General features: G+C 59.8%; 423 protein-coding genes, 5 tRNA genes, 3 rRNA genes, 1 other RNA gene, 1 pseudogene and 3 riboswitches (1 of these 436 running past the window's edge). Of the genes and pseudogenes, 257 read left to right on the top strand and 176 right to left on the bottom strand.

All coding sequences use genetic code 11. The annotated features are described in order from the left end of the window. Positions 1-1,111 carry the 3' portion of a thymidine phosphorylase gene (locus tag AC1ENN_RS03040; RefSeq protein ID WP_449648286.1) on the top strand. Its footprint begins 203 nt before the window's first position, so 1,111 of the gene's 1,314 nt are visible here — the last part of the coding sequence; its start codon lies off the left edge, out of view; it ends in the stop codon at positions 1,109-1,111. An 86-nt stretch (positions 1,112-1,197) separates the two neighbouring features. Continuing rightward, entirely contained in the window at positions 1,198-2,688 is a 1,491-nt protein-coding gene (locus tag AC1ENN_RS03045) for an MFS transporter (RefSeq protein ID WP_480391777.1), read from the top strand. On the opposite strand, the gene uriH is transcribed toward AC1ENN_RS03045, so the two are convergent. Next, positions 2,685-3,632, bottom strand: coding sequence for a uridine-preferring nucleoside hydrolase UriH (uriH, locus tag AC1ENN_RS03050; RefSeq protein WP_480406637.1), 948 nt, complete (start codon positions 3,630-3,632; stop codon positions 2,685-2,687). The genes AC1ENN_RS03045 and uriH overlap by 4 nt on opposite strands. A 48-nt stretch (positions 3,633-3,680) precedes the next feature. On the opposite strand from uriH, the gene AC1ENN_RS03055 reads away from it, so the two are divergent. Genes AC1ENN_RS03055 through AC1ENN_RS03075 form a run of 5 tightly spaced genes read left to right on the top strand, consistent with a single transcriptional unit; the run spans position 3,681 to position 7,430 of the window. Next, complete coding sequence (locus AC1ENN_RS03055) at positions 3,681-4,859, top strand: adenosylhomocysteinase (protein WP_480406638.1); 1,179 nt, start codon at positions 3,681-3,683, stop codon at positions 4,857-4,859. Next, positions 4,859-5,530, top strand: coding sequence for an IclR family transcriptional regulator (locus AC1ENN_RS03060; RefSeq protein WP_449648282.1), 672 nt, complete (start codon positions 4,859-4,861; stop codon positions 5,528-5,530). Before AC1ENN_RS03055 ends, AC1ENN_RS03060 begins: the two co-directional genes overlap by 1 nt. Before the next feature lie 57 nt (positions 5,531-5,587). Further along, a complete protein-coding gene (locus tag AC1ENN_RS03065; RefSeq protein ID WP_449648281.1) occupies positions 5,588-6,709 on the top strand; it encodes an adenosine deaminase in 1,122 nt (373 codons plus the stop codon). 2 nt (positions 6,710-6,711) lie between these two features. Continuing rightward, positions 6,712-7,161 (top strand): PTS sugar transporter subunit IIA, encoded by a 450-nt coding sequence (locus AC1ENN_RS03070; protein ID WP_480391780.1) that lies wholly within the window; start codon positions 6,712-6,714, stop codon positions 7,159-7,161. Further along, positions 7,158-7,430 carry a PTS sugar transporter subunit IIB gene (locus tag AC1ENN_RS03075; protein WP_449648279.1) on the top strand — a complete coding sequence of 91 codons (273 nt, stop codon included), beginning with the start codon at positions 7,158-7,160 and terminating at the stop codon, positions 7,428-7,430. Before AC1ENN_RS03070 ends, AC1ENN_RS03075 begins: the two co-directional genes overlap by 4 nt. A 59-nt stretch (positions 7,431-7,489) precedes the next feature. Here AC1ENN_RS03075 and AC1ENN_RS03080 read toward each other — a convergent pair whose 3' ends face one another. Both AC1ENN_RS03080 and AC1ENN_RS03085 read right to left on the bottom strand, forming a co-directional pair. After that, the gene (locus AC1ENN_RS03080; RefSeq protein ID WP_480406639.1) at positions 7,490-9,157 is read right to left on the bottom strand and encodes a phospho-sugar mutase; all 1,668 of its coding nucleotides are present in this window, start codon (positions 9,155-9,157) and stop codon (positions 7,490-7,492) included. Further along, positions 9,154-9,990 (bottom strand): purine-nucleoside phosphorylase, encoded by an 837-nt coding sequence (locus AC1ENN_RS03085; protein WP_449648277.1) that lies wholly within the window; start codon positions 9,988-9,990, stop codon positions 9,154-9,156. The genes AC1ENN_RS03080 and AC1ENN_RS03085 overlap by 4 nt, the downstream gene beginning before the upstream one ends. A gap of 118 nt (positions 9,991-10,108) precedes the next feature. Between AC1ENN_RS03085 and AC1ENN_RS03090 the strand changes: the two genes are divergently transcribed. Next, positions 10,109-11,545 carry an NAD(P)H-quinone dehydrogenase gene (locus tag AC1ENN_RS03090; protein ID WP_449648276.1) on the top strand — a complete coding sequence of 479 codons (1,437 nt, stop codon included), beginning with the start codon at positions 10,109-10,111 and terminating at the stop codon, positions 11,543-11,545. Positions 11,546-11,548: 3 nt separating this feature from the next. Here AC1ENN_RS03090 and AC1ENN_RS03095 read toward each other — a convergent pair whose 3' ends face one another. After that, the gene (locus tag AC1ENN_RS03095; RefSeq protein WP_449648507.1) at positions 11,549-12,580 is read right to left on the bottom strand and encodes a sugar-binding transcriptional regulator; all 1,032 of its coding nucleotides are present in this window, start codon (positions 12,578-12,580) and stop codon (positions 11,549-11,551) included. Positions 12,581-12,727: 147 nt separating this feature from the next. Between AC1ENN_RS03095 and AC1ENN_RS03100 the strand changes: the two genes are divergently transcribed. The 4 genes from AC1ENN_RS03100 (at position 12,728) to AC1ENN_RS03115 (ending at position 19,279) form a co-directional block, all read left to right on the top strand. Further along, positions 12,728-14,515 (top strand): glycerol-3-phosphate dehydrogenase/oxidase, encoded by a 1,788-nt coding sequence (locus tag AC1ENN_RS03100; protein ID WP_449648275.1) that lies wholly within the window; start codon positions 12,728-12,730, stop codon positions 14,513-14,515. 67 nt (positions 14,516-14,582) lie between these two features. Next, positions 14,583-16,100 (top strand): glycerol kinase GlpK, encoded by a 1,518-nt coding sequence (gene glpK / locus AC1ENN_RS03105; RefSeq protein WP_449648274.1) that lies wholly within the window; start codon positions 14,583-14,585, stop codon positions 16,098-16,100. 144 nt (positions 16,101-16,244) lie between these two features. Next, the gene (locus AC1ENN_RS03110; RefSeq protein WP_480406640.1) at positions 16,245-18,038 is read left to right on the top strand and encodes an alpha/beta hydrolase family protein; all 1,794 of its coding nucleotides are present in this window, start codon (positions 16,245-16,247) and stop codon (positions 18,036-18,038) included. Between the two features lie 200 nt (positions 18,039-18,238). Then, the gene (locus tag AC1ENN_RS03115) at positions 18,239-19,279 is read left to right on the top strand and encodes an LLM class flavin-dependent oxidoreductase (RefSeq protein WP_480391782.1); all 1,041 of its coding nucleotides are present in this window, start codon (positions 18,239-18,241) and stop codon (positions 19,277-19,279) included. Here the strand turns inward: AC1ENN_RS03115 and AC1ENN_RS03120 are convergent. Then, the gene (locus tag AC1ENN_RS03120) at positions 19,276-20,226 is read right to left on the bottom strand and encodes a DUF4349 domain-containing protein (RefSeq protein WP_480406641.1); all 951 of its coding nucleotides are present in this window, start codon (positions 20,224-20,226) and stop codon (positions 19,276-19,278) included. The genes AC1ENN_RS03115 and AC1ENN_RS03120 overlap by 4 nt on opposite strands. 220 nt (positions 20,227-20,446) lie before the next feature. On the opposite strand from AC1ENN_RS03120, the gene AC1ENN_RS03125 reads away from it, so the two are divergent. From AC1ENN_RS03125 to AC1ENN_RS03135, 3 genes are read left to right on the top strand one after another with little or no spacing between them, the layout of a single operon-like run. Further along, complete coding sequence (locus AC1ENN_RS03125; protein ID WP_449648270.1) at positions 20,447-20,659, top strand: hypothetical protein; 213 nt, start codon at positions 20,447-20,449, stop codon at positions 20,657-20,659. 49 nt (positions 20,660-20,708) lie between these two features. Then, positions 20,709-21,536 (top strand): alpha/beta fold hydrolase, encoded by an 828-nt coding sequence (locus AC1ENN_RS03130; RefSeq protein WP_480406642.1) that lies wholly within the window; start codon positions 20,709-20,711, stop codon positions 21,534-21,536. Between the two features lie 22 nt (positions 21,537-21,558). Further along, positions 21,559-22,818, top strand: a complete 1,260-nt coding sequence (locus AC1ENN_RS03135; protein ID WP_480406643.1) for an FAD-dependent oxidoreductase — start codon at positions 21,559-21,561, stop codon at positions 22,816-22,818. 9 nt (positions 22,819-22,827) lie between these two features. Here AC1ENN_RS03135 and AC1ENN_RS03140 read toward each other — a convergent pair whose 3' ends face one another. Together AC1ENN_RS03140 and AC1ENN_RS03145 are read right to left on the bottom strand one after the other, a co-directional pair. Then, a complete protein-coding gene (locus AC1ENN_RS03140) occupies positions 22,828-23,535 on the bottom strand; it encodes a M50 family metallopeptidase (RefSeq protein WP_480391784.1) in 708 nt (235 codons plus the stop codon). A 75-nt stretch (positions 23,536-23,610) separates the two neighbouring features. After that, a complete protein-coding gene (locus AC1ENN_RS03145; RefSeq protein ID WP_480406644.1) occupies positions 23,611-23,766 on the bottom strand; it encodes a hypothetical protein in 156 nt (51 codons plus the stop codon). A gap of 75 nt (positions 23,767-23,841) precedes the next feature. Here AC1ENN_RS03145 and AC1ENN_RS03150 point away from each other — a divergent pair, with 75 nt between their 5' ends. Further along, positions 23,842-24,840: an aldo/keto reductase gene (locus AC1ENN_RS03150; RefSeq protein ID WP_480406645.1), complete on the top strand. Its 999-nt coding sequence runs from the start codon at positions 23,842-23,844 to the stop codon at positions 24,838-24,840. A 22-nt stretch (positions 24,841-24,862) separates the two neighbouring features. Here AC1ENN_RS03150 and AC1ENN_RS03155 read toward each other — a convergent pair whose 3' ends face one another. Continuing rightward, on the bottom strand, positions 24,863-26,071 hold the full coding sequence (locus AC1ENN_RS03155) for an MFS transporter (RefSeq protein WP_480406646.1): 1,209 nt from the start codon (positions 26,069-26,071) through the stop codon (positions 24,863-24,865). A gap of 248 nt (positions 26,072-26,319) precedes the next feature. Here AC1ENN_RS03155 and AC1ENN_RS03160 point away from each other — a divergent pair, with 248 nt between their 5' ends. From AC1ENN_RS03160 to AC1ENN_RS03190, 7 genes are all read left to right on the top strand, one after another. Continuing rightward, a complete protein-coding gene (locus AC1ENN_RS03160) occupies positions 26,320-28,761 on the top strand; it encodes a ribonucleoside-diphosphate reductase subunit alpha (RefSeq protein WP_449648263.1) in 2,442 nt (813 codons plus the stop codon). Between the two features lie 79 nt (positions 28,762-28,840). Continuing rightward, positions 28,841-29,839 carry a ribonucleotide-diphosphate reductase subunit beta gene (locus AC1ENN_RS03165; RefSeq protein WP_449648262.1) on the top strand — a complete coding sequence of 333 codons (999 nt, stop codon included), beginning with the start codon at positions 28,841-28,843 and terminating at the stop codon, positions 29,837-29,839. Next, on the top strand, positions 29,836-30,315 hold the full coding sequence (locus AC1ENN_RS03170; protein ID WP_480406647.1) for a GNAT family N-acetyltransferase: 480 nt from the start codon (positions 29,836-29,838) through the stop codon (positions 30,313-30,315). The genes AC1ENN_RS03165 and AC1ENN_RS03170 overlap by 4 nt, the downstream gene beginning before the upstream one ends. A gap of 75 nt (positions 30,316-30,390) precedes the next feature. Continuing rightward, on the top strand, positions 30,391-30,918 hold the full coding sequence (locus AC1ENN_RS03175; protein ID WP_449648260.1) for a hypothetical protein: 528 nt from the start codon (positions 30,391-30,393) through the stop codon (positions 30,916-30,918). A gap of 221 nt (positions 30,919-31,139) precedes the next feature. Further along, complete coding sequence (locus AC1ENN_RS03180) at positions 31,140-32,030, top strand: ABC transporter substrate-binding protein (protein WP_449648259.1); 891 nt, start codon at positions 31,140-31,142, stop codon at positions 32,028-32,030. A gap of 9 nt (positions 32,031-32,039) precedes the next feature. Further along, the gene (locus AC1ENN_RS03185) at positions 32,040-33,056 is read left to right on the top strand and encodes an amino acid ABC transporter permease (protein ID WP_480391786.1); all 1,017 of its coding nucleotides are present in this window, start codon (positions 32,040-32,042) and stop codon (positions 33,054-33,056) included. Beyond that, on the top strand, positions 33,053-33,835 hold the full coding sequence (locus tag AC1ENN_RS03190; RefSeq protein ID WP_304612869.1) for an amino acid ABC transporter ATP-binding protein: 783 nt from the start codon (positions 33,053-33,055) through the stop codon (positions 33,833-33,835). Before AC1ENN_RS03185 ends, AC1ENN_RS03190 begins: the two co-directional genes overlap by 4 nt. Before the next feature lie 33 nt (positions 33,836-33,868). Here the strand turns inward: AC1ENN_RS03190 and AC1ENN_RS03195 are convergent, their stop codons facing one another. The 5 genes from AC1ENN_RS03195 to AC1ENN_RS03215 form a co-directional block, all read right to left on the bottom strand. Beyond that, positions 33,869-34,624: a 3-hydroxyacyl-CoA dehydrogenase gene (locus AC1ENN_RS03195; RefSeq protein ID WP_480406648.1), complete on the bottom strand. Its 756-nt coding sequence runs from the start codon at positions 34,622-34,624 to the stop codon at positions 33,869-33,871. Next, positions 34,621-35,778: a thiolase family protein gene (locus AC1ENN_RS03200; protein WP_480406649.1), complete on the bottom strand. Its 1,158-nt coding sequence runs from the start codon at positions 35,776-35,778 to the stop codon at positions 34,621-34,623. Before AC1ENN_RS03200 ends, AC1ENN_RS03195 begins: the two co-directional genes overlap by 4 nt. A 53-nt stretch (positions 35,779-35,831) precedes the next feature. Beyond that, entirely contained in the window at positions 35,832-36,686 is an 855-nt protein-coding gene (locus tag AC1ENN_RS03205; RefSeq protein ID WP_449648255.1) for an HpcH/HpaI aldolase/citrate lyase family protein, read from the bottom strand. A gap of 99 nt (positions 36,687-36,785) precedes the next feature. Continuing rightward, positions 36,786-40,712 carry an ATP-dependent RNA helicase HrpA gene (hrpA, locus tag AC1ENN_RS03210; protein WP_480406650.1) on the bottom strand — a complete coding sequence of 1,309 codons (3,927 nt, stop codon included), beginning with the start codon at positions 40,710-40,712 and terminating at the stop codon, positions 36,786-36,788. A gap of 39 nt (positions 40,713-40,751) precedes the next feature. Next, positions 40,752-41,327 carry an antibiotic biosynthesis monooxygenase gene (locus tag AC1ENN_RS03215; RefSeq protein WP_480406651.1) on the bottom strand — a complete coding sequence of 192 codons (576 nt, stop codon included), beginning with the start codon at positions 41,325-41,327 and terminating at the stop codon, positions 40,752-40,754. 314 nt (positions 41,328-41,641) lie between these two features. On the opposite strand from AC1ENN_RS03215, the gene AC1ENN_RS03220 reads away from it, so the two are divergent. The 3 genes from AC1ENN_RS03220 (at position 41,642) to AC1ENN_RS03230 (ending at position 46,199) form a co-directional block, all read left to right on the top strand. Beyond that, positions 41,642-43,411: an ABC transporter family substrate-binding protein gene (locus AC1ENN_RS03220; protein ID WP_449648252.1), complete on the top strand. Its 1,770-nt coding sequence runs from the start codon at positions 41,642-41,644 to the stop codon at positions 43,409-43,411. Between the two features lie 122 nt (positions 43,412-43,533). Continuing rightward, complete coding sequence (locus AC1ENN_RS03225; protein WP_480406652.1) at positions 43,534-45,078, top strand: ABC transporter permease; 1,545 nt, start codon at positions 43,534-43,536, stop codon at positions 45,076-45,078. 2 nt (positions 45,079-45,080) lie between these two features. Continuing rightward, positions 45,081-46,199: an ABC transporter permease gene (locus tag AC1ENN_RS03230; RefSeq protein ID WP_480406653.1), complete on the top strand. Its 1,119-nt coding sequence runs from the start codon at positions 45,081-45,083 to the stop codon at positions 46,197-46,199. Positions 46,200-46,246: 47 nt separating this feature from the next. Here the strand turns inward: AC1ENN_RS03230 and AC1ENN_RS03235 are convergent, their stop codons facing one another. Then, on the bottom strand, positions 46,247-46,855 hold the full coding sequence (locus AC1ENN_RS03235; protein WP_480406654.1) for a PH domain-containing protein: 609 nt from the start codon (positions 46,853-46,855) through the stop codon (positions 46,247-46,249). A 53-nt stretch (positions 46,856-46,908) separates the two neighbouring features. On the opposite strand from AC1ENN_RS03235, the gene AC1ENN_RS03240 reads away from it, so the two are divergent. Beyond that, complete coding sequence (locus AC1ENN_RS03240) at positions 46,909-48,582, top strand: ABC transporter ATP-binding protein (RefSeq protein WP_480406655.1); 1,674 nt, start codon at positions 46,909-46,911, stop codon at positions 48,580-48,582. Here the strand turns inward: AC1ENN_RS03240 and AC1ENN_RS03245 are convergent. Both AC1ENN_RS03245 and AC1ENN_RS03250 read right to left on the bottom strand, forming a co-directional pair. Further along, positions 48,579-50,174, bottom strand: coding sequence for a chitinase (locus AC1ENN_RS03245; RefSeq protein WP_480406656.1), 1,596 nt, complete (start codon positions 50,172-50,174; stop codon positions 48,579-48,581). The genes AC1ENN_RS03240 and AC1ENN_RS03245 overlap by 4 nt on opposite strands. Further along, a complete protein-coding gene (locus tag AC1ENN_RS03250; RefSeq protein WP_480406657.1) occupies positions 50,171-52,483 on the bottom strand; it encodes a glycosyltransferase family 2 protein in 2,313 nt (770 codons plus the stop codon). Before AC1ENN_RS03250 ends, AC1ENN_RS03245 begins: the two co-directional genes overlap by 4 nt. Before the next feature lie 197 nt (positions 52,484-52,680). On the opposite strand from AC1ENN_RS03250, the gene AC1ENN_RS03255 reads away from it, so the two are divergent. Genes AC1ENN_RS03255 through AC1ENN_RS03265 form a run of 3 tightly spaced genes read left to right on the top strand, consistent with a single transcriptional unit; the run spans position 52,681 to position 55,924 of the window. Beyond that, the gene (locus AC1ENN_RS03255; protein WP_480391793.1) at positions 52,681-54,009 is read left to right on the top strand and encodes a flavin-containing monooxygenase; all 1,329 of its coding nucleotides are present in this window, start codon (positions 52,681-52,683) and stop codon (positions 54,007-54,009) included. Beyond that, positions 54,006-54,965, top strand: a complete 960-nt coding sequence (locus tag AC1ENN_RS03260; RefSeq protein ID WP_480406658.1) for a bile acid:sodium symporter family protein — start codon at positions 54,006-54,008, stop codon at positions 54,963-54,965. Before AC1ENN_RS03255 ends, AC1ENN_RS03260 begins: the two co-directional genes overlap by 4 nt. Next, entirely contained in the window at positions 54,962-55,924 is a 963-nt protein-coding gene (locus AC1ENN_RS03265; protein WP_449648243.1) for an SDR family oxidoreductase, read from the top strand. The genes AC1ENN_RS03260 and AC1ENN_RS03265 overlap by 4 nt, the downstream gene beginning before the upstream one ends. An 11-nt stretch (positions 55,925-55,935) precedes the next feature. On the opposite strand, the gene AC1ENN_RS03270 is transcribed toward AC1ENN_RS03265, so the two are convergent. Beyond that, positions 55,936-56,745: a GNAT family N-acetyltransferase gene (locus AC1ENN_RS03270; protein WP_449648242.1), complete on the bottom strand. Its 810-nt coding sequence runs from the start codon at positions 56,743-56,745 to the stop codon at positions 55,936-55,938. Between the two features lie 178 nt (positions 56,746-56,923). Between AC1ENN_RS03270 and AC1ENN_RS03275 the strand changes: the two genes are divergently transcribed. The 10 genes from AC1ENN_RS03275 to AC1ENN_RS03320 all read left to right on the top strand — a co-directional run bounded on the left by AC1ENN_RS03275 (position 56,924) and on the right by AC1ENN_RS03320 (position 66,720). Next, positions 56,924-57,595 (top strand): GntR family transcriptional regulator, encoded by a 672-nt coding sequence (locus tag AC1ENN_RS03275; RefSeq protein ID WP_449648241.1) that lies wholly within the window; start codon positions 56,924-56,926, stop codon positions 57,593-57,595. 11 nt (positions 57,596-57,606) lie between these two features. Then, entirely contained in the window at positions 57,607-59,100 is a 1,494-nt protein-coding gene (locus tag AC1ENN_RS03280; RefSeq protein ID WP_480391796.1) for an MmgE/PrpD family protein, read from the top strand. Then, positions 59,100-60,005, top strand: a complete 906-nt coding sequence (gene prpB / locus AC1ENN_RS03285; RefSeq protein WP_480406659.1) for a methylisocitrate lyase — start codon at positions 59,100-59,102, stop codon at positions 60,003-60,005. The genes AC1ENN_RS03280 and prpB overlap by 1 nt, the downstream gene beginning before the upstream one ends. A gap of 80 nt (positions 60,006-60,085) precedes the next feature. Beyond that, positions 60,086-61,228: a bifunctional 2-methylcitrate synthase/citrate synthase gene (locus tag AC1ENN_RS03290; RefSeq protein ID WP_480406660.1), complete on the top strand. Its 1,143-nt coding sequence runs from the start codon at positions 60,086-60,088 to the stop codon at positions 61,226-61,228. 52 nt (positions 61,229-61,280) lie between these two features. Beyond that, complete coding sequence (locus tag AC1ENN_RS03295) at positions 61,281-62,111, top strand: aldo/keto reductase (protein WP_480406661.1); 831 nt, start codon at positions 61,281-61,283, stop codon at positions 62,109-62,111. Between the two features lie 150 nt (positions 62,112-62,261). Then, on the top strand, positions 62,262-63,137 hold the full coding sequence (locus AC1ENN_RS03300) for a hypothetical protein (RefSeq protein WP_480406662.1): 876 nt from the start codon (positions 62,262-62,264) through the stop codon (positions 63,135-63,137). Between the two features lie 78 nt (positions 63,138-63,215). Next, a complete protein-coding gene (locus tag AC1ENN_RS03305) occupies positions 63,216-63,668 on the top strand; it encodes a hypothetical protein (RefSeq protein WP_480406663.1) in 453 nt (150 codons plus the stop codon). Positions 63,669-63,769: 101 nt separating this feature from the next. Continuing rightward, on the top strand, positions 63,770-64,549 hold the full coding sequence (locus tag AC1ENN_RS03310; RefSeq protein ID WP_449648234.1) for a hypothetical protein: 780 nt from the start codon (positions 63,770-63,772) through the stop codon (positions 64,547-64,549). 555 nt (positions 64,550-65,104) lie between these two features. Further along, the gene (locus AC1ENN_RS03315) at positions 65,105-65,482 is read left to right on the top strand and encodes a hypothetical protein (RefSeq protein WP_449648232.1); all 378 of its coding nucleotides are present in this window, start codon (positions 65,105-65,107) and stop codon (positions 65,480-65,482) included. Positions 65,483-65,655: 173 nt separating this feature from the next. Next, complete coding sequence (locus AC1ENN_RS03320; protein WP_480406664.1) at positions 65,656-66,720, top strand: DUF6984 family protein; 1,065 nt, start codon at positions 65,656-65,658, stop codon at positions 66,718-66,720. 84 nt (positions 66,721-66,804) lie between these two features. On the opposite strand, the gene AC1ENN_RS03325 is transcribed toward AC1ENN_RS03320, so the two are convergent. Both AC1ENN_RS03325 and AC1ENN_RS03330 read right to left on the bottom strand, forming a co-directional pair. Beyond that, positions 66,805-67,017 carry a hypothetical protein gene (locus tag AC1ENN_RS03325; RefSeq protein ID WP_480391803.1) on the bottom strand — a complete coding sequence of 71 codons (213 nt, stop codon included), beginning with the start codon at positions 67,015-67,017 and terminating at the stop codon, positions 66,805-66,807. A 21-nt stretch (positions 67,018-67,038) separates the two neighbouring features. Beyond that, positions 67,039-67,614 (bottom strand): helix-turn-helix domain-containing protein, encoded by a 576-nt coding sequence (locus AC1ENN_RS03330; protein WP_480406665.1) that lies wholly within the window; start codon positions 67,612-67,614, stop codon positions 67,039-67,041. Positions 67,615-67,759: 145 nt separating this feature from the next. On the opposite strand from AC1ENN_RS03330, the gene AC1ENN_RS03335 reads away from it, so the two are divergent. The 3 genes from AC1ENN_RS03335 (at position 67,760) to AC1ENN_RS03345 (ending at position 75,763) form a co-directional block, all read left to right on the top strand. Next, a complete protein-coding gene (locus AC1ENN_RS03335; RefSeq protein WP_480391804.1) occupies positions 67,760-68,113 on the top strand; it encodes a hypothetical protein in 354 nt (117 codons plus the stop codon). A 391-nt stretch (positions 68,114-68,504) separates the two neighbouring features. After that, positions 68,505-75,329, top strand: coding sequence for a PA14 domain-containing protein (locus AC1ENN_RS03340; protein ID WP_480406666.1), 6,825 nt, complete (start codon positions 68,505-68,507; stop codon positions 75,327-75,329). Further along, entirely contained in the window at positions 75,326-75,763 is a 438-nt protein-coding gene (locus AC1ENN_RS03345) for a hypothetical protein (protein WP_480406667.1), read from the top strand. The genes AC1ENN_RS03340 and AC1ENN_RS03345 overlap by 4 nt, the downstream gene beginning before the upstream one ends. 388 nt (positions 75,764-76,151) lie before the next feature. On the opposite strand, the gene AC1ENN_RS03350 is transcribed toward AC1ENN_RS03345, so the two are convergent. Then, a complete protein-coding gene (locus AC1ENN_RS03350) occupies positions 76,152-76,547 on the bottom strand; it encodes a hypothetical protein (RefSeq protein WP_480406668.1) in 396 nt (131 codons plus the stop codon). A 112-nt stretch (positions 76,548-76,659) separates the two neighbouring features. Here AC1ENN_RS03350 and AC1ENN_RS03355 point away from each other — a divergent pair, with 112 nt between their 5' ends. The 4 genes from AC1ENN_RS03355 (at position 76,660) to AC1ENN_RS03370 (ending at position 81,496) form a co-directional block, all read left to right on the top strand. Continuing rightward, positions 76,660-78,144, top strand: coding sequence for an RHS repeat domain-containing protein (locus AC1ENN_RS03355; protein ID WP_480406669.1), 1,485 nt, complete (start codon positions 76,660-76,662; stop codon positions 78,142-78,144). A gap of 175 nt (positions 78,145-78,319) precedes the next feature. After that, a protein-coding gene (locus AC1ENN_RS03360; protein ID WP_480406926.1) for an IS3 family transposase occupies positions 78,320-79,485 on the top strand; the annotation gives its coding sequence in 2 pieces (ribosomal slippage) (positions 78,320-78,593 and positions 78,593-79,485; 1,167 coding nt in all). Positions 79,486-79,536: 51 nt separating this feature from the next. Next, entirely contained in the window at positions 79,537-81,006 is a 1,470-nt protein-coding gene (locus tag AC1ENN_RS03365) for an RHS repeat-associated core domain-containing protein (protein ID WP_480406670.1), read from the top strand. A gap of 346 nt (positions 81,007-81,352) precedes the next feature. Continuing rightward, positions 81,353-81,496 carry a hypothetical protein gene (locus tag AC1ENN_RS03370; protein ID WP_480406671.1) on the top strand — a complete coding sequence of 48 codons (144 nt, stop codon included), beginning with the start codon at positions 81,353-81,355 and terminating at the stop codon, positions 81,494-81,496. A 39-nt stretch (positions 81,497-81,535) separates the two neighbouring features. Here the strand turns inward: AC1ENN_RS03370 and AC1ENN_RS03375 are convergent, their stop codons facing one another. Continuing rightward, complete coding sequence (locus AC1ENN_RS03375) at positions 81,536-81,805, bottom strand: hypothetical protein (protein ID WP_480406672.1); 270 nt, start codon at positions 81,803-81,805, stop codon at positions 81,536-81,538. A gap of 148 nt (positions 81,806-81,953) precedes the next feature. Here AC1ENN_RS03375 and AC1ENN_RS03380 point away from each other — a divergent pair, with 148 nt between their 5' ends. Continuing rightward, positions 81,954-83,411, top strand: coding sequence for an RHS repeat-associated core domain-containing protein (locus AC1ENN_RS03380; RefSeq protein WP_480406673.1), 1,458 nt, complete (start codon positions 81,954-81,956; stop codon positions 83,409-83,411). A 3-nt stretch (positions 83,412-83,414) separates the two neighbouring features. Beyond that, positions 83,415-83,747 carry a DUF6984 family protein gene (locus tag AC1ENN_RS03385; protein WP_480406674.1) on the top strand — a complete coding sequence of 111 codons (333 nt, stop codon included), beginning with the start codon at positions 83,415-83,417 and terminating at the stop codon, positions 83,745-83,747. Between the two features lie 117 nt (positions 83,748-83,864). On the opposite strand, the gene AC1ENN_RS03390 is transcribed toward AC1ENN_RS03385, so the two are convergent. Further along, positions 83,865-84,395 (bottom strand): MBL fold metallo-hydrolase, encoded by a 531-nt coding sequence (locus AC1ENN_RS03390; protein ID WP_480406675.1) that lies wholly within the window; start codon positions 84,393-84,395, stop codon positions 83,865-83,867. Positions 84,396-84,420: 25 nt separating this feature from the next. On the opposite strand from AC1ENN_RS03390, the gene AC1ENN_RS03395 reads away from it, so the two are divergent. Next, complete coding sequence (locus AC1ENN_RS03395) at positions 84,421-85,884, top strand: RHS repeat-associated core domain-containing protein (RefSeq protein WP_480406676.1); 1,464 nt, start codon at positions 84,421-84,423, stop codon at positions 85,882-85,884. A gap of 152 nt (positions 85,885-86,036) precedes the next feature. Next, on the top strand, positions 86,037-86,402 hold the full coding sequence (locus tag AC1ENN_RS03400) for a hypothetical protein (protein ID WP_480406677.1): 366 nt from the start codon (positions 86,037-86,039) through the stop codon (positions 86,400-86,402). A gap of 226 nt (positions 86,403-86,628) precedes the next feature. Here the strand turns inward: AC1ENN_RS03400 and AC1ENN_RS03405 are convergent. Further along, a protein-coding gene (locus tag AC1ENN_RS03405) for an IS3 family transposase (protein ID WP_480406926.1) occupies positions 86,629-87,794 on the bottom strand; the annotation gives its coding sequence in 2 pieces (ribosomal slippage) (positions 86,629-87,521 and positions 87,521-87,794; 1,167 coding nt in all). A gap of 737 nt (positions 87,795-88,531) precedes the next feature. Between AC1ENN_RS03405 and AC1ENN_RS03410 the strand changes: the two genes are divergently transcribed. Both AC1ENN_RS03410 and AC1ENN_RS03415 read left to right on the top strand, forming a co-directional pair. Continuing rightward, the gene (locus AC1ENN_RS03410) at positions 88,532-88,831 is read left to right on the top strand and encodes a helix-turn-helix domain-containing protein (RefSeq protein ID WP_449648778.1); all 300 of its coding nucleotides are present in this window, start codon (positions 88,532-88,534) and stop codon (positions 88,829-88,831) included. Continuing rightward, complete coding sequence (locus AC1ENN_RS03415) at positions 88,828-90,219, top strand: type II toxin-antitoxin system HipA family toxin (RefSeq protein ID WP_480406678.1); 1,392 nt, start codon at positions 88,828-88,830, stop codon at positions 90,217-90,219. Before AC1ENN_RS03410 ends, AC1ENN_RS03415 begins: the two co-directional genes overlap by 4 nt. A gap of 101 nt (positions 90,220-90,320) precedes the next feature. On the opposite strand, the gene AC1ENN_RS03420 is transcribed toward AC1ENN_RS03415, so the two are convergent. Further along, complete coding sequence (locus AC1ENN_RS03420) at positions 90,321-91,091, bottom strand: MBL fold metallo-hydrolase (protein ID WP_480406679.1); 771 nt, start codon at positions 91,089-91,091, stop codon at positions 90,321-90,323. 11 nt (positions 91,092-91,102) lie between these two features. Between AC1ENN_RS03420 and AC1ENN_RS03425 the strand changes: the two genes are divergently transcribed. After that, the gene (locus AC1ENN_RS03425; protein WP_480406680.1) at positions 91,103-93,031 is read left to right on the top strand and encodes a thioredoxin domain-containing protein; all 1,929 of its coding nucleotides are present in this window, start codon (positions 91,103-91,105) and stop codon (positions 93,029-93,031) included. Here the strand turns inward: AC1ENN_RS03425 and AC1ENN_RS03430 are convergent. From AC1ENN_RS03430 to AC1ENN_RS03440, 3 genes are read right to left on the bottom strand one after another with little or no spacing between them, the layout of a single operon-like run. Continuing rightward, positions 93,028-93,285, bottom strand: a complete 258-nt coding sequence (locus AC1ENN_RS03430) for a type II toxin-antitoxin system RelE family toxin (protein WP_480406681.1) — start codon at positions 93,283-93,285, stop codon at positions 93,028-93,030. The two genes, AC1ENN_RS03425 and AC1ENN_RS03430, sit on opposite strands and share 4 nt — an antisense overlap. Continuing rightward, positions 93,285-93,530: a type II toxin-antitoxin system Phd/YefM family antitoxin gene (locus AC1ENN_RS03435; protein WP_480406682.1), complete on the bottom strand. Its 246-nt coding sequence runs from the start codon at positions 93,528-93,530 to the stop codon at positions 93,285-93,287. The genes AC1ENN_RS03430 and AC1ENN_RS03435 overlap by 1 nt, the downstream gene beginning before the upstream one ends. A gap of 16 nt (positions 93,531-93,546) precedes the next feature. Next, positions 93,547-94,146, bottom strand: a complete 600-nt coding sequence (locus tag AC1ENN_RS03440; protein WP_480406683.1) for a TetR/AcrR family transcriptional regulator — start codon at positions 94,144-94,146, stop codon at positions 93,547-93,549. An 85-nt stretch (positions 94,147-94,231) separates the two neighbouring features. On the opposite strand from AC1ENN_RS03440, the gene AC1ENN_RS03445 reads away from it, so the two are divergent. Then, on the top strand, positions 94,232-95,029 hold the full coding sequence (locus tag AC1ENN_RS03445) for an SDR family oxidoreductase (protein ID WP_480406684.1): 798 nt from the start codon (positions 94,232-94,234) through the stop codon (positions 95,027-95,029). Here the strand turns inward: AC1ENN_RS03445 and AC1ENN_RS03450 are convergent. The 5 genes from AC1ENN_RS03450 to AC1ENN_RS03470 all read right to left on the bottom strand — a co-directional run bounded on the left by AC1ENN_RS03450 (position 95,026) and on the right by AC1ENN_RS03470 (position 99,746). Beyond that, positions 95,026-95,370, bottom strand: coding sequence for an HNH endonuclease (locus tag AC1ENN_RS03450; RefSeq protein ID WP_449648770.1), 345 nt, complete (start codon positions 95,368-95,370; stop codon positions 95,026-95,028). The two genes, AC1ENN_RS03445 and AC1ENN_RS03450, sit on opposite strands and share 4 nt — an antisense overlap. Before the next feature lie 68 nt (positions 95,371-95,438). Beyond that, positions 95,439-96,011 carry a CoA-binding protein gene (locus tag AC1ENN_RS03455; RefSeq protein WP_449648769.1) on the bottom strand — a complete coding sequence of 191 codons (573 nt, stop codon included), beginning with the start codon at positions 96,009-96,011 and terminating at the stop codon, positions 95,439-95,441. 2 nt (positions 96,012-96,013) lie between these two features. Next, the gene (locus AC1ENN_RS03460) at positions 96,014-97,318 is read right to left on the bottom strand and encodes an O-acetylhomoserine aminocarboxypropyltransferase/cysteine synthase family protein (RefSeq protein ID WP_480406685.1); all 1,305 of its coding nucleotides are present in this window, start codon (positions 97,316-97,318) and stop codon (positions 96,014-96,016) included. A 102-nt stretch (positions 97,319-97,420) separates the two neighbouring features. Then, positions 97,421-99,103 (bottom strand): dolichyl-phosphate-mannose--protein mannosyltransferase, encoded by a 1,683-nt coding sequence (locus AC1ENN_RS03465; RefSeq protein ID WP_480406686.1) that lies wholly within the window; start codon positions 99,101-99,103, stop codon positions 97,421-97,423. Between the two features lie 73 nt (positions 99,104-99,176). Beyond that, positions 99,177-99,746, bottom strand: a complete 570-nt coding sequence (locus AC1ENN_RS03470) for a TetR/AcrR family transcriptional regulator (RefSeq protein WP_480406687.1) — start codon at positions 99,744-99,746, stop codon at positions 99,177-99,179. Positions 99,747-99,885: 139 nt separating this feature from the next. Between AC1ENN_RS03470 and AC1ENN_RS03475 the strand changes: the two genes are divergently transcribed. Continuing rightward, the gene (locus AC1ENN_RS03475) at positions 99,886-102,432 is read left to right on the top strand and encodes an MMPL family transporter (protein WP_480406688.1); all 2,547 of its coding nucleotides are present in this window, start codon (positions 99,886-99,888) and stop codon (positions 102,430-102,432) included. A gap of 45 nt (positions 102,433-102,477) precedes the next feature. On the opposite strand, the gene AC1ENN_RS03480 is transcribed toward AC1ENN_RS03475, so the two are convergent. Further along, a complete protein-coding gene (locus AC1ENN_RS03480) occupies positions 102,478-103,347 on the bottom strand; it encodes an EamA family transporter (RefSeq protein WP_480392154.1) in 870 nt (289 codons plus the stop codon). 132 nt (positions 103,348-103,479) lie between these two features. Between AC1ENN_RS03480 and rsmI the strand changes: the two genes are divergently transcribed. Further along, positions 103,480-104,295, top strand: coding sequence for a 16S rRNA (cytidine(1402)-2'-O)-methyltransferase (rsmI, locus tag AC1ENN_RS03485; protein ID WP_480391818.1), 816 nt, complete (start codon positions 103,480-103,482; stop codon positions 104,293-104,295). A gap of 164 nt (positions 104,296-104,459) precedes the next feature. On the opposite strand, the gene AC1ENN_RS03490 is transcribed toward rsmI, so the two are convergent. From AC1ENN_RS03490 to AC1ENN_RS03500, 3 genes are read right to left on the bottom strand one after another with little or no spacing between them, the layout of a single operon-like run. Next, on the bottom strand, positions 104,460-106,481 hold the full coding sequence (locus tag AC1ENN_RS03490) for a PTS fructose transporter subunit IIABC (protein WP_480406689.1): 2,022 nt from the start codon (positions 106,479-106,481) through the stop codon (positions 104,460-104,462). 38 nt (positions 106,482-106,519) lie between these two features. Next, a complete protein-coding gene (locus AC1ENN_RS03495; protein WP_480406690.1) occupies positions 106,520-107,482 on the bottom strand; it encodes a 1-phosphofructokinase family hexose kinase in 963 nt (320 codons plus the stop codon). Then, a complete protein-coding gene (locus AC1ENN_RS03500) occupies positions 107,479-108,267 on the bottom strand; it encodes a DeoR/GlpR family DNA-binding transcription regulator (RefSeq protein WP_480406691.1) in 789 nt (262 codons plus the stop codon). Before AC1ENN_RS03500 ends, AC1ENN_RS03495 begins: the two co-directional genes overlap by 4 nt. 212 nt (positions 108,268-108,479) lie before the next feature. Between AC1ENN_RS03500 and metG the strand changes: the two genes are divergently transcribed. The 7 genes from metG (at position 108,480) to AC1ENN_RS03535 (ending at position 115,993) form a co-directional block, all read left to right on the top strand. Next, positions 108,480-110,060, top strand: a complete 1,581-nt coding sequence (metG, locus tag AC1ENN_RS03505; protein ID WP_480406692.1) for a methionine--tRNA ligase — start codon at positions 108,480-108,482, stop codon at positions 110,058-110,060. Beyond that, positions 110,057-110,980 (top strand): TatD family hydrolase, encoded by a 924-nt coding sequence (locus AC1ENN_RS03510; RefSeq protein ID WP_480406693.1) that lies wholly within the window; start codon positions 110,057-110,059, stop codon positions 110,978-110,980. Before metG ends, AC1ENN_RS03510 begins: the two co-directional genes overlap by 4 nt. Beyond that, positions 110,977-111,807 (top strand): 16S rRNA (adenine(1518)-N(6)/adenine(1519)-N(6))-dimethyltransferase RsmA, encoded by an 831-nt coding sequence (rsmA, locus tag AC1ENN_RS03515; protein ID WP_449648758.1) that lies wholly within the window; start codon positions 110,977-110,979, stop codon positions 111,805-111,807. The genes AC1ENN_RS03510 and rsmA overlap by 4 nt, the downstream gene beginning before the upstream one ends. A 179-nt stretch (positions 111,808-111,986) precedes the next feature. Next, positions 111,987-112,820: a serine protein kinase RIO gene (locus AC1ENN_RS03520; protein ID WP_449648757.1), complete on the top strand. Its 834-nt coding sequence runs from the start codon at positions 111,987-111,989 to the stop codon at positions 112,818-112,820. Positions 112,821-112,873: 53 nt separating this feature from the next. After that, a complete protein-coding gene (locus tag AC1ENN_RS03525; protein WP_480406694.1) occupies positions 112,874-113,101 on the top strand; it encodes a 4-diphosphocytidyl-2C-methyl-D-erythritol kinase in 228 nt (75 codons plus the stop codon). A gap of 98 nt (positions 113,102-113,199) precedes the next feature. Continuing rightward, positions 113,200-114,138, top strand: coding sequence for a 4-(cytidine 5'-diphospho)-2-C-methyl-D-erythritol kinase (locus AC1ENN_RS03530; RefSeq protein WP_449648755.1), 939 nt, complete (start codon positions 113,200-113,202; stop codon positions 114,136-114,138). A gap of 19 nt (positions 114,139-114,157) precedes the next feature. After that, on the top strand, positions 114,158-115,993 hold the full coding sequence (locus AC1ENN_RS03535) for an ABC-F family ATP-binding cassette domain-containing protein (protein WP_449648754.1): 1,836 nt from the start codon (positions 114,158-114,160) through the stop codon (positions 115,991-115,993). Between the two features lie 3 nt (positions 115,994-115,996). Here AC1ENN_RS03535 and AC1ENN_RS03540 read toward each other — a convergent pair whose 3' ends face one another. Both AC1ENN_RS03540 and AC1ENN_RS03545 read right to left on the bottom strand, forming a co-directional pair. Next, a complete protein-coding gene (locus tag AC1ENN_RS03540) occupies positions 115,997-117,139 on the bottom strand; it encodes a sensor histidine kinase (RefSeq protein ID WP_449648753.1) in 1,143 nt (380 codons plus the stop codon). Beyond that, the gene (locus AC1ENN_RS03545) at positions 117,136-117,834 is read right to left on the bottom strand and encodes a response regulator transcription factor (protein WP_480406695.1); all 699 of its coding nucleotides are present in this window, start codon (positions 117,832-117,834) and stop codon (positions 117,136-117,138) included. Before AC1ENN_RS03545 ends, AC1ENN_RS03540 begins: the two co-directional genes overlap by 4 nt. Positions 117,835-117,996: 162 nt before the next feature. Between AC1ENN_RS03545 and AC1ENN_RS03550 the strand changes: the two genes are divergently transcribed. Continuing rightward, positions 117,997-118,434: a DM13 domain-containing protein gene (locus AC1ENN_RS03550; protein ID WP_449648751.1), complete on the top strand. Its 438-nt coding sequence runs from the start codon at positions 117,997-117,999 to the stop codon at positions 118,432-118,434. Continuing rightward, positions 118,434-118,934, top strand: a complete 501-nt coding sequence (locus tag AC1ENN_RS03555) for a DoxX family protein (RefSeq protein WP_480406696.1) — start codon at positions 118,434-118,436, stop codon at positions 118,932-118,934. The genes AC1ENN_RS03550 and AC1ENN_RS03555 overlap by 1 nt, the downstream gene beginning before the upstream one ends. Positions 118,935-118,970: 36 nt before the next feature. Here the strand turns inward: AC1ENN_RS03555 and AC1ENN_RS03560 are convergent, their stop codons facing one another. Next, entirely contained in the window at positions 118,971-120,065 is a 1,095-nt protein-coding gene (locus AC1ENN_RS03560; RefSeq protein ID WP_480406697.1) for a YeiH family protein, read from the bottom strand. Next, positions 120,058-120,549, bottom strand: coding sequence for a MarR family winged helix-turn-helix transcriptional regulator (locus tag AC1ENN_RS03565; RefSeq protein WP_449648748.1), 492 nt, complete (start codon positions 120,547-120,549; stop codon positions 120,058-120,060). Before AC1ENN_RS03565 ends, AC1ENN_RS03560 begins: the two co-directional genes overlap by 8 nt. A gap of 148 nt (positions 120,550-120,697) precedes the next feature. Between AC1ENN_RS03565 and AC1ENN_RS03570 the strand changes: the two genes are divergently transcribed. The 4 genes from AC1ENN_RS03570 (at position 120,698) to AC1ENN_RS03585 (ending at position 125,061) form a co-directional block, all read left to right on the top strand. Beyond that, positions 120,698-120,769 (top strand) — tRNA-Gln (locus tag AC1ENN_RS03570). 69 nt (positions 120,770-120,838) lie between these two features. Next, on the top strand, positions 120,839-122,290 hold the full coding sequence (glmU, locus tag AC1ENN_RS03575) for a bifunctional UDP-N-acetylglucosamine diphosphorylase/glucosamine-1-phosphate N-acetyltransferase GlmU (RefSeq protein WP_480391829.1): 1,452 nt from the start codon (positions 120,839-120,841) through the stop codon (positions 122,288-122,290). Positions 122,291-122,314: 24 nt separating this feature from the next. Then, positions 122,315-123,292 carry a ribose-phosphate diphosphokinase gene (locus AC1ENN_RS03580; protein ID WP_449648746.1) on the top strand — a complete coding sequence of 326 codons (978 nt, stop codon included), beginning with the start codon at positions 122,315-122,317 and terminating at the stop codon, positions 123,290-123,292. A gap of 65 nt (positions 123,293-123,357) precedes the next feature. After that, complete coding sequence (locus AC1ENN_RS03585) at positions 123,358-125,061, top strand: long-chain-fatty-acid--CoA ligase (protein WP_449648745.1); 1,704 nt, start codon at positions 123,358-123,360, stop codon at positions 125,059-125,061. A gap of 19 nt (positions 125,062-125,080) precedes the next feature. Here the strand turns inward: AC1ENN_RS03585 and AC1ENN_RS03590 are convergent, their stop codons facing one another. Beyond that, positions 125,081-125,452, bottom strand: coding sequence for a hypothetical protein (locus AC1ENN_RS03590; RefSeq protein WP_449648744.1), 372 nt, complete (start codon positions 125,450-125,452; stop codon positions 125,081-125,083). Between the two features lie 116 nt (positions 125,453-125,568). Next, positions 125,569-127,023: an NADP-dependent phosphogluconate dehydrogenase gene (gndA, locus tag AC1ENN_RS03595; protein ID WP_449648743.1), complete on the bottom strand. Its 1,455-nt coding sequence runs from the start codon at positions 127,021-127,023 to the stop codon at positions 125,569-125,571. A 185-nt stretch (positions 127,024-127,208) separates the two neighbouring features. Between gndA and AC1ENN_RS03600 the strand changes: the two genes are divergently transcribed. Then, positions 127,209-127,526 (top strand): putative quinol monooxygenase, encoded by a 318-nt coding sequence (locus AC1ENN_RS03600; RefSeq protein WP_449648742.1) that lies wholly within the window; start codon positions 127,209-127,211, stop codon positions 127,524-127,526. A 32-nt stretch (positions 127,527-127,558) separates the two neighbouring features. Here the strand turns inward: AC1ENN_RS03600 and AC1ENN_RS03605 are convergent, their stop codons facing one another. Then, positions 127,559-127,984, bottom strand: coding sequence for a pyridoxamine 5'-phosphate oxidase family protein (locus AC1ENN_RS03605; protein WP_480406698.1), 426 nt, complete (start codon positions 127,982-127,984; stop codon positions 127,559-127,561). A 209-nt stretch (positions 127,985-128,193) separates the two neighbouring features. On the opposite strand from AC1ENN_RS03605, the gene AC1ENN_RS03610 reads away from it, so the two are divergent. From AC1ENN_RS03610 to AC1ENN_RS03625, 4 genes are read left to right on the top strand one after another with little or no spacing between them, the layout of a single operon-like run. After that, complete coding sequence (locus tag AC1ENN_RS03610; protein WP_449648740.1) at positions 128,194-128,715, top strand: gluconokinase; 522 nt, start codon at positions 128,194-128,196, stop codon at positions 128,713-128,715. 23 nt (positions 128,716-128,738) lie between these two features. Further along, positions 128,739-130,148, top strand: a complete 1,410-nt coding sequence (locus tag AC1ENN_RS03615; protein WP_480391831.1) for a GntP family permease — start codon at positions 128,739-128,741, stop codon at positions 130,146-130,148. Positions 130,149-130,157: 9 nt separating this feature from the next. Beyond that, positions 130,158-130,931: an SDR family oxidoreductase gene (locus AC1ENN_RS03620; RefSeq protein ID WP_480406699.1), complete on the top strand. Its 774-nt coding sequence runs from the start codon at positions 130,158-130,160 to the stop codon at positions 130,929-130,931. 57 nt (positions 130,932-130,988) lie between these two features. Then, a complete protein-coding gene (locus AC1ENN_RS03625) occupies positions 130,989-132,032 on the top strand; it encodes an L-idonate 5-dehydrogenase (RefSeq protein WP_449648737.1) in 1,044 nt (347 codons plus the stop codon). Between the two features lie 25 nt (positions 132,033-132,057). On the opposite strand, the gene AC1ENN_RS03630 is transcribed toward AC1ENN_RS03625, so the two are convergent. Continuing rightward, positions 132,058-132,774, bottom strand: a complete 717-nt coding sequence (locus AC1ENN_RS03630; protein WP_449648736.1) for a FadR/GntR family transcriptional regulator — start codon at positions 132,772-132,774, stop codon at positions 132,058-132,060. Positions 132,775-133,054: 280 nt separating this feature from the next. Here AC1ENN_RS03630 and AC1ENN_RS03635 point away from each other — a divergent pair, with 280 nt between their 5' ends. The 3 genes from AC1ENN_RS03635 (at position 133,055) to mfd (ending at position 138,033) form a co-directional block, all read left to right on the top strand. After that, on the top strand, positions 133,055-133,681 hold the full coding sequence (locus AC1ENN_RS03635; protein ID WP_449648735.1) for a 50S ribosomal protein L25/general stress protein Ctc: 627 nt from the start codon (positions 133,055-133,057) through the stop codon (positions 133,679-133,681). 26 nt (positions 133,682-133,707) lie between these two features. After that, positions 133,708-134,292, top strand: a complete 585-nt coding sequence (pth, locus tag AC1ENN_RS03640) for an aminoacyl-tRNA hydrolase (protein WP_449648734.1) — start codon at positions 133,708-133,710, stop codon at positions 134,290-134,292. A 69-nt stretch (positions 134,293-134,361) separates the two neighbouring features. After that, positions 134,362-138,033 (top strand): transcription-repair coupling factor, encoded by a 3,672-nt coding sequence (gene mfd, locus AC1ENN_RS03645; protein ID WP_480406700.1) that lies wholly within the window; start codon positions 134,362-134,364, stop codon positions 138,031-138,033. On the opposite strand, the gene AC1ENN_RS03650 is transcribed toward mfd, so the two are convergent. Next, positions 138,030-138,974, bottom strand: coding sequence for a CPBP family intramembrane glutamic endopeptidase (locus AC1ENN_RS03650; RefSeq protein WP_449648732.1), 945 nt, complete (start codon positions 138,972-138,974; stop codon positions 138,030-138,032). The two genes, mfd and AC1ENN_RS03650, sit on opposite strands and share 4 nt — an antisense overlap. A gap of 169 nt (positions 138,975-139,143) precedes the next feature. Between AC1ENN_RS03650 and AC1ENN_RS03655 the strand changes: the two genes are divergently transcribed. From AC1ENN_RS03655 to AC1ENN_RS03680, 6 genes are all read left to right on the top strand, one after another. After that, positions 139,144-140,181, top strand: coding sequence for a LacI family DNA-binding transcriptional regulator (locus AC1ENN_RS03655; protein WP_480391836.1), 1,038 nt, complete (start codon positions 139,144-139,146; stop codon positions 140,179-140,181). A 265-nt stretch (positions 140,182-140,446) separates the two neighbouring features. Beyond that, a complete protein-coding gene (locus tag AC1ENN_RS03660) occupies positions 140,447-141,724 on the top strand; it encodes an ABC transporter substrate-binding protein (protein WP_480406701.1) in 1,278 nt (425 codons plus the stop codon). 135 nt (positions 141,725-141,859) lie between these two features. Then, positions 141,860-142,735: a carbohydrate ABC transporter permease gene (locus AC1ENN_RS03665; protein ID WP_480406702.1), complete on the top strand. Its 876-nt coding sequence runs from the start codon at positions 141,860-141,862 to the stop codon at positions 142,733-142,735. Then, positions 142,725-143,591: a carbohydrate ABC transporter permease gene (locus AC1ENN_RS03670; RefSeq protein ID WP_449624539.1), complete on the top strand. Its 867-nt coding sequence runs from the start codon at positions 142,725-142,727 to the stop codon at positions 143,589-143,591. Before AC1ENN_RS03665 ends, AC1ENN_RS03670 begins: the two co-directional genes overlap by 11 nt. A 9-nt stretch (positions 143,592-143,600) precedes the next feature. Further along, positions 143,601-144,698, top strand: coding sequence for a Gfo/Idh/MocA family protein (locus AC1ENN_RS03675; RefSeq protein WP_480406703.1), 1,098 nt, complete (start codon positions 143,601-143,603; stop codon positions 144,696-144,698). Between the two features lies 1 nt (position 144,699). Continuing rightward, entirely contained in the window at positions 144,700-145,578 is an 879-nt protein-coding gene (locus tag AC1ENN_RS03680; protein WP_480406704.1) for a DUF6807 family protein, read from the top strand. 31 nt (positions 145,579-145,609) lie between these two features. Here the strand turns inward: AC1ENN_RS03680 and AC1ENN_RS03685 are convergent, their stop codons facing one another. The 9 genes from AC1ENN_RS03685 to AC1ENN_RS03725 form a co-directional block, all read right to left on the bottom strand. Then, positions 145,610-146,986: an FAD-dependent oxidoreductase gene (locus AC1ENN_RS03685; RefSeq protein ID WP_480406705.1), complete on the bottom strand. Its 1,377-nt coding sequence runs from the start codon at positions 146,984-146,986 to the stop codon at positions 145,610-145,612. 26 nt (positions 146,987-147,012) lie between these two features. Continuing rightward, positions 147,013-147,840: an enoyl-CoA hydratase/isomerase family protein gene (locus AC1ENN_RS03690; RefSeq protein ID WP_480406706.1), complete on the bottom strand. Its 828-nt coding sequence runs from the start codon at positions 147,838-147,840 to the stop codon at positions 147,013-147,015. Continuing rightward, complete coding sequence (locus AC1ENN_RS03695; protein WP_480406707.1) at positions 147,837-149,006, bottom strand: CaiB/BaiF CoA transferase family protein; 1,170 nt, start codon at positions 149,004-149,006, stop codon at positions 147,837-147,839. Before AC1ENN_RS03695 ends, AC1ENN_RS03690 begins: the two co-directional genes overlap by 4 nt. Positions 149,007-149,036: 30 nt before the next feature. Beyond that, the gene (locus tag AC1ENN_RS03700; RefSeq protein ID WP_480391844.1) at positions 149,037-150,098 is read right to left on the bottom strand and encodes an NAD-dependent epimerase/dehydratase family protein; all 1,062 of its coding nucleotides are present in this window, start codon (positions 150,096-150,098) and stop codon (positions 149,037-149,039) included. Beyond that, positions 150,091-151,200, bottom strand: a complete 1,110-nt coding sequence (locus tag AC1ENN_RS03705; protein ID WP_480391845.1) for a dihydrodipicolinate synthase family protein — start codon at positions 151,198-151,200, stop codon at positions 150,091-150,093. The genes AC1ENN_RS03700 and AC1ENN_RS03705 overlap by 8 nt, the downstream gene beginning before the upstream one ends. A 127-nt stretch (positions 151,201-151,327) precedes the next feature. Further along, positions 151,328-152,020: a FadR/GntR family transcriptional regulator gene (locus AC1ENN_RS03710; protein ID WP_480391846.1), complete on the bottom strand. Its 693-nt coding sequence runs from the start codon at positions 152,018-152,020 to the stop codon at positions 151,328-151,330. Next, complete coding sequence (locus AC1ENN_RS03715) at positions 152,013-153,461, bottom strand: enolase-like domain-containing protein (RefSeq protein ID WP_480391847.1); 1,449 nt, start codon at positions 153,459-153,461, stop codon at positions 152,013-152,015. Before AC1ENN_RS03715 ends, AC1ENN_RS03710 begins: the two co-directional genes overlap by 8 nt. 52 nt (positions 153,462-153,513) lie before the next feature. Then, a complete protein-coding gene (locus tag AC1ENN_RS03720; protein ID WP_449648718.1) occupies positions 153,514-154,077 on the bottom strand; it encodes a thermonuclease family protein in 564 nt (187 codons plus the stop codon). 21 nt (positions 154,078-154,098) lie between these two features. Continuing rightward, positions 154,099-154,899, bottom strand: a complete 801-nt coding sequence (locus tag AC1ENN_RS03725; RefSeq protein ID WP_480406708.1) for an SGNH/GDSL hydrolase family protein — start codon at positions 154,897-154,899, stop codon at positions 154,099-154,101. A 90-nt stretch (positions 154,900-154,989) separates the two neighbouring features. Between AC1ENN_RS03725 and mazG the strand changes: the two genes are divergently transcribed. The 10 genes from mazG (at position 154,990) to AC1ENN_RS03775 (ending at position 164,000) form a co-directional block, all read left to right on the top strand. Beyond that, entirely contained in the window at positions 154,990-155,655 is a 666-nt protein-coding gene (mazG, locus tag AC1ENN_RS03730; protein WP_449648716.1) for a nucleoside triphosphate pyrophosphohydrolase, read from the top strand. 264 nt (positions 155,656-155,919) lie between these two features. Next, on the top strand, positions 155,920-156,519 hold the full coding sequence (locus tag AC1ENN_RS03735; protein ID WP_480391849.1) for a TetR/AcrR family transcriptional regulator: 600 nt from the start codon (positions 155,920-155,922) through the stop codon (positions 156,517-156,519). A gap of 36 nt (positions 156,520-156,555) precedes the next feature. Beyond that, on the top strand, positions 156,556-157,848 hold the full coding sequence (gene hisS / locus AC1ENN_RS03740; protein ID WP_480391850.1) for a histidine--tRNA ligase: 1,293 nt from the start codon (positions 156,556-156,558) through the stop codon (positions 157,846-157,848). Positions 157,849-157,888: 40 nt separating this feature from the next. Further along, the gene (locus AC1ENN_RS03745) at positions 157,889-158,842 is read left to right on the top strand and encodes a CPBP family intramembrane glutamic endopeptidase (RefSeq protein ID WP_480392155.1); all 954 of its coding nucleotides are present in this window, start codon (positions 157,889-157,891) and stop codon (positions 158,840-158,842) included. Positions 158,843-158,902: 60 nt separating this feature from the next. Next, on the top strand, positions 158,903-160,183 hold the full coding sequence (eno, locus tag AC1ENN_RS03750; protein WP_449648713.1) for a phosphopyruvate hydratase: 1,281 nt from the start codon (positions 158,903-158,905) through the stop codon (positions 160,181-160,183). A 30-nt stretch (positions 160,184-160,213) separates the two neighbouring features. Next, positions 160,214-160,720: an FtsB family cell division protein gene (locus tag AC1ENN_RS03755; protein WP_449648712.1), complete on the top strand. Its 507-nt coding sequence runs from the start codon at positions 160,214-160,216 to the stop codon at positions 160,718-160,720. Beyond that, positions 160,717-161,286: a DUF501 domain-containing protein gene (locus AC1ENN_RS03760; RefSeq protein ID WP_480391851.1), complete on the top strand. Its 570-nt coding sequence runs from the start codon at positions 160,717-160,719 to the stop codon at positions 161,284-161,286. Before AC1ENN_RS03755 ends, AC1ENN_RS03760 begins: the two co-directional genes overlap by 4 nt. After that, the gene (locus tag AC1ENN_RS03765) at positions 161,283-162,536 is read left to right on the top strand and encodes a S8 family serine peptidase (RefSeq protein ID WP_449648710.1); all 1,254 of its coding nucleotides are present in this window, start codon (positions 161,283-161,285) and stop codon (positions 162,534-162,536) included. The genes AC1ENN_RS03760 and AC1ENN_RS03765 overlap by 4 nt, the downstream gene beginning before the upstream one ends. Positions 162,537-162,576: 40 nt before the next feature. Then, positions 162,577-163,893, top strand: coding sequence for an NAD(P)/FAD-dependent oxidoreductase (locus AC1ENN_RS03770; protein ID WP_449648709.1), 1,317 nt, complete (start codon positions 162,577-162,579; stop codon positions 163,891-163,893). A gap of 33 nt (positions 163,894-163,926) precedes the next feature. Further along, positions 163,927-164,000 (top strand) — tRNA-Leu (locus AC1ENN_RS03775). Positions 164,001-164,107: 107 nt separating this feature from the next. Here AC1ENN_RS03775 and AC1ENN_RS03780 read toward each other — a convergent pair. Together AC1ENN_RS03780 and AC1ENN_RS03785 are read right to left on the bottom strand one after the other, a co-directional pair. Next, entirely contained in the window at positions 164,108-164,542 is a 435-nt protein-coding gene (locus AC1ENN_RS03780) for an arsenate reductase ArsC (protein WP_449648708.1), read from the bottom strand. Between the two features lie 74 nt (positions 164,543-164,616). Then, the gene (locus AC1ENN_RS03785) at positions 164,617-165,588 is read right to left on the bottom strand and encodes a metalloregulator ArsR/SmtB family transcription factor (RefSeq protein ID WP_480406709.1); all 972 of its coding nucleotides are present in this window, start codon (positions 165,586-165,588) and stop codon (positions 164,617-164,619) included. Between the two features lie 66 nt (positions 165,589-165,654). Between AC1ENN_RS03785 and AC1ENN_RS03790 the strand changes: the two genes are divergently transcribed. Next, entirely contained in the window at positions 165,655-166,341 is a 687-nt protein-coding gene (locus AC1ENN_RS03790) for an aquaporin (RefSeq protein WP_480391853.1), read from the top strand. Between the two features lie 63 nt (positions 166,342-166,404). Further along, on the top strand, positions 166,405-166,650 hold the full coding sequence (locus AC1ENN_RS03795; protein WP_480391854.1) for a PLDc N-terminal domain-containing protein: 246 nt from the start codon (positions 166,405-166,407) through the stop codon (positions 166,648-166,650). Here AC1ENN_RS03795 and AC1ENN_RS03800 read toward each other — a convergent pair. Next, positions 166,647-166,949, bottom strand: coding sequence for a putative quinol monooxygenase (locus AC1ENN_RS03800; RefSeq protein ID WP_480391855.1), 303 nt, complete (start codon positions 166,947-166,949; stop codon positions 166,647-166,649). The genes AC1ENN_RS03795 and AC1ENN_RS03800 overlap by 4 nt on opposite strands. A gap of 55 nt (positions 166,950-167,004) precedes the next feature. On the opposite strand from AC1ENN_RS03800, the gene AC1ENN_RS03805 reads away from it, so the two are divergent. The 6 genes from AC1ENN_RS03805 to AC1ENN_RS03830 all read left to right on the top strand — a co-directional run bounded on the left by AC1ENN_RS03805 (position 167,005) and on the right by AC1ENN_RS03830 (position 173,195). Beyond that, positions 167,005-167,745, top strand: a complete 741-nt coding sequence (locus AC1ENN_RS03805) for a hypothetical protein (protein ID WP_480391856.1) — start codon at positions 167,005-167,007, stop codon at positions 167,743-167,745. A gap of 146 nt (positions 167,746-167,891) precedes the next feature. Next, entirely contained in the window at positions 167,892-169,118 is a 1,227-nt protein-coding gene (locus AC1ENN_RS03810; RefSeq protein ID WP_480406710.1) for an amino acid deaminase/aldolase, read from the top strand. After that, complete coding sequence (locus tag AC1ENN_RS03815; RefSeq protein ID WP_480406711.1) at positions 169,115-170,458, top strand: D-arabinono-1,4-lactone oxidase; 1,344 nt, start codon at positions 169,115-169,117, stop codon at positions 170,456-170,458. Before AC1ENN_RS03810 ends, AC1ENN_RS03815 begins: the two co-directional genes overlap by 4 nt. A 27-nt stretch (positions 170,459-170,485) precedes the next feature. Then, a complete protein-coding gene (locus tag AC1ENN_RS03820) occupies positions 170,486-171,628 on the top strand; it encodes an FAD-dependent monooxygenase (RefSeq protein ID WP_480406712.1) in 1,143 nt (380 codons plus the stop codon). 78 nt (positions 171,629-171,706) lie between these two features. Then, a complete protein-coding gene (locus AC1ENN_RS03825; RefSeq protein ID WP_449648700.1) occupies positions 171,707-172,273 on the top strand; it encodes a LemA family protein in 567 nt (188 codons plus the stop codon). 37 nt (positions 172,274-172,310) lie between these two features. Next, positions 172,311-173,195: a M48 family metallopeptidase gene (locus tag AC1ENN_RS03830; protein ID WP_449648699.1), complete on the top strand. Its 885-nt coding sequence runs from the start codon at positions 172,311-172,313 to the stop codon at positions 173,193-173,195. Here the strand turns inward: AC1ENN_RS03830 and AC1ENN_RS03835 are convergent, their stop codons facing one another. Beyond that, positions 173,196-174,428 carry a winged helix-turn-helix domain-containing protein gene (locus tag AC1ENN_RS03835; RefSeq protein WP_480406713.1) on the bottom strand — a complete coding sequence of 411 codons (1,233 nt, stop codon included), beginning with the start codon at positions 174,426-174,428 and terminating at the stop codon, positions 173,196-173,198. Between the two features lie 205 nt (positions 174,429-174,633). On the opposite strand from AC1ENN_RS03835, the gene AC1ENN_RS03840 reads away from it, so the two are divergent. The 6 genes from AC1ENN_RS03840 (at position 174,634) to ilvA (ending at position 181,130) form a co-directional block, all read left to right on the top strand. After that, the gene (locus AC1ENN_RS03840; RefSeq protein WP_449648697.1) at positions 174,634-175,746 is read left to right on the top strand and encodes an ABC transporter substrate-binding protein; all 1,113 of its coding nucleotides are present in this window, start codon (positions 174,634-174,636) and stop codon (positions 175,744-175,746) included. A 36-nt stretch (positions 175,747-175,782) separates the two neighbouring features. Beyond that, positions 175,783-176,724, top strand: a complete 942-nt coding sequence (locus AC1ENN_RS03845) for an ABC transporter permease (RefSeq protein WP_480391862.1) — start codon at positions 175,783-175,785, stop codon at positions 176,722-176,724. Continuing rightward, positions 176,721-177,581: an ABC transporter permease gene (locus AC1ENN_RS03850; RefSeq protein WP_480406714.1), complete on the top strand. Its 861-nt coding sequence runs from the start codon at positions 176,721-176,723 to the stop codon at positions 177,579-177,581. Before AC1ENN_RS03845 ends, AC1ENN_RS03850 begins: the two co-directional genes overlap by 4 nt. After that, entirely contained in the window at positions 177,578-178,672 is a 1,095-nt protein-coding gene (locus tag AC1ENN_RS03855; RefSeq protein ID WP_480406715.1) for an ABC transporter ATP-binding protein, read from the top strand. The genes AC1ENN_RS03850 and AC1ENN_RS03855 overlap by 4 nt, the downstream gene beginning before the upstream one ends. Positions 178,673-178,807: 135 nt before the next feature. Beyond that, a complete protein-coding gene (locus tag AC1ENN_RS03860) occupies positions 178,808-179,902 on the top strand; it encodes an AI-2E family transporter (RefSeq protein ID WP_449648693.1) in 1,095 nt (364 codons plus the stop codon). Then, positions 179,892-181,130 (top strand): threonine ammonia-lyase, encoded by a 1,239-nt coding sequence (gene ilvA / locus AC1ENN_RS03865; protein WP_480406927.1) that lies wholly within the window; start codon positions 179,892-179,894, stop codon positions 181,128-181,130. Before AC1ENN_RS03860 ends, ilvA begins: the two co-directional genes overlap by 11 nt. A gap of 28 nt (positions 181,131-181,158) precedes the next feature. On the opposite strand, the gene greA is transcribed toward ilvA, so the two are convergent. Further along, positions 181,159-181,650: a transcription elongation factor GreA gene (gene greA, locus AC1ENN_RS03870; RefSeq protein WP_449648691.1), complete on the bottom strand. Its 492-nt coding sequence runs from the start codon at positions 181,648-181,650 to the stop codon at positions 181,159-181,161. 67 nt (positions 181,651-181,717) lie between these two features. Then, a complete protein-coding gene (locus AC1ENN_RS03875) occupies positions 181,718-182,194 on the bottom strand; it encodes a DUF4307 domain-containing protein (protein ID WP_449648690.1) in 477 nt (158 codons plus the stop codon). A gap of 84 nt (positions 182,195-182,278) precedes the next feature. Here AC1ENN_RS03875 and AC1ENN_RS03880 point away from each other — a divergent pair, with 84 nt between their 5' ends. Next, positions 182,279-182,656 carry a hypothetical protein gene (locus AC1ENN_RS03880; RefSeq protein WP_480406716.1) on the top strand — a complete coding sequence of 126 codons (378 nt, stop codon included), beginning with the start codon at positions 182,279-182,281 and terminating at the stop codon, positions 182,654-182,656. A 27-nt stretch (positions 182,657-182,683) separates the two neighbouring features. Here the strand turns inward: AC1ENN_RS03880 and trhA are convergent, their stop codons facing one another. After that, positions 182,684-183,433: a PAQR family membrane homeostasis protein TrhA gene (gene trhA / locus AC1ENN_RS03885; RefSeq protein WP_449648688.1), complete on the bottom strand. Its 750-nt coding sequence runs from the start codon at positions 183,431-183,433 to the stop codon at positions 182,684-182,686. 63 nt (positions 183,434-183,496) lie between these two features. On the opposite strand from trhA, the gene AC1ENN_RS03890 reads away from it, so the two are divergent. From AC1ENN_RS03890 to AC1ENN_RS03900, 3 genes are all read left to right on the top strand, one after another. Beyond that, positions 183,497-184,282 carry an isoprenyl transferase gene (locus AC1ENN_RS03890; protein WP_449648687.1) on the top strand — a complete coding sequence of 262 codons (786 nt, stop codon included), beginning with the start codon at positions 183,497-183,499 and terminating at the stop codon, positions 184,280-184,282. A 231-nt stretch (positions 184,283-184,513) separates the two neighbouring features. Further along, positions 184,514-185,887, top strand: coding sequence for a PhoH family protein (locus AC1ENN_RS03895; protein ID WP_449648787.1), 1,374 nt, complete (start codon positions 184,514-184,516; stop codon positions 185,885-185,887). 73 nt (positions 185,888-185,960) lie between these two features. Next, a complete protein-coding gene (locus AC1ENN_RS03900; protein WP_449648686.1) occupies positions 185,961-186,728 on the top strand; it encodes a fumarate hydratase in 768 nt (255 codons plus the stop codon). Here AC1ENN_RS03900 and AC1ENN_RS03905 read toward each other — a convergent pair. The 5 genes from AC1ENN_RS03905 to xseA are packed head-to-tail and all read right to left on the bottom strand — an operon-like array spanning position 186,725 to position 190,950. Beyond that, complete coding sequence (locus AC1ENN_RS03905) at positions 186,725-188,122, bottom strand: class II fumarate hydratase (RefSeq protein WP_449648685.1); 1,398 nt, start codon at positions 188,120-188,122, stop codon at positions 186,725-186,727. The two genes, AC1ENN_RS03900 and AC1ENN_RS03905, sit on opposite strands and share 4 nt — an antisense overlap. A 54-nt stretch (positions 188,123-188,176) precedes the next feature. Further along, positions 188,177-188,818, bottom strand: coding sequence for a carbonic anhydrase (locus AC1ENN_RS03910; protein ID WP_449648684.1), 642 nt, complete (start codon positions 188,816-188,818; stop codon positions 188,177-188,179). After that, positions 188,815-189,456, bottom strand: coding sequence for a DUF4245 domain-containing protein (locus tag AC1ENN_RS03915; RefSeq protein WP_480391865.1), 642 nt, complete (start codon positions 189,454-189,456; stop codon positions 188,815-188,817). The genes AC1ENN_RS03910 and AC1ENN_RS03915 overlap by 4 nt, the downstream gene beginning before the upstream one ends. Next, positions 189,456-189,710 carry an exodeoxyribonuclease VII small subunit gene (locus tag AC1ENN_RS03920; protein WP_480406717.1) on the bottom strand — a complete coding sequence of 85 codons (255 nt, stop codon included), beginning with the start codon at positions 189,708-189,710 and terminating at the stop codon, positions 189,456-189,458. The genes AC1ENN_RS03915 and AC1ENN_RS03920 overlap by 1 nt, the downstream gene beginning before the upstream one ends. A 19-nt stretch (positions 189,711-189,729) precedes the next feature. Then, positions 189,730-190,950 (bottom strand): exodeoxyribonuclease VII large subunit, encoded by a 1,221-nt coding sequence (xseA, locus tag AC1ENN_RS03925; RefSeq protein WP_449648681.1) that lies wholly within the window; start codon positions 190,948-190,950, stop codon positions 189,730-189,732. 135 nt (positions 190,951-191,085) lie between these two features. Here xseA and AC1ENN_RS03930 point away from each other — a divergent pair, with 135 nt between their 5' ends. Further along, complete coding sequence (locus AC1ENN_RS03930; RefSeq protein ID WP_449648786.1) at positions 191,086-192,132, top strand: 4-hydroxy-3-methylbut-2-enyl diphosphate reductase; 1,047 nt, start codon at positions 191,086-191,088, stop codon at positions 192,130-192,132. Positions 192,133-192,135: 3 nt separating this feature from the next. Further along, on the top strand, positions 192,136-192,747 hold the full coding sequence (locus AC1ENN_RS03935; protein ID WP_449648680.1) for a DUF6264 family protein: 612 nt from the start codon (positions 192,136-192,138) through the stop codon (positions 192,745-192,747). Positions 192,748-192,812: 65 nt separating this feature from the next. Here AC1ENN_RS03935 and fbaA read toward each other — a convergent pair whose 3' ends face one another. Beyond that, complete coding sequence (gene fbaA, locus AC1ENN_RS03940) at positions 192,813-193,838, bottom strand: class II fructose-bisphosphate aldolase (RefSeq protein WP_449648679.1); 1,026 nt, start codon at positions 193,836-193,838, stop codon at positions 192,813-192,815. Positions 193,839-194,050: 212 nt separating this feature from the next. On the opposite strand from fbaA, the gene glpX reads away from it, so the two are divergent. Further along, complete coding sequence (gene glpX / locus AC1ENN_RS03945) at positions 194,051-195,040, top strand: class II fructose-bisphosphatase (protein ID WP_449648678.1); 990 nt, start codon at positions 194,051-194,053, stop codon at positions 195,038-195,040. A 44-nt stretch (positions 195,041-195,084) separates the two neighbouring features. Here glpX and AC1ENN_RS03950 read toward each other — a convergent pair whose 3' ends face one another. Further along, entirely contained in the window at positions 195,085-196,395 is a 1,311-nt protein-coding gene (locus AC1ENN_RS03950; RefSeq protein ID WP_480406718.1) for a DNA recombination protein RmuC, read from the bottom strand. Positions 196,396-196,475: 80 nt separating this feature from the next. On the opposite strand from AC1ENN_RS03950, the gene AC1ENN_RS03955 reads away from it, so the two are divergent. From AC1ENN_RS03955 to AC1ENN_RS03970, 4 genes are all read left to right on the top strand, one after another. Continuing rightward, positions 196,476-197,396, top strand: coding sequence for a LysR family transcriptional regulator (locus AC1ENN_RS03955; protein ID WP_480406719.1), 921 nt, complete (start codon positions 196,476-196,478; stop codon positions 197,394-197,396). Positions 197,397-197,505: 109 nt separating this feature from the next. After that, entirely contained in the window at positions 197,506-199,002 is a 1,497-nt protein-coding gene (locus tag AC1ENN_RS03960; protein WP_480406720.1) for a CoA-acylating methylmalonate-semialdehyde dehydrogenase, read from the top strand. Between the two features lie 74 nt (positions 199,003-199,076). Further along, positions 199,077-200,150 carry a redox-regulated ATPase YchF gene (ychF, locus tag AC1ENN_RS03965; RefSeq protein WP_480406721.1) on the top strand — a complete coding sequence of 358 codons (1,074 nt, stop codon included), beginning with the start codon at positions 199,077-199,079 and terminating at the stop codon, positions 200,148-200,150. A 47-nt stretch (positions 200,151-200,197) separates the two neighbouring features. Further along, positions 200,198-200,530 carry a hypothetical protein gene (locus AC1ENN_RS03970; RefSeq protein ID WP_480406722.1) on the top strand — a complete coding sequence of 111 codons (333 nt, stop codon included), beginning with the start codon at positions 200,198-200,200 and terminating at the stop codon, positions 200,528-200,530. A gap of 153 nt (positions 200,531-200,683) precedes the next feature. Here AC1ENN_RS03970 and yidD read toward each other — a convergent pair whose 3' ends face one another. Next, entirely contained in the window at positions 200,684-200,929 is a 246-nt protein-coding gene (yidD, locus tag AC1ENN_RS03975) for a membrane protein insertion efficiency factor YidD (protein ID WP_480406723.1), read from the bottom strand. Continuing rightward, positions 200,916-201,161, bottom strand: a complete 246-nt coding sequence (locus tag AC1ENN_RS03980) for a hypothetical protein (protein WP_480406724.1) — start codon at positions 201,159-201,161, stop codon at positions 200,916-200,918. Before AC1ENN_RS03980 ends, yidD begins: the two co-directional genes overlap by 14 nt. Positions 201,162-201,365: 204 nt before the next feature. Between AC1ENN_RS03980 and AC1ENN_RS03985 the strand changes: the two genes are divergently transcribed. From AC1ENN_RS03985 to AC1ENN_RS03995, 3 genes are all read left to right on the top strand, one after another. Then, on the top strand, positions 201,366-201,623 hold the full coding sequence (locus tag AC1ENN_RS03985; protein ID WP_480391871.1) for a DUF4190 domain-containing protein: 258 nt from the start codon (positions 201,366-201,368) through the stop codon (positions 201,621-201,623). Between the two features lie 521 nt (positions 201,624-202,144). Continuing rightward, positions 202,145-202,819, top strand: coding sequence for an SDR family NAD(P)-dependent oxidoreductase (locus AC1ENN_RS03990; RefSeq protein ID WP_449648670.1), 675 nt, complete (start codon positions 202,145-202,147; stop codon positions 202,817-202,819). A gap of 122 nt (positions 202,820-202,941) precedes the next feature. Next, entirely contained in the window at positions 202,942-203,205 is a 264-nt protein-coding gene (locus AC1ENN_RS03995; protein WP_480406725.1) for a hypothetical protein, read from the top strand. Between the two features lie 55 nt (positions 203,206-203,260). Here the strand turns inward: AC1ENN_RS03995 and AC1ENN_RS04000 are convergent, their stop codons facing one another. Beyond that, positions 203,261-203,845, bottom strand: coding sequence for a nitroreductase family protein (locus AC1ENN_RS04000; RefSeq protein WP_449648668.1), 585 nt, complete (start codon positions 203,843-203,845; stop codon positions 203,261-203,263). 183 nt (positions 203,846-204,028) lie between these two features. Here AC1ENN_RS04000 and AC1ENN_RS04005 point away from each other — a divergent pair, with 183 nt between their 5' ends. From AC1ENN_RS04005 to AC1ENN_RS04025, 5 genes are all read left to right on the top strand, one after another. Continuing rightward, positions 204,029-204,388, top strand: coding sequence for a zinc ribbon domain-containing protein YjdM (locus AC1ENN_RS04005; protein WP_480391873.1), 360 nt, complete (start codon positions 204,029-204,031; stop codon positions 204,386-204,388). A gap of 89 nt (positions 204,389-204,477) precedes the next feature. Next, on the top strand, positions 204,478-204,870 hold the full coding sequence (locus AC1ENN_RS04010; RefSeq protein ID WP_480391874.1) for a DUF2510 domain-containing protein: 393 nt from the start codon (positions 204,478-204,480) through the stop codon (positions 204,868-204,870). Positions 204,871-204,950: 80 nt separating this feature from the next. Then, entirely contained in the window at positions 204,951-205,439 is a 489-nt protein-coding gene (locus AC1ENN_RS04015) for an SOUL family heme-binding protein (protein ID WP_480391875.1), read from the top strand. Positions 205,440-205,472: 33 nt separating this feature from the next. Further along, complete coding sequence (locus AC1ENN_RS04020; RefSeq protein WP_480406726.1) at positions 205,473-206,468, top strand: Ppx/GppA phosphatase family protein; 996 nt, start codon at positions 205,473-205,475, stop codon at positions 206,466-206,468. Then, positions 206,465-207,502 (top strand): LLM class flavin-dependent oxidoreductase, encoded by a 1,038-nt coding sequence (locus AC1ENN_RS04025; protein ID WP_449648663.1) that lies wholly within the window; start codon positions 206,465-206,467, stop codon positions 207,500-207,502. Before AC1ENN_RS04020 ends, AC1ENN_RS04025 begins: the two co-directional genes overlap by 4 nt. 148 nt (positions 207,503-207,650) lie before the next feature. Here AC1ENN_RS04025 and AC1ENN_RS04030 read toward each other — a convergent pair whose 3' ends face one another. Next, the gene (locus AC1ENN_RS04030) at positions 207,651-208,760 is read right to left on the bottom strand and encodes a prenyltransferase/squalene oxidase repeat-containing protein (RefSeq protein WP_449648662.1); all 1,110 of its coding nucleotides are present in this window, start codon (positions 208,758-208,760) and stop codon (positions 207,651-207,653) included. Between AC1ENN_RS04030 and AC1ENN_RS04035 the strand changes: the two genes are divergently transcribed. Next, a complete protein-coding gene (locus tag AC1ENN_RS04035; protein WP_480391878.1) occupies positions 208,749-209,138 on the top strand; it encodes a PPOX class F420-dependent oxidoreductase in 390 nt (129 codons plus the stop codon). The genes AC1ENN_RS04030 and AC1ENN_RS04035 overlap by 12 nt on opposite strands. Positions 209,139-209,434: 296 nt before the next feature. Further along, entirely contained in the window at positions 209,435-211,096 is a 1,662-nt protein-coding gene (locus tag AC1ENN_RS04040) for a VWA domain-containing protein (RefSeq protein WP_480406727.1), read from the top strand. A gap of 89 nt (positions 211,097-211,185) precedes the next feature. On the opposite strand, the gene ctlX is transcribed toward AC1ENN_RS04040, so the two are convergent. Further along, entirely contained in the window at positions 211,186-212,178 is a 993-nt protein-coding gene (ctlX, locus tag AC1ENN_RS04045; protein WP_449648659.1) for a citrulline utilization hydrolase CtlX, read from the bottom strand. 7 nt (positions 212,179-212,185) lie between these two features. Further along, positions 212,186-213,217 (bottom strand): ornithine cyclodeaminase, encoded by a 1,032-nt coding sequence (locus AC1ENN_RS04050; RefSeq protein WP_480391879.1) that lies wholly within the window; start codon positions 213,215-213,217, stop codon positions 212,186-212,188. A gap of 130 nt (positions 213,218-213,347) precedes the next feature. Between AC1ENN_RS04050 and AC1ENN_RS04055 the strand changes: the two genes are divergently transcribed. From AC1ENN_RS04055 to AC1ENN_RS04075, 5 genes are all read left to right on the top strand, one after another. Then, entirely contained in the window at positions 213,348-213,779 is a 432-nt protein-coding gene (locus AC1ENN_RS04055) for an Lrp/AsnC family transcriptional regulator (RefSeq protein WP_449648657.1), read from the top strand. 75 nt (positions 213,780-213,854) lie between these two features. Next, positions 213,855-213,975: riboswitch (glycine riboswitch) on the top strand. A 1-nt stretch (position 213,976) separates the two neighbouring features. Further along, a riboswitch (glycine riboswitch) is annotated at positions 213,977-214,079 on the top strand. 34 nt (positions 214,080-214,113) lie between these two features. Next, entirely contained in the window at positions 214,114-215,271 is a 1,158-nt protein-coding gene (gcvT, locus tag AC1ENN_RS04060; protein ID WP_480406728.1) for a glycine cleavage system aminomethyltransferase GcvT, read from the top strand. 2 nt (positions 215,272-215,273) lie between these two features. Further along, positions 215,274-215,645: a glycine cleavage system protein GcvH gene (gcvH, locus tag AC1ENN_RS04065; protein WP_449648655.1), complete on the top strand. Its 372-nt coding sequence runs from the start codon at positions 215,274-215,276 to the stop codon at positions 215,643-215,645. Beyond that, on the top strand, positions 215,645-218,569 hold the full coding sequence (gcvP, locus tag AC1ENN_RS04070; RefSeq protein ID WP_480406729.1) for an aminomethyl-transferring glycine dehydrogenase: 2,925 nt from the start codon (positions 215,645-215,647) through the stop codon (positions 218,567-218,569). Before gcvH ends, gcvP begins: the two co-directional genes overlap by 1 nt. Before the next feature lie 350 nt (positions 218,570-218,919). After that, positions 218,920-220,632, top strand: a complete 1,713-nt coding sequence (locus AC1ENN_RS04075) for a VWA domain-containing protein (protein WP_449648653.1) — start codon at positions 218,920-218,922, stop codon at positions 220,630-220,632. A 41-nt stretch (positions 220,633-220,673) separates the two neighbouring features. Here the strand turns inward: AC1ENN_RS04075 and AC1ENN_RS04080 are convergent, their stop codons facing one another. The 3 genes from AC1ENN_RS04080 to AC1ENN_RS04090 all read right to left on the bottom strand — a co-directional run bounded on the left by AC1ENN_RS04080 (position 220,674) and on the right by AC1ENN_RS04090 (position 222,491). After that, positions 220,674-221,099: a VOC family protein gene (locus AC1ENN_RS04080; RefSeq protein WP_480406730.1), complete on the bottom strand. Its 426-nt coding sequence runs from the start codon at positions 221,097-221,099 to the stop codon at positions 220,674-220,676. A gap of 45 nt (positions 221,100-221,144) precedes the next feature. Continuing rightward, entirely contained in the window at positions 221,145-221,621 is a 477-nt protein-coding gene (locus AC1ENN_RS04085) for a GyrI-like domain-containing protein (RefSeq protein WP_480406731.1), read from the bottom strand. 78 nt (positions 221,622-221,699) lie between these two features. Further along, the gene (locus AC1ENN_RS04090) at positions 221,700-222,491 is read right to left on the bottom strand and encodes a CPBP family intramembrane glutamic endopeptidase (RefSeq protein WP_480406732.1); all 792 of its coding nucleotides are present in this window, start codon (positions 222,489-222,491) and stop codon (positions 221,700-221,702) included. 373 nt (positions 222,492-222,864) lie between these two features. Here AC1ENN_RS04090 and AC1ENN_RS04095 point away from each other — a divergent pair, with 373 nt between their 5' ends. From AC1ENN_RS04095 to AC1ENN_RS04125, 7 genes are all read left to right on the top strand, one after another. After that, positions 222,865-224,472 (top strand): peptide ABC transporter substrate-binding protein, encoded by a 1,608-nt coding sequence (locus AC1ENN_RS04095; RefSeq protein ID WP_480406733.1) that lies wholly within the window; start codon positions 222,865-222,867, stop codon positions 224,470-224,472. 138 nt (positions 224,473-224,610) lie between these two features. Further along, the gene (locus AC1ENN_RS04100; RefSeq protein WP_449648648.1) at positions 224,611-225,540 is read left to right on the top strand and encodes an ABC transporter permease; all 930 of its coding nucleotides are present in this window, start codon (positions 224,611-224,613) and stop codon (positions 225,538-225,540) included. Next, a complete protein-coding gene (locus tag AC1ENN_RS04105) occupies positions 225,530-226,489 on the top strand; it encodes an ABC transporter permease (protein ID WP_449648647.1) in 960 nt (319 codons plus the stop codon). The genes AC1ENN_RS04100 and AC1ENN_RS04105 overlap by 11 nt, the downstream gene beginning before the upstream one ends. Beyond that, the gene (locus tag AC1ENN_RS04110) at positions 226,486-228,237 is read left to right on the top strand and encodes a dipeptide ABC transporter ATP-binding protein (protein WP_480406734.1); all 1,752 of its coding nucleotides are present in this window, start codon (positions 226,486-226,488) and stop codon (positions 228,235-228,237) included. Before AC1ENN_RS04105 ends, AC1ENN_RS04110 begins: the two co-directional genes overlap by 4 nt. A 103-nt stretch (positions 228,238-228,340) precedes the next feature. Next, positions 228,341-230,143, top strand: a complete 1,803-nt coding sequence (locus AC1ENN_RS04115) for an ABC transporter family substrate-binding protein (RefSeq protein ID WP_449648645.1) — start codon at positions 228,341-228,343, stop codon at positions 230,141-230,143. A gap of 204 nt (positions 230,144-230,347) precedes the next feature. Further along, positions 230,348-232,255, top strand: coding sequence for a translational GTPase TypA (gene typA, locus AC1ENN_RS04120; RefSeq protein ID WP_449648644.1), 1,908 nt, complete (start codon positions 230,348-230,350; stop codon positions 232,253-232,255). Between the two features lie 163 nt (positions 232,256-232,418). Beyond that, a complete protein-coding gene (locus AC1ENN_RS04125; RefSeq protein WP_449648643.1) occupies positions 232,419-232,871 on the top strand; it encodes a hypothetical protein in 453 nt (150 codons plus the stop codon). Between the two features lie 160 nt (positions 232,872-233,031). Here the strand turns inward: AC1ENN_RS04125 and efeB are convergent, their stop codons facing one another. Genes efeB through efeU form a run of 3 tightly spaced genes read right to left on the bottom strand, consistent with a single transcriptional unit; the run spans position 233,032 to position 236,356 of the window. Next, entirely contained in the window at positions 233,032-234,297 is a 1,266-nt protein-coding gene (efeB, locus tag AC1ENN_RS04130; RefSeq protein WP_449648642.1) for an iron uptake transporter deferrochelatase/peroxidase subunit, read from the bottom strand. A 29-nt stretch (positions 234,298-234,326) separates the two neighbouring features. Continuing rightward, entirely contained in the window at positions 234,327-235,499 is a 1,173-nt protein-coding gene (efeO, locus tag AC1ENN_RS04135; RefSeq protein ID WP_480406735.1) for an iron uptake system protein EfeO, read from the bottom strand. Beyond that, the gene (gene efeU / locus AC1ENN_RS04140) at positions 235,499-236,356 is read right to left on the bottom strand and encodes an iron uptake transporter permease EfeU (protein WP_449648640.1); all 858 of its coding nucleotides are present in this window, start codon (positions 236,354-236,356) and stop codon (positions 235,499-235,501) included. The genes efeO and efeU overlap by 1 nt, the downstream gene beginning before the upstream one ends. Before the next feature lie 115 nt (positions 236,357-236,471). Here efeU and AC1ENN_RS04145 point away from each other — a divergent pair, with 115 nt between their 5' ends. The 4 genes from AC1ENN_RS04145 (at position 236,472) to AC1ENN_RS04160 (ending at position 240,306) form a co-directional block, all read left to right on the top strand. After that, positions 236,472-237,473: a PIG-L family deacetylase gene (locus tag AC1ENN_RS04145; protein ID WP_480406736.1), complete on the top strand. Its 1,002-nt coding sequence runs from the start codon at positions 236,472-236,474 to the stop codon at positions 237,471-237,473. Next, entirely contained in the window at positions 237,470-237,805 is a 336-nt protein-coding gene (fdxA, locus tag AC1ENN_RS04150) for a ferredoxin (RefSeq protein ID WP_449648638.1), read from the top strand. Before AC1ENN_RS04145 ends, fdxA begins: the two co-directional genes overlap by 4 nt. Continuing rightward, positions 237,805-238,911 (top strand): succinyldiaminopimelate transaminase, encoded by a 1,107-nt coding sequence (gene dapC, locus AC1ENN_RS04155; RefSeq protein WP_480406737.1) that lies wholly within the window; start codon positions 237,805-237,807, stop codon positions 238,909-238,911. Before fdxA ends, dapC begins: the two co-directional genes overlap by 1 nt. Before the next feature lie 99 nt (positions 238,912-239,010). Then, a complete protein-coding gene (locus AC1ENN_RS04160) occupies positions 239,011-240,306 on the top strand; it encodes a citrate synthase (protein ID WP_449648636.1) in 1,296 nt (431 codons plus the stop codon). A gap of 81 nt (positions 240,307-240,387) precedes the next feature. On the opposite strand, the gene dapD is transcribed toward AC1ENN_RS04160, so the two are convergent. Continuing rightward, on the bottom strand, positions 240,388-241,329 hold the full coding sequence (gene dapD / locus AC1ENN_RS04165; RefSeq protein ID WP_480391892.1) for a 2,3,4,5-tetrahydropyridine-2,6-dicarboxylate N-succinyltransferase: 942 nt from the start codon (positions 241,327-241,329) through the stop codon (positions 240,388-240,390). A 26-nt stretch (positions 241,330-241,355) separates the two neighbouring features. On the opposite strand from dapD, the gene dapE reads away from it, so the two are divergent. From dapE to AC1ENN_RS04180, 3 genes are all read left to right on the top strand, one after another. Further along, entirely contained in the window at positions 241,356-242,453 is a 1,098-nt protein-coding gene (dapE, locus tag AC1ENN_RS04170; RefSeq protein ID WP_480391893.1) for a succinyl-diaminopimelate desuccinylase, read from the top strand. Beyond that, positions 242,435-243,664: a hypothetical protein gene (locus AC1ENN_RS04175; RefSeq protein ID WP_480391894.1), complete on the top strand. Its 1,230-nt coding sequence runs from the start codon at positions 242,435-242,437 to the stop codon at positions 243,662-243,664. The genes dapE and AC1ENN_RS04175 overlap by 19 nt, the downstream gene beginning before the upstream one ends. 94 nt (positions 243,665-243,758) lie before the next feature. Then, on the top strand, positions 243,759-243,932 hold the full coding sequence (locus AC1ENN_RS04180) for a DUF3117 domain-containing protein (protein ID WP_009774258.1): 174 nt from the start codon (positions 243,759-243,761) through the stop codon (positions 243,930-243,932). Positions 243,933-244,039: 107 nt separating this feature from the next. Here the strand turns inward: AC1ENN_RS04180 and uvrA are convergent, their stop codons facing one another. Both uvrA and AC1ENN_RS04190 read right to left on the bottom strand, forming a co-directional pair. Further along, positions 244,040-246,550, bottom strand: a complete 2,511-nt coding sequence (gene uvrA / locus AC1ENN_RS04185; protein ID WP_480406738.1) for an excinuclease ABC subunit UvrA — start codon at positions 246,548-246,550, stop codon at positions 244,040-244,042. Positions 246,551-246,649: 99 nt separating this feature from the next. Further along, a complete protein-coding gene (locus AC1ENN_RS04190; RefSeq protein WP_480406739.1) occupies positions 246,650-247,282 on the bottom strand; it encodes an O-methyltransferase in 633 nt (210 codons plus the stop codon). Positions 247,283-247,344: 62 nt separating this feature from the next. On the opposite strand from AC1ENN_RS04190, the gene AC1ENN_RS04195 reads away from it, so the two are divergent. Continuing rightward, positions 247,345-247,728 (top strand): sec-independent translocase, encoded by a 384-nt coding sequence (locus AC1ENN_RS04195; protein WP_449648630.1) that lies wholly within the window; start codon positions 247,345-247,347, stop codon positions 247,726-247,728. Here the strand turns inward: AC1ENN_RS04195 and AC1ENN_RS04200 are convergent. Further along, positions 247,725-249,287: a succinic semialdehyde dehydrogenase gene (locus AC1ENN_RS04200; protein ID WP_480406740.1), complete on the bottom strand. Its 1,563-nt coding sequence runs from the start codon at positions 249,285-249,287 to the stop codon at positions 247,725-247,727. The genes AC1ENN_RS04195 and AC1ENN_RS04200 overlap by 4 nt on opposite strands. A 60-nt stretch (positions 249,288-249,347) precedes the next feature. Between AC1ENN_RS04200 and AC1ENN_RS04205 the strand changes: the two genes are divergently transcribed. Both AC1ENN_RS04205 and AC1ENN_RS04210 read left to right on the top strand, forming a co-directional pair. After that, complete coding sequence (locus AC1ENN_RS04205; RefSeq protein ID WP_480406741.1) at positions 249,348-250,736, top strand: MFS transporter; 1,389 nt, start codon at positions 249,348-249,350, stop codon at positions 250,734-250,736. Continuing rightward, entirely contained in the window at positions 250,733-252,223 is a 1,491-nt protein-coding gene (locus AC1ENN_RS04210) for a pyridoxal phosphate-dependent decarboxylase family protein (protein ID WP_449648627.1), read from the top strand. The genes AC1ENN_RS04205 and AC1ENN_RS04210 overlap by 4 nt, the downstream gene beginning before the upstream one ends. Positions 252,224-252,237: 14 nt before the next feature. Here the strand turns inward: AC1ENN_RS04210 and AC1ENN_RS04215 are convergent, their stop codons facing one another. Then, positions 252,238-253,182 (bottom strand): LysR family transcriptional regulator, encoded by a 945-nt coding sequence (locus AC1ENN_RS04215; RefSeq protein ID WP_480406742.1) that lies wholly within the window; start codon positions 253,180-253,182, stop codon positions 252,238-252,240. A gap of 71 nt (positions 253,183-253,253) precedes the next feature. Between AC1ENN_RS04215 and AC1ENN_RS04220 the strand changes: the two genes are divergently transcribed. After that, on the top strand, positions 253,254-253,376 hold the full coding sequence (locus tag AC1ENN_RS04220; RefSeq protein ID WP_449648625.1) for a hypothetical protein: 123 nt from the start codon (positions 253,254-253,256) through the stop codon (positions 253,374-253,376). A 101-nt stretch (positions 253,377-253,477) separates the two neighbouring features. Here AC1ENN_RS04220 and AC1ENN_RS04225 read toward each other — a convergent pair whose 3' ends face one another. From AC1ENN_RS04225 to AC1ENN_RS04245, 5 genes are all read right to left on the bottom strand, one after another. Continuing rightward, positions 253,478-253,699, bottom strand: coding sequence for a helix-turn-helix domain-containing protein (locus AC1ENN_RS04225; RefSeq protein ID WP_480406743.1), 222 nt, complete (start codon positions 253,697-253,699; stop codon positions 253,478-253,480). After that, entirely contained in the window at positions 253,699-254,181 is a 483-nt protein-coding gene (locus AC1ENN_RS04230) for a DUF2975 domain-containing protein (RefSeq protein WP_480406744.1), read from the bottom strand. The genes AC1ENN_RS04225 and AC1ENN_RS04230 overlap by 1 nt, the downstream gene beginning before the upstream one ends. Positions 254,182-254,275: 94 nt before the next feature. Further along, entirely contained in the window at positions 254,276-255,439 is a 1,164-nt protein-coding gene (locus tag AC1ENN_RS04235) for a P-loop NTPase (protein WP_480406745.1), read from the bottom strand. Further along, positions 255,436-255,972 carry a DUF1003 domain-containing protein gene (locus AC1ENN_RS04240; RefSeq protein ID WP_480391898.1) on the bottom strand — a complete coding sequence of 179 codons (537 nt, stop codon included), beginning with the start codon at positions 255,970-255,972 and terminating at the stop codon, positions 255,436-255,438. The genes AC1ENN_RS04235 and AC1ENN_RS04240 overlap by 4 nt, the downstream gene beginning before the upstream one ends. Next, positions 255,959-257,290, bottom strand: a complete 1,332-nt coding sequence (locus tag AC1ENN_RS04245; protein WP_449648620.1) for a magnesium transporter MgtE N-terminal domain-containing protein — start codon at positions 257,288-257,290, stop codon at positions 255,959-255,961. The genes AC1ENN_RS04240 and AC1ENN_RS04245 overlap by 14 nt, the downstream gene beginning before the upstream one ends. Positions 257,291-257,326: 36 nt before the next feature. Between AC1ENN_RS04245 and AC1ENN_RS04250 the strand changes: the two genes are divergently transcribed. Further along, positions 257,327-257,905 (top strand): YflT domain-containing protein, encoded by a 579-nt coding sequence (locus tag AC1ENN_RS04250; RefSeq protein WP_480391899.1) that lies wholly within the window; start codon positions 257,327-257,329, stop codon positions 257,903-257,905. 62 nt (positions 257,906-257,967) lie between these two features. On the opposite strand, the gene AC1ENN_RS04255 is transcribed toward AC1ENN_RS04250, so the two are convergent. Both AC1ENN_RS04255 and AC1ENN_RS04260 read right to left on the bottom strand, forming a co-directional pair. After that, the gene (locus AC1ENN_RS04255) at positions 257,968-259,446 is read right to left on the bottom strand and encodes an aminopeptidase P family protein (protein WP_480406746.1); all 1,479 of its coding nucleotides are present in this window, start codon (positions 259,444-259,446) and stop codon (positions 257,968-257,970) included. 42 nt (positions 259,447-259,488) lie between these two features. After that, positions 259,489-260,502, bottom strand: a complete 1,014-nt coding sequence (locus AC1ENN_RS04260; RefSeq protein ID WP_480406747.1) for an endonuclease/exonuclease/phosphatase family protein — start codon at positions 260,500-260,502, stop codon at positions 259,489-259,491. 33 nt (positions 260,503-260,535) lie between these two features. On the opposite strand from AC1ENN_RS04260, the gene AC1ENN_RS04265 reads away from it, so the two are divergent. Together AC1ENN_RS04265 and AC1ENN_RS04270 are read left to right on the top strand one after the other, a co-directional pair. Then, positions 260,536-261,402, top strand: coding sequence for a PHP domain-containing protein (locus tag AC1ENN_RS04265; protein WP_449648616.1), 867 nt, complete (start codon positions 260,536-260,538; stop codon positions 261,400-261,402). Positions 261,403-261,460: 58 nt separating this feature from the next. Then, positions 261,461-262,633 carry a MalY/PatB family protein gene (locus AC1ENN_RS04270; protein ID WP_480406748.1) on the top strand — a complete coding sequence of 391 codons (1,173 nt, stop codon included), beginning with the start codon at positions 261,461-261,463 and terminating at the stop codon, positions 262,631-262,633. Here AC1ENN_RS04270 and AC1ENN_RS04275 read toward each other — a convergent pair. Beyond that, positions 262,630-263,334: a TetR/AcrR family transcriptional regulator gene (locus AC1ENN_RS04275; protein WP_449648614.1), complete on the bottom strand. Its 705-nt coding sequence runs from the start codon at positions 263,332-263,334 to the stop codon at positions 262,630-262,632. The two genes, AC1ENN_RS04270 and AC1ENN_RS04275, sit on opposite strands and share 4 nt — an antisense overlap. An 87-nt stretch (positions 263,335-263,421) precedes the next feature. Here AC1ENN_RS04275 and AC1ENN_RS04280 point away from each other — a divergent pair, with 87 nt between their 5' ends. The 3 genes from AC1ENN_RS04280 (at position 263,422) to AC1ENN_RS04290 (ending at position 265,645) form a co-directional block, all read left to right on the top strand. Then, positions 263,422-264,159, top strand: a complete 738-nt coding sequence (locus AC1ENN_RS04280; RefSeq protein WP_449648613.1) for an NAD(P)-dependent oxidoreductase — start codon at positions 263,422-263,424, stop codon at positions 264,157-264,159. 65 nt (positions 264,160-264,224) lie between these two features. After that, the gene (locus AC1ENN_RS04285; RefSeq protein ID WP_449648612.1) at positions 264,225-264,623 is read left to right on the top strand and encodes a hypothetical protein; all 399 of its coding nucleotides are present in this window, start codon (positions 264,225-264,227) and stop codon (positions 264,621-264,623) included. A 68-nt stretch (positions 264,624-264,691) separates the two neighbouring features. After that, positions 264,692-265,645 carry an L-lactate dehydrogenase gene (locus tag AC1ENN_RS04290; protein WP_449648611.1) on the top strand — a complete coding sequence of 318 codons (954 nt, stop codon included), beginning with the start codon at positions 264,692-264,694 and terminating at the stop codon, positions 265,643-265,645. Here the strand turns inward: AC1ENN_RS04290 and AC1ENN_RS04295 are convergent. Further along, positions 265,593-266,294 carry a hypothetical protein gene (locus tag AC1ENN_RS04295; RefSeq protein ID WP_480406749.1) on the bottom strand — a complete coding sequence of 234 codons (702 nt, stop codon included), beginning with the start codon at positions 266,292-266,294 and terminating at the stop codon, positions 265,593-265,595. The two genes, AC1ENN_RS04290 and AC1ENN_RS04295, sit on opposite strands and share 53 nt — an antisense overlap. A gap of 183 nt (positions 266,295-266,477) precedes the next feature. On the opposite strand from AC1ENN_RS04295, the gene AC1ENN_RS04300 reads away from it, so the two are divergent. Continuing rightward, on the top strand, positions 266,478-267,812 hold the full coding sequence (locus AC1ENN_RS04300) for an MFS transporter (RefSeq protein ID WP_480406928.1): 1,335 nt from the start codon (positions 266,478-266,480) through the stop codon (positions 267,810-267,812). A 70-nt stretch (positions 267,813-267,882) separates the two neighbouring features. On the opposite strand, the gene AC1ENN_RS04305 is transcribed toward AC1ENN_RS04300, so the two are convergent. After that, entirely contained in the window at positions 267,883-269,400 is a 1,518-nt protein-coding gene (locus AC1ENN_RS04305) for a DEAD/DEAH box helicase (protein WP_480406750.1), read from the bottom strand. 175 nt (positions 269,401-269,575) lie between these two features. Between AC1ENN_RS04305 and AC1ENN_RS04310 the strand changes: the two genes are divergently transcribed. Then, the gene (locus AC1ENN_RS04310) at positions 269,576-270,292 is read left to right on the top strand and encodes a ferritin-like fold-containing protein (RefSeq protein ID WP_480406751.1); all 717 of its coding nucleotides are present in this window, start codon (positions 269,576-269,578) and stop codon (positions 270,290-270,292) included. Between the two features lie 8 nt (positions 270,293-270,300). On the opposite strand, the gene AC1ENN_RS04315 is transcribed toward AC1ENN_RS04310, so the two are convergent. Beyond that, complete coding sequence (locus AC1ENN_RS04315; RefSeq protein ID WP_449648607.1) at positions 270,301-270,591, bottom strand: hypothetical protein; 291 nt, start codon at positions 270,589-270,591, stop codon at positions 270,301-270,303. Between the two features lies 1 nt (position 270,592). Then, positions 270,593-270,817, bottom strand: coding sequence for a DUF3107 domain-containing protein (locus AC1ENN_RS04320; protein WP_449625159.1), 225 nt, complete (start codon positions 270,815-270,817; stop codon positions 270,593-270,595). 73 nt (positions 270,818-270,890) lie between these two features. Between AC1ENN_RS04320 and AC1ENN_RS04325 the strand changes: the two genes are divergently transcribed. Together AC1ENN_RS04325 and AC1ENN_RS04330 are read left to right on the top strand one after the other, a co-directional pair. Then, positions 270,891-273,992 carry an ATP-dependent helicase gene (locus AC1ENN_RS04325; protein WP_480406752.1) on the top strand — a complete coding sequence of 1,034 codons (3,102 nt, stop codon included), beginning with the start codon at positions 270,891-270,893 and terminating at the stop codon, positions 273,990-273,992. Then, positions 273,989-277,240, top strand: a complete 3,252-nt coding sequence (locus AC1ENN_RS04330) for a UvrD-helicase domain-containing protein (RefSeq protein WP_480406753.1) — start codon at positions 273,989-273,991, stop codon at positions 277,238-277,240. The genes AC1ENN_RS04325 and AC1ENN_RS04330 overlap by 4 nt, the downstream gene beginning before the upstream one ends. Before the next feature lie 52 nt (positions 277,241-277,292). Here the strand turns inward: AC1ENN_RS04330 and AC1ENN_RS04335 are convergent, their stop codons facing one another. Next, positions 277,293-278,141 carry a LysR substrate-binding domain-containing protein gene (locus AC1ENN_RS04335; protein ID WP_449648604.1) on the bottom strand — a complete coding sequence of 283 codons (849 nt, stop codon included), beginning with the start codon at positions 278,139-278,141 and terminating at the stop codon, positions 277,293-277,295. Positions 278,142-278,274: 133 nt separating this feature from the next. Between AC1ENN_RS04335 and AC1ENN_RS04340 the strand changes: the two genes are divergently transcribed. Further along, complete coding sequence (locus tag AC1ENN_RS04340; RefSeq protein ID WP_480406754.1) at positions 278,275-279,696, top strand: MFS transporter; 1,422 nt, start codon at positions 278,275-278,277, stop codon at positions 279,694-279,696. Between the two features lie 56 nt (positions 279,697-279,752). Here the strand turns inward: AC1ENN_RS04340 and AC1ENN_RS04345 are convergent, their stop codons facing one another. Then, a complete protein-coding gene (locus AC1ENN_RS04345) occupies positions 279,753-280,754 on the bottom strand; it encodes a phosphotransferase (protein ID WP_449648602.1) in 1,002 nt (333 codons plus the stop codon). 67 nt (positions 280,755-280,821) lie between these two features. Here AC1ENN_RS04345 and nudC point away from each other — a divergent pair, with 67 nt between their 5' ends. Beyond that, complete coding sequence (gene nudC, locus AC1ENN_RS04350) at positions 280,822-281,748, top strand: NAD(+) diphosphatase (protein WP_449648601.1); 927 nt, start codon at positions 280,822-280,824, stop codon at positions 281,746-281,748. Next, positions 281,745-283,436, top strand: a complete 1,692-nt coding sequence (locus AC1ENN_RS04355) for an ATP-dependent helicase (RefSeq protein ID WP_449648600.1) — start codon at positions 281,745-281,747, stop codon at positions 283,434-283,436. The genes nudC and AC1ENN_RS04355 overlap by 4 nt, the downstream gene beginning before the upstream one ends. Here the strand turns inward: AC1ENN_RS04355 and AC1ENN_RS04360 are convergent. Both AC1ENN_RS04360 and AC1ENN_RS04365 read right to left on the bottom strand, forming a co-directional pair. Continuing rightward, complete coding sequence (locus tag AC1ENN_RS04360; RefSeq protein ID WP_480406755.1) at positions 283,357-284,247, bottom strand: hypothetical protein; 891 nt, start codon at positions 284,245-284,247, stop codon at positions 283,357-283,359. The genes AC1ENN_RS04355 and AC1ENN_RS04360 overlap by 80 nt on opposite strands. Positions 284,248-284,337: 90 nt before the next feature. Continuing rightward, positions 284,338-285,681, bottom strand: coding sequence for a zinc-dependent metalloprotease (locus AC1ENN_RS04365; RefSeq protein WP_480406756.1), 1,344 nt, complete (start codon positions 285,679-285,681; stop codon positions 284,338-284,340). 108 nt (positions 285,682-285,789) lie between these two features. Between AC1ENN_RS04365 and AC1ENN_RS04370 the strand changes: the two genes are divergently transcribed. From AC1ENN_RS04370 to AC1ENN_RS04380, 3 genes are all read left to right on the top strand, one after another. Beyond that, complete coding sequence (locus tag AC1ENN_RS04370) at positions 285,790-286,902, top strand: YlbL family protein (protein WP_480406757.1); 1,113 nt, start codon at positions 285,790-285,792, stop codon at positions 286,900-286,902. A 123-nt stretch (positions 286,903-287,025) separates the two neighbouring features. After that, positions 287,026-289,911, top strand: a complete 2,886-nt coding sequence (locus AC1ENN_RS04375; protein ID WP_480406758.1) for a UPF0182 family membrane protein — start codon at positions 287,026-287,028, stop codon at positions 289,909-289,911. A gap of 89 nt (positions 289,912-290,000) precedes the next feature. After that, a tRNA-Met gene (locus AC1ENN_RS04380) sits at positions 290,001-290,077 on the top strand. Between the two features lie 85 nt (positions 290,078-290,162). Here AC1ENN_RS04380 and AC1ENN_RS04385 read toward each other — a convergent pair. After that, positions 290,163-292,040, bottom strand: a complete 1,878-nt coding sequence (locus AC1ENN_RS04385; protein ID WP_480391913.1) for a threonine/serine exporter family protein — start codon at positions 292,038-292,040, stop codon at positions 290,163-290,165. Positions 292,041-292,305: 265 nt separating this feature from the next. On the opposite strand from AC1ENN_RS04385, the gene AC1ENN_RS04390 reads away from it, so the two are divergent. After that, positions 292,306-292,698, top strand: coding sequence for a VOC family protein (locus tag AC1ENN_RS04390; RefSeq protein WP_480391914.1), 393 nt, complete (start codon positions 292,306-292,308; stop codon positions 292,696-292,698). Between the two features lie 31 nt (positions 292,699-292,729). On the opposite strand, the gene AC1ENN_RS04395 is transcribed toward AC1ENN_RS04390, so the two are convergent. Further along, positions 292,730-293,002, bottom strand: coding sequence for a hypothetical protein (locus tag AC1ENN_RS04395; protein ID WP_480391915.1), 273 nt, complete (start codon positions 293,000-293,002; stop codon positions 292,730-292,732). Positions 293,003-293,114: 112 nt separating this feature from the next. Here AC1ENN_RS04395 and nadE point away from each other — a divergent pair, with 112 nt between their 5' ends. Beyond that, positions 293,115-293,939 carry an ammonia-dependent NAD(+) synthetase gene (gene nadE / locus AC1ENN_RS04400; RefSeq protein ID WP_480406759.1) on the top strand — a complete coding sequence of 275 codons (825 nt, stop codon included), beginning with the start codon at positions 293,115-293,117 and terminating at the stop codon, positions 293,937-293,939. A 28-nt stretch (positions 293,940-293,967) separates the two neighbouring features. Here the strand turns inward: nadE and AC1ENN_RS04405 are convergent, their stop codons facing one another. The 6 genes from AC1ENN_RS04405 to AC1ENN_RS04430 form a co-directional block, all read right to left on the bottom strand. Continuing rightward, positions 293,968-296,172: a S9 family peptidase gene (locus AC1ENN_RS04405; protein WP_480406760.1), complete on the bottom strand. Its 2,205-nt coding sequence runs from the start codon at positions 296,170-296,172 to the stop codon at positions 293,968-293,970. 68 nt (positions 296,173-296,240) lie between these two features. After that, a complete protein-coding gene (locus AC1ENN_RS04410) occupies positions 296,241-296,984 on the bottom strand; it encodes a FadR/GntR family transcriptional regulator (RefSeq protein ID WP_480406761.1) in 744 nt (247 codons plus the stop codon). Further along, positions 296,984-297,772 carry a 3-oxoacyl-ACP reductase gene (locus AC1ENN_RS04415; RefSeq protein ID WP_449648589.1) on the bottom strand — a complete coding sequence of 263 codons (789 nt, stop codon included), beginning with the start codon at positions 297,770-297,772 and terminating at the stop codon, positions 296,984-296,986. The genes AC1ENN_RS04410 and AC1ENN_RS04415 overlap by 1 nt, the downstream gene beginning before the upstream one ends. Positions 297,773-297,805: 33 nt before the next feature. Next, a complete protein-coding gene (locus AC1ENN_RS04420; protein WP_480406762.1) occupies positions 297,806-299,167 on the bottom strand; it encodes an aldehyde dehydrogenase family protein in 1,362 nt (453 codons plus the stop codon). Then, positions 299,164-299,913, bottom strand: a complete 750-nt coding sequence (locus tag AC1ENN_RS04425; RefSeq protein ID WP_449648587.1) for a gamma-glutamyl-gamma-aminobutyrate hydrolase family protein — start codon at positions 299,911-299,913, stop codon at positions 299,164-299,166. Before AC1ENN_RS04425 ends, AC1ENN_RS04420 begins: the two co-directional genes overlap by 4 nt. Beyond that, entirely contained in the window at positions 299,894-301,261 is a 1,368-nt protein-coding gene (locus AC1ENN_RS04430) for a glutamine synthetase family protein (RefSeq protein WP_449648586.1), read from the bottom strand. The genes AC1ENN_RS04425 and AC1ENN_RS04430 overlap by 20 nt, the downstream gene beginning before the upstream one ends. Positions 301,262-301,479: 218 nt before the next feature. Here AC1ENN_RS04430 and AC1ENN_RS04435 point away from each other — a divergent pair, with 218 nt between their 5' ends. After that, positions 301,480-303,024, top strand: coding sequence for an amino acid permease (locus tag AC1ENN_RS04435; RefSeq protein ID WP_449648585.1), 1,545 nt, complete (start codon positions 301,480-301,482; stop codon positions 303,022-303,024). A 116-nt stretch (positions 303,025-303,140) separates the two neighbouring features. Next, positions 303,141-304,001 carry a sulfurtransferase gene (locus AC1ENN_RS04440; protein ID WP_449648584.1) on the top strand — a complete coding sequence of 287 codons (861 nt, stop codon included), beginning with the start codon at positions 303,141-303,143 and terminating at the stop codon, positions 303,999-304,001. Positions 304,002-304,094: 93 nt separating this feature from the next. Here AC1ENN_RS04440 and AC1ENN_RS04445 read toward each other — a convergent pair whose 3' ends face one another. Next, on the bottom strand, positions 304,095-305,591 hold the full coding sequence (locus tag AC1ENN_RS04445) for an APC family permease (RefSeq protein WP_449648583.1): 1,497 nt from the start codon (positions 305,589-305,591) through the stop codon (positions 304,095-304,097). Positions 305,592-305,734: 143 nt separating this feature from the next. Between AC1ENN_RS04445 and AC1ENN_RS04450 the strand changes: the two genes are divergently transcribed. Beyond that, positions 305,735-306,544: an acetoacetate decarboxylase family protein gene (locus AC1ENN_RS04450; protein ID WP_449648582.1), complete on the top strand. Its 810-nt coding sequence runs from the start codon at positions 305,735-305,737 to the stop codon at positions 306,542-306,544. A 91-nt stretch (positions 306,545-306,635) separates the two neighbouring features. On the opposite strand, the gene AC1ENN_RS04455 is transcribed toward AC1ENN_RS04450, so the two are convergent. Then, positions 306,636-307,220: a dienelactone hydrolase family protein gene (locus tag AC1ENN_RS04455; RefSeq protein WP_449648581.1), complete on the bottom strand. Its 585-nt coding sequence runs from the start codon at positions 307,218-307,220 to the stop codon at positions 306,636-306,638. Positions 307,221-307,294: 74 nt separating this feature from the next. Next, positions 307,295-308,641 carry a glutamine synthetase family protein gene (locus AC1ENN_RS04460; protein ID WP_480406763.1) on the bottom strand — a complete coding sequence of 449 codons (1,347 nt, stop codon included), beginning with the start codon at positions 308,639-308,641 and terminating at the stop codon, positions 307,295-307,297. Positions 308,642-308,751: 110 nt separating this feature from the next. On the opposite strand from AC1ENN_RS04460, the gene AC1ENN_RS04465 reads away from it, so the two are divergent. Further along, complete coding sequence (locus AC1ENN_RS04465) at positions 308,752-309,459, top strand: type 1 glutamine amidotransferase (protein ID WP_480406764.1); 708 nt, start codon at positions 308,752-308,754, stop codon at positions 309,457-309,459. Between the two features lie 25 nt (positions 309,460-309,484). Here AC1ENN_RS04465 and AC1ENN_RS04470 read toward each other — a convergent pair whose 3' ends face one another. The 3 genes from AC1ENN_RS04470 to AC1ENN_RS04480 all read right to left on the bottom strand — a co-directional run bounded on the left by AC1ENN_RS04470 (position 309,485) and on the right by AC1ENN_RS04480 (position 312,535). Further along, complete coding sequence (locus AC1ENN_RS04470; RefSeq protein WP_480391926.1) at positions 309,485-309,832, bottom strand: cupin domain-containing protein; 348 nt, start codon at positions 309,830-309,832, stop codon at positions 309,485-309,487. A gap of 66 nt (positions 309,833-309,898) precedes the next feature. After that, positions 309,899-311,269 carry a pyridoxal phosphate-dependent decarboxylase family protein gene (locus AC1ENN_RS04475; protein WP_449648577.1) on the bottom strand — a complete coding sequence of 457 codons (1,371 nt, stop codon included), beginning with the start codon at positions 311,267-311,269 and terminating at the stop codon, positions 309,899-309,901. Positions 311,270-311,290: 21 nt separating this feature from the next. Beyond that, positions 311,291-312,535, bottom strand: a complete 1,245-nt coding sequence (locus tag AC1ENN_RS04480) for a cytochrome P450 (RefSeq protein WP_449648576.1) — start codon at positions 312,533-312,535, stop codon at positions 311,291-311,293. A gap of 147 nt (positions 312,536-312,682) precedes the next feature. Between AC1ENN_RS04480 and AC1ENN_RS04485 the strand changes: the two genes are divergently transcribed. The 7 genes from AC1ENN_RS04485 to AC1ENN_RS04515 all read left to right on the top strand — a co-directional run bounded on the left by AC1ENN_RS04485 (position 312,683) and on the right by AC1ENN_RS04515 (position 318,837). After that, positions 312,683-313,183: a MarR family winged helix-turn-helix transcriptional regulator gene (locus AC1ENN_RS04485; protein ID WP_449648575.1), complete on the top strand. Its 501-nt coding sequence runs from the start codon at positions 312,683-312,685 to the stop codon at positions 313,181-313,183. Between the two features lie 121 nt (positions 313,184-313,304). Next, positions 313,305-314,768 carry an aldehyde dehydrogenase gene (locus tag AC1ENN_RS04490; protein ID WP_480406765.1) on the top strand — a complete coding sequence of 488 codons (1,464 nt, stop codon included), beginning with the start codon at positions 313,305-313,307 and terminating at the stop codon, positions 314,766-314,768. A 2-nt stretch (positions 314,769-314,770) separates the two neighbouring features. Beyond that, on the top strand, positions 314,771-315,682 hold the full coding sequence (locus AC1ENN_RS04495; protein WP_480406766.1) for a DODA-type extradiol aromatic ring-opening family dioxygenase: 912 nt from the start codon (positions 314,771-314,773) through the stop codon (positions 315,680-315,682). Then, complete coding sequence (locus AC1ENN_RS04500; RefSeq protein ID WP_480406767.1) at positions 315,675-316,553, top strand: fumarylacetoacetate hydrolase family protein; 879 nt, start codon at positions 315,675-315,677, stop codon at positions 316,551-316,553. The genes AC1ENN_RS04495 and AC1ENN_RS04500 overlap by 8 nt, the downstream gene beginning before the upstream one ends. Beyond that, positions 316,550-316,741, top strand: coding sequence for a ferredoxin (locus AC1ENN_RS04505; RefSeq protein WP_009774276.1), 192 nt, complete (start codon positions 316,550-316,552; stop codon positions 316,739-316,741). Before AC1ENN_RS04500 ends, AC1ENN_RS04505 begins: the two co-directional genes overlap by 4 nt. Beyond that, complete coding sequence (locus AC1ENN_RS04510) at positions 316,741-317,967, top strand: NAD(P)/FAD-dependent oxidoreductase (RefSeq protein WP_449648572.1); 1,227 nt, start codon at positions 316,741-316,743, stop codon at positions 317,965-317,967. The genes AC1ENN_RS04505 and AC1ENN_RS04510 overlap by 1 nt, the downstream gene beginning before the upstream one ends. Before the next feature lie 54 nt (positions 317,968-318,021). Then, positions 318,022-318,837 carry a carbon-nitrogen hydrolase family protein gene (locus AC1ENN_RS04515; RefSeq protein WP_449648571.1) on the top strand — a complete coding sequence of 272 codons (816 nt, stop codon included), beginning with the start codon at positions 318,022-318,024 and terminating at the stop codon, positions 318,835-318,837. 12 nt (positions 318,838-318,849) lie between these two features. On the opposite strand, the gene AC1ENN_RS04520 is transcribed toward AC1ENN_RS04515, so the two are convergent. Next, on the bottom strand, positions 318,850-320,052 hold the full coding sequence (locus AC1ENN_RS04520) for an aminotransferase class I/II-fold pyridoxal phosphate-dependent enzyme (protein WP_449648570.1): 1,203 nt from the start codon (positions 320,050-320,052) through the stop codon (positions 318,850-318,852). A 94-nt stretch (positions 320,053-320,146) separates the two neighbouring features. Between AC1ENN_RS04520 and AC1ENN_RS04525 the strand changes: the two genes are divergently transcribed. The 6 genes from AC1ENN_RS04525 (at position 320,147) to AC1ENN_RS04550 (ending at position 325,976) form a co-directional block, all read left to right on the top strand. After that, the gene (locus tag AC1ENN_RS04525; RefSeq protein ID WP_480406768.1) at positions 320,147-320,695 is read left to right on the top strand and encodes a hypothetical protein; all 549 of its coding nucleotides are present in this window, start codon (positions 320,147-320,149) and stop codon (positions 320,693-320,695) included. After that, positions 320,689-321,504, top strand: a complete 816-nt coding sequence (locus AC1ENN_RS04530; protein WP_480406769.1) for a PKD domain-containing protein — start codon at positions 320,689-320,691, stop codon at positions 321,502-321,504. The genes AC1ENN_RS04525 and AC1ENN_RS04530 overlap by 7 nt, the downstream gene beginning before the upstream one ends. 140 nt (positions 321,505-321,644) lie before the next feature. Further along, complete coding sequence (locus tag AC1ENN_RS04535; protein ID WP_480406770.1) at positions 321,645-323,132, top strand: trypsin-like peptidase domain-containing protein; 1,488 nt, start codon at positions 321,645-321,647, stop codon at positions 323,130-323,132. A gap of 129 nt (positions 323,133-323,261) precedes the next feature. Continuing rightward, entirely contained in the window at positions 323,262-324,290 is a 1,029-nt protein-coding gene (locus tag AC1ENN_RS04540) for a glycosyltransferase family 2 protein (protein WP_480406771.1), read from the top strand. Between the two features lie 4 nt (positions 324,291-324,294). Further along, positions 324,295-325,113: a CDP-alcohol phosphatidyltransferase family protein gene (locus AC1ENN_RS04545; RefSeq protein ID WP_480406772.1), complete on the top strand. Its 819-nt coding sequence runs from the start codon at positions 324,295-324,297 to the stop codon at positions 325,111-325,113. After that, positions 325,110-325,976 (top strand): glycosyltransferase family 2 protein, encoded by an 867-nt coding sequence (locus AC1ENN_RS04550; RefSeq protein ID WP_480406773.1) that lies wholly within the window; start codon positions 325,110-325,112, stop codon positions 325,974-325,976. Before AC1ENN_RS04545 ends, AC1ENN_RS04550 begins: the two co-directional genes overlap by 4 nt. A 79-nt stretch (positions 325,977-326,055) precedes the next feature. Here AC1ENN_RS04550 and AC1ENN_RS04555 read toward each other — a convergent pair whose 3' ends face one another. Next, complete coding sequence (locus tag AC1ENN_RS04555; RefSeq protein WP_449648564.1) at positions 326,056-327,984, bottom strand: DEAD/DEAH box helicase; 1,929 nt, start codon at positions 327,982-327,984, stop codon at positions 326,056-326,058. Positions 327,985-328,174: 190 nt separating this feature from the next. Here AC1ENN_RS04555 and AC1ENN_RS04560 point away from each other — a divergent pair, with 190 nt between their 5' ends. Then, complete coding sequence (locus AC1ENN_RS04560) at positions 328,175-329,467, top strand: CDP-glycerol glycerophosphotransferase family protein (RefSeq protein WP_480406774.1); 1,293 nt, start codon at positions 328,175-328,177, stop codon at positions 329,465-329,467. A 3-nt stretch (positions 329,468-329,470) separates the two neighbouring features. Here the strand turns inward: AC1ENN_RS04560 and AC1ENN_RS04565 are convergent, their stop codons facing one another. From AC1ENN_RS04565 to AC1ENN_RS04580, 4 genes are all read right to left on the bottom strand, one after another. Next, entirely contained in the window at positions 329,471-330,352 is an 882-nt protein-coding gene (locus tag AC1ENN_RS04565) for a hypothetical protein (RefSeq protein WP_480406775.1), read from the bottom strand. 41 nt (positions 330,353-330,393) lie between these two features. Continuing rightward, entirely contained in the window at positions 330,394-331,146 is a 753-nt protein-coding gene (locus tag AC1ENN_RS04570; protein WP_449648561.1) for an ABC transporter ATP-binding protein, read from the bottom strand. Then, positions 331,146-331,946 (bottom strand): ABC transporter permease, encoded by an 801-nt coding sequence (locus AC1ENN_RS04575; RefSeq protein WP_449648560.1) that lies wholly within the window; start codon positions 331,944-331,946, stop codon positions 331,146-331,148. The genes AC1ENN_RS04570 and AC1ENN_RS04575 overlap by 1 nt, the downstream gene beginning before the upstream one ends. 145 nt (positions 331,947-332,091) lie before the next feature. Continuing rightward, complete coding sequence (locus tag AC1ENN_RS04580; RefSeq protein ID WP_449648559.1) at positions 332,092-332,784, bottom strand: phosphocholine cytidylyltransferase family protein; 693 nt, start codon at positions 332,782-332,784, stop codon at positions 332,092-332,094. A 202-nt stretch (positions 332,785-332,986) separates the two neighbouring features. On the opposite strand from AC1ENN_RS04580, the gene AC1ENN_RS04585 reads away from it, so the two are divergent. Genes AC1ENN_RS04585 through AC1ENN_RS04595 form a run of 3 tightly spaced genes read left to right on the top strand, consistent with a single transcriptional unit; the run spans position 332,987 to position 336,647 of the window. After that, on the top strand, positions 332,987-334,810 hold the full coding sequence (locus tag AC1ENN_RS04585; protein ID WP_480406776.1) for an ABC transporter ATP-binding protein: 1,824 nt from the start codon (positions 332,987-332,989) through the stop codon (positions 334,808-334,810). Beyond that, a complete protein-coding gene (locus AC1ENN_RS04590; protein ID WP_449648557.1) occupies positions 334,786-336,357 on the top strand; it encodes a hypothetical protein in 1,572 nt (523 codons plus the stop codon). The genes AC1ENN_RS04585 and AC1ENN_RS04590 overlap by 25 nt, the downstream gene beginning before the upstream one ends. Positions 336,358-336,386: 29 nt before the next feature. Next, positions 336,387-336,647 (top strand): DUF3039 domain-containing protein, encoded by a 261-nt coding sequence (locus tag AC1ENN_RS04595; RefSeq protein ID WP_449648556.1) that lies wholly within the window; start codon positions 336,387-336,389, stop codon positions 336,645-336,647. 3 nt (positions 336,648-336,650) lie between these two features. Here AC1ENN_RS04595 and AC1ENN_RS04600 read toward each other — a convergent pair. Beyond that, positions 336,651-337,949: pseudogene (locus AC1ENN_RS04600) on the bottom strand (nicotinate phosphoribosyltransferase); the annotation flags it as partial. 66 nt (positions 337,950-338,015) lie between these two features. Here AC1ENN_RS04600 and murI point away from each other — a divergent pair. From murI to AC1ENN_RS04620, 4 genes are read left to right on the top strand one after another with little or no spacing between them, the layout of a single operon-like run. After that, positions 338,016-338,852 (top strand): glutamate racemase, encoded by an 837-nt coding sequence (gene murI, locus AC1ENN_RS04605; RefSeq protein ID WP_449648555.1) that lies wholly within the window; start codon positions 338,016-338,018, stop codon positions 338,850-338,852. A 42-nt stretch (positions 338,853-338,894) separates the two neighbouring features. After that, entirely contained in the window at positions 338,895-339,659 is a 765-nt protein-coding gene (rph, locus tag AC1ENN_RS04610; protein ID WP_480391939.1) for a ribonuclease PH, read from the top strand. Continuing rightward, a complete protein-coding gene (rdgB, locus tag AC1ENN_RS04615) occupies positions 339,659-340,264 on the top strand; it encodes an RdgB/HAM1 family non-canonical purine NTP pyrophosphatase (RefSeq protein ID WP_449648553.1) in 606 nt (201 codons plus the stop codon). Before rph ends, rdgB begins: the two co-directional genes overlap by 1 nt. Before the next feature lie 49 nt (positions 340,265-340,313). Continuing rightward, positions 340,314-340,853 carry a HEAT repeat domain-containing protein gene (locus tag AC1ENN_RS04620; protein ID WP_480406777.1) on the top strand — a complete coding sequence of 180 codons (540 nt, stop codon included), beginning with the start codon at positions 340,314-340,316 and terminating at the stop codon, positions 340,851-340,853. A gap of 52 nt (positions 340,854-340,905) precedes the next feature. Here AC1ENN_RS04620 and AC1ENN_RS04625 read toward each other — a convergent pair whose 3' ends face one another. Continuing rightward, positions 340,906-341,643 (bottom strand): DedA family protein, encoded by a 738-nt coding sequence (locus AC1ENN_RS04625; protein WP_480406778.1) that lies wholly within the window; start codon positions 341,641-341,643, stop codon positions 340,906-340,908. 128 nt (positions 341,644-341,771) lie between these two features. Continuing rightward, positions 341,772-341,853: transfer RNA gene (locus AC1ENN_RS04630), tRNA-Leu, on the bottom strand. Between the two features lie 142 nt (positions 341,854-341,995). On the opposite strand from AC1ENN_RS04630, the gene AC1ENN_RS04635 reads away from it, so the two are divergent. Further along, entirely contained in the window at positions 341,996-343,063 is a 1,068-nt protein-coding gene (locus AC1ENN_RS04635) for a TauD/TfdA family dioxygenase (protein WP_449648550.1), read from the top strand. Positions 343,064-343,166: 103 nt separating this feature from the next. On the opposite strand, the gene AC1ENN_RS04640 is transcribed toward AC1ENN_RS04635, so the two are convergent. From AC1ENN_RS04640 to AC1ENN_RS04655, 4 genes are all read right to left on the bottom strand, one after another. Next, positions 343,167-344,123 carry a DUF2510 domain-containing protein gene (locus AC1ENN_RS04640; protein ID WP_480406779.1) on the bottom strand — a complete coding sequence of 319 codons (957 nt, stop codon included), beginning with the start codon at positions 344,121-344,123 and terminating at the stop codon, positions 343,167-343,169. 175 nt (positions 344,124-344,298) lie between these two features. Further along, positions 344,299-344,700: a roadblock/LC7 domain-containing protein gene (locus tag AC1ENN_RS04645; RefSeq protein WP_449648548.1), complete on the bottom strand. Its 402-nt coding sequence runs from the start codon at positions 344,698-344,700 to the stop codon at positions 344,299-344,301. Next, positions 344,697-345,275 (bottom strand): GTP-binding protein, encoded by a 579-nt coding sequence (locus tag AC1ENN_RS04650; RefSeq protein WP_480391942.1) that lies wholly within the window; start codon positions 345,273-345,275, stop codon positions 344,697-344,699. The genes AC1ENN_RS04645 and AC1ENN_RS04650 overlap by 4 nt, the downstream gene beginning before the upstream one ends. A 190-nt stretch (positions 345,276-345,465) precedes the next feature. After that, positions 345,466-346,377 carry an EamA family transporter gene (locus tag AC1ENN_RS04655; RefSeq protein ID WP_449648546.1) on the bottom strand — a complete coding sequence of 304 codons (912 nt, stop codon included), beginning with the start codon at positions 346,375-346,377 and terminating at the stop codon, positions 345,466-345,468. Positions 346,378-346,470: 93 nt separating this feature from the next. On the opposite strand from AC1ENN_RS04655, the gene AC1ENN_RS04660 reads away from it, so the two are divergent. After that, positions 346,471-346,980 (top strand): MarR family winged helix-turn-helix transcriptional regulator, encoded by a 510-nt coding sequence (locus AC1ENN_RS04660; protein WP_449648545.1) that lies wholly within the window; start codon positions 346,471-346,473, stop codon positions 346,978-346,980. On the opposite strand, the gene xylB is transcribed toward AC1ENN_RS04660, so the two are convergent. After that, a complete protein-coding gene (gene xylB / locus AC1ENN_RS04665) occupies positions 346,968-348,362 on the bottom strand; it encodes a xylulokinase (protein ID WP_449648544.1) in 1,395 nt (464 codons plus the stop codon). The genes AC1ENN_RS04660 and xylB overlap by 13 nt on opposite strands. Beyond that, on the bottom strand, positions 348,363-349,553 hold the full coding sequence (gene xylA, locus AC1ENN_RS04670) for a xylose isomerase (protein WP_449648543.1): 1,191 nt from the start codon (positions 349,551-349,553) through the stop codon (positions 348,363-348,365). It abuts the gene before it with no gap. A 356-nt stretch (positions 349,554-349,909) separates the two neighbouring features. Between xylA and chvE the strand changes: the two genes are divergently transcribed. From chvE to AC1ENN_RS04695, 5 genes are all read left to right on the top strand, one after another. Then, positions 349,910-351,013 (top strand): multiple monosaccharide ABC transporter substrate-binding protein, encoded by a 1,104-nt coding sequence (chvE, locus tag AC1ENN_RS04675; protein ID WP_449648542.1) that lies wholly within the window; start codon positions 349,910-349,912, stop codon positions 351,011-351,013. Positions 351,014-351,101: 88 nt separating this feature from the next. Further along, the gene (gene mmsA / locus AC1ENN_RS04680) at positions 351,102-352,631 is read left to right on the top strand and encodes a multiple monosaccharide ABC transporter ATP-binding protein (protein ID WP_449648541.1); all 1,530 of its coding nucleotides are present in this window, start codon (positions 351,102-351,104) and stop codon (positions 352,629-352,631) included. Between the two features lie 4 nt (positions 352,632-352,635). Continuing rightward, the gene (mmsB, locus tag AC1ENN_RS04685; protein WP_449648540.1) at positions 352,636-353,835 is read left to right on the top strand and encodes a multiple monosaccharide ABC transporter permease; all 1,200 of its coding nucleotides are present in this window, start codon (positions 352,636-352,638) and stop codon (positions 353,833-353,835) included. Positions 353,836-353,877: 42 nt separating this feature from the next. Continuing rightward, a complete protein-coding gene (locus AC1ENN_RS04690; protein WP_480406780.1) occupies positions 353,878-355,065 on the top strand; it encodes an ROK family protein in 1,188 nt (395 codons plus the stop codon). Between the two features lie 41 nt (positions 355,066-355,106). Beyond that, positions 355,107-356,516, top strand: a complete 1,410-nt coding sequence (locus tag AC1ENN_RS04695; protein ID WP_480406781.1) for a GH1 family beta-glucosidase — start codon at positions 355,107-355,109, stop codon at positions 356,514-356,516. Between the two features lie 9 nt (positions 356,517-356,525). Here AC1ENN_RS04695 and AC1ENN_RS04700 read toward each other — a convergent pair whose 3' ends face one another. Further along, the gene (locus AC1ENN_RS04700; RefSeq protein WP_449648537.1) at positions 356,526-358,160 is read right to left on the bottom strand and encodes a SulP family inorganic anion transporter; all 1,635 of its coding nucleotides are present in this window, start codon (positions 358,158-358,160) and stop codon (positions 356,526-356,528) included. Further along, on the bottom strand, positions 358,157-358,522 hold the full coding sequence (locus AC1ENN_RS04705; RefSeq protein ID WP_449648536.1) for an ArsR/SmtB family transcription factor: 366 nt from the start codon (positions 358,520-358,522) through the stop codon (positions 358,157-358,159). The genes AC1ENN_RS04700 and AC1ENN_RS04705 overlap by 4 nt, the downstream gene beginning before the upstream one ends. A gap of 137 nt (positions 358,523-358,659) precedes the next feature. Between AC1ENN_RS04705 and AC1ENN_RS04710 the strand changes: the two genes are divergently transcribed. The 3 genes from AC1ENN_RS04710 to AC1ENN_RS04720 are packed head-to-tail and all read left to right on the top strand — an operon-like array spanning position 358,660 to position 361,690. Next, positions 358,660-359,892, top strand: a complete 1,233-nt coding sequence (locus AC1ENN_RS04710) for a TadA family conjugal transfer-associated ATPase (RefSeq protein ID WP_480406782.1) — start codon at positions 358,660-358,662, stop codon at positions 359,890-359,892. After that, positions 359,889-360,755, top strand: coding sequence for a type II secretion system F family protein (locus AC1ENN_RS04715; protein ID WP_480391945.1), 867 nt, complete (start codon positions 359,889-359,891; stop codon positions 360,753-360,755). Before AC1ENN_RS04710 ends, AC1ENN_RS04715 begins: the two co-directional genes overlap by 4 nt. Continuing rightward, on the top strand, positions 360,752-361,690 hold the full coding sequence (locus AC1ENN_RS04720; protein WP_480391946.1) for a type II secretion system F family protein: 939 nt from the start codon (positions 360,752-360,754) through the stop codon (positions 361,688-361,690). Before AC1ENN_RS04715 ends, AC1ENN_RS04720 begins: the two co-directional genes overlap by 4 nt. On the opposite strand, the gene AC1ENN_RS04725 is transcribed toward AC1ENN_RS04720, so the two are convergent. After that, the gene (locus AC1ENN_RS04725) at positions 361,687-363,291 is read right to left on the bottom strand and encodes a GTPase family protein (RefSeq protein WP_480406783.1); all 1,605 of its coding nucleotides are present in this window, start codon (positions 363,289-363,291) and stop codon (positions 361,687-361,689) included. The genes AC1ENN_RS04720 and AC1ENN_RS04725 overlap by 4 nt on opposite strands. Next, positions 363,288-365,048, bottom strand: coding sequence for a dynamin family protein (locus AC1ENN_RS04730; RefSeq protein ID WP_449648531.1), 1,761 nt, complete (start codon positions 365,046-365,048; stop codon positions 363,288-363,290). Before AC1ENN_RS04730 ends, AC1ENN_RS04725 begins: the two co-directional genes overlap by 4 nt. Before the next feature lie 131 nt (positions 365,049-365,179). Between AC1ENN_RS04730 and AC1ENN_RS04735 the strand changes: the two genes are divergently transcribed. The 7 genes from AC1ENN_RS04735 (at position 365,180) to AC1ENN_RS04765 (ending at position 370,587) form a co-directional block, all read left to right on the top strand. Continuing rightward, positions 365,180-366,226, top strand: coding sequence for a Gfo/Idh/MocA family protein (locus tag AC1ENN_RS04735; RefSeq protein WP_480406784.1), 1,047 nt, complete (start codon positions 365,180-365,182; stop codon positions 366,224-366,226). Between the two features lie 122 nt (positions 366,227-366,348). Then, complete coding sequence (locus AC1ENN_RS04740) at positions 366,349-368,190, top strand: BCCT family transporter (protein WP_480406785.1); 1,842 nt, start codon at positions 366,349-366,351, stop codon at positions 368,188-368,190. A gap of 48 nt (positions 368,191-368,238) precedes the next feature. Further along, entirely contained in the window at positions 368,239-368,436 is a 198-nt protein-coding gene (locus AC1ENN_RS04745; protein WP_449648528.1) for a hypothetical protein, read from the top strand. Then, positions 368,436-368,888, top strand: a complete 453-nt coding sequence (locus AC1ENN_RS04750; protein WP_480391951.1) for a TadE family protein — start codon at positions 368,436-368,438, stop codon at positions 368,886-368,888. Before AC1ENN_RS04745 ends, AC1ENN_RS04750 begins: the two co-directional genes overlap by 1 nt. Continuing rightward, complete coding sequence (locus AC1ENN_RS04755; RefSeq protein WP_480391952.1) at positions 368,863-369,357, top strand: hypothetical protein; 495 nt, start codon at positions 368,863-368,865, stop codon at positions 369,355-369,357. The genes AC1ENN_RS04750 and AC1ENN_RS04755 overlap by 26 nt, the downstream gene beginning before the upstream one ends. Further along, positions 369,354-369,800, top strand: coding sequence for a Tad domain-containing protein (locus AC1ENN_RS04760; protein ID WP_449648526.1), 447 nt, complete (start codon positions 369,354-369,356; stop codon positions 369,798-369,800). The genes AC1ENN_RS04755 and AC1ENN_RS04760 overlap by 4 nt, the downstream gene beginning before the upstream one ends. Positions 369,801-369,933: 133 nt before the next feature. Next, positions 369,934-370,587, top strand: coding sequence for an SDR family oxidoreductase (locus AC1ENN_RS04765; RefSeq protein WP_480391953.1), 654 nt, complete (start codon positions 369,934-369,936; stop codon positions 370,585-370,587). Here AC1ENN_RS04765 and AC1ENN_RS04770 read toward each other — a convergent pair. Together AC1ENN_RS04770 and AC1ENN_RS04775 are read right to left on the bottom strand one after the other, a co-directional pair. Further along, positions 370,577-371,218, bottom strand: coding sequence for a LysE family translocator (locus AC1ENN_RS04770; protein WP_449648524.1), 642 nt, complete (start codon positions 371,216-371,218; stop codon positions 370,577-370,579). The two genes, AC1ENN_RS04765 and AC1ENN_RS04770, sit on opposite strands and share 11 nt — an antisense overlap. Beyond that, on the bottom strand, positions 371,215-372,471 hold the full coding sequence (locus AC1ENN_RS04775) for an MFS transporter (RefSeq protein WP_449648523.1): 1,257 nt from the start codon (positions 372,469-372,471) through the stop codon (positions 371,215-371,217). The genes AC1ENN_RS04770 and AC1ENN_RS04775 overlap by 4 nt, the downstream gene beginning before the upstream one ends. A gap of 108 nt (positions 372,472-372,579) precedes the next feature. Between AC1ENN_RS04775 and prfB the strand changes: the two genes are divergently transcribed. The 4 genes from prfB (at position 372,580) to smpB (ending at position 376,109) form a co-directional block, all read left to right on the top strand. Continuing rightward, positions 372,580-373,686 (top strand): peptide chain release factor 2, encoded by a 1,107-nt coding sequence (gene prfB, locus AC1ENN_RS04780; protein ID WP_449648522.1) that lies wholly within the window; start codon positions 372,580-372,582, stop codon positions 373,684-373,686. 143 nt (positions 373,687-373,829) lie between these two features. Further along, positions 373,830-374,621, top strand: a complete 792-nt coding sequence (gene ftsE, locus AC1ENN_RS04785; protein WP_449648521.1) for a cell division ATP-binding protein FtsE — start codon at positions 373,830-373,832, stop codon at positions 374,619-374,621. Further along, the gene (ftsX, locus tag AC1ENN_RS04790; RefSeq protein ID WP_449648520.1) at positions 374,618-375,535 is read left to right on the top strand and encodes a permease-like cell division protein FtsX; all 918 of its coding nucleotides are present in this window, start codon (positions 374,618-374,620) and stop codon (positions 375,533-375,535) included. Before ftsE ends, ftsX begins: the two co-directional genes overlap by 4 nt. 94 nt (positions 375,536-375,629) lie before the next feature. Beyond that, positions 375,630-376,109, top strand: a complete 480-nt coding sequence (gene smpB / locus AC1ENN_RS04795) for an SsrA-binding protein SmpB (RefSeq protein WP_009771737.1) — start codon at positions 375,630-375,632, stop codon at positions 376,107-376,109. Positions 376,110-376,133: 24 nt separating this feature from the next. Here smpB and AC1ENN_RS04800 read toward each other — a convergent pair whose 3' ends face one another. Next, complete coding sequence (locus AC1ENN_RS04800; protein ID WP_449648519.1) at positions 376,134-376,406, bottom strand: glutaredoxin domain-containing protein; 273 nt, start codon at positions 376,404-376,406, stop codon at positions 376,134-376,136. Positions 376,407-376,570: 164 nt separating this feature from the next. On the opposite strand from AC1ENN_RS04800, the gene ssrA reads away from it, so the two are divergent. After that, positions 376,571-376,945, top strand: a transfer-messenger RNA (tmRNA) gene (ssrA, locus tag AC1ENN_RS04805). A gap of 70 nt (positions 376,946-377,015) precedes the next feature. Here ssrA and galK read toward each other — a convergent pair. The 4 genes from galK to AC1ENN_RS04825 form a co-directional block, all read right to left on the bottom strand. Next, positions 377,016-378,206, bottom strand: a complete 1,191-nt coding sequence (gene galK, locus AC1ENN_RS04810) for a galactokinase (RefSeq protein WP_480406786.1) — start codon at positions 378,204-378,206, stop codon at positions 377,016-377,018. Next, the gene (galT, locus tag AC1ENN_RS04815; RefSeq protein ID WP_449648517.1) at positions 378,203-379,312 is read right to left on the bottom strand and encodes a galactose-1-phosphate uridylyltransferase; all 1,110 of its coding nucleotides are present in this window, start codon (positions 379,310-379,312) and stop codon (positions 378,203-378,205) included. The genes galK and galT overlap by 4 nt, the downstream gene beginning before the upstream one ends. After that, positions 379,309-380,301: a UDP-glucose 4-epimerase GalE gene (galE, locus tag AC1ENN_RS04820; RefSeq protein ID WP_449648516.1), complete on the bottom strand. Its 993-nt coding sequence runs from the start codon at positions 380,299-380,301 to the stop codon at positions 379,309-379,311. The genes galT and galE overlap by 4 nt, the downstream gene beginning before the upstream one ends. Positions 380,302-380,421: 120 nt before the next feature. Continuing rightward, positions 380,422-380,907 carry a GNAT family N-acetyltransferase gene (locus tag AC1ENN_RS04825; protein ID WP_449648515.1) on the bottom strand — a complete coding sequence of 162 codons (486 nt, stop codon included), beginning with the start codon at positions 380,905-380,907 and terminating at the stop codon, positions 380,422-380,424. Positions 380,908-381,664: 757 nt separating this feature from the next. Here AC1ENN_RS04825 and AC1ENN_RS04830 point away from each other — a divergent pair. The 3 genes from AC1ENN_RS04830 (at position 381,665) to rrf (ending at position 387,113) form a co-directional block, all read left to right on the top strand. After that, a 16S ribosomal RNA gene (locus tag AC1ENN_RS04830) occupies positions 381,665-383,191 on the top strand. A gap of 509 nt (positions 383,192-383,700) precedes the next feature. Next, a 23S ribosomal RNA gene (locus AC1ENN_RS04835) occupies positions 383,701-386,817 on the top strand. Between the two features lie 179 nt (positions 386,818-386,996). After that, positions 386,997-387,113: ribosomal RNA gene (gene rrf / locus AC1ENN_RS04840) — 5S ribosomal RNA — on the top strand. The 16S, 23S and 5S rRNA genes sit together here, the layout of an rRNA operon. Positions 387,114-387,269: 156 nt before the next feature. On the opposite strand, the gene AC1ENN_RS04845 is transcribed toward rrf, so the two are convergent. After that, positions 387,270-387,935: an IMPACT family protein gene (locus AC1ENN_RS04845; RefSeq protein ID WP_449648790.1), complete on the bottom strand. Its 666-nt coding sequence runs from the start codon at positions 387,933-387,935 to the stop codon at positions 387,270-387,272. A gap of 74 nt (positions 387,936-388,009) precedes the next feature. Here AC1ENN_RS04845 and AC1ENN_RS04850 point away from each other — a divergent pair, with 74 nt between their 5' ends. The 3 genes from AC1ENN_RS04850 to AC1ENN_RS04860 all read left to right on the top strand — a co-directional run bounded on the left by AC1ENN_RS04850 (position 388,010) and on the right by AC1ENN_RS04860 (position 390,020). Continuing rightward, positions 388,010-388,225 carry an SCO4848 family membrane protein gene (locus AC1ENN_RS04850; protein ID WP_449648791.1) on the top strand — a complete coding sequence of 72 codons (216 nt, stop codon included), beginning with the start codon at positions 388,010-388,012 and terminating at the stop codon, positions 388,223-388,225. Positions 388,226-388,358: 133 nt separating this feature from the next. After that, positions 388,359-389,264: a dihydropteroate synthase gene (gene folP / locus AC1ENN_RS04855; RefSeq protein WP_480406787.1), complete on the top strand. Its 906-nt coding sequence runs from the start codon at positions 388,359-388,361 to the stop codon at positions 389,262-389,264. A gap of 6 nt (positions 389,265-389,270) precedes the next feature. Beyond that, positions 389,271-390,020, top strand: a complete 750-nt coding sequence (locus AC1ENN_RS04860) for a pyrimidine reductase family protein (RefSeq protein ID WP_480406788.1) — start codon at positions 389,271-389,273, stop codon at positions 390,018-390,020. Here AC1ENN_RS04860 and AC1ENN_RS04865 read toward each other — a convergent pair. The 7 genes from AC1ENN_RS04865 to aroA all read right to left on the bottom strand — a co-directional run bounded on the left by AC1ENN_RS04865 (position 390,017) and on the right by aroA (position 398,032). Continuing rightward, positions 390,017-391,471, bottom strand: coding sequence for an L-serine ammonia-lyase (locus AC1ENN_RS04865; protein WP_480406789.1), 1,455 nt, complete (start codon positions 391,469-391,471; stop codon positions 390,017-390,019). The genes AC1ENN_RS04860 and AC1ENN_RS04865 overlap by 4 nt on opposite strands. Before the next feature lie 147 nt (positions 391,472-391,618). Beyond that, positions 391,619-391,714: riboswitch (glycine riboswitch) on the bottom strand. Positions 391,715-391,835: 121 nt separating this feature from the next. Beyond that, entirely contained in the window at positions 391,836-392,663 is an 828-nt protein-coding gene (locus tag AC1ENN_RS04870) for a siderophore-interacting protein (RefSeq protein ID WP_449648795.1), read from the bottom strand. A gap of 105 nt (positions 392,664-392,768) precedes the next feature. After that, on the bottom strand, positions 392,769-394,025 hold the full coding sequence (locus AC1ENN_RS04875) for a bifunctional alpha/beta hydrolase/OsmC family protein (protein ID WP_449648796.1): 1,257 nt from the start codon (positions 394,023-394,025) through the stop codon (positions 392,769-392,771). Positions 394,026-394,170: 145 nt separating this feature from the next. Beyond that, positions 394,171-394,671 (bottom strand): septum formation family protein, encoded by a 501-nt coding sequence (locus AC1ENN_RS04880; protein WP_480391955.1) that lies wholly within the window; start codon positions 394,669-394,671, stop codon positions 394,171-394,173. Positions 394,672-394,764: 93 nt separating this feature from the next. Beyond that, positions 394,765-395,559, bottom strand: coding sequence for an inositol monophosphatase family protein (locus AC1ENN_RS04885; protein ID WP_449648798.1), 795 nt, complete (start codon positions 395,557-395,559; stop codon positions 394,765-394,767). Positions 395,560-395,561: 2 nt separating this feature from the next. Continuing rightward, entirely contained in the window at positions 395,562-396,623 is a 1,062-nt protein-coding gene (gene rsgA, locus AC1ENN_RS04890) for a ribosome small subunit-dependent GTPase A (RefSeq protein ID WP_449648799.1), read from the bottom strand. Between the two features lie 2 nt (positions 396,624-396,625). After that, entirely contained in the window at positions 396,626-398,032 is a 1,407-nt protein-coding gene (gene aroA, locus AC1ENN_RS04895) for a 3-phosphoshikimate 1-carboxyvinyltransferase (RefSeq protein ID WP_480391957.1), read from the bottom strand. Between the two features lie 109 nt (positions 398,033-398,141). Between aroA and AC1ENN_RS04900 the strand changes: the two genes are divergently transcribed. Continuing rightward, complete coding sequence (locus AC1ENN_RS04900; RefSeq protein WP_449649005.1) at positions 398,142-398,768, top strand: sigma-70 family RNA polymerase sigma factor; 627 nt, start codon at positions 398,142-398,144, stop codon at positions 398,766-398,768. Then, positions 398,765-398,995, top strand: a complete 231-nt coding sequence (locus AC1ENN_RS04905) for a zf-HC2 domain-containing protein (RefSeq protein WP_339621957.1) — start codon at positions 398,765-398,767, stop codon at positions 398,993-398,995. Before AC1ENN_RS04900 ends, AC1ENN_RS04905 begins: the two co-directional genes overlap by 4 nt. 128 nt (positions 398,996-399,123) lie before the next feature. Here the strand turns inward: AC1ENN_RS04905 and AC1ENN_RS04910 are convergent, their stop codons facing one another. Then, complete coding sequence (locus tag AC1ENN_RS04910; protein ID WP_449648801.1) at positions 399,124-402,975, bottom strand: multifunctional oxoglutarate decarboxylase/oxoglutarate dehydrogenase thiamine pyrophosphate-binding subunit/dihydrolipoyllysine-residue succinyltransferase subunit; 3,852 nt, start codon at positions 402,973-402,975, stop codon at positions 399,124-399,126. A gap of 180 nt (positions 402,976-403,155) precedes the next feature. On the opposite strand from AC1ENN_RS04910, the gene guaB1 reads away from it, so the two are divergent. The 6 genes from guaB1 to AC1ENN_RS04940 all read left to right on the top strand — a co-directional run bounded on the left by guaB1 (position 403,156) and on the right by AC1ENN_RS04940 (position 409,558). Beyond that, positions 403,156-404,592 (top strand): GMP reductase, encoded by a 1,437-nt coding sequence (guaB1, locus tag AC1ENN_RS04915; protein ID WP_480391958.1) that lies wholly within the window; start codon positions 403,156-403,158, stop codon positions 404,590-404,592. A 145-nt stretch (positions 404,593-404,737) separates the two neighbouring features. After that, positions 404,738-406,060, top strand: coding sequence for a hemolysin family protein (locus AC1ENN_RS04920; protein WP_480391959.1), 1,323 nt, complete (start codon positions 404,738-404,740; stop codon positions 406,058-406,060). Next, the gene (locus tag AC1ENN_RS04925; RefSeq protein ID WP_480391960.1) at positions 406,060-407,094 is read left to right on the top strand and encodes a hemolysin family protein; all 1,035 of its coding nucleotides are present in this window, start codon (positions 406,060-406,062) and stop codon (positions 407,092-407,094) included. Before AC1ENN_RS04920 ends, AC1ENN_RS04925 begins: the two co-directional genes overlap by 1 nt. 27 nt (positions 407,095-407,121) lie before the next feature. Next, positions 407,122-407,964, top strand: coding sequence for an ADP-dependent NAD(P)H-hydrate dehydratase (locus AC1ENN_RS04930; protein ID WP_480391961.1), 843 nt, complete (start codon positions 407,122-407,124; stop codon positions 407,962-407,964). 5 nt (positions 407,965-407,969) lie between these two features. Beyond that, positions 407,970-409,250, top strand: coding sequence for a glycosyltransferase 87 family protein (locus tag AC1ENN_RS04935; protein WP_480406929.1), 1,281 nt, complete (start codon positions 407,970-407,972; stop codon positions 409,248-409,250). Next, entirely contained in the window at positions 409,247-409,558 is a 312-nt protein-coding gene (locus AC1ENN_RS04940; protein WP_449648807.1) for a thiamine-binding protein, read from the top strand. Before AC1ENN_RS04935 ends, AC1ENN_RS04940 begins: the two co-directional genes overlap by 4 nt. An 84-nt stretch (positions 409,559-409,642) precedes the next feature. On the opposite strand, the gene AC1ENN_RS04945 is transcribed toward AC1ENN_RS04940, so the two are convergent. The 6 genes from AC1ENN_RS04945 to AC1ENN_RS04970 form a co-directional block, all read right to left on the bottom strand. Next, complete coding sequence (locus tag AC1ENN_RS04945; protein WP_449648808.1) at positions 409,643-410,314, bottom strand: response regulator; 672 nt, start codon at positions 410,312-410,314, stop codon at positions 409,643-409,645. A gap of 38 nt (positions 410,315-410,352) precedes the next feature. Then, positions 410,353-411,606, bottom strand: a complete 1,254-nt coding sequence (locus AC1ENN_RS04950; protein ID WP_449648809.1) for a hypothetical protein — start codon at positions 411,604-411,606, stop codon at positions 410,353-410,355. After that, positions 411,603-412,766: a sensor histidine kinase gene (locus AC1ENN_RS04955; protein ID WP_449649006.1), complete on the bottom strand. Its 1,164-nt coding sequence runs from the start codon at positions 412,764-412,766 to the stop codon at positions 411,603-411,605. The genes AC1ENN_RS04950 and AC1ENN_RS04955 overlap by 4 nt, the downstream gene beginning before the upstream one ends. A 115-nt stretch (positions 412,767-412,881) precedes the next feature. Beyond that, positions 412,882-414,087 (bottom strand): homoserine O-acetyltransferase MetX, encoded by a 1,206-nt coding sequence (metX, locus tag AC1ENN_RS04960; protein ID WP_449648810.1) that lies wholly within the window; start codon positions 414,085-414,087, stop codon positions 412,882-412,884. Positions 414,088-414,206: 119 nt separating this feature from the next. After that, the gene (locus tag AC1ENN_RS04965) at positions 414,207-415,526 is read right to left on the bottom strand and encodes a bifunctional o-acetylhomoserine/o-acetylserine sulfhydrylase (RefSeq protein WP_480406790.1); all 1,320 of its coding nucleotides are present in this window, start codon (positions 415,524-415,526) and stop codon (positions 414,207-414,209) included. A gap of 113 nt (positions 415,527-415,639) precedes the next feature. Continuing rightward, a complete protein-coding gene (locus AC1ENN_RS04970; protein WP_480406791.1) occupies positions 415,640-416,722 on the bottom strand; it encodes an acyltransferase family protein in 1,083 nt (360 codons plus the stop codon). A 100-nt stretch (positions 416,723-416,822) separates the two neighbouring features. Between AC1ENN_RS04970 and AC1ENN_RS04975 the strand changes: the two genes are divergently transcribed. The 3 genes from AC1ENN_RS04975 (at position 416,823) to AC1ENN_RS04985 (ending at position 419,239) form a co-directional block, all read left to right on the top strand. Beyond that, entirely contained in the window at positions 416,823-417,407 is a 585-nt protein-coding gene (locus AC1ENN_RS04975) for a TetR/AcrR family transcriptional regulator (RefSeq protein ID WP_449648813.1), read from the top strand. After that, a complete protein-coding gene (locus tag AC1ENN_RS04980) occupies positions 417,404-418,396 on the top strand; it encodes an NAD-dependent epimerase/dehydratase family protein (RefSeq protein ID WP_480406792.1) in 993 nt (330 codons plus the stop codon). Before AC1ENN_RS04975 ends, AC1ENN_RS04980 begins: the two co-directional genes overlap by 4 nt. 69 nt (positions 418,397-418,465) lie before the next feature. After that, on the top strand, positions 418,466-419,239 hold the full coding sequence (locus AC1ENN_RS04985) for an SDR family oxidoreductase (RefSeq protein WP_449648815.1): 774 nt from the start codon (positions 418,466-418,468) through the stop codon (positions 419,237-419,239). On the opposite strand, the gene AC1ENN_RS04990 is transcribed toward AC1ENN_RS04985, so the two are convergent. Beyond that, on the bottom strand, positions 419,236-420,759 hold the full coding sequence (locus AC1ENN_RS04990) for an MFS transporter (protein WP_480406793.1): 1,524 nt from the start codon (positions 420,757-420,759) through the stop codon (positions 419,236-419,238). The two genes, AC1ENN_RS04985 and AC1ENN_RS04990, sit on opposite strands and share 4 nt — an antisense overlap. A 44-nt stretch (positions 420,760-420,803) precedes the next feature. On the opposite strand from AC1ENN_RS04990, the gene AC1ENN_RS04995 reads away from it, so the two are divergent. Both AC1ENN_RS04995 and AC1ENN_RS05000 read left to right on the top strand, forming a co-directional pair. Beyond that, complete coding sequence (locus AC1ENN_RS04995) at positions 420,804-421,484, top strand: uracil-DNA glycosylase (protein WP_480391968.1); 681 nt, start codon at positions 420,804-420,806, stop codon at positions 421,482-421,484. Positions 421,485-421,561: 77 nt separating this feature from the next. Beyond that, the gene (locus tag AC1ENN_RS05000) at positions 421,562-422,068 is read left to right on the top strand and encodes an N-acetyltransferase family protein (protein ID WP_480406794.1); all 507 of its coding nucleotides are present in this window, start codon (positions 421,562-421,564) and stop codon (positions 422,066-422,068) included. 106 nt (positions 422,069-422,174) lie between these two features. Here AC1ENN_RS05000 and AC1ENN_RS05005 read toward each other — a convergent pair whose 3' ends face one another. Genes AC1ENN_RS05005 through AC1ENN_RS05015 form a run of 3 tightly spaced genes read right to left on the bottom strand, consistent with a single transcriptional unit; the run spans position 422,175 to position 424,188 of the window. Next, entirely contained in the window at positions 422,175-422,945 is a 771-nt protein-coding gene (locus AC1ENN_RS05005; RefSeq protein ID WP_449648819.1) for an ABC transporter permease, read from the bottom strand. Next, positions 422,942-423,832, bottom strand: a complete 891-nt coding sequence (locus AC1ENN_RS05010) for an ABC transporter ATP-binding protein (protein WP_480406795.1) — start codon at positions 423,830-423,832, stop codon at positions 422,942-422,944. The genes AC1ENN_RS05005 and AC1ENN_RS05010 overlap by 4 nt, the downstream gene beginning before the upstream one ends. After that, on the bottom strand, positions 423,829-424,188 hold the full coding sequence (locus tag AC1ENN_RS05015) for a GntR family transcriptional regulator (protein WP_197126406.1): 360 nt from the start codon (positions 424,186-424,188) through the stop codon (positions 423,829-423,831). Before AC1ENN_RS05015 ends, AC1ENN_RS05010 begins: the two co-directional genes overlap by 4 nt. A 130-nt stretch (positions 424,189-424,318) precedes the next feature. Between AC1ENN_RS05015 and AC1ENN_RS05020 the strand changes: the two genes are divergently transcribed. Next, positions 424,319-425,734: an amidase gene (locus AC1ENN_RS05020; RefSeq protein WP_480406796.1), complete on the top strand. Its 1,416-nt coding sequence runs from the start codon at positions 424,319-424,321 to the stop codon at positions 425,732-425,734. 35 nt (positions 425,735-425,769) lie between these two features. Further along, positions 425,770-426,141 (top strand): siderophore-interacting protein, encoded by a 372-nt coding sequence (locus tag AC1ENN_RS05025; RefSeq protein ID WP_480406797.1) that lies wholly within the window; start codon positions 425,770-425,772, stop codon positions 426,139-426,141. A gap of 15 nt (positions 426,142-426,156) precedes the next feature. Here AC1ENN_RS05025 and AC1ENN_RS05030 read toward each other — a convergent pair whose 3' ends face one another. Genes AC1ENN_RS05030 through AC1ENN_RS05040 form a run of 3 tightly spaced genes read right to left on the bottom strand, consistent with a single transcriptional unit; the run spans position 426,157 to position 428,849 of the window. Continuing rightward, a complete protein-coding gene (locus AC1ENN_RS05030) occupies positions 426,157-426,606 on the bottom strand; it encodes a hypothetical protein (protein WP_449648824.1) in 450 nt (149 codons plus the stop codon). Between the two features lie 21 nt (positions 426,607-426,627). Then, entirely contained in the window at positions 426,628-428,040 is a 1,413-nt protein-coding gene (locus AC1ENN_RS05035) for a dihydrolipoyl dehydrogenase family protein (protein ID WP_480406798.1), read from the bottom strand. An 8-nt stretch (positions 428,041-428,048) separates the two neighbouring features. Further along, entirely contained in the window at positions 428,049-428,849 is an 801-nt protein-coding gene (locus tag AC1ENN_RS05040; protein ID WP_480406799.1) for a crotonase/enoyl-CoA hydratase family protein, read from the bottom strand. An 84-nt stretch (positions 428,850-428,933) separates the two neighbouring features. On the opposite strand from AC1ENN_RS05040, the gene AC1ENN_RS05045 reads away from it, so the two are divergent. Next, positions 428,934-429,251, top strand: a complete 318-nt coding sequence (locus AC1ENN_RS05045) for a DUF4333 domain-containing protein (RefSeq protein WP_449648827.1) — start codon at positions 428,934-428,936, stop codon at positions 429,249-429,251. 45 nt (positions 429,252-429,296) lie between these two features. Here the strand turns inward: AC1ENN_RS05045 and AC1ENN_RS05050 are convergent, their stop codons facing one another. The 6 genes from AC1ENN_RS05050 to AC1ENN_RS05075 form a co-directional block, all read right to left on the bottom strand. Continuing rightward, a complete protein-coding gene (locus AC1ENN_RS05050) occupies positions 429,297-430,118 on the bottom strand; it encodes an arginase family protein (RefSeq protein ID WP_480391977.1) in 822 nt (273 codons plus the stop codon). 21 nt (positions 430,119-430,139) lie between these two features. Then, on the bottom strand, positions 430,140-430,877 hold the full coding sequence (locus tag AC1ENN_RS05055; RefSeq protein WP_449648829.1) for a PspA/IM30 family protein: 738 nt from the start codon (positions 430,875-430,877) through the stop codon (positions 430,140-430,142). A 39-nt stretch (positions 430,878-430,916) separates the two neighbouring features. Next, positions 430,917-432,980, bottom strand: a complete 2,064-nt coding sequence (locus AC1ENN_RS05060) for a TPM domain-containing protein (RefSeq protein ID WP_480406800.1) — start codon at positions 432,978-432,980, stop codon at positions 430,917-430,919. 65 nt (positions 432,981-433,045) lie between these two features. Then, complete coding sequence (locus tag AC1ENN_RS05065) at positions 433,046-433,783, bottom strand: hypothetical protein (protein WP_480406801.1); 738 nt, start codon at positions 433,781-433,783, stop codon at positions 433,046-433,048. After that, on the bottom strand, positions 433,776-434,315 hold the full coding sequence (locus AC1ENN_RS05070; RefSeq protein ID WP_449648832.1) for a sigma-70 family RNA polymerase sigma factor: 540 nt from the start codon (positions 434,313-434,315) through the stop codon (positions 433,776-433,778). The genes AC1ENN_RS05065 and AC1ENN_RS05070 overlap by 8 nt, the downstream gene beginning before the upstream one ends. 104 nt (positions 434,316-434,419) lie before the next feature. Beyond that, positions 434,420-436,234: a phosphoenolpyruvate carboxykinase (GTP) gene (locus tag AC1ENN_RS05075; protein WP_480406802.1), complete on the bottom strand. Its 1,815-nt coding sequence runs from the start codon at positions 436,232-436,234 to the stop codon at positions 434,420-434,422. A 139-nt stretch (positions 436,235-436,373) separates the two neighbouring features. On the opposite strand from AC1ENN_RS05075, the gene AC1ENN_RS05080 reads away from it, so the two are divergent. Then, complete coding sequence (locus AC1ENN_RS05080; protein ID WP_449648834.1) at positions 436,374-437,810, top strand: helix-turn-helix domain-containing protein; 1,437 nt, start codon at positions 436,374-436,376, stop codon at positions 437,808-437,810. Between the two features lie 72 nt (positions 437,811-437,882). Here the strand turns inward: AC1ENN_RS05080 and AC1ENN_RS05085 are convergent, their stop codons facing one another. Next, positions 437,883-438,323, bottom strand: coding sequence for a rhodanese-like domain-containing protein (locus AC1ENN_RS05085; protein WP_480406803.1), 441 nt, complete (start codon positions 438,321-438,323; stop codon positions 437,883-437,885). A gap of 117 nt (positions 438,324-438,440) precedes the next feature. Between AC1ENN_RS05085 and AC1ENN_RS05090 the strand changes: the two genes are divergently transcribed. Then, complete coding sequence (locus AC1ENN_RS05090; RefSeq protein ID WP_480406804.1) at positions 438,441-439,103, top strand: pentapeptide repeat-containing protein; 663 nt, start codon at positions 438,441-438,443, stop codon at positions 439,101-439,103. Positions 439,104-439,148: 45 nt separating this feature from the next. Here AC1ENN_RS05090 and AC1ENN_RS05095 read toward each other — a convergent pair whose 3' ends face one another. After that, positions 439,149-440,429 carry an NAD(P)-binding domain-containing protein gene (locus AC1ENN_RS05095; protein ID WP_480406805.1) on the bottom strand — a complete coding sequence of 427 codons (1,281 nt, stop codon included), beginning with the start codon at positions 440,427-440,429 and terminating at the stop codon, positions 439,149-439,151. Between the two features lie 85 nt (positions 440,430-440,514). Between AC1ENN_RS05095 and AC1ENN_RS05100 the strand changes: the two genes are divergently transcribed. Continuing rightward, complete coding sequence (locus AC1ENN_RS05100; protein WP_449648839.1) at positions 440,515-440,880, top strand: ArsR/SmtB family transcription factor; 366 nt, start codon at positions 440,515-440,517, stop codon at positions 440,878-440,880. Positions 440,881-440,947: 67 nt separating this feature from the next. Here the strand turns inward: AC1ENN_RS05100 and AC1ENN_RS05105 are convergent, their stop codons facing one another. From AC1ENN_RS05105 to AC1ENN_RS05115, 3 genes are all read right to left on the bottom strand, one after another. Further along, positions 440,948-441,643, bottom strand: coding sequence for a hypothetical protein (locus tag AC1ENN_RS05105; RefSeq protein ID WP_449648840.1), 696 nt, complete (start codon positions 441,641-441,643; stop codon positions 440,948-440,950). Positions 441,644-442,444: 801 nt separating this feature from the next. Beyond that, positions 442,445-443,383 (bottom strand): hypothetical protein, encoded by a 939-nt coding sequence (locus AC1ENN_RS05110; protein WP_480406806.1) that lies wholly within the window; start codon positions 443,381-443,383, stop codon positions 442,445-442,447. Between the two features lie 195 nt (positions 443,384-443,578). Continuing rightward, positions 443,579-443,651: transfer RNA gene (locus AC1ENN_RS05115), tRNA-Arg, on the bottom strand. An 86-nt stretch (positions 443,652-443,737) separates the two neighbouring features. Here AC1ENN_RS05115 and AC1ENN_RS05120 point away from each other — a divergent pair. After that, positions 443,738-444,532 (top strand): transglutaminase-like domain-containing protein, encoded by a 795-nt coding sequence (locus tag AC1ENN_RS05120; RefSeq protein WP_449648842.1) that lies wholly within the window; start codon positions 443,738-443,740, stop codon positions 444,530-444,532. A 68-nt stretch (positions 444,533-444,600) separates the two neighbouring features. On the opposite strand, the gene AC1ENN_RS05125 is transcribed toward AC1ENN_RS05120, so the two are convergent. After that, positions 444,601-445,275, bottom strand: a complete 675-nt coding sequence (locus AC1ENN_RS05125) for an arginyl-tRNA synthetase (RefSeq protein WP_449648843.1) — start codon at positions 445,273-445,275, stop codon at positions 444,601-444,603. Positions 445,276-445,291: 16 nt separating this feature from the next. Here AC1ENN_RS05125 and argS point away from each other — a divergent pair, with 16 nt between their 5' ends. From argS to prmC, 9 genes are all read left to right on the top strand, one after another. Further along, entirely contained in the window at positions 445,292-446,953 is a 1,662-nt protein-coding gene (argS, locus tag AC1ENN_RS05130) for an arginine--tRNA ligase (RefSeq protein ID WP_480406807.1), read from the top strand. A 5-nt stretch (positions 446,954-446,958) separates the two neighbouring features. Continuing rightward, positions 446,959-447,804, top strand: coding sequence for an LmeA family phospholipid-binding protein (locus tag AC1ENN_RS05135; RefSeq protein WP_480406808.1), 846 nt, complete (start codon positions 446,959-446,961; stop codon positions 447,802-447,804). Between the two features lie 105 nt (positions 447,805-447,909). Next, positions 447,910-449,313, top strand: coding sequence for a diaminopimelate decarboxylase (gene lysA, locus AC1ENN_RS05140; protein WP_480406809.1), 1,404 nt, complete (start codon positions 447,910-447,912; stop codon positions 449,311-449,313). Then, positions 449,310-450,626 (top strand): homoserine dehydrogenase, encoded by a 1,317-nt coding sequence (locus AC1ENN_RS05145; RefSeq protein WP_449648847.1) that lies wholly within the window; start codon positions 449,310-449,312, stop codon positions 450,624-450,626. Before lysA ends, AC1ENN_RS05145 begins: the two co-directional genes overlap by 4 nt. A gap of 3 nt (positions 450,627-450,629) precedes the next feature. After that, a complete protein-coding gene (gene thrC, locus AC1ENN_RS05150; RefSeq protein ID WP_449648848.1) occupies positions 450,630-451,721 on the top strand; it encodes a threonine synthase in 1,092 nt (363 codons plus the stop codon). After that, entirely contained in the window at positions 451,718-452,656 is a 939-nt protein-coding gene (thrB, locus tag AC1ENN_RS05155; protein WP_480406810.1) for a homoserine kinase, read from the top strand. The genes thrC and thrB overlap by 4 nt, the downstream gene beginning before the upstream one ends. 131 nt (positions 452,657-452,787) lie before the next feature. Continuing rightward, positions 452,788-455,112, top strand: a complete 2,325-nt coding sequence (rho, locus tag AC1ENN_RS05160; RefSeq protein WP_480391988.1) for a transcription termination factor Rho — start codon at positions 452,788-452,790, stop codon at positions 455,110-455,112. Between the two features lie 2 nt (positions 455,113-455,114). Beyond that, positions 455,115-456,194, top strand: coding sequence for a peptide chain release factor 1 (gene prfA / locus AC1ENN_RS05165; protein ID WP_449648851.1), 1,080 nt, complete (start codon positions 455,115-455,117; stop codon positions 456,192-456,194). Between the two features lie 7 nt (positions 456,195-456,201). Continuing rightward, positions 456,202-457,074 (top strand): peptide chain release factor N(5)-glutamine methyltransferase, encoded by an 873-nt coding sequence (gene prmC / locus AC1ENN_RS05170; protein ID WP_480406811.1) that lies wholly within the window; start codon positions 456,202-456,204, stop codon positions 457,072-457,074. A gap of 54 nt (positions 457,075-457,128) precedes the next feature. Here prmC and AC1ENN_RS05175 read toward each other — a convergent pair whose 3' ends face one another. Beyond that, a complete protein-coding gene (locus AC1ENN_RS05175) occupies positions 457,129-457,743 on the bottom strand; it encodes an HAD-IA family hydrolase (RefSeq protein WP_480406812.1) in 615 nt (204 codons plus the stop codon). Positions 457,744-457,811: 68 nt separating this feature from the next. Here AC1ENN_RS05175 and AC1ENN_RS05180 point away from each other — a divergent pair, with 68 nt between their 5' ends. From AC1ENN_RS05180 to atpE, 5 genes are all read left to right on the top strand, one after another. Next, positions 457,812-458,468, top strand: coding sequence for an L-threonylcarbamoyladenylate synthase (locus AC1ENN_RS05180; protein WP_449648854.1), 657 nt, complete (start codon positions 457,812-457,814; stop codon positions 458,466-458,468). Then, entirely contained in the window at positions 458,465-459,697 is a 1,233-nt protein-coding gene (locus AC1ENN_RS05185; protein WP_480406930.1) for an MraY family glycosyltransferase, read from the top strand. Before AC1ENN_RS05180 ends, AC1ENN_RS05185 begins: the two co-directional genes overlap by 4 nt. Then, a complete protein-coding gene (locus tag AC1ENN_RS05190) occupies positions 459,694-460,143 on the top strand; it encodes a Cg1360 family ATP-synthase-associated protein (RefSeq protein WP_449648855.1) in 450 nt (149 codons plus the stop codon). Before AC1ENN_RS05185 ends, AC1ENN_RS05190 begins: the two co-directional genes overlap by 4 nt. 118 nt (positions 460,144-460,261) lie before the next feature. Beyond that, positions 460,262-461,086: a F0F1 ATP synthase subunit A gene (atpB, locus tag AC1ENN_RS05195; protein ID WP_480392161.1), complete on the top strand. Its 825-nt coding sequence runs from the start codon at positions 460,262-460,264 to the stop codon at positions 461,084-461,086. 49 nt (positions 461,087-461,135) lie between these two features. Then, the gene (atpE, locus tag AC1ENN_RS05200) at positions 461,136-461,360 is read left to right on the top strand and encodes an ATP synthase F0 subunit C (RefSeq protein WP_009771813.1); all 225 of its coding nucleotides are present in this window, start codon (positions 461,136-461,138) and stop codon (positions 461,358-461,360) included. Positions 461,361-461,373: the final 13 nt, after the last annotated feature.

Genomic DNA, 461,373 nt, shown 5'->3' on the forward strand with positions numbered 1-461,373 from the left:
CCTCACCCTCGCAATGATCGCCAGTGGCGAGACCCTGAGCTTTGACGGACTCGGCAAGCCAACAACCGACAAGCACTCGACCGGTGGTGTCGGTGACAAAATTACGTTGCCGCTTGCACCCCTGGTTGCGTCGTTCGGCGTTGCCGTGCCGCAGCTTTCCGGCCGCGGCCTTGGCCACACGGGCGGCACACTTGACAAGCTCGAGAGCATTCCCGGCTGGCGTGCCGACCTCAGCAACGAAGAGTTTTATGCGCAACTGCGTGGCGTTGGTGGAGTGATTTGTGCCGCCGGTTCTGGCCTCGCTCCGGCAGACAAGAAGTTGTATGCCCTTCGCGACATCACCGGAACTGTCGAAGCTATTCCGTTGATCGCATCCTCCATCATGAGCAAGAAAATTGCCGAGGGCACCTCTGCTCTCGTGCTTGACGTGAAGTTCGGTTCTGGTGCGTTTATGAAAGACGCGGCTCGCAGTCGAGAACTCGCCGAGACCATGGTTCGCCTCGGTAACGACGCTGGTGTCAAGACAGTTGCCCTGCTCACCAACATGAACGTTCCCCTTGGTCTCACGATCGGAAACGCCAACGAGGTTCGTGAATCTGTTGAGGTGCTCGCCGGTGGTGGACCCGCCGACGTTCGCGCCCTGACTGTCGCATTGGCCCGCGAAATGCTCGCTCAGGTTGGCCAACCCGACGCAGATGTTGAGGCTGCTCTCGACAACGGTCAGGCAATGGATGCTTGGCGCGGCATGATCGCCGCGCAAGGCGGAGACCCGGATGGTGCGCTACCCCAACCCAAGGAAAGCCACGTTGTTCTTGCTGACCGCGACGGTGTTCTCGTCGAACAGGAAGCTCTGCCATTCGGTGTTGCTGCCTGGCGCTTGGGTGCAGGCCGTGCGCGCAAGCAGGACCCGGTTCAGCACGCTGCGGGAATCGATCTCCACGCCAAGCCCGGCGACACGGTGCGAAAGGGTGAACCGCTATTCACTATGCACGCGGATGAGCCGGCTCGATTCGAGCGTGCGCTTGAGTCTCTTGATGGCGCGTACCGCATCGGCGACGCCGGCGACACCGTGCACGATGGCGGACCGCTGATCGCGGGACGCATCGACTAGAACAAACGGAAGTCGCACTAATTTCGGGAGCTTGACTCGGTAAAGGCTGAACGAGGGGTCTCATTTGCTGACGTAAAGTTAGACAAATGACTAAAGCGGATCAGACCACCGCGGGTGCCGGAGCGGCTCTCAGCGACACCGATAAATGGCGTGCCTTTTGGGTTTGTGTCGTCGTTGCGGCGATCACGATCCTGGATCTGTCGAAGGTCAACGTAGCACTACCCTCGATTGAAGATGCACTGGGAGCAAGCTCCACTCAGTTGCAGCTGATCGTCTCTGGCTACGTCTTGACGTTCGGTTTGATTCTGGTGCCGGCTGGCCGGCTGGGAGATCAGCGATCTCGCAAGGCGCTGTTCTTGACCGGACTGACGCTGTTCACTCTCGCCAGTATTGCGTGCGCTATTGCGCCGACGGCCGAACTTTTGCTGGCGTCTCGACTTCTGCAGGGTGTCGCGGCCGGCATCCAAATGCCCCAGGTGATTGGTCTTATCCAGCAGTTGTTCCGCGGGCCAGAGCGTGGTCGGGCCTTCGGTTTGTTCGGCGCAATGATCGGGATCGCAACTGCGTTCGGCCCGACCCTCGGTGGGCTCATGATTGCTCTTGGTGGTGCCCAAGACGGCTGGCGCTACATCTTCTGGATGAATGTTCCTCTCGGCATTATCGCTCTCGTTCTGGCTTGGCGCATCCTTCCCGCGACCTCCAAAGCAACCTATGGGCGCCTCGACCTCGACCCGATCGGTATCGCAATATTTGGCGTCACCGTCTTGGCGCTAATGTGGCCATTCTTGTTCACGACGGGAGCGCCAACTGATGATCCCAACCGATGGTGGTTGCTTGTGGTCTTTGTGCTCGCCGCTGCAGCATTCGTCGCGTGGGAACGTCGCTATGCCGCAGGGGGCCGCGCGCCCCTCGTTCCGCTAAAGCTCTTTCGTATTAGTTCGTTCCGCAATGGAACCATGCTCGCTACGGTCTACTTTGCCGCGATGCCGGCGATGTTCCTCCTCACGACCCTCTACCTGCAACTCGGTCTCGGTCTCGAGCCCGTCTTTGCCGGAATGGTGACAATCGGGTTCGCCCTGACGAGCGCGTTTTCGTCGTGGCGCGGTGGTCTCTTGGTTGAGCGCTACGGTCGCTCGCTGGTTGTTGTGGGACTCGCCATCCTGTTGGTGGGGCTTGGACTTCTCATGGCCGCGGCGATCCTCACTCCGCCGGCAATCACTCCATTCGTGATGGCAGCCGCATTCCTCATCGGAGGAACCGGCGGTGGACTAGTGATTTCGCCCAATCAGACACTCACACTGAACGACATCCCGCCGGTCGAGGGCGGACTTGCTGGATCCGTCGGTCAACTGGGGCAGCGCATCGGCACAGCAATCGGAACTGCTGTAGCACTCTCGCTCTTCTACTCCACGCTCTACAACGAACGAAACAGCAGCCAAGGTACCGTCGAGCTCTACCACCACGCTTACGGTGTCGGGATGCTCTCTGCGACCCTGTTCTTCGCTATCGCAATGCTCATCGGCGTCGTCGACCTTGGTGCGCGAAAGCGTCGCGCTCGGCAAAGCAGCAACGCCTAAAGCTGCGGATCTCCGATGCGCTCGAGAGCGTCGACAACCATTCCCCAGAACTTGGGATGATCGAGGTTGCGAGCGACCTGAGTTGTGCAGTCGGCGGGAGCCGGAGCGCGAAAATCGGCAACGGTCATGCCAAGCGTGAGAGTTCCCGTGAGTTCGACATCCAAGGGCACCTTCACGACCTGCATGACGCTCGGATCGATGACGAAGGCCACGGCACACGGGTCGTGTACCGGCGGGTGGTCGAAACCTTGCGCATCACGGTAGGTCTCGCCGAAGAATTCGAGGAGTTCGCCGACGAAACGAGCGGGGCCGGTGCCGACGGCCGCGATGGATGCCGCAACTTCGTCAGTCGCGAGAGCTTCGTGGGTGAGATCAAGGCCCACCATCGTGAGCGGCCAGCACTCGTTGAAGACAATGTGCGCGGCTTCGGGGTCGATCACGATGTTGAATTCGCTCGTTGCGCTCCAGTTGCCGACGTTGACGCCTCCACCCATGAGCACGACTTGCTTCACGCGTTCGGCAATGCGGGGTTCTTTACGGACAGCGAGAGCGATGTTGGTGAGGGCGCCGGTAGGCACTAGCGTTACGGTGCCTGGCTCGTGGGCCATGACGGTGTCAATAATGAAGTCGACAGCGTGCCGGGCATCCAACTCGATTGTGGGTTCGGGGAGTACGGGACCGTCGAGGCCGGACTCGCCGTGGATAGATTCGGCGACTTCGATTTGGCGAACGAGCGGACGATGGGCGCCGCGGGCAAAGGGGACATCAGTGATGCCGGCGACGCGAGCAATCGCTAGAGCGTTGCGAGTGACCTTCTCGATGGTCTGATTGCCCATCACGGTGGTAACGCCGAGCAACTCGATCTCGGTATTGCCGTGGGCGAGCAGCAGCGCAATCGCGTCGTCGTGCCCGGGGTCGCAGTCGAGGATAATCTTCTCAGCCATACCGAAAAGCATATATGAAAATAAGATTCATATATGTAGAGTGGCGTCATGACTAGTGAACTTGTTGAACGCGCAGCCGCCCGTCTCACGTGGATTCGCTCACGCATGACTCTGCTCGCCGAAATGCGCACACACTTCGCCGAGACCCAACCTTTCGCTGGTCGCCGTATCGGTATGTCTCTGCACCTAGAGCCCAAGACGGCTGTGCTACTCGAAACTCTGGCCGCTGGGGGCGCCGAGATTGTGGCCACCGGAAACCATGGATCGACGCAAGATGACATCGTCGCGTTCTTGCGCGAACAAGGAATGACTATCTTCGGTAGTCGCGATGACACTCCCCATGACCACCACGGGCACATTGTGAACGTGATCGCCGCCGAGCCAGACATCCTGCTCGACAACGGAGCCGACCTCGTTGCCACGGTTGCCGAGTCCGGACTCGCATCCCACATCATTGGTGGAACCGAAGAAACCAGTTCGGGCGGTTACCGGCTGCGGTCAGAACTCGCGGAATACGTGCCGTTTCCTATGGTGCTCATCAACGACAGCCCGCTCGCGCTGCTCGGTGAGAACAAACACGCGGTCGGTCAGTCCGTGGCCGAGAGCTTTATGCGCATCACCAATCTCATGGTTCCCGGGCGACGATTCGTGGTCGCAGGATACGGCTGGTGCGGTCGCGGAGTCGCTCACTACCTTCGCGCCCTTGGCGCAAAAGTTGCCGTAGTAGAAGTTGATGAAATCAAAGCGTTTGAAGCAGCACTAGACGGCTACCGCGTGGCAAACATGCTCGATCTGGCGCAGTGGGGCGAAGTATTCATCACCGCGACCGGGCATCCGCAAGTTTTGGGTACCGACTTCTTCGAGGTGGTCGCTGACGGTGCAATGCTCGTCAATTGCGGTCACTTTCCTTGGGAAATCGATGTGCTCGCCCTGCGCGATCTCGCCATCAGCAGCACCGTAATCGACACCGTTATCGAGCGAATCGATCTTCCAGGAAATCGACACGTCACGCTCCTAGCTGATGGACGCATGATCAATCTCGCCGGCAGTGAACCCAAAGGAAACTCGATCGAATCAATGGACCTCGGGTTTCTGCTCCAAGCGATGTCGCTCGAACGCGTGGCTACTGCCCCTGAGACTCTGGTGTTGGGAGCGCAACCGGTTCCTGACCCCATCAATCGCGAGATTGCCCGCCGCATGCTCATCGCAATGAAGGCAGACCGCTAGTGGTCGCTACACCGGAGTACCCAGCCCCGGCCCTGGAAAAGGGCCTCGACATTCTCGAATTGCTCGCGGAAACTCCGGGGTCGCTGAGCCAGTCAGAGATAGCGGATGCCACGGGACGAAGTACCGGTCAAATATTTCGGGTGCTATCGACCCTGGAGCGTCGCGGTTTTGTGTTCCGCGACAAGCAGTCCGGACTCTATGTGCTGGCGATGAAGCTGCTTGACCTTGCGCACAAGCATTCGCCACTGCGAGGACTGATCAGCGTCTCCTTGCCGATCATGCGGCAGCTAGCGGAGCAGACTCGGCAGTCCTGCAACCTTGCGGTGCTGGATGGAAACAGGGTGCGAGTGATCGCCCAAGTGGAGTCTCCCGCAGACTTTGGTTTCGGCGTGCGCGTGGGGGCTACATTTGAGATCGAGACCACAGGAACCGGTTTCGTGCTTGCAGCAGACAATGCCGAACCCCTCGTGCGCGCAGACACGTTTCATCCCGGCATCACCGATGTTGTCGCTGCTGTGCGGAGCTCGACTGGGACCGTCGCAGCGATTACCGTGCCCTACGTAGCAACCGCTTTCAGTGAAGTTGAAGCAGAACGAGTGCTCCAGCTCGCAGCGGATGCCGCGAAAGAAATCTCAGAAGTGCTCCAAGGGCGAGCATTTACAGAATCTTAACGTCATCCAGCAAAACCACAGAGGGCTTTCAGAGTTTGGCACGGTAGATTTGTGGGTATGAACGCCGCTGTTGAGAATTTTCTGATGCCCGGAGGCAGCGCAAGCATTACTGCGCTCCCCAAGGTTTCCCTGCACGATCACCTCGATGGCGGATTGCGGCCGCAAACAATCGTGGAACTTGCCGAGGAGATCGGCTACGAGATCCCCGAAACAGACCCAGCGAAACTCACTTCCTGGTTTGCTGAGCAAGCAGACTCCGGCTCGCTCGTCGATTACCTCAAGACCTTCGACGTGACTATTGCTGTCATGCAATCTCAAGAGAACCTCAAGCGAGTTGCCCGCGAATTCGTGCACGACCTCGCCGACGACGGTGTTATTTATGGTGAGATTCGGTGGGCACCAGAACAGCACCTGCAGAACGGTCTCGACCTCGATCAGGCTGTCGCTGCGGTGCAAGAGGGGCTCGAAGAAGGAACTGACGCTGTTCGCTCAAGTGGCCGCAGCATCCGTGTTGGCCAACTCTTGAGCTCAATGCGCCAGACCGATCGTGGCACCGAAATTGCCGAGCTCGCGATTCGTCACCGGGATCGTGGAGTTCTCGGTTTCGACATCGCCGGGCCAGAAGCGGGCTACCCCGCTAGCCGAATGCGCGGTGCGTTCGATCTGCTCGCCCACAACTACATTCCGGCCACAGTGCATGCCGGTGAAGCGGATGGCCTCGACAGCATTCGCAGTGCCCTCTTTGACGGCCGCGCCCTGCGATTGGGACACGGAGTGCGCCTAGCCGAAGACATCACGATCGCTCGTGAAGATGACGAAAACACGTACGTCTCACTCGGCGACCTCGCGCAGTGGGTGAAGGACCGTGAGATTGCTCTCGAGCTCAGCCCATCATCCAACCTACAAACCGGTGCAATCGAACAGTGGGGTGACGAACTTGTCGATCATCCCTTCGACCTGCTCTACCAGCTCGGATTCCGGGTCACGGTAAACACCGATAACCGACTGATGAGCGCAACGAGTTTGAGCCGCGAGCTCTCGTTACTGACAGAGGCCTTCGGATACGACCTCACCGATCTTGAGGTCTTCCAGATCAATGCTGCTGCTGCCGCTTTCTTGCCCATCGAAGAGCGCGAGGACCTCGCTGAGGCCATCAGCGCTGGATTCGAAAGCGCGTAACGATGTCGCTGCCTCCGCTTCCTGAATCCGCAATCGACATCGGAGCATTCGCCGCTGACTGGCGTGCCGCCGTTTCGCTCTCCGGGGCGGCATTGGCACGATCCGGTGCTGCCAAGCCCGGCTACGCCATCGAAATGATCCGGATGATCGAAGATCACGGCCCCTACGTCGTGATCGCTCCTGGCCTCGCTTTGGCTCACGCCCGCCCGGGGCCACAGGTTATAGCTAACGGACTGTCGATCGTGACGCTCAAGGAGCCAGTTCGTTTTGGTCACGCCCACAACGATCCCGTTCGGGTTGTGCTCGGGCTAGCGATCTCTGAAGCAGGCGCGCATCTCGCGGCTGTTGCGGCCGTCGCAAATATTTTCAACGACTCTTCGGCGATCGACCAGCTCGCCGAAGCAACAACCGCAGCAGAAGTTCAACACATTATGGGGGTCGTTCCGTCATGAAAATCGTGACCATTTGCGGTGCCGGAATTGGCTCCTCTGGAGTGCTCAAGGTGAACGCCGAGCGCGCACTGCGTGCGCTCGACCTCGAAGCGACCGTTGTTGCCGCTGACGTTAATTCAGTGCGCACTGTCGCAGCCGACGCTCAGATCATTCTCACGAGCCAAGAGTTCGTCGAGGCCATCGGCAAGACAAACGCCGACGTCATCGTCATCGTGAACCTCTTTGACACCTCAGAACTCAAGCAAAAGCTTGAGGACGCCCTCGGGTAAACCCCTCAGACGCCCTCAGCGTTGCTTCGCGCAGGATGTGCGTGGTGTGGAAGTGGGCTCTAGGCCAAAAGCTCCCGCATGCCAGCCTCAAGTTGACTCGCGACAGCTTCTGCAGCAGCCAGACGCTCGGCGCCGTTGCCGGAAGTGCTCATCGCATCCACATAGAACTTCAGTTTTGGTTCGGTGCCACTTGGTCGCACGATCACGCGAGCGCCATCCTCGAAATCCATGCGCAGAATGTCGCTGGGGATGAAGCCATCGATGCCGTCGATGAAGTCGGTGAACGTGACAACCCGGTGGCCTCCGACTTCAGCCGGAGCATTGGTGCGCACCTTCGTCATCATGTCGCCAATTTCAGAGATCTTGGCGAAGCGCATCGACACTTGACGTGAAGCAAAGGCACCAAACTGTGTGGTGAACTCATCGAGGCGGTCGAGCACCGTCTTGCCTTCAGCCTTGAGCTCGGCAGCAAGCGAGAGGAAATCGACCGAGGCAGAAATGCCATCTTTGTCTCGAACCTTCGCGGGGTCGACAAGGTAACCGAGTGCTTCTTCGTAGCCAAACGTCAGCCCGTCGATGCGGGAAATCCATTTGAAACCCGTGAGGGTGTCGTGGTAATCCAGACCGTAAGCCCCCGCGATTGTGCGCAATGCTGGCGAGGAGACGATGGATGCCGCGAGCACGCCATTGCCGTTAGCGCGTTCTGCCGCGCGCCACCCCAGCAAGATACCCACTTCGTTTCCGCTCAGCCGACGCCACTCGCCGTCTCGACCCGGCAGCGCAACCGCGAGGCGGTCAGCGTCAGGATCGTGAGCAATAGCAATGTCGGCGCCAACCTCGCGAGCTTTAGCGAAGCTGAGATCCATGGCTCCCGGCTCTTCAGGATTGGGGAAAGCGACCGTGGGGAAGGCAGCATCCGGGTGGGCCTGTTCTTCGACAACGGCGGGATCGGTAAAGCCGGCCTGTGAATAGACAGCTTTGCTGGTCTCCCACCCGACACCGTGCATGGCGGTGTAAGTGTAAACAATCTCCGTGGAAGGACCAGCGAGAGCTGCTGTGCGCGCAATGTACTCGTCAACAACACCGTCATCAGTCGTGACAAAGTCGGTGGAGCGAGGAAGGTCTGCAATCGACCCCTTGGCAACGATGTCGATAGCGTGGGCAATATCGGCGTCAGCCGGTGGCACAATCTGCGAACCGTGGTTATCCTCACCGAGATAAACCTTGTAGCCGTTATCGTTTGCCGGGTTGTGGCTCGCCGTCACCATCACGCCGGCGCTCACATTGAGATGACGAACAGCGAACGCGAGAACTGGCGTGGGGAGCATCCGCGGCAACAAAATGGCACGAACACCGGCGCCAGCCATGATCGTGGCCGTATCGCGGGCAAAGACTTCAGAGTTAATGCGGCCGTCGTACCCAATAACGATGCTCGGGCTGAGTTCATGAGTGAGCAAATAGGCGGCAAGTCCCGCAGCCGCCTGAGTGACCAAAACCCGGTTCATGCGGTTCGGGCCGGCACCCAGCTCCCCGCGTAACCCGGCAGTGCCGAACGCGAGCCGTGTGTCAAAGCGGTGGTGGAGTCCGGTGATTGCTGTCTCGTCACCGTTGACGGCATCCGTAATCAGCGCTTCGAGTTCGGTGTGGGTGACAGCATCAGGGTCTTGCTCAAGCCACGCGTTGGCGGCAGCGACGAGCTGTTCGGTATTCAGGGCTTCGGTGCTCATAGTGCGGTCACAATCTGTGCGAGCAGGGTGCTGATCTGCACTTCAGCGTCTTTGCCTGCCTGAATGACTTCTTCGTGGCTGAGGGGAGTCGACTGGATGCCGGCAGCAAGGTTGGTGATGAGCGACATTCCCAAGATTTCCATGCCTGCTTGGCGCGCGGCGATCGCTTCGAGCGCGGTGGACATTCCCACGATGTGGCCGCCCATGGTCTTGGCCATCTGCACTTCGGCGGGGGTTTCGTAGTGGGGGCCGCGGAACTGGGTATACACGCCCTCGTCGAGTGTTGAGTCGATCGACTTAGCGATCTCTCGAAGACGCTTGCTGTACAAATCGGTGAGGTCGATGAACGTTGCACCCTCGAGAGGGGAGTCGGCGGTGAGGTTGAGGTGGTCGCTGATAAGAACGGGGGTTCCGGGCTTCCAGGTCTCTTTGATGCCACCGGCACCGTTGGTGAGGATCATGGTGGTTGCACCGGTTGCCGCTGCGGTGCGCACGGAATGGACAACCCGGCGAACACCGTGGTTCTCGTAGTAGTGGGTGCGGGCGCCAATCACGAGGGCGCGCTTGCCGCTGGGAAGAAGAATGGAGCGCAGCGTGCCGACGTGGCCTTCCAGCGCTGGCTTCGAGAATCCAGGGATGTCGGATGCCGCGATGGTCGCCGTTGTCTCGCCGATGAGGTCGGCGGCTTTGCCCCACCCGCTCCCGAGGGTGAGGGCGATGTCGTGCTTCTCGACTCCTGTTGCTGCGGCGATAGCGTCAGCCGCTTCTTGCGCGACCGCGAATGGGTCTGCGTTGGGGTCGTCGAGGGGGTTTGTGGTTGGCGACTGTGACATGGCATCCACTCTAAACCGTGACTGTTGCGACACGCCTTGGGGTTCGATGCGAATCTGAGCAACGCCCACGAGTTGGCCGCGGTTTGTCGCTGGGCCAGAAGCGCGAGAGAATTGCTGCATGGCCTATGAGTTCGAGCGCACCCAACGTATTGCAATACTCGGCGGTGGCCCTGGCGGCTACGAAGCAGCCCTGGCGGGAGCGCAATTGGGGGCCGAAGTTACCCTCGTCGAACGCGCTGGCGTTGGTGGAGCGGCAGTTCTCACCGATGTGGTTCCCTCGAAGACCCTCATCGCGACGGCTGAAGCGACAAATGCGATTCGGGATGCGGCTGACCTCGGTGTGCAGTTCTACTCTCGCGGTGATTCTGGCCGTGTAGTCCGCCCCGAAATTACCGTCAATCTTGCCGCCGTCAACGCGCGCCTCATGCGGCTAGCCCAGCAGCAATCTGACGACATGAAGTCTCAGCTCATCAAAGCCGGGGTTCGCGTCATTGAGGGTGAAGGCCGACTCGACGGGCCCCAGCGACTCGTAGTCTCGACAGGTAAGGGCAAGTCCGCAACCGATTTTGACGAAGTTGACGCCGACACCGTCATTGTTTCCGTTGGTGCACGACCGCGCCTGCTCGATTCGGCGATGCCTGACGGCAAGCGCATCCTCACCTGGACCCAGCTCTACACGCTCAAGGAAACCCCTGAACACCTCATCGTGGTCGGTTCCGGGGTAACGGGTGCTGAATTCGCCTCCGCCTATACGGCCCTGGGTGCCAAAGTGACCCTGATTTCGTCTCGCGACCGCGTGCTACCCGGCGAAGATGAAGACGCCGCCCGTGTGATTGAAGACGTCTTCAAGCGCAACGGTATGACGGTGCTTTCCAAGTCGCGCGCCGAATCCGTCACAACCACTAAAGACGGTGTCACGGCGACGCTGCAGGATGGAACGACCGTTGAAGGCTCCCACTGCCTCATGGCTGTCGGTTCCCTCCCGAACACTGAGAACCTTGGACTCGAAGAGGCTGGTGTGCAGCTGACTGAGTCTGGCCACATCCGTGTCAACCGTGTCGCGCGCACATCGATGCCGTCGATCTATGCCGCCGGTGACTGTTCAGACTTTTTCCCGCTGGCATCCGTTGCTGCTATGCAGGGCCGCACTGCCGTATTCCACGCGATGGGCGACGGTGTAACTCCGATCGAACTTCGCAACGTGGCATCCAATATCTTCACGCAGCCCGAGATTGCGACCGTTGGTTGGTCGCAGAAGCAGATCGAAGATGGCCTCGCGCAGGGCACGATTTACAAATTGCCTCTCGCCTCGAACCCTCGCGCCAAGATGATGGGCATCAAAGACGGTTTCGTAAAGCTGTTTGCACGCACCGGTTCAGGAACTCTCATCGGTGGAGTCATTGTGGCGCCCAACGCTTCGGAACTCGTCATGTCTGTCACGCTGGGTGTCGAGCACCGCCTCACCGTTGATCAGATTGCTCGGGCATTCTCCGTGTACCCGTCACTGACGGGAAGCATTACGGATGCCGCTCGCGCCATGCACATTGTGAACTAGCGGTCAGTTCTCGACGTGATCCGCATTCTCGGCGTGGTCGGTCTTGAAGGCGATTTCTTCGGCTGATGCTGCCCCATCCTTGAGCTGCATGACGTGCTCCACAAGTTTCGTTGCCGTTTGTTCATCGACCACCAGATCGGTAATTACACCAGCTCGCAAGGCTGCCAGCAGGGGAACAACCTTGTTGTCGCCAGCTACACCGCAGATTCGCCGGGGGATTGAGCGCAACTCTTCCGGGGTCGGCCCGGTTGCACGTGCGTTCATGGAGAGGTCTTCATAGGTGCCGTCTTCCCGCAGGAAAATTGTGCACACGTCGCCGACGATTCCTTCTTTGTCGAGGGTCTGGATGTCGCCGGCTTCGAGGTAGCCAGCGGAGTAGACGTGGCTGGGTACTTCGCCCGCGATCGCACCGATCGAGAACAGGGCAATGTCTGCTCGACGTTGGTACTCGAGCACGCGCACAATTGACCGTTCTGACCACATGGCGTTGCGGGTTTCGGCGAAATCAAAGAACGCGGGAACCGGGAAAAGGTGCACTTGGGCATCGAATGCTTCGCCAAATCTGGCGATAAGGTTGCCCGCATATTCGACTCCCGAGGTGCGCACATTGGCTGCTCCATTGAGCTGAACGATGGCGCTTCCGCGGGTCGGTTTCTTGCCCAAGTGGCGCGCGATTGCCGCCAAAGTGGTACCCCAAGCGACGCCCATAATCATGTCGGAGTCGAACCATCCCGTGACTATTCTGGCGGTGGCTCTGGCTACTTGATCGAGACGTTCAGCCTCGTCGGCGAGGTCGGCAACCGGCACAACGTGGGCTTCGATCCCGAAGCATCCTTCGATTTTCTTGGCGAGCCCTGGGCCGCGCGTTGGGGTCGGGCGCAGGGTGATTTCAACGAGACCACTTTCGCGCGCATCGCGGAGCAATCGAGAGACGCTCGACCGTGACATATGCAGGTGGTTGGCGATGGTGTCCATCTTGATGTCTTGCAGGTAATACATCGACGATGCGGACAGCATTGCCTCTTCGCGTTCCATGTCGTCCATCCTTGCACGTTCGTGCAGATGTGCTGCTCAGTTTGTCATTAGGTGCTCCTAGCGTAATACGCTGCTGAGCAGTGGATCATCCCAGAAGATTCACAGCCGCTCCGGCGGAAGCCACCACCAGAAAGAAACACAGCTTTCATGACTGATCAGTCCCTGACACGAGCAACCCGCGACAGCGCCATCCAGCGCCTCGTCGACAGCGCACAGCCGGGTCACGAGCTCGATGTCCTCGTCATCGGTGGCGGAATTACCGGAGCAGGAATTGCGCTGGATGCGGCGACCCGCGGTCTCGACACCGCTGTTGTCGAAGCCCAAGACTGGGCTGCCGGATCGTCCAGCCGTGCAAGCAAGCTGATCCACGGCGGGCTGCGCTACCTGCAGATGTTGGACTTCAAGCTCGTGCACGAAGCGCTCACCGAGCGTGACTTGCTGCTCAACAACGTTGCACCACACTTGGTTCGCCCGCTGCCTTTCCTTTACCCGCTCCGTCACCACGTGTGGGAGCGCGCCTTCGTCGGTGCCGGAATCGCGCTCTACGATTTTCTCGCCACCGTGACAACCAAGAACGTCAAGGGCAAGCGCAGCGTGCCGTGGCACCGTCACTTGTCACGCAAGCAGCTTGCCGTCCGCTTCCCTGGACTCGCCCACGATGCCGCCGTCGGCGCCATCGAATACTGGGATGCCAACGTTGATGACGCCCGCTACGTTGTGAGCGTCGTTCGCACGGCTCATGCTCATGGCGCCAACGCTGCTAGTCGCACTCAGGTAGTCGAGATCACTAAGAACGACGACGGTGCCGTCAATGGCGCAGTGCTCGTCGACCTCGAGACCGGCACAACCTTCCCGGTGCGCGCCAAGGCCGTCATCAACTCCACTGGCGTCTGGACCGGCGAGACTCAGGCTCTTGCCCACGAAAGCGGCGGCCTCAAAGTTCTCGCCTCCAAGGGCATCCACATTGTTGTTCCGCGTGAACGCATCACGGGTGAAGCCGGGCTCATCCTGCAGACTTCGAAGAGCGTTCTGTTCGTCATCCCGTGGTCGCGCTACTGGGTGATTGGCACGACTGATACTCCGTGGAAAGAGAACCTGCTCAACCCCGCAGCGACAGCGGATGACATCGATTACGTCATCTCTGAAGCAAATGCTGTGCTTGCTAACCCCATCGATCGCTCCGACGTTATCGGCACGTGGGCTGGTCTACGCCCGCTGCTGCAGCCCGGCACCATGGAGGGCACCAACTCTGCAAAGGTGTCGCGTGAACACACCGTCGCGTCACCCATTCCTGGTTTGACTGTTATTGCCGGTGGCAAGTTCACCACCTACCGGGTGATGGCCAAGGACGCCGTTGACTTTGCTCTTGGCAAAGACGCAGCGCAAGCAAACCCTTCGATCACTCAATCAGTGGCGTTGCTCGGGGCTGAGGGACTCGACGAGGCCCGTGACAGCACTCGTGCCCTGAGCGAGCGTTTCGGCTGGAGTGACCAGATGATCGATCACCTGTTGCACCGTTACGGCGCCAAGATTTCAGAAATCGCCGCCATTGCGGATGCTGACCCGACGATGTCGCAGCCGCTCGCGGAAGCATCCGCGTACCTTCGTGCCGAGATTGCGTACGCGATCACGCATGAGGGAGCACTGCACCTCGAAGACCTCATGGTTCGTCGCACCCGAATGAACTATGAGTACCTCAATGAGGGACTCGCCGTAGTGCCCGAGGTCGCAGAGATTGCCGCGAAGCTACTCGGGTGGACAGAAGAGACCACCGCCCATGAAGTCGCTGTCTACCACCAGATGGCGGATGCCGTAGAGGCAGCGTCACTCACGCGCGACGACGAAAGCGCTTCTGACGTTCGCGAGGCAGCACCCCAAATTGTGCCACTCGCAACGCCGGCCGGCCACGAAACCCAGCACACGCAGAACCCGTAAAAATCACCAAATACGAACGTAACGCGCACTCGAACGCACGTTGACTATCAATGGAGATACGCCAAAAATGACACAGTACATTTTGTCAATTGACCAAGGAACGACGAGCTCTCGCTCGATCATCTTTGATCATGACGCGCGCATCATTTCGAATGGGCAGCTCGAGCACGAACAGATTTTTCCGCGCGCCGGCTGGGTCGAGCATGACCCCATGGAGATCTGGGACAACGTTCGCGAGACGGTTGGTCTCTCTCTGGCGCGTGCCAACCTCACCTATCAAGACATTGCCGCGGTCGGCATCACCAACCAACGCGAAACTACCGTGGTGTGGAACAAGCTCACGGGCAAGCCGGTCACGAACGCGATCGTCTGGCAAGACACGCGCACCCAGAACATTGTGAACGAACTCGCCGGTACCGAGGGGCTCGAGAAATACAAGGCCATCACTGGGCTTCCGCTTGCACCCTATTTCGCTGGACCCAAGGTCACCTGGATTCTGCGCTACATCGACGGCGCCCAAGAAGCGGCCGACCGCGGAGAGCTACTCTTCGGAACCATTGACACCTGGCTGCTCTGGAACCTCACCGGCGGCGTCGATGGGGGAGTGCACGCGACAGACGTGACTAACGCCTCCCGCACCATGCTCATGGATCTCGACACCCTCCAGTGGCGAGAAGACATTGCAGCCGACATGGGTATCCCGATGTCGATGCTGCCCGAGATTCGTTCCTCGAGCGAGATCTTTGGCCACTGCCGCGATCACGGTTCGCTACCGGGAGTGCCCATTGCGGGCATCCTCGGCGACCAGCAGGCGGCCACGTTTGGCCAGGCTTGCTTCAGCGAGGGCATGGCGAAGAACACCTACGGCACCGGAAACTTCTTGCTGCTCAACACCGGTGCCAAGCGTGTGCACAGCAACAACGGCCTCATCACTACCGTCTGCTACAAAATTGGTGATGCCGCTCCGATCTACGCGCTCGAGGGATCAATCGCTGTCACCGGATCGCTCGTTCAGTGGCTGCGCGACAACCTCGGCATGTTTGCCGACGCCCCAGACATCGAGCGTCTCGCCCTGGAAGTCGAAGATAACGGCGGCGCCTACTTTGTGCCCGCCTTCTCTGGACTCTTCGCCCCCTACTGGCGACCGGATGCACGGGGGGCCCTTCTCGGGCTCACTCGCTATGTCACCAAGAACCACATCGCGCGCGCCGCGCTCGAAGCCACCGCGTACCAAACACGCGAAGTCATGGATGCCATGAACGCGGATGCCGGAGTCGACCTCGCTGAGCTCCGAGTCGACGGCGGCATGGTGGCAAACGAACTTCTCATGCAGTTTCAGGCCGACCAGCTAGGGGTGGATGTCATCCGCCCCCGCATCACCGAAACGACCGCTCTCGGTGCAGCGTTCGCCGCCGGGATCGCGATCGGTTATTGGGAAAGCGAACACGATGTGATCGCGACCTGGAACGAAGACAAGAGGTGGACGCCGCAGATGGCTCGCCTCGAACGAGATCAGCTTTACCGCAACTGGAAAAAAGCGGTAACCAAGACCATGGGCTGGGTTGATGAGGACGTGGAGACCTAATCTGCCTGCCAAAACCCATGAAGGACGTGCTGTCAGTCACGTTCGTAATCACACAGCAATCGATACCCACGAAGGGGTAGGGAATCAATGAAAACCTCGTTAGTTAAGAGGAACAGCTTTTGGCTCGTTCTCTCGCTAGTAATGATGTTGGTCGCGTCAATTGGTGCGTCCATCGTGCAAACCGGTGCGGGCTCAATCAGCGTTAAGGACATGCGCTGGGAGACCTCATCGGGTCAGATGATGAGCGCTCTGCTCTTCAAGCCTGACACCGCGACCGTCGACAACAAGGTTCCGGCAATCGTGGTCAGCCACGGTTGGTGGAACAACCGCGAAATGCAAGACGCCAACTATGTTGAGCTTGCCCGTCGCGGTTATGTTGTTGTGTCGATCGACATGTTCGGTCACGGCAACTCATCGCCGCTGACTCCCGATGTCACGCTCGGCGGAACCGGAATGTACGACGCTGTTAAGCTCGTCGCCGACTTGCCCTACGTCGACACCGACAAGATTGGTGTCAGCGGTCACTCGAACGGTGCGCGCGCAGCAAACTTCTCGATGTTCATCGACAATGCAGCCGACGAACAGCTCATCTCGGCTGTTCTGCTGGTAGACAACGACGCTGTGTACACGGATGCCGAAGCTGAGAACGCATACTTCAACCTCTACGGTGCCCGCGATGTCGGAATCGTTGCTGACCAGTATGACGAGTTCTTCTTCCGCAGCTACAGCCCCGAGGGTGCAGTTCTGACCCCGCCGCGTGACTACATCGGAACCCCGAATGCTCAGTCGTTCTTGCACTTTGGTGCTAACCCGGAGGACGTCTCCTCTGACGAGCGCCAAGCTAGCGAGTTCTACACCGACTCCGTTGATGGCCAGCAGGCTCTCCGCGTTGTGTACACGCCGGCAGAAAACCACCCGTGGGGAACCATCTCCAAGACGACGGTTGCTAGCCAGATCGAGTTCTTCCAAGAAGCATTTGGTGCTCCCAACGAAATCGCATCCGGCTCGCAGGTGTGGCAGGTCAAGGAGACCTTCACCCTCTTCGGTCTGATCGGCTTCGGAATCTTCCTGCTCGCCTTCACTCGCGCCATGCTCTCGACCCGTGCCTTCGCTGGTCTTCGTGCACCGGCAGCAGCAGTGGTACCGGCGACCCGCAAGGGACTCGCGTGGTTCTGGGGCGGACTGGTTGTTTCGGCAATCATCTCCGGTTGGAGCTGGTTGATCCTCGCTAACACCCCGTGGGTGGGCGCGATCGCGTTCAACATCGTTCCGTTCTTCATGCCTCAGGGTGCTGTGTTCTTCGTAGCCTTCTGGGCCGCGATCAACGCGATCGCCGCGATCATCATCATGACGATCTCGTACCTCGTCTTCGGACGCAAGAACGGTCTTGACCTTCGCGCATCCGGAGTACTGCCTGGTTGGAAGAAGTTCTTCCACGGAATCGGTCTCGCACTGGTCGTCGTTGTTTCGGCATACGCGATCGTCTTCGTGCTCGACTACTTCTTCAAGACGGACTTCCGCTGGTGGGTCATCGCTGTCAAGGCCTTCACTCCTGACAAGGTCGGCATTGCGCTGATGTACCTGCCACTGTTTGCGATCTACTTTGTCGCCAACTCGGTTGCGGTCAACGCCTTCAACCGCTTCTCCATCCGCGGTAAGGAATGGATCAACACGGCACTGCTGGCGCTCTTCAACGCTCTGGCACCCATCGTTCTCGTCGTTGCTCAGTACACCAACTTCTTCACCACGGGGTACACGATCGACGGCTTCGGCGGAATCTTCAGCATCTGGCTGTACCCGGTCATCCTCATCCTGGCCGTGACCGCAGTCATCTCGCGCAAGATCTACCGTGAGACGAACAACCCGTACATCGCCGGCTTCATCAACGCGGCAATCGTTACCCTCATCTCGGTATCGAACACGCTCACCGCAGCGTAAGTACACCCTCTCCGATCAACTGATCGGCTCCTGCAGTGCCCCGGTCGATATCACGACCGGGGCACTGTTGCGTTCGGATGGTGCGAGCGGCATCCTGAAACCGCCATCTGGCGGGTGGGGTCGGCGCAATCGCGGAATAGCGGATGCCCGGCTACGGTTTTGCCTAGAGACGCGATTGGCGTCTCAGCGAAAGGGAGCTCGTGAATCAGCACGTTCAGTTTGGACTCGGCACGTTTGGTGATGTCTCGGTAGACGAGAGCGGCAGCCTGCTGAGTCAGGCCCAGGTCATCCGCAATGTTGTTGCTGAAGGTGTGTTGGCCGACGAGCTCGGTATCGACTACTTCGGTGTCGGAGAACACCACCGCGACGACTTCGCGATCACGGCACCGGAAACTGTTCTCGCAGCGCTCGCTGTCGCGACCAAGAACATCAAACTGGGCTCGGCGGTTACCGTCTTGAGCTCCGACGATCCCGTGCGTGTCTACGAACGTTTTGCTACCGTCGATGCGCTCTCGAACGGTCGCGCCGAGATCATCCTCGGGCGTGGTTCGTTCACGGAGTCGTTCCCGCTCTTTGGGTACAACCTCAACGACTACGAGACATTGTTCTCTGAGAAGCTCGACCTCTTCGCCGAACTCATCAAAGAGGAGCCCGTCACGTGGAAGGGCACTCTCCGGGCCAGCCTCAACGAACAGCCAGTATTCCCGCGCACCGAATCGGGCAAGCTCAACACGTGGATCGGCGTTGGCGGAAGCCCAGAGTCTGTCGTGCGCGCAGCCCGCTACGGGATGCCAATGGTCCTGGCCATCATTGGTGGCCAGCCAGAACGATTTGCGCCGTATGCCGAACTATTCCACCGCGCGCTTGCTGAACTCGGTCAGCCTGACCTGCCCATCGCCGTGCACTCGCCCGGCTACATCACCGACTCCGATGAGAAGGTCGTTGATGAATTGTGGCCGCACTACCGCGTCATGCGCGACCGTATCGGTCGGGACCGGGGATGGCCAGAATCGAGCGTTGACGAGTTCATCGATGAAGTGCAGCACGGGTCGATGTATGCCGGATCGCCGGAGACCGTAGCGCAGAAGATGGCCAAGACCATCTCCGCACTCGGCATCCAGCGATTCGACATGAAGTACAGCGCTGGCACTCTGCCTCACGAGCAGATGATGCGGAGTATCGAACTGTACGGAACCGAGGTCATACCTCGGGTTCGGGAACTGCTCGCTGACGCTTCTTAGTCTGACCGAGCTGTCTCTGGCGCTTCGCCCTCGATGACCTCAGTTTCAGTAATTTCACGGTCAGTGTTTTCTGTCGCGCGGCTAGTGCGTCGTGAGCGGCGCTTCGAGCGCACGATCAGGATGACGACTCCGGCAATGAGAGCACCGAAGATCAGCCAAGGAACGAGCACTCCAAGCGCGACCAGCAGGCCGGCGAAGAATGCGACGAAACTGTTCCAGCCGGTGACGAGACCATCAAAGAAGTTGCCAGGCTCAATAGTGGGAGCGTCGGCCTCGGAAACGAGGTTGAGTGTGATCGTCGACATCGTAATTTGGTCATCAAAGTAGCGCTTCTGCGACTTCAAGCTTTCGAGTTCGCCTTGACGGCTAGAAATTGCGGTTTCGAGTTTGATGAGCGTGTCAGTGTCCTCGGCAGAAGTGAGTAACGCAAGCAGGCGCTCGACTGAAGCATCCAGTGCTTTAATGCGGGCATCCAGATCGCGCGATTGCATCGTGACGTCGACCGCATTGATAGAGATCTCTTGGAGGACGCCAAGCTCTTTGAACTTGTCCAAGGTGGCGGTGAGCTCTGACGCCGGGATACGCAGCGTCAACGTTGCACTGCCGCGGTTGCCATCGTGGGGCGCATATTCACTTCGACCGTCAATGCGGCCGCCGACAGACTCGGTGATGCGGATCGCATCAGCGCTCGCCTCATCCGGACTCTTCACGGTCACCGACATGTAGCCGGTGGTAATCACGTCGCGGCTCGAATCAGGAGCTGCTTGGTCGTAGGCGATGCCGCCATCGGCAGAACTCTCCGCGCTGCCGGCCCGAACCTCTGCTGGTTGCTCAAGTACATACTCTTGAGTGTCACCTGGAGCCATTTCGTCGACTGCCGCCGAGCATCCAGAAAGTGTAATTGCCGATAGGGCAAGTGCTGTGGTGATGAATAGTGTGCGCCTCATGGTTTCACCGTAGAGCGGTGAACCCCAGAAAAACTACCCAACGTTTTCGACTTTTCGGCCGTCACCGTTGAAGATGCACGGCGCAAGAGCTTGACGTCTACTGAGAGATCGCTTGGCCTTCAATGGGAACTGCTGGGGAGGCCCCGCCGCGTGGGTATCGTGAAGTTGTGCCGCTATCGCGGGCACGGCAAGACACGGATTACCACTAGTAGGAGGAATCATGGGTCTCATCGATAACGCCAAAGACGCAGGCGAAGCAACCGCCAAGAAGGTCGGCGAATTCGTCGACGACACTAAAGAGCGAGTGAGTGACGCCGCCGACCAGGCTCAGGCTGATGCCGAAGTGTCGAAGGCAGAAGCCGAGCTCAAGCGCGCAGAAGCTGAGCGTGAAGCGACGAAAGCAAAGAACGAATACAAGGAAGACTTGCGCTAATTAGGTGCCACCCCAGTATCCCGGCCGCGCTGGCTGAGATACTGGGGTTATGAGCCTCTGGCGCACGATTCGACGGTTGACCTTCCAGAACAGAGCGCCGCTCCTCAATATCGCAGGCGACGCCGGAGAAGGTCCCGTAATTATTCTTCTCCACGGAATCGCTTCGTCGGCAGCAACGTTCGCCCACGTCGTGCCTCAACTTTCGGATCACTACCGCTGTATCTCGCTCGACCTCCTCGGCTTCGGAGATTCGCCAAGCCCGGAGAAAGCAACATTCACCATTGAAGAGCATGTTGGAGCGATTGCCGCGACTGTTCAGTCACTCAAGCTCGATGCGCCGTTCATCCTCGTAGGGCACTCCTTGGGCAGTTTGCTCGCAGCACGCTTTGCGGCAACCCACCCGCGGCAAGTGAGCCGGCTCATTTTAGTGAGCCCGCCCATCTACGTGCCGCCAAGCCAAATCGGTGATCCCCTCGTGAGGGCGCGCGTAGGAGCCTACTTGCGGGCCTATGAATTTCTTCGCACCAACAAAGACTTCACTATGGCGACTGCCATAACACTGCGTCGACTTTTCCAGCTCGATGACGTGCTGGAGGTATCTGAACGCAACTGGCGCGCATTCGTTTTGAGCTTGCAGAACTGCATCGAGACACAAACCACGGTCAGTGATATTGCCTCTGTTCGCGTGCCCATCGACGTCGTGTATGGCTCCCTCGATCAATTCATCGCGCCAGGTACCATGCAAATAATTGGGCAAATGCGCCAGGTCACGATGCACAAGGTGGACGCTAATGATCACCTCGTGCGCAAGCGCCTCGCGCGACGCCTTGTCCAGGTAATCACCGCCGACCGTGAAATTTCTGCCGGAGTAGCGTAGGCGTCACGGGACGGAGCTTTTCATGGACGAAAAACTTGTTACCACGGTATGCATTGCGGGCGGCGGCCCGGCGGGAATAGTGGCAGGGCTTGTCTTAGCCCGCGCCGGAATCGACGTCGTTGTACTGGAGAAACATGCTGATTTCTTGCGCGACTTCCGCGGCGACACCGTGCATCCATCAACGCTCAACCTGCTCGATCAGCTTGGCTTGCGCGACGAAGCCAAAGCGATTGACCACAGCGAACTTTCGACTCTAGACGCTGTGATCGATGGCATCCGAGTTCGGGCTGTTGATTTCACGACGCTTCCTGCCCCGCACCGCTACGTAACGCTCATGCCGCAGTGGGATCTGTTGAACATGCTCGTCGCAGAAGCCACCAAACAGCCCAGTTTTCGACTCGTGATGGAAGCAACTGCTCACGATGTGATCCGCGACGACGGACGCGTTGTTGGGGTCGCGGCTTCAACGCCAAACGGCACACTTCAGGTACGGGCCGCACTAACTATTGCCGCTGACGGTCGCGATTCCACCGTGCGCCAGGCGCTCGGTCTCGTGCCCACCGACTACGGCGTCCCCATTGATGTGTTGTGGTTTCGGGTGCCAAAACCCACCAAAGCTGTGCGCGATACTCTGGCCCAGATTCGCAACGGCAGCGCCCTCGTTACCATTCCGCGCCCCGACTACTTTCAGTGCGGTCTCCTCATTCGCAAAGGTACATTCCCGGAACTGCAAGCGAATGGCATTGCAGCCTTCCGCCGTAAAATCGGCAGCATCGCGCCCCGGCTCACCGATGTCACGGCAGCAATTAGCAGCTTTGCTGAAGTGAAACTGCTCTCTGTGCAGATCAATCGAATTCACGAATGGTCAGTGCCGGGTGCGCTCTGCATTGGCGATTCCGCCCACGCGATGTCGCCAGCTTTCGGCGTTGGTATCAACTATGCGATCCAAGATGCGGTCGCGCTGGCGAACATCCTTGTTCCCGTGTTGCGAAAGCACGGGGCGGATGCCGCAGCGATCGACTCCGTGTGTGCTGCCGTTCAGCGTCGCCGTAGCCTGCCAACCGCACTCATGCAGCGCATGCAACGGGTAGCTCACCGGCTGATCGACAGGGCGACGAGTCGTACCGTCATCCACAACCCACCATGGCTGCGGGAACGATTGGTGATCGCGGTCATCCTGCCGCGCATCCGCCCCGTGCTTGCCCGAATTGTGGGTTACGGTTTTCGGCCGGAGCGTATCGCGCGCGGGGTGCTTTTACCCTCGGCGAAACAGCGACACTAGCGTTGCGCGCTAGTACGTTTCGAGCACGGTCGTTACAGCCCAGATGACACTCGCACCAATAAGGACGGCGAAGAGCAATAACCACACCACCGAAGGGATGCCGGTGCGCTTGAAGAGCAGATAGGCGTCTGACGTGCTCAGTTGGTCGCGCCGACGAGTGTGTACACCGATCACGGTGGCGAGGCCGCGCACGCTTCCGACAAGAAGCGCGATGGCGATCACGAGCAGAACGTAGCTTTGCTGTTCCGGGGTGGCCCACACCCAGAGAGCGGCGCTCGCCGCGGCCGAAACGGCGACAACGAGAAACCCGAAGAGATTGCGAATGACAAGCAAGGTGAGAATAAGGATGATGCCACCGACGAACAGCGCCATCGCTGTGTAGCCCTGAGTAACGCACCACAACTGGATGGCGCCGACGATTGCGGGGGCGGGATAGCCGAGCGACCCGCTGATCGACGATCCAAGTTTGCCGCGGCCGCTGCTGACTGCCTCTCCCGAATGGTTCATCCGAATCTTCATTCCGTGCACAAATCGACCGGTGAGAATAGCGCCAACCGCGTGCCCGAGTTCGTGCACAAGGGTGGTGAAGAGCCCGAACCACTTCCAGATCGGTTGCGGAATGCTCAGCACCGCGGCTGAGGCCACGATGATGATCAGAACTGTCGGCGAGATCGCGACCGGTGTCGTGCGGGCAAGGGAAGCGAGAAGGTCATCCATTCCCGAATTCTCTCACTAGCGCGCGAATTATTTGGCCAGTGCGCACACTCTCACGCGGCGTGAGGGCCATCACCGTCATGGACGCCGCGCATCCGCGACGCTGCCTGCCGAGAGTACATCGAAGATTCGCTGCAGGATGCTTCCGTCATCGGAATCGACACCGAAACTATGGCCACCATTCTCACCACCCGCTACACCAGAACCACGCTGTTCTTGCTGGGCTTTCAGCAAAGTGGCCGAGCAGCCGCTGGTCGCGAGTTTTCTGCCGTGTGCAGAATTGTCGCGGGGGAGGCGTAGCGTTAGCCCATGGACATCCGCACTCTTGGCCGCACAGGCCGCTCTGTCTCCGTAATTGGCCTCGGCACCTGGCAGCTTGGTGCCGATTGGGGTGATGTAAGCGAAGCGGATGCTCGCGGCGTGCTCGACGCTGCCGTCGATGGCGGAGTCACCTTTTTTGACACCGCAGACGTTTACGGTGATGGGCGCAGCGAGTCCCTCATCGGTCGCTATCTCGCCGATCGCCCAGAACTCGACATCACCGTCGCGACCAAGATGGGGCGCCGCGCAGAGCAAGACCCCGCACACTTCACCCTCACTAACTTTCGCGAATGGACCGATCGCTCGCGACGCAACCTCGGCACCGACACGCTCGACCTTGTTCAGCTGCACTGCCCGCCAACCGCCGTTTTCAGCATGGATGCCGTCTTCGACGATCTGGATACTCTCGTCTCCGAAGGGGCAATTGCCGCCTACGGTGTGAGCGTCGAAACTACGGATGAAGCACTCGCCGCAATCGCCCGCCCGCACGTGGCGAGCGTGCAGATTATCCTCAACGCCTTCCGCCTCAAACCCCTCGATGCGGTATTGCCGGCCGCTGCTGCCGCCGGCGTAGGAATTATCGCCCGTGTGCCGCTGGCATCCGGTTTGCTGAGTGGTAAGTACCGCGCAGACACGACTTTCGCCGAGAACGATCACCGCACCTACAACCGCAACGGCGAAGCCTTCGATGTCGGCGAGACGTTCTCGGGTGTCGACTTCGAGACCGGTGTCGCCGCCGCTCAAGAGTTTGCAGCGTTGCTGGCGGCGGAGCCTGCCGTTGCCGAGTTCTCGACCCCTCAGGTTGCTCTGGCATGGGTTGCTCAGCAGCACGGCGTGAGTGCCGTGATCCCGGGAGCGCGCAACATTGCTCAGGCGCAGTCGAATGCCGCAGCCGGTGATGTTCCGGCGCTGAGCGATGGCTTCATGGCTGGCGTGCGAGACATTTACGATCGCCACTTTCGCGCGGCCGTGCATCCCCGCTGGTAGCGGCTGGCTAGCTACGCGCTAGCTACTGGCGCAGCGTACTGATTGGTTCAGTGTCGGGGATGGGGCTCGCGTCTTTGCCGCGCAGGTCGGGGTGCCATCCTCGCAGAATTGTGGGGACGAGCACGCCGAGAGCGGCGATAACGGTGGCTGCCCAGAATCCACCGATGGGGCCGTAGGCGTCGATCAGGAACCCGGCGACAGCGGAACCGAGGGCTGCACCAATCAATTGACCGGTGCCGACCCATCCGTAAGCCTCGGCGGTATCGCTGAACTTCACGCTTGCCGACACGATGGCAAAGATGACGGCGAAGGCCGGGGCGATGCCAATACCGGCGATGAGCAGCATGATCGCAAGCCACCAAAAGTTGAGGCTAAACATCGCCAAAGCCATGCCGACAAAAACAATGAACATGCGGCGAGCAAGAGCCCACGGCCCAATCGGGAGGTGGCCAAGGAAAAGGCCGCCGAAGAGCGAACCGATGGCCCAGATGCCGAGTACGAAACCGGCCTGGGGTCCGTCGTGTCCAAAGACTGAGACGACGGATGCTTCGACCGCTGCGGCAGCACCGACAAGAAGGAAGCCGGTGATTGTTGCCAACATCACGGGTGGTCGACGCAGCACGGTGCCGAAGGATCGTTTGCTGCGCGGGATGCGCACCTGACCGACTTCCGGGCTGGCGATGAACCACGCGCCGCCGCCGAGAAGGAAGGCTCCAGCAACGACAATCGCTGTGGTCGTTGAAATCTGAATGGCAAGGAAGGTGGCAATTACTGGTCCGGCTACCCACATAATTTCTTGGGCAGAGGCATCCAGAGAGAACAGCGGGGTCAGCTGCTTCGAGTTCACCATTTTGGGGTAGATAGTGCGTACTGCTGGTTGCACCGGCGGGTTGCTGAGCCCGGCGATGAGGCCGACGACCATGAACATGCCGACGCTGAGCGGAACGAGCGCGATGGTGAAGATTGCGGCTGCCGAGATGATGAGAGTCAGGATGAGCACTTTGCGCATTCCCCAAATGCCCATCCAGCGGCTGGTGAGGGGACCGGCGACGCCTTGGCCGATACTCGTTGCCGCGAGCACTAGGCCGGCAGCGCCATAAGAATTGTGAATCTGTTCAACGTGAAGCAGGATAGCCAAAGAGAGCATGCCGCCAGGCAGTCGGGCGGTTAGTTGGGCCGCGATGATCCTAGCGATGCCCGGAGTTTTCAACAGGTCGATGTAAGCATTCACAAGAACTCCAGCTTAGCTGTCGAAGTGGGCCATTTTTCGGTCATTAGAGGCCGGTTCTCCGCGGATATCTGGCGTGTCAGTGGTTATCCATAGGCTGTGGAAAACCCCGCGAAGTTATCCACACCTGTGGAGGACACGCCCACTACATCTAGGGTTGGCGACAGGTGGCACCCACGATATATAGTGGTGGAACCGCTTGGCCGGGGTTCGCGGTTTTCGAGGTTTTATGGGGATTTTAGGGAGTTTTTGTGGCAATTACAGTCGTCAAGCGCAACGGTCAGCGAGAGCCGTATGACGCCAACAAGATCAACCTCGCAATTGAAGATGCCGCCACCGGTCTCGACGACAACATCACGTGGGTAACCCAGATCGCCTCCGAGCTCGAACTGACGCTGTTTGATGGCATCACGACCCAGCAGCTCGACGAAGCCGTCATTCAGGTTGCTCTCCAAAACGTTAAAGATGACCCGGCCTTCGACACCGTTGCAGCCCGTCTTCTCCTCAAGACGATCTACAAGCGCGTTCTCGGTGACTACACCGACGCCGCTGACCTCAAGCGTCTGCACAAAGAGCACTTCGGCCCCAACGTCATCCGTGGCGTAGAAGAGGGACTCCTCGACCCTCGCCTCACCAGCATGTTCGACTTGGATGCTCTCGCCGAGCACCTTGAGCCTGCTCACGATGAACTGCTCAAGTACATCGGTGTTGTTACGCTCAACAACCGCTACGGCATCAAGGGTCGCAATGGCGATGCGCTTGAGGTTCCGCAGTACTTCTGGATGCGCATCGCGATGGGTCTTTCGCTCAACGAAGCGAACCCCAACGAGGCTGCCCTCAAGTTCTACGAGAAAATGTCTAGCCTCGAGTACTTGGCTGCCGGCTCCACTCTCGTTAACGCGGGAACGATCTACCCGCAGCTCGCCAACTGCTTCGTCATGGAAATGCAAGACGACATGGAGCACATCGCTAAGACGACACGCGATGTCATGTGGCTCACTAAGGGCACCGGCGGAATTGGCCTTTCGGTCACCAAGCTTCGTGCTCAGGGTTCGCCCATCCGCTCGAACAACACCACCTCAACCGGTCCCATCCCGTTCATGCACACGATCGACTCGATCCTGCGTGCGGTAAGCCGCGGTGGCAAGAAGTTCGGTGCGCTGTGCTTCTACATGGAGAACTGGCACATGGACTTCCCGGAGTTCCTCGAACTCCGCAGCAACTCGGGTGACCCCTACCGCCGCACTCGCACGGCCAATACGGCAGTGTGGATCAGCGACGAGTTCATGAAGCGCGTTCAGAACGACGACTCTTGGTACCTCTTCGACCCGCTCGAAGTCACCGACCTCAACGAGCTTTACGGCAAGGCTTTCTCGAAGCGCTACAACGAATATGTCGCGATGGCTGACGCCGGCGAAATGCACATGTTCAAGAAGATCGGTGCTCGCGAGCAGTTCAAGTCGATCCTCATCTCGTTGCAGACCTCGAGCCACCCGTGGTTGACCTGGAAAGACACCATCAACAACCGTGCGCTCAACAACAACACGGGCACGATCCACCTCTCCAACCTGTGCACCGAGATCACGCTCCCGCAAGACGAAGACAACGTCTCCGTCTGCAACTTGGCATCGATCAACCTCTCGCGTCACCTCCTGCCTGAAGGCGGAGTTGACTTCGCGAAGATTGCTGAGAGCGCTCGACTGGCGGTACGCCAGCTCGACAACCTCATCGACATCACCCGCTCCAGTGTGAAAGAAGCAGACTTCTCGAACGAACAGAACCGCGCCGTCGGCCTTGGTGTCATGGGCTTCACCGACATCATCGAGAAGCTCGGCTACAGCTACGAGAGCGAAGAGGCCTACGACCTCATCGACGAAATCATGGAGCACGTCTCCTACGCTGCGATCGATGCCAGCACCGAACTCGCCAAGGAGCGCGGTTCGTACACGAACTTCGAAGGCAGCCGTTGGTCGGAAGGCCTCGTGCCGCTCGACTCCATCGCGCTCACCGAAGAAGACCGTGGCATGGAGATCAAGGTCAACCGCAAGACGCGCCTTGACTGGGATGCCATGCGTGAAAAGGTCAAGGGTGGAATGCGTAACGCAACGCTCATGGCGATCGCGCCAACCGCATCCATTGGTCTCGTTGCCGGCACGACGCCCGGCCTCGACCCGCAGTTCTCGCAAATCTTCAGCCGCTCGACGTCAAACGGCAAGTTCCTTGAAGTGAACCGCAACCTCGTGGAGACGCTTCAGGAGCACGGACTGTGGGAGAAGAACCGCGAAGCTATTCTGCGCAGCCAGGGTGACATCCAGAACGTTGCCGGCATCCCCGACGACATCAAGGCCGTATTCAAGACGAGCTTCCAGCTCTCGCCGTATGCGTTCCTTGAGGTTGCCGCTCGTGCCCAGAAGTGGATCGACCAGGCCATCAGCCGCAACATGTACCTCGAGACGCGTGACCTCGGCGACATGATGGACATCTACTTCGACGCGTGGTCTCGTGGCGTCAAGACCACTTACTACCTCCACATGAAGCCCCGCCACCAGGCAGAGCAGTCGACCGTCAAGGTCAACAAGTCCGAGGAGATCTCGTCGACTAAGGCTGCATCGTCTGAGGCCGGAGCAACCGCAGCATCATCAACTCCCGCACGCCGAGGCTTCGGCGGATTTGCAAAGAAGGCAGAAGCATAATGAACCGCGACAACATCACAGACGACTACTTCGTTCCCGTCGATCCCATGGACGACCTTCAGTGCGATAGCTGCCAGTAATGGGAATTCTAGGAACAGGCCTGCAAGATGGCCTCCTACTGAAGCCGATCAAGTACCAGTGGGCAATGGACCTGTACGACCAGGCCGTCGCCAACACGTGGTTCCCTAACGAGATTCAGTTGGGCGAAGACATCGCCGACTTCAAGAAGATGACTGATGAAGAGCGTCACGCAGTGACCTTCCTCATGAGTTACTTCAACCCGAATGAGTTGCTCGTCAACAAGGCGCTCGCTTTCGGTGTGTACCCGTATGTTTCTGCTGCAGAATGCTCGCTGTACTTGGCGAAGCAAATGTGGGAAGAAGCGAACCACTGCATGAGCTTCGAGTACGTTCTCGAGACCTTCCCCATCGACCGTGAAGCTGCCTACAACTCTCACGTCGACGTGCCATCCATGGCGCGCAAAGAAGAGTTTGAGATGAAGTACATCCGTCGTATGACGGAGCAGACCCTCGACATCAACACCATCGAAGGTAAGCAAGACTTCATCCGCAACCTCGTTGCATACAACGTGGTTCTTGAGGGCATCTGGTTCTACTCGGGATTCATGGTCGCTCTGTCATTCCGTCAGCGCAACCTGCTGCGCAACTTCGGTTCGCTCATGGACTGGGTCGTTCGCGACGAGAGCCTGCACCTCAAATTCGGTATCAACCTGATTCTCACGGTGCTCGAAGAGAACCCCGAGATTCAGACCGAAGAGTTCGCTGACGAAATTCGTCAGATGATTCTGGATGCTGTGGAAATGGAAGAGGCCTACAACCACGACCTTCTTCCCGGTGGCATCCTCGGGCTCAACGCCAACTACATCAACCAGTACGTCAAGTACCTGGCTGACCGCCGCCTCGAGGAGCTTGGTTTCGAAGCCCACTACAAGGTCACAAACCCGGCCAAGTGGATGGCTACCGCCAACGACACTCTTGAGCTTGTGAACTTCTTTGAGTCGACTAACACCTCGTATGAGGCAAACGCGTCGGCAACCACCAAGGTCAAAGCGGAGTGAGCCTGACCGTTGAGTGGGTCGATTGGCTTGACCCACGAGCGGTTGAGCAGCGAGCGGCGATGGATGTCGAGACGACGGCGATGTATGCCGACCGTCAGGCAGAGCTCGATGATGCTGGTCGCGCTGCGGTACATGCAGCGTTGACGATTGCGCCGTCGGAGATTACTCATACGGCGCTGGTGCTCGATGGCGATTCGGTCATCGGGCACGCAGCCTTGCGTCCGTTTGGCTCATCCCTTGAGGTCAAGAAGGTTTTCGTCGACTCGAACCATCGTGGCAAGGGTGCTGCGCGCCGACTCATGAACGCGCTTGAGGGCGTAGCGCGAGAAGCTCAGGCGCGCTCTTTGGTGCTTCAAACCGGCCACGTTCAAGTGCCGGCTATGACTCTCTATGAGAGCTTGGGATACCAACGGATTGACGCTTTTGGGCACTACGCTGCGATTCCTTTCGGTGTCTGCTACGAGAAGACCTTGTAGCCCGTTCAGGTTGTCCATCTAAGCTGCACTGGACGGGGGATACCGTTCATCAATCAAAACCGGAACAATTGCACTGTGAGATTTATTCGGCGGCGCCCGCGCCTTAACTTGGGTAAATTTAGGGCGCCCGAGCCCGTCGAAGAGGCCCCGATCGAGAGGGTCGTCGAAGAGGGTGTGCTGATCGCCCGCAATGCTGTGCGCATGGCGGTAAAAAACCGAATCATTGTGGATGCCGCACGAGACCACCTTGATTACGATGACGGCGCATTGGCCGGTCTGGTTCACGTCGAGTTCGACCAGCTTGCTGAGCAAGCAGAGCACCTCCTCCGAGGATCGCACTCTGACCGCAACCGCGCGGTTCAAACGGGGCTCGCTGAAGGACTGCGCCAAGCATCCATGGATGGCGAACTGATTTCGAGCATCATCGACGAAGCGCGGGAGCTTGCCTGGAGCGAAATCGGCACCGCAATCATTGCCAAACTTCGCGTCGCCTACTTGCCGATGGAAGACCCCTCCTATGACGCTCAACGCAAGCGTCGACTTCGTGAGTTGCGAACCATTAACTTTGCTGAACTTGAGGCTGCGGCGCAGGGCGAGTACTAGCCCACACCGGCGTAAAGTGGACCAAAAGCAGCATTTCGACGTGTGCAGCACATATCCGTCACATTGATCGCAGCCTCGCAGTCACGCGGCGCGGGTGGGCGAAAAATTGCGTGCACCCGAAGGTAGGCTGCCTAGGTCGACGTTTCAACGAGGTGCGTCCTGCGGGATTCCAGCCTCGTCAACGGCGACCACATTCACTTGGATAAAGAGAAGGTTGGACCATGAGAATCAATTTCGCGCTTCCAGTATTGGTCGTTGCTACGGCCCTGATGCTGTCGGGTTGTGTTGACAACAGCACACCAAGCACCGATACGGGTGGAGGCAACCTTGACGTTGGCACTGATGCTGCTGCCATTGCTCTGCTCCCCGCCGACATCAAAGACGCCGGCGTTCTCGTCATCGGTATCGACCCGACCTACGCCCCCAACGAGTACAAAGACGACGCCGGCAACCCCATCGGGTGGGAAGTTGACCTCGGCAACGCCATGGCGGCCAAGCTCGGTCTCGAGACCCAGTACCAGCCATCGAGCTTCGACAAGATCATCCCCAGCGTCACGGGCGGCAGCTATGACATCGGGCTTTCCTCGTTCACCGACAACGAAGAGCGTGAGAAGGTCGTCGACTTCGTCAACTACTACGAAGCCGGCATCCAGTGGGCACAATTGATCGGTGTAGACGTTGATCCCGCTAACGCCTGTGGCCTCACGGTTGCTGTGCAGACCGCGACTTACGAAGAGACCGATGAGCTTCCCGCAAAGTCGCAAGAGTGCACGGATGCTGGCAAAGAGCCCATCGACATCCTCAAGTTCGACACGCAAGACGAAGCGACCAACGCTCTCGCTTTGGGCCGTGCAGACGCAATGAGCGCCGACTCGCCCATCACGCAGTACGCAGTGAGCCAGGTCGAAGACAAGATCGAACTCGCGGGCGACTCCTTTGATACCGCACCGTACGGCATCGCCGTGCAGAAGGATTCAGAACTCTCTGCAGCACTCCAGGCTGCACTCCAGTCGATGATCGACGACGGAACCTACAAGACGATCCTCGAAGACTGGGGCGTCTTCAGCGGTGCTGTCTCGTCGATCACCATCAACGCGGCAACCACCAGCTAGGTATTGGCTGTGTCAGATTCTGGCCGTTCGGCGACACCCGTAAGCGTGTCGCCGAACGGCGCTGACCAAGCAGAGGCGATCAAAGCGATTCGCCTTCGCCACCCGTGGCGCAATGTTGTTGCGGTCATCCTCGTTGCCATGCTGGTTCTCTTTATCGTTGATGCTTCGCAGCGCGAAGCGTATGGCTGGGAGAACTTCGGCAAATACATTTTCGATAAGAGAATCTCGCAGGCCGCCGGCTACACGATCCTGCTAACGGTGTACTCGATGATCATCGCGATCATTTTGGGCGTCACCCTTGCGGTTATGCGGCTCTCGGACAACCCTGTTGTTAAGGGCATTGCGTGGTTGTACCTCTGGGTATTCCGCGGAACTCCTGTCTACGTGCAACTCGTGTTCTGGGGTCTCTTCGCGACGATCTACTCAACGATCGACGTGGGCATCCCCTTCACCGAGCCGTGGCTCTCGGTGGAAACCAACGATCTCATCAGCGTGTTCTGGCTTGCCGTGATTGGGCTCGCGCTCAATGAGTCCGCCTATATGGCCGAGATCGTGCGTGCTGGAATCCTTTCGGTCGATAAGGGACAAGACGAGGCAGCAACTGCCCTCGGAATGTCGTGGCTACAGACGATGACGCGCGTCGTCATCCCGCAGGCCATGCGCATCATCATCCCTCCGACCGGCAACGAAGTAATTTCGATGCTGAAGACCACCTCACTGGTCACCGCTATTCCGTTCAGTTTGGAACTCTACGGACGCTCGCGCGACATCTCCGTAGTGATCTTTGATCCGATCCCGCTATTGCTCGTAGCCTCGGCCTGGTACCTGCTGTTCACCTCGATCCTGATGGTGGGCCAGTACTTCTTGGAGAAGCGTTTCTCGCGCGGAGTCGGCCAAGCACGCCCCGAAAAAGCGGGGACCGAGACCGGAGTGATCACGCTCAAGACCGGAGTCATCGAGACCCCTGGTGCAGCATCCGACACGGACGATTCCAGTACCGATCCGACAGGAAAGGAGCACCAATGACGAACGCAGCCGTAAGCGACGTGCCTATGGTGCACGCCGACCGTGTGTCGAAGAGTTTCGGCTCTAACGAGGTGCTGAAGAGCATCTCGCTGTCAGTTCCGCAGGGCGAAGTTATGTGCCTTGTCGGGCCAAGCGGATCGGGCAAGTCGACATTTTTGCGCTGCATCAACCACCTTGAGCGCGTCGATGCTGGCCGACTCAGTGTCGATGGCGTTCTGGTCGGATACGAAGAGCGCGGCGACAAGCTCTATGAGCTCAAGCCCCGCGAAGCGGCCCGTCAGCGCCGCGATATCGGCATGGTGTTTCAGCGGTTCAATCTGTTTCCGCATATGACAGCCCTCGAAAACATCATTGAGGCGCCCATCCGCGTCAACAAGGTGAAGAAAGAAGCCGCAATCGCGCACGGCAGAGAACTGCTGGCTCAGGTTGGTCTTGCGGAGAAAGAGGATGCCTATCCGGCCCACCTCTCCGGTGGCCAGCAGCAGAGAGTGGCTATCGCCCGCGCTCTCGCTATGGAGCCCAAGCTCATGCTGTTCGATGAGCCGACCTCCGCACTCGACCCCGAACTGGTCGGTGAGGTGCTCGATGTCATGAAGGGTCTCGCCGATTCCGGAATGACCATGATTGTTGTCACGCACGAGATGGGGTTCGCGCGCGAAGTCGCTGATCAGCTCGTCTTCATGGACGGCGGCGTTGTGGTGGAGTCGGGTGACCCCGACGAAGTGCTCGGCAACCCCCAGCACCAACGCACGAAAGCGTTCCTCTCAAAGGTTCTCTAGCGCTGTAGCCGTTAGTCGATCCGGGTGTCGCCGCTAGCGCGGTTGCATCCGGATCGCACCATCAAGGCGAATCACTTCGCCATTGAGCATCGGGTTTTCGACGATGTGCTGCACGAGTGCGGCATATTCGTCGGGGCGCCCCAGGCGCGACGGATGCGGCACTTGAGCGCCGAGCGAATCTTGCGCCTCTTGCGGCAGCCCAGCCATCATCGGTGTCTCAAAGATGCCCGGGGCGATGGTCATGACGCGCACAAACGATGACGCAAACTCGCGGGCGAGGGGAAGAGTCATGCCGGCAACTCCGGCCTTCGATGCTGCATAGGCTGGTTGTCCAATCTGCCCATCAAACGCAGCGACGGATGCCGTATTCACGATCACTCCGCGCTCGCCGTCAACCGGGTCGGTTTCGACCATCGCGGCTGCCGCCAAACGGATGACGTTGAAGGTGCCCGTGAGGTTGATGCCGATCACCATTTCGAACGTTTCTAGCGGGAGCACCCCATTGCGGCCGAGAGTCTTGCCCGGTGTCGCGACGCCGGCACAGTTCACGACAATGCGCAGCGGTCCCGTCGAACTCGCAAGGGCGACCGCGGCTTGGACGTCGGCCTCCGAGCGCACATCGGTTGGCGCAAACCGGAAGCCATTCTCGGCGGCAATCTCGACTCCACGGGAGCTGGGAAGGTCGGCGATGGTGACGTGGGCACCTTGGGCGGCGAGAGCGCGAGCGGTGGCGAGCCCGAGTCCACTCGCACCACCGGTAATGAGTGCTGCGGCATCCTGAATTTTCATGCAAGCCTTTCAATAATGGTGGCGTTTGCCATGCCGCCGCCTTCGCACATGACGTGGAGTCCGTAGCGGCCGCCGGTGTGGTCGAGATGATTGACGAGGGTACTGAGGAGGCGTGTGCCCGAGGACCCGAGGGCGTGGCCCAGGGCTATCGCGCCACCCCGGGGGTTCACGATCGCGGGGTCAACGGCAAATTCTCTAAGCCAGGCGAGGGGCACTGAGGCGAACGCTTCGTTTACCTCAATGCTGTCGAGTTGATCGAGACGGATGCCGCTGCGCTCTAACACGCGATGGGTCGCCGGAATGATCCCGGTGAGCATCTCGATGGGGTCGGAGCCGACCACCGCGAAGGAATGGAAACGGGCTCGAGGTTTCAGGCCGAACGCGGCTGCTCGTTCTTCGCTCATGATGAGCACAGCGGAGGCACCATCGGTGAGTGGCGAGGAATTGCCTGCCGTTACCCGCCACTGGATTTCGGGAAAGCGTGCCGCGATCGCGGCGTCGTAGAACGCAGGGGAGAGGCCGGAGAGCGTCTCAGCGGTAGTACCGGGCCGCACAGTTTCGTCGCGTGCCAAATCTCCGATCGGAAGAATTTCACTGCTGAAATCCGCAAGCGAAGCGCGGGAGTGCGAGTCAGCGGCGAAGAGGTCGAGGTCGTCACGATCAAGGCCCCAGCGTGCGGCGATCAGTTCGGCGGAGATTCCCTGATTGACGAGGCCGTCAGGGTACCGTGCGCGCAGTAGCGGACTCATCGTGCTCTGACCAAGTGTTGCCTGACCGATGGGGTGTGAACTCATCAGTTCAACACCGCAGGCAATCACAACATCGTTGATCCCGGCCATCACTGATTGAGCAGCGAAGTGTGCGGCTTGCTGGCTGGACCCGCACTGGCGGTCGATCGTGGTTGCCGGAACTGTCTCCGGAAATCCGGCAGCGAGAACAGCGTTGCGGGTCACATTCACGGCCTGTTGGCCCGACTGCGTCACACAGCCGCCCATCACATCATCGATAATTGCCGGGTCGAGATCGTGGCGGCTGAGTAGCCCGTTCAGCACCGTTGCGAGGAGATCGATGGGGTTCTCTTGAGAGAGGGCTCCGCCGCGTTTACCTCGGCCCGAAGGCGTGCGAATCGCATCAACGATGACTGCCGTTGTCATGCCTCAACACTAATCGTGGGCTCGCCATCATGCGAGCCTAATGAGAGCCCCGTCTAGGCGGGTTCAACACCGAAGGCGCGAGCGAGCTTGTCGATCTTTTGAGCTCGCCCCAAGCGGGGCAGGTCGCTGCCATCACGGATGACGCGGCCACGAGCCTCGAAGTCTTCCAAGAATTCGCGAGCCCACGCCACATCTGAGCGAGTGGGGCTGATGACTTCGTTGATGATGGGCAATTGCTCGAGGTCGAGGCAGAGCTTGCCCGTCATGCCGAGGGCAACAGCCATGCTGCCCTGTTCGCGCAGCACCGGGTGGTTAGTGCCGACGGTCGGGCCGTCGATCGGGCCGGGCAGGTTGCCGACGCGGCTCGCAATGACGAGACGCGAGCGTGGGTAGGCCATCGCAAGGTCGTCGGAGCTCGTGCCGGTGTCGCGCCGATAGTCGCCACTGCCGAACGCCAGACGATAGGCGCCACGGGCGCGAGCAATCGATGCTGCTTCTTCAATGCCGAGTGCAGACTCGACGAGGGCGATCACCGGTGTGACTCCCTTGAGACGGTCAAAAGTTTCCGAGACGTGAGCTGCTGCCTCAGCCTTGGCGAGCATGACGCCGCGCAGGCCCGGAAGTCCGGCGAGAGCATCCACATCGTCTGACCAGAAGTCAGACGTGCGGTCATTGATGCGGACCCAACCACTGCCACCGTTGCTCAGCCACTCGACGACCGAGTCACGGGCTGACGACTTGAGGCGCGGGTCAACAGCGTCTTCGACATCGAGAATGATTTGGTCGGCGCGAGACTGCTCAGCGCGATCAAATTCTTCGGGACGAGTTGCTGCGACCAGAAGCCACGACCGAGCAATCTCGGCGGAAACATCGTGGGTGGTCGGGTGATCGTTGGTGCTTTCAGACACGCGTCAGCTGCTTTCTTTCATTAGAGAGGCGACGTTCTCGTGCCACTCGCAGCCTCAAGGGTACCCGGTGATGGCTGTGTGCCGTCGAATACTCGGGCGCTACGAAGCGAGTACTTTGGCGATTCGTTGCACGCTCACCGATTCGGCGGTGCCCAAGTGTTGGGCGAAGAGGCTCAAGCGCAACTCTTCGAGCATCCACCGAGCGCGCGCGATCTGTGGTTCGGGATACTGCTCCAGCGGCAGTGTGCCACCGGCATCCTTATAGCGACGGGTCGCGAGTTCGACTTCTGACATCCACCCGCGGTCTTTGCCGGGGTTCTCGGTGAGCTTTGTCACACGATGTTCGATGCCCTTGAGGTACACCGGCAGGCGGCGCAGCTGCGTGAGCCCTGTCGCGGAAACGAAGCCGGGGTAGACCAAGGCATCGAGCTGTTCGCGTGCATCGCCGAGAGGGGTCAGCAAGTGCATGCTTGTTGCGGCACGTATCGCCTTGTCGGCGAGCCGAACTCCCGAAACAATGGATGCCACGAGCGAGACGGTCGCAAAGAGCGAGTCGACCAGCCCTGCCGAAATTTCATTGCGCAGCGCCTCGAACTCGGTCTGTGAAAAGACTTCGCGGTCGCCCATGACGGAGTCAACGCAGGCGCGCAAGCAATCGTCGAAGAGGGCATTCGTTGACCGATACGGGCTCTGGGCGAGTACGAGTTTTTCGGTGCCCGTGAGATGTTCGTTGATATAGCCGAGCGGCGAGGGAATCGCCAGCAACAGTAGGCGACGCACACCGCTCTGGTGGGCGATGGCCTGATCGTAGGGGGTCGACATGAGGCGAATGGATACTGAGTCGCCGTCGTCCACTAGCGCGGGGTAGGCGCGAATGGTGTTGCCGCCGTGCTTGGTGTCGCGGGAGCGGTCAAGTTCGCCAAAGTCCCAACTCGTAATCCCGGAACGTTCGAGGGTGTTGGTGTTGGTGTGGGGTTCAGCGGAGCCGCGCGTAGCACCTTGGACCGCACGCGCGACGCTTTCGCGGGCAACCGGTTTGAGGCTTGCCTGCAGGCTGCGCAACGATTTGTTCGCGCCGACCTTTTTGCCGTTCTCGTCGATAACCGCAAAAGTGACACGGAGGTGCGCGGGTACGCGATCGAGATCGAAGTCGGAGGTCGACACGGTGGCATACGTGAGCCGCGCGATTTCTTTCGCCAAGAATTCGGTCAGCGATGGTCCGCCCTCAAACGCGGCGGTTGCTGGATCGTCGGGGGCAGTTTCGAGCAGGCGGCGGGCCCAGTCGGCGGCCGGAACAACGTTACGGCGGATGGGTTTCGGCAGCGATTTGATGAGCGCGGTGACGAGGTCGTCGCGCAGCCCAGGCACTTGCCAGTCGAAGCCGTCGGGGCGAAGGCCAGCGAGGAGTGGCAACGGAACGGCAATAGTCACACCGTCGTCGTCAGTTCCTGGCTCAAAGCGGTAGGTGAGGCTCAGCGTCTGGTCGCCACGAACCCATGTCGTCGGGAACGCGGCGTCATCGACTTCGGCGTCATCCGCATTCTCAAGGAGATCGTTGGTGGTGAGTGTGAGCAAGTCGGGGGAGTCGTGACGAGCTTTCTTCCACCAGCCCTCGAAGTCACGCACGGACGCGACGGTGGCGGGCACACGCTTGTCGTAGAACTCAAAAATAGTTTCGTCATCGTGAAGGATGTCTCGGCGACGGCTGCGCTCTTCGAGCTGTTCGAGGTCACGGCGCAGGGCACGGTTCGAGGCATCGAAGCCCCACACGCGCTTGTCGCGCTTTGTCAGGTCGTCTTCGCCCTCGACGAGGGCGTGGCGAATGAAGAGTTCGCGGGCGGCAGGAAGATCTACCCGGGAGAACTGGATGCGGCGGCGGGCGGCCAGCGTGACGCCATAGAGCGTCACGCGCTCGAACGCGACGGCTGCACCCTGCTTCTTCTCCCAGTGCGGTTCCGAATAGCTGCGCTTCACAAGATCGCCCGCGAGCTTCTCCGCCCACACCGGATCGATCGACGCATTCATGCGCGCGAAGAGCCTGCTCGTTTCCACGAGCTCGGCGCTCATTATCGCGTTGGGCTGCTTCTTGGCCAGAGCCGAGCCGGGGAAGATGACGAAGCGGGTTTGACGGGCGCCAATATAGTCGCGCTTCGCGACATCCTTGAGGCCAATGTGGCTAAGCAAGCCGGCCAGTAGTGAGCGATGGATGCCGTCGGGGTTCGAGTGCGCGTCGCTAATAACCAGTCCAAGCGGCTTGGCCATCCGGCTCAACTGGCGGTACACGTCGTGCCATTCGCGCACGCGCAAATAGTTGAGGTACTCGTTCTTGCACATCCGGCGGAACTGATTGCCCGAGAGTTCTTTTTGTTTCTCTTCGAGGTAGTTCCAGAGGTTGAGCATGGTGAGAAAGTCGCTTATGGGGTCGATGAAGCGCGCGTGCTGTTGGTCGGCTTGGGGTCGCTTATCGAGAGGGCGTTCTCGGGGATCTTGAATGCTGAGCCCAGCGACGATCGCCATGACTTCGCGCGTGGTGCTGTGCTGCTTCGACTCGAGCACCATTCGGGCGAGCCGGGGGTCGATCGGCAGTTGGCTGAGTTGTTTGCCGATGCGGGTGATGCGCGGGGTGGCATCTTTTGTGGCACCGGATTTACTTCCGGCTTTCGTCTGCCCCACCATCGCGTTTTCGACGGCACCCAGTTCGGTGAGCAGGTCGAGCCCGTCTTTGATGCCGCGAGAATCTGGTGGCTGAAGGAACGGGAACTCGGCGATATTGCCCAGACCAAGCGAGATCATCTGCAGGATGACCGCCGCGAGGTTGGTGCGCAAAATCTCGGGTTCCATGAACTCGGGGCGCGAGTTGAAGTCTTCTTCGGAGTAGAGGCGGATCGCGATTCCGTCACTCGTTCGACCCGAACGCCCGGAGCGTTGGTTGGCGCTGGCCTGGCTAATGGCCTCGATCGGGAGGCGCTGAATCTTGGCGCGCGTACTGTATCGACTAATGCGGGCCGTTCCCGCATCAATGACGTAGCGGATGCCCGGCACGGTCAGGCTGGTTTCGGCAACGTTGGTGGCGAGCACGATGCGGCGTCGCGTGCCTGGGGTGCGGCGCGACTCGAAGACGCGGTGCTGCTCGGCGGAGCTCAGCCGACCGTAGAGGGGAAGCACTTCGGTGCCCTCGGAGAGCTTGCCGGCGCTGATGCGTCCGCGGATCGCTTCTTCGGCATCCCGAATTTCGGTTTCGCCCGAGAGGAACACGAGCACGTCGCCGTCGCTCTCGCGGGAGAGTTCGTCGAGGGCATCGTTGATGCCTTCGAGGTAGTCGCGGTCGGCACGGTTTGCGGCAGCTTCTTCGGCATCCTCTGATTCGAGGTCGTCACCAACGTTCTCTTCAGCGACGAGGGGGCGGTACCGAATTTCGACGGGGAAGGTGCGACCAGAGACTTCAATGATCGGGGCACCGTCGAAGTGTTTGGAGAAGCTTTCGGGGTCGATTGTTGCACTCGTGATGATGATGCTGAGATCGGGGCGGCGGGCGCGAAGCTGCTTGAGATAGCCGAGCAAGAAGTCGACTGTGAGGCTGCGTTCGTGGGCTTCGTCGATGATGATCGCGTCGTACTTTTTGAGGTCGCGGTCGCGGTGAATTTCGTTGAGCAAAATGCCGTCGGTCATGAGCTTCACGCGCGTGTTTTTGCCGACGCGATCGGTGAAGCGCACTTGGTAACCCACGAGATCGCCGAGCTCGGTGCCGAGTTCTTCGGCGATGCGCTCGGCGACGGTGCGGGCGGCAATCCGTCTGGGCTGCGTGTGCCCAATGGATGTCTTGCCCAGTTCGAGCAGAATCTTGGGCAGCTGGGTGGTCTTTCCGCTACCGGTTGCTCCGGCAATGATCACGACTTGGTTCTCGCGGATTGCCTTCGCAATGTCGTCCCGGCGCTGGCTGACGGGCAGCTCAGGTGGGAACGTGATCGCTACCCCGGCAGGCAGCAGCGTTGCGGTGCTGGCGGAGTGAACTTCGGAGGCGGACATAGCCCTTCAGCTTACGCGCTGTGACTGCGGCGTGATCCGCTACCGTGTCGGCAGAAGCCAGCGTCGCAGCATCCGGGTCACTCCTGGTAGCAGCACGTAGGTCATGATCGGGGTGAGGCAGAGTGTCGTGAGCAGCACGCGTGCCAGAATCGGCAGCGTATCCCAGCCGGGCACGAGCAGCGTCACGAGGTAGGTGAACGCGAGGTTGAGGGGAAAGAAGCCGAGCCAAATGGTCACGGCTTGTTTCCAGCGCGGTGGCACTGTGGCGGCGGCTGGCCCGGCGTGCTCAACGGTCACTTCGGTTGGTTCGTCAAACCAGCCTTCGATGCCGGTGCGGCGTTCTGTTCGTTGGTCGTGCACGAATCCGCTTCCGCTTTGCAACCACCACGCACGTTCGGGGGATTGTTCCCAGTGCAGCAGTGCTGCGTCATCCGCGAATCGGTACAGCATGTGCCAGGTGGTGCTGTCGGTGCCGGCGCGCACCCAACCGGAGCCGAGGAAGCCGGGGTAGCTGGTGGCCAGATTGATTCCGGTTTGCATCCAGGCGGTGGCTTCGGCGATTCGGGCGGGATCGACGGTGCGTTCAATGGAAATTGTGATGGGGCTGGTGCTCATGCGTCTCAGCGCACTCCTTCTCTGTTGACCAGCGACAACAGTGACAGCCGGTGTGGGCTTAGCTCCGGCCAGTATAGGTCGGATGCCCGCAGCGCTGATCCGCGCAGTGTCAGGTTGTCACGAAGCCTGTGCTCAGTCGCGCACCACCCTCTCTGTGGGGTAGACACAGTTAATCGACGCAGGATTGTGTCGTTCTTGTTGCGAATTGTGCGAATCGTCAGTTTCTATTGCCCCAACGTTCAGGTTTGCGGTGTAATGGCGGCCATGGGATTGGTCTACGCCATCCCTTCGGCCACCTTTCTACTGGAGGAAAGATGAAGAACAAGCGCGTCGCAGCTGCCATAGCTGTCCTCGCGGCTGGAGCACTTGCCCTGACCGGGTGTACTCCGCCGTACGAATCAGAAGTAATTGCAGACACCGAGATCACGGTGGCGTGGAATGACCTGATTGATAACTTCAACGGAAGCAGTGCAGCAGGAAACAACACCGCAAACGCGGTCGTGCTGTACATGATGAACTCGACGTTCTTGTACTACAACAGCGACCCCGCTCTTGTACGTAACACAGACTTCGGTACGTTCGAGAAGACGAGCGACGACCCGCTCACCGTCAAGTACACGATCAACGACAACGTGACGTGGTCTGACGGAACTCCGATCGACTCCGCTGACCTTCTGCTCGCGTGGACCACGATCTTCGCTGGAGTAGAAGACGCAGAAGGCGCGCCTCTCTTCACTCACGCAAACCCCCGTGGCGACCTCGCGTCGACCATGCCGGAGATTGACGACAAGAGCATCACGATCGTGTACGACAAGGCTTACGTTGACTGGGAGATCCAGTTCGACCTCGGCGTTGCAGCCCACGGTGTAGTTGAGCTTGCATACCCAGACATCACCGACCCTGAAGAAGCTAAGTCGATGTTCGTCGAGGCAGTTCAGAACGACGACGTTGAGTGGCTTACCCCGGTAGCCAAGGCGTGGAACGACGAATACCAGGCAGCAAGCACGCCAGACAACGAACTCGTTGCACTGTCGAGCGGTGCCTACGTTCTCGACGAACTGGTCGAGAACGAGTACGTCGCGCTGAAGGCAAACCCGCTATACACGTGGGGCCCTTCGCCCAAGTACGAACGCATCATCGTCCGCCAGATCGAGGACTCAACCGCTCAGGTTCAGGCCATCGAAAACGGTGACGTTCAGATTGCTGCCGGCCAGCCGACTCCTGACGTGCTTGAGCTCGTCAAGGGACTTGACAACGCTGACTACGTGACCGCGGATGAAGCGACTTACGAGCACATTGACCTCACCTTCAACAATGGTGGTCCATTCGACCCCGCAACCTACGGCGGAGACGAAGACAAGGCAAAGGCTGTTCGTCAGGCGTTCCTGAAGGTCATCCCGCGTCAGGAGATCCTCGACAAGCTGATCAGCCCGCTGAACCCGAACGCTGGACTCCGCGACTCTGTTCTGCAGATTCCTGGCGCTCCCGGTTATGACGAAATCGCTTCGACTAACGGTTCAGCAGACTATGCCGAGGTCGACATCGACGGTGCCAAGAAGCTGCTGGCGGATGCTGGAGTAACCACTCCGGTCGAGGTCAAGTTCTGGTACCCCGAGGGCAACGTTCGTCGCGGTACTGAGTTCGAATTCATCCAGCAGTCGGCAGCTCTCGCTGGCTTCACGGTTGTTGATGACTCCGAGCCCGAGTGGGCATTCACCGACAAGGAAGCACTGCCGATCAACCCGCACGACGCGGTTATCTTCGCGTGGCAGTCAACGAGCCTCGCGCTCACAGGTTCAGATCAGTACCTCGGATCGGGTCAGCCGAGCAACTTCGGTGGCTACTCGAACACCAAGGTTGACGGGCTGCTGAAGGATCTGGAAACCGAGCTGGACCCTGCGGCCCAGACGAAAATCCAGGTTGAGGTGGAGAAGGAAGTATGGGGCGACGGCTACGGCGTCACCATCTTCCAGTTCCCTGGAATCACTGTCTGGAACAAATCAGTAACGAACGTGGACCCGAGTCCGCTGTCTCCGACCTACTTCTGGAACTTCTGGGAGTGGGCACCGGCTGACGCCGAATAACTCGGTAGCGCTATAGCGGTGAGCCGGGCGTTATGCGTGCGGCTCACCTGCGCCACGTTTTCTGCCGCTTCGGCGGCACTGTCTCTGTTCCGCTCTGCTTTGCCCCGAAATGAGGATCACCGGTGTTGACCTTTGTCACCAGACGCCTCGTAGCCACCATTCTTGTGCTGCTTGTGGCTTCGTTCATCGTCTATCTACTCACTGCGAATTCCGGTGATCCGCTGCTTGAGCTTCGGGGAAGTCGAGACCCCAACGCTCAAGACAAGATCAAGTATCTGAGTGGACTCCTCAACCTCGATCAACCGCCTGTGCTCCGCTACTTCTCCTGGCTCGGGGGAGTCGGTGCCTGCTTCATTGGGCAGTGTGACCTCGGCATTTCGGTCGCTCGCGGCGAACAGCCCGTCATCGATGCCATCGGCGGAGCTCTCGGCTCCACCCTGCAACTTGTGCTCGCCGCTACGATTCTCGCAATCGTGATCGGTGTGGCAATCGGAATGACCACCGCCCTTCGTCAGTACAGCGGTTACGACTACGTCGTCACATTCCTCACATTCGTCTTCTATTCGCTCCCGATTTTCTGGGTGGCAGTACTGCTCAAAGAGTTCGGCGCCATCCGATTCAACGAATTCTTGGGTGATCCCGTCATACCGTGGTGGTCGATCGTCGTTGTCGGGCTCGTCATGGGCTTCATCGCCTCGTCCGTGGTCGGCGGTGAACTACGCACTCGCGCAATTTCTTTCGCCAGTGTCGCGATCGGTGTTGGCGGCCTCATTTTCGTGCTTGATGTGACCCGCTGGTTCGTGCAACCATCGATCGGCATCATCGGGGTGGCATTGCTCACGCTCGCGACCGCGGCGATCGTGGTGTTTACGTCCACAGGATTCCAACACCGCCGGGCGCTTATCGCGGTGGGCATTGTTGTCGCTCTGACACTCGGCCTCTGGTATCCGTTTCAGTTCCTTTTCTTCTATCTCAACTCGGCGTGGACGGTGCTCTTGGTCACCGTGCTGATGGCCGGCATCGGTATTGTCGTTGGGCTATTGGTTGGCGGCGATGGCAAAGCTGTTGTCGCGCGAACCGCCGGCCTGGTTGGTGGTCTCACCGTCATCCCGCTCGTGCTCGATCAAATGTTCTTGCGCTGGGACGAATACGTTGCGCGCATCCCGCTGAGCAACGGCGTAATCGCGACGATCGGTGCATCGACCCCCGCTATCCGGCGAGTAGATGACACGTGGCTGAACCTGCTGGACTCGCTCACCCACATGCTGCTTCCGACGATCGCGCTCATGATCATCTCGCTTGCGGCCTACACGCGGTATGCGCGGGCCAGCCTGCTCGACGTTATGAACCAGGACTACGTACGCACTGCCCGTGCGAAGGGCCTTGGCGAGCGGACGGTGGTTATGCGCCACGCATTCCGCAACGCCATGATCCCCATTGCGACAATCATCGCGCTCGACTTCGGGGCGGTGATTGGTGGTGCGGTGATCACCGAAAGAGTCTTCGCCTGGCAGGCGATGGGCTCCCTCTTCAACGAGGGGCTCGCGCATACCGATGTGAATCTGGTGATGGGGTTCTTCCTCGTCACCGGAGTTCTCGCCGTGCTTTTCAACGTGTTTGCCGATCTGTTGTATTCGGCACTTGACCCCAGGATTCGGGTGAGCTGATCATGAGCGACAAAACTCCGGCAGTCGACGACCAGTCGACAGGTCAAGAACTCAGCATTGAACAGCGCGCAACCGTCGGTCTTAGCCAAGGCACGATTGTTCGTCGTCGGTTTTTCCGGCACCGTGGCGCCGTCATCTCGATGTACGTGTTGCTATTTCTTGTCTTACTCGCGTTCACGTCGGTTGGTACAGTCGTCGGCGGATCAGGAGCCCTCGTGCCCGACGCCAACTCGACGCGCCTCATTATCGACGGCGTGCGTATTCCTGGTTGGTGGACATCCACCTGGTGGGAACGCTATGACATCGTGCTCCCAGGCGGTGCTCCCACCTTCACGCTGTGGCCGTTCAGCATTGGCGAACACCCGTTCGGCCAAGACAACACCGGTAAGGATGTTTTTGCTCGCGTGATGCGCGGAATGCAGCAATCACTCAGTGTCGTCTTCATCGTTGGAGTGATCTCCACCGTCATCGGTGTCGTTTTCGGGGCCCTTGCTGGGTACTACCGGGGGTGGATCGACCAGGTCATCATGCGTCTCACCGACGTCATCATCATCATCCCGCTGCTCGTGTTGGGCGCTGTTCTTGGCCGCACGATCGGTGGAGACGCAATTCTTTTGGCCGTCATGCTTGGCCTCATTGCCTGGACAGGAATGGCGAGACTCGTGAGAGCCGAGTTCTTGAGCCTGCGCGAACGAGAGTTTGTCGATGCAGCCCGCGTGGCTGGTGCGAGCGACTTCCGCATTATCTTCCGCCATATTCTGCCAAACACTGTCGGCGTGATCGTGGTCAGCGCGACCCTCCTGATGAGCGCCGTGATCTTGCTCGAAACTTCTTTGAGCTTCCTGGGGTTCGGCATCAAATCGCCAGACATTTCGCTCGGCCAAATCATCAGCGAGTACAACGAAGCATTCAAGACTCGTCCGTGGTTGTTTTGGTGGCCGGGACTATTCATCGTCGTGATTGCGTTGTGTATCAACTTCATCGGTGACGGACTGCGCGATGCTTTCGACCCCCGGCAGAAGCGAGTACCGGCCCAGAACGGTATCGGTTCGCAGGTCATCAGCTTCTTCAAGAGCTACGTTCCCGGTGCACGCCCCGGTGACGGGACCTCCAACAAATGAGGGCGATGAGGTCGATCGACCGGCACTCGTCGTCGAATGAACGCGAGCTAGCTGACGGTGGTGAGCAGCACAGCCACGATCAGCGCGGCGACAGCCGCGATCGTGCGGAAGTGCCACGTTACACGCAGCTTCGTGAATTCACTCGTGGCGGCATCCGAATGTCCGCCGTCTCGCAACTGCTCCCAGTGCGTACGGATGATGTGGGCGGCTTGACCAGAGTCCGACGTGATCAGATCGCCGGGTCGCACTGTGCCAGCCAAGTAGCTCGACTCCGGAAGGTTCGCGCCATCCTGGCGCACCGCCGAGAAGACCGAGTGGCGGCCGGGAGCGGGCGCAGCCCACGCTGTGACGGTGCCGTGAACCGTTTCGAGCGCGAGCGCATATTTGGTATCGATGCGGCGAATCTCGGGCCACGCCACGTCGACGGTGCGCAGTACATTACGCAGCGTAACGCCGGCCGCCGTGACGAGCACAGCGGGGCGCCAGAACATGGCCCACGTGAGCAGCGAAACGAAGCCAAAGACGGGCAGCACTTGCAGGGCATCCAGCCAGCGGCCCTGAGCGGCCGTGACGATCAGTGCGGCAGCGCACGCGACAAAAACGACGATGGAAAGTACGCGCCCGAATCGCGAGTGCAGGGTGAAGTTTGGCGACACGGAACTATGTTCCCACGTGCGCACCGTATCCAGGGCGAAAGGCGAATCTCCTGATGACTGAGACAGCAAAGACTGAGACAGCAACGAAGACTCCCGCGATCGAGGTTACTGACCTTGGCGTCGAATTCTGGGTTGAGGGGGAGTGGGTCACGGCGGCAAAGAATGTCAGCTACACCCTCCAGGCTGGCGAAGTGCTTGCCATTGTTGGCGAATCTGGTTCTGGCAAGAGCACGAGCGCGATGGGCCTCCTCGGTTTGCTTCCTGAGAATGGTCGCATTTCGGGCAGCGTGAAGCTTGCCGGTGAAGAGATGGTTGGGGCGTCGCTGCACCGTCTTCGCCAATTGCGTGGTGCCGGCATTGCCGTGATCTTCCAAGAGCCGATGACGGCCCTCAACCCGGTCTACACAATTGGGTTCCAAATCGTTGAGGCGCTTCAAGTGCACAATCCGGGAATGATCCGGACGGATGCTCACAAGCGTGCCCTCGAATTGCTCGCGATGGTCGAGCTGCCTGACCCGCAAAAAGCGTTCGACTCGTACCCGCATCAGTTGTCTGGTGGTCAGCGTCAACGCGCCATGATTGCGCAGTCCATTTCCTGCAACCCGCGCGTGCTCATTGCTGACGAGCCAACGACAGCGCTCGACGTGACCGTGCAAGCCGAGATTCTTGAGTTGCTGCACCACTTGCGCTCCAAGCTCGACAGCGCGATCATCCTGATCACGCATGACATGGGGGTTGTCGCCGACCTCGCTGACCGCGTGATGGTCATGAAGGATGGCGAAGTTGTTGAGACGGGAACAGCGGAGTCGCTTTTCGCCGGAGCGACGCACCCCTACACTCAGGCACTCTTGGCTGCTGTTCCTCACTTGGGGGCTGCAGGCGAAGCATCCGCCTCGAAAGACAACCGCGATGTCGTTCTCACGATGAAGGGTGTCGCGATTGAGTATCCGAAGCGCGGCCGGGTGCCGGCCTTCCGTGCTGCCGACGACATCAATCTCACGATTCGCCAGGGTGAAGTGCTCGGCCTCGTTGGTGAGTCTGGCTCGGGCAAGACTACGATCGGTCGCGCCGTCGTCGGACTCCTTCCCGCTGTTGCGGGAACCCTCGATATTGTCGGAACGAATATGGTCGGCATCAGTAAAAACGATTTGCGCGCTGTGCGTCGAGACATCGGCATCGTCTTTCAGGACCCCGGTTCGTCACTCAACCCGCGGATGCCGATCGGCGAGAGCATCGGTGAGCCGCTTCGGCTCGTTGGCGGCTTCACTAGCAAAGATGAGGAAGCGCGAGTGAGCATGTTGCTCGACCGCGTGCAGCTCTCCGCTCACATGCGTAACCGATACCCGCATGAGCTATCTGGTGGTCAGCGCCAACGAGTGGGAATTGCTCGGGCGCTAGCGCTGAGCCCCAAATTGTTGGTCGCTGACGAACCTACTTCGGCTCTCGATGTGTCGGTTCAGGCAAAGGTGCTTGAGCTCTTCCAAGAACTCCAAAAGGAACTCGGATTTGCGTGCCTCTTCGTTTCGCATGACTTGGCCGTGATTGACATTCTGGCTGACCGCATCGCTGTCATGCACCGCGGAAAAATTGTGGAGCAGGGGACGCGCGATGAAGTTCTGCGCAGCCCGAAGGACCCCTACACGCAGCGACTCATTGCCGCCGTTCCTCTTCCAGATCCTGAAGAACAGCGTCGCCGGAGAAGCGAACGCGAAGGGCTCGCTTCCTAGCCTTCGGTAGTGGCGGTGGCGAGGTTGGCTGGTTCGCCAGTCTCGCCGCCCGAAATCAGCGCTGTGACTTCTTCGGCCGTCAGCGGAACCCACGGGGTTCCGTCGGGGTCTGAAGAGAAGGCGGCGGGGCTATCGCCCTGATTCCACCACTTTGCTTCGTAGGGCACTCCGCTGAACAGTACGCGGTCGCCTTCTTCGTAGACAGCGGTGCCATCCCAACCAGGGTACGTTCCGCTCGGAACCGTAGGAACTTCAACGGGGGTTTCGCCCTCAAGCACTGGCCCTACGAGAGTCCACGGTGTTTCCCACGAGTTAAGCACGGGGTTGTCTGGCAACTCATCGCGCGTCCACCACTTGGCCTGGTACACATTGCGGTGCCAGACCACTTTGGTACCCGCGAGGTAGCTGGCGTCTTCTTGCCAGATTGCGTACGGGCTAGTCGCAGGATCGTCGATGAAATCATTGGGATCCGACGGCTCTTCGGTGGTGATGGTCTTTGCAGAACTCGCGACGTGACCGTCAAAACCGTCAGCCAAGACATCCGCAAAGAACAGGTCTCCCTGGGCTACACCACTGCAGGAGTCAGAGACGCGGGACGTGTCGGCGTAGTTCGGCCCACACGTAGTGTCGCGGTTCAGCGACCACATCGACATGCGACCAGTGCCCTTGTCGAGAGCAAACTCGTTGAGTGCTGCAGCGTCGGCCATCGTGAACACTTCGGCTTCGATATCGTTCTGGCCGACCATCGGGGTAGCGCCGAGCTTTGTCCAGATCGTGGCATCCGTCAGTTCGATCCCGGCGTTGTCATAGAGGATGCCCAGCTGGCGATGAGTTTCTTGCAGCGAGCGAATGGAGGCGTCACCGCTGGTCTCTCCATCGGCCAAACTCTGACCGAAGTTCATCGTCATGATGTTCACTCCGGCGAGATCGACACCGGCATCGAGCATCTGAGTGACCGCAGTGGTTCCCTCTTCCGTGAGTCCGAAGGTTGCTGCGGGAAGCGTCAGCCACACAGCGAGATCATCGCCTGCGGAGCGCCGTGCTGCTTGCAGGGTGGCCATTGCCGCCGCCCGACGTTCACCCGCAGCGGTGTCGCTGAGGTTTTCGCCCTCGATGTCGAGGTCGATCGTGGTTGACGCATAGCGGTCGAGCACCGAGTTGTAGGCGGAAACCAGATCTGCAGGATCGGTGCACGTCGTGGAGAGCTCGTTATTCAGGAGCCCGCCGAACGAAACCGCGACGTCACCGCCCTGCTGTTGTAGCCGGGCAATCCGGCGGTCGAGGTCGAGTGAGATTGCAGCCTCATCCATTGTGTAGGCGGTGCCCCACGTTGGAGTGCAACCTTCATCGCTAGCGGCGACGATGAACGAAAGCATGACCTCTTTGCCGCTCTCCTTCGTCGCAGCTTCGAATTCATAACTCGGGGTGGCTGTGACGTCAACGTAGGCGGCGAACCACGGGTCTGGCGCGGGAGCCGCCTGAGTGGATGCCCACGCTTGGTAGGCGAAGAGACCACCGGCGGCGACAGCAATGGCGATAACAACCGCCATGACGAGTCGCCTGAAAGAGAGTCGGTGAGTTGCGGTGCTCATGCTCGCACCTCGCTTTCAGCCTCAGCGGGTGGCAGCATTTCAGCGAAGACGATGGAGTCTCGCACCTTGGTGTGAACTCCGCTGTCGTCGCCGTAATAGAGGATTGAACGCCAGTCGAGTTCAGTCGATTCTGGCACTGGTTCTTCCTTCGTCTTTTTTGGCTTTCGTTCGACAAAGAGCGGGCGTGTGACACCCAACCAGATGTCCACGATGGTGTTCCAGATGCCGATGTACGACACGACGGCGAGGCCGGCGAGAACCAGGTTGAAAGCCGCGAACGCGGCGTTACCCCAGTTGCCGGCGTTCAAGTCGCGCCAGAAAGTGAAGCCCGAGAACGTGATGATCACGAGCGGCGCCAGCACATACAGCAACGGAGTTGAGGTGCGGTTGCGAACCTTTGGGGTGCGAGCGAATGGGATCTTCTTGCTCGTGATGGCCTGCTCGAGTGATTTGAGAACTCCGGCAAGGTTGACGGGGAGCAAGATCAGGTTGAACCCATAAATGCGGAAGATGTCGGAGAACTTGTAGCCGCTATAGCGAAGGTCGCTGCCCATGGCCAAGAAATACGGCACCGCGGCGAGTAGCACCACGGGGCTCAAGAGTCTGCTGTCGTAGGGGTAGGCCAGCAGGAACACGAGACCGAAGCTCGCCCATGTGATCGATGTCATGTAGTTCACGCGCAGGAAGAACTCGGTCCACGGCACAGTTTCGCCGCGAGCGCGACGCTCACGCATTTGGCGCATCAGTTTGGGCATGATGAGTAGCCCACCGTTAGCCCAGCGACGACGTTGCACTACAAGCGAACCGAAGTCGGGCGGGGTTGCGCTGTAGCTGAGTCGTTCTGGGTAATTCACGAGCGTCCAGCCGTGGGCGCCCAAGTCGATGCTCGATTCGGTGTCTTCGATGACGGTGCGGTCCTGCACGTAGCGCTTGACCGTGAAGCCGCCCTCGGTCTCGGTCTCGACAATGTCATCCAGTGCAGCTTTGCGGATGACGGCGTTGGCCCCCACCCAGAAGGTTGCGCCGTAATACGACTTGCCCTGATGCAGGATGTGCTGCAGATCAGTCGTGGCGCCAGCGAGTCGTTCGATGCGTGTACCTGCTCCGCGGAATGAGGAGTACGGCGTTTGGGTGACGGCGACCCGGGAGTTGTCCGCCTGCTCAAGCAAGTAGACAAGTCGGAGGCAGTAGTCGCGCAGCAGCAGCGAGTCAGCGTCGAGAGTTAGCAGGTATTGCGAATCGGGGATCGACAGATCGCCAGCTTCTGCGTGGTTCACGCGGCGCAGTACCGTGCCGGTTGGTGTTTCCTCTGGGCGGTAATTGCCACCCATCAGGCCGATATAAGCGTTGAGGTTCATTGCCTTGTTCGCTTCGTGAGACACAGAAGCGTAAAGCTTGCGCTCGAAGGTCGAGAGGTCGGCCGTGAAGGTCCAAGCGAGACGACGGTACAGTTCGCGCATCCGTGCGGTGGGGGGAACCATATGCTCATCGTGAGCTGCGCCGAGCGCATCGGCGGTCAGTTGCAGCTCACCGGCCAGGCCCTGAATAACCTGCGTGACAAAGAACTCATCGACGTGGTCAATGCGCTGTTCGTTGGAAGCCTTGTTCTCTAGCCAGTCGGCAGCCCACTGGTAGTGCTCAGCGAGCTCCTCGAGCTCGAACAGGCCGACCGTGCGGCCCAGCTGCACTCGACGCTCAAACGTCGCAAGAGCGTCACCGAAGCGTTCACGGGGCTCAGCGAGTTCAGCCTGAATCTTCTCGGCAAGCAAACGAGACTCCGCTAGCTGTGCTGCAGCATCCGGGTCAGAAGGAAACGGCGGGTCGTCGAGCAAGAGCACGACACGCAAAGTCGGATACTCCTGAAGGCACGCCGACCACAGGGTGGCACGCACGACATCCGGTTCTTCGCTGTAGCTGGGAACCAGAACGGTGATCGAGCCCTGGTTCTCGGCGAAGTGCCGATCGAGTTCAGCGCGCGGCACGCGAGCGTGCGCCCGGAAGCGTTGATAGGCACCGTGTCTCGCGATCAAATACATGAGCGCAGAGAAGGTGAGGAAGGTAACAACGATTAAGTACGAAATAGCTTCGGTTGTGAACCGGAAACTTTCGGTGCCGTTGTTGATGAACTGGCGAACGATCGTATAGATCACATACGTCAGCCAGAACACAATCGTCGCAACAATCGCCAGACGCGCAAGCGCGATCGTGCGATCACTGGGTGCAGGGTGCACGGTGGGTAATGGATGGAGGCGTGTTTCTGAGCCCCATTGGCGGCGCCGGGCAGGCGCAACCGTACTGTCTTTAAGCATGGTTGGTTAATCCCCTATGCAAGATCCGGCGTCTTTCGGGTAGACGCCGTCGGGTGACCTTGCATCGCCCAGTATTGACAACTGGGCTTCTGTTCGCAAGAAAACAGTACGCGAACCGCAACTGGTCTACCTGCGAGATCCTGTCTAGTAAGCTGCGGAAACGCCCTGAATAGTGTTGTTCACCCCGGGAGGACTGGATGCCTCGTACCATCGCCATCATCGGTGCTGGACCTTCGGGGCTCGCAGCCGCTCGTGCCCTCGATAAGGCAGGCATCCGCTACGTCGGTTTCGAGTCAGCAGACGACGTTGGCGGCCTCTGGAATATTGATAATCCACGCAGCACTATGTACGAGTCAGCGCACCTCATTTCGTCGCGCACCACGACTCAATTCCGTGAGCTGCCTATGGCTACGACGGCGGATTATCCTGGCCACCGAGAGCTCCAGAAGTACTTTCGCGCCTTTAGTGATCGCTATGACCTGGGGCAGAAATTTCGTTTCTCCACGACGGTGGAGCGTGTTGAGCCCGCCGATGGTGGCGGGTGGAATGTAACGACGAGTCCGACGGATGCCGATAGCGGAATGCGCCAAGGCGGCGAGAGCGAGACCGAACACTTCGACGGCGTAATCTTGGCCAATGGCACGCTGGCGCACCCCAGCATCCCGAACTTTGATGGTGAATTTTCGGGGGAGATCATTCACTCGAGCGCGTACAAAAAGGCAACAATGTTTGCGGGCAAGCGAGTGCTCGTTGTCGGCGCGGGAAACAGCGGTTGCGATATTGCCGTGGATGCTGTGCATCACGCTGACAGCATCGACTTGAGTGTGCGCCGTGGCTACTACTTTGTTCCGCGCTATTTGTTTGGAAAGCCTGCTGACACCCTCAACCAGGGGCGACCGCTTCCGGCGCGAATAAAGCAGTTCATCGACACGAGAGTGTTGCGGGCGTTTACCGGTGATCCCGTCACCTTTGGCTTTCCTGCCCCCGATTATCGCATTTATGAGTCGCACCCGATTGTGAATACTCTTGTGCTCGGGCACCTCGGGCAGGGCGATTTGCGTGTCGTTCCCGCCCCAGAACGCTTCGAAGGCAACACGGTGCATTTCGCGGATGGAACCCACACCGACTATGACCTGATCGTATTGGCAACCGGTTACAGTCTCGATTATCCGTTCGTTGATCGAGATCACCTGAACTGGTCGGGGATGGCCCCCGATCTCTATCTCAATATGTTCCCGCCGAGCTTCAACGGTCTGTACGTTATGGGCATGATCGAGGCCAGTGGCATCGGCTGGCAGGGCCGCTACGAGCAAGCCGAACTTTTGGCGGCATATCTTGCCGCGCAAGAAGATGCTCCTCGTGCTGCCGCCCACTTCAGGGAGTCCGCCGAGCAACCGTGGCCAGACCTTACCGGTGGTTACAAGTACCTCGCACTCGAACGCATGTCGTATTACGTAAACAAAGATGCCTACCGACGCACCCTACGAAAACTGCGTGAGACTCTCACCCGAAAGGCCAACTCATGACCATCGATGATGCGATGCTCAACTTCAGCCCAGCATCGCTTATCGCTTTGAGCGTTGTGCTTGGTCTCATCATGTTCGGAATCGCGCTCGATACGAGCCTCGAAGACTTTCGGGCGGTACTCAAAGCCCCACGGGCCTTTGCGATCGCTTTGGTTGCTCAACTTGTATTGCTCCCCGCCGTGACCTTCGGTCTGACGCTGTTGTTGCAGGTCGGTCCGTCGATCGCACTCGGGATGATTTTGGTGGCGTGCTGCCCGCCAGGAAACATCTCCCAAGTGCTCACTCATCGTGCACGAGGCAACGTAGCGCTTTCCGTATCTATGACGGCAGTCACCAATGTGGTCTACATCGTCATGCTGCCCGTGAACCTGTCGCTGTGGGGTGGTTGGCACCCGACAGCGTCGACTATTCTCGAGAGCGTCAGCCTCAATGGTTGGCAGATGTTGCTGGAGATCGTTGTGATTATCGGTCTGCCATTCGCGGTCGGGTTTGCCATCAAGAATCGGTGGCCAGCGTTTGCCAAAAAAGTGCAGCCCACGGTGAAATGGGTGAGCCTCTTAGCGTTGCTCGGATTCATCATTGCGGCGCTCGCCGGTAACTTCCCATTCTTCATCGCCTACGTCGGTGTTGTGCTGTTGGCCGTATTCCTGCACGATGCTGTCGCGCTCGGCCTCGGTTATGCGAGCGCGAGACTCGGTGGCCTCGCCCTCTATGAGGCCAAGGCGGTGACCTTCGAAGTGGGGATCCGCAACGCCGGTCTCGGGCTAGGACTGGTATTTGCCTTCTTCGGTGGGCTCGGCGGCATGGCGGTCGTCGCTGGCTGGTGGGGAATTTGGGACATCATCGCAGGGCTCGCCTTGGCCACTTGGTGGGGACGCCGCAAGGCGAAGGGTGCCGGTGACGGTTCTGGGCCGCATTCCGGTGTGCCCGAGAGTGGCACGGAGGCAGTCGCGTGACGCGGGTACTGGTTACGGGTGGCAGCGGATTCTTGGGCACCTCCGTGGTTGCCGGGTTGGCTGCATCCGAAGCCATTGAGCGTGTAGTGAGTGCGGACATTCGGGTTCCGAGCCCCGGCGTGCGGCTAGCGGGCGTGCACTATGAACGGGTTGATGTGACGGCTGCCGCTGACCTTCCCGAACTGCTGCGTGCTCACAACATTGACACCGTTGTCCACCTCGCCTCGATCGTGAACCCGGGCAGAACAACCACCGTGGCGCAAGAGTTTGCGGTCGACGTCGACGGGTCGCGCGCGGTCTTTGCCTCCTGCGTTGAGGCAGGTGTTTCGCGCATCGTCGTGTCGTCGAGCGGTGCGACGTATGGCTATCACGCTGACAACCCGGAGTGGATCACGGAGAGTGACCCGCTGCGAGGCAACGACGACTTTCCCTATAGCAAACACAAGCGAATGGTTGAGGAGATGCTGGCCGAGCTGCGCACAACCGCACCACAGCTGACTCAGACCATTTTTCGCATCGGAACAATCTTGGGTCCGGCAGTCGACAACCAGATCACTGCCCTGTGGGAGGGGCGTCGGTTGCTGAAGCTTGCCGGTTCTGACAGCCCCTTTGTGTTTATTTGGGTCGACGATGTTGTTGAAGTGATGGTGCGCGCGGCCACAGGCGGGCCTGCCGGAATTTTCAATGTTGCTGGCGACGGCAAGATGACGATCGGCGAGATTGCTCACGCGCTCGGCAAAAAGCTCCTCGTGCTGCCGCCGTGGGTATTCGCGGTCGCGCTCTGGGTAGGGCATGGGCTACGCCTCACCCCGCACAAACCGGCACAGGTCAAGTTTTTGCGCTATCGGCCGGTGCTCGACAACCGCGCCCTTCGCGAGTCATTTGGCTACCGACCGCGCAAGACTAGCCGAGAAGCTTTTGCCGCCTACCTTGAGGCGCGTGCTCTGCGCTCAAGCTGAATCGTTGGTGCTCAGATTCTCGGTGCCTCGGTGCTCGGTGGCGTCCACAGATACGGCGTCGTGGTGGTGAGTTCAACGAAACCGCGAAGTTTCAGGATGGGGCTGCTCTCGTCTGAGGCATCTACTTGCAGATAGGGCACTCCTCGTTGTTGTGCCCGTTGGGCGCGGGCTGCGCCGAGGGCACCGTAGATTCCTTTGCCCCGCCACTCGGATGCTGTTGAGCCTCCCCAGAGTCCCGCGAAGTCGCTGCCGGGGGTGAATTCGATTCTGGCACCGGAGACGATGCGGCCGCCGGCTTCAGCGACGAAGAGCACGGTGAGGTCAGGAGCTGAGGCGATTTGTGCTTCGAGTTCGTCGATAAACCAGACGAAGTCGTAGCCCCACACTTCAGAGAGCATGGCTGCCAGACCGACAATGTCGTTGTGGTCGTGGGTCTCGCGGATAGTGATCTCGGCAGGTAGCGGGCGTGCGCTCACTAGGTCAGCGGTGTGGCCGACGAGCACCGCTTCTCGTTCTTGAGCGATGAACCCTGCATGTTCGAGTCGCTGAGGGATGTCGGCGGGCACGTCATGGGCTCGCGTTTTCCATTCCACGGGTTCGTTTCGGGCAGCAAAGAAGTTGCGGTGATCGGCGATGAGGGCATCCAATTCGGCGCCGCTCATGTCGAGGCGCTGCGCAGTTTCGATCATTCCCTCGCTGCGCCCGGTTACTCGAAGCACGGAGTCTGTCAGTTCAAAATGAACTCCAACCGGCGGATGCTCGGGCACGATTAACCGCTGTTGGGCGTCGTAGAGCGCCAGCAGTTCGGTAGGGGAGATCATGCGATTCAGCATAGATCCGGATGCCGGTTCCGCGCCGCCAGAGAGCGTCATCTGTATACAGTTCACTCAGAATTTGGCTTGATTTCTCTTGAATCAGCTCTAGACTGAAGATCTTGTATACAAAGCCATCAGTGGGTAAACCGCAAGGTGGTCAAGTAACCAGTTTCGGGAGGTGCGTATGGCGACACCGGTAAGAGCCAGCGATCGCGCCTACCAAGCCCTCCGTGACGACATCGTGGAGTGGCGACTCTCGCCAGGCACCATTCTGGGCGAGGTCGAACAGGCTGCGCGGCTCGGGGTGTCCCGCACCCCGCTGCGAGAAGCACTGTCCCGACTGATAACTGATGGGCTGGTGGCAAGCCAATCCGGTCGGGGACTGGTCGTCACTGACGTTTCTGTTGACAACATCCGCGAACTTTTCGATGTGCGCAAGGCGCTCGAAGTGAAGGCGATGCGCCTCGCGGCCCTGCATCACACCGGCAGTATTTTTGCCGACCTTGAGCGCGAATTCGATGAAGTACCGGCATTGCTCGCTCGCGATGACAGCGACCGCAGTGCCTACTTCGACCTCGTTCGCCGGTTCGATGCGGCAGTCGATGACGCGGTCGAAAACGATTACCTCACCGGCGCCCTCAACTCGCTGCGCACCCACCTGGTTCGGGTGCGTCGCCTTGCCAAAGACAATCCAGAGCGGTTGACGGCTGCCGCCCGCGAACACCTCCTTATCGTGCAGGCCATTGTCGCGCGCGATCCCGAACTTGCTGCCCATGCCACCCACGTTCATCTCCATCACGCGCTCACGAGCGCTTTAGCCACGGCCGCGGAATCTCCCTTGCGCGCCGCCAATTGAAAGGCTCCACTGTGAAAGATCACGCCCTCCGCGTTTACCGCAGCGACGAGAACCTCGCTCGCGAAGACCAACTTGCCCACAAGATTGCCGCGATCGCTGCCGAACAGCTCGAACCAACGGATGCCGTGACCGACATGGTAATCAACCGTGTGATTGACAATGCTGCGGTTGCTACCGCGTCCCTCACGCGTGCGCCGGTGGTTGCTGCGCGTGCGCAGGCCGAGCGTCACCCCTACACGCCGGGAGCCACCGTGTTTGGCTCCGACGAGCGCGTGAGCCCGGAGTGGGCTGCGTGGGCTAACGGTGTTGCGGTTCGCGAGCTCGACTATCACGACACTTTTTTGGCCGCCGATTATTCGCATCCGGGCGACAACATCCCGCCGATCTTGGCTGTTGCTCAGCACACGGGCCGCACGGGTGCTGACCTGCTGCGCGGGATCGTCACGGGGTACGAAATCCAGATCGACCTCGTGAAGGCGATCTGCTTGCACAAGCACAAGATTGACCACGTTGCTCACCTCGGCCCGAGCGCTGCCGCTGGCATCGGAACCCTCCTCGGTCTCGACACCGAAACCATTTTCCAGGCTGTTGGCCAAGCACTCCACACGACCACCGCCACGCGTCAGTCGCGCAAGGGTGAGATCTCCACGTGGAAGGCGCACGCTCCCGCTTTCGCCGGCAAGATGGCCGTCGAAGCAGTTGACCGTGCCATGCGTGGCCAGACCAGCCCCACCCCGATTTACGAGGGCGAAGACGGCGTGATCGCGTGGATGCTCGACGGCCCAGACGCGCACTACGAGGTTCCGCTGCCTGAGCTGGGGGAGCCGCGCACCGCGATCCTCGACTCGTACACGAAGGAGCACTCGGCCGAGTATCAGGCGCAGGCGTGGATCGACCTCGCCCGCAAACTGGGGCGCGAGCATCCAGAGCTGGTCGAAGAAAACATCAACCGCATCGTGCTGCACACGAGCCACCACACGCACTACGTGATCGGTTCGGGTGCCAACGACCCGCAGAAGTACGACCCCAACGCGAGCCGCGAAACGCTCGACCACTCCATTCCGTACATTTTCACGGTTGCCCTGCAGGACCAGGAGTGGCACCACGTCAACAGCTACGCTCCCGAGCGAGCCAACCGCGCAGACACGGTTGCGCTGTGGAAGCGCGTCACGACTCAAGAAGACACCGAATGGACGCGTCGCTACCACTCGATCGACCCCGCCGAGAAGGCGTTTGGTGGTCGCGTCGAGATCGAGATGACCGACGGCAGCCGCATCGTCGAAGAAATTGCCGTTGCTGACGCGCATCCGCTCGGTGCTCGACCCTTCGCCCGCGAGCAGTACATCACCAAGTTCCGCACCCTCGCGGATGGTGTGCTCGCGAGCGACGAAATTGAACGCTTCTTGGCCGCGGCCGTGCGACTGCCCGAACTGTCGGCATCCGAACTGGGAGAACTGACCGTACGCGGCAACTTCCCCGCCACCACCGCTAAAGGAATTTTCTAATGCTGTATGCCCAAACAGACCCAGCAACCAAGCGTGCGCAGTTCCGTGAGCGTCTGGCGAGCGGCGAACTGCTGCGCGTGCCCGGTGCGTTCAACCCGTTGAGTGCTCGCCTCATCCAAGACAAGGGTTTCGACGGCGTCTACATTTCGGGTGCGGTTATCAGTGCCGACCTCGGGTTGCCCGACATCGGCCTGACGACGCTCACAGAGGTGGCTGGTCGTTCGCAACAGATTTCGCGGATGACCGACCTCCCGACACTCGTCGATGCCGACACCGGTTTCGGTGAGCCCATGAATGTGGCTCGCACCGTGCAGACTCTCGAAGATGCGGGGGTCTCGGGCCTCCACATCGAAGATCAGGTCAATCCGAAGCGTTGCGGACACCTCGACGGCAAAGCCGTTGTCGACACGGATACCGCCCTCAAGCGCATCCGAGCGGCTGCCGATGCACGCCGCGACCCCAACCTGCTGATCATGGCTCGCACCGACATCCGCGCCGTTGATGGTTTGGATGCCGCAATGGACCGTGCCAAGCAATTAGTTGATGCGGGTGCTGACGCAATCTTCCCCGAGGCCATGAAGGATCTCGGTGAGTTCGAGGCGATGCGTAAGGTCGTGGATGTTCCGATCCTCGCAAACATGACAGAGTTTGGTAAGAGCGAACTTTTCACGACAACGCAATTGAGCAATATCGGCGTAAACATTGTTATTTACCCCGTAACCCTGTTGCGTAGTGCAATGGGTGCTGCAGAGCGCACCCTCGATGCAATCAACGCCGACGGCACCCAGCAGTCTGTCGTGGCCGAAATGCAGACGAGGGCTCGCCTGTATGAACTGCTCGACTATGAGAGCTACAACTCGTTTGATTCGTCAGTGTTCAACTTCACGCTCGATGGCCATTACTAACTTCAGAACCACACCAATTACCGCCCACCCCTACTAACCACACTCACAACTTTGACTCGATACCACTACCGAGGAGCACCATGACTGACCTAACAGGAACCCCTGAAACCGAGATTCGTAAAGGTTTGGCCGGCGTCGTCGCCGACACGACTGCGATCTCGAAGGTGAACCCCGAGACCAACTCGTTGCTGTACCGCGGCTACCCCGTGCAAGAACTGGCCGAGAAGTGCACCTTTGAAGAGGTTGCGTATCTGCTGTGGCACGGTGAGTTGCCCACAGATGAGCAGCTAGAGGAGTTCCAGAATGTGGAGCGTGCGCAGCGCCACCTCGACGCGCACACCAAGCGCGTCATTGACGAGTTGCCTCTTTCCGCGCATCCGATGGATGTCGTTCGCACCGCGGTCAGCGTGATCGGTGCCTTGGACGACACCCTCACTGACCCCGCGAGCATGGTTGATGAAGAACTCAATCTTCAGCGCTCGCTCACTCTGTTTGCCAAGCTGCCGGCGATCATCGCCTACGACCAGCGTCGTCGTCGCGATCAGGAACTTGTTGAGCCGCGGGATGACCTCAGCTATTCGGCCAACTTTTTGCACATGACGTTCGGCGAGGTTCCTGACCTCGTTATTGTCAACGCTTTTGATGTGTCGATGATTCTGTATGCCGAGCACTCCTTCAACGCGTCGACTTTCACCGGTCGTGTGGTGACGAGCACGCTCAGCGATCTCTACAGTGCCGTCACGGCAGCAATTGGTGCTCTCAAGGGTCAACTGCACGGTGGCGCGAACGAGGCTGTTATGCACGTTTTCGATGAGGTCGGCTCAGCAGAAAATGCGGAAGCGTGGCTCGAGAATGCCCTTGCTGAGAAGCGCAAAATTATGGGATTCGGCCACCGGGTGTACAAGAACGGCGACTCACGAGTGCCCACCATGAAGGCTGCGCTTGAAACCCTCGTTGCCGAATTCGACCGCCCTGACATGCTTGCCATGTATGACGCCCTCGAAACGGCAATGACGAGCCGCAAGAACATCAAGCCCAATCTTGATTACCCGAGTGGCCCCGCCTACAACCTCATCGGCTTCGATACCGACATGTTTACGCCGCTGTTCGTTGCTGCGCGAATCACCGGCTGGACCGCCCACATCATGGAGCAGGCGGCATCCAATGCGCTCATCCGCCCGCTTGCTGCCTACTCGGGAGTCGATGAGCGGCACATTAGCTAGGAGCTTGACGCGCGGGGATGGAACCGTCAGTCGTGAGTGGCAAGATGGGGATATGACTGTTCCCCAGATTGAACTGAACGACGGAAATTTCATCCCCCAGCTCGGCTTCGGTGTCTTCAAAGTGGACCCCGAGGAGACCGAGCGCATCGTCACCGACGCACTCGAGGTTGGCTACCGCCACCTCGACACCGCCATGATTTACGGCAACGAGCAGGGCGTCGGCAACGCCATTAAAGCGTCGGGAATCCCGCGCGAAGAACTCTTCATTACGACGAAACTGTGGAACAGCGACCAGGGCACAGACTCTGCTCGCGATGCCATGGATCTCAGCCTCGAGAAGTTGGGCCTCGACTATGTGGATCTGTACCTCATCCACTGGCCCCGCCCCGACCTTGACCGCTACCTTGACAGCTGGCTCACGCTTGAGCAGCTGAAACAAGAGGGCAAGGCGCGTTCGATTGGTGTCAGCAACTTCCACCGCCCTCACCTTGAGAAGATCATCGCGGGCAGCAACACTGTTCCTGCGGTTGACCAGATCGAGCTGCACCCCGCTTTCGCACAGCGTGACTTGCGCGCGTATGGGGCAGAACTGGGTATGCACATTGAGGCGTGGGGCCCTCTCGGCCAGGGCAAGTATGACCTGTTTGGTGAGACTGCTCTCCAGTCTGCTGCTGAAGCACACGGTGTTTCACCCGCTCAGGTTGCCATTCGTTGGCACCTGCAGAACGGCATCATCGTGTTCCCCAAGTCGAACTCGCGCGAGCGTATGGCTGAGAACTTCGATGTCTTCGGCTTCGAGCTTTCCGCGGATGAGATGGCATCGATTGATGCGATCGACCGCGACCAGCGTGTAGGTGCGAACCCCGACGAAGCTACCTTCTAGGGCGCACTTTTCGTTTCTGGCACAGGCCGGCATCCTCACTCGGTTCGGTGAGCGGGTGTCGGCCTGTGTTGTGGGTTGTGGCTGCTGAAGTACTGCCTCTTGCGCCGCGACGACGCCGAACGCCAGTATGGGCTAGATAGAGGAGGCAGCATGGATCGTTCTGCGATACTCGCGCTTCTGAAGGAGCTTGCTGCGTCAGCTGTGGGCGTGCACGCCGAGGTCGGTATTGGGGGAGTGCACCCCAACGATGAGACTTTTCTCCAGCTCACCTCGCTGTCGAACCGCGATGAGTACGCGATCGTTTCCGTGGATGCGGCCGGCTGGTTTCAGTTGGAGGTCTCGGGTGGTTTTTATCACGCGCAGGCGAATGATCTCGCCTCAGACGAAACCCTGCGGGAGTACCTGGCGCAATATTTCCAGGCCGCGCTGGCATACCTTGCTGGCCATTGGTCGACCCGCACGTCGAGGCTTTTCCGACTTCCGATTGTTGTGGTGGATAGCGCTGTGGATCTTTTCGGCCAGCCGCTCGCTCTCGGGCTCAGAGTTCGTGCTTCGTGGAGGATGCTGTCCCGGCGACCGCCGCGCGCTTCCTTCAGCGATGAACGCTCGAATTTTGCTCCCGTGACTGATGAGGATCGAGCGAATTTCCCTATTCCGTTGCTGCCGACAGTGGGCTTCTGTCGTGCCGGTGAGTATCAGGGGCTGTACCTGTTTTCGGGTCTTCTTAATGTCTTTCCCGTCGCTGAGCGCATGTGGGACATAGTCATTGCCGGAGGCGGCCCCGGCGGCGACGACGAACTATTCTTTGCGGAAGACGGCCTCGGAGTCGCAACCGTACGCGATCTCGACATCGAGTGGGCTCCGGCGCACCTGCAGAATGTTGCCCGCCGCGAGTTGTTTCTCGGCCTCAGGATTGATGTACCCATTCAGCATCCCTCGGGGTGGGAAAGCGATGGCGACCAACCCCACATTGCCTCACGCGTCGCCGCGGACGGCCCGTGGGCTCGTTTCGAGCAGCCTGCATAAGTACGCCAGAGAGGGCGGCGGTGATTTTCACGCCTCCGGATGCTTCGCGCTGGACGCTGCTGCCGCTACATTAAGTGAGTGATCCGCGGAATCCGACGAACGCTCAACGTAGGCCCGTGGGTCGTTGCGCTCTACGGATCGCTGTTCGGTGCGGTCGTTGGGGCAGTTTTTGCGCTCGCCCTCATCAGCGAGTACTGGGGAACTGAGGCGTTCACGAGGTTCCTGCCTGCATCGCTATTCTTCGGGATCATCGGCGGAAGCATCGTAGGGCTGGTGTCGGTCGCTGTAGGGCTTGGCCTCCGTGCCATCCTCAGCACCGGCGACCGTCTCAACAGCACCACGGTGGCATTGGGCTTGAGCACCTTCCTGCTGGCAACCGCAGTGCTCTCGACCTGGTTTGTGAGAGAGTCCCTCGGCACCACGTTCCCCACGTGGCTACCGATCACCTTGGCCGTTGTCGGTGTCGTGTGGTTCGGCTTCTGGTCGCGGATGCGGTCAGCTCGATCTACAAAACTCAGCCTAAGGAATTAGATGAGTGCCCCAAGTTCTCGCGCGCTGCGGTCGAGGGCCTCCGCTCGCGTCGAGTCATCTAGCGATTCCGCCTCGAAGCAGTCCGAGGACTGAGCGCGAAAATGTTGAGGATAACCTCGCCCCGCAACGGCGTGGAATATGCGGTTTTCGAATTCGGCCAGTTTCCTTCGCGGTCTGAAATTGCGACGATCAAGAGGGAGGGGCTGGGGTTACGCCTCGCTAGTGTTCCTCACGAGGTTGCTGCTCTCGATGGTCTCGTGAAGTTTGCTGATTCCCTTACTCATCTTGACGTGAGTGCGATTGGCCCCACGGATGCCCGTGCGATCGAGTCGTTGATCCGCTTGGAAGAATTGAGTTATTCGGGCAACCTCGTGTGTCCCGTCGATCTCAGCAGGTTGGAGAATCTCACAACCTACTTTGGGCCTCACAAAAATTTTGAAACGCTGGCCGCGCGCACTTCGTTGACTGAGCTCACGTTGTACCCGGCGCTTCCTCATCTGGTCGAAGAGATAGAGGGCCCGCTCACCACCTTGTCAATCGTTCACACCGGCAACCTTCGCGCGGTTCCGGTGATTCGCCATCCCCAGCACCTCGAAACACTCAGCATTGACGGCCCCAGTTCGCTCGACTTGGAGGCGCTGCCTAACTACACCTCGCTTCGGGGACTCGAACTTTCGAGCATCGGAAGCGTGACGTCGTTGGGGGTGATCCGCATGATGTCTGCCTTGCAAAGCATCCTGCTGACCAAAGTCCGTACAGTTGAGGAGGATGCGGATCTGTTGCAAATCGAAGATGTTTCGGTCGTGGTGCAAGGTCGCCATGGCTTCAGCCCAGAATTCGTGCGCGACGCACAAGCGACTGGCCAGTGGTTATTCGCCTGAGCGGGAATCCGTCGCTCAGCGCCTAGATCGACTGGCAAAAACTCGTGGAAGTGCGCGCGCTCGTGATGTGTGGCCGCTTCCCTCTGCAATACTCAGCACCATGATGGCGGAGGATCAGGAGCGGTTCACGAAGAATTGGTTGCGATCAAAGGTGACTTCTTCGCAGGGCTATTCGGTGATCCTCTCGGCGCGCACTCAGACCCGGTACTGCGATTCAGAGGGGGAACTGCGCATCTTTTCTGAACCGCTCGCGGCGCGAGGGATATCAGTGGTGGTTTATGCGAACACAATCCCGGATACCGCATCGCGGCCACGCTCGCTGGTTGTAGAACGGCTTGTGAAGGTTTTCGGTTTCGCAGGCTGGAAAGTCGAAATTGCATGGGAGTGAACTCTCAAGCAAGCCGGGACTGGAGAACGCAAGGTAGGGGTAACTGAGACCGATGACTTCGTGGTTTCAGTTCGCTCTTCCATATCGCGGCCCCCTACTTCTGCTTGGAGTGTTCCTGTTCCTAAATACCGAGGGCGCTGGGCTATTCGCAAACAAAGAGCTATCTAATGAATAAGCAACCACCAGACAATGGCGTGGACTACAGTTTCGCGCGGAGTATCGCGACCGACGTGGTGCAGCGGGTCGACGTGCGCTTTCCCCGTGTGCGCATTAATTTCCACGGTCCATCGGAGATGTTCCACGGAGTTGCCGTCGAATTCTGCCCCTCAAACCCTCGGGCTGCTTATGCCGAAGTATTCGTGGCCTACGACGGCTCCTATGTTCTCAATGTTGGCTCTCACTTTCACTTTGAGGGCGGCAGCGTGAGCGACGACTCAGGCGATACTGTCGATGAGATCGTCGAGCACCTAGAGGTAATCGGAACTAAAGGACTTGCCGGGGTTACAGGTTTTAGGCTGTGGGGTCTGTTCTCAGCTACGTGGTAACTCAGTCATGGCGGGCGCCAGCTAGGTGTCGGGCCCGAAGGCTCACTTGCCGTGGGCTGCCCACAACGGGGCATTTCGAGGTTGCCTCAGAAGCGGTATTTTTGGTGGCACAAAGTGGTGCCCGAGCCGCGGTAATTGGCGCGCCTAAGCATCCGGAAGGTTGGAGTCGAACTATGAGCACATCGTTGCGGGTTCCTCCGACGAGCCGAGAGCGTGAGGTGCTGATCGCAGTAGCGGCGGAGCAGCCCTTCGACGTGCCTTCGCGCGAGTGGGAACAATCGGCATTGCTCACTATTGCGGCTAGCTTCGCAGCTATCAACGACATTTGGACGGACGAGCAAAATGCTCATGTGATCGATGTGCTCTCGAAGCTTCTTTCTCACGACGACCCGGCGATCGTGGCCGGAGCGGCAACTCGCGCGGCGGTTTTGTCGGGCTGGTGGGATAGCTCGATGCTCGAAGACCCGAATGGGCGAGAAACCAAATGGGCTGAGCTCGCGGTCGAAGCTCGGCCAGATTGGGTGCTGAATTGGCTCAAGCTGTCAGACTGTTTCGACGCACAGCGGCGGTTTTTGGAAACAGTAGAGATCGCGCAGCATTTGGCGCAGTTGCCAACGTTGGCCCCACCCGGGGACCCGTTTGATGTGGCATTCGAGCTCATTTTCACAGGGCGCCTGGAATGGACGAAACGCAAAGCGAAAGAGTTTCTTGCCAGCTCGATAAAGAAAGCTCAGGCCGCCGATTCGGTCGATGAGACTTCTGGTGTCTCTCATGCAATACGGGGAGCAAAGCGCCACAGAATCGGAACCATGCGTTGGATGCTGTCTCACTTGGCGAGAGAGCGGTTCGGCGCACGGTCAGCAGTGTCTGGCCAACATGCCCTAGTCGAAAATGCGCTGCTTTCGCTGGAACTGACTTATCGATCCCCGACCGAGGCAGAACTGCGGCTTTTGCGTGCTTTGGTCAAACGAACCCCGCGGTTCTCGGGTTCGCTTGCCACCCTCTCAGCGCTGACCGTTGCGTTAATGAACGATGGCGGTATGGGCAGCTTGGCGATCGGCCCTCCTTCGCTCGAACGACGTTTCGAGGATCAAGTAGCGGAGGTAACTTTCTTTGATGTTGACGGCATGTGGGTTTCCGCCACGTTGAACGTGGATCAGTTCGATGAACTTTTTGAGCTCGACGTGTTCAAAGGTGATTTCTCACCGCTGCGAGAAATCCCGCAGACATTCCAGTGAAAGGCCAACGTTGGCAAGCAGTTTGAAGGTGCGAGCAAACTTGAATTCACCATTGAAACGTGACGGCAATTCGCTTAATTAGCTTCATAGGTTGATCGGACCCGGCGGCGGGGTGTCGCTTTTCCCATCGGCGAGTATCGCGGTCACCATCGATACCGCTCGGGGGTCGAGGCTGTCACCCGGGTAGAACTCCTCGTACAACTCGTCAGCGTCGTCGAGGGAGCTGATCTCGCACAAGCTCAGGAGTAGTCGGATGTCGCGGGTGTCGCGACCGGGGCGGTTGGCGCGCAATTTCATCGCCGAGAGTGGTTGCCACGACTACACGCTCTTGAACGTGTCGCGCCACGCAAGAACGCCGCGTTTAGCGAACTCGGTGGGGACTTCTGCGAGTGGAGCAACAGGGTCTGCGGGGTCCACTTCAAGGGTCCCGTGGCTGATGAGGAACCGGTTGGGGAGATCAACCCACTGCGGCAGAGGAATGCCCTCGTCGGAGAGACGCCACGCTACAAGCGCCGCTAGTGCGGCATCCCACACCGGGTCTCGAGTCGACTCGGGCTCGGCAAGCCCGAGGACTCCGCGAATCAGTCCGTGCTCGGCCACAAGATTGTCGTTGAGCTGCAGCAAGGCCCGAAGCGCCCTGTCTTTGTCGCCGGCAGCGAGCTGGTGACGGATTTCGGTAGCGGCGGTTGCCGCGTCGTCCCGGCGAGTGGGTGCCGAATACAACCGGTGCCCTGCTCCAGCTAAAAGGCGATCGATGGTGTCGAAGCTTGCATCGCGCCCCCGTTCAGAGCGAGAAACGCTGCCCTGATCGATCGAGGAGCGGGAAGCGAGCTGCTCCTGGGTTAGGCGACGACTTTTTCGGGCAGCACGGATCAACGTGGATGCATTTGCCATAGTGATCACCGCTCTTCTTTCTCCCAAATATAGCTTGGAAAACATATTTTGGTTAGCTCATGTAATTCCGGATGCTCCCGCTCGCTGGACTGTCCACGATCACTGCCGAGATCGCTCCTCACTAGACTCGAGCGCAGGAGGAATCATGAGCAAGCGCGGGCAGAAATCTCCATCTAAGGTGCGGATGATGACTATGGCACTCGTCGATGAGCATGGTCTTCGCTGGGAGTTCGATACCTCGTTGGGCTATAGCAACGGCCGCGCGCTCTCCGAATTTGTGGAGCGAACTGGAGTGAAGCGGGTGCTTCTCCAGCGCGATCGAGACGCTTTCGCGATAAGGCGTCGCGAGGGCTCCGAGAAGTTGGGTTGGTTGTGGTTTGCGCGTCGGATGCACGAGCGTCGGTGGCGCCGGGTGGGGGTATTCTTCGCGGTGGTCGGGGGAGCGTTGGGGATGCTGTCTCTCCTGGCCGGCGTTGTGTTTGTCTTCTTGGGCATCTAACACGGAGATGCCCCGTTTTATCGTCTTAGGTGCTTTGTTGATTCGCTGGTAGTAGTTTTAGCTTTGAAGCGCTTCGCTCCACCTTCGTGCGAATCGGGGGTGGCCCGATGGCGCACTATGCTGGCCCAAATCGCCCGACTTCGACACTGTTGGAGGTCGACGGTGCACCCCTGAACTGGGGCCAAGGAAAGCTGGGCTGTCCTCATTAATGCGGACAGCGGAGGAAATCTCATTAGCGATAGCTTCTCGATTGGCAACCATTCGCGTGGACTCGCCCCCATGTCCTCCCCGAGGGTCATGGGTACCGCCATCCGAAGGTGTTGCTTTGCTTCTCTCTGTTCGTTGGTCCCTATTCTTCGTCATGGCCATGACTACCTCTTTGGTGTTAGTTGTGACTTTGATCCAGCCCGTGCAGCAAGCGGCGGCCGCACCTGCTGACCTCGCCAAGTCGATCGAGCTCATTCCGGCAATCGATTCGCCAACGGTTGTGCCAGACGCTACAGAGTTTCCCGCGGGCCGCTTCGATGAGGCGTCGAGTGGGCCGCTCAATGAAGCAACGAGCAGAGGGTTGGCTAAGTCGGCACCGAGGCCTACACAAGTTGACCTAGATGAATTTGACCCGGCAGCTACTGATGTTGTGTCACGGACCGAGTTTGAAACGACCTACCGCCTCGAAGACGGCACCAACGTGTCGGAGCTTTCGCTTGTTCCGCTGAACGTTCGCACGCCGGACGGAAACTGGGCCGAACTTTCGACTGATGTCACCGATTGGGAGGCTGGCCGCTGGGGCGCAGACGAGCATCCGCTAAAGCCAACTTTCGGCAACGAAGCCGATGATGATGCGGTGCTCGAAGTTGCGCGTGATGGCTACAGAGTTTCGTTTGCTCTCGAAGGTTCTGCTGACAGTCGGATGTCTCGTCCGATTGCGAACCGTCGGCTAGCGGACCCGAGCAGTGTCGAGTACCACGACGTTTTTGACGATGTTGATCTTCAGTACGACGTCGAAGCCGGTTCAGTCAAAGAGACGCTCGTGTTGAACGAAATCCCGTCGAAGGCTGAATCGTCGTGGTCGTGGATAGTATCCGCACCTGGTCTCACCTTGGAAGTAAACGAGTTCCGCGAAATCGTGTTCCTTGACAAGGAGGGTGTCACCAAATTTCACATTCCTGCGCCGATCGCTTGGGACTCATCCGGTATCGAAGAAGTCCGTGAGCCTTCGCTGATCAACCTCGACACGAAGCTGAGCCAAGTCGGCAACAAGTGGCGACTGCAGCTATCTGCTGACCCCAAGTGGCTCGCGGCACCGGACCGCGAATACCCCGTGATGGTCGACCCCACGCTCAGCGTGGGGGTTTCTTCCCTGCGAGCTTACAAATCCGATGGCTACATTCGCACGGACGCTGTTCAGGTAGGAAATTCGCGCAGCAACGGGAACACCTTCTGGCGCACTGGTGCGACATATAGGTTCCCTACGCTGGCGGGGAAGCAGGTCTTAGCTGCGACGTTTGCTGGGGCATATGGCGGCTATGGCACAACAACGACACGTACCCAAAAAATCACCGCCAACCAGTGTTGGGGTTACAACTGCTATGGCCCAACTCTTGGGTCATTCTCAATAGGTTCTGGTTCGGGGAGCACTTCCGCCACTCCTATCGCACAGTTCTACTCGAACGTAGTTAATGCTGGAGGAACCAGTGGCGCGCTGAATATCCGTGGGGATGAAAGCTCGAACTACACCTATAAGCAACTCGACACAGCGTTAGCAATCGCTTGGAAGAACTACCCATCTGTGTCAGGGTTTGCTGCGCCGACACCGGCTAACGGGGCTGTTGGTGCCCCGGTGATGCCCACTTTCAAGGTCACGGGTAGTGATCCGGGCGGGCAGGGTTTGGCATACCAATACAAGGTCGGCACGACGAGCAACGTTGAGGCGAGCACGGTGTTCACGTCGCCGTGGTCGACTACGGCACAGCAGCAGGTGCCTCCGCAGGATCAGTTGGATGCGGGCACGACCTACTACTGGAAGGCTTACGTTAGGGACGGCTACAACGGCCACCTCGGCACTTCCACAATCCGGTCGTCGTCAACGCGATCATTCACCACTAACTTTCCGGCTCCGACTCCGGACCACGTTTCCGCGGCACCCGTCGACGATGCTGTGCTGGTTTCGCTGACCCCGACGCTGAGCACAGACACAGTAGTTGACGCTGAGGGCGCAACGGTGGAGTACCAATTCCGTATTGCGACGGGCACCGATGGAAAGTCGGGCGCGATCATCTCCTCGGGATGGTTGAGCGCTCCGACGTGGACAGTGCCTGCGGGCACGCTCCAAGATGGTGGCACGTACACGTGGGTTGCCCTGACAAGTGATGGTATCGACGTTGATCTCGACGGGGCGTGGGTCAATTCGTTCAAGGTTGATCAGCGCATCGGCTCTGCGGGTCCTGCTCCGACCGATGCTGCGGGTCCCGTCTCGGTCAACCTCGCCAACGGTAATGTGAGCCTGGGCTTCACGTCGCCGATGGTGTCGACTGTTGGTGGGCCGATGGGTATGTCGTTTGCGTACAACTCGCTGCGGTCGCCTTCATCGAAGAAGGGTCTCATTGGCAGCTACTTCACTGCGAAAGCGTCACCAACATCCACCCCAGAGTTTGATTTCGACGACAAGCTACCAGTGCTTGTTCGCACGGATCCGGCGGTGTCTTTTGATTGGGCGGCTGAATCTCCGGCACCGGCTGTTCCCATAGATAATTTCTTGGCTCGCTGGACGGGTTACATCACTCCGCCGACGGGAGGCACCGGCAGCTATGAGTTCGTCATCAAGGCTGATGACGGGGTCACACTGCGAGTCGCCGACACCCAGCTGATCAACGCTTGGACAAACGGCTTTGCAGAAACAACGGGCACCCCGATTTCGCTGACGGCGGGTGTGCCTGCACGATTCCAACTCGACTACTACGAAGCTGCAGCCAATTCGAGCGTTCAGCTTCTCGTGAAATTCAACGGTGCTGCCGCTATTCCGGTACCACCGGACTGGTTCACCACTGAGATCCCGCTGCTTCCCTTTGGTTGGAACGGTTCCGCTCCGGTGAATGGTAATTCTGGTGTTTACGCTTCGGCGACGGTCACCGAGTCATCGGTGACGCTCACTGACATCTCGGGTTCTGTGCATATTTATGCCAAGAAGTCGTCGGGCGGGTACACAACGCCGAAGGGTGAGTACGGTGTGCTCTCGGTGGATGGTGCGGGGTTGGTCATTCTCACCGAAGACGACGGCACGGTTTACGCCTTCACGGCGCAGGGCAAGGTGGGGTCGGTAACGAGTCCTGCAGATTCGCAGAAGCCTGCGACGCCGATTGTGCATTACCGGGAAGGTACTGGTCAGATTGATCGGATTTCTGACCCGCTTTCTGAGGTGCTGCCTGCTACGTCTCCGCCGACGTACTCTCGCGAGGTGCGCTTCGCCTATGCGGGTGATGTTGTTGGCGATGTTGGGTTAGGGATCACTGACTCGACTGATCTGTCAGGAAACGCCTGCCCGTTCGATTCGGGTCTCGACTATGCCGAGCCGCCAGCAAACATGCTGTGCCGCATTATTTACCCTGGCCATGTTGAGGGCGCGGATGACACGACCCGTCTGTTCTACAACAGCAACGGGCAGTTGGCGGCGATTCTTGATCCCGGCAACGAGCTGTCGAGCTTCGGATACGACGCCGAGGGCCGCATGTCGGTCATCCGCGATTCGTTAGCTAACGACTGGCTCGCGGCGACGTCGAATGCTCCGGCAGCGGAGTCGACGGTCGAGATTGTCTACGATGCCGAAGGTAAGGCGACGTCGGTGACTTTGCCGGCACCGGATGGGACCACCGCGGGAGAGCGTCCTAAGAAGACGTTTACCTATGACGGAAGCAGCACCTATGTAGATGTTGACGGGCTTGTGCTGCCTTCGGGTGCCCACGCCAAGACGGTCACGTTCGATTCGGCGTGGCGTCAGCTGACGGCGACATCCGCGATGGGGCTCACCGCATCACAAGTGTGGAACACTGACGACCTGATTCTGTCGGCGACAGACGCCACGGGACTCATGACGACAACGATCTATGACGGCGAGGATCGTGCGACTGACAGCTATGGTCCAGCGCCAGATAGCTGCTTCGACGTTGACAGGTTGCCGTTGCCATCCTGTGCAATTGTTCCTGCGCATACCGAGACCGCGTTCGATGACTCACTCGAGGGTTTGCACGTCGCGTTCTACTCGAACCCGATTTTGTCGGGCGCCCCGAAGGCCTTCAACTTTGGGCTCGAGGGTGCTGGCGGCGCTCTGGTCAAGGACTGGGACGCAACAGCACCGGCAGGGCTGGGAGTCACCGATAATTGGTCACTTCGGGCTACTGGTTTGATCACGTTCCCGGATGCTGGGGTCTACAACTTCCGCACCGTCGCCGATGATGCGACGCAGTTGTGGATCGATGACATTTTGGTGATCGGCGACTGGGCGGGGGAGAACGCTCACACTTCTGCTGAGCGCGATATTCCTGCCGTCACGGCGGGTCAAACGAAGAGCATCCGTCTGGCGTATGCGGATCGCACGGGCAATGCCGAGCTGGATTTGCAGTGGAAGGTGCCAGGGTCGGAGACTTGGACAACGGTTCCTGGCTCTGCGTTCTCGCCCGATTATGGGCTGGCGAACCGCACCACCGTGCACGATTCAGCACCGGTATCGAGCGGGCTGTCTGATGCGCAGGTGCCCGACATCGTGACTTCGCTGCAGTATGAGCACCCGTGGTTGGGCGCGGCGACGAGCACAACGATTGACCCCGACGGGTTGGCGTTGACGACGGCGGAAAGTTACGAAGCTCCGGGCGGAAGCGGGTATCTGCGTCGTCTGACACGTCACCTTCCTGCTGCGGTTGCCGCGGCAGGGGCCTCCGCGCCGGCCGCGTCGGAGGGCAACTCCTCGGTTTACTACGGCGACACCGAGACTCTGGCCGAGGCCGGTTTCGCGGCTGAGGTGTGTGGGGTTCCGTTGAGTACACCGCAGCACGGCTTCATGAAGACTTCGACCGGCGCAACGCCCGCTGTGGGCAGTGCCGTGGTGACGGAATTCGTTTATGACTTGTGGGGGCGCACGGTCGGAACGAAGCGTTCCGGCGACACGAGTTGGAGCTGTAACTACTTCGACGATCGCGGCAGGGCAACCTCGAGTGTGCTGTCTGCATTCGGTTCGTCCGCGGCCCGCACGACCACGACAACCTATGCCTTTGACGGCGATGAAATGGTTGTGACGACTACGGATTCGGCTGGCATCATCACCGCAACCAGTGACCTTCTCGGCCGCACGGTGAAGTACACGGATGTGTGGGGCACGGTGACGACGCCTGAATACGAGACGAAGACGGGTCGTGTGACTTCGGTCACCACGGTCACTGCTGGTGCTGGCGGTGTGACCGGCAAGCAGTCTTTCGAGTACGACGCTGACGGCAAGGTGACCGTGGTCAAGCACAACGACGTTGCCATTGCGACGCCGTCGTATGCCACGGCTACACAGCTTCTGGAGTCGGTGGCATATGCCAATGGCAGCAGTCTGGGCAGCATCACTCGTAATGAGGCTGGTGCGGGTACTGGTTTCAGTTGGAGTTTCTCGGATGCCACGGTGGTGTCGGATTCGGTGGTGCGGTCGCAGTCGGGTCGAATTCTTCAGAACACTCTGTCGGATTCGTGGGCGGCTGATCCGCGAACGGAAACCTCGACTTACACGTTCGATGCTGCAGGCCGTTTGGCCCAGGCGGTCATCCCGAGGCATGTGCTGTCGTACGGTTTCGGTGACACCACGTGTGGTGCGGGTGCGAGTGATCTTGCCGGTCGTAACGGGAACCGCACGTCATTCTCGGATGTCAAGGATGCCGGCACCCCGATCACCACTGGCTACTGTTACGACGCCTCTGATCGGTTGGTGTCGACGGTGGTGGCGGGTGCTCCGGCAGGCGCAAACACTCTGCTCTCCACAAATCTGGGTGCGTCAACGCTGACGTATGACGCGCATGGCAACACGACCAGGCTGGCTGATCAGCAACTGTTCTACGACGGTATTGACAGGCACATGAAGACGGTGTTGGATGACGGCACCGTGATCGAATATCTGCGGGATGTGACGGGGCGAATTGTTCAGCGCAGCTCGACAGCACCGGGCGAGTCGCCGGAGGTTATCCGTTACACCTTCGCAGCTGACGGCATGTTCGGAGTGCTGGATAGTGCCGGTGCTCTGATCGAGGAGACCCTGTCATTGCCGGGCGGGGTGAGTGTGTCTCTGCCAGTGGGGGCGGATGCGAAGTGGTCATACCCGAACATGCACGGGAGTTCGATCATCCTCACCGACCATGTTGGTGCTCGGGTTGGTGTGCGGGCAGCCTTCGATCCGTTTGGGCAACCGATTGACCCTGTCACTGGCGACATCGGCACAGAGGTTGCGGATGATGCGGTCACTGATACCTCGCCGGGGGACGCGGATTACGCGTTCGTGGGGCAGCATCGGAAGTTGTATGAGCATCAGGGGTCGATCGCGACTATCGAGATGGGGTCGAGACAGCATGTCGCCGGGCTGGGTCGCTTCTTGGAGGTTGACCCCGTTGAAGGTGGTGTGATGAACGCTTATGACTATCCGGCGGATCCGGTCAACAAACTCGACCTGAGCGGGCGTTCGGTGTGCTCAGGGGACGATGATGTCGCGTGCAATATAGGGATGAACGTAGCGAGTATATTCATTGGAATTGGCGACACAGTCACGATGTGCGGGTGGTGCCTACTAGCTGGGGAAACGAGCTTGACGGGTCTTGTCCGAAAAGGGATTGGAGGCGAGGGGACAGTTGACGCAGCGGCCGAATTCCAATCTAATGGTTTTTACACATTTGGCTCGGTCTGGGCTGGCGTGGCACTGGCAGCAGGCACAGTTAGTGTCCCCTCCGTAGCCGCCGCGGTGGGAAAATCACCACGCTTGGGGCTCGACGCCGCCAAGCACGGGAATTACAGTATCGGCACCACAGGTACGCCCGCAAAACCCGGTGGCACAATGAACCGGCAGGGCGCAGCAGTGAAGCTCGGTTGGAGCGTACACAAAGACATGGCAGTATTTCGTCTCTCCGTAAAGTGGCTACCCTCCAAAGGCCGAAGCACGTACCGCCATTTGGACTTTTTGAGAACGAAGATCTGGACCAAATGACAATAAATGCACGGACAAAAATCGCCACGGAGGTTGCCGAGCGGGTAGCTGCTCGGTTTCCCAAAGTTCACGTTGAAATTAAGGTCCCAACATCTGAGAGTGATCCTGTCTTTGTTAATTTTGTTCCGCCGTCGAAGAGTTCGATTCGAGCATGGTTGGCGGTTTTCTTCGATGGCTCCTACAAACTGGATGTGGGTTCAAACGTGGAGATTGAGGAGGGGGAACCGACTCATGGTGTCGAAGCTCAGATCGCTAAAATCGTGGAGACTATTGAAGAGTTTGGTGAGGGCGGGTTAGCCGAAGTCAGGACGCATTGGTTTCTTGGGCCATTCTCGCCCACGGTAGTTGGCGTTCCGGGAATCGATCAAGATGTCGACGAGTCGCTTACGCGACGGTATGCAGCGGTGCATCGTTTCTGGGAGGGGTGGCTGTAGCCAGGTTTTTCCGCAATTGAACCATCGATTACTTTGCTACGTGGATTAGTGCGTGATCTCAGCAGGCGGCGCTGTAGTCGATACGCGTAGCTAGGAGATGTCTAAGCAATGGCGATTGTTCTCGGGTCCCAATTGATCGAGGTCGGGGCGGTGATTGCTCTAGTTGGAGGTGTTATGTTCTTCGGGAGAAACGCGGGGACTGACTTGATTCGCTGAAACCTGAAAGGGCGCGGAAACTTGTCCCGGTCACGGGAACAATTGGTGCTGATCACTCAAGCTAGCAGCATTGTATTTTTCACTCTAGGCACCTCAGTAGCGGTGTTCGGGATGTTCCAGGGCACGTAGCGTCGATTGACTTGTGGTTTCGACACCCAAGGACTGCGGGATTTCACGGCTCAGTGAGGGCAAACGGGGGAGAAGCAATGGCGCACAAATTGAACGCTACTTGGCGACAGCGACTCACCCAACAACACGCAGGAACTGTCACGCGGTTAGGCTCTTTGGGAACGTGTGGAAAGCCCAACCTCCACCGCAACCCCCGCGGCATCTCCACGAGCAACCCGGTCCTCGCGAACGCAGTTTCGAGGTCGGCGCGGGTTTCGGTGAAGTGTTCCCGCCCTTCGGTGTGGAGGCCGACCACCTGGTCAACGCCCAAGATGCGGGCGGCTTCTGCGGCATCCGCTGACGTTAAGGTGAGGGGGCTGTTGATGGCGGAGATGCGGGCAGCGCCATCGAAGAGCACTGCGATGCTGATGTCGGGGAAGCGGTCTGCGATTTGCTGCACAAGCGGTAGGGAAGCGTTGTCATTGCGACGCCATCCTACATAACAGCTACGCAGCTTCTAGAGTCGGTCGCAGTCGGGCCGGATCATTCAGAACACTCTGTCGGATTCGTGGGTGGCTGATCCGCGAACCGAAACCTCGACCTACACTTTTGACGCGGCTGGTCGTTTGACCCAGGCGGTCATCCCGAGGCATGTGCTCTCGTATGGTTTCGGCGATACCGCGTGTGGTGCGGGTGCGAGTGATCTTGCTGGTCGTAACGGTAACCGCACGTCGTTTACGGATGTGAAGGATGCCGGCACTCCGATCACCACTGATTATTGTTACGACGCCTCTGACCGGTTGTTGTCGACGGCGGTGGCGGGTGCTCCGGCCGGGGCAAACACTCTGCTGTCAACAAATCTGGGTGCGGCAACTCTGACGTATGACGCGCATGGCAACACGACGAGGTTGGCTGACCAACAGTTGTTCTACGACGGCGCTGACCGGCATTCGAAGACGGTGTTGGATGACGGCACCGAGATCGAATATGTGCGGGATGCGACGGGGCGGATTGTTCAGCGCACCTCAACTGCACCGGGCGAGTCGCCGGAGGTTATCCGTTACACGTTTACTGCCGGTGGCATGTTTGGTGTGCTGGATGGTGCCGGTGCTCTGATTGAGGAGACGCTGTCGTTGCCGGGCGGGGTGAGTGTTTCTCTGCCTGTGGCTGCGGATGCGAAGTGGTCGTACCCGAACCTGCATGGTGACTCGATCATCCTCACCGACCATGTTGGTGCTCGGGTTGGTGTGCGGGCGGCGTTTGATCCGTTCGGGCAACCCATCGACCCGGTCACCGGAGATATCGGCACAGAGGTAGCGGATGACGCGGTCACGGACACCTCCCCTGGCGACGCGGATTACGCCTTCGTGGGGCAGCATCGGAAGTTGTATGAGCATCAGGGGTCGATCGCGACGATCGAGATGGGTGCCAGACAGTATGTTGCCGGACTCGGCAGGTTCCTTGAGGTGGATCCGGTTGAGGGCGGGGTGACGAACGCGTATGACTACCCGGCTGACCCGATCAACAAGCTCGACCTCAGCGGACTTATGACTGCGGATGCCGCTGACAGGGCGGGTGCCAATGCGCACTCGGTTTGGAAAGCGAATCGGCCGACTAAGCCGTCTACCCGAGTAAATCTTCCTGCACGTATAGCGGTTGGCTACATTCGCAGCGCGACATATTCCATGGGGGCAACAGGCTGTTTCATCGTCGCTAACGAATCCTGTCTACCTTTTAGCGCGGGGTTGTCAGGGCTGGGCTCAGGGATCGATGCTGCCGTCAAAAGTGCTGAGAAAAATGCCTCGCTTGACGCGCAGCGGAATGCATTTCTGGGCGGTATAGCTGAGGGCGCGGTTCAGGGAACAATAACTGGATACGCCTCGCTTAAATTCGGAAAATTGGCAAAAGCGCTAGCAATGAGAGTTCTTTCCACAGCTGTTGGGAGCATGGGATCGGCGTTCGTCAACTTCAGTACAGGGTTCATCCCGTTTCACGTCGACTGGAGCTCCATGCCGTGTGAACTTCGCCCCACTGGCTGCCAGTATCTGATGGCTTAGAGGAATGGCTCCTTGTCAGCAGTTAGACCGTGGAATAGGTAAATAGGGTGAATACTGGAGTCGCGCCACGAGAACCATCGCTGGGTGAGTTGGGAGTTTGTCATGTGGGACTGCTGAGGGTTGAGGTGACTCCTAACGTGTGGTGATTTCGGTCACTGCTGGAAGGATGTTGACCATGCCAAGAGCTTTTCCGAGAGAGTTCCGGGACGATGTTGTGGCGATTGCGAGGCGCCGTGAGGTGTCGTTTGAGCGGATCGCGAAAGACTTCGGGATCTCTGCAACAACTGTTCAAAACTGGGTGTCGAAAGCTGAGGTCGAGGACGGTGTGAAACCTGGTGTGACTGCGGCCGAGCATGCGGAGAATCGTGAGCTGAAGAAACGCGTTCGGCTGCTTGAGCAGGAGAACGAGGTTCTGCGTCGTGCGGCGGCGTATCTGTCTCAGGGGTCGCTCCCAAAATGATCTACCCGCTCGTCCGCGAGCTGGCCGCGACCGGTGCCCCGATCAGGGTGCCGGTCGCGGTGACGTGCCGGGTGTTGAAGATCGCCAAGCAACCCTTCTATCGGTGGCTGAAGGACCCGGTCTCGACCCGGGATTGGGATGATGCGCAGCTGACCAACGCGGCGATCGATATCCACCGCGATGACCCGGTCTTCGGGTATCGGTTCGTCGCCGACGAGCTCGAAGACCTCGGGTTCGTCGCGTCGGAGCGGCGGGTGTGGCGGCTGTGTTCCCAGCAGCGACTGTGGTCGGCGTTCGCAAAGAAAAAGGGCTCCAAGAACCGCAAACAGGGTCCGCCCGTGCATGATGATCTCGTGCAACGCCAGTTCACCGCGGCCCGACCCAATGAACTCTGGTTAACGGACATCACAGAGCATTGGACGAGCGAAGGCAAGCTTTATCTGTGCGCGATTAAGGACGTGTTCTCCAACCGGATCGTGGGCTACTCGATCGATGACAATATGACCGCGCAGCTGGCCGTGAACGCGCTGCAGATGGCAATCCAGCGTCGCAGACCGACCGGGACGACATTACATTCGGACCGAGGAAGTCAATTTCGATCCAGGCGTTTCGTCCACGCCCTCAGCTCCGCCGGGCTCACCGGATCGATGGGCAGGGTTGGTGCCGCCGGCGACAACGCGGCCATGGAATCGTTCTTCGCCCTGCTGCAAAAGAACGTCCTCGACCAACACCGGTGGACCACCCGCCAGCAGCTGCGCCTCGCAATCGTGAGCTGGATCGAGGGCACCTACCACCGTCGTCGACGCCAGCGTGTCCTGGGCCGTTTGACGCCCATCGAATTCGAGACCATCATGAACACTTCGACCGCAATCGCGGCCTAAGAAAACGAGTAACCAAAACCCTCAGCAGTCCCCTTTGATGCTGCTGGTCGTTTGACTGAGGCGGTCATCCCGAGACATGTGCTGTCGTATGGTTTTGGCGACACTACGTGTGGTGCGGGTGCGAGTGATCTTGCGGGTCGTAATGGTAATCGAACGTCGTTCTTGGATGTCAAGGATGCCGGCACCCCGATCACAACGGACTACTGCTACGACGGGTCTGACCGGTTGTTGTCGACGGCGGTGGCGGGTGCTCCGGCCGGGGCGAACACTCTGCTGTCAACAAATCTGGGTGCGGCAACTCTGACGTATGACGCGCATGGCAACACGACGAGGTTGGCTGACCAACAGTTGTTCTACGACGGCGCTGATCGGCATATGAAGACGGTGTTGGATGACGGCACCGAGGTCGTATATGTGCGGGATGCGACGGGGCGGATTGTGCAGCGCAGCTCCACAGCGCCGGGCGAATCAGCGGAGGTCATTCGTTACACGTTTACTGCGGGTGGCATGTTTGGTGTGTTGGATGGTGCTGGTGCGTTGATTGAGGAGACGCTGCCGTTGCCGGGCGGGGTGAGTGTGTCACTCCCTGTGGCCGCGGATGCGAAGTGGTCGTACCCGAACCTGCATGGTGATTCGATAATCCTCACCGACCATGTTGGTGCTCGGGTTGGTGTGCGGGCGGCGTTTGATCCGTTCGGGCAACCCATCGATCCGGTCACCGGAGATATCGGCACAGAGGTAGCGGATGACGCGGTCACGGACACCTCCCCTGGCGACGCGGATTACGCCTTCGTGGGGCAGCATCGGAAGTTGTATGAGCATCAGGGGTCGATCGCGACGATCGAGATGGGTGCCAGGCAGTATGTTGCCGGGCTGGGCAGGTTTTTGGAGGTGGACCCTGTTGAGGGTGGGGTGACGAATGCTTATGACTATCCGGCTGACCCGATCAACCAGTTTGATCTAACTGGGGAATACACTGCTGACTCCGTCGATCGCGTTTCGCGGAGCACCGGGAAATCGGCAGCAACTCTCTGGAAAGGAAACAAGCCAGTGCTACGAAACCTTGGTGCCTCCTCTCGACCAGTGACAATCCAAGAAATGAGCCGTACGACATGGAGGCCGTATGTAAAGCCGAAACCTTTCCAGCACTCTGGTGCTTATGTGGGGGTGATCTGTGGCGATGCAACGTGCTCACCGTCGCCTGGCGGCGGCTCAATATCGCTCAGCGGCTGTTTGCTTATCTGTGGCACTGGCGGCGTCATTGTCGATCAAGACGGTGCTTTTCATGGGGTCCTCGGCGCAGGAGTCGGGCCCAAAGGGGGCGCGAGTTTGCGGCTAGGGGGCACGATAGGGGAAATTGCGCCGGGGATGAGCGTGACCGCGGGCTGCTCGGGCGCAGTGGGACCGGTTGGTGCTTTCGGCGAAGTCGGTCTTGGTGGTGGTGGAATAAGCAGTCTCAGTGGCGGCGTCTCAGCAGGAGCGGAGGGTGGATGCTCGCTAATGGGTCAATACACTTGGTGAAACTTGAAGACGGAGATCAACGTGAATGAAACCGGAATGCTCGTTTTTGGGATCGCGATGGTAGGCGGAGGCGCTTTTGTGCTCCTGATCAGGAAAGCGATGGGCCGGTACGCTTCAGATTTTTGGACGCAACGAAGCTCCTCCCGACGGCACCGCTCGGAGGAGTATTGGATAAATGCGTCGACTGCTCAGGGCTTCGTTATTGTCTTCATAGGACTAATCCTCGTGGCAACATCATTTCTCTTCAGTTAGGTATTCCGTGATATCGGATTTGGTCATCTTTGGAATAGTTCTCGTGCTCATGGGATCTGGTCAGTTTTTGTTTCGTCACAAGTGGGCGGCTTCAATGGTGGAGATAATCCGCGCCTCCAAGGTGAAGCGCCTAAGTCGCCTATCTGAGGAAGTCATTCTCAGAATCGGGGTCGTCCTTATGGCGATTTTCGTGGCTCTTGGGGTAGTGCTCATCGTCGTCGGCTTGACCGAACGCTAGCCCCATGTCCCGCGCGATGACAGCGGGGTTAAGGTGCGGTTAGGAGCAGGCAGGGGCGTGTCCAATGCCCACCGCAACCCCGGGCGGCGTCTCTACGAGCAACCCGGTCCCCGCGAACGCCGCCTCGAGGTCGGCACGGGTTTCGGTGAAGTGTTCCCAGCCTTCGGTGTGAAGGCCGACCACGTGGGTGGCGCCCAAGATGCGGGCGGCTTCTGCGGCATCCGCAGATGTCAAAGTGAGGGGACCGTTGACTGCGGAGATGCGAGCTGCGACTGCAACGCAGCTTTTGGAGTCGGTGGCGTATGCCAATGGCAGTAGCCTGGGCAGTATCACCCGTAATGAGGCTGGTGCGGGTACTGGTTTCAGTTGGAGTTTTCCGGATTCAACGGTGGTGTCGGATTCTGTGGTGCGGTCGCAGTCGGGCCGGATTATTCAGAACACTCTGTCGGATTCGTGGGTGGCTGATCCGCGAACGGAAACCTCTACTTACACGTTCGATGCTGCTGGTCGTTTAACTGAGGCGGTCATCCCGAGACATGTGCTCTCGTATGGTTTTGGCGACACTACGTGTGGTGCGGGTGCGAGTGATCTTGCGGGTCGTAATGGTAATCGAACGTCGTTCTTGGATGTCAAGGATGCCGGCACCCCGATCACGACTGATTATTGTTATGACGGGTCTGACCGGTTGTTGTCGACGGCGGTGGCAGGCGCTCCGGCAGGGGCAAACACCCTGCTCTCAACAAACCTGGGTGAGGCAACGCTGACGTATGACGCGCATGGCAACACGACCAGGTTGGCTGATCAGCAACTGTTCTATGACGGTGCTGATCAACATATGAAGACGGTGTTGGATGACGGCACCGTAATCGAATACGTGCGGGATGCGACGGGGCGGATTGTTCAGCGCAGCTCCACAGCACCGGGCGAGGATGCGGAGGTGATCCGTTACACGCTCAGCGCTGGTGGCATGTTCGGTGTGTTGGACGGTGCCGGTGCTCTGCTTGAGGAGACTCTGTCGCTGCCGGGTGGGGTGAGCGTGTCTCTGCCGGTAGTGGGGGATGCGAAGTGGTCGTACCCGAACCTGCATGGTGATTCGATAATCCTCACCGACCATGTTGGTGCTCGGGTTGGTGTGCGGGCGGCGTTTGATCCGTTCGGGCAACCCATCGACCCGATCACTGGTGATATTGGCACAGAGGTAGCGGATGACGCGGTCACTGACACCTCCCCTGGCGACGCGGATTACGCGTTCGTAGGTGCGCACCGGAAGTTGTATGAGCATCAGGGGTCGATCGCGACAATCGAGATGAGTGCTAGGCAGTATGTTGCCGGTCTAGGCAGGTTCCTGGAGGTTGACCCTGTGGAGGGTGGGGTGACGAATGCTTATGATTACCCGGCTGACCCGATCAACAAACTCGATTTGAGTGGGAAGTGTTCGTGGGACCCCGAATGTGGGACGGTAAGTTGGGAGCCTCCAGCGCAATCTCAGGCAGATATTGAATTACAGGCAGCGGTAGATCGCCTAACGTATGCATCGTTCAACGATTCGAGTAAACCGCTGTGGCTTCGAGATGCCGCGCGGTGGCAATACGAACATCAAGATGCGATGAAGGCGTCGGTTGCGCTGATTGCTGCTGGAGCAGTCGGTCTGCCCACGCGGGCACCCGCAATACAGTTCGGGGGGAACCCGAACGCGACGCATCACACATTTCGTCACACGGACAAGGTTGGCCTTAGCAGGGTAGCGGTATCGAAAGTTGTACGTGCGGACCTGAGGCCGATTGCTCGAGGCCTTACTGGTCAACGCTCGGGTGGAGTCACTGTGTCTGGGGTAGCCCTGACCTATAGTGCCTTTAGGGTATCAAGCCGAGTCATAAATGTCGGACGCATCACTGTAAATAGAAGGGCGGTTTGACCGTTGGAACCAACTTATCGTCCCCCCACCTCTGGTGAATTGCGACTGATTAGAGCCCTATTGGAGAGAGCGCCCAAAATTTTAGCGTTGAACGCCACGTTTCCAGACATTTCCGTCTTGGAAATGGACGACGGTGGCATGGGCAGTTTGACAATACGTGGCCGCGCAGTAGAAGAGCGGGTTGAGAGGCAAGTAGCGGAGGTGACCTTCTTTGACTCTGATGGAATGTGGGTTTCCGCGACGCTGAACGTCGATCAATTCGATGACTTGTTCGAACTTGACGTTTTCAAGGGTGACTTTTCTCCGCTGATCGAGATCCCCCAAACGTTCAATTGAACCGAGGCTCTCGCCGCCGCTCGTTAGACGCTCGCTCGTCGAGCAAATCAGATGGTTTGTGGTGTCCCACCATTTATGCTTAGCGACGAAAGTAGAGCTCAGAGACCGGCCAAGCGTCTAGTCCCAATCTCCACCGCAACCCCGGGCGGCTTTGAGGTCGGCGCGGGTTTCGGTGAAGTGTTCCCACCCTTCGGTGTGGAGGCCGATGACGTGGGTGGCGCCCACAATGCGGGCGGCTTCTGCGGCATCCGCTGATGTCAAAGTGAGAGGGCCGTTGACCGCCGAGATGCGGGCAGCACCCGCGAACAGCACCGCGATGCTGATGTCGGGGAAGCGGTCGGCGATTTGCTGCACGCGCGGCAGGGAAGCGTTGTCGCCGCTGACGTAGATAGTTGGTTCGCCCTCGGCCTGCAGCACGAACCCGGTGACCGGGCCGACGCGGGCTTCCGCGCCAGGAGGGCCATGCAGGGCAGGTACGGCGGATTTATCGGCGACGCAGCTCCTAGAGTCGGTGGCGTATGCCAATGGCAGCAACCTGGGCAACATCACGCGCAACGAGGCTGGTGCGGGTACTGGTTTCAGTTGGAGTTTTCCGGATGCCACGGTGGTGTCTGATTCGGTGGTGCGGTCGCAGTCGGGCCGGATCATTCAGAACACTCTGTCGGATTCGTGGGTGGCTGATCCGCGAACGGAAACCTCGACTTACACCTTCGACGCGGCAGGCCGTTTAACTGAGGCGGTCATCCCGAGACATGTGCTCACCTATGGTTTCGGTGACACTACGTGTGGTGCGGGTGCGAGTGATCTTGCCGGTCGTAACGGTAACCGCACGTCGTTCTCGGATGTGAAGGATGCCGGCACCCCGATCACAACTGGCTACTGTTATGACGCATCCGACCGGTTGGTATCGACGGCGGTAGCGGGTGCTCCGGCAGGGGCGAACACTCTGCTCTCCACAAATCTGAGTGCGGCAAGTCTGACGTATGACGCGCATGGCAACACGACCCGGTTGGCTGATCAGCAACTGTTCTATGACGGCGCTGATCGGCACCTGAAGACGGTGTTGGATGACGGCACCGTGATCGAATATGTGCGGGATGCGACGGGGCGGATCGTTCTGCGAACCTCCACCGCACCAGGTCAACCAGCCGAGATCATCCGTTACACGTTTACCGCGGGCGGCATGTTCGGTGTGCTGGATGGTGCCGGTGCGTTGATCGAGGAGACTCTGTCATTGCCGGGTGGGGTGAATGTGTCGCTGCCTGTGGCCGCGGATGCGAAGTGGTCGTACCCGAACCTGCATGGGGACTCGATCATCCTCACCGACCACCTCGGTATCCGGATCGGTGTGCGGGCGGCGTTTGATCCGTTCGGGCAACCCATCGACCCGGTCACCGGAGATATCGGCACAGAGGTCGCGGATGACGCGGTCACTGACACGTCGCCGGGGGATGCGGATTACGCCTTCGTTGGGCAGCACCGGAAGTTGTATGAGCATCAGGGTTCGATCGCGACGATCGAGATGGGTGCCAGGCAGTATGTTGCCGGGCTTGGCAGGTTCCTGGAAGTGGATCCTGTTGAGGGTGGGGTTACTAATGCTTATGACTATCCGGCTGACCCGATCAACCAACTAGATCTTTCGGGCAAGGCCGCTGGCGACTACAGCTACGACTATGAGGATGAAATCGGCCCAGTTTCCGTCTTTGGCACTCCTGAAAAAGCAATGGCAGTGTTTCAAGCAAATCCATCTAGCATTTTTCCATTCCCAGTGACGGGGTGCGCGTCACTTACGAACGGTTCTTCGTGTCATCTAGAGGCTCTATTCGGTGTTCCAGGCGTAAACGGGGGAGGAGATGTTGTTGTCGCTGCGGGTAGGTCAACTACTGTATTCACTGTCACCTCGAAGGAGTATTTCGTCGGCCCCGGCTCCAAGGTCGGCTTCCAATTTGTTCAACGTAAGGCGACTCTCTATCTTCGACACTTTTCAACTGCAGTTGCGGTGAGACCTACAGGGCGATTCGGGCATACGGTGGGAGCCGATAGGCTGCAGTGGAAAAATATGGCTGCGAACTACCGTCGTTTTGTTCACCCAAATATTTGGGTTCCCGGGCGAGGCTCTAAGTGGATCGCGCGATGAGGGCAGGGAGAGCGGGAATGAGAAAGGTCGTTAGAAATTTATTGATCAACTCTCCGCGCTGGCAGGGATTCGTCTTCTTCGGGTCTGCAGCCGGCTTCGTTCTGTCGGGATTGTTCATAATTGTTTGGACGCTACCAAGTTTATTTAGGAGCGTGGCTGCCAACCCGGTGACAGCAACAGGGGCTATTACATTCTTTCTTGTTGCACTGGCGGTGGGGCAATTTCTCGGGATTCTCTGGGGGCTTAGCGCCTCGACGGGTTCCATCGTCACTGGGCTCCTAGCTCGCAGGTTCGCTCGCACCCTCGGCTCTCGGGTTGTGGTCGTGGCGTGTGGAGCCGTCATTGGGGCGGTTGCCTTCGGGCTTCTTGTTGTTGCCCCATTCACTGGTTGGAACCCGATCGCTCTATGTGCGCCAGTCGCCACCCTTGTAGCGGGCGGGTTCGGAGCCTTAACAGCTCTACGGGAGCGTTCAGGTCCCAACCTTCAGACAGCGACCGAATCTCGTCGAAACGATTGAAGTTGTAGTTTCTACTCCCTCGTACTCGAGTGCGGAGCCGCTTCGGGCGTGCGGTCGCAGTCGGGCCGGATCATTCAGAACACACTGTCGGATTCGTGGGTGGCTGATCCGCGAACCGAAACCTCGACCTACACCTTCGATGCTGCAGGCCGTTTGACCCAGGCGGTCATCCCGAGGCATGTGCTGTCGTATGGGGGACTGCTGAGGGTTTTGGTTACTCGTTTTCTTAGGCCGCGATTGCGGTCGAAGTGTTCATGATGGTCTCGAATTCGATGGGCGTCAAACGGCCCAGGACACGCTGGCGTCGACGACGGTGGTAGGTGCCCTCGATCCAGCTCACGATTGCGAGGCGCAGCTGCTGGCGGGTGGTCCACCGGTGTTGGTCGAGGACGTTCTTTTGCAGCAGGGCGAAGAACGATTCCATGGCCGCGTTGTCGCCGGCGGCACCAACCCTGCCCATCGATCCGGTGAGCCCGGCGGAGCTGAGGGCGTGGACGAAACGCCTGGATCGAAATTGACTTCCTCGGTCCGAATGTAATGTCGTCCCGGTCGGTCTGCGACGCTGGATTGCCATCTGCAGCGCGTTCACGGCCAGCTGCGCGGTCATATTGTCATCGATCGAGTAGCCCACGATCCGGTTGGAGAACACGTCCTTAATCGCGCACAGATAAAGCTTGCCTTCGCTCGTCCAATGCTCTGTGATGTCCGTTAACCAGAGTTCATTGGGTCGGGCCGCGGTGAACTGGCGTTGCACGAGATCATCATGCACGGGCGGACCCTGTTTGCGGTTCTTGGAGCCCTTTTTCTTTGCGAACGCCGACCACAGTCGCTGCTGGGAACACAGCCGCCACACCCGCCGCTCCGACGCGACGAACCCGAGGTCTTCGAGCTCGTCGGCGACGAACCGATACCCGAAGACCGGGTCATCGCGGTGGATATCGATCGCCGCGTTGGTCAGCTGCGCATCATCCCAATCCCGGGTCGAGACCGGGTCCTTCAGCCACCGATAGAAGGGTTGCTTGGCGATCTTCAACACCCGGCACGTCACCGCGACCGGCACCCTGATCGGGGCACCGGTCGCGGCCAGCTCGCGGACGAGCGGGTAGATCATTTTGGGAGCGACCCCTGAGACAGATACGCCGCCGCACGACGCAGAACCTCGTTCTCCTGCTCAAGCAGCCGAACGCGTTTCTTCAGCTCACGATTCTCCGCATGCTCGGCCGCAGTCACACCAGGTTTCACACCGTCCTCGACCTCAGCTTTCGACACCCAGTTTTGAACAGTTGTTGCAGAGATCCCGAAGTCTTTCGCGATCCGCTCAAACGACACCTCACGGCGCCTCGCAATCGCCACAACATCGTCCCGGAACTCTCTCGGAAAAGCTCTTGGCATGGTCAACATCCTTCCAGCAGTGACCGAAATCACCACACGTTAGGAGTCACCTCAACCCTCAGCAGTCCCTTGCCATTGGTCGACGATCGAACAGGCTACGTGCTGCGAGGGGCCTCGAAAACGAATCGTGGCGACCATCCGTGAGACGGCAAGCCAAAAGTTGACACAATTTCCGGGATGGAGCTGGACTTCGAGACTGTGGGCGGGCGCCTTCGTTATGGTGTGAAGGTGGCGGTGCGGGATGTTCTGTAGGAGTGGGATGGTCATGGACGGACTAACGCTAGCTGCTGGGGCTCCCATGCCGGCAACTAATGCCCAAGGGTTTCTCTTTCTTGGCGTGATACTTCTGGTTGCCGCCACATACACTTGGATCCAGCGAGAAACTTACGCGCGCAAAAGTCGCGAGCGTTTCGAGAAATTGGGTTGGACTTGGTTCGCGCGCCGGATGCCCGACCGTAGGTGGCACCGGATATCAGTTGTCTTCGCGGTGGTCGGGGGCGCGTTGGGGATGCTGTCTCTCCTGGCCGGCGTTGTGTTTGTCTTCTTGAGCATCTAGCAAGGGCTATCGCGATGCGCTAAGGAGGCCGCCGTTGTTCGACCGGCGGAAGCCCTACCCCCACAGCAACTCCGGGCAGCGTCCGCGAACAGCACAGCAAATGCTGGTGCCGGGCTTTTGATAGCTATAGCCATCAAAACTTGTTATATTGGCATCTATAGCTATCAAAAAAGGGGGCGCCATGGTGCAGCGAGACTCATCCCAGCACAAGCGACTACTGAGGGACTTCGGCGCCAACCTCCAGCGGTGGCGCAAGGTGAACGGTCTGACCGCGGTACAGGTTGCCGAGCGCGCATTTATCACCCGCGAAACACTTCGAAATATAGAGAACGGTACCGGCACCGCGCGCATGGACTCGATGTTTGCCGTGCTCGCCGTATTGGGCGTCGAAGGCATCATCGTGGACGCGGCGGACCCCTACAACAACAATGCCGGGCGAAGCCGAATTGACGACATTCTCCGCGGCGGCGGCAGCATATGAAACCCTCGGACATCATCGAAGTCGCAATCGGAGGCGGAGCCTCGCCCACAACGGTCGGCATCCTCCGCCCGTCCTTCCAAGGTGGCCGATCTCTCGCCAGCTCCTCGTTCGAATACACCTCAGAATATCTAGGATCAGGCAACGCCGCCCCGCTGTCACCCGACCTCCCGCTGATAACAGGACGCATCTTCACTCCCGCGAATAAGACGCTCTTTGGTGTCTTCTCCGACGCCTCCCCAGATGAATGGGGCCAGAAGGTGATCGAAGCCAACAGGGTCATCCTTCGGAAGAGGAACCCCGAACTCCCGAGAGTACTGGGCGAGTTCGACTACCTGATGGGCGTATCCGACGCGACCAGAATGGGAGATATCCGGCTTCGATTCGCGGACGGCCCGTGGCAGGCTCCCGACCATGGGATCGCAAACATCCACAACTTGAACAAAATTGTCGAGGTTGCCGCGCGATACGACAACAACGAGGCAACCGACGAAGACATCGCCTATTTGAATGACATCGCCACGAGCCCCGGCGGTGCCCGTCCCAAAGCGAACGTAGTGACGAAGAAGGGGCGCTTAGCTATCGCGAAGCTCCCGCACTCAAAAGATCGCAACCTCGATGTCGAAGCGTGGGAGGCTGTCGCCTTGACAATCGCGAGCTCCGTAGACATCCACACCCCGCAATTCCAACTCGTTCAGACGCCTAACGGAAAGTCGGTGCTGGTCGTTGAACGATTTGACCGCACCGAGCCACGCTCCCGAAGAGGATACATTTCGGGCGCAACAGCGCTCGGAATCGGTGCTAATGACACGAGCACCCGCACCTATGAGGATTTTGCCGATGCGATCGGCAGCCTGTCGACAGACCCAAGCGCTGACCTGCGCGAAATGTTTTCCCGCGTAGCGCTGACCGTGCTCATCAACAATGTCGACGACCATTGGCGCAACCACGGGTTCCTGCGTGACGGCGGTGGCTGGCGGTTGGCTCCCGCATTCGACATCAACCCCAGCCCACACCGCGGCTCCATCAACTCCCGAGCCATCAATGCTGACGACGATCCGCGGGAGCGAGATATCAGGAACCTGATCAGCAGTTCCGCAACATACGGACTCTCGTCGGCGGAGGCAGCGGAATCAGTTTTTCGGATCGCGACCGCAGTCGAGAAATGGCGCGATGTAGCCGCAACCTATGGGTTGCCCGCATCCCAGACCGATCTGATTAGTCAGGCCTTCGACCAGAAACAGCTCGAGAGGGCGAAGTCGATTCGAGCAGCATTCTCGCCAACGACGATTCCGATGGCTGCCCGCAACGCCGGGGCGATTGTGGTGAAAGCCCACACCCGAAACGGGGCCGCTGTGGCAGAGCATTGGCGTAAGCCTCGAGAAGACTGAATGTGACTCCGCCGTCGCCTCAGAGCCTGACCAGCCCTCACTAGCGGCCAGCACGACGGGCTGACTCGCGCTGCCGACAGCGACCAACGGGCGGTCGATTACTAGATGCGAGAGTTGGCAGAAGTAATATCAACCGCAACCCCTGGCGGCGTCTCCACGAGCAACCCCGTTCCCGCGAACGCGGCTTCGAGGTCGGAACGGGTTTCGGTGAAGTGTTCCCACCCTTCGGTGTGGAGGCCGACCACATGGGTGGCGCCCAAGATGCGGGCGGCTTGTGCGGCATCCGCTGACGTCAAGGTGAGAGGACCGCTGATCGCAGAGATGCGGGCAGCGCCCGCGAACAGCACGGCGATGCTGATGTCAGGGAAACGGTCGGCGATCTGCTGCACGAGCGGCAGGGAAGCGTTGTCACCGCTGACGTAGATGGTCGGCTCGTCCTCGGCCTGCAGCACAAAACCGGTGACCGGGCCAACGAGAGCTTCAGCACCGGGAGGGCCGTGCAGTGCGGGCACCGCGGTGACGGTGACGGCACCTACTCCGACGGTTTCCCACGAGTCGAGACCAACAACGCCGCCGCCGAAGAGGTCAGAGCCCGCCTTCATGGTGCTGATCGTCAGCACACCGGTGGCGAGAAGTTCGAGTCCCTCGTAGTCGAGGTTGTCTTGGTGTTCGTGATGCGACAGCAACACCAGATCGACAGTGCCAACATCCGCTCGGCTCAGCGCCGGACCCGCCGTCTTCGTGAGCGGCACACCGCCCTCGTCGGGGTAAAGCTGTGGGGCATCGAATGTGGGATCAGTCACAATGCGCAATCCGGCATATTCGAGCAAAGCGGTGGGGCCGCCAATGTAGGTCACGGTCAACTTCGACATACTCTGAGACTATGCCCAATCGTCTGGAAACTGCTGCGAGCCCATACCTGAGATCACACGCCACAAATCCGGTGGACTGGTGGGAATGGTCTGCCGAAGCTTTTGCCGAAGCGAAACGCCGCGATGTGCCCGTGTTGGTCTCCATCGGCTACTCCACGTGTCACTGGTGTCACGTGATGGCCCGCGAATCTTTCAGTGACCCCGTGCTGGCCGCCTACCTCAACGAGAACTTCGTGGCGATCAAAGTCGACCGCGAAGAACACGCCGAAGTGGACTCCACCTATCTAGCGGCGGCGTCCGCCTTCACGCCCAACCTGGGCTGGCCCCTCAACGTGTTCGTCACACCCGCGGGGCGAGCCTTCTTTGCCGGCACGTACTGGCCGCCGACCGCTGTGGGGCAGCATCCGGCATTCCGGCAAGTGCTCGAATCAGTGACGGATGCGTGGACGGCGCGGCGTGAGCAAGTGGAGACGAGCGGAGCCGCGATTGCTCAGGCGCTCGCGCAGAGCCGCGGTGTGGAGAGTGAACTCGTCACCGACTTTGCTGACGTGATCGATGCGCTCGCTGCCGCCGAAGACCTCGAACACGGCGGATTTGGTGACGCCCCCAAATTTCCGGTTACGCCGGTGCTGCGGTTCCTTCTCGATCGCGGCGCCCGCTCCGCGGAACACTCGCCCGAGGCGGCCGGCCTCGCTGACCGCACGCTGAAGGCGATGGCGGCATCCGCCCTGCGCGACCCGGTTGATGGCGGCTTCTTCCGCTACTCCACCCAGGCTGACTGGACCGACCCACACTACGAACGCATGCTCTACGACAACGCCCAACTGCTCGCCGCGTATGCGCTCGCCGACTCTGCTGAGATCGCGACGGGCGTCGCCGAGTTCTTGCGTGACAAACTGCTGCTGCCCTCGGGAGCGTTTGCGTCGGGCCTCGACTCCGAAAGCACCGTCGACGGCAAGCGCGTCGAAGGCTTCTACTATTCGCTGGATGCCGCGAGCCGCGCCCGCGTCGAAGCCCCGCCCCGCGATGACAAGATCCTCACCGGCTGGAACGGTCTCGCCATCGAAGGACTTGCCCTCGCCGGCGCTCGCCACGGCAACCCCGAGTGGATCGCGCTGGCCCGCGGTGCCGCCGACTTCTTGCTCACGGAGCACGTGGGTATTGCGGGTGCTGTTGCTGGTGCCGACGACGGCTCGGGTGCTGGCGCGACTGCGGGTGCCGGCATTGCAGGGAAGCGGCTCGTGCGCACCTCGATCGACGGCATCCTCTCCGAGGCGGCAGCAACCCTCGAAGACAGCGGGATGCTCGCTCAAGGTCTGCTCGAACTCTCGATCGCTACCGGCGAGGTTCGCTACGCGATTGCCGCCCGCGACCTTATCGACGGAGCGCTCGCAGCCGGAGCCGCAGGTTCGGGAAGCTCACCCTTCGGCCTCCCCGGTGGCAGCGACTCCGTGCTCGCCGCGCAGGGTCTCTCGACCGAAGCCGACATCAGCGACGGAGCCCACCCCAGCGGCCTCAGCGCCATGGCCGCCGCCGCTCACACCCTCTTTGCCCTCACCGGCGATGCCCAGTACCGGGATGCCGCTGAGGCTTCCATGAAGCTGGTCGGCCAACTCGCAGCCCAGCAACCCATCTCGTTCGGAACCGCCCTCACCCTCATGTCGGAGCTCGGTGCACCCTTGCGCCAGCTCGTCGTCGTGACCGGGGATGAGGCGGGCGACGAGCTCACGATTCTGGCCCGCACGCTGCACCGCGCTGGAGGCATTGGTGTCGCGGTCTCGCAGACTCAGGCGGACGCTTTTGCGGCATCCGGTTTCGAGCTGTTTGCTGCACGCACCGCCACTGACGGCGCACCGACGGCCTACCTGTGCGAAGAGTTTGTGTGCCGCCTGCCGCTCACGGATGCGCCCGCGTTGGAGGCGCTGCTGAGCGCGAACTAGCGTTTGTAGACGTCGCGCCGATGCCCGAGGGTGACGACAACGACGAGCAGCACGTCATCCTGAATTGTGTAGACGATGCGATAGTCGCCGATGCGCACGCGAAAACCCGGCCGCCCGTGAAGCGCCTTGGCGCCCGGAGGCCGTGGGTCCTGGCCCAGGAGGGCGATTGCGCCACGGATTCGGTCGCGATGCTGATGGTCAGCTCGCTTAAGGGCGCGCGCCGCGGCGGGCGTGACCTCGATGCGGTAGGCCACTACCAGCCCAGATCGGCCTTGACCTGCTCCCAGGGAATGTTCGGCCCCTCATCGGCCATTGCTTCGTCAAAGGCGGCAACGTCCTCAGCATCTTCTAGCGCATCCATCATGCGCTCATACTGCTCCGGACTCACGACAACGGCAGCACGCTGCCCGCGGCGCTCGATAAAAACAGCTTCGTGCTCTGACGTGGCGATGACCTCGGAGAAGTTCTTGCGGGCGTCAGCGATGCTGGTGGTCGACATGCATCAATTGTACGTTTCAACTGCCAAAATGTACATTGCGAGTCGCGGTCGATGCGATAGCAGCGACTATCTGGAGAAGCTTTTCGGCGCTGAACTCTTGGGGGCGACGCACAACATCGATCGCGGCTCCCTGGATGAGAGCGATGAGTGTCGATCGGAACGCTTCGGGGGCAAGGCCGTGCTCGTGAGCGAATCGGTTTGTGATCGGCTCCATGGTGTCGGCGTAGCGGCTCAGGCCGGTGTTGAGTTCGTCACGAAACTCCGTGCTCTGACGGAAGAAGTAGAACTGAAAAAGAAGATCGACGTCGTCGCGTTGAGTGTGCAGACCTTCCAGTTCAGTGGCCACCATCTGAAACAGGGCGACGTCTGCTGGCAATTCGCTGCCGAAACCATTTTCGGGGCCGTCGAGAGTTGTGGAGAGCAGTCGCGCAAGCAGAGCGTGCAGGAGTCCGTCTTTGGATTCAAAGTAGAAGTAGATGAGGCCGTTCGAGAGGTCGGCTTCAGCGGCAACCGTGCGAGCCGAGACAGTTTCTAGCCCGCTACGGATCGCCACGGTTTTTGCGGCGGCGAGAATGTCGTCGCGCCGCTCGATCTCTGGTTTCTTTACTCCGACCACGCTTCAAGCTTAGCTATTGCAATCTATTGACCAAACGGTCAATATTGGTATTGCGGGTCCGCAGTGGTGCTGAAGGAGAAGAAGAGTGACTCATCCTCTGAAGAATGAAACCGTTTTGATCACCGGCGGCGGAAGCGGCATCGGGCGACTTCTGGCCCTCGGCGCTGCGGAACGCGGAGCCAGGGTCGTGGTGTGGGATCTGTCGGCGGCCGCGGCCGAGAGCGTGTGTCAGGAGATCATTGGCGCGGGTCATCACGCCAAGGCCTTCACCGTCGATGTGTCTGACCGGGCCGCGGTCAAGGCCTCCGCGAAGAAAACGGGCCCGGTGGATGTTGTGATCAACAACGCTGGAGTCGTCACAGGCAAGAACCTTCTTGATGCGTCCGACGACGCGATTGAGCGCACGATTCGGGTGAACACGCTTGCTCTGTTCTGGGTCACTCGCGCGGTCCTCGGGAACATGATCGCCAACCGTCACGGCACCGTCGTCACCATCTCCAGTGCCGCCGGACTTGTCGGAGTAGCTAAGCAAACCGACTATTCCGCGAGTAAATTCGGGGCTCTCGGATTCGCCGAATCACTTCGGGTGGAACTATCGAAAGCAAACACCGGAGTTAACTCGCTGGTCGTGTGCCCGTACTTCGTCAGCACCGGAATGTTTGAGGGTGTGCAAACCAAATACCCTCTGCTGTTGCCTATCCTGACTCCCGAATATGTAGTTCAGAAAACGCTGACAGCGATCGAGAAGGGCCGACACCAGTTGATCATGCCCCGGTTCGTAAATCTTTTATCGCCAGCCCGGGTGCTTCCGGTCCGCTGGTTCGACAAACTCATGAATCAGCTTGGTGTGAACAACACCATGGACCATTTCGTCGGGCGCTAGCTGAGCCCCAATGCGGTGCGCACGTGCACGTATTGCGTGAGGAAGGCGCGTTCGTCGAGGCGTTTGCGGCGCATCCACGACGTCACTTCGCTGTTGCTTTTGCTGGCGTTGCACGAACCGCAGGCGGGAACGACGTTGCCGACGGTGTAGCTGCCGCCGCGGGAGATCGGCTGCACGCAGTCTTTCTGGAGTGCAGAGTCGGTGGCGGTGCAATAGGCGCAGCCGCCCCATTCGCGCTTGAGTTCTTCCCACTGCTCGGCGGTGAGATCGTTGTCGGCGGCATCAACCCGACGTTTGCGGCGTCGTGCGGCGCGAGCGCTTCGAGTCTGAGCCACAGCCATACCGCTAAGTTAGTGCACTGCTGGTGCGCTGCGGCAGCGACTGGCGTGGGCCGGGCAATGATCCCTCGCTAACGCCCAGCGCGACGCGACGAGATAACCCCGGTGTCGAAGCCCATCAGATTGAGTCCACCATTGAAGCGCGCGTGCTCGACCTTGAGGCAACGGTCCATGACCACGGTGAGCCCCTGCGACTCACCATAAACAGCGGCTTCTTCGTTCCAGATGCCCAGTTGCACCCACACAGTCTTTGCGCCGATTGCGAGCGCATCTTCGATGACGCTGGGGATGTCGCTGGCTTTGCGAAAGACATCCACAATGTCGGGCACTTCGGGCAGCGACGCCAGATCGGGATACGCCTTCTCGCCGAGGATCGTGTCGGCGTTAGGGTTCACAAAGTACACGCGGTAATCCGTCGACTGCAACAGGTAGGTGCCCACGAAGTAGCTCGACCGCGCGGGGTTCGGTGAGGCTCCGACTATCGCGATCGACTTAGCCGCGCGAAGAATGGCGGCACGCTTTTTGGCATCCGGGCCCACCCAGGTTCGCTGCGACTTGAGCAGTTTGGCGAGAGGCGAACTGGCGGGCAGGTCGCACGTGAGCCCGTTGCTGAGCTGGGTGGTCTGCAGTTCTTCGGTCGACATCCTTAGCCCTTCGTCGCTGCGGTCAGCGCCTGGTCGAGGTCAGCGATGATGTCTTCTGGGTCTTCGATTCCCACACTGATGCGAACCACACCGGGCAGTACGCCGGCATCGACCAGCTGCTGCTCGGTGAGCTGCGCGTGCGTTGTCGAAGCGGGATGAATCACGAGCGTCTTCGCGTCACCAATGTTGGCGAGATGGCTGGCCAGCTCGACGCTCTCGATGAACGTCTGGCCGACAGCGCGGCCACCCTTCACCTCAAAGGAGAAGACCGAACCGGCACCCTTGGGCAAATACTTCTGGGCCCGTTCGAAGTGTGGATGCCCCGGAAGTCCAGCCCAGTACACCTTCTCGATACGCGAGTCGGCCTCGAGCCACTCCGCGACGATGCGTGCGTTGTCGACGTGGGCTTGCATCCGGAAGGGAAGAGTCTCAACGCCAGTCGCGAGCAACCACGCCGAGTGCGGTGACAGGGCCGGTCCGATGTCGCGAAGCTGCTCAGCGCGCAAGCGAGTGAGGAAGGCGTACTCGCCAAAGTTTCCGCTCCAGTTGAGGCCGCCATAGCTCGGCACGGTCTCATCGAAGAGCGGGAAGCGATCGGTGGCCCAGTCGAAACGTCCACTCTCGACGACAACACCACCGAGGGTCGTGCCAGCGCCTCCCAGAAACTTCGTCGCCGAATGCGTCACGATATCGGCACCCCACTCGATGGGCCGGTTCAGATACGGAGTCGCCACCGTCGAGTCGATAATCAGCGGCAGATTGTGGGCATGAGCAACCTCGGCCAAACCCTCAATGTCGGCAATCTCGCCGGACGGATTCGCAATGGTTTCCGCAAAGATCAGCTTCGTCTTGTCCGTAATCGACGCCGCATAGTCGGCAGGGTCGGCCGAGCGCACGAACGTCGTGTCGACGCCAAAACGGCGCAGTGTGACATCCAACTGAGTAATAGAGCCGCCATAAAGGTTGGCACTTGAGACAATGTGATCGCCGGCACCCGCCAGCGACGCGAAGGTGATGAACTGCGCGCTCAGCCCGCTGCCGGTCGCAACAGCGCCGAGTCCGCCCTCCAGAGACGCGACCCGTTCCTCGAAGCTCGCGACCGTCGGGTTAGCAAGCCGGGAATAGATGTTGCCGTACTTCTGTAGAGCAAAGCGGGCGGCGGCATCCGCGGTGTCATCAAAGACATACGCACTCGTCTGGTAGATCGGCAGAGCACGAGAGCCCGTTGTCGCATCGGGGATATTTCCCGCGTGAATTGCGCGCGTGCGAAAACCATAGTTGCGGTCGGAACCACCCTCATCAGCCATAGCCACAGGCTACCTAACCGGATGCCGTCAGCGGACTTTCGGCGTAACAGAACGCCACGAAACGACTCGGCTTCGACCTCGGAGGGCCGAACCCGCGCTCGACTACACCCAGGTCGGCAACCACCAGCGCAGCCGCAGCAGGTCATAGTCGATCGTCTGACCGGTCCAGAGTGGCCAGAAGAAGACACTGACCGCGATGGCGACAACCACAAACACGGCAACAACACCGAGGCCGCTTGTGCGTCGATAGCGGTCGTCATCGGGTCTGCCGAGGATCACCCCGAGTGCGGCCACGAGCGCCAAAATCAGGTACGGCTCGAACACGATTGTGTAGAACTGAAAAACGGTGCGGTTCAGATAGAGCAACCACGGCAGGTAGCCCGCGGCGACACCCATCAGAATGAAGCCGGTCTGCCACTGGCGGTAGCGAACCAGTCGGTACACAAGGTAGAAGACGGCCGCGGTTGCCGCCCACCAGATGATGGGGTTGGCGATTCCGGAGATTGAGGCACCGCAGGCATCCGCAAGGCACCCATCTTCGCCCCGCGCAATGCTTTCGTAAAACATGCTCGTCGGGCGGATGAGCAGCAACCACGTCAACGGGTTCGCTTGATAGGGGTGGGGTCGGCTCTCGCCGACGTGATAGCTGTACACGCTCGACTGAAAATGCCAGAGGCTTTGGAGGTCGAGGGGCACCCAGCTGAAAATGCCCGTCCACGCGTTTCCGTCGGTTTCGGCCCACGAACGGTCGTAGCCATTGTCGCTGAGGAACCAGCCGGTCCACGATGAGAGATACACGAGCAGAGCGACCGGCACGGTGAGCAGAAAGCTCACGGGAGCTTGCTTGAACAGGGTGCCGGAACCCCAGAAGCTGATGCCAGCGCGGCGGCGAGCCAGAGCATCCACCACCAGACTGTAGACAGCGAAAGCGGCCAAGAAGTAGAGGCCGTTCCACTTGACGGCGGCAGCGAGACCGAAGGCTACGGCGGCAAGCATGAGCCACGGTCGCCACCACAGGGCGGGGCCCCATTCTGTTGCTGCTCCACGTGCACCGCGACGGCTGATCCACAGCGCCAGCCGGGTTGCAGAGTGCTCGCGATCGAGCAGCATTGCGCCCACCCCGAGCAGCGCGAAGATCATCACAGAGTTGTCGAGTAGCGCGACGCGGCTCATCACAATCGCGTTGCCGTCGATCGCCATCAACAGTCCAGCGAGGGTCGCGAGCAGTGTGGAACCGAACAGTTTTTTGGCGATCAGCATGAGCACAATGACCGCAAGAATGCCCACGATGGCGGTTGCGATGCGCCACCCGAAAGGGTCTTCGCCTCCGCCCGGCAGCATGCCCAACCCGATCAACCATTTGCCGAGCGGCGGATGCACGACAAACGACGGGTCGTTCAAGAAGATGTTGACTTTGCCGCCATTGAACAAGGCATCGGCTTCGGCAGGCCACTGCGCCTCGTAGCCGAGGTTCACAAGAGTCCACGAATCCTTCACATAGAAGGTCTCATCAAAAACCAGCGACGACGGATGCCCGAGGCCCACCAATCGAGTGAACGCCGCGATTACCAGCACTATCGCCGGCCCAGCCCACCCGAGCCAGCGCTGGAGCACGGGATTTCTCGCCGCCCACCAGTCATCAAGGCGGGAACCTTCATCGTGGTAGCGGGCGGTGTTCGACGGTGAGTTCGGGAGGGGCGACGACGGGGTGCCATCGCTGTCAGCAGAGTTGTCGGGGGCACTCGACAGCAGTTCGTCGAAGTCGCGCGGGATTCTCTGGCTCACCCCGCAATGTTACTGAGCGTCGTGCCGTGCTGCTGCCGGGGCAGCCCGAGTGGGGACTGTATTCCGGGGCAGATCATTCGGGCGGCGTTGTCCAGCGCCCGCTGGGTGTGCCGAATGACTGCCAGATCCACGCGACGGCGGTTTCTGCGGGTGGGCGCGGATCCATCGCGAGCCAGGCTTCGATGATGCCGAACGTTGCGCCGGTGATGCTTGCGCTTTCAATCTCCAAGGCGAGGTCGTCTCGGTGCTCCGCGCTGTGGCTCAGGATTCCCTCGCGCACAATCATTTTCAGTCGAGTTCGCATTCGTGAGGCAACGAGCGCCGAGCCGCGCGGCCCGAGTGCGCTCGAATAGACCTCTGAGTTCGAGTCGATGTGAGAGAGGTAGTTGGTGAGGGCGGGCGGGGGTTCGTCGCTTTCGGGATCGAGGTCGGCCAGTTGCACGCCCGCTTCATCCGCTGCTGCTTCGATAGCGAAGGCAAGCAATGTCTCTTTATCGGGGTAGTGCTGGTAGAAACTGCTGCGGTTTACGCCAGCACGTTCGGCGATGTCTCCGACGGTCACTTCATCAAGAGGGCGCTCTTGAGTGAGGGCGAAGAGTGCCTCTTGCAGGCTTCGCCGGGTTCGTTCGACTCGAGCATCCATCCCTTGATTCTGACAGATGGTGGGCGCGAAGCCGTGAGTTTTCCGACAACTGTTGGAAAAACGGTAATTCTGCGAATACCATGGTCACTGGCCCAACGACGTGCTCGTTTTATATCCCCAACGAGAGGTCTCTTTCAGCATGGCTGAACTCCTTTACCGCCTTGGCCGATTCTCGGCCCGTCGCTTCTGGCTTGTCATCGTGAGCTGGCTCGCCGTATTGGGTTTGGCTGTGGGCGCTTTCGCTCTCTTCGGTGGCACCCTCACCTCATCGATGTCGATTCCGGGCACCGAGACAGACCGGGTCTCCGCAGAGCTCAGCGACCGAATCGGAGACGTGAGCGGTGCATCCGCGACAATCGTTTTCGCCTCCGAAAGTGGCGACGAGTTCACCGCCGAGCAGCGCGAGAAGATCACCGAAACTCTCGACGACCTCACCCCGCTCGACCACGTCAGCGGCGTTATTGATCCCTTCGAGACGGATGCTCAGCGCACCGAACAGGCGCAGGAACTCTCTGACGGCCGCGATCAGATTGTGGCAGGCAAGCAGCAGATCGTTGACGGTCAGACGCAACTGGATGCGGCGAAGCAAGAACTTCAAGCCGGTCAAGCGCAACTCGATGCTGCCATCGAACAGGCAAAAGCAGCCGGTGTCTACGACGCATCGGTAGCGGAGTTTGAGGCTCAGCAGGCCAAAATCGATGCCGGCATGGCACAGATCGACGAGCAGCAAGCCACGATCGACGACAACGCTGCGACCATCGAAGAGAACGAGCAGAAGCTTGAATATGGCGAGCGCCTCATGGAGGCGGCGGCCAACATCACCACCATCTCGGATGATGGGGCGACGGCCTTGGGCCTCGTCACCTTCGACGTCGACCTTTTCAATGTGTCGGGAGACCTCAAGAGCACGATCGCATCGCAGCTCGAGAATGCCGATATCCCGGGTGTTCAGGTCGACTACTCTTCGGCGATCGCTAACTCCACCGATGGCCTTCTCGGCGTCGGTGAAATCATCGGTGTGATCTTGGCCGGGCTCGTCTTGCTCATCCTTTTCCGCGCATTCCTGCCCGCCGTGCTCCCCATCGTGTCGTCGGTCATCGGTGTCGGCATTGGTGTCGCCGGAGCGTTGGCCTTCTCCGATGTTGTGCAGATGACATCCGTCACCCCGATTCTTGGAGTGATGCTTGGCCTCGCGGTCGGAATTGACTACACGCTCTTCATCGTGCAACGCCACCGCAGGCAACTCGCTGCCGGTATGGATCTTCACGAATCAATCGGTCTCGCCAACGGAACCTCCGGCAACGCCGTGTTGTTTGCCGGCTCTACAGTGCTCGTCGCTTTGCTGGCGCTGAACGTCAGTGGAATCCCGTTCCTGGGAGTGATGGGAACAGTCGGCGCCGTCTGCGTGCTGATCTCAGTTCTGATCGCGGTGAGCCTCACCCCAGCGCTGCTGTCTCTTCTCGGCAAGCGAGTGTTGTCGCGTCGATCACGCGCCAAGATTGGCCACGAGTATCAGCAGCAGAAGCCACCGCGCCCGATGCGAACCGGTCGCGCGGTAGCGACTCTCGTGCTGACGGTGATCGGTCTTCTCATCATTGCGATTCCCGCGATGTCGATGCGCTTGGGGTTGCCAGACGGTTCCTCCGAGCCCGCAGACTCGACCCAATATCGTTCCTACAAGCTCGTCGCTGAAGAGTTTGGAGCCGGTCAAAACGGTGCACTCTTGGTCACCGCGAGTCTGCAGGATGCGGTTTCTGAAGATGATGTTCTCAAAACTCAGGCCGACCTCGCTGATCAGTTGATGGCGTTCGATGACGTGGTCGCAGTGGCGCCCGTGGGTGTTTCTGACGAGAACGACTTTTTCGCTTTCCAAGTGATCCCCACAGATGGCCCTTCGAGCGTCTCGACTGAAGCGCTCGTGCACAACCTGCGCGATAGCTCACCGATCGATGGAGACATCGCTCTCGGTGTCGCGGGTACCGCCAGCGGAAATATCGATATCTCAGAGAAGCTGGCATCGGTATTGCCCCTGTATCTTGCGGTAGTTGTGGGGCTATCTCTGCTAATTCTGATTCTCGTGTTCCGCTCGATACTTGTTCCGATCATCGCCACCGCGGGATACGTCCTGTCGCTCTTGGCGGCCTTCGGTGCCATCGTCGCCGTCTACCAGTGGGGATGGTTGGGGGCGATCTTCGGCATCACCGACCCTGGTCCCGTGCTGAACTTTGCGCCGATCATCATCATGGGTGTGCTCTTTGGCCTCGCGATGGACTACCAGTTGTTCCTCGTGTCAGGCATGCGAGAGGCGTACGTTCATGGCGTTCCTGCCAAGGCCGCCGTCATGAGCGGACTCCGCAGCGGGCGGGCAGTGGTGACTGCTGCAGCGATCATCATGATTGCCGTCTTCGGTGGCTTCGTGTTCTCCCACCTCGCGATGGTGCGGCCCATTGGGTTCGGTCTCGCAATCGGCGTGCTCTTCGACGCTTTCGTTGTGCGCATGTTGCTGATCCCCTCGCTCATGCACCTGCTCGGTGCATCCGCGTGGTGGTTGCCGAAGTGGCTTGACCGCATCATCCCGAGCGTCGATGTTGAAGGTGCCGCGCTTGAGCGCAGCCACCCCATGCACGCGCCCGAGACGGATGACGCACCCGGCGCGACCGCGACGCCGACAGGCACCGCGCACTAAGTCAGCGCAGAGTACCTCACCCACACTGCCCGGAGGGGTTCCGCCTTAAAGCGGGGTCTCTTCGGGCAGTAGTGCGTTCGGCCCCGCTCCCGGAGCGCCCGGCACACGGGATGCTGCCCTCACCGCCCCAATCGAGGCCGCAATAACGAGCACGATTCCGACACCCTGCACGAGAGTGATGCTCTGGCCGAGCACGAAGAATCCCGCGCCCGTCGCGATAGCGGGCGCCAACGCCATCAGCACCGAGAAAGCGGCAGCAGAGATGCGCCGCAAGGCAATGAGTTCGAGCGCATAAGGGATTGCTGAGGAACATACAGCCACCGCGAGCCCCCGCACCAGAATTGACGGCTCGAGCAGAGTGCTGCCCGCTTGCGCGATGCCGAAAGGGAGGCTGATGATCGCGCCGATTGCCATAGCGATGGCCAGACCATCCAGTCCAGCGAAAACCTGCCCAGTCTTGCGCGAGGCCAAAATATAGCCGGCCCACGACACTGCGGCGGCCAGCGCGAAGGCGACACCGACCGGGTCGAGAGCGCCGATGCTGCCGAGGCTCAGCAGGGCGACCCCGGCAAAAGCGAGCAGCGCCCACAGCCACGCACTCGCCCGCCGCGCCACAATCACAGACAGCACGAGAGGCCCAAGCACCTCGATCGTTACCGTTGCTCCCAGATCAACCCGCGAAAGAGCTTCGTAGAACAGGAGGTTCATTCCGCCGAGCGATATTCCAAAGATCAACGCCATCAGCCAGGCGCGCTTCGAGATCGCGCGCAGATTGGGGCGGGCAATTGCGAGCAGAATGGCGGCCGAAAACACGAGTCTGAGCGAGACCATTCCTGCTGGCCCGACCTCGGGAAATAGCAACACGGCAACAGACGCACCGACGTCTTGAAAGATGAGCCCCAAGACCACGAGCATGACAGCACCGAGTGGTGTTCCCCTCAAGGGCGGCGGAGTCGACATAGTGCAACACTACGACCTCACTGAGGCGCTCAACGCACGATCGGCGGGCGCACAACGGTGGCGGAGTGTGGGTGGGAGAATGGGCACGTGATCATTCTTGCGGCGACACCCATCGGCAACCTTGGCGACGCCTCCCAGCGCCTCATCGAGGCACTGACAAACGCTGAGGTGATTGCTAGCGAAGACACTCGAACAACAATCCATCTCATGCGCGCCCTCGGTATCGACAACCGGCCACGGCTCATCCCGCTCCACGAACACAACGAGTCAGAAAAGGCCGTTGAGATTGTCGAACTTGCTCGCGAAGCTGATGTTCTCGTCTTGAGCGATGCCGGGATGCCCGCCATTAGCGATCCCGGATTCCCTCTCGTCGCCGCGGCCGCCGCCGCCGGAGTAACCGTCACCGCTCTGCCTGGACCGAGCGCCGTCCTCACTGCCCTCGCCGTCTCTGGCCTACCGACCGACCGCTTCAGTTTCGAAGGCTTCCTGCCTCGCAAGGGCCGCGTCGCCTACTTCCGCAGCCTCGCTCGCGAAGAACGCACGATGGTGTTCTTCGAAAGCCCCAATCGTCTGCCGGCGGCGCTCGCCGATTTGGCCACGGCCCTCGGTGATGATCGTCGCGCTGTCGTCTGCCGCGAGCTCACCAAAATGTACGAAGAAGTCGTCAGAGGCACGGCTGCTGAACTTGCCGCGAAATTCAAGGATGGCGCTCGGGGCGAGATCTGTCTCGTCGTCGAGGGTGCTGCCCCCGCGACCTCTGATCTGCCGACAGCCGTCAGGTATGTGCTCTCGCTTGTTGCCGACGGGGCCCGTCTGAAAGAGGCGGCTACCGAGGTGGCTGAGCAGACCGGACTGAGCAAGCGCGAACTGTATGAAGCAGCGCTGCAGGCTAAGAAAAAGTAGCAACGCCGCCCATTATGCGTTCGGCAGAGCTCTGACGCCGCACGGTAATCGCGCCGCAGAAACGACGATCGCCCGAGCCGCAACCCCTTCGCAGAAACTCTGCGAGGGGGTGCAACTCGGGCGATGGCGCCCACTAGTGGTGGAGGCTGTGACGATCTGTGCGGTTAGGCTGCGACCGGTACTTGAGCCGCGGCGGTAGTGGTGACCGTCTCGCTCTTGCGTACGAAGCGCTTGAGGGCGACCACGATCAGTGCCGTGACGACCATTCCCGCGACAATCGCAACCAGGAACATCGGGAATGGGTTGATCGCGAAGAACACGAACACTCCGCCGTGGGGTGCCTGCGATGTGACGCCGAACGCCATGATGAGCCCGCCGGTGACAGCACTACCGATCGCGCTGGCGGGGATGACGCGCAGCGGGTCAGCAGCAGCGAACGGAATGGCGCCTTCGGAGATAAACGAAGCGCCGAGCAGCCACGCGGCCTTGCCGTTTTCCTTCTCGACGGGCGAGAACAGGCGACGAGCGAGCACGGTGGAGGCGAGAGCCATCGCGAGTGGAGCAACCATTCCCGATGCCATGACAGCGGCCATGATCATCCACGGTCCCTGATTGTCGAGCGCACCGGCACCGAGGCCAGCAACGGCAAACGAGTAAGCAACCTTGTTGACAGGGCCACCGAGGTCGAAGCCCATCATGGCGCCCAGAATGAGGCCAAGAACGACAGCGGATGCACCGTTCAAGCCATTAAGGAAGTCGTTCAGTGCAACGGTGAGCGATGCGATCGGGCCGCCGAGGATCAGCACCATCAGGCCGGAAGCGAAGATCGACGCCAACAGCGGGATCACAACTACGGGCATGAGACCACGGAACCAGGCCGCCGTCTTGCGCTGAGCGAGCCAGTGAGCGGCAACACCGGCGAGGAGTCCACCAACGATACCGCCGAGGAAGCCCGCACCCATGAGGCCAGCAACAGCACCGGCAGTGAAACCGGGGGCGATGCCGGGACGGTCAGCAATCGCATAGGCGATGTAACCGGCAAGGGCAGGAACGAGGAACCCCATCGAGGCAGCACCGATCTTGAAGGCGGCAGCACCGAGGTAGGCGGCGACTCCGCCATCAGGTAGGTTCCACAGACTGTTCTGCGTGATGATGTCGCTTGCCGTGTCAGTGATGAGGTAGCCGCCGAGCAAGAAGCCGAGCGCGATCAGCAGACCGCCACCGGCAACAAACGGAATCATGTAGCTCACACCCGTCAGCAGTGCGCGCTTGACGGTCTGGCCGAAGTGCTCGTTGTTGGTCGAGCCAGCGCTTTCGCTTGCTCCGCCAGTGGCAGCAACACGAGGAGCGCTGGGATCGTTGGCAGCAGCCATAGCTTCGGCGATCATCTCGTCAGGAGCGTCAATGCCGCGCTTTACCGGCGACTGCACGAGCGCTTTGCCCGCGAAACGGCCCTTGTCGCGAACATCCACATCAACAGCAAAGATGACGGCGGATGCTGCAGCAATGATGGCGGGGTCAAGTGGCGTTGCGCCTGACGAACCCTGAGTCTCGACGTGAACATCGATGCCGGCGCGTTCACCGGCAGCCACGAGGGAATCAGCGGCCATGTAGGTGTGGGCGATTCCGGTTGGGCAGGCGGTGACAGCGACGAGGCTGGGTCGTGCCGCTGATCCAGAGTCCGGAGCAGCATGCTTCGCGGCGCCTGCAGCGGCAGCGGGTGCTTCTTCGCTCTCTGGTGCGGTTGCCTGCTCGACAAGCGCCACAATCTCTTCACGAGTGCCTGCTGCGCGCAGGCTGTCGACGAACTCGGGGTTGACGAGTGAGCGGGCGAGAGCCGAGAGCAGAGTGAGATGTTCTTGGTCGGCGCCGGCGGGGGCGGCAATCAGGAAGATGAGGTCGGCGGGAGCATCCGTGGCACCAAAATCAACGGCAGGTTTGAGGCGCGCCATGACGAGAGTTGCATCGGTGACTGCCTCTGAGCGGCAGTGAGGAATCGCAATGCCGCCAGGAACGCCGGTATCGGTTTTCTGTTCGCGAGCCCACGCGTCATCGAAAAGGGACTCAGCGTTGGTAGCGCGACCCTGTTCGGCGACAAGATTTGTCAGCGCTCGGATTACCCCGGCGCGGTCGGTGCCGAGATCGGCATCCAACAACACGAGGTCGGGGGTGATGAGTTGCGTCATTGCTTTCTCCTTGTATGCAGCAGTGGTGGTGCTGAGGTTTATTTGGCGCCCGCTCTGCTGAGCACGTGAACGTCAGCAGAGTCGGGATGGGTCTGGTCGGGGGTTGGCATGGTGCTGCCGGGAAGGGATGCGGCAGCGGCTCCGTGAGCGACAGCTTGCGCCAGTCGCCCTTCCGGTGTTGCGCCGCGCTGATCGGCTAAGAGGTAGCCGGCGAGGGAAGCGTCTCCTGCTCCAACGGTGCTTTTGGCGGCGACGGGAGGCATTGTTGCTCGCCAAGTCTCATCTGCGGTCACGAGGAGTGCTCCGCGAGATCCGAGAGTGACGAGTACTGCCCGGCATCCCTGCGAGACGAGGCTGAGCGCGGCGGCGGCCGCGGCATCCGGATCGTTCTCGAAGGTGTCGGGGAGTCCGGTGAGTTCGGCGAGTTCTTCCGCGTTGGGCTTGATGAGATCAACCACGACGCCGGACTGAACGAGCGCGTGCATGGGGGCGCCAGAGGAGTCAACGGCGATGCGGGGGAGCGGCCCATCGGTTGCCGCGCGAATCGCTTCAACGACCCGAACGTAGAAGTCGTCGCTCAATCCGGGAGGGAGGGACCCTGCCAAAACAACCCATTCGGCGCGACGCGCATGGGACACAACGAGCTCAATGAGCGCCGCGTCGTCGGCTGCGGTGAGCTGCGGGCCAGGTTCATTGATTTTGGTGGTCGTTCCATCGGGCTCGGTGAGCGAAATGTTGGAACGCACGCGGCCGGCAATGGGCAAGCCAACGGTAGGAGTGTGTTCAGCGCGCAAAGCGACGAGCATCGGATCTGAGGCATCGCCAGGAAGAACGGCAACGGTGTCCAGGCCGGACGCGATCAGCGCCCGAGAGACGTTGACGCCTTTGCCGCCTGGCTGTTCGCTGCTCGAGAGTGAGCGCTGAACTTCGCCACGGTCGAGAGCGGAATCGAGCTCGATAGTGCGGTCGAGACTGGGATTTGCGGTGACAGTGACAATCATGCGATCACCGTTTCTACATCGGCGTGCTCGAGGGCGAGTGTGAGCTCATCATCTGGGGAGTGATCGGTGATGATGGTGTCGACGTCAGAGAGTGAGGCGAAACTCATGAGAGCTTCGATGCCGAGCTTCGACGCATCGACGAGGGCGATGGCGCGTCGTGATCCCCGCGTGAGAGCGCTTTTGACCGCAGCTTCATCGGGGTCTGGCGTGCTGAATCCGAAGTCGGCGTGCACTCCGTTTGCTCCCAGGAATGAAATATCGGGGCGGATGCTGGCCAATTGGTCGAGGGTCGTCGCTCCGACAGCGACACCGGTGATTCCGCGAAGGCGACCGCCAATGACCTGAACATCGATGTGGGGATTTTCGCTCACGATCGCGGCGATGGAGATGGAGTGGGTGATGACGGTCAGAGTGCTCTCGGATGTCGAGGGAACCCAATTGACTAAGTGCTGGGCAAGCCGGCTCGTGGTGGTTCCGCCGTCGATGCTGATCGCGCCGGAGAAGTTGGAGGGGATGAGGGCTAGCGCGGCCTGGGCGATTCGCTCTTTGGCATCGGAGTTACGGTCGGTGCGCTGTGCGACACTCTCTTCGATGCGGCTGACCCGAGCCGCCGAGACTGCGCCGCCATGAACACGGCGCAGCACCCCCCTGGCCTCGAGTTGATCAAGGTCTCGGCGAACGGTTTCACTTGACACGTCAAACGTGCGAGCGAGGTCGATTACGGCAACGCGACCGGCGACAGCGAGTTTTCCCTCGATGTGCTGCTGCCGCTCTTCTGCGTACATTCCGTAATCTCCTGTGATTGGTTAACGCACCCGAATGCGTTTTTGTGATAATACGCCCGTTCTTGTGGGATTGCAATAGAAATAAAGAAAAAGCCACATAATCCCACATCTGACCTCGTGTCCGCCCGAGTGGAAGCGGTCGAAGTGGTGGATGCCCGACACCGCGCCTGCGCCGGGCGTAATGAATTGCCGCTGGCGAATAGAATGAACGCATGTCTGCTGGCGACTCCTTCTATATTGCGACGCCCATTTTCTATGTGAACGACGTTCCCCACATCGGGCACGCGTACACGGAGGTGGCCGCCGATGTTCTCGCGCGCTGGCACCGTCAGCGCGGAGAAGATGCCTGGCTGCTGACGGGAACCGATGAGCACGGCCAGAAGATTCTGCGCACCGCCGTCGCCAACAACACGACCCCGCAAGAGTGGGCCGACCGCCTCGTTGCCGACTCCTGGCAGCCACTGCTCGAGACCATCGACATCGCCAACGACGACTTCATCCGCACGACCGATGAACGTCACGAGAAAGCCGTTGCCACGTTCTTGCAGCGCCTCTACGACGACGGCCACATCTACGCCGGCGAATACGAGGGCTACTACTGCGTCGGTTGTGAAGAGTACAAGCAGCTCGATGACCTCGTCACCGCCCCCGACGGCGAATACAAGGGCCAACTCGTCTGTGCGATTCACTCGCGCCCTGTCGAGATTCTCAAGGAAAAGAACTACTTCTTCCGCATGAGCGACTTCGGTCAGAAGCTGCTCGACCTCTACGAAAGCCAGCCCGACTTCGTTCAGCCTGCGAGTGTGCGCAACGAAATCGTTCAGTTCGTCAAGCAGGGGCTCGACGACCTCTCTATCTCGCGTTCCAGCTTCGACTGGGGTGTCAAGGTTCCGTGGGATGAAACCCACGTGGTGTACGTCTGGTTCGACGCCCTGCTGAACTACGTCAGCGCCATCGGGTACGGCGTCGACGACGAACAGTTCGCCAAGCGCTGGCCCGCCGTTCAGCTCGTCGGTAAAGATATCGCCCGCTTCCACGCGGTCATCTGGCCCGCCATGCTCATGGCTGCTGGCCTGCCCGTGCCCCGCGCCGTCTTCGGTCACGGCTGGTTGCTCGTCGGTGGCGAGAAGATGTCCAAGTCGAAGCTCACCGGTATTGCTCCGAGCCAGATCACTGACACCTTCGGCTCCGATGCGTTCCGCTACTACTTCATGAGCGCTATCACTTTCGGTCAAGACGGCTCCTTCAGCTGGGAAGACCTGAGCGCGCGCTACCAAGCAGAGCTGGCAAACGGCTTCGGCAACCTTGCCTCGCGCGTCATTGCGATGGTGAATAAATACTTCGATGGCGAGATCCCGACGCTCGGTGAGCTCACGGCATCCGAGGAAGCCATTATTGCCACTCAGAAGCGCGCGACCGAGCAGTCGAACGCCTTCATCGATACGTTTGCGATCAACGAAGCACTCTCCGCGGTGTGGGAGCTCGTGGATGAACTCAACGGGTACATCACTGAGCAAGAGCCCTGGGCGCTGTCGAAAGACCCCGCCAACCGTGAACGCCTCGGCACTGTGCTCGCCACAACCGTGAACGGTTTGGGCACTCTCGCTATCTTGCTTTCGCCGGTGCTGCCCAAGGCAACCGAGAAGCTGTGGCAAGCGATCAGTGGTGTCGGCGAACTGCGCGAGCAGCGCATCGATACTGCCCAGAACTGGTCGAACAGCGGTCGCGTGACCGCGCTCGAATCGTCGCTGTTCCCCCGCATCGAAGTGGATGCCGAGAGCGGCACGGCGTGACCGAACCGTTCATCAGGCAGCGTCACCGCAGCGCCGACGAAAAGGCCGCTGAGAAGCTGCAGTATCCGCCGCTGCCCGAACCTCTTGAGGGCGTTGTCTATGACAATCACACTCACCTCGAGATCGCGGACGGCGGGCCAGACGGGGCGCTCGACTTCACCGAACACCTCGCCCGCGCCGCTTCGGTCGGCGTTCGCGGCGTTGTGCAGGTCGGCACGGATGTCGCCACGAGCCGCTGGTCGGCGGAACTTGCTGCGACCAACCCGCGTGTGCTCGCTGCGGTAGCAATCCACCCGAACGATGCTCCCGAGCTCGCTGCGGCGGGGGAGCTGGATGCCGCGCTCGCCGTCATCGACGAACTTGCCGCGCTTCCGCGAGTGCGCGCCATCGGTGAGACAGGGCTCGACTTTTTCCGCACGGATGACGAGGGTCGCCCCGCGCAGTTCCGCTCCTTTGAAGAGCACATTGCGATTGCCAAGCGGCACGGCCTTGCGCTGCAGATTCACGATCGCGACGCCCACGACGACGTCATTGAGACCCTGCTGCGGGTTGGGGCGCCGGAGCGCACCGTCTTCCACTGCTTCTCGGGTGATGCAGCGATGGCGCGCATTGCTGCCGATCACGGCTGGTATTTGTCGTTCGCTGGCACGGTCACGTTCAAGAACGCGGCAAACCTGCGCGAAGCTCTATCAGTGATCGATCGCGACCACATTTTGGTCGAAACGGATGCTCCGTACCTCACGCCCCATCCGCTGCGAGGTCGACCGAATGCTCCGTACCTGATGCCGCACACGGTGCGTGCAATGGCGGCTCACTTGGAGATCGACGAACTCGAACTTTCGGCGCAGCTCGCCGCCACCACCGAGGCCGTTTATGGCTCGTGGGATACCGAACTTCCAGAGAATGCAGGCACTCGATGAGCACACTGCTCGGCCCAGCCGAAATCCGCGATCTCGCCGATCTGCTCGGCATTCAGCCCACCAAGAAGTTGGGCCAAAACTTTGTTATCGATCCCAACACGGTGCGCCGCATCGTGAAGGCAGCGCACGTCGTCTCGGGTGAAACGGTGGTCGAGGTTGGCCCAGGGTTGGGATCACTCACGCTCGGGTTGCTCGAGACCGGGGCATCCGTTGTCGCCGTCGAAATCGACAAACGGCTTGCCGCCCAGTTGCCGCTCACGGTGAGTCAGATGCAGCCGGATGCGCGCCTCACGGTCATCACCGAAGACGCGTTGCGCGTCACCGAGTTGCCCGACGACCCCCGTGTTTTCGTGGCGAACCTGCCCTACAACGTGTCGGTTCCCGTGCTGCTGCATTTCTTAGAGCACTTCGATTCGCTCGATCGCGGGCTCGTGATGGTGCAGGCGGAGGTCGGCAATCGTGTCGCGGCCGGCCCCGGCAGCAAGGTCTACGGTTCGCCGAGCATCAAGGCCGCTTGGTACGGAGAGTTCTCCACCGCAGGCCTCGTGAGTCGTCAAGTTTTCTGGCCCGTGCCCAACGTCGACTCGGTGCTTGTGCGCTTTGAGCGTCGCGAACAACCCGGCACGATTGACGAGCGCAAAGCAACGTTCGCCCTAGTGGATGCCGCCTTCCAGCAGCGTCGCAAAATGTTGCGTCAGTCGCTCTCGAGTCTGCTGGGCAGCTCAACGGCCGCCTCAGAGCGTCTCATTGCGGCGGGTGTCGCACCGACGGCTCGAGGCGAGGAGCTTACGGTGCACGATTTCCTTGCTATTGCGCGGGCGGCCTAGCTAAAATCCTGTCATCGCACTGCACGCGAATCCAGGGTGCGAGTTATTCAGAAGTGGGGCCACTGGCCCGAAGGGAGGGGAAGGTAATGACTGTTTCTGTCGAGTCTTCTTTCGACCCCCCACTCATTGAGGTCACTGCCTAATAGGTCTGCGGTGACCTCCGTTCTGGAGAACCACCTATGTCACTCAGTGACGACACTTTTTCGCAATCTGCTTTATCGTTCTCGTCGGCGACTCCTGGCGAAGATCAGCGTTGGTCAACCTGGCCATCGATCATTCCGTCGCTTCGAGGGCCACGCCCGTGGCCTTCCTGGCTCGTGACGTCCGCCGGCGCAATGGATACGGAGCTTGGCGTGCTCAAGTCGGGCAAAGAGGCCGACGTGTTTCTCATCGAGCGCGCTGTTCCCGATGCTGAATCTGTGTTGTTGGCGGCAAAGCGCTACCGCGGCACGGAGACGAGCGACTTCCATCGTTCGTCGCAGTACACCGAAGGGCGCCGCACTCGGCGCTCGCGTGACAGTCGCGCGTTGCAGAAAAAGTCTGCTTATGGCCGTGCGCTGTCAGCAGGTTTGTGGGCGTCTGCCGAATTCAGTGCGCTGAGCGAACTCCATTCGCGTGGTGCGCCGGTGCCGTATCCGGTGCAGGTTGATAACACTGAGTTGCTGATGGAATTCATTGGCGATGGTCGAGAAGCGGCACCTCGCCTAGCCACGGTGCGGGCGGATGCTGCGGAGCTTGCTGACCTGTGGCATCAAGTTGTTGAACTCATGCGTATTTTTGCGCGGGCCGGGTATGCGCATGGTGACCTCTCGCCGTATAACTTGCTCGTGCATCACGGTCGGGTTGTGGTCATTGATGTGCCACAGATTGTGGACATCGTCAGTAATCCGAGCGGTATTGAGTTGGTTGAGCGCGATTGCCGAAACGTGTGTTCATGGTTTCAGCGCCACGGTGTCGACTGCGACCCTGAGGAACTAGCGGGAGAGTTAATCGCCGAAGCGTTCGGAAGCTAACAATCTTGCCCCGGGTGCTGTGGGGCGTGAGCTCCCGGGGGTAGGTTGTTGTTATGTCGGAACCAACGAACAACATTCCCAGTGATCGCGATGTGCTCGACGGCACCGGGAGGCACCCAGACGAATGGTTCGCCTTTCTCGATATGGCTGGCGCAAGCAAATGGCAGCGCTCGCAGATCATTGACTGGTTTGGCGCCAACGCGAGTGAAGTGAGCACGGAATGGGCCGAGTCAGTGACGACGCGTTATGCCACTGCGCGTGGGTTGAGTATTTCCGAGTAGTTTCCGCACCGTAAATTGATTCTCAACTCTCCCGGCTAGAGCGAGCTGGCTGCGATTGAGCGCACAGAACGGTCCGTGACACAAGGTAAGTTTGGTTCATGACTACCGTCCCGGCAGCCTCCTCAATGGTTCACACCCGTGCCCCAGGCAAGATCAATGTCTTCCTCAAAGTGGGCTCGCTCCTTGACGATGGTTACCACGACGTTGCAATCGCCTATCAGGCGGTGTCTCTCTATGAAGATGTTCGCGCTTTCCACGCCGACGACTTCTCGGTTTCTGTTTCAGGAACAGTCAATCTTTCTCGAGTGCCCACCGATGGCTCGAACATCGCGATCAAAGCCGCTCGACTACTCGCTCGCCGCACTGGCTACCGTGGCGGCGTGCGTTTGGAAATCGATAAGCATGTCCCGGTTACGGGAGGCATGGGCGGTGGTTCTGCGGATGCCGCAGCAACGCTCCTTGCCTGTGACGCCCTGTGGGGCACGGCACTCTCTCGCGAAGAAATGATCTCCCTGGCTGCGGAACTTGGCGCCGACGTGCCGTTCTCTCTTACCGGGGGAACAGCCATAGGAACGGGTCGTGGCGACCAACTCAGCCCGGCTCTCGCCAAGGGTCAGTTTCAGTGGGTGTTGGCGCTCGCCGACTTCGGGCTCTCAACTCCGGAGGTCTACGAAGAGCTCGACCGCCACCGCCAGCGTCATTCTCAGGACATCTTTCCCGCCCAGGTGGCACCCATTGTTGAGGCGGATGTGTTGCAGGCGTTGCGTGCCGGCGACCCACATATGTTGGCAGAGTGCCTGCACAATGACCTTCAAGCTCCCGCACTCAAGATGGAGCCATCGCTGGCTTCGGTCATCGAACTTGGCGAAAAGAATGGTGCCCTTGCCGGCGTCATTTCGGGTTCTGGCCCCACCGTCGCCTTCCTCACTGCTGACCTTGATTCGGCGTTAGAACTACAAATTGCGTTAAGCGCAGCCCAAATGACAGTCGTGCGGGCAACAGGTCCCGTGCACGGAGCGCGAATCATCACCGACTAACCCGGCTAGGCTTGCCCGAATGGCACACCTTCTTGGCGCTGAGTCCCTTCATCTTGAATTTCCGACCCGCGTAATCTTCGACAATGTCACGATCGGCCTCGACGAGGGCGACCGTATCGGCATCGTCGGCCGCAACGGTGACGGCAAAACCACCCTCATGCGGATGCTCTCGGGCAAGCTCGACCCCGACGAGGGGCGGGTTACGCGCCGCAATGGCGTGACCCTCGGCATGCTCGATCAGGCCGATGAGCTCGATGGCACCAAAACGGTGCACGAGACCGTGATCGGCGATATTGATGAGCACGTGTGGGCGGGCGACCCCAAGGTTCGCGACGTTATTGCGGGCCTTGCTGCTGACATCCCCTGGGAGGCCAAAGTCGGCGACCTCTCTGGTGGTCAGCGTCGTCGTATTGCTCTCGCTGCTCTCCTCATCGGTGACTGGGATGTCATCTTCTTGGATGAGCCAACTAACCACCTCGACGTTGAAGGTATTTCTTGGCTTGCTGGCCACCTCAAGCGTCGTTGGGGCACGAACGCCGGCGGGCTGTTGGTCGTCACTCACGACCGGTGGTTCCTCGACGAGATTTGTACCGCAACGTGGGAGGTCCACGATCGACTGATCGAACCTTTCGAGGGCGGGTACGCTGCCTACATTCTTCAGCGCGTTGAACGCGACCGGATGGCGGCGGCTTCCGAATCAAAGCGCCAGAACCTCATGCGCAAGGAGCTTGCGTGGTTGCGCCGCGGTGCCCCAGCGCGCACGACGAAACCCAAGTTCCGTATTGATGCGGCAAACGATTTGATCGAGAACGAGCCGCCAGCACGGGACAGTGTTTCACTGTCGTCGATGGCGATGCAGCGACTGGGCAAAGACGTTGTAGACCTCGAAGGGGTCACCGTCACGTATCCCGTCATTGATCCGACAACGGGCGTTGCCGGCGAGAAGACAGTGCTGAATGACATCACGTGGCGCATTGCGCCAGGCGAACGCACCGGAATCCTCGGTGTAAACGGTGCCGGAAAATCGACCCTGTTGTCGCTCGTTGCCGGCAGCCTGAACCCGACGAGTGGTCGCGTGAAGCGCGGAAAGACCATCAAGGTCGCCACCCTCACCCAGCAGCTCGCTGAACTCGAAGACATCTGGAATGAGCGCGTCAGCACCGTCATCGGTCGTCACAAGAGCACCTATGTCACTGGTGGCAAAGAGATGACGCCGACGCAGATGCTCGAGCGCGTTGGTTTCACCAGCACCCAGCTCTCGACGCCGGTGAAGGATCTTTCGGGAGGCCAGAAGCGTCGACTACAATTGTTGCTTATTCTGCTCTCTGAGCCGAACGTTCTGATTCTGGATGAGCCAACTAACGACCTCGACACTGACATGCTTGCCGCGATCGAAGACCTTCTCGACACGTTCCCGGGAACCCTGCTGGTGGTGAGTCACGACCGGTACCTCATCGAGCGTGTAACCGACCAGCAGTATGCGGTCATGGAGGGCGGCTTCCGTCACCTTCCGCGTGGTGTTGATCAGTATCTCGAATTGCGTCACCAGCAGCTCAAGGATTCCTCGGGCAACGCCGCGGGTGCTGCCGCCGGCGCTCCGGACGCCACCGCTGCGAAAGCGAAGCCCAAGCTGGGCGGCGCCGAGTTGCGCAACTCGCAAAAAGAGCACGCTGCTGCCAGCCGCAAGATCACGAAGCTGCAGGGGCAGATCGCTGAACTTCACCAGCGGATGGCCGCCCACGACCAGTCAGATTTTGCGGGACTCGGCGCGCTCGTTGGCGAACAGCAGGCCCTCCAAGAGGCACTCGACACGGTTGAAATGCGCTGGCTGGAGCTCGAAGAACTCCTCGCGTAGCAACTACACCGCGGTTGTCGGCAAAGCGACGCTGAGCCGAAACCCATCCGGATGATTTTCGGCGTTCACGCCGCCGCCGTGAGCTTCGACGATGCCGCGCACGATTGCGAGCCCAAGCCCGGCACCGGGGGAGCCACCGCTGTGCTGTTCTGGGGTGCGGGCTTCGGTAGCGCGCCATCCGATCTCGAACATGTGGCTGAGGTCTTCGCTGGCAACGCCGCTGCCCTGATCGAGCACCGAAAGCACGAGGCTGGTGTCGTCGCGCTGGTCGGCGCTCACCAGAATCTGCGAATCGGCGGGTGAGTAGCGAATGCTGTTGGTGAGCAGGTTCACGACAACGCGAGTGAGCTCATGGGGGTCGGCCCAGAGCATCCGACCTTCGACCCCGGCATGGCTGATCTGGATGCCACGGGCCGCAGCCAGTTGGCTCACGTCGGCGACAGCATCCGACACAATATCGAGCAGCTCGATGTTCTCGGGGCGCAGCTTGAGGGTGCCGCTCTGGATGAGCGAGAGCTCGAAGAGATCATCGACGAGGCGGTTCATCGTGCCAACTTGGGCTCGAATCTGGCGCAGGTAGTCGCTCGGATCGTCGACGGTTCCCGCATCGAGGGCTTCAGCGAGCGCGCTGATGCCGGTGAGGGGTGTGCGGAGGTCGTGGGAGATCCACGCGAAAAACTGGCGGCGAGAGGCATCGAGCCTCGCAATCTCGTCGCGGGCGGCAGCGAGACGTTCGGATGCTTCAGAGAGTTGGGTTGATACCTCGGCGACTTCCTTCCACGTGCCCGAATCGGCGGCTACGACATCCCCGGCACCCACTCGGGCCACGGAATCTCGCAGCGCCGCAAAGGCTCGGTGAACAGCACGGCCGCTGACTAACGCAGCGACGAGACTCATCAGCGCGGAAATTGCGACCACGCCGAGAACAACTTGCAGGTCGTGGGTGGAGAAATGCATTTGGGCGGTGATGACAACTGTCGAGACGGCGATCGACAGAATCGCGGCAATCACCACAATGGTGAACTGGAACGCGATCGTGCGGCGTCGATTGAGGCGAAGCACGATCATCGCGGCCACCATCACCATGGCGGTGCAGGCGGCAGCGGTGGCAAGAATCTGGAGCAGTTCGTTGGCGTTGAGGATCATGCCGCATCCTTCACAGTGAAGCGATAGCCCTGACCCCACTCGGTGAGGAGGTAGCGGGGAAAACGCGGTTCGGGTTCAATTTTTTCGCGCAGGCGACGCACATGCACGGTGACGGTCGAGGCTTCGCCGAAACTCCAACCCCACACCTCACGCAGAATGTCGTCGCGGCTGAGAACCCGATCGGGGTTCTGGAGCAAAAAGAGAAACAGCTCGTATTCGCGGGTAGTCAACGTCATCTCTTTGCCATCGAGCAGAATCTTGCGATGGGCGGGGCCTACCCGAAACTGGCCCAGGGTGAACATCTCGGAGGTGACGTGCGAGCTTCGGCTTCGGCGCACCATCGCATCGATTCGCAGCTGCAACTCACGAAGTGAGAAGGGTTTGGCGATGTAGTCATCTGCGCCGTGTTCCAGACCATCGATGCGTTCTTCAACAGCATCGAGAGCGGTCAGCATGATGATCGGCAGTTGCGGTGATGCCGCTCGCGCTTGGCGACAGAGTTCATCGCCGCCGACGCCTGGCAGCATCCGGTCGAGAATGAGCACGTCAGGAAGGGGACCACGCAGTGCGTCGCGCGCCTGGATTCCATCGCTAATGCCGGTGACGGAATATCCGCGCCCGCGCAGGTATTCGGAGACAACGGAGAGCACGGTGGCATCGTCTTCCACGATGGTCACGTTCGCCTTGTTCTCCATGACCCCAGCCTAATCCGGGCGGTCATGGCGTAACCGGTTTCAATTCTTACGCTCGTGAAATATTCGCCATAGAGGCGAATGCCGGTGCCTAAGTTCGTAGTCGTCAGCGAGTGTCACGCCCGCCGGCATCCTCCACGCACCATCGAACTTAGGAACTCTCCCATGAGAAAAACAGCACTCACCGCATCCGCAATTTTGGCTCTCTCGCTCATGCTCAGCGCTTGTAGCGGTGCAGCAACCGACACGTCAAGCAGTGAACCTGCAGCCCCTGAGGCTTCGCAGTCGCAGACTGATGAGGTAACCCGCACCGGCACCTTTGAGGGTGCTGGAGACAAGTCAGTGGCTGGCACGGTCACCGTCAGCGACTCCGAGATCGTTCTCTCGGGTTACTCCTCCGATGAGGGCCCCGACCTGCACGTGTACTTGACCAACGGTTCCGATGAGGATGCCGTTGCAGCGGGCATGCTGATCGACTCGGTTGTCTTCGACGAAGCCAGCCAGACCTTCACGCTTGATGGCGTGGATGTTGCCGGTTACGACACTGTCGTCATCTACTGCGACAAGGTCAAGGCAATCTTCGGTTCCGCTTCACTCTCATGATGAACCGTGCGCTTTCCCTCGTCGCTTCCGTCATCACGGGAGCGGCGAGGGTTGGCCTCGGCATCCTGTGGCTGAATGAAGGATTGTTCAAGCTGAAGGCAGGATTTGGCGGGGCCGACATCGGACTCGTTGTGGACAGCACTGTCTCCAACAATCGCGTGCCCGACTTCTTCGAGGCATTCACCACCACGTTCCTCGGCGGGGCCCCCGACTTCTTTGGCTGGGCCATCCCGGCTCTCGAAGTTGGACTCGGCATCGCTCTCATCCTCGGTGTGCTGACGTTGCCAGCCGCACTCATGAGTGCGTTCACGCTCCTGACCTACTGGCTTGCCGATCAACTCATCGAGGAGTATCCGATCATGCTCGCCCTGTCGGTAGTCACCGCAGTGTTCGTGGTCAGTGCTTCACGGATTTCTGTCACCACGTTCGTTGAGAAACTCGTGCTGCGAAAGAACCCAGAATCGCGCTGGTTCGTGGCTCCCGTGCGGCGCTGGCTCTAGCTGTTCGACGCTGGCTCTAGCCGTTCGACGCTGGCTCTAGCCGAGCGCCGCCACACCAGCGGCGCGCGCAATCTCCACCGCACCAAGCGACAGCAGCGCGATGACCGCCCACGAGACAAGGGCGACGCCGAGGGCGCGACCGCCAGTGCGAATGAGATTGCCGAGGCTGATCGAGGCGCCAAGCCCGAAGAGAGCCATGCCCAGTACGAGTTCTTGACCGTAGGCAGCTACCTCAAGAAAGCCATCAGGCAACGGCACGAACGTGCGCACAAGCACGGCAGCGAGAAAGCCGACGACAAAGAGGGGGAGAATCGCAGGCCGCTTCGCCCGAGCAAGTTGCGCGGCAGAGTCGATAGACGCTGAGTCAGCAGCAGTGACGTTGCCCGCAATGGCCGCCCGGCGGTCGCTGCGGGCAACAACAACCCCCGCAAGAGCAACCATCGGGGCGAGCATCGCAACCCGCGTGAGCTTCACAACTACGGCAACGGCAAGTGCAGTTGCCCCCGCAATCTGAGCCGTCGCGACAACCTGACCGACATCGTGAACACTCGCGCCAACCCACATCCCGAACTCGGCAGTATCGAGACCGAGAAGGGGGCGAAGAGCAGGCAGGAGTGCGATAGCGAGAGTGCCGCAGAGGGTGACAAGCGCGATCGGAGTCGCAGTGTCGGAGTCTTTCGCGCGCGTCATACCCGCCATCGCGCCAATCGCCGAAGCGCCACAGATGGAAAAGCCAGCAGCAATCAGCATCGGCTGCTGACCGGGGAGGCCCAGCATCCGCCCCAATCCCCACGTGAAGAAAAACGTGATGATGACGATTGCGACAATCATGCCGAGAACCAACCAGCCCAACTCGGCAATGTTCACGAGGCTCAGCTTGAAACCCAACAACACCACACCGATACGCAACAAACGACGGGCAGCAATTGCGAGGCCCGGCTTCACCTCAGAACGCACCGCAGTGCGCCACGGCAGCGCGCTAAACAGGATGCCCAACACAACACACGCGGTCAGCGTCGGGATCGCTGGCACCAAAAAACTGATCAGCAGAGCAAGACCAAAAGCACCAAGTGCAAGACCGAGACCGGGAGAGATTCGCCGGAACGCAGTCTGCTCTTGCGGGCTATTCACCGTCGAGGCTCAACTTTCTGAGCAGCGAGCTCAATCGTTCCTGTTCGAGTGGAGACATACGAGATAGCAACTTAGTTTCATCGTGCACGAGAGAAGTGATGGCCTCATCAACGCGCTCACGACCACTCGCCGTCATCAGCACAATGACGCCACGACCATCGTTGGGGTCAGTGCGGCGCTCCACGAGGCCTCGCGCCACCATCCGGTCGATGCGATTCGTCATCGTTCCACTCGACACCATCGTTTGTTGCACTAGCGCGGTCGGGCTCAACTGATACGGTGCTCCCGCCTTGCGCAACGCCGACAGCACATCGAATTCCCACGGCTCAACACCGGCAACAGCGAACGCCGCCCTGCGGGCTCGCTCCAGATGCTTCGCGAGACGACCAACCCGGCTCAAAACATGCAGAGGCGCAAAGTCGAGGTCGGGGCGCTCACGCGACCACGCTTCGACAATTCGGTCGACTTCGTCGCGTTGGGGCATCCGGTTATTATCTCAGTTTCACCACCCGGATGTGTCCTGTTGCGGCCCCCCGAAACGGCCACAATCGTGTGTGAAGGCTCCGAATCGGGCTAGTTGGACGACAGAGCGCCAATGATCTGGCAGAATTGGTTAGCGCCTTCGGGTGCGGTCCGCTTTGGTGTAATGGCAGCACGGCAGCCTTTGGAGCTGTCCAGTCTAGGTTCGAATCCTAGAGGCGGAGCTTGTTCTTACCTTTTCCCTCACGTGAGGGGACGTTTTGAGTGCGGCTCATTCAGGGCACAATAGGTCTATGACCGAACACAAACTCGCCGTCATTGTTCTCGCCGCTGGCCAAGGCACCCGCATGAAGTCTGCCAAGCCTAAAGTTCTGCACCGCCTTGCTGGTCGCGAACTCATTGGCCACGTGGTTGCCGCCGCACGCGAGCTCAACCCTGACCACGTAATCGCTGTTGTGCGCCACCAGCGTGACGAAGTTGTTGCCACACTCTCCGAGTTGATGCCCGACATCCTGATCGTTGATCAAGACGATGTTCCCGGCACCGGTCGTGCCGTCGAAGTTGCGGTTGATTCGCTCCCAGCAGACTTCGACGGGGATGTCGTTGTTGTCAGTGGCGATGTTCCATTGCTCGACTCCGTTACCTTGGCGTCGCTGCTCGCGCAACACCGCGCCGAGTCTGCCGCCGCAACAGTGCTCTCGGCAATCCTTGAAGACGCCACAGGCTACGGCCGCGTCGTGCGTGGGGTCGATGGCGGCCTCGACCGCATCGTCGAGCAAAAAGACGCTAACGCCGACGAGATCGCGATCACCGAAATCAATTCCGGCACCTACGTCTTCAGCGTTGGCCCGCTGCGTGAGCAGCTCGTGCGCATCACCACAGACAACGCCCAGGCCGAGAAATACATCACCGATGTCGTCGGCCTGCTACGGGGTGTCGGAGCAATCGTTTCAGCAATGCCCGTCGCCGCCGGCTGGATGGTCGCCGGGGTCAACGACCGCGTACAACTGGCAGAAGCGGCCCGTCGTATGAACGAACTCATTGTGCAGAAGTGGCAGCGGGAAGGCGTAACCATCGAAGATCCGGCCACAACCTGGATCGACGCCGACGTCACTCTCAACCCTGACGTCGAAATTCTGCCCGGCACCCAGCTCAAGGGAGCAACGCTCGTGCTGTCCGGTGCCATCATCGGGCCAGACACCACCCTTGTTGACTGTGAAGTTGGCGAGAATGCTGTCGTCAAACGCACCGACGCGACGCTCAGCGTGATCGGTGCGAATGCATCCGTTGGTCCGTTTGCTTACCTTCGCCCGAACACGAAACTCGGCGTTGGCGGCAAGATCGGAACCTTCGTGGAGACCAAAAACTCCACTATCGGCGAGGGAAGTAAGGTGCCGCACCTCAGCTACATCGGTGACACCGAGGTTGGCGAACAATCCAACATTGGCGCCGGAACTATCACGGCAAACTACGACGGCGTGAACAAGAGCCGAACGGTAGTTGGCTCTCATGTGAGAAGTGGGTCACACAACGTCTTCGTCGCTCCGGTTAGAATTGCTGACGGAGCGTATACCGGGGCAGGGTCGGTCATCCGAAAAGATGTACCGGCAGGGTCTCTCGGTATCAATGTTGCTCCACAGCGCAACATCAGTGGCTGGGTTGAAACCAATCGGGCGGGAACTGCAGCGGCTCACGCAGCCAAAGCAGCAAGCGACGATACTTTGCCTGACCGACCAACGCCGTAACCGCGGCAGAGAGCGAGTCACCACGTGGCCAGCATTAAGATCTCCGGTCAAAAGCGACTCGTGCTTGTCTCCGGGCGGGCACATCCTCAACTCGCGCTCGACATTGCTGAAGAGCTCGGTAGCGATCTCGTACCCACTGACGCACGCACCTTCGCGAATGGTGAGATCTACGCTCGCTACGACGAGAGTGTTCGTGGCTGCGACGCCTTCGTCATCCAGTCGCACACTGAGCCCATCAACGAGTGGCTCATGGAACAACTGATCATGGTGGATGCCCTCAAACGGGCCTCGGCGAAGCGCATCACCGTTGTCTCGCCCTTCTACCCCTACGCCCGTCAAGACAAGAAGGGTCGCGGTCGCGAGCCGATTAGCGCCCGCCTTATCGCGGACCTCTACAAGGCCGCTGGCGCCGACCGCATCATGAGCGTCGACCTGCACGCCGCCCAGATTCAGGGTTTCTTCGACGGCCCCGTCGACCACCTCTTCGCCATGCCGGTGCTGCTTGAGCACTTCCGCAAACAGCTCGACCCCTCGACTCTCACTGTCGTTAGCCCTGATATGGGCCGCGTGCGCGTTGCCGATATTTGGAGCCAGAAGCTAGATTCGCCACTGGCAATCATCCACAAGCGTCGTGACCCCCTCGTGCCGAATCAGGTCACCGTTCACGACATCGTGGGTGACGTGAGCGGTCGTGTCTGCCTCCTTGTCGACGACATGATCGACACCGGCGGAACCATCGTGAAGGCAGCCGAAGCACTCAAGCGTGCCGGAGCGCTCAAAGTCGTTGTGGCCGCCACTCACGCCATCTTCTCTGACCCGGCACCCACAATCTTGCAGAGCGACTTCATCGACTCTGTCGTTGTCACCGACACGCTGCCGATCCCGGAACACAAGCGCTTCCCGACCCTCACGATTCTGCCGATCGCACCGCTACTGGCTCGTGCAATCCACGAAGTCTTCGACGACGGATCGGTCACCTCAATGTTCGACGGCGCGGCCTAAGGTCCCACAGGGTTACCATCGCGCGCTGAGTAATTGAGTGCGCTATTGAGGCATACAGTTAAGTCATGACTGTGTTGTCCGATCGTCCTTGGCTCGCCAGCTACGCTGACGGGGTTTCTCGCGATATTCCGCTGCCCGAAGGTTCGCTCTACGATCTTGTAGCGGCATCCATTGCTGAATACCCGAAGGGTGTTGCGCTCGAATTCTTCGGCCGCGAGACCACCTATGCCGAACTTGGCGAGCAGATCGATCGCGCAGCAGAAGGCCTTCGACTTCTTGGCGTGCAAAAGGGCGACAGGGTCGCCCTCGTGCTGCCTAACTGTCCCCAGCACATCGTCGCCTTCTACGCGGTGCTGCGGTTGGGCGCAATCGTCGTCGAACACAATCCGCTGTATACGCCGCGTGAGCTTCGGCACCAGTTTGAAGACCATTCCGCCCGCGTTGTCATCGCCTGGAACAACGTCGTAGCGACGATTCAAGATTTTCCTGCCGACGTCGCCGTCGAGACCATCATTTCTGTGGATGTCACTCGCTCCATGCCATTGCTCACCAGAGCTCTACTGCGCCTTCCTGTCGCTAAAGCGCGGGAATCTCGTACCGCACTAACCTCTAAAGTGCGCGGCACCATCGTGTGGGAAGAGCTGCTGAAATCAGCTCTCATCGATGCGCACATCGTGAAGCCAGACGCCGATGATCTGGCCCTTATTCAGTACACGAGTGGCACGACGGGGTCGCCGAAGGGCGCTATGCTCACCCACGTGAACCTTGCCGTCAACGCGGCACAGGCCCGCGCCTGGGTTCCGGCAGTGCCCCGCGGCACGGCCGTTGTCTATGCCGTTCTCCCGATGTTTCACGCCTACGGCCTCACGCTGTGCTTGACGTTTGCCATGAGCATGGGAGCGCGCCTCGTTCTGTTCCCCAAGTTTGATCCCGAGCTTGTGCTCGCTGTCATCAAGAAGCGTCCAGCGACGTTCCTGCCTGCTGTCCCGCCCATCTACGAGCGACTCACCGCGGCTGCCGATGAGGCTGGGGTGTCATTGAAAGGCATCGAGATAGCGATCTCTGGAGCGATGCCCCTATCGGCTTCGGTCGTCGAGCCCTGGGAAGAGCGCACCGGGGGAACCCTCGTTGAAGGGTATGGATTGTCGGAGACGAGCCCCATCCTCATTGCGAACCCTGTCGGCCCCACTCGGCGTGCTGGAACGGTCGGATTGCCGTTGCCGAACACCGAGATCCGTGTTGTTGATCCAGAGAACCCCACGGTTGATCGACAACTGGGGGAGGAGGGTGAGCTCGTTGTTCGCGGCCCACAGGTTTTCTCTGGATATTGGGGCAAGCCCGATGAAACCGCGGAAGTGTTTGTAGCGGCTGCCGACGATGGCAAGGATTGGTTCCGCACCGGCGACATTGTCACGGTAGATGAAGATGGGTTTGTGACTATCGTCGACCGCATCAAGGAACTCATCATCACGGGTGGATTCAATGTCGCACCCAGTGAGGTTGAAGAAGCGTTGCGGCAGCATCGGTCGATCGCCGATGCCGCTGTGGTTGGGTTACCGAGCGAGCGCAGTGGCGAGGATGTTGTCGCCGCCGTCGTACTCACGGCGGGTGCGACCCTTGATGAAAAAGCCGTGCGTGACTTTGTCCGCGCAAATTTAGCTGCTTACAAGGTGCCCAAGAGCATTGTTGCTGTAGATGAGCTGCCCCGCTCGCTCATCGGCAAGGTCCTGCGTAAGCAGGTCCGGGATCAGTTGACCGCCGAGAGCTAGGCCGCAACGGCTGTGGACGCTAGGTGTTGTTTGCGGGGCTGGTCGGAAGTACGGCGGGTCCGGGGATGAGGCCGAGCGAACGCAGCAACGTTTCCTGGCCGTTGAATGCGATCGAGTAGCATTTCCAGCCCGGTTCACCGTCGCCGAAAAGGTCAAAGCGGATGTCGAACGAGACTGCGTTCGGTGCCAAGTATTCGGTGTAGGTGGCACAGGTTCGCGTTGCGGTGTTGTTGGCTGTGCCGACTGCCGAAACTATTCCGGGAACGACGAGACCGATCAGGCCGAGCACGACGACGACACGGATGACGTTCATGTACACCCGTGATCGCAGTGGTCGCTCACCGTGGGGCACGTAGCCAGATAACTCTGGTTCGTCTTCGTATTCACTCATCGTGCCCCCATTCTGTCACCGCGGGCTGAACGCTGCTTCGTTTGCCCAGCCGGAGTACTGCGAGGTTGTTGACGGTAAAAATGTGGCGGCGAGCACAGGGCCCGCCGCCAGGAGTGTTAGTGCGAGTCGGTCGCTTCGACTTCGCTGCGGTCACCCGACCACAGGGTGTGGAATGTGCCATCCATGTCGACGCGCTTGTACGTGTGAGCGCCGAAGAAGTCGCGCTGTCCCTGAACCAATGCGGCAGGCAGGCGCGGTGCGCGCAGGCTGTCGTAGTATGCGAGTGACGACGAGAACGCGGGGGTCGGGATGCCGGCGGCGGCAGCGCCACCCACAACACGGCGCCAGGAATCCTGCGTTCCTGCCATCGCGTCGGTGAAGTACGGCGCCGTGACGAGGGCCACGAGGCCGGGGTTTTCGGCGTAGGCCTCGGTGATGCGGTTCAAGAAGCTCGCACGGATGATGCAACCGCCGCGCCAGATCTTGGCGATCTCGCCCTTCTTGATGTCCCAGTTGTACTCTTCAGCGCCGGCAACAATGGCGTCGAAGCCCTGGCTGTACGCAATGATCTTCGAGGCGTAGAGAGCCTGGCGAACATCTTCGATGAACGCGGCCTTGTCTTCGACGGCGGGTACCGAGCTGGGGCCGGGCAACGCTACGGATGCCGCGCGCTGAGCAGGCTTCGAGGAAACGGCGCGAGCGAATACGGCTTCGGCGATGCCCGAAACGGGTACTCCGAGGTTGAGGGCGGTCTGCACGGTCCACACGCCAGTTCCCTTGGAACCAGCCTGGTCGAGAATGATGTCGACGAGGGGCTTGTCGGTCTTGGCGTCAACCTGACGCAAAACTTCCGCGGTGATCTCGATGAGGTAGCTTTCGAGCTCGCCCTTGTTCCACTCGGCGAAGATGTCGGCGATTTCGGCGGGGGTTGCGCCGGTGCCTTGACGGATGAGGTCGTAGGCCTCAGCGATGAGCTGCATGTCGGCGTATTCGATGCCGTTGTGGATCATCTTGACGAAGTGGCCAGCACCATCGGTGCCGACGTGCGTGACGCAGGGCTCACCTTCGGCAATTGCAGCGATCGACTTGAGGATCGGGCCGAGGGTCTCCCATGCTTCAGCGGAACCACCGGGCATGATCGATGGGCCGAGAAGCGCGCCCTCTTCACCACCAGAGATGCCAGCGCCGACGAAGTTGATGCCGGTCTCGCGCACTGCCTTCTCGCGGCGGATGGTGTCGGTGAAGAGTGCGTTGCCGCCGTCGACAATGATGTCGCCTGGCTCGAAAGCTTCGGTCAGAGCGTCGACTACGGCATCCGTGCCCTTGCCAGCCTGCACCATGATGATGGCGGTGCGTGGCTTCGACAGCGATGCCGCAAATTCTTCGTACGTGGATGCCGGAACGAAGTTAGCTTCGGGGTGCTCGGCGAGCAGCGTCTCGGTCTTCGAGTAGGAGCGGTTGTAGATCGCAACGGTGTTGCCCTCACGGCTTGCGAGGTTGCGGGCGAGGTTGGAGCCCATAACGGCGAGCCCTACTACGCCAATGTTTGCGGTTGCCTGTTCAGCGCTCATATCGTTCACTCCTTGACTCTGGGACAAAGTGGCGGGCCCAATCTTCACGAGTGGTTGGCCCAATGATCAAGCCTAGGGCACGACGCGGACGCGGTTCGCGGCATCCATCCAGCTTGCTGGCACGGTGAACTCGGAGCCGAACGCACGGGTGAGGGTGACTGCGGGGAGGGAGTAGCGTGAACCGTATGAGCCTGCCTGTGATTGTTACCGCCGTGTTCCACATTCGTCCTGAGAGCCGAGACATCGTGCTCGAGGCCTTGAGGCTGGCGATTCGTGAAGTGCACGAAGAGCCGGGCTGCGAGCTTTACGCGATCCATGAGGCTACCGATGGTTCGCTCGTGATGATCGAGAAGTGGGAGTCTGAGGAGCTTCTCGATGCTCACGGCTCAAGCCCCGCAGTGGCAACTCTTATTGCTGAGGCGGGAAGTCACTTCACCGCGCCTGTGGCAGTGACGCGCATGACGGCTATCCCGATGGGAACCCCACATCAAGGGGCCCTCTAGTATCCGTTGGTGCTGTTTCTCCAGCAGCGCGGCTAGTATCGCTCGGGTTCCGGCGCTAGCTGGAATCGCCGACCAGAGATGTCGGTTGGCCTGATCTCGACCCACACGTATTTGAGGGTGGGGATCAGTGGGTGCAGCGGCAATTCGTTGGCGACATCGATCTCTGTCTGAGACTCGATCGCCCGGGCTGTTCCCTTGATGACAACACTCCACGCAACGTGGGGGCCAACGGAGTCAGTCTCCAGAGCGACTTTGTCGTTGATGGTCAGCTTGAGCCGCTTGGTGCCCTCCACTGTGCGCAGCAGAATCCGGTTGTCGACGGCGATGAAGTTGACCGGATAAATCTCAGGCTCACCCTGAAAGCTGACTGCGATTCTGCCGAAGCTGGCGGTGCGAAGCAGTTCCCAACAGGTTTCGAGGCTCAGTTCTTCTACTGGATCATTCAGATTCTCGCTCATGGCAAATCCTCCCGTAGCCCAATCGTCCCACCGTGGCGGTTGATAGGCCAGAGTTCATCGGATAAAAAGTGCCCGTCAAGGGCTGTTCTGTGCGGCATCCGTCCCCTCAGAGGAGAAAATGTCTTCGTCGACTTTTGATTAAGTCTGCTTTAAGGCACACTAGTGAGATTGATATCAGACGTAACGTTGCGTCGAATGTTAGGAACACTGTGGCTTCACAATTTCCACCCCTCATCGTGATGGGTGTCTCAGGATCAGGTAAGTCGACTGTCGGCGCTGCCCTCGGCCAAGCGCTAGGCATGCAATTCATCGACGGTGACGACCTCCACCCGCGAGCCAACAAAGAAAAAATGGCTGCCGGTCACGCTCTCAACGACGAAGACCGAGCCCCCTGGCTAGAGATCATCGCCGACCGCATTGGCGCCGAACTCGCCGAAGGTAACCCCATCATCGTCGCCTGTTCGTCGCTCAAGCGCTCATACCGCACTCTGCTTACCGCCTACGCTCCATCGACGGTTTTTGTTCACCTCAGCGGAGACCGCGAAGTGATCGCCGAACGTCAGTCGCACCGCAATCACGAGTACATGCCCAATAGCCTGCTTGACTCTCAATTCAGCACGCTTGAGCCGCTCCAAGACGACGAGCGCGGAGTGCTCGTCGATCTCACCAAGACTCCGGACGAGATTGTCCGGTCAATCAAAAAAGACCTCACCGACCGCTACGTCGGCTGAGCTGCACTAGAGAAATAAGGACAATGATGACCGATCTCCAATTGCTCTGGGAGTTGCCCACCTGGGGCCTGCTCCTTCTCGCTGCGGGAGCCATTGCGCTCCTGCTGCTGCTGATTATCGTTGGCCGCGTTCACGCGTTCCTCTCGCTAATCATCGTGAGCCTCGTTACAGCAATCGCCGCAGGTATCCCTACCAACCAGATAATTCCGACGCTGACATCAGGCTTCGGTGGCACGCTAGCCAGCGTTGCCCTGCTGGTCGGTTTAGGCGCAATGCTGGGCCGGATGCTCGAAATGAGCGGCGGAGCACAAGTGCTCGCCGATTCCCTCATTCGACGCTTCGGAGAAAAGCGTGCACCTCTAGCCCTGGCTGTTGCGTCGCTCATGATGGGATTCCCCATCTTCTTCGACGCCGGACTCGTCGTCATGCTGCCGATCATCTTCACGGTTGCTCGTCGCCTCGGCGGATCGCTCCTCTTCTATGCGTTCCCCGCCGCTGTCGCGTTCTCGGTCATGCACATCTTCGTTCCGCCGCACCCCGGCCCCGTTGCCGCAACCGGCCTTCTCGGCGCTGACGTCGGGCTCGTTCTGATCTTCGGACTCATCGTTGCGCTCCCCACGTGGTACGTCGTTGGCTACAAGTTCGGTACCTGGACCGGCAAGCGTTTCGACATTGCTATTCCCAACATCCTGTTCGGAAGCCAAGACGACGAGAAAGCAGCAGAGTTCAAGTCCGACCCCAAGCTCGGCACGATCCTGTTCCTGCTTCTCCTTCCCCTCGTGCTCATCTTCATGAACACGGGACTCAACGCGCTCGCTACCGCCGGTGCTGTTGACCTTGAGAACCCCCTTGTTCAGGTTCTTCGTCTTCTCGGTGAAACCCCGATCGCTCTGCTCATCACCGTTGTGTTCGGCATGTGGTTGCTCGGGTGGAAGCGCAACAAGAAGCGCACCCTCATCGAGACAATCGTCGACAGTGCGCTCGGCCCGGTTAGCTCGATCATCCTCATCACCGGTGCCGGTGGAATGTTCGGTGGAGTTCTTCGTGCCAGCGGAATCGGCGCCAGCATTGCAACGTCACTCGAATCGATCGGCATGCCGCTCATCGTTGCCGGCTTCGTGATTGCTGCGATCATCCGCGTCGCTCAGGGTTCAGCAACCGTTGCCCTCACGACTGCGGCCGCGCTCATTCAGCCCGTCGTGCTGGCCGATGCCACCCTCAACCCGGTCGAACTCGCTGCCATCGTGCTCGCGCTCGCCGCCGGTTCAGTGTTTGCTGGTCACGTGAACGACTCGGGCTTCTGGTTGGTCAGCCGCTTCTTCGGCATGGACACTCAGACGACCCTGCGCACGTGGACCGTAGGCCAGGCACTTATCGGTGTCATGGGCTTCGCGATCGCGTTCGTCATCTTCCTCGTCGCCGGAATGTTCTAGGAGCTAGCCGTGGCATCCACCCTGTTTGACCTCATTGGGCGTATTGCCCTCGTCACCGGATCGAGCCGAGGAATTGGGCGAGTTATCGCGCAAGCTCTCGCCGAGGCCGGGGCAACGATTGTGCTGAACGGTCGAGATGAGGAGCGGCTCGCTGCCACTCATTCTGATTTCAGCGCAGAGTTTGGGGCTGAACGCGTCTACGCTCGCGCGTTTGACGTAGCGGATGCCACGGCTGTCGCCACCGCCATTGCCGAGATCGAGGCATCCATCGGTGCGATCGGGGTGCTCGTGAACAACGCGGGCATCCAGCATCGCGAGCCGATGCTCGACCTCGACGTGGAGGACTGGAACCGAGTCATCTCCACCAACCTCACGAGCGCGTTCCTCGTCGGTCGCGAAGTTGCGCGCCACATGTTGACGCGTGGTGAGGGCAAGATCATCAACATTGCGTCGGTGCAGACCGATCTGGCGCGCCCGACCATCGGCCCGTACACGGTCTCGAAGGGCGGCATCCGCAATCTCACTCGTGCCATGACGGCGGAGTGGGCGAGCGGCGGGCTGCAGATCAATGCGATCGCCCCGGGTTACATCCACACGGAGATGACGCAGGCGCTGGTCGACGATGACACTTTCAATAACTGGATTCTCGGGCGCACGCCTGCTGGTCGCTGGGGAACCCCCGCCGACCTGGGTGGCCCGGCAGTGTGGCTTGCCTCGAGTGGTTCCGACTATGTCAATGGTCAGGTCATTTTCATCGATGGCGGCATGACGGTCGTCGTTTAACTTCCTGCCGAATCGCCGCAGGCACGAACCCGGCTTAGTTCTACAGAAAAGATTTTCATGACAGATGCAGCCCCCGCCAACACTCTCGCGGTCACAATTCATGCTCAAGATGACTTGCGCGTGGAGAGCATTCCGTTGGCCGCTCCGGCCGCCGATGAAGCCGTGATTCACATTGCGTTCGGCGGGGTCTGCGGGTCAGACCTGCACTACTGGTCGCATGGCGCAGCGGGGGAGTCGATCCTTAGGGCTCCTATGATTCTCGGTCACGAGGTCGTCGGCACCGTCATTCAGCAGTCCGCTGACGGTAGCGGCCCTGCGGCGGGAACGGCTGTGGCCGTGCATCCCGCAACCCCCGGCGGCGCTGAGCCGCGCTGGCCAGAAGACCGCCCCAATCTTTCTCCAGCCTGCACCTACCTCGGCAGTGCCGCGCGCTTCCCGCACACCGAAGGCGCCTTCGCTGAGTTCGTTACCTTGCCGAGCCGGATGCTGCGAGCACTGCCCGCCTCGTTGAGCTTGCGCGATGCCGCACTGGTTGAGCCAGCCAGCGTGGCCTGGCATGCGGTCTCGCGCGCCGGAGAGGTTCGCGGAAAACGTGCTCTCGTTATTGGCGCCGGCCCGATTGGAGCTCTTATCGTTGCGGTTCTCAAGCGCGCCGGTGCGAGCGAGATTGTGGCCGTTGACATGTTCGCCGGTCCGCTCGCCATCGCAACGCAGGTCGGTGCGACCTCAATCCTGCACGCAACGGAGACGGATGCGATCGCCGCCGTCGACGCAGACATCGTTTTCGAATCATCGGGCAGCTATCGCGGTCTCGAGTCTGCCGTTCGCGGCACCACTCGTGGCGGTCGCGTGGTGATGGTTGGGTTGTTACCTTCTGGTCAGCAGCCTGCACTGATTTCGCTGGCGATTACTCGTGAACTTGAGCTCGTTGGTTCGTTCCGCTTCAACGATGAGATCGATGAGGTGATCGCGGCGCTAGCTGATGGTTCACTCGTTGTCGGTCCGATCGTCACGCACGAATTTGCTGCAGCGGATGCTCATGAAGCTTTCGCCGTGGCGAAGGACTCGGAAAACAGTGGCAAGGTGCTGCTGCGTTTCTAGTGAGAGGCTGGGTAGCTCTCGACAGCTAGTCGAGGAAGATGCGCGGTTCGCCAGCCCAGATCGGCTCAACTTCTTCAATGGTGCGGCTCATAATGCGCTCCATTGAGGCGTAGGCGTCGTCTGGTCGCTTGCCCTGAATGGCGTCCGCGACATCCACGTGCAGTTGGAGGGCCTCTTCGTGCGGTTTCGACGGCATGAGGCCGCGATTGGTGCGGCCGGTCAACACTTCGGCGATCACACGGTCGAGGCGGGCAAACATTTCGTTGCCACTTGCGGCCAGTACGAGCGAGTGAAAACGGATGTCGAGTTCAAGAAAAAGTTCAAGGTCGCCTGATCTCCCCACCGATCGCATCCGCGCTGCCAGCGCGAGGAGCTCACCGCTGGTCTCATCGGAGGCGTGGGTAGCGGCAAGCTGTGCTGCTTGTGGTTCGATGGCGTTACGCAGCTCAGTGAGGGAGCGTAGCTGCTGGCCATTTTCGGCTTGTTCGAGGCGCCAACGGATTACGAGCGGATCGTAGAGACTCCACTGCGACATGGGCTGCACGCGCATCCCTACCCGCTTCACCGAGGCGACCATGCCTAGGGACTGGAGCACGCGCACGGCTTCGCGCACGACGGAACGTGAGACACCGTAGCGTTCCTCAAGCTGTTCGGCGAGAATCGTGGATTCTGGCGAGATCTCACCAGAGACGATATGCAGTCCTAGCTCATTGAGCACGCGTGCGTGAAGGCCTCCGGACATGCTTCAAGAGTAGTGGTTGGCGCTCGTGCGCTAGCCGCCGCCGCGGGCGAGCCCATCCGGCTATTTGTGGCGCAATCATCCGTGTACACTGACTAGTTGAACTTCGGCGAGGGAACTTTCGAGTTCCGTTATCGACGCGGCGGGCAAGTCACAGGGCTTTTCCTCACGTGGCAGACATCTGATCTGCCGGCGTTCGAGTTGAACTACAGACAATGATCTGGGCACTACTGCTTTGCAGAAGACTGCCCACCACGGACCACTGGTCCTTTAGGAGATAACAATGGCTAAGCCAGGCGTAAACCACGTCGTTACGGATGCACGTGAGTCCTTCGGCAAGGGTGCGGCGCGCAAGCTCCGCGCACTCGGCAAGATTCCCGCCGTAATCTACGGTCACGGCACCGACCCCATCCACGTTGCCCTTCCGGCACACGAGATCAGCCTCATCCTGCGCAAGTCGAACCAGATTCTGGACCTCGACATCAATGGCAAGAGCCAGCTCGCTCTCGTCAAGGACGTGCAGAAGGACCCCGTACGCCAGATCATCGAGCACATCGACCTCGTTGTCATCCGCAAGGGTGAGAAGGTCATCGTTGATGTCCCGATCCACATCACCGGTGAGTCGGCTCCCGGCACCATCGCCAACCTTGACGCACCGACCGTTTCGGTTGAGGCAGAAGCTACTCACATTCCTGAGTACTTCACCGTCTCCATCGAGGGCCTCGAAGAGGGCGAGCACATCTACGCCAAGGACGTCACGCTCATCACCGGTTCGGTTCTTCTTTCCGACCCCGAGCTTCTCGTCATCGGTGTCAGCACTCCGCGTTCGTCGGTTGAGGCTGAAGCTGCTGAAGAAGAAGCCGCAGCTGTTGCTGCAGACGCTGCCGCAAACGCAGAGGTTGCTGAATAATCCGATTCTTTCGCAAGCGAGAAATCGTGGATGACCAATGGTTAGTAGTCGGGCTCGGTAACCCCGGGCCCGGCTACGCCGGTAATCGCCACAACGTGGGCCACATGGTGTTGGCCCACCTGGCAGATGAACTTTCTGCCACCTTCAAGAACCACAAAGCCAACGCTGCTGTCGCTGAAGGGCGCAGTTTTGGTGACGGCCCCAAGCTCATTCTGGCCAAGCCCAATTCATTTATGAATCTTTCGGGTGGCCCGGTGGCCGCACTCATGCGGTTCTACAAGATCCCCGTTGAACGACTCATTGTCGTTCACGATGAGCTCGACATCGATTTCGATACCGTCAAGCTCAAGACCGGTGGCGGCCATGGTGGTCACAACGGCATCCGTGACATTGCTGCAGCGGTCGGTTCGCCAGACTTCACTCGCGTTCGCGTCGGCATTGGTCGACCTCCCGGTCGTCAGCCCGCCGCAGACTTCGTGCTTCGGGACTTCTCGAGCGACGAACGCAGCGTGCTGCCCAACCTGCTGGGAGATGCAGCGGATGCTGTGGCTCTCGTCGCGAGCGACGGCCTCGAAGCCGCGCAGCTGCGCTTTCACAGCCCACGCAAGTAGCACTCGCGGTTCGCTGCGCTCTGGGTGAACTCGCACCGTGCTGTCGGTAGCCGCGAGTAGACTCCTCCGGTGACTCTTGACGGACTTATCTCAGCGCTTTCGCGCGCCCAGACTGTGGAGAACGCACTTCGTTTTTCGCAGCAAAGCGCAGACTTCTCCCTCGTCGAGGGGTTGAGGGCACCACTACTGGGTGGGTTACTCACCAAATCTGCCGAACCACGGTCGCTGCTGGCGATCACGGCGACGGGCCGCGAATCTGAGTCACTGCGCCGCTCGCTCACCAGCTACCTTCCTGACGCTCAGATTGTAGAGTTTCCGGCTTGGGAGACGCTTCCCCACGAACGTTTGAGCCCGAGTGCCGAAACTGTCGGCAAGCGGATGCAGGCCCTGCGCGACCTTGCCCGCTGGAAAGAGAATCCAGTCGGCCAGTTCGTTTTGGTGGCATCCGTTCGGGCCGCACTGCAGCCGATCGCCGACAACCTCACGGAGATCGAGCCCATCGCGCTGACCGCTGGCGCCCGCAACTACGATCTTTCTGCACTGTCTGAGCGGCTAATCGCGCTGGCATATTCCCGCGTCGACATGGTCACTCGTCGCGGAGAGTTTGCGGTGCGCGGCGGAATTCTCGACGTCTTTGCCCCCAACCACGAACATCCGCTTCGCCTGGAATTCTTCGGTGATGAGCTCGAACAGCTGCGTGAATTCTCAGTTGCTGACCAGCGTTCGATCGATGGCGATATTGTGTCGGCCGAGCTGGTACCGAGCCGCGAAGTGCTCTTGAGCGAGTCGGTTCGCCAGCGTGCCCGCGAAATGCAGCACGAGTTCCCGAGCCTGTCGACGATGCTCGCCAAGATCGCTGAGGGTATCCCCGTCGATGGCATGGAGTCGCTCGCTCCCGCTCTGGTCGACCGACTTGTGCCACTGACCCATTACCTCCCGGCGGATTCCGCTATCGCCGTGCTGTCGCCCGAGAAAGTCTCTTCGCGCGCGGTGAACCTGGCAGAAACGAACCGCGAATTCTTGAGCGCAGCGTGGAATGCTGCCACTGCAGGAGCTGAAGCTCCCATCGATCTGGATGCTGGTGACTTTGTTACTCTCAATTCGCTTCGAGAGTCGGCTGGTTCGCGCCCGTGGTGGACCCTCAGCACTTTTGACTCTGGCGAGGCGGATGCCGCCAGCCTGCTCGATACGGCAGAAGAAGCATCCGAATATGTGCGCATTGATGCCGCAGCAATTCCGTCATTTGCGGGAACGGTAGATGGCGCTCTCGACCACGTCGCTCAACTGCTTGCTGACGGGTGGACTGTCGGGATCATTGCAGAGGGCAGCGGACTGGTTGAGCGCACCGCCGATCTTCTGGCCGAGCGAGAACTCTCAGGTCGTGCTGTCGAGACGTTCCCGGCCGAGACAGAACCGGGCGTTGCGTATTTGCTGCGAGCATCCGTCGACCACGGTTTTGCGGTTGATGGCATCAAGCTGGCGGTACTCAGTGAGGGTGAGTTCTTTGGTCGTTCGGTCGGCTACGCCTCGCGCCCAACGCGCAAGCTAGCGACTCGGCGCAAGAACGTTGTCGACCCGATCCAGCTCAAGAGTGGCGACTTCGTGGTGCACCACACCCACGGCATCGGCAAGTTCCTCGAACTCGTGACTCGCCAAGTGAGCACGGGGGGACGCAATGCCGTAAAAACACAGCGAGAGTTCCTCGTGCTCGAGTACGCGCCAAACAAGCGCGGCTACCCCGGCGACAAACTCTATGTTCCCACCGATCAGCTTGACCTGCTCTCGCGCTACGTCGGCGGCGAAGCCCCAACGCTCAACAAGATGGGCGGCAGCGATTGGTCGGCAGCCAAGACAAAGGCTCGCAAGGCCGTTCGTGACATCGCCGTCGAACTGGTCAAGCTCTACAGCGCCCGAATGGCCAGCAAAGGCTATGCCTTCAGCGCCGATACTCCGTGGCAGCGCGAACTCGAAGAGGCTTTTGCTTTTGCCGAGACCCCCGATCAGCTGACCACGATCGACGAGGTCAAAGCTGACATGCAGAGCCCCGTTCCGATGGACCGGCTGCTGAGTGGTGACGTGGGCTATGGCAAGACCGAGGTGGCCGTTCGTGCCGCGTTCAAGGCCGTTCAAGACGGCAAACAGGTGGCGATGATCGTGCCAACGACGCTGCTCGTTCGTCAGCACATGGAGACCTTCGCCGACCGGTTCGCCGGCTTCCCCGTGCACTTGCGAGCGCTTAGCCGCTTCCAAAGCGACAAAGAGGCTCGCGAAACTCTGGCCGGCCTCACCGATGGAACCGTGGATGTCGTCATCGGTACCCACCGCCTCCTTTCGAAAAACATTGCCTTCAAAGATCTCGGACTAGTGATCATTGACGAAGAGCAGCGCTTCGGTGTCGAGCACAAAGATGCGCTCAAGAAGCTCAAAACCAACGTCGACATTTTGGCGATGACAGCAACCCCGATTCCTCGTACCCTCGAGATGGCCGTCACGGGCATCCGCGAAATGTCGACTTTGGCAACACCGCCAGAAGATCGTCACCCCATCCTGAGTTTTGTCGGACCATACTCCGAGCGTCAGGTTTCGGCGGCAATTCGTCGCGAACTGCTGCGCGAAGGTCAAGTTTTCTATGTTCACAACCGAGTGAGCTCAATCAACCGGGTAGCAGCAAAGCTTGCCGAGTTGGTTCCGGATGCTCGCATCGCTGTTGCCCACGGACAACTACCAGAAGCCGTGCTCGAACAAGTGATGGTCGACTTCTGGGAACGCAAATTCGATGTGCTCGTCTCGACGACCATCATCGAAACCGGCCTCGACATTGCCAACGCCAACACGTTGATCATCGACCGCGCAGACAAGTACGGGCTCAGTCAGCTCCACCAACTGCGTGGACGCGTCGGGCGAGGCCGCGAACGTGCCTACGCGTACTTCCTCTACGACGAAGAGAAGCCGCTCAGCGAAACCGCGCACGAGCGCCTCGACACCATTGCCGCCAACAACGAGCTTGGTGCTGGAATGCAGATCGCCCTCAAAGACCTCGAAATTCGTGGAGCCGGAAACCTGCTCGGAGGCGAACAGTCTGGCCACATTGCCGGCGTTGGCTTTGACCTCTATTTGCGGATGATCGGCGAAGCCGTATCGACATTCCGCGGTGATGTCGCCGAAGGCCAAACCGAGCTGCGCCTTGAGCTGCCGGTCGATGCCAACATTCCCGAAGACTATGTGGAAAGCGAGCGACTACGACTCGAGGCCTATCAGAAGTTGTCGACGGCAAGCGCGCCAGCGGCATCCGCCGACAGTATTGATCGCGTGTTTGACGAGCTGAGCGACCGCTATGGCGAACCACCAGAGCAAGTGCAGCACCTCATCGCCGTCTCTCGACTGCGACGGATGGCACAGAAGGCCGGGTTCAGCGAGGTCGTCGTGATGGGCGACAAGCTGCGAGTGGCGCCGGCAGATTTGCTCGACTCAAAGCAGATACGGCTACAGCGTATGTATCCGGGATCGAAGTATCACGCCGCTGCGGCAGCGGCGATCGTTCCGCTACCGACGGACGTGAGCGACGGTCAACTGATCGAGTGGACGAAAGAGCTCCTCGTTTCGGTCTTTGGCGCTAAAGACACCGCGGCTGAGCTCGCAGAGTTGGCTCTCGCCGCCGAAGCCGCAGAGAAGGTCGCTGCAGACACCGCGGCAGCAGCGAAAGTAGCAGCAGCAGAGGGCGGCACGGCCGCGAAGCCCTAACTTTCGGTGGAGGCAACCTCGCGCGGAGCATCCGGTATTGGGGAAACCGGCACGGGGGAAATCTGCGCCGGGGAGTCTGGCGCTGGAACAGGTGGCGTTAGGGAATCTGGCACGGCACTCGGCGGATTTGCCGGCGCATGCTTCGGCGGGAAAGCGAGCGGGTTGAGGCGACCGTCGATGAGGTGAACGCGGCTGACCGCCATGGGGATCACGACGAGCGATCGCAGGTCGAGAATGGCGTGCGCGATTATCGCAACGACAATGCTGCCCGTCAGCACGTAAAGCATCATGAACAGCGCGCCGATCACCGTGGTGATGACGATTCCGGCGACGCCCTGATACGAGTGCATGATCCCGAACAGCAGCACGCTGCCGACAATCGCCACGATGGCATTGCCCGTGGTAGCGAAGAGCAGGGCGGGCAATGCGAGTCTGAACAACAGTTCTTCGACGATTCCCGCATTGATTGAGAGCAGTCCGCCGAGAACGAGCTCTTGACGGTTGCGGGGCAAAATCGACTGAATATCGCCGACGCTGATGATCTCGTCACCCTCTTTGCGAACAGCAACGACCCCGACAATAGTGAGTCCAACGATGCCGATAATCGCACCGATGATTACCCCGGTCGTTACTGCCGGGCGGGCCGCGAATACCATGAGAAGCCACGAGACCCAGGGCCACGCTTGCACTTCAGAGAGCAGGGGAGCGGCGAACTGTCCGCTGGCGAGCAGCGTGACAACGGCCATCCCGCCAAACAGGCTCATCGAGACGAGGAGCCAGCGGCGCAACATGAGCTGGCGGCGCTTAGTGGTGCGAAATCTCTTGAAGCGGCGATACTCGCGCTGATCCCGGCGAAATGTGCGCAGGGCAAGTGCGGTCAGCACCCCGACGAGGGTGAGCCACAAGAGCGCAAGCATGACGGGATTGGTGGGGTCGAGCATCCACCAATGGTGTCACGCGTTTGCTGTAAAGGTCTGGAACCCATACCGGAATCGTTGACCAGAGAGGATTTCCGCAATAGTCTGCCCGGTGGTGACAATGCTGTGAGTCAACTCTTTTCAGCAGCACTACGAAGTCGCGATTGTGTGAACGCGCAAGAAAGCAGGAGTCGTGACGAGGCAATCAGGCAGCGAGACGAAACTTTCGGGAATGAAAGATGTTGCCGACCGGGCGGGCGTCGCCATGTCATCGGTCTCTCGAGTACTCTCTGACCACCCCGATGTTAGTGATCGGATGCGCGAGAAAGTGCTCGCGGCAGTGGAAGAATTGGGCTACGAGCCTGATGTCCTGGCGCAGAGCTTGCGCACGGGGGCGACCCGCACGATCGGCGTTGTCGTTGCGGATATCTCGAACCAACTCTTTGCTGAGATCTCGCACGGGGCCGAGACGGTGCTTCGGGCGCAGGGTTACTCAACTTTTGTCGCAAACTCGCTCAACGATCCTGAGATCGCGGTGAAGCAGCTTCGGATGCTCATCAAACGTCGTGTCGATGGATTGTTGGTTTCGGTCGGCGAGGAAGACGGCGGACCAATTGTTGACGCGATCGCTAACTCGGGATTGCCTACCGTGCTGATCGATCGGAATTTGGGGACGGCAGGCGCCTCGCGAGTGTTGAGTGATCACCGAGCGGGGATGAGCGAGGTGGTAGAAAAGCTCATTGGACTCGGTCACACGCGCATTGCCCTCATCAATGGTCTCGCTAACGTTTTGCCCGCCATGGAACGCGCTGCGGCTGCGCAGGAAGCGGCTGCAGCGTATCCCGGAGTGTCGATTGAGGTGCTCTCTGGGTCCTTTTCCGCACAGCACGGTGAAGAGGCTACTCGGGAGCTTGTGGCACGAGCTCAGCGCCCGACCGCGATAGTTGCGGGAAGCAATCAGATTCTCGTTGGTGTTTTTACCGCCATGCGCGAGGCGGGGCTGAGCGCGCCCACCGACCTCAGCTTGGTCACGTGTGACCCGGTTCCGCTTGCGGAGTTTATGACCCCGGCGCTTGACACTATTTGGCGCGATCGTCAGGAATTGGGAGCAGTGGCTGCGACGCTCATCTTGGAGAGCTTGCAGGGGGCAGATCCGCGGGAGGTAGTGCTCGCTACTGAATATCGCTCCGGGGGCTGTATTGGCCCTGTTCCGTTGGGTGAACAGAGCTAGGCAGACTGGTTTGTCTGCTCTTTGGGTGCCGAAGGCCGACGGGCTTGACAAGGGGGAGACCAATAATCATAGTTTCCGGAATCCTTTCCAGAATCGTTGACGGAATCGGTTCTAGGTGGTTAGGATCGCCACAGTGCAACGCGGCCGACCTGGTCGCTTCGTGCAGGGCCGGGTCACCGACGGCCCGTCGCCGGTAGAAGAATTGGTCAGTCCACAGATCAAGCAATCGGCTCAGCAATTCTCAACGAAGAGATGGGAACACACAGTGGTTAAGAACCGAATCCGGCGAGCAGCACTCGCCGCGGCTGCAGCTGTTGCGGTCAGTATTGCGATGGTCGGCTGTGCACCAGCAGCCGAATCCGAGCAGAGCGAAGTTGAACTTCGATTCTCCTGGTGGGGAACGGACTCACGTCACGAACTCACCAACGAAGCCCTCGACCTGTTCGAAGAAAAAAATCCCGGGATTACAGTAGTGCGTGACTTCGGCGGCTTCGATGGCTACATCGACAAGCTGCTCACTCAAGCTGCCGGCAACAACTCACCCGACGTCTTCCAGCTCTATGAAGAAGTGCTTCGCGAGTTCGCTTCGCGCGGCCAGCTCTATGACCTCAACGAAGCAACAAGCCAGGGCCTCAGCCTCGACGGGTGGGATCAGGGACTGCTCGACACGAGCACGATCGATGGGTCACTCTCTGCACTGCAGTTCGGACTAACCACCCAGGCGTTCATCTTCAACACCGAACTGTTCGATCAGGCAGGCGTCTCGATCCCCACAGAGGGGTGGAGCTGGGACGACCTCGCTACGGCAGCGAAGAAGGTTAGCGACGGAACCGATGCCGGTACCTTCGGCGTGACCGACTTGTCGACCGGGTACCAGGTCTTCGAAGTGTGGGCCAACCAAAACGGCGAGTCCTACCTAACAGATGACGGCCTCGGCTTCTCGGCTGACACCCTCGAAGACTTCTGGCAGTACTGGGCTGACCTGCGCGCATCAGGCGCTGCGACTCCTGGTTCGTTGACCTCCGAGTACCCAACGCCCTTCGACGCGATCATCGCGAGCAAGGCAGCATCCGGCTTCATCTTCGCCAACCAGATGGCAGCAGTGCAGTCGAGCATCGAGGCAGAAATTGCTATCGACCGGATGCCCGGAGAATCCCCTGAGGCCGGCTCCTACCTGCGCACCGCAATGAACATCGCGATCGGTGCCAAGACCGAGCACCCGAAGGAAGCCGCAATGCTCGTTGACTTCCTGCTCAATGACCCAGAGGCATACGCCATCCTGGGCATCGACCGCGGAGTTCCCGCCAACCCCGCAGTGGGCGACGCGGCAACAGCCAATGTTGACGACATCACCGCCAAGGGACTCACTGTCATCGATGGTGTTCGTGAAGATGGTGCAGCACCTCCCGTACCGCCGAAGCCCGGCGCCGGTAACGTGAATGCGCTCTTCGCAGAGCTCGCTCAAGAAGTTCAGTTCGACCGCATGAGCATCAAGGACGCTGTTGCCAGCTTCATCGAACGTGCCGAACAGGAACTGAGCTAACACACCATGACACTGCCTCAGACCTCTAACGACGTGTCAGCTCCGGCTGACACGCGCGGACGGTCCGAGTCGCGTCCGGGCCGGGGAGCTGCACAAGCTCCCCGGTCTCGGGGCACGCGCTCGTTGCGTCGCAGAATGATGCTCGACCGCGCAGCTCCGTACCTTTTCCTCGCCCCCTGGCTGATCGGCTTCGTCGTCATCACCTTCGGGCCCATGCTCGTGTCGCTGTACCTGTCGTTTACCGACTACAGCCTGCTGAGCCCGCCCGAGTGGGTCGGACTCGAAAACTACGAACGCATGTTTACAGCAGACCCGAAGTATCTCGAGTCCGTGCGCGTCACGGCAATTTATGTGTTCGTGTCTGTGCCTCTGCAGCTAGCGTTCGCACTCCTCGTTGCCATGGCGCTCAACCGCGGTATTAGAGGTTTGCCGATCTACCGCTCGATCTATTACATTCCGTCGCTGATCGGCGGCAGCGTTGCTATCGCGATCCTGTGGCGCCAAATGTTTGGTCAGTCCGGGCTCATCAACCAGGTGCTCGCGCTCGTCGGAATCGAGGGACAATCCTGGATCGGGCATCCGGATACCGCACTGGGAACGCTGATTGTCTTGAACGTGTGGACTTTCGGATCGCCCATGGTGATCTTCTTAGCTGCGCTTCGCCAGATTCCCGTTTACCTCTACGAGGCGGCGGCCGTCGATGGCGTCACTGCCTGGGGGCGCTTTCGCCACATCACGTTTCCGATGCTCACCCCGATCGTGCTCTTCAACATGATCTTGCAACTCATCGGTGCCATGCAGGCGTTCACTCCGGCCTATGTGGTTTCGGGCGGAACGGGTGGCCCAGCAAACTCGACGCTGTTCTACACCCTGTATTTGTACCAACGAGGGTTCACCGGCCTAGAAATGGGCTACGCCAGCGCGATGGCATGGGCACTACTGCTCGTCATCGCCGCGATCACCGGAATCAACTTCTGGCTTTCAAAGTATTGGGTGCACTATGACGACTAATATGACGGGAATTGTCGGCGCGAAGAAGAGCAAGACGCGCAAGGCATTCGCCCACTTTCTCATTATTGGGTTCGGCATGCTCATGCTGTATCCGGTGCTGTGGATGATCGGAAGCTCCTTCAAGGACACGGCTCAGATCTTCAGCGAAGTGTCGCTGATCCCCAACCCGGTAGTCACCGACAACTACGAACGTGGGTGGGAAGGCGCTGGGATTGGGTTCTCGACGTACTTCTTGAACTCCACGATCGTGGCGGCGCTCGCCGTTATCGGAAACCTCATTGCGTGCTCACTGGCCGCGTACGCGTTCGCGCGGTTGGACTTCCGACTGCGCCGAGTGCTCTTCGGGGCGATGCTTGCCACGATCATGTTGCCGTACCACGTGGTGATTGTGCCGCAATACATCTTGTTTGCGCAGCTCGACTGGGTGAATACCTTCCTGCCGCTCATCGCGCCGAAGTTCTTAGCGGTTGACTCGTTCTTCATCTTCCTGATGGTGCAGTTCATGCGCGGGCTGCCGATTGAACTAGACCAAGCGGCACGCGTGGATGGTGCTGGACCATTCCAGATCTACTGGAGAATCATCCTTCCGCTGACCATTCCCGCGCTAGCGACAACTGCGATCTTCACGTTCATCTGGACCTGGAATGACTTCTTTACTCCGATGATTTATCTGAGTGACCCGCGTCTCTATACGGTACCGCTTGGACTGAACTCGTTCCTCGACTCCACCGGTGAATCCTCGTGGGGGCCCATGTTCGCTATGGCTGTACTCTCACTCGGCCCACTATTCGGATTCTTCCTCGCAGGTCAGAAGTACCTGACGAGCGGTATCGCCACAACAGGTTTGAAGGGATAGCCCAGTTTTATGAAGAAAGCACGCATAGCGGTTGTTGGGGCAGGCGGCATTGGGGCCGCAGCCCATCTCCCCGCCATTACGGCCCTTGCCGAGCAAGCGGAACTCGTCGGCATCGTCGATCTGGATGAGGCACGACGCACAGAGGCCGGCGAGCGATTCGGAACAGACAAGCTCTACAGCGACCTCGCAGTGATGATGGAAGAACAGCATCCTGACATCGTCGTGCTGGCGACGCCGCCGCACACGCACGAACCTCTCGCCATTCAAGTGATGCGGGCCGGAGCGTGGGTATTCTGCGAAAAACCGATGACCGGGTCACTGGCATCGGTCGACCGCATCGCCGCGGTTGAAGCCGAGACAGGCCAAGCCTGCATCACGGTCTCGCAGTTCCGCTACTCGGGCGGCGCGCGTCAGGTGCGCGACAAACTTCGCAGCGGAGACTGGGGAACCGTACTCACTGGGTACGCCAACACATCCTGGTATCGGGGTCCCGAATATTGGGAGACGAGCTGGCGCGGCAAGTTCGCGACCGAATTCGCCGGCGCCACCACAACTCAAGCGCACCATGCGATTGACCTGCTGCTGTGGTTGATGGGTGACTGGTCAAGCGTTGCCGGATTCGCCGACACCCTCGATCGGCCCATTGAGGTCGAGGATGCCAGCACCGCCGTCGTGCGCTTCGCTGGTGGGGGAATGGCAACGCTGCTATCGCAAGTGCTCAGTCACCAACAGGAGACCCGCATCCAAGTTACGGCACAACAGGCGACCATCGATTTGGAGACGCTCTATATGCCGTTGATGGATGAGTGGACCGTTCGCCAAATCGATGACGAAGGTCAGTCCCAGGTCGTGAGTGACTGGGCTGAGCCCGAGGGCGAAAAGCAGGCGCACCGCGAACAGTTGGCCAACATTCTGGGACACTGGCGCGCAGGGGAGCGCCCCGAATTGCTCGTAGCAGAAGCCCGCGCAACGATCGAGTTTCTCACCGCTCTCTACAAGTCAGCTGCCACCGGAACCCTCGTTAAGCGCGGCGAGATTGTGGCGGGGGATCCGTTCTATGAAGCAATCGATGCTGGCGGTCCGGCGCGAGCGGAGGCCAAGAAATAGCATGCTTATTTCCGATCACAGCGACGGACTTGATGTCGTCGCAGACAACGCCACCATCGCCGAATACCGTCTCGGGGCGAACATTGACGCCGTCAATACGCCCAAGCCACATTTTCATCCGCTTCGCACTCTCAGCGGGGCACAAATCACTGACTTTGCACCCGAGGATCATCCCTGGCATCAAGGGTTGCAGTTTGCGTTTCCGCGCGCGGGAGACCACAACCTTTGGGGCGGAGGAACGTACTTCGGGCCCGATGAGGGCTACAAGATTGTCGCCGACCAGGGGCGCATCAGCCACGAACGGTGGCAACACCGCGACAACGTTGGCGCCCACGTTGGCTGGGTCGAACAACTCAACTGGGTGGGGCACGAAGAACAGCCGCTGCTGACCGAGCAGCGGACTATCGGCTTGTCGCACACAACAGAATCAGCGGTCGGCTGGATGCTCGACCACAACTCTCGACTCAGCAATGTCACCGACGCTGAACTAACCCTCGCCACTCCGGCACAGCGCGGCCGCCCCGATGGTGGCTATGGCGGTCTCTTCTTGAGGCTTGCTGAAGGGTTTACCCCGAGCGCCCTCTGGGGTGACTCCGGGGAGATCTCGGTGTCAGGCGCGCGCTCACGCACTCTCGTTGTGTCCGGAACTACCGGAGCGGGAGACACCGTTACTCTGGGGCTCGCGTTCACCGACAGGTCGCCGACGGGGGACCAAGCGTGGCTCTACCGTTTCGAGGACTTTCCGGCGATCGGCTGGGCCGGGGCCTACGAGAACGCCTTCACCGTGCCACCGGGAGGATCACTCGAGTTGAGTCACCGCCTCGCGATCTATGACGGCACGATTGATGCGGCTGCGGTGCGCGACGACCTCCTGAAGTAGCCGGCAGCGGCAGTAGGCAGCGGCAGCCGCTCTAGAGCGAGCTGCCGTTGGTGGCCATGATCTCGCGCACTTGCGAGCCAGCGATGTCGCGGTAGCCGCGTTCTGATTCGAGCGACAGTATCGTCGCCACAGCGGCAGCGTGACCCAGCTCAAAGCACTGTGCCGTGACCCGGGCAGAGGCAAGGGCTTCATGTTCAGCGCTGAGGCACCGGCCAGCGACGATGATGTTCTCGCCGACGGCGGGAACAAGCGTGTTGTACGGAATCTCGTAGTAGTCATCGAGCAACCAGTGCAGCTTCGGGCGGTTGCCGCTGTGGAGTTCAATAGGCCACGGCGATCGCACAATTCCGTGCTCACTCTTGCGGCATTCCAGCACGTGATCGTTGCTGAGCGTCTCGACACCAACGATGCTGCGGGTCTGACGGATTCCCGCTTCAACACCCGTGTCAACTACATACGCGTCGCGGCATCCGTCGACGGCAGACGCGAAGAACTCTGCGTAGGCCCGCACTTGCTTGCGCCCGAGCATTTCAGCGATCGTGAAATCTTCGGGATCGATGACGTTGAGCATCCGCCCATCGCTGTCGCTGAGCCGGGTGGCATTCACCAACAACTCGCCAGGACGTGTTGACCGGAACACCCAGATTTTCTCTCGCGGAAGGTCAGCGCCCTTCTCTCGGCGACTCACAATCGCCTCGGTGATGGCAGGCGGGGAGATAGTGTCGGCGCCCCACTGCGCCCAAAAAGCGTCGGTGTCAATTCCGCCAAGACGAAAGAACATGGTCGGGTTTTGGATGCGACCCTCGTCGCCAAAGAAGTACTTGCCTCCGCCGCGGGCAACTGCCGCAGCATCACCCGATGCATCGATGACCCGGCGGGCGTGAATAGCACTCATTCCCGCTTTGGAATGCACCACGATTCCGGTGTACTTGTCGGCATCCATAATGACGCCCGTGAGTTGGGTGTGGTACATCACCCGCACGCCAGCGTTGAAGAGCAGCGAGTCTGCGACTTCGCGCCAGACCAGCGGATCATGGGCAACGGTATACGTGAGTCCGTAGCGTTGTGGGGGTGTGACGCCTCCGCGCGCGGCTAGTGCCGCGCGAAACCGTTCGGTGAATCCGTGGACCACCTGCTCAGGCTCGCGCTCGGTCTCTGACGCCAAGTAGAGTCCACAGATCGTCGCGGATAGCCCGGCTACTGCAGACCCGCCAGCGAACCCGTAGCCTTCGACGATGAGCACGGAGAGTCCGGACTCTGCTGCGACTGTTGCGGCTGCCACCCCGGCGGGACCGGCACCGACGACGACCACGTCAACCTCGGCTAACACCGGAAAGTCATGATCAGGGCTGTGCACGTTCGAAATGCGCCAGTGGGAAAACTCGGTCTCGACGGGAATGCTTGCCATGGGGTGACCTCTCTATCGTGGGTGTCCTAGCGGCCAGAAAAGTGTGGTGCCCGTTTTTCGACAAATGCTGCGACTCCCTCAACGCCATCTGCTGTCGCGAAGAGCGTCAGGAGCTCCTGGGTTTCGGTCGGGGTGCCGATGCTCGAGGACGTCGCTGCATGGATCGATCGCTTGGCCGCGCGAACGCCGAGGGGAGCGCATTCAGTAATCTGCTGCGCCAGTTCGAGCGCTGCAGCATCCACTTCGCCAGCGGCGGCGATGTGATTGATGAGACCCCACGCGTACGCTATTTCGGCGCTGAGGGAGGCGCCGCTGAAGATGAGCTCTTTCGCTCGGCGGACGCCAATTGCTTCGGTAAGGCTGGCTGTGCCGCCCCATCCGGGTATGAGCCCGATGCGCGTTTCTGGCAGGCCAAGCGATGCGCGGTCGCTCGCCAGGATGAAGTCGGCGGCGAGTGCCAGTTCTAGTCCGCCACCGAGGGCCATTCCGTCGATGCTCGCGATTACCGGAACGGGGGTCGAGCGAACGAGGTTGACGAGCGTGAGTGCTCGGTTCGTGAACTCGTTGAGGGCTTCCGCTGAGGCGTGGTGGTATCCGCCGATGTCGGCTCCGGCACAGAATGCTCCAGGGCTTCCGGCGAGTACGACGACGCTGGCGCTGTCGGTTCCATCGGCGCCGCTGGCCAGGGCGGCGAAGATGTCAATGAGCGCCTCAATCATGGGGCGATTCAGGCTGTTTCTTTTTGTCGGCCGGTTGAGTCGAATGAGCAGGACTCGGTCGCGGCGTTCAAGCGAGATGAGTTCGTCGTCGCCCGCAGGCTCGAGGCCCGAGGTTGATGCCGCTGGGCCGCTCACAGAAATGCCTTGCTCTCAGTGAGTTTGTGGATCGCCTCAGCGGAGTAGCCGACTTCAGCGAGCACCTCTGAAGTGTGCCCCCCGAGCTCGGGTGGGGCCGTGCGAATTCCTGGTCGGTTGCCGCCATAGCTCACGGGATGGCGAAGCACGCGAATCTCACCAGCAGTCTCATGCTCAAAGGAGTCGAAGCTGTTGTTGTGATTCACCTGGGGGTCGGCGATCACCTGTTGGTAATTCTGCACGGGTGCTGACCAGATGCGGTGTTCGTCAAAGATCTCGAACCACTCAGCTGTGGTGCGGGTCAGGATGTAGCCGGCGATGCGGTTGTTGATGTCATCGCGATGGTCGAAGGAATTCTCTTCGCCGATGGCGGCAAACCATTCGTCGTCGAAGAGTGCGGTAAGCGCAGCCAAGCTCGTCAATGAGATGCACAGATGTCCATCGGATGCCGCAAACACCCCATAGGGAGCTTTGTAGTACGACGAAGAGACTCCCGCTGCCGATCGCGTGTCGTCCCATCCATTGAGTGCGTAGTTGAGGGGCTCAATTTGCAGGTCAAGCGCTGCATTGAGAAGGTTGCTTTCCACCCGCGTGCCTTCGCCCGAGCGTTCGCGCCCGTGGAGCGCTGCGAGGATTCCCATGGCTCCGAGAACAGCGGCGTGCTGATCGACTATGCACGCGCCGACGGGTGTTGGGTCGTGGTCTGCGCGACCGGTTGCGGCAGCAAGCCCCGACATCGCTTGAACCAGCACGTCTTGGCCTGGCCGATCCACGTAGGGGCCGTCAGATCCATAGCCCGACAGCGAACAGTAGATGAGTCGCGGGTTGATCTTTTTCAGCGTGTCATAGCCAAGGCCGAGTCGATCGAGGGCACCAGGACGAAAGCTTTCTATGAGCACGTCGCTGGATCGAACTAGTTCGAGAAGCGGCTCTAGCGCATCCGGGTTCTTCAGATCGACGGCAAGGCTTCGCACATTGCGATTCGCGAGTGTGAAGAACGGGCTGACGCCGTTGATCATTCGACCCGGGCCCGTCCACGAGCGCTCGAAAGCGCCCGATGGCGGCTCGACTTTGATCACGTCGGCACCGAGGTCTGCCAAAATTTGGCTCGCCGAGGGGCCTTGCAAGAAGTGGGTGAAGCTGAGAACGCGAATGCCGGAAAGCATGGTGTAGCCAATCGTGTTGACGGTCGAGGTTTAGAAGATGCCGTTGCGCACTTGGAACTTGCTCGGCTTGCCATAGGTTTCGCCACCGTTGCGCACCCAATGGGCAACCCACCGCACCATGACGTTGACGGGAATGATGGGGTTGCCGAGTTCTTGAGCGGCGCGGTCGCAGTTCACCGTGAGGCTGGATTCACTCTCGGCGCCCACAAGGATTGGCTCTATACCGAATTCGCGACCGAAGGCCTCAGCGAGATAGCGAACGCTCACTGTCTCGGGCCCTCCGATGTTGATCGGTGTCGCCGGTGTCTCGCAGCGAGTGAGGAGACGCGCGAAGTGGTTGATCGCATCTCCCTGCCACATAACATTCACGTTGCCGGTGTCGAGCGGGATGGGAACTTCGTTGAAAACCCAATCCGCTATTTCTTGAAAAACTCCGTATCGCATGTCGATGGCGTAGACAAAGCGCACCAACCGCCCCGGTGTTTCATTGATCTCGGAGAAGTATTGGAACATCCGTTCGCGGCCAACTACTGAGTTGGCGTATTCACCGGGACGGGCTAGCGGCAGGCTCTCTTCGGTCACACCGCCTCGGCGCGAATCGCTCCAGGGATACACGTGGATGGTCGAGAGTGCCACGATTCGCGAGTCGCGGTAATGCTGCGCCACTAGCGAGGGAACGTAGGTGTTCATCGCCCACAGGAATCCTTCCCGACCCCGGAAATCGAACTTGAGGCCGGCCATGTAAATAACGTTCGCGGCCTGCGGAAGGGCAGCGACAGCATCCGGATCGAGCAGATCGCACACGATGGTTTCGACATCGAAACTATTGAGGTGTGCTTGCGATCCTTCATCGCTGAAGCGGGCAACGCCGATCACGCGTTTCTGGGGTGCTGCTCGTTTGATGAGGCGGGCGAGAGTTACTCCCATTTTTCCGGCGACTCCGAGGATGATGATGTCGCCGTCGAGAGTGGCAAGTTCGTCGATCGTGGCCTGGGTCGGCAGCGACATGAACTCCTCGAGGTGGGCGGCATCTTCAAAGTGGTCGGGCAAGGGAGTGTGATCAAGAGTGGACGCGGCGGTGCGTTCAGACATAGTGGGGTCCTCGGTTGATGGGTGCGGAGTGGGTAGCGGAGTGCTCGTTCAGCCAGCGGCTGAGGTTGGAGCGCACAAAGTCGTCGTCGTTCATTTGCGGATGCTCTGAATACACTCGGTCGATTTCCTCGAGCTGACCGGGTGACAGAGTTTCGTTCTCGTCGAGGCACCAGACGCCCTCAAATAGTCCTTGGCGGCGAAGTACTTCGTGACAGCCGGGGATGCAGCCAGCGAAGTCGTTAGCGGCGTCGTAGATTGCGCTGTTGCAGTCGGTGACGACAGAGTCGAGCGCAAGAAGTTCGTTGGTGGCGCCCGTGCTTGGGGCGGTGATCTCGGTGAACTGCTCCACGGCGGCGCGGGTCCACACGCTCCAGTGGCCCAACAACCCTCCGCGAATTCTTACTGTGATGGTGTCATTGCCCCGCGGAATCGCAAATGGTTGAAGCAGATCGAGCACGATGTGATCGTCGTTGCCGGTGTAGAGGGCAACTCGGTTTTCTGCGTGCGCAGCAACGACGGCGCGCACGATGTCGAGGGTGCGATAGCGATTGAACGGCGCCATCTTGATCGCGATGACGTTCTCGATTTCGGCAAACTGCCGCCAGAAGTTAAACGAGAGATGAAATCCGCCGACTTCTGGCAGGAGAGCGAACCCGATGAGCGGGATCTCGGTGGCTATCGTGCGACAGTGTTCGAGGAGTTGGTCTTCGCCCCACGATTTGAGGGCCGCCAAGTTGAGGAGCCCCGCGTGGTAGCCGAGCTCAACGGCCGTTCGGGCTTCATCTCGGGCCTGCTCGGTGTCTCCGATGAGTCCGGCGACGAGCGCGATGGGGCGAGAAGTCCACGTTCGGGATTCTTCTGCGGCGAGCTCGAGCACGCGGGAATATAGGCCGCGCTCGCGGATGCCGAATTGGGTGGTGTGCACGCCGACGGCGAGGCCGCCGACTCCGGAATCGAGGTAGTAGCGGGTGAGAGCGCGCTGTCGCGTTTCGTCGAGGGTGCGTTGTGCGGTGAGGGCAAGCAGGTGGGCGGGGATCACTGTCCCCGCGTGGAGCACCGCATAGGCGGGGTTTTCAGAATCGATTCCAGACGAGGACGCCATCGTCACCTTCCCTTTGTCGATCACGATCCAACCACACTAGTAGCGGTTCCACAATCGTTTCCAGAAACGAATGCAGAATTGGTCCACCGGGACTCAACTCGCGCTCGAAGCGCTTACTGCCTCAGCGCTAGAGCGCGTTGCGGTCTACGTGAGCAGCCATGCGCACGCGAGCCAGCGCAGTGTCGCCAGCCTCAAGAGCATCCAAGATTTCTCGGTGTTCGACCAGAAGCGCAGAGCGGTCGCCGGGGGCTCGCCCACAACTCGCCCACGTTTCGATCCACAACTCATGCGTCGTGCGCTGAAACTCAATAAGCAGCCGATTCTGGGTCAAACGCGCAAGCAGAGCCTCAAAACGCACATCGAGGCTGCCTGAAGGCGCGGCGTCAGTGATCTCAGATTCGACCTCGGCGAGATGGCTGCGAACCGCGCTGTAATCTCGTGGTTCGCTGCCGGCCAACAGTACGACGCGATCCTCAAGAGCGGCACGCACATCGACGAGTTGATTGAGCGATGCTTCTCCTGACGGAGTGACGCGGCGAAGGTAATCCGTCATCGGATTGGACAGGGGCTCGCGCACGAAGCTGCCAGAGTTTCGCCGGATCTCGATTCGCCCCATGCTCTCAAGCGAGCGCAGTGCCTCGCGGAGCGAGACGCGGCTCACCGAAAACTCCTCAGAAAGAGCACGCTCCGACGGCAACCGGTCGCCGGATTCCAGCGTCTCTAGGTGGGTGACGAGTCGTTGCAGAACGCTGTTATAGACCTGCCCATTCGCAATGGGCAGAACAGTAAAGCTGGCACGATCGCCCGGAGTTTTAGGCACCAGCAATCCTTCGCGCGGTCTCAACGGTGAGCGGCTCAAGGGTGCTCACATCTAGGTTGAGCGCCAAGCCAAAGGGCGCGGCCAGAATGGTGTCGAGCTGCACTTCGCCGTTAGTGATGGTGAGCCTGGCCGGCCCGTCGCCAGTGCGCGCGAAGGAGTCGGGGTGGGCAGAGGTGAGTTCGCGGTCGATGCTCGCAGTCAGGGGCGCTGCCTTTCCCCAGTAGTGATGACCGTTGCGCTCGATATGGGTGAGCCCGATCGTGGCAGCGACGGCAAGATCTTGATTGAGGGTGAGTGGAGCCACTGTCGAGAGGTCCTCGGCGGTAAGGATCGTTGACGGCCGGCCTGAGGCATCCAGTCGGGCGCGAGAGTTCACTAACGCAGCGTTGGCAAGACCACGGATGACGCCTTTGCAGCCCTTGTAGGTGCCGCCAGCGTAACCAAGGTCCATCGCGCGTCGAACGGTGTCGAGCGCGTCGTCCGACTCGTCAATGATGACAAGAAAGCGCGTGCCGACATGCTGAAGGTCAGCTCGGCTCGACTCGTCGAGAGCATGCGAACGGTGGATTGGTTGCTCGATGGCAATGAGCTTTGCGCTCAGCAGGCTATCCACTTCGGCATCAGCGGTGAGGGCGTCGAGCCAGGCCCGCAACTCGGATGCCGTGCGCATTGATTCGTTGCCATCAATTGTCCATTGCGCGTCAATATCGAGTTCGGCGCAGAGCGCGGCGATTCGCTTGAGGCGAGGAATATCGTTGCTGGCGTTGCCGGCCGTCTTGATCTTCAGGTACTTTGCCCCGTGATGTTTGAGCACGGCGACCAGGCTGACGGGCAACCCGTCGGCAGGATCATCCTGAACTTCATCATCGCTGAGAGGATCCGAGAGCCCAACGGTGTGACGAATTGCCATCGTTGCTGCGGGTTCGGCGGGCACGAACTCTGCCAGAGTACGCCCGGCTAGCTCGGGGTGAATGCGGCCGATCTCGATTCCGAACGTCTCGGTGTGGATCGCGCGGGAAAACGGCAAATCAAGCAGGCGGCAGGTTGCATCGATAAGGGCCCGCTCAATCAGGCTTGTGCCGAGACCGGCGACGAGCCCCGGCACGTCGTGCTCGGCGGCCCAGGTCGTGTGGCGTTGGTGGAGCGACCACCACAGCTCGAACAATGTTTCGGCTTCGGTGCCTCGAGCGAGTGCCGCAGCGCTCTCGATGGCGACGACGAGGTCGTCAACGTCATCAACGAAGAGCGAGTCGGGGTCTTTGGTGAACCACTTCGGAGGGAGGTGTTCTGAGGCGAGGCCGCGAGCGGTCTGCGAATCGGAGCGGATGATCACCTCGACAACCACGTGCGGGGCTGCGGTCATCTCGGCGATTCCATAGCGAAAGGGAATCCGCGTTTTGATGGCCGTAACGTGCAAGTTGATTGCTTCGATGCAAATCACAAGTAGTCTCCCAGTGGTGAGTGGTCAGACCAATCTAGTGGGAAATCGACCGCTAGCAACGACCCCACATGCCGAGTCCCGCCGAGCGCGCATCGTCTTCGGCAGCGCGAAGCTCGGGCCAATAGCGGTCATTGAGCCCCACCTTGAGTGCTTGGGCGGCCCCCAATTCGATCATGGCAAGATTCACGAAGGTTCCATCGTCGAGATAGACGTAGAGCAGCGAGCGCCCGTAACGATCTTCCGGTTCGCGATCTTCTGACGCCCACACGGGAGTGCCTTCGGGAAGAAAGTCTCTGAGCAGCTCCCTGGCCTCTTCGCCGTAGCATTCTCCCGCGTCAGGGTTTTGCTTGCTGTCAAGCTCTGGGGTGTCAATTCCGATCAGTCGCACCTTGAGTTCGGTGCTTCCATCATCGAGGTAAAGCGTGTCACCATCGTGCACATAGTTGACGGTCGCCGCGAAAGCGTTGGAAGGAATCGCTGGGGCAGAACTTGTAGAGACCGGTGCGGGCGTAACGGTCGTTGAGGAAACAGTGCACCCCGAGATTGCCAGGATGACGGTGAAGGCCGCTGCGGTCGTGAAGCCGAGCTTGTTGAGAAGTTTGCGCGTGACTAACACTCGACGATTCTCGCATGAGACCTAGGAGCGCGCCGTGCCCGGCTTCAACGCCCGTGACGTCACTGCACCGAGTTGCTTTCCCCAATGGTTGTGAACGGTGCGCCAATTGAACGCATCTTCGATGAACACTCCGGGTGCCGAGAGACTGGGAAAAGGAGAGTAGATCAATGTGGTCTGTGAAGATGCCACAGCGACCGAGGCGCGGTTGAGTCGCTGGACCTGCAGCGAGAGGATGCGCTGAACGAAGATGGGCATAGCGCGAAAACGGTGCATAGGGGGGATTGCGGCGACGATCACCGGGCAGTCAGGGTTCGTGCTGTTACGTACAGCCTCAGTGATCTGTTTCAGACTGCGAGACCACTCGGCGCTGGTAGTTCCCAACAAAACATCGGGTGGACCAACAACGACGATCACGGCATCGACGTCCAGAGCCTCAGACTCGAGCGCTCGGGCTGCGCGAGTCATCGTTAGCTCGGTGTCCGAGATCGTCGTCCACGAGCATCCGATGCCGTGGTCTCGTGCAACATAGCGAGCCGTTTGTGAGGCAAGCCCGAGACCATGATTCCGCAGGTTGTAACTAGAAACAGCGATATCGCCGATAAAGAGCAACCGAACCGGATCAGGACCAGCGACCTCGCCAGCAGCCGGGCCATCGGGAAAGAGGGCGTTGGCGATTTCTATCCGGTAGCCCAGCAGATTCACTTTGAGCAGAGGTCGGAAAAGGCGAATGACTGCGCCGGTCAATCGGCCAGCCGCTGATCGCTGAGGGGTGGCAGCGGTAGCGGGGAGAGATCGCTTGTTCGCTTTAACCACGGAATCCATAGTGCGGCCGCATGCAGGTCGCCGAAGACAGGACATGCCCACAAGCAGTACGTGATCTTCGCTTATTTTCTAGAGTGCGAAGATGGGTGCATGACCGAGCCTGCGACCACGCACCCTGAACTCGAAAAACTGATCGGCACCATGGAAAGGCTTCGGGCGCCGGGCGGTTGTGCCTGGGATCGCGAGCAAACCCACGAGTCGCTCGTTCAATATCTGGTTGAAGAGACCTACGAACTTGTTGAAGCCATTGAGGCTGGCGAGCCGACTGACATGGTGGAAGAGCTCGGGGATGTGCTCTATCAGGTTCTCTTCCATTCGGATATTGCTGCCGAAGAAGGGCGTTTCACGCTCGAAGATGTTGCCGCGAACATGACCGCCAAAATGGTTGGTCGTCATCCGCACGTTTTCGGCGACACAACCGCAGAAACTGCCGACGACGTCATTGCTGTGTGGGATGACCTCAAGAAGACTGAAAAACCGCACCGCACGAGCGCGGTCGATGGCATCCCGATGGCAATGCCAGCGCTGGCTCTCGCAGACAAGATGCTGGGTCGCGCGCACAAAGTTGGACTACTGGATGCCACGGTTCCTGGCGCGATCAACGTCACAGAAGAAGACGAACTTGGTCCGCTATTGCTGGCGATTGTTGCGTCCGCCAAAGCCAACGGTCTCGATTCAGAGCGAGCGTTGCGCACGGCAGTGCGTGGTTTGAGTAACGAGATTCAGGCGCACGAGCTGGAGTCAAACGAAGATTAAAAGGGTGGTGCCCTCCCTAACCCGAATAGAGAGGGCACCGGCGCAATGCCAATAGATGAGACATGTGATCGCACGTCGATCATCTAATTGAAGGCATCGCGCGCTAGCGGATCGGTGGGATTACCCGGCCTACCGATCCAGCGTTGGAGAAGCCCCTGGTGAGGGGTATTCAAGTAGTTGTGGTGTCACTAACAGTCAGGTGGCACAAGGAGAAATCATAACCGTTGCCGACTTGATAAGCAAACAACCGTTATGTTAATAACCATGGCTCGCACACCCGACCCGACTCGCAAGCCAGCGTTGATCCAACAGGCACTCTATTTTCTTGTTGATAAGCCGCTGTCTAGTCTCACTTTTCGTTCTCTAGCGAAAGCTCTCGACGTGAGCACTTTCACGCTCGTTTACCATTTCGGCACTCGAACTGAACTGATTCGTGAGATCGTTCGCGCTAATGCCCGCGGGGTCACCCCCGAAGAAGCATCTGCTCTGCCCGCAAGCACGCTAGAAGAGTACTTTTCTAGCCTGTATCTTTCTTGGCAGTGGACCCAATTGCCAGAAAATTTGCATCGCCAACGTCTCGAATTCGAAGCAGGGCTGTTCGAAGCCGTCGATCGCGACGATTTTTCCATCACACGCAACTACTTCATGCAGTGGGTTGAACTCGGCACCAGGGCGCTGGTGGCGCTCGGCGTTGACCGCCAGCACGCCGAAATCGAGTCGCGGTTGCTCATCAACACCTTCCACGGGGTGCAATTCGATCTCGTGCTCAATGAGGACATTGATGCATCCGCCGCCGTCTTTGAGACTGCGGTGCGCCACCATCGGCAAAGAGTTGAAGCGCTAATCGGCGAAGTCGCGCGCTAGCCACGAAACCTCGCCGCGTGCGAGAGAATAGAAATCATGGCGTCAACTGTTAATCCTCCTCGCGGCATGCGCGACTTCCTTCCCGCAGATAAAGCTCGCCGTGAGCGGGTACTCGGTGTGATTCGTGGCAGCTACCGAGCCCACGGTTTCGACGAGATCGAAACTCCCGTGATGGAAGACAGTTCACGGCTCCACGCCGGTTTGGGCGGAGACAACGAGAAGCTCGCCTTCGCCGTCATGAAGCGGGGGCTCACAGCAGACAAGCTGCAGGCGGCATCCGAAGCGCTCGATCTTGCCGATTTGGGGTTGCGCTTCGACCTCACCGTGCCGCTCGCCCGGTTTTATGCCAGCCACCGTGCCGAACTGCCGAAGGTGTTCCGCGCAATTCAGATCGCGCCGGTCTGGCGAGCGGAGCGGCCACAGAAGGGCCGCTACCGCCAGTTCGTGCAGTGCGACATCGACATCATGGGCGAGCCTGGCGCGAGTGCAGAGATCGAGCTGATCACTGCCACGGCGGCAACGCTCGATGCCCTCGGCATTGCCGGGTGCACGATCCGAGTCAACGACCGCCGCCTTCTCACGAGTGCGCTCAGCGTGCTCGGATTTCCGGCCAAGGAGCACGAAGCTGTGCTCATCACTGTCGACAAGCTCGACAAGTTAGGGCCGGATGGAGTGGTCGCCGAGTTGCGTGAGCGTGCGTTCCCTGACGCCCCTGTCGCCGCGCTCGCCGAATTCTTGCAGCGCCCGCAGTCGGAATCGAAGCCTGAGTTCACGGCGGACGCCATCCGGGCGGCACTTCCCGCCGGCGTGAATGAAACAGTGATCGCCGAGCTCGCAACAATCGGCCACGCGGTAGAGGCTGGCCGTGGTGATTCTGGCGCGCTCATTGAGTTCGATCCGTGGTTGGTTCGAGGAATGGGCTATTACACGGGAGCGATCTTCGAGGTGGCTCACCCGTCACTCGGATACTCGCTGGGGGGCGGAGGTCGCTACGACGGAATGATCGGTCGTTTCTTGGGCAGCGACGTGCCCGCTGTCGGTTTCTCGCTCGGTTTCGAGCGCCTTGTCGATCTTGTTGAGTTGGATGATGCGGCTAGCGATGACCAGATTGCTCTCGTCTATGACACCGATGTTGATCCGGCTACGCTCGTTCGTTTGCAGGCCGAATTGATTCGTGAGGGTAAGCGCGTGCGACTCGAGGTCCGCCCTCGAAAACTGCCGCAATTGCTTGAACAGTTGCGCGAAGCCGGCTTCACCAGTTTCGCTGCCGTCCGCGCGGATTCTGGAACGGTTGCTAGCCTTGAATTCAAGCCGCTCGTCGCGCAGTAGCTAGCAGGCAACGGCACTTCGACGTCGAGGGGAAGCTGTGATGCGCAAGATCGCTCCGATTGCCATTTTCTTAGGGCTGAGTTTCGGGCTGTCGTGGATTATTGCTCTGCCACTGTGGTTCGGCGATGGCCTCGAGAGTCCAATCTTTATTGTCTTTGCGTTGGCGATAATGTTCACGCCAGCTATCGCTGCTCTTGTCGTTGTTTTCTTCGTCGAAAAACACCCCGACGGTCGCTCGCGACGCCGTGCGCTCGGGTTGGGCTCGGTTCGACCGGTCGGGCGCTTTCTGAAGTATTTGGCAGTGGCACTGGTTGTTCCTCCGGCGCTGATCCTCGCAGCGCTGCTCGTCGGTGTGGTCTTCGGCGTCTACCCGGCAGACTTCGTCAACTTCTCGGGCTTCCAAGAGACAGTGGATGCCCAACTCGAGGCTCTCGGGCAAGATCCGCTTCCCGTGCCGATTGCTCTCCTTGTCGCAGCACAGTTCATCAATGTGCTCATTGGTTCGGTAATCAACGTGATTCCGGCGCTCGGCGAGGAGCTGGGATGGCGCGGCTGGTTATTGCCCAAACTGCTGACATTGGGCGCTGTGCCCGCGATTCTGATTTCGGGTGTTATTTGGGGCTTATGGCACGCACCCCTCATCCTGCTCGGCTACAACTACGGCGACGCGCCTGGGTGGCTCGCGCTCAGCGCGATGGTTGGCATGACAATCGTGATCGGTGCGGTGTTCTCGTGGCTGCGCATCCGCTCAGAGTCTGTGTGGCCAGCAGCTCTCGCGCATGGCGCCTTTAACGCGGCGGCAGGGTTCTCGTTGGTGTTTGTCATGGCTGGCGAGGTATTTAGCCCGCTCGAGGCAACAATTTTGGGTTGGACTGGATGGCTCGTTCCTCTGGTCCTTGTCATCGTTTTGTTGGCGACAGGACAGTTTCGCGCTCCAGCACCGCGAGACTCAGAGTTACCTGCTGAGTCGGCATCGATCGCTGGCTCGGAGTAGGCTTTCCCCCGGACATCCACCACTACTAGTCCAAACAATCTTTCTTGAAGGAGATCCCCTGTGGCCTTGATCGAAGCAGTTGGCGCCCGTGAAATTCTTGACTCTCGGGGCAACCCGACCGTTGAGGTCGAAGTTTTGCTCGACGACGGTGTGGTTTCTCGCGCCGCAGTTCCTTCGGGAGCATCCACCGGTGCGTTTGAGGCTTACGAGCTTCGCGACGGTGACAAAGACCGTTACCTCGGCAAGGGTGTGCAGAAAGCTGTTGACGCCGTAATCGACGACCTCGGCCCCGCCATTGAAGGCCTCGACGCCTCCGACCAGCGTCTCGTTGATGCTGAGCTCATTGCCGTTGATGGCACCGAGAACAAGAAGAACCTGGGCGCCAACGCGATCCTCGGTGTCTCGCTTGCTGTTGCCAAGGCTGCTGCGGATTCTGCAGACCTTCCCCTCTTCCGCTACCTCGGCGGACCAAACGCCCACGTGCTTCCCGTGCCGATGATGAACGTCATTAACGGTGGATCGCACGCCGACAGCAACGTCGACATTCAAGAGTTCATGATCCTCCCGCACGGTGCAGACACCTTCAGCGAGGGCCTCCGTTGGGGCGTAGAGACCTACCACGTGCTCAAGGGCTTGCTCAAGAGCAAGGGCCTCAGCACCGGCCTCGGAGACGAGGGTGGCTTCGCCCCCGACCTCTCCAGCAACCGCGCGGCTCTTGACCTGCTCATGGAAGCCATCGAGAAGGCCGGCTTCACGCCTGGCAAGGACATTGCTGTTGGTCTTGACGTTGCCGCCACCGAGTTCTACAAAGATGGTGTTTACACCTTTGAAGGAACCTCGAAGTCGGCAGGCGACATGAGCGCGTACTACGCGGAACTCGTTGCTGCGTACCCGCTCGTATCGATCGAAGACCCGCTTGACGAAGATGACTGGGAGGGCTGGGCTCAGCTCACCACCGAGATCGGTGCCAAGACTCAGATCGTCGGAGACGACCTGTTCGTCACCAACCCCAAGCGTCTCGCTAAGGGAATCGAGCTCGCAACGGCGAATTCGATCCTCGTGAAGGTGAACCAGATCGGTTCGCTCACCGAAACCCTCGACGCTGTTTCTCTCGCACAGCGCAGCGGCTACACGGCCGTCATGTCGCACCGTTCCGGTGAGACAGAAGACACCACCATTGCTGACCTCGCTGTCGCGCTCAACACCGGTCAGATCAAGACTGGTGCACCGGCTCGATCCGAGCGCGTAGCTAAGTACAACCAGCTTCTGCGCATCGAAGAAGAGCTCGGCGATGCCGCAGTTTACGCCGGCCGTTCCGCGTTCCCGCGGTTCGTCGGCTAGCGCCCGTCAGCGTCGTCTAGCATCGAACGCATGGCTAGGCGAGTACGAGCAAAAAAGGTAGCGGTGACGCTGCCCGAGGAGAGCGCGCCAGAACACTGGTTGCGCACGATCCGCTTCTCGGGCTTCACCGTGCTCATGCTCGGTTTGCTCATACTCGCCGTGATCGTTCTTGCGCCCAACCTGCGCATCCTGATCGAACAACAGCAAACCATCGCGCAGTTGCAGACAGAAGTGGATGAGGCCCAAGAATCTGTTGACGACCTCACCGAGAATGCCGCCAGATGGAACGATCGCGCCTACATCGAGTCGCAAGCCCGTGACCGGCTGTACTACGTCTATCCCGGCGAAGTGAGCTACCTGGTTACCGGCGACGCCGCCGATGTAACCACCAACGACGGCGTGCCCGTGAGCACGAGCATCCAGACCACCAAAATTGATTGGGTGACGACTCTCGTGTCATCCATCTACACTGCTGGTCTCACTGAAGATGCGCCAGACAAGCTGACCGCCCCCGTGATTGAAGGACCAACGCAATGACCACCCCACCGTTTGACACCGTCAGCGATGAAGATGTGCGCATTGTGTCGCTCCAACTAGGTCGCCCCGCCCGTGACGTGATCGGCATTGCCGCCCGCTGCGTGTGTGGCGCGCCAACCGTGGTTTCGACCAAGCCGCGCTTGAGCGATGGAACGCCGTTTCCCACCATCTATTACCTGTGCCACCCGGCGGCGACGGCATCCGTGTCGACGCTGGAAGCCGAAGGGCACATGCCAGAACTTGCAGCAATGCTTGAGGGCGAAATCGCTGAGCAATATCAAGCAGCGCATGACGCCTACATTGCTGATCGCGATGGCATCGAGGTCGTTGCAGAGCTTGCCGGTGTTTCTGCTGGCGGCATGCCCACTCGAGTCAAGTGCTTGCACGCCTTGGTCGGGCATTCGCTCGCCGCCGGCCCCGGAGTGAACCCCATTGGCGACATCGCCCTTGAGCGTGCGTCGTGGACCCCGACGGTATGCCAGTGCCCCGACTATTCAGTCGCCGAGGCCGACGCCGACTCTGCCAATGTTGCTTCAGCGAACGCGGCGGGGGAGAGCGGCCCATGAAGCGGTGGGCGGCTGGCGCAGTTCTGATGGCGAGTGTGGCCTCGCTGCTGGTTGCTACGCCTGCCTACGCGGATGCGGTTCGTGATCAGGAGTACTGGCTGCAGGAGTACGGCATCGAGGCTGCGTGGCAAGTCACCAAGGGTGCCGGGGTAACTATCGCCGTGATCGACACCGGCGTCGATGGCAGTGTGCAAGAGCTTGTCGGTGCGGTTACCGGCGGAACAGATTTTTCTGGCAAGGGATCGCCCAATGGGCAGACTCCGGTCGGTGACGAGAACCCCGCCCATGGCACTCTCGTGGCGTCGCTGGCTGCCGGTCGTGGCACAGGCACCGATTCCGGTGTGCTTGGCGCTGCACCCGAAGCCAATATTTTGGCGATCTCGATAGGCTTCACTGGTGGACCGATCAGTTCGGATGACCAGATTGCTCAAGCCGTGCGTTACGCCGTTGATCAGGGCGCGGATGTCATCAACCTGTCGCTCACTCGCGAAACCTTGGATTGGCCTCTGAGCTGGGACAGCGCATTCCTCTACGCCATGGATAACAATGTTGTCGTTGTGGCGGCGGCGGGAAACCGTGGCAGTGGAACAACGTCGGTTGGCGCCCCGGCCACGATGCCGGGTGTTCTGACGGTCGCCGGTGTCGACGTGAACGGTGTGGCGAGCTTCAACGCTTCCACTCAGGGCATCACCATTGGTGTTGCGGCGCCAAGTGAAGATCTCGTGGGTGTTGCTCCTGGCGGTTCGCACGTGCTGTGGAACGGAACCAGTGGGGCAACTCCGATCGTGGCGGGCATCGTGGCGCTTGTGCGAGCCGCGCATCCTGAACTTGATGCTGCCAACGTCATCAATCGCATTGTGAAGACCGCGCATGACACTGGTGCGCCTGGCACCGATGCGATCTACGGTTTCGGGCTGATAGATGCTGAAGCTGCTGTGAAGGCTTCCGTGCCGTTGGTCAATGCGAATCCCATGGGCAGCCTGGCCGAGTGGATCACTATTTATCGTCGTGCAGAGTCGATCCCTGTGCCGCTTCCGAGCTCGAGTTCTACCCCCGCCCCAGCGCCCGAAACTGATGGTGTTCCGGATGCCGCTGGCCCGGTTAGCCCGCTCGGAACACTGCTCCCAACAGTGAGCATGCTTCGCAATGTGGGGGTACCACTTGCTGTTTATGGCATTTTTCTGACAATTTTCGCTGTCTGGGGCCTTGCGTTCTGGCGTCGGTTTAGGAGTACGCGCGAGACAGAGTAGGTTTGGTGGCGAACTTGCCCCTTTTAGGAGACTCTGACTCGTGCCAAAAATCTTGATTGTCGGCGGCGGCTACGCCGGTTTTTACACTGCTCGTAAGCTCGAAAAGTGGCTGCGTCGCGGTGAAGCAGAGGTCACCATGGTTGACCCTCTTCCTTACATGACCTACCAGCCTTTCTTGCCTGAGGTTGCTGCAGGCTCCATCGAGCCTCGCCACGCGGTTGTTCCTCACCGTCGCCACCTGAAGACCACCAAGGTCGTCACGGCGAAGGTCTCCGGAATCAACCACGCCACAAAGACGGCAACGATTCAGCCAGAGGTTGGTGACTCGTGGGAGATGGATTACGACCTCGTCGTCGTCACCGCCGGTGCTGTGTCGCGCACGTTCCCGATTCCGGGTGTTGCTGACGAAGCAATTGGCATGAAGACGATTGAAGAGGCTGTTGCTGTTCGTGACCGTCTTCTCACCAACTTCGACAAGGCATCGAACCTGCCAGCTGGTCCTGAGCGCGACCGTCTGCTGACGTTCGTTGTTGTCGGTGGCGGCTTCGCCGGTATTGAAGCCTTCGGCGAAATGCGGAGCCTGGCGTCATCGCTGCTGCCGCTCTACCCGAGCCTCAACTTCGAAGACACTCACTTCCACCTCATCGAAGCCATGGGCCGCATCATGCCCGAGGTTTCGTTGGAGACCAGCAAGTGGGTTATCAAGAACCTTGACGAGCGTGGAGCCAAGATTCACCTCGACACCCAGCTGAAGTCTGCTGTCGGCGGCGTCGTTGAGTTGTCGACGGGCGAAAGCTTCGAGTCAGACACCATCGTGTGGACTGCTGGCGTGATGGCCAACCCGGTTGTGCGGAGCACTGATCTCCCCATTGAAGAGCGTGGACGCATCCGCGTGCAGGCCGACCTCCGTGTTATCAACGACGACGGCGTTGTCGAGGGTGCTTGGGGTGCTGGCGATGTGTGTGCTGTTCCTGACCTCACCGGTGGTGGCGTTGGCGGCTTCTGCGTTCCGAACGCTCAGCACGCTGTTCGCCAGGCCAAGCTCATGGCCAAGAACATCGTCGCCTCGCTTCGTGGCGAAGGCACCAAGGACTACTTCCACAAGAACCAGGGTGCAGTTGCCGGTCTCGGCCTCTACCACGGTGTCTTCCAGTCCGGCAAAATCGCGGTCAAGGGCTTCCCGGCGTGGTTCATGCACCGCGGATACCACGGCATGGCGATGCCGATGTTCGAGCGTAAGGCTCGTGTCTTCAGCAACTGGATCACGAACTTCTTCTGGGGTCGCGACACCATTTCGATCGAGGCACGCGTAGAACCGCGCCGCGCATTCGAAGAATTCGCCTCACGCCCCAAGTAGTATTTGCTGAGCCCCACGCACTGCGTGGGGCGTGCCCCGATAGCCCAATTGGCAGAGGCAGATGACTTAAAATCATCACAGTCAGGGTTCGAGTCCCTGTCGGGGCACAGTGTTTAATCGCGTTCGCTGGCCGTGCAATCGGCAGGTAAGTGAACGCTTAACGCATGAAGGCGGTCGCATTGCGGCCGCCTTCATGCGTTAGATCTGGATTCACTTAGGCGGGCAGAATCTCCGCGAGAAGCTTCTGGATGCGCGCCTTGATGTCATCGCGAATCGGGCGCACTTCATCGAGGCCCTTGCCGCGAGGGTCGACGAGCTCCCAGTCCTCGTAGCGCTTGCCGGGGAAGATCGGGCAGACGTCACCGCAGCCCATCGTGATGACAACATCCGAGGCTTGAACCTGGTCTGTTGTCATGAGTTGGGGAACCGCCTGCGAGATGTCGATGCCTTCTTCTGCCATCGCCAAGATTGCGGTCGGGTTGATCTCGTTGCCGGGCTCAGAACCGCCCGAGCGCACCTCGACGGCGCCGTTCGACAGGGCGGTCATGTAGCCGGCGGCCATTTGCGAACGCCCAGCGTTATGTATGCAGACAAAAAGTACAACAGGCTTGCGGATCTCGGAAGCGGCGGTGGCAGTCTCGGTGGTCATTTCTAAAGCATAGATGATTGTCTATGGATTGCGCGAGGGGTGGCCCCGGCGCGAGCAACTAGTTCACTCAGCGTTCACCGGGGCAGCGACTGCAAGAGTTCACGCACCCGACGATCGATGTCATCGCGCACGGCACGCACGCCATCCATCGCCATGTCGGCAGGGTCGGGAAGCTCCCAATCGAGGTAGCGGCGGCCAGAGTAAATCGGGCACGCATCGCCACAGCCCATCGTGACTACGACGTCCGCACCCCGCACAACCTCATCAGTGAGAGGTTTCGGATACTCGCCATCGATCGAAACGCCAATCTCGTCGAGAGCCGCCACAATCTTGGGGTTAATGGTTTCGGTGGGCTGCGAGCCGGCAGTCAAGACACGCACGCGGTCTCCGGCAAGAGCGCGCAAAATCGCGGACGCCAATTGTGAGCGACCCGCATTCTGCACGCACACGAACAGCACGCTGGTGGGGGAATCGGATGCTGCGGCATCCGTCACCGCTGCGTTATTCGTTACCGCAGCGGCATTCGCATCAGCAAGGGAGCCCAAGCGATCGGCGGCGAATCGTGAGGTGTGCGACGACAAATGGCGATCGCGCGGGGAACCCCGGCGCAAAAGTTCATAGCTACTCGCCACGTATTCGGCGATTGTTTCGCGCGAGAAGACACCAGCAAAGCGGAGGGCGAGATCGTCGGAGATTCGGGCGAGCACGGGGGAATCAACGGTGGCGGCGGACGCATCGGCGGGCGAGCGTTGCACAAAATCAAAGACGTCACTCAGGCGAGACTGTACGAGTGAATACCAGACCTGGCGCCCCTCTTGGACGCTCTGCAGGATGCCATCGTTGGCCATGATGCGCACATGGTGGCTCACGGTTGGCTGCGTGAGTCCGAGACGGGCGGCGAGATCGGTGACCCCACGACGGCCATCCGGAGTATCCATCAGCAGGCGCAAGATCTGCACTCGTGTCGGGTCGGCGATCGCCCGCATGCTGTGAGCGATTCGCTCGGCGATTGCACGCTCGGTCGAACTGGATCCGGTCGCTGACATAGACAGCAGTCTAAACGTCAGAGACGGATTCATAGACAGTTATCAATGTTTAGGTATGATCGCGGAATGACCGCGCCCCGCAGCCTTGCCCTCGCCCGCCGCCTCACCGCAGAATTTGTGGGCAGCGCCGGCCTTGCCGCCGTCGTCATCGGTTCCGGTATTGCCGCCCAACAGCTGTCACCGGGCGACACTGGCCTACAACTTCTCGAGAATGCTCTCGCCACCGCATTCGGTCTTGGCGTGCTCATCCTCGTCTTCATGACCGTCAGCGGCGCCCACTTCAACCCGGTCGTCTCGATCGTCGACTCGCTCAGCGGGCTGCGCTCGTGGCGCGACACCGCCTTCTACATTCCCACCCAAATTGTCGGATGCATCGGCGGCGCTATTCTCGCCAACCTCATGTTCGGGCAGTCCGCCGTCACGTTCAGCACCACCGTGCGCCTCACTCCGGGACACTTTCTCAGCGAGGTCGTAGCAACCGCCGGACTCATCGTCGTGATCTTCGCCCTCGTGCGCACCGGTCGCGCAAGCTTGGCTCCCATCGCTGTTGGAACGTACATCGGCGGTGCCTATTTCTTCACGAGCTCCACCAGTTTCGCCAACCCCGCCATCACCATCGGCCGCATGTTCAGCGACACTTTTGCGGGAATCGCGCCCACGTCCGCTCCCGGCTTTATCGCGGCCCAACTCGTGGGGGCTGCTCTCGGCTATTTGCTCGTGCGGTGGCTTTTCCCTGAGCGTCGCATGGCATAGTCGCCACGGCGGGAGTACTCTCAGGGCAAAGCCAGCATCAGGGTTTCGCCAAGGAGGAACATCATGGCTGAATTCAACGGTCTACAGCTCGTATTAGTACTCGCGTTGATCGCGTTCTATATCGTTACGATTTGGGCGATCGTGGTCACCGTGCGAGATCCCACCGCTTTTCCGTGGATGACCGCACTCTGGATTGCCGCCCTCATCCTGTTTCCGATAATCGGTCTTCTCGCGTGGCTAATCTGGCGCATCATGCGCAAGAACGCCGGGCTTCCCGGTTTCACCCGTGAAACCCATCGCAAGCACTAGTCGCGCAGCGGCGACCCGACGACCTCGAAACGGTTGCCGCCCAGCTGGCCGTTGAGCAGCGGCATTGCTTCCTTGATCGCGGCCTGCACGCTCGCTAGCTGAAGCGAGAGCTGGTGGGCCTCGGCCGATTCCCAGAGCTCAGAAACGAACACAGTGTCGGGATGCTCGTCGCTCACGCCAACCTCATAGCTGAGGCATCCGGCCCCATCGAGGTCGGTGCTGCGGCGCGTGAGAATCGCCACAACCTCGTCGCGGTGGCCAGGTTTCACACCAAGAGTTCCTACGTTTGCAAAAGTCATGCCTTTACCTAAAGTCACCACACGCAATTCGTCAAGACGAGAGCAATAATGAGCTGTGCCCAAGAAATCCCACGACGAAGCTGATGTTGATGCTCAGCAAGACAAGCTCATCAAGCGGCACGCACGCGGCGAACATCGGTGGCCGGCCGCAGCGGGAGTGCTCGTTGTCTTAGCAAGCTATGCGCTTCTCCCCACCGCGATCATGCCGCTGTCGGTTCGGATCCTCGTTGTCGCTCTCGGACTTGTGATGCTGATTCCGGTGATTGCACTCAATCCGGTGCGTCTCGTCAAGCAGACGTCGTGGTCACGTGCACTTTCGGTCGGTCTCGCTCTTGTGCTGGCAATCGCTAACGTGGCTGCTCTCGTCTTCGTTGTGGTCGTTCTCATCACTACGGGGAGCAAAGATGGCCCATCGATGCTGTTGGCCGCGACGCAGGTGTGGCTCACGAACATGATTGCGTTTGCGCTCGTGTACTGGGAACTGGATCGGGGCGGCCCGGTAACACGTCACACCAGTGATCGGTCCGAACTTCCTCTGGCCGACTTCCGGTTTGCTCAGGATGAAGACCACGATGCCATCGACGAAGTGAAGGGTCGATCATCTGCAGTAATTGGCTGGACCCCATCTTTCACTGACTACCTCTATGAGTCAGCGATCGGCTCGATGGCGTTCAGCCCGGGAGCGGCAGTGCCCTTGTCTCCACGCGTCAAGCTGTTATTGCTCGTTCAATCGTTGGGCGCGTTCATCATGTTGGCGCTCGTGATTGCCCACGCGGTCGGGCAACTTGGCGCGTAGAGGTTCGCCGTGGTGCGGCTCAGCAATGGGTCGCCATCGTTGTGCTTGACACCGCGTTCTGAGAAAGTTGAGCAACCAAGGCGCTGAAGCCGCACCCGGGCTCACCAGCGTTTCGATGCTCATCGCCGTGCACCCGAAGGAACTTTGTGAAGCTGCTCAGCACCCCCGCAAGCCCCTGGCACACTCCCGAGCAGTACTGGCAGCAACTCAGCGAAGCCACTGCAGCCCTCGACACTCCCTATGGGGTGCTTTCGCTCGATGCGCTCTCGCACAATGCCGCCGATCTCGTGAGGCGGGCATCCGGTCTCCCCATTCGGGTTGCGAGCAAGTCAATTCGGGTTCGCGAAGTAATGGATGCTGTACTCGCCCTCGATGACTACCGCGGTATTCTCGCCTATACCCTTGCCGAGGCGCTCTGGCTTGCTGACTCGATTGATGATGTGGTGGTCGGCTATCCCTCGGTGGACCGCGCTGCGATTGCCGCGCTCGGAACCAGCCCGGCGCTCGCCGAACGTGTCACGATCATGATTGATTCGGTCGAGCACCTCGACTTTGTTGATTCGGTGCTCTCGCCCCAACACCGCGAAACGATCCGGGTCTGCATTGATGTGGATGCGTCGTGGCATTCGCCTCTGCTCGGGCATGTTGGTGCGCACCGCTCGCCGGTGCATTCAGCGGCTCAGGCGCGCACTTTGGCAAGCACGGTCGTTGATCGTGATGGCTTTACTCTTGTTGGCGTGATGGCCTATGAGGCGCAGATTGCGGGGGTGGGCAATCGTCCGCCGGGCAAGCCGGTCTATGGTCGTGTGCTCGATGCTGTGCAGCGCTCTTCGGCGACGGAGCTGCGCGAGCGCCGTGGCGAAATTGTGGCTTCGGTGCGCGAGATCGCTGAGCTTGAGTTCGTGAACGGCGGGGGAACAGGCTCGCTCGAATCCACAGCCAACGATCCGTCTGTGACGGAACTGGCGGCCGGCAGCGGGCTGTTCGGACCGCACCTTTTCGACCAGTACAGCCACTTCACTCCGGCCCCGGCTGCCGCGTTCGCGCTCTCCGTCGACCGCAAATTTTCGCCCCACATCGCCACAGTTCACGGTGGCGGTTGGATTGCTTCCGGCGATCCCAGCCCCGATCGGATGCCCCAGCCAACCTGGCCCGTTGGCCTCAAGTATTTACCGCGCGAGGGCGCGGGCGAGGTGCAGTCACCACTCACTGGTCCCGGCGCTGAAGCGCTCAACATCGGAGACCGTGTCTGGTTTCGGCACACCAAAGCGGGCGAGCTGTCGGAGCACCTGAATGAGTTTGCCGTGGTCGAGGACGGCCGCATTATCGAGACTGTGCCGACGTATCGTGGCGAAGGCAAGGCGTTTCTGTGAGCGCGACCGCGCAGACTCCGGCTCTTCCCCCGGCTCTTGGCCCGGGAACGGAGTGGCGCAATTGGGGGCGCTCAGAGAGCGCGCACCCCGAGTTCCTGGCACAACCGGCCTGCGTCGAGGAGGTCGCTGCAACCGTCAACTTCGCGCGCGACCACGGCCTCACCGTCAAAGCATGGGGTGCAGGCCACAGTTTCACGTCAATTGCCGCAACTGACGGCGTGCACCTCGATCTCAGTGCTCTCGAGGGTCTGATCGCGGTAGAGGGCACCCACGTCACTCTCGGGGCCGGCACCAACCTGTACCAGCTGCCCGGGCTGCTCGAACCCCTCGGTCTCGCGCTGACCAACATGGGCGACATCGACCGCCAGACCATTGCGGGTGCAATCTCGACCGGGACCCACGGCACCGGCGCAAGATTCGGCGGCATCGCCACCCAAGTGCGCGGCGTCACCCTCGTCACGGCGGCGGGCGAAGTGCTGCGCATCAGCGCGACAGAGAACGCCGAACTTCTCCCGGCGGTAGCGCTGGGACTCGGTGCCCTCGGCATCCTCGTTGATGTCACGATCGAATGCGTTCCCACCTTTCTCTTGCATGCCATTGAGCGGCCAGAACCCGCTGACACCGTCCTGCAGGAGTGGCTACAACGCAGCGCCGAAACCGATCACTTTGAGTTCTACGTGTGGCCGCACACGGATACGGCACTCACCAAGAGCAACACGCGCCTCGCCGGGGATGCGCCGCGGCATCCGCTCACCAAGTTCTCGAGTTGGTTCGATGACGAGTTCATGGCCAATGGCGTCTTCCGCGCCATCTGTGCCGCGGGTCGCCGCGCGCCCGCGATCATCCCGCCCATCAATCGTCTTGCGGTGAAGCTCTCGGGCAATCGCGAATTCACCGACGTGTCGAGCAGTGTCTTCGTCACCGATCGCACCGTGCGCTTTCGCGAAATGGAATATGCCCTCCCCATCGATGCTGTTTCGGATGCCGTTCGCGCCATCCAAAAATTGATCACTGACAGGCGGTGGAAAGTTTCCTTCCCGATCGAGGTGCGTTCGGCGGCTGCGGACTCTCTGCTGCTGTCGACCGCGTCCGGGCGCGCCACCGGATATGTCGCGGTTCACCGGTATTGGCGCGAAGATCCCACAGAATATTTCCGTGAGGTTGAGGCGATTATGGTGGCGCATGATGGTCGGCCACACTGGGGAAAGCTTCATAACCGGCATGCCGAGTCGTTGCGGGACGTGTATCCGGGTTTCAATGAGTTCCTGACGATTCGTGACCGGCTCGATCCCGGTCGCGTGTTTACGAACGATTATTTGCGTCAGGGTTTAGGGCAGTAATGAGAGGGCGCGATTATCAAAGCCATTGTGTGTGGAGCAGGAATTGCGGGGCTTACGGTCGCTGGACAGTTGGCGACCAAGGGCTGGGAGGTGACTCTCCTCGAGGCTGCGCCTGAACGTCGCACTCAGGGTTACATGATTGATTTCTTTGGCCCCGGCTATGACGCGGCAGAGAAGATCGGCATCATCGACCGGTTACGTGAACTGCACTACCCGATCAGCGAGGCGCGTTTTGTTCGGCCCAATGGTCGAAGCCAAGCGATCGATTACGGAATTGTGGCGGCTAATGAGGGCGGCAAACTCATGAGTTTGATGCGTCAAGATCTTGAGCAGGTGCTGTTCGACGTGCTTCCGGAGAGTGTCGATGCGCGCTTTGGTAGCGCCGTCGTCTCTGTTGAAGATCGCACGGACTATGTCACGGCTGTGCTGGCTGATGGGTCTCGTATCTCTGGCGACATTGTGGTGGCAGCTGATGGCATCCACTCGGCGGTGCGCCACGACGTGTTCGGCCATTCGACGGCGTTCGATCGGCAGCTGGGGATGCACACGTGCGCCTATACCTTTGACTCTCCGCGGCTTCACAAAAAATTGGGTGACGCCTTGGTTTCTAGCGATGAGCTGGATCGCATGGTTGGCCTCTATGGTCTGCGCAATGGCACAGTGGCGCTTTTTGCGGCGCACCGGGTCGCCGATACTGTTCTTCCGGCTGACCCCCAGCAGGCCATTCGCGATGCCTATCAAGGGATGGGCGATGACATCGCTGAGGCCATTGAGAAGTGCCCCGATGCGGAGCACGTGTACTACGACCAGGTCGCCCAGGTGGAGTTGCCGGTGTGGAGTCGCGGCCGTGTTGTCTTCGCGGGCGATGCCTGCCAAGCAGTGTCGCTGCTTGCCGGCCAGGGGGCTTCGTTGGCGATTGCTGGGGGAGTGCTGCTCGTGGAGAAAATCACGAGCGGGGTCGAAATCAGTGCCGCCTTCGCTGAATATGAAGACGAATGGATGCCGGTCGTTCTCGAGAAGCAGGCCGCCGGGCGTCGTGCCGCGAGTGGCTTCCTGCCGCACACCCGCGTTCAGCTGTGGGCTCGTCGCGCTTCCTTGGCGTTGTTGCGTTCTCCGTTTCTCGGCAAGTTTGTCACGTCGAGGATCACTGGTAAGAAGCCGAGCAAATAGTCGTTCCGCCCGTGATTGGGGGCCAGTTGTCGCCATTTTTCTCGGTGGAGGCACAGCAGCGCGCCCTATAGTTGAGTCATGGAATTCCTGATCGTACTTGGCGTCATTGTTCTGCTCGTCGTCATCGTTGGTATCTACCTCTGGTCGACGTATAACTCGCTGGTGACTCTCAACGTTCGCGTTGATGAGGCGTGGAGCGACATCACGGTGCAGTTGAAGCGTCGTGCTGACTTGCTGCCGAACCTCATCGAGGCGGTCAAGGGCTACGCGGCTCACGAAAAGGGTGTCTTCGAGGCGGTCACGAAGGCTCGCGCTGAGACTCTGAACGCTCAGGGCCCGGTGGATGCTGCTGCCGCCGAGAACCACATGCAGTCTGCGCTGAAGAGCATCTTCGCGGTTGCTGAGGCGTACCCGCAGCTGCAGGCCAGCCAGAACTTCCTCCAGCTTCAGGGCGAACTGGTTGACACCGAGGACAAGATTCAGGCCAGCCGTCGCTTCTACAACGGCGGTGTGCGCGAACTCAACACCAAGATCAAGATCTTCCCGAACACGTTGTTCGCGCGCAACCTTGGTTTCCACGAGCGCGACTTCTTCGAGGTTGCGGATGCCGCCTCCATCGCTGAGCCTCCCCGCGTTCAGTTCTAATTCGTTTCTTACTACCTTGCGTGACCAGGAAGTTTAGATGTATCGCGCCATAGCGAAAAACAAGCGCAACACCGTTCTGATCATCATCCTGTTCGTCATCCTTATTGGGTTCCTCGGCTTTGCGCTGAGCTTCCTAATGGGTGGCGATCCATTGACGGTCACGATTGGCACCATCATTGGTGCCGGCGCGTTCACGCTGATTCAGTACTTCGCGGCGTCAAAGCAGGCGTTGGCGATGAGTGGCGCGATCGAGATTCAGAAAGCCGACAACCCACGGTTGTACCGGATCGTCGAGAATCTGTCGATCACGACGGGTACGCCGATGCCCAAGGTCTATATCGTCAACGACCCGGCGCCGAACGCGTTTGCTACCGGACGCGACCCGGAGCATGCTGCTGTTGCGGCAACGACCGGCATCCTCGATTTGCTTGACGATTCTGAGCTTGAGGGTGTGATGGCCCATGAGATGGGTCACGTGCAGAACTACGACATCCGGGTATCGATGATCGTCTTCGGCCTTGTTGTCGCTGTCGGTTTCATCTCAGACATTGCACTGCGCTTCACCCTCTTCGGTGGCCGAGGCAATAACAACAACTCGAACCCGATCATGATTGTGGTTGGTTTGGCGGCTCTTGTGATTTCGCCTCTCGTGGCTGCGGCGGTGCAGGCGTCGATTTCGCGTCAGCGCGAATATCTTGCGGACGCTACTGGCGCTTTGACGACGCGTCACCCGGATGCTCTGGCTAGCGCTTTGCAGAAGCTGTCGGATTACAGCCGACCAATGAAGAAGCAGAACTCCACGATGGCGCACATGTGGATTTCGGATCCGACGAAGCCGGGCATCATGGACCGTCTCTTCAGCACCCACCCTCCGCTCGCTGAGCGCGTTGCTCGACTGGGCAAGATCGGCGGCGGCTTCTAGCTAGCGCTGCAACTCTGCCTCGATGGCAGGGGAGAGGGTGCCGCGGCCGGTCACCGCGATCTCGCCCATGCCCTGCCAGTGTGCGATCTCGCGCAGGGTGGGCACGATGCGTTCCGCTAGTGCGCCGGTGCCTCCGGGCAGCGCATCGAGTCCATCTTCGTGCCACGCGGATTGCACACGAAGGACGCCCGCTTGGCGATCGGTCTTGAGGTCGATGCGGCCGACGAGCGCGTCATCCACCAGCACGGGCAGTGAGTAGTAGCCGAACTGGCGTTGGGGTTCGGGGGTGTAAATCTCGATGCGATAGTGAAACCCAAACATGCGCTCGGCGCGTTTGCGATCCCACACGACGGGGTCGAAGGGCGAGAGCAGCGCGACGTGCTCGATGCGGCGGGGGATGCGGGCATCCCGGTGCAGCCAGGCGGGCTGGTCCCAGCCGCGCACCGTCACGGGAACAAGTTCGCCGGCATCCGTTAGCTCAGCGATGGCCGGGCGCACGTCGATGTTTTTGAGACGAAAGTAGTCGGCAAGGTCGGATGCCGTGCCAACTCCGAGCGCCTGTGCGGATTCCGCAATCAGGGCTCGGTGCGCGTCGGCGCGGCTTACTTCACGCTCGCGCAATTCGGCGGGGACGATGTGCTCGGTTAGGGCGTAGGTACGTTCGAAGCGGGTGCGGCCGGCGCTGACGACTTCGCCCCAGCGGAACAGCATTTCGAGGCCTTGCTTCACGTCGGACCAGCCCCACCAGGGTCCGGTGCGACGGTTCGCGTCGTGCTCGATCTCGCGCGCGGTGACGGGACCGGTGGTGGCGAGTTCTTCGCGCAACCACTGCAGCATGGTTTGGTTGTTGCGCACCCATTCGTAGCGGTCGGAATCGCGTTCGCGCAGCGCATCCATCTTCCAGCGCCACAGTGGCCAGGACTCGAGCGGAATGAGCGCGGCCTCGTGGGCCCAGTATTCGACGTAGCGACCGGGGCTGCGCGGTGTCGGTTTGCGGAACGTCAGGGCATCGAGCGCCGCTTTGTCGTAGTGTCCAAGTCGAGCAAACACGGGCTGGTAGTGACTGCGCTCGAACACGTTGACCGAGTCGAGTTGCAGCAGCCGGATGCGGTCAAAGAGCAGGTTGAGCTGTCGCGTTCCTGCGGGGTTGGCTGCACTCGCGGTGCCGCGCCCAAAGCCTTGGGCGGCGAGCAGCACTCGGCGCGCTTGCGCTGCAGAGAGGGAATCAGCCACGGCTCGACTCTACCGAGCGCCAGCGACATCCATTCTCTCTCGCAACGGACAGCCCCGCCGAACAATTGTGTTTGTGTCGTTCATCGATCGTTTACCGGGATGACAGGGAGCACTAGTCACGGCTGCGTACCGTCAACTCCGGATCGTTTCGGTACCCTCTGCCCGCTCACAGCGCGGGCGGCCGTGACGGTCGTTGGAGGAAGTCTTGTTCACTAAGCGCACCCTCGCCGCTGTTGCACTCGTTGCAGCTTCGGCGATCTCACTCAGTGGTTGCAGCACCACTGAGGCAGCTGCTGGCGATGTTGACGCATCGACCGCTACCACCGTTGAAGACTTCGGCGGAATGGACGCTCTTATCGCAGCCGCGCAGGCTGAGGGCGAACTCAATGTCATTGCGTTGCCTGACAACTGGGCAAACTATGGGGAGATCAAGGCTCTCTTCGAAGAGAAGTACGACATCGTCGTCAACTCGGCTGACCCCGATGTTTCCAGCGCCGAAGAAATCGCCGCCGCTGACAATCTCAAGGGACAGGACACCGCACCGGACGTCTTCGACCTCGGTACCGCTGTCACGCTCGACAGCCTCGACTACTTCGCTCCCTACATGGTTGCCAACTGGGATGAAATTCCTGAGGGCAACAAGGAAGCTACCGGCCTCTGGGTCAACGACTACACGGGCAGCATGTCGATCGGCTATGACTCCAACTCGGTTCCCGAGCCCACGAGCCTCGATGACCTGCTCAAGCCGGACTACCGCGGCGCTGTTGCGCTGAATGGCGACCCCACGCAGGCTGGAGCAGCTTTCGCTGCTGTCGGACTCGCAACGGTTCACAGCGGTGGAACCCTCGATGACTTCACGCCCGGTATCGAGTTCTTCGAGAAGCTCAACGACGCCGGTAACTTCATCCCGGTGAACGTCACGGGAGCAACCATTGCTGCTGGCGAGACCAAGGTTGCCTTCGACTGGAGCTACAACAACCTCGCAGCCGCCGCAACGGTTGACGGCTGGAAGGTTACGACTCTTCCCGGCGCTGTTTACACGAGCTTCTACAACCAGGCCGTCAGCAAGGATGCCCCGCACCCCGCCGCTGCTCGCCTGTGGCAAGAATTCCTTTACAGCCCCGAAGCGCAGAACCTCTTCATCGTCGGTGGCGCGTACCCCGTCACGATTCAGGCTCTGCAGGATGCCGGAACCGTTGACACCGCAGCACTCGACGCTCTCGGCGCCCTCGAGGGTGAACTTGTCACCCCGACCCCCGAGCAGGCTGAAGAAAACGCAACGATCCTTGCTGAAAAGTGGGCTGCGGCAATCAGCTAACGCTGATTCCCTCACGCACCTTTCGCTAAATACATCGTGTCGCTAGCCACCGCGCCAGCGCCCGAACAGGATGGTGTCGAGCTCACCGCTCGGCACCATCCTCGGGTGGCCCTGGTCAAGCCGTCAAACCGGCGTCGTCGCCTCGCTTATGCGGGGCTAACGCCGTTTGCGGCCTACGTTCTCATCTTTCTCGCCCTGCCCACTATCCTCGCGGTGGTCACGGGCTTCTTCTCCGACGACGGTTCGCTGACCTTCGACAACATCACAGGGCTGTTTACCCCGACCATCCTCACCACCTTTGGTAGCTCGTTTTGGCTCTCGGGAATCACCGCTGTGATTGGTGCCATCGTTGGTGCCCTCATTTGCTATGCGATGCTCGGAACCAAGGTCGGAGGACTCCTGCGCACGATCATCGAATCGGCGGCCAGCGTGCTCGCCCAGTTCGGCGGGGTGATGCTCGCCTTCGCGTTCATCGCGACGATCGGTGTGCAGGGGCTCATCACGGTCATCCTGCGTGACACCTTCGGCATCGACATTTTTGCGGATGGCGTCTGGCTCTATCAGGTGCCCGGGCTCATCCTTCCCTACGTCTACTTTCAGGTTCCTCTCATGGTGATCACGTTCCTGCCCGCCCTTACCGCGCTGCGCCCGCAATGGGCCGAAGCCAGCGCAACGCTCGGCGGTACTCGCTTCGCGTACTGGCGTCACATCGCCGCCCCGGTGCTCGCCCCCGCGTTCCTCGGCTCGCTGCTGCTGCTCTTCGCTAACGCCTTCTCGTCGTTCGCTACTGCCGCCGCGCTCATCAGCCAGGGCTCGCAAATCGTTCCCCTCCAGATCCGCGCGGCGCTCGTCAGCGAAACCGTGCTGGGTCGCGAGAACATGGCGGGTGCTCTTGCGCTCGGGATGATCGTGGTCATGGTCGTCGTCATGTGGGCGTACTCGGTGCTGCAGGCTCGCACCTCGCGGTGGCAAAAGTGAGCGCCGACGTGGCCGCGCCGCTGAGCCCGCGAGCGAAGCCCGCCAACCAAGCCGTGCGCATTGGGGCCGAGCCCAGCACTCTTGCGCGCCGACTCATCCTGGGAATAATCGGCGGCATCTTCTTGATCCCCGTAATCGCGATGATCGAGTTCACCTTCCGCAACGGTCTTGCAGGCGACTACACGACAAGCCACTGGACGGGCCTCTTCAGTGAAGACAGTGCCCGCACCTATCGCGGTCTTTACCAAGCGATCGAGAACTCGCTCGTGCTCGCGGCCGTGACCGTTGGCATCGTGCTCGCGCTGTTGCTGCCAACGATGGTGCTCGTGCACATGCAGTTTCCGCGCCTCAAGCGCACTCTCGAATTCATTTGCATCATCCCCATCACGGTGCCCGCCATCGTGCTCGTCGTCGGTCTCGCCCCCGTGTACTCGGTGGTTGTGCACGTGCTCGGCGGCTCCACTTGGACTCTCGCCTTCGCCTACGGCATCACCGTGCTGCCGTATGCCTATCGCGCCATTCAGGGCAACCTCGATGCGATCCCCGTGAAGACCCTCAGCGAAGCGGCGAGCACGCTCGGCGCAGGCTGGATGACCGTGCTGTGGACGATTTTGCTGCCGAACCTGCGCCGGGGAGTGCTCGCAGCATCCTTCATCTCGATCGCGGTCGTGCTTGGCGAGTTCACCATTGCGAGCCTGCTCAACCGCCGCAACCTGCAAACCGCGCTGCTCCAGGTTTCACAATCTGACCCGTGGGTCGCCGTCATCTTTGCGCTCGCGGCACTCGCTCTCGCTTTCGTATTGCTGCTGATCATTGGCCGTCTCGGCGCAGCTTCGCCCTCTAGGAGAAAATCATGACCGCCACGTTCAGTCTGACGGGCCCCACCCCAACTGCCGGCCCAGCCCAGCCCACGGGAGCAACGGTTCAGCTCAGCGCCGTCGTCAAAGCCTTCGCCGGGCACACCGCGCTCAACAGCATCGACCTCGACGTTGCCCCCGGCGAATTCGTCGCACTGCTCGGCCCATCAGGCTGCGGCAAGACCACCGCACTGCGCAGCATCTCTGGTCTTGAGAGCATCGATAGCGGTCGCATTCTCATCGATGGTGTGGATGTCGCAGACACTCCCACGAATAAGCGCGACATAGGCATGGTCTTTCAGGCGTACTCGCTGTTCCCGCACATGACGGTGCTCGAGAACGTGGAGTTTGGTCTCAAGATGCGCAAGGTCGCTGCCGCTCGTCGTCGTGAACGTGCCCTCGAAACCTTGGACATGGTCGGCCTCACCAAGCACAGCGAACGCTTTGCTCATCAGCTTTCGGGCGGCCAGCAGCAGCGCGTGGCTCTCGCTCGTGCACTCGTCACGCGTCCTCGGGTGCTGCTGCTCGATGAGCCGCTCAGCGCCCTCGACGCGAAGGTGCGCGTGCAACTGCGCGAAGAGATCCGTCGCCTGCAAACCGAACTCGGCATCACAACAGTCTTCGTGACTCACGATCAAGAAGAGGCGCTCGCCGTCGCCGACCGCGTCGCCGTCATGCGCGACGGTCGCATCGAACAAATAGGCACGCCAGAAGAGCTCTATGCAACGCCCGCCAACGCGTTCGTTGCCGACTTCGTTGGCCTCAGCAATCGGATGCCCGCCGAACTCATCGACGGCCAAGTCACCCTCCACGGCTGCAGCCTCAACCTCCTCGGCGACCCCATGCCCGATGGTCCCGTCATCGCGCTCGTGCGCCCGGAGGACATCGCCCTCTCCATCGACGGAATCGCTGGCACGGTCATCTCGTCGAGCTTCTTGGGTTCCCTGCGCCGCACGCGTGTGCGACTCGACGACGGAACCGTCGTTGCTGTCCAGCATGAGGTGGAACGGCATCCCTTGCCCGGCGAAACAGTCACGGTGCGCCTCAAGGGTGCGCCGGTGAGCGCTTTGCCGCCGAAGGAGAAAAAGTAGTCCTCCACCTGCTGCCTGTCACACGCAGCGAGAGCACACTCCAGCACAACTAAGATGGGCAACGTGCTATTCGGACGACGTACGAAACCAACCAGTCAGGTACAGTCACGCGCCAACACCACGGAGTCGGCAGCGGTGCCCGAGGCCCTGTCCATTGCCGCAGCGTTCTCCTGGCGCTTGCTCGTTGTGCTTGGCGTTATCGCTGTGCTGATCTATTTGATCATTACTCTCAAGTACATCGTGATCCCGTTCTTGATCGCGATTCTGATCGGTGCGCTTCTCGTTCCTCTCGTTCAATTTCTTGAACGTCATCGTTGGCCAAAGTGGCTTGCCGTTACCGTCACTCTTCTCGGGTTTTTTGCCGTCGTCTCCGGACTTGTCATTGTTGTTGTCGGCCAAGTTCGCGCTGGATTGCCTTCGCTGCAGCAACAATCCATTGAGGCATTCAACAACTTCCGAAGCTTTCTGAGTGACTCTCCGCTCCAACTGAGCGATCAGGATATCGACGGCTATTTGGGGCAGCTAACCGAAATCGTTCAACGCGATAGCGAAGCGCTTGTCTCGGGAATTCTTTCCGTTGGCTCCACCGCCGGGCACGTCTTGACCGGTGCGCTGCTCAGCGTCTTCGCCACAATTTTTGTTTTGATCGATGGCAAGCGCGTTTGGGCGTGGACTGTGCGTCTCTTCCCGCGTCGTGCGCGCACCGCAGTTGATGGATCGGGCCGCGCGGGTTGGATCACTCTCACCACTTTCGTGAAGGTGCAAATCTTTGTTGCTGCGGTGGATGCCGTTGGTATCGGTGCTGGAGCCTGGATCCTCGGTCTGTTCTACGGCGGCTTCCCGCTCGTTATCCCGATCGCAGTTGCGGTGTTCTTGGGCTCGTTCATTCCGGTGGTTGGTGCCCTCATCACCGGCGCGCTGGCGATCTTCATCGCGCTTGTCTTCCTCGGTCCGCTCCCGGCAGTAATCATGCTCGGAATTGTTTTGCTCGTGCAGCAGCTTGAGGGTCACATTCTTCAGCCGCTCATCATGGGCACTGCGGTGAAGGTCCACCCCCTTGCGGTGGTCTTCGCTGTAGCCGCTGGTTCATTCGTTGCCGGAATTCCCGGAGCGTTGTTTGCGGTTCCCCTCGTGGCCGTGGTCAACGTAATGACCAAATATATTGCTGGCGGCGAATGGCGAACCAACCCGCACCCGACTCTGGATGATGTTCTCGGTAATGGTAAATAATCGGATGCCCGGCCCCACTCTTGCTGACTATGAGACAGCACGTGAACGGGTCGCAGAAGTTGCTGACATCACGCCAATGCAGACGTCGCGTTTTCTCGCGGAGATTCTCGGCTCACCAGTGTTCTTGAAGTGCGAGAACCTCCAGCGCACCGGCTCGTTCAAGATCCGCGGAGCCTATAACCGTCTTGCGGGCCTCACCGACGATGAGAAAGCTAGGGGAGTGGTTGCCGCTTCGGCAGGAAACCACGCTCAGGGTGTCGCATTCGCTGCTCGCGAGTTGGGGATCAAATCCACGATCTTCATGCCAGTAGGTGTTCCCCTGCCTAAGCTGCAGGCCACTCGCGCTTACGGGGCAGAAGTCGTTCTTCGTGGACACACGGTCGACGAACCCCTTCGGGCGGCAGCGCGTTTCGCTGAAGACACTGGCGCCGTGCTTATCCACCCGTTCGATCACTTCGATGTGGTTGCCGGTCAGGGAACGTTGGCGTTGGAAGTGTACGATCAGGTGCCTCAGGTCGATACGGTCATCGTGCCGATCGGTGGCGGAGGACTAATCTCCGGTGTTGCGGGAGCAATCAAGCAGCGCGCTCGCGAAGACGGCCGTAACGTGCGGGTAATTGGCGTGCAAGCGGCAAACGCCGCAGCGTATCCAATCTCGCTCGAAAAAGGCGAGATCGTAGAGATCACCACCACTCCGACCATCGCTGACGGTATCGCTGTCAGCAAACCCGGCGAGGTCAACTTTCCGATGGTGCGCGACCTCGTAGACGAAGTCATCACCGTCAGCGACGACCAGACCGCCTACGCGCTGCTCGTGCTTCTCGAGCGTGCCAAGCTTGTTGTCGAGCCTGCTGGCGCGGTCGGTGTCGCAGCGATTCTGGCTGGAAAAGTTGCACCAAGCGGAAACACCGTTGTCCTGCTCAGCGGCGGCAATATTGACCCCATGATGATGGAACGAATCATCAGTCACGGACTATCTGCATCCGAACGGTACCTGCGGTTGCGGATCCCACTCCCTGATCGCCCCGGTCAGCTCGCTCGTATTTCGGGCATTGTTGCTGAGGCGAGCGCCAACGTCGTCGAAGTGTTGCACAGCAGACACAACAACAAAGTGCAGTTCAGCCAGGTTGAGCTCGAACTGCACATCGAGACCCGTGGCCCTGAGCACGCAGAAGCAGTGCTCGCGCGGCTCAGGGACGAAGGATTCGCCCCGCAGATCGACTTTTAGTCGACTGCGGACCATACCTAGGCTGTTTCTAGCCTGAGTAGGTTGCGACCTTCAAAATATCGACGGTGATCTCTTTGCCATTGGGTGCGGTGTAAGTAGCCGATTGGCCGACCTTGAGGCCGTTGATCGCCAAGCCGAGCGGGCTCTTTTCGCTGTACACATCGAGGTCGCTATCGTCGGCAACGATCTCACGGCTTCCGAGCAGGAACACGCTCTCGTCGCCCATAATCTTGGCCGTTACGAGAATGCCGGGCTCAACGAGACCATCGGCGTCTTGAACATCGCCAACGACGGCGTGACGCAAAAGTTCAGTGAGAACGCGGATGCGGGCCTCAATCTTGCCCTGCTCTTCCTTGGCAGCGTGGTAGCCACCGTTCTCCTTCAGGTCGCCTTCTTCGCGGGCAGCCTCAATCTTTTTGGCAATTTCGTACCGTGCTTCGCCAGTGAGTTGTTCCAGTTCGGCGGTGCGACGATCGAACGCCTCCTGGGTCAACCACGTGACGTTATCTTGTGCAGCCACTGTGCTTCTCCCTATACAAAAGAGAAACCGGCCGAAAACGACCGGTTTCGAGATGATTTGCTACAGCCTAGGTGAGCCAGCACCGGTAGATCAAGCCAGAGACCGCTTGTTCTGTTGTGCGAATGGTTTCGCTGAGGGCACGGTTGCGCTGATCGCTGGCAGGAACGTCGACAACTTTCCAGCCCACGATCGCAAAAGTTGAGTTGAGCGCTTGAACAGCGCAGCGAGCATCCGTATTCTCCGGAACATTGAATTGCCAGCGAACGGTGACGGTGGAATCGTTGACGAGCTCAAAACCGGTGTCTTTTGCTTCGAACTGGGCCGGTGCTTCGAGCAACCCGCCCCACACTAGCCAAGCCGTAAACACGGCAACAAAGGCGATCGCGACAGTGACAACGATGACGCGGTTATTTCGCTTAGCCTTCGGGCTGCGCCCGTAGCGCGCATCGAGGTCGGCTCGAGAATGGGCGGAACCGTCGACAATGACAGGGGCGTCAGCGCTGCCAGTGGTGTTACTGGATGCTTCGGGCACGCGTGGCTCCATTCGGCGACGGTATTCTTGTTACTACAAGGCTATTCGCAAACTCGGATGATGAAATCATCGGGTGCACATTCCAGAGGACAACAGTTGATTTCTTTCACTTCGCTCGCCCACAGTGCGATTCTCTGGACCGCGACACCCAGCCCAGAACCGAGCCTCTACCCAGAGTTTGACGGAGACGTTAACTTGGTGACTCCTGGGGTTATCGGCTTCGCAGCCACCCTCTTCATTGCTGTTGCCACCCTGCTCATCATCACCGACATGAATCGTCGCGTTCGACGTGTCCGGTACCGTGAGCTCGCTCAAGAGGCCATCCGCAACGAGCAGGCGCTTGCTGACGCCGACGCCGACGTCACCGCCACCATCGATGACGGTGCGACAGACACAGACGCCAGCACCTCGGCTGCTGCCAGCGATGAGGCATCGAGCAGTGCGCCAGAGACTGACGTTCCGCCTACACACTGACGTTCCGCCTACACACTGACGTTCCGCTTACACAACGGGCGGATTAGTCGCCACGAGGAAGATGCCGACCCAGTGGCACAGGAACGCCAATAGCGTCAGCGTGTGGAAGATCTCATGGAAGCCGAAAACTCCGGGGATCGGATTGGGGCGTTTGAGACCATAGATGACGGCGCCAACGGTGTAAAAAAGTCCGCCGGCCATGATGAGCGTCATCATGATCCAGTTCGCTTGGAAGAAGTCGACGATGAACATCATCGCGCCCCAGCCCAGTAGCACGTACAACGGCACGTAGAGCCAGCGCGGGGCGCCAACCCAGAAGATGCGGAACCCGATGCCGAGAGCGGCACCCGTCCACACGATCCAGAGCAGAATGGTCGCCTTCTCGGGTGGCAATGCGAGAACCGTGATGGGCGTATAGGAGCCAGCGATCAGCAAGAAAATGTTGGAGTGGTCGAAGCGCTTCAGCAACATCCGAGTCTTATCGCTCCAGTTGAAGCGGTGATAGAGCGCTGAGATTCCGAAAAGCATGAGCGATGAGGCGACGAAAACTGCCGAACTCACCGTGGCAGCGACACCATCGGCCATGACCAACAGGATGACGCCAAGCACAATGGCGACCGGGAATGTTCCCGCGTGAATCCAGCCACGCCAAGTCGGCTTTGCATTAACGGCGTCATAAGCGATCGCATCGTCGACGAGGGGAAGCTGGGGAAGTCCGGCAGCATCCTCGTGGTCAACGGCCTCGAGCGCAGCAGATTCTGAGGCTTCTTGATTCATGCCCACAGTTTACGCCCGGTCTAGTTTCACTTGCTGCGCGTCGCAGTGGTCTAACGTAGTTGCGTGAGTCAGCGACAATTTCCACTCGGGCGCGGTTTTCTTTACGGTCTCTACCAGAAGAAGCTGCGGCGCCAACTAGAGGGCCAGCAATTGCCGCGCCACGTAGCCATGATCATTGATGGCAACAGGCGCTGGGCAAAGCTGAAGGACCTCGAGACTGCCGCGCATGGGCATCGTGCGGGCGCGGCAAAGTATCGAGAGTTCCTGGTGTGGTGCGACGACCTCGATATTTCCGTCGCGACGCTCTATCTTCTGTCGACAGACAATCTCACGGGTCGTTCCCCTGAAGAGCTGGGGGAGCTGTTCACCATCATTGGTGATCTTGCCGAGGATCTTTCCCACTTCCGTGAGTGGCGTGTGCAACATGTTGGATCGGATGCCGGCCTCCCCGAACAGCTCAAAGCTCAGCTCACTGCAGCCCGCGACCGCACCGCCTCGAACACTGGGCTTCACGTAAATCTCGCGATTGGATACGGCGGACGCCATGAAATCGCAGAAGCGATGCGTCGTATCGTGCGCAACCACAGCGCTGAGGGACACAGCCTTGAAGCGTTGGCGGAACTGTTGACGCCAGAACTCATCGGCGAACACCTCTACACGAAGGGTCAACCTGACCCTGATCTGGTCATCCGCACTTCGGGTGAGCAGCGCATTAGTGACTTCATGCTGTGGCAGTCTGCCCACAGCGAGTTGTATTTTGTGGAAGCGTTGGGGCCCGACCTGCGTGAGGTCGACTTCTTGCGGGCTCTGCGAGATTTCTCGCGACGCAGCCGTCGCTTCGGCCACTAGTCCAGTGCGGCCCGTGGTCGAACCCGGGACGGAACCCATTGGCAAAGTGAACTTTGCCCCCAGTTAGTGACGCAACGGTTTCTCGTGGCGTGTCGTGACGCTCAGATAGCGCGACAGGTTTAGCGTTCAATTCATCAGGTATGGCGCCTGATCGAGACGGCCACGTAAGTTCGTTCTCGTAAAGTACTGGCCGTCTTCGCAGACTGGATCCGAGTGCTCGCGCACTCGGGGATGGAGTGCACGTTGGCCGACCTAGCTACCCCCAAGACCACGATCGCCACGTCGAAGGCGGGAGGGCGGGCCAAACGACAAGCCGAGCGCACCTACGTTCTCGACACTTCCGTTTTGCTCTCCGACCCGAGCTCGATCAAACGGTTTGCAGAACACAACGTTGTTCTGCCCGTCGTGGTGATCACCGAACTCGAAGCCAAACGCAATGACCCCGAGATCGGGTACTTTGCGCGGCAGGCGTTGCGCAGCCTTGATGAGATGCGCATCAAGCATGAGCGGCTCGACTTTCCGATTTCGGTCGGTGACGATGGCGGCACGCTACGGGTTGAGCTCAACCACTCCAATATGTCTGTGCTTCCCTCCGGCCTGCAATTGGGCGATAACGATTCGCGAATCCTTGCCGTTGCGCTGAACCTTGCCAACGAGGGTCTAGACGTCACTGTGGTCTCGAAAGATCTTCCTTTGCGGGTGAAGGCGGCATCCATCGGTCTCGCAGCCGAGGAGTACCGTGCAGAGCTTGCCGTTGACTCTGGCTGGACTGGTCAGGCCGAGATTGAACTCAACGGTGATCAAGTTTCTGAGCTTTATGACAAAGAAGAGTTGCATTCTCGAACTGTGGGCGATTTGCCGATCAATACGGGACTAGTCGTCCACTCCGAAAGGGGGTCGGCCTTGGCGCGGGTGACAGCGCGCGGCAAGATGTCGCTCGTGCGCGGCGACCGTGACATTTTCGGTCTTCATGGGCGCAGCGCTGAACAGCGACTAGCAATCGATATGCTTCTCGACCCAGAGCTGGGCATTGTTTCGCTTGGCGGTAGCGCCGGCACCGGCAAGTCTGCTCTCGCACTCTGCGCTGGTCTCGAAGCGGTGCTGGAGAAGCAACAACACCGCAAGATCATGGTCTTCCGTCCGCTCTATGCGGTGGGAGGTCAAGAGTTGGGGTACTTGCCAGGTGATGCTTCCGAGAAGATGAATCCGTGGGCGCAGGCAGTATTCGACACCTTGGGATCAGTGGTGTCGGAGAACGTGCTCGAAGAGGTACTCGATCGTGGTCTGCTCGAGGTGCTCCCGCTAACCCACATTCGCGGACGCTCGCTCCACGATGCTTTTGTCATCGTGGACGAGGCCCAATCGCTTGAACGCAACGTTCTGCTGACGGTGCTCAGCCGCATTGGCCAGAACTCTCGTGTAGTACTCACTCACGATGTGGCTCAGCGAGACAACTTGCGGGTTGGTCGCCACGACGGTGTTGCTTCAGTGATCGAAACCCTGAAAGGTCACTCGCTCTTTGGGCACATCACGCTGACTCGTTCGGAACGTTCCGCGATTGCTGCGCTCGTTACCGAACTCTTGGAGGGCAACGAAATCGCCTGACAATTGTCTTGGGAAGTCCGAGCGCGCCGCGCGAGTGTTCGCGGGGCGCGCTCAGACAACGTAAGGTTTTCTCGTGGGCTCGGTCTGGTGGTTTCTTGCGGTTCCTTTAGGGGTCGCCGCGTTGTGGGCGCTTTTTGCTCCCCGAAATCAGTGGCGGAGCCTGTTTTCTTGGTCTGTTGCCGATACCCACAGCTCAGAGCCCGGGGGTGCGGCGTTCGCGTACCGGCAGCTCATCGCGGCCATCGCTTTGGGCGTTGCCCTACTCGCTATTGTGCTCACAGTGCTCGCCTCCGCCGCGAAAGAACCGGTAGAGCCGCCGCGGGCAAATGACATCGAACAGACGTGGGGAACCCCCGAACCGCTGCTGGTGTATCGAACGTTTCAGACCAGCGTCTCGGCAGACGCGACTCTCGTTGATGTGCCCATCGACAGCTATTTGCCGGTGAATGACGAAGAGCGAGCGCCACTCTATTTGCTCGATCTCGAGCCTTTTTCTCGACTGGGCACCACCAACATCCCCGGCTATATCGGCAGCACGCCAAGCGAGACTGATTCCACGATCAGTCAGGCGGATGTCGTCGTCAAGGTGCGAGGTCCGCTGCTGTGCGTGCCGCGTCGTGTGGTGGCGATCGAAACCCCTGAGCGGGTTCAGCTCGCAGTGCTCTATGGGTTGCCGACTCCGGACGATGGTTCAGTTCCTGACAACACTGAGGGATGCAAGCTCGGTGAAGACATCACCGGTTCGGTCCTGATTCCGATCAAACTGAACGACCCCATAGGAGAACGCACCGTCGAAGCTCTCGACGGTGCGCCCCTCGCGCTGGTGGATCTCGGCTATTAGCCAGGCGTGGTCATCGACAAAACGTCGAGTGCCGCATCCAATTGGTCGATAGTTACTTCGCCACGTTCGACGAAGCCGAGGTCGATCACTGCTTCGCGCACCGTCATCGACTGTGCGACCGAGTGCTTGGCGATCTTGGCGGCGGCTTCGTAGCCAATGATCTTGTTGAGCGGCGTCACGATCGACGGCGATGACTCAGCAAGCGCGAGTGCGCGCGGCAGGTTCGCTTCGAGTCCTTCGACGGTCTTGTCTGCAAGGGCGCGCAACGAATTGGAAAGCAGTCTGCTCGATTCGAGCAGCGAGGTTCCCATGACGGGAATTGCGACGTTGAGCTCGAATGCTCCGGATGCTCCACCCCACGCAATCGTGGCGTCGTTGCCGATGACCCTGGCACACACCATAAGTACGGCTTCGGGGATGACCGGGTTGACCTTGCCTGGCATGATCGATGAGCCCGGCTGAAGGTCGGGGATGCGCAATTCGCCGAGCCCAGTGTTGGGGCCCGAGCCCATCCAGCGCAGGTCGTTGCAGATTTTGGTGACGGAGACGGCGATCACTCGCAGGGCACCGGATGCTTCAACGAGCGAGTCGCGGGCGCCCTGAGCTTCGAAGTGATCTTCAGCCTCGGTGATGGGCAGTCCCGAGTTCTCAGCGAGGATCGCGATGACGCGCTGGGGGAAACCCAGTGGGGTGTTGATGCCGGTGCCGACTGCTGTGCCGCCAAGGGGAACCTCTGCGACGCGGGGGATTGCCGACTGGATGCGGGCGATGCCGAGACGAATCTGGCGGGCGTAGCCGGCAAATTCTTGGCCGAGGGTAACGGGGGTGGCATCCATGAGGTGGGTGCGACCAGCCTTGACGGCGCCCTTCCACAGTTCTGCTTTCACGTCGAGGGCTGCCGCGAGGTGCTCGAGCGACGGGATGAGGTCACCGATGAGCGCACCGGTCACGGCGAGGTGGACCGATGTGGGGAAAACGTCGTTTGACGACTGTGACGCGTTCACGTGGTCGTTGGGGTGCACTGCACTGCCGAATGAGTCACTCGCGAGTCGAGCAAGAACTTCGTTCATGTTCATGTTCGAGGAGGTGCCGCTGCCGGTCTGGTAGGTGTCTACCGGGAACTGGTCGTGGTACTGGCCGTCGATAATCTGGTCGGCAGCGTTGACGATGGCGTCGGCAATGCCGGAATCCAGCTTGCCGAGTTCAGCGTTTGCGATGGCTGCTGCGCGCTTGACGCGGGCGAGAGCGACGATTTGGGCTGGTTCGAGGCCAGTGCCAGAGATGGGGAAGTTCTCGACGGCACGCTGCGTCTGGGCGCCGTAGAGGGCGTCCTTGGGCACTCGTACCTCGCCCATGGTGTCGTGCTCAATGCGGTATTCGGTGGAACTCGTCACAGCGTTGTAATCCTTTGTTTGTGAGCGAACTGGGTGAGAACGTGGCGGAGAGCGCTATACGGTGCCGACGACGACGTCGGGAACGGCTCTACCTTCAAGCAAACGGTAGTTAGCGCCTACTACGGCTAGCGTACCCGCGGCGATTGCGTCGCTGATGAGTTCAGAGGAACCCACCAGTTCGGCAATAGTTTCGCGCAAGTGCTCGCGGCCGACATCCGTAGAACTAATGCTCTGGATGTCGATGGCGCCGGTCTCGCTGCCGGCTACGCGACGGACGGCTGGCACGATTTTCGAGATGAGGGACTGAATGTGCGGGGGAAGCGTCGGAGCGTCTGCAGCCTGTGACTCGATCGCTGCCGCTACTGCACCGCACTCATCGTGACCGAGCACCAGAATGAGCGGAACATTCAGCACACCGACCGCATATTCCAGCGATCCGATGACGGAGTCGGAGATGATCTGGCCAGCGTTTCGCACGACGAAGAGGTCTCCGAGTCCTTTATCGAAGATGATCTCAGCGGCCAGTCGCGAGTCGCTGCATCCGAAGAGGGCGGCGTGCGGCGCTTGAGCCATTGCGAGTTCCGTGCGTCGTTCAACATCTTGTCGGGGATGGTTGGGCACCCCCGCTACGAAGCGCTCGTTGCCGCGCGCCATTTCATTCCAGACCTGTGACGGTGTTCTGGTGGGGTTCGTCATTGCGCCTCCGCCTCGGCAGCGATTGCCACTGCCAATAGTTCGAACTGGTCATTTGTGGCTGTGCCATGCAGCACTACCGTGCTTCCAGCAATCTGCGCCGACATTGAGTATGCGTAGTTTCCGGTGTCTGAGGAAGAGCGACGGTCATAAATTGTCCAGTCAATTCCGTCAATCGTTGTGGTGTCGGTAGCAAGTGCACCGTCGGTGGTGATCGATAACCACGTCTCATTCGCCTCAATTCCCTGCTCAAGAGCAACAAATTGGGCCGAGGGCGATGGTGGAGTCACAAAGCCGATGTACCAGGTCTGAACAGAAGAGCTGGTGCCGAGCCGCGCCGAATTCGCGTACCAATCATCGGGCAGTGACGGAGACAAGAGAGGTTCGCTGGCATTCGTCTGCGCATCGGCGGCAATCGTCTGGTAGTCGGCGGTTACCGGAACTTCGTCGGTGGGGCGAACGACAACCAACACCAGGAACAGCACGATGCCGAGAGACGCGACCGTGGCAATTACCAAATTGAATAACGTTTGGTTGGCGCGGTGCTTGCGCGAATTCTCCGCCTTGCGGGCGAACGTTTCCTCCGGGGTCTCAGGGCGACCAAGCTCGGCGACGACGCGCGGTTCGGTGTTCTTGGCCATTACTGGTCAGTGCTCGCATCACCAGCGGACCCAGAATCCGTTGGAGAAACACTTCTGGCGGCATCGAGCCGCGCACGCGCTCCGATGAGCCACACCTCGCACCGCTGTGCGAGTGCTTCACCGCGCTCCCAGAGCGCGAGTGATTGTTCAAGAGTCGCTGAACCCTGCTCTAGTTCGTTGACAACGGCGATGAGCTCATCCCGAGCCTGTTCATAACTGAGGTCACTGACGGGGGTCTCATTGGGGGTAGCCACGATGTAATTCTACTGTTCTCTAGGTGTCTGCCGGCTGGCCGGTGACAGTGGTGGAAATCTTGCCGTCGGCAACCGTGAGCAGGAGCTCAGTGCCATCGGGAGCGTCCGCGGTGGAGCGCAGCGCCGTGCCATCAGGCAACTGAGCGATCGCATACCCGCGCTGCAGTGTGCGCTGCGGAGACAACGCCCGCAACTGCCCGGTGAGCTCGGTAACGCCAGCGTGAGCTTTCTCAATCGCACGCTCCACCAGCTCATTGCTGCGCGAAACGTAACGAGAAAGTTCATCGGCGTGCGCATCAACCAGAGATACCGGATTCGCCAACACCGGCCTCGTACGCAGCGACTCCAGCCTGTCACCCTCATGGCCCAAACGTTGAGTGATGCGCAAACGCATTCCCGCGCGTGCCTGCTGCACCCGGTTCAACTCCTCAGCAACATCGGGGACCACCCGTTTTGCCGCATCCGTGGGGGTGGATGCTCGCAGATCGGCAACCTCGTCGAGCAGTGGTCGATCGTTCTCATGCCCGATCGCGGAGACAAGGGGAGTGACACACTCCGAGGCGGCGCGCACTAGCGATTCATCGCTGAACACGAGCAGATTTTGAAAGTCTCCGCCGCCGCGCGCGACGATGATGACATCGACTTCGGGGTCGGCATCCAATAGTCGGATCGCTTTCGTTACTTCGCTGACAGCGCGCTCGCCCTGAACAGCGGCGTGCTCGGTGCGAAACTTCACGGCAGGCCACCGCAATTGCGCATTGCGCAGCACGTCTTTCTCGGCATCGCTGTCTTTGCCCGTGACGAGGCCGATGCAATTGGGCAAGAACGGTAGGGGTTTCTTGTGCTCGAACAGGCCCTCAGCTCGCAGCTTCTGGCGCAAAAGCTCGAGTCGTTCGAGCAGGTCGCCGAGACCGACGTGGCGCATTTCCAAGACCTGCATCGTGAGGGTGCCGCCCTTGACCCAGTAGTTGGGTTTGACGAGAGCAACAACGCGATCGCCCTGCTTCAGATCGTTGGGAAGTTTGGTGCGCACCGACGACCACACCGTGAACGAAATTGTGGCGTCGACCTCAAGGTCTTTGAGCTTGCCGTAAATGTTGCCGCCAGAACCACCCCACTGGGTGATTTCGCCTTCAACCCAGGCGGTACCGAGTTTCTCAATCCAGCCGCGAATTTTCTGCGACAGCACCGACACTGGCCACGGAGTATCAACGGTGGGCGGGCCCTCTGTGATCGTCACCTAGCCTCCTCAAGCTCGTCACTACAGGGTAGAGGATGCCGCTGATACCGCAGTGCGCTCGGCTTTCGTGCAGCACTCTTCGGTAGAATCATTTAAGTGAGCACCATTTCTAACGGAAGCGCCCAAGCGCTAGCGATGCCCCCGATGCCTGCACGCCGCGAACAGCTACAAAATCTGCCGGTTGCGGGCGGCAAACGTGTGCTGTTGGCCGCTCCTCGTGGCTACTGTGCAGGAGTAGATCGGGCCGTCATCGCGGTCGAAAAAGCGCTCGCCAACTACGGTGCTCCGGTCTATGTTCGCAAGCAGATTGTGCACAACATCCACGTCGTGACGACCCTTGAAGCACAGGGCGCCATTTTTGTGAATGAGGTCGACGAAGTTCCCGAAGGATCAACGGTGGTGTTTTCTGCCCACGGTGTCTCGCCTGCTGTCGTCAAGGGCGCAGCCGACCGCGAGCTGCACGCGATCGACGCAACCTGCCCTCTCGTCACCAAGGTGCACCGTGAGGCAACGCGATTCGCTCGCGACAACTACCAAATCTTGTTGATCGGCCATGACGGGCACGAAGAGGTCGAAGGCACAATGGGCCACGCGCCTGAGCGCACCATCCTCGTGAACAGCCCCGCCGACGTGCCCAATATCGTGGTCGAGAACACCGAAAACTTGGTGTGGCTTTCGCAAACAACTCTGAGCGTCGACGAAACGATGGAAACGGTTCGCCTGCTGCGCGAACGCTTTCCCACACTGCAAGACCCGCCAAGTGACGACATTTGCTACGCCACCCAGAACCGCCAGGTCGCCATCAAGAAGGTTGCCGAAGAGGCAGAACTCGTGATCGTTGTGGGCAGCGCAAACAGCTCAAACACGGTTCGACTGGTGGATGTTGCCCTAGAGTACGGCGCAAAAGCCGCCTACCGGGTCGACTACGCCAGCGAAATCAAACAAGAGTGGCTCGACGGCATCTCGACTGTCGGTGTCACGAGCGGGGCATCCGTTCCTGAAGTTCTGGTTCAAGAAGTTCTCGCCGACCTTGCTGACGCAGGCTACGGTGATGTATCCAGCGTGGTGACCGCCGAGGAAGATCTCATGTTCTCGCTGCCCAAAGAGCTGCGCACCGACGCGGCAGGCAACCCAGACGAGCGCGGCCTAGGCGGGCGCAATCGCAAACTTGATTGGCAATAGACCATGACTGACCCGCGCCCACGACCGAAATATGGCGAGTACGCACCACTGCCGCCCGCTGCCCCCGGCCACGTTGGTGATGCGGGCGGTGCCGATTCAGGCACTGGTTCGCACGACCTAAGCGCAGGCTCTACTAGCCCGTCGTACCCGGCACCTTCTGCGCCAGCGCAGCGGAGCGGAGCGCCACTGGGTTCTCCCCAACCCGCCTTCGCCAACACCGCGAGCGATGCTGTTGTTCCCGAACGCAAACGACGCATGTGGGATGTATTTCTCACGGCGACGCTGCTACTCCTCGGCGTAGCGGACATCATCAACAGTTTTCCCACCGTGGCCAACCTTGGCCCTATTCTGCGCGAAGGTCTCGCAGCTCAGGGAGCCGGACCGTTCACCTCGGATGACATTGCCGCTGAGGCCGGAAGCACCGCAAATATTATTCGTGTCGCCGTTCTGATTCTCACTATCGTGTTCGCGCTCATCCAGATTCAACGCCGGCGTCTAGCATTCTGGATTCCCGTCGTCGGTGCTGCAACAGCCGGAGTGGTGCTCGTTGTCGCGATGCTTGTTGCTGTGCTCAACGATCCCGGTTTCATGGCTTACGTCGACAGCATGCAGTAACGCAAACACCACGTTAAACACCGAACGGGGCCAACCTGAAGGTTGACCCCGTTCTGCGTTAGTGGCTACTTGCCGGAGAATCCAGCCGAACCGAGCTGCTTCGTTGCTTCCACAACGCGCAACGCGAGAGCGGACTCTGCCGTCTTGCCCCAGGCGCGGGGGTCGTAAATCTTCTTGTTTCCGACTTCGCCGTCAACCTTGAGGAAGCCGTCGTAGTTCTTCAGAACGCTGTCCGCAATCGAGCGGCTGTAGGCGTACTGCGTGTCGGTGTCGATGTTCATCTTGATGACACCGTTGGCAACAGCGGTCGCAATTTCTTCATCCGTTGAACCTGATCCACCGTGGAAGACGAGGTCGAGCGGGTTGGCGTCGGTGCCGTACTTCGCTGCAATTCCTGCCTGAATTTCCCCGAGCAGTTCTGGGCGAAGCTTCACGTTTCCTGGCTTGTAGACGCCGTGCACGTTGCCGAAGGTGAGAGCTGCGATGTAGCGGCCCTGCTCGCCGAGACCGAGCGCTTCGACGGTAGCGATGACGTCATCCAAAGTTGTGTAGAGGCTGTCGTTGATGTCGTGGCTGACACCATCTTCTTCTCCACCGACAACACCGATCTCAACTTCGAGAATCGAGTTGATGGCCTTCATGCGCGGCAGAATTTCGCGCGCAATGGCGAGGTTTTCGTCGAGCGGAACAGCCGAGCCATCCCACATGTGCGACTGGAAGATGGGGTTGCGACCGGCCTTGACTTCAGCTTCGGATGCCGCGATGAGCGGGTAAACGAAGTCGTCGAGGGCGCTCTTAGGGCAGTGGTCAGTGTGCAGCGCAACGGTGACCGGGTAGTTCTTGGCGACCTCGGTGACGAAGGCGGCGAAGGCGAGTGCTCCTGAGGCGCGGGCCTTGACGGACTGGCCGGCGAAGTAGTCAGCGCCACCGGTGGTGACCTGGATGATGCCGTCAGAGCCGGCATCGCTGAGGCCCTGAAGCACGCCGTTGATGGTGGACGACGACGAAACGTTGATGGCGGGGTAGGCGAAGGAGTTCTTCTTCGCCTTGTCGAGCATTTCTGCGTACTGGTCTGGGGTTGCGACGGGCATTGTTGTCTCTCCTCATGCGGTACCGACTACCGCTTTGGTCCGGCTCGCCTTGATTCTAGCGACCCCTTCGGGGCGGGCGCGAACTGTTGCACGTTGGTGCGATCTCTGCGGTAAGGGCCGAAGGCGGTGTAACGATTCGGTTAGACTGAGGGCTGCGCTGACCACCACCGGCGCGTCCCCAGTCGACCACTCTCAACGAAGGATGCCTCTAGGTGAGTACAGAAACCGGCACGCTATTCCTCCACCCCGATCGCAACCTAGCTCTTGAGCTTGTGCGGGCAACCGAAGCGGCCGCCATTCGCGCTGTTCCCTTCATTGGCAAGGGCGACAAGCTCGGTGCAGACGGCGCTGCAGTTGATGCGATGCGCAAATTTTTGGGCACCGTCGACTTCGATGGCCTCGTCGTTATCGGTGAGGGCGAAAAAGATAACGCTCCCATGCTCTTCAACGGTGAACATGTTGGCACCGGTCGTGGGCCGGCCTGCGACATCGCCGTTGATCCGATCGATGGCACCTCGCTGACGGCGGCCGGGCGACAGAACGCGATCTCAATGATTGCTGTCTCTGACCGCGGCACCATGCTCGACGCGTCCACTGTTTTCTATATGGACAAGATTGTTACCGGCGCTGAAGGCGTTGGGGTTGTCGATATCCACAAGCCCATCGGTGAGAACATTCGTGCCCTCGCTAAAGCCAAGGGCAAGCTTCCCGAAGACATCGTGGTTGCCGTGCTTGACCGCCCGCGTCACGCGCAGCTCATTGATGACATCCGTGCGGCCGGTGCTGGTACCCGTCTGATGCTTGACGGTGATGTTGCTGGCGGAATCAACGCGGCGCTCTATGGAACGCGCATTGATATGTGTGTCGGTATCGGTGGTAGCCCTGAGGGTGTTGCCACGGCGTGCGCGATCAAGGCACTCGGCGGCGAAATTCAGACGATCCTGTACCCGCAGACCGATGACGAACGTCAACGCGGTATGGATGCCGGGCTCAAGTTCGATCACGTCTACACGGCCGATGAAATGGTGGCCAGCGACAACACGTTCTTCGTTGCTACGGGCGTTACCGACGGTGGTCTTGTGAAGGGTGTACGCCGCTTCGGCCCCATCATTCGCACGGAGTCGATTGTATTGCGTTCACATTCGGGAACAATCCGCCGCATTTCGGCTGACCACCTCGCTGAGAAGTGGCTTGACCACTAAGAGCGTTTTGCCTGCCTGTTAGGCGTCGCTTCTCGACGTCTATTTTAGTCGTCGTCGTCTTCGGGCTGGGCGAGATCCATTTCGACGGCGGTGATGTGTTTCGGCGTGCCCTCAACCGTGTTGGTGGTGCCGATGACTTTCGATTCGTCGAGGGCATTGAGCTTGCGGGCGGTCACGAGCACGCGAGTCTCTAGCGAGTTGGCGAACTGGTTGTAGCTGTTCACGGTGGTGTCGATTGAGCGACGCAGTTTGTCGGCGTGGTCGGCAAGCGTGGCTAGGCGCTGGTAAAGCTCTTTGCTGAGATCGAACAGTGTTTTGGCTTGGTCAGTGAGCACATCCTGTTGCCACGAGAAGGCGACGGTCTTGAGTACCGACCAGAGGGTGACGGGGGAGGCGAGCGCGACGCGCTTGCCGAACGCGTAGTCCATGATCGAGGGGTCAGCTTCCATCGCCGACGATACGAGCGATTCGCTGGGGATGAAGGCGATGACGAGTTCGGGGGAGGCGTCGAGCCCTGCCCAGTAAGCCTTGCTCGCGAGGGTGTCGATGTGGCCGCGCATCACTTTGACGTGTTGTTTGATGAGTGCTTCGCGTCGAGCGCCTTCTTCGCCGGTGGCAGTGACCGAGATCTGGCTTGCTTCAAGGAAAGCACTGAACGGTACCTTCGCGTCGACCGCGATGTTTTTGCCGCCGGGAAGGTGGACGACCATGTCGGGGCGACCGGCACCGGCATCCGAAGTGATGCTCGACTGCACATCGAAATCGACTCGCTCGATGAGCCCAGCGGCCTGCACAACGTTGCGCAGCTGGGTTTCTCCCCACACTCCACGCGTGGAGTTGTTGCGCAGTGCCGAAGCCAGAGACTCGGCGGTGCTGCGCAAGCGCTCTTCGGATTCGGTGGCCGACTTCAGCTGCTGGCTCAGTTCGCCGTGCTGAAGGCTTCGCTGCGATTCCAACTCGGTGACCTTGTTCTGCATCGTGCGCAGAGTCTCTTGCACCGGAGTGAGCGCCTGTAGCACCTTGGATTCGCGGCGCTCGCGTTCGGCAAGCGCTGTCGCTTCTTCACGCTGGCGGTCGAGAGTTTCGCGGTACTGCTGCTGCAGGGAAGCAACCTGTTCACCAAGCGCCCCGGCGCGAGCCGTAATGGATGCAAGCTCCGTCGAAAGTCGTGACTGCTCCTCGCGCTCCTGCGCGGTCACTTGAGCAATCGCTGCCAGGTGTCGCGCCTCAATCACCTCAGGGTCGACCTGATCAGTGGGAGCGCTTGCGCGCACGCGGGCGACGAGCAACCCAATGACGACGCCAAGAATGGCGCCGACGAGAAGGCCGATGATGAGAGCAAGGATGGGATCCATTCCGCCAGTGTGCCAGCCGGCGCGGACATTTCGGGGAGCAATGCGGGAGGGCGACCGGTTCGTCGCTCTAGGCTGGGTCAATGGCCAGCGATTCAGTGCATCCGCTTGATGTGAGCACCGACGATTTGCGGTACCTCATTGCTGTCGCGCGCGCCGGACGAATGGTGTCGGCCGCGACCCTGCTCGGCGTCGACCACACGACAGTGCGCCGCCGTATTGACCGTCTCGAAGCAGCCCTCGGCGTGCGCCTCCTCGACCGCGGGGCTGACGGCTGGGAACTCACCGCCATCGGCCGCGAAGTCGCCACCCGCGCTGCAGGCCTCGAAAACATTGTCGAGAACGTCGTTGGGGCTACCAGCGGCGGTGCCGACGAAGTGCGCGGCACCGTGCGAATCGTCGCGCCCGATGGCTTCGGGGCCACCTTTGTTACTGCAGCGCTCGCGGCAGTGCAGGCGGAGCATCCGGCAATCACGGTCGAACTGGTGACCTCAACGCGCCCGCTGAGTTTGCGCGGCGCCGGCTTCGACCTAGCGATCACGATCGGCTCGGCGGCAACATCGCGCCTCGCTTCCGAACCTCTCGCCGCCTACGCTCTGCGGCTTTACGCCTCGCCCGACTATGTCGCGACGCATCCGTCGATTCGTTCCGTTGCCGACCTCGACAGTCATCCGCTGGTCTTCTATGTGGATGCCCTGCTCACGGTTCGCGAGCTCGATCTGGCCCCGGTGCTCGGCGGCATGCGCGTGGGGTTTGGTTCGACGAGTGTTTTTGCGCAGCTTGAGGCCACTCGTCGCGGAGCCGGTATTGGCCTGCTGCACGCGTTTATGGCTGAGCCGGAGCCTGGGCTTGTTGCGGTGCTGCCCGACGAGGTGAGTTTCCGGCTCGAGTTTGCGCTGTCGATACGCAAAGAGGCAGCCGAGATTGAGGCGGTGCAGTTAGTGCGGGCTGCTCTGCACCGCGAGGTTGCCCGTCGCGCGTCGGAGCTTTTGCCGCTCGAGTAGCGTCTCGCGGAAGTATCTGCATTTCTGCAGATTGACCGTGCATGAATAGGTCTTGATCGCAGATCGCTGCGGGCACAGACTGGGGCTACCTCCGATCGAAAGTAGGCCCATGTACTCCACGATTCCGCACTGGATCAATGGCTCAGCTACCGAGGGCGACTCGCCCAACCGTGGCGATGTCTTCAACCCCGCAACCGGCGCTGTCGCTCGCACGGTTCCTCTCGCATCCGTCGCTGATGTCAACACCGGTGTTGCCGCGGCTAAGGCTGCCTTCCCTGAGTGGGGCAATACGTCGATCGCGAAGCGCACTGCGGTCATGTTCGCGTTCCGTGAGCTGTTCAACGCTCGCAAGGATGAGCTTGCCGCGATCATTACAGCCGAGCACGGCAAGGTGCTGTCGGATGCCGCTGGAGAGATCGCTCGTGGCCTCGAAGTTCTCGACTTCGCCTGCGGCATCGCGCACCTCAGCAAGGGCGAGTACAGCGAAAACGTCTCGACGGGTGTTGACGTGTACTCGTTGCAGCAGCCCCTCGGTGTGACCGCGATCATTAGCCCGTTCAACTTCCCGGCCATGGTGCCGATGTGGTTCTTCCCGATGGCTGTCGCCGCGGGTAACACTGTTGTGTTGAAGCCCAGCGAGAAGGACCCATCGTCGTCGCTCTGGATGGCTGAACTCTTCACCGAAGCCGGACTGCCGGATGGCGTGTTCAACGTAGTGCACGGTGACAAGGTTGCCGTCGATACCTTGCTCGAGCATCCCGATGTCGCCAGCATTTCATTCGTTGGCTCCACTCCGATCGCCAAGTACATTTACGAAACGGCTGCCCACCACGGCAAGCGCGTTCAGGCTCTCGGTGGTGCAAAGAACCACATGCTTGTGCTTCCGGATGCTGACCTCGACCTCGTTGCTGACTCTGCCGTCAACGCTGGTTTCGGTTCGGCCGGGGAACGCTGCATGGCGATCTCGGTCATCGTTGCTGTTGAGCCCGTTACCGACGAGCTGATTGCGAAGATCAGCGAGCGGATGGCCGGCCTCACGGTCGGCGATGGAACCCGCAATTGCGACATGGGTCCGCTCATCACACAGCAGCACCGCGACAAGGTCGCCAGCTACATCGACCTCGCTGAGACTGACGGCGCCACGATCGCTGTTGATGGTCGCGGCATCGCGATTGATGGTGACGCGAACGGTTTCTGGCTTGGCCCGACCCTGATCGACAACGTTTCGACCGATTCGGATGTCTACAAAGACGAGATCTTCGGCCCCGTTCTCAGCGTGATTCGTGTGGCGAGCTATGAAGAGGGTCTCGAACTGATCAACTCTTCGCAGTACGGAAACGGCACCGCGATCTTCACGAACGATGGGGGAGCGGCTCGTCGCTTCCAGCGTGAAGTTGAGGTCGGCATGGTCGGTATTAACGTTCCGATTCCTGTTCCGGTTGCCTACTTCTCCTTTGGCGGTTGGAAGAATTCGGCATTCGGCGACGCGAAGGCGTATGGCCCGGATGCGATCCGTTTCTTCACCCGCCAGAAGGCTGTCACCAGCCGCTGGCTCGACCCCAGCCACGGTGGAATCAACCTGGGTTTCCCGCAAAACAACGGCTAGCAACTGGCTGGCTTTCTCCGCACTGGTAGCGGTCCCGTTTCTCGGGGCCGCTATCGCCGGTAGGATTGGCTTCTGTGGCTCTCACTATTGCAATCGTTGGACTCCCGAATGTCGGCAAGTCCACCCTCTTTAACGCTCTGACCAAGAATTCGGTGCTCGCCGCGAACTATCCGTTCGCGACCATCGAACCGAACGTGGGTATCGTCAACCTGCCCGACCCGCGCCTCAAAGTGCTGGCGGAAATTTTCAAGAGTGAGCGCATCCTGCCCGCTCCGGTCTCGTTCGTTGATATCGCCGGCATTGTGCAGGGCGCCAGCGAGGGCGAAGGGTTGGGCAACAAGTTTTTGGCGAACATCCGCGAGGCTGACGCTATCGCTCAGGTCGTGCGCGGTTTCAGCGACCCGGATGTTATTCACGTTGACGGCAAGGTTGATGCGGCATCCGACATGGAGACCATCAACACTGAGCTGATTCTCGCTGACCTGCAGACGCTGGAAAAGGTTGTTGCTCGTTATGAGAAGGAACTCAAGACCAAGCGCGTTGAGCCTGCCGTTCTCGAGGCTGCGCTTGCCGCCCAGGCTTTCCTCAATGAGGGCAAGCCGTTGTCGGCGGCAACGAAGATTGACCTCGAACTGATCCGCGAACTGGGTCTGCTCACCTCCAAGCCGTTTATCTATGTTTTCAATGTGGATGAAGAGGTGCTCGGCAGCACCGCAAAGCTCGCCGAATTGGCTGCTCTCGTCGCCCCCGCGAAGGCGATCTTCCTCGACGCAAAGTTGGAGGCCGAACTCATCGACCTCGACGAAGAGGATGCCGCAGAACTTCTCGCGAGCACCGGTCAAGACGAGAGCGGCCTCGACCAGCTCGCCCGCATCGGCTTCGACACTCTCGGCCTGCAGACGTACCTCACGGCTGGTCCGAAAGAGACTCGCGCCTGGACGATCCCGAAGGGCGCCAAGGCACCCCAGGCTGCCGGCGTCATCCACACTGACTTCGAAAAGGGCTTCATCAAGGCTGAGGTCATCGGCTTCGACGACCTCGTTGAGACCGGCTCCATCGCGGAGGCTCGCTCCAAGGGCAAGGCTCGCGTTGAGGGCAAGGAATACGTCATGCAGGATGGCGACGTCGTGGAGTTCCGCCACAGTTAGGTATCTCAGGCGCCGAATAGTTGCGCGCAGGTGAGTAGCCTCAAAGCATGAATGACCGCATCATGTATGTCCAGCTCAAGACTGGCTACAACACTGACGCCGGACCTTCGTGGATCGGATGGGTGCGGTTCACCAAGACGTGGCGCACCGCATACTTTCAGGGCCGCACGCTTCGACGCGTCACCGGCACTGCGTATGCGAACTTCGACGCCAACTTCTACGACGCCGAGACGGACGAGAAGTTCTGGTTATCGGGGCCGAAGCGCGATCGAACGGATGGCAGGTACGGTCGTCAGCAGCCGGATGTAGAGGCGGACGCGCGTGTTGCCTACGAAGCGTTTCTGTCGGGTGCGCCGCTACCAGGGGGCGAGGCCGGATAGTGGGTGACCACGAGGCCACACGTAATGCACGACGAAACGATGTGGAGTTCCGGCACAGTTAGGTATCTATTGCAGGTGGATCGCGACGTGGTGCAATTCTGGTTCCCGCCGGTCGAGTTCCGCCTTCAGGCAACATGGGTAGTGTAATTGGACTCAGGGTGAGTCGAGGCAAGTGGCCGTGTTGCTCGAGTTGCATCTTCGAATGCGATCCACCGTCAAAAGAATGCCCTTTAGCGAACCGTACTTCTCGAACACTTCTCGTGCGTACTGCGAACATGAAGGGTAAAAGCGACAGATCACGCCTCGGGATTTGTTGCGACGTGGCCCGATCCCTTGCTGCCATACCGTACGAATTGCCCAGCTGATCAGGTGACCGAGTGGAGTTCTAACCTTCGCCAACGATCTCTTCTGAGTAGTTCGCCGATCCGCACTCCGGGCACTGGCGCAGCTTTGTCAAGCTGTCCGATCCCGCATCCATGTTGCGCATGTTCTGGCTATTGTCGCCGCAGCAGTTTCCAATAGTGGAGAAAGCAGCTTGCTTCTTCACCAGCTCGATCTCGGCTTCGCGTGTGACTAGGGAATGCCACACCTTGCCACAATGACTACAGGTGCGGCGGTACTCCTGGACCATGTGTATTCCTTAGTTGTGTCCGCAACTCTGCGATCTTTGCGCCTGCGAAAGTTTCAATTTTTAGTCACGATAGCACTGTTGACGACACCTCGTGTTCATCGGTCAGGAACAACAGGATGGCGACGTGGTGGAGTTCCGCTTCAACAACTAGCCGCGGCTCGCAGTGTCGCACGACGGCTTTCCGCGGTCGTGTCACTATGACGTATGACAACAAATCCTGTCCCGCGCACGAACACGCTCGCACTCATCGGCTTCATCGCCGCATTCATGATTCCGATCGTGGGAGTGGTGCTGGGCGCAATGGGTCGCAAGCAAATCACTTCGAGTGGGGAGTCCGGTCGCGGGCTTGCTCGCGCGGCGATCATCATCGGAATGTTGGGCACGCTGATCCAAGTCGCCTTCTTCGCAGTCTGGCTGACCCTTATGACTGCTGGGATCGCGCAGAGCGGCCTTCTGGGCTAGGGCCTCGACCATGATTCGGTCCTTTTGGAAGAAGCACGTCAAGCCTCCGCTCCCGGACGAAACCGTGGATCCGTTCAGGGGAGGCGTTGGTGTTTTAACGAAAGATGGCGTCCTGGCCGGCCACATCGCGTCAGTCGTAGGGCACTTCGTATCGCCGTTGAGTCTCTTTCAGTAGACATGGTGGGTCTGGTACATCGTCGTCTGGGCCGACGGCGCTCACGAGCTATCCCAGGAGGACTATCCGTCGTGGATCACCGTGCGGGAGCTGCAAGCGGGATATTTCGAATTCAGCGGGCACAAGTCGCCACACAACGGTCGCTACGACTTCGCTTGGCTCGACCAGGCCGAAGCGGCCGCTACGAAAGAGAGACTCGGCATTACCGACGAGGAGTTTTAGAGGCAGCACTCGCTTGCGTCACAGCCACTTGTCCGTAAGTCATCCCGTTTAAATTGCGCGGGAGTGTGCCGGTAAGCTTTTTCAAGCAGCACGGCCCGCCGAACACTTCGATCGAAGGAATCTCATGCCCGTTATCGCCATCATCGGAGCGGGCCCCGGACTCGGCGCAGCAGTCGCCCGCCGGTTCGGAACCGAAGGCTTCGCTGTCGCCCTGATTTCAAGGGATCAGTCGAAGCTCGATGCGCTCGCCGCGGAGCTTGAATCCGATGGCGTGACCGCCCGCGGCTACGCGGCTGACGTGCTAGAGCCAGAGGCTCTGGAGGCCGCACTCGCGCGCGCAGCTGCCGAGCTTGGGCCGATCACGACGCTGCAGTACAGCCCGCTCCCGGCACGCACTTATCTGAAGCCAGTACTCGAGCTGACCCCCGAACTCGCGCTCGAAGCGCTGCAGTTCTCAGCGCTCGGTCTCATTCATGCGGTGCGCACTGTGCTACCCGCGATGCGTGAGAATGGCGACGGCAGCATCATCCTGATCAACGGCGGAACCTCGGTAAAGTCACGCGCCGGCTTCGCAGGAACCTCGGTTGCCTTCCCGTCGGAGAGTGCCTACGGCGAGATGCTTCACGAAGCCCTCGAAGACGAGAATATTCGCGTGCGTCAGCTCATCATCCCGGGCGGCATTCCCAAGCTTCAGCTGCCCAACGGCATCGACGATGTGGCGTCACGCATCTGGGACATTCACGCCGCGGCAGGCGAGTTCCGCACGATGCTCATCCCGCTCGAAGATGGCCGCGAGTAGCGGGATTTTGGCTGCATTGCGAGAACTGATCGCGGGCGACATTGTGGCATAAAGACGATCCGCATCGGCCAGTGGACTTCTGGCTGGCTTCGCCGCCAAGTCGCGGCAGAGCCAGGGTCATTATGCTGGCTGTTCTTGCAGCCATGGGGGCTTACTTTTCCCTAGGCGCGTTTATCGCTGGACTTCCCGAGTTCTCGGGCGATTGGAGCAGCGCGCTCGTAGTGAGATCCCGTGACGACGAATGGGAATTCGAGCAAGCGTGGCACTACCTAGTTCCCGTGCTCTCGGTTTTGGTACTTTGTGTGATCGGGATGTTCGGGAGCCCGATCCATATCGTCATGAATCCGCGAGACGGGCGATCGGCCCCCGCATCGCGAGATGAATAGCCAAGCGGCGTGGGGTCCGCGCAGCTACAACGTGGACCCCACGCGCCACTAAATGTCAGGCGTTAACGAGCACCGATTCGGCGGAGGCACGTCGTGCACGGGGTGCGGTTTCGCGCTCACGGATTGCGTCCGTCATTTCGGCGGGGTCGCCCAGTGCGCCAACGGCCATGACCGTGGTGGGGGTGAAGCGGCCATCGATTGCGAGGGCTGCTGCTGCGGCATCCGGGTCGAAGCCTGACATCTGGTGGCTAAAAAGTCCGTGGCTCTGAGCCTGGATCGTGAAGTAGGCAACGGCCTGGCCGGTGTCATAGGCGGCGGTCGGCTGGGCCTTGCCTTCAGCGTTGTGGTGTTCCGTGAGGAAGATGATCAGGGCTGAGGCAGAGCCGGCCCACGACTGATTGAAGCCACTAAGAGTGGAGAGGATCGCGTCGTGCTGGGCGGTGCCGCGACGAGCGACGATCATGCGCCACGGCTGGCTGTTATAGGCCGACGGTGCCCACCGGGCAGCTTCGAGAGCGTTCTGCAGCGCCGCCTCATCGAGCGGTGCGGCGGAGTCGAAATGGCGGGGGCTCCACCGTTCGGCCAGCACATCAAGGATGGGGGAGTCGGTCGCGGCGAGGCGGTCGTGAAGCATGGTCATGAAGGGACCTTTCGAAATCCGGTGCAGAACAGATCTGCCATGTCGGAGGATGCAACCGACGTGCGCGTGGAGGTATTCCGTCGCGGGCAACAAACCCGTCCCGGAATCCGTCGTACAGTTCGATAAGTACGAAACGTTTTCCGTGTCTGTGCTGCAGACCGCGCGCTCAACCGAAAGTTCCCCATGCCTGACGCTCTACCCCTCTGCCCGAACTGCTCAAGCGACCTCGCCTACGAGATGGGTGCGCTGTTGGTGTGCCCGATGTGTGGTCACGAATGGTCGCCGAGTGAAGCGGATGCCGCTGCCGAAGCCGAGCAGGGCGCTGCGGTCATCAAGGATGCGTTCGGCACTCCGCTCGCCGATGGCGATACGGTGAGCATCATCAAGGACCTCAAAGTTAAGGGCAGCCCCACGTCGATTAAGGTCGGAACGAAGGTGCGCAACATCCGCCTCGTTGATGGTGTTGGCGACCACGACATTGACTGCAAGGTTGACGGTTTTGGCCAAATGCAGCTTAAGTCAAGTGTGGTCAAGAAGGTGTAGCTGACACGTTCAACCTGAATCTCCCTCGGTAAAACTATGGTGCGGCATAGTATGGCGACGTCACAGAGTTGAGACGAGATGAGGAACCGATGGTGCTCCCTACAGCAGGCTGGTACGACGATGGATCTGACCGACAGCGTTGGTGGGACGGTCAAGTCTGGACGGATCAGTATCAGGACCCACAACCGCAGGAGGGCGGGCTCGGCGGCGTCATCAACAGAATTGAAGCAGAAGCCGTTGCGGGTGCCCAGCCTCGACCAGCAGCGACCGGCGCGACCTACGTTGTGCTCCAAGTCATCCTGAAAGAGAAGCTCTGGGGCACCGGATCGGGAAACCTTACCGAACTCGAACAGGCAGTAAACGCTCAAGCCGCGCTCGGCTACCGCCTGCACACCATCACGACCGCTACGTCCGGGACCAAGGGCCTCGGTGGCGGTGACCGAATTCAGACAACGATGGTCTTCGAGAAGCTCTCTTACTAGAGGCAGTTCACTTGTGCTGTGCTGCAAGCCTGCGCGAGAAGTCCCAGCTAGATGAAGGGCCGCAGGCGTAGGGTGACGGCATGACCGAAAAGCAGCCGTACACCCTCATCTCTGAGCATGATGGTTACGAAGTGCGGCTCTATCCCGCGCACATCCTTGCCCAGGTTGATGCCGATGGCTCATTCTTTGAGGCGGGAAATCAGGGCTTTCGTCCTCTCATCCGCTACATCAGCACGTCAAATATTTCGATGACGGCGCCGGTTATTCAAGCGCCGGGTGAAGCCAAGAGATACACCGTGAGTTTTGTGATGCCCGCCGGGGCAACGAGCGTTCCGGTCCCTCGCGACGCCACCGTGCGCACCGTTGATGTGCCCGAGCAGCGGGTCGCCGCTCGACGTTTTAGCGGCGGCTCGAACGAAGAAAAATACCAACAGAATGCGGATGCTCTGCTCGCCGCCCTCAAGCGTGACTGTCTTGCGCCCCTCGGCGCCGTCTATTTTGCTCGTTTTGACCCGCCGTGGAAGCCAGGCTTCCTCAAGCACAACGAAGCCCTCGTTGTCGTCCGCTAGCGACGCCACCACCCCGCCCTTCAGGAGCACATCATGACCCGTGTTGCCGCGATCGACTGCGGAACCAACTCAATCCGCCTCCTCATCGCCGACCTTGATGGGTTCGGCGGTCTGAGCGACGTCGTGCGCACCCTCGAAGTCGTGCGACTGGGGGAGGGCGTCGACCGCACCGGCCGCTTCAGCCCGGGTGCGCTCGACCGCACCCTCACGGCCGTACGCACCTACGCCGCGCTGTGCCGTGAGCATGGCGCTGAGCGCATCCGTTTCGTGGCAACATCTGCCACTCGGGATGCCGCCAACCGTGCCGAGTTCACCGACGCGGTCTTTGCGATTCTTGGCGTGCCGGTTGAAGTGATTCCCGGAACAGAAGAAGCCGCGCTGTCGTTCCGTGGCGCACTCACGGCGCTGCCCGCGTTCGGCCCCGACGACACCGCGCCAGCGCCGCAGCACTTCGTCGTCGACCTCGGCGGCGGTTCCACCGAACTCGTCCTCGGCGGCGACATCCCCGAAGCGGCATATTCGATGGATGTGGGCTGTGTGCGCCTCGCTGAACGCACCATCGTGAGCGACCCGCCTTCCGATTCTGAGCTCGCCGCCATCCACAGCGACGTCACCGCAGCCCTCGACATCGCCACCGCGACCGTCGACCTTTCGCAAGCGACGGAAGTCATCGGAGTCGCCGGCACCGTCACGACAATCACAGCGCACGCTCTCGGCCTCTCGAGCTACGACCCTGTCGCGATCAGCGGCAGTCGCCTTCCCCTCGCTGAGGTTCTTCGATCGTGCGAAGCTCTCACTCGCATGCCGCGCGCCGAACGCGCCGCCCTGCCCTACATGCACCCCGGTCGTGTCGACGTCATTGCGGCCGGTGCCGTCATTTGGGCCACCGTCCTGCAACGAGTGGCGGATGCCGCAGGCGCAGCCGGTCACCCGCTGGAGTGGATTACGACCAGCGAGCACGACATCCTCGACGGTGTCGCCCTCTCGCTGTGGAATAACGCCGACTCTGCACCTGTTCTGCCAGTATGACGAAAATTGGGTTCCTTTCCTTCGGACACTGGCAAGACGTTCAGGGGTCACGCACCCGCACCGGAGCTGACGCGTTGCTCCAGGCAGTGGAGCTCGCCGTTGCCGCAGAAGAAGTCGGAGTCGACGGTGCCTACTTCCGCGTGCATCACTTCGCGCGCCAGCATGCATCACCGTGGCCGTTGCTCTCCGCTGCCGCTGCGCGCACCAAAACAATCGAGCTCGGCACTGGTGTCATCGACATGCGTTACGAGAACCCGCTGGCGATGGCAGAACTCGCGGCGCAGGCAGACCTCATTGCCGCGGGGCGACTCCAGTTGGGCATTAGCCGAGGCTCACCCGAAACTGTGATCGATGGATGGCGCGCTTTCGGTTATGAACCGACAGCGGGAGAGAGCGATGCCGATATGGCTCGCACTCACACTGACCTGTTTCGTCGTGCGATCGCAGGCGCTGGGTTCGCCCCCGGCAACCCGCAGATGACGGGCACGAGCGCTCTTCAACCAATCCAGCCGCAGGCGCCAGGACTCAGCGAACGCATCTGGTGGGGTGCAGGCACCCGTGCCACCGCGATCTGGACGGCCGAGCAGGGCATGAACCTCATGAGTTCAACGCTCCTCACTGAAGACACAGGGGTTCCCTTTGACGAGCTTCAGGCTGAGCAGATCTCTCTGTTCCGGGACACTTGGGCGAGTGCCGGGCATGCCGGCGCGCCACGGGTTTCGGTGAGCCGCAGCATCCTGCCCATTATCGATGACGAGACCGAGTACTACTTTGGTGTTCAGGGGCAAGTCGAACAACGCGACCAAGTCGGAATGCTCGACGGCTCGCGCTCCCGCTTCGGCCGCTCCTACATCGGAGGTCCCGACGTGATCGCCGCTGAACTCGCGCGCGATGCAGCAGTGCAGGCCGCCGATACTCTGCTGGTTACCGTGCCCAACCAGCTCGGGGTCGAGTTCAACACTCGTATCCTCGAGGCCCTCGTGACGCACGTCATGCCCGTGGTCGACGCAAAGATTGCGCCCTCAATGGCCTAAGAATCCGATCTCCTTGTCGGCGTCGCCCTCCCCGAACGTAGTAATCGAATCGAATCGAATCGGGGAAGGGGGCACCTCCGACGGTAAGCGTCGGGATGCGCCGAGACTTGCCACTACTCGTGCGCGCCTCTCTTGGCCTGCGGTCGACTCAGGCTGCTTCGTTCGCATTCGTGCTGGCGACGGAAGCGGTGTCGATGCCAAAGCCCGTATCGCTGCTTCGTCCGCCCCGTGCTGCGGCGTTGCGCCCAAACCGCTCGAGCACGCGCAGCGCTCGCAGCGTATTCCAGCGGCTGGGCTTGCCGTCGCCGTCCTCCATTTCGAGGTGAACGCTCCCCGGGTGGGTGTTCTCGAGTAGCCACCGCCCGTCTTCGCCGCGTTTGCTTTCGACAAGCGCGAGTGCTTCATCCATCCGTGGATCATAAGCAGTTCCGGATGCCCGAAAGTAGTCGAGCGCGCGCAGCACGTCATAGTGCCATCGTGGGGGGAACGAGAATTGCAGCCATTTGTCATTGACAACATCACCGGTGCTGAGCCGGCGCATTAGGTGACGGTCTAGAAGATATTCGTGGCCCCGCCAGCGAGCAAGTGCTACCGCATCGTTGCCATCAACGGCGTCTTCATATTCGCGCAGGCCGTCAAGCACCGCGAGAGTGGTGTGAAAAGAGCTGCGTACCGAACCGTTTTCGGCTTCACAGTTCCACCCGCCATCTTCCATCTGTTCGCCAAGCAATCGTTCGACGATCCCCTCAACCCGCATGCCAAAGTAGGCACCGATTCCCACCGTGAGCCCGTTAATGCACGGCTCTACTTCGCCATCAAAGAATCGTGAACCGTCATACTCCCAACGACTGTTCTCGCGCACGCGCGCCACAGCGCCGCGAACGCGTGAGGCCGCCGGATCCACCCCGAGCTCACGCAGAAATTGGAGACTGAATGCGGTCGCCGTCCAGGGCTGCCCAGCCCCGTTGTAATGTTCGGGAAAGTAAGCTCCGCCTGCCCACTGACCGTCGGCGCCCTGAAGGTCGAGCACGCGGGAGGCCCATCCCGTCGTTGCAACCTTCGCTCGCTCTGATGCGACAACCTCGACCGGGGCATTAGCGAGATCTCGCAAAGTTTGCCACCGAATTGATGGGTCGGAGTCCAAGAGCCATGTCGTGACATCCATGGCGACACAGTACTCCTCAGCAGGCATCCAGCACAGGCCACCGCGGCGAATCGACATCAGAACTGCGGCAATAATGGAAGGATGACGCCCCACGAGCTTTCCACCCTCGCCAACGAGACGTACGTTTCGTTGACCACCTTTCGCAAGTCAGGGGATGCGGTGTCGACCCCGGTATGGATCGTCGCGGATGGCGACCGACTGCTCGTGACTACTGCACCTTCCTCAGGAAAAGTGAAGCGCATCCGCCACACGGATCGTGTTGAGCTGACTCCTTGCGATATGCGAGGCGCTGTCGCAGACGGCGCCGAAACCGTTATTGCCACCGCAGTTGTGCGCGATGATGCAGAAGCTCTAGAGGCGATGGATGCCGCTCTGCAGAAAAAGTACGGTGCCAAATACACGGCCATTCGGCTAGCGCAGAAAGTTCGGGGAACCGCAGGGCAGTCGGTGGCGGTCGAGTTGCGCGCCTAGGGTAACGGCTCGGGCGCAATAATTTTGCGCTACTAGTGACTATTTGTCGCGCCAAGGGATGTTTTGTCACTTTTCCGCGCAAAAACTGAAAATAACCTGTGGAGAGGCGATTTAGTGACGCGATTTTGTGTCACTATTGTGCATTACCTCTGAAAGGGGGTCAACTCTCGGTTCCCCCGAAACCGAGTGCACCCGTGATCGATGGAGTCCCCGTGTCCCGACCCCGCCACCGTTCAAGAACACTTAAATCTTGGCTCATTCGTATAAGCACGCCCGCATTGGCGACGCTGCTCACCTTGTCGCTCGCCAGCGGCGGCGCGATTGTGGCTCTCGCAGCGCAAAACAAGCTTGACGACTTTGTCGCCCAGACTTTCGGATGCTCCAACGCTACCGAGCTCATTGTTGTCGCCGATCCCACTATTTCGTCGACAGTCCAAACCGTTGCCAATGCTTTCAATTCAGAGCACATCGGCCAGTGCCTCTCTGCCAAGGTCGTGACGCAGCGTTCCGCTGACACTGCAGCCCTGCTTGCTTCGGGAACGTCAACCGGTGCCGACGCCTGGATTCCCGATTCGCCGGTGTGGCTCAATCGCGTGGAAAGCACTGCCACTTCACTCGGTCGCGAAGTCCCGGTAACTCAGGAGTGGGACTCGGTTGCATCGAGTCCTCTGGTGTTTGCGACTCCTGCGGTAAAGGTTGGCGAATTTGAGGCTGCAGAAGTCGGATGGTCGGCGGTACTTTCGGGCCGCTATCGCACTCTGCTACCCGACCCCGATAGCTCAGCCGCAAGCATGATCGCGCTCGCAACTCTCAACGATCTCGCTTCCGATGGTGATCCGGCCGATTTCGACCGAGCCCTCATCACTCTCGGTCGTTCCATTCCTGACTCCACTCAAGCGGCTTTCACCGAACTGCAAATTTCAGACTCGCGCATGGTTGCGTTGGCAACGGAGCGCGAAATTGTGGCGCACAATGCCTCCCATCCGGATGATCCGCTAGTGGCGCTGTATCCCGCTGAAGGCACGGCAGCCCTCACGTACCCTTTCGTACTCGTGGGAAACACAACGGTCTCGGAACTCGAATTGTCGCGCATGACAGAAGAGGAGCGTGCCACGATTGCAGAAGCAGAAACCACGAGGGCCTCGTTGCTTGAAGAGTTCGCCGAACTGGTCCGCGGGTCAGACGCGGTGCTCAACGCTGAAGGCTTCCGTGACAACGCCGGGGGAGGGGAGATTCTTGCTTCCGGTGTTATCGCCGCACCGACGGCAACCAAGTCGGTGGGAGACACCACCGAGCTCGTCTCGATCTTGCGCAACTGGAACGCACTCAACCTGCGCTCACGCATCCTGACGGTCGTCGACGTTTCTGGATCGATGCTCGAACGGGCTTGGGACGGGCAACGCCGCATCGAGATGTTCCAAAATGCTGCCGAAGATGCGTTCAGCACCCTTTCAGAAGACGACGAGCTCGGAATGTGGCTGTTCTCCAAAGAGCGCGTCGGAGCTGAGGATTGGGAAGATGTCGCCGGCATCCGCTCGATGAACGACCCCGAGCATGTCGAAAACCTGCAGGCGATCATCGACTCGCTACCCGCCCGCATCAATGGATACACCGGGCTCAATGACACTGTGCTCGCTGCCGTCACCCATGTGCGCGAAGAGTACAACGCCGACAAGGTCAACTCAGTGCTGCTCATTACAGATGGGCGCAACGAAGATGACAACGGCATCTCGCTGCAGAAACTTCTCGACAACCTCACCGCAATGATCGACAAAAACACCGACGAACCAGTGCCTGTCGTGCTCGTCGGAATCGGGCCAGACACCGACGTCGAAGCGATGCGCAAGATTGCGCAAGCCACCGGCGGAACGGCCTACCAAGCAAACAACCCCACCGAGCTCAGCAATGTGATGCTCGAGGCGTTGTCCCAACGCGACTGCCGCCCGAACTGCAGTTAGCGAAAACACAGAGCACTGCGTCGCCCTAGCGTCGCAGTGCTCTGTGGCCCGAGTCGACGACGGAGGGACCCGTCAGAGCCTCAGGTCGATCACGCGCCAGCCGTCGGTGCTGTTTCGGCAGAACCGGCGGCTGGAACGCCGGCAGCAACATCCGAAGCCATTCGTGAACGCCGATCCAAATGGATGCCAGCAACCATGCAACGCACCGACCCGCCAGCCAACTCGATCGTCGGAATATCCAAGGGCACAATCTGGCAGCTAGCCTCAATCACTGAACGTTGCGCAGCAGTAAGGCTCGACAACGCGCGCGTCGACAACGCCAAGATGCGCCCACTCGAGCCCTTGAGCTCTAGTGCGTTTCCGGCAAAGTTAGCGATCTGGTCTGCGGTCAGGTCGATGAGAGTGCGTCCCGGTGCCGTCAAGCGCTCCGCGATCTCCATCCGACGATCGCCAGAAGCAATCAAATCGAGACCGATCATCGCGAAATCCGTGGCAATACACATCATCACATTGGTGTGATAAATCGGCACCCCGTGGCTATCACGGGCCTCAAACATCATCGGTTCATAGCCGAATGAGGCGCAAAAGCGTTCCAGCGCGAGCGGATTCGCGCGGTGCGACTCCGCCGCATACGCAACCCGGTTGGTGTGGTCGATGACCATCGCACCGGTGCCCTCAAGGTAAATTCCGTCGTGCTCTAGACCGGAATAGTCGACAACATCTTGCACGCGAAAGTCGTGCTTGAGCATTTCGACGACATCGGTGCGACGCTCAGTGCGACGATTCGGTGCATACATGGGGTAGACCGCAACACGGCCGCCACTGTGCGTTGAAAACCAGTTATTGGGGAACACGCTATCGGGGCGCGTGCTCTCCGTGTCTTCGAACACGTGGATGTTGACACCAGCGTCGCGCAACGTCTCCGCCACCATCGTCGACTCGGCATACGCGGCGCGAGCAATCTCATCCGGAGTGCGGGTGGGATCGGTCGACTGGAATGCGTTGTCGCTCGCGGTCTGACTATTCGGTGTAAACAGATGCGGGCGAATGAGAACGGCGGCGGACGGCGCTTGAACGCTCACTGAGGGCCTACGCGGTCAGCGCTGGTGCGCGCGAGACGAGTGAGAACAGGTCCTTCGGATCGGCGGGATTGGCGATGAGATCTAGATCTGTCGCGTAATCGGTGCCGCGAACAGCATCGAAAACGTAGCGCAACGCTGAGAAGTCTTCGATCGCGAAACCAACAGAGTCGAAGAGGGTCACTTCGCTTGGCGAGGTGCGACCGGCAGCGCGGCCAGCCAAGACTTCCCACAGTTCGGTGATCGGCGAGTCTGCTTCGAGCTGCTGAATCTCACCCTCGATGCGGGTCTGCTCGGGGAACTCAACAAACACCGTTGCGTCGCGCACGATTGACGCTTCGAGCTCCGTCTTACCTGGGCAGTCGCCGCCGATTGCATTGAGGTGCATGCCCGGCTCGATCATGTCGGAGGTGAGAATTGTGGCATTCGCTTTGTCTGCCGTGCAGGTGGTGACGATGTCGGCGCCAGAAACGGCATCCGCTGCAGAGGTCGCGCGCACAATCTGGAAGCCGAGTGGTTCAAGGTTGCGGATGAACTTGTCGAGGGCAGCGGGATCGGTGTCCCAGATGCGCAACTCGGTGATACCAAAGGCTGCGCGGAATCCGAGTGCTTGGAATTCTGACTGGGTACCGGTGCCGATGAGGGCGAGCACTTGTGCGTCAGGGCGAGCAAGGGCGCGAGCGGCGAGTACCGATGTTGCCGCGGTACGCAACGCTGTGAGCAGCGTCATCTCTGAGAAGAATGTGGGATAACCGTTGTCAACTCGCGCGAGCATGCCGAGAGCGGTGACGGTCTGGAAGCCGTTTCCTGGGTTTGAGGGGTGGCCGTTAACGTACTTAAAGGCGTACGTTTCGCCGTCGCTTGTTGGCATGAGCTCGATAACGCCCTCTGCCGAATGAGCGGCAACGCGAGCGGACTTGTCGAACTGAGGCCACTTGGCATAATCCTGCTCAAGGTAGCTGACGATGCCCATAATGATTGGCTCGATTCCGGTGTCGGCAATCCAGCGCCCCATGTTGTTGACGTCTACATAGTGGACCATGTCACTCCCTTCGTTTCGGTGTTGCTGGTTCCCACGTTACGAATATGCACTATGCACACACAACAACCATTAGACGCGATTAGTTCACAACAACTGAGCAAAATTGAGAGCGCTATTGTACAATTTGCTCATGCCTCAATTGGATGATCTCGACCGACGTCTTCTCGCCGCCCTCAGGGCCGACGCGAGAGAGTCAATAGCGAGCCTGTCACGCCGACTTGGCGTCACGAGGGCAACCGTCACTAGTCGTATTGACCGCCTCGTTAGTGGTGGAACGGTACTCGGGTTCTCGGTTCGCATTCGCGAAGACCGGGACCCGTCGACTATTCGAGCAATATCGTTCATCGAGGTCGAGGGGCGGTCGACGGATGCCGTGATTCGCAAGCTGCGCGGAGTTCCCGAGATTCACGAACTCCACACCACAAATGGCGCCTGGGATCTCGTCGCTGACATCCGCACCGACAGCCTGAGTAACTTCGACAGAGTGCTGGCGAGCATGCGCAACGTTGACGGCGTCGTCAACAGTGAGACGAGTTTGCTGCTCAGCTCAGCGCTCCTCTAACCCTTTTGGCAGTGACAGAGGCGCGAGCATCCGCCCAGCATTGCTATGCTGAGCTAACAACTGAACATCGGGCCGCAACACGATGCGGGAGAGCCGGGCACACGGCGTTGGTCATCTTTCTGACTAGACGCCAGCACGGCACCGAAGGAGCAAGCCTCCCCGCCAATCTCTCAGGTTCATGTACCGCATCGCACTGGCCACTCTGGAAAGAGAACCTCGCATCACCATGAGGTTCCGCCGACGGTGAAAGCGCACTAGTTTGAAGGTGCGTGAAGCTCTCAGGCTCATCACAGAGGGGGAGTTCTATTCACTAGCCACGCGCCGGGAGAACTCCGTGACCGATGTATCAAATTCTGCAGCATCACCAGCTGAATCTTCACCTGCTGTCGTGAGGTATTCGCCGCTGAACAGCATTCATGAGCGGTTGGGTGCCACCTTCACCGACTTCGCCGGGTGGATGATGCCGGTGCGATACAGTTCAGACCTTGCCGAACACCATGCGGTGCGCACGGCAGCCGGCATTTTTGACATCTCTCACATGGCCGAAATTCATGTGCGTGGTGCCGATGCTGGTGCGTTTCTCGACTTCGCGCTCGCTGGCAAGCTTTCCGGCATCGCCTTGGCTCAGGCAAAATACAGTCTGCTGCTCAACGAGGCCGGCGGAATCATTGATGACCTCGTCACTTATCGTCTCGGTGATGATCACTTCTTGGTTGTCGCAAACGCGGGGAACCGTTTTGCCGCAGCGGTGGCACTTTCCGAGCGCGCTGCGGGCTTTGATGTTGCTGTCACCGATGAGAGTGACGATTACGCGCTCATCGCTGTGCAGGGCCCGGTTTCGCGGGCGATTCTCGAAGCGACTGCCGGTCTCACCGACTTCGCTACGCCGCTTGACGAACTCAAGTACTACCGCGAGACGGCCGCAACGTTCGCCGGCACCGACCTCATCATTGGTCGCACCGGTTACACCGGCGAAGACGGTTTCGAACTCTACATTCAGGTGGATGCCGCAGCCGACCTCTGGGCAGCGCTCACGGTCGCTGGCGAACCTCTCGGTCTCGTGCCCGCCGGCCTTGCGTGCCGAGACACTCTGCGCCTCGAAGCGGGCATGCCGCTGTACGGTCACGAGTTGAACCTCAGCACCTTCCCCGTTCAGGCTGGTCTTGGCCGTGTTGTTGCGCTCAGCAAGGATGGCGATTTTGTTGGCCGCACTGCAATCGAAGCAGGACCGGATGCCGGTGCTCGCGTTCTCGTCGGACTCACCGCCGAGGGCCGTCGTGCCGGTCGCGCAGACTATCTCATCTTCCACGGCGACACCGAGGTCGGAATCATTACCTCCGGTGCACTTTCGCCGACTCTGGGTCACCCGATCGCTATGGCCTACGTCGATCCCGACGTGAGCGAGATCGGCACCGAGCTTCACATTGATGTGCGGGGCAGTCGCATTGCTGCATCCGTTGTTTCCCTACCCTTCTATAAGAGAGAGGCCTGATCATGGCTGAGAAGAGCGAATTGCAGTACACCGCCGAGCACGAATGGGTGCTCGTTGATGGAAACGTTGCGACCATCGGCATCACCGATTTTGCCGCGGGCAAGCTCGGTGACATCGTCTTCGTCGACCTCCCCAAGGTGGGCGCCACCGTCGCTGAAGGCAAAATTGTCGGCGAAATTGAGTCAACGAAGTCGGTAGGTGAACTCTTCGCTCCCGTTACGGGAACCGTCGTTGAAGCCAACGACGCCGTCTCCGACAGCCCAGAACTCGTTAACAGCGACCCTTTCGGCGAAGGCTGGCTGGTCAAGATCGAATTCACCGAACTTCCGTCGATGCTCAGCCTCGACGAATACACCGCACTGACAGGCGAATAATGCCCAACCCTTACATCAGCGGCACTTTCGCCGACCGTCATATCGGCACGGATGCTGCCGCTCAGGCGAGCATGCTTGCCGCCGTCGGCTACGACAGCCTCGAAGCCCTTGTCGATGCCGCAGTTCCGCCAGCGATCCACCAGACCCCGGTCGTCAATTCCACGATCCCTACTCCGGCTTCGGAGCGGGAAGCGCTCGCCGAACTGCGTGCCCTCGGCAACGCGAACAAGGTGCGTCGCAGCATGATTGGTCTCGGTTACTACGACACCATTACGCCGGCCGTCATCAAGCGCAATGTGCTCGAAAATCCCAGCTGGTACACGGCGTACACGCCGTACCAGCCCGAGATTTCGCAGGGGCGCCTTGAAGCGTTGATTAACTTCCAGACCATGGTTGCTGATCTTGCTGGCATGACGACGACGAACGCCTCGATGCTCGATGAGGGCACTTCGGCTGTCGAGGGCATGCTGCTCGCTCGCCGTGCTACTCGCGTGGAATCGAACGTGTTTATCGTCGACGCTGACACTCTTCCTCAGACCAAGGCTCTGTTGGAGAATCGGGCGGAGGCTGTCGGTATCGAGCTTATTGAGCTTGACCTGGCAACGCTGGGAGCGAACCCTGAGCTACCGGAATGCTTCGGTGCGCTCATCCAGTACCCGGGCGCTAGCGGTCGTGTGTGGGATTCCAGCGAAGTTATTGCGGCGGTCAAGGCTCACGGCGGACTCGCTGTTGTTGCCGCAGACCTGCTCGCCCTCACGATTCTCACGTCGCCAGGTGAACTTGGTGCCGATGTTGCTGTCGGAACGACACAACGTTTCGGTGTTCCGATGGGCTTCGGTGGACCGCACGCCGGTTACATGTCGGTGCGCAAGGGGCTCGAACGTCAGCTTCCTGGGCGACTTGTTGGTGTGTCTCAGGATGCGGCTGGCGACCCCGCCTACCGTCTGTCGTTGCAAGCTCGGGAGCAGCACATCCGCCGCGAGAAGGCGACCTCCAACATTTGTACAGCTCAGGTGTTGCTCGCCGTTATGGCCTCGATGTACGCCGTTTATCACGGCCCCCAGGGCCTCAAGCGGATTGCCCAGCGCATCCACCACGACACGGCGAAGTTCGCAGCACGCTTGACCGCTGCGGGCTACACGGTCGAAAATGAGACGTTCTTCGACACCCTTTCGGTAACCAAGAAGGGGCAAGCACACGCAATTGCCGCCAAGGCGCTCGAGCTCGACATCCTTCTCTATGTTGTGGATGCCGACACCGTGCGTTTGAGCTTCGATGAAGTCTCGACACAGCCGTACGAGGGTATCTTCGCGTCGCAGAAGAACGACCTCGCGAAGGCGTTCGGGCTTGATGATGGCTTCTCCTACAGCCCAGAGGATGTCAGCATCCCCGACGCTCTTAACCGCACGAGCGAGTACCTCACCCACCCGGTATTCAACACGCACCGCTCGGAGACGAGCATGATGCGCTACCTCAAGTACCTCGCCGACAAGGACTATGCGCTCGACCGCGGCATGATCCCGTTGGGCTCGTGCACGATGAAGCTCAACGCGGCAAGCGAGATGGAAGCGGTGAGCTGGTCAGAGTTTGCGGGCATCCACCCCTTCGCACCCGCGGAAGATGTCTCCGGCTATCTCGTCATGATTTCGCACCTGGAATCGTGGCTTGCCGAAGTGACCGGCTACGACACCGCGTCGCTGCAGCCGAACGCTGGCAGCCAAGGCGAGCTTGCTGGCCTCCTCGCGATTCGGGGCTACCACCGAGCCAACGGCGACCTAGACCGCACAATCTGCCTCATCCCCTCGAGTGCACACGGCACGAACGCTGCCAGCGCAGTGCTCGCCGGAATGCGCGTCGTTGTGGTGGCCTGTGACGACCTCGGCAACGTTGACCTTGGAGACTTGCGTGCCAAGATCGCCGAGCACGCGAGTGAAATCGCTGCCCTCATGATCACCTACCCCTCGACTCACGGTGTGTACGAGCACGAAGTGCGTGAGATCACGCAGGCGGTGCACGACGCTGGTGGACAGGTTTACGTTGATGGTGCCAACCTCAACGCCCTGCTCGGTTATGCGCGGTTCGGTGACTTTGGCGGCGACGTCAGCCACCTCAACCTGCACAAGACCTTCTGCATCCCTCACGGTGGTGGCGGGCCAGGTGTTGGACCGGTTGTCGCGAAAGCGCACTTGGCCAAATTCTTGCCAGGACATCCGATGGCTCAGAGCCATCACCACCCTGCGTTTGACATGCAGACCGGCGAAGCTGGCCCGTATGTTCACGCTGGGGGAGCAATCAGCGCTGCACCCTATGGCAGCCCTAGCATTCTGCCGATCACGTGGGCCTATGTTCGCATGATGGGGTCGGAGGGCCTCAAGGCTGCAACGGGTGCCGCTGTGCTTTCGGCCAACTACATCGCAGTTCGCCTGCGGGAGCACTTCCCAGTGCTGTATGCCGGAGACAACGGACTTGTCGCTCACGAGTGCATTCTCGACCTACGTCCGCTCAAGGAAGCGACAGGAATCGACAATAACGACGTCGCAAAGCGCTTGATCGACTACGGCTTCCACGCCCCGACGATGTCGTTCCCGGTCTCGGGCACCCTCATGGTCGAGCCGACCGAGAGTGAAGACCTCGCTGAGCTCGATCGTTTCATCGACGCAATGATCGCGATCAAGGATGAAGCGGATGCCGTGGCGGCCGGAACGTGGCCGGCCGACGACAATCCTCTCGTCAATGCACCGCACACCGCGCAGTCTGCGGTGTCGAGCAATTGGCCGCATGCCTATTCGCGCGAGCAAGCGGTCTATCCGCTGACTTCGCTCGTGTCTGGCAAATATTGGCCACCGGTTGGTCGTGTCGACAACGCATACGGCGACCGAAACTTGGTCTGCTCGTGCCCGCCCATTGAGGCGTTCGCGCACTAAAAGTATTGGTCACGGTCTGTCTGCTAGTTCGCTAGTCGACGTGAGGCGCGTGCGGAATCGGTCCAGTCCGTTTCTGCATGCGCCTCACGCGGTTAATCCCTCGCTCGTGGAGCGTCGAGACGAAGGTTGGGCGACGCAAAAATGTGTCCCCCGAATGCGGGACACAGTGATCTACTGGGATCGCTTTGTGCGCGCGAAGATTTTCTCGTGATTTGCTGGATATTTTCTCGCTTCATGTTGTAGTGTCCGTCTGGTGTACGGCGTGAGGTCGACCCGACGACCTCCCTGCGCCGCTTCACCGACTGGAGACCCTCGTGACTAGCCGCCGGCATCGACACCGAAAGTCTTTCTTGGAGAGGCTTAAGCGACGCTGGTGGATGGTGCCGATCGTGCTGGTTTCCGTTGTGGCAGTGGCCGTTGCGGGAATCCAGTTTGGTGCTGTCGGGTGGCTCGGTAGCGCTTTCGGTTCGATCGCCGGGGGATGCAACGATAGGCGGTCAATCGTTGTTGCTGCGGATCCATCGATCGCGCCGGCGCTCACGATCATTGCGGCAGAGTTTGATGAGACTTCCGTCAACTGCACGACAACGGAGATTCGTTCCCTTGTCTCTGCGGACACTGCAGCACTCTTCGCTACTGGTGTTGCTGGAGACCTGGATGCGTGGGTTCCCGACTCGAGCGCTTGGCTCGATCGCGCAGCGACTACGGCGATTTCCTTAGGCCGTGCCGCACCAGAATTCGACACGTACGACAATATTGCGAGCACGCCTGTGGTGTTTGCTAGCTCAGCGTCACAGGTATCGGCCCTTGCCGAGACTCCGCTGTCGTGGGCGACCTTGCTATCTGGAACAGTAAGCACTCTGTTGCCCGATCCGGAGTCGTCGGCCGCAAGTCTCGCCGGGCTTGCTCAAGTGAAGTCGGTTTCGTCTGAGACTGATCCGCGACAGTTTGCCGGGGCGATGATCGCTATGGGCAAGACAATCCCATCTTCCGCAGAGGCCGCATTCGAGCTTGCCGCAGAGGCCACAGTTCCTACTGTTGTCGTGACAACGGAGCGCGATGTCGCAGCTCACAACTCGTCGTCGTCAGCAGCGCCGATAGTCGCGCTCTATCCGACAGATGGAACAGTCGAATTGACGTACCCCTTTGTCGTTGCGATCGGTGATTCCCAAGAGTCCGCCGGTGCAGCCGGTGACGGCGAGGATGCTGTTGCCGTTGATGAGAGCGCGCCGGTGACGGCGGGTGCTCCGAAGGAACTCCTCACCGCGCTGTCAGCGGCAGCGCGTTCTGCGGCTGACGTGCTCGCCGATGCGGGTTTCCGCGATGCTGATGGTGGGGGTGATTTGCGGATGGCCGGGGTTACAGAAACCTCAACCGCGGCTCAGCCGACCGCAAGCGCGGCAGTTCAGATTGAAATTCTGCGCGCGTGGAGTGTTCTCACTCTTCGTTCGCGGCTTCTCGTTGTGATTGATACCTCTGGTTCTATGCTCGATCCGGCAAACAATGGGCTTCGAAGAATTGACGTGTTCCAGCTCGCCGCAAGCGAGGCGCTGTCAAAGTTCTCTGGCGAGGCTGAACTCGGTGTGTGGGTTTTCTCGCAGAACCGTGTTGGCAGTCAAGACTGGGAAGATCTGTCGCCGATTGCTCCGCTCTCTGATCCCGCGCACGTGAAGCAGATCAACGGCGTTATTGCGTCGCTGCCGGATCGAATCTATGGATACACAGGCCTCTACGACACCATTCTGGCGGCGGTAAAGAGAGTCAAAGAAGATTACGATCCCTCGAAGGTCAACTCGGTTCTGCTCATCACCGATGGCTACAACGAGGATGACAACGGCATTGATCTGCAGACGCTTCTTGACAGTCTCAAGGCAATTGAAGATCCGACGAAGCCCGTCCCGGTGCTCCTGATCGGTTTTGGCCCAGACACTGACCTCGCATCCATGAAGACAATTGCGCAGTCAACGGGCGGAGCGGCCTATTCAGCCGCTGTTCCAGAGGATCTCGGCAAGGTGCTCGTGGATGCTCTCACCCAGCGTGCTTGTCGTCCGAACTGTTCGTAGCGTCAATTACCGGTGAGAGTTGCCGATCGAACGCGTGACGCTTAGCGAGTCTCGTTGTCGTCGCTAATGCTCACTAGCCAAGTAACTGAATAGCGATCAATGACCATGCCGAAGGTTCCGCCCCAGTCGGCAATGCTTCCGAGGGGCATGGTCACCTGGCCGCCGTCACACAGCTTCTCCCAATAGGCCTCTAGGGCCGCTTTTTCGCTGAGAAAGCCAGCGATGGAGATGGACATCGATCCGCCAGGGGAGTATTCCATGGCCTTGGGGGTGTCGGCCATCATCAGCGTAATTCCGGCGGGGGATTCGAGCTGGCCGTGCATGACCCACTCTTGTTCTTCGGGATCTTCGCTCGCGTTAAAGTCGGCAAAGGTGTGGATCTCGGTGGTGCCGCCGAAAACAGATTGATAGAACGCTAGCGCTTCGCGAGCGTTGTCCCTGAAGCTCACATAGGGATTGGACTTCATCGTCGTTCCTTCCTCGGGGAGTGCGGGCCTGAAGGGCGCGCAGCATTATGCACTCGCGAGTACGACCGGAAACTCCAGCCGGGTGCGCAATTGCGCCTCGGGAGCGTCATCGGGGCCATTGAGGTAGATCTCGCGTGGTGCTCCTGCATACGTGTGGCCGTGTTCGGAGAACCACGCGAAGACCATTTCGTAGGTGTCTTTTAGTCCGTCGTAGGAACCGACGTGAGTGACGGTCGCGACAACGCCGCCAGGGAGCTCGTGGCAACGCAGGGTCGGATGCTCAGCGAAAGCTTCGGCAACAGGAACACACACTTCGCACATCCACGCACGGTCCGGGTGCATCGCTTCGGTGTAGACGGCAATGACGGGGCCGGCCTCGGTCACGTGCGACTCGGTGACCTGAGCGAAGAGATTCTTGATCGCGGCAGTCATGTCGCGAGGCAATGTCTCCATGGTTGTGGAGAAATCCATCCCGGCCACTAGCCGGGTTGGCACGGTTTCAACAGCTATTTCCTGCGCCATGTTCGACACTTTACGCTCCATGCCGATCGAAAGGTACCTGCAATGGTTGGAGGTTGGCTGGCGTGAACCTGAGGGGCGCTAGTTGGCTGAATCGCTTGATCCGAAGAAGTTGGGGAAGGTGCCGACCGCCCAGCCATAGCCTACGAAAATCACGGCGTCGATCAGCGTATGCGCGATGACGAGTGGAAGCACTCGGTGGTAGCGCGAGTAGAGCCAACCGAAAAGCAGGCCCATCGCGACGTTTCCCACGAACGCGCCGACGCCCTGATAGAGGTGATAGGTGCCTCGAAGTAGGGATGTCGAGATGATGATTTGCGAGCGACTCCAGCCCACATCTGTGAGCCTCGCAAACAGGTATCCGATCACGATAATTTCTTCGGTGATGCCAGCGCGGAGTGCTGAGAGTAAGAGCACAGGCACTGTCCACCAGTGCTGCAGGAGTGCTGCTGGATCCACATCGACTGTGATGCTGAGACTTCGACCCACAAAGTAGAGTGCAATGCCCGGAATACCAATGACCAGGGCAAGCACAAAACCGCTGAGGCCATCGCGAACAGGACGGGTAAAGTCCACTCCCAATCGAGACAATCTCGGTTTGGTTGCGCTCCACAGCAGAAAGGCTACGAGGGCGACAGGTGCGAGGTCGAAAGTTATCCCCAGTAGCTGGTAAATCAGATCAAAATTGGGGCGCTCGCTCAGCGACCTGTTGAGCGTCGCTGTTTGTTCCGAAAGCGGTACGGCGCGGGTGAGTCTGTCGCTGATCGATACAACAGAGTAGATAGCGGATGCCCCAAGGGAGAGCGCGAGCACAAGTGAGATCTCCGCCCAGAGCTTGCCTCGCGATTGTGCGAGAGGCGACGACGCCGTCATTCGGGGTCGCGCGTGGCGCAGGCAGGGGTTGCCATCGTGGAGCGATGACGACCGCTAAATAGGCTTTCTGCGTCGAGGATGAGCTCGTCTCGTGATCGCTCGCTAGTAGTGCAGGAGGCCGCCATGGATCGATGTTAACTCACGATGCTGTGCGCCAGTCACCGAGCGTTTGCGCACTATTTCACTGTCCGCTGCGGTTTGTGCGCGAAAATACTGCAACCTCCGCACATAATCATCACGGGCGTTACCGGTGTGTAACGTTTGGCTCTACAGTTTTGAATGGGGCAATACCCCGTTTAGGGTGTGAACTATCAAGCGCGGTGCGGCGCCACAAATTCCGTGCCGTTAGCAAAATTCTGCACAGGAGGAAACTTTGAAAAGATCACGCATAGGCTTCAGCGCCGTCGCGCTGCTGTCAGCCTCGGCACTAGTTCTTGCGGGGTGCTCGGCAAGCGAGGAGCCCGCAGAGGGCGACAGCGCCGCGATCATCACCACAAACGGTAGTGAGCCACAGCAGTCGCTCATTCCGACAAACACCACCGAGACCGGTGGCGGCAAGGTCATCACTTCGATCTTCGCTGGTCTCGTTTCGTACACCGCTGACGGCGATGTAGTGAATGAAGTTGCGAAGTCAATTGAGTCCGAAGATGGACAAAACTGGACCGTAACGCTCAACGATGGCTGGACCTTCACCAACGGTGAGCCGGTCACAGCTGACTCGTTCGTCAAGGCATGGTCCTACGGCGCACTGCTCGACAACGCACAGAGCTCGTCATACTTCTTCGACAACATCGAGGGCTTCAGCTATGACGAGAACTCAGAGCTGACTGGCCTCGACGTCGTTAGCGACACCGAGTTCACTGTTGCACTGATCAACCCAGAGGCTGACTTCCCGCTGCGTCTCGGCTACTCGGCATTCATGCCGCTGCCAGAATCCGCATGGGATGACCTCGACGCCTTCGGTGAGAACCCCGTCGGCAACGGTCCCTACATGATCGCCGAAGACGGATGGCAGCACGACGTCAAGATCGACCTCGTGACGAACCCTGACTATGACGGTGTTCGCAAGCCGGCCAACGGTGGCGTGTCGATCATCTTCTACACGAGCCAGGACGCTGCCTATGCTGACGCTCTGAGTGGCAACCTCGATATCCTCGATGCTGTCCCAGACTCCGCATTCGAAACCTACGAGTCGGACTTCCCGGGTCGTTCGGTAAACCAGCCTGCTGCGATCTTCCAGGCATTCAACATGCCGTACTACCTCGAGCACTGGTCGGGCGACGAGGGCAAGCTGCGTCGTGCAGCTATCTCGATGTCGATCGACCGCGCAGAGATCACGGATGTCATCTTCCAGGGCACCCGCACTCCCGCGACTGACTTCACCTCGCCGGTAATCGCCGGTCACTCTGACAACCTTGCGGGAGCTGAAGTTCTTGACTTCAACCCAGAAGAAGCTGTCAAGCTGTGGGCTGAAGCCGACGCGATCTCGCCTTATGGTGACACCGTGTTCGACCTGGCATACAACGCCGATGGTGGACACCAGGCATGGGTTGACGCTGTAGCAAACAGCATTAGCAACACGCTCGGCATCGAGGCTGTTGGTAAGGCATACCCCACATTCAAGGACGCGCTCAACGACCGTGACGCTAACGCGCTCACCGGTGGAACCCGTGCTGGATGGCAAGCTGACTACCCGTCGCTGTACAACTTCCTCGGCCCGCTCTACGTTGATGGCGCTGGCTCGAACAAGGAAGGCTACTCGAGCCCCGAGTTCGAGAAGGTCCTCGCAGAGGGCGCAAGCGCATCGTCGGTAGAAGAAGCAACGGCGAAGTACCAGGAAGCTCAGGAAATCCTCCTGGTCGACCTTCCTTCGATCCCGCTGTGGTACTCGAACGTTACCGGTGTCTACTCAGACTCCGTTGACAATGTTGTATTCGGTTGGGACTCTGTCCCGCTGTACGACGAGGTAACCAAGGGCTAATTAGCTCCTAGTTTTACCCAGTTTCCATACTCAATGTGTGATGCCCGGGGCTATCTTCAGCCCCGGGCATTACACTGAGTACCTTCATTCAGCGATTGTGATTCCTATGTTTATCCGTCCCATCGAGGGAACTATCTGATGCTTTGGTACGCAGGCAAGCGTTTCCTCCAGATGATTCCGGTGTTTTTCGGCGCAACCTTCTTGATCTATTTCATGGTTTTCGCGGTGCCAGGCGACCCCATCGCCGCACTTTACGGTGATCATCCACCAGCTCCCGGGGTTATCGAAGCTATTCGAGCTGAGTACAACCTCGACAAGCCTTTCCTCGTGCAGTACCTCCTCTACATCGGTGGACTGTTCCAGGGTGACTTCGGAACAACCTTCTCTGGTCGGCCTGTCGCTGACGTCATGACTCAGGCGTTCCCGATCACCGCTCGACTCGCACTGCTCGCTCTCGTCTTCGAAGCCTTCTTCGGCATCATCGTTGGACTCGTAGCTGGGCTCCGCAAGGGAAAGCTGTTCGACGCTTCCGCTCTCGTTATCAGCCTGCTGCTGATCTCAGTGCCGACCTTCGTCGTTGGTTTTGTGCTCCAACTTGTATTCGGCATCCAACTCGGTTGGGCTCGAACGACAGTGAGCGGCGACGCTCCCTGGGGCGAATTGATTCTGCCGGCCATCGTGTTGGCGTCGGTTTCGTTCGCGTACATCGTGCGATTGACCCGTGCAAGCGTGGCAGACAACCTCGGTGCTGACTTTGTGCGCACCGCTACAGCAAAGGGACTATCTCGACGTCGAGTGGTTACCGTGCACGTACTGCGCAACTCACTCGTTCCGGTTGTTACCTACCTGGGTGTCGATATCGGATCGCTCATGGTTGGTGCGATCGTCACCGAGGGAATCTTCAACATCAACGGTGTCGGTGGAACCGTCTACCGGGCAATCACGTTGGGAGAAGGCCCAACGGTCGTCTCGTTCGTCGCGGTGATGGTCATCATCTTCGTGCTCGCCAACCTGCTCGTAGACCTGCTCTACGCCGCGCTCGACCCAAGGATTCGTTATGCCAAGTAATAACACTGGCCGGTATCGTCCTGGCCAAGAACACTACATCGCGTCGCTCGCAGACACTCCGGTTGCTGAGATCGATCAGGTCGATGAATCAGGAAAGGCGCGCAGCACATGGACTGACGCCTGGGAGTCGATGCGTCGTCGTCCGATGTTCTGGATCTCTTCAGTGCTCATCCTCGTCATTGTGGTTGTCGCTGCTTTCCCGAGCCTCTTTGTCACATATAGCCCAACAGAGTGCTACTTGAAGTTCAGCAACGGCGATCCCCAAGCCGGGCATCCATTCGGCTTCACACGCCAAGGCTGCGACGTCTACTCGCGAATCATTTTCGGAACCCAAGCATCTGTAACGATTGGTCTTCTCACGACGATCATGGTCACGTTATTTGGCGGAATCATCGGAGCCCTCGCGGGTTTTTATGGCGGAATTCTTGACTCGTTCGTTTCGCGTATCGGCGACATCTTCTTCGCCATTCCGACCGTTCTTGGTGCAATCGTCGTTATCTCGGTCATCCCCGTGCGGGATGCGGTGAGCGTTTCGTTCGTTCTCGCTCTCTTCGCCTGGCCGCAGATCGCGCGAATCATGCGTGGTTCAGTGCTCTCGGCTCGCAACTCCGACTACGTGACAGCATCTGCTGCGCTCGGTGTCTCGCGTTTCACGACACTTGTTCGCCACGTCATTCCGAACGCCATCGCGCCGGTCATCGTTATCGCAACGGTGTCGCTCGGTATCTTCATCGTCGCTGAGGCGACTCTGGGATTCCTTGGCATTGGTCTCCCGGGAACGGTCATGTCCTGGGGTAACGACATTAACCAGGCGCGTGTCACTGTTCGTACTCACCCGCAGACCCTGTTGCTGCCTTCGGCTGCGCTGTCAATTACAGTGCTCGCCTTCTTGATGTTCGGCGACGTAGTTCGCGATGCCCTTGACCCGGAAGCGAGAGCACGCCGATGACTAATCCAGAAACAGTTCCCGTGACCTCAGGGTCCTCAAACGAAGAGACCCCGCTTCTCAAAATTCGGGGCCTCGAAGTTGGTTTCGAAACGCAGCGCGGCATTGTTCAGGCAGTGCGCGGTATCGACCTCACTCTGTATCAGGGACAGTCGCTCGCCATCGTTGGTGAGTCCGGTTCCGGAAAATCCACCACTGCGCAAGCAGTGATCGGGCTGCTTCCCGGCACAGGCAAGGTGCTTGGCGGCTCGATTGAATTCGAAGGCAACGACCTCACAAAATTCTCGGATGATCAATTTTCCGAGGTTCGCGGAAGCCAAATCGGTTATGTACCTCAAGACCCGATGTCGAACTTGAACCCGGTGTGGAGCATCGGATTTCAGGTAGAAGAAGCCATCAAGGCCAACGGAATCGCGCAGGGTAAAGCTGCACGGGCTCGCACCATTGAAGTACTGAAAGAGGCAGGGCTCAGCGATGCTGGCGAACGCCTCAAGCAGTTTCCGCACCAGTTCTCGGGCGGAATGCGTCAGCGCGTACTCATTGGTATCGGCCTCTCGGCACGTCCGAAGTTGCTGATCGCCGACGAACCAACCTCAGCGCTCGACGTCACAGTGCAACGTCAGATTCTTGACCACCTGCAGACGCTCACGCGTGACTACGGCACCTCGGTGCTGTTCATCACCCACGATCTCGGCCTCGCCGCGGAACGTGCAGAGCAGCTAGTCGTGATGTACAAGGGCGAGGTTGTCGAGTCGGGTCCGTCTCGCGAGATTCTCGAGAACCCCCAGCATCCGTACACTCAGCGTCTCGTTGCTGCAGCTCCGAGCCTCGCGTCGCGTCGCATCCAATCAATCAAGTCGCACACAAGCTCCGAAAACGATATCCACATCTTCGGGCAGGGCTCGCTCGATGATGCGCTTATCGCGCGTGCGGCAAGCCGCGAAGCAGGCGCAAGCACTGACCTCATCAAGGTCAACAACATCACCAAGGTCTACGAGATCCGCAAACAGGGATTCCGCAAAGACAAGTTGCTTGCGGTGAATGACATCTCGTTCGGTGTCAAAAAGGGAACGACAACCGCCCTCGTTGGCGAATCGGGCTCTGGCAAGTCGACTGTCGCCAAACTGATTCTGCAATTGGAATCCCTCACGAGCGGAAGCATCGAGTTTGACGGGGTTGACCTGGCCGGAATCAAGGGGCAAGAGCTCCTGAACTTCCGACGCCGAGTGCAACCTGTGTTCCAGGATCCCTACGGCTCCCTTGACCCGCAATACAGCGTCGGAAACACGATCGCTGAACCTTTGCTGGCGCACAGCATGGGCACTCCGAAGGAGCGCTTCAACCGTGTGAGCGAACTTCTCGATCAGGTGTCACTGCCTCAGGCGACTCGCCACCGTTATCCCGGTGAGCTCTCCGGTGGCCAGCGCCAACGCGTCGCCATTGCGCGCGCTCTTGCGCTCAAGCCCGATGTGCTCGTACTTGACGAAGCAGTATCGGCCCTTGACGTGTTGGTCCAAGGTCAAGTGCTGAACCTGCTCACCGAGTTGCAGACCGAGCTCGACCTCACCTACCTGTTCATTACCCACGACCTCGCGGTTGTGCGGTTGGTGGCTGACAACGTGTGTGTAATGCAGGGTGGCCGCATTGTTGAAGCGGCAACCACAGACGAGGTATTCGAGAATTCGACCAACCCGTACACGCAGGAGCTGCTTGAGGCGATCCCCGGCGCCAACATCAAGCTGGGCGCCTAGTTTCATGAGGGGAGAAGGGCCGTTCCACTAGGGGCGGCCCTTCTCGCTTAGAATCGACGCAAGCGTGCCACCGTGCATCGCGTGATCGTATGCAGGAGGATTAGTGAGCGCCACACGAATCATGGCGGCCATTGCGGTTGCCGCCAGTGCAGCGCTAGTGCTCACCGGTTGCATCCCGCAGAAGTCCACAACGATTGACGGTTCAGAACTCACCGTCGCCGTTTCCCAGCCCTACACATCGGCAAACCCGGTCACCTCCTTTGGTGCTGGCGAAACCAACGCCAATATTGCCTATGCGACCGGCACCGGATTCAACTACTTCACCGACGAATCCGAACTGGTTCGCGACGAGTCTTTTGGGCACTACGAGAAAGTGTCGGATGACCCGCTTGCGGTGACCTACACAGTGTCTGACGGTGTGCGGTGGTCAGATGGAACAGCCGTTGATGCGGTGGACCTCCTCCTGGAATGGGCGGCTACATCCGGAGCTCTCAACACTCCGGACGCCGACCCGGCAGAAACCGTTGATCCTGAAACCGGCGCTCCTCGTGATCGTGCGGATGACCGTGTCCTGTTCGATGCTGGGGCACTACGCAATAGCGGTATCGATCTCGTCACCGAACTTCCTCAGATTAGTGATGATCGCATGTCGCTCACTCTGGTCTTCGATGAGCCGTTCGCTGATTGGCAGACCGCATTCTTCGGTGCCGGTTCTGCGGCAAAGCCCGCGCATGTCGTGGGAATGATGTCATTCGCGAATGACGACGCGATCACGGCCAAGGAGCGGGTCTATGCGGCGATTACGGCGGATGACACCACTGATCTTGCCCAGATTGCCCGCACCTGGAATACGGTCTTCAATTTTCAAGGGATGCCGGCAAACTCAAGTCTGGTTGTATCGAATGGGCCGTATGTCGTTTCTGACCTCGTAGCGAACCAGTATGTGACCTTGCGTGCCAACGAAAACTACAGCGGAGACCGCCAGCCCACCTTCCAAGAGATCACCGTGCGGTTCATGGCTGACCCGCTTGCGCAGGCTCAAGCACTGCTCGTCGGCTCGGTGCACATAGCGGTTCCCACGATGGGGTCCGAGGTTCGCGATGCGCTCGAAACCATGGATGCCACCGTCATCGATGGCACGACCGACAGTTTCGAACACCTCGATCTCCAATTTGGTGAATCTAAAAACGGCACCTTTGACGACCCCGCGGTTCGTGAAGCCTTCCTCTTGACGGTTCCTCGCAAGGAATTGGCCGCTGCCGCCCTTGCTGATGTTCAGCCACGGCCAACACTCCGTGATTCTTTTCTCTTCGCTCCCCATGATCCCGATTACCGAAGCGTGACCTCGAGCAATGGTTCGGACCTCTTCGCGGAAGTTGACATCACTCTGGCTAAGGAACTTTTGGCTGAAGCAGGCGTAACCAAGCCAGCTGTGTGCGTTCTTTATGCTGCTGAGGACCCCATGCGTCTCATCGAGTTCGAACTGATCAAGGAATCTGCGGCGGCTGCGGGATTCGTTGTGAGCGATTGCTCGGCAGAAGACTGGCGCGCGACGCTCGGAACGCCGGAAGCCTACGACGCGGCGCTCTTCAGCTGGCAGGCGGAGCAACCGGGGGTTGGAGTCGCTCCAGCGGTGTTCGCAACCGATGGTTACGCGAATCTCAACTACTTCTCAGACTCGAGAGTTGACTCGCTCCTTCGGGAAGCAAATTCGGTGACTCTCGATGCAGCCGATCGAACGGATTCTTTGGCGAAGGCAGATGCCGAACTCTGGAAAAACAGCTACGGAATGCCGCTGTTCCAGTATCCCGTGACAGCGGCATACGACCAAGATCGAGTTTCCGAAGTATCGCTTTCATCGTTGAGCCCTGGCATCTGGTGGAACGTCTGGGACTGGAAACCGTAGTACTTGCATTGCGCTTGGAGCGCAGTCGGCGATAATTCTTGCTAAACAGGGTAAACTGATCGAGCAGGATACTCTGAACGATCTTCTGCGCCCTCCCATGATCTTTACCCGGTGGCATTTGGCCGCCGATCTGCTGCCGAAATTTTCTGCGCAGCGTCTGCGGTGAGAGACCGCAAAGCCTCCAATGAATTAAGGAATATTGCTATGGCTATGGCCACTCGCAGCGACTTGCGCAACGTAGCAATCGTTGCCCACGTTGACCACGGAAAGACCACCCTCGTTGACGCGATGCTTCGCCAGACGAACTCGTTCGAGGCGCACGCGCACCTCGAAGAGCGCGCCATGGACTCGAACGAGCTCGAGCGCGAAAAGGGCATCACGATTCTCGCGAAGAACACTGCGATTTCGTACAACGGCAAGTACGCCACCGATAGCCCCATCACGATCAACGTGATTGACACCCCCGGCCACGCCGACTTCGGTGGCGAGGTTGAGCGCGGACTGAGCATGGTTGACGGCGTAGTTCTGCTCGTCGACGCCAGTGAGGGCCCGCTTCCGCAGACCCGCTTCGTGCTGCGTAAGGCGCTTGAAGCCAAGCTTCCCGTCATTCTTTTGGTCAACAAGACTGACCGCCCAGACGCGCGAATCGACGAAGTTGTTGCCGAAAGCCAGGACCTCCTTTTGGGCCTCGCAAGCGACATGGCAGATGACGTTCCCGACCTCGACCTCGACGCTATCCTCGACGTCCCGATCGTTTACGCTTCGGGCCGCGCTGGTGCCGCTAGCTGGAACAAGCCCGAGAACGGCTCGTTGCCAGACAACGACGACCTCGAGCCCCTGTTCGATGCAATCCTCAGGCACGTTCCCGCGCCGTCATACGACGATGAGCACCCCCTTCAGGCGTGGGTTACCAACCTCGACTCCTCACCGTTCCTCGGTCGCCTCGCCTTGCTGCGTGTCTTCAACGGAACGATCAAAAAGGGCCAGACGGTCGCTTGGGTCAAGCACGACGGAAGCGTCGCCAACGTGCGCGTAACCGAGCTCATGATCACCAAGGCTCTCGACCGTTACCCTGCCGAGAGCGCTGGCCCCGGTGACATCGTCGCTGTTGCCGGCTTCGAAGACATCTTCATCGGTGAGACCCTGTGTGACCCCAACGATGTTCGCCCGCTTCCGACCATCACGGTCGACGAGCCCGCGATCTCGATGACTATTGGTACAAACACCTCGCCGGTTATCGGCAAGGTCAAGGGCCACAAGCTCACCGCTCGCATGGTCAAGGACCGTCTCGACCGCGAGCTCGTCGGTAACGTTTCGCTCAAGCTCGTCGACATCGGTCGCCCGGATGCTTGGGAAGTCCAGGGTCGTGGAGAGCTCGCTCTCGCTATCCTCGTCGAGCAGATGCGTCGTGAAGGCTTCGAGCTGACTGTCGGCAAGCCGCAGGTAGTTATCAAGAAGATTGACGGCAAGGTTCACGAGCCATTCGAGCACCTCACGATCGATGCGCCGGAAGAATACCTCGGCGCAATCACTCAGCTTCTTGCCGCTCGTAAGGGCCGCATGGAAGGCATGAGCAACCACGGCACCGGCTGGGTTCGCATGGAATTCATCGTTCCTTCGCGTGGACTCATCGGATTCCGCACCGAGTTCTTGACCATCACGCGTGGTGCCGGTATCGCCAACGCTGTGTCTCACGGCTACGAGCAGTGGGCAGGCGAAATCCTCACCCGCGTCAACGGTTCAATCGTTGCCGACCGTGCCGGTGTTGCTACCCCATTCGCGATGGTTGCCCTTCAAGAGCGCATGTCGTTCTTCGTAGAGCCGACTCAAGAGGTCTATGAAGGAATGGTTGTCGGCGAGAACTCACGCGCTGACGACATGGACGTCAACATCACCAAGGAAAAGCAGCTCACCAACATGCGCCAGTCGACCTCGGACTCGTTCGAGCGTATGACACCGTCGCGCAAGCTGACGTTGGAAGAGTGCCTCGAATTCGCCCGCGAAGACGAGTGTGTCGAGGTTACGCCCGAGTTCGTCCGCATCCGCAAGGTCGAGCTCGACAGCAACGCTCGCGCACGCAGCACTTCGCGTCTCAAGAAGCAGAACGCCTAACCCCTTACCTCAGGAGCTAGCGAGGAATCGTTAGCCTTGCGGGAGTACGATGCAGCTACGGTCATCAGGCCGTGGCTGCATTGTTCGTTAACCCGAGCGACAGCCATGGCGCGTATTGTCCGTCCTGAACATCAGCCCCGTCACGAACAGCAGGAGAGTAGTCATGATTAGCCCGAAACGACGCATCAGTGCATCCATTGCCGTAGTTCTTGCCTTGGGCGTGACCCCGGCACTCTCGGGCTGTTTCGGCAACCCTATTGAGAACATCGTCGAGCAGGCAACGGGCGGGCAGGTCGACTTGGGCGGCAAAGAGATCCCCGAGGGTTTCCCCAGCGAGGTTCCTGTCGTCTCCGGTGACGTGCAGTTTGGAATCGCAGCGGGAGAGGGCGACCAACGCGGTTATAACGTCACGATCTTGGCCGGGCAGGAATCACCCCTCGACGGTATCGAGACGGCGCTGAAGGATGCTGGCTTCGAGCTTCAGCTGCAGGGCGCCGACTCCGACGGTGAAGGCACCGTCATCTTCACGAGTGACACCTGGGTAGGTGGCGTGATCGTCGCCAAAACCGATGACGGCTACACCGCTAACTACACCGTGGCGCCCGCAAGCGAATAGTCTGCTCAACGCCGCAGTACCGTTCAGCTGGGAGATCCACGCCTGACGGGGGCGATCGACGCTTCGCGTGGGCGATCGACGCTTCGCGTGGGCGATCGACGCTTCGCGTGGGCGATCGACGCGTCACGCAGGCGATCGACGGCCGCCGACGACCCGTGAACTAGGCCAAGTCGAACATTCCGGCGCCGACAAAGCTGGACGCTGTAGTGCCCGGAGGCACGGCGAAGATAGCCGAACCCACATATCGCACGTACTCGTTCATGAGGTCGTTGCGGGAAAGTGCGAGCTGGATAGGCACAAATTGTGTGCCGGGGTCCCGCTGGAAGCTGATGAAGAATAGGCCGGCATTGAGACGACCGAGGTCATCGTTTCCATCCACGAAGTTATAGCCGCGACGCAGAATCTGCGCACCACCATGGCTCTCGGGATGCGCCAACTTCACGTGAGAATTTTCATCGATGAGAGGCGCGTCATCGCGACCAGTCTGGCTGAAGTCGGGGTCAGTGAACTCGCTACCGCCACTCAACGGGGCGCCTTCGCCCTTCGTGCGCCCGAAGATTGTTTCTTGTTCCCGAAGCGAAGTGCGGTCCCAAGTTTCGACGGTCATGCGAATCTTGCGGCTCACGAGATATGAGCCTCCGGCCATCCACGAGCTGCCATCGCTGGCAGCGGCCCACACATGCTTTTCGACACCTGCAGTGTCTTCGGCGCGCAAGTTGGCAGTGCCGTCTTTGAAACCGAAAAGATTGCGAGGTGTCTTCTGAGCTCGAGTCGTTGACGAGGTGCGCCCGAAGCCCAATTGCGACCAGCGAAGAGTAGCCCTACCGAAGGCAATACGAGAAAGATTGCGGATCGCGTGCACCGCCACCTGCGGATCGTCGCTGCACGCCTGAATACAGAGGTCGCCGCCGACTAGTTCGGGCTGCAGCGCGTCGCTAGGGAACTTAGGCAGGTCGATGAGCGCAGACGGACGCTTGTTTGCGAGTCCGAATCTGTCATCGAACAGGCTCGGGCCGAAACCAAAGGTGATCGTGAGGCCCCCGGGTGGGAGGTCGAGCGCTTCTCCCGTGTCATCCGGTGGGGCATCGTAGGGACCGCTGGCGGGGCCGTAGTCTCCCGCGCCATCACCCGCCGTCATTCGCGCTGCCGCGTAGCTCCAGTCGCGGAGCAACTCAATGAGCTCATCACGCGAGATCTCGTTGACATCGAACGCCGCAAAGTGGAGCCGGTCTTGTGCCGGAGTAGTGATTCCCGACTGGTTTTTACCGAAAAACGGGTAGGTTGACGCCACAGCGTTGCCGGTCGCGGTTGAATCGCCGCCGAGAGCGAATGTTCCACCGACGCCCAAGCCGGCGCCAATCACGCCGGCTCCGGCTAGCCCGAAGAGGCCGCGCCGCGAGAGGCCGGTGGTTTCATCTTTCGCCAGAGCTAATCTTTCGGGGTTGAGTCGTCTGCCTAGAGGACCAGTACCGCGGTGAGGCGGGAGAGAGGCTCTGCCAGAGCATTGACCTGATCAGAGAACGCGCGAATCTCAGTCGTCGATAGCTCAGTGTAAAGACGGAAGCCATCGCCGACTCGCTGCTCGTCGAGCAATGTCTGGAGCTGTTCGAACTCAGCGTCGAGAGTCTCAGCAAGTTCGGCATCCTTAACCATGAGGATGTCGCGAACGCCATCGTAAAGAATGCGGGCACCATCAATGTTGGCTTGGAAATCCCACAGGTCGGTGTGCGACCAGAACTCCTCTTCGCCTGTCACCTTGCCACTGGCAACCTCGTCGAGCAGTCCAATGGCACCGTTGGTTTGCTGGTCGAGCGTGAACTCGAGGCCCTGCACGTTGGCGTATAACGTGTTCGTGTCTTCCACGAGCTGCGAGGCAAGCGCTTCACGCTTCGACTGGTCGTATGCTTCGAAACCGGCTTCGGCATCCGCTGGCCAGAGATCTTTCTCGATTGCGTGCCAGCCAGTCCACTCTTGGCCGTCTTCGAGGTCTGCCTCACGGAGGTCCATACGGGGGTCGAGGTCGCCGAAGGACTCAGCGACAGTCTCGACGCGCTCCCAGAACACGCGGGTGGGGGCGTAAAGGGCGCGGGCGGTGTCGTCATCGCCAGCAATGTAAGCGTCAGCAAAATCTTCGGTGCCGACAACAAGGTTTTCGATCTGGTCTTTCACGTAACTCTTGTAGTTGGCGTTCGCCGCCTCAACCTGCTCGGCGATGTCCCCACTGAAGGAAAGGTCAGCGCCTGAATCAGTAACGGTGAATGCTGTCTTGCCGACACCCTCGCCGATCATTCCTGGTTTGCAGATCGTGAAGTAGTCACCGGGCTGAGCAAGCACGACGAGATCGCGGCTGATTCCGGGGCCAATGTTCTCTACCTCACCAACAATGCGTAAGCCGTCATCCGCGAGGAGATAGAACTCGGTGACCTGGTCGCCAGAGTTGGTCACAGAGAATACGAGGTTGCCGCTTGGCGCTTCATTTGCGCTCACGGTGCACTCAGTGGCGCTGCTGTCGACCGTAATGGTGTTGTCTGCGGCAGCGCCGGTGTTGTTGGCAACGCAGCCGGTAAGCGCGAGCGCAGCGACAGTGGCCGCCGCGAGTAATCCGAGGCGGGAGGGGCGGGTGGTCATCAGGCTCCTTGAGTGCTGAGGGATGCTGCGGGAGCGATGGGCTTATCTGAGCGCCCATGCCCGCGAACGGTGCGAATGAAGATTGTCATAACAGTTGCTACATAGCCGATCCACACTGCTGCTTCCAACCAGGTGGTGGCGGGAGAGAAGTTGAGGGTTCCCTTGAGGATCGTGCCGTACCAGCTGCTTGGCGGGATAATGGCACTGACGTCGAAGGCAAGGGCGTTGAGTCCTGGCAGCACGCCAGCTTCCTGCAGATCGTGAACGCCGTAGGCGAGAACGCCAGCGGCGACGACGATGAGAATGGCCCCAGTCCACGTGAAAAAGCGAGTGAGATTGATGCTCACTACGCCGCGGTAGATGAGGTAACCGAGCACGATCGAGGCAGCGATGCCCAGAGCGGCGCCGGTGAGGGGCAACGCTGTTGAACCGCTTGCCTGAACTGCGGCCCAAATGAACAATGCCGTCTCAATTCCTTCGCGACCGACTGCCAGAAACGCCACGAGAACGAGGCCCCAGCCAGCGCCGGTGAGGTGCGAGTCGACTTCGTTGCGGAGTTCGCGACCGAGACCGCGTGCGGCGCGCAGCATCCAGAAGATCATCCACGTGACAAAAGCAGTGGCGATGATGGAGAGGATGCCGCCGATAAGTTCTTGAGCTTGGAACGAAAGCCCGTAAGCGCCAAACGTCAGACTCGCGCCGAGTCCGAGAGAAATGACCACGGCTAGCCCAATGCCGAGCCAAATGCGGGGGAGGACGTCTCGTCGATCGATCTTGCGAACGTAGGCAATCAAGATGCCTACTACTAGTGCGGCTTCAAGGCCCTCACGGAGACCAATCAGAAAGTTAGCGAGCACTGGACTCTCTCGTAGAAATGAAATTTGGGCAGGTTGGTAAGCCTAACCTAAGCAACCGTATTCTGCCTACCTGTGCTTATTCTGTTCACTGCAAGCAACCAGTGGAGGTCAGGCCATGAAAGATCGAGCACAGCGGGTGCTGATTATTGCTGCGCGCCCCGAAGATGAGGCCAGAGTCTTCGGTGCCACCATTGCTTCTCTCGTTCAGCGCGGCACAGAACTCATCGTTCTTGCGTGCAGCAGTTCGCCGCAGTTAGACGAAGCCCACGCCGCCGCGCGCCAGATTTTGGGCATCACTTCGCACCACATCTTGCGAGAAGATGGCGGGCAGCAGTTCACCAGACTGTCCCCGCGCGACCTCGCTGCGGATCTGGCCGCAGCCATAACCTCGCTGAAGCCGGATGTCGTTGTTAGCTATGCCTCCTATGCCAGCGGCAGTGAGCATGAGTCGGATGCGCGGCTCGTGCGTGAGGCGACGGCGCTCGCAACTGAGCTCGCCGCGGTTCCCTTCTATACGGCATCCTCGGTGCCTGTTGATCGGGGCGTTGCTGTCTCGTCTGCCACTGCTATTGCGTTCAAGCGTCGTGCCATGGAGATTTACAGCACTGAGCCGCCCATCGGTGAGAGCGTTTCGACGCCTTCGGAGTACTTGCGACGTCTTCGTCGCCGGGAATTGGTGATCGGCGAGCGCAATCGTCTCGAACGCGTGATGCTCGCTATCGTTTCGACAGCTGTTGGCGCACTGGTCGGATTAGTGCTTACCGCTGTTCACCAGTCGACTATCACTCTGGCGGGGGTGCGGGTGCCGTGGGGGATCATTGCTGCGATTGCCCTCACGACGGCTCTCGTCTTGGGATTGCGCTTGATCTATGACACGAGAGTTGCGCCGGGTTTTGCTTCGCTTGGAGTGTTGTTGATGTCGGCAATTTTGGCGACAGCGATGCCGGGAGGATCAATGCTGATCCCCGGAAATGTCTCGGGTTATGTGTGGACCTTTGCCCCAGTCTTGATCGTTCTGGTGGTGGTGGGGTGGCCTCGGGTGAATCGTCAGGCTTCGGTGTCGAGCCGCGATAACATTGAGTTGAACTCTCCCGTGAAAGGTGCGGATATCTCTTGACGTACATCATCGCCCAGCCGTGTGTCGATCTGAAGGATCGCGCGTGTGTCGACGAATGCCCCGTCGATTGCATCTATGAGGGCGACCGCATGCTCTACATCCAGCCCGATGAGTGCGTCGATTGCGGTGCGTGTGAGCCCGTGTGTCCCGTTGAGGCCATCTATTACGAAGATGACGTGCCCGATAAGTGGGCAGATTATTACAAGGCCAACGTCGAGTTCTTCGATCTCCTTGATAACAGCTCGCCAGGTGGAGCTGCGAAGGTTGGCGTGATTCACAAAGATCACGCGCTTGTTGCTGCACTTCCTGAGGGTGGTGGATCCTCAGACTGATGGGGCGCACACCGTTAGCGTTGCCCGATTTTCCGTGGGATGCTCTAGTTCCCTACGGCACTATTGCGCGCACTCATCCTGACGGTTTCGTAGATCTTTCAGTTGGTTCTCCGGTAGACCCGACCCCGGCGATCATCCGCGAGTCGTTGGCTGCAGCAACGGATGCACACGCCTACCCCACAACGACCGGCACGGTGCAATTGCGCGAAGCAATTGTCGAATGGTTCGCCCGTCGCCGTGGTGTCACCGGGCTGACGGTTAACAATGTTCTGCCAACGGTTGGCTCCAAGGAGCTGGTGGCGCTGTTGCCACTGCTGCTGGGGCTGCGCAAAGGCGACACGGTCGTGCATCCCTCGGTCGCCTATCCGACGTATGCAATTGGCGCCGCGTTGGTCGGCGCGACCGCGTTGGCCTCAGACGATCCTGCAGAGTGGCCCGAAAACACCGCCCTCGTGTGGCTCAATAGCCCGGGTAACCCCGATGGTCGGGTAGCGGATGTCGCCCAGTTGCGGGCCGCGGTTGAGCGCGCCCGTGAGTTAGGGGCGGTGATTGCTTCAGACGAGTGCTACGCCGAGCTCAATTGGAAGGGTCACGACCCCACACCATCGATCCTTGACCCCGAGGTAATCGGCGACGATCGTTCGTCAGTGCTCGCCGTCTATTCGCTGAGCAAGCAGTCGAACCTCGCTGGCTATCGTGCCGCTTTTGTCGCCGGATGCTCGGCTCTCATTTCTGAAGTGCTTGCGGTGCGCAAGCACGCTGGGCTCATCGTGCCAGGGCCTGTTCAAGAGGCCATGGTTACTGCGCTGCGTGATGAAGCTCATGTCGCAGATCAACGCGAGCTGTATCGTGCGCGGCGAGCGAAGTTGCTGCCGGCGCTTGAGCGTGCCGGATTCCAGATTGATGACAGTGACGCCGGGCTCTACCTGTGGGCGACAAAGAATGAAGATTCGTGGCAGACAGTCGGAGATCTTGCTCAGTCAGGCATCCTTGTTGTTCCGGGATCGTTCTATGGCGAGTCCCCGGCACGGCATGTGCGGATTGCGCTGACGGCAAGCGATGACACGATTGCAGATGCGGTCGCGCGGCTCGAATTGCTGTCTTAAGTGCACTAAATCGCCAAGGCCTTGTCTTTGACCTCTAAAGCATGAGCGGTTTGCTTGGCTGGTGTGACACTGGCCATTCAAGCCCGATAGGCTGTAGCGGTGAATGAAGCCCCTCAAGACCCAGAGAAGGCCATCCTCCATTTTCCGGGTGGCGCTGCCGAATTCCCGATAATTCGTGGAGTCGATGGTCACAACAGCATCGATATCTCGACCTTCATGAAGCAGACCGGCTATACGGCGCTTGATCAAGGTTTCGTTAACACGGCATCGACTCGTAGTGAGATCACCTACATCGATGGCGATCGTGGCATCCTGCGTTATCGCGGTTATGCGATCGAAGATGTTGCCGCGAACTCCACGTACCTCGAAGTCGCGTGGCTGCTCATTTATGGTGAGCTTCCTTCTGCGTCACAGCTCGAGGAATTTGACGAAAAGATTCGTCGTCACACTCTCTTGCATGAGGACCTCCGTCGCTTCTTTGATGCACTGCCGCACAGCGCGCACCCCATGTCTGTGCTCTCAAGCGCAGTGTCAGCCTTGTCGACCTACTACGAAGACTCGCATGACGTGCGAGACCCCGAGCAGGTCGAGCTTTCGACCATCCGTTTGCTCGCGAAGCTGCCCGTCATCGCCGCCTACGCTCACAAGAAGTCTCTTGGTCAGGCGCTGCTCTACCCCGACAACTCGTTGAGCTTCGTCGACAACTTCTTGAAGCTCAACTTCGGCAACATGGCCGAGGACTACACGGTCAACCCCGTGCTGAGCAAGGCGCTCGACCGCCTTCTTATCTTGCACGAAGACCACGAGCAGAACGCATCCACCTCAACGGTGCGGCTCGTCGGTTCGACAGAAGCCAACATCTTTGCGTCGATTTCTGCAGGCATCAATGCCCTCTACGGCCCGCTTCACGGCGGCGCAAACGAGGCCGTGCTCAAGATGCTTGGCGAGATCCAGCAGTCTGGCGAAGGCGTTCAGAAGTTCGTGGAACGCGTCAAGCGCAAAGAAGAAGGCGTGCGGTTGATGGGCTTCGGCCACCGCGTCTACAAGAGCTTTGACCCGCGTGCGCGTCTCGTGAAAGAGAGTGCGGATGAGGTGCTCGCCGATCTTGGCGTCAGCGACCCCCTGCTCGACATCGCGCGCGAACTCGAAGAGGTTGCTCTCGCGGACGACTACTTCATCTCGCGCAAGCTTTACCCCAACGTCGACTTCTACACGGGAGTCATCTACAAGGCGATGGGCTTCCCTCCACGCATGTTCACCGTGCTGTTCGCGATTGGCCGCCTTCCTGGCTGGATCGCCAACTGGCGCGAAATGAATGAAGACCCGAACACGAAAATCGGTCGCCCGCAGCAGTTGTACACGGGCCCTGAAACCCGGGCGTGGCCCCAGCGCTAGTCGCACACACCGCTTAATCACGAACGGCCGGCTTCCCTCGGGAAGCCGGCCGTTTCGCGTCTGCTGGGTTAGGGCTTCACGCTAGGCGTGCAGTGCCGTATTGAGCACTACACCGCTGCCGCTGCGAGGGAGAACTTCAACGCCGCCCGTGAGCGAATTGCGCCGGAAGAGGAGGCCGTTCACGCCACTCAGCTCGACAGCCTTGACGCGGCGCGGCGTCGCCGAACCATCAATGATGGTGACCTTGGTGCCTGCCGTGACATAGAGCCCTGCTTCGACGACGGTGTCGTCGCCGATCGCGATTCCGATTCCCGAATTGGCGCCGAGTAGTGCGCGTTCGCCGATGGAGACACGCTCGGTGCCCCCGCCGCTGAGAGTTCCCATGATGGATGCTCCGCCGCCGATATCGGCACCATCACCGACGACAACGCCCTGAGAGATGCGGCCCTCGACCATCGAGCTACCGAGCGTTCCGGCGTTGAAGTTGACGAATCCCTCGTGCATGACGGTGGTGCCGGGGGAGAGGTAGGCGCCGAGGCGCACTCGCGAGGCGTCCGCAATACGAACGCGCTCCGGTACGACGTAGTCGAGCAGGCGCGGGAACTTGTCGATTCCAGTGATTGCAATGCCAGCGCGCTGCAGGGAGACGCGCAATTCCGCGTAATCGTTGGGATGAACGGCTCCGGCGTTCGTCCAGACAACGATCGGAAGTGCGCCGAAGAGTCCGTCGAGGTTGATGCTGTTTGGCTCGACGAGCAGGTGACTGAGTAGGTGAAGTCGCAGGTAGGCGTCTGCCGTGTTCTGCGGTGCGGCATCCAAATTGATCTCGATCGTCACGAATTCGGTGGTAACGCGGCGCCGATCGTCTGCCCCTAAATGCTGTTCGAGATTGGCGGGGGCGTAGTGCGGGTCGGTGCCCTCTGGGATGGATCCCAAGTGCGGAGCGGGGAACCACACATCGAGTGTTGTTCCGTCGCCGGCGATTGTTGCGAGTCCGTATCCCCATGCTGTGCGCGAAGTCATGCATCAAGGTTACTTACACTGGGTGCATGCCTGTGACCGATCCCACCGTTCCCGTGCTCGATTTGGGTGCCTCAAGCCCCGAACTGACCCGCCAAATTTGCGATATTGAGTCGGTCTCCGGCAATGAACAGCGCATCGCGGATGCCGTGGAGATTGCGCTTCGGGCGTTCAGCCACCTTGAAGTGATTCGGGATGCGGATGCCGTCGTTGCTCGAACGAACGGCGGTAAGGCGCAGCGTGTAGTGATCGCTGGCCATCTCGACACTGTTCCAGTGAACGCAAACCTGCCAACCACCCTTGAGACGATTGATGGCGAGGAACACCTGGTTGGCCGCGGCACGGTCGACATGAAGGGTGGCGTTGCGATTGCTCTCAAGTTGGCTGCAGAACTCACTGACCCCGCCGTTGACGTTACGTGGATTTTCTATGACCACGAGGAGGTTGCCGCTGAGCTCAACGGGCTCGGTCGTATCGCCCGCAATCGTCCGGATTTGATGGCCGGCGACTTCGCCATTATTGGTGAACCTTCGAACGCCACGGTGGAAGGTGGCTGCAATGGAACCGCACGCATCGACATCGCGTTGACTGGCCTTCGCGCACACTCAGCGCGCGCGTGGATGGGCGAGAACGCAATCCACGCAGCAGCGCCCATTCTGGCGATCCTGGCTGCCTACGAGCCAGAGCAGCACGAAGTCGATGGGCTGGTTTACCGCGAGGGCCTCAACGCCGTCGGCATCACTGGTGGCGTTGCTGGCAATGTGATCCCGGATGCCGCGACAGTCACCGTCAATTTCCGGTTCGCGCCCGACCGCAGCACCGATCAGGCAATCGATCACTTGCGCCACGTCTTTGCTGGCTTCGATTTCGTTGTTACTGACCTTGCTGGTGGTGCTCGCCCTGGACTCGATGCTCCGCTTGCGCGAAACTTTCTCGCCGCCGTTGGTGGAACGCCGGCACCGAAATATGGCTGGACCGATGTAGCGCGCTTCGCTGAACTCGGCGTGCCAGCCGTGAACTACGGACCGGGAAACCCTCTGCGTGCTCACGCTGACGATGAGCGCGTGGCGACGCGGGAGATTGTGGCCTGCGAGCAAGGGTTGAGAGCGTGGCTGACGGCTCGCTAGCCTCCGTGGTGCGCCGCGCGACGACTGCGGTACTCGCTCCTGAGCGATGGTGGATTGCGGTCATCGCAATTTTTGTTGCCTCGCGAGTGGTGACGACGTCGCTGCTGTTGGCGTACGCATCCGCTCAGGGTGCCAACGCGTGGACGGGGCCCAAGCCAGACTATTTTTCGTTCGCGAAAATCTGGGACGGGCACTGGTATTACATCATTGCGCTCACGGGCTATCCGACGGAGCTGCCGATGAATGAAGCCGGGCACGTCGCTGAGAATGCGTGGGCGTTCATGCCCGGTTATCCCGCCGTAGTGCGTTTTGTCATGATGGTGACGACCCTCGACTTCGCCTACGCCGGGGTGATTGTCTCGGTTGGCTTCGCGCTCGGTTCTTCATTGTTGTTTTACCGGCTGATGAGCCGCGTGCTTCCCTCGAATTCGGCGCTGTTCGCTGTGGCAGTTTTTTGTTTCGCTCCGCTGTCGCCCATTCTGCAAGTGTCATACGCCGAGTCGATGTCACTGTTTTTGCTCATGCTTGCGCTGTACTGGCTCATGAAACGCCAGTACTGGATGCTGCTGCCGGTCATTGCCGTCATGTCGCTGACGAGACCAAGCGGGCTTGCGTTCGCGCTCGCCCTTGGGCTGCATGTTGTTTATCGGTGGTGGGTTCGCGACCGCGATGGTTTCCCGCGGAACGAGGCAATTGCTGCGATCTCGGCAACCGTGTTCAGCGTGGTGATGGGGTTTGCGTGGTTGCTCATTGCGGCTGCGATGACCGGGTCCATAACCGCCTACACCGATACTGAATTGGCGTGGCGCGCTCCCTATATCGGTCAGGTCGAACTTGTGCCGTTTACCGCCTGGTTCCAGGCCGCTGGCTTCTGGCAGCTGTGGTGGAACATCCCGCAGTGGCTACTTTCGGCACTGTTGGTTGCGGCTGTTGTCGGTTTCTTCGGGCTCTTGCTTACTCGGCCGGCACGCCGCTTAGGCGTTGATCTACGTTTGTGGCTGGCGAGCTATGCGCTCTATCTCTTGGCAGTGTTCTTTCCCCAATCGAGCACGTTCCGTCTGCTGATGCCGATGTTCCCGTTGGCGGGAGTGCTCGCGCAGCCACGGTCACCCACCTACCGAATCCTCTTGTTACTCGCCTGTATTGCTGGCCAGTGGGCGTGGATCCATATCGCGTGGTGGGTCGACAACTACGACTGGACTCCACCATAAAGTGACGAGTTCTCCAGAGATGAGCCGACAGAGTTTCAGTATCGGCGATCTATGCGGGATAATAGAACTAAGTACCGATGAAAGGGGACTAGCTATGGCAGCCATGAAGCCGAGGACCGGTGACGGGCCGATGGAGGCTGTCAAAGAGGGTCGACTCATTATTGTTCGAGTACCTCTCGAAGGCGGCGGTCGTCTCGTTGTTTCTGTGAACGATGACGAAGCTAAAGAACTGCACGACGCACTTGCGGGTGTTGTAGCTTCCGTCTAGGTAGCTCCACTCAGTGCCAGTGATTGTGCGGAATCTTCCGCAATCTTTCCCGAGCATTTAGTTTCAACGAAAGCGCCAGCCGGGTTCCGGTTGGCGCTTTCGTGGTTCTACGGGCGTGCAGTCGCTGATTGCTGAGGTGCGCTCGTTGCCGCCTGCTGCTGAGCGATCCAGGCCGCCAGGTGCACCGCGGTCGCTCCGGTGCCCTGCGCAATGTCGTTTGGCGTACCCTCCGCCACAATCTGGCCGCCTGCATCGCCACCGCGGGGCCCCAAATCGATGACCCAGTCACTTGCTGTGATGGCGGCTTGATCGTGTTCTACGAGCACCACAGTGTTTCCGGCGTCTACAAGACGCTGCAATTGTTCGAGCAGTAGCCGCACATCCGCGGGGTGGAGGCCAGAGGTTGGCTCGTCGAGCAAGAAAAGCGCGTGTCCGCGATGAGCGCGCTGCAGTTCGGTCGCCAACTTGATGCGTTGCGCCTCGCCACCGCTGAGCTCCGTGGCTGGCTGTCCGAGTCGAAGATAGCCAAGCCCGACATCCCGAAGTGTCTCGAGACTGCGGGAGGCCGATGGCACGTCGGCGAAGAATTCTGCTGCTGTGTCGACGGTCATCTTCAACACTGACGCAATCGACTCTCCGTGATATTCAACCTCAAGCGTTTCCGCGTTGTAGCGCGCACCGTGACAGGTTTGGCACGGCGCGTAAGTGCCGGGCAGAAAGAGCAACTCGACCGAGACGAATCCTTCGCCCTGGCAGGTCTCGCAGCGGCCGCCAACAACGTTAAACGAAAAACGGCTTGCGCTAAATCCGCGTGCTTTCGCCGCATCCGTTGCTGCGAAGAGTTTGCGCACGACGTCGAACATTCCGGTGTAGGTGGCGAGATTCGATCGCGGTGTTCGCCCGATGGGGCGCTGGTCAACAAGCACGAGGCGACTGAACGCTTCGACGCCAGTGGCGGCATCCACTTCCACCTGCAGCTGTGCGTCGTCTGCATCATCCGGTGCCGTACCGAGATGGTTGCGCACGACGCTCGCGAGCACCTGAGTGACGAGAGTCGACTTGCCTGACCCTGAAACGCCGGTCACCGTGGTCATGACGCCGAGCGGAATGTCCACCGAGACATCGCGAAGGTTGTGGAGCGAAGCGCCCCGCAGGCGCAACCACGAATGAGCCTCACGGATTGGATGAGCGGGAGCCTCGGCCCGCGGAAAGAGATAGTGGCCCGTTATGGACTCGTCAACGTCCTGCAGCCCAGCGACGGGCCCCGAGTAGACGAGTTCTCCGCCGCCTTCGCCCGCTCGGGGACCGATGTCGATCACCCAATCGGCGCGACGGATGACGTCGAGATCGTGTTCGACTACGAAGAGCGAGTTGCCGGATGCCTTCAACCGGTCGAGTACATCGAGTAGCGGTTGCGCATCGGCAGGGTGCAATCCCGCGGAGGGTTCATCGAGAACGTAGATTACGCCGAAGAGGCCGGAACGCAGTTGGGTCGCAATGCGTAGTCGTTGAGATTCACCGGGGGAGAGCGTGGTGGAATTTCGTCCGAGACTGAGATAGCCGAGGCCGAGATCCAGCAGGACCTCAACGCGGGCGATGATGTCGTTACCAATACGAGCGGCTACCTCGTTGGGGTCGTGCGGTGCGGTCGAGTCAGTCGCCTGTGGCGCACCGGATGCGTCGATTCCCTGACGCAACTGAACGGTGAGGTCGGCCAACGGCACGGCATTCATTTCGGCGATGCTGAGGCCAGCGAACGTGACTGCCCGCGCGTTTGGCTGGAGCCCACTACCGGCGCAGTCGGGGCAGCCCATGCTCTGCACGAAGCGCAACGCGCGGTCGCGCATCCGTTGGCTCTGTGACTGTGCCAACACGTTCATGATGTGCTTGCGTGCACTCCAGAATTTGCCGTAGTAGCCGAAGTCAACCCGATCTCGCTCGGGTTTCACCAGCACGGATGGTTGTTCTTCTGTGTACAGCAACCAGTCCCGATCTGCGCGAGTCAGTGACCGCCACGGCTTCTCGATATCGATTCCGAGACCAGTAACGATGCTGCGCAGGTTCGCGCCCTGCCACGCCCCTGGCCACGCCGCAATGGCACCATTGCGGATGCTGAGGGACGTATCGGGAACGAGAAGCTCTTCCGTGACGTCATGCACAACGCCGAGACCGTGGCAGCGAGGGCACGCGCCGGCGACAGTGTTTGGGGAGAATGCTTCGGCCGAAAGATGGTCGATGCCCGCGGGATAGTTGCCAGCGCGGGAATACAACATGCGCAGCAAATTCGACAGAGTCGTGATGGTGCCAACGCTTGATCGTGAACTTGGGGCACCGCGGCGTTGCTGGAGTGCCACAGCCGGTGGCAATCCCGAAATCTCACCCACGTCGGGAGCGCCCACTTGATTGAGTAAGCGGCGAGCATAAGGCGCTACCGATTCAAAGTAGCGTCTTTGGGCTTCCGCGTAGAGAGTGCCAAAGGCGAGCGAAGACTTTCCTGAGCCAGAGACTCCGGTGAAAACCACTAATGAGTCTCGAGGGATGTCGACGTCGATGTTGCGGAGATTGTGCTCACGAGCACCCCGCACCTGTACCCAGCCATCCACATCGTTCAGTGTCATTGTCTCAACACTACGTACCCGGGCTGAGAGTGAGCTAACCGCGGTATAGGGCTAACGGCACAGCGCCGCGTGCCGACTTCGAAACGAGGTAGTGCGTTGTTAGTCGCTCAGCTTGGTGAGCTGCAGCAGACCGTCACCGACGGGAATGAGAGAACTGATTACCGCCTCAGACTGAGAGATCTCGTTAAGCAGCGACCGAAAGTTCGACACGGTGGCATCACGTTGAGCAGGGTCAGCGACCCGGTCACGCCACAGAGCATGGGCAACAGCAACGACGCCGCCCGGTCTGACGAGTCGAAGTCCGTGTTCGACATACTCGATGACTGATTGAGGGTCCGCATCGATGAAGACGAGGTCATAACTTGACTCGTTCATGCGCGGCAGAACTTCAGAGGCCTTGCCGCCGATCTGGCGAACCCGATTCGCGGGAATATTGGCCTCCGCGAAGACGGCGCGCGCTACCTGCTGGTGATCAAGTTCAGAGTCGATGGTTGTGAGTAGCGCTGTTGGGCTACCGGCGAGCATCCACAGTCCACTGATGCCAACGCCGGTGCCAACTTCGATGATGCTCTTGGCGCTGGTTGCGGCAGCGAGTATCGCTAATTGCGCTCCCACTGCTGGCGAAACAGCTTCAATGCCGAGTTCACTGGAATGTACGCGCGCCGCAGCGATCTCTGGGCGTTCGACAACGAACTCCTCGGCGTACTTCCAGCTCAACTGCTTGTCTGACACATTGCTCCTATCGCTGCCTCAACTGTAGACGCAGCGAGCGTTGCCGCCGGTAAGCTAAACGGGTGTCCTTCGGTCTCAGTTTCGACAAGCTGCTCATCATTGGGCTTATCGCTGTCTTTTTGCTTGGGCCAGAACGCTTGCCGTACTACGCGTCTCAGCTTGCTCGCCTCGTCCGCTCGCTGCGAGACATGGCCAACGGTGCGAAAGATCGCATGCGCGAAGAGATGGGCCCCGACTTCGACGAGATCGACTGGAAGCAACTTGATCCGCGCCAGTATGACCCGCGCCGCATCATCCGTGACGCGCTTCTCGACGATGACACCCCGCCGGTGACGGTGCGGCCCCCGCGGTCAGCGGCCTATGCAGAACGTCAGGCTGCTCTCGCCAAGAGCAAGAGCGAACTCCCTTCCGGGGAGAAAGCGCCGTTCGACAACGAAGCGACCTAGCGTCGTCGCAAGAGCTTCAGCGCGCTCAGCAGCGTGATCATGATGCCAGCCAGCGCCGCGAATTCTGCGCCAGTACGCGGCAATTGCAGAATGCCGTTCGATTGCGAAACTGTGCGCGATTGCACGAACCGCAAGATGCCTTCTGGCCCATTGCGGCGACCAAGCCCTGAGCTCTTCATGCCACCCATGGGTGCATCAACGCTAGAAAAGCTGCCTCGATAGCCTTCGTTGATATTCACGCTTCCCGCATCGAGGCGGTCAGCTAGCCGTCTGGCATGGGTGACCGAGCCACTGAAGATAGCGGCGTTCAGGCCAAATTCGGAATCGTTGGCTCGGTCAATAGCTTCCGTATCGCTCGCAACCGCGGCGATTGCTACGACGGGCCCGAACGTTTCGTTTGCGTAGCATTCCATCTCCGGAGTGACGTTGCCGAGCACCGTTGGAGCGAAAAAGTATGGCCCGATCTCGGGTCGCGCATACCCTCCCGCATGCACGACGGCGCCCTTTGCTAACGCATCGTCAACGTGTTTCTGAACGCGCTCAAGCTGGGCCGCTGAGGTGAGGGATCCGACGTCACCGCTGTAGTCGAGTGCCGCAGTCTGGTTGAGGTAGGTCACTCGGGTAGCAAGCTCGCGGGTGAACTCTTCGGCGATGGACTCGTGCACATAGATGCGTTCGATGGAGACACACAGTTGGCCCATCGAGGCGAAGCACGCATAGACCGCATCCGCTGCTGCTGTAGCTGGATCGGCATCCGCGAGCACGAGTAGGGGGTTTTTGCCACCGAGTTCGAGCGAAGCCCCGATGAGTCGGCCTGCAGCTCTCGCGCCGACGCTCGTTCCCGTCGGTGTTGACCCGGTGAAGCATACGTAATCACACGCGTCGACTACCGCGTTGCCCACTTCGTTGCCGGGGCCAGCGGCTATGGGCCACAATTCCGCTGGCACTCCCGCGTCGATGTAGGCCTCCCGAGTAGCAAGCATCGCGAGGGCGCCCTGGTTGTCGATCTTCTGGATGACGGCGCTTCCGGCGGCGAGCGCGGGAACAACATCCATAGCCCCGAGAGCGATCGGGTAATTCCACGGCGTGATGATGCCGACGAGTTGCTTGGGGCGGTAACTAACTCGAGTGCTCAGCACCAACGGGATGCTTGATCTCCGGCGTGTGCTGGCGAGCACACGTTTCGCTGACACCGCGTAGTAGCGAGTGACGGATGCGGCCTGAAAGATTTCCTCGAAGGCTTGGCCACGAGTCTTGCCAGTCTCAGTTTGCAGCAAATCAAGCAACTCTTCGCGTCGCTCAAGGAGGAGGTCGTGGGCGCGCAAAAGCACACGGCGACGGTGGGCAAAACCGGCGGCGTGCCACGCCAGCTGGGCCACCCGAGCGGATGCTGCGGCATCCCGAACATCGTCGACGGAACTCTGTGGCAACTCGTGTAGCCGCTGCCCGGTAAACGGCGCGATTACGGTGGTGGTGTGTGCAGTTGTGCAACTCAACTGAGCAACGAGGGCACCGCGACGGCGAACCCCAAGCAGTGCGGCAACGGTGTGTGGCGACATGCCTCAACACTACGACCGAGCAGCCCAATTTCGCCTGTGCAAAGCGCTAGGCTGACGAAGATGACGACCGCTGTGACGCGAGCTCTTACCCGAAGCACAATCGCTACCTACGCCATTGGTTCCCTCGGTACAGGGGGTTTCGCTGCCCTGCCTGGACTTGTGCTGGTGTACTACCTGACCGACACCCTCGGAATTGCTGCGATCGCCGCCGGAATTTTGGTGACGGTTGCCAAGGTGTGGGACGTACTGATCGATCCGGTGATCGGAGCCAGAAGCGACCGCAGTCTTGCCCATCGGGGCACCCGGCGCAGAGTCATGCTGGCGGGCGCGATTCTTCTTCCGATACTTTTCGTTCTGACATTTTCGGTTCCCGCAGGCATTGGCCCTCTGGCCTCTGGCCTGTGGGTTCTTGTCGCGTTCATCGCTGCTGCGACAGCGTTCAGCATGTTTCAGGTGCCGTACATCGCTTTGCCTGCGGAACTAACGAGCAGCTATGACGGACGAACTCGGCTGCTGGCGACCCGTGTTGTTGTGCTGACGATTGCGATTCTGCTCTTCGGCGCCGGTGCACCAGAAATCCGGGATGCATTTGCGGATGAACGACTCGGCTATCTCATCATGGCTGTGTCTGCTGCTGCCCTCATGGGAATCTCGCTCATCATCTCGTCGTTCTCAGCCCCCACCGGACTCACCGCCGTTGCGCCGACGGTGTCGATCGCTGACACCTATCGCGCGGGCGTTGCCGCTCTCAAACGCAGTCAACCGTTCCGCGCGCTGCTGCTGACCTTCCTGCTGCAAGGGCTCGCAACCGGCGTCATGCTGGCCGGCGCGCAGTATGTGGCAACGTGGGTGCTCGGCACCGGGGTTGCGATTCTCTTCGTCTCGCTCATCGGCCCAGCACTGCTCTTTGCCCCCGTGTGGGCTGCTATCTCTCGCCGCATCGGCAAAGAGCGCGCCTTTGTGTGGGCCTCGGCCTGCTACGGAATTGGTGCCCTGCTCATCGTGCCGCAACTGTGGTGGCCAGGCGCCTGGATTTACGCCCCCGTCGCGCTCGCCGGCGCCGGCTACGCCGGAATGCAGGCGCTGCCCATGTCGATGCTGCCCGACGTGATCTCCCACGACTCTCGACGCCACAAGATCGCCTCGGCCGGGACTTTCGGGGGAGTCTGGACCGCTGGCGAAACCACCGGTATGGCGCTCGGCGCAACGGTTCTCACGATTGTGCTCGCGGCATCCGGCTACCTCGAATCGGTCGCGAACCAAACCGTGGTTCAACCCGCCTCGGCGATCGCCGGCATCATCATCAGCTTCAGCGTTGTGCCCGCGGTGATCATCGGACTTTCTGTGCTGACCTTCCGGCGTTACCCATTGCGCCGTCACGACATCGATCAGGCCGACACCGAAACTGGTGCGACCGCTAGCGCCAATCGCGATCAGGAGAACCAGTGAATTTCGACCACGAACCCGCCGACATACTGAATCGTCTCAAAGAACTGCGAAGCGCGGATGCTCCCACTCACGGTGGGCGAGTGCTCTCCTATGTCTACGACTCAGGATTAGCCGAGCTCGACGAGCTTGCCGCGAGCGCGATTCGCGCTGTGCAGCCGGTAAACGGTCTCGACCCGACAACATTCACTTCTGTCGCGGTAATGGAACGTGAAGTTCTGGGGTTTGCTCGTGACTTGCTTGGCGGTGATGAGGATGTCGTTGGCACGGTAACAACGGGAGGTACCGAAAGTTGTCTTCTGGCGGTCAAGACCGCGCGCGACGTGTGGCGCGGTGCTGGGGATTCGGCGCGAACGGGTACGCCACGCTTGCTGGCGCCCGTGACGGTTCATGCGGCGTTCCAGAAGGCAGCTCATTACTTTGGGCTCGAACTGGATCTCGTGCCCGTCGGCCTTGACGGTGTGGTTGCCGCCCAAGATTTGATTGACCGATTCGGTGACGATGTCGCGATCGTTGTCGTGTCGGCACCGAGCTATGCCCACGCAGCGATGGATCCGGTGGTTGAGGTTGCTGCTGCGGCGGCCGAGCACGGTATCGCGTGTCACGTCGATGCGTGCATCGGAGGCTGGGTGCTCCCATTCTGGGAGGGCGTTGAGCCGTGGAACTTTACCGTGCCCGGTGTCACCAGTATCAGCGCAGATCTTCACAAGTTCGGATACGCCCCCAAGGGAGCGTCTGTGCTGTTGCAGCGCGGGCGAGACCGCCAGCGCGCCCAGTACTTCGCGACGACCCGGTGGCCGGGATACCCCATCGTGAACCCCACAATTTTGGGATCGAAATCTGCCGGTCCGTTAGCCGCGGCGTGGGCGATCATCCAGGCGCTGGGAACGAGCGGTCTCGCTGAACTCTCGGAGTCGTGTGCGCGCTCAACCCGAGCACTGCGCGACGTTGTCGACGGGATTGATGGACTGCGTGTTATTGGCGACCCGGTTGGTCCGTTGCTCGCTGTGGCATCCGATGAGAGTGTTGCTGCCGATCGCCGTGTTGACGCGCACCACTGGGCCGATCAAGTGAGAATGCATGGTTTCTTGCTTCAACTGCAACCGTCGCTTGTACAAAGCGATGGCAGCACGCTGCCAGCGACAACGCACCTCACGATCACACCGGTGACGGAAAGCGTGCTCGACGAGTTAAGCGCCGCACTACGCACGGCGGCTGACGAGGTTCGAGGGATTCCCGCGGTGTCTGCCGAGATGGCGCTCGCGGCGTTACCCGCTGAGGTACGCGCCGCGTTGGCGGCTCCGGATGCCCCTGTGCTCACGTCAGAGGCCGCGGCGCAGCTGCTTGCGACGATCGGACTCGCAGGGGCACAAGATGGACTCCCGGAGCGCATGGCGCCTCTGTTGGCGCTGATCGGCGCTTTGCCTGCACCTCTCACTGAGCGGTTGCTCACTGAATTGTTGGCGCGACTGGTGGAGCCAACCAGCTGAGCTCTGGACTGGCTCTAGCCAGATTGCGCGTTGCCGACAACGGGCTCGACGGTGTGCTCGCGTTCGAAGCGTGTCGCCTCATCCACGAGAGCCTTGACGACCGCACGCACTGAGGGACGTTCGGCGCGGTCAGGTCGCAGCAATGCAGAAATGAGGCGCGACGACGGGACTCCCTTGAGGGGTCTAGTGATGAGGCCATTTTCGCGGTCTCGGGTGGTGAAGCGCGGCAAGATCGCAATCCCGTGCCCTGCCGCGACGACGGCTTCGACGATGCTGTTATCTGTCAGACGTTGGGCAACTTTTGCCGGAGCACCGTTTGCCGCCTCGATGCGGCGAAGGATTCGATCGAATGGAAGCCCAGAGGGCACGCCGATCCAGGTTTCATCGATCAGGTCCGCTGGTGTGAGCGCGGCCTTCCGACCGAGGGGGTGGTCTTCAGGGAGGGCGACATCCAGAGACTCACGCATCAGAGGAACAACGGCGAGCCCGCGCTCGGTCCACGCTGGGAGCACGTGCGGAGAATCGGACACAACCACGTCGTAGTCAGCGGTGAGGTTCGCGACATCCTCAAGGACCGAGTCTTGGTCATTGCAGTGCAGGGTGAGGCCGGCGAGGCGATTGATCGAATGGAAGAGCCCGGGCAGCAGCATTTCGCCACCGGTCGGGAAGATTGTCATTGTGACTTCGCCTCGAGGTGACTCTCGAAAGTCATTCCAGAGAGCTTCAGCTTTTTCGATCGCGGTAGCCACATCCGTAGCAGTTTGGGCAAGCGCACGCCCGGCCGACGTCAAAACGATGCCTCTACCGACTCGTTCAGTGAGGGGGATGCCGGCCTCCCGTTCCAGAATTTTTAGCTGCTGCGAAACAGCCGACGGCGTGCGCATCGTGGCTTTAGCGACCGCCGTAATGCTGCCGCGGTCAGCAAGCTCGCGTAGCAGTTCGAGGCGCCGGATTTCCATGTAGTTACTCTACAAGGTTAGGTAAGAAAGATCATCTTGTTCTAAATGATCAAGCTTGATGGAATATAGACATGAACTTCGAACTGATCATCATTGGGGCACTGTCCGCACTCGGCATCATCGCAACCCTGCGCGCCGTAGCAACCGACGGATACCGTCGCGTGCCCACCCGTCGCTACAACACCATGCCGTAGCCAACCGCCAGCCGGTTTACGCAACACCACAGCAACTCATGCTGTGGTGTTTTTGCGTTAACTGCCAAGTCGTGACGTGGCGTTGGCGGATATAGCGGGCGCTAGGAATCCACGTGCTCGTCGTCGTCCCACACAAGGATGTCTCCAGGCTGACATTCGAGAACGCGGCATATCGCATCCAGGGTGGAAAATCGCACAGCACGAGCTCGCCCGTTTTTGAGTACGGCGACATTCGCTGGAGTGATACCGACCGCTTCCGCGAACTCGCCGACTGACATGCCGCGCTCGACAAGCAGGCGGTCGATCAGAATGCCGATCGCCACTAGACGACCTCGTCGAGTTCAGTTCTCATCAGCACAGCTCGTTGTAGCAGGGATTTCAGCACCAGCAAAACGAAAAAGAGTGTCACTCCAACCAGAGCGCTGGCGACTACTGCCAATGCCAGTAGCGGTGGGCCCGGTATGAAAGCGAGGGTTGCCCCCGCCGTGATGGTGGCAACCACCACACTCACGATGAGCAGATTTACCAATCGGGCTGCGTCGGGATTGAAGATGTGATCTTGCCGAATGAAGCCAACTAGAACAGCGGTGGAGGCGAGAATCACCTCGATGCAGAATCCGAATGCGAGGCCTAGAGTGAGCAGCGGAATCCGAAGATCCTCGAATTCCGGGTATTCGGTCGCGGCTATGCGCGACAGCGGCATTAGCGCGATGCAACTCGCCGCTACCGCGACCGCGAGCACACCAAGTGCGATCCACGTGGCTATTGCTGCTCCGAGCGAAGGTCGTAGCAAAGAAAGTTCCATAGATCGATAATCAATGGATATCTATTGAAAGTCAATAGAAAATGCTGGAGCAGTGGCTGGATGGCACCCGGATGCGCCAGGGCGAACGTCGCCGTTAGCGCGGGCTCAGCCCCAACTTGCGGCCAGCAACGCTGCGCTTGAGCGAACGGAGAGTGGTGGCGAGGGTGCGAATCGCTTGGGCCGCCGGATCCGCGGGAGCCGCGATCACCACGGGAACCCCGGAATCGCCGCCCTCGCGCAGGGCAATGCTGAGCGGGATCGAGGCCAGCACCGTGACGGGCTCGTCTGGCGTAGAAAGCTTGGCTGCGGCATCCGCCCCACCACCAGAGCCAAAGAGTTCGAGCACGCTGCCGTCAGGCTGGGGGAAGCCCGCCATGTTTTCGATGACGCCAATCACGCGTTGACCGGTTTGTCGGGCGACGAGGCCGCTGCGCTCAGCAACATCGGCGGCCGCAGACTGCGGCGTCGTCACGACAACCACATCGGAGTGGGGCAACAACTGCCCGAGTGAGATCGCCACGTCGCCAGTGCCTGGCGGAAGATCGAGCAGTAAAATATCGAGGTCGCCGAAGAACACATCGGTCAAGAACTGCTGAATCGTGCGGTGCAGCATCGGACCGCGCCACGACACAGCCGTGTTCTCTTCAACAAACATTCCGATCGAAATGACCTTCACGTCGTACGCAACGGGCGGCAAAATCATGTCGCCGACCTGAGTAGGTTTCGCGCCCTGGAGCCCAAGCAGACCCGGAATCGAGAAGCCGAAAACATCAGCGTCGATCACGCCGACTCGCAGCCCGCTTTGCGCGAGCGAAACCGCGAGATTGGCGGTGAGCGTTGACTTGCCAACGCCCCCCTTGCCGCTCGTCACGGCAACAATCTGCGTCAGTGAGTCAGGCCCGAACTGCATCGTCTTCGGGCGCCCTTTGCGCAGCTTTTCGGTGAGAGCATCGCGTTGGCCGCGCGACATGATCGACACGTCAACAGTGACCGCCGTGATGCCGGGCACACGTTCGGTAGCCTCGCGCACATCACGTTCGATGGAAGTCGCGGCCGGGCATCCAACAATCGTCAAAGTGAGACCGACGGATGCCGCACCAGCGTCATCGACCGAGACGCCCGAGATCATGTCGAGTTCTGTCACCGGCCGACGAATCTCGGGATCAATCACCGACCTCAGCGAGGCGAGCACCGCAGTCTCGAGGGGATTGCTTGGCGCTGAACTGTCAACCGAGCCCGCAGCGTCGTGAGGAGTCACGAAGAAGCCGATGCTTCGTCGTCGGCCTCGGGATCTTTCTCGAGCTCTTCGAGCAGAGAGCGAAGCTCGGCTCGAATGAAATCTTTGCTCGCCAGATCGGTCATCGCTAAACGCAAAGCAACCACTTCGCGAGCAAGGTATTCAGTGTCATTGAGGTTGCGTTCGGCCCGCTGGCGGTCTTGCTCAATCTGAACCCGGTCACGGTCATCTTGCCGGTTCTGGGCGAGCAGGATCATGGGAGCCGCATACGACGCTTGCAGCGACAGGATGAGGGTCAACAGCGTGAAGTTTGTCGATCGGGGGTCGAACTGGGCGCCGATGGGGGCGCTGGTGTTGTAAATCAACCAGACGCCGACGAAGGCGGAGAGGCCGACAAGGAACCACGGCGTGCCCATCCCTCGAGCAAACGCTTCGGAATAGCGCCCCATGCGGTCGCGACTCTGGAACATTCCAAAACCGCTGCGAAGACCCTTGGGAGTATCAAGGCGCAAGTCATTGCGCTGTGATCGTAGTGACCGCTTAGCTGGTGCCACGTGGTGCCCTCCCTGCGCGAATTGCTTTCTGCTGAACGATGGTTAGCGGTCGAGTAGAAGTGTCGTCGAAACTTGCAGACTCGTCGGTGGTACTTCGCCAATCATCGGGAAGCAGATGATCAAGCACGTCATCAATGGTCACCACCCCGAGTAGTCGGTGGTTGTCATCAACCACGGGAACCGAAACCAGGTCATAACTGGCGAGGATGCGCGAAACTTCCGCCGCCGTCGTCGACGAGCGCACGGGCTCAAGCGACTGGTCAATCAACGCGCCGAGGCGCTCGTTTGGTGGGTAGCGCAGCATCCGCTGAAAGTGAACCATCCCGAGCAGCCGCCCTGTTGGCGGTTCGTAGGGTGGCAAGGTTACGCAAATAGCAGCACCAAGAGCTGGCGCCAGCTCATGACGACGGATGAGAGCAAGACCCTCAGCGACGGTCGCGTCAGCAGACACAATGATCGGTTCGGTGGTCATGAGACCGCCAGCAGTATCGGAGTCGTAGCTCAGCAGAAAGCGAACGTCTTCGGCCTCTTCTGGCTCCATGAGATCAAGAAGAATTTCGCCGCGCTCGTCAGTGAGGTGGGCGATGAGGTCGGCCGCGTCATCCGGTTGCATCTGATCGAGCACATCGGCGGCGCGATCATCATCGAGCTTGTTGAGCAGATCCACCTGCTCTTTCTCGGGCATCTCTTCGAGCACATCGGCGAGACGATCATCAGAAAGCTCGCCGGCAACTTCCATCATGCGTTGCTCGGGCAACTCGAGCATGGCATTGGCAAGGTCGGCCGGAAGCAGATCAGAGAAGCTGGCGACAAGTTGGGTTGCTGACTGCGCTTCGCCCTTATGAGTGTCTTGCTTTATTTCGTCCCACGAAGCGAAATCAGTCGCTCCCTTTGCAAAAAGGGGAGCGCCAGTAGTTTTGGGGCGACGGAGGAAGAGTTGACTAACTTCCCATTCGCCGATGTCGACTTCTTCAATCGCAACATCTTCAATTTGAGCTTCACCGGAACCGTCGCGCATACCCACTCGACGACCGAGCAGTTCAGCCATGACACGAATCTCGCCACCGCGCTGTTCAAAGCGACGCAAGTTGAGCAGACCCGTCGTGATGATTTGTCCAGAACCGATGCTCGTAACGCGGCCAATGGAGAGAAAAACGTGGCGTTTGCCGGGGACTTCGGCAATCATGCCCACAACGCGCGGGCTCGCATCAGCGCGTTCGACGACGAGAACATCGCGAACCTTGCCAACGCGGTCTCCGTTGGGATCGAAGACCGAGCAGCCCACCAATCGGGCGACGAATACTCTTGAGTTGCTCACAACTAAAACCATACCCTTGCATGGGACAATGAACTGATGAGTAACTTCAGTGGATTCTCCCGCCGTGCGCGGCAACAGTCGAGCGTGCCGCGCGGAAACGTTCTCGGCAGCTACGAAAGCTATACCGACGCGCAATCCGTAATCAACACCCTCGCCAAGGCCGAATTCGACATCAAAGGCGTCGCCATCGTCGGCCGCGACCTCACAACAGTCGAGGTCGTCACCGTCCGATTGAGCTACGGTCGCTCAGCTCTTGCCGGGGCAACGACTGGCGCGTGGCTTGGTCTCTTCTTTGGGCTGATCACGACGATTCTGGCGCCGGTAACACCCCAGCAGGTAGGGATCTTCTTCGCCGCCATTCTGACCGGTGCTGGCATCGGAATGATTTTCGGAGTCGTCAACTACGCGATGATGCGCAAACGTCGCGACTACGCCGCAACATCGCAACTCATTGCTGATCGCTACGAGATCATCATCTCGCCCGACCTCGCAGCCAAAGCTCACGGCATTCTCGGCACTTCGGCTGGTGGGCAACTTGGCGTGCACGCCGCCCCTCACGTGCCGAGCCCATCAGAACGCGCCGGTAGTAACGACTCCGACCAGTCAGCCAATTAGCAAGCACCTGACCGCTACTAGCTAGGCGCGCGCCACACTCTCGCTGACGCGCGCCGTCAGCGCTAGGAGCGTGCGATCCACGCTTCGACAGCATCCGCACTGCGTGGGATGTTGACCGACAGATTTTCGGCGCCATCTTCTGTCACGAGGATGTCGTCTTCGATGCGCACACCGATCCCGCGGTACTCCTCGGGAACGGTGAGGTCATCAGGCTGGAAGTAGAGGCCAGGCTCGATCGTGAAGACCATCCCGGGCTCAAGCACGCCATCGAGGTACATGTCGCGTCGGGCAGCTGCGCAGTCGTGCACGTCGATGCCGAGGTGGTGACTGGTGCCGTGCACCATGTAGCGGCGGTGGAACTGGTTGTCTGGCAGCATCGATTCTTCAGCAGAAACGGGCAGCAGGCCCCACTCTGCGGTCTTCTCAGCGATTACCCGCATTGCTTCGGCATGGATTTCGCGGAACTTGATTCCGGGGCGAACGATCGCAAAGGCGGCATCTGCCGCTTCGAGCACCGCGTTGTACACGCGACGCTGAATCTCGGTGAAGGTTCCGCTGATCGGCAGTGTGCGCGTGATATCCGCCGTGTAGTAGCTGTCGAGCTCGATACCGGCATCGATAAGAATGAGGTCACCTGGCTTCACCGGGCCGTCGTTGCGGGTCCAGTGCAAGATGCACGCGTGCGGCCCAGAGGCAGCGATCGTGTCGTAGCCAACAGTGTTGCCTTCGGCACGAGCGCGACGATTGAACGTTCCCTCGACGAGACGCTCACCACGAGCGTGCTCCACAATGTTGGGAAGATCAGCAATGACATCGTCGAAGCCCTGCTGGGTGGCATTGACCGCGGCGCGCATCTCTTCAACCTCAAACGCATCCTTCACGAGACGAAGTTCGCTCAGATCACGGCTCAGGTCATTATCGCCATCGTGCTCGAGCGCTTCAGAATCGGCGGTCAAGAGACGACGACCATCAACCTGATCGGTGACGTCGCGGTCGCCATCGCGCACAATGAGCGTGGAGGAGTCGACAAGGTCGAGCACCGCCTCAAAGTCGGTCAGAGGCAAGGTCTGGATGCCGAGATCGCTAGCGACGTTACCGAGTGACGGGCGGGGGCCGGTCCAGAATTCTCCGACATCCGGGTTGGCATAGAACTCGTTGGTGTCTCGGCCTGCGGCCGGTCGGAAGTACAGGGTTGCGGTGTGTCCGGCATCCGTCGGCTCCATTACGAGCACGCTGCCGGCAACGGCGTCTGAGCCCCATCCGGTGAGGTGGGCAAAGGTGCTGTGGGCGCGGAACGGGTAGTCGGTGTCATTGGAGCGAACCTTCGCGGCACCGGCCGGAATGATCAGTCGCTTGCCGGTGTGGAGTGCGGAAAGTCGTGCCCGTCGGTCTGCAGCAAAGGCTGCCTGATCGCGGGGAGTGACATCGATCTCTTCTCGCTCGGCCCATCCAGAAGAGATGTAGTCAGCGAATCCCGAAGACTGGGGAGTCGTCGAGCGGTTAGAGGTCGCGCGGGGCGTGGGTGCTGATGAATCTGCCATACATCTAGTGTCGCCCCTAGTGCCCCAAAAGGCACTATTGGGCTATCGGGTTGACGAGAGGGTGGCGAGAACGGGCCGATGGTCGCTGCCATCGCCGTCATTCGATTCGACGACGCGCATCCCGATAACTGTCCACTCGCTCGAAGCCATGACGTGGTCGATGGGTGCTCCGAGCAGCGCAGGAAGTTGTGTTGGCCAGGTGCCAATCGCCGCATTGTCGGTCACGGATGCGGCATCTGTGCAGCTACCGAGCGCAAAGTCGGCGCCGTCGGTGAGCGAGGCATAGTGGTCAATTGTTGAGTTGAAGTCGCCAGCCAAAATGACATTGCTCGCACGGCATTGCTCTGCCAGCCAGTCGAGGTCACTGCGCCAATTGGCCATTTCGCCGCTGATCGGCGCAACAGCGTGCACCGCAATGAACGTCGGGCCGTCGCCGTCTTGCGGTACCGCGACCACGCTGGGGAGTGTCGACGTGGTGCGGGTAGAAAGGTCAACGTCGTATTCGCCCAAATCGACGCTAATCAGAATTGTTGTTGAGCGGGATTTCGAGATCTCGTCATAGGCGAGCGTGTGAACCCACATGGGGTGGTTGGCCGCTGACATCAATTGGGCGATTTCGATGCCAAGCTCGCGAGTAGTTTCCGGAAGGGTCACCACATCCGCATCGTTAGCGAGTGCCAGTTCGGCGATTGTGGCAGCACCGGGCGCATCGCCGAGAGTGTTCCATGAAAGTACGGTGACATCGCCTTCGGCCTTGGTCTCGAATCCCGGGCTACCGAAACCGCGCGTCGCGAGTACAACAAGACTGAGTGCGCTGAAGGCGAGAGCAACGACGGCGAGGGATGCAGTGAAGCGGTGAAGTCGAACTGACAGTAGGGAGATCAATGTCAGCCCCAGAACAGCAACAAAGGCAACGGCGGCAGCGAGTCCGCGCAGGGAAACTACCTGCGCGATAATCGCAGTCTGTTCGAGGGAAAACAGCTGGGGCCAGGCCGCGACGACGAGGGTGGCGGCGATGGCGACGATAAAGACCGCCGAAAGGATGCGTGGAAACATAGCGACCCGAGCCTAGAGCAATAGGCTTGCACAATGCGCAACACACCGATCGACCTGCACACTCACAGTGCGGTGTCTGACGGCACCGAAACCCCCACCCAGCTGATTCGGTCCGCCAAGAGAGCTGGGCTCGGCACTGTCGCGCTCACTGACCACGATTCAACGGCGGGGTGGCAGGAGGCGATCGCCGCGGCCACGACGGCGGGAATCAACGTAATACCGGGCATGGAGTTGAGTACCAACTATGGCCCAGCAAGTGTGCACGTTCTTGCCTACCTCTTTGACCCGCTCGACCGCACGATCATCACCGAAACAGCACGCATTCGGGATGGACGCCTGCGCAGAGCAGAGCGCATCGTCGAGAAAATCTCTCGGGACTATGACCTGACCTGGGATGACGTGCTCGCCGAGTCATCTGACGGAACCACTCTTGGTCGCCCGCATATTGCCGACGCGCTCGTTCGCAAAGGGCACGTCGCCAACCGCAGCGCCGCCTTTGAGAGCATCCTGCACTGGCAAGGGGGCTACTACGAGAAGTATTACGCCCCGAGTCCGCTCGAGGGAGTGAAGATGATCGTCGCTGCCGGGGGAGTGCCCGTGCTCGCGCATCCGGCCGCCCACGGAAAATACCGGTCAATGGATGACTCGGTCATCCGCGATCTCGTTGACAATGGGTTGTTTGGGCTTGAGGTGTACCACCGCGATAACTCAGAAGAGGGCAAAGCGTGGTTGCTCACGGTCGTCAAAAAGTTTGGTCTCGAAATCACCGGCTCCAGCGACTACCACGGTGAGGGAAAGCCCAACCGACTAGCCGAGAACACCACTGAACCTGACGTTCTCGAGAAACTCATTGCGCGCGCGACCGGCTCGAAGCCGTTCATCGCTGCCGCCGGCTCGTAGCGACGAGCCAGCCGTATCCATTGTCATTTACCGAATTCACCCTTGAGCAGGAGACGCCATGACCAGCAACGCCGAACAGTGGAATGCCCTCACCCCCGAAATCCTCCGCAGCAGGGGAAGCAACAAGTGGACCGCGCCCGAAGGTGAGCTGCTGTGCGCTGGAGTTGCTGAGATGGACTTCGGCACAGCACCAGCAGTGCTCGACGAGTGGGCGGCTATCGCCGATCGTTTCGGCTTCGGCTACCCCGACGAGTCGGTCGCGCTCGAAATGAACGCGGCAACAGCCAAGTGGCACCGTGAGCAGTACGGCTGGGAGCTCGATGCTGCTGACGTGCACCCTCTCCCTGACGTGCTCAAGGGGCTCGAACTTGCCATTACGAAGTTCAGTGCGCCAGGAGCCGCGGTCATCGTGCCGACTCCCGCCTACATGCCGTTCCTGGCTGTGCCGAGGGACTTCGGCCGCGAGGTCATCGAGTCGCCCATGCTGCGTGGCGACGATGGCAGCTTTGCTCTCGACCTCAACGACATCGCCAGCCACTTCGCCGACGGCGCTAACCTGCTCATTCTCGCCAACCCCGGCAACCCCACCGGCAAGGTGTACTCCCGCGACGAACTGGTGGCGCTCGCCGCGGTTGCTGACGCCCACGGTGCGCGCATTTTCAGCGACGAGATTCACTCGCCCCTCGCCCTCTTCGGCAACAAGCACGTGCCTCTGGCGAGTGTGTCGGATGCCGGTGCGCGTGCCGCGATCACCGCTACCAGTACGTCGAAGGCTTTCAATCTGCCCGGGCTCAAGTGTGCGCAGATCATCCTCAGCAACGACGCCGACCGCGCACAGTGGGAGTCGCTGAGCTGGCTCGCGACGCACGGCGCCAGCACGCCAGGGATGAAGCTCAACACGGCCGCCTACCTTCGTGGTGAGCCGTGGCTGCTCGAGGTGCGCGAGTACATTGAGGGCAACATTGAGTACGCTGGGGCGGCGCTCGCTGAGCTGTTGCCTGAGGCCCGCATGGCTCCCATGCAGGGCACCTATTTGGCGTGGCTTGATTTGCGCGCCTACTCGGATGAGTCAGAACTTGCGGAAATGCTGGCCGAGAAGGCGGGCATCCGAGTCAATGGAGGTGTGGGGTACGGCGCTGTCGGCGCTGGCCACATTCGCGTGAACTTGGCGACGTCTCGCCCGATTCTTGAGCGCATTATCGCGCAGCTTGCTGCGGCAATGACTGCCTAGCGGCTGGTGGCTTCCTCGCCCCAGCCGGGGAGCGGCAGTCGCTGTTCGAGAGAGTTGAGGATGAGGTCGAGACCGATCTCAAATTCGTTGGCGTAGCTGTAGCCGGGGAGTAATGCGTGTCCGACGGCCATCTCCGTCAGGTGCGGAAATTCACCGGCGGGCATCTCGGTGACGATTGCCTCGGCAACTTCGGTGAGTTCTTCTGAGGTGTCGAATGGCAGGCTGAGCTCTTGCATGACGAAGCCGTAAATGTAGCTGTCGAGAGCGGAGAAGGCGTGTGCGGTGCCGGCGATGGAGAAGCCACCGGCGCGGAGCACACCGATGACGGCGTCGTGGTGGCGAAGAGTGGCGAGCCCAGGATCTCGACGCGAGTCCATGAGGCCGATCGCCCAGCGGTGGCGAATGAGAGCGTCTCGGGCCGAGAGTGCGCGGTCATGCATGGCAGCGCGCCAGCCGTTCTCACTGGTTGGCAACGCGATTTCGGCAAAGACGAGGTCGACGAGGCCCGTGAGGATCGCCTCTTTATTGGGCACGTGATAGTAGATCGACATCGCTTCGACGCCGAGACGATCCGCGAGTTTACGCATCGTGAGGGCCTCGGAGCCTTCAGCGTCGGCGAGCTCTAGGGCGGCGAGGAGAACGGCCTGACGCGTGATGGGCGTGCGTTTCTTGGTTGGTCGTGCTCGATTCGAGTCTGCCACGCGAATTCTCCTGGTCGGTTTGGGGGTATTGACTATCTTACTGCGTAAGGTTAACTTACAACGTAAGGTTAATGTGAGAGGATCACCATGAGCACGTCAGCCAGTAGCCGTCCAACACCGCCACCAGCACGCAAGCGGGTGTGCATCGTCGGAATCTCCGGAAAGCTCGGTCAATATCTGGCCGCCCACGCACTCGATCGCGGCTATGAGGTCGTTGGAGTGTGTCGCCAGAAGAGCGTGGCGAAACTCGACCACTTCGGCAACCGCATCACCGTGATTGCTGGTGAGACCTCTGATCGCAGCGTTATCGAACGCGCCGTAGCAGGTTGTAGCGCCGTGCTTACCGTGCTCGCGCCGTGGGGTGTGCGCGACTATTCATCCCGCACAGCGCAAGCCGTGCTCGACTTTGCGCAACCAGATGCTCGCCTGATCTTCTCGTGTGGCTGGCACGTGCGTGCGAGCGCAAACGACGTCTACTCGCGTAAGTTCCTCGCGACCGTTGCCATCGCATCCTGGCTCGCCAAGTTGGTGCGCGCTGTCGACATCGCCGACCAGTCTCGTGCAGCCGAACGCATCTTCGCGAGCGACACCCGCTGGACGCTCGTGCGCGGGAGCGACCTTGAGGAAGGCGAGAGTGAGGGACTGCCAGTGTGGAGTTCTGCCATTGGAGACCCCATTCTCGAGAGCAACCTCACACGCCGAACCGACTTTGCCCTCTTCATGGTGGAGGCGATCACCAATGACGCCCTCATCGGCCAAGCGCCAGCAATCGTCGGATGCCGCAGCGAATCCGCCGTGGCACACGCTTCGTCCGCGCACGCATAGCTGCAGCCGCTAACCTCGCGCGGGCGGAAAGCTCGGAAAGGGTGATTATCTGTCATGATCGCATTATGCAACATGCGCTCAGAAAGATAGCTGGCTATTTCTTGCTGTGCGTTGTCGCCACCATTCCAGCGATTGCAATTCTCTTTCTGTATCTAAGCCCGGTTATGGGCCTGCTCTATATGATCGCTGTTCAGCAGGAGCGCATCGAGGGCCCCTCAGGATCATGGCTCCTCATATTCCTCCTTTGGTACTGGCCTGTCATGCTCGCGGGAACGACTGCGTTGCTGTTCGCAACTGCTCTGGTGTTATCGCGTCGGGCGAAGTCAAGCGAACCCGAAATGATCGACGGACCGGCCCAGAAGTTGACCAGACGGAGTCTGCAATTCCGTGTCATTGCACTTTTGTATGCGCTCCTGGCGGGCATCGCTGTTGTCTACAATCTCCTTCCCCCTTCGTTCGAGTAGCGCGCCCACGTCAACGCCTTCACGAACTTCGTGAGGCGACCGAGAGCGCTGCGTGCCACACTGATCGCATGAGCGTTGTCGAGAACTCCAAACTGACCATCGTGGGCGCCGGCAGCGTCGGCGCGAGTGCTGCTTACGCGGCCCTGATCCGGGGATCCGCTCGGCAGATTGCGCTCTACGACATAGCGACCAAGAAGGTGGATGCCGAAGTACTCGACCTCGCCCACGGCACCCAGTTCACAGGGTCGAGCCAGATCATCGGCGGAAGCGACATTTCGGTGGCGGCAGGCTCGCACGTTGTTGTCATCACGGCTGGTGCGAAGCAGAACCCGGGCCAGACTCGACTTGAGCTTGCCGATGTCAATGCTCGGATGCTCGGCACTATCATTCCCCAGCTGATCGAGGTAGCTCCGAACGCGATCTATGTCATCGTCACGAACCCGTGTGATGTTCTTACGGTGCTTGCCCAAGAACAGTCTGGTCTCCCGCCTGAGCGCATTTTTGCGTCGGGAACCGTGCTCGATACTTCGCGACTGCGGTGGAAGCTCGCCGAGCGTGCCGGGGTCTCGCCATCCAGCGTTCACGCGTCAATCATTGGAGAGCACGGTGATTCGGAGTTCCCGCTGTGGTCCCGGGCAACGATCGGCGGGGTCCCGGTTCTTGAATGGGAGTGCGAAGGTCACCCGCGTATGACGCAGGAGGAACTCGACGACATTGCCATCGGCGTCCGCGATGCCGCCTACAAGGTGATCGAAGGCAAGGGTGCGACGAACTACGCGATCGGCTTGTCTTCGGCTCACATCGTCGAGGCGATCCTGGGAGACAAGCGTTCCGTCATGCCGGTCGCGCCAGTGCTCACCGATTTCCACGGGCTCAGTGGTGTTGCCCTCTCGGTGCCATGCATCGTGAGCGCTTCTGGCGTAACGCCGATCAAGGAGACAACGTTTAGCGAGAACGAGCTGCGACTGCTCACCGAGTCCGCGACCGGGCTCCGACGGGTAGCCGACTCGCTACGACAGTAGGGGTGGCGTTGCCATCGACGATGGCGCGACAATCTTCGATTGCGCTCCGGAGCAGTTGCCGCATTCGCTGGTCTGCTCGGGGCGAGCAGCCTTCAGCGATGCCAACCACAGCTGTGCGGATGATGGAGTCTGTCATGCACGTAACGGCACGACCGTGCCCCTCAACGCGGTACTGAGCACTGAACTTTTTCGCCCACTGTTCGGCTGCCGGTGCTTGCGCAAACGCGGAAGCAACATCGCTGGCGAGCGTAGCCCCGAGGAAGGGTTCGAGCTCAGCCAATCGTGCCTGCGTTGAGATGATTCCCACTGCCAGTGCCCGTTGACGCCCCTCGCTGGCGACGGGGAGCGCCATAGTTGCGGCGCGAAGCGCGATGCGGAGCTGTATGCGAGGGTCCGCGCTGGTCACTCCGATCACCGAAGGGATGAGTTCGGCCAGTTCTGAACGCTCGCGGTCAGAGGTGCAGTCATTGACCATTCGCGCTAACAGGGCGAGTGCCGGATGGGTGCATGGCGGATGGTCGCTCCACTTTTCTCCGGCAAGGTATGAGGCGAACTCCATGAAACATCCACCCCGGCGTGGGTTTCGGTGACGTCCGGCCGAAAGAACGGGCATGAAGTCTGGTGAAGCGTTCTTCTGTTGCACCGGCATAGTTCTCCTCCTTGGCTACCGTGCGCTGAGGAACTTTTTTCTATTGTGCGCCTGTTATTCCGATAAAACCAGTGCCCCGTTTGCCGCTGCACAATGCGGCGAGATGTGTAAAATCAGCAAATGGTTGAGTTCAACGAAACCTCATCCGACACGACCCCCGCTCGAGGACCGGTGCCCGGTGGGATGACAACATTTCTGCAGATTCTCGTCAATACTGCAGTAGCAAATATCACCACGAGTTACTTGTGGTTTGCGCTGACTTTCTGGGTCTATCTTGAGACGAGGTCGGTGCTCGCAACGGGCATTATTGGCGGCGCCTACATGCTTCTGGTTGCGGCATTTTCGATGGTCTTCGGCACCATTGTTGATCGACACCGCAAGCACACCGTCATGCTCTTCGCCGGTATGGTCACGCTCGTGGCGTTCGGCATCGCGGGAACTCTCTACGCGATCTTTCCCGAGTCTGTTCTGCTCAACCTCGGCGGGCCCATGTATTGGATCTTTGCCGGCATTGTCCTCTTCGGTGCTGTCATCGAAAACATGCGTAATATCGCACTCTCGACAACTGTGACCCTGTTGGTTCCTCGCGAGCGCCACGCCAACGCCAATGGCATGGTTGGCACGGTTCAGGGCCTCTCCTTTTTGGTGACGAGCGTGTTCAGCGGGCTCTCGATTGGAATACTCGGGATGGGCTGGACTTTGGTTATTGCCATCGCGCTGTCGGCTGCCGCCCTCATCCATCTCACGGTGTTGCGCATTCCGGAAGACAAGCCGGAACCCGAGGAAGGCGGGCGCTCACCACTCGTCGACCTGCGGGGGAGTATCACCGCCGTTCGCGCCGCTACCGGGCTCTTTGCGCTCATCATTTTCTCGACATTCAACAACCTCATCGGCGGCGTCTACATTGCGCTCATGGACCCCTACGGACTTGAACTATTTCCTGTGGAGCTGTGGGGAATTGTGCTCGGCGTATCGTCGAGTGGATTCATCATCGGCGGACTGCTCGTCGCCAAGTTCGGGCTGGGGCGCAACCCCATCCGAACCATGCTGTTTCTCGTTGGCCTCATGGGGATTCTCGGGGCCATGTTCACGATCCGCGACTGGTGGTGGCTTTATGCTGGCGGCATCCTCCTTTACATGACTCTGGTTCCTGCGGTTGAAGCAGCAGAGCAGACCGTCATTCAGAAGATCGTGCCGTACCGCACGCAGGGCAGAGTATTTGGATTCGCCCAAGCCTTCGAAGCAGCTGCGGCGCCGATTACAGCATTCGCGATCGCACCCATCGCCCAATTTCTCATCATCCCGTACATGGATTCTCAGAACGGACAGAATGCCTTCAGGTGGCTACTCGGCGACGGAGCCGCACGCGGAATCGCTCTCGTCTTCCTCATCGCGGGATCGCTCATGGTGGTAGTCGCGGTCGTCGCCTTCTCCACAAAGTCGTATCGATTCCTCTCGAAGCAATACGCCGGAACAACGCAATCGGTGCCTGCTACCGAACCGCTGGAGCACAACTGAGCGGGTGACACCAACGCAGAAAGCCCCACGCGAGGTGGGGCTTTCTGATTAACCGTGAGTCTTGAGCGACCTAAGCGGTGGGAGGCGCGGTAGGTGCGCCTTCGTTTCCGCCACGGCGACGACGAGTGCGCTTGCGGCGCGCCGGTGCTCCACCATCGTGGGTGCCGCCACCCTCAGGGCGAACGTTCTCGTCGGAGGTACGCGCACTAGAAACAGAACCACTATCGCTGTGGGAAGACGAGTCAGATCCGGCAGCTCGTGAACGGCTGCGGGGCGGTCGCGACGAGGCTTCGCCTGAGCGCTGCGAGTCGCGGCCTCGACCATTACCTGAACCGGACCCGGAACGGCCACCAGCGTTTGCCCCCGAGCCACCCGTCGCAGCCGCGCGCACTACCGGTGCGTGCGAGCCGGGCAGGCGGCCCTTGGTTCCCTCAGGGATGTCGAGGTCGCTGAAAAGGTGCGGGCTCGACGAGTAGGTCTCGGTCGGCTCAGGGATGCCCATCTCGAGCGCCTTGTTGATGTGCGTCCACTTGAGCATGTCTGCCCAGTCCACGAACGTGACAGCAACACCGGTCTTGCCTGCGCGACCGGTACGGCCAGCGCGGTGCAGGTAGGTGTCGTGGTCGTCGGGGATGGTGTGGTTGATCACGTGGGTAACGTCGTTGACGTCGATGCCTCGTGCCGCAACATCCGTCGCGATAAGAATGTCTTTCTTGCCAGCCTTGAACGCAGCCATGGCGCGCTCACGCTGCTCTTGGTTGAGGTCACCGTGCACGGCAGCAGCGTTGAAGCCGCGGTCGTTCAGCTCTTCAACAAGCTTGGCAGCAGCACGCTTGGTGCGCGTGAAGACAACAGTCTTGCCGCGGCCCTCGGCCTGCAGGATGCGCGCGATGACCTCGTCTTTGTCGAGGTTGTGCGCGCGGTAAACGACGTGCTTGATGTTCTTCTGCGTCAGGCCCTCATCGGGGTCGGTGGCGCGGATGTGAATGGGCTTGTTCATGAAGCGACGAGCGAGAGCCACGATCGGGCCTGGCATCGTTGCGGAGAACAGCATCGTGTGACGAGTAGGAGGCGTCTGCGCGAACAGCTTCTCGATGTCGGCGAGGAAGCCGAGGTCGAGCATCTTGTCTGCCTCATCCAAGACCATCACCTTGATGTCTTTCAGCGACAGCATGCGCTGGCTGGCGAGGTCGAGCAAACGACCGGGCGTGCCGACGATGACCTGCGCGCCGGCCTTGATCTGTTCGACCTGGCCCTCGTAGGCCTTGCCGCCGTAGATCGCGGCAATCTTGGTTGACCGGTTCGATGCTGCAAGAACGAGGTCTTCGGCAACCTGAACACACAGTTCACGAGTCGGAACGACGATGAGCGCTTTTACGCCTGGCTCAGGATCGAGGCCAAGCGACTGCAATACGGGGAGGCCGAAGCCGAGCGTCTTGCCGGTACCGGTCTTTGCTTGCCCAATGATGTCTTGGCCGGCAAGACCCATGGGGATGGTTTGAGTTTGGATGGGGAAAGGTTCGATGATGCCCTTGGTGGCAAGAGCATCGACCATGTCCTGATCGATATTGAGTTCTGAGAAAGTCACGTATGAAGCCCGTCTAGGTGCGATGCGCCCTTTTTGACCTGGGGCGCCGGACCCCCTCCAGATTCGGGGGGATGCCCGAAGTTTAGCGGGTCGGACTGGGCTGAAGCCGTGAAGCGAGGCGGCGAGGCGAGTCGTTGCAGCGGCACCTAGCACAAACACGCTCTAAGCTAGCTGCGTGGTTAAGTGGTTTTCACGCAAGTCAGGACGCATCGAAGTGCCTCGCCTTCGGTCACGTTCCCACGATTTGCCGACCGAAAAAATAGCGCTAGCGGAGTTCGCTCCCGACATCCTCGGGTTCTTGGGGCGTGCGGCTTACGTGCAACTCATGATCTTTGAAAATCTGTCCAGGGTCATCACCAACGCCCCAACAACTGCAGCCAAAACTGCCATCGGCAAAGCAGCAGAACTGTCTCTGGGCAAGCACCGCGCTCTCGTCGCCGAAATTGTTAAAGCTGGCGGATCGCCGGCAGAAGTGATGGATCCGTTCACCGAAGCATTCGACCAGTTCGAGCGGGTCGCCCGCGGTGCCGACTGGTACGAGGCAATGATTACGGCCTACTTGAGTGCCGGATTCTTCGATGATTTCTATGCGCGACTCGCTGCGGGCCTTCCCACAGAGTCGCACACACGCCTCGTCGCTATCTTCTCGGGAGAATCTGGCGAGAAAGTGCTTGCGGAATACCTCCAGGCAGCGATCGACGCCAACCCGAGACTCGACTCTCGCCTAGCAATGTGGGGTCGGCGGCTCGTCGGCGACATGATGCTCGCTGCGCGGTCAGCTCTTGTTTTCCCCGATCACACGCGATCGACCGAGGCACAGGTTGAGCCGGTCTTCACCGAACTCATTGCCGCTCACACCCGCAGAATGGATGCGCTCGGCCTTACTGCCTAGCGAATGATCTAGCCGCGGGCCAAGTCGTCGAACGCGCGAGCATCCGCCGCTTCACGGTAGCGAGGAAGCAGCAGTGCGGTAGCGAGAGCTGCACCGCCACCGGCTACGAGGCTAATAACCCAGATCCAGGTGCCATCAAAGGTGAGCCCGATCCACACGAGAGCAACCCACACGGTTGCTGTGACGGCGGCACCGACAGCAGGCAGCAGTGCGGAACCGTACAGGCCGCGTGATGGCAACATGTAACGCAAAATTGCGGCGATCGACGCACCGATGACGGTGACGAAGAGCAGTTCCACGCTAGGCCACGAATCCGACGCGGCGAGATTCTTCTTCGCCGAGTTCGACGTAGGCGACAGCCACGGTCGGAACGATGTAGAGCTTGCCTTTGGCGTCGCGCAGGCTCACATACTTGGCGTCCGAGTTCAATGCCTCGGCAATGATCGACTCAACCTCGCTCGACGACTGTGCCGACTCAAAGTTGATCTCACGGGGGCTGTTGTTGATACCGATGCTTATGTCCACACGCCAAGATTACGACACAACCAGAGTCGGTGAATGTCCGTTCTCTGTCAGCGCATCCAGATAACGTTGATTCATGGTCACATTGCCCGCTGGGCGCGCGGATGTCGCGGCACCCGAGCCGCACACGCTCGATGCTTCTCAGCGAGCCGTCGTCGAGCTCACGGAAGGCGTGAGCGCGATTGTGGTTGGAGCGCCAGGCTCGGGTAAAACCGAGACGCTCGTAGCGGTGGTGGCCGAACGGGTTCACAATCGCGGGTGGTCTCCTGAGCAGATTGTTGTGTTGTCGGCGACTCGCCAGAGCGCTACGGCACTGAGAGATCGCCTCGCAGCCCGAATCGACGCTCCCACTCTTGGGCCGATGGCTCGCACGGCAAACTCGCTGGCCTTCGAAGTGATTCGCGAGGCCGCTGCTGCTGCTGGCGAAGGCGCCCCCACGCTGCTCACCGGCGCCGAGCAAGACCAAATCATCTCCGACCTGTTAGCCGGCGAAATTGCCGACCATGCGGGTGCGCCGTGGCCAGCCCACCTCGATCCTGACGTGCGCAAGCTTCGGGGGTTCCGCACCGAGTTGCGAGATCTCATGATGCGCTGTGTCGAATTCGGCGTCACGCCCCACGAGCTCAGAGAGTTGGGCGAACGCACCGATCGCCCGGAGTGGGTGGCGGCATCCGCGTTCATTTCTGTTTACGACGCCGTGAAGGCCAGTTATCGCGACCGACACTTCGATGCGAGTGAATTGCTCGCCGAGGCTGCCGCACTCGTCGCTGACGGCCACTATGCCGCAATCGACCGACTGCGTTTGGTGATTGTGGATGATGCCCACGAGCTCACAGAAGCCACCATTTCTTTGCTGCGGGCGCTCGCCAGTCGCGGCATCACGATTATCGGGTTTGGCGACCCTGATCTCACAACGGGATCGTTCCGGGGTGCTCAGCCTGCCGTTCTCGCGGCCTGGGCGTTGCGGCTTCAGCTCGATAACTGCCAGACGCTTTTTCTTTCCTCTGTGCACCGGCACAGCGCAGCTCTCCGCCATACCGTGACCGAGCTCACGCAGCGCATCGGAGTCTCTGGGCTTCTTGAGCAGCGCAAGTCGCCGGCGGTCGCGACCGCGCCGTCGAGCATCCATAGTTATCAGTTGGCGACCCCGGCAGAAGAAGTGGCATTCATCGCTCGAAGCCTTCGGGAGAAGCACGTTCTTGAATCAGTGCCGTGGTCGCGCATGGCGGTAATTGTGCGCACCGGCTCGCTGATTCCGTCGCTCGCACGCCAGTTGCGCACACTCGAAGTTGTTACGAGTGTGTCAAGTGCTCGCAGTGCGGTTCGAGATGAGTTCAGCGTGAATGGTTTGATCGTTCTCCTCGAACTTGCGTTGGGGCGTCGAGCGCTCGACGCTGCGACGGCGGTCGAGTTGCTTTCCAGCTCAGTCGGCGGATTCGACGCCGTGTCATTGCGCCGCTTGAAAGCAGCCCTGCGCCACGAAGCGCTGGCTGCCGAAAACTACGAGCCGGCCGATCAACTCATCGCCAGCGCCCTAGCCGCACCGGCAGGGTTCACCAGCATCGAGACGCGGGTAGCCCGGCAGGCCGCTGCCGTGGCCAAGAACCTCCGCGAGACCGCTGCCGCGGGAGACGCCGGCGACACGATCGAAGAGTTGCTGTGGGGTGCATGGCAACGCAGCGGCCTCGCCGACCGCTGGTTCGCTCAAGCACTCGGCTCGGGCGTTGTCGCTGAAGAAGCCAATCGCCACCTCGATGCCGTCGTCGCCCTGTTCTCTTCCGCCAAACGTTTCGTCGAACGTCGACCGGATGCCCCCGCCAACGTTTTCCTCAACGAGTGGCTCTCGGCAGACGTGTCAGAAGACACTCTTGCTGCTCGCTCCATCGTGGACTCCGTCACAGTCGGAACACCGGCATCCGTCATCGGCCAAGAGTTCGACGTTGTTGTCATCGCCGGACTGCAAGAGAACGTGTGGCCCAACCTGCGCGTGCGTGGTTCACTCCTCGGCGCACACGATCTGCCTCGAGTGCTGGCTGGCGAAAAGCTGGCGGTCGCCGACCGTCGCCGTGAAGTTTTGCACGACGAGTTGCGGATGTTCGCCCAAGCAGTCTCGCGGGCCACGAGTGAAGTAATTGTTACCGCAGTCGCGGGTGATGACAACATGCCATCACCCTTCCTCACGCTGATCCCAACGCCGGATGAACCCCTGCGCGCTCGACCACCGCTGAGCTTGCGCGGACTAGTCGGGGTGCTTCGGCGTGAACTCACGAGCTCGGCGAACCCCGGTCCGGCAGCAGCCTCTCTCGCGCGGCTCGCGCAGGAGGGCGTTCCTGGTGCCGACCCCAGCTCCTGGTACGGACTGCGCGACCCAAGCACGACAGCGCCGCTCGTTGATCTGAGTGATCCTGACGCCGTAGTGCGAGTTTCGCCATCGCGCATGGAATCGTTCGAAAGCTGTCCGCTGCACTGGGCGATCGATCAGTTGGGGGGATCAACGTCGAGCGTCGCCTCAAACTTGGGAACGCTCATCCATGGCGTTGCCGAGACGGCAACTGACTTCACCGCCGAGGCTCTCTTTCGTGCCGTCGAAGACCGCTGGGGCGAAATGAGTTTTGAGGCATCGTGGCAGTCGGAAGCCGAGAAGCTGAGAGCCCGCAAACTCACTCAACACTTGGCGACGTATCTGCGTGATTTCGCCGCCGATGGAGGAGAACTCATCAGCAACGAGATGCAGTTTAAGTTGCCGCTCCAGCAGGCTCTGCTCAGCGGAAAGATTGACCGTGTCGAACTGTATGGGGGAACAACAGCAGTGATCGTTGACCTCAAGACTGGCAAGAACGAACCATCCACCGACAGCGCTGTTGCCGACCATCCTCAGCTTGCGGCGTATCAGCTTGCCTTTGCGTCCGGGGCGATCGAGGGAGTGCCTGAGGGTCTCGCCAATGGTGGTGCCAAACTTGTCGTGCTGTCGCCGAGTGCTAAGACCCGGGACTATGTCGACCCGAAACAGGCACCGATGACCGATGAACAGCTCGAACTCTTCCGTCAGAGAGTGATCGACGACGCACGAGGAATGGCCTCCAATGTGTTCGTGGCCCGAATGAGCAGCCACTGCACCGACCCGTGGAGTTTCGGCAATTGCCGCATCCACGTCGTGCCGGCGGTGAGCGCCCGATGATCTCTTCCGTCGAACTTGCTGGGCTCATGGGAATCCACGCGCCAACACCGCAACAGCAGGTTGTCATTGAGGCTCCGCTGACTCCCGCGCTTGTTGTTGCCGGTGCTGGCAGTGGAAAAACCGACACCATGGCAAGCCGCGTGGTGTGGCTGGTTGCCAACAACCTCGCCACGCCAGATCAGATCCTCGGACTCACCTTCACCCGCAAAGCGGCCGGCTCGCTCAGCAAGCGGGTCAGCGAACGCATAGCGATCCTGCGCGACGTGCAAGATCGGCATCCCGAACGATTCACGGCCACGCCAGAAACCGCATCGATCGAGTTCGACCAGCCCACAATCTCCACCTACAACTCTTTCGCCAGTGCGCTGTTCACCGAAAATGCACTGCTGATCGGCCGGGAACCAGAGTCGACCCTGCTCAACGATCCCTCCTCATGGCAACTGGCCCGCAAGCTCGTCGTCGCGAGCACTGATGAACGACTCATCGGACTCGAAAAGTCCATCAATGCCCTCACTGAGGCGGTGCTGAGCCTGAGCCACGCGCTCAGCGACAACGTGGCAAACGCCGACGACGTCGCAGCTTACGCGCAGCGGTTTACCGAACTTTCCGAGCTGCCCTATGCCGAAACCGCACGCAAGAAGACCCCCTATGTCTCTGTAGTTGAAGCCGTCAACGAGGTCGGATCGCTCGCGCCATTGCTCGCGTTGGCCGTGCAGTACGCCCAGCAGAAACGACAGCAGGGGTTGCTTGAATTCAGCGACCAGGTTGCTCTCGCTCTCGAAGTGAGCGAGCGCTCCTCCGATGTCGTAGAGCACTACCAAGACCGCTACCGGGTAGTGCTGCTCGACGAATATCAAGACACCAGCGTCGTGCAAACGCGACTGCTCGCGCGACTATTCAGCAACCACTCGGTCATGGCCGTCGGCGACCCCCACCAGTCGATCTACGGCTGGCGCGGAGCGAGCGCTGCAAACCTCGCCCGCTTCAGTCGCGACTTCACCGACAACGGTGACGCTCAATACTTTGCCCTCTCTACAAGCTGGCGCAACGCCACTCGTGTGCTTGACGCCGCCAACGTCATCGTCGAACCGCTCAGTGTTCGTTCACCAGTGCGCGTCGAATCACTGGATGCACGTCCCGCCGCCCCCGAGGGCACAATCGACGCCCACTACTTTGAACACATCGACGAAGAGGCCAGGGGAGTCGCCACATGGTTTTCGCGAGCGCTCGCGCCGCAAACTTGGAACCGCTACGACCCCAACCCCGACGCGATTGCTCCTTCGCCGCCAACGGCGGCCATCCTGTTCCGACGGCGCAGCGACATGGATCGCTTCGCCGCAGCACTCGGGGCCGAAGAAGTTCCGTACCACGTGCTGGGAATAGGCGGACTGCTGTCAACACCAGAAATCGTCGATCTCGTCAGCGCGCTCACCGTAATCCACGACCCCACAGCAGGGTCAGAGCTCATCCGGCTACTATCGGGCGCACGCTGGTCCATCGGCACCCGCGACCTGCAAGCACTCGCCGGACTCTCGCGGTGGTTGCTCAGCCGCTCCGTCACGCAACACGAGCTGAGCGACGAAGTGAAGCAACACATGCGGGACTCCGTCGCGGTCGATGATTCGGCATCCATTGTCGATGCTCTCGACTTTGTTGGTGAAGCACCCGCCACGCATTCGCAGCTTGAGGCGTTTAGCGAAGAAGGTGTTTCGCGGCTCAAAGCCGCAGCAAAGCAATTGGCGTTCTTCCGTTCGCGAGCTGGCCTTGACCTCGGTGACCTTGTGCGGCTTCTTGAGCAGGAACTGCTCCTCGATATTGAGGTCGTCGCTAGTCGTCCCCAGGCCCAGGGCATGGCCAACCTTTATGCGTTTCACGATGAGCTCGCTGGCTTTCTTGCCAGTGACGATCAAGCCAACCTCGGCAGCTTCTTGTCGTGGTTGAGGAGGGCTGCGCAGCAAGACATGATGGGGCCGCGCAGCGACGATGCCGAAGCCGGCACCGTGCAATTGCTCACGATCCACGCCTCCAAGGGGTTGGAATGGGATCTGGTCGCACTGCCGCGGCTGTCTGCCGGAGAAGTCCCTGCGACATCGCGGGAAGGAAAAGGCTGGGTAGGTTTCGGCAAGCTTCCCTTCGCCTTCCGTGGCGATGCCGCTGAGCTTCCCGAATTGGAATGGGAAACCGCAAACTACCAGTCCGACTTCGATGCCTCTCTCAAAGATTTCAAGGCAGCTCTCGCTGACCGTCATCAAGCAGAAGAGCGACGACTCGGCTACGTCGCGATCACTCGAGCGCGCGACAATCTGCTGCTGACCGGGTCATTCTGGTCGAGCCGCAGCAAGCCGCAAGCGCCCAGCATTTTTCTGCAAGAACTCCAAGAACGTGCACTCATCGCCGAGTTGCCGACTGACCCAGTGAACGACGAAAATCCAACGCTGAACGATGTCGTCGACCCGCTCTGGCCCTTCGACCCACTCGGTAATCGTCGCACCAGCGTAGAAGTGGCCGGTCACCTCGTTCGAACGGCAGATCCCGGCGGCGACGGCCAGTGGTCGCACGAGATTGACCTTCTCGTTGCCGAACGCAACAGAGCCGCGAGCGAAGCCAAGCGCACACCGCTGCCTCAACGAATTCCCGCCTCTCGATTCAAGGACTACATCGCCGACCCCGAAGCGGTCGCGCTCTCGCTGCGGCGCCCCATGCCCGAAAAGCCGTACCGCGCCACGCGATTGGGAACCCAATTCCATGAGTGGGTCGAAGCTCGCTTCGGTGCCTCGGCATCCGCAGAGACGCTCGATGCTCTACCCATCGAGCTCGACGGTGACGACACCGACGGTGCAACGGATGCCAAAAAGCTTGCCGAGTTGCAGTCCACTTTCGAACGTTCAGCCTGGGCAACGCGCAAGCCCGTCGACGTTGAGATTGAGATTCACGTTCCCTTCAACGACCGGGTCGTGATCTGCAAGATCGATGCCGTGTACTCCGATGGCGACCGATTTGAGATTGTCGACTGGAAGACGGGCCGTGCCCCGCGGGATGCCGCCGATCTTGAAGCCAAGCAATTGCAACTCGCGCTCTACCGACTGGCGTACGCGCAGTGGAAAGGCATCGCGCCAGACAAGATCGATGCAGCGTTCTACTTTGTGGCTGACGACACAGTGGTTCGCCCCGAACACATCTCGAGCGAAAGCGAACTTCGTGGGGCTTGGGAACGATCCGTCGGTGCGGCTCCGAGCTTCGGCGGCTAGACGCCGGCCTAGTGACTAGACGCCTGTCTAGAGTCAAGACAGCCGCAGCGGGCTAAAGCAGCGCTGGGCGGCTAAGAATCGCTGTACTGAGCGCATCGATGGGCTCACGGGCGGCAAGCGGGTTGTCAAGCAAAACGAAGTCGACGTCGCCGAGTTCTGGCAACTCGAAAGTGGCGGGCAACTGAGCAAGATCCGCCGGAATGAGAGACTGCGGAAACACGGCAATACCGATTCCCGCCCGAACAGCGGCGAGAGCTCCATTCACCTCTTTCACGTTGCACGTAATCCGCCAGGTACGGCCGTTAGCTTCGAGAGCGCGCATTGCATAGGCACGCCCCAGACTGGGTGCCTGATAGACAATCAGCGGAACCGGTGCACCAGCCTCAAGGGTCGTACTCTTGTGGCCCATCCACACCATTCGGTCGCGGCGCACTAGTCGCCCGCCTTCAATACCTGTCCCTTGCTTCACAAAAATCAGGTCGAGTTGGCCAGCCTGAAGGCGTCGGACCAGAGCGCCACTTTGGCTGACGGTGAGTTCGAGATTGATCTGTGGATAGAGCTGACGAAAATTGCGCAGGATGCCCGGCAACTCATTGAGCGCCAAGTCGTCGGCAGAACCGAAGCGCAAACGACCGCGCATCGCCGATCCCGTGAAGTACTTCACTGCCTGATCCTGTTCCGCCAAAATCGCGCGAGCAAAGCCAAGCATCGCTTCGCCGTTGTCAGTGAGATATACCGCGCGAGTATCGCGAACGACAAGATTACGGCCAGCGGCAGCCTCGAGTTTGCGGATGTGCTGGCTAATCGTCGGCTGGCTCAGAGTCAACGTTCGGGCGGCGTCGGTGAAGCTGAGCGTGTCGGCGACAGCGACAAACGATTTCAGCAGTACGGGATCAAACACCAGTGCTCCATTACGAAACGTAATTGAATTTATAGGCTCGATTATGCACTGGAATGAGTGCCGAGACAATACGGTTGAATACGTGGCTATGACATCTGAGACCTCTCCGGCAACTGTGCCTATCTCGGCAGTCATGCAACGCCCACTCTGGCGCGACACCTTCAGTTCCCTTCGGCTGCACAACTACCGCCTCTATGTGATCGCCCAGTTCATCGCCTACACCGCTGCTTGGGTGCAACGCATCGCTGTTGATTGGCTCGTTCTTGAGCTCACGGGAAACGTTGCGCTCGTTGGTCTGACGATCGCGATCCAGTTCACTCCGACCATCGTTCTTGGGGCCTATGCCGGCGTCATCGCTGATCGTTTCGATAAGCGGGCGACACTCATGGTCGCGCAGTCGATCATCGGGCTGCTTAGTCTTTCTCTCGCCATCATCACAATCATGGGTGCGGCACAGCTCTGGCTCGTGTACTTGTTGGTGTTGTTCATGGGCATCATCCAAGTTTTCGATAACCCGGCGCGTGCCGTCTTCGTGAATGAGCTCGTTGGTCCTCGCCACTTGCGCAACGCCATCAGCCTGAACGCCTCAATTTTCCACTCCGGTGCCTTCTTGGGGCCGGCGCTCAGCGGGGTGCTCATTGTCGCGGCTGGTTCCGGCTGGGCGATCGGCATTAACGCGGTCGCGGTGGTTATCGGCGTGGTGATCCTTGCATCGATGCGCAAGAACGAGTTGCTGATCGCGCCTCGCGCTCCGGAATCCAAGGGCCAAATTCGCGAAGCAATCCGGTACATTCGCAAAAAGCCCACCCTGTTCTGGACCATGGTGATGATTTTCGTCGTCGCCGTGTTCGGAATGCCAATGCCGACGCTGCTCGCCGCGATGGCGAACACTGTTTACGGCACCGGTGCCAGCGGTTATGGCCTCTACAACTCGCTCGCCGCGATTGGAGCTTTGCTCGGGGCGCTCGCGTCAGCCCGCCGGGCGAGCCTTCGGCTGAGAACGATCATCTTCGGGGCGGTGCTCTACGGAGCAATGATGATGCTCGCGGGAATCGTTCCGATCTACGGACTATTTCTCGGTGTGCTCATCGGCATTGGTCTCAGCCGCCTGCTCCTCATGACGGCTGCCGAAACAATGGTTCAGCTGTCATCGAACCTGGTCATCCGTGGTCGCGTTATGGCCTTCTGGGTGATGGTAATTCTTGGCGGTCAAGCAGTCGGCGGTCCGCTCATGGGAACCATCGCCGAGCTCTTGGGCGCCAAAGTAGCGTTCGTCATTGCTGGGGGAGTGCCCGCTGTTGTCGCGATAGTGATCGCAATCGTTCTGGCGCGATCGGGTCAGCTTACGGTCACAGTGGCTCCGCGCCGAAAGGGCCGGTGGGTCGCGATAGTGCCCCGGCATCAGTCGCGTGCCATTACCGAGCCGATCACCATCGTCGATGCGGATGCCGTACAGGTGCCCATTGCTCACAACAAGCTGCGCCGACTGCGTTCCTCGCTTTCGCGCTCAGCGACCAAGCGCCGTTCGGAGCAAGAGGATCGTTTCAACAGGTAGCCCAACACCTGCGCTGACAGCCATCGACCAGGCGCCGCGCAAGCGGAACGAAAGCGTTAGACCGCGTGGTTGTTCTTGCGCAGCATGGCTTCGACCTCGTCGACGGCCATGGTGGGCATTGTGTTGGCGCTAATCGGGTTCATAACATCGTCTCGGATGTCGTCGAGCAATGTGGTGAGCATTTCAACGGCGTCGTCGACAATTTCGGTGCTGCGCACTTCAGTCCCGTGGAGGAGCCACTTGGCTACCGAAAGCTCCGCATAGAAGGTGGCGCGCTGCTTGAGTTGACGATCTCCGGCACCACGGGCATCCGCGTAGGCACCAAACGCTGATTCGATGATGGCGTCATTGCGGGGGCCGAGGAGCCACTGGAGGTCTGTCGCGGGGTCGCCGACTTTGATGTCTTGCCAACCCAGCACACCCGTGACCGCGTTGTCTGCGGTCAAGAAGGAATCTGAGACGAGGGAACCGTTGACCACGGTTGGCTGAAACTGCCAGAGTTTGGAATCTTCAGTGGCTTCGCGCCAGCGCTCGAGTAGTCCAGCGGGAACGAGCTTTGTGGCCGCGGCACGGTCGATAATCGAAATGCACGATCGCAGACTTTCGCCTGCGGTCTGCACGGGGAGTCCGGCATCCGCGACAAAGCTTGTCGGCAGGCTGTGAATTGCTGCGATGGCGGTGCCGATTGAGGCTGAAAGCGAGCCCGGCCCTGTGGTGTACGAACGCATGGGCACTTTGCTGCCATAGACAAATTCGTAGACGATTCCGCGAGTTTGGCCAACCGGAACTTGGCCGGCATAGCTGGTGACAGCGAACGGCAGTCTGGTGCGAACACCGGCGCTGAGCGCGCGTAGCGCTACGAGGTCGGCGGACTGCACATTTTCTGCTGAAGTGTTTCGGGGCACTCGAATAATCCAGTGCTTGCCGTCGCGCCCGGTAATGAGCGCGGAGTCGAAGTCGTTTCCGTTGCCGGTGCCGAACGGTGCGGCTGCGGCAACATCGAGTCCTTCGACAGCAGAGGTCGCCAGCGCGGCTAGAGTGAGATGTGATCTGGCCATAACACTCAGGGTAGGTTGCTCAGACGCGCATTTGCCGCACGCCACGCACTTGGGACGGGGTCGATACATGTCACAGGCTTTTCTTTCACGCCTGCCACTATCGCGATATGAAATTGATCGTGACCACCTTGCGAGAGAAGACCCTCGACTTCTCGACCGCTTGTGGCGCGATCCGGCTACGAGAGTTTTGCCGATATTTGACGGTTCCGCACTGCTCGCGGCTGATGGTTCGCTCGCTCTGCTACGTCCGGATGCAATCGATCGCGGCCATACTGTCGTCTACTTGGGACGGTCGATGTCGACCACGAGCCCTGAGCCCGTTGGCACCCCGATCGTGACCGTCGAGCTTCAGGACGCCGGGCATTTCGCCGAAGCAAACTGGGGCAATTTACGTTCCATCGCTACCCAATTGAGCGACCGGGATGCCGGACTCTTTACCGAAGCTCTGGCGATATTGAACTGGCATTCTTCGCACCTCTTTTCTCCGCGGACCGGAGAGCCGACTGTCGTAGAAAAGGCCGGATGGGTGCGCCGTGATGTCGCGTCAAAGCTCGAAGTTTTTCCGCGAACCGACCCCGCCATCATCGTCGGCGTCACGGATCAGAACGACAGGCTCCTATTGGGTTCCAACGCCCTCTGGGAGTCGAACCGTTACTCCCTCCTCGCCGGATTCGTCGAGCCTGGAGAGTCACTGGAGTCGGCCGTTCAGCGCGAAATCCTTGAAGAATCGGGAGTGCCAGTAGTCGACCCGGTCTATTTGGGCAGCCAGCCCTGGCCATTCCCGGCATCACTCATGCTCGGATTCACAGCCTCAGTCGCTCCAGGATTCACTGGGCTAGGAACCCCAGACGGAACCGAAATCCTCGACCTGCGTTGGTTCAGCCGGGACGAACTCGCTGCGTCGTTAACTCAGATCCGCCTGCCGGGTCATTCGTCTATTGCTCGCGCCATCATCGAGCACTGGTACGGCCAGCCGATTGACGAGCAACCGTGACTCTAGAAGCAAACGAACTACTCGACGCGCTCGATGAGGGCCAGCGGCAGGCTGCCGAAGCCCTCCTAGGGCCGGTCTGTCTTCTCGCCGGCGCCGGAACGGGAAAGACTCGAGCGATCACTCACCGCATCGCTTATGGGGTTGCCACCGGTGTCTATCCTCCGGGTCGAGTTATGGCGCTCACCTTCACGAACCGCGCCGCCGGTGAACTGCGGGGCCGCCTTCGCAGCTTGGGCGCGGAAGGCGTTTCCGCTCGAACATTTCACGCTTCAGCACTCTCTCAACTCAACGCGTTTTGGCCGCAAACTATCGGCGGAACCATGCCGAGACTGCTTGAGGGCAAGGCGCGGATGATCGCGCATGCCGCCGACTCTCTAAAAATCAAGCTCGACACCGCCACTCTTCGCGATGTTGCGGCGGAGATTGAATGGCGCAAGACCTCCCGCATGTCGATCGAGCAGTATGGAAACGCTGAACGAACAATGCCGGCAGCGCTCACCGTTGACCGCATGGTCGCGTTGCAGGCAGCGTATGAATCCACCAAGGATGCCCGCCGCCAGATTGACTTTGAAGATGTACTTCTTGCCGCGGCCGGAATGATCGAAGCGGAACCTCGTATCGCGCAGCAAGTGCGTGAGCAATACCGCTTTTTTGTCGTTGATGAGTATCAGGACGTTTCGCCACTTCAGCATGAGCTGCTGCGATTGTGGGTGGGAGACCGTGATGATCTCTGTGTGGTTGGCGACGTCAGCCAGACTATTTACTCCTTTGCGGGAGCAAGCCCTGACTTCCTGCTGCGTTTCGCCTCGCAGCATGACAACGCAATCGTGTTGCGACTCGAACGCAACTACCGGTCAACTCCCGAGATCGTGCACACGGCGAACAAACTGATGGCGAATCAGCCGGGGGCGCTAACCCTGCAGTCGGCGACGAAAGAACACTCCGGGATCCCTGCAGTTACCGCCTACGACGATGATCAAGCTGAGGCGACTGCCATTGCGGAGACCATTGCGGGGCAGATTGCGGCCGGAACCAGCCCTGAAGAGATTGCGGTGCTCTACCGCATCAACGCTCAGTCGCAACCAATCGAGGCTGCGCTAGCTGCAGCTGGGGTGCCATTCCTTGTTCGCGGAGCAACCCGCTTCTTTGACCAGCGCGAGGTCAAAGAAGCGATCATGCTGTTGCGCGGAGCCTCCATTACGACAGCAACAGAGCCACTCTTCAAGTCAGTCAGCGATGTTTTGAGATCTATCGGATGGTCGCAAGAACCTCCTCAGAGTGCTGGTGCTGTTCGGGACCGGTGGGAATCTCTCAACGTGATCATGCGCCTAGCCGAGGATGCACCAGAAGAGATGACTCTTCGCGAATTTGTGGCCGACCTTGTTGACCGTCAGAGCAGCAACAATGAACCATTGCGCTCCGCAGTAAACCTCGCCACCCTGCACTCGGCAAAAGGCTTGGAATGGGATTGCGTGCACATTGTCGGGCTCAACGAGGGCCTGCTACCGATTAGCTATGCCCGCACCCCCGAAGCGATCGACGAAGAGCGACGGTTGCTCTACGTCGGAATTACTCGTGCACGCCGATCACTCGGGATGTCTTGGTCAGCTAGCGCACAAACAGGTCGGGCTGGGCGTCGTGCCCCCAGTCGCTTTCTGGACGATGTGCGCGATCGTTCACAACCCTAGCCACGGCGCCAATTTGCTGGCATCCGCACTCGGGGTGACGGAACCGCAAGCTTTCATCACGCCGCCCCGTTGAGTGATCGATGCGCACCGATGATGTTGCGTCGGCCGGCGTCTGATCAAAGACGGTGTAGCCGACGCGACCCAAACGATGAAGCGCCATCCGGCACGCTTCTGCCGCAGCTTCCGCAATGAGCACCGGCGTTTCTGCGTGGGAAGACCGCCCCATCAGCTGAGTGGCAATAGCGGGCCAAGCTGCATCGGCATCGCGACGGTGAAGCTCGACGCAGAGGAGGCATCCGGTGATTCCAGGAGTGACTACTGGGCCGATCTCGGCGCCAGAGTCTGAAATCACCACGGGGATGTGAGGTATATCCCGTCGCAACCAATGCGAATGCACCGAGGGGGCGATTACGTAGTGGCCAACCATAATCGCGAGATCAGGATCGGGGTCGACCAACTCATCCGCGTGCTCAGCGACACGAACGTTCACTCCGCTAGCGGCGAGAACACGGGCAATCGATTCGGCCAAGGAACCAACACCGAGTACAGCAACGTTGGCGCTTGGTGACTGAGGCGGTGTCGCGACGAGCACGCCAGAGAGGGCGTCGAGCAGGTCGTCGCAATCAGCAGGATGTGATTTGGAGAGCATGCCGAGACCGCTACGACTGATGCCAGCCACGAGAGCGGAGAGAATCTTTTCTTGCGCGTCGGTGACATGGGCCAGTACGACGGCGGGAGGGTCAATGCCGATTTGGGCGCTCGTGGGGGAGCGCCACACCAGTGGTAGTCGGGGGTCTACTCGCAGGATCATGTGCCCATTGTGCACACTGTCCGAGCGGTCAGCGCGAAGATTCCACAGCGCAGCGAGAGTTCCCGATGTCGGCGCTACCCGGCTCGTGAATTAGGAGTTGTCGCCCTCGTGGGGGCGGTCTCCGGATTCGTCGTTAAGAAGCGCGTCGATGGCCTGATCGATGTCGTCTGGCGTGCTGCCACCGTCACGGAGTCGAGCAACAAGGGCAGCGGGGTCGTCAATGTCTGCGGCTGTCGGCATCACGTCGGGGTGTGACCAGAGCGAATCGCGCATCTCTGCACCAAGTTCGTCGCTGACGTGTTGCCACATCGCGGCTGCTTCACGCAACCGGCGTGGTCGAAGCTCGAGGCCGACGAGAGTAGCGAAGGCGGATTCTGCAGGTCCACCGGATGCTCGGCGTCGACGCACGGTCTCGGCGATCGCACCGCGGGCAGGCAAGCGCGTGGTCGCTGCGGCGGTAACGACATCCACCCATCCTTCGACAAGTGCAAGAACGGTCTCTAGCCGTTCAAGTGCTTCGCGCTGCTCTTCACTCTTCGGTGGAATCAGCGAACCGTTAGTCATAGCGTCGCGCAGCTCTTCAGGATTATTCGGGTCGAAACCGCTCGCAAGCTCAGCAATCGCATCCGAATCAATGTGGATGTCGTGGGCGTACGCCGTGATCGACGTGAGCAATTGCAGTCGAAGCCACCGTGCGTGCCGAAACAGCCTGGCGTGAGCAAGCTCTCGCACTGCCAAATACAGGTGCACCTCTTCATCGGGAATGTCGAGGCCATTGCCGAAAGCGAAGACGCTTTGCGGGATAAGAGCTGCTTGCTGTTCATCGAGCAACGGGATGCCAATGTCGCCACCAGAAACGACTTCGCTCGAGAGCTGGCCGACGACCTGGCCAAGTTGCATAGCAAACAGAGTGCCGCCGATGTCGCGCATCACCTTGCTTGCGCCGGAAAGCATTTCGTTCATCTCTTCTGGCGCGTTCTGCTTGAGAACATCGGTGAGGGAATTGGCGATTGAGTTTGCCACCGGCTCGGCAAGCTGGGTCCAAATCGGCATCGTGATTGATACCCATTCGCTGCGGCTCAAAAGCTTAGGTTCTACCGTGAGTTCGGAGATATCTGTGACCTCATTGAGCCAGAGCGATGCAACGTGGAGCGCCTGCTCGAGCTTGGAACGCTCGGCGGGAAGGGAAACCACGGTGCTCTGAGAAGCAAGGTTCTTGGCTTGCTCTAGGGCGATGTCCCAATTGATCCCATCGCCGCTCTTGCCTAAGGCATTCTGCAGTTGACTGAGCAATTGTTGGATCATGGCGGGGTCGTTCGGGAGCCCCGCGGCGGCAGCAAGTTTCGCCGGATCGATTTCACCATCACCGGAGAGGAACTCGCGCATCATGTCGCGGAACTCGTCTTCGGAATTGTTGTCAGCATCGTCAGCCATGTTTTAACGCTACTCGCTCGATGCCGTGCGCGGCTGAGTTTTGACCTAGGCTAGTAACTCTTACCGTGCGCCTGTGGCGAACACCGCTTCCACCCCGTAAGGACCTAGGTGGCCCTGTTTACTGATAATCGTCCCGAACCGTCATCGCGCCGCGCCCGAAGTGGCTGGCTAGGATGGCTGATTCTCAGTGTTGCGCTCATCGGCACGCTGCTAGCAACACTCGTTCCATCGCCGTACATCATCGAGCAACCCGGCCCCGTCTACGACACCTTGGGTGACGTAGAAATCGAGGGCGCGCAGGTGCCGCTCATCCAGATCCCGGTCGAGACGACGTATCCCACTAAGGGCGCGCTCGACATGCTCACCGTGAACGTGCGGGGAAACCCGGATTCACCACTCAGCTGGTTCGAGGTTGGCGCAGCTTTCTTCGATCGCAGTCGCGCCATTGTGCCCGTCGAAGCTGTCTATCCGGTCGGCGTGACCATCGAAGAGTCGACCGAAGCTGGCCGTATCCAGATGGAAAGCTCGCAGCAGGAAGCGATCGCTGCCGCCCTCTCTGAACGCGGTTACGAATTCGATGCAACGCTCACGGTTGCTGAGACGAGCGCAGGTGGACCATCGGATGGCGTGCTGCAGGCTGGCGACATCATCCGTTCAGTAAACGACGAGACTTTCGCTGACGTCACCGGCCTTCGCGATGAGATTGCCGCGAATGGCACGACGAAGCCAGCCACGGTGGTCTTTGAACGTGATGGCGAAGAGCAGACGGAAGAAATCATCCCGACCTTCACCGAGGGTGACGATCCGATTGCAGTAATTGGGGTAATTGTCGGTAGTGCCTATAACTTCCCCGTTGATGTCAAAATTCAGTTGGAAAACGTTGGCGGTCCGAGTGCGGGAATGATGTTTGCGCTCGGGATCATTGACAAGCTAACCCCCGGTGCAATCAACGGCGGCGAAGAAATCGCGGGCACCGGAACAATCACCGCAAGCGGCGATGTGGGCCCCATCGGTGGAATCCAACAAAAGATGTATGGAGCCCGTGGAGCAGGAGCGAGCTTCTTCTTCGCGCCCATCGAAAACTGCGATGAGGTTGTGGGAAACATCCCCAAGGGCCTCACCGTTTATGCAATCGACGATCTCAACGATGCCCTCGTTGCGCTTGCCAGCATTCGTGCTGGGCTAAGCGGAGCCGGGCTACCGTCGTGCGATGCAAGCTGAGCGCAACTGAGTGATCGTTGCCCTGAGCTTTGCCGAGAGTCACGCTGAGAGCGATTATCTGCCCTACGCCCATGAAAGACCTTTAAGATACCTCTAGGCCCCCAATTTCAGGAGCGAAGTACTGTGTCGAGCCAAACCCGATCAGCCCCACCGAGCAAGACGAGGTCTGCGTTTACGATTACGGCGATAATTCTCGCCGTCATTGTTGTTGCTTTCTTCTTGTTCTCCAATCTCTATGCGGACGTTCTCTGGTTTGACCAGGCTGGGTATCTTGAGGTGCTCACCACCCAGTGGATCGCCAACGCCGTAATGTTCGTCATCGGATTTGTGGCGATGGCAGTTCCAGTGGGTATCAGCCTGCTCGTTGCCTTCCGCGCTCGCCCGATCTACGCGAAACTCAATGCGCAACTCGAGGGCTACCAGCAGGTTGTTGAGCCGCTGCGCAAGCTCGCCATGGTCGGCATCCCCGTGCTCTTGGGAATCTTCGGTGGCGTCTCGGCAGCCGGTAGCTGGCCTGTGGCTCTTCAGTGGTTGAACCGCACGTCATTCGGCGAAGTTGATCCCCAGTTCAACCTTGATATCGGGTTCTACTTCTACGAACTGCCGATGTATCACGGCATCGTTGGCTTCGCTTCAGCAGTGCTGCTGGTTTCCTTCGTCGGAGCGCTTGCTACGAGCTACCTCTACGGTGCTCTCAGCGTGCATGGTCGTGAGGTTCGCATTTCGCGTTCGGCACGCATCCAGTTGGCGATTACTGCAGGCCTCTTCTTCGCCCTTCAGGCCGTCAGCATCTGGCTTGACCAGTACACGACGCTGTATTCGGCGAGCCAAGGCTTCCTGCAAACCGGTGCAAGCTACACCGAAGCGAATGCCACCATCCCCGGTCGCGCGATTCTCGCCGGCATCGCGGCAATCGTCGCGATTCTCTTCATTGTTACGGCCATCATCGGCCGCTGGCGACTGCCCATGATCGGTACAGCACTCTTGCTGATCAGCGGTCTCGTCGTCGGAAACCTTTACCCGTGGGTCGTTCAGCGCTTCCAGGTAGATCCCAACGCGCGCACCTACGAGGCCGAATATATCGATCGAAGCATTCAGGCAACTCGAGACGCGTACGGTGTCGCTGATGTCGAAGAGATTCCTTATAGCGCCACTACCGATGCTGAACCAGGGGCGTTGCGTGAAGACGCAACGACCACGGCGAATATTCGAATTCTTGACCCTGCTATCGCGCCGCAGGCCTTTGCCCAGCTCGAGCAGTTCAAGCAGTATTACCAGTTCGACAGCCACCTCGATGTCGACCGCTACGAAATTGATGGCGAAACTCAAGACACCGTTATTGCGGTCCGCGAGCTCAACCAGTCTGGACTTGGCGATTCGCAATCGTGGTACAACAATGCTGTCGTCTACACCCATGGCTATGGCGTCGTTGCGGCTTTCGGTAACCAGCGTGCCGCTGACGGCCAGCCCGTCTTCCTGCAGTCTGGCATCCCCAGCACCGGTGCACTAGGCGACTTCGAATCTCGTGTCTACTTCGGTGAGAAGTCTCCGGAGTACTCGATCGTTGGTGCGCCTGAAGGCTCAGACGACATTGAGCTCGACTACCCGTCCGGTGGCGAAGATAGCAACCAGAATGCGACTACCACGTTCCAGGGTGACGGCGGACCGGTACTAGACAACATCTTCAAGAAGCTTGTCTATGCGATCAAGTTCCAGTCGGAGCAGATCTTCCTTTCGTCAGCTGTTACTGAGAAGTCGCAGATTCTGTATGACCGTGAACCTCTCGACCGCGTCAAGAAGGTTGCCCCGTACCTCACCGTCGATAGAGACGTGTACCCGGCCATTGTGGACGGTCGCATTGTATGGATCGTCGACGGCTACACGACGGGCGCAAACTACCCTTACTCACAGGTCGAGCAACTGTCTAGCGCGATTGCCGACACCAACACACCGGCACCACAGTTTGCGCTCGATGACATCAACTACATCCGCAACTCGGTCAAGGCGACTGTTGACGCCTATGACGGCTCGGTGAAGTTGTATGCCTGGGATGACGCTGATCCTGTTCTGAAGACGTGGAACAAGATCTTCCCGAACACTTTGCTTCCGCAGAGCGACATGAGCGTTGAACTGTTGGATCACGTGCGCTACCCCTCTGACCTGTTCAAGGCGCAGCGCGAGATTCTGGGTTCCTTCCACGTGACGGATGCCGGCTCGTTCTACTCGAGTGATGACCAGTGGGTCAGCCCTGAAGACCCGGTTTCGACAACTGGTTCGCTTCAGCCGCCCTACTACCTGACAATGCAGGTACCGGGAACGGAAGACCCCGCATTCACGCTCTACTCGACGTTCATTCCTAAGGGAAGCGCGGACGCAACACGAAGCGTTCTCACCGGTTACCTCACGGCGAACTCGGATGCTGGGCCCGACTACGGCAAGTTGACCCTGCTGAACCTGCCGAAGAAGGACACCATCCCGGGTCCAGGTCAGGTGCAGAACAGCTTCAACACTGACACCATTGTTGCCAACCAGTTGGCTCTGCTCCAGCGCGGTGAGACTGAGGTTAAGCTCGGTAACTTGCTGACGCTGCCGGTTGGTGGGGGACTGCTCTACGTGCAGCCCGTCTACGTGCAGTCAACGAGCGGAACGCAGTACCCGCTACTGCGCAAGGTTCTCGTGTCATTCGGTGATGAGATTGCCTTCGAGGACACTCTCGATCAGGCGCTCGACACCTTGTTCGGTGGAGACTCTGGTGCTGAAGCTGGCGATGGTGAGGTTCCGGTAGATCCTGAAGTTCCCGTTGACCCCGATGCCCCTGTTGATCCGGATGCGCCTGTCGACCCAGTAACGCCGGGTGACAACCCCGTGCTCGACAAGGCACTTGCTGACTACAAGGCAGCACTTGCTGACCGCAACGCCGCCTACGCCGCTAACGACCTCGTTGCCGCAGCGGAAGCTGACAAGGAAATGGTCGCCGCAATCGAGCGGGCAATCGCCGCAATCCAGTAGCCGATTCTGACTCAGCGGGCCGCAGCACACTGCGAGCCCGCTGAGTTCGGTTTTGGCACCGTTCACCCTGTGTTAGTCTTTAAGCACGCCGCGGGGTGGAGCAGTTCGGTAGCTCGCTGGGCTCATAACCCAGAGGTCGCAGGTTCAAATCCTGTCCCCGCAACCACGTAAAAAGTCCCGGTCTCGAAAGAGACCGGGACTTTTGCGTTAAGCGACGCAAGTGACATGAGCGAGATCGGTGCCTGGGCGACTTACGTGTTCTCGGGATCCTTCGTCTGGCGCGGCGTCTTAGTCGGAACCGGTTGCGTCTCACGGTCGGCGTCAGGAACAGGTTCGAGGAAATCGAAAAGGTTCGGCAGTCTGCGATCGCGGAATGCACTGGATGCGGCGAGTCCGATGAGCACACCGAGGGCGATGGCGATCATGGTGCCGAGCATCGTGATCAAGGTGCTGCTGCCATCGTTTCCGCCCAGTACCTCGGTGACTCCGACGAGTCCGAGCCCGCCAGGCACGAGCAACCAGAATGCCGGAAGGAAGCTAACAATCGCGGGAGGGCCGGTGCGGTGTCTGGCCACGAGTACGGCAACCGGAGTCATGGCGATCGCGCCGATGAGCGCGGAAAGCACTCCGCCGAAGAGCACGTCACCGATCACCTGCGCGCCGTAGGCAACGTAGAGCACGAGCAGGATCCACGGAATCGATGTTGGTCGGGCGCACTGGTAGATGGTGATCCCGACGCCGAACACGGCAACAGCAACCCAGGGTGCGATGGGGCCCAGCGGTTCGCTGGTGGCGGTGAGCTCGAGTGCGGGAACGCCGACGAGGGCTGCGGCGGAGACGATCCCTACGGCGAGCAGCAACAGTCGCATTGCTCCCGCAGCTGCGCGTGCGGACCCCGACATGATGTGCCCGGTGGCAAGCTCGATGACGGCGGTGGTCAGTAGACCTCCGGGGAGCAAGATGACGACCGGAGCCACCAGAGAAGGCAGGACTCCAGGATCATCTGCGGCACGGGCAGCCAGCAGCACGATCAGTGACGATCCGAGGGCCGCGCCGACGATCACGAGGGCGTTGAAGCTTGCCGGTAGATGTTCGCTGAGTAAGAGTAGTGTGCCGACGCCGGCGCCTAAGAGTGCCGCGATGAGGACTCCGAGCCAGGATGAGCCAAGGAGCACGGAGATTGCGCCGGTGGTGAGGGCATAGGCGAGCACGCGTTGGGCGCTGGTGAATGGCGGTGCGAGCTCCCGCATTTTCGTCAGCTGCCGCGTGACCCACGCGCTCGAACCGGAACGAACCCGACCCACTTTCACTACGCGATCAATTACGTCTACCTGGTGGAGGAGGTAGGACTGCCCGCCGGCCGATACTGCTCGCGTAAGAGTGGCGCCGTTGTCATCAAGCGATACAAACAGCGCTGTCGGGAAGACAACGACTTCCGCTGAGGAGTACCCGTTCGCGGTTGCAACATCGTGCAAGGCGGTCCGCACCATACTCACGGGGTAGCCGCTATCGATCATGACTTCGCCGACATCCGCCAGTGAATCGAGCACGATGGTCGCAGGCTGTGCCCGGGTGAGTGACGAGGTCGCGGTGGTGGCTGCAGCGGCGCTGGAACGTCGACGAAGCACAAGCCACAGTACGAGGATGCTGCCGGCGAGCACAGCGACTGCAATGAGCAGTGACGTGAGCGACACGTTTGTGGTCGCGATACTGGGCGGAATCGACGGGAGGGGGATGACTTCGTCCGCTTCGTCAACGGCGGGCGTCTCGGTAGGCGTTGGGCTATCGGTCGGGGTCGGCGCCTGAGTGTCTGTCGGTGTCGGAGTCGGAGTCTGCGTTGAAACCGGAGGAAGAGTGGTCGTTGGTGCGCCCGTAGGGACAGGGGCGGGGGTTGGGGTTGTCTCTCCGGGAACGGGGGCGACGGGATCGGTCGGATCATCGATTGCCGTTACCGGTGTGGTCATCGGCGTCGCATATCCTGCGGCGTGAGTAGGCCAATGGGCACTCCCCGCTGCAGCCGCTAACACGGGGACGGTAGCTGAAGCGGGAACAGCAAGGGAGGGAACGCTTCCGGCGCAGGCAACCACGAGAAGTACGACAATGCTGAGGCGGCGCAGAGAGTCTCCCATAGGCAGTCGACATCCTCCTCTAGCGAACCAGCTTCTATGAAACGTACGCGCAATCGGTCGAGACAGCCAAGAATTGCCAACGAATTGACGAAGTGTGCCCCGCCCCTGCACGATCGTCAACGTGACTCACGGTTAACTGCTGCTCGGGGTTAAAGTGGTGCCCACTCCGGGACTCGGGATTCGTGCGCAGCTATGTAAAACCGGCCGGGACCACCATGCCTGAGTAATGTTCTGGAGATTGCGTTGCTAAGGAAAGGGAAGACCAATGATCAGCTCGCTTGACAATGTTGAAGCCATTACCGTGTTCTCCGATAACATTCCGGCATCTCGGGAGTTTTACACGACAGTGTTTGGGGCGCCCATCCTCTTCGAAGACGAAGTCTCGGTCGCACTGCGCATCGGTGCCATCGTGATCAACGTGTTGGCGCGAACAGAAGCCCCAGCGCTCGTAACACCAGAACCGATCGCGAAATCGGGGGCCGCGGCATCCGTGATGTTGACGGTGAATGTGGCCGATGTAGATGCCGTGTGTGCTGCTCTGGGCGAGCGGGGCGTTGACCTCGTCAACGGCCCCATTGATCGACCGTGGGGCCGCCGCACTGCGGTGTTTCTTGACCCGTCAGGGCTTCCTTGGGAAATTGCGCAAGAGCTCGGCTAGTTCACGCGCGAGTTTCAGACGCCTCGTAGATCTAGGCGAGGGGCGTTGTTGCAGCCGAACGTTCGATCTTCAGAAGGATGAGCGCACCAACCACCAAAGCGGGGCCGAAAAGGCGTGCAAGTTGGCCGAGAGATTCAACCCCCGCGGTGAGAGCCCCGACGAACTGCTGGGTCATGGGGAAGTAGATCGACTGTATGGCGAGGTACAGGGCCGGAAGCAGAAAGTTAAACACAATGAAGCTGGCGAGCGTAAGGGCAGCTCCCGCCCAGAAGGCAACCTTGGGGCGAAGTAGTTGGTCGATCATCCTGGGCTCCTGTGTTTCGTGGGCGTAACAGTTTCAGACTAACCCGCAGCTAGTTCGCGGCGCAGCAAAAGTGAACAATCCTAATGAGGTGTCGCAGGGTTAGATTTAACGTATGACTCCGTTGCAGGCGCGCATCATCTACGACTTGAACACCCAACCCACGATCGACGCTGGTGAGCAGATCCGCATGCGCATCGACTTTCTCAAGGAATACCTGAAGGCATCACACGCCAAGGGTCTCGTGTTGGGGATCAGCGGCGGGCAGGATTCCTCGCTCGCCGGCCGACTGTGCCAACTCGCCGTTGCAGAGCTGCGCGCGGAGGGTGCCGAGGCACAGTTTGTGGCCGTCCGACTGCCGCACGGGGTGCAGCACGACGAGGACGATGCGCAACTGGCGCTCGACTTTATTGAAGCGGACCGCGAAGTGACGTTCAACATCCAGCGAGCCGTCGACGGCATCGCAGCCGAGTTTGCGGATGCCCTGGGGGAGCCAATAACGGACTTCAACAAGGGCAACGTGAAGGCTCGCGAGCGCATGGTGGCGCAATACGCCATCGCCGGGCAGCTCGGCTACCTTGTAGTCGGAACAGACCACGCGGCCGAAGCAGTCACGGGCTTCTTTACCAAGTTCGGCGACGGCGGTGCCGACCTCTTGCCTCTCACGGCGCTCACTAAACGTCAGGGCAAGCAGCTTCTCGTTGAGCTAGGGGCGCCAGAGCGCCTCTACGAAAAAGTTCCCACCGCTGACCTGCTCGACCACACGCCGGGCCAGGCCGACGAAGCCAACCTCGGCGTCACCTATGACCAAATCGACGACTACCTCGAGGGCCGCGACGTGCCTGCCGACGTCGCCGTGGAGATCGAGACGAAGTACCTCAACACGCGCCACAAGCGCACCGTTCCCGTGTCAATGTACGACGAGTGGTGGACCGAATAGCGCGCTAGTCCGCCTGTGGAGAGCGCGATCAGCCTCGCGAGTCGCGCGTCACATCCACCATCCACGCGTAGTTGAAGGCACGTTCGCGCCACGCGTCGTAGCGACCGGAGACGCCGCCGTGGCCGGCCGCCATCTCGGTCTTGAGCAGAGCATCCGCCCCCACTTCGCGCAGTCGGGCAACCCATTTGGCTGGCTCGACGTAGAGCACGCGGGTGTCATTGAGCGACGTCACTGCAAGGATGCGCGGGTAGTGGGTGTCGTGCACGTTCTCGATGGGGGAGTACGACTTCATGTAGTAGTAAACCTCCTCATTGTGGAGGGGGTCACCCCACTCATCCCATTCGATGACCGTCAACGGCAGCGATGGATCGAGGATCGAGGTGAGGGGGTCAACGAAGGGGACGACCGCGAGGATACCCGAGAACAGTTGCGGTGCAAGGTTCGCGACGGCGCCCATGAGCAAGCCGCCGGCGCTTCCGCCCTCAGCGACGAGGCGGTCACTGGCGGTCACGTCGGTGTCGATGAGGTGATGGGCGCACGCCACGAAGTCGGTGAACGTGTTGCGCTTGTGGAGCTTTTTGCCGCCCTCGTACCACGTGCGACCCAGTTCGCCACCACCGCGCACGTGAGCGACAGCGAAGACTATGCCGCGGTCGAGCAAGCTGAGGCGGCCGACAGCGAAGCCGGGGTCGATGCTGATCTCATAGGACCCGTAACCGTAGAGCACGGTCGGTGCTGGGGTTCCTGGCACCACAAGGTCGTTGCGGTAGACGAGTGAAATCGGCACGCGAGTTCCGTCGGAGGCGGTGGCCCACTCTCGACGTTGGGTATACAGCGCGGGGTCAAAGCGGCCAAGCACCGGCTGCTGTTTGCGCATGACAAGCTCGTTGTCATCTACGAGGTAGTCGTACACGATCGTCGGTGTCACGAAGCTGCCATAGCTGAGGCGGATGCTCGGCTGGTTCCACTCGGGGTTTGAGCTGAGGCCAACGGTGAAGAGTTCGTCGTCGAACTTCAGCTCGTGGGGAATGTCTTCGTACCGTCCGCCATTCTTCGGAACGATTGCGATCGCCACACGAGTGAGGCCTTCACGACGGTACTCGATTGCCACGAAGTCCTTGAAGGCATCCACACCCTCGAGGCGCACTGCTTCGTTGTGGGGGAGGATCACGCGGCGCTCGCCGAGGGGATCCGCCGCCGCAACACTGACCAATTCGAAGTTAATTGCGTCCTTGTTGTGCACAATCAGCAGTCGATCTTGCGTGCCAACCACAACATGCTCGACGTCGTACTCAACGCCAACTTCGCGCGGCCAGACAATCTCGAACTCGCCGGTCGGGTCGCTCGTGTCGAGCAGTCGCGCCTCGCTCGTCAGGCGCGAGCCTGCCTCGATCGCCACATACTTGCCACTGCGTGAACGACCAACGCCCACCCAGAAACTTTCGTCAGGTTCATGAAAAACCTGCACCGCGGATGCCGCAGCAGTGCCCAGCTCGTAGCGCCAGACGGTATCGGGGCGCCACGCATCATCAACCGTCGTATAGAAGACATACTTGCCCGTGGCATCCCAAAGCGCGCCGCCCGCGGTGCCCGGAATCTCGTCAGGCAGGTCATTGGCTGCACTGAAGCGGATGACGGCGTCCGCGTCAGTGGCGCTGCTCGCGGTGCTTGCCGCAGCGGAGTCAACGAGTTGGCGCACGCGCAACGTGTAGCGCTCATCGCCCTCAGTGTCGACGCCGTAGAGCAGCAGGGTTCCGTCGTCGCTGAGCGAGAACGAGCCAAGGCTGAAGAAGTCGTGACCCTCAGCTTCGATGTTGTCGTCGAGGAGTATTTGCTCGCCCGGGAGCGTGGCGGGAACGCCAGCAGCATCCGCACCAGCAGCAGGCTCGGCAATCGTCGGGGGAGTCCAGTCAGTGGCATCCGCGATCGGTGCGCGGCAGTGGATCGGGTACTGCTTGCCCTCTTCAGTGCGGCTGAAATACCACCACTGACCCCGGCGAACCGGAACGCTCAGATCGGTCTCCTGCGTGCGGGCCTTGATCTCCTCAAAGATCTGCTCTTGCAACACACTGAGGTGACTTGTGCGGGCCGATGTGAAGGCATTCTCGGCATGGAGATGCGCGAGGGTCTCGGGGCTCTCTTTGTCGCGCATCCACTCGTAATTGTCGACATAGTGGTCGCCATGCTGGATGCGTTCGGTAGGAACCTTTGCGGCTTCAGGTGGGGTGAGCATGCCTTCAGCGTATGCCCGATTTCTGAGTAGCGGGCACGACAGGAGACCGAATTGGTGACGAGTAACTGCTACTCGAGGAACCCGCGTAGCAGGAGAGCAGTCCCTGCTAGGTGTTCGCTCATTGCTTGTGCCGCGGCGTCAGGTCGCCCGGTCAGGATAGCGATAGCGATCTGCTCGTGCTGAGAGTTCGAGTGCGCGATGTTGGGGCCGAGCGAGGGAATGTTGTCGAGTAGTTCGTTCACCCGCATGCGCACGTCTGCGATGAGCGGTGTCAGTGAGGCAGATCCGGCAAGTTCGCCGATCATGAGGTGGAAGCGCGAATCAAGGCGGCGATATTCCTCATCGGTGGCGGCATTCGCCTCAGCAAGACTCAGCCACAGCAGTTCGCGCTCGCTTTGGGTGAGGGCGCGACCCGCTGCGTGGCGCGCCCCTCCGACTTCAAGAATTTCTCGCAGGGTCAGCGTGTCTTCGATAGCTTCCGGGGAAAGGTCGCGTGCCGGTTCGAGCGCATCGTCGTGAGCTGTTCCGGGAATATGTGTCGGCAGAACATCGCTGACGAACGTTCCCCCGTAGCGTCCCCGACGAGAAACTAAGTAGCCAGCGTCGCTGAGCGAAGCAATAGCGTCGCGCACGGTGTCCCTGCTGACCGAAAGCATCGCTGCGAGTTCCCGTTCGGCGGGCAACCGTTCGCCGGGAGCGACGAGCCCAAGACGAACTGTTTGAAGGAGGCGCTGAACGGTCTCCTCGAACGAGTTGCCCCCACGCACAGGGCGCAGCAGCAACTCGCCGTGGAGACCGGTCGGCTCATCCATTACAGGGGCGTCGTGTAGGCAGAGCTGATGCCGCCATCAACGATGAATGTCGACGCGGTGATGAACGATGAGTCATCGCTAGCAAGGAACGCAACCGCGGCAGCAAGTTCTTCTGCCTCAGCGAAGCGGCCCATCGGGATGTGGACGAGACGGCGAGCGGCCCGTTCAGGGTCCTTGGCAAAAAGCTCTTGGAGGAGGGGAGTGCTCGTGGGGCCGGGGCAGAGTGCATTGACTCGAATTCCCTCCCGGGCAAACTGCACGCCCAACTCACGGCTCATCGCTAGCACGCCACCCTTAGACGCCGTGTAGGAAATCTGGCTGGTCGCTGATCCCATGATAGCGACGAAGGATGCCGTGTTGATGATCGACCCCTTGCCCTGCTTGACCATGTGGCGGAGGGCTGCACGGCAGCAGAGGTAAACCGACTTGAGGTTGACGTCTTGAACTTTCTCCCACGCCGGCAACTCTGTAGTGACGATCGAGTCGTCTTCCGGCGGTGAAATTCCGGCGTTGTTGAAAGCGATGTCGACTGACCCGTACGTGCTGGCGGTGGTGTCGAACAGCGCATTCACCTGTTCCTCGTTGGTTACGTTGACCTTGATGAAGTGGCCACCAACAAGCTCAGCGGCCGCGAGACCTGTTGTCTCGTCCATGTCACCGATGATGACGGTTGCACCCTCGGCAGCGAATCGGCGCGCAGTGGCGAGACCGATTCCGCTCGCGCCGCCGGTGATGACGGCGACTTTGCCGGCGAGGCGCTGCGTGAGGTCGATAGGGGTGATGCTCATTCGGTGCTCCTTGAGTGGGAAGGGGTGAATTTGTCAGTCGACGGCGATGAAAACATTTTTGGTTTCGGTGAAGTTCAGTGGTGCATCGGGGCCGAGTTCGCGGCCGAGGCCGGATTGCTTGAAGCCGCCAAACGGAGTCGAATAACGTACTGACGAGTGCGAGTTGACCGACAGGTTGCCGGCTTCGACGCCGCGAGACACCCGGATGGCTCGGCTGACATCCCTCGTCCAGATAGAACCAGAGAGCCCATATTCAGAATCGTTGGCCAATTGGAGTGCATCGTTTTCGTCGTCGAACGGCAGCACCGTCACGACGGGCCCGAAGATCTCGTCGGTGACACAGCGGTCCTGGCGCGATTCAGGGGTGAGTACGGTGGGCGCGAACCAGTAGCCTGGCCCGTCCGGGGCGTTTCCGCGGAACGCGACGGGCGCATCCGCGGGCACATACGACTGCACCGAAGCCAAGTGTTTGGCTGAAACCAGCGGACCCATCTCGGTCGCTTCGTCATTGGGGTCGCCAACGCGCACGCCGGCAACGGCAGGCTCAAGAAGTTCCATGAAACGGTCGTAAGCACTGCGTTCGACGAGGATGCGGCTGCGGGCGCAGCAATCCTGGCCAGCATTTTCGAAAACTCCGTAGGGTGCTGCAGCGGCTGCCTTCTCCAGGTCGGCATCCGCGAACACGATATTGGCGCTCTTTCCGCCGAGCTCGAGCGTGACCCGTTTCACTTGGTCCGCGCATCCGGCCATAATCTGTTTGCCCACAGCGGTCGACCCGGTGAAAACGATTTTGCGCACGGTGGGGTTGGTGACGAAGCGCTCGCCGACGACGGAACCCTTGCCGGGTAGAACCTGGAACAGTCCCTCGGGAAGGCCGGCTTCGAGAGCGAGTTCGCCCAGTCGGATGCTCGTGAGCGGTGTCCACTCGGCAGGCTTCAGTACAACGGCGTTTCCGGCGGCCAGTGCTGGAGCGAATCCCCACGCCGCGATCGTCATGGGAAAGTTCCACGGGGTGATGACTCCAACGACTCCGAGGGGCTCGTGGAAAGTCACGTTGAGGCCGCCAGCGACGGGAATCTGTTGGCCGAACATCCGCTCAGGGGCTGCAGCGTAATAGTTGAGAACGTCGCGCACATGGCCGGCTTCCCAGCGAGCCTGCGAGATCGGATGCCCGGAGTTGCTGACCTCCAGTGCAGCAAGATTTTCGAGGTCGCCGTCTACCGTCTGCGCGAAGCGGCGCAACATCAGCGCCTTGTCGGCGGGCGAGACGCGAGCCCACGCCTTCTGGGCGACGGCGGCACGGGCGATTGCCGCATCCGTCGCTTCGATATCGAGCAGATCGACTGTGCCGATCTCGGCCTCAGTCGCTGGGTTGATGACGGTGTAGGTGCTCACGCGAGAGCCTTTCGGTAGTGACGGGCCGCTTCGACGAGCCCTTCGAACAGTCGGATGTCTTCTGGTGCTGCCTCGGGATGCCATTGAACGGCGACCGCGAAGGTTGCCGACGGCAGTTCGACAGCTTCAATCACGTCGTCGCTCGTGCGTGCCGTGACGACGAGTCCGTCGGCGAGGCGATCGATTGCTTGGTGGTGATAGAGCGGAACAACAAGAGGCTCAGCTTGACCGCCGAGCACTTGGTCGATCTGCGAATTGGCTTCTATCTCGACGGGAAGATGGCTGAAGATGCCGCCACCCACCTGGTAATTTCCGTGGCCAACGACGTCAGGTAGGTGCTGGTGCAGGGTGCCACCGAGGGCGACGTTGAGCACTTGAGCACCACGGCAGATGCCAAGGAACGGCAGGTCGGCATCGAGCGCTTGGCGAACGAGTTCGTCTTCCCACGCGTCGCGGTCGAGTCGAGGTTCGTCGGTGGTCGGGTGCGGTTCTTGGCCATAGCGCGCTGGGTCGAAGTCTTTGCCCCCGGTGATGATGAGTCCGTCAAGCCCTTGAAGCACCCGACGGGCGATTTCTGGGCTCACGGGCTGTGGTGGAAGTAGCACCGCGATGCCGCCAGCGCGAGTGACCGCCTCGAAGTAGGCCTTCGGTAGAAACGCGGCGGGAACATCCCACACACCGGTCTGAGCTTGTTCGAGGTAGGTAGTCAGGCCGATAACGGGCCGATCAGAGACGCTCAAAGCCACGCACCTTTTCCCAATCGGTAACTGCCGAGTCGTAGGCCGCTAGCTCAACGGCGGCGTAGTTGAGGTAGTGGTCGACCACTTCATCGCCAAAGGCTTCCCTGGCGAACGTCGAGGCCGCGAACAGTTCGGTGGCTTCCCGTAGCGAGGACGGCACTCGGGCTACGTCGCTCGTGTACGCATTACCTTCGTAGGCATCGTCGAGTTCGAGCTCATTGTCGATCCCATAGAGCCCTGCTGCGATGAGGGCGCTGACGGCCAAGTACTGGTTCACGTCGCCGCCGGGAACGCGGTTCTCTACTCGCATTCCGTGTCCCTGACCGACGACGCGAAGCGCACAAGTGCGGTTGTCGAGCCCCCAGGCCAGCGCGGTCGGCGCAAAGCTTCCCGGAACATAGCGCTTGTAGGAATTGATGTTCGGGGCAGAGAAGAGAGTGAGTTCGCGCATGACCGCGAGTTGACCGGCGATGAAATGGCGGAACATTTTTGACATGCCATGTTCGGCATCCTTATCGGCAAACACTGCGGTTCCGTCCGTTCCCCGCAGGCTGATGTGGATGTGGCAGCTATTGCCCTCCTTCTCGTTGTACTTCGCCATAAAGGTGAGGCTCTTACCGTGGGCGTCGGCGATTTCTTTCGCGCCGTTCTTGTAGATCGAGTGGTTGTCGCAGGTGTCGAGTGCTGAGGCGTAGCGGAAGCCGATCTCTTGCTGGCCAGGATTGCACTCGCCTTTGACGCCTTCGCAGTACATTCCGGCGCCATCCATACCGTTACGGATGTCGCGGAGCAGCGGTTCCATGCGCGTAGACGCCAGTACGTTGTAGTCAATGTTGTAGTCGGTGGCAGCGGAGAGCTCCCGGTAGCCCTTCTTCCATGCCTCCCGGTAGCTGTCATCGAAGACGATGAATTCGAGCTCTGTAGCGACGAAGGTGTCGAGGCCGCGTTCGGCGAGACGATCAAGCTGGGCTTTGAGAATCTGGCGGGGCGAGGGCGCGACGGGCGATTCGTCGTGCCACTGGAGGTCGGCGGTAACAAGCGCAGTGGCTACGAGCCAGGGAGCACGACGAAGCGTTGCCAGATCTGGCACCATGACCATGTCGCCGTAGCCGCGCGACCAGCTCGACATCGCGTAGCCCTCGACGGTGTTCATGTCGACGTCTACAGCGAGCAAGTAGTTGCAGCACTCAGCACCGTGAGCGGCGGCATCCTCCAGAAAGAGTCGTGCCGACAGTCGCTTGCCCACGAGTCGCCCCTGCATGTCAGTGAATGCCACGAGGACTGTGTCGATCGCGCCGGACGCGACGTCTGCCGACAGTTCATCGAGCGTGAGGTTTCCGGAGTGGGCGGTCATAAACTTCTCCTCATTGAGCGAGTCAAATGGTGCACTTTCCAACCATTAGAACACAGATACCCGAGGGATGTGGTCACAATACTCGCGTCAAACCGGCAAAATTCTCGTGATTATGGGTAGTCAACAACCATTGATCGCCGTATAGTCATCGCAAGGATTCTCACAGAGTTGTGTGCCCGACCCGTCGTTGCACCCAACCAGAGCGCAAAGGAAACAGGATGTCCAAAGACACACTGAACGTCTCCGGGGTGAAATACACCACGGCTGAGGCCGGGTATTTCGAAAAACGCACCCTCAAACGCACCGCCGGAATCTGGGGCCTTTGGGGTCTCGCCGTCGCCGCCGTTATCTCAGGAGACTTCTCCGGTTGGAACTTCGGAATCGGCTTTGCCGGTTTCGGCGGAATGCTGATCGCTTTCGCACTCCTCATCTTCATGTACTACGGAATGATCTTCAGCATCGGTGAGATGGCCTCGGCCATGCCGCATACGGGAGGCGCGTATTCCTTCGCCCGAGCAGCAATGGGACCCTGGGGCGGTTTCGTCACCGGCCTCGCTGAGACAATCGAATACGTCGCAACTACCGCGGTAATCGTCTACTTCTCTGCGGGCTATGTAGATTTCATTACAAGCAATTTGTTGGACTTCTCGCTTCCCACCCCCGTCTGGTGGCTAATCCTCTACGCCGTCTTCATCGGCCTCAACTCCGCGGGTGCGGCGATTTCCTTCAAATTCGCGATCATTGTTGCGGTAATTTCGATCGCTATCCTTCTTGTGTTCTCGGCGATGGCAGCATTCTCCGGCCTTTTCAGCTGGGACAACCTGTTCGACATCGCTCCGGATCCTGGGCAGTCATCGTTCCTGCCGCACGGCGTGATTCCGATCCTGTTCGCGCTTCCCTACGCGATGTGGTTCTTCCTCGGCATTGAGGAACTTCCTCTCGCCGCTGAAGAGGCACACGACCCGGTTCGCGACATTCCCAAGGCTGGTTTGATCGCACGCACAACCCTGATCATCACGGGACTGTTGGTGCTGTTCCTTAACACGGGCATCGTCGGAGCCGACACGATTTCGAGCTCGGGCGAGCCACTGCTCGACGGCTTCCGCGCCATCGTGGGCGACCAGGCCGCTGCAGCTCTAGCCCTGTTTGCACTGATCGGACTACTCGCATCGCTGCAGGGAATCATGTTCGCCTATGGGCGCAACATGTACTCGCTGTCTCGCGCTGGCTACTACCCGAAGTTCCTTTCGCTCACGGGTAAGCGTCAGACTCCCGCGGTCGCCCTGCTCGTAGGCGCGATCATCGGCTACGTGGCGCTCGTGCTTGTTGATTCGCTCGGTGGCGCCGACGGTGTAGCCGGTGCGATCGTTCTGAACATTGCCGTGTGGGGTGCCGTGATCGCTTACGTTCTGCAGATGGTGTCGTTCTTGATCCTGCGCAAGAAGTTCCCGAACGCGAGCCGCCCGTACCGCAGCCCTTGGGGTGTTCCCGGTGCGATCATCGCCGGCGTTCTTTCGTTGGCGATCTTCTTTGGGTTCTTCATCAACGAACCCGCTCGCCCCGCCATCGGTGCAATTGCGGTGGTCTACATCGTGATGCTCGTCATCTTTGCCCTCTACGGTCGCAAGCGTCTCGTGCTTTCGCCTGAGGAGGAGTACGCAATCTCTGGCGGTCTCCACGGCGATCCTCAGAAGGAGGGCTATGGCGGTGCCGTCGAGGAGGAACTCCTCGCCACCGACGGTCGGGACGAACCCCGCATCTAAGGAGTTCTTGTGTTCCCGTCGGCTGCGTTCGTCGCGTCGACGGGAACACAATTTCACCGCAGCGAATGACTGCTCGGAGTGCGATCATGGAACCACCCCAATGATCGGAGCATCGGATGCCTCATCCCCTCATCACCGCGAATGAACTCGCTACGCTGCTCGACGACGCAGCCAGTGGGGGAGCACCCATTCGTGTTCTCGATGTGCGCTGGAGTTTGGGCGGACCAGACGGGCTACCTCTCTATGAGGCGGGTCATATTCCCGGAGCCGTCTATGTCGATCTTGATACCGAACTCGCGCGTCACGGTGAACCTCACGAAGGTCGCCATCCTCTTCCTGCTGTGGCAGATTTCCAGTCAGTCGCGCGACGCTGGGGGATCAACGATGGCGACACCGTTGTTGTGTACGACGACTGGAATAGTCTCGCCGCGGGCCGCGCTTGGTGGCTGCTGCGCTACATGGGTGTCGAGAACGTGCGGGTGCTCGATGGTGCGCTTTCCGCGTGGACGGCGGCCTGGCATCCACTCGCAGCAGGTTTAGCTGACATCAAGAACGCTCAACCCGGCACGGTAACGCTGAGTGCCGGCAACGAACCTGTATTGAGCACGGATGACGCTGCCGCTCTTGCCGAGACTGGTGTGCTGCTTGATGCGCGGGCGGGCGAGCGCTACCGCGGTGAGGTCGAGCCAATCGATCCCCGAGCCGGTCACATCCCGGGAGCGATCAGCGCACCCACCTCGGGCAACCTCAATGATGCTGGTCACTTCCTCGATCCCGAAACGTTGCGCGAGCGCTATGAGGCCCTCGGTGTCAGCCTCGATCGGGCGGTTGGGGTGTATTGCGGCTCTGGAGTTACGGCGGCGCACGATGCTCTGGCGTTAACCGTTGCTGGCTTCCGACCGGCGCTCTTTCCTGGTTCCTGGTCGGCGTGGGCCAACCAGCCCGAGCGACCGGTCGCGACCGGCGCTACCCCGTAACTCGAACCACTGCGTAGCTCGCAACGCCGCACCTGTCCTGTTAACTACGAAGGGCCCCGACACCGCAGTGTCGAGGCCCTTCGTGCGCAGAGGTTAGGAAATAACGTCCTGCAGTAGTTCTTCGTTGAGGTTCTTGCGGGTCAGCGACACGATGTAGCCGATCACGAGAACGATGAATGGGGAGAGCACGAGGAACCAACCGAAGGCGTTGAGTCCGAATGCGGTGACCGTCGGGTCAACACCGGCATTAAGCGTGAGTTCACCGGCAAGGAGGCCGAAGCGCGACATCAGTAGGTACTCGGCGAGCACGAGACCGATGAAGGCCAGGATCGGCGCGATCATCGTGACGAAGATGTTTTCGGTGCCCTTGTTCTGCAGGAAGAAGCGGATGATCGCGATGCAGACGAGCGCTTCAATCAGCACAATCGCTACAACTGCGAGGCCACTGAACCAGAAGAACATGTTGCCGATGGGGTCGAGCTGGAAGACAGCGAAGAGGAACATCACGATTCCGGTGATGATCGACACGATGATGGATGCGCGGCCAGGAGCTCCGCGACCGTTCACGGTTCCGACTGAGCTGGCGATGACGCCACCGCGGCCGAGGGCGAAGAGGTACCGGCTTGCCGCGTTCTGGAAGGCGAGAAGTCCAGCAAACAGGCTCGATAGTACGAGGATGCTCATGAGCGTTGCGAGCCACGGGCCAACATATTGGCTGGCAAGGGTGAACAGTACTGCGGCGGGGTCTTCGAGACCTGCCGAGCGTTCAAGGGTCTCTTCGATAACGTTTGAGGCGCCCATTCCGGTGACAAGTGCGAATGCAGTGAACGCGAAGAGCACCGTGATGAGGCCAACCGCGAGGTACGTAGCGCGGGGTACTGCGCGCTTCGGGTCCTTGCTTTCCTCGCCGTAGATGGCAGTTGCTTCGAATCCGATGAACGATGCGAAGGCGAAGGCGAATGCGATTCCGGCGGAACCGGCAAGGCCACCGGCCAGAATCAGGTCAGGGGAGAAGGATGCTGCCCAGTTGAGCCCTTCTGGGCCACCATCGGCGAGGATCGCGACGGCCGCGATGATGAGCACCGTAAGTTCGGCGAGCATCAGCACACCGAGCAGCTTGGCTCCGATGTCGACTCGCGCCAGTGAGAGCGCGGTAACGACGAGCCAGGCGAGAAGTGTCCAGCCCCACCAGGGGAGCAGCCCGACCTGGCCGGCCATGACGCCGCCGAAGAAGCCGTAGATTGCGAGCTGAATCGTGAGGTAGGCAAGCACCGAAACGAATGATCCTGCGATTCCGGCGTTGCGACCGAGTCCGCGCCCGATGTACGCGAAGAAAGCTCCGGCGTTGGTTACACGCTGGCTCATCGCGGCATAGCCGACGCTGAACAAGAGAAGGATGATTCCCGCGAATAGGTAAGCACCGGGGGCTGCTGCTCCGTTGCCAAGAACGATGGCGACGGGTACCGCGCCAGTCATTCCGACGAGCGGTGCGGCTGCTGCCACAACAAAGAAGACAATTCCGATTACGCCGAGTCGCCCTTTGCGCAGGGTCCGATCGGGGCTTTCCTGGGATTTCTGGTCAAGCGCCATGGTGAAACTCCTCGTTGAGTTCTCAATCAATGTCGTCCGTATCCGAACGAGTTGGGTACAACAATGGCGAAGACAGGGTGTCTTAGTCAAGCTATTTAGGAAATTCATTCGGATACGAACCGTTTTGGGCTACACTCTGGCGCATGACCGAACTCAAAGGATTCCTTCCCCCGCTCACCCCGCAAGGGTCAAGTTCGCTCGTGCCGAAGATGCCCTGGTACTACTCGGGAACGCTACTCACTGTCGAGTATTTGACCGATCCAGCAAACGTGCGCGCGATTCTTCCTGACGATATTGACCTTGCCCCTGAGCAGCCTGGCGCCGTTGCCATCGTCTGGGCTGACTGGCAATCGTGCAGCACTGGCGGCCTCGAGCTGCTAGACCCCGTGCGCGCCCAGTATCTCGAAGCGTTCATGGTTGTGCGTTGCTCGCACAAGGGCATCGTGTACAGCCGCTGCGTCGCCATTTGGGTGAACAAAGACTTCGCCATCGGCCGTGGTTGGTTCCAGGGTTACCCCAAGAAGCTCGGCAACATCGCGGTCACGCGGGTGTTCAATGCCGGCAAGGCAACGCCAAAGCTCGAGAACGGCGGCCAATTCGGTGCCTCCATCGCGGCCTACGATCACCGCCTCGCGTCCGCGGTTGTTACGCTGCGCGAGCCTGCCGAGAGCAATGGTTTTGTCAACGGGCACAAGATGCTGCACAGCCGGTTCATGCCATCCATTAGCAAGGATGCCGGCATGTCGCTCGACCAGCTCATCACCATGGGTGGCACTGATGTTGAGATCGGCGAAACCTGGAAGGGCGATGCGGAACTTCACTTGGGTGACTCGCAGTGGGATGAACTGCACTCGATTCTGCCCGTCGAAGAGATTCTCGGCGGCTACTATCGCGAGATCGGTGTCACGTTCAATGGTGGCGAACTCGTAGAGGACCGCTCACAGGCGATCTAAGTTTCTTTAGTACCAAGAGAAGCCCCGCCGACCTGCTCGGCGGGGCTTCGTGCGTTATTGAGCCCGGGACCAGAAAAATGAACGCTACGCGCTAGGCCGGAGGCGACGCGCAGAACGGCAGCACACGGGACCACAGCAGTTCAGTGGATTCTGCGTCAAACTCTGCTGGCAGGGAGCTGTCGGTAAACAAGTGGCCGGCACCCGGATAGTCGAACACCTCGACTGGCGCTCCCGCAGCGCGCACCAATTGCGTGACCGCGTCTATCTCGGCCTGGCTGCGAAAAGGATCATCGAGCGCGTAGTGAATTTGAGCGGGAACCCCGGCGGGCCAGGCGTCGACGCCGAGCATCGACAGATCTAACGCACCCGAGAACATCAGAACTCCAGCCACATTTCGCTGGGTCGCTACGTACTCCGCCATGCCGCCACCGTTGGAGAACCCTGCTGTGATGAAACCATCAGGCAGGTGCTCGACGGCCTGCGCGGCGAGACTCATGAGCGCTGGGTAACCAATGGCTTCGGCGAACTCGCTCGCTTCGTCATACGAGTCGAAGGTGCGGCCATCGTACTGATCGACAGCGGTGACGTTGTGACCCTCGGCTCGCAGCCGCTCGGCCGCATCATCAAAGCCAGGGCGTGCGCCAAGAACGGAGTGAAACAACGCGATATTTGTCATGAAAGCAGTGTGCCTGCGACGACTGACACTCTGTCAAGAGGCGGGCGTCGCAGACACACATTCGCGCTAGCGATTTAGTAGTCGGCGAAGTACTCGTCGATCTCCCATTGGCTTACGTCGCGGGTGTTGTTGTCGGCGACTGAGTCTTCGTAGCGGCGCACTTCGTCACGCTTAAGCACGCTGAAGACATCGATGATTGTGCTGCCCATTGCGCTTCGCATAACGGTGTCGTCGTCTAAGGCGTCGAGAGCGGCCTTGAGCGACATCGGCAGGATGGGGGCGGAGTTGTCTTCGTACGCCCATCCTGCGACCGGCGCTGGGGCTGTGAGGCTCCGTGTGATGCCGTCAAGGCCGGCGGCCAGAACGGAGGCGATGAGCAGGTACGGGTTTGCGGCAGCATCCCCGAGTCGCATTTCGAGTCGGGTGCCGGCGCCGCGCTCGGGCGGAACTCGCAGCATTGCGCTGCGGTTATCGTGGCCCCAGTTGGCGCGGTACGGAGCGAGCGTGTCTGGTCCAAGTCGCTTGTAGGCGTTTACCGTGGGGTTCGAGAGCGCTGCGATTGCTCCGGCGTTTTCGAGGATGCCAGCAATCATGTGGTTGGCGACCTCCGAGAGGCCTTGCCCGCCATCCGACATGATGTTGTTTCCCTGTTCGTCGACGACCGAGAAGTGAAGGTGGAATCCACTTCCACCTTCGTCGTCCCACGGCTTGCCAACGAAGAGAGCGTGCTTGCCAGTGTGAGCGACGATGTCGCGGACTGCCATTTTGAAGAGGAAGGTTCGGTCGGCGGCATCCAGAGCTTCGGAATGCCAAAGATTGATCTCGTACTGCGAGGGACTGAATTCGTGGTTGCCGGCGAAGACACCGATATCCATACCGTCGAGCATGCGCATGAGATGGAGAAACTGTCCGCCTGGGTCGACGCTTTCGCCCGTCGTGTAGACGCGACCGGTGCGGCTGAGGCTGCGGCTCCAGCCGTTCTCTTCGTCGTAGTTCGCGATATAGAACTCAAGCTCTGGGCCGAGGGTGGGGGTGAGGCCGATGGCCTTGTATTGGGCGATCACACTCTGCAGAACGGATCGGGGCGCAACCTCGCTGACACTGTGGTCGGGGTTGAACGCGTCACCGACCACCATCGCGACACCAGGCTCCCACGGCATCATCGTCAGCGTATTTGGGTCGATCTGGGTGAGAAGGTCGGGAAGACCGGATGTCATGATGTCGTTGCCATCGAGCACATCGCCGCCCGTGGTTGTGACCCAGACTCCTTGGCAAAACAGCGGTGACTTGCTGTGGTGCAGTTGGCTGACGAGGAGATCTTTTGAGCGGGTAATTCCGAGCACGTCCGGGAAAATCAGGCGCAGAACATCGATCCCTTTTGCCTGCAAGTCTGCTTGAAGCGCTGCTATGTCGAGAGTCATTCTTCCTCCGAAAAATAAATCGTTCGGCACTGAACGATTAGTGAGATACTAAGCCACATAGCGGTGTGGCTGTCCACTCATCGCGAGAAATTTACCTGAAAGGTACACAGATGAGAGCTCTCTTGGTGCAACACGATCACGTCACCGCCAGCGGCCCAGTCGGCGATCGACTGCGGGAACGCGGCTTTGAGATTGACGAAATCATGGTTGTCACCGAGGAGAATTTCGATAACCCCAATGTGGATTTCGAATTTCCGGATGTGTCGCAATACGACCTTGTGATTCCCATGGGTGCGCCGTGGGGGGCGTGGGATGACACCTGCATCGGCCGATGGTTGGCTCCGGAACTTGACTGGGTGCGTGCGACTATCGAGGCGGACATCCCGGTGCTCGGAATTTGCTTTGGAGGCCAGCTCATTGCTCGCGCCCTCGGCGGCACCGTAGCGCGGGGCGAAAAGGCTGAGATCGGCTGGACGGCGATTCACAGTGACGACACCTCGCTTGTATCGAATGGCCCGTGGTTTCAGTTTCACTATGACCAGTGGACGATGCCCGCCGGCGCCGTCGAAATTGCCCGCAACCCGGTTGCGCCTCAAGCATTCACCTACGGCCGAAGTCTTGCCGTGCAGTTTCATCCCGAGCTCAACGCCGCAATTCTCGAGGGCTGGCTCGATCAGGGCGGTATCGACGAAGTGGTCGCCGACGGGCAGAACCCTGCGGCCATGATCGCGCAAACGCGCGCGGAAGAAGTGGTCGCGGGGGAGCGCACTGCTGCACTCGTTGATGCCTTCCTCGACCGCGTAGCCAAGCTCGGCTAACAGCACGATCGCGACAAAAGAGTCTTCAGGATTCTGACGGTTGAGCTTTGACCACGGTGAGGAGAAACACAGAATCTTCGAGCGCGTCCACGGCATGAATCGCGGTCGGGATCGGCAGGAGATCACCTGGCGTGCCCTCCCACGACTCGTCGGCGGTGCGCAGCGTGATGTGGCCAAGGAGAACTTGCAACGTAGCTTCTCCGGGGCTGGAGTGGTCGGAGAGGCCCTCACCGGCGCGAAGGGCCATTAGGGTCTGTCGGAGCTGGGCATCGCGTCCACCGCAGATGGTCACGGCGCTGCGCCCATTATTCGACGCGACAGCACTCGCCAATTCCGTCGCTGCCATCTCAGTCAAAGAAACCGTTGTCTTCATTTCGTGACGCCCTTCCTGCTCGGGTCGCCGCACTGCGCCCTAGGGTAAAGCTACCGCAGGGCCGCCTCAGCGCAGCGTTTCGAGGGCCGCCATCACTGTGACGGTCTCGGTGTCAGGGTTCACGAAAGCAAGCCGCAACACGCTTTGGCCGCGCCAGGAGGTCGGCACGCACAGGATGACGCCGTCGTGCGCAGACTGTTTAGACCACTCGGAATACTGCTCAGCGGTCCAGCCAGTGCGCACAAAAAGCAGCACCGAGAGTTCGGGTTCGCGCACGATTTCGAGGTAGTCGGTCGCCTCAATCGCACGGGCGACTTCGCGCGCCGTCGTCACCGAGCTTTCGATGGCATCTCGATACTTGTCGGTGCCGTGGGTGGCGAGGCTGAACCACAGCGGCAGCCCGCGCACGCGACGCGAGAGGTGCAGGGCGAGCTCGCTTGGGTTCCACTCATTGCGGTCGATCGCATCCAGATAGCTGGCGTGCTGGGAGTGTACGGCGCGCGCTAGCTCAGGCTGGCGATACACGAGGGCACAACAGTCATAGGGCGCAAAGAGCCACTTGTGGGGGTCGACGATAAAGCTATCTGCCCGTTCAATTCCGTCGAAGAGATGGCGGATGCTCGGGGCTGCGAGCCCTGCACCGCCATAGGCGCCGTCGACGTGCATCCACACACCGAACTCTTCGCACACTTCGGCGATGTCGGCAAGGTCGTCGACGAGGCCTTCGTTGGTTGTTCCAGCGGATGCCACGACAGCAAAGACGTTGGGTGACTGTTCGAGAACGGCCCGCAGGGCTGCCCCGGTCATGTGCCCTCGCTCGTCAATGGGGACATCGACGACGTCGACGTCGAGCGCTTTCGCGGCGGAGTTGATCGATGAGTGAGCGTTCGTGGTGCAGGCAAGTTGCCAACCGCCGGCCGGGCGTCCGCCGCGACGAGTCTTGGCCGTTTCGCGCGCGGTCATGAGCGCGGAGAGGTTGCCGGAGGTGCCACCAGAGACGAACGTGCCGCCGGCGGTGTCTGGCCAGTCGAGCAGGCTGATGATCCACTCAAGGGCTTGATTTTCGGCAAAGATTGCGCCAGCACCGGACTCCCAGAGGCCGCCAAAAATATTGGCGGCACTCGTGACGAGGTCGAAGGCGACTGCAGCTCGGGTGGGAGCGGCAGCAATGTAGGCGAGGTTGAGCGGGTCATCTTGAGCGCGGGTTGCTGGCTCAAGAATTTCGTCAAAAATGCGCAGTGCTTCTGCGCCACCAATGCCTTCCGGGCGGATCGCGTCGCCGACCGCTGCCGCCAACTCGGCCGCAGGCCGTGCTGTCGATAGTGGGTCGGTTTCGCGAACCATTCGCTTGGCGGTCCAGTCGAGGGCGAGCTGTACTACTTCAGTCTCGTCGCCCCATACTGCGTGTGGTCTGCCTTGTGGCCGAACTTCACTCATGTGACTACCTCGCTCATGGGCCTACTTTGCTAGTTCGACGCTTACCGGGAGTCGTTTGATTCCGTTGACGAAATTGCTGCGCAGACGGTCAGGTTCACTGAGCTTCGTCATTCCGGAGATCCGGGGCAACAGGTTCTCGAACATGATACGGATCTCTAGCCGTGCAAGAGAGTTTCCGAGACACATGTGCGGGCCTCCGCGACCGAATGCCATGTGCTCGTTGGGGTTACGGGTGACATCCATCTTGTATGGGTTTTCGAACACTTCGGGGTCACGGTTGCCTGCAGCGAACCACGTGACGACCTTCTGGCCTTCTTTGATGGCCTGGCCGTTGATCTCGGTGTCTTTCGTCGCAGTGCGACGGAAGTGGTAGACCGGGCTGGCCATGCGCAGGAATTCTTCAACAGCCCAGGGGATCAGCTCGGGCTTTTCCTGCAGGAGAGCCATCTGGTCAGGGTTGTCCATGAGGTAGTTCATGGAGTGAGTGATCGTGTGGCGCGTGGTTTCATTGCCGGCGACGACGAGCAGCAGGAAGTAGCTGTTGAAGTCGCGCTCGCTGAGTTCCTTGCCGTCCATTGGCGTCTGATTGACGAGGCGCGAGACGAGGTCGGTGCCGTCTTTGCCGCGGCGTTCGTTGGCAAGAGCGTTGCCGTATTCGAACACTTCGAGGGCGGCGGGGGAGCGGAACGGCAAGAGCCGGTACTGCTCGCTCTCAGCGGAGCTCGCGAGAACATCGGCGTGTTCCGGATCGTCGTTGCCGATCATCCGGTTGCCCCAGTCAATGAGCTTGTAGATATCGGTGTCTGGCACGTCAAGCATTTTGGCGAGCACACGGATGGGGAAGTCGGCCGCGACCTGGTCAACGAATTCGAATTCTTTGTTCGCGAATGCCGCATCGAGAGTGCTGGCGGTGAGACCACGGAGGAAGGTCTCGTAGCCCGCAACCGCCCGAGGGGTGAACTCGCCCTGCATGAGACGACGCAGCGCACGATGACGAACGCCATCGGTTTCGAGCATCGATTTGCGTGCTTCGATTTGGTCAGCGTCGAGTTCTTCGAGGTTGACGGTTCCGCGTTCGCTCGAGAACGTCTCGGTGTCTCGCAACACGGAGACGATGTCGTGGTACCGAGTGAGCGACCAGAAGCCGTGGTTGGGCGCCGGTTCTTCCGACCAGTGCACGGGTGCCTCTGCTCGAAGCTTGTCGAATACGTTCCAGGGTGTGCCGTTCTCGAACAGATCTAGGTCTGCCAGGGTGACGTTCGCCATTGAAGTCAACTCAATCCTCCGTGGGTTGTTTGGATACAAACAATATGCCACATCGTCACGATTCTGCGAGCGATGCGGACAAAAACTTTCTGAACGCCGGGGGTTGGATAGAGTAACGACAGCTAAATGCGAGCGAGGGGACCCTCCGTGGCCGGACCACACACACTCACTGAAACAGAGCGTCAAGTGCAGGAGAAAGTTGGCGGGTTACCGCTGGACTACTCGGCGATGGCAGTTGCTTCGAATCTGTTTCGCGCAGCGAACGCCGTGCGGAACCACTTTGAACGCACGGTGCTTTCTGAGCACAACCTGTCGTGGACGGCTTTTGTTGTGCTGTGGGTCACGTGGATTTGGGAGCCCATCGAGACGCGCCAGATCGCGCTCGAAGGAGGATTTTCGAAAGCCACTCTCACCGGCGTTCTCTCCACTCTCGAGCGTCGTGGCTGGCTCACTCGCGCTCGCAGCGTCAGTGACGGTCGTCTAGTTGTGGTGAAGCTCACTGATCGCGGCCGCGAACTGATGGTGGAGCTTTTTCCTGCGTTCAACCTGCAGGAGCAGGCCGTTACTGGCCCCGTAGATCCCAACAAGCGTGAAGAGCTCGCGGAGATGCTTCGAGTGATTACCGCTGGTGTCGAGCCAAAGAACTAGCTTTCCCGCGGTTTTTTAGTTGCCGGATGCCCCGAACTCTTGTTTGGGCTCGAATCACTCGCTAAGGTAAGTCATTAGCATCCGAATGACTTAACGGCGAGCGATTCGAGACGGGAACACTATGACCAACGTTGAAGTAGCCGGAGTGACCGTCGATACGCGGCACTTCATCAAAGGAGAACGCGTCGCCTCAGACGACACCTTCACCAACGTGTCACCGATCGATGCCAGCGCACTCGGTGAGATCTCCCGAGGCGGTCAACGCGAAGTTGACCTGGCCGTCGCCGCCGCTCGCGCCGCCTTCCCCGGCTGGGCTGCCACCAGCCCCCAGGACCGTGCAGCGATCATGCACAAGATCGCCGACCTCGTCGAAGAACGTGTCAGCGACCTCGCCAACGTTGAGACGATGGACAACGGCGCGCTGCTGCGCAGCCACCTGCGCGGCGTGATGCCGCGAGTGGCCCACAACTTCCGTTTCTTCGCTGACTACCTCGTGAACGACCTCGGGCATCCCGACTTCGAAACTCGAGGCCACAACAACCACGTCTCGTGGGACCCTTCGGGAGTCGCCGCGCTCATCACGCCGTGGAACGCACCGCTGATGCTCGCCACGTGGAAGATCGCCCCGGCGCTCGCCGCTGGCGACACGGTCGTGCTGAAGCCGGCCGAATGGACGCCGCTCACGGCCTCCCTCTTCGCCGACATCACCGCCGAAGCTGGCCTTCCCGCCGGCGTGTTCAACGTCGTTCAGGGGTACGGAAAAGAAGCGGGCGCCGCGCTTGTCGCCCACCCCGACCTCAGCCGCATTTCGTTCACCGGCTCGGTGCCGACGGCCAAGTCGATTGCCCGCGCGGCCGCTGACAACCTCACTCCGTGCAGCTTCGAGCTCGGCGGTAAGAGCCCCTGCATCGTGATGGAAGACGCCGACCTTGAACTCGCGGCTACCCTCGCGGTTGAGCAGTACGACAACGCTGGGCAGGTCTGCCTCTCGGGCACGCGCATTCTTGTTCACGAGAACATTGCGGATGCCTTTGCCGAAGCATTCAAGGCCAAGGTCGCGACCCTGCGCCAGGGTGACCCGCGCGACCTCGAGACCGACATCGGTCCGCAGGTTCACCGCGTGCACTTCGAGCGCATTAAGGGATTCGTCGATCGCGCGAAAGAAGGCGGAGCAGACATCCTCTTCGGAGGCGGCCCCAACGCTGAACTCGGCGGGCTCTACTTCTCGCCGACGCTCGTCAAGAACCCCGAGGTCGGCAGTGAAATTGTCACGCAGGAGGTCTTCGGGCCGGTGCTGACGATGCAGACCTTCACGACGGATGACGAACTCGTCGACATGGCGAACGGCACCGAATTCGGTCTCGCCGCCATTCTCGTTTCGGGCAACCGCGAGCACGCCGACGTTATCGCCAAGCAGCTGGTGGCCGGCACGATCTGGGTCAACTGCTTCTTCGTGCGCGACTTGCGGGCCCCCTTCGGCGGCTCCAAGAAGTCGGGGGTTGGCCGCGAGGGCGGCACTTGGTCGTTTGATTTCTACGCAGATGTAAAGAACACGGTGGTTTCGCCGAACGGATGGAAGGAATAGTCATGGGAGAAGTTGTTGGCGCTGGGCTGATCGCTCACGTACCTACGATCATGTTGCCCAAAGAGATCCGCATGGAACTCAATGAGGGCAAAGATTCAACGCTCGTCGAAGGCCTCGAACGACTCCGCAAGGACTACTTCGAGAATGACGATTACGACACAGTCGTCGTACTCGATAGCCACTGGGCGACCACGGTTGAGTTTGTTGTCACGGCGCACGAGCGTCGTCACGGCAAGTTCACGTCAGAAGAGCTGCCCCGCGGAATGAGCGGCGTTCCCTACGACTTCATTGGAGACCCCGAGCTCGCAAAGCTCATGGGGGAGCAGGCCGAAAAGAACGGCACCTGGATCACTCCGATCGACGACGAATATCTGCCGATCATGTACGCCACGATCAACCTGTGGGACTACCTGGGCAAAGGCCTGCCCGATAAGAAGTGGGTGAGCGTCTCAATCTGTCAGACCGCCACCGATGAAGACTTCTTGCGCGCGGGGCGTGCCATTGGTGAGGCGATCGCCAAGAGCGACCGTCGCGTCATCCTGCTCGCTTCTGGTGCACTTTCGCACACGTTCTACAAGCTGCGCGATCTGCGCAAGCACGAGATGGCCGATCCGGCCCACATTTTCTCGGATGCTGCCCGCGAGGCAGATTACGAACGTCTCGAGTGGTTCAAGGCTGGCGATCACGCTCAGGTACTTGAGACAATGCCGGCGTTCCACAAGGTGCGCCCCGAGGCAATGTTTGGTCACTGGCTCATGACGGCGGGGGCGATTGGCGAAGAGGCGTGCACTGCTCCCGGCGTAATGTACAGCGATTACGAAAACTCCATCGGCACCGGTCAGGTGCACGTGTGGTTCCCGAAGCCAGAAGGTGGCTTCCCAGCAGCAAAGGATGTGGTTCTCTCTCGTGACTGAACTCCGCAGAATACTTCTTGATGGATACCCGACGCAGGTAACGCGCCACGACGAGACTCTCGTCGCTGGCGACGGCCGCGAGGTTGGCGTCGAAGATGCCATCCATTTGCCGCCGACCGAGCCGAGCAAGATCATCGCTGTGCACTTGAACTACGCGAGTCGCACTGAAGAGTTCATGACGAAGCTGCCGTCGGCTCCGACCTACTTCCAGAAGCCGGTTACCGCACTCAACACCCACAAGGGTGATGTTGTGCGGCCTGAAGGCTGCAAGTGGTTGAACTTCGAGGGTGAAATTGTCATCGTTATCGGTCGTACGTGCCGCAACGTTTCGCCAGAGCAGGCCAGCGACTATATCGCCGGTTACTCGATCGGCAACGACTACGGTCTGCACGATTTCCGAGACACGGATGCCGGTTCAATGCTGCGCGTCAAGGGAAGCGACACGCTCGCCCCGGTCGGCCCCGGTCTCGTCACGGACTGGGATTTCCGCGGCAAGCAATTGCGCACCATCGTGAACGGTGAGGTCAAGCAAGACGACAACACCGACAACATGGAGTGGGACATGAACTACCTCGTGGCCGACATCGCACGCACGATCACGCTGAGCCCCGGCGACATGCTGTTCTCGGGAACGCCAGCGTTCTCGCGTCCGGTGCAGCCTGGCGACGTTGTCGAGGTCGAAGTTGAAGGCCTGGGCAAGCTCACGAACCGTATCGTTACGGGCCCGACTCCGATCCGCACCGACGTGGGGGCACAGCCCACGGAGAGTGAAGAGGTAATGTCGACCGCAATGGGTGGCGACTGGGAGTTCCGAGGCATTCGAACTCCGTCGAAAGATCTCTACCCGTCGAAAGTTGAGGAAAAGCGATGATCAAAATTGAAGTCGACATGAACCAGTGCCAGCACTACGGCCAGTGTGTGTTCGAGGCACCAGACAACTTCAAGCTCAACGACGACGACAAGCTTGAGTATGTGGCGGAAGCGCCCGACTCGGAGCGCGACAACATTGAAGCCGCTGTTGATGTGTGCCCGATGCAGGCCATTCGAATCGTCGAATAGTGTCTGAGGCTAACCCCGCCGCACCGGTCGTTATTGTCGGTGCGGCGATGGGTGGGCTGCGCGCGGCGGAGTCTCTTCGTCGTTCGGGCTACACCGGTGCGATCCGCGTAGTTGGCGACGAGCTGCATGCGCCCTATAACCGTCCGCCTCTGTCGAAAGAGGTGTTGGCCACGGACGTGACCCACGAGGCTGTGGCGTTTCCGTCGCGCGCTGAGATGGGTGATGTTGAGTGGATGCTCGGGGTGCGGGCATCCGCGGTCGACCTTGATGCGCGAACCCTGACCACTGACGACGGCAACGTGCAGGAGTGGCGTGCGCTCGTTATCGCGACGGGCCTGCGAGCTCGCCGCTTGGATTTTGCCCCGATTGCTGGCCGTCACGTTGTTCGTTCACTGGATGACGCGATGGCGTTGCGCGCAGAGCTCACTGAGGGTGCGCGCGTTGTTGTTGTCGGTTCGGGCTTCTTGGGTTGCGAACTGAGCGCAACCGCTCGCAAGTTGGGTTGCTCGGTCACGATTGTGACGCCGAGCGTTGAACCGATGATTCGTCCACTTGGGTCGTTGGTGGCGAAAGAAATGCGCCGCCGGCTCACCGAGGAGGGCGTGGACATTTTCTCTGGCGTGACGGTTGCGGCGATCAATGGCGAGACTTCGGTTGAGTCTGTTGAGCTGAGCGACGGCCGTGTCATTGATACTGACGTTCTGATCGAGTCGGTCGGATCGGACTGCAACATTGAGTGGCTTGAGGGCACTGATCTCGATTTGAGTGATGGGGTGCTCGCCGATAATGCGATGCGCGCGGTGACTGTCGATGGTGTCGCTCGCGATGATGTTTATGTCGTTGGCGATATTGCGCGCTTTCCGAACCCCATGTTCGATGATGTTCCGCGTCGAATCGAGCACTGGAATATTCCGACTGACACCGGCAAGCGTGCTGGTGCTGTGTTGGCGGCGCGCCTGGCCGACGATGAAACCTTTGCTGAGGTCGTGGCGAAACCGTTCGCTCCGATGCCCTCATTCTGGTCGAACCAGTTCGAGATCAAGCTGCAGGCTTATGGCCTTTTGGGTTTGGTGTCGGATGATGACATCCGCATCCTCGAAGGGGATCTCACCGAGCAGGCTGCCGTGGGCTACTACCGCGACAACCGTCTCGTTGGCGTGCTGGGTGTTGGCATGAAGGCCGCGCTGCTGCCGTATCGCAAACTCATTGCTGAGGGTGGCGTTTAGCTTTTCTGCTTTCGTTCCCGGCCTGTTGCTGGGGTCGGGTCGTAGGGTGGGGGAATGACTTCCGCTTCGACTATTGCTGTAGCCCAGTTCGCCCCCGGTGACGATCGCGATGGGAACATCGCGACGATCACTGAGCTTGCTGAGCGGGCGGCGTCACGTGGTGCGAGCTTTGTGGTGTTCCCCGAGTACTCGGCCTACTTCACGCCGACAATGGGTGATGACTGGTTGGCGGCGGCCGAACCTCTCGATGGTCCTTTCGTTCAGGCGCTGACGTCATTAGCGCAGCGGTTGCGCATTCATGTCGCTGCCGGAATGTTGGAGTCGAGCAATGAAATCGGCCGCTTCTCGAACACTCTCGTGGCGATCGCTCCGACAGGTGCTCTGGTTGCGACTTACCGCAAGCAGCATCTCTACGATGCGTTTGGTCAGCGAGAATCCGACTGGGTCATTCCGGGGTCGATTGGTGCGCCGGAGACGTTCTCGTGGGAGGGCTTCACTGTCGGTTTGCAGACCTGTTACGACATCCGTTTCCCTGAAGTGTCTCGCCGTTTGGTGGATGCCGGAGCCAACCTCATTGTCGTGCCTGCCGAGTGGGTGCGTGGGCCGCTGAAGGAGTATCACTGGCGCACACTTCTCACGGCACGGGCGATTGAGAACACTATTTTTGTGGCGGCCGCCGATCATGCACCGCCAATTGGTGTTGGCCACAGCATGGTCGTCGACCCGATGGGCGTTGAGTTGGTGACGATTGGTGAGCGAACGGATGTCGCGGTCGCCCACATTGAGCACGCTCGCCTTGATGAGGTGAGGGCGATCAATCCCGCGCTGGAGCTGCGCCGTTATGGTGTGCATCCGCGCGAAGAGCGGTAGCGCTCCCAGGACTTAGTGGCGCGGTTTCATTCCGGAGAGCTGGGCGGCAGCGCGGTCGAGCACGTCGGTTTGTTTGCAGAACGCGAAGCGGATGAGCGTGTTGTAGTCGCCATGGTTTTCGGGGTGTACGAAGGCGGTGACGGGGATTCCGACGACACCCGCGAGGTCGGGCAGGGTGCGGCAGAAGTCGGCAGCATCCGTGACTCCGAGGGGTGCGGCATCCGCGATGATGAAGTAGCCAGCTTGGGGTGTGGTGACGTCGAATCCTGCACTGCGTAGACCTGCGCCGAGGGTGTCGCGTTTGCTGGCGAGACCGCTGGCGAGGCCGTCGAAGTAGTCATCTGGTAGCCCGAGACCGACAGCGATTGCGGGTTGGAATGGTGCACCGTTGACGTAGGTGAGGTACTGCTTGACCGCCATGATGGCTTGCAGGATGGGCTGTGGTGCGGTGATCCAGCCAATTTTCCAGCCGGTGGTGTTGAACGTTTTTCCGCCGCTGGAGATGCTGATGGTGCGGTCGAAGGCACCGGGCAGGCTCGCGATGGGGATGTGTTCGTGGCCGAAGGTGATGTGTTCGTAGACTTCGTCGGTCACGATGAGGGCATCGTATTTGTGCGCGAGTTCAACGATGAGTTCGAGGGTTTCGCGACTGAGAACGCTGCCAGTGGGGTTGTGGGGGCTGTTGAGGATGATCAGTCGGGTGCGTCCGCTGAACGCTGCTTCGATGTCGTCGTGGTTGGGCTGAAAGTCGGGGGCCCGCAGCGGAACGGTCACGTGGGTGGCGCGCGCGTAGTTGATTATGGCGCCGTAGGCGTCGTAGAAGGGTTCGAGGGTGATGACCTCGTCGCCTTCGTTAGTGAGTGCGAGGATTGTTGCTGCTAGCGCTTCGGTTGCACCTGCTGTCGCGAGCACTTCGGTGTCTGGATCAATTTCGATTCCGTAAAAACGCTCTTGGTGTTCGGCGATTGCATTGCGCAGCACGGGAAGGCCATTGCCTGGCGGGTATTGGTTGACACCATCGCTGATGGCTTTGCGTGCGGCATCCAAAACTTCGATGGGGCCATCTTCGTCCGGGAATCCTTGCCCGAGGTTGATGGCGCCGGTGCTCACGGCGAGTGCCGACATTTCGGCGAAGATTGTTTGGCTCAATTGCCCGTCGGTGCCGAGCAGCATGGCGCCATTGGCGGCGCGTTCCCAAGATCCAGTAACAGTCATTGTTCCGCAAGCCTAACGAGTTGCGGGGCCGGTTTCAGTTTTTGGCTGTGGAAAGTCGAGCACCTCATTCGTGTGGGCTGTTTAGCGTCGACATATGCGGCTACCGAACCTCGTACGTGCGTCGGGTGGCGCGCTCCTCCTCACTTTGCTGAGCGGATGCGCGCCGTCCGATGCTGCGGCCCCACCCGAACCGACCTCCACCTTCGTGGCGCCCTACGCGACCGACGAAGAAGCCCTTGCGGCGGCGGAGGAGGCCTATGCGGAGTATCTGCGTGTAATCAACTATCACCTGCACGAAAGTGTGGTCGATGAAGCACTGCTTGCGACCGTTGCTGATGGCGAAGAGCTGGAAAAATTGATCGAGTCACACTCGCGTCTAGCAGAGGAGTCCACGCGGAGCGTTGGAGAGGTGACATTTGATCAGACGCGACTGCAGCGCTACTCAGCTGACGGTTCTCTTCTCGAAATTCTGGTTGTGTATGTCTGCGAAGATCTGTCGAACGTTTATCTTCTTAAACCTGACGGCACGCGCGTGACTGAGCAAGTTTTCGGCACCGAACTTGTACAGATCACCTTCGACTTTTCGGATTTGCAGCAGTCCCTTTTAGTTTCGGATCGTGAGCCGTGGGGAGAAAGTTGTTAGCGAAAATCTCACTGGCTTTAGCCGGTTTAGTCCTTGCAGCAGGAGGGTTTACGGGCCCCCTGCAGGCGACTTCGCCAGACTGCTCGCTCGCCGGAAAACTATCTGGTGCGTGTCCGGAAGCGAGCGTCGCCGATGGCGCCGTCGAGCTCGGCGCCACAACCGAGGTGCCCGCGACGGGCGGCACCGCGCCGAACGACAACTCTGCGGATGGCGTCACCTTTGAGGCTCCCATAGAGCCAGTCAACTCTGTGGGGGAGAGTTGGTGTGATCTTCAGCGACTTCCGTGCGTGCCGTGGACGCCACCCGCCGCTGACACAGCGTCCGGCCCCATCACCATCTCTGACATCGCAAGCTTTCGACCGCAAACTCCGGTAGCGGGAATGCAACCTAACCAGTGGATGATCGTGGGTCTAGACACCAACTTCTATGCCACCGCATCCGCCCACATCGTCAACGGCACCCTCTTTGGTGGAACCGCCCAAGTGCGATTCACGCCCGTTGGATACAACTGGAACTATGGCGATGAAACCACCGCAAGCCTCAACTCCGCAGGCACAACCTGGGCCAAATACAAGATCGCCGAATTCGACCCAACACCAACAAGCCACATCTACAACCAACCCGGCAACTACACAATTACCCTCGCCGTCACCTACACCGCCGAATACCGGGTCGCAGGAACCAACTGGCAAAACGTCATCGGAACCCTCACCATCAACGCCCCACCACTCACCGCAACAGCCGGCCACGCCACCACAGTGCTCGTCGACCAAGACTGCAACATCAACCCCACCGGAATCGGCTGCTAACAACCACAACAGCCACCAACCCACCAACAACACCGCAACACCCCGACGAACTCCTGCCTAGCGCGCAGCCCACCCACAGCCGACCTAAATAGAATGCACAGGTTGGCGATGGAGGCTAGCACCGCTGAAAGGAGCACCCCATGACCGAAAACCCCCAAGAATCCGACCCCAGCAACAACCCCGAAGAAAACAGCACCCCAAGCAACAACCCCGAACCCACACAAACTTCATCCACAGATGCCGTAGCAAACGAAACCGCACCAGTGGAAACAGCACCCGCAGCACGCGCAACCCCCGGCACCGCCGTCACCAGCGCCTACCCAGCCCCGGCAGGTACGCCCAACGCTGCAACCGGAGCAAGCTTCGGCCCCGGCGCGACCGCCGCCGCCGCTGACGCCAACGCAGAAACTGCAGCCCCCAAAAAGAAATCGGGCATGACACTCGGACTCGTCGCTGGCTTCGCCATCGTCGCGCTCCTCGGAGGCGCATCCGGAGCAGGCGTAGCACTCTGGGCAGTCGGCAACCAAGCAACCTCAGCCGTTAGCGGATCAACAAGCCCCGCCGCCATCACCGTCAACGACCCCGGCAACGCCACCCTCGTCACCTCCGTGGTAGCAAAAGCAGCACCCGCCATCGTCACCATCAACGTGAGCGGGCAAAACACCGGCGGCAGCGGATCAGGCGTCATTATCAGCGCAGACGGCAACGTCATCACCAACGCCCACGTCGTGACCCTCGACGGCAAAGTCGCAGACCCGAAAGTCACAGTCACCACCAACGATGGCCGCCTCCTTTCAGCAACAGTCGTCGGTTTCGACTCCATCTCAGACATCGCCGTCATCCACATCGATGACGCTAGCGATATGCCCTTCATAGACATTGCAGACTCCAGCAAACTCAACGTCGGAGACGCCACCGTCGCTATCGGTGCACCCCTCGGACTCTCCGGTACCGTCACCAGCGGAATCGTCAGTGCCCTCAACCGCAGCATCACCATCGCATCATCGGCCCTGCCAGAAGACCCCGAAACTGCTCCAGAGCCCGACGGAAGCCAAGCCCCCGACCTGTGGAACTTTGACCTCTTCGGCGAAAACGGCAACGGCGGTCAAAGCACAGCGAACGAAGCCTCAGTGGCGCTCTCGGTGATACAAACGGATGCCGCCATCAACCCCGGAAACTCCGGAGGTGCACTACTGAACTCAGACGGTGAACTCATCGGAATCAATGTAGCCATTGCCTCCTCTGGTGGCACCGCAGGCAGCATCGGTGTTGGATTCGCGATCCCCGCAAATCTCGCCAGCCGCGTCGCAAACGAAATCCTCGAAAGCGGCACAGCAACCCACGGCCTTCTCGGAGCATCCGTCGCCGACGTCACAGACGACCCCGCCCAGAGCGATGCCGAAGTTGTTGGCGCAAGCATCGTCGGCATCTCAGACGGCGGAGCAGCAGCGGATGCCGGACTCAAAGTAGGCGACATCGTCACCAGCTTCGACGGTCTCCCCATCACCAACAAGACTGACCTCACCGCCCAAGTACGCGCGTCCTCGGCCGGCGAAACCACCAGCATCACCTACGTGCGCGACGGCAAGGGATACACCGTCGACGTCACCCTAGGTTCGCTCCAGTAACGCGAACCGAACCACGTGCGCGGCACGCACAGGCCAACGCCTGTGCGTGCCGTTTACGTGTGTAACCACCGCAGTCGGCGGCCAACGCGATAAGCTCGACCGACAATTCAGTCTGACGTATTGGAACACATGGCAAAGAAGGCTCAAGCCCTCACGGGTGTTTCATACGTGATGCCCGTACTCAACGAAGTTGAGCACATTGAGGCCGCCGTCGACAGCCTCACCGCGCAAGATTACGAAGGCTCCTTCGAAATCGTGCTTGCGCTCGGCCCCAGCGTCGACGGAACAAACGCTGTCATCGACGAAATGGCGCGCCTCGATCCGCGCATCCGTCACATTCCTAACGAACTCGGTTCCACCCCTGGTGGCCTCAACGCCGCCATTCGCGCCTCAACCCACCCCATCGTTGTGCGGGTAGACGCCCACTCCGTGCTGCCACCCAGCTACACCCGCATCGCAGTCGAAACGCTCGAACGCACCGGTGCCGACAACGTTGGCGGCATCATGAAAGCTGAAGGCCGCACGCCGTTCGAGCGTGCCGTCGCCCACGCCTACGGCTCACCAGAAGGTCTCGGCGGAACCCAACACCACACCGGGGGAAAAGCTGGACCAGCAGACACCGCCTACCTCGGAGTGTTTCAACGTGACCGCCTCGTCGAAGTCGGACTCTTCGACGAAGACATCAAACGCGGTCAAGACTGGGAACTCAACCGTCGACTCCGCGCAAGCGGCGGAACAGTGTGGTTCACCCCAGAACTTCAAGTCGTTTACCGTCCGCGCTCGAGTCTTCGCAAACTCATCCGCCAATTTGTGGCCACCGGAATCTGGCGTGGAGAACTCGCCCGCCGCTTCGGCACCGCAAACTCTCTGCGCTACTTTGTGCCACCCCTAGCCGTGCTCGGCACGCTCCTCGGACTCATCCTGGGAATCACTGGCAGCGCCACAAACGCGAGCTGGCTGAGCCTCGCCTACATCGCCCCGATCATCTACGCACTCTTCGTGCTCGCCGCCTCCGGCATCGCCGCAGCAAAAGAGGGGCTACGATCAGGTCTTTGGTATCTGATCGTATTGCCGTGCATCCACTTCGGATGGGGCACCGGCTTCATCCTCGGATTCCTCAAGCTCACCAAGAACATCACTGCGCATACGGGAAGGTAACAGCGTGTCCACCCCCACACCAGCAGACCCCTCAGCCCGACCGCAGAGCATCGCTCAACTACGAGAAGTAACGCAACCACCAGAAGTCCGGATGCGTGCCAATGCCGAACACTGGACGGCCTCGCTCTACCTACGAGACATCTCGCCGTACCTGACCTGGATGCTGCTGAAGACATCCATCAGCGCCAACGGCGTAACCGGCCTCATGATCCTCACTGGCTGGCTAACCGCCGCCGCCCTCCTCATCCCCGGATTCACCGGAGCCGCCCTCGCTCTCATCCTCGGCCAAATGCAAATGCTCGTCGACTGCAGCGACGGTGAAGTCGCCCGCTGGCGGAACACGCGCTCACCGGCAGGAGTGTTCCTCGACAAGGTCGGGCACTACAGCACCGAAGCCCTCATCCCCATTGCTCTCGGCATCCGGGCTGCAGGCTGGCCTCTCGACTTTCCTGCAGACTTCGCCTGGACAACCGCAGGCTTCGCGCTCGCACTCCTCATCGTGCTCAACAAAGCACTCAACGACATGGTTCATGTCGCACGCGCCAATGCCGGTCTTGAGAAACTGAGCGACCGCAAGGGCGAAGCAGAACCCAGCCACAGCCTCGTCGCGAAACTGCGTCGGCTCGCGCGATTCGTTCCCTTCCACCGCCTGTACCACTCGGTAGAACTGACGATGATCGCGTTTGCAACAGCAATCATCGCCCTCTTTGTGCCCGCACTCGCTGCAGAACGCACCGTGCTCCTCATCCTGCTTCCATTCGCAGCACTCGCGTTGGCTGGGCATTTCGTCGCGATTATGGCGTCCAAGCGCGTTCGCTCATGATCCACCGAATTGGTGTTGTTTCCCTTTCGCAGGGAAAGCGCCCCGACGACCTTGCCCGAGGACTTGCCACCCTTCAGGCGCAGCAGGATGTTGATCTCGACATCATCGTCGTCGGCAACGGCTGGGAACCGGTTGGGCTCCCGGATGGCGTGCGCGGCCTACACCTAGCCGATAACCTGGGGATTCCCGCTGGTCGCAATCGCGGCGTCGACCACGTGCACGGTGACTGGATATTCTTCCTCGACGACGATGCCAGCATCCCGTCACCAACATTCTTGCGCGATGCTGTTGAGAAGATAGTTGCTGATCCCACAATTGGGCTTCTGCAGCCGCGCGTCGAAGATGCCGAAGGCAAAGAGAATCCTCGCCGCTGGATCCCACGCATTCGCAAGGGCGACCCGCGGCATCCCAGCGCCGTCTTTTCGGTGTGGGAGGGCGCTGTACTCATGCCTCGCGCCCTGTTCGATGAGATCGGTGGCTGGGGCGACCCGTACTTTTATGCCCATGAAGGCATAGAGCTTGCGTGGAGAGTGTGGGGAGCGGGAAAGCGAGCTTGGTATGCCGGCGATCTGGTCGCGAATCATCCCGCTATCGACCCTGCCCGCCACAGCTACTACTACCGACTCAACGCCCGCAACCGCATCTGGTTAGCGAAACGCAACCTGCCGGTGCTCCTCGTTCCCGTCTATGTCGCCAGTTGGACGGCAATACAGATTCTGAGATCAGCGAGAAACCCTGTCGGCATGCGAGCGTGGTGGGGCGGTTGGTTTGCGGGATGGAGCCAGAATCCTGGTGGCCGTCGCAGCCTCAGTTGGGAAACCGTGATGCGGATGGCGCGTGCCGGTCGCCCTCCGGTGATCTAGTTCCTCTACTACCCGTTAACTGACTCAGCGGCAGCCTCCACGTTTCCGTGTCGAGGCGGCCGCTGAAGCAAAGATGCTGCTAGCTGCGTGGCTTGCGCGTCGGACGATCTTCGTACCGGCTGCCGCTGTCACGAGAACCGCTGTCACGTCCAGCGTCATCACGAGGGCTCGAGTCGCGCTTGTTGTAGCCACGTGACTCTTCACGTTCGCGGTTGGCGCGAGCGCCACCCTCGAAGGAGCGATCGCGGCTCGGGTACTTTCCGTCGCCGCCCCGTGCTCCGCCGCCATTTGCCTTGCGGTCGGGGCTGATCTCGATCAGCTTTCCGCTAATGCGGGTATCGCGGAGGCGATCCAACACATCTTTCGACATGTCGGCGGGCAACTCGACGAGCGAGAAGTCTGGACGAATCTGGATGTGACCGAAGTCGTCACGATTTAGCCCACCCTCATTGGCGAGAGCGCCAACGATCTGGCGGGGCTCAACGCGCTGGCGCTTGCCAACCTCAATGCGGTACGCCGTCATCGGCTTGGTAGAGCGTGGGCGACGTTCTGGGCGGTCGCCGCGGTCACTGCCGCGGTCGCCACCACGCTCGGGGCGGTCGTTGCGCGAATTGCGCTCCTCGCGCTCCGTGAACCGCTGGGCGCGTTCCTCTTCTGCCGACAGCAGCAGGGGAGTCTCACCCTGAGCTACAACGGCAAGGGCGGCAGCAACATCCGCCTCAGGAATATCGTGGTGCTCAACATAGTGGGCAATGATGTCGCGGAAAGCAGAAATGCGCGGCTGCTGGTTGAGCGCCTCAGTGATGGCGTCATCAAAGCGAGTGAGTCGCGTGGAGTTGACATCTTCAACGGAGGGAAGCTGCATCTGGGTCAGTGGCTGGCGCGTTGCCTTCTCGATTGCGGTGAGCAATCGACGCTCGCGAGGGGTCACAAAGCTGATTGCTGAACCGCTGCGACCTGCGCGGCCGGTGCGACCAATGCGGTGAACGTACGACTCAGTGTCAACCGGGATGTCGAAGTTGACGACGTGGCTGATGCGGTCAACGTCGAGCCCACGAGCAGCAACGTCTGTTGCGACGAGGATGTCGAGCTTGCCCGACTTGAGCTGGTTGACGGTGCGCTCACGCTGAGCTTGAGCTACATCACCACTGATTGCTGCAGCCGAGTAGCCTCGAGCCCGCAGCTTCTCAGCCAAGTTTTCGGTTTCGCTCTTGGTGCGAACGAAGACGATCATGCCCTCAAAGTTTTCAACCTCGAGGATGCGCGTCAACGCGTCGACCTTCTGCGGGTACGAGACAACGAGGTAGCGCTGGCTCGTGTTTGCCGAAGTCGTGGTCTGCGACTTGACGGTGATTTCTTCAGCGTTGTTCAGATACTTCTTGGAGATGCGGCGGATCTGAGCCGGCATCGTGGCCGAGAAGAGTGCAACCTGTTTGTCATCTGGGGTATCGGCGAGGATCGTCTCAACGTCTTCGGCGAAACCCATTTTGAGCATTTCGTCGGCCTCATCGAGAACGAGGTACTTGAGCTCGGAAAGGTCAAGGGTGCCCTTAGCGAGGTGGTCCATGATGCGGCCGGGAGTACCGACAACAACGTGAACACCGCGGCGCAGGGCCGACAGCTGCACGCCGTAGGCCTGGCCGCCGTAAACGGGAAGCACGTGTACGCCACGCATGTGGGTTGCGTACTTCTCGAAAGCCTCACACACCTGCAACGCGAGTTCGCGAGTAGGGGAGAGCACGAGAGCCTGGGGCTTGCTCTGGGAAACGTCGAGGCGCGAGAGAATTGGTAGCGCGAACGCTGCGGTTTTTCCCGTGCCGGTCTGGGCGAGGCCGACTACGTCACGCCCCTCCAGAAGAGTAGGAATAGTGGCTGCTTGGATAGCCGAAGGCGTCTCGTAGCCAATGTCACGGACCGCTTTCAATACCGCATCGCTGAGCGCGAGGTCGGAGAAAGTGATCGCGGTCTCGGTGGAGTCAGACGGTGCGGTTGAATCAGAATCGGTCATTCTATCAATCGTACCTTCTAAACCTGCGAAAACCTGCGGATTCCAGTACTCTGCCCCACCAATGCCAGATCAACGATGGCGAGTACTATCGAAAGAGCGGCCCAATTTCACTCCACCGCATCAGCATCGGCTCGATAACGGTGTGGTGGGAAGTGCGTTGCACCGGCCCACCACTGATTTGATTGAGACCATGGCGCTACTGAAAGACTTCACAACTGCCCGCAAAGTGGTGCGCACAATGCTGCGCTCGCGCCGCAATCGACGTCGAGTCGCCCAGATCGTTGGCGAACATCCGCTACCGACTTCTGGCTCCGTAAGCATCGCCGTCTATTTTGCTGACACCAAAGTAAATCTTTACCAAATGCGTCAGTGGTACGCACCGCTTGCCGAGCTCTCTAAGCGTTTTCCGGTTTCGATCATCGCCCGGTCTCCCAGTTCGGTGTTGGCGTTGTGGGATGAGGCGCCAGTTCCCACTGTTTACCTGCGTCGCGTTTCTGAGCTTGAACAGTTCGTTTCGGAGCAGCCGCTGAAGATTGTGTTTTACGTCAATCAGAATGCCAAAAACTTTCAGATGTTCCGCTATGGCCGCATGTGGCACGTTTTCATCAATCATGGTGAGAGCGACAAGATGTACATGACGACCAACCAGTTCAAGGCTTACGACTTCAGTTTCGTGGCCGGGGAGGCTGCCCTTGATCGCCTCAGCCAAAAGCTCTGGGATTTCGATCTCAAGAAGCGGGCCATCCCGATCGGGCGACCGCAGGCCGATCATTTCGCTGGTGAGCTGCCTTACACACCCGATGACCGCATTGTCGTTCTCTATGCGCCAACGTGGGAGGGCGACCGCGAAGCTGCGGCATACGGTTCCATTGCGACTCACGGTGTTGCTCTGGCCACAGCTGTGCTTGCCAGCGACAAGCACCGCTTCATTTACCGTCCGCACCCCCGAAGTGGCGTTGTTGACCCGGAGTACAAGAATGCGAACGTTGCGATCATTGCGGCGATTGCTGAAGCCAACGAGACTGATCCTTCAGTTCAGCACATTTACGATGACGGAGATGAGCTGGGTTGGCAGTTGGTGGCGGCGGATGTCGCGATCACTGACGTTTCGGCAATGGTCTATGACCGGCTCGCCACGGGCAAACCGCTGATTGTTGCTCGCCCGGCATCGCCTTTGGCCGATATCGATGAGGCAGGTTACCTAGGAGCGTGCGAGTGGTTGCCCGCTGACCAGGCAGAAAATATTCTGTCGATCGTCGAGCGGGTTCAGTTTGATGCTGAAGCGCAAGAACGTTTGGGGTATTGGGCGGAACGTCACTTTGGCGATACCAGTCCCGGTGCTGCGACAGCCCGGTTCCACGACGCAGTGGAGTCGCTGGTAGCGCTCTGGCACCGTCACGCCCAGATCCACATTGGTGACCGTCAGGGCAGCGAAGGCGATCCTTTTGAGGATGACGACGACGAGTCACCTGCTGCCGAGTAGCGACTAGGGGCGGTCATCCGTTAGGGCATCAATGTCGACGTGATCGTTGAGGTCGGCGAAGCTCTCCATTTCGACCCACCCTGTCTTTTTGCGCAACGTGGTCAACGGTCGTGCACGCTTGCGGTCGCCCCGCGCTTTGGGTTCTTTGGCGGGCTTGGGTGTCTTGGCTGCCTTGATGACGAGTACGGGTTCGAGCCACGACGGCAGGGTGGCTGGTGCTGGACCAAACCCTTGGCGTGCGGTGCGGATGATCTGTCGCCCCAAAATGTGGTTGCCACCACCACCGATCACAGCGCCAATACCGAAGGGAATGAGTCGACCAACAATGTTGGTGCCCTGGGCTGCTGCGAACTTTTTCATGAAGGTGCGTTTGATGCGGTCGGCGAGGGGGCCCATCAGCGCGGTAGGCACTCCCTTGGCGAGGGTTTCACCCCAATAGGCAGAGCGAACAGCGCCGGTTCCCGTGGCTTGAGCGGCGAGCTGCTTCACGAGGTCGCTGCCGGCGGTGCCAAGCACCATTGTCATTACTAGGGCTCGTGCGCGGTCAGGATCGTCAACGACGATTCCGTGAACTTCGGTGACAGATTGGGCGAAGAGGGCACTTGCCTCCAGAAAGCCAGCCGTTTCAACGCTGGAGAGCGCCAACGACGCTCCGGTGCCGACTGCCGGAATGGCAGCGCTGGCGCCAACGAGGGCACCGCCGGTCGTCACTGCGGCAAGATAGCGTCGTTCAAGAATCGCGATGATTTCATCGGTGCTCGCGTTCGGCTTGCCTTTTCGGATGCTGCGAATGTGAGCGAGCACGACGGGACGCTGAACCGTGAGAACGCGGTCGATACCACGCACAACCATGGGGTGCGACGTGTTTAGTTCGCTAGAAGCCATGGGTTTAACCGTACCGGAGTGATCTGATGCCATCCCGAGAATTAGGTTGGTGTTGAGGAACCGTAATCTTCGTTGTATCGCGCCAGCACATCGTTGATGGGTCCATCGAGCACGAGTTCACCCTTATCGAGGTAGAGTCCGCGGCTGCAGAAGCGGCGCAGATCTCGCTCATTGTGGGAGACGAAGAAGAGTGTTCGCCCGCCCTCAAGGAGATCTTCTATGCGGCGGTAGCACTTTTCGCGGAACGCTTTGTCTCCGACCGCGAGAACCTCATCCACCAGAATGATGGGTTCTTCAAGGCGGGAAATTACTGCGAAGGCAATGCGCACCTTCATTCCGCTCGAGAGATGTTTGTACGGCGTATCGATGAAGCGTTCAATCTCGGCGAAACCGATGATCTCGTCGAATCGCTCGCTGATTTCCCGTTTCGTCATGCCGTGCAGCCCAGCGGTCAGGTACACATTGTCGCGCACGCTGAGATCGTCAACGAAACCTCCCGTGATCTCGATGAGCGGGGCGACTCCTTGGCCAACCTGCACGTGGCCTTCGTCGGCGAGCATGACCTCGGCAACAAGTTTGAGGAGGGTCGACTTGCCTTGACCGTTGCGTCCTACGACACCGATTGCTTCGCCGGCCGTGACATCGAAGCTCACATTGCGCAGCGCCCAAAACTCATCGGCGCGTGCGCGGCGTTTGCGACCGGCAAAAAGGTCTTTGAAGTTGCGACGGGACCGTCGATTGAGTCGAAAACGGATGCCGGCATCCTGCACCTGAATCACAAAATTGTCGGGCACTAGATCTCCTTCAGCACGGCACGTTCGGTGCGCACGAAGACAAGGATTCCGACGGCAACCAAAATGAGGCTCATGAGAGCTCCGATGAGCACCGCGTACCAGTCGAGTTGGTCAGGGAAGAATGCTGCTCGGTAGAGCGAAAAAATCCCGGCGAGCGGGTTGAACGCAGCGAGTCCGTCGAGCCCCAACCTCGCAAGATCGGGGATGCCATAAATGATGGGGGAGGCATAAAACAGAAAGCGCAAAGCAAGCTTGGTTGCTCGCTCAAGATCGCGGAAAAAGACCACGAGCGGCGCGACGATGAGTCCGACACCAACGGTAAGAATCGCCTGGAGCACTACTCCCAGAACGAAGTACACCGCTTCCCAGTGCAAGACCGCTCCAGTGGCGATGGCAAAGAACGCGAGCACCGGCAGGCTAGCAATGAACTCGATTCCCTTGGAAAGTACGAGGCGCGCGACCCAGATCGTGCGAGGGATTTTGGTGGACCGGATGAGCTTGGCCTCACGCAGGTAGGCGCGGGTGGCATCCGACACAGCGCCGTTGAACCACATCCACGGTAATAGGGCGGTAAGGAGGAAAACGATGTACGGCTGTTCGCCAACGGTGCGGTCAAAGACCTGTGTGAAAACGAACCAGTAGATGCCCGCCATTACCAGGGGGTCGAGGATGCTCCACACGTAGCCAAGGGCTGAGGTGGAGTACCGCACGCGCAGGTCACGGACAGTGAGCAACCAGAGAGTGCGGCGATATCGGGTGAGGGGAGACCATGCTGGCCGGCCCAATGCTGTGTTCGCCACGCCCCAATAGTAAGCGGGCAATTCGACAGAAGCTGTACTCATTCGCAGCAGGGTGAGCGATTCTTCGCTTTAATCAGCAACGCCCGCCCTGCACTGTGTGCGGGGCGGGCGTTGCTGCATGGCTCGTGGAGCCGAACAGTTTTGCCTAGACGAAGAGGTTTGCGCGCTCGAGGTCTTCAGCGAAGTCAACCTCAATGGCGTAGAGGTCTGAGATATCGATCGGCTCGATGAGCAGACGATCTTCGTCAATTGCGAGCTCGATGCCGCGCTCGAAGTAGTCCTGGTCGCCAACCTTCTTGAGGTGGCGCAACAGTGTTGCCTTGGCGTCGCGCGAAATGTAGTTGATGCCAACGGCTTCGCCGAGGCCGCCCTTGACGGTCTTGGAGAGTTCCTTGATGAAGCCCTCGGCGTCGGTCGTGTACTTGACTTCTTCGTCAGAAACCTTTGCCGTGTTGACGCTCACGAAGGACTGGTCGCGAGCGACCATGACGGCGGCGCGCTCAAGAGCGGTCGGGTCGAAGACAACGTCACCGTTCATCCAGAGAACTCCACCGGGAGTTGATGCCTGCAGTGCACGCATGAGGCTCTTGGACGTGTTGGTCTGGTCGTACTGCTCGTTGTATACGAACGATGCTTCGGGGAACGCTTCGATGATGTGCTCAAGCTTGTAGCCAACAACGATGGTCACCTTGACGTTGGTGCCAAACGCGTGGTGGATGTTGTCGAACTGCTGCTGCATGATGGTGCGGCCATCATTGAGCTCAGTAAGCGGCTTCGGGAGCGAACGGCCCAAGCGACTGCCCATTCCGGCAGCTAAAATTACGACTTGTGTAGTCATGGTGGTCTCCTCAGTAGTTCTGGGATTCGGGGATGAGGCTAAGTGATTAACCTGTTGTTCACCCGAGATTGGTAATATCGACACACCCTTGTGCGATAGTCAGGCTAACGGTGCCCGCCGAGAACTCCACCGATTTTGCGGGGTTGTTGTCTATTTGTGATACTCGCTCATGCGCTCGGCATCTGATTGGTAGGTTTGGACAGTGGAAAACGCCCAAACACCCGACGAGGGCAAGAAGACTGTAGAAACGCCGGCAACGAAGCCCGCAACGAGCCCCCGGAAGCCCGCTGCGGCCCGCGGAACTCAAGCACAATCGAGCCCCGCCACGTCTACATCCTCTGCTACTCGTAAGCCTGCCGCCAAGAAACCCGCCGCATCCAAAACCGCTCCTGTTAAGAGCGCTGCTGCGGCGAAGGCTGCCGCCACTAAGGCTGCCGCAAGTAAAGCAGCAGGATCGGGCGCGTCGACGGGGAAAGCTGCTGGCGCGACGCCGACAGCGTCACGAACGTCAACGCCGCGCTCAACGACTCCTAAGCCAGCTGCCCCCAAGCCGACGGTGCCAAGGTCGACAGACCCCAAGCCGAGGGCGCCACGATCAGGGGTGCGGAAGCCGATTATGTCGAACGCCAGCGAATCGCAGCCGACTAGCGCGACACCTGGTGACTCCGTCCCCAACGCAGCGGAGGCTGTTCCTTCCCCACATAGTTCTTCTGGCGAGGCAACAACTGCCGCCCACCTCGAGAAATCAGTATCGGTAGTTCCTGCAGCTGCTGAGCCCGCTGTGACGTCAGAACCTGATGCTGAGCCCACCGAAGTCACGGAAGTGGCTGCGGAAACGACGATCGCACCTGAAGCTGAGGCCACGAGCGCTGAAGTCGAGGCTGCGGCTCCTGAACCTACGGAAAAGCCCGACGCTGTTCTCGTAGGCCTTGCTCGGTTGCGCGCGCTCGCGGCTCAATTTGCTGTTGCTGCACCCGCACCCGAGAAAGTCGCCGAGCCAGAGCCAGACGACGAAGAACTCGAACGAGGGTTAGCTCTCGAGGCTGAAGTCGAACCTGAGCCTGTTCTCGAGCCTGTTCTCGTACCCGAAATCGAGCCTCAGCCAGAGCCAGAGCCAGAGCCTGAGCCAGAGCCAGAGCCAGAGCCGGAACCCGAGTTGGTGCCGGAGCCCTCACCAGAGGCAGAACCTGAGCCAGAGCTTGTGTCCGAGAGTGACGGTGTGGTTGCCGTTCAGACGCTGTCTCATGCACTTGAGCCGACATCCGGCGACATCGTTTTGAAGGTTCGCGGTCTGACGAAAGACTTTGGCGAGACGGTTGCTGTTAACGACATCGATCTCAACGTTCGTGCTGGAGTCTTTTACGGCATCGTCGGCCCAAACGGTGCAGGAAAAACGACAACCCTGTCGATGATTACAGGCCTCTTGCGCCCAGATTCGGGAACGGCAAGCGTCAATGGGATCGATGTGTGGGATTCCCCAGAGATCGCCAAACGCTCTATCGGTGTGCTTCCCGACCGTCTTCGCATCTTCGATCGCCTGACAGGCTCGCAGTTGCTGTACTACTCGGGAGTATTGCGTGGCCTCAACGCCGCTGAGGTGCGCAAGCGTTCCTCAGACTTGGCAACAGCATTCGGTCTTGATGACGTGATGGGCCGGCTCGTGAGCGACTACTCATCCGGCATGCTCAAGAAGGTCGCGCTCGCCGCCGCCATGATTCACTCACCGCGACTGCTGGTGCTCGACGAACCATTTGAGTCCGTTGACCCGGTGTCCGCCGCAACTGTCACCCGCATCCTCAAGCAGTATGTGAACGCTGGCGGAACTGTGCTGCTCTCCAGCCACCGCATGGAACTTGTGCAGCGTGTCTGCAGCCACGTCGCCGTAATTGTTGAAGGCACTCTGCTGGCCGACGGAACAATTGATGAAGTTCGCAACGGTATGTCGCTGGAAGATCGCTTCGTGCAGTTGACCGGAACAAACTCCAGTGGGGGAGGGCTCGAGTGGTTGAGCAGTTTCTCCGACTGAAACTGACCCTCCTCGCGAACACGTTCCGTCGAGGGCCACTCGTTGCCTCAAGCATGGTCTTGGTGCTGCTCTATAGCGCTGCCCTTTTTGTGATTGCGGTCATTGCCGTCGCAAACCTGCGTGAAACCACCGCAGAAGTCGCCAGTAGCACGCTAATTGTCTTCGGGTCAGTGTTGCTCGCGGGATTCCTCCTCATGCCGCTCGGCTGGAACGCGGATGATGCGCTAGACCCCCGCCGGTTCTCCTACCTGCCGCTCAGCCGGCTCCGGCTCGCGCTGCTGTTACTGCTCGCCGGCGCCATCAGCATCCCCACCCTCATGTTGGTTGGTTTGGTGGTTGCTCAGGTCGTTGCCTGGTCGGGAGCAGTTACATCCGCCCTCGTCGCCGTTGTCTCTGGCCTCATCGTGATCGCCACCGCAGTTATTGGTTCCCGCCTAGCAAGCCTTGTCGCAGCGCGCTATTTGAGCACTCGCCGACTGCGCGAAGGCTTCGGCTTTGCCGCAGTGACCCTCGTCGTTGCGTCGCTGCCCATCGCCGTGCTGCTCGCACTAGCTGACTACCAATCGCAAGTACTGCCAGTGCTACGCCGAGTAGCTTCCGTTCTCGAATGGACGCCGCTGGGGGTCGCCTTCAGCGCGCCGGCCGCCAGCGTCGCCGGCGACGTAAGTGGAGCGGCCGCTCGGCTCGGGATGGCCTTCGGATTCCTTGTTGTGCTCGCCGCCGCATGGTATTTTCTGCTCGGCTACGTGCTTTCGCGCCCGGAGAGAAGTGCCGTAGAGACCTATCGTTCTGGCTTGGGCTGGTTCCGCGTCATGCCATCAACACCGCTAGGGGCGATTGCGGCACGAAGCCTCAGCTACTGGGCGCGTGACGCCCGCTACTTCGTTGCGCTTGCTGCCATCCCCATCATTCCTATCGGTATGGTTGCCGCCCTCCTCGTTGGAGGAATCGGAGCTGACGTCATTGCGTGGATCCCCGTTCCCGTCATGTGTCTGTTCCTCGGCTGGAGCGCGCACAATGACGTAGCGCATGACAACACCGCGCTGTGGACTCACGTATCAGCTCACACTCGCGGTGCTGACGACCGCTGGGGGCGAATTGTTCCCAACTTGATGGTCGGAATTTCCCTAGCCATCATCGGGAGCATCGTCACCGTTCTCATCGTTGGCAACTCCGTTGCGCTGCCAGGACTGATCGGGCTCAGCCTTTGCGTTCTCTTCACTGGGCTCGGAATTTCGAGCGTCAGTTCGGCCGCGTTCCCGTACGCCGCGCCGCTTCCGGGTCACGGCGCATTCATGCAGCCCCAAGCGCTCGTCTCCAATGCTGCAACAGTGCAAAGTTTGACCTTCGCGTTGACCCTTCTGTTCGCGGTCCCCGTGCTCGCCGTAGTGTTCTTCAACCCGTTCACCGACCTTCAACCCCACTGGGCCGCGCTCTTGGTTGGCGTTTCGCTTGGGTTGATCATCATGGTCATCGGCGTGTACTGGGGCGGCCGCATTATGGTGCGTCGAGGCCCAGAACTGCTCGCACTTTCTTCACAGAACTAAAATGGGTTCTGCAGAAGTAGAATTGACGCATGGCTGACACCGATCACACTGGCGGCGGAACCGACACTCTCGACCGCGAACTTGAAGAACTGCTCAATCAAGAGCAGGTTGAAGAGGGCGACCACGAACGCTTCTCGCACTATGCGCCCAAGAACAAAATCATGGAATCAGCGCTCTCCGGCAAACCCATCCGCGCACTCTGCGGAAAGCTGTGGACCCCGGGCCGCGACCCTGAGAAGTTTCCTGTGTGCCCGACCTGCAAAGAGGTCTACGAAAAGATGAAAGCCTAGCTCTTAGCGGTACACGGTTGGCACAACGGGTTCGCCTCGTGACAGCCGGAAAGCGTTTTGGGGAAGCTCTGCCAGAGCGTTCTGGTGGTGCTCCCGTGCGGCAAGGGTTCCTTCGCGACCAAGCCAACGAGCATCCGCCGACCCATTCGAGACCAGGTCAACAATGAGGTCGCGACCCGTCACCGCGGGGCGGCCCTCAGAAGCCTGATAAATCAACTCGGTTTCGGCCAGACCGCCTTCGAGAGTTCTGATGGCAGCTTTGTGCCCACCGACAGTAGCTTTTGCTGTCGATTTCTTGGCAACAGACACCCACTCACCGGCGTCGTTGTGGTGGGCCACCAGCTTGTAGACCATGCCAGCAGCGGGATGCCCCGAGCCGGTAACGACCGAAGTTCCCACACCAAACGAGTTGACGGGTGCCGCCCGCAGCGCAGCAATCGCATGCTCGTCGAGGTCATTGGTGACGGTAATGCGGGTGTTGGTTGCACCCAGAGAATCTAGTTGAGCGCGAACGGCAGCGACCTGAACGGCAAGGTCACCAGAGTCGATTCGCACCGCGCCAAGGTCAGGGCCAGCGACCTTGACCGCAAGCGCTACTGCCGTTTCGACATCATAGGTGTCGACGAGCAGTGTCGTCGAAGGCCCAAAAGCATCAACCTGTGCCTGAAATGCTTCTTCTTCTGAATCGTGCAAGAGCGTGAATGAGTGTGCTGCGGTACCCATCGTTGGCACGCCCCAACTGCGACCGGCTTCGAGATTGCTCGTTGCGCTGAACCCTGCAACATAGGCGGCGCGAGCGGATGCCACGGCAGAACGTTCGCCAGTGCGACGTGATCCCATCTCGGCGATGGGTCGCGCGTCGGCGGCAGACACCATGCGCGCAGCAGCGGATGCCACGGCGGAGTCATAGTTGAGCACGCTCAACGCCAAAGTTTCGAGCAGTACAGCCTCAGCAAATGAGCCCTCGACGATGAGCACGGGAGAGCCGGGGAAGTAGGCATCACCTTCGCGGTAGCCCGTGATGTTTCCGGTAAAGCGGTAGTTGGCTAGCCAGTCGATGGTGTTTGGTCCAACGATCTTGTTCTGCTTCAAGAACGACAACTCGTCGTCGCCGAAACGAAACTGTTCAACCAGTTCAAGAAGGCGACCGGTTCCAGCGACAACGCCGTAGCGACGGCTGTCGGGAAGTCGGCGGGCAAACACTTCGAAAACGCAGGGGCGTTCATGGCGGCCACTGCCGATTGCGGCGTCGAGCATGGTGAGCTCGTATTGGTCAGTTAGCAGAGCGGTACTCACCTGATTAGCGTACGCGACAGACCGTGAGGGCTGTCAGGGTCTCAACGGACATCCCCCACTACGATTGAGAGCGTGACTGATGCACCCATTGGCGTTTTCGACTCCGGAGTTGGCGGCCTCACCGTAGCCCGTGCCATCATCGACCAGTTGCCCCACGAGTCGATCGTTTACGTTGGTGACACTCTTCACTCGCCGTATGGACCCAAGCCGATAGCGGATGTTCGGCGCTATGCCCTCGAAGTGATGGATCGTCTCGTTGACGATGGGGTGAAGTTGCTCGTGATTGCCTGCAATACCGCCTCTGCTGCGATGCTGCGGGATGCACGCGAGCGGTACACCGAGGCGTATGGCATCGAGGTTGTTGAAGTGATCCAGCCCGCCACGAGGGCGGCAGTGCGTCAGACCCGCAATCGTCGCGTCGGAGTGATTGGCACCGAGGGCACGATTAAGTCGCGTGCTTATGAGGATGCTTTTGCTGCGGCATCCGACATCGAACTATTTACTCAAGCCTGCCCACGATTTGTGGAGTTTGTAGAAGCGGGAGTCACGACCGGGCCGGAAGTGCTCGCGGTGGCCGAGGAATATCTTGCACCGCTCAAAGCCGCCGAGATTGACACTCTCGTGCTTGGCTGCACCCACTATCCGCACATTTCGGCCGCAATTCAGTATGTGATGGGCCGCGACGTTACCCTCGTCTCGAGTGCTGAAGAGACCGCCTTTGACGTCTACAGCACCCTTGTGGCGCACGACCTGCTGCGCGATCCGTCTCAACCAGCGAGTCACACCTTTGAAGCGACCGGGCCAGACAAATCAGGCTTCACCCGTTTGGCGTCCCGCTTCATGGGGCCAAACGTTGTGCGCGTCGAAACTTTTGATACTGGCGTGATTAATCTCCCGCCGCTGCCCTGAGCAGCTTCACCACGACCCCGAATTACCGATAGAGAGAAGCACATGACACGTCACGATGGTCGCGAAAACAACGAACTCCGCAAAGTCACGATCGAGCGCGGGTGGAGCGACCAGGCTGAGGGTTCAGCGCTGATTTCCTTCGGCAAGACCAAGGTGCTGTGCACAGCTTCCTTCACCAATGGCGTTCCGCGGTGGATGGCGGGTAAGGGCAAGGGCTGGGTCACGGCCGAGTACTCGATGCTTCCCCGCAGCACGAACAGCCGTATGGACCGCGAAGCCGTCAAGGGCAAGGTTGGCGGCCGCACTCACGAGATCTCGCGCCTCATCGGTCGCAGCCTGCGCGCCGTGGTCGACATGAAGGCTCTCGGCGAGAACACGATCGTGATTGACTGCGACGTTCTTCAGGCCGATGGCGGTACCCGTACGGCCGCCATCACCGGTGCCTATGTTGCACTCGCTGACGCGATCGAGTGGGGTCGCGAGAAGAAGTTCATCGGCAAGAACTCGAAGGCCCTCTTTGACTCGCTCGCTGCCGTCAGCGTCGGAATCATCGACGGTGAGCCGATGCTCGACCTCGCCTACGTCGAAGACGTTTGCGCCGAGACCGACATGAACGTTGTCGTCACCGGCCGCGGTCTCTTCGTCGAGGTTCAGGGCACAGCCGAAGGCGCACCATTCGACCGTCGCGAACTCGACTCCCTTCTCGACCTTGCGCTCGCCGGAGCTGTTGACCTCACCGCAATGCAAGTCGCATCGCTCGCCGGAGACACTCCTGATGCAGATGCCACTGGAGCAGTCGCCAACTAATGCAAGTCGTCCTCGCCACCCACAACGCTCACAAAGTCGCTGAGTTGCGCCGCATCCTTGGCCCAGCGCTCGACGGCCTCGAACTCGTCGCCTACAACGGGCCAGAGCCGGTAGAGGATGGCGACACGTTTCAGGCGAACGCGTTGATCAAGGCACGGGCAGCATCCGCCCACACCGGATTACCGGCGCTCGCTGACGACTCCGGAATCTGTGTTGATGCGCTTGGCGGTGCCCCAGGCATCCATTCGGCGCGGTACGCGGGCACGCGCGATGACACCGACAACCTTGAGTTACTGCTCGCGAATATGGACGGCGTGGATGATCGCGCCGCCCAGTTTGCCTGTGCCGCCGCCCTCGTGGTTCCTGCAGCCATCACCGGTGCTGAGACTCACGAGTTTGTTGAACTCGCGCTCTGGCCTGGCACGATCGCGACCGAGCGCAGTGGTGCTGAGGGCTTCGGCTACGACCCCATTTTTCGTCCGGACGGTCAGCAGGGAACATCGGCAGATCTGACATCAGAGCAGAAAGACGCCCTCAGCCACCGAGCTCAGGCATTCACCGCACTTATGCCCACGGTTCGCGCTCAACTGCTCGGCACAAGCTAAAACGCGGGCTTCGGTCGGCACACACAGCACAACAACGTACAGTTGTGGGGTGTCTGAACATGATGATCCCCACGCCGTAGATCTTGAACTCCCCATTGCCGCCCGCATCGCGGCCGCCAGCGAACGACATGGTGAAGCTGTCATTGTCGAACGCGCCGTCTCGCTTATCGCGGGCAACAACGAGGGCAAAGAGTTTCTGCTGATCGTCGGAGGAGAGCATGCTCAGGGCATTCTCGACGGCGCCCCTGTGCTCTATTGGCCCGAACTGTGGGGCACCCGTGCCCTGCTGCACGCCTGGGATGACAGTGCTGCGGATGTCGTAGTCACCGCCCTCAGCAATCAAGCGTGGCGAGTGCGTGAGATGGCGACGCGTGTCGTTGCCACTCGTCGACTCGACGCTCGTGAGCAGCTTGTGGCGCTCCTCTCGGATGAAACTCCCCGCGTTCGCGCCTCAGCGGCTCGCGCCCTGGGAACGGTCGGCACGGCTGACGATGTCGATGCGATGTCTGCCCTCGTCAAGGACGAAGACATTGAAGTTCGTCGCAGCGCTCAGCAGGCTGTCGCTGCTCTTCGTAAGCGTCTCGGTTAGCAGAATCCGCTTAGCAGAACCCGAGTAGCAGACCCCGCTGAGCAGACCCCGCTTAGTCGTCGAGGTTCTGGTCGAAGTCTTTGGGGTGCAGCGAAAGCTGCTCTGCTTCGGAATCGCTGATGGCGTTTGCCCGACCCGCATCGCGTGCCTTTTTCGCTTTGTAGGACGACCGGAAGTAGTGGTACGCGGTGGGGAGCACTGAGACGGTGACAGCGGCGAGAAGAATGAGGTCGATGTATTCGACGATGAAGTCGCGCAACGGCGGAATGTAGCCGAGCAGGTAGCCTGCGAACGTGAGGCCTGAACCCCAGATAAGCGCTCCAATGGCGTTGTAGATGGAGTATTTGCGGTAGTCCATGTGGCCAACCCCAGCAGCGACCGGGGCGAAGGTGCGCACGACAGGCACGAAGCGAGCCAGAATGACGGCGAGGCCGCCGAAGCGGCTGAAGAAGGCGTTGGTGCGTTTCACATTTTCGACGCTAAAAAGCCCGGTTTCTTTTCGCTCGAATATCCGAGGGCCCACCTTGTGCCCAATCAGGTATCCGACTTCGCCGCCGAGGAATGCAGCGACGCTTATGGCCAGACAGACCCACCAGATGTCGAAACCGATAACGCCGGTGAACGTGAGGACGCCGGCAATGACCAGAAGGGTGTCACCGGGCAGGAGAAAGCCGACGAGTAGTCCCGTTTCCGCGAAAACGATGAAGGCAACACCGAGCAAGGCAAAGGCTCCGAAACCTTCAATGAGGTTGTTCGGGTCTAGCCAGGGGATGAGGGCGGTGCCTACCAAGAGCTTCTCCAGAATCGTCGGCTAGGTGCGCGTAGTCGGCGACGTTAGCAATGAACTACCAGAAGAGTATCGCGAGTCACGGAGTCACCGCTGTGGGGATTACCCCCGGAATGGAAGAAAAACAGTTGTGCGGAAGGCGGGACTTGAACCCGCACGCTCGAAAGCACAGGAACCTAAATCCTGCGTGTATACCAATTTCACCACTCCCGCTGGCCGGACAATCTTATCGCGAGAAATGGGCGCCGTGGTTCACCTCTGCTAATGCTTCGTTTTTGCTGTGCACGCCCCGAGATTCGTTGACGACGCCCTTACTTTTGGGCCCGAAGGGTGTAATTTGAGAGGTGTCTTCCCTATGGAGACGATGTCCGCGATCGCGCCTGCCAAGAGCCATATGAGCCACAGCTTGCGCGCCGCACGAAGCAAGGAGAGCGACATTACCGTTCACGAGCTCCAATCGAGCCTGTTCACTCTCGACTCGGCTACTGCCGAAGCGATCCATACTGCTGCAGAGCGAATTACCGCTCACCCGAATGAGAACCCGGATGACTTCGGTCGCCAGGCTCTGGCGGCAGCGTTTAGCTTGCCCGAAGAGGTTCGTGCAGCTGTTCTGAATTTTGCTGAAGTTGGCTCTGAAGCCGGCATCATGGTTGTGCGTGGACTGTACGTCGATGAAGACCTGACAGATACCCCGCTCGACAACAAGAGCGGTCTCGGTGCTCGCACCGTCTTCGCTAAGGAGATGGGGATGCTCGCGCACCTCCTCGGAAGCATGGTCGCTTACGAGGCTGAGGGCAACGGCCACCTCATCCAAGACATGGTTCCGAACCCGAAGCTTGCTGTCACCCAGCAGTCGCAGGGCTCGAAGGTTGAGCTTGAAGCTCACACCGAGCAGTGCTTCTCTGTCTTCAAGCCTGACTACGTGATCCTCGGTGCCCTTCGTGGCGACGAAAACGCTAAGACCTATGCATTCTCGGGTCGCAAGCTTGTGCAGCACATGTCAGCCGAAGACGTAGCAAAGCTGCGCCAGCCGCTGTGGGCAACCACAATTGACGAGTCCTTCCAGCCGTACATTCCTCGTCCGGATGACGTACGCGGCCCCTTCCCGATCCTCACCGGTCCAGAAGATGACCCGTACATTCTCGTTGACCAGGACCTCATGCACGGCATCACCGCTGAAGCCCAGCGCCTCCTCGGCAAGGTTGTTGAGACCTACATCGAACACCGCGATGCTCACGTGTTGCAGGCGGGTGACTTGCTCATGCTCGACAACCTGCGTGCTATGCACGGTCGCTCTATGTATGCCCCCCGCTTCGACGGTAAGGACCGTTTCATTGCGCGTGGCTTCGTTGTTCGCGACCGCCGCAAGCTCTGGCCACAGCTGCTCGAGGATCGTCGCACGCTCGCTGCGGTCCACAGCTAAAGGCACGGATTCATAGCGAGCCAACGCTAGCCCTAGGGCTAGCTGGTTCGTCACAACGCGGGTCGTCTGCTCAGGCAGACGGCTCGCGTTCGTGCGTTAAATGCTATTTGCTGTGGCGACCACGCAGGCGAGCGAAGAATCCGCGGGGTGCCGGTGTTGCTGGGGCGGCCCCAAATTCTTCCTCGTTCGCACCAGGAAGAACCCGCAGGATGTTCATCAGGCTGAGGGCAGCAACGAGAGCGTGGGCCGAACGAGGCTCAGTCTCTGCGATGGCAGCCAGTTCTTTCGCCGAGAGTGGGGCGTGACTCAGGATCGAGGTCATGCGCAGCTGGTCGGCATCGTGCGGAAGGTTCGTGATGTTTGGCCAGCGGCGCAAACGGTAGCGTGCACCGTCAGTGAGCCACGGAGCGGGAGCGTGAGCGTAGGCGTTGAGGCCTACCATCCACAGCAGCGAGCTCAGATCGAACCCTGCACCAGTGGGCATGATTACCTCATCGCGAACATGGCTGCGGATGTTGATGCTCACTGGGAACATGGGGAAGTCAGCGATTTCGGCTTTCCACCAGTACGAACGTTCGAATACATCGATGACGAGCATGGGAAAGCTGGATGACGTGATCGCCAACACCGTTGCTTGCTTGTTGCTTGACGCAATCTTGATGGCTTCGGCGACCTGAGCCCACTCAGAGGCGACAACGGTGAAGTCGGTGTCGTCATCGGAGGGATCGCGGTAGCCGGCGGTGGGATCGCCTGCAGTCGCCGAATCTACGGCGTCCTCGGGGAGCGGTGCTTCAAGTTGGCGAAGCGTGCTCGTTGTAGAGGTTGATTCAGGAGGGACGGCGCCACCCGTCGCTGCCGACTCGGGTTCGGCAGCGGCGTGAATGGTGGCGTCGCCCTCGAGCTCTGTGGGGTCAGCGAAGTCAACGAGCTGGTGCACGAGGGGGGCGCGTGCTCCAGAGATCTGGTCAGTCCACGTGTGGTTGTCCCACCAGCGAAGCTGGGGGAGTCCAAGCGGGTCGGGGTACCAGCCGGCGGGGATGTGGGTTGTGTATGTAGTCATCTTCACGCCTCCTGCGTGAATTTGTGTACGGTGCCGAGGGTGCACCGCGGTCCTGCTCGCGGGTAAAATTCCTCGATTCAGCGTTCGATCTGCGGGTTAGACGAGTGATCGTTCGCTGTTCGTATTTACTGGTCCTGCTTCGGGTGGTTCGGGTTATGCGGGTGAAAACTGTGTGTTACTCGACGGTAAGAAAGACGGTGAGCCTTCGTGCAGTTCGCCGAGCAGCGGCAAGTGATTTGCCGATCGTCTCTTTGTCGGTGAAGAGGGCAGCGAGCACCAGCGGATGGCCGTCGACTCGTACCTGCACGACGTGGCCCTGTTGGGCCGCGACGATCACAAACTCGTTGTCTCCGAGTTGAAGTTCTCGGGCAACAGCATCGGCGAGGGCTTGAGTTGAACTGGCCATGCTCGCGAAGCGGTTGCTGTCGACTGCGTTGCCTTCAACACTGACGACGCTGAAGCCATCCTCGGTGAGGACCGTGGCGTAGGCCAGTGACGGGGCAAGTTCTTTGAGTCCGCTGAGGGCAAGTTCGCCGCGCGAAATGTATGTGGGGTCCAGGTGGGTTGCGACAATCATCGTGCCCTCCCTGATGTCAGTGCTGAGTTGGCGGCAACAGCACGTTTGAGTTCGACGTTGGCAACCACCGTCATGAGCAGCACGTTCATGTCTGCGTTCGAACGAGCATCCACGGTGAATACCGGAATAAGAACATCGGGCATTTCGTCGGCCAGGGTGTTGGCGTACTCCTCGATGAGTGCTTGGGGCACGAGATCGGCACGAGTGAGCCCGATGACAATTCCACCGCGCTCATAGAGGGCGAAGAATTCTTTGACGTACTCGATAGCGGTCTCGACGGGGTTTTCGGCATCGGCGTTGACGAGGAGCACGAGACCTTCGGCTCGCTCCGCGAGGATGGTCCACATGAAGTCAAAGCGCTTCTGGCCAGGGATGCCGTAGAGGCGAACCTTTTCTGCGTCGTTGACGCTGATCTCGCCGTAGTCGAGAGCAACCGTTGTTGTCGCTTTGTCTGCTGAAGCTCGGTCGCTGTTCGCGGCTTCTGTACTGACAACTTCGATCTCGCTGAGGGCACGGATGGCAGTGGTTTTACCTGCGCCCATGGGCCCTGCAAACAGGATTACGTGCTCTGACATCTGATACCTCCCCCCAGGAGTAGTTCTTATGCTTCTTTCTTACTGAAGCATGCAAGCCCCCGATGCGGGGTAGTAGCCCCCCGTTTGGGTGTCGGTGAAAATTGCCTAGACAATTACTGCATAGAACGTTCTGTCTGTCCCCTCAACACGTGGGGCCGTTGCTTAGAATTCGCCCTATTTCTAGACCAATTTAGCGAGAAGAATCGGGGTACATCGGGGTACGTTCTGGAGCTGGTCGAGCGACTCGAGCGGACCGGGAGGGAATCTGAGCTCCGACAATCGCGGCCAAGGCAAGCGCAAAGCCGATTAGTTGCAGGGGGCTGAAGCGTTCTCCGAGAAGAAGCGTGCCGAGTGCTGCTGCCGTTAACGGCGAGAGCAATCCGAGCACTGCCACTGAGGTCAGCGGCACGAGGCGTATTCCCCGAAACCAGAGTGTGTACGCTACGAGGCCGCCGACGATGCCGAGCCACGCATAGCCAGCTATTGCTGGCCCATCCAGGGCTGCCGGTATTCCTTCGCTGATGATGGTGATCGGCAATAGGAACACTCCGCCGGCGGTCAAAAGCCAGCCTGCATATCCGAGGGCCGACACCTCGGGTGGCTTTCCCCAGTGCTTCGACAAGATTACGCCGACTGCCATGGATGCCGTGCCCGCGAGTCCGGCGACAAGCCCGAGAGTGTCGAGTTGCGCCGTTGCTCGCAGCACAATCAGTGCCACGCCGAGCGCGCCAACGATGCCCCAGATGACGAGTCGCCAGGGTGCACTCTGGCGCAAAATCACGACGATAAGTACAGCGACGATCAGTGGTTGGGCGGCACCGAGGGTGGCGGCGACGCCGCCGGGTAGGCGATATGCAGCGATGAAGAGGAGGGGGAAGAAGGCGCCGATATTGAGGATGCCGAGCACGAGCGACTTCCACCACCACGCGCCGCTGGGCAATTGTCGCGCGAGGGCGAGCGCTATGAGACCCGCGGGTAAGGCGCGCACGAGTGAGGCAAATAGCGGATGGCCATCGGGCAGCAGCTGTGTAGTCACGATGTACGTGGTGCCCCAGGCAATTGGTGCGATCGCGGTGACCATGGTGTCGCGTAGCTGCGTCATAATTCCTCAATGCTAAATAGTTGAACGTTAAACAATATAGAGAGTTATGCTGAATCCGTCAAACAGTTCAACGTTGAGGGATTAGGGAAGCTCATGGCAGACAGCGTCGATCGCATCCTCGCCCAATGGGCACACGTGCGACCAGAGCTCGACGTCTCAGCGATGGGCGTCCTTGGGCGCCTCTCCCGAGTAACGCGCCTGCTCGAGCGAGCGCAGAGCGACGTGTTTGCGACGCACGGCTTGCAGCCGGGGGAGTTTGACATCCTTGCCACGCTATTGCGCTCCGATGCTGGACCCCGCGGACTCACCGCCGGAGCCCTCTCCGACAGCGCCATGGTCACTTCAGGGGCCATCACCAATCGACTGGATCGACTCGTCGCAAAAGAGTTCATCTCGCGCGAAATCGACCCCGAGAACCGCCGCGCAGTATGCGTGGCTCTCACTGAGCGCGGCGCGGAAGTCATCGAAGCTGCGCTCGCCGATCACATCGAGAACGAAGAACGCCTGCTCGAGTCGCTCACTCCTGCCGAGAGACGCCAACTCGAGAAGTTACTTGGTGCACTTCTCGGCGCGCACGAAAGTGGCCCGGCTCAGACCGAGTAGCGGGCGTACTGCTCGCGAATCACCGGGCGATAATCGGATGCCGGTTCCGCCACTGTCGCAATCTTCCAGTCTGGTCGAGCCCCGGTCAGCACCCACGCGGCCTGCGCTGCAGCGCCGAGCGCGACGTATTCACCAGGCTCGGGGACAACGACAGGCACGACGAAAACTTGAGACGCAATTGTCGACACGGCAGGATTTTGGGCAGCACCACCGATGAGCAGGATGCGGTGAGCTGAGACTCCTTGGGTGCGGAGAGCGTCGAGACCATCAGCGAGACCACACAGCAGGCCCTCGATGGCGGCGCGCGCGAGTGACGGGCGGGTCGTTGACGCGAGAGTCATGCCGAACAGGGTTGCCGTGGCATCCGGAAGGTTAGGGGTTCGTTCGCCTTCGAAATAGGGCTGCAGAACGAGACCGCCAGAACCGGCTTCAGCTACGAGCGCGAGTGCGCCGAGTTCGTGGTGATCGACGCCAAGGAGAGCCGCCGTGCTGTCAAGCACTCTGGCCGCATTCATCGTCGCGACGAGGGGAAGGAAGTTTCCGCTGGCGTCCGCGAATCCGGCCACTGTGCCGGAGGCGTCAGGCACCTGAGTCTCGGCAACGGCGAAAACTGTGCCGCTCGTGCCGATGGAGACGACGACATCCCCGGCGCGTGCGCCAAGCCCCAGTGCGGCCGCGGCATTGTCGCCAGCTCCGCACGCAATCTGGGTCGCAGTTCCTGCCACGGTTCCAGCAGGCTCACCTGGGGCAATGACGCGGGGCAGTACCACCCCATCGGCTGCCATGCCGCGACCAAGGGCAGCGGTGAGCACCTCGTCGTCGTACTCGTTCGTCACCGAGCTGAAATAGCCCGTTCCGCTGGCATCTGATCGGTCAGTGGTCAGTTGGGTCAGGTCGGCATTCTCGGGGCCGAAACCGCGCAAGCGCCAGGTTAGCCAATCGTGGGGTAAGCAGACCGCCGCAACACGAGCGGCATTCTCCGGCTCGTTATCGCGCAACCAGCGCAGTTTCGTTGACGTGAACGATGCGACCGGCGCGGAGCCTGTGCGCTCGGTAAGATCGGGGAACTCCGAACTGAGGGTGTTGGCGGCAGCAGCAGAGCGAGTGTCATTCCACAGCAGGGCGGGGCGGATGACGCGGCCGGCGGCATCCAGAACGACCATGCCATGCTGCTGTCCACCGACCGAAATCGCGGAGACGTCCTCGAGGCCTCCGGCATCCGAAATTGCGTCGCGGAGGGCCGACCACCAATATTCGGGATCAACTTCGGTGCCTGCGGGGTGAGACGCGCGACCGGAGCGGACGAGCGCTCCGGTCAGGGCATCCACGATCACAATTTTGCAGGACTGGGTTGACGAGTCAACCCCCGCGACGAGCGTCATTTAGCGGGCACCCATGAGGTGTTCGGTCGCCAGCTGCTGAAGGCGCACAAAGCCGAAGCCTTTGCCATTGAAGTAGGCATCGGTGTCGAAGTCTTCGTACGATGCGCGGTCGGCGAGCAGGTCGTCATAGCTTTCATTCTCGCCGAGAGTGTTCTCCGAGAGCTCGAAGACGCGCGCTGCGACCAGTGCTTCTTGAACGTCAGGGTCGGCGCGGAATGCCGCGGCACGCTCCTTGAGTAACAGGTAGGTTCGCATGTTGGCTGCTGCGGAATCCCACACACCGGTTTCATCTTCGGTACGGCTCGGCTTGTAGTCGAAGTGGCGGGGACCGGTGTAGCTCTGGCCACCGTTTGGCCCACCGTTTTCGAGCAGGTCGACGAGCGAGAACGCGTTGTGGAGGTCGCCGTGGCCGAAGACGAGGTCTTGGTCGTACTTGATTCCGCGTTGGCCGTTGAGATCGATGTGGAAGAGCTTGTCTTGGTAAAGCGCCTGGGCGATGCCCGACGTAAAGTTCAATCCAGCCATTTGCTCGTGCCCAACTTCGGGGTTCACTCCGAACAGTTCTGGGCGCTCGAGGGTTTCGATGAAGGCCATCGCGTGACCAACTGTGGGCAGCAAGATGTCGCCGCGTGGCTCGTTGGGCTTGGGCTCGATAGCGAAGCGGATGTCGTAGCCCTTTTCTGTGACGTAGTCGCCAAAGAGGTTGAGGGCTTCGCGGTAGCGCTCGAGCGCGGCACGCACGTTCTTGGCGGAGTCGTACTCTGCCCCTTCGCGTCCGCCCCACATGACGAAGGTTTTGGCGCCGAGTTCAACGCCGAGTTCGAGTTGACGCATTGCTTTGCGCATTGCGAAGCGACGAACACCGCGGTCGTTGGAAGTGAAGCCGCCGTCTTTGAAGACGGGGGCGCTGAAGAGGTTGGTTGTGACCATCGGAACGATCATCCCGGTGTCGCTGAGGGCCTGCTTGAGGCGGTCAATCTGTTTTTGGCGCTCGGCGTCGGTTGTTCCGAAGTCGAAGAGATCGTCGTCGTGGAATGTGAGGCCGTAGGCGCCCAATTCGGCGAGCTTCTCGACAGCGTGCACAACATCGAGGGGGGCACGGGTGGGGCCGCCGAACGGATCTGCGCCGTTGTAGCCGATTGTCCAGAGCCCGAAGGAGAACTTGTCGGCTGGGGTTGGTTGTGTAGACATTTTTGATCTCCGTTGACGACTGTGGCAATAAGTTATTTGTAACAACTTACTGGGGTGAAGCCATTGCGTCAATGTGGAGCTCGCATGCTCAACACTCGGCGACTACTGCGGTTAACAGCGAATTGTTATGCGATTTTCGGAATTGATGTTGCGTTCAACCCGTAAACCCATATATGTTCTCAATGTCAACAAAAGGGGTGCCCAGCGCAGCCCTCGCGATACAACGAAGTAACGCACGCCTCGGGCAACCGATGCGACACCCTCCCTTTCGCGAGGAACACGCTCGGCCCTCTGCCGGCAACACTCGCAGTGCTTCCGGCTCTTGTACGGCAATCACATTCGAAAGGGACAACACGATGTCAATGAAGAAGATAATTGCGGTCGCAGCGGCGACTGTGATGGCACTCGGGCTCGCTGCCTGCAGCAGCGGTGGCTCAGGCGCCGGCGGCGACAACCTCGGCAGCGTCGGAATTTCGATGCCGACGCGAAGCCTCGAACGCTGGATCAATGACGGCGAGGGCCTCAAGGCTCAGCTCGAAGATGCCGGCTACTCTGCAGACCTTCAGTATGCAGACGACAAGGCTGACACTCAGATTAGCCAGATTCAGAACCAGATTGCTTCTGGCGTCGACGTTCTTGTCATCGCCGCGATTGACGGAAAGCTGCTTGCCCCCGTGCTTGCAGACGCCAAGGCGCAAGACATCACCGTCATCGCCTACGACCGTCTCATTAATGGAACGCCCGACGTTGACTACTACGCAACATTCGACAACTACAAGGTGGGCCAGCTCCAGGGTGAATTCATCGAGGCACAGCTCGGATTGGCTGATGGCGCAGGTCCATTCAATCTCGAGCCTTTCGCCGGCAGCCCCGACGACAACAACGCGAAGTTCTTCTTCTCCGGTGCCTGGGATGTTCTGCTTCCCTACGTCGAGAGCGGACAGTTGGTTGTTCCCTCCGGTAAGTCGCCCGCCAGCAATGACGACTGGGCAAGCATCGGAATCCTCGGCTGGAAGTCAGACTCGGCTCAGGCCGAGCTCGACAACCGCATTGCATCGTTCTACACCGGTGGAGACAAGATCGACGTCGTTCTCTCCCCGAACGACAGCTTGGCGCAAGGCATCGCAGCTTCACTTCGTAGCGCTGGCTACACGGTCGGCGACGACTGGCCCCTGCTGACAGGTCAAGACGGTGACAAAGCCAGCGTGGTCAACATCCTCGCCGGTGAGCAGTCGATGACAGTCTGGAAAGACACCCGTGAACTCGGCAAGGTTGTCTTCGGATTTGTCGAAGCAATCCTCAACGGCGATGAGCCTGAGATCAACGACACCGAAACGTACGACAACGGTGAAAAGGTTGTTCCTTCGTTCCTCATCACTCCTGAGGTTGTAGTCAAGGATGACGTTCAGTCCAAGCTCATTGACTCCGGCTTCCTCAAGGCGTCAGACGTAGGACTCTAGCCCGCACTGAGTCAGAAGCAATACGATTCGACGATCAGGGGACGGCGCAGTTGCCGTCCCCTGAAAGTCACTGCGAGCGGAGCTAATCATGACTGCAATCCTCAGCATGAACACGATTACCAAAGACTTCAGCGGCGGAGTCCGCGCACTCGACGGCGTCAGCCTCGAGGTCGAGCGCGGGCACGTTCACGCTATTTGCGGCGAAAACGGCGCCGGAAAATCAACCCTTATGAAGGTGCTCAGTGGGGTCTACCCCGCGGGCAGCTATGACGGCAGCATCACCTTCGAAAACCACGAAACCGCGTACAAGTCGATCAATGACTCTGAACACGACGGCATCGTCATCATCCATCAGGAACTCGCGTTGAGTCCCTACCTCTCTATCGCGGAAAACATATTCCTCGGCAATGAGATCGCCACCAGGGGCGTTGTCGACTGGGCCAAGACCAATCGCGAAGCAACGCTCTTACTCGCCCGCGTCGGTCTCGACGAGCAGCCAAGCACGAGGGTTCTTGAACTTGGTGTCGGCAAGCAGCAACTCGTGGAGATCGCCAAAGCGCTCTCCAAGAAGGTCAAGCTGTTGATTCTGGATGAGCCGACGGCGGCTCTCAACGATGAAGACTCTGCGCATCTACTCGATCTCATTCGCAGCCTGCGCGGTCAAGGCATCACGTGCATCATCATTTCGCACAAGCTCAAAGAGATTCGCAACATTGCGGACAAAGTCACGATCATTCGCGACGGCAAGACGATCGAGACATTCGCGATGGATGAACAGGATGCTTCGGAAGCCAGAATCATCCGCGCAATGGTCGGGCGTGACCTCGACAGCATGTTCCCGCCGCACACGCCAGAGATTGGCGAAGAGTTGTTTCGGGTGGAGAACTGGACGGTGCATCATCCGGTCGATACGACTCGAAAGGTGGTCGAGAACGCATCATTCTCGGTTCGAGCCGGAGAGATCGTTGGTTTTGCCGGCCTGATGGGGGCTGGCCGCACCGAGTTGGCCATGAGTATCTTCGGGCGGTCCTACGGCAGCCATATCAGCGGCACTGCCTATAAAAAGGGTGCCGAGATTTCGGTCAAGACTGTCAGCGAAGCAATTCGCCACGGAATTGCCTATGCCACCGAAGATCGCAAACACTTCGGCCTCAATCTGATCGGCAGCATCGCCGTCAACATTTCGGCTGCAGCGCTATCGAAAATCTCGCGCTGGGGAATCGTTGACCGCTTCTCTGAAAACAAGGTGGCAGAGGGCTACCGCGGACAAATGAACATCAAGACTCCCAATGTCTCTGTGCTTTCGGGAAACCTGTCTGGCGGAAACCAGCAAAAGGTTGTCCTGAGCAAGTGGATGTTCTCTGGCCCCGACATCCTGATCCTCGACGAACCGACGCGAGGAATCGATGTCGGTGCCAAATACGAGATCTACGGAATCATCAACGACTTGGCATCGCAGGGCAAAGCGGTCGTCGTGATCTCGTCTGAACTCCCGGAACTCCTCGGGCTGTGTGACCGCATCTATGCGATCTCCGAGGGCACAATCACTGGCGAGGTCGATCGCGCCGAAGCAACCCAAGAACGACTCATGCACTTGATGACCGCGGGAAAGGACTAACCCGATGAGCGACACCACTAAAGCCCGCAAGCGACCCAAAGTTCAGATCGACCTTCGGCAGTACGGCATCCTTGCGGCACTCGCCGTAATCGTCCTACTCTTCCAAGTGCTTACGGATGGCCGGCTGCTGCTGCCCGGTAATATCAACAACCTGATCCAGCAGAACGCCTACGTCCTCATCCTTGCTGTAGGCATGGTGATCGTGATCATCGCCGGCCACATCGACCTCTCGGTCGGTTCGCTGGTTGCCATGGTCGGTGCGGTCTCAGCGATCTCGATGACCCAGTGGGGGCTTCCCTGGTGGGGCGCTGTAATCCTCGCGCTTCTCTTGGGGGCTGCTGTCGGCGCGTGGCAAGGGTTCTGGGTTGCCTTCGTCGGCATCCCAGCCTTCATTGTGACGCTGGCCGGCATGCTCCTCTTCCGCGGCCTCACCCTGGTCTTTCTGACCGGTGGAACGATCAATGCTCTTCCCAGCGAGTTCAACGCTATTGGTGGCGGCTGGTTGCCTGAGCTGTTTGGCACGATCGGTGAGGGGCGTGGTGATCGCGACATCCTCACGATTCTGCTCGGTGTTCTCGCTGCGGCGTTGCTCATCGGTCAGCAGTTGCGCAACCGCGCAAAACAGCGCCGCCTCGAATTGCCGGTCGAGAGCGGGATCTCGTTCTGGGCTAAGAATGTTATCGCTGCGGTCGCCATTATCGCGCTGACGTTCCAGCTGTCGGCCTACCGCGGCACACCGATCATCCTGATCATTCTGGCTGTGCTCATCCTGCTGTTCACTTTTGTGCTCAATCAAACGGTGTTCGGCCGTCACGTGTATGCGATCGGGGGAAACTTGTTCGCCGCCCAAATGAGCGGCGTGAAGACCTCGTGGATTAACTTCTTCGTCTTCGTGAACATGGGCGTGCTGGCTGGACTTGCCGGGGTCGTCACAACAGCCCGGGCCGGTGGCGCAGTTGCGTCTGCCGGGCAAAACTTCGAACTCGATGCAATTGCTGCAGTCTTCATCGGTGGTGCTGCCGTGACCGGTGGTGTCGGAACAGTCATCGGTGCTGTCATTGGGGCGCTCATCATGGGCGTGCTCAATATGGGCTTGTCAATTCTTTCCGTGGATGCCGCGTGGCAGCAGGCCATCAAGGGACTCGTGCTGTTGCTCGCCGTCGCTTTCGATGTCATGAGCAAGCGTCGCGCGGGACGTCGCTAGGCTTAGTCGCACGTATTCGTTGCTAACCGAGTGGATCAGCCCGTGAACAGTAACTCTCTGCCGCCGTCAGGCGGCACCGGTGGCAAGGGCGATCGCACTCGGCGCCACAATCTGTCACGCGTGCTCACCCTCCTCCATCGCGGGGCGCAATTGCGGTCGCAGCTGACATCGCAAACCGGGCTGAACCGCTCAACAATCGCGGCTCTTGTAGCCGAATTGAGCGAACTGGGGCTTGCCTACGAAAGCGAACCTGATCCCACGCGTCAGGTTGGTCGTCCATCGCCGATGGTGAACGCGGATGCTCGCACCGTCGCGATTGCGATCAACCCCGAGGTCGATGCCATCACCGTTGGAGTAGTTGGCCTCGACGGCACACTACTCAAGCGCATCCGCTATGAAACAGACACGCCATCAACGGTGACTGAGTTCGTGAAGATCTCAAGTGTCATCATCGAGAGCCTCAAAGGTGGATACGAGACTGCCGGTCGGGTGGTCGGCATTGGTGTTGCTGCTCCCGGTTTGGTTCGCGTCGAAGACGGTTTGGTGCGGTGGGCACCTCACTTGGAATGGCGGGATGAGCCAGTTAGCCAGCTTCTGGCTGCAGCAACCGGCTACCCCGTCTGGACCGCGAACGATGCCAGCGTTGGTGCGCTCGCGGAACACATTTATGGTGCCGGTCGCGGAATTTCTGATCTGATCTACCTCAACGGTGGTGCTAGCGGTATTGGTGGCGGCATTATCAGCGGCGGACTCCCGCTGACAGGCCGTGCCGGCTATGCGGGAGAGTTCGGTCATGTGCGTGTGGTGAACAGTGCCACCGAAACGGGAACGCGTGAAGAGGGGACCCTTGAGACGGAGGTGAACCGGGCGGATCTCGTGCACGCTCTCGGCCTGACCAATGTTGACTCCGAAACCTTCGATGCGGCTCTGCGCGAATCCACCGACCCTGTAGTCAGTGCGCTTGTGCGTCGCCAATTGCTTTCGCTCGGCACCTCGCTGCGAAACGCTGTCAACGTTCTCAATCCCGAAGTCATCGTGCTTGGTGGTTTCTTGGCATCCATTTTCTCGGCCGATCCCGAGTTCCTCATTGAACGTGTAGGTTCGCAAGCGCTTGAGGCATCATTCGAGGGAGTAAAAATCGTTCCAGCGCAGCTCGGAGCAGACCTACTGATGATCGGTGCCGCCGAACTCGCCTTTGCGCCCCTCCTGGACGATCCTTCTGCGGTGTAAACGTTTGCCTTTTTGGCGGGCCTGAGGCTTAGGGTTGTTCCATGAATCCTGATTACCGCGATAGTGGCCTCGTGTTTCCGCCGAACTTCATTGTCGGATCAGCAACGGCGGCCTACCAAGTGGAGGGTGCCGCTCGTGATGGCGGTCGCACTGAATCAATTTGGGACACCTTTAGTCACACACCGGACAAGACGTGGAACGGTGACACCGGCGATGTCGCCGACGATCACTACTACCGTTTCGAGACTGACCTCGATCTCATGGCGGAGATGGGACTCGACGCCTACCGTTTCTCGATCTCTTGGCCGCGCCTTCAGCCCGGAGGCTCCGGTGCGATAAACCCTGAGGGAGTGTCGTTCTACTCGAGACTTGTCGATGGATTGTTGAGCCGCGGCATCCGCCCCATTGCCACCCTGTATCACTGGGATCTTCCCCAAGAGCTTGAAGATGAGGGTGGCTGGCCCGAGCGTGACACGGCGCTGCGGTTTGCGGACTACGCAGAACTCGCGGCGACAGCGCTTGGCGATCGCGTACACACCTGGACAACTCTGAACGAGCCGTGGTGCTCGGCGTATCTCGGCTACGGTTCGGGTGCGCATGCTCCTGGCCGCATGGATGGCGCCGATGCGCTCGCCGCGGTTCACCACCTCAACTTGGCGCACGGTTTAGCGGTTCCGCGCATCCGTGCTGCCGCTACTAATTCGCCCGAGGTGTCGGCGACTCTGAACTTCCATGTGATTCGGGGCGGGGATGCCGAAGCGACCCGTCGCATCGATGCTCTCGCCAATCGTGCGTTCACGAGCCCCATGTTGCTTGGCCGGTACGACGATGACCTCATTGCTGACACGAGTGAGGTAACCGATTGGTCGTTCGTTCACGCGGGCGATGTGGAGAGCATCCACCAGCCTCTCGACTTCTTGGGCGTCAACTATTACTCCACCGTTACGGTGAAGATGTGGGACGGCTTGACGGTGCGTAGCAACAATGACGGTCACAAAGATATGGGCGGATCACCGTGGCCTGGCAGCAGAGATGTCGAGTTCCTTGAGCAGCCGGGCCCGTATACCGCGATGGGGTGGAATATTGCGCCCGATGGTCTCGAAGAGTTGTTGGTCGATCTCGGCGAACGCTTCCCTGATCTTCCCCTCATGATCACCGAGAATGGTGCCGCGTTCGATGATGAGGTGACGGATGGTCGGGTGCATGATCCCGAGCGGGTCGACTATCTCAACCGGCACTTCACTGCAGCCCATCGCGCTATCGAGCGTGGGGTGAATCTGCAGGGCTACCTTGTGTGGTCGCTGCTCGACAACTTCGAGTGGGGCTACGGCTACTCAAAACGGTTCGGCATTGTTCGCGTCGACTATGACACTCAAGAACGCATCGTGAAAGACAGTGGGTTGTGGGTGTCTGACGTGGCTAAGACCAAGGTGACCCCGGCGCTGAAGTAGGGCGCGAGCCTACGGGGAGAGCATGGCGCGCCGAATGTGTGAGCGGCCGTGTTCGATCGCGGGCGTGAGCTCTTCGAACAGGTGATTCGGGTGGCGTAGGGAGCGGATGACGCCGAGCCGCCTGAGCACATCGAGATGTTCGGGGCGGATGCCTTTGATGATCACGGTCACGCCGCGCTTTTCGAGGGCGGTGATGAGCTCCGTGAGGGTGTGCGCTCCGGTGGCATCGATGAGGTGCAGTTGTGAGAGGCGCACGATGACGACTTCGAGTCCTTCGTGTTCGTTGATGCGATCGATGAGGCGTTCTGCTGCTCCGAAGAAGAGCGAGCCGTCGATGCGGAAGAGGGCGATGCGTTCGTCGCCGGGTTCCGGGGAGCCGGGCAGTTCTTCGCGGTGAACGCCACTGGCTTTGCTCATCGCTCGGAGGGCGAAGAAGGCAGCGGCGGCAATGCCGATTCCGACGGCAATGATGAGGTCGAAGCTCACGGTGATCACACCGGTGATAACGAAGACGGCGGCTTCAGATTTGCCGGTTCGCAGCATCGTTTTTATGAGGGTGGGCGAGACCATGCGGGCGGCGGTGGCCATGAGGACACCCGAGAGCGCGGCTAGAGGGATGACCGCGACGACCTGAGCGGCGAGGTACACGACCACGAGCAGCGCGAGAGCATGCACGACAGCAGAAAGGCGAGTGCGACCGCCAGACCGCACGTTCACGGCGGTGCGGGCAATGGCGCCGGTGGCCGGCATCCCACCAAAGAAGCTGGAGGCAACGGATGCCAGACCTTGGCCAACGAGTTCGCGGTCGGCGTTGTATGGCCCAGTGTCGGACATGCTCGAGGCGACGCGGGCGGAGAGTAGCGATTCGATGGCGGCGAGGGCGGCGACGGCAAACGCGGGCCCGATGAGGGTGGTGAGGTCGAAGTTGAACGAGGGCACGGAGGGTGCGGGCAGCGAGGCGGGAAGTTCGCCGATGGTCGCCAGCGGAAGGTTGAGGGCTTGAGCGGCGATCGTGACGACCGCGATGGCGATGAATGATGCGGGCAGGCGTCCGCTGATTCGTGAGAGCAGCAGCATGATCGCGATCACGGTGGCGACGACGGCGAGGGGTATGAGGGCGGCGGGCCATTCGGCGGCGGCGATGAAGGCCCCAGCGGCGAGGATGACGTTGGTGGGGTGGTCTGTGCCTTCGGTGCCGAGCGCGGATGGTAGTTGTTGCAGAAAGATGATGATGCCGATGCCAACGGTGAAGCCTTCGATGACGGGCCAGGGGATGTAGCTGACGGTGCGTCCAAGCCGCAGCACGCCGGCGATCGCGACGATGATGCCCGCGAGCAGGGTGACGATCGCGACCGCTTCCACGCCTTGGCTGACGACGATCGGCGCGAGCACGACGACCATTGCGCCGGTGGGGCCGGAAACTTGGATGTTGGAGCCGCCGAAGACGGCAGCGACGAGGCCGGCGACGATGGCCGTGATGAGTCCGGCTTCGGCGCCGACTCCGGAGCTCACCCCGAAGGCAAGCGCGAGGGGGAGCGCGACGATGCCGACGGTGACTCCGGCGAGCAGGTCGCCGCGCCAGCTCGTGCGCAGTTCGCGGTAGTCGCTCAGGCTGGGGAGCAGTGTGCGCCACGAGCGCTTCATCGGGCATCCGGAATCGCGGGAAGGCTTTCGACGAGCCCGCGTTGGCTGCCGGCATCGGTGAGGATCTCGCTGAGGAGCACGCGGGCTACGCGCAGTAGTTCGGCGATCTGGGGGAGCGCGAGACGGTAGTAAACGACGCTGGCGCGGCGTTCGGAGACGACGAGGCCGTAGCGGCGCAGCACCGAAAGATGTTGGGAGAGGTGGGATGCTTCGAGCCCCGTATCGACGAGCATCATGGTGACCGACGCTTCGTCGGTGCTCGACAAGATTTCGAGCACACGAATACGGTACGGATGCGCGAGCCCCTTGAAGAGATTCGCTTTGATTTCGTAGAGCGGCCTGCGCTCATCGAGAAGATCCATGCTGCGTTCCTCGTCTTTGCTTGATGACTTGATGGAATCATCATATCAACAATAGGAGCGCTGCCGATCTGCCTCCCCGCAATGGTTCCTGTGGACAACGGGAAGGCGTTCTCGCGCCCGCTCGACACAATATGAGCATGTCTAACGCTCTGGCGACCATCGCCGATCAGGTTCGCCAACGTGTACGTCGTGACGGGGTTGACCTCTCGCGCGACAGCGAACTTGCCTCGCGTTACGTTCGCGATGAGGTGCGGCGTTACAGCGAGCGTGCTCTTGGTGGTTCAGTGCCGTTGCTCGGGGACGAGGCGCAGGCTGCCCGCGAGGTGGTAGCTGCGCTGACCGGGTACGGTCCGCTCCAGCCGTTCTTTGACGATGACACCGTTGAGGAGCTCTGGATTAACGGACCCGAGCAGATCTTTGTTGCCCGCAACGGGGTTCCCGAGTTCACGGGCATCCGCCTCACTGACTCTCAAGTTCGAGACCTCGTCGAGCGGATGCTGCAAACCTCCGGTCGCCGTGTTGACCTTAGTTCTCCGTTTGTTGATGCCTCGCTGCCTGATGGTTCGCGACTGCACGTGGTCATTCCCGATGTCACTCGCAAACACTGGGCGGTGAACGTACGCAAGTTCAGCAAACACATCCGCGACCTTGATCGTTTGGTCGAACTCGGCAGCCTCACCCAGCATGCCGCCGACTATTTGCGACTGTGCGTGTTGTCTGGCCAAAACATTGTGGTGTCTGGTGCTACGCAGAGCGGTAAGACCACAATGCTCAATGCGCTGCTTGCTGCCGGGCGGCCCAACGAACGAGTCGTGACGGTTGAGGAGACGTTCGAGCTGAGCGTTCCTAGTCGCGACAGCGTCGGTATGCAGTGCCGTCAGCCCAGCCTCGAAGGAACCGGTGAGATCAGTCTGCGGCGCCTCATCAAAGAAGCGTTGCGGATGCGCCCCGACCGGCTCGTCGTCGGCGAAGTGCGCGATGCCGAGTCTCTCGACCTCCTCATCGCTCTCAATAGTGGGCTGCCGGGGATGTCGAGCATCCACGCCAACAGTGCTCGCGAAGCGCTCGTCAAGCTGTGCACCCTGCCCCTGCTCGCCGGCCGCAACATCGACTCCAGCTTTGTCGTACCCACCGTTGCCAGCTCTGTGGATGTCGTCGTGCACTGCGAGCTGACATCACAGGGCACTAGGCGGGTTGTTGAGATCGCGTCGCTCAGTGGTGAAGTTAGCGAAGGGGCGGTCGAAAGCATGGCTCTCTTTCGCACGGTACAGGGCACGCTCGTCCACACCGGTGCAATTCCGGCGCGGTTAGCCAAATTCCATGCTGCCGGAACCGACCCCGTTTCGCTGTTGTTGACGGCAGTCGCGTGAGTCTCCTGCTTGGCATCACGCTCTCGGTGGGCACAGTGCTGATCGCTGCGACCTTTATGTGGCCGGCACGCCGCGAACGCCAAGCGCGTGAACGTTCAGCGTGGTCTCGCCGGATGCGAGAACGACTCGTACAGGCGGGGCTCCCCACAACAAGCCCCGCCGTGGTCGTGATCGTTTCTCTTGTGCTCGCGCTGGCGGTTGGCGCGCTCACGCTTGTGCTCACTACAGTTCTTGCTGTCGTGGTCTGTGCCGCGGCAACCGCGCTCGTAGCGCCAACGCTCGCAATCAGTTGGCGTGCGCGGGTTCGACGTCGAGCAACCCGGGTTGTATGGCCAGACGTAGTTGATCAGCTGGTTTCGGCTGTGCGATCGGGGCTTGCCCTCCCCGACAGCCTCATGACACTGGCGCAGACCGGCCCAGCGGTGACGCGCAGCGCATTCGTGTCCTTCTCTCAGCGCTATCGAACGACCGGCAATTTCTCCATCGCTGTCGACGAATTGAAGGTGGCGCTCGCCGATCCCGTTGCCGACCGCATCCTCGAAACCTTGCGGATGTCACGCGAGGTCGGAGGAAGTGAACTCACCAACGTCTTGCGAAGCTTGAGCGTGTATTTGCGCCAGGAGGCGGCGATCCGATCCGAGATCGAGGCGCGCCAGTCGTGGGTAATGAACGCGGCCCGCCTTGGGCTGGCGGCGCCATGGGTTGTTCTGTTTCTGCTCACCACCCGTCCTGAGGCTGCTCTCGCCTACAACTCAACGGGAGGAATCGCGCTCATAGTCGCTGGGCTTGCGCTGTCCGTTCTTGCCTACCGAATCATGGCGGGCATCGGCCGACTTCCCGAGCAGCCGAGGTGGTTCGCATGAGCGACTCTCTCGCCTGGGCCATCGTTGTTGGCATCGCCGGCGGGCTTGGCCTGTGGTCGATTCTCAGTCTCATCCCGCGTCTCAGTCGGCCGACACTCGCAAACCGTGTTGCCCCGTATGTGATCGACGTTTCGGCGGGCGCCCGCGAGCATGTCGCCCCGCGCTCGATCGGTCCACTTCCTGTCTTGGGGGTGCTGTTCGTCCCTGCGGTTCGCTGGTTGCGCAGCAGTTTGGCGTCAGTCGCTGGCGGTGGCGATCTTATTGCGCGACGTCTGCGTCAGGCCGGTTCTGAGATGAGCGTCGAAACTTATCGCTCACAGCAACTACTTGCGGTGCTCGGCGGTGCACTGTTGGGGGTCGTCTTCGACGTGACAGTCGCGAACGCGCAGCAGGTTCCCCTTGTCGCGCAGGCGGTGCTGGTGGTGGTTGGTGGCGTTGTCGGAATCACGGTGCGCGATTATCTTCTTCAGCGATCTGCGAAGAACCGCATCCGTCGTCTCACCTCCGAGTTGCCAGTAGTGCTTGAGTTCCTCGCATTGAGCCTCTCTGCTGGTGAGGGAATTCTGGATGCCGTGCGCCGCGTTTCGCAGGTCAGTGGCGGCGAGCTTTCGCGCGAACTCGCCCGCGTTGTGGCGTCCGTGAACACGGGACTCCCGTTCGGCGAAACGTTGGGTGCGCTTTCGCGCGAGCTCGAACTCCCACCGTTTGCGCGCTGTGTCGACCAGGTTCTGGGCGCGCTCGATCGTGGCTCCCCTCTATCAGAAGTGCTGCAAGCTCAGGCGCAGGATGCTCGCGAAGAGTCCAAGCGCGAACTGCTCGAGCTTGCCGGCAAGAAGGAGGTCGCGATGCTCTTCCCGCTCGTGTTCCTTATCTTGCCTATCACGATCGCGTTCGCGATTTTCCCCGGCATCTTCGTGTTGCAGGTCGGGTTCTAGCGCCGCGCGATCTGCAGCGCGGCCGACACCGCACGCGCCTGCTCAAGAGCCGCGACCACGGGAGCCACAACATCCCGCTGCACAACCTCGTCAACAGAAGCGAGAAGGCGACGGCGGGCACGGCGGCGGCGGCCACCGGCAGTCAGGGCACTGAGCGCCGCCGAAAGCAAGCCAAGCACGATGCCGATCAGTACCGCCGCAATTAGCAATAACGCCGGTATCGCCCAACCTGCCAACGGACCTTCCTGAACGGCAGGGAGCGGGAATGCCGGCAAGCCAAACGTGGGCAACAGCGCCGCACCGACCAACCACAGGGCTCCGCCCAATCCGATAACAACGGCGATCCACTGCACGATGCCGACCAGCACCCACCACCAGGAACCCTTCGCGGGCAGGGGGGTGCGAGCGATCGTGAGATCGAGAGTCGAGGGCAGAGCATCGAGAGTCTGCTCCGCGGTGGCGCGGGCGGCAGCCCGCCACGGGGGCGAAACGCTGGCTACGGTTTCGTCGGTGAAGGTACGCACGGCCATCGACATCCGAGCCTGGGCGCCGGCGCTGAGCAGCGGCATGCTTGTGCGGTGAACATCGGGGTCATCGCCGCGACGCTTCGGGCCAAGACCCAGCCGGGTGAGCGGATCAGCGCGCAAGCGACCAATCCACGACACGAGCGGCCAGCCCGTCGCCTGCCCGGAACGCTTGCGATACGAGCGTGCAACAGCGGATGCCACGAGATCGACACCGGCAGCGGTGCCGACCTCGTCGCGCAGGCGGGCCGTGCTCTTCGCGCTCACCTTCTGCGGGGTGCCGGGGTCGTCAATGCGGGCGGCAAGAGTTTGCACGTCAGCGCTCAGCCGCGCATCCCGCACCGCCTTCGACGCGGCAAGGTCACCGATCGCGGCGCGCAAAGCATCAATACCTTCACCCGTGCGGGCGCTCACCGGCAACACCCGGGCACGGGGGAGGCCATCCCGTTCGACAATCGCTTGCAGCGACTTTACGACAGCGACACGATCATCCGCGCTCAACAGATCCACCTGATTGAGCACGACCAGAGTGACCGCAGCATGACGGGCATGAGGCGCAATGAACTGAGCGTGCAACACGTCGTCGGCATACTTTTGCGGGTCAACAACCCAGATCAGGGCATCCACTTGGCCGGCTAGTCGTTCGGCGACGGCACGATTGCCGGCCTCGACCGAGTCGACGTCGGGAAGATCGACGAGCACGAGCTTGCTGGCGCGCGGGTCAATCGGAGTGGGGCGCTCAACACGCTCGCGAATCTCAAGCCAGTCGAGCAGGTCGGCAGAACCCGCGGCATCCCACAGCACGGCAAGGGGTTGCGAGGTAGTCGGGCGGCGCACATGAGCGACCGCCACTTCTGCGCCGACGAGCGCATTCACGAGACTTGATTTTCCTGAACCAGTTGCACCAAAAACGCCAACCACAGTGTGTTCGGATGAGCGCGAGCGCCGCTCCTCGGCTTGCTGCAACAGTGCGCGGGCGTCATCCAGCAGATCGGAGGGTATACGGCCGACCCCGGCATCAGCCACGGTGCGCAGAGCGGCCACGCGCTCGTCGAGGCTCGGCTTGGCGGCGCTCACGAGTCGTTCCTCGCCGCGCGCGCCACGTCGTCGATGAGCACCTGCGATTCGCGTCGCAAGGTTGCGGGGTCCGCACCGAAACGGAGAGGTTCCATCGCCGCATCCACTCGCGCGATCTCGGTATCGAAGAGGGCGCGCACACGCTCCTGCAGATCGAGGCGGGCCTGGCTCGCAAGGTGACGCACGGCATCCTCGCCGAAGACGGTCTCCAACAGTTTTTGACCGAGCACAGCAGAACCGCCGGCGATCGCAATCTCGCCACCCGTCAGGCCACCGGTTGACGCAAACACGACAATCATGAGCGCAACCGTTACGACATTCAGGCCGAGCGAAAGCACGCGTGCCCGGATGCGCTTGTTGCCCGCATTGTCATGAATGAGCTGCATCAGCGCGCCCTGCCACTCCCGAATCATCGACGTCGTGGCCTGACGCAGTTCCGGGCTCTCAGCTGACAGCGTCGGATGCTGCTCCGCGATCGAGCGACCAGGAGCGCTGCGCTCAAGATCGGCCCACACAGCCGCAGCCGCCCGCCCGGCCTGGTCAGCGATGACAGCCTGCAATCCCGTCTCGATCTGGGTCTCGACCTCGACAACAGGGCTCGGCTTGCCCGTAATCCAGGCGGTCGCTTTGTCGCGGGTGCGCGAGAACCACGAATCAACTTTGCGAAAGAAGTCGGAGGTTCCTACGAAGTCTTGCCAGCGTGCCAGCACCTCACCGCGCATCAGTGCGCCGTTCTGAGTAGCTTCGTCCACGGCCTTGATTGCGGTCTCATAGTGCGCAGCGGCGGCAGCATGCACGGAGTCGAGCCAGTCGAGTTGCTGCTGCCGGGCATCCGCAATGAGCCTCACGTGACGGTCGAGGTCAGTGATCGCGCCGCTCAGGGTGCGGGCAGCGATGCGCGTGCGGGCTTCGCGGTCGCTGGCGATTCCCTCGAGCCAAGCGCGCGCACCGGCGACGGCACCAGCGGGAAGCATTCCGAGTTCGTCGAGCGGCTGCTCGTCAATAGAGAACACAGGAGCATCGGAAAGACCACGCTCAGCGAGCATTTCGCGCAGATCGGGCAACACCTCAGCAACAGCTCCCGGCGGCACGCGGTTGAGCACGATGCCCACGGTGATCGATCGTGCTGCGGCGCTTTCGAGTAGTCGCCACGGCACCGCATCGGCGTAGCGATTGGCGGTCGTGACAAACAGCCACAAATCGGCAGCAGCCAACAATTGCGAGGCGAGGGCGCGATTTTCGTCTGCGACCGAGTCGATGTCCGGTGCATCAATAATCGCGAGTGAACGGGGAACACTTTCATGCTCAAGCAGCATGAGCTCGCCGATGCGCGACTTTTCGGGCGCATCTCCCGCACTCGACGCTGGCGTGCCTGGGGCACTAATTCGCCCGCGCACGCGCGCGAGCCCCGGCAAAATTCGGTCGCTCGCAAACCACCCGGCATCAACGGGAGCATGAACAAGAATGGGTTGACGAGTGGTGGGACGGATTACGCCGGCACGCGTCGTCGCGACACCGAGTAGGGCGTTCACGATCGTCGATTTACCCGCGCCCGTCGACCCACCGACCACCGCAAGAAGAGGAGCATCAAGATCGGCAAGCCGTGGGCGAATGTAATCATCGATTTGACGTACAGCCGCCGCCGCAGCTTCTCGCTGCACCGCAACATCGTCAAGAGTCACCGTCAAGCCAGCATCAGCGAGCGAGGCTCGCAGGCGCTCGAGTGACACGATCGCGGGCACACTATTGTCGGTCACCGCTTAAGCATGCCGGGTGCGGAGCCAGTTCGCTAACTTTTTTGACAGCAACCGCACCATGTTCTGGAGTGACGCTCGGGTTCTAGACTGGTCGAGGCCTGCGGTAAGCAGGTGGCGCGACAACGACAAGGATGAAATTGTTCCCCACCACGTTCCCAGCCCCAATCATTCCTCCTGCAGACTCCGTGCCGGCACTGCGCTGGGGCATCCTGGCGCCCGGTGGAATCGCCGCGACGTTCGCCGCCGCCGTGCAAGCCCACACCGAGCAAAAACTTGTCGCCGTGGCATCCCGCAGCCTCGACCGTGCCCAAGACTTTGCCAACACTTGGGGCATCGCGAACGCCTACGGCGACTGCACCGAACTTCTCGCCAACCCCGACGTTGACGTTGTTTACATTGCCGCCCAGCAGCACGTACACCGCGACCTCGCGCTGCAGGCAATCGCAGCAGGCAAGCACCTGCTCATCGAAAAGCCTTTCGCCATGAACGGTGCTGAAGCTCGTGACATTGTCGCCGCAGCACGCGCCGCTGGCGTCTTTGTCATGGAAGCCATGTGGACCCGCTACCTGCCTCAAACCTCCATCATTACCCAGCTCATCGCCGACGGCGTCCTCGGCGACATCCAGCTTGTCACCGCCGATCACGGTCAAAACATTCCTGAAGGTCACCGGGTGCGCTCGCTCGCCAGCGGGGGAGGAGCCCTACTCGACCTCGGCATCTACCCGATCGCCTTCGCTTCACAAATTCTGGGTACCCCAACCGCCATCCACAACGTCGGCTCGCTCATCGAGACCGGGGTGGATGCCCAATCCCTCCTTACTCTCAGCTACGAGGGCGCGGCTCAAGCCCAACTCAACACAACATTGCTCGCACGCACTCCCATCACGGCATCCGTTGCGGGCACCGCTGCACTACTGCAGGTCGGCGGAGCCTTCTTCACCCCGAGTAGCCTCACTCTTTTGAAGCCCGGCTTCAGCGGGGAATCAATTCGCTGGAACGACGAGACCGGCGTTGTCGGCCACCGCGGACTCAGCTGCCAAGCAACAGCGCTTGCCGGTTATGTAGCGCAGGGGCTCACCGAATCACCCGTGCATGCCCTCGACGAGACGGTCGCTATCCTCGACACCATCGACAGCGCTCGCTGGCAATTGGGCTATCGCTTCGAATCGGAGCAGTAGCGCCACCGGATCAACCACGAGGAAGGCACGCTGCGGGCACAGCCAATACGGGGAAATGGTGAGAGTGCAGTCCCCTGAGTCTGTACGCTGATTAGCGTCAAAACCACGCGATCGGAGTTGCCATGACCGCAGAATCGACCCTCCCCACCGAACCAGGTGCACCGGAGAGGCCTAAAGCAACGAAGTTTCTTGCACCGTGGGTCTTCTGGCCGGCCGCAGGCATCATCATCGTCATCACGGCGTTCTCTATGCTCGCGCCCAAGATCTCTAAGACAGTGTTCGACACTTTGCAGTCGAGCGTCATCAATTCGTTCAGCTGGTACTACGTACTTATCGCGGCATTCTTTGTAGCCTTCGCGCTATGGCTCGGCTTCAGCCGATTTGGCGACATCAAGCTGGGTAAGGATGACGACGATCCTGAGTTCTCGATGATCTCCTGGATCTCCTTCCTCTTCGCTGCCGGTATGGGCATCGGTCTCGTCTTCTACGGTGTTGCCGAACCGCTCAGTCATTTCGCAAACCCGCGACCCGGCGTCACCGGAACAGAGATTGAGCTCGCGCAGAAAGCGATGAGCCAAACCTTCCTGCACTGGGGTGTGCACGCGTGGGCGATTTACGTGGTCGTCGGGCTGGCACTCGCCTACGCGATTCACCGTCGTGGCCGCCCGATCTCGATCCGCTGGACCCTGGAGCCACTGCTCGGCAAGCGAGTTCGCGGCGGTTGGGGCAACCTCATCGATGTCATTGCGTTGGTCGGAACAGTCTTTGGTGTTGCTACCTCGCTCGGCCTGGGTGTGCTCCAGATCTCGGCAGGTCTTGAAAAGACCGGTGTCGCCGAGTCGAACCTGACCACCCAGATCATGGTCATCGTCGTTATCGTCGCGTTCACGATCCTCTCCCTGGTCTCCGGTATCGGAAAGGGCATGAAGTGGTTATCGACCACCAACCTGCTTCTGGCGGCCGTGCTGCTTGTGTTCCTGTTGATCGTCGGCCCGACCGCGTTCCTTTTCCGTGAATTTGTGCAGTCCATGGGTAACTACCTCCAAGGCTTCATCGGCCTCGCTTTCAACGTCAGCGCCTACGCCGGCGATGCTGGCGAACAGTGGCAAGCGGGCTGGACAACGTTCTACTGGGGTTGGTGGATGTCGTGGGCCCCGTTCGTTGGTGTCTTCATCGCCCGTGTTTCCAAGGGCCGCACTGTGCGCGAATTTGTTGGCGGTGTGATGCTGGTTCCCACCGTGCTCACATTCCTCTGGTTCAGTGTGCTCGGCGGCAACGCGATCTATCGCGAGCTCTACGGTCAGGGCGGACTCATTGCCGCTGACGGGTCAGTGGATGCCGACTCGGCTCTCTTCGACCTGCTCGCCGGATTGCCAGCGGGCACCGCTCTCACGTTCGGTGCGATTCTCCTGATCGGAATCTTCTTCATCACCTCGGCTGATTCGGGCGCGCTTGTGATGTCGATGATCGCCACTGGTGGCTCGGCAGAACCGCCGAAGCGCATACGGATTTTCTTCGCACTGCTTGCGTCGTTCTTGGCGATCGCTTTGCTGATCACTGGTGGCCTTCAAACCCTGCAGACCGCAGCAATTCTCTCCGCGTTGCCCTTCAGTATCGTCATGTTGATGATGTGCGCGGCGACAGTAATCGCCTTTAGCCGGGAGCGACGGGCCTATGAACGAGCTCAGCGCGCACAATTTGTCGACCACATTGGTGATTTCTACGGCCTCGAAGTTGAGGCGCCGCTTCTGCGTGAGCCCTCTAACCCGCTGCGCGCGGCTCTTGATCGTCTTCGCAAGAAGGCTGTTCAGACAGGCGGAGGAATCTCGCAGGGAACAGAGGATGCAATTCTTGCCGACAAGGGGCTGATCCTGCCAGACAACATCGCTCAGGCCGACGCAATCGTTGAAGATGAAGTGCAGCGTCTACAGGACGGGCCCGAGGTCGATCCCCGCTCTGACTAGCTGTGGAAAAATCGCGCAAGCAATTGTGTTTCCCTCAATGATGGCAGAGTGAAATCATCTCAAATCATTCTGACGAGCGGGCTTACCCGAGGCACCCGAACGCTCAACTCAGAGCGAGGCGACGTGCCGGGCTGGGTGCTGATTACGTTGATGACCGCAGGTCTTGTGATCATAATTTGGGGTCTTGCGGGGCCAGCACTCAGCTCGGTGTTCGAACAGGCGATTGATCGCGTAACAGGCTTCTAGTGTGCCCCGCTGCTAGCGGCTCTTGCTCCGCACCGCGCTCAAACACTTGGGGCCACGCGGCCGTTGCGCGGCTGCGAGCTGACGAGACTGGCTCGGCGATTGTCGAGTTTGTTCTCGTATCAGCATTGTTGACGGTGCTCACTCTGAGCGTTATCCAGTTGGGGCTTGCCCTGCACATCCGAAACACGGTGTTGGATGCCGCGGCGGAGGGTGCGCGCTTCGCTTCACTCGCCGATACTTCACTCGCCGATGGTGTTGCACGCTCTCAAGACCTCATTTCGACTGCGCTCTCGCCCGGCTATGCCGCCGACGTCACAGCAAACGCCACCAACCACCTCGGCCAGCCCTCGGTGATTGTCACCGTGCGCACACCACTGCCGCTATTCGGTTTGATCGGCATTGACGACGGTTTGGAGGTGTCTGGCTTTGCCCCCATCGAACAGGTTCGCTAGCGTCATCCGGCTCGCTCAACGCAAATGGGGGAGCCTGGGCGACGACGCAGGTTCGTCAACCCTTGAGTTCATCACCGTGGGAATGATCATGCTCATCCCTCTCGTTTATTTGGTCCTGACGATGTCTGCGATCCAAGGTGGCGCTTTGGCCGCCGAGGGCGCTGCTCGCCAAGCAGTGCGTGTGTTCGTTCAGGCAGACACTCTCGCTGAGGCCGAAAGTTCTGCGGAGCGCGCTATCGAATTTGCTCTCGACAATTACGGGATCGATCCCTCGGATGCCTCCGTAGAGATCGTCTGCTCACCCGACCCGGCGAACTGTCTCACTCGTCGTGGCTACGTCACGGTCACCATTGCCGTTGACATAGCTTTGCCGCTCGCGCCGCCGGTGCTCACAGGAAACTTTCCCGCGCAGATTCCCCTTGATGCCACGGCTACTCAACAAGTTTCACAATTTAGAGGTTCTCGATGACACCGAGAGAAGAGGGATTCGACGGTGAGCGAGGGTCGGCGCTCCTCCTCACGATCTTTTACTCCTTCCTCTCGCTCGTCCTCGTCTTTATGGTCGTCGCCGCCACTTCGCTCTACCTCGAACGAAAACGACTCTTTACTCTCGCCGATGGAGCAGCGCTCGTCGGTGCCGAGTCCTATGACCTCGATGATGTCGAACTCACCCCAACGGGCTATCGGCCACAACTCACCAACGCGAAAGTCGCCTCGGCGGTTGCCAGTTATGTCACGGCGAATCGCGGCGACGGATTTTCTGAGCTTCGGATCGAAGAAGCGACGACGAACGACGCGGCGAGTGCGACAGTTTCCCTTTCCGCATACTGGAAGCCACCGTTCGTCTCGCTACTTGTGCCGGAGGGCATCCGAATTGACGTCACTGCAACCGCGCGATCGGTGTTTTCCTAGCCAGTAATGGGGCATGCCCAGCAAGCGCTCCAGCAGTATTTAGCAAACGTTCGTGCAGCAAACAGGGAGCTTCGCTTCGTAGCGTAGAGGGTGCACTTGACGAAAGTGTGCAACCCCCACGAAGGAGATAGCCATGAAACGAATCGTTATCGTCGGCGGCCACGGCAAGATTGCCATGAGCCTCGCAGAAATACTTAGTGGCGAAGGTCACCATGTGCACTCCCTGATTCGCAACGCCGATCAAGAAGCGGAGATTAGCGCTACCGGTGCGATGCCCGTTGTCGCAGATATCGAGGCGCTCAGTGCCGCAGAGCTATCTGAAATCTTCACCGGACACGACGCCGTAGTCTTCGCTGCCGGTGCGGGTGGTGGAAGCCCCGAACGCACCTACGCCGTCGACCGCGACGCCGCTATTCGAACGATGGATGCTGCGGCTCACGCTGGCGTTCACCGCTACGTCATGCTCTCGTACAAGGGCGCGAGCCTCGATCATGGTGTGCCGGAAGATAATGACTTCTTCGCCTACGCCGAATCGAAGGCTGCTGCCGACGACCACCTCCGCAAGGGACCGCTGCAGTACACAATTGTTGGTCCAGGATCGCTCTCCAGCGAACCCGCATCAGGAAAAATCGACGTTGGCGCTGCCGCGACGGCCGAGCATGCAGCGCGCGATAATGTGGCTCGAGTCATTGCCACGGTGATAGACAGCGACAACACCATCGGGCAGACCATCGAGTTCATGGATGGGTCAACTCCGATCTCCGAGGCTATTGCCGCTATTGCTTAGCGTGCGGGATAAACAACGAACCGACGCCTAGCACGATAAGAGCAACACCGCCGATTGCTGACAGCGTGGTTATGCGGTGGGGTGAACGCGCAAACCAGTCGCGCGCGAACCCCGCCGCTACCGCCCACGTCGTGTCAGTAATCACGGCGATTCCCATGAAGAGCATGCCGAGCACGAGCAGTTGAAGCTGCACGCTCCCGGAGCTGAAGCTCACAAATTGGGGGAGCACGGCAACAAAGAACACGGTCGCTTTGGGATTCGTGATTCCGACAACGAAACCTTGGCTGAAAACCTTCCACTGCGAGCTCTTCTTCGGGGAAGCGGCATCCGTCGCAGCATGAGCATTTCGGTGGCGAATCGCCTGCACTCCGAGGTAGATCAGGTACGCAGCGCCCAAATATTTCACCACGGTAAAGGCGATCACTGATTGCGCGATGATCGTGCCGACGCCAAAGGCGACACCGATCACAAGCACAACTCCGCCAGTGGCGTTTCCGAGCGAACTGATGATGCCGCCGAGTTTTCCCAACGATAGAGATCGACCGATCAGAAAAAGCACGCTCGGGCCTGGAATCAGGATGATGGGCATGGCCACCAGGACGAATGCGATCAGGTTTGCGGTGGGGATCACTTCTGCGGCTTCTGGATGTAGCGCGGAACGTAGCGCAGCATTATTCCGGCCCCGATCAGTCCCAAGATTCCTACCGCGCCGGCGGCGAATGATATTGATGCGATGGCGGTGATTCCCGCGATCATTAGCGGCGAGGCCGCTTGGCCCACGCCGCCGGTGAATCGCCATGCGCCAAGGAAGGGTGCCGGGTTCTTAGGGGGAGCGAGGTCAGCCCCGAGCGTCATGAGAATCCCACTGCCGAGCCCGTTGGCAAGAGACAAGAACATGGCGGCAAAGATGAACCACGCTGTGTTAGCGCTCACGTCGTGAGTGACAGAGAGCACGAGGTGCCCGATTCCGAGGCCAATGAGTGATGGCACTGCTGTCCAGAGGCGACCGAAGCGATCCATGATCTGACCGCCGGTATAGAAGAGAGCGAAGTCAACGGCGCCGGCAATTCCGATAATGATGGCGGTGTTGGCGTCGGCGATGCCTATGCTGACGGCCCACAAGGGGAGGATGACCTGGCGACTGGCGCGCATTGCACCGATCACCGCTGCACCAAGACCGAGGCGCGAAAGCACAGCGCGGTTGCGTCGGATCGTGGCGAAGAGTCCGTGGGCTTCTTGCTCCACGAGAGCTTCTCCGTCGCGGAGGGTTCGATCATTAACCCGTGAGGTATGCACGGCACCAAACGTGGTCGCGGGGTCTGGCAAGAGAATGAGTACAAGTGCGGCTGCGATGGCAGCAACGACGTGGATCCAGAAAGCGGCGATCACCGTTCCGGTGAGGTGGATAATTCCTGCAGAGATGAACGGTCCTATGAAGACGCCAAGACGGAACGTGCCGCCCAGAGTCGACAGCGCCCGAGCGCGATAGGACACGGGAACAAAGCTGGTAAGAAAAGCGTGCCGGGCCAACGCGAATACGGCCGCCGCGAGGCCAATGAGAAGCACCCCGAATCCGAGCGCTACCGGGTTGGGCGCGAGAATTGCGACAACAACTCCGATGATCGAGAGTGCACTAGCGCCGATCATGGCCGGGCGTTCGCCGATGCGAGAGATGAGCCATCCACTCGGAATATTGCCGAACAACTCGCCGAGAGTCAGAACCGCCGCAACGAGGCCCGCAATTGCCAGCGACGCCCCCAGACTGTCAGCGGCGATCGGAATCAGCGGAATAATCGCGCCTTCACCAATAGAAAACAGCAGCGTCGGTAAAAGAACGGGCAGCCCTATCGAGCGCCAGCTAAAGGATTGTTCTGTTGTGCTCATCGTCGTCCATCGTATGTCGTGAGGGCACGCATCACTGGCAGCCTCAGCAACCAGATCGGACGACCGATCGGGTGTCCCTTGGGCATCGCGGGTAGTCTGGTTGGTGACATGGATGAACTGGACTTTTCTGACGACATCGCGGCACTACGCTCCACTTTTGCGGACATTCGCCAGGTAGTCGACACCGACCGACTTGCGGCAGAAATTGCCGAACTGAGTGAACTGGCGGGTGCCCCCGATCTCTGGGACGACACCGACAAGGCGCAAAAGGTCACAAGTGACCTCAGCCACCGTCAGGCCGAACTTGCCAAGATCAATTCCATTTCGAGTCGACTCGATGACATTGAGATCATGGTTCAACTTGCCAATGAAGAAAGTGATGCTCAGGCGGCAGCGGATGCCCGCACTGAACTCACCGGAATCAAGAAGACTCTCGGCGACCTCGAGGTCCAAACTCTCCTCAATGGCGAGTTCGATCAGCGCCCCGCCGTCATCACCATTCGCGCTGGAGCGGGAGGCGTCGACGCCGCTGACTTCGCCGAAATGCTGTTGCGCATGTACTTGCGCTACGCCGAGCAGCACTCGTATCCGACGCGTGTTCTTGACACGAGCTACGCCGAAGAAGCCGGCATCAAGTCGGCGACGTTCGAGGTTGACGCTCCCTTCGCTTTCGGAACGCTCAGTGTCGAGGCTGGTACCCACCGTCTGGTACGCATGAGCCCGTTCAACTCTGCGGGCAAGCGCCAGACGAGTTTTGCTGCGGTCGAGGTTGTTCCTCTTATTGAGACGACGGATGTTGTTGAAGTTCCGGAGAACGACATCCGTGTTGATGTCTTCCGTTCTTCCGGTCCTGGTGGTCAGTCGGTCAACACGACGGACTCTGCGGTGCGTATCACTCACTTGCCGACCGGCATTGTTGTGAGCTGCCAGAATGAGAAGAGCCAGATTCAGAACCGTGCTGCGGCAATGCGTGTGCTGCAGTCACGGTTGCTTTTATTGCAGCGTGAGCAAGAGGCGGCAACGAAGAAGGAAATCGCTGGCGTAATCACCGCGAGCTGGGGTGACCAGATGCGCAGCTACGTGTTGGCCCCGTATCAAATGGTGAAGGATCTTCGCACCGAGTTCGAGGTCAACAATCCCTCGAATGTGTTCGATGGTGATTTGGATGGCTTTATCTCTGCTGGCATCAAGTGGCGCAAGCGCGTCATCAAGTAACCCCAGACCAGTGACCTCACCAACCGTGGCTTCCCGCGAGTTCATTTCAGCCACGGTGTGACCTGAACTGGGCCACCTGTGAGTCTCGTCACCCGGTGCGTCGTTGACCGGTTCCGTGCTGCACGTCTTTAGGCTGACTTCAAATGATTCGTTTTGATGCTGTTTCGAAGTCCTATCCGGGCACCACCAGGCCGGCGCTGAACTCGGTCGATCTTGAGATTCTCAAGGGCGAGTTCGTCTTCTTGGTTGGCGCTTCTGGATCAGGTAAGTCAAGTTTTTTGCGGTTGATCCTCAAGGAGGAGAACCCAACTAAGGGGTCTATTCACGTGCTGGGTCAGCACTTGAATACTTTGTCGAGCCGCAAGGTCCCATATTTTCGCCGCAATCTCGGCGTTGTTTTTCAGGACTTCCGGCTGCTGCCAAACAAGACTGTCTTTGACAATGTGGCGTTCACGTTGCAGGTGATCGGCAAGAGTCGTGGCTTCATTCAAGAGGCAGTTCCGGATGCTCTCAAGATGGTCGGTCTCGCCGGCAAGTCAGGACGGTTTCCTCATGAACTTTCTGGCGGTGAGCAGCAGCGCGTTGCTATCGCTCGCGCGGTGGTCAATAAGCCAGCCATCATGCTCGCGGATGAGCCAACAGGTAACCTCGACCCCGCTACCGCGGCTGGCATCATGACGCTGCTTGAGCGAATCAATTTGGGCGGCACGACTGTTCTTATGGCAACCCACGATGCGGGCATTGTTGATCAGATGAAGCGCCGCGTAATCGAACTAATTGGTGGTCAGATTGTGCGCGATGAGCGCCAGGGTGGCTACCAAACGCAGACGGTTCCTGTTCAGGAGCGAATTCCGCATCCTGCTGCTAGCGACCCCACGGGTTCGGCCCAGACTGTGGTTTCACCGCGGTCGCACGGTGGGGGGCTCGACGCATGAGGCTCGGTCTGATTCTTGGCGAGGTTGGTAGTGGGCTCCGTCGTAACCTTTCGATGGTGGTCTCTGTTGTTTTGGTGACGTTCATCTCCCTCACTTTCGTGGGGGCGTCGATTCTGCTGCAGATGCAGATCGGGCAGATGAAGGGCTACTGGTATGACCGCGCCCAGGTTGCGGTCTACATGTGTACCGATATTGATACGACCGGCAATTGCACGCTTGCTGAGGCAACCGAAGACCAAATTGATGCTGTGCAGCAGCAGCTGGATTCCGCGACGTTGGCGCCTTATATCAATGAGGTTCAATTCGAGACTCATGAGCAGGCCTACGAAAACTTCACGGAACAGTTTGCTGACACCACGTTCGCCGGGATCATCACGCCCGAGACGCTTAACGAAAGTTTCCGGGTCAATCTTGTTGATCCCGAGCAAGCTGATGTGTTGATCGAGAGTCTTTCTGGTCTGGCCGGCGTCGAGAGTGTGCAAGATCAGCGCGCCTATCTTGAACCAATTTTTTCCATCTTGAACGCCGCCAGTTTCACGGCGATTGGAGTGGCTGGGCTCATGCTTGTCGCTGCGGTCCTGTTGATTGCCACGACCATTCGGCTTAGTGCGTTCTCGCGGCGAAGAGAGCTCGGCATCATGCGGCTCGTTGGGGCTTCGAACCGCTTCATCCAGACTCCGTTCATCCTCGAAGGAGTCTTCGCCTCCCTCATCGGTTCGGTATTGGCCGGGGGAGCGATCGTTGCGATCGTTCAGTTCTTCGTGCGGGGTTACTTGGCCTCAACGCTGCCGGTGAATACGAGCCTGTTGGGAATGGATGAAGCACTACTGGTCGTGCCCATCCTGATTGTGGCTGGGGCTGGTCTTGCCGCGATTTCCGCTGGCGTCGCGATCAGTCGATATTTGAAGGTCTAGGCTGCGGGTAGCTCGCGCGCTAGACTGGTCTGCTGCACTGTCGGCATCCGTCGTAGCATTGTGCACCCCAACGTATCTGAGAGAGAAGTGAATCATGCCCAAGGAAGGTGACCGGAAGGTTGTTGCCAGCAACCGTAAGGCGCGCCATGACTACAGCATCGAAGACACCTTTGAGGCTGGTCTTGTGCTGTCGGGTACTGAGGTCAAATCTCTGCGTTTGGGTCGTGCAAGTCTGATCGATGGCTACGGCTACATCGACGACCATGCTGAAGCTTGGTTGGATGCCGTGCACATTCCTGAGTTCTTTCAGGGCTCGTGGAATAACCATCCTCCGCGTCGCAAGCGCAAGATGCTCCTCCACAAGGAGCAGATCCTCAAGATTCACAACAAGATCAAGCAGGGCGGCTATACGCTCGTGCCTTTGTCGATCTATTTTCTGGATGGTCGGGCCAAGGTCGAACTCGCGGTTGCCAAGGGTAAGCGTGAGTATGACAAGCGGCAGACACTGCGAGAGCGCCAAGACAAGCGTGAGTCAGATCGGGCTATCTCTGCCCGCAAGAACATGGGCGAATAGCCCCAGGCTTGTCGCTCGCGTCAGTTAGATCGCGGCGAGTTCTTCGATCTTTGCTGTGAGTTCTTTGTCGCTGGGCTCTACCTGGAATGTTCCGTCGGGAAAGTGCACGACGGGGATGTTCAAGCGTCCGCTGATGGCGTGAGCACGGTCCGCAGCGGTTGGATCCTTTTCGACGTCGATCTTGTCCCACTCGACACCCAGTGAATTGAGGAGTGCTTCTGAGCGGCGGCAGTCGCGGCACCAATCCGCGCCGAACATTTGGATCTTGGTTGGCAATGCCTCTGTGGTTTCACTCATGAATCCAACTTTACGGGCGAGATGCTGATGCTCTGCCCCACGTTCGCTTCCAGCGTGTGAGCCAGTCGCGGGCTAGCTTGTGCGCTTTTTCTGAACTACAATTGAGGGCTGCCTGTTAATTAGGCAAATTTGATAACTCCACAGCGCGACAACGACCCACACAGGGGGATGATCGGTTTCGACATTGCCTGCAAAACTGTGAGAAGCGGGTCGAGAATGCAGCCTTATCTCGTTAACGATGACTGCAAACTATAAGTGCCAATTCAAAGCGCACTGACTTCGCCCTCGCTGCCTAAGCGAGCGCACTAAAGAAGTCCGTCAGACCGGGAATGCTCTCTACCCGGACTCTGGCGCAATTTAGAGAGATTGCTGCGTAGTTACGCCTGAGGGCTACGTGGGACTTGCACTCTGGCTGGGCTTGTTGATCTAGGTGCTTGTGGCAAAGATCAGAGCCGAGTAGAACGTCTGCACAAGCTACACCCGTAGAAGGCACAGAATTACAGCAGTGGACGGGGGTTCAATTCCCCCCATCTCCACCACCGGTCGTTGTCGCGTTGTGAAGTTTCTTTCGGTGCCGTGCCCTGTCTGCAGGGCACAGCACCTCGAGCCTCACGCTGAAGTTGATGGACCTTCGTTGCGCTTGGCGCCCTCGGAGGGCGTCACGGTGAAGGTGACCGGTTCGATGTATCCGTGATTGGCGAACGTTACTTTTACGGCGGCTTCTACTTCGGAGACGCGAGCGTGGGGCACGAGTGCGATTGCGGCGCCGCCGAAACCTCCACCGGTCATCCGGGCGCCAATTGCGCCATGCGTTTGAGCGGTCTCCACGGCGAGATCAAGTTCGGGGATAGAGATTTCGAAGTCGTCGCGCATCGAAACATGCGAAGCATCGAGCAGAGCACCGATCGCCAATGGACCGTCAGCGTTGAGTGCACGTACCGTGTCGAGTACCCGTTGGTTTTCTGTGACGACGTGGCGCACGCGGCGGAAAGTAACGTCGTCGAGGAGTTCGCGCGCACGCTCGAGGTCATCGACGCTGACGTCGCGCAATGAGCTAGTTCCCATAGCTGCCGCTCCTGCTTCGCAGGCAGCGCGGCGTTCTGCGTAGCCTCCAGTGGCGTGGGAATGGGATACGCGCGTATCCATCACGAGGATGCTCAGCTCAGCTTGTGCAAGTCCGAGCGGCACCACTTCGACTTCGAGCGAACGGCAATCTAGGAACACTGCCGAGTCGGTCGCCCCGAGCAACGATGCTGACTGATCCATGATTCCTGTGGGAGCGCCGACGACGTCGTTTTCCGCGAGCTGGCCCACTTTCGCGAGCTTTTCGCGGGAGAATCCGAGATTCCATAGGTCGTTGAGCGCAAGTGCCACTGAGCTCTCGATGGCGGCGGATGATGACAGTCCGGCCCCGACGGGAACGGTGGAATCGATGAGGATATCCACACCCGCAACTGCGGTGAGGTCTGCGCCGTGTTGTCCGAGTGCCCAGGCGACTCCGAGGGGGTACGCGCTCCATCCGGTGATACGTCCAGCGATACGTGCCGCGTCGAGATCTGCTAACGGAAACTCCACCGAGGTGTCATCGAAGGTGCTGGTTACGCGAATTATTCCGTCGGTGCGAAGACCAACGGCGGCACGGGTTCTGCGGTCAATCGCGAACGGGAGAACGAAACCTTCGTTGTAGTCGGTGTGCTCACCGATGAGGTTGACGCGCCCCGGTGCCGACCACACGCCATTCGGAGCGTGCCCGGCGACGGCGACGAAGCGTTCGCTTAGTTGTTCCACTGTGTCGCTCATGCTCGTTCAATTGCCTTTCGGATGTTTGCGGCAGCGGCTTCGGGTGTGACGTCGGCGATCCACGCGCCCATTGCCGATTCCGAGCCTGCAAGATATTTCAGTTTGTCTGCCGCGCGACGAGGCGACGTTAGTTGAAGGTGGAGCCGGTAGGTATCGCGCGCGCGATTAACGGGAGCCTGGTGCCACGCGGCAATGTATGGCGTGGGGGAGTCGTAGATTGCATCGACGCCTGTGAGCAGTTTCAGGTAGAGCGTGGCGAGTTCGTCTCGTTCTGCGTCTGAGGTTGCCGCGAAGTCGGGGATTTGGCGATGCGGAAGCATGTGGATCTCGATGGGCCAGCGAGCGGCGAATGGCACGAAAGCTGTCCAGTGTTCTCCGCTAAGTACAACGCGGTCTCCTGCACGTTCGAAGTCGAGGATGCGCTGAAACATGTCGGAGCCGATTAGCTCGATCGAGTCGAGGGTGCGTTGCGTCTTCGGTGTGATGTAGGGGTAAGAGTAGATCTGGCCATGGGGGTGGAGAAGGGTTACGCCGATTGCTTCTCCGCGGTTCTCAAACGGAAACACTTGCTGCACGCCATCGAGTGCCGATAGGGCTTCCGTTCGGTCGGCCCAGGCTTCGATGACTGTTCGTGCCCTACTGGCCGTCTGGGTGCCGAACGATCCTTCGTGGTCGGGGCTGAAGCACACCACTTCACAGCGCCCGATGGAACTCCGAGTGCGTCCGAGCCCGAGCTCGGCGAGATCGTCAAGACCGGTCGGACTGTTTTCACTGCCGGCAAGTGCTGGACCAAAGGATGGCGAACGGTTTTCGAAAACGGCGACGTCATAGAGCGCCGGAACCTCTGAGGGATTATTCGCTGTTTGGGGCGCAAGGGGGTCTTGATCGGCGGGGGGAAGAAAGACACGGTTCTGGCGAGCGGCCGCTATCGACACCCATTCGCCGGTCATGATGTCTTGCCTCATGGTTGCGGTGGCCGGTCGAGGATCGAGGGTGCGGCTGTCGACGGATCGTTCTTCGCCGAGAGTGGTGTCTGCGTCGTCGAAGTAGATGAGCTCTCGGCCATCGGCAAGAGTCGTTGGTCGTTTCGTGATTGTGGGGCTCATTCTGCACTTCCGTTTGTGCCGTTGGCGGTTGTGGCACGAAGGCGTGCTTCCCAAGCGCTACGAACCATTTCTTCTGCGGTATGCCGCATTTTCCAGTCGAGGTCTCGAGTGGCTAGGTCGCCGTTGGCGACGATGCGGGGCGGATCACCAGCGCGGCGCGGTGCTATTTCTGGAGTGAATTCGATTCCAGTGACGGATGCCACAGCGCTCATGATTTGAGCCACAGATAGCCCATCGCCACTTCCGAGGTTGTAGGCGGGCTCGATTTCTTGGCGAGAGTCGAGCCGACGAGCGGCGGCGACGTGGGCGGCCGCAATGTCGGCAACGTGCACGTAGTCGCGCACGTTGGTGCCGTCCGGTGTCGGGTAGTCGTTGCCGTAGATGCGCGGTACGCGACCTTCGACGAGGGCTTCGAACACGAGTGGAAAGAGGTTGTGGGGGCTGGTGTCGTAGATCGTTGGATCTCCGGAGCCGACGACGTTGAAGTATCGCAACGAGGTGTGCCGCAGCCCTGCCGCTACTGCTTGGTCACGAAGTAGCCATTCGCCGATGAGTTTAGATTCGCCGTAGGGGGAGAGGGGAGCTTTCGCTGTGCTTTCGGTGACCTGGTCGACGTCTGGCGTTCCGAAGACTGCGGCGCTTGACGAAAACACGATCTGCTCGATGGCGCATTCCTGCATTGCTTCGAGCAGGGAGAGGGTGCCGGTGACGTTCTGCGCGTAGGTGTGCAGTGGTCGTTCGACTGAGACTCCGGCATATTTGAATCCAGCAACGTGGACGACGCCAGTAACGTTGTGGGCGATCATCGCTGCGGCAAGAGCGTCCTTGTCGAGGATGCTCGCCTGGATGAAGGGCACTCCGTCAGGAATGAAGCCCTCGAAACCGCTCGAGAGGTCATCGACGACGATGGCGTCCATCTGAGCGTTAACTAATGCGCGAACGACGTGTGCGCCTATATAGCCGGCGCCGCCGGTTACCAACCAAGTCATCGGGATTCCTCGTGTCTGGGCAGTGGTCCAGCCACGATTGCAGCTTTTCACTCTGCGAGCGATCCAATTGTATGACTAATAGGTTCGTGCGTCCAACCTCAGTCTTCTGCGCGCCCGACCTCAGCGGCGAACGAGACGAAGTTCCCGGATGTTCGGATTGAAATCCATCTCTCGCACTTTGCCGTCCGGCATGAATCGGTTTCGGGCATAGAACGATCGAGCTCGAAGATTCTGCTCAAGCACCCACACGCTTGCCGCTGCGCCGCCCAGTGCAGCGTCGAGGAGTGCTTGGCCGGCACCAGAGCCATGCGCTTCGGCCAGAACATAAATCATCTTGAGCTCTTCGGCAGGCAAAGCTGGTTCATCCCGGTTGTGTTCCGCGTGTGCGAACCCCACGATTCGTGCGTCGATCTCAGCGACCACTGTTGTCACGTTCGCGTCGAGGAGTAGTTCGTTCCACATTGCTTCTCGACGAAGTCGCGCTTCGTCGCTCCAAGCTTGTTCGGGGAACTGCCCGGTGTAGGTCTCTTTCCACGATTTCGTATGCACGGAGGCGAGCTCTTCGGCATCATCGAGCCGCGCGGCGCGTGTGGTGAAACTGGGCATAGAACTATCTTCTCGCAGTACGTCCTATTGCTGCTTCCGAAACTGTGGCGTGGTTGTCTGTTTCCAGAGTCCCTTCGTTAGCTAGGTCTCAGTGTTTTGTTGAGGATGTTGCAAAGACACGCCCGGGATGTGGTTGGTGTTGGTGAGGGGGCAGGAATGCACGTAATGTTTCCTCTTGTCACCCCAAAGGTGCGGAAGTCCCGGGCAGTTCTGCTGCTAGGTTTCCGGCCTCAAGTGGGGGCCACCATTCTCCGGAATCTTTTATGGTTCGGGTCGAGTCAAACATCGTTTTACCTCTTGTGGGTTTCGGTGTCAGATCTTAGGATGAGAACCCGCTTTATTCGCGTGTTGGTCAGTTGTTGGGTGCCGTTCTGGTGCCGGATGGTTGGTTTGACAAGCGCGGTGAAGCTGGTAAGTTAGACAGGTTGCCTTCCGCATGTATGTGGGGGTTGCCAACACAGGTTTGAAAGCCCTGGGGTGAAGCCGTTGTGCGGTGGAGGTCAGGAGCGTCCGATCCTTGAGAACTCAACAGCGTGCACAATGTCAAATGCCAAAAACCCGACTGTGCTTAGTGAAATCGTCCCATTTCGGGTCGTGATTGCTGGTGCAGCGGATTCCTTTGGAAAAGATATAAACAACAAAGCAAGTCAGTATTGATTTGTTCTGTCAGTTTCAAACTTGCAAGGTTCTGACCTATTCCGGTTAGTCCTTGCACACAATGTGCTTCTGCAAGCTTGCTTGTGGTTGCTAAAAAACATTTATGGAGAGTTTGATCCTGGCTCAGGATGAACGCTGGCGGCGTGCTTAACACATGCAAGTCGAACGATGAAGCAGAGCTTGCTCTGTGGATTAGTGGCGAACGGGTGAGTAACACGTGAGTAACCTGCCCTTGACTCTGGAATAAGCGTTGGAAACGACGTCTAATACCGGATACGAGCTTCAGCCGCATGGCTAGGAGCTGGAAAGAATTTCGGTCAAGGATGGACTCGCGGCCTATCAGGTAGTTGGTGAGGTAATGGCTCACCAAGCCTACGACGGGTAGCCGGCCTGAGAGGGTGACCGGCCACACTGGAACTGAGACACGGTCCAGACTCCTACGGGAGGCAGCAGTGGGGAATATTGCACAATGGGCGCAAGCCTGATGCAGCAACGCCGCGTGAGGGACGACGGCCTTCGGGTTGTAAACCTCTTTTAGTAGGGAAGAAGGGCTTCGGTCTGACGGTACCTGCAGAAAAAGCACCGGCTAACTACGTGCCAGCAGCCGCGGTAATACGTAGGGTGCAAGCGTTATCCGGAATTATTGGGCGTAAAGAGCTCGTAGGCGGTTTGTCGCGTCTGCTGTGAAAACTGGGGGCTCAACCCCCAGCCTGCAGTGGGTACGGGCAGACTAGAGTGCGGTAGGGGAGATTGGAATTCCTGGTGTAGCGGTGGAATGCGCAGATATCAGGAGGAACACCAATGGCGAAGGCAGATCTCTGGGCCGTTACTGACGCTGAGGAGCGAAAGCATGGGGAGCGAACAGGATTAGATACCCTGGTAGTCCATGCCGTAAACGTTGGGAACTAGATGTAGGGACCATTCCACGGTTTCTGTGTCGCAGCTAACGCATTAAGTTCCCCGCCTGGGGAGTACGGCCGCAAGGCTAAAACTCAAAGGAATTGACGGGGGCCCGCACAAGCGGCGGAGCATGCGGATTAATTCGATGCAACGCGAAGAACCTTACCAAGACTTGACATATACGAGAACGGGCTAGAAATAGTTCACTCTTTGGACACTCGTAAACAGGTGGTGCATGGTTGTCGTCAGCTCGTGTCGTGAGATGTTGGGTTAAGTCCCGCAACGAGCGCAACCCTCGTTCTTTGTTGCCAGCACGTAATGGTGGGAACTCAAAGGAGACTGCCGGGGTCAACTCGGAGGAAGGTGGGGATGACGTCAAATCATCATGCCCCTTATGTCTTGGGCTTCACGCATGCTACAATGGCCGATACAAAGGGCTGCAATACCGCAAGGTGGAGCGAATCCCAAAAAGTCGGTCTCAGTTCGGATTGAGGTCTGCAACTCGACCTCATGAAGTCGGAGTCGCTAGTAATCGCAGATCAGCAACGCTGCGGTGAATACGTTCCCGGGCCTTGTACACACCGCCCGTCAAGTCATGAAAGTCGGTAACACCCGAAGCCAGTGGCCTAACCCGCAAGGGGAGGAGCTGTCGAAGGTGGGATTGGTAATTAGGACTAAGTCGTAACAAGGTAGCCGTACCGGAAGGTGCGGCTGGATCACCTCCTTTCTAAGGAGCATGTGCAACGCGTTTTTTCGTCCCTGCGGTATACACAGGGTTAGTGGGAAACGCATTATGTTGCCAAGTCGTACTGCCCTGTTCGGGGTAGACGGCGCTCATGGGTGGAACATTGACATTGTGGCCAGAGGAACTATTTTCTCTTCAGTACGCTGACTTCGGTTGGTAGGAACGAGGGTTTATGGGGGTGCTGGTCTTTGCACGTTGTTGGGTCCTGAGGGACCGGGCTCGGACTGAAAGGTTCGTGTTCGTACCTTAGGACCTGGGACATCGAAAGGTGTCTTTGGGTCTGATGGATCCTGGTCTTGTTTCCTGCAGGTTGGGGGATGAGGGAGGATACCGCCCGTATTTTGAGAACTACACAGTGGACGCGAGCATCTTAGATTCGACCGAAAGGTCGGATCACAAGAAATAACAATTGCTGTCATGCCTTTGGGTGTGGCAGTTCATTGGTCAATCTCGGCATTTAGGTGCCGCGATCGATTCTTATACTCATGTGATATCAATTTTCTAAGAGCAAACGGTGGATGCCTTGGCATCTGGAGCCGAAGAAGGACGTATAAATCTGCGATAAGCCTCGGGGAGCTGATAATAGAGCTGTGATCCGAGGATTTCCGAATGGGGAAACCCCGCTGGGCGTTGCAAGACGACTCAGTGACTCCCGCCTGAATATATAGGGCGGGTAGAGGGAACGTGGGGAAGTGAAACATCTCAGTACCCACAGGAAGAGAAAACAACCGTGATTCCGTTAGTAGTGGCGAGCGAAACCGGAAGAGGCCAAACCGATCATGTGTGATAGCCGGCAGGCGTTGCATGGTCGGGGTAGTGGGACTTTTCAGCTGTTACTGCCGTACAGCAAGAATTACAACGATATATAGACGAAGTGGATTGAAAGCCACGCCATAGAGGGTGCCAGCCCCTTAGTCGAAATGTGTCAATGGTTCGAAGAGTATCCCAAGTAGCACGGGGCCCGAGAAATCCCGTGTGAATCTGTCAGGACCACCTGATAAGCCTAAATACTTCCAGATGACCGATAGCGGACAAGTACCGTGAGGGAAAGGTGAAAAGTACCCCGGGAGGGGAGTGAAATAGTACCTGAAACCGTTTGCTTACAAACCGTTGGAGCAGCCTTAGTAGCTGTGACAGCGTGCCTTTTGAAGAATGAGCCTGCGAGTTAGTGATCAGTGGCGAGGTTAACCCGTGTGGGGCAGCCGTAGCGAAAGCGAGTCTTAATAGGGCGAAATAGTCGCTGGTTCTAGACCCGAAGCGAAGTGATCTATCCATGGCCAGGTTGAAGCGTGTGTAAGAGCACGTGGAGGACCGAACCCACTTCAGTTGAAAATGGAGGGGATGAGCTGTGGATAGGGGTGAAAGGCCAATCAAACTTCGTGATAGCTGGTTCTCTCCGAAATGCATTTAGGTGCAGCGTTGCGTGTTTCTTGCCGGAGGTAGAGCTACTGGATAGCTGATGGGCCCTAAAAGGTTACTGACGTTAGCCAAACTCCGAATGCCGGTAAGTGAGAGCGCAGCAGTGAGACGGTGGGGGATAAGCTTCATCGTCGAGAGGGTAACAGCCCAGACTACCAACTAAGGTCCCCAAGCGTGTGCTAAGTGGGAAAGGATGTGGAGTTGCACAGACAACCAGGAGGTTGGCTTAGAAGCAGCCACCCTTGAAAGAGTGCGTAATAGCTCACTGGTCAAGTGATTCCGCGCCGACAATGTAACGGGGCTCAAGCACACCACCGAAGTTGTAGATTTCGTATTATAGGTAAGCCTTCGTGGTTCAGCCGTACGGAGTGGTAGGAGAGCGTCGTGTGGGCAGTGAAGCGGCGGTGTAAACCAGCCGTGGAGCCTACACGAGTGAGAATGCAGGCATGAGTAGCGAAAGACGGGCGAGAAACCCGTCCTCCGAATGATCAAGGGTTCCAGGGCCAGGCTAATCCGCCCTGGGTAAGTCGGGACCTAAGGCGAGGCCGACAGGCGTAGTCGATGGACAACGGGTTGATATTCCCGTACTGACGAAGAACCGTCCCAACTAATCCAGTAATGCTAAGTATCTGAATCCCCTAGACCAATCCCTTCGGGGTGAGGCGTGGGGCCTAGCGTACGACCCTATTCTGGTGCGGTTAGCGTATTAACAGGTGTGACGCAGGAAGGTAGCTGAGCCGGGCGATGGTTGTCCCGGTCTAAGGATGTAGGGCGAACGATAGGCAAATCCGTCGTTCATTAAGCCTGAGACCCGATGGGTAGTCGTCAAGACGAAATCAGTGATCCTATGCTGCCAAGAAAAGCATCGACGCGAGGTTCAAGTTACCCGTACCCCAAACCGACTCAGGTGATCAGGTAGAGAATACTAAGGAGATCGAGAGAATCGTGGTTAAGGAACTCGGCAAAATGCCCCCGTAACTTCGGGATAAGGGGGGCCTAAGGCGTGAACGGATTTACTCCGGGAGCGCTGCAGGGCCGCAGAGACCAGTGGGAAGCGACTGTTTACTAAAAACACAGGTCCGTGCTAAGTCGCAAGACGATGTATACGGACTGACGCCTGCCCGGTGCTGGAAGGTTAAGAGGAACGGTTAGTCGTAAGGCGAAGCTGTGAATTTAAGCCCCAGTAAACGGCGGTGGTAACTATAACCATCCTAAGGTAGCGAAATTCCTTGTCGGGTAAGTTCCGACCTGCACGAATGGCGTAACGACTTCCCAGCTGTCTCAACCGCGAACTCGGCGAAATTGCACTACGAGTAAAGATGCTCGTTACGCGCAGAAGGACGGAAAGACCCCGTGACCTTTACTATAGCTTTGTATTGGTGTTCGGTGTGGCCTGTGTAGGATAGGTGGGAGACTGTGAAGCTTGGACGCTAGTTCAGGTGGAGTCATTGTTGAAATACCACTCTGGTCATATTGGATATCTAACTTCGAACCGTGATCCGGTTCAGGGACAGTGCATGGTGGGTAGTTTAACTGGGGCGGTTGCCTCCCAAAAAGTAACGGAGGCGCCCAAAGGTTCCCTCAACCTGGTTGGTAATCAGGTGTCGAGTGTAAGTGCACAAGGGAGCTTGACTGTGAGACTGACAAGTCGAGCAGGGACGAAAGTCGGGACTAGTGATCCGGCAGTGGCTTGTGGAAGCGCTGTCGCTCAACGGATAAAAGGTACCTCGGGGATAACAGGCTGATCTTGCCCAAGAGTCCATATCGACGGCATGGTTTGGCACCTCGATGTCGGCTCGTCGCATCCTGGGGCTGGAGTAGGTCCCAAGGGTTGGGCTGTTCGCCCATTAAAGCGGTACGCGAGCTGGGTTTAGAACGTCGTGAGACAGTTCGGTCCCTATCCTCTGCGCGCGCAGGAAATTTGAGAAGATCTATCCCTAGTACGAGAGGACCGGGATGGACGAACCTCTGGTGTGTCAGTTGTTCCGCCAGGAGCACCGCTGATTAGCTACGTTCGGAATGGATAACCGCTGAAAGCATCTAAGCGGGAAGCCAGCTTCAAGATGAGATTTCCATGGCTTAGGCCGAGAGACTCGCAGCTAGACTACTGCGTTGATAGGCTGGATGTGGAAGCAGGGACTAACGACCTGTGGAGCTGACCAGTACTAATAAGTCGATAAATTGATAACACCCCACCTCACTCGGCAGTCTTTGACTGTCGAATGGTGACTGAGAAGAATTCTCGCGTCCACTTTGTGGTTCCCGATTTACGGTCGGGAACTGCGCCCAGCACACACTGCTGAGCCCCACCCTAGGTGGAAGCTCTGTGATGTGAACTGGCCCAGACTGATACATAAATCAATAGTGTTTCGGCGGCCATAGCGAGAGGGAAACGCCCGGTTACATTCCGAACCCGGAAGCTAAGACTCTCTGCGCCGATGGTACTGCAAGGGGGACCTTGTGGGAGAGTAGGACACCGCCGGACTTCAATTGTAAAATAGCCACACCCTTCGGGGTGTGGCTATTTTGCGTTAACCACCCAACAACAGCGCAACTCCGCCACAGAACAAACCGCGAGTTTGACGCTCACGCCAGCGATTGACCGTCGAAGACACCGCAGGTCCGACATACGCTCGGTTACTTAGGCTTGCAGTTCCGCGTCAATCCATTCACTTCCAGCAGGCTCGAGCGAGTGATGACCCGAGGTGATGCCGGCAACCATGGCAGCCAACGCACCTTCGTCATCGATCGTTGATGCGACAGTCATCACAGCAGAGACTCCATAGTCAGTGCCGAGAACGGCAACGTCATTCTGCCGAAGTTCCGCCTCAATGCGACCCGCATCCGAATGGGGAAGTGTCAAACGAAAAAGCTCGCGCCGCTCACGAAGCACGAGCATTTTCTTCGCCCTAGCGTCGTCGACCGCAAGTGCTATGGCATCCGAATAGGCCCGGATGAGGCCGCCAGTGCCCAACAGAGTTCCGCCGAAATAGCGACTGACTACGGCAACGCAATCGATCAGATTGCGACCGGAGAGCACATCGAGAATTGGGCGGCCAGCCGTTCCGGACGGCTCGCCATCATCGTTCGATCGCCGCACCTGATGAGGAGTTGCGCTCGATCCCAGTATGAAGGCAGAGCAGTGATGGCGTGCATCCCAGTGCTCCTTGCGGGCTGTCTCAATGACTTCGCGGGCCTCAGCCTCAGTAGCAACGCGCACAATGCGGCCAACAAATCGGGAGCGTTTGACCTCGAACTCCGACTGGACTTGAGCGCCGATGCCGCCGCGTAAAGTGAGCTCCTCCATCAGCCCATTGTCGCGCACGTCAGAGCAGCAGCGTGACGTGAGATCGCCGCTGGGCCGCGTAGGCTGGGATCATCATGGAGCTGTTTGCCGCAATCATCCTCTTTGTCAGTGCTGCCTTCAACGTTGTAGCCTGGCCCCAGTTCTTCCGACGCGTAAGCGCTGACTCTCGGGCACGGGATGCGGCCGGCAAGCCGACGGCGTTCTACCGGGTGCACGCGGTGCTGCTCGCTATCGCGTTGCTTATTGCCGCAGCATCCGTTGTGGCGGGAACGCTGCTGTTCATCGGCTAAGGCCCCTCTCAACGGCACTCCTGCGTCGTTGACGGATAGTCGGGTCGTCGCAAAAAAGGAAAATGCGACCAAGAACCTACTTCAGGGGGTGCTCTCGATGCGCTTGTCAGCATCATCGCCCAGTATAGGGAGTATGAGTTTTGCGCTGCCGCCGCTCCGGCATCCCCGTCGCACCATTGGTGACCGCCCGTTCGATTTTTCCCGGCAGGTTGCGGTGATGGCGATCGTCAACCGAACCCCTGACTCCTTCTACGATTCGGGGGCCAACTTTGCCCTTGAGGATGCGGTCGCTGCGGCCATTCTCGCAGTGAAGCAGGGAGCTGACTGGGTCGACATCGGGGGAGTTCCCTTTGCGCCAGGTGACCCTCTGAGCGTTGAGGACGAAGCAGCGCGTGTTGTTCCTGTAGTGGAAGAGCTGCGGGCGCAATCTGATGTCGTAATCTCCGTCGATACTTTTCACGCAGAGGTTGCGCGTCGCAGCATTGCGGCCGGTGCCAACGTGATTAATGACACCACTGGCCTGAGCGACCCCGACCTCGCCGCCATAGTGGCTGAGAGCGATGCATCCCTCGTGCTTGTGCACTCGCGCGCGCGGCCGCGGACCCAATTCGCGCGACCTCAATACGAGGACGTCGCCGCTGAAGTCCGTGACTTCTTGGCCGAACGGGTGCAGCGCGCCACCGCCGCGGGCATCTCCGAAGAACGACTATTTGTCGACCCAGGACATGACCTGAATAAGAACACCCTGCATAGTCTTGAACTCACACGACACCTCGATGTCATCACCGCACTCGGCCTGCCAACACTCGTGGCGCTTTCTAATAAAGACTTCATCGGCGAAGTGCTCGACAAACCGAAATCTCAGCGCCTCGAAGGTTCACTAGCCGCAGCCGTGGCTTGCGTATTGAACGGTGCGCGAGTGGTTCGGGTGCACGAAGTGGCAGAGAGCGTCGCAGCCATACGCATCGCTGAAGCCATTTTAGGATTGCGCGAGCCTGCGCAGCTGAAACACAACATGTCCGACGCAAATGAGAGGTAGAACCTGATGGAGGCCGCATCCGAAATTCGTGCATTGACTGCTGGCAGCGAACTGAGCGACCAACAGCTACTGGCAAGCTATGCGGTCGCGGATCGTTCGGTGCCGTGGTTACGGGCCAACTTTGTCTCAAGCATTGATGGTGCAGCAACCCACGAGGGTACGTCAGGCCCACTCGGGACTGCGACGGACGCGCGAGTTTTCGCACTCTTGAGACGGCTTGCCGATGTCATTGTCGTTGGTGCGGGAACCGTTCGTCAGGAAGGCTACCGAAATTTGGCCTTAGACCATGATGCAGCGGAATGGAGAGTGGCCAACGGCCTCGCAGCCCAGCCACGGTTTGCCATCGTTAGTGCATCCTTGAGGCTTGAGCCCAAGGATCTTGCTGGCTACGCTGTGCGTCCATTCGTGATCACAACGGAGAGCGCGTCACCGCAGGCGCGTGCAGCACTTGAGGAAGTCGCCGATGTAGTCGTTGCCGGCGACACCGAGGTCGATACTGTCGAGTTGAAGCATCTCCTTGCCGATCGCGGCTACCCCCAATTGCATAGTGAGGGCGGACCAACACTATTTGCGACGATGGTCGCTCAAGGCGTGGTCGACGAACTCTGTCTGACTATTAGCCCGCGCATCGAAGGCGGTTCTGCCCGTCGCATTGTGGACGCTGCCGATGCAGCTCCGCAAGAGATGGCACTGGCGCAAGCACTCGGTGGCGATGACGGCGCACTACTACTGCGCTATGTGCGTGCCGCGCGTTAGCACTCCACAACATTGACAGCGAGACCGCCCATGGAAGTCTCTTTGTAGCGAGAACTCATGTCCTTGCCCGTTTCAGCCATCGTAATAATGACCTCATCGAGTGAAACCCGGTGCGTGCCGTCGCCCCACAGTGCCATTTTCGCGGCGTTGATTGCCTTGGCCGCCGCAATAGCATTTCGCTCGATGCAGGGGATCTGTACAAGACCACCGATGGGGTCACAGGTCAGACCAAGATTGTGTTCCATCGCGATTTCGGCGGCGTTTTCTACCTGTTCTGGTGTTCCGCCCAAGATCTCGGCTAGTCCCGCCGCGGCCATTGATGATGCGGAACCAACTTCACCCTGACATCCAACTTCAGCACCCGAGATCGATGCCATGCGCTTGTAGAGCACCCCAACGGCGGCGCTGGCGAGCAGGAAGCGCACTGTCGCATCATCCTTTACTGCCTGGTCAGCGTCTCTCATGCCGGGAGCATAGTGAGTGGCATAAAACAGCACCGCGGGGATGATGCCTGCTGCGCCGTTTGTTGGTGCCGTGACGACGCGACCACCAGAAGCGTTTTCTTCGTTGACGGCGAGAGCGACCAAGTTGACCCACTCTTGCCAGAAGGCGGGGTCACGGTCGGGGTCTTCGCGGCGGAGACGAGCGTGCCAGTCGGGTGCCCGTCGACGCACATTCAGAGTGCCGGGAAGATTGCCGGTGCGCTCAAGGCTGTTGTTCTTACACTCATCCATGACGTCACGAATGTGAAGGAGTCCTGCAGCGACTTCGTCGTAACTGCGGCGCGCGAGTTCATTTCGAAGCATCACGCCGCTGAAGCTCAGCCCCTCAGCCCGGCAGTGAGCCAAGAGCTGGGCCGCAGTACGGAAGGGTAGGGGATCAGCAACCGCTGCGGGGCCGGTGGAAGAGCTGCCGTCGCGGTTGTCACCCTCCCGGTAGATGAAGCCGCCACCAATGGAGAAGTAGGTCGCTTCAAGGACTGCAATGTCATCTTTGTCGTATGCGGCAAATCGCATACCGTTCGGATGTCCGTCGAGAACTGTGAGCGGGTGGAGTGCGATCGCGCCCTCCGTGAACGGAACTTCGTGTGCCTCCGCAAGCTGCAGGACGCCCGTGCTCTCAATTCGTTCGAGAATCTTTTCCATCTCTGCTGGAAGAACCTGGTCGGGTAGTTTGCCCTCCAACCCGATGAGCACAGCGCTCATCGTGCCGTGACCAGCACCGGTAGCGGCGAGAGAACCATAGAGCCGGACCTGGAGCGACGTGACAGCGTCGAGCATCCCGTGTTCGGCAAGGTCGGCAGCGAATGATGCGGCAGCACGCATGGGGCCGACGGTGTGGGAGCTAGATGGGCCAATGCCGACCGTGAACAGGTCGAAGCTGCTGAGGGGCACCTCTTCGAGCGAGGGTGTCGGTACTTCGGTTCGGGGCGTCAGATTGCGAATTGGCACGGTGACTCCATTTCTTCACCACACATCTTCGTGCGGGCGTCGTTGAGTCCTCTCCGCTCTGTATCGGGCCTGAGAGTTTCCGCACGCTTGTGGCGTTACGTTGCCCCGTCGGCGAGTCGGACAGGGCCGACTACTTTTCAGAGTTGCCTAGCCACTGCGGTACTGGTGCCTGAGAGATTCCCGGAGAGGGTTTGCTCCTACGGCGCCAACCAACGATCGGAAGGGCTCTCCCGCAGCGGTATGACGGCTGTTCACTTGTGCCATCAGCATACACTTCGGTCGAGAACGACGACCGGCTATCTGGCGGATGCTGAGGCGCAATTGAGCAAGCAGTCAGGATGCGCAGCGCGAGTGCGTGCCTCTTTTAGTCTTCCGGATCGGTGGGATCGAGCGGTTCATGGTGGTCAGCATTCGTGACTCCTCGACGCCAGTAGCCATCTGCTGAAACCTGCTGTTTGGGCAGACCCAGTTCTCGGCGTAGGTAGCGGCGCAAAGGGACAAGCGTTGTGGCTTCGCCAGCGAGGAAAATGTAGGTCGATTCGCCAATCTCTCCGAGTGCCCGGAGCGCAGCGTCGAGTTGGCCGAGCCCGTCGCGGCGGTAGAACCACTCAGCAGACATGCGTGCTTTCTGTTCGGGGCTGAAATAGCTCTCGACGGTCTCATCGGCAACATCAAACAACGCAGTGACGTGCACCGAAGTGGGAAGCATATCGATCCACCGCGAGCTGGTTGGCAGAGCGGTTTCGTCAGCGATAAGGATTACGTGCGTTGCGCCACGGGGGAGCAACTTTGACCCACGGGGTCCAGCGATCACGAGAGGATCCCCGATGCGGGCGTGGCCGGCCCAAGCGGAAGCGGGACCTTCATCGCCGTGAACAACAAAATCAATATCAAGCTCGTGCTGACCCTCTGAGCTGCGGAAACCGAGAGGCGTGTAATCGCGGGAAATCACGACACCGCCCTGGGGCTTGCTGATGCCAGACTCGGTCATGACGGGAGCGGAAAGCTCTCCAGTCGAGGGGTCAGGAAAGAAGATTTTGACGTGGTCGGCAGGTCCGCTGGCCACGAACCCGTCGAGTTCGTCACCGCTCAGGGTGATGCGAGCGATGGTCGGCGTGGGGTGGCTCACCGCGCTAACAGTGACCCGGCGGATGATTAGGGGGTGCTTGGCGGAATCGCGTTCAATGGTCATAGGCGGTTGGCGCGAGGGCCGGCTCATTTCATCTTAAAATAAGGGTTGCCTAATAACTCTATAGCGAGACTGCTGAGAGTTCTAGGCGATGTCGATAGGTGGTCGCTACCCTGTCGCCGCGGTAACGCTGGTTGTGATTGAAATCTCGCCCTCCAAGGTGCGATGCACCGGACACTTATCGGCAATCACGAGAAGCGCCTGACGTTGCTCGTCGCTGAGATCGCCGTCAAGAGTGAGCTCGCGCGTAATGTGCTCGACGGTTCCCTCGGTGGCCGTGCAATGCTCGCAGGTCGCGGCATCCAGTCGCTCGCGAGTCAAGCGCACGCTCACCCCCGTCAAGGGCATCTTCTTGCGATCGGCGTACATGCGGATGGTGATCGACGTGCAGCTTCCGAGACCGGCAAGAATCAAATCGTAGGGACTCGGTCCGTGGTTTTCGCTGAGCGGTGCAGGCTCGTCAGAGATGAACTCATGCCCCGATGCGAGTACTCGCTGTTCATATCGAGCTGGACCGCTTTCGCGGACAATAACTGAACGACCGTCGGTAGTGACAGCGGCGCTCGGCTCGATGACGGTCATCGGGCCTTCGGCTGAAGTCGGGGTCTCAGCACCGTCGAAGGCATAGCGAGCAGCCCAGGCCGCGATGATGCTTGCAGCGAAGGTCGCATCGTCGCGGTTGCTGAGCAGGTGATCCGCTCCGTCGAGTGCAACAAAGGATTTGGGGTGCCGAGCAGTTTCGAAAATCTCGCGTGCGTTGTCGATGCCCACCGTCTGATCGATGGGGGAGTGAACGACGAGGAGTGCTGCATCCAAATCTCGCAACCTCGCGGACTGCGGCTGAGCGGCAATGTCGTCGAGCAATTGCTTGCGAATGCGAAACTCACGCCCGCCAAGCTGAACCTGGGCTTCGCCGCGACTCTCGATTTCAGCGTTCGCAGCACCGAACAGGTTTGTGATGTGCGAAGGGTCGCTTGGGGCGCCGATCGTCACCACCGCGCGAGTTGAAGGAATGCGATGGGCGGCAGCGAGAACGGCAGCGCCGCCGAGCGAGTGCCCGATCAACAACGATGGCGCGCGGTAGTTGTCTCGCAAAAACTCAGTCGCGGCAACGACATCTTCAATGTTCGACGTGAAGTTTGTGTTGGCAAAGTCACCGTCAGATCCGCCAAGCCCTGTGAAGTCAAAGCGCAGAACTGCGACCCCGTAGTCAACGAGCGCTCGCGAAATACGGGAGGCGGCGAACGAGTCTTTTGAACACGTGAAGCAGTGGGCAAACAGCGCGAATGCTGCTGGTGTGCCCTCAGGAAGTTCCAGTCGGGCAGCGAGCATAGTGTCGTCGGATCCCGGAAATTCGATCTTCATTGTTGCTACCGCCCTGTGTTCGAGGAACTACCAGCGTTTCTCATCCGGCTACTGGTTGCAACACCATCGCGGTCACCAATTGTTCCCTTGACGAATAGAGCGCCTATCGAAGATACAGATCTTCGACAGCCGCTCGCACGCAGTCTTATTTTGCGACTCCAGCGAGAGACCCTGTGATCTGGTTTCCCTCATAGTCATAGGCGATGCAAAGAATCTCGCGATCTCCGTCAGCCCAGCTTCTCTCAGTGGGGTAATACCAGGAGTAGTCGTACATCGAATCCTCGTAATTCACACCGATGAACGACTCGAACTCGACAAGGCAATCGGTTTCCGCTTGAGCGGCGATGACGTCGTCACCGGGGAAATCGCCCTCTGCCAGATACGAAGCCGCGTAAATTTCGCCTTCGTGAGGTTCAGCGCAGTCGATTGTCTTCGTCTGGGAGACTTCGCCCTCAGCGGGAGCACCGGCTTCGCAGTCCCCAACGACGAGGCTGAAAACATCTTGAGTCGTGCCGGGGCCGGGATCTACGGCATCCGAAAATCCATTGGCTACAAGAGTGAGGATGCTGCAACCGCTGAGGGCTACCGTTGCGGTAGCCACTGTTGCGATTACGAACGCCCGGCGCCAGATTTTTTCTGTCGTCATTAGGGTCAGTCGCTTTCGTGAGAATGTAAAAATGCCGAGGATAAGTTAAGCCTAGTCAACTCAGCGTATTCACAGGTACCCCAAACGGGTGAACTATTGGTAAGAACGCAACAGCTCTAGCGTTTCATCGTGCAGCAGTGTGTTAGTCGCCAAAGCGCTCCCATGCCACGGCCCAGCCTCGCCCTCAATCGAGGTGAACTGTCCACCCGCTTCGAGCACAATGGGAATCAGCGCAGCCATGTCATACGGCTGGAGATCGAACTCGCCAACGACATCCAACGCGCCCTCGGCCAGCAGCATATACGCCCACATGTCGCCAATCGCCCGCGAACGCCAGGTAGCCCGAGTTAGAGCGATGACCGCATCGAGTCGACCAACGCCATCCCAGCCGGAAAGGCTGTTGTAGCTAATGGAGGCGGCCTCAAGCGACGCAACTTTGCTCACAAAGATCTGTTCTGGCTCTCCATCGTGTGCCTGAGCAAAAGCACCATGACCGGTTGCGGCCCACCAGCGTTTGCCGAGAGCGGGCGAGCTGACGACTCCGACCTGAGGCACGCCATCAATGACGAGCGAGATCAGGGTGCCCCAGATGGGAACACCGCGGAGAAAGTTTGATGTTCCGTCGATGGGATCGATAATCCATTGACGGCTCGAGTTGCCTGCCTCACCGTACTCTTCGCCGAGAATGGAATCTCCCGGGCGCGCAGCAGCAATACCGGCACGGATGCTTCGCTCGACAGCCTTGTCGGCATCCGTTACCGGTGTGCGGTCAGGCTTGGTGGTGATCTCAAGATCGAGCGCCGTGAAGCGATCGAGCGAGATGAGGTCAGCATCTCCCGCCAGCGCGAGAGCAAGAGAAAGATCGTCAGCGAGAGTGTATTCGGTCACCCCTACACGCTAGTGGAACCCAGCGTCGTGATGAGTCGCTGGAAGGAATCCAATCGCAGTTTTCCGACCTCGCCAAGATCGCCAGCGGCCACCGCTTCGGCGATTGCACAGTCTGGAGCATCCGGAAGATGGGTGCAGCCGCGGGGGCACTCCTCAGCAAGAACCGCTAAATCGGTGAACGACGACAAAATCTTGCCAGGGTCGATATGACCTAAACCGAAGGAACGCACTCCGGGAGTATCGACCACCCAACCAGAGCCAACACGGTAAGAGATCGTTGAAGATGAGGTGTGGCGCCCCCGGCCGGTAACCGCATTCACGTGGCCGACAGCACGATTCGCATCAGGAACCAACGCATTTACCAGCGTGGACTTTCCGACACCCGAGTGACCGACAGCCACCGTGGTGTGGCCATCCAAGATTTGCCGAAGCTCCTCAAGCGGAACCTCATCTGACCGGCTCGCGATTACCCGAAACTCGAGCCCCGCAAAGTTCTCCAAGAACTCAGCCGGATCTTGCAGGTCAGTCTTAGTGATGCACAGGATGGGAGTAATTCCGGCGTCGTAAGCCGCCACCAGATAGCGGTCGACCAGACGCGGTCGCGGCTCAGGGTCGGCGGCGGCAACGACAATGAGCATCTGGTCGGCGTTGGCCACAATGATGCGTTCTACGGCATCCGTGTCATCTGCACTGCGGCGAAGTAGGGTCTTGCGCTCGCGGATGCGAACGATACGCGCCAACGTTCCTTCTGTTCCGCTCGTGTCTCCGACGAGGTCGACCCAGTCGCCGGTGACGACCGAGACTTTGCCTTGCTGGTTTCGCCCCAGTTCGCGGGCACGTGCGGCAATGATTTGGCGTTCGTCGTCGGTGCCTTCAGCAACCCAGATTCCGTAGCGTCCGCGGTCGACGCTGAACACGCGACCCTCGATGGCGTCGGCGTGCTCGGGGCGAATTTTGCTTCGCGGCTTGTTCGCTTTGGGATTCGGACGCATGCGAATCGAACTCTCGTCGTATTCGCTGTATTTGCGGTCGTCGTCTTCGTCATCTCCGCTGAGCCAACTCATCGTTACAGCAACCCAAGACTGGTGGTCGTGAGCGGGGCATCGCCAACGAGCGTTGCCCAAAGTGCGGGGAATTGCGGCAGAGTTTTTGCGGTTGCGTCGATACCTTCGACCTCGACACCCTCGACTGCAAGGCCGATGATTGCGCCGGCGGTCGACATACGGTGGTCTTCGTAGCTATGCCACACTCCGCCATGGAGTGTGCGCGGCTCAATGTGCAGGCCATCATCGAGTTCTGTTACGGCTCCGCCGAGGGCGTTGATTTCAGCGCTGAGCGCTGCGAGGCGATCTGTTTCGTGACCTCGCAGATGACCGATGCCCGTGATCGTGCTCGGCGATGACGCGAGCGCAGCCAACGCAACGATTGCGGGTGCGAGCTCACCACCGGTGCTCAAATCGAGGTCGATTCCTGGATAGCTGACGCCGCCGATGATGCCAGCGCCGCCGTCGATCGTGAGTGCACCATCGGAGCGCGTTGCCGTAGCGCCGAAGAGCGTTAGTAGGTGCTCGAGGTCTGCACCGACCTGTGTCGTGGATGCTGGCCAGCCCTCTATCGTGACTGTTCCGCCCGCGACTACGGCAGCAGCTAAGAAAGGAGCAGCATTTGAAAGATCGGGTTCGAGCGCGACATCGATTGCCCGAATCGGAGCGGCCGGAACAATCCACACCCCGGGTTCTGGACTGTCAACGATCACACCGCGCGCCGCTAGGCAGGCGATAGTCATCTCGATGTGGGGCATGCTTGGTAGTTTTTCGCCCGTGTGCCGCAGCGTGAGGCCATTATCGAAACGCGCAGCCGCGAGGAGCAGACCGGAAACGAACTGGCTAGATGCTGACGCATCGATGCTAATTTCACCGCCAGCGACCGACCCCATGCCGTAGAGGCTGAAGGGAAGAGTTCCTCGGCCATCTGAGGACACATCAACGCCAAGCGCACGCAGCGAGTCGATGGTGGTGCGCATGGGTCGCCGGCGCGCCGCCTCATCCCCGTCAAAGGCGATGGGCCCGAGAGCAAGTGCTGCTACTGGAGGCAAGAAACGCATAACGGTACCAGCGAGGCCACAATCGATCGAGCTTCCACCTTGGAGCTCGCCTGGGGTAATGGCAAGATCCGGACCAAACACGTTGCCCGTGGGGATTTCGGTGATTCCGACGCCGAGAGCGCGCAACGCCTCAATCATGAGCGCGCTGTCACGAGAGTGAAGCGGTGAATGCAGCACGGACGGGCCATCTGCCAAAGCTGCCAGAACAAGCTCACGGTTCGTCAGGCTCTTGCTGCCGGGGAGGCTCAACGATTCTGCCAAGGCGTGAGTAACCGTCGGTGCTGGCCAATTGCCGGGCACCGTCGTCTCAGGAACCGAGTCGTCGTCGTAGGGGCTGAACTCTGGGTTGGAATACTTGGATACGAACATTAGTTACTAAGAGTATCGACGTTTTACCCACCACGGAGGAGGCACCAGCATGACTGCATTACTGAGCACTCAGCAGGATGCCGTGATCAGCGAACTAGAATTGTCGCTGATGACTACCGACGAAGTTGAGCAGAGCGATACCGACACCGCAGCGGCGGACAAACGACGGCAATTCGAGGAACAAGCGCTGCCGTATATGGACCAGCTCTTTGGCGCCGCGATGCGCATGACCCGTAACCCCAGCGACGCTGCCGACCTTGTGCAAGAGACGTTTGTTAAAGCGTTTCAGGCATTCGGGCAGTTTCAGCAGGGCACGAACCTGAAGGCTTGGCTGTACCGCATCCAAACCAACACGTTCATCAATATTTACCGCAAGAACCAACGCAGCCCTTACCAAGGCACCATTGATGAGCTGGAAGATTGGCAACTGGGTGGCGCAGAGTCGATAACCCAGTCAGTCTCCACGCGTTCTGCTGAGGCGGAAGCTATTGATCACTTGCCCGATAGCGCCGTGAAGGATGCTCTTCAGTCGATCCCCGAAGATTTCCGACTCGCTGTCTACTTTGCCGACGTTGAAGGCTTCTCTTATCAAGAGATCGCCGACATCATGAAAACCCCCGTAGGGACCGTAATGAGCCGACTGCACCGTGGCCGTCGCATGCTGCGTGAACTACTGGCCGACTATGCGCGTGACCGCACCCCCGGCACGCCCGCATCATCTAGGAGCACGAAATGACCGACTGTGGTTGCGAGAAAGCAAAAGCGGAGCTCGAGGAATACCTCGACCGCGAATTGAACGAAGCCGATTTCCAAGATGTTTCTGATCATCTGGATAACTGCGAATCATGCTCGAGTGAACACCTCGTTGCTCTCGCACTGAAGTTGAAAGTCAAGCAGGCATGCCGCGAGAAGGCTCCAGAAGATCTGCGTAACGCGATCCTGTCGAAGCTGGCAGACGCCTAAATCGCTCTATCGTTTACGTCACTTGTAGCGATCTATAAGTGAGTACTCGTGAATTAACGCCCTAAAAGCGAAAGCGGGCATCCTCCGAAGAGGATGCCCGCTTTCGCTGTTAAGGCGTAACCGCGACCCTAAGGCTGCGTAATCGCGTGATCGATCAGTTCTGCTTGCTCAAGCGCGCTGCGCTTCGACGATCCGGTTGCCGGCGAGGCGGCAGCTGGACGTGACGCAAGCTTGATTTCGCCTGATTTGAGGTGACGAGCCAGTTCCAAACTAATGAACGGCCACGCACCCTGGTTTTCGGGCTCATCTTGAGTCCACACGATGTCAGCGTTCGGGTACTTCGCGAGTACCTCTGTCATGTCAGTAACGGGCAGCGGGTAGAACTGCTCCATGCGCACAACCGCGATGTGCTTGATCTCGCGCTTATCGAGCTCGGCAACGATGTCGTAGTACGTCTTTCCCGAAGTCACGATGACGCGTGTGACGCCCGACTTGTCTTCGAGACGGACGTCATCGATAACGGGTTCGAAGCGACCACTCGTGAAGTCAGCAACATCGCTCGTTGCACCGCGCAGACGAAGCATCGCCTTAGGGGTGAACACGATTAGCGGGCGGCGTGGACGCGAATAGGCCTGACGACGCAGCAAGTGGAAGTACGACGCAGGCGTTGACGGGCGAGCCACGATCATGTTGTTCTCGGCACACATCTGCAAGTAGCGTTCGATGCGGGCAGACGAATGATCTGGCCCCTGGCCTTCATAACCGTGCGGAAGCAGCATGACAACGCTCGAGCGCTGCGCCCACTTCTGTTCGGCGCTGGAGATGAACTCGTCAATCACGATCTGGGCGCCGTTAGCGAAGTCACCGAACTGCGCTTCCCACATGACGAGAGCATCTGCACGCTCCACTGAGTAGCCATATTCGAAGCCCAAAGCGGCGTATTCGCTGAGCAGGGAGTCGTAGATCCAGAAACGCGACTGGTTTTCGGAGAGGTTCTGCAGAGGAAGCCACTCTTGACCATTCTGGCGGTCATGGAGAACGGCGTGACGCTGCACAAATGTGCCGCGGCGAGCATCCTGACCGGCCATGCGGACCGGAGTGCCTTCCAGCAGCACTGAACCAATTGCCAACAACTCGGCGAATGCCCAGTCGATAGCGCCCTTGCGGCTCATATCGACGCGCTTGCGCAGCAAAGCCTGCAACTTGGTGTGAACCGTGAAGTTCGCCGGTGGGTTGCCGTGCGCGTCACCGATGAGCTGAACGATGCTTTCGTCGATACCGGTGGTGATGGGTTCACCAACAGCATCATCGCGCTGCGAGCCTGGACGCTCTAGATCAGACGTTGCATTGCCATCCTGAGTAAGGATCGGCATGGAACCGGTCTGTGCCGCGTGAGTCTCCGCAAATGCGCGCTCAAGACGATCTTGGAAGTCCTGGTGGCTCGCTTCGTATTCTTCTTGCGTGATATCGCCTCGGCCGACGAGACCCTCAGTATAGAGAGTACGAACGGAACGCTTGGCCTCGATCAGGTTGTACATCAGCGGCTGCGTCATCGAGGGGTCATCGCCCTCGTTGTGGCCACGGCGGCGGTAGCAAATCAGGTCAATGACAACGTCGCGGTGGAACTTCTGACGGTACGCAAAAGCCAGCTCAGAAACGCGAACCACAGCTTCGGGGTCGTCGCCGTTCACGTGGAAGATCGGTGCCTGAACCGTCTTAGCGACATCGCTGGAATACTGCGAAGTGCGTGCCTCGCCGGGAGGGGTAGTGAAGCCAACCTGATTGTTGATGTTCACGTGGATGGTTCCGCCGGTGCGGTACGCACGCAATTGAGACATCTGCAGAATCTCAACGACAATGCCCTGACCAGCCATAGCAGCATCACCGTGAACCATCACAGGAAGAACAGCGTAGGACCCAATCGGGCGGCGATCCTGCTTTGCCCGAACGATGCCCTCAAGAACGCCATCGACGGCCTCAAGGTGTGAAGGGTTAGCCGCAAGGTAGACAGGGATCTGTCGGCCATCGGCAGCAGTGAAAGTTCCCTCGGTGCCGAGGTGATACTTCACATCGCCAGAACCCTGAACGGTGCGCGGGTCTTGAGTGCCCTCGAATTCGCGGAAGATCTGACCGTAAGTCTTGCCAGCGATGTTCGTGAGAACGCTGAGGCGACCACGGTGCGCCATGCCGATGGCGACCTCTTCAAGGTTTGCTTCTGCTGCCTTCTGAATGACGGCATCCAGCAGGGCGATTGTTGACTCTCCACCCTCAAGGCTGAAGCGCTTCTGGCCGACATACTTGGTCTGAAGGAACGTCTCGAATGCTTCGGCTTCATTGAGCTTGCCGAGGATGCGCATCTGCTCGTCGTGGCCAGGCTTGGTGTACGGCTTCTCGACGTGATCCTGAATCCAGCGACGCTGCTCAGGGTCTTGAATGTGCATGTACTCGATACCGACAGTGCGACAGTATGCGTCGCGCAGCATTCCGAGAATCTCGCGCAGCAGAGCCTGACGCTTGCCGCCGAATCCACCCGTGACGAATTCACGATCAAGATCCCAGAACGTCAGGCCGTGACTCGAAATATCGAGGTCGGGGTGGGAACGCTGGCGGTACTCGAGCGGATCGGTATCTGCCATGAGGTGGCCACGAACCCGGAACGAGTTGATGAGTTCTTGAACGCGCGACGTCTTATTGACGTTGTCCGCGAGGTCGACACTGATGTCATTTGCCCAGTGAATGGGGTCGTAGGGGATGCGTAGCGCGGCAAAAATGTCTTCATAGAAGTGATTTTCGCCAATGAGGCGCTCGTGAATCTTCTTAAGGAACTCACCAGAACCGGCGCCCTGGATGACGCGGTGGTCATACGTGCTCGTCAGCGTTACGGTCTTGCCGATACCCAACTCGGTGAGCGTACGAAGGCTTGCGCCTTGGAACTCCGCCGGGTATTCCAGCGCGCCAGCGCCGACGATTGTTCCCGAACCGCGCATGAGGCGAGGAACAGAATGTTCAGTACCGATGCCTCCGGGGTTCGTCAACGAAATCGTGTTGCCCATGTAGTCGGCACCGGTGAGCTTGTTGGCTCTGGCACGCGAAACGACATCTTCATATGCAACAAGGAATTCGCCGAAGCCCATTGTCTCGGCCTGTTTGATGCCGGGAACTACGAGAGCACGCGTGCCATCGGGCTTGGGCATATCGATAGCGATACCCAAGTTAATGTGAGCCGGGGTCACGACCGAAGGCTTGCCCTCTGGCTCGTCGTAGTAGACGTTCTGGCTGGGGAACTCTTTGAGGGTCTGGATGATCGCCCACGCAATGAGGTGCGTAAACGACACCTTTCCACCGCGAGCACGCTTGAGGTGGTTGTTGATGACAATGCGATTGTCGATCATGAGCTTGGCCGGGATCGTACGAACGCTTGTTGCGGTCGGGACAGTGAGGCTTGAGTCCATGTTCGACGCGAGTGCCTTTGCGGCACCGCGCAGAGGCGCAACAACATTCTCGGCTTGTGGCTTCGGGGCAGCAGGTGTCTGGGTCGTATCGACCGGCGTTGTGGTCGGCGCTTCGGCCGGAATCGGCTGAGGCTTCGGTTCTACAGACGTCGTGCGTGCGACGGGCTGGCTGCCGGTGCTCGGATTGGCTTCGTCGACGAACGGCTTCTCGTCGGCAGGAGCTTGCGCAGCAGCCTTCGGCTCGGGGGCCTCTGGCTCCTCGGTTGTTAAGGGCTCTGCTGCCTTCGCTGCCTGAGGCGACTCTGCCTGTGCAGCGGCTGGAGTGTCTACGGTCGCGGTGGAAGAGTCCTCTGTCGGCGTGGGGTCTACCGCTGGTTGATAGTTCGCGAGGAACGGCCACCACGCTTCATCCACAAGATTCTTGTCTTCGAGGTACTTTTCGTACATCTCGTCGACCAACCATTCGTTGGCCCCGAACTCGCCCGAGGAGTCACCTTCTGGTGCGATTCCGGTTACTTGGCCTGACACGTCAAACCGCCTACTTTCAGTTCTGGTGTGTGAAAAAGTGGCGCACATTCCGTACGCCGGACATCCCGATCAATCTTAATCGCTTTGTTGTGTGTCCGCTGGCCGCGAGACGCACAGATCGTGCTTTTTTGACGCAATTTTCACGAATGTTCCCATTCCGCGGCGATTACGCTAGTAACTATGGATTTCTATGAAACAACCCCACGGCACGACCTGACTTATTCAGACGTGTTTCTGGTTCCCAGCCACTCTTCGGTTGGTAGCCGAATGGCTGTTTCCCTTGCCCCGGGAGATGGAACCTCGGCGACTATTCCGCTCGTTGCCTCCAACATGAACTCTGTCACGGGCCCACGCCTTGCGGCTAGCATTGCGCGGCGCGGTGGCCTTGGCGTTTTGCCCCAAGATCTCAGTGGCGAAGATATGGATGCCGCAATCGCGTGGGTGCGTTCGCAACCGATCGACCTTGATTCGGCTGTCTATTTCAGCCCGAGTGATTCGGTAGAGCAGGCATTGCTACAGGTTCCCCCGCTCGCCGGGCACGGAGTGGTGCTGATCGAGAATGGTGCGCTCGCAGGCGTCATCGATGCTGAACGCCTCGGCGAGGCCATGCCTGCGGCAGCCCTTGGCGATCTGGCGCGGCACGACACCAAAGCCATCGACCGCTCAGAATTTTCGAGTGCGCGTGAGCTCTTCGACTTGCTCATCGAGCGGGATCTTGACTTCGTTCCTGTCACCGACGGCGACACGGTAGTTGGCGCTACTAGCGTCAAGAGTGCTCTCCGTTCGACGCTGTACACACCGGCACTGGACAGCGAGGGAAAACTCGCGGTTGCTGCTGCGCTCGGAATCAATGGTGATGTTGCGACTCGTGCTCGCGCCCTCGTCGACGCCGGAGTGAGCACCCTCGTGCTCGATACGGCCCACGGCCACCAAGATGGCATGGTCCGAGCAGTAGAGAAAGTCGCCGCCCTCAATCTTGGGGTCGCCATTGCGGCCGGAAACGTCGTGACTGCTGCCGCGGTTCGCGACCTTGTACACGCTGGTGCAACGATTATTAAGGTCGGTGTTGGCCCCGGCGCGATGTGCACGACTCGCATGATGACCGCGGTTGGCCGTCCACAGTTCTCAGCAGTACTGGAGACAGCGGCAGCCGCGCGTGAACTCGGAGCCCACGTGTGGGCCGATGGGGGAGTTCGCTACCCGCGAGACGTCGCTTTGGCACTCGCTGCTGGTGCGGCATCCGTCATGGTTGGTTCGTGGTTTGCTGGCACGATCGAAGCCCCGGGGGAGTTGCGCCACGATGATGCTGGTGCGCTCTATAAGACCAGTTGGGGAATGGCATCGACGAAGGCTGTCCGTGCTCGTTTCGGTGGTCTCGATCCCTATGAGCTAGCACGCAAGGAACTGTTCGCTGAAGGAATTTCGGGGTCAAAAATTTACCTCGATCCGTCGCGGCCATCTCTTGATGATCTGGTCGACATGATTACCTCGGGCGTTCGCAGTTCGTTCACCTATGCGGGAGCATCACAACTCAGTGAGTTCCGCGATCGGGCTCTGGTGGGAATCCAGTCGGCAGCAGGCTATGAAGAAGGCAAAGCGTTGCCCGTGAGTTGGTAACTCAGCAGCGGTTTCGCAGGAATTTGGCCTATACTCAAGCCCATAATGGACGACCCTCCCTCTAGTTGTCGCCGGGGCCGAAATCCCGCGCGATCATCACCTGTCTCTCGCCCTTTCTCTCACTCCCGCTGTGGGGTGACTACTCATGAATGAGTGGCTGCTCCTTGCCGCTGGCATCGTTCTCACGATAGGCACCGGACTCTTTGTCGCCTCAGAGTTCGCACTCGTTAATCTCGATCGCTCCGAGCTGGAAGCTCGGCAGGAGCGTGGCGAGAAGCGACTCGCCCCTGTAATCTCCGCGTTGAAGCACACGTCGACGCATCTCTCTAGCGCGCAATTGGGCATCACTCTGACAACCCTGCTCGCGGGTTATACGCTCGAGCCAGCGTTCAGCACCTGGTTGTCGGTTCCGTTCGGTGCAGTGCTGCCAGAGGCTGCGGTAACGATTGTCGCGTCCATCGTGGCGATCACATTCGCGACATTGCTTTCCATGATCATTGGCGAGCTCGTTCCCAAGAACTTTGCGCTCGCTCTTCCGAAGGCCACAGCGAAGGCTGTTGTGCCATTTCAAGTGGTGTTCACCGCTGTCTTTCGTCCCGCGGTCACTCTCCTGAACAACACGGCAAACGGTATTCTTCGCAGCATTGGTATCGAGCCGAAAGAGGAACTCTCTGGTGCCCGTACCGCGGAGGAGCTCACGTCACTTGTGCGGAGATCGGCCAGCCAGGGAAGCCTCGACAACGACACCGCAACACTATTGGCACGCACTCTCGCGTTCGCCGATCACACGGCACAGGATGTGATGACTCCTCGCCCGCGCGTTGACAGTATCGATCGCACCGATAGTGCTCAAGATGTCATCGATCTTGCTAAGCGCACCGGCTTCTCGCGCTTTCCTGTAATTGACGACAGCATCGACGACGTTGTTGGCTTTGTGCACGTGAAGCAGGCGGTAGCGGTTCCCCACAAGAAACGCGCCGACGTTCCTGTTTCAGCGCTGCAGACTGAAGCGCTCCTTGTTCCCGAGACGATGCGGTTGGATGCCCTCCTTGCCGAATTGCGTGGCCGTGGATACCAAATGGCAGTTGTCGTTGATGAATACGGCGGAACCGCGGGTGTCGCAACGCTAGAAGACCTCGTCGAAGAGCTTGTCGGTGAGGTGTCTGACGAACATGACCGGTCGAAGGCCGATGTTGTGCGATCTCGAGACTGGTTTACCTTTCCCGCCATCTTGCGCCCTGATGAACTCTTAGAGCGCACAGGAGTCGAGGTGCCAGAAGAGGGCCCGTACGAGACTGTTGCTGGTTGGCTCATGAGTGAACTCGGTCGCGTTCCGCGCACGGGCGACACGATTACTGCCGCTGGTGGGGTGTTCCGCATCGAACGATTGGAAGGCCGAAGAATCGACCGCGTGAGGTTTACCCCCGATCCGATTGTCAGCGCTAGTGACACGGAGGTGACCAACTGATGGACGTCTGGGGAATTGTCTGGCTTGGCGTGCTTTTGCTCGTTAACGCGTTCTTCGTTGGGGCTGAGTTTGCCGTCATTTCGGCACGTCGATCTCAGATTGAACCGCTGGCTCACTCTGGCTCTCGTTCGGCAAAGACTGCGCTGTGGGCGATGGAACATGCCACGCTCATGTTGGCGGCGTGCCAACTCGGAATTACGATCGCGTCTCTGCTCATCTTGAACGTGTCAGAACCGGCGATTCACCACCTCTTGGAGATCCCGCTTGCACTGACCGGATTGAGCGAAGAGCTCATCGGCACTATTGCGTTCATTCTCGCGCTCATTATCGTGTCGTTCTTGCACGTTGTTTTGGGTGAGATGGTTCCGAAGAACTTGTCGTTCTCTGTTCCCGACCGAGCTGTTCTCTTGCTCGCACCCCCGTTGGTGTTTATCGCAACGGTGTTCCGCCCGATCATCGTTACCTTGAACGCAGCGGCAAACGGCATCCTTCGAATGTTCGGAGTGACGCCGAAGAGTGAAGCGAACAGTGTGTTCACCCTCGATGAGGTGGCCACGATCGTTGCGCAGTCCACTCGTGAAGGAGTGCTTCACGATGCTGGTGGGACCCTGACTGGAGCGTTCGAATTCACCTCGAAGAAGGTGCAGGACGTCGCGATCCCGATGTCTGGTCTTGTGACCTTGCCTGAGGATGCCGCACCAGCCGATCTCGAGAAAGCTGTTGCTCAGCGCGGGTTCTCGCGCTACATCCTGCTGAATGATGCTGGCGAGCCGACAGGCTACCTGCATTTGAAAGACGTGATCGATCTTGACGAGAGCGAGTTCAGCGAGCCGGTTCCGCCTAAGCGGATTCGCCAGTTGATTTCGATGTACCAAGAGACCGACATTGAAGATGCGCTAGCGACAATGCGTCGCTCGGGAGTTCACGTTGCCCGCAGCTTTGATGCCTCCGGTGAGACCACGGGAGTGCTGTTTCTTGAGGACATCATCGAAGTGCTTGTCGGTGAGGTGCAAGACGCGACCCGGCGACGCTAAGAGCCCAGTCAACTATCGTTAACGACCATGGGACGAAACGCGACGTGGGGTGCGAAGGAAGCAGCACGTCACATTGCTGTGCCCAAGCTCAGCGACGATAAATACACTCGCGGAGTTCTCGGTGTGATCACTGGCTCTGCTCAGTATCCCGGCGCAGCAGTGCTGGGTGTTGATGCGGCGCTGCATACTGGCGTCGGCATGGTTCGCTATGTCGGGCCAGAGCGTGCGCAAGATCTCATCTTGCAACGCCGGCCTGAAGCTGTGATGGCAGACGGGCGTGTTCAAGCATGGCTCATTGGTTCAGGCATGGACTTCGCGAATCGCGAAGCAGCTGCAGATGAGCGCATCACGCACGCACTCACCCAGAACGTCCCTTTTGTGCTCGATGGCGGTGCGTTAGACGTCGTACACCGCGTATCTAGCCCCGTCGTGATAACCCCGCACTATCGCGAACTCGGAAGGTTGCTGGATGAGCGTGCCGACGCTGTCGCCGCTGATCCTCAGAAGTGGGCTATTGAGGCAGCCCAGCGACTCGGAGTGACTGTGCTCCTCAAAGGTCACACCACCTACGTGAGCGATGGAACCACCACTGTCGCGATTGAGGCAGCGCCAGCGTGGTTGGCAACCGCGGGCGCGGGAGACGCGCTCGGCGGCATCCTCGGTTCGCTGGTGGCAACCCACAGTGGGCGGGTGCTTGATGACCCCAGCCTGCTCGTCGGTCTCGCAGCAACAGCCTCGTACGTTCATGGCAGGGCCGCGCAGCGAGCCAGCGCTGGCGGACCACTGACGATTCTTGACCTCTGTCGAGCCGTGCCCGCCGTGATTGCGGAACTTGCCGCTGGCGACCTTTCCGTCGCCGCTTCCGAGTGAGTGCCATGCGGTCTGCCGGAGCATTAGCGCTCGGACTCACCTTTGTTGCTGTCCATCTCGCACTTGGACTCCTGAACATCTTTGCTCCAGGACTCCCACTCGGGGACGTCACCATCGTCTATGCGCGGTGGGCTGAACAGGCTTACGCCTCTGGCGTCGTTGTCGGCGTGGATATGCCCTGGGTGTATCCGCTGTTGGCGCTGGTACCGATTTTGGCATCCGTCACATTCGGGCTTGAACACATCGCAGCAGCGTGGCTTTCTCTCGTGATGGGTGCAAACGTGCTCGCGCTCGGATTTCTCACCGGATGGGGGCGTTCGCGTTCGGGAATGATCGCCGGCTGGTGGTGGACAGCGTTTCTGCTCGTTCTCGGCCCGATTGCTTTAGCGAGAATCGATGCCATCACTGTTGCTGTGGCGATCATTGGGGTGACGCTTCTCCGTTCGCGCCCACAGGCGGCCGCGATTGTTCTGGCCTGCGCCACTTGGATCAAGGTGTGGCCGGCGGCACTCGTGCTTGCGGCACTCATCGCCGTCCGCGACCGCGGAAAGATTGTCGTTGGCGCAGCTGCCACCTCGGCAACAATCGTCGTGTTCGCCCTTCTGGCTGGCGCAGGCTGGAATGTCTTCAGCTTTATCACGCAGCAAACCGGCCGTGGCATCCAGATCGAGTCGCCCGTTGCCGGGATTTGGCTGTGGCAGATCGTGGCGGGTGTTCCTGACACTTTTATCTATTACGACAATACGATTCTGACGTTTCAGATCGCTGGCTCAGGGGTCGAGGTCGCGGCCGCAGTTATCACCCCAGTGCTCGCCATCGTTGTTCTCGCAATCGCGTTGCTCGGTGTGCGGGCGGTTCGGGCTGGAGTCGCAACCTTGGTCATTCTGCCGATGTTGAGTTTGGCACTGGTAGCGGCACTGATTGTTGTCAACAAAGTCGGTTCACCCCAGTTCATAACCTGGCTCGCTGTGCCCATCGTGTTCGGGATGTTGACGCGCAGCGCCCGTGGTGCAAACGGCGCCCCGAGTTTTCGCATTCCCGCAGTGCTCACGCTTGTGATTGCGGCGCTCACCCACGCCGTTTACCCCTACCTGTATCACTTGCTCTTAGCTTCCAACCCCGCAATGATCGCCCTGTTGAGCGTCAGAAATCTGTTGCTCATTGTGTTGTTAGGGTGGGCCATTGTTGGCGTTGCGCGGCTGAGCTCGACGGCACCGTCAGCACCCACAGCACCCACAGCAGCCCAAGCACCCCAAGCAAGCACGACAACAAAGGAGCCAGCATGATCGTCGCATTCTCAGTAGCACCCAGCGGTGGGCCAGACGGAACCGACTCCGTACACAATGCTGTTGCTGCCGCAGTGAAAGTTGTCAGAGACTCGGGGCTCCCGAACCAGACTGATTCGATGTTCACGACGATCGAAGGCGATTGGGATGAGGTGTTCGCCGTTGTGAAGGCTGCGACCGAGGCTGTTGGTCAGTTCGGTTCGCGAGTTTCGCTCGTGCTGAAGGCCGACATCCGCCCTGGTCACACCGGTGAGATGACGGGCAAGGTCGAACGTCTCGAGCAAGCCATCATCCGCTCCGAGAACTAACTCCATTTAACGCAAGAACCGCCCTGAACCATTTTCGGTGGGATCAGGGCGGTTCTTGTTCTGTCTACTGGCGAATGATGCGGCCTAGAGGTGGTGCATCGTTTCGGTTTCAATGAGGATGCCGTCTTCGAGTGCGCGCTTGCGCAACGCCACCTTCGTTCCGACATCGAAGCCCGCGACGCGGTACTTCTCGCGAATACGCTTGAGGTAGCTCTTGGCAGTTTCTTCGGAGATGCTGAGCTGGTAGGCCACGGACTTGACGGGCTCGCCGCCGCCATAGAGGGCCATAACGCGGCGTTCTTGGGCGCTGAGTTTGGGAGCACCACCGATTTCGTCGGCGTTGATCGCGAGGTCAAGCTCGGCTGAGACAAAGGACTCGCCCTTAGATGCGGCCCGGATTGCTTCAACGATCATGTCAGCGTCTTCGCTCTTGACGAGGTAGCCGAGGGCGCCGGCGGCGAGAGCTTCACGAACAACGTTGGGTTCGGAGTATGTGCTCATCAAAACAACGCGCACGTTCATCGACTTGAGGGTGTTGATCTTGAGTGAAACGGGGATGTTGTCTTTGAGATCGAGGTCGAGCAAGACGACATCAACAGGGAACTCAGGGTGGATGGTGAGTTCGGGCCACGTGGGCACGGCAACGACCATGTCGATGTCTGCGGCAGCCTTTCGAATCCACTCGGTGAGAGCGCCGAGCAACATTCGGTGATCGTCAACGATTGCGAGCCGGATGCGCTTTGTTGGTTCAGTCACAATGAATTCCTCTTAGTTGATCGTCTTATCATACGAATTTATTGGTCGGCGGGGTTTTCGACAAGGCATTCGATGTCCAGTCTCACGCTGGAATCTTCGGTGGAATCTGTGTAACTACCCACCTTAGCGATTGCCTCCCACGTGGAGGCGTCGATCCGGTTTCGGGCTACTCCGCTGGAGGTAATCGCAATCTTGATCGCCACTTTATCTTCGGAGCCCGGGGCCACAGCGGTTGTCGATGGTGCGATTGTAATGTGAACGGAATTCTTGGCACCGCGTTTGGCCGTATCAGTGACAAACAGCCATGCTGTGGAAAGGAGGCCATCCCGCTGCACAGGGTCGAGCAGCCCAGCCAGGCTTCCCTTGTCTGTGAGGGTCACTGACTTGCCGAGCAAGTCCGACTCCGTGATGGCGTGGTACAGCCACGTTTCGCGTCGCCCTTCGATGAGGTGCAAACGCAATTCGGTTGCCAGCGATGCTGCGGTTGACGCGATCTTGGGGGTGAGAGGGAGCTTTGTCGAACCATTCGATACCGAGTCGAGCAATTTTTCGGCAGCTAAGTCGAGGCGTGCGAGTTCCTCGGATGCCATCATTCCCACGGCGAAGCGAGGCGCAGTGAGGGTGCTCTGCACGAGAACGCGGTCGAGCTCGACCTGCACGAGCCGTCGGAAGTTGCGGATGAGGGCAAGGCCGATCACGGTGGGCAGAACGGCAAATGATACCGACGTAATTTGTGGCGCAATGTTTTCTGTCGTGAGGGGAACATTGATGACAATGGCTGCCGCCAACGCCACTCCAATTACCGAGACGGCGATGATGATGTCGGAACTTGGGCGGACCGTCAGTACAAGAAGTAGCGTCATCCCCGCGGCGATAGCCGAGGTGGCGTACCCGCCGATGTCATGAAGAGGCCAGATCGCATAGAGGTCGAGAGCAACGACGGAGGCGAGACCGAAGAGGAAGAGCGCGAACATCCAATGGGGAAGTTGGCCGCTCATGAGTTGAACTGCGGTAATCGTTCCCACGATGAGGAGAACGAGCACTATCCAGGCTGCCGCTGCGGGAACTGGGTTGGGATAGAGGTCCCACTGGACGACGAGCCAGACGAGGCCGTAGATTGCCCGCAGGCTGACGAGCACAGCGGCGCCGACGCCAACGAAACCTGTTCCGAGGCTAGTGAGTCGCGGGGTGTCTTCGCCCGCGAGACGGCTGATCCTCGCGCTCTTGGAGTGTCGAGGCTTGCCGCCAATAATGACACCGAGAGTGTTCTCTTCTGGAGGAGCGTAGGTCATCGTGGAACCTCCAAGACAACGGTCGTGCCGGAACCAGGGGTGGAAAAGAGGCGGGCCTGGCCGCCCACTTCCTTGAGTCGAGCAACCACCGATTCTTTGAATCCGAGACTGGCGGAATCGACGTCGTCGAGCACAAACCCCACACCAGAGTCGGTGATCATCGCGCGCACGGTTGTCTCGTCTTCGGTGATGGTGACGTGCGCATCGGTCACTCCAGAGTGACGGCGAACGTTCTCGAGACACTCAGCCAAAGCGAGAAGGAAAGCATCGAGCACATCGCTCGGCAGGAGGACCTGCCCCGTGCCATGCCAGCTCACTTCGAGTCCCATCCGCCCGAAGCGCTGTTTTACAGACTCCAGCGTGGTGCCGAGCACTGTTTCGCTCACCGGGGTGCTGAGGTTGTAATCACCGGATGCTTGCGGGGTAGGTGTGGCGCCGAGGCGCAACTGACGCAACAATCGGGCATCGTCGCCCGCTTGCTGGCGCATGGCATCCGCAGACACTCCCAAGCCAGAGTGGGCAAGTAGCGTCAGTGTTGCCAGAACAGTGTCGTGAAGTAGACGGGCTCCCTGACGACGCTGAGCTTCGGTTTCGCTAGCCTGACGTTCTGCACGGTGAGCTCGGCCGATGCTCGCAATGCGTCGCACTGCTTGAGGCACCCCGGAACTGATCCAGAAACCGATTAGCGCAGCAAGGAGCCAACCGAAGACCAGCAGTGCGAGGGTGTGGACGGCGTTTTGGAACGGCTCGAGAGCCAATACCGTTGTGCCAGCGACGGCAACGAAGCTTGCCAAAAGCACAAGGCGTCGCGTTAGCGTGCTCGTGAGCACAATGGCAATGCAGGCGAGTGACGCCGACGAGAGTTGGGCTGCCGCAGCGAGGCCCGATTGGTTTGGCCCTCCCGGCGTGCCAGCGATGAGCAAGATGGCGATGATTCCCGCCACAAAAGACGGAACGACCCAGCCGAGCGAGCGACTGTTGCCCATTTGAAACTGCAGGACCGCGATAATCAGGTAGAGCGGAAGACACAAGAAGAGTGTCATGGTCTGAACGGCGCCCGGAAGACTCAGGCAAATGACGGAAACGGCAAGAAAGCTCAAGCTCGCTACCCGCGCAGTGCGCTGCAGTAGGCGATCCCGTTCTTTAGCGATGAGGTCCATTTGTCGCAATGCTTGCACAGATACCCCCTCCCTCGGGGGTGACGCACCGCCTTTTCGCATGAGGAATCGGCAATTTCTCGTCAACACGCTCAGAGCGCGCTGATTCCCAGCAGGACTAGAGGTTGAGAAGGCGGCGAAGTTGGTCGCTGACGAGCTCAGCTTCAATCAAGAATCCGTCGTGTCCGAACGGCGAATGGATGACGTGCGGCACTGCGCCATCGATATTCCCTGGCAAATGCTCGGCAATGATTTCTTGGCCGGAGACCGGGAACAGTCGGTCGCTATCGATGCCAAGGACCAGGGCGGGCATCGTGGCCCGGCTGAGAGCCTGTTGCATTGTGCCTCGCCCGCGTGCGACATCGTGCGAGCTCATCGCTTCTGCGAGTGTGATGTAGCTGTTGGCATCGAAACGGCGCGCAAACTTGTTGCCGTGAAAATCGAGATAACTCTCAACCGCATAGCGACCGCCGCGGCCCCACGGGCTCACTTCGCTTTGCCACGTGCGCGCAAAGCGTTCATTCAATTCATCGGATGATCGGTAGTTGAGCAGCGCGAGACGCCGCGCGAGTGCGAGGCCCCGGTGCGGACCGTCACCGTCGGCGGCGTCGTAGTAGGCCCCATCGGCAAAAGCGGGATCAGTGCGGATGGATTCCACCTGCACAGAGTTGTGGGCAATCTGGTCTGCCGTTGAGACCGGTGGCGCAGCAAGGATCGCAACGCGAGCAACCCGGTCGGTGTGGCCGACGGCCCACTCGATGGCGTGCATCCCACCCATGGAGCCACCGATGACGGCAGCCCACTGGTCGATGCCAAGAACGTCGCTCAGGGCGACCTGTGCTGCGACTTGGTCGCGAATGGTGATGAACGGGAACCGGGCGCCAAACTCGGCTCCATCGGGGGCGTGTGATGCCGGACCAGTGCTGCCCTGGCAACCACCCAAAATGTTGGGGGAGACGACGAACCAGCGGTCGGTGTCGATTGCTTTGCCCGGACCAACAAGGTCGTTCCACCATCCGGCAGTTGAATGACCATGACCGGGGGTGCCCGCAATATGGCTGTCGCCGGTGAGGGCGTGCGCGACGAGGATGGCGTTGGATGCATCGTCGTTGAGAGTTCCGTGAGTCTCGTATGCGATGCGTGCGGAAGGGAGCGCGCCGCTGAACTCAAGCGAAAGATTAGCGACGGTGACAAACAGCCGCTGACCGACAGGATCGCCCTCGCGCCAGGCGCCCGTTGCTGGGGGCTTGCCGAGGAGTGAACGCACGTTTGCGTCGGTGATAAATGCTGAAGGAACAGTGTCCTCAGGTGTCTGCCAGTCCATGTCCTCTTAAGTATCGCGAACTAATCCGTTGGGCACGAAATTATTACGCGGATCGGGTGCCCGGTTAACGAGAAAATGGCGGCGGTGTTCAGGGAACACCGCCGCCAGGATCAGCAGTATTAGGCGCGAGCGCGAACCTCAGCGGTCTTTGCGCGTGCCGCATCAAAGCCGGACTGCAGGTCGGCTGTGATGTCGTCGATGTTCTCGAGGCCCACCGAAAGTCGCACCAGTCCTGGTGTGACTCCAGCAGTCAACTGCTGCTCGGGGGAGAGCTGGGAGTGGGTGGTCGACGCGGGGTGAATGATGAGGCTGCGCACGTCACCAATGTTGGCAACGTGGCTGAACAGCGAGACACCGTTGACGAAGGAGCGACCAGCTTCTACGCCACCCTTGAGCTCGAAGGAGAGAACTCCGCCGACACCCTTGGGAGCGTACTTGTTCGCGTTGGCGTACCACGGGCTCGACGGCAGACCGGCGTAGTAGACAACGTCAACGTCTTCGTGGTTGTCAAGCCACTCGGCGATGGCCTGCGCGTTCTGAACGTGGCGCTCGATGCGTAGGCTGAGCGTCTCGATGCCCTGAATGAGCGAGAACGCGCTGTCGGGAGAGATTGCTGCACCCAAGTCGCGGAGCAATTGCACGCGGGCCTTGATGATGTAGGCAATGGCGTCGCCGAGCACGCCCGTGTAGCTCGCGCCGTGGTACGAGGGGTCGGGCTCAGTGAGCCCCGGGAACTTCTCAACGTTCTTCGACCATTCGAACTTTCCACCGTCGACGATAACTCCGCCGAGAACCGTGCCGTGGCCACCCAAGAACTTCGTTGCTGAATGAACGACGATGTCGGCCCCGTGCTCGAAGGGGCGAATGAGGTACGGAGTCGCGATCGTGTTGTCGACGATCAGCGGAACACCTGCCTCGTGGGCGACATCGGCAACGAGCGAAATGTCGAGAACGTTGATGCGCGGGTTACCGATGGTCTCAGCAAACAGAAGTTTGGTGTTGGGGCGCACCGCTGCGGCCCACTCGGCTGCGTCATCCTGATTTTCAACGAACGTGGTTTCGATGCCGAGCTTGGCGAGCGTGTACTTAAAGAGGTTGTAAGTTCCGCCATAGACAGACGATGACGACACGATGTGGTCGCCAGCCTGGGCGATGTTGAGAACCGCGAAGGTAGTTGCCGACTGGCCGGAAGCGAGCAGCAGTGCAGCGGTTCCGCCTTCGAGAGCGGCTACGCGCTGCTCGACGACATCCTGTGTTGGATTCTGGATGCGGGTGTAAATGTTTCCGAACTCGGCAAGAGCAAAGAGGTTCTTGGCGTGATCAGCATCGTTGAACACGTAGGCCGTGGTCTTGTAGATCGGTGTAGCCCGCGCGTTAGTGGTCGGGTCAGGCTGCGCACCGGAGTGGATCTGCTTGGTTTCGAAGTTCCAGTCGCTCACGGCGGCCTCCTCAGGTTTAAGGGTGGATCGGGCTATCCGCCACGCTCAGAGCCTAAGCAGGGTCCCTCTGACGGTCAATCAGCGCTGAAATATGTCGTAACTCAACTTTTCTTTTAATCTTTGGCGACTTCGTCTGGTAACGGCGTAAACAACCACAGCGGTTTTGGCTCAATGATGTAGTGGAATATCTTCTTCACAAATGGCGTCGACAACACGAGAGCAACCCCAATTGACGCAAGAACGAGGCTGAGCAGCCACATTGCGGAAGCTCGTTCATCATGCAGCAGTCCGCTTTCTCGAAGGGGATAGAGAACGAAGCTGTGCAGAAGATAGACGTACATGGTCGCTTGCCCGGCATCCGTGATCCAGGTGTGGCGTCGTGGAACGAGTGAGAAGAACGCCGCGCTGAGAATTACGGCAAGCAGGATGAGCCCCAATCGCACGCCTCCAGCCCACCACTGGTTTTCGCCGAGGCCTTGGTAGGAGTCGTCGTAGAAGAACCAGAAGCGCAAGTCGATGGTTCGCCAGAGCTCGATGTTGCCGAGGATTATTGCCAACCAGCCAGCGAAAACGGTGACGGCAAGTCCGCGATACAGCCAAACGGAACGTGTAACGGTTTGCCATCTTTCGATGGTTCGCCATTCACGAAGCTTCCAGCCAAGAACGAAGAAGGGCAGGATGCCGATCGCGCGTGAGAGCGAGAAAGTGCTGTCGACATTGTCGAAATAGCCAACCCCCACCGAGCCGATTATGGCCCACAGCAACGGCCAGCGGAGTAACGCTAGGTAGGGCAGGATCAGTCGAAAGATTCCGAGAGCGAGCAGGAACCATAGGGTCCAGCTTGGCTTCGACGGGTTGAGATCAGTCTCACCTTCAGCAAAATACTTCACGAGAGCCCAAATCGCCTCCATGATGAAATACGGCAGCAGGATGTCGGTGAGAACTCGCCGCATTTGAAGCGCTGAGGGAGCCCCGGGTTTAGAGAAATAGCCACTGATAATGGCGAACGCCGGCATGTGGAAGGCGTAGATAAACAGGTAGAGCGCGAGAGCGTAGTTGGAGTCATACGTGAGGCGCTGGATTCCGTGCCCAATCACCACAAGGGTGACGGCAAGAAAGCGCGCATTGTCCCAGTGCGGCATGCGCGCCTTGGGGGTGCGGGCGGGTGCCGCGGTGGTGAGAGAAGCTCCGGTCATTCGTTGAAGTGTAGTGCGCGAGACCGTGAGCTTCGTGTGCCTTCCCCGCCGGAAGCGAGACTAGATTGACTAGTCACTCTAAAATACCTACGGTGGAAGAATGAAACACAAACCGGAGGCGATTCTTGATGCCGCCATCGTGCTTTTCGATCGAGAGGGCATTGGAGTCTCAACGGCAAAGGTTGCCGCTGTCGCTGGTGTGTCCAATGGGACCCTCTTCAATTACTTCTCGTCGAAGCAAAAATTGCTCGACGCCGTGTATGGGCATCTCACCGACGAGCTCGCCGAGGCGTTGGGAGAATTCGACCGCCACGCGGCGCCTCGTGAGCAATTCTTTACGGCATGGCGGCGGTGGCTGGAATGGGCCAAGGGCTATCCAGAGCACCATCGAGTGAAACTATTGCTCAAGGGCGCAGATCTCGTGAGTCCTCAGGCGCAACAGGTCGCGGACGCCCATTTCGGAGCGCTGTATCTCCTGCTTGCGGAGTGCTCGCGAGCAAACCTTTTTGTCGATCTCCCCGACGAGTATTTAGCCGAGACGTTTATCCGTCAACTGGAGTTGTCCGTCGACAGCGCGCTCACTCCTGAGCAGGGCGAACGAGCGTTCACCGTGCTCTGGAACGGCATTACCCGCCCCGCCTCTCATGCCATCCCGCTACAAGAATCTTTTCAGGAGAAATCATGACCACCGTGCTCGTTACTGGCGCATCAGGCTTCATCGCTAAACACATCGTTCGCGAATTGTTGGAGAAAAACTACGCCGTGAAAGCGGCAGTTCGCTCAGAAAAGCGGCAGGCACAGGTCGAGGCGCTATTCCCCGGTGCTGATTTGAGCTTCGTGTCGCTCGACCTGCTCGCAGATCAGGGCTGGGCAGAGGCGATGGTCGGAGTGGATGTGCTTCTCCACACCGCGTCTCCTTTCCCCGTTGATGAGCCCAAAGACCCCCAGGAGCTTATCCGGCCTGCCGTTGAGGGCACGCGCCGGGCATTAAGCGCAGCGCAGGCCGCTGGGGTGCACCGCGTCATCCTCACCTCGAGCTGCGCCGCAATCTATAAAGATTCAGCCAAGCCGCGAATGGATGCCTCTACGCCGGCGAACTGGACAGACCCTAAGCATCCCGATACGACTGCCTACGAAGCATCCAAGACTTTGGCAGAACGTGCGGCGTGGCAATTTGTGGCCGAGCACCCCGAAATGCAGCTCACTACGATCAACCCGGGAGCCGTCTTTGGTCCGCCGATGGATGAGCACTACGCCACCTCATTGGCGTACGTTGAGCGCTTCCTCGGGGGCGTCGATCCGGCGTACCCCAAATCGAACCTGCCGATCGTGGATGTGCGTGACGTTGCCCGCATGCATGTTGCAGCTATCGACAGCGCGGTGGCGATCGGCAAACGCTATCCGGCGAATGCGGGTGCGATGATGATTGCCGACGCCAGCGCCGTGCTCAAGAAGGTCTATCCGGAGCGCAAGATCACTACCCGGCAACTGCCCGACTGGCTGGTGAAAGTTGTTGCTCGTGTCAACCCCGCGGTGCGGGCCCTTGCCGGTTCCATCCAACGCAACCTCGATGTTGACGGTTCCGATGCCCCGCGTGACTTGGGCTTCACCTACATTTCCTCTACCGCCGCCATTCTGGCTTGTGCTGAATACCTCGTCGCGAACGAACGCTAGGGCGCTCCCGCGGAGCGGGTGGGTGGTATCCGGTGGCTGACCGCTACTGGATGCCGCTACTTTTAACACATGGCAATCAAGCGAGTAGTAGTTACCGGGGCAAGCTCAGGCATTGGCGAGGCGACTGCTCGTCGGTTCGCCAATAACGGATGGCGTGTGGTCGCTGTTGCGCGTCGTGAGGAACGGCTCGCGGCGCTCGCGGCCGACACCGGGGTTGACACGTTCGTTGCCGACGTGACGAAACAGGATGACGTGGAGGCGCTCGCCGCCTACCTTCGTGAACTTGGCCCCATCCATGCGCTCGTCAACAACGCGGGCGGCGCGCTCGGCGTCGCGAGTGTTGAAGAGAGCGACGCGGATGATTGGATCCGGATGTTCGACGTCAACGTCGTGGGAACCAAGCGCGTTACCAGCGCGCTCTTGCCGCTGCTGCGCGAAGCGATCGTTGAGGGCGAGACGGCGAGCATCCTCATGATTACGTCAATTGCCGCCACCGTGCCTTATGAAGGCGGCAGCGGCTACAACGCAGCCAAGTTTGCCCAGCACGCCCTCACCGCTGTGTTGCGGCTCGAGCTTGCGGGGGAGCCGATCCGGGTGATCGAGGTTGCTCCCGGCATGGTGAAGACAGAAGAGTTCGCGCTCGTTCGTTTCGGCGGAGACGCTGCCAAGGCAGACACCGTCTATGAGAATGTGCCCGACCCGCTGGTTGCCGATGACATTGCCGAGGCAATTGTGCACGCTCTTGAGCTGCCGCCGTTCGTCAACCTCGACCTCATCACGATCAAGCCTGTTGCCCAGGCTGCGCCGCACAAGATGATCAGGGGCGCGCTGAAGGTTCGTTAGTCGTTGCTGTTTCTGGGCGCTGCCGCAGGTTCGGTTCTCGCGGTCCCCGTGTCGTCCGCTCCTACTGCTGGCACGAGCTCATCGATGTCATCCACCACGTCGGCAAAGGCTAGCTTCGGCACCAAGAACAGCAGCACGGCGGCGACGAGTGCACCAACACCGCAGATCGTGAACACCGTCAGGTAGCCGAACAAGCTTGAAGCGGTTTCGGTGACGGCGGATGCCGCCCCGGCCAGAAGCACGATGGCGAAGATCGCCGAGGCGAACGAGCCACCAATCGTCTTGGTCGTGTTGGTGAGAGCAGTCGCGATGCCGGTCTGGCCCCGCGGGGCAGCGGCAGCGGCAGCGGCAGGGAGCGCACCGACGAGGGCACCCGAGCCAAGACCCGCGATGCTCATGTTGAGGAAGACGCTCAGCACTGTCGCATGGAATGGCAAGAACATGAGGTAGCCGGTTGCGACGAAGAACGTGGCCACGATGAGGGCAACCCGCGGACTCTTCCACTTCGACAGAATCGGGAAGAGCAGCGCTCCCACAATCATTGACACAAGGTAGGCGCCGATAATGTACGAGATCTCATCCGATTCCATTCCGAGGCCGTACCCGTTGATCGGGTCGGTGCCGGCGAAGGTCGCGAGCGGTGCCTGGGCGCCGAGGAGGCTGATGCCGACAAGCCCCGCAGTGAGTTGGATGGGCCACATGCTCGGGTCTCGCAACATCCGAAGATCGATCGCAGGATCTTTCTGGCGCAGTTCGTAACGACCCCACGGAATGAAGGTGGCGACACCAGCGAGCATGATGACGTACACCCACAGAGCGCCTGGCCCGTTGATTCGCAAGAACGTGAGCCCCGACGTGATGAGCAAGAGGCCGAAAGTGAGGAGCACGAAGCCCCAGAAGTCGAGCGTGCGGCCGGGCAGCGGTTTCGATTCGGGTACACCGAACAGGATCACGAAGAAGACGATCGTTACCGCGATGGCGGGGATCATGAGGGTCTGCTGCACGTTCTCGCCAAAGGCCTTGAAGATGCGGCCGCCACCGAGGGCACCGATGATGGCACCGGCTTCGAGGGCAACGACGAGGAATCCCGCAGCGCGGCGAGTTTGTGATGCGCCCATTCCCGTCGTGCGTCCGCGGTCGAAGATCAGTGCGACTTCGAGCGGGAGCCAGACGACGTAGAACCCCTGCAGCGCCCACGCGATCAGGAAGCTCGTGAAGTCACCCGTGAACGCCAACCACCACGTTGCTCCGGCGGTGAGGACGGTCGAGATCAGCAGGATGCGCTTGTGGCCGTGCATATCGCCGAGCTTCGCCAAAATCGGCACCACAATGGCGCTCAGGAGCAGCTGGGCGGCCTCAAACCAGTTGAAATCAGCGTCGCGGATGCCTAAATGCTCGACGAGGTCGGGGATCAGCGGGATGTAGTACCCCTGGATGATTCCGCTCACCAGTTCGACAAAGAAGAGGTAGCCGATGAGGCCCATCGTGATGGCCCCGGATTTTCCGCGCAGGAATGACATGAACGGATGCTATCGGTAGCGGGGGCGGAAGCTAGCGTAGTGACATGGATTTCAGCAGTGTCGACCCCGGGTGGTCTCGCGTACTCGACCCCGTCGCGACTCAGCTCGAGGCGGTTGCTGCCTTTCTTGCTGAGGAGACTGCGAAGGGACGCGAGTGGCTTCCCGCCGAAAACGCAGTGCTGCGGACCTTTCGTGAGCCTTTCGATGACGTGCGAGTGCTCATCGTCGGCCAAGACCCGTATCCGACGCCCGGGCACGCCGTGGGGCTAGCGTTCTCGGCCGACCGGGCGGTGCGACCGCTACCGCGCAGTCTCGGCAACATCTACCGCGAACTCAACGACGACCTCGGGATCCCGCCAGCAACTCATGGCGATCTCAGCGCGTGGCAATGCCAAGGGGTGCTGCTGCTCAACAGGGTGCTGACAGTGAGGGCGGGGGAGGCGGGCTCCCATCGTCGTCACGGCTGGGAAGAAGTGACGGCCCACGCGATACGCGCGCTCGCGGAGAGGCCGCAACCGCTTGTTGCCGTGCTGTGGGGCAAGGATGCGGCATCCGTTGCACCACTGTTGGGCGATACCCCGGTGATCATGAGTGCTCACCCGAGCCCGCTCTCTGCTCGTCGGGGTTTCTTCGGTTCGAAGCCATTTAGTCGCGTGAACGCTGCGCTCGAGGCGCAAGGCGCTGAGCCCATCGACTGGCGAATCGACCCGTCACCAGCCCCATAAAATAAGAGTCTCGTCACCCTCGGGGCGAGACAGTCTTCACCACTCACCTTCTTTGTCACGACACCTCGGGAGCAGCCATGGCACACCACTTTAGAGACGCCATCGCAGCGGATGATGTGGCGCTCGCCGAAATCTATGGTTACTACGTGAGCACGACCGTTGTCACGTTCGACATTGTCGAGGTCACTCCCGAGATCATGACGGCCAAGCGCACGTCGGTTGAAGAGTCGGGGCTGCCGTTCATCGTCGCGGTTGACGACGACGAGCGCGTGCTCGGCTACGCCGCGATGTTCCCGTGGCGTCCTAAGGCCGCCTACAAGCGTACGGCCGAGGGCTCGATCTATCTCTCGCCGTCTGCGACAGGCCAGGGTGTTGGCGGTGCGCTGCTCAACGAACTCATTGAACGTGGGCGTCGGGCGGGCATCCGCGAAATTATTGCCGTCATTTCGGATGAGGGAACCGAGGCCTCCGTGCACCTGCACCAGAAATTGGGCTTCGAATCCATCGGGCATCTCAAGCGCGTCGGCTTCAAGTTCGACCGCTGGGTCGGCACGTACCTGTTGCAGAAGTCGCTCGACGCCTAGACCCTCGCTCTCGAACAGCTCTCGAGCGCACGGATGCCCGGCCTCCCGCGAAGGGAGAGCCGGGCATCCGCGTATCTGGGCCGGTGTATCGACCGCCGCGTTTGAGCTACGCCGCGTTTCTCGGGGTTGCCCGCCGCAGCAGCGTGAACCCGGCCACGCCGCTGATCGCGGTGAGCACGAGGCTCCAAGCCGCGACCCCGAGAACGCCGAGGTCGACCAGCGTGGCACCAACCGCAGCCCACGAGTCCGTGAAGGTCGCCAGCGCAATCAATCCGACGAGGAGTGCTCCGACGATGATAAAGAACACGGAAACGCCGGTTGCCTTCCAACGAACCCAGACAGCGGCAATCGCTGAACCGAAGAAGAGGAAGAACAGGAACAAAACGAAAACGACAAAAATGCGTTCGGGCGTGGAATCGCCGAAGTAGATCGGTGCGAACATGGTGCCACCCATCCCCCAGCCGTTGGTTGCGTTTTCGATGGCGGCCAGAACGCTCAAGCCCGTGGTGTAGATGACGGCGAGGACCACGAAGGCAAGCGCGCTACCGAGGTAGTAGTCACGACGAGTGACGCCGTAGCCGAGGGCGAAAGGGAAAGTAATGCTGATCGCTTGAATCGCCACCACCATCATGTAAATGAAGATGAAGAAGCTGGATCCACCGAATTCTGTTCCTTCGAGTGCACCTACGCGAGCCTCGGGGGAGAGCGCCGAGAAAATCAGCCACCAAATTGTGAGAGTTCCCACGAATATCACGCCGAGAATGATCCAGGGTAGGCCGAGAGTCGTCCACGGGTTGGCGAAATGCAGTTTGGCGACATTGGCGATGCGCTTCAGGGGGCTTGCCGGTTGGGCGAGAGCCGTGGTTGTGGTGGTCATGCGCTGGCCTCGAATTCCTTAGTCTCGGTGCGGGTGAGTTGGATAATGAGCTGCTGCAACGACACCGGTGACAGTTCCAGCCCGGCAGCGTGTGCGTCGCGGCGCTCGCTCTCGCTGAGCCCGCCAACGGTCACCGAGCTGAGCCCGCCGATTCCGTCGCGGTGGAGCACTTCACGGTCACCGATGAACGTGTCGACAGTGGTCCGCATGCCGACAACGGTCGTCGCGCGATTGCGGAGAGTTTCGGCGTCCTCGTTGATGAGCAGCTTGCCGTCATCGATCACGAGTACGTGTTCGAGCAGGTTGCTGACCTCATCGATGAGGTGGGTGGAGAGGATCACAGTGCGCGGATGGTTGGCGTAGTCCTCAAGAAGGCGATCGTAGAAGATTTGGCGAGCCACGGCATCCAGACCCAGATAGGGCTCGTCGAAGAAGGTGAGTGGTGCGCGTGAGGCGAGGCCAACGATGACTCCGATGGAGGAGAGCTGGCCGCGCGAGAGCTTCTTGATGCGGCGGTCGACGGGGAGGCGGAAGTCGGCGATCAGGCGATCGGCGAATTCTTGGTCCCAGTTGGCGAAGAACCACGGGGCAGTCTTGAAGACATCTTTGGGGCGGAAGTCTTCGGGGTAGCGCTGGCTCTCTTTGATGAAGCAGGTGTTCTGCAGAACCTTGGCGTTCTCGACCGGGGGCTGGCCGAACAGCGAGATGGTGCCGCTCGAGGCGAATTCTTGGCCGGTGAGCAGTTGCATGAGCGTGGTCTTGCCGGCTCCGTTGCGACCGAGGAGGCCGTAAATCTTGTTCTCTTCGACGGTGAAGCTCACGTCGTTGACGGCGTTCACTTTGCCGAAGTGCTTGCTGAGGTTAGTTACCTCGATGGTGGAGGTCATGAGTTGTTCGCCTCCTTGGCGATCATCTGGGTGAGTTGGGCGGAGTCGATGCCGAGCTTTTCTGCTTCGGCCAAGAGGGGGCGAACGTACTCGCTGCTGAAGCTGTCGCGGCGGGCACCTTTGAGTTGTTCTTGAGCGCCGGTGGCGACGAACATTCCGATTCCTCGTTTCTTGTAGAGAATTCCGGCATCGACGAGCACGTTCACGCCTTTGAGGGCGGTCGCGGGGTTGATGCGATAGAAGGCTGCGAACTCGTTGATCGAGGGAGCCTGGCCTTCTTCGGGTAGTGCGCCGGAGATGATGTCGTTCTCAATGTTCTCGGCGACCTGCGCGAAGATGGGGCGAGAGTCATCCATGTGAGCCTCCTTTCTGAGTGCGGGTGGTGATCTAGCGGTGCTGCAGTGCTGCGGCGGCTAGTTGGTTAGTTGGTGATGTAACTAACCAACCAGCATGGCGGGACGTTGTCAACCCCCTTAGGCTGAATCCGTGTCAGAACTTCATCGCCTCACCGCCCTTGAGCAGCTACATCTCTTGCGATCGGGCGAGGTGAAGCCCACCGAACTCGTGGAGTGCTACCTCGATCGCATTGAACGGCTGAATCCTGAGCTGGGCGCTTTTACCGAGGTGACTCCGGATGCTGCGCGCCAGCGTGCTGTGGAGCTCGAAGCCTCTGGCGCCCGCGCCTCCGCCCTCTGGGGTCTGCCCTCGGGCGAAAAAGACTTGTGGGCCCGCGCCGGAGTGCGCACTGCCTATGGATCGCGCGCTTTTGCCGACTTCGTGCCTGAGGTGTCGGATGAGATCACCGACGTTCTCGATGCTGCCGGCGCGATCAGCCTCGGCAAAACCGCAACCCCCGAATTCGGACTGCCCGCCTACACTGAACCGCTCTCGGATGCCCCGGCCGTGAACCCGTGGGACACCTCGCTGGGCTCTGGCGGCAGCAGCGGGGGAGCGGCCGTCGCGGTCTCTGCCGGGCTCTTGCCGTTCGCGCCGGGCTCAGACGGTGGTGGCTCGATTCGCATCCCCGCCGCCGCGACTGGACTCGTTGGGCTCAAGCCGTCCCGTGGTCGTGTGCCCGCGGGCAGTGGTTTCGGTAGTCTCGGCCAGCTTCCCGTGACCGGGCCGCTCGCTCGCACAGTGGCCGATGCTGCGTTACTCCTCGATGGAATTGCCGGCCCCTCGCCGTTCTCAGTCGGCCCGCCCACGTGGGACGGCGGCGCCTTCCTCAACGCCGCGATCCGCGGCGAAGGCACCTTCAATATCGGCGTCATGATAACCTCGCCGTGGGACGACACCTACGAGATTTCTGTGTCGGCCGAAGCTCAGGATGCTCTCACCCTCGCTCGCGCAGCGCTCGACCAACTCGGCCACGGCAGCGAAGACTTCGCGCTCGACCCCTCACCCGAATACGCCGAAGCCTTCACGGTGCTGTGGCAAGCGGGAGCCGCCGGAATCCCGCTCGATGGTGAGCAACTCGAGCTCGTGGAACCCCTCACGAAATGGCTCATCGAAAGCGGGCGTCGGATGAGCGCGAGCGACGTGGGCGTCGCCATCGCGACCCTCTCTCGGTTTGAGCGCAGCGTCATCCGCCAGTTCTCGACCTACGACGCCGTGCTGACGCCGGCGATGGCCATGACGCCACGCCCGCTCGGCTGGTTTCATGCCGAGGATGCCTTCGAGAACTTTGCAAAGCAAGTGCAGTACACACCGTGGACGAGTTTCGTCAACGTCTCGGGCCTGCCCGCGATCAGCCTCCCCGTGCACGCAACCGCGGAAGGGCTGCCGATGGGCGTGCAGCTCATTGGCCGCCCCGGTCGCGAAGACGTGCTGCTCGCGATTGGCGCGCAGCTTGAGCGGCGCTTTCAATGGGGCTCGCGGCATCCGGCGGCGTTTGGGGCTTAGAGTCCGCCGAGAGCGCTTCGTTATTTAGGTAAGGCATGCCTATACTGGGATCAATGTTTCCCGAACTCTTCACCCCGCAGATCGCCTGGAATCCCCAGTCGGCTGACCGCGTGCTGCTCGCGGGAGACGAGACCTCGATCGACGCCATCTCGATGATTCTCGCGACATTGCCGGCCCGTTCTCGCGGCCAAGTTTTCATCGAGGTCGACTCCACTGACGATATCCAGCCGCTAGCGGCTCCCGGCCGTTTCAGTGTGTGCTGGCTACTACGCGAACGTGGCCAGAGCGTCGCTCGCTCGGTTGACGCGTGGTTGAGCGAAATGCTCCCCGTGAGCGCGTTCGGCGAAAGCACCGTCTATGCGTGGGTTGCCCATCAGGGCCCCGCTCGCCTGCTCAGCTCGAACTAGTTCACGGCGCTCCGCCTAAACCTTGGGTGTGCGCGCCGATCGGCCGCGAAGGTAACCGCCTAGCTCCAACCCGGCCTCGATTTCGAATCGATTCTTCAGAGCGTCCTGGCCGGCAAGCAAATACAGCGGGATAAACCACAATCCATAGTGCCGCCACTGTTTACGGTGCACAGCCTCATGCTCAAGCACCGTGTCGCTCACATTGTCGCATGTGAGATACACCGCGCCAATGGTCGTGCCGCCGCGACCAAACGCCCAGCGCGGCACATGCTCGGCAACAATCACACCGCCACGAAAACGCAATCGAAAGCCACTCAGTAGCCCACCCCACAGCAGCCCGGATGCGGTAGCAAACCAATACCCGGGTCGCGTAACAGCGGGGTGCAGCAGCACTCGCTGCACTCGCGGATTGTGTTCAGCTTGGGCAATGGCGCGGCCAAACCGTAGGCCTCGTGAAGCGCTCATTTCTTCAGCCCGTTGCCGTCGTTAGGGGCGACCAACAGCCTCGAGTAGCCGCAGCCACACCTCGCTGATTGTCGGATACGAGGGCACCGCATGCCAGAGGCGCGCGATAGGGACTTCGCCGACTATGGCGATCGTGGCAGAGTGCAGCAGCTCTGCGACATCCTGACCGACAAAGGTTGCACCGACAATGACCTGACGTTCTCGGTCAATGACGAGCCGTGCTTGGCCCTCATAGTTGTCGGCTTGAAGGCTTGCCCCGGCAACCCAACCGATGTTGTAGTCAACGATTTGAGTGTCTATTCCGTGCTTCTCGGCACCTTCAGCGGTGAGGCCAACTGAGGCGACTTCGGGGTCGGTGAACGTCACTTGGGGAACAGCGCAGTGATCTGCTGTTGCCACGTGAGACCCCCACGGTGCGTTATCGACCACAGCACCGGTGGCGCGTGCCACGATCACGTCGCCAGCAGCGCGCGCTTGATACTTACCCTGGTGGGTGAGCAGCGCACGATGGTTGACGTCACCAACGGCATACAGCCAGTCGGTGTCGTGCACGAGCATGGTGTCGTCAACGGCCAACCAGTCTCCGGGGGTGAAGCCGACGGTGTCGATTCCGATATCTGGGGTGCGCGCTGTGCGACCCGTCGCCACCAAAATTTCGGATGTGGTGAAACTTTCGGTTTCGGTATCAATGTCGATGCCGTGACCGGTGCGCTTGATGCGCGTGGGGGACGCCTTCACGATAGTGACGCCTCGCTCACGGAGGGCTTTCGCGACCAGGTCACTGGCAAAATCTTCTTGACCGTTGAGCACACCGCTACGAGCAAAGAGGATCACTTTGGCGCCAAGGTCACGGTAGGCGGTTGCCATCTCAACGCCGACAACGCCGCCACCAATGATGGCGAAGGATTCAGGAACTTCTTTGACGGATGTTGCTTCCCTTGGTGTCCACGGTTGCGCCTCAATGAGGCCAGAAATATTCGGAAGCATCGGCGTCGATCCGGTCGCGACGACAACTGCGTGATGTGCCGTCAACGTGGTGACCTCACCATCCTTTGCTGTGACGATGACTCGTTTAGGCCCATCGAGCCGCGCGTGGCCCCTCACGAGATCAATGCCCGCTTTCTCTACCCAACTGACTTGGCCAGCGTCATCCCAGTTGTTCGTGAAGCTGTCTCGGCGGGCGAGCAGAGCAGCAACATCGATGCCGCCCGTGACCGCTTCGGCTGCACCTGCCACGCGTGTGGCGGCACGCAGGGCGAGCCCGCTGCGAATGAGCGCCTTCGAGGGCATGCACGCCCAGTAGGAACATTCGCCGCCGACGAGTTCGCTTTCGACGAGTGCAACGCTCAGTCCGCCTTGCACAACCCGGTCAGCAACGTTTTCGCCGACAGCGCCGGCGCCAATAACAATGACATCCCACGCATTCTCAGTCACAGTGATCCCTACTTTCCGACGAAGTGTGCGGTTGTGCGCGTCATGAAAGCTTCCATGCCGATTCGGGCATCTTTGCTCTGAGCGACTGTGACAAGCGCTGGTTGAAGCCCGGCCTCTGCCGCAGCATCGCCCTCGCGAATAGCAAGATTAGCGTTGGCGAGGGCTGCCTGAACAGCGAGCGGTGCCTGAGCGGCGACCCGCTGAGCAAGCTCAAGTCCGCGGGCATACTGCTGGCCATGGGGCACGACCTCTTGCACCATTCCGATGCGATGAGCTTCGGCGGCATCGAAGCTGTCGCCGGTGAGAATCCAGCGCATCGCATTCGACCATCCAACTTGACGGGGAAAGCGGATAGTCGCTCCACCGAACGGAAGGATTCCGCGTGAGACTTCGACCTGGCCGAACACGCTTGAATCGGCCGCAACGGCAATGTCGCTGGCCAAAATCAGTTCAATTCCGAGGGTGAGGCAGGTGCCCTGAACGGTGATGACCACAGGTTTGGAGAGTTTCTGCCCGGAAACTTGCCACGGGTTTATCCCACCCTCGGGAACCATATCGAGACCATCGGCACCGATTCGGGGGCCGATATCGGCAAGATCGAGGCCGCCAGTGAAGTGGTCACCATGGGCAAAAACGAATCCGGCGCGCAACTCAGGGTCTCGCTCCAACTCGCCATAGGCAAGCGCAAGCTGCTGCAACATTTCCATGTCGGCGGCGTTGCGTTTGTCGACTCGATTGAGCCCGATGAGCAAGACGTGGCCATCTCGTTCCACGGTCACTTTGGTGTTACTGGTGTTGAGGTCAGTCATGGTCCCAGCCTACGACCCGCGCGCCAACGTGGGGAGGGAAGCTGACGATAAGCTCATACCCAGCCCTACTTTTCGGAGGTTCCCGTGTTGCGTTCCGCAATTCTTGCTCTCGCTGTTGCCTCGACGGCCCTCCTCGCTGGTTGCTCAAGCGAGCCGCCCGTTGAGGTCTCCGCGAGTTCGATTGCTTCGACGGCGGCCTCGGCGCTAGAGCAGTCCATCGGCGAGTTGCCTGAGATCGACTGCGGTGACGACATGGTCGAGCTGAAGAACGGCACAACCCTCGACTGTGTGTTGACTGATCCGGCGCTCAATGAAGACTTCGATAGTGAGGTCACTATCAAGGACGTCGATGGCGCCAATTATTCGGTGTCAGTCTCGGTAGCTGAGGAGCCTCGGGAATAGCACCCTGTTGTCGATGTCCCGGCTAGCGGCGACAAACAACGCGCCCTAACGTGCCGAGGTAATGGCGCCGATCAGTCGCAATATGGTCGGCAGATCATCCGCTGCCTGACTGACGGATGCCGGGGCAAATTCAGTAATTCCGGCGCCGGCAAGCGGATACTTGGCCACAATCGCGCGAATTGTGTCAGCGAGCAGTGCCGGAGTGATCCCAAACGGCACCGGGGATCCGAGACCCGCCATGTCGGCAGGGTCAAGCACATCGAGATCAATGTGGAGATACACGGACTCTGCGCCCGCTTCGGCCAGCGCCTCTAAGACTGACTCAGGAGAAAACTCGATCACACCAATCGAGCGGATGCCAGCATCCTCAATGTAAGTGTCTTCTTCGGGGTCTGCCGAGCGCACGCCGGCAAGAATCACCTGATCTGTCGTGAGCGGATGCGCGGGCACGAGTGGCGCTGCACCCTCACCCAGAAGAGTCCGAAGTACCATCCCCGTAAATGCACCAGAAGGGCTGGAGGCGGGAGTGTGCAGGTCGGGGTGGGCGTCAATCCAGACCACGACTGGTGCGTTGGCGCTGACATGCCCGATCGCCGCCAACTCGACACCACAATCGCCCCCGATCGTCACGTGGGTCGCAGAGTCTGCGGCATAGAGCTGAAGAGCTCGGTCGCGAACAAGCAAGAGTGAACTCAGGCGTTGAACGCCAGTGCCTTGGTGATCGCCAGCTTCGAGCGGCACGTCTACGGTGCGAGTCGATGCGGAGGGAAGATCGCCCCGAATCGACTCGGCACCGTCCACGAGTTGCATTGCTCGGGAAGACCCTGAGCCCTGCCACTGTGGAACGACAACGTAGTCAATTGTCATTCGTAAGATTTCGTGTTCGCGCTACTCGCCAGCCGTCACAGCTTTAGTGCCGCCCGACTTGAGCGCGGCCAGGCGGGCCTCAACTTCACTCTGCTTTCCGAGATCTTCTAGGCCTTCAAACTGGGCGTCGAGGCTGGATGCTGCCAACTCTTGCTGCCCAAGAACCTTGGCCTCTTCGCGCCGAATCTTGTCTTCGAAACGACCGAGGTCGCTAGTCGGGTCGAGCAGGTCGATCGACTTGAGAGCATCGTGAACTTGCGACTGCGCTTCGACAGTCTTGGAGCGAGCGACGAGTTCATCACGCTTTGCGGTCAGTTCGCTAAGTTTTGCGCGCATGCCGTCGAGCCCACTCTTGAGCTGATCAACAACGTGCGTTTGCGAGGCAATTGTTGGGGCGGCGGCACGGGCTTCGTTTTCGGAGGAAACCTGACGGCTGATGGCGATCTTCGCAAGGTTGTCGAACTTGTCAGCGTCAGCCGAGTTGCCCGCTGCGCGAAGTTCATCTGCCTTGTTGCTTGCCGCGAGGGCTTTACGACCCCAATCGGCGGCAGCGTTCCTGTCTTCGGTGTGATCCTGCTCCATGAGCCGGAGATTGCCGATCGTCTGAGCAACAGCGCTCTCCGCATCCGCAATGGAGTTCGTGTAATCACGCACAAGCTGGTCGAGCATCAACTGAGGGTCCTCGGCCTGGTCGAGAATCGAGTTGATATTCGCCTTCAGTAGTTGTGAAATACGTCCGAGGATCGACTGCTTTGCCATGCGACATGCCTTTCGTAAGTGTTACCGAGCAAACCGTACTTAGAATCTACCGCCGCGACTGCGACCGCCACCACTGCGACCAGAACTTCCGCCAGAGCGACTGCCGCCTCCAGAACGACTGCTGCCGCCCATCCGAGAACCACCAGAACGTGAACCACTCGAGCCCGAGCTGCCACCCCACGATGAGCCGCCCCACGACGGGCTCTGGCCTGACCGAGATGACCGTGAGCCCAAGCTGCCGCCGATAAGGCCTCCGATGATGCCACCAAGAATGTCTCCACCCGAGCTGCCACCACCGCTGAAACCGCCAAGCCCACCGAGCCCGCCCATGCCAGTACCCATTCCGCCGCCGGTCGAGAACTGCGAGACATCACGCTGTGCGAGATCGTATGCCGTCGCAGCTAGCTGATCGGCTTGTCTCGCATGCGTCAAGGCCGTAACCGGATCGGATGTCTGCAAAGCCAGTGCCTGCTTCACCTGACGATCGGCTTCGCTAATTCTCGTTCGCGCTTCGGAGCCGACACCACCGCGACGGGTCGTAATGAACTGTGCCGTCGTGGTGATTCGCGACTGAGCGCCCGCAAGCGCAGCTGTCAGTTGCGTCGCTGCCTGAGCGACGGCCGCCTGCTGATCACGCACCCCAATAAACACTGTTTCTAGGGCAGCGTTTGCCTCACCGAGCGAGCTCAAGCTCGCCATGGGATCATTCGAGTGAGCCTGTGCCGAGGCAAGAGCGGTTTCGGCAGTAGCGATGTATGGCTGCAATGCTGACGAGGTGTCGTCGCGGGGCAGAGCGCGAGCTGCAGCAATGTCTGAAGTGGTGTCTGTGATTGCGGCAGCCAGTTTTTGCTCCGCCGACGGCAACTCTGTCGCAAGTGAATCCACGGCATCCATGAGCTGCACGGCCTGACCTAATTGGGCCTGAGCTGTGCGCACAGCAACAGCAGCTTCACCAGATTTCTGGGCCTCGACCGCCGTACTGGCGGTCGCTGACGACTCAATGGCAGCGGCCAGCAGGGCGCGGGCTCGCTCCACATTGTCGGCCACAGAATCCAGCGCAGCTGGTGCATAGCGCTCCAATAACGAGGCCAAAGCTTTTTCTTCTGACGGAACCCGGTTGCTCGCGCTGGCAATCAGTGCCGACGTCTCAGCGAGGGCTGCCGGCGCGTTTGTTTCGAGTTGCCGCAATTCTTCAAAGGCGTCGGCTTGGTCATCCAACAGGCCATCGGCTTGCTCACACAGGGCGATGATTTCGAGGGTCACAGCGCGTTTCTCGTCAGCACTTTCTGGTTCGCTGTCATCAAGCTTCTGGCGCAGACGGAACGCTTGCGCAACAGTGCTATTTGCTTTCGCCAGCGACGCCTCAAACTCGGCAGTCGCGGCCGAACCAAACTGGGCAATCGCAAAACCAAGCTCCTGCTCGCTTGTCTTGAGTGCATCATCCATTTCGACTAGAGCGCTGCCTGCGCGACGGTCGAGTTCCTCCTGAGAGACACTCTCGCCCGGCTTCTGAGAATTGCCAGAGCTGCCTCGACGCCGCACGCGATAGATCGCATAGGCACCAACACCGACGACGGCAGCCCCGCCAACGATCGGTAGAAGCGGTATGCCACCTCCCGATGCTGCAGAAGGTGATGGTGCTTCTTCACCGGTGAGCGAATTCGCCCCCGCGATAGCTGCCTGCGCCCAATTATCGTTGCGAAGTTCTGCTTCGATAGCGCTCTCGGCCGCATCCAATTGAGCGTCAGTTACGGGCGCATCAGCGGAGACAGACAGCGAATACTGTCGTTGCGAAACAGCAACCGCCAGCAGAAGATCGGCGTCACCGAGGCCATTGGCCTCTGCCGTGGCATTCGCCCAGTCAATGGGAGCGTTGGGGTTCGTGAACTCGTCAACGTAGACCACAAAAAGTTGCACACCAGTCCGCTCGTACAGCGAGTCGAGAGCTGTGACAACGTCTGCAGTGCTGCCGTCGAGCACGCCGGTGGTGTCGATGACATAGGCGCCATCGAGCTGAACAGGGTCGTCGGCGAGAGCTGGCGCCGCTGTCATCACTGCGAGCCCAACAGCAAGGGCAAATACGGTGGCTAATCGAGCCTTCACTGGTGCTCCCTTGTCGACGAAAGTGACACGAGGAGTCTAGCGAAGCGACACGTGGAGCGACCTAGTTACTCCAGAATGATCGTTGACGGTGTGCTGCGCACTTCGGCAGCCGCTCCCGTTTCGGGGTCGGTCGGCGCGAATGCGAGCGAGGTGCTTATGGCGTAGGTGCCAGGCTCGACCTTCCCGCCGGTGTCGATGACCGTGCAATCGTAAATCGCAATCGAGACAGCGAACTCAACGCTTTGGCCCGGCTGCAAATTCACCGGAATGACGGACAGGATTTGTGCGTCGGGGCTGTGAGAAATCGAGACACTGTCCCGCGTCAAATTGACGTCGGGGACCGAGGCGGTTGTTCCCGTTACTGCTTCATCCGACGTATTGGTGAGACGAACGGTACCGAACGCACTACCGGATGCCGTGACCGTTCTATCAATGTCCAGGTCAATCGCGAGCCCATAGGGTGTTGCCGCGCTCGACGGGATAATTGCTCCACACGTTTCGGAAACGGCGCCATCCTCGGGCGCAATGTACGACTCCTCCGAGTCCGCACCGGCACCGCCCTCTTCTCGAGTCGCCGATTGGTCGGATGCCGCACTTCCCGCCATGAGATCACCGGTGCGGGGAAATGTGCTAATTCCGGCAAACAGCAGGGATGCTGCCGCGAGAACACCAACAGCACCAACCGCCAACTGGCGTGGTCGGCGTCGGGCTTTGCTGCGGGAAACTATGGCAGCGGTGTCGATCGTGATCGCGGGCTTTTCTCCTGCGGCGAGGTGGGCGCGCAGTTCGTTCTCATCAACCATGGTGGCTCCGCAGGTCGTGGGTTTCGGCGCGATCAAGGCTCACTGCCATCCGCGCGAGCGCGTCACTCAGATAGCGTTTTACGGCGCCGGGACTGATCTGCAGGGTTTCGGCGATGTCATCCACCTTCAGATCTTCGTAATACCGCAGCACTATGCAGGCCCGTTCGCGCGGGCGTAGCTTCATCAACTGAGACTGCAAGTCGAGTCGGGTCTCGGTGTCTGCATCCGGAGATTCTTGGGTTTCAGGCTCAATAGTGAGGTGCGCAATTTTGCGCCAACGACTGAGTCGCCGACCTCGATCGAGATAGGTATTGAGGATGGCGCGACGCACATACGCTTCTGCGCTGGCTATGGAAAAGCCGTTGCGCAGCCGGCCGAATGTTTTGACGAGTGCATCGTGAACAAGGTCGGATGCATCGTCGCGGTTTCCTGAGATCAGGTACGCATAGCGCGTCAAGGCTTCGCCTCGCTCTGCGACGAGTTGCGTGACTACGTCTTCCCAGCGGGCAGGGGTGTTTTCGGTCTCAGTCACTGAGCCCCTCCTCGCCGTTGTCTCTATTGTGGCCGAGGAATGGCCAACAGTTAGCGCAATTGTGGTCACACTACTAAAGACGAACGGCGAGGCGGTTTCGTTGGTTAGTTATTGAGGCGTTTTTTTAGCTGCTCAAGTTGGCGAGTTACTGCCGTAGGAACACGGTCACCGAAGGTGGCAAAGAATTCTTCGGTGGATGCCGCTTCGGCCTTCCACGAGTCAGTATCGATTGCGAAGAGCTGTTCCATCGTGTCGTCGCTGAGTTCCAGGCCATCAATGTTGAGGTCACCATCGCGGGGGAGCAGGCCGAGGGCGCTTTCGCGTGCAGCAACCTGCCCGTCAACTCGCTCCAGAATCCACTCAAGCACGCGAGAGTTTTCGCCAAAGCCTGGCCAGAGGAACGAGCCATCCGCTGATTTGCGGAACCAGTTGACCTGGAAAATGCGCGGAACAGTGCCGGAGGTGCGCAAATTTTGGCCAACGGAGAGCCAGTGCGCCCAGTGATCGGCCATGTTGTATCCGCAGAAAGGCATCATGGCGAACGGATCACGCCGTAATTCGCCAATGGTGCCTTCGGCAGCCGCCGTCCGCTCAGATGAGATAGTGGCGCCCAGGTAGACGCCATGCTCCCAATCTCGTGCCTCCACCACTAGCGGCACGTTGGTCGCGCGGCGACCGCCGAAGATTATTGCGTCGATGACGACGCCCTGTGGTGACTCCCAGTCATCTGCGATGGTGGGGCATTGTGCTGCAGCCACAGTAAAACGTGAGTTCGGGTGCGACGACGGGGTGCCTGATTCGGGCGTCCAGTCGTTTCCCTGCCAATCGATGAGGTGCTCAGGCGCCTCATCGGTCATGCCTTCCCACCACACATCGCCGTTGTCTTTCAGAGCGACGTTGGTGAAGACGGTGTTGCCCCAGATGGTTTCCATCGCGGTTTCGTTGGTAGTGATTCCCGTTCCGGGGGCCACACCGAAGAAGCCAGCTTCGGGGTTGATAGCGCGCAGTCGGCCGTCAGATCCTTTGCCGAGCCACGCAATGTCATCACCGATTGTTTCGGCTTTCCAGCCGGGGATGGTCGGCTTTAGCATGGCGAGGTTGGTCTTGCCACAGGCACTTGGGAATGCCGCAGCGATGTGGAAAACACGACCGCGTGGGTTCGTGAGCTTAAGGAGCAGCATGTGCTCGGCGAGCCATCCCTCGTCACGAGCAATTACCGAAGCGATGCGTAGGGCGAATGACTTCTTGGCGAGAATCGCGTTGCCGCCGTAGGCGGAACCGAAGGACCAGATTTCGCGAGTCTCGGGGAAGTGGCTGATGTACTTGGTCTGGTTGCAGGGCCACGGCACATCGGTATCGCCGGCGGCGAGCGGTGCACCAACACTGTGGATGGCACGCACCCATTCAGTGCCAGCATCGATCGATTCAAGAACGGCGGTTCCCATTCGCGTCATGATGCCCATGCTCATGACGACGTAGGGGGAGTCTGTTACCTGCACGCCGATTTTGGCGAGCGGAGAGCCAAGCGGTCCCATGGAGAAGGGGACAACGAACATCCGGCGACCGCGCATGCTGCCAGCGAAAAGTCCGTCAAGCGTGGTGCGCATTTCTGCGGGAGCGGCCCAGTTATTGGATGGACCTGCATCGCTTTCCTTTGCGGAGCAAATGAACGTGCGCGATTCGACGCGAGCGACATCGCTGGGGTCGCTGCGTGCGAGAAAGCTGTGGGGGCGGTACTCGTCGTTGAGTCGTGTGAGGGTTCCCGCGGTAACCATCTGGTTCGCGAGCTGGTCGGCTTCTTCAGCGCTGCCGGTGCACCAGACAATTTCGTCTGGCTGGGTGAGGGTGGCGATCTCTTCCACCCAGGCGACAACGCTGGAGTCGGTTCCGTCGGGTGCGGAGAAGTGGGTCTTTGTCATCTCGGCGATGCTCATTTCTACCTTCCGCTGAAGTGTGTGGTGCTGAAAAAACTGTTCTTATTCGATGATCACCCATATTTCTGCGCATTGCTCGGGATTTGTCTGAAAAGAATCTGCTTTCTTTAGTTATAGTGAACCTGTGAATGATCTTGTGACTCTGGGCCAACGCATCCGCCATTTCCGTACCACCGCCGGGTTCACCCTCGACCAACTCGGCGACCGAGTCGGTGTTGCTGGAAGTCAGCTTTCCCTTATGGAGAATGGGCGACGCGAGCCACGATTGACTTTGCTGTCAGCAATTGCGTCAGCCACGGACATCCAATTGGCTGATTTGCTTGACGAGGCGCCGCCCACAAAACGGGCAGCTTTGGAGATTGAATTGGATCGGGTGCAGCGCAGCACCATCTACGCCTCATTGGGGCTGCCCAAGATTCGCCCGTCAAAAGGAATTCCTGACGAAACGCTTGAAGCGATCGTTGGATTGCACCATGAGCTATCTACCCGTTCACGCAAAGCGATCGCCACCCCCGAAGAAGCTCGACGGGCCAACACCGAGTTGCGCCAGCAGATGCGTACTCTCGACAACTACCTTCCTGATCTCGAAGCAGAAGCAGAAAAGTTGACGCTTGCCGGAAACCACACCACGGGAGCACTCACTCACCGTGCAGTGAGTTTGATGGCGGAATCATTAGGATTCGAGCTCGTTCACGTGCACGATCTGCCGCACTCAGCCCGTTCGGTCACTGACCTCAAACACGGCCGCATCTACCTACCACCGGCATCAATCCCCGGTGGGCACGGACTGCGATCGATGGCGTTACAGGCGATGGCGCACCGAGTGCTTGGCCACACTGAGCCAACCAGCTACGCCGAGTTCTTGCATCAACGACTGGAGATCAACTACTTCGCGGCCGCCGTTCTGATGCCGTTGAAACAATCTGTCGAATTCTTGAGCAACGCCAAAGCCCAGCGCAATATTGCTGTCGAAGACTTTCGGGATGCCTTCGGTGTTACGCATGAGGCAGCAGCGTTGCGCTTCACTAACCTTGCAACTTCGCACCTGGATCTCGAAACCCACTTTTTGCGGGTCGGCGACGACGGTGCCGTCTACAAGGCGTACGAAAATGACGGATTGCGGTTGCCCGTGGACGTCACAGGTTCAGCCGAGGGCCAATTTGTGTGCCGCAATTGGAGCGCCCGCACCGCATTCACCCGCACCAACCGCACAACCGAGTTTTACCAATACACCGACACCCCCGATGGCAGCTTCTTCGAATCTACCCAAACCGGCACAACGGATGCCGAAGAGTTCTCCATCACTATCGGGGTGCCGTTCTCGCACTCGAAGTGGTTCCGCGGCCGTGCCACCGACAACCGCCGATCATCTACCTGCCCAGACGAAACCTGCTGCCGCAAACCAGAGGATGTTCTGCGCGACCGGTGGGCTGGCAATGCCTGGTCGAGCGCAAAGCTCCACGCACACATCCTGTCACCGCTGCCGTCAGGAACATTCCCCGGCGTTGACGACCGCGAACTCTACGAATTCTTGGAGCTGCACTCAAGCGACGCGCACTAGGCGCGCTGGGCGCGCTCGGCGCACTAAAAACGCTGGGTGCGCTGTGAAACCTGGTGCTGGCACCGTGCCAGCTCAGCAGTCGCAGTCGGGTCCAGCCGCAGGTGCAGTAAGGACGTCAGGCTCGCGCACTAATCGACCGTCGCTACTGACGACGGGATAGCCTTCGCGCGCCCAGTATTCGAATCCGCCGATCATCTCGCGCACTTCGTAGCCGAGCTTCGCGAACTCGAGGGCACCTTTGGTCGCGCCATTGCATCCGGGGCTCAAGCAGTAAACAACGACGGGCGTTCCGGCAGGGATCTCGGCGGCGGCACGTTCCGCAATTTCGCGCGTAGGAATGTGGATTGCACCAACGGCTCGCCCTTGGGCCCAAGCCACATCGCCTCGAGTGTCGACGAGCACGAATGTCGCCTCTGAGTGCATAGCAGCGTGCACGTCGGAGGCATCCGTTTCGAAGTCAAGTTTGCTGGAGAAGTGGGCGATCCGGTCAGCGGCGGTGGCGGGTGAAGTCATGGAGACAGATTAGTGGTGGGAGCGTTCCTGGGGGTCGAGTAGCGTGGATTATTCGCGAGCTCAGGAGGGTGTGCAGGCATTCGATGATTCGGGAACGGACCAGAAAGTGCGAACAGCATGACTAGAAAACCGCTAACCGCAGCCCCTCGATTCGATGAACTGCGATTCGAGAACCTCGCTATTGGCACTGCCGCTGCTGTACAGGCGCACGAAAGCTACAGCGGTGAGCAGTATGTTGCGGCTGACTTTCGGGAGCAGCAACTGGCCGGAGTGTCATTCTCTGAATGTGAGTTTGTTGAACTCGAAGCCAGCGAAACCGATTTTCGAGCGGCAACCTTTGTTGACACTCGCTTCGACAAACTCAATGCTCCGATCTTTACGGTACCCCGCTCAAATTTTCGCGATGTGAGTTTCGAAAACTCACGATTGGGGTCAGCTGAGTTCTACGAAACGAGTTGGAGTTCTGTTCGATTCACCCACTGCCGAATCGGTTACCTCAATCTGCGGGGAGCCACACTCGAAGACGTTCTCTTCACGGACTGCCGCATCGACGAACTCGACCTAGGTGCTGCAACCGCCAATCGGGTCTCGTTCGCGAACACCCAGATCAACAACCTCGATCTCACACGCTCGACACTGACCAACTTTGATCTTCGCGGAGTTGAACTGCGGCAGCTTGGCGGGGTCGAGCATCTGAAGGGCGCGACGCTCAACTCCTATCAGCTCACTGAGCTCGCCCCACTCTTTGCGAGCAACCTCGGGATCGTCATCGACGACTAGTGACGAGTGCCCGCCGCGGTCGCAGATTCGCTCAGATGGTCGGGATCAGCATCCGGCGCCGCTTCCGCAGCACACCCCCGTTTCGGGCAGCAACAGGTTCACGCGATCAGCGCTCACCGTGTCGCCCGCCAGCGCGGCGACCACCGAGCGCACTTGCTCATACCCGGTAGCGAGCAAGAAAGTCGGCGCGCGACCATAGCTCTTCATGCCCACGACGTAAACATTCTTCTCCGGATGTGCGAGCACATTCGCTCCATGCGGCGACACCGTGCCACAACTGTGCACATTGGGGTCGATGAGCGGTGCAAGCTCAACAGGAGCTTCAAGCACAGGGTCAAGACTGAGGTGCAGTTCGCGCAGGATGTCAAGGTCGGGGCGGAACCCGGTGGCGGCGGCGAGAGCATCCACTGTCACGGTTTGATCGCCGTCAGGGTTCTCGCTCGTCACGACAAGGCGACCGTCATCGTCTGGTGCGAGACTCGCGACAGTGAAGTCGGTGAGAAGCGCGATTGCGCCAGCATCGATGGCCTTTTTGAGTCTGGTGCCGAGGGCGCCGCGACCCGGCAATTCATCGGCGGTGCCTCCGCCATAGAGGCGCTGTGGGGAACGACCACGAATCGCCCACGTGATTTCGGTGCCCGGCTCGCTTTCGCGCAATTCGGCAAGAGCCAGCAGGGTGTTGGCGGCAGAGTGTCCCATGCCAATCACGAGGGTGTGTTTGCCTGCGAAGCGAGCGCGGTCGCGCCCCAGAACGTCAGGTAACGGGCCAACTAGCCACTCACCGGCGACGGCTTCACCCGTCGCGGGTAGCCCGGAAGCGCCGACAGGGTTGCTGTTGCCCCACGTTCCCGACGCATCGATAATCGCCGAGGCGAGGATGTCATACACGCCATCAGGGGAGTCAACGCGAACGAGCAGTGGACGGCGTTCGCGCCCGATGGTCTTGGTGGAGTCGATGCCGTGGCGCGACATCCCGATCACCCTGCTGTTGTAGCGGATGACGGGGTGAAGTTCGGCGGTGGCGGCGAGCGGTTGCAGATAGTCCTTCACTATTTCGGCCCCCGTTGGCAGGGTGTCGGCAGCGGGGGAGGTCCAGCCAGCGCGTTCGAGTAGTTCGCGGCTTACGGGGTCGATGCTGTAGTTCCAGGGGGAAAAGAATGCGACGTGACCCCAGTCGCTGATTGCTGCACCGGCGTGGGTGCCTGCTTCAAGAACGACGGTGCGGATGCCGCGAGTCACGAGGTTGGCGGCGGCTGCGAGCCCGATGGGCCCGGCTCCGACAACGACGACGGGCAGTGCGCTTGGCGCTGAGTGTTCGGTGGTCATAACGCTCCTCAAGGTCAACTTCAGTGTTTGCTCACAATAACAGTACTTACTGTTGATAACAAACAGTTCGTGTACGATTGCGGTCATGAGTAAACCGGTTGAACTTCTGATGATTCAGAAGCCCGCGTGGTCGGCAAGTGCTGAACGCGCTCACAGTCTTGCGCCCCTATTGCGAGCCCTCGGTGATCCCAATCGGTTGCAACTCGTATTGCTGCTCACCGAGCGTGCTCACACAGTGCGTGAACTGACCGATGCCACCGGCCTCAGCCAAACCCTCGTGAGCCACCACCTCGCCCCACTGCGCGAGAACGGCCTCGTAACAGTGACGCCACGTGGCCGTTCCAACGTCTACGAACTCTGCTGCGAAGCCTTTGCCGATCCAGTCAAGATGCTCGCCTCCGTGGCAACCAGCACTGATGCCGGCGCCAAGGCCTGCTGCGTCGTTTCATAACGTGGTTCAGTTGACTGATAAATCAATCGTCGGTAACCGCGCAGGGTCGCTATTGGCCGGCGAGTTGCTACGGCTCCTTGTAGAGCTGTTTCATGGCCGCTTCAGGGTCGGCACTTAACGTGGCGGGGAGCCCGAATTTTTTTAGTTCGATAAACGCCGCCTTTTCGCGCTGCGCCTCGGGCAGCTTAACGACCCGCTCGTGTGCACGGGTGAGGTCGTTGTAGTAGCCGAATTGCGAACGCTCGTGCTGCTTGATCTCTTTAAGCGCAGCCGGAGGGGCCGGTTTACGAATGTGGTCCTCGATCAGCGTGGTAGCAGCGCCGGACTTTAGCCACGCGGCACACTCCTTGTAGGTCAATTTTTCATGAGCCAGGCCAATGAGAAATGTCGCGGGGTGTCCCTTGGCGCGTGGGGGTGTTGCTGCTGGTCCGTCACGGAACCACGCCGCATGGATGGACTCATGCTTCAAGGTGGCGATAAGCCAAGCGTCCAAGCGATCGGACCAGACGGGCACGGCGTCGAAGTTGACGAAGATCAGTGAAGGCGAGTTAGTCCAGGCTCCATAGGGATAGCCCTGGACAAATTCGGACAATTTTGGGCTTTCCCAGCCCAAAATTTCCACCGCTCTCGGCGTCAATGTTGGGTCGATCCGCTCTAGCCACGTGCCGGCGACGCTGCGCGCACGTGCATCAGCCTCTTTGGGGGTAATTTTTTTGGGCGTCGACTTGCGGGCCGCTTTAGTTACAGGACCTGCGTCGGCCACTCTCGTTTCGGTCAAGACCTCGGTGTCAGTTATTCCGTCTTCGTCGAGAGGGCCCCGGTTACCGCTCACGACTTTGCCCGGTTCATAGCGACGGCTCCGAGGCGTGCGGCACGAAGAGCGCCGCAGCCAACTTCGCCCGTTGCTCAGGATCGGGGATTGCCTCCAAAGTGTCTTGGATCAGGCTCTCGCGTTGGTTAGTAAGAGTCTTCGCGGTGGCAGCTGCGCCCTGAATTTCCATCGCGAATGCGTCGAGTGCATCGGACTCGCCCAAGAGCGCCTCAACGATCACCGAATCAGTCCGCATCACGATGCTCTGGGTCGACAGCAGCACCCCTGGAACCAGATCTTGGGCCAAATTCCCCTTCTTGAAGCGGTAGAACTGATTCTGGGTCGGAGCCTCAGGAAGGCCGTCGGCGTCCTTGGCGATAGTGCTGATCGTGAACGTATCTTCGATCGGGTCGTAGGTAACCAGCTCTAGTGTGCGGACGGGTTCATCGTGCCCATCGAAGACCACCGAGGCAAACTTCACTATCTGTCTGGCAATCTCGTCCCGTTTGCCACTGCCTTCGTGCAAGAGTTCGGCTAGTAGTCCGCGAAGGCCAGAGATCGGAACTTCGCGCCAGACGCCGTCCATGCCGTTTGTATAAGCAACATGGATATCGGTCAGGTGCAGATGCGTCTGGTACTCCTGATTGAGTTCACGGAACACGAAGTTGAGCACGCGACGCACGTTGACGTTAGTGATGGTGCGCTCGATGACTTCCTCAGATCCTTCTTCGACCGAAACTTCGGATTCGGACGTTACCGATAACTCACGCTTCGAGGACGCAGTCTTCGCGTGCTCGCCGATGGCTGAAGAGACCTGTTTGGCAAACTGCTCGCGGCCGGATTGGTATTCGCCTGAAGCTGAACCCTTAACGCTCGCGCTTCCCCACCCCACGTGGCAGAAGCCTCCGCCTCGACAGACCACTTCTCTTCCTGTGACTTGGTGCTCTTGTCCGTTGTCTCGTTTTGCACGGTCGTTTCGAACCGCTCTTTGGCTTCGTCTTCGTGCGAATCAATGATCGACGATGACTCCTTGCGGCTCTTCTTCGTGGACTGCCACGTCTTGACACGGATCGTGGTGGACTCGCCAGGCAAAAGGGTGAAGGTCTTGACAGTTTTGCCCATGCCGTAGTCCCCGAGGAATGACGAAATAGCGACTTTTTCAACGAGGAACAGTTGTGGATCTGGCTCGATGTCAACAGGAACGGTTTCCGTGACGTCGGATCCGCCGGGCCCGGGCAAAGGCGACAAGACCATTCCCTCCCGTGCCGCTGACACGAATCGTTTGGCAAGCCCCTCAAGGCCGCCCGGTTTCGGCGGGTTCGGTAATGGCGTGTCTGGCGCCAGTCCGGGTTGCTGCGGAGGCGGATCATTGCCTTCGATCTCGTCAGGAAGCGCCGCAAGTGCCGTGTCAATATCGGCGGCTGGGTAGCCGAGGCGCGTCAACTTTTTGCGCAAGAATGTGGTCGCGGCGCCGGGATCTATCGTGATCTTCCCAGACTGATCCTGGTGGATTCCTGCGGCTAACGCAGGGGTGGTTCCGCCCGTCAGTTCTGCTTCCACCCAGTCACCAGCAGTCAAGCCAAGATCAAGGCGAACAAGGCGCCTGCCCTGATGGCTGCCGGGAAGTGGAACTGAGTAGTTCACTCGCGCTATATCGCCTGTCGACGAAAGGAATTCGATTGATCCGGCCATGATCAGTTTTCCTGTCCGAGCTGCAGGCCTAATCATGCCGATGGTTCGAATCGGCGGATGACGCCTGAACCCTTCCCCCGGAAGTTTTCGGGTGGTGACCCCAGTATCTCGCCGCAACGACCTCAGGTCAACGAATAACCTTTGTCACGACAGCCAGTGGAAACAGCCTGAAGCGGCGAAGAGCAGAAATAACAGTGCCCCCGGAGGGAATCGAACCCCCGACCTACGGTACCGGAAACCGGCGCTCTATCCCCTGAGCTACGAAGGCAAGGACCCTAGCTTAGCAAGCAATCGCCCCAACGATTAGCACGGTCTTCTCATACCCACTTCAGGTTCCCGTGACAGTATCGAGTCATGCTGCGCACAGTTTCATCCCACCAAGAACTTGACCTTCGCGGTCGCACCGAAATGGTCTTCAGCATCGCTGTCGCCTCTTCGTGGCCTACGTCATCCGAGTCGCTGGATTTCGTGTTGGATGGCGTGCCCCAGCAACCAACAGAGTTGGTCGATGCGCGCGGAACTCGACTTCACACGCTGATTGCGGGCCCTGGCCGGCTCGTCGTCCACTATGCCGCCGCCGTTGAGGCGAGCCCCGAACCGGCACCGGTCAATGACATCGATCGGGTCGAGTACTTGCGCCCCAGTCGCTATTGCGAATCCGATGCACTCACGCCGACCGCGCGTTCACTATTTCCCACTCAGACCGGTCACGAGTTGGTGCACGCGGTGCGCAATTGGGTAGCGCAGAATCTTCGCTACACGCCAGGTGTTTCTCTCGCGACGGATGGCGCGGCTCATTCCCTGCTTTCGCGTCGGGGAGTGTGCCGCGACTTTGCGCATCTCACCATCGCGATGTTGCGCGCCAAGGATGTTCCCGCTCGCTACGCCTCGGTATACGCACCGGGGCTGAGCCCGATGGATTTTCATGCCGTCGCTGAGGCATTCATTGACGGTCAGTGGTGGGTTGTCGATTCCACGGGACTCGCTCCTCGCCAGTCACTCGTGCGCATTGCGACAGGCCGGGACGCCGCCGATGTCGCGTTCCTCACCAATCATTGGGCTGACCTGTTCCTGCAGAACCTTGTCATCACGGCAACAGCAGACTCGCTGCCGATCGACGACCACCAGTCACCGGTACAGCTCTCCTAACGAGCGCCGCAGCTACGGCGAGAATCTTGCGCGCCGTGGGTCCGCTCGGTTATCGCGCGTCTGCTCGGTTATTTCAGTGCTGAACGCACGTCAGAAACAAGTTCTGCGGCATCCGCGGCTTCGAAGAATGCTTGTGAGCTCAACGTTGCCCAATAGGCTCCGCTGAATACTTGCGCGGTTCCGGTGCCCCCGGCAGCAGCGAAGTAGCCGTCAAAGCCGCTCGCAGCGCTACCAGCGTTCGACTTGAGTCCGTCGAGCTTGTTGGGGGCAGGCTTGGCAACTGACACATCGATCGTCACACCGCTGGTGGAATTCTCCCAGCGGCACGCGATGCCTTTCGACGCGAGTGCGGTAGCGGCGGGAGACCCAGCAGCGGGGGAGAAGTTGTTCAGCAACAAGTAGTTGGGATTGAAGTCATACATCGCTTGAGGCGAGATCAGATCTGTACAGGCCAGAGTGACGGCAGTAGCTTCAGGGTCAGCGGTTGCTGAGGTCGTTGGCTCGGGCGTCGCGGAACTAGAAGGCGTGCTCGACGGGTCAATGGTGCGTGTCGGATTGGGTCCAGTAGGGTCGGGCTCTGCTTGAACACAAGCGGTCAGCAGAAGAGCAGATGCGCTAAGTGCGATAACTGCGGGAAGAACACGAAGTCGAAGAGCCATGGTTCCATTCTCGCGACCTGTAGTGGCATTGCTGCGCAGTGACCCGGCAGTGTCGTGAACTTCGAAAAGAACGGCGGCGACCACCCAGTACTCTTAAGGAGTGAATCCTGCTGATCTTTCTGCCACCCTGCTCTCTGTCGTCTCCCGCATTGCGGCGGACCGCGGCACGCCCGATCTGGGCCTGACCGTGACCGATCTGGTGTTAGAGCGACCGCGAAATCGCGATCACGGTGATTGGGCATCCAACATCGCTATGAAATTGGCGAAAGCGCTCGGGGCCAACCCCCGAGAGCTCGCAACTGAGATTGCCGAACAGGTTCGTGCGATCAACGGCATTGCTTCGGTGGATGTCGCAGGCCCCGGTTTCATTAACATCACGCTGGATGCTGCTGCCGCTGGCGCACTCGCGAAGACGATCGTCGAGCAGGGTGATGTGTATGGCAACAACGATTCGCTTGCCGGGCAAACCATCAACGTGGAATTCGTTTCGGCGAACCCCACTGGCCCGCTGCACATCGGTCACACTCGCTGGGCCGCTCTCGGTGATTCACTGGCCCGCATCCTGAAAGCTGCCGGTGCTGAGCTGGTTAGCGAGTTCTACATCAATGACGCCGGAAACCAGATGGACAACTTTGGGGCGTCAATTCTGGCGTCAGCGAAGGGCGAACCGACCCCCGAGAACGGGTATCCGGGTGCCTACATTGCGGAACTCGCTCAGCGTGTGCTCGCGTCGAACCCTGAAATTCTTGAACTTGATCACGATGCTGCGATCGCTGTGGCGCGCGAGCGTGGCTACGAACTTCAGCTTGGCGAGATCAAGAAGTCACTTGCTGCGTTCAACGTGCACTTCGATGTCTGGTTCAGTGAGCGTGACCTTCACGCGGTGAAGGACGACGGCAAGAGCGCGATCGATACGGCCGTTGAGCGTTTGCGTGCTCAGGGCCACGTCGCCGATATCGATGACGCGGTGTGGGTCAAGACCACCGACTTTGGTGATGACAAAGATCGTGTGATCAAGCGCGGCAATGGCATCTACACCTATTTTGCTGCCGATGCGGCCTACTACTTGAGCAAGGGTGACCGTGGCTACGCCCACAAGATCTACCTACTCGGTGCCGACCACCACGGTTACGTTCACCGTCTCAAGGCGCTCGCGGGCGCGGCCGGTGACGACCCCAACAAAGATATCGAGGTGCTCATCGGGCAGCTCGTCAGCATCAACGGCGCTCGCCTATCTAAGCGCGCCGGCAACATCATCGAGCTCGACGACCTGCGCGAATGGCTCGGAACGGATGCCCTGCGCTACTCGCTCGGCCGCTACCCCTCCGATTCCCCGCTTAACCTCGACCCGGAGATTCTGCAGAAGCGCACGAACGACAACCCCGTGTTTTACGTGCAATACGCGCATGCCCGCACGCACAGCGTTGCTCGCAATGCGGGGGAGTCGGGAGTGGATCGCAGCGTCTTCAATGCCTCACTACTCACGAACGAAACCGAGAGCATCCTGCTGGGTGTTCTTGCTGAATTCCCGCGCATCGTGGCTCAGGCCGCAGAGTTGCGCGAGCCGCACCGCATCGCGCGCTTCGCGGAAGAACTCGCGGGCAGCTACCACCGCTGGTACGACCAGTGCCGGGTCACGCCGATGAACGATGAAGAGGTTACCGATGTGCACCGCACTCGGCTCTGGGTCAATGACGCTGTCGGCCAGGTTCTGCGCAATGCGCTCAGGATGCTCGGCGTCAGTGCACCGGAGCGGATGTAGTTTTCGTGGCAGACACAGACCAGCAGCCCACTGTCGAGCTCGTTCTCGATGACAGCTCTCAGCCAGCATCCCGTCCGCCATCGCGGCGGCGTGGTTCGCGAGGCTGGTGGATCGCTGGCGGCATCATCGCGGTCATCCTGATCCTTGGCGTTGTGCTCGTTGAGACGGCAGGGCGCGCTGCCGCCGAGACTCTGGTGCGCGACGAAATCGCTTCCTCGCTCGGAATTGAGTCAACGGATGGCGTCGCTGTTGACCTCGGCTCTGGCTCCCTAGTGCTGCAAGCGCTCACCGGCGGAATCGATGTCGTGACAGTCGAACTCGATCGTGTCGAAGTGAACGGACTCGAAGCATCCGCCCACATTGTGGCGACAGAAGTGCCGTTGCTTCCCTCTGGCGCGCTTGACACCTTCACGATGGAGGCATCAATCCCGAACTCTGAGATCACCAAATTGGCGAGCACGCTCAGCGGCATCGAGCTCGATTCCATCGAATTGCAGGAGCCAGCGATCCGGGTCTCCACCGTGTTCCAGCTGCTCTTCATCCGCATCCCGGTCGCGCTTGACCTCTTGCCAGTGGCGGCGGGGGATTCCCTCGAGTTTGAGCCGCAATCGGTGCTCCTAGGAGATCAACAAATTTCGGTTGCCGATTTACGAAACAACCCTCTCGTTTCTGGGCTTGCTGGCAGCCTCCTTAGCTCGCAAAAGTTCTGCGTTGCCTCGTCGATGCCCGCAGCGCTCACGATCGACTCCGTCGCGGTTGAGGGTTCTGACCTCGTCATCCAGCTCAGCGCAGATGGCATTGCCCTCGGCGATGACCGATGGCAGCAATACGGCGTTTGCGCTGCGGAGTAACTCGATTCAGCGCTAGCCGAGACTGCCGTTAGAGTGGTCAGCATCCCCTACGCTCGTGCGGACACAATCCGCCGCTTTTCGTCTACATCTCTGTGAGGTGCGACTGTGTTCGCGAATCCGCTGGCGCCCGAGTGGCTAAACGCTCCCGCCGAAGCAAACTCTTTGCCGTCGACCGTCTGGTCGCATAATGCGGCGCGCACAGAAACTGGCGAACTCGCGATTGCCGGCGTTACCGCTAGTGAACTTGTTCGTGACTTTGGCACCCCCGTGTACGTCGTCGACGAAGCGGATGCAATCGCGCGCGCGACCGAGATCAAGAATGCCTTCGATAGCGAGTTCGCTCGCATCGGTTCGAGCGTCAAGGTGTACTACGCGGGCAAAGCATTTTTGTGCACCGAAGTTGCCCGCTGGATGACGGCAGCCGGCCTCAACATCGATGTTGCTAGCGCCGGCGAAATGGCTGTTGCGCTCGCGGCTGGTGTCGACGCGTCGCGACTGGGATTCCACGGCAACAACAAGAGTTTTTCCGAGATCGACCGTGCCGTGCGCGCGGGCATCGGCCCCATCGTTATCGACAGCGTCGTCGAAATCGGTCGGGTTGCTGAAGCCGCCACACGGCACGGTCGAACCCAGCCGGTGCGCTTGCGCATCAATAGCGGGGTTCACGCGTCAACTCACGAGTATTTGGCGACAGCACGTGAAGACCAGAAGTTTGGGATTCCGTTGTCGGATGCTGAGGCTGTGGTGACGCACATTCGTTCGCACTCCTCGTTGGAGTTTGTGGGCATCCATTCGCATATTGGTTCGCAAATTTTCGATACTGCTGGCTTTGCGGAGGCGGCGCAGCGTTTGCTTGAGTTGCATGCGCGACTGTCTGCTGATGGTCCGGTGCCTGAGCTGAATCTTGGCGGTGGTTTCGGCATCGCCTATACCTCGGCAGACGAGGCGTTGCCGGTTGCCGAACTTGCCGCGTCGCTTGCCACCATTGTGGAAACCGAATGTGCACGCCTGGGCATCGCTGTTCCTCGCATTGCGATTGAACCAGGCCGTTCCATCATTGGGCCATCGACGACAACGCTGTACACGGTTGGCACGATCAAAGATGTGCTCGTCGATGGCGAGGCCGTGCGCAAGTACGTCAGCGTTGATGGCGGCATGAGTGACAACCTCCGAACTGCTCTCTATGGTGCCGATTACTCCGCCCGAATTGCCAATCGTGTTTCGCCGGCTGACCCGACGCTCGTCCGTATTGCAGGCAAGCACTGTGAAGCGGGCGACATCGTTGTGCGCGCCGAATATTTGCCCGGCGATATTGAGCCAGGCGACATAATCGCAGTACCGGCAACGGGCGCTTATGGGTGGGCGATGTCGAACAACTACAACTACCTCGTACGGCCGCCCGTTGTCGCCGTTCGTGAAGGAAAAGCTCGCATTATTGTGCGCGGCGAAACCGAAGAAGACTTACTCAGCCGCGACGCAGGAATCACACCATCGGGAGAATCTGAATGATCGAATACCGCAACCTTCGCGTCGCAGTTTTGGGCGGAGGAAGTGTCGGATCACAGGTCACCGCACTGTTACTCGAGCACGCTGACGAGCTTGCTGCTCGAGCGGGGGCCGGGCTTGAAGTTGTCGGCGTCGCTGTTCGTGACCTCGATGCACCGCGCGATACCGAGATCCCGAAAGAGTTGCTGACAACCGATGCGGAGTCGCTCATCGTTGGCGCCGATATCGTGATCGAACTCATTGGTGGGCTTGAGCCTGCGCGCACATGGATCCTCAAAGCACTGCACTCCGGGGCTGATGTGATTACGGCGAACAAAGCGCTGCTCGCACATCACGGTGCCGAACTTTTCGAAGAAGCCGCCCAAGTTGGTGCCCAGCTCTACTACGAAGCTGCCGTTGCTGGCGCGATTCCGATCATTCGCCCGCTTCGCGACAGCCTTGCTGGCGATCGTGTGCAGCGCATCCTCGGAATCGTTAACGGCACCACGAACTACATTCTTGACCGAATGGATGCCACGGGCGACAGTTTTGACGACGCCCTCGCCGAGGCAACTCGCCTCGGGTACGCCGAAGCAGACCCCACCGCCGACATCGAAGGATATGACGCCGCCCAGAAAGCCTCGCTCTTGTCGAGTCTGGCCTTCCACACGCGCGTTCCGCTCGACTCGGTGCACCGCGAAGGAATCACAGGAGTCACAGCCGCGCAAGTCGTTGCTGCCCGCAAGGCCGGCTACGTCGTCAAACTTCTCGCAATCTGCGAACGAGTAGTGGATGCCGCAAGTGGCGTCGATGGCGTTAGCACCCGAGTGCATCCCGCTCTTGTACCGCTAGCTCACCCCCTTGCTGCCGTGCACGGTGCCAACAATGCCGTCTTTGTTGAGGCCGAGGCTGCAGGCAGTCTCATGTTCTACGGCGCCGGCGCTGGCGGACTCGAGACGGCATCCGCGGTTCTTGGCGATGTCGTTTCTGCTGCACGTCGGCACGTCATTGGCGGCCCCGGCGTTGCCGAGTCCACGCACGCCAATCTTCCTATTTTGCCGATCTCGAGCGTAATGACGCGCTATCAGATCACCTTGACGGTTGTCGATGAGCCGGGTGTGCTCGCGTCAATTGCCGCAGTCTTTAGCGATCATGGAGTCTCTGTTGAGGCGGTCAACCAGACCGTCGGCGCAGTAACTGAGGGTGTGCCTAGCGCTACCCTAGTTACTGTGACGCATGAGGCGACAGATGAGTCGCTTGCCGCCACGGTGGCCGCGCTTGCCGAGAATTCGGTTGTGCGTGAAGTTGTGTCCGTTTTGAGAGTTGAGGGGCTTTAACCAGTGGGTAGCGAAATCAAGAATCGGCAGTGGCGAGGCGTTCTTCACGAGTACGCAGATCGTTTGAACATCTCTGATGCAACTCCGATCATCACCTTGGGGGAGGGTGGCACACCGCTTCTTCCTGCTCCAGCTCTCTCTGCGCGCACTGGTGCGAACGTGTGGGTCAAGTTCGAGGGCATGAATCCGACCGGTTCTTTCAAGGACCGCGGTATGACAATGGCCATTTCCAAGGCAGTCGAGCACGGCGCGAAGGCGGTCATTTGCGCCTCGACCGGTAACACGTCAGCGTCGGCAGCAGCGTATGCCGCTCACGCCGGAATTACCGCCGCTGTTCTTGTGCCTGAGGGCAAGATCGCGATGGGCAAGCTCAGCCAGGCCATCGCCCACAATGGCGAACTCATTCAGGTTCAGGGCAACTTTGATGACTGCCTCGATATCGCTCGCGATCTCGCAGACAACTACCCCGTGCACCTCGTGAATTCCGTTAACCCTGACCGCATCGAGGGCCAGAAGACTGCTGCGTTCGAGGTCGTTGAGGTCTTGGGCGATGCCCCCGATTTCCACATCGTTCCCGTCGGCAATGCCGGAAACTACACCGCATACTTCCGGGGCTACAGCGAAGAACTTGCACGCTCGGCCACCACCAAGTTGCCGCGCATGTTTGGTTTCCAAGCCGAAGGCAGTGCACCGATCGTTCGCGGCGAAGTGGTCAAGCATCCCGAAACAATCGCTAGCGCCATCCGCATCGGAAATCCCGCTTCGTGGCACCTCGCCACCGAAGCCCACAAAGTCTCCGATGGCTACTTCGGTGCCATCAGCGATGCCAAGATTCTTGAAGCTCAACGCATTCTGTCTGCCGAAGTCGGCATCTTTGTTGAACCGGCATCCGCAATCAGCGTTGCGGGCTTGTTAGAGCGCGCAGAAGCTGGTCAGATCCCTCGCGGATCGACAGTAGTTCTTACCGTCACCGGCCACGGCTTGAAAGACCCACAGTGGGCGCTCAAGACGGCAAGCGGCGACGACATCACCCCCAAGATTGTTCCCGTTGACACCGCTGAGGTTGCCAGCGTTCTGGGGTTGGCCAAGGCATGACCTCGCTGGTCGGTCGCAGCGTCGTAGTGCGTGTGCCGGCGACCTCAGCGAATCTTGGTCCAGGTTTCGACACGCTCGGGCTTGCTCTATCGCACTATGACGAACTCATCGTCACAGCGGTAGAGGGCTCGGGTGTCACGATTGACGTCACGGGTGTCGGCGCCGGCATTGTTGCCACCGACGAGTCCAACCTGGTGATTCAAGCGATTCAGCATTGCTTTACCCACTTCGGGCAGACAATGCCAGCACTGCATGTGAGCGCAAGCAACGTCATCCCGCACGGTGGGGGCCTTGGCTCCTCTGCGGCGGCGATCGTTTCTGGAGTAATGGCAGCCAAGGGGCTGCTCGAGGGCATCGTCGAGATGGATGCCGCGACGCTCCTGGTGCTCGCAACCGAGCTCGAGGGGCACCCCGACAATGTCGCACCAGCCCTTTTGGGCGGACTCACGATCGCGTGGAGCACCGAGACCGGGCCACAAGCGAAGAAGTTGATCGTGCATCGCGGAGTTTCACCTCTCGTCTGTGTTCCCGACTTTCGGGTGTCAACGGCCCATGCGCGCAGCTTGCAGCCAGAAATGGTGCCCTACGCTGATGCGGTTTACAACGTTTCCCGGGCGGCACTGCTCATCGCAGCTCTTGCCCAGAGCCCCGAATTGTTGCTCGAGGCCACCGGCGACCGACTTCATCAGGACTACCGGGCTGCAGCGATGCCCGAGACAACTGAACTGATTCGGATGCTGCGCTCCCACGGTCACGCCGCCGTAGTTTCTGGTGCCGGCCCGTCTGTGCTCGTGCTCGCCGACGACCCAGCGAGAAGACTTGAGGCTATGGCACTCGTGCAGGAACACGCCGCCACGCCTTGGGAATGCCTACTCTTAGCTGTGGACTTCAAAGGTGCTACAGTGAATGAGCACCAGGTAGAAGCTACGGCGTAGTCGTAGCATCCCGGTTGCACTTCACCCGTCGCATCCCCGAATTAGATTCCTGCGCATCCGCGTAGACATCGGTGAGCGACTAGCTCTCCACCATCGCTCGAAAGCGTGGTTGGGGAAAGGAACCCCAAGTAGTGACTGACGTCAACAACCACGCATCAAGCGTGGATTCCCGTGCCGCGCTGAGCGCGTTGCGACTGCCCGAGCTTCAAGCAATGGCAGCCGAACGCGGCATCACCGGCACTTCAAAACTTCGCAAAGGAGAACTCGTGGAAGCTATCAACGAGAAGAACAGCAACACCGCACCATCCGCATCAACAGATGCAGCAGCATCAACAGCAGCTGAAGTAGCTCCCGCACGCAAGCGCGCTTCGCGCCGTGTCACGAGCGTCGACGGCGCCGCGATCGCAGGCTCCGAAGCTCCCGCTGGCGCCCCGCAGGTTGCCAAGACCGCTGCACCAAAGACTGCTGCACCGAAAACTGATCCTGCTGCTCCCGCAGCAGACGCTGCGCCGTCAACCGGTGCCGCAGAGCAGAAGCCAAAGACGGCTCCTCGAAAGAAGAAGGTCGACGCTGCACCAGCAGCAAGCGAGTCGGATGCTGCAGCAACCTCGAGCGCACCGACCGATGCACCAGCATCATCGGATGCCGCCGCAGCCGCCGCAGCGCCTAAGCGCAACCGTCGCAGCTCAAGCCGCGCCGCAGAAGCCACGTCGGGCTCGAACGATGACGCCAACTCTGGCGCGTCAACCGATGCCACGCCAGACAAGGCGCAGAGCGATTCCGACAGGGGCGGCGACGCCGACAAGGGCAGCGATGCTGGCAAGGGTCGCAACGCTGGCCGTAACAAGCGTGACAACAACGCCAACACTGCGGACAACTCCGACAGCGGCAGCGACAAGAGCAACAACTCCGGCCGTGGATCATCAGATTCCGATTCCGACAGTGATAACGATGGCGACAACAACTCCGACGGTGAGTCGGGTTCGGGGCGTAACCGCAACCGCAACCGCAGCCGCAACGGCCAGAACGCCGATGGTTCAGGTCGTCAGAACAACAACCGTCGCCAGAACAACAACGGTGGCGGCAACGAACCTCGTGAGAACCGCGAGCCTCGGGAAAACCGCGACAACCGCGACAACCGCGGCAACAATGACAACCGCGGCACCAACGGCCCGAACAACCAGGACGACTCACGCGGTGGCGACGCTGATTCCGAGCGCGGTGGACGTGGCCGTTACCGTGACCGCAAGCGTGGCCGTGGCAACATGGGGGACGACTTCGAGCCAGAGATCACCGATGATGACGTCTTGATCCCGGTTGCCGGCATCCTCGACGTTCTCGACAACTACGCTTTCGTTCGCACCACTGGTTACCTTCCCGGCAACAGCGATGTTTACGTTTCGCTCGGTCAGGTCAAGAAGTACAACCTGCGCAAGGGCGACGCTGTCGTTGGTGCCATCCGCCAGCCTCGTGACGGCGACAACAGCCAGGGCCGCCAGAAGTACAACGCTATCGTGCGCATCGACTCGATCAACGGTTTGCCCGTTGAAGAGGCAGCCGACCGCGTTGAATTTGGCAAGCTCACCCCGCTCTACCCGCAGGAGCGTCTACGTCTTGAAACCGAGTCGACCATGCTGTCGACCCGCATCATTGACCTTGCTGCTCCGATCGGCAAGGGCCAGCGCGGTCTCATCGTTTCGCCGCCCAAGGCAGGCAAGACGCAGGTTCTGCAGGCTATTGCGAACGCGATCTCGAAGAACAACCCTGAGGTTCACCTCATGGTCGTTCTCGTCGACGAGCGCCCTGAAGAAGTCACCGACATGCAGCGCACCGTCAAGGGCGAAGTTATTGCTTCGACCTTCGACCGTCCAGCTGAAGACCACACCACCGTCGCTGAACTTGCTATCGAGCGCGCTAAGCGCCTCGTTGAGCTCGGTCACGACGTTGTTGTCTTGCTCGACTCGATCACGCGCCTCGGCCGTGCCTACAACCTGACGGCGCCGCCGTCGGGCCGCGTCCTTTCGGGCGGCGTCGACTCTGCAGCGCTGTACCCGCCGAAGCGTTTCTTCGGTGCGGCTCGCAACGTTGAAGAGGGCGGCTCGCTCACGATCATCGCGACGGCTCTCGTTGAGACTGGCTCGAAGATGGATGAAGTTATCTTTGAAGAGTTCAAGGGCACCGGCAACATGGAGCTTCGTCTCTCGCGCCAGCTCGCTGACAAGCGCATCTTCCCGGCAGTCGACTTCAATGCCTCCGGCACGCGTCGTGAGGAAATGCTTCTCGGTGCTGACGAAGTGAAGGTCACCTGGAACTTGCGTCGCGCTCTTGCAGGTCTCGATCAGCAGGCCGCTCTCGAGATCGTGTTGAATAAACTCAAGGAAACGCAGTCGAACGTTGAGTTCCTCATGCAGATCCAGAAATCACTTCCTTCCACTAACGGTAAAAAAGAGGACTAACTATGTTCGAGTCAGTACTGTCGCTGCTGACCGAGCATGGGGAGCTCGAGGGTCAGCTAGCTGACCCCGAGCTCCACTCAGATCCGGTCCGCTCGAAGAAAGTCAACCGACGTTACGCCGAGTTGTCGCGCATTGTCGCGGCCTACAACAACTGGCGTCAGTTGACCGATGATCTCGCGGCAGCCACAGAAATGGCTGACGAAGATGAGTCTTTCGCTGCCGAGGTCCCCGGTCTTACTGAGGAACTGGATGCAGCGCAGGAGAAGCTTCGCCGCATCCTGATTCCGCGTGACCCCAACGATTCCCGTGACGTGATCATGGAAATCAAGATGGGGGAGGGCGGTGCAGAATCGGCTCTCTTCGCTGGCGACCTGCTGCGCATGTACTTGCACTACGCAGAGTCAAAGAAGTGGAAGACGGAGATCATCGAGCAGACCTCGAGCGATCTTGGCGGCATCAAAGATGTTCAGTTGGCCGTCAAGGGCAACTCGAGCGATCCCGCTGAGGGCGTGTGGGCGCACTTGAAGTACGAGGGGGGAGTGCACCGCGTTCAGCGTGTGCCTGCCACTGAGTCTCAAGGCCGCATCCACACTTCTGCTGCTGGAGTGCTCGTTTTCCCTGAGGTCGACGAGCCAGAAGAGGTCGAGATCAGCCAGAACGATCTCAAGATCGACGTGTATCGCTCCTCGGGCCCCGGTGGCCAGTCGGTGAACACAACGGACTCCGCTGTTCGTATTACTCACCTTCCGACCGGCATCGTCGTGGCCATGCAGAACGAGAAATCGCAACTGCAAAACCGCGAAGCCGGTATGCGAGTGCTGCGTGCGCGCATCCTCGCCCGCTATCAAGAAGAAGCGGACGCTGAGGCGAGCGAATACCGCAAGAGTCAGATTCGCACCATGGATCGCTCCGAGCGCATTCGCACGTACAACTTCCCTGAGAACCGCATCGCTGATCACCGCACGGGATACAAGGCCTACAACCTTGACCAGGCGATCAACGGTGCTCTCGAGCCTGTCATCCAGTCGTGCATCATGGCTGATGAAGAGGCGCGCTTGGCGGCAGTCGGCAACGACTCCTAAGCCTGAAGTGACATCTGCACACAACATCAGTGTCGCTGACCTTCTGGGCAGCGGCACTGAATTGTTGACTGCCGCGGGAGTGCAGAGTCCCGCTGTGGATGCCGAACTTCTCGTAGCGCACGTTCTTGAATTGAGCCGCGGTGAGGTTCGTGTTCGCGTGGTCACCGGGTCGACAGTGCCTGCCGAGGTGGAGTCGACAGTGCGCGAACTCTTTGCTCGCCGCGCCGCTCGCGAACCTCTGCAGCACATTACCGGCATGGCGCCGTTCCGAAATCTTGAGCTTCGGGTTGGCCCCGGTGTTTTTGTGCCACGTCCGGAGACAGAAACAGTGGTGCAGTTCGCGATCGATGCGCTCAATGCGAGTGCTACTCCTGAGCCGATCGGCGTCGATCTTGGCACCGGTAGTGGAGCGATTGCTCTCTCTATGGCCACCGAGGTGCCGCGCGCTCGTATTTATGCGGTCGAGCTGTCGCCCGACGCGATGCCATACACGAGCGAAAACTTTCGTCGCTACGGCGCCGATAACGCGACTCTCATCAACGCTGACCTCGGGGATGCCTTTCCTGAACTCAACGGCACCGTCGATGTTGTGATTTCGAACCCGCCTTACATTCCCGCGGCCGCAATCCCGCGCGACATCGAAGTACAGCTCCACGACCCCGCTCTGGCGCTCTATGGAGGAGAAGACGGCATGGATGTCGTGCGCCGCGTCTCAACGACGGCACGCCGGCTATTGCACCAGGGGGGCACTCTCGTGCTCGAGCACGGCGAAGAGCAAGCCCCGGCATTGGCCGCGCTGCTCACGGCGGACGGTTGGAATGCTGTTGCCCACCACAAAGACTTGCTCGGCCGAGATCGCGCGACTACCGCGCTGCTCTAGGAACGCGCTTCTGGCCCGCTCTCGCGTGCCAGCGTCGCTTGTGCTGCGGTCGTTTTAGGCGCGCGCGTTGGCGAACTCTTCGATAGCACGGTGTAGTCCGGCGCAATCGAGAAATTGGTGACTTGTTATTCCGAGTTGCCGCGCTGATTCCACATTCACCTGCATGTCGTCAACGAAGAAAGCGTTGCGGGCATCAACACCATAGGCATCGAGGGTTCGTTCATAGACTGCCGGATCGGGTTTGCGCGCCCCGTAGTGACTTGAGGTGCGCAGGTTGTCGCCGAAAATATCTACGAGTTCAGGGGCGAGGGTGGGCAAATGATCGCCAAGGAGGGCTCCGTTGTTCGTGAGCAGGGTCGCCTGTCCTAGCTCGGAAGCGCGTCGTGCTGCTGCGATGGAATCGGGCCACACCGTCATTGCTGCTGCTCTGATCTCGACCCAGCGTGCGACATCCACTGACTGACCGATTGCACGTTCAAACGCTGCGAGGTACTCGTCACCCGTGGGGTAGAGGCCAGCTTCGGCGCCGAATTCGCCGTCATCGTGCCACCAGAGGCGACGCAGTTCGAGAAAACTGAGGCCGGTCAGCTCGCTCATTGCGGCCATGCGTGCACGCCAGTCGTACTCATAGAGCACGTCATCCATGTCAAAGATGAAAAGCAGCGTCATTGTTGACCATCGCTATCTGTTTGTCGTGATCAGTCTTTCACTGTTTCGACGGGTACCATGTTGGGGACATGGATGACCTTTACGATTGCGCAGACGACGCTCAGCTTCTTACCGGCATGCGGCTCGCACGTGTTGCTATTGGCCGCGGCGATCTTGTTGTCATCCCGACTGACACCGTCTATGGGGTTGCGGCAGACGCTTTTCAGCCCGAGGCTGTTCAGAAGCTCATCGATGCTAAGGGGCGCACGCGTCAGTCGCCGCCTCCCGTGCTGATTCCCGGCATCCCCACTCTCGACGCTCTTGCAGCCGAGGTTCCGGATGAGGTGCGCACTCTTGTCGCCGAGTTCTGGCCAGGCGGTCTGACGATTATTTTGCCAGCACAGCCCTCGTTGAGTTGGGATCTGGGGGAGACCCACGGCACTGTTGCATTGCGGATGCCGTCAAGCCGGATTGCTTTGGAGCTTCTGTCTGAAACGGGCCCGCTTGCCGTCTCGAGCGCAAACAGCACGGGGCTTCCCGCCGCGCGTACTGCAGCAGAGGCTCAAGCGATGCTGGGCGAATCCGTCTCGGTGTACCTCGATGATGGTGAGGGCGGCGAACTTGCCTCCACGATTGTGGATGCCACTGGTTTGCTTTCTGAGGGTGGCAAACTGCGCATTGTGCGTGAGGGTGTTATCCCGGCAGAGTCGATCCGTGCACTGATCGGGGCCGACCGATGCGAATAATCTTCTACTTGCTCATCGCGGGCATTGCGGCAATCGTTACTTACGCCCTTGCGCTGCTTGTACTCAAATTGAGTCTCAAATACCGGCTTTACCCGAAGGTTCGCCAACGCGATGTGCACACAACGCCTACGCCTCGACTTGGCGGCGTCGCGATGTTCTTTGGGATCATCGTTGCGTTTGCCGTTGCATCGAGCTTCAGCAACTTTTCGCTGATCTTCAACGACCCAGGTAAGGTTCTTGGCCTGCTTGGCGCAGCGCTCATCATTGTTGTCATCGGTGTCGCTGACGACATTTGGGATCTTGACTGGCTCACCAAACTCGCCGGGCAGATAATCGCGGCTGGAGTTTTGGCGTGGCAGGGGGTGCAGCTCACTACGCTTCCCGTCGGCGGGCAGACCATCCTTTCGCCGTATGTCTCGCTCATCATTACGATTTTTGCCGTCGTGTTGGTCATGAACGCCGTGAACTTCATTGATGGCCTTGACGGGCTAGTGGCTGGTGTCGCTGTTATCGCCAATGGCGTCTTCTTCATCTACGCCTATCTTTTGCAGTCACAGGCCCAAACCGAATACTTCAACCTGGCGTCGCTGACCACAGCCATCCTTATCGGTGCATGTGTCGGCTTCCTGCCGATCAACTTCCATCCAGCCAAGATGTTTATGGGCGACGCCGGTGCACTGCTCGTCGGCCTTTTGATGGCGGCATCAGCAATTTCTGTCACTGGACAAGTGGATGCGGGCTATCTCGCGCAGCCCGATAAATTTACGCTCGATTTCTTGCCGGCCTTCATTCCCATCCTGCTTCCGGTAGCGGTGCTCGTCATCCCGCTGCTCGACTTTGGGCTCGCGATGATCCGCCGTCTCCGAGCAGGCAAATCGCCGTTCAGTGCTGACCGCAAGCACCTTCATCACCGACTGCTCGACATGGGGCATTCGCACCTTCACGCTGTTCTGATTCTGTACAGCTGGACCTTCGTGGCCTCCGTCGGTGTTCTCGCCTTTACGTTTGTGCCGTGGCGTTGGGGCGCGCTGATGTTCGTCGCTGGGCTTGCGGTGTGCGCCGCGATCACCCTTGCTCCCTTGAGCACTCGCAAGGCACGTGAGGCCGCTGCTCAACGTCGTGGCGAGCTGCGCGAAACTCCCGAGAACGACGACGCACGATACGACGGTTTGGATGCCGCGTCCACCGACACCTCACCAACGCCACTCACGAAGGAACCCACCCTATGAAGTCTTCCGCAATTCTCGGCCGTGCTCTTGCCTATGGCGCGATACTGACTGTCGCTATTGCCTTGGCCGGTTCAGTCATCGGTTATTTGGTCGCGGGAACGCCGGGACTCATCAGCGCACTCATCGGTGCTGGACTCACTGCGCTGTTCATGGCGTTCACGGCCGGCACTATCGTTGTGGCTTCGCGAGCCACGAACGGTGATTCCTCGAGCACTCTGTTCTTTGGCATCGTGCTTGGCGCGTGGCTCCTCAAGTTCGTGGTGTTCATCGCAATCCTCGTCGTGCTGCGCGGGCAACCGTTCTTGGAACCTCTCGTGTTCTTCTTTGCAATCCTCGCTGCTGTGATCGGCAGTCTCGTCGTTGACGTGCTCGCGTTCGTTCGTGCGCGTGAGAGTTATGTACCCGGCGTCAAGCTGCCAGGTGAAGATATCTCGACGTCAAACTAATTCTCGTCGGATTCGCCTCTGGATTCGTCGTGAGACTGATTCTCTTGATAGACTTTGACCTGTTCAACCCCCCACTTCCATCGCCGCGTGATGACACGCCCCGATTCTGGAGACAGCGCTGTTATATAACGCTCTCGCGCTTCTAGCGCCCTTTGCCACCGATGACGGATCCGGCGATGGGGGTTTTCATGGCCCCACGCTGTTCGATTTTTACCCTCCAGCGATCTTCTTTGACGGCACGCCGTTTGAGATCAACCGCCTCATGCTTATTCGCTTTATTGCGGTAGCGCTCATTGTGGTGTTGTTCTGGATCGGCACCCGCCGCATGCGAATGATTCCCGGTCGCGGCCAAAGCCTCCTCGAGATGGCTGTGGGCTTCGTTCAGTCCAACATCGCCGATGGCGCTCTTGGCAAGGTAGACGGCAAGCGTTTCATGCCCATTCTCGCCAGCATGTTCTTCATGGTGCTGGCCATGAACCTCACCGGTATAGTTCCGGGTCTCAATCTCGCTGGCACCTCAGTTATCGGCGTTCCGCTTGTTCTGGCTCTCGTTGCTTACGTGGCGTTTATCTACGCAGGAATCAAGAAGCAGGGTGGCAACTTCTTCAAAGCTTCGCTCTTCCCGTCCGGTGTTCCGTGGTACCTCTACATCGTCGTTACGCCGATTGAGTTCCTCTCCACGTTCATCCTTCGCCCCGTAACACTGGCGCTTCGACTTCTCATGAACATGGTCGCTGGCCACATGCTTCTCGTGCTGTGCTTCTCGGCAACACAGTTCTTCTTCTTCACCGCCGGTGGGCTCTTCGGACTCTTCGGTATTGGCACCCTCGCCTTTGGCTTTATCTTCACAATCTTCGAACTCCTTGTCGCGGTACTTCAGGCCTATGTCTTCACATTCCTGACCGCCGTATACATCCAGCTCGCGCTGGTCGAAGAGCACTAGACCGATCCCGGCATTCGCCTGGATTAGAAAACCACGGAAGGAAACACAAATGAACGTCGCAGAGCTGACTGGAAACATTGCACCCCTCGCATTCGGTGTTGCAACCATCGGACCCGCTATCGGTGTAGGCATCGTTGTTGGCAAGACCGTTGAGTCGGTTGCACGCCAACCAGAACTTCAGGGTCGCCTTACCGGCCTTATGTTCCTCGGTATTGCATTCACCGAGGCGCTCGCATTCGTTGCGATCGCAGTTGCATTCATCCCCTTCCCGTAATCGCTAACTGACT

Source organism: Rhodoglobus sp. G.S.23, from assembly GCF_056675935.1.

Coding starts and splice junctions, on each gene's coding strand:
- AC1ENN_RS03045 (WP_480391777.1), top strand. CDS start 1,198: ATGACTAAAGCGGATCAGACCACCGCGGGTGCCGGAGCGGCTCTCAGC.
- uriH (WP_480406637.1), bottom strand. CDS start 3,632: ATGGCTGAGAAGATTATCCTCGACTGCGACCCCGGGCACGACGACGCG.
- AC1ENN_RS03055 (WP_480406638.1), top strand. CDS start 3,681: ATGACTAGTGAACTTGTTGAACGCGCAGCCGCCCGTCTCACGTGGATT.
- AC1ENN_RS03065 (WP_449648281.1), top strand. CDS start 5,588: ATGAACGCCGCTGTTGAGAATTTTCTGATGCCCGGAGGCAGCGCAAGC.
- AC1ENN_RS03070 (WP_480391780.1), top strand. CDS start 6,712: ATGTCGCTGCCTCCGCTTCCTGAATCCGCAATCGACATCGGAGCATTC.
- AC1ENN_RS03075 (WP_449648279.1), top strand. CDS start 7,158: ATGAAAATCGTGACCATTTGCGGTGCCGGAATTGGCTCCTCTGGAGTG.
- AC1ENN_RS03080 (WP_480406639.1), bottom strand. CDS start 9,157: ATGAGCACCGAAGCCCTGAATACCGAACAGCTCGTCGCTGCCGCCAAC.
- AC1ENN_RS03085 (WP_449648277.1), bottom strand. CDS start 9,990: ATGTCACAGTCGCCAACCACAAACCCCCTCGACGACCCCAACGCAGAC.
- AC1ENN_RS03090 (WP_449648276.1), top strand. CDS start 10,109: ATGGCCTATGAGTTCGAGCGCACCCAACGTATTGCAATACTCGGCGGT.
- AC1ENN_RS03095 (WP_449648507.1), bottom strand. CDS start 12,580: ATGGAACGCGAAGAGGCAATGCTGTCCGCATCGTCGATGTATTACCTG.
- AC1ENN_RS03100 (WP_449648275.1), top strand. CDS start 12,728: ATGACTGATCAGTCCCTGACACGAGCAACCCGCGACAGCGCCATCCAG.
- glpK (WP_449648274.1), top strand. CDS start 14,583: ATGACACAGTACATTTTGTCAATTGACCAAGGAACGACGAGCTCTCGC.
- AC1ENN_RS03110 (WP_480406640.1), top strand. CDS start 16,245: ATGTTGGTCGCGTCAATTGGTGCGTCCATCGTGCAAACCGGTGCGGGC.
- AC1ENN_RS03120 (WP_480406641.1), bottom strand. CDS start 20,226: ATGAGGCGCACACTATTCATCACCACAGCACTTGCCCTATCGGCAATT.
- AC1ENN_RS03125 (WP_449648270.1), top strand. CDS start 20,447: ATGGGTCTCATCGATAACGCCAAAGACGCAGGCGAAGCAACCGCCAAG.
- AC1ENN_RS03130 (WP_480406642.1), top strand. CDS start 20,709: ATGAGCCTCTGGCGCACGATTCGACGGTTGACCTTCCAGAACAGAGCG.
- AC1ENN_RS03135 (WP_480406643.1), top strand. CDS start 21,559: ATGGACGAAAAACTTGTTACCACGGTATGCATTGCGGGCGGCGGCCCG.
- AC1ENN_RS03140 (WP_480391784.1), bottom strand. CDS start 23,535: ATGGATGACCTTCTCGCTTCCCTTGCCCGCACGACACCGGTCGCGATC.
- AC1ENN_RS03150 (WP_480406645.1), top strand. CDS start 23,842: ATGGACATCCGCACTCTTGGCCGCACAGGCCGCTCTGTCTCCGTAATT.
- AC1ENN_RS03165 (WP_449648262.1), top strand. CDS start 28,841: ATGGGAATTCTAGGAACAGGCCTGCAAGATGGCCTCCTACTGAAGCCG.
- AC1ENN_RS03180 (WP_449648259.1), top strand. CDS start 31,140: ATGAGAATCAATTTCGCGCTTCCAGTATTGGTCGTTGCTACGGCCCTG.
- AC1ENN_RS03190 (WP_304612869.1), top strand. CDS start 33,053: ATGACGAACGCAGCCGTAAGCGACGTGCCTATGGTGCACGCCGACCGT.
- AC1ENN_RS03195 (WP_480406648.1), bottom strand. CDS start 34,624: ATGAAAATTCAGGATGCCGCAGCACTCATTACCGGTGGTGCGAGTGGA.
- AC1ENN_RS03200 (WP_480406649.1), bottom strand. CDS start 35,778: ATGACAACGGCAGTCATCGTTGATGCGATTCGCACGCCTTCGGGCCGA.
- hrpA (WP_480406650.1), bottom strand. CDS start 40,712: ATGTCCGCCTCCGAAGTTCACTCCGCCAGCACCGCAACGCTGCTGCCT.
- AC1ENN_RS03215 (WP_480406651.1), bottom strand. CDS start 41,327: ATGAGCACCAGCCCCATCACAATTTCCATTGAACGCACCGTCGATCCC.
- AC1ENN_RS03220 (WP_449648252.1), top strand. CDS start 41,642: ATGAAGAACAAGCGCGTCGCAGCTGCCATAGCTGTCCTCGCGGCTGGA.
- AC1ENN_RS03230 (WP_480406653.1), top strand. CDS start 45,081: ATGAGCGACAAAACTCCGGCAGTCGACGACCAGTCGACAGGTCAAGAA.
- AC1ENN_RS03240 (WP_480406655.1), top strand. CDS start 46,909: ATGACTGAGACAGCAAAGACTGAGACAGCAACGAAGACTCCCGCGATC.
- AC1ENN_RS03245 (WP_480406656.1), bottom strand. CDS start 50,174: ATGAGCACCGCAACTCACCGACTCTCTTTCAGGCGACTCGTCATGGCG.
- AC1ENN_RS03250 (WP_480406657.1), bottom strand. CDS start 52,483: ATGCTTAAAGACAGTACGGTTGCGCCTGCCCGGCGCCGCCAATGGGGC.
- AC1ENN_RS03255 (WP_480391793.1), top strand. CDS start 52,681: ATGCCTCGTACCATCGCCATCATCGGTGCTGGACCTTCGGGGCTCGCA.
- AC1ENN_RS03260 (WP_480406658.1), top strand. CDS start 54,006: ATGACCATCGATGATGCGATGCTCAACTTCAGCCCAGCATCGCTTATC.
- AC1ENN_RS03270 (WP_449648242.1), bottom strand. CDS start 56,745: ATGATCTCCCCTACCGAACTGCTGGCGCTCTACGACGCCCAACAGCGG.
- AC1ENN_RS03275 (WP_449648241.1), top strand. CDS start 56,924: ATGGCGACACCGGTAAGAGCCAGCGATCGCGCCTACCAAGCCCTCCGT.
- prpB (WP_480406659.1), top strand. CDS start 59,100: ATGCTGTATGCCCAAACAGACCCAGCAACCAAGCGTGCGCAGTTCCGT.
- AC1ENN_RS03290 (WP_480406660.1), top strand. CDS start 60,086: ATGACTGACCTAACAGGAACCCCTGAAACCGAGATTCGTAAAGGTTTG.
- AC1ENN_RS03295 (WP_480406661.1), top strand. CDS start 61,281: ATGACTGTTCCCCAGATTGAACTGAACGACGGAAATTTCATCCCCCAG.
- AC1ENN_RS03300 (WP_480406662.1), top strand. CDS start 62,262: ATGGATCGTTCTGCGATACTCGCGCTTCTGAAGGAGCTTGCTGCGTCA.
- AC1ENN_RS03310 (WP_449648234.1), top strand. CDS start 63,770: ATGTTGAGGATAACCTCGCCCCGCAACGGCGTGGAATATGCGGTTTTC.
- AC1ENN_RS03315 (WP_449648232.1), top strand. CDS start 65,105: ATGAATAAGCAACCACCAGACAATGGCGTGGACTACAGTTTCGCGCGG.
- AC1ENN_RS03320 (WP_480406664.1), top strand. CDS start 65,656: ATGAGCACATCGTTGCGGGTTCCTCCGACGAGCCGAGAGCGTGAGGTG.
- AC1ENN_RS03325 (WP_480391803.1), bottom strand. CDS start 67,017: ATGAAATTGCGCGCCAACCGCCCCGGTCGCGACACCCGCGACATCCGA.
- AC1ENN_RS03330 (WP_480406665.1), bottom strand. CDS start 67,614: ATGGCAAATGCATCCACGTTGATCCGTGCTGCCCGAAAAAGTCGTCGC.
- AC1ENN_RS03335 (WP_480391804.1), top strand. CDS start 67,760: ATGAGCAAGCGCGGGCAGAAATCTCCATCTAAGGTGCGGATGATGACT.
- AC1ENN_RS03345 (WP_480406667.1), top strand. CDS start 75,326: ATGACAATAAATGCACGGACAAAAATCGCCACGGAGGTTGCCGAGCGG.
- AC1ENN_RS03370 (WP_480406671.1), top strand. CDS start 81,353: ATGGTGGAGATAATCCGCGCCTCCAAGGTGAAGCGCCTAAGTCGCCTA.
- AC1ENN_RS03390 (WP_480406675.1), bottom strand. CDS start 84,395: ATGATCCGGCCCGACTGCGACCGCACCACCGAATCAGACACCACCGTG.
- AC1ENN_RS03410 (WP_449648778.1), top strand. CDS start 88,532: ATGGTGCAGCGAGACTCATCCCAGCACAAGCGACTACTGAGGGACTTC.
- AC1ENN_RS03415 (WP_480406678.1), top strand. CDS start 88,828: ATGAAACCCTCGGACATCATCGAAGTCGCAATCGGAGGCGGAGCCTCG.
- AC1ENN_RS03420 (WP_480406679.1), bottom strand. CDS start 91,091: ATGTCGAAGTTGACCGTGACCTACATTGGCGGCCCCACCGCTTTGCTC.
- AC1ENN_RS03425 (WP_480406680.1), top strand. CDS start 91,103: ATGCCCAATCGTCTGGAAACTGCTGCGAGCCCATACCTGAGATCACAC.
- AC1ENN_RS03435 (WP_480406682.1), bottom strand. CDS start 93,530: ATGTCGACCACCAGCATCGCTGACGCCCGCAAGAACTTCTCCGAGGTC.
- AC1ENN_RS03450 (WP_449648770.1), bottom strand. CDS start 95,370: ATGGCTGTGGCTCAGACTCGAAGCGCTCGCGCCGCACGACGCCGCAAA.
- AC1ENN_RS03455 (WP_449648769.1), bottom strand. CDS start 96,011: ATGTCGACCGAAGAACTGCAGACCACCCAGCTCAGCAACGGGCTCACG.
- AC1ENN_RS03460 (WP_480406685.1), bottom strand. CDS start 97,318: ATGGCTGATGAGGGTGGTTCCGACCGCAACTATGGTTTTCGCACGCGC.
- AC1ENN_RS03470 (WP_480406687.1), bottom strand. CDS start 99,746: ATGGATGCTCGAGTCGAACGAACCCGGCGAAGCCTGCAAGAGGCACTC.
- AC1ENN_RS03475 (WP_480406688.1), top strand. CDS start 99,886: ATGGCTGAACTCCTTTACCGCCTTGGCCGATTCTCGGCCCGTCGCTTC.
- AC1ENN_RS03480 (WP_480392154.1), bottom strand. CDS start 103,347: ATGCTCGTGGTCTTGGGGCTCATCTTTCAAGACGTCGGTGCGTCTGTT.
- AC1ENN_RS03490 (WP_480406689.1), bottom strand. CDS start 106,481: ATGACGCAACTCATCACCCCCGACCTCGTGTTGTTGGATGCCGATCTC.
- AC1ENN_RS03495 (WP_480406690.1), bottom strand. CDS start 107,482: ATGATTGTCACTGTCACCGCAAATCCCAGTCTCGACCGCACTATCGAG.
- AC1ENN_RS03500 (WP_480406691.1), bottom strand. CDS start 108,267: ATGTACGCAGAAGAGCGGCAGCAGCACATCGAGGGAAAACTCGCTGTC.
- metG (WP_480406692.1), top strand. CDS start 108,480: ATGTCTGCTGGCGACTCCTTCTATATTGCGACGCCCATTTTCTATGTG.
- rsmA (WP_449648758.1), top strand. CDS start 110,977: ATGAGCACACTGCTCGGCCCAGCCGAAATCCGCGATCTCGCCGATCTG.
- AC1ENN_RS03520 (WP_449648757.1), top strand. CDS start 111,987: ATGTCACTCAGTGACGACACTTTTTCGCAATCTGCTTTATCGTTCTCG.
- AC1ENN_RS03525 (WP_480406694.1), top strand. CDS start 112,874: ATGTCGGAACCAACGAACAACATTCCCAGTGATCGCGATGTGCTCGAC.
- AC1ENN_RS03530 (WP_449648755.1), top strand. CDS start 113,200: ATGACTACCGTCCCGGCAGCCTCCTCAATGGTTCACACCCGTGCCCCA.
- AC1ENN_RS03535 (WP_449648754.1), top strand. CDS start 114,158: ATGGCACACCTTCTTGGCGCTGAGTCCCTTCATCTTGAATTTCCGACC.
- AC1ENN_RS03540 (WP_449648753.1), bottom strand. CDS start 117,139: ATGATCCTCAACGCCAACGAACTGCTCCAGATTCTTGCCACCGCTGCC.
- AC1ENN_RS03545 (WP_480406695.1), bottom strand. CDS start 117,834: ATGGAGAACAAGGCGAACGTGACCATCGTGGAAGACGATGCCACCGTG.
- AC1ENN_RS03550 (WP_449648751.1), top strand. CDS start 117,997: ATGAGAAAAACAGCACTCACCGCATCCGCAATTTTGGCTCTCTCGCTC.
- AC1ENN_RS03555 (WP_480406696.1), top strand. CDS start 118,434: ATGAACCGTGCGCTTTCCCTCGTCGCTTCCGTCATCACGGGAGCGGCG.
- AC1ENN_RS03565 (WP_449648748.1), bottom strand. CDS start 120,549: ATGCCCCAACGCGACGAAGTCGACCGAATTGTCGAAGCGTGGTCGCGT.
- glmU (WP_480391829.1), top strand. CDS start 120,839: ATGACCGAACACAAACTCGCCGTCATTGTTCTCGCCGCTGGCCAAGGC.
- AC1ENN_RS03585 (WP_449648745.1), top strand. CDS start 123,358: ATGACTGTGTTGTCCGATCGTCCTTGGCTCGCCAGCTACGCTGACGGG.
- AC1ENN_RS03590 (WP_449648744.1), bottom strand. CDS start 125,452: ATGAGTGAATACGAAGACGAACCAGAGTTATCTGGCTACGTGCCCCAC.
- gndA (WP_449648743.1), bottom strand. CDS start 127,023: ATGAGCGCTGAACAGGCAACCGCAAACATTGGCGTAGTAGGGCTCGCC.
- AC1ENN_RS03600 (WP_449648742.1), top strand. CDS start 127,209: ATGAGCCTGCCTGTGATTGTTACCGCCGTGTTCCACATTCGTCCTGAG.
- AC1ENN_RS03605 (WP_480406698.1), bottom strand. CDS start 127,984: ATGAGCGAGAATCTGAATGATCCAGTAGAAGAACTGAGCCTCGAAACC.
- AC1ENN_RS03615 (WP_480391831.1), top strand. CDS start 128,739: ATGATGACCGATCTCCAATTGCTCTGGGAGTTGCCCACCTGGGGCCTG.
- AC1ENN_RS03625 (WP_449648737.1), top strand. CDS start 130,989: ATGACAGATGCAGCCCCCGCCAACACTCTCGCGGTCACAATTCATGCT.
- AC1ENN_RS03630 (WP_449648736.1), bottom strand. CDS start 132,774: ATGTCCGGAGGCCTTCACGCACGCGTGCTCAATGAGCTAGGACTGCAT.
- AC1ENN_RS03635 (WP_449648735.1), top strand. CDS start 133,055: ATGGCTAAGCCAGGCGTAAACCACGTCGTTACGGATGCACGTGAGTCC.
- AC1ENN_RS03650 (WP_449648732.1), bottom strand. CDS start 138,974: ATGCTCGACCCCACCAATCCCGTCATGCTTGCGCTCTTGTGGCTCACC.
- AC1ENN_RS03665 (WP_480406702.1), top strand. CDS start 141,860: ATGATGCTCGACCGCGCAGCTCCGTACCTTTTCCTCGCCCCCTGGCTG.
- AC1ENN_RS03670 (WP_449624539.1), top strand. CDS start 142,725: ATGACGACTAATATGACGGGAATTGTCGGCGCGAAGAAGAGCAAGACG.
- AC1ENN_RS03675 (WP_480406703.1), top strand. CDS start 143,601: ATGAAGAAAGCACGCATAGCGGTTGTTGGGGCAGGCGGCATTGGGGCC.
- AC1ENN_RS03680 (WP_480406704.1), top strand. CDS start 144,700: ATGCTTATTTCCGATCACAGCGACGGACTTGATGTCGTCGCAGACAAC.
- AC1ENN_RS03685 (WP_480406705.1), bottom strand. CDS start 146,986: ATGGCAAGCATTCCCGTCGAGACCGAGTTTTCCCACTGGCGCATTTCG.
- AC1ENN_RS03695 (WP_480406707.1), bottom strand. CDS start 149,006: ATGCTTTCCGGCATTCGCGTTCTCAGCTTCACCCACTTCTTGCAAGGC.
- AC1ENN_RS03700 (WP_480391844.1), bottom strand. CDS start 150,098: ATGTCTGAACGCACCGCCGCGTCCACTCTTGATCACACTCCCTTGCCC.
- AC1ENN_RS03705 (WP_480391845.1), bottom strand. CDS start 151,200: ATGGCGTCCTCGTCTGGAATCGATTCTGAAAACCCCGCCTATGCGGTG.
- AC1ENN_RS03725 (WP_480406708.1), bottom strand. CDS start 154,899: ATGGATTCCGTGGTTAAAGCGAACAAGCGATCTCTCCCCGCTACCGCT.
- mazG (WP_449648716.1), top strand. CDS start 154,990: ATGACCGAGCCTGCGACCACGCACCCTGAACTCGAAAAACTGATCGGC.
- AC1ENN_RS03735 (WP_480391849.1), top strand. CDS start 155,920: ATGGCTCGCACACCCGACCCGACTCGCAAGCCAGCGTTGATCCAACAG.
- hisS (WP_480391850.1), top strand. CDS start 156,556: ATGGCGTCAACTGTTAATCCTCCTCGCGGCATGCGCGACTTCCTTCCC.
- AC1ENN_RS03745 (WP_480392155.1), top strand. CDS start 157,889: ATGCGCAAGATCGCTCCGATTGCCATTTTCTTAGGGCTGAGTTTCGGG.
- AC1ENN_RS03755 (WP_449648712.1), top strand. CDS start 160,214: ATGGCTAGGCGAGTACGAGCAAAAAAGGTAGCGGTGACGCTGCCCGAG.
- AC1ENN_RS03760 (WP_480391851.1), top strand. CDS start 160,717: ATGACCACCCCACCGTTTGACACCGTCAGCGATGAAGATGTGCGCATT.
- AC1ENN_RS03765 (WP_449648710.1), top strand. CDS start 161,283: ATGAAGCGGTGGGCGGCTGGCGCAGTTCTGATGGCGAGTGTGGCCTCG.
- AC1ENN_RS03780 (WP_449648708.1), bottom strand. CDS start 164,542: ATGACCACCGAGACTGCCACCGCCGCTTCCGAGATCCGCAAGCCTGTT.
- AC1ENN_RS03785 (WP_480406709.1), bottom strand. CDS start 165,588: ATGTCAGCGACCGGATCCAGTTCGACCGAGCGTGCAATCGCCGAGCGA.
- AC1ENN_RS03790 (WP_480391853.1), top strand. CDS start 165,655: ATGACCGCGCCCCGCAGCCTTGCCCTCGCCCGCCGCCTCACCGCAGAA.
- AC1ENN_RS03795 (WP_480391854.1), top strand. CDS start 166,405: ATGGCTGAATTCAACGGTCTACAGCTCGTATTAGTACTCGCGTTGATC.
- AC1ENN_RS03800 (WP_480391855.1), bottom strand. CDS start 166,949: ATGACTTTTGCAAACGTAGGAACTCTTGGTGTGAAACCTGGCCACCGC.
- AC1ENN_RS03825 (WP_449648700.1), top strand. CDS start 171,707: ATGGAATTCCTGATCGTACTTGGCGTCATTGTTCTGCTCGTCGTCATC.
- AC1ENN_RS03830 (WP_449648699.1), top strand. CDS start 172,311: ATGTATCGCGCCATAGCGAAAAACAAGCGCAACACCGTTCTGATCATC.
- AC1ENN_RS03855 (WP_480406715.1), top strand. CDS start 177,578: ATGACCGCCACGTTCAGTCTGACGGGCCCCACCCCAACTGCCGGCCCA.
- ilvA (WP_480406927.1), top strand. CDS start 179,892: ATGGTAAATAATCGGATGCCCGGCCCCACTCTTGCTGACTATGAGACA.
- AC1ENN_RS03875 (WP_449648690.1), bottom strand. CDS start 182,194: ATGGAGCCACGCGTGCCCGAAGCATCCAGTAACACCACTGGCAGCGCT.
- trhA (WP_449648688.1), bottom strand. CDS start 183,433: ATGAATCAAGAAGCCTCAGAATCTGCTGCGCTCGAGGCCGTTGACCAC.
- AC1ENN_RS03895 (WP_449648787.1), top strand. CDS start 184,514: ATGGAGTGCACGTTGGCCGACCTAGCTACCCCCAAGACCACGATCGCC.
- AC1ENN_RS03910 (WP_449648684.1), bottom strand. CDS start 188,818: ATGACGAACCCCACCAGAACACCGTCACAGGTCTGGAATGAAATGGCG.
- AC1ENN_RS03915 (WP_480391865.1), bottom strand. CDS start 189,456: ATGGCCAAGAACACCGAACCGCGCGTCGTCGCCGAGCTTGGTCGCCCT.
- AC1ENN_RS03930 (WP_449648786.1), top strand. CDS start 191,086: ATGCCCCCGATGCCTGCACGCCGCGAACAGCTACAAAATCTGCCGGTT.
- AC1ENN_RS03935 (WP_449648680.1), top strand. CDS start 192,136: ATGACTGACCCGCGCCCACGACCGAAATATGGCGAGTACGCACCACTG.
- fbaA (WP_449648679.1), bottom strand. CDS start 193,838: ATGCCCGTCGCAACCCCAGACCAGTACGCAGAAATGCTCGACAAGGCG.
- AC1ENN_RS03950 (WP_480406718.1), bottom strand. CDS start 196,395: ATGGATCCCATCCTTGCTCTCATCATCGGCCTTCTCGTCGGCGCCATT.
- AC1ENN_RS03955 (WP_480406719.1), top strand. CDS start 196,476: ATGGCCAGCGATTCAGTGCATCCGCTTGATGTGAGCACCGACGATTTG.
- AC1ENN_RS03960 (WP_480406720.1), top strand. CDS start 197,506: ATGTACTCCACGATTCCGCACTGGATCAATGGCTCAGCTACCGAGGGC.
- AC1ENN_RS03970 (WP_480406722.1), top strand. CDS start 200,198: ATGAATGACCGCATCATGTATGTCCAGCTCAAGACTGGCTACAACACT.
- AC1ENN_RS03980 (WP_480406724.1), bottom strand. CDS start 201,161: ATGGTCCAGGAGTACCGCCGCACCTGTAGTCATTGTGGCAAGGTGTGG.
- AC1ENN_RS03985 (WP_480391871.1), top strand. CDS start 201,366: ATGACAACAAATCCTGTCCCGCGCACGAACACGCTCGCACTCATCGGC.
- AC1ENN_RS03990 (WP_449648670.1), top strand. CDS start 202,145: ATGCCCGTTATCGCCATCATCGGAGCGGGCCCCGGACTCGGCGCAGCA.
- AC1ENN_RS03995 (WP_480406725.1), top strand. CDS start 202,942: ATGCTGGCTGTTCTTGCAGCCATGGGGGCTTACTTTTCCCTAGGCGCG.
- AC1ENN_RS04000 (WP_449648668.1), bottom strand. CDS start 203,845: ATGACCATGCTTCACGACCGCCTCGCCGCGACCGACTCCCCCATCCTT.
- AC1ENN_RS04005 (WP_480391873.1), top strand. CDS start 204,029: ATGCCTGACGCTCTACCCCTCTGCCCGAACTGCTCAAGCGACCTCGCC.
- AC1ENN_RS04010 (WP_480391874.1), top strand. CDS start 204,478: ATGGTGCTCCCTACAGCAGGCTGGTACGACGATGGATCTGACCGACAG.
- AC1ENN_RS04015 (WP_480391875.1), top strand. CDS start 204,951: ATGACCGAAAAGCAGCCGTACACCCTCATCTCTGAGCATGATGGTTAC.
- AC1ENN_RS04020 (WP_480406726.1), top strand. CDS start 205,473: ATGACCCGTGTTGCCGCGATCGACTGCGGAACCAACTCAATCCGCCTC.
- AC1ENN_RS04025 (WP_449648663.1), top strand. CDS start 206,465: ATGACGAAAATTGGGTTCCTTTCCTTCGGACACTGGCAAGACGTTCAG.
- AC1ENN_RS04035 (WP_480391878.1), top strand. CDS start 208,749: ATGACGCCCCACGAGCTTTCCACCCTCGCCAACGAGACGTACGTTTCG.
- AC1ENN_RS04050 (WP_480391879.1), bottom strand. CDS start 213,217: ATGGTCCACTATGTAGACGTCAACAACATGGGGCGCTGGATTGCCGAC.
- AC1ENN_RS04055 (WP_449648657.1), top strand. CDS start 213,348: ATGCCTCAATTGGATGATCTCGACCGACGTCTTCTCGCCGCCCTCAGG.
- gcvH (WP_449648655.1), top strand. CDS start 215,274: ATGGCTGAGAAGAGCGAATTGCAGTACACCGCCGAGCACGAATGGGTG.
- gcvP (WP_480406729.1), top strand. CDS start 215,645: ATGCCCAACCCTTACATCAGCGGCACTTTCGCCGACCGTCATATCGGC.
- AC1ENN_RS04080 (WP_480406730.1), bottom strand. CDS start 221,099: ATGAAGTCCAATCCCTATGTGAGCTTCAGGGACAACGCTCGCGAAGCG.
- AC1ENN_RS04085 (WP_480406731.1), bottom strand. CDS start 221,621: ATGGCGCAGGAAATAGCTGTTGAAACCGTGCCAACCCGGCTAGTGGCC.
- AC1ENN_RS04090 (WP_480406732.1), bottom strand. CDS start 222,491: ATGACGGCGTCGTCGCCTCTCGCACAATCGCGAGGCAAGCTCTGGGCG.
- AC1ENN_RS04100 (WP_449648648.1), top strand. CDS start 224,611: ATGCTTTGGTACGCAGGCAAGCGTTTCCTCCAGATGATTCCGGTGTTT.
- AC1ENN_RS04105 (WP_449648647.1), top strand. CDS start 225,530: ATGCCAAGTAATAACACTGGCCGGTATCGTCCTGGCCAAGAACACTAC.
- AC1ENN_RS04110 (WP_480406734.1), top strand. CDS start 226,486: ATGACTAATCCAGAAACAGTTCCCGTGACCTCAGGGTCCTCAAACGAA.
- typA (WP_449648644.1), top strand. CDS start 230,348: ATGGCTATGGCCACTCGCAGCGACTTGCGCAACGTAGCAATCGTTGCC.
- AC1ENN_RS04125 (WP_449648643.1), top strand. CDS start 232,419: ATGATTAGCCCGAAACGACGCATCAGTGCATCCATTGCCGTAGTTCTT.
- efeO (WP_480406735.1), bottom strand. CDS start 235,499: ATGACCACCCGCCCCTCCCGCCTCGGATTACTCGCGGCGGCCACTGTC.
- AC1ENN_RS04145 (WP_480406736.1), top strand. CDS start 236,472: ATGAAAGATCGAGCACAGCGGGTGCTGATTATTGCTGCGCGCCCCGAA.
- dapC (WP_480406737.1), top strand. CDS start 237,805: ATGGGGCGCACACCGTTAGCGTTGCCCGATTTTCCGTGGGATGCTCTA.
- dapD (WP_480391892.1), bottom strand. CDS start 241,329: ATGACTTCGCGCACAGCATGGGGATACGGACTCGCAACAATCGCCGGC.
- dapE (WP_480391893.1), top strand. CDS start 241,356: ATGCCTGTGACCGATCCCACCGTTCCCGTGCTCGATTTGGGTGCCTCA.
- AC1ENN_RS04180 (WP_009774258.1), top strand. CDS start 243,759: ATGGCAGCCATGAAGCCGAGGACCGGTGACGGGCCGATGGAGGCTGTC.
- uvrA (WP_480406738.1), bottom strand. CDS start 246,550: ATGACACTGAACGATGTGGATGGCTGGGTACAGGTGCGGGGTGCTCGT.
- AC1ENN_RS04200 (WP_480406740.1), bottom strand. CDS start 249,287: ATGTCGCCACACACCGTTGCCGCACTGCTTGGGGTTCGCCGTCGCGGT.
- AC1ENN_RS04205 (WP_480406741.1), top strand. CDS start 249,348: ATGACGACCGCTGTGACGCGAGCTCTTACCCGAAGCACAATCGCTACC.
- AC1ENN_RS04215 (WP_480406742.1), bottom strand. CDS start 253,182: ATGGAAATCCGGCGCCTCGAACTGCTACGCGAGCTTGCTGACCGCGGC.
- AC1ENN_RS04220 (WP_449648625.1), top strand. CDS start 253,254: ATGAACTTCGAACTGATCATCATTGGGGCACTGTCCGCACTCGGCATC.
- AC1ENN_RS04230 (WP_480406744.1), bottom strand. CDS start 254,181: ATGGAACTTTCTTTGCTACGACCTTCGCTCGGAGCAGCAATAGCCACG.
- AC1ENN_RS04250 (WP_480391899.1), top strand. CDS start 257,327: ATGAGTAACTTCAGTGGATTCTCCCGCCGTGCGCGGCAACAGTCGAGC.
- AC1ENN_RS04255 (WP_480406746.1), bottom strand. CDS start 259,446: ATGGCAGATTCATCAGCACCCACGCCCCGCGCGACCTCTAACCGCTCG.
- AC1ENN_RS04260 (WP_480406747.1), bottom strand. CDS start 260,502: ATGTTTCCACGCATCCTTTCGGCGGTCTTTATCGTCGCCATCGCCGCC.
- AC1ENN_RS04265 (WP_449648616.1), top strand. CDS start 260,536: ATGCGCAACACACCGATCGACCTGCACACTCACAGTGCGGTGTCTGAC.
- AC1ENN_RS04270 (WP_480406748.1), top strand. CDS start 261,461: ATGACCAGCAACGCCGAACAGTGGAATGCCCTCACCCCCGAAATCCTC.
- AC1ENN_RS04280 (WP_449648613.1), top strand. CDS start 263,422: ATGAGCACGTCAGCCAGTAGCCGTCCAACACCGCCACCAGCACGCAAG.
- AC1ENN_RS04285 (WP_449648612.1), top strand. CDS start 264,225: ATGCAACATGCGCTCAGAAAGATAGCTGGCTATTTCTTGCTGTGCGTT.
- AC1ENN_RS04290 (WP_449648611.1), top strand. CDS start 264,692: ATGAGCGTTGTCGAGAACTCCAAACTGACCATCGTGGGCGCCGGCAGC.
- AC1ENN_RS04295 (WP_480406749.1), bottom strand. CDS start 266,294: ATGCCGGTGCAACAGAAGAACGCTTCACCAGACTTCATGCCCGTTCTT.
- AC1ENN_RS04300 (WP_480406928.1), top strand. CDS start 266,478: ATGACAACATTTCTGCAGATTCTCGTCAATACTGCAGTAGCAAATATC.
- AC1ENN_RS04325 (WP_480406752.1), top strand. CDS start 270,891: ATGGTCACATTGCCCGCTGGGCGCGCGGATGTCGCGGCACCCGAGCCG.
- AC1ENN_RS04330 (WP_480406753.1), top strand. CDS start 273,989: ATGATCTCTTCCGTCGAACTTGCTGGGCTCATGGGAATCCACGCGCCA.
- AC1ENN_RS04340 (WP_480406754.1), top strand. CDS start 278,275: ATGCAACGCCCACTCTGGCGCGACACCTTCAGTTCCCTTCGGCTGCAC.
- AC1ENN_RS04345 (WP_449648602.1), bottom strand. CDS start 280,754: ATGGCCAGATCACATCTCACTCTAGCCGCGCTGGCGACCTCTGCTGTC.
- nudC (WP_449648601.1), top strand. CDS start 280,822: ATGTCACAGGCTTTTCTTTCACGCCTGCCACTATCGCGATATGAAATT.
- AC1ENN_RS04360 (WP_480406755.1), bottom strand. CDS start 284,247: ATGATCCTGCGAGTAGACCCCCGACTACCACTGGTGTGGCGCTCCCCC.
- AC1ENN_RS04365 (WP_480406756.1), bottom strand. CDS start 285,681: ATGGCTGACGATGCTGACAACAATTCCGAAGACGAGTTCCGCGACATG.
- AC1ENN_RS04385 (WP_480391913.1), bottom strand. CDS start 292,040: ATGGGAGACTCTCTGCGCCGCCTCAGCATTGTCGTACTTCTCGTGGTT.
- AC1ENN_RS04390 (WP_480391914.1), top strand. CDS start 292,306: ATGATCAGCTCGCTTGACAATGTTGAAGCCATTACCGTGTTCTCCGAT.
- AC1ENN_RS04395 (WP_480391915.1), bottom strand. CDS start 293,002: ATGATCGACCAACTACTTCGCCCCAAGGTTGCCTTCTGGGCGGGAGCT.
- nadE (WP_480406759.1), top strand. CDS start 293,115: ATGACTCCGTTGCAGGCGCGCATCATCTACGACTTGAACACCCAACCC.
- AC1ENN_RS04405 (WP_480406760.1), bottom strand. CDS start 296,172: ATGCTCACCCCACCTGAAGCCGCAAAGGTTCCTACCGAACGCATCCAG.
- AC1ENN_RS04410 (WP_480406761.1), bottom strand. CDS start 296,984: ATGGATGAGCCGACCGGTCTCCACGGCGAGTTGCTGCTGCGCCCTGTG.
- AC1ENN_RS04415 (WP_449648589.1), bottom strand. CDS start 297,772: ATGAGCATCACCCCTATCGACCTCACGCAGCGCCTCGCCGGCAAAGTC.
- AC1ENN_RS04430 (WP_449648586.1), bottom strand. CDS start 301,261: ATGACCGCCCACTCCGGAAACCTCACGCTCGATGAACTGTCGGCAGAC.
- AC1ENN_RS04435 (WP_449648585.1), top strand. CDS start 301,480: ATGTCCAAAGACACACTGAACGTCTCCGGGGTGAAATACACCACGGCT.
- AC1ENN_RS04440 (WP_449648584.1), top strand. CDS start 303,141: ATGCCTCATCCCCTCATCACCGCGAATGAACTCGCTACGCTGCTCGAC.
- AC1ENN_RS04445 (WP_449648583.1), bottom strand. CDS start 305,591: ATGGCGCTTGACCAGAAATCCCAGGAAAGCCCCGATCGGACCCTGCGC.
- AC1ENN_RS04450 (WP_449648582.1), top strand. CDS start 305,735: ATGACCGAACTCAAAGGATTCCTTCCCCCGCTCACCCCGCAAGGGTCA.
- AC1ENN_RS04455 (WP_449648581.1), bottom strand. CDS start 307,220: ATGACAAATATCGCGTTGTTTCACTCCGTTCTTGGCGCACGCCCTGGC.
- AC1ENN_RS04460 (WP_480406763.1), bottom strand. CDS start 308,641: ATGACTCTCGACATAGCAGCGCTTCAAGCAGACTTGCAGGCAAAAGGG.
- AC1ENN_RS04465 (WP_480406764.1), top strand. CDS start 308,752: ATGAGAGCTCTCTTGGTGCAACACGATCACGTCACCGCCAGCGGCCCA.
- AC1ENN_RS04470 (WP_480391926.1), bottom strand. CDS start 309,832: ATGAAGACAACGGTTTCTTTGACTGAGATGGCAGCGACGGAATTGGCG.
- AC1ENN_RS04475 (WP_449648577.1), bottom strand. CDS start 311,269: ATGAGTGAAGTTCGGCCACAAGGCAGACCACACGCAGTATGGGGCGAC.
- AC1ENN_RS04480 (WP_449648576.1), bottom strand. CDS start 312,535: ATGGCGAACGTCACCCTGGCAGACCTAGATCTGTTCGAGAACGGCACA.
- AC1ENN_RS04490 (WP_480406765.1), top strand. CDS start 313,305: ATGACCAACGTTGAAGTAGCCGGAGTGACCGTCGATACGCGGCACTTC.
- AC1ENN_RS04495 (WP_480406766.1), top strand. CDS start 314,771: ATGGGAGAAGTTGTTGGCGCTGGGCTGATCGCTCACGTACCTACGATC.
- AC1ENN_RS04505 (WP_009774276.1), top strand. CDS start 316,550: ATGATCAAAATTGAAGTCGACATGAACCAGTGCCAGCACTACGGCCAG.
- AC1ENN_RS04515 (WP_449648571.1), top strand. CDS start 318,022: ATGACTTCCGCTTCGACTATTGCTGTAGCCCAGTTCGCCCCCGGTGAC.
- AC1ENN_RS04520 (WP_449648570.1), bottom strand. CDS start 320,052: ATGACTGTTACTGGATCTTGGGAACGCGCCGCCAATGGCGCCATGCTG.
- AC1ENN_RS04525 (WP_480406768.1), top strand. CDS start 320,147: ATGCGGCTACCGAACCTCGTACGTGCGTCGGGTGGCGCGCTCCTCCTC.
- AC1ENN_RS04535 (WP_480406770.1), top strand. CDS start 321,645: ATGACCGAAAACCCCCAAGAATCCGACCCCAGCAACAACCCCGAAGAA.
- AC1ENN_RS04540 (WP_480406771.1), top strand. CDS start 323,262: ATGGCAAAGAAGGCTCAAGCCCTCACGGGTGTTTCATACGTGATGCCC.
- AC1ENN_RS04550 (WP_480406773.1), top strand. CDS start 325,110: ATGATCCACCGAATTGGTGTTGTTTCCCTTTCGCAGGGAAAGCGCCCC.
- AC1ENN_RS04555 (WP_449648564.1), bottom strand. CDS start 327,984: ATGACCGATTCTGATTCAACCGCACCGTCTGACTCCACCGAGACCGCG.
- AC1ENN_RS04560 (WP_480406774.1), top strand. CDS start 328,175: ATGGCGCTACTGAAAGACTTCACAACTGCCCGCAAAGTGGTGCGCACA.
- AC1ENN_RS04565 (WP_480406775.1), bottom strand. CDS start 330,352: ATGGCTTCTAGCGAACTAAACACGTCGCACCCCATGGTTGTGCGTGGT.
- AC1ENN_RS04580 (WP_449648559.1), bottom strand. CDS start 332,784: ATGACTACACAAGTCGTAATTTTAGCTGCCGGAATGGGCAGTCGCTTG.
- AC1ENN_RS04595 (WP_449648556.1), top strand. CDS start 336,387: ATGGCTGACACCGATCACACTGGCGGCGGAACCGACACTCTCGACCGC.
- rph (WP_480391939.1), top strand. CDS start 338,895: ATGACACGTCACGATGGTCGCGAAAACAACGAACTCCGCAAAGTCACG.
- rdgB (WP_449648553.1), top strand. CDS start 339,659: ATGCAAGTCGTCCTCGCCACCCACAACGCTCACAAAGTCGCTGAGTTG.
- AC1ENN_RS04635 (WP_449648550.1), top strand. CDS start 341,996: ATGGAGACGATGTCCGCGATCGCGCCTGCCAAGAGCCATATGAGCCAC.
- AC1ENN_RS04640 (WP_480406779.1), bottom strand. CDS start 344,123: ATGACTACATACACAACCCACATCCCCGCCGGCTGGTACCCCGACCCG.
- AC1ENN_RS04645 (WP_449648548.1), bottom strand. CDS start 344,700: ATGATTGTCGCAACCCACCTGGACCCCACATACATTTCGCGCGGCGAA.
- AC1ENN_RS04650 (WP_480391942.1), bottom strand. CDS start 345,275: ATGTCAGAGCACGTAATCCTGTTTGCAGGGCCCATGGGCGCAGGTAAA.
- AC1ENN_RS04655 (WP_449648546.1), bottom strand. CDS start 346,377: ATGACGCAGCTACGCGACACCATGGTCACCGCGATCGCACCAATTGCC.
- AC1ENN_RS04660 (WP_449648545.1), top strand. CDS start 346,471: ATGGCAGACAGCGTCGATCGCATCCTCGCCCAATGGGCACACGTGCGA.
- xylB (WP_449648544.1), bottom strand. CDS start 348,362: ATGACGCTCGTCGCGGGGGTTGACTCGTCAACCCAGTCCTGCAAAATT.
- xylA (WP_449648543.1), bottom strand. CDS start 349,553: ATGTCTACACAACCAACCCCAGCCGACAAGTTCTCCTTCGGGCTCTGG.
- chvE (WP_449648542.1), top strand. CDS start 349,910: ATGTCAATGAAGAAGATAATTGCGGTCGCAGCGGCGACTGTGATGGCA.
- mmsA (WP_449648541.1), top strand. CDS start 351,102: ATGACTGCAATCCTCAGCATGAACACGATTACCAAAGACTTCAGCGGC.
- mmsB (WP_449648540.1), top strand. CDS start 352,636: ATGAGCGACACCACTAAAGCCCGCAAGCGACCCAAAGTTCAGATCGAC.
- AC1ENN_RS04695 (WP_480406781.1), top strand. CDS start 355,107: ATGAATCCTGATTACCGCGATAGTGGCCTCGTGTTTCCGCCGAACTTC.
- AC1ENN_RS04700 (WP_449648537.1), bottom strand. CDS start 358,160: ATGAAGCGCTCGTGGCGCACACTGCTCCCCAGCCTGAGCGACTACCGC.
- AC1ENN_RS04705 (WP_449648536.1), bottom strand. CDS start 358,522: ATGGATCTTCTCGATGAGCGCAGGCCGCTCTACGAAATCAAAGCGAAT.
- AC1ENN_RS04710 (WP_480406782.1), top strand. CDS start 358,660: ATGTCTAACGCTCTGGCGACCATCGCCGATCAGGTTCGCCAACGTGTA.
- AC1ENN_RS04720 (WP_480391946.1), top strand. CDS start 360,752: ATGAGCGACTCTCTCGCCTGGGCCATCGTTGTTGGCATCGCCGGCGGG.
- AC1ENN_RS04735 (WP_480406784.1), top strand. CDS start 365,180: ATGAAATTGTTCCCCACCACGTTCCCAGCCCCAATCATTCCTCCTGCA.
- AC1ENN_RS04740 (WP_480406785.1), top strand. CDS start 366,349: ATGACCGCAGAATCGACCCTCCCCACCGAACCAGGTGCACCGGAGAGG.
- AC1ENN_RS04760 (WP_449648526.1), top strand. CDS start 369,354: ATGACACCGAGAGAAGAGGGATTCGACGGTGAGCGAGGGTCGGCGCTC.
- AC1ENN_RS04765 (WP_480391953.1), top strand. CDS start 369,934: ATGAAACGAATCGTTATCGTCGGCGGCCACGGCAAGATTGCCATGAGC.
- AC1ENN_RS04775 (WP_449648523.1), bottom strand. CDS start 372,471: ATGAGCACAACAGAACAATCCTTTAGCTGGCGCTCGATAGGGCTGCCC.
- prfB (WP_449648522.1), top strand. CDS start 372,580: ATGGATGAACTGGACTTTTCTGACGACATCGCGGCACTACGCTCCACT.
- ftsE (WP_449648521.1), top strand. CDS start 373,830: ATGATTCGTTTTGATGCTGTTTCGAAGTCCTATCCGGGCACCACCAGG.
- ftsX (WP_449648520.1), top strand. CDS start 374,618: ATGAGGCTCGGTCTGATTCTTGGCGAGGTTGGTAGTGGGCTCCGTCGT.
- smpB (WP_009771737.1), top strand. CDS start 375,630: ATGCCCAAGGAAGGTGACCGGAAGGTTGTTGCCAGCAACCGTAAGGCG.
- AC1ENN_RS04800 (WP_449648519.1), bottom strand. CDS start 376,406: ATGAGTGAAACCACAGAGGCATTGCCAACCAAGATCCAAATGTTCGGC.
- galK (WP_480406786.1), bottom strand. CDS start 378,206: ATGAGCGACACAGTGGAACAACTAAGCGAACGCTTCGTCGCCGTCGCC.
- galT (WP_449648517.1), bottom strand. CDS start 379,312: ATGAGCCCCACAATCACGAAACGACCAACGACTCTTGCCGATGGCCGA.
- galE (WP_449648516.1), bottom strand. CDS start 380,301: ATGACTTGGTTGGTAACCGGCGGCGCCGGCTATATAGGCGCACACGTC.
- AC1ENN_RS04825 (WP_449648515.1), bottom strand. CDS start 380,907: ATGCCCAGTTTCACCACACGCGCCGCGCGGCTCGATGATGCCGAAGAG.
- AC1ENN_RS04845 (WP_449648790.1), bottom strand. CDS start 387,935: ATGGAGGAGCTCACTTTACGCGGCGGCATCGGCGCTCAAGTCCAGTCG.
- AC1ENN_RS04850 (WP_449648791.1), top strand. CDS start 388,010: ATGGAGCTGTTTGCCGCAATCATCCTCTTTGTCAGTGCTGCCTTCAAC.
- folP (WP_480406787.1), top strand. CDS start 388,359: ATGAGTTTTGCGCTGCCGCCGCTCCGGCATCCCCGTCGCACCATTGGT.
- AC1ENN_RS04860 (WP_480406788.1), top strand. CDS start 389,271: ATGGAGGCCGCATCCGAAATTCGTGCATTGACTGCTGGCAGCGAACTG.
- AC1ENN_RS04870 (WP_449648795.1), bottom strand. CDS start 392,663: ATGACCATTGAACGCGATTCCGCCAAGCACCCCCTAATCATCCGCCGG.
- AC1ENN_RS04875 (WP_449648796.1), bottom strand. CDS start 394,025: ATGAAGATCGAATTTCCGGGATCCGACGACACTATGCTCGCTGCCCGA.
- AC1ENN_RS04880 (WP_480391955.1), bottom strand. CDS start 394,671: ATGACGACAGAAAAAATCTGGCGCCGGGCGTTCGTAATCGCAACAGTG.
- rsgA (WP_449648799.1), bottom strand. CDS start 396,623: ATGAGTTGGCTCAGCGGAGATGACGAAGACGACGACCGCAAATACAGC.
- aroA (WP_480391957.1), bottom strand. CDS start 398,032: ATGTTCGTATCCAAGTATTCCAACCCAGAGTTCAGCCCCTACGACGAC.
- AC1ENN_RS04900 (WP_449649005.1), top strand. CDS start 398,142: ATGACTACCGACGAAGTTGAGCAGAGCGATACCGACACCGCAGCGGCG.
- AC1ENN_RS04905 (WP_339621957.1), top strand. CDS start 398,765: ATGACCGACTGTGGTTGCGAGAAAGCAAAAGCGGAGCTCGAGGAATAC.
- guaB1 (WP_480391958.1), top strand. CDS start 403,156: ATGGATTTCTATGAAACAACCCCACGGCACGACCTGACTTATTCAGAC.
- AC1ENN_RS04920 (WP_480391959.1), top strand. CDS start 404,738: ATGAATGAGTGGCTGCTCCTTGCCGCTGGCATCGTTCTCACGATAGGC.
- AC1ENN_RS04925 (WP_480391960.1), top strand. CDS start 406,060: ATGGACGTCTGGGGAATTGTCTGGCTTGGCGTGCTTTTGCTCGTTAAC.
- AC1ENN_RS04930 (WP_480391961.1), top strand. CDS start 407,122: ATGGGACGAAACGCGACGTGGGGTGCGAAGGAAGCAGCACGTCACATT.
- AC1ENN_RS04935 (WP_480406929.1), top strand. CDS start 407,970: ATGCGGTCTGCCGGAGCATTAGCGCTCGGACTCACCTTTGTTGCTGTC.
- AC1ENN_RS04940 (WP_449648807.1), top strand. CDS start 409,247: ATGATCGTCGCATTCTCAGTAGCACCCAGCGGTGGGCCAGACGGAACC.
- AC1ENN_RS04950 (WP_449648809.1), bottom strand. CDS start 411,606: ATGACCTACGCTCCTCCAGAAGAGAACACTCTCGGTGTCATTATTGGC.
- AC1ENN_RS04955 (WP_449649006.1), bottom strand. CDS start 412,766: ATGGACCTCATCGCTAAAGAACGGGATCGCCTACTGCAGCGCACTGCG.
- metX (WP_449648810.1), bottom strand. CDS start 414,087: ATGGACTGGCAGACACCTGAGGACACTGTTCCTTCAGCATTTATCACC.
- AC1ENN_RS04970 (WP_480406791.1), bottom strand. CDS start 416,722: ATGACCGGAGCTTCTCTCACCACCGCGGCACCCGCCCGCACCCCCAAG.
- AC1ENN_RS04975 (WP_449648813.1), top strand. CDS start 416,823: ATGAAACACAAACCGGAGGCGATTCTTGATGCCGCCATCGTGCTTTTC.
- AC1ENN_RS04980 (WP_480406792.1), top strand. CDS start 417,404: ATGACCACCGTGCTCGTTACTGGCGCATCAGGCTTCATCGCTAAACAC.
- AC1ENN_RS04985 (WP_449648815.1), top strand. CDS start 418,466: ATGGCAATCAAGCGAGTAGTAGTTACCGGGGCAAGCTCAGGCATTGGC.
- AC1ENN_RS04990 (WP_480406793.1), bottom strand. CDS start 420,759: ATGTCATTCCTGCGCGGAAAATCCGGGGCCATCACGATGGGCCTCATC.
- AC1ENN_RS04995 (WP_480391968.1), top strand. CDS start 420,804: ATGGATTTCAGCAGTGTCGACCCCGGGTGGTCTCGCGTACTCGACCCC.
- AC1ENN_RS05000 (WP_480406794.1), top strand. CDS start 421,562: ATGGCACACCACTTTAGAGACGCCATCGCAGCGGATGATGTGGCGCTC.
- AC1ENN_RS05005 (WP_449648819.1), bottom strand. CDS start 422,945: ATGACCACCACAACCACGGCTCTCGCCCAACCGGCAAGCCCCCTGAAG.
- AC1ENN_RS05010 (WP_480406795.1), bottom strand. CDS start 423,832: ATGACCTCCACCATCGAGGTAACTAACCTCAGCAAGCACTTCGGCAAA.
- AC1ENN_RS05015 (WP_197126406.1), bottom strand. CDS start 424,188: ATGGATGACTCTCGCCCCATCTTCGCGCAGGTCGCCGAGAACATTGAG.
- AC1ENN_RS05025 (WP_480406797.1), top strand. CDS start 425,770: ATGCCTATACTGGGATCAATGTTTCCCGAACTCTTCACCCCGCAGATC.
- AC1ENN_RS05030 (WP_449648824.1), bottom strand. CDS start 426,606: ATGAGCGCTTCACGAGGCCTACGGTTTGGCCGCGCCATTGCCCAAGCT.
- AC1ENN_RS05040 (WP_480406799.1), bottom strand. CDS start 428,849: ATGACTGACCTCAACACCAGTAACACCAAAGTGACCGTGGAACGAGAT.
- AC1ENN_RS05050 (WP_480391977.1), bottom strand. CDS start 430,118: ATGACAATTGACTACGTTGTCGTTCCACAGTGGCAGGGCTCAGGGTCT.
- AC1ENN_RS05055 (WP_449648829.1), bottom strand. CDS start 430,877: ATGGCAAAGCAGTCGATCCTCGGACGTATTTCACAACTACTGAAGGCG.
- AC1ENN_RS05065 (WP_480406801.1), bottom strand. CDS start 433,783: ATGGTTGATGAGAACGAACTGCGCGCCCACCTCGCCGCAGGAGAAAAG.
- AC1ENN_RS05075 (WP_480406802.1), bottom strand. CDS start 436,234: ATGACAAAGACCCACTTCTCCGCACCCGACGGAACCGACTCCAGCGTT.
- AC1ENN_RS05085 (WP_480406803.1), bottom strand. CDS start 438,323: ATGACTTCACCCGCCACCGCCGCTGACCGGATCGCCCACTTCTCCAGC.
- AC1ENN_RS05090 (WP_480406804.1), top strand. CDS start 438,441: ATGACTAGAAAACCGCTAACCGCAGCCCCTCGATTCGATGAACTGCGA.
- AC1ENN_RS05095 (WP_480406805.1), bottom strand. CDS start 440,429: ATGACCACCGAACACTCAGCGCCAAGCGCACTGCCCGTCGTCGTTGTC.
- AC1ENN_RS05100 (WP_449648839.1), top strand. CDS start 440,515: ATGAGTAAACCGGTTGAACTTCTGATGATTCAGAAGCCCGCGTGGTCG.
- AC1ENN_RS05110 (WP_480406806.1), bottom strand. CDS start 443,383: ATGGCCGGATCAATCGAATTCCTTTCGTCGACAGGCGATATAGCGCGA.
- AC1ENN_RS05120 (WP_449648842.1), top strand. CDS start 443,738: ATGCTGCGCACAGTTTCATCCCACCAAGAACTTGACCTTCGCGGTCGC.
- AC1ENN_RS05145 (WP_449648847.1), top strand. CDS start 449,310: ATGATCGAATACCGCAACCTTCGCGTCGCAGTTTTGGGCGGAGGAAGT.
- thrB (WP_480406810.1), top strand. CDS start 451,718: ATGACCTCGCTGGTCGGTCGCAGCGTCGTAGTGCGTGTGCCGGCGACC.
- prfA (WP_449648851.1), top strand. CDS start 455,115: ATGTTCGAGTCAGTACTGTCGCTGCTGACCGAGCATGGGGAGCTCGAG.
- AC1ENN_RS05175 (WP_480406812.1), bottom strand. CDS start 457,743: ATGACGCTGCTTTTCATCTTTGACATGGATGACGTGCTCTATGAGTAC.
- AC1ENN_RS05180 (WP_449648854.1), top strand. CDS start 457,812: ATGGATGACCTTTACGATTGCGCAGACGACGCTCAGCTTCTTACCGGC.
- AC1ENN_RS05190 (WP_449648855.1), top strand. CDS start 459,694: ATGAAGTCTTCCGCAATTCTCGGCCGTGCTCTTGCCTATGGCGCGATA.
- atpE (WP_009771813.1), top strand. CDS start 461,136: ATGAACGTCGCAGAGCTGACTGGAAACATTGCACCCCTCGCATTCGGT.